Below are 454,921 nucleotides of genomic sequence, written 5' to 3' on the forward strand. Positions count from 1 at the left end.
CCGCGTCGACAACCCGCACACCAAGCCGCTGCCCTTCTGGGAGTGGCTGATCGCCGACATTCGCGACCGCGACCCCTCGGTCATCTTCCTCTCCGAAGCCTTCACGCGGCCCAACATGATGCTGCGCCTGGGCAAGCTGGGCTTTACCCAGAGCTACACCTACTTCACCTGGCGCAATACCAAGCCGGAGCTGACGGAGTACCTCGAGCAGCTGAACGCCTCACCGCTGCGCGAGGGATTTCGCCCCAACTTCTTCGTCAACACACCGGACATCAATCCCTACTTCCTGCAATCGTCGGGGCGCCCCGGCTTCCTGGTGCGGGCGGCGCTGGCCACGCTGGGGGCCGGCGCCTGGGGCATGTATTCGGGCTTCGAGCTGTGCGAGGGCGAGCCGGTGCCCGGCAAGGAAGAGTACCTCGATTCGGAGAAGTACGAGATCCGCCCACGCGACTACACCGCCGCCGGCAACATCAGCTACGAGATCGCCCAGCTCAATCGCATCCGCCGCGAGAATCCGGCGCTGCAGACCCACCTGGGCCTGGCCTTTTATCCGGTACACAACGACCGGCTGCTGTTTTTCGGCAAGCGTACCGAGACGCGGGACAACTTCATCCTCATCGCCGTCAGCCTCGACCCGTTCGAACCCCAGGAAGGGGCATTCGAGCTGCCGCTCTGGGAATTCGGTCTACCCGACGAGGCGGCACTGCACGGAGAGGATCTGATGAGCGGTTACCGCTGGACCTGGCAGGGCAAGTGGCAGTCGATGCGCCTCGATCCGGCCCATCTTCCGTTCGCCATCTGGCGCATTCGCCCGGTCCGCTAGCCTCGGTGAACGCAGGGAGGACACGACAATGATGGACGCCAGCAGCGAGACCCATGCCGTCGATACCATGGCATTTCTCGACGACCCCCTCTGGTACAAGGATGCCGTGATCTACCAGGTGCACGTGAAGTCGTTCTTCGACGCCAACGACGACGGTATCGGCGACTTCGAGGGGCTGCTCCAGAAACTCGACTATATCGTCGGCCTGGGGGTGAACACGATCTGGGTGCTGCCGTTCTACCCCTCGCCACGTCGCGACGATGGCTACGATATCGCCGAGTATACCGGCGTCAGCCCCGATTACGGCACGCTGGAGGATGCCCGCCGTTTCATCGACGAGGCGCACCGTCGCGGGCTGCGCGTCCTGACCGAGCTGGTCATCAACCACACCTCCGACCAGCACGAGTGGTTCCAGCGCGCCAGGCGCGCGCCGCCCGGCTCACCGGAGCGGGAATTCTATGTCTGGTCGGATACCGACCAGAAATACCCCGGGACGCGCATCATCTTCCTCGATACCGAGACTTCCAATTGGGCCTGGGACCCGGTGGCGGGCGCCTACTACTGGCATCGCTTCTATTCGCACCAGCCCGACCTCAACTTCGACAATCCCCAGGTGCTCGACGAGGTCCTCAAGGTCATGGAGTACTGGCTCGACATGGGGGTGGATGGCCTGCGTCTGGACGCCATTCCCTATCTGGTCGAGCGTGAGGGCACCAACAACGAAAACCTTCCCGAAACCCACCAGGTGCTCAGGAAGATTCGCGCGGTGATCGACCAACGCTACCCGGACCGCATGCTGCTCGCCGAAGCCAACCAGTGGCCGGAGGACACCCGGCCCTACTTCGGCGACGGCGACGAGTGCCACATGGCGTTCCACTTTCCGCTGATGCCGCGCATGTACATGGCGCTGGCCCAGGAAGATCGTTTTCCCATCACCGACATCCTGCGCCAGACCCCGGAGATACCGGCCAACTGCCAGTGGGCCATTTTCCTGCGCAACCACGACGAGCTGACGCTGGAGATGGTGACCGACAAGGAGCGTGACTACCTCTGGAACCACTATGCCGCCGATCGCCGGGCGCGGATCAACATGGGAATACGCCGGCGCCTGGCACCGCTGCTGGAGCGCGACCGCCGGCGGGTCGAGCTGCTCAACAGCCTGCTGTTGTCGATGCCGGGCACGCCAGTGCTCTACTACGGCGACGAGATCGGCATGGGTGACAACATCTACCTGGGCGACCGCGACGGGGTGCGCACCCCGATGCAGTGGTCGGTGGATCGCAATGGCGGCTTCTCCCGGGCCGATCCGGCAAGTCTCGTGCTGCCGGCGATCATGGACCCGCTCTACGGCTACCAGGCCGTCAACGTCGAATCCCAGCTGCGCGATCCGCACTCGCAGTTGAACAGCATGCGACGCCTGCTCGCGGTGCGCGCCCAGCACCGCGCCTTCAGCCGCGGCACCATGCGGCCACTCTATCCGGCCAACCGACACATTCTCGCCTACCTTCGCGAAATGACACTGGACGACGGCGATACCGAAACGCTGCTGTGCGTGGCCAACATGGCGCGTACCGCCCAGGCCGTGGAGCTCGACCTGTCCCCCTTCTCTGGCCAGGTCCCGGTGGAAATGGTCGGCGGCAGCGCCTTTCCGCCGATCGGGCGCGTGCCGTATCTGCTCACCCTGCCGCCCTACGGTTTCTTCTGGTTCCTGCTGGCGCCGCCCTCCGCCATGCCGGAATGGCACGTGCCGGTACCCGAGCCCATGCCCGAATACGTCACGCTGATCATCAAGCGGCGTCTCGAGGAGATCTTCCAGGCCCCGGCGCGTCAGTTGCTCGAGCGCGAGACCCTGCCCAGCTATCTGCCCAAGCGACGCTGGTTCGCCACCAAACAGGCCCGCATCGACCAGGTGCGCCTGCTCTACGTGGCCCGCCTCGAGCATAGCCAGCACAGCCTGCTGATCGCGGAACTGGAGGTCCAGCACGCCGAGGGAACCGATCGCTACCAGTTGCCGTTGGCGTTTCTCGGCGAGGAAGAGCAGACCAGCGCCCTCCCCCAGCAGCTCGCCATGGCCCGTGTGCGCCGCTTCCATGAAGTGGGGCTGCTGACCGATGCCCTGACGCTGGACGCCTTTGGCCTGGCGGTGGTCGATGCCATGCGCCGATGCGTCAAGTTGCCGTGCGACGTCGGCGAGATCCGCTTCTTGCCCACCGCGGTGTTCAGCGAGCTGGAGCTGCCCGAGTCCCCCGAGGTGGAACAGCAGAGCGTGGAACAGTCCAACAGCTCGATCGTCATCGGTCGTCAACTGGTACTCAAGCTGCTGCGACGGGTGGAGCCGGGGTTGCATCCCGAGGCGGAGATCGGCCGCTATCTCACCGAACGCGGCTTTTCCCACATAGCGGCCCTGCAAGGCGAAGTGGCCCGCTTCGACGCCAAGGGGGTGCCCCAGACGCTGATGCTGCTGCAGAGCTTCATCGACAACCAGGGCGATGCCTGGGCCTGGTCGCGTGCCACGCTGGCGCGCGCAGTGCGTGAGGCCACAGCGGACCAGGAACTGGGGCAGGACCGCCTGCTCGAGGAGTCGGGCTACGGCGCCTGCGAGGAGCTCGAGGCCTTTGCCGTCACCCTGGGCAAGCGGCTGGGCGAGATGCATGCGGTACTCGCCTCCCCCAGCGACGACCCGGCGTTCCGCCCCGAGCTTGCCACGCAGGACCATGTCGAACAGTGGACACGACGGGTGCGGGAGCGCGTCGAAGAAGCCCTGGCGCTGCTCGAGCGCCACCGGCCGGAGTGCGCCGAGGCCGAACAACGCTTGATAGGCGAGGTGCTGGCCAGCCGCGATACGCTCACGGCCGCCATCGATACTATCGCCGCTCTCGCCCTGGGCAGTCTGCTCACCCGGATCCATGGCGACCTGCACCTCGGCCAGGTGCTGGTGGCGCATGACGATGCCTACATCATCGATTTCGAAGGCGAGCCCGATCGGCCGCTGAAGGAGCGGCGAGCCAAGGACAGCCCGCTGCGGGACGTCGCGGGAATGCTGCGCTCGTTCGATTACGCCTTCGCTCGAGTGGAAGAGATACCGCCCAGTGGCGAAGGTGACATGGTCATGGCCGACGGCGGGCACGAGGTGGCGGAACGCTGCCTGCTGCGCGCTCGCCAGGCATTCCTCAATGCCTATTGGCAGGCCACCGAGCTGCTGCCGCATGAGTGGCAGCATCCGGCGGGCGCGGCTGCCGCAGTGGACCTGTTCGTGCTCGAGAAGACCGCGTACGAGATCGCCTACGAAATTTCCAATCGTCCTGCCTGGCTAGGCGTGCCACTGCGTGGCCTGGCAGCGATCGTGGAGCAGTTGAGCGAAGGAGAGCCCTATGAATGACTTCACCGCCAGGCCCATGCCGGACAGGCGCCTGTGGCTGCCGGAGGAAGAGGCCGAGGCCCTGGCGCGTGGCACCCACGGCGACCCGTTCTCGATCCTGGGTGTCCAGGAGCGCGAGGGTGTTCACTTCCTGAGAGCCTTCCTTCCCGGCGCCCTGGGGGTCGACGTGCTCGACCGCGAGGACGGCAGCTTCCGCTGCTGCCTGACCGCCATGCAGATCCCGGGACTGTTCGCCGCCTGGCTGCCCCATGCGGCCCCCTATACCCTGCGCATCCGCTGGCCCGGCGGCGAACAGCTCACCGAGGACCCGTACGGCTTCGGCCTGCTGCTCGGCGAAATGGACCTCTACCTGATCGGTGAAGGCACGCATCGTCGTTTGGGGCAGTGCCTGGGGGCGCAGCCCATGGCGATCGAGGGTGTCAGCGGGGTTCGCTTCGCCGTGTGGGCGCCCAATGCTCGCCGAGTCTCGGTCGTGGGCAGCTTCAACAGCTGGGATGGGCGCCGCCATGCGATGCGCCTGCGCCACCCCGCGGGGGTGTGGGAGCTGTTCATCCCACGCATCGGCCCGGGAGAGGCCTACAAGTACGAGATCCTCGACGCTCACGGTGCGCTCGGACTGCGGGCCGATCCGGTGGCGCTCGCCACCGAGACACCTCCCCGTACGGCTTCCGTGGTGGCCGACACCACCCCCTTCGTCTGGCACGACGAGGAGTGGCTTGCCCGTCGCGGCTCGGCGCAGGCACCGGACCGGCCCATTTCCGTCTACGAAGTACATGCCGCCTCGTGGCGCAAGCACGGTGGCGACAACGGCGAACTTTACCGCTGGCAGGAGCTGGCCGAGCACCTGATTCCCTACGTGCTCGAGATGGGCTTCACCCATATCGAGCTGCTGCCGATCATGGAGCACCCCTTCGGCGGCTCCTGGGGCTACCAGCCGCTGAGCCAGTTCGCCCCCAGCGGTCGCTTCGGCACGCCGGCCGACTTCGCCTGTTTCGTCGATGCCTGCCACCAAGCGGGTCTCGGCGTGATACTCGACTGGGTGCCGGCCCACTTTCCCACCGACCCGCATGGCCTGGCGCGCTTCGACGGCACGGCCCTCTACGAGTACGAGCACCCCTTCGAGGGCTTCCATCAGGACTGGGATACCTTCATCTACAACCTGGGCCGACGTGAAGTGCACGGCTTCATGCTCGCCTCGGCGCTGCACTGGCTGCGCCACTTCCATGTCGACGCGCTGCGCGTCGACGCCGTCGCCTCGATGCTCTATCGCAACTACTCGCGCAACGAGGGGGAGTGGATACCCAACAAGTACGGCGGCCACGAGAATCTGGAGGCGATCGACTTCCTGCGCCATCTCAACGAAGTCGTCGCCGACGAAGCCCCGGGCGCCATGGTGATCGCCGAGGAGTCCACCGCCTGGCCCGGCGTCACCCGGCCCACCGGCGAGGATGGGCTGGGCTTCGCCTACAAGTGGAACATGGGCTGGATGCACGACACGCTGAGCTATATCCGCGAGGACCCCATACACCGCCGCTTTCACCATCACGTCATGACCTTCCCCATGGTCTACGCCTTCTCGGAGCGCTACGTGTTGCCGATCTCTCATGACGAGGTGGTGCACGGCAAGGGCTCGCTGATCGGCAAGATGCCTGGCGACGAGTGGCAGCAGTTCGCCAACCTGCGCGCCTATCTCTCGCTCATGTGGTCCCAGCCGGGCAAGAAACTGCTGTTCATGGGCTGCGAATTCGGCCAGTGGCGCGAATGGAGCCATGACCGCGAACTCGACTGGTCGCTGCTCGGCGAACCACGCCATGCCGGGGTTCGACGGCTACTCACCGACCTCAACCGCCTCTACAGGGCATATCCGGCGCTGCACGAGGGCGACAGCGAGCCCTGGGGCTTCACGTGGATAGTGAGCAATGACGAGACCAACAGCGTATTCGCCTGGCTGCGTGTGAGCCATGCGGGCGAGCCCATGCTGGTGGTTGCCAACCTGACGCCGATTCCCCGTGAAGGCTACCGCCTGGGCGTGCCCCGGCCGGGCCGCTGGGAGGAAATATTCAACAGCGACGCCGAATGCTACGGGGGTTCGAACCTGGGTAATCTGGGCCAACTGCACGCCGAGGACGCGCCCCTTCATGGCCAGACCGCCAGCCTGACGATGACGCTTCCACCGCTGGCAGTGGTCATGCTGACTCCTGCCGGGCCGGCCTGAGCCGGCCGGGGACGAAAGCGGTGGCCTCGTCGCCTGGCACCACCGCCAGGCGGCACCGACCGGTAACACCACGATCACAAGGAGGTTAAATGCGGGCGATGCTGCAGCCTGTCAGATCCCTACTCTTCAGTGTCACCTTCCTTCTGCTCGGCAACGGCCTGATCAACACCCTACTGACCCTGCGCGGCACCGACGAGGGCTTCTCCTCGACGGTCGTCGGCCTGATCATGTCCGCCTATTTCGTCGGCTTCACCTGCGGCACCTGGGTCAGCAGCCGCCTGATCCGCCGCGCCGGGCACATTCGCGCCTTCGCCTTCTGCGCCGCGCTGTGCGCCTCGGGGGCGCTGCTGCACATCATCTTCGTCGACCCCTGGGTGTGGATCGTACTGCGCTTCTTCTACGGCCTGGCCTTCGTCACCTTGATGACGGTGATCGAGAGCTGGCTCAACGGGCAGGCGGCGAGCCACGAACGCGGTCGGGTCTTCGCCACCTACATGCTGGTCAACCTGGGGGCGATCGCCGCCGCCCAGCAGATCCTGCGCCTGGACACCCCCGGCAGCTTCCTGCTCTTCGCCGTCACGGCGATCCTGATCAGCTGGGCGCTGTTGCCGATCACCATGACCCGGCGCCAGCAGCCGACGCTACCGGAGAACGCCAGGAGCAGCCTCAAGGCACTGCTCGGGTTCGCTCCCCTGTGCGTCGCCGCTTCGGTGCTGTCGGGGCTGGCCATGGGCGCCTTCTGGGGCATGGCCCCGCTTTATGCGCGGCAGTTGGGCTGGAGCGCCGCCGACGTGGGCACGCTGATGAGCGTGACGATCCTGGGCGGGGCGCTGCTGCAGCTGCCCATCGGTCGCTTCTCCGACAACCACGACCGCACGCAGGTGATGACCTGGGTGGTGATCGCCGCCGCGGCGCTGGCGGCACTGATGCCCTTCGCGCCCAACCAGGCGGCACTGATGGGGCTGTTCTTCCTGTGGGGCGGCTTCTCGTTCGCCATCTACCCGCTGGCGGTGGCTCAGTTGATCGACCAGCTTCACCCCGAAGAGGTGGTGTCGGCCTCGGCGGACATGCTGGTGACCCAGGGCGCGGGAAGCGCCCTGGCCCCGATTCTCGCCGGTGCCCTGATGAGCACCCTGGGGGCCCATACGCTGCCGCTCTACATCGCCGCGGTGCTGGCCGTGCTCGGCGCTTACGCCCTCTATCGTCGGCGCCAGGTGTCCGACCTGGTCCACGGCAACGCCCACTTCGAGCCGATGACCCAGACCAGCCCACTGTCCCTGGAGATGATGTTCGACGACGCCCAGCCCGACCTGTTCGACGACCCCAGCTTCTACGAGGAGCAGGAGCGCTACCGGCTGGTCGAGGCGTACCAGCAGCGCAGATGAGCTCAGCCTGGCCTGCGGAGAGCCCTCAGCCTGGCCTGGTGGAGAGCCCTCAGCTCAGGCGGTCGGAAAGCGCCTCCAGATCGGTCACGGTGAGGTCAGGCTCGATGCCCCATGGATCGAAGGGCGCATCGAGGCTGCGCCGCACCCAGGCGGCGTGCAGGCCGGCATGGCGGGCGCCGATCACATCGAAGGGATTGCTCGAAATCAGCCAGGTATCGCCGGGCGCCACCTCGAGGCGGTTGCGCAGATGCGCGTAGACGGCCGGGTCGGGCTTGAAGCGCTTGATCTCATCGACGCTGATCACCGCTTCGAAGCGCTCGAGGATGCCAGCCTGCTCCAGCAGACCGCTGACCGCGTCGCAGGTGCCGTTGGAGAAGGCCACGCAGCGCATGCCGTTCGCAGCCAGGCGTTCGAGGGCATTCACCGTTTCGGCAAAGGCCGGCAGGCGACCATAGGCCGCCATCAGGTGGTCCTTGTCGACGTCTGTGAGCTGTGTCTGCAAGGCACGATCGGTGAAATCCAGCGCCTCGCGGGTGCACTGGCCGAAGGGCACGTAGGCTCCCATCAGGCCGCGGCGAAAGCTGTACTCCAGCTGCTTGTCGCGCCAGCGGCGCGAGAACTCGGCGGCCATTTCCCCCCTGCCGGCCCTGCCGAGCCGCTCCTCCAGCTCGGTGACCACGCCGTGGGTATCGATCAGGGTGCCGTAGACATCGAAGGCCAGTACCGTTGCCATCTGCTGTGCTCCTCGTTTCGCTTTGTTAGCCACAGCATGGGGTCTGCCGCGCGCGGGCTCAAGGTGACCGGGTTGAGGTCCACCACACTATGGCGCCAATCGCGCCAGGGCAAAGTTGGCGATGGCGGTGTCCTGCACCCCGGTACCGGTCAGGTCGCACACGGTGATGGCCGCTTCCGATACCCGCAGGTTTTCGCCCCGCGCGATCACGCGCCCCAGCTCATGCACCTTGAACGGCGGCTCGCGCCCCGCATTGGCGAAAACCTTGAGCTCACCGTTGTGCTCGCTCTGGGCACGGCTGTCGCAGACGAAGGCGTCGGCCCGGGTCAGCACCGACTCGTCGAGTTCGCGCTTGTCGGGGCTGTCCGAGCCCATGGCGGTGACATGCACGCCCTCGGGCAGGTCGCTGGCGTGCAGCAGCGGCTCCCGCGAGGGGGTGGCGGTAATGATGATGTCGGCCTGGGCACAGGCGCCGTGCACACTGTCGCGCACGGTGACGGTGATGCCCTGGCGGCGCATGTCGTCGGCGTAGGCCTCGGCACTTTCACGGTGACGTGTCCACACATCGAGGGTGTCGATGTTGCGCACCAGGCGCAGCGCCTCGACCTGGCGCCGCGCCTGCTCGCCGGCACCGATCACGCCGACCCGCCGGCTATCCTTCCGCGACAGGTGATTGGCCGCAATCGCCCCGGCCACCGCGGTGCGCACCATGGTCAGGTAGCCCTCGTCGAACAGCACCGCCTCGACCTGGCCGGTTTCGGCGGAGAACAGCAGCATCAGCCCGCTCAGGCTCGGCAGGCCGCGCCTGGGGTTGTCGAAGGCGCCGCTGCTGACCTTGATCGCATAGCGCTTCCAGCCCTTGATGTGGGCCGTCTTGACGTCGACCTCGCTGTTGAACTCCTCCATGGCCATCGACAGGATCGGCGGCTGCACCACCTCGCCGCGACCCAGGGCGGCGAACCCCGCCTCGACCTGGCGCAGGGCATCTTCGTCGATACCCACCGCCGCCTCGATCTCATCACGCCGATAGAGCTCCATCCCTTCCTCCTGGTTCGTCTCTGATCACATCAGCGCCCACACATGCTCCGCGCCCGATCCAGCGTCTCCAGCGACACGCCATTGCCGGACAGAATCAGCGCCACCCGCTGGCCGCGCACCTCGATGCCATGCTCGGCCAGGGCGGCCAACCCCACCGCGGCGGCGCCCTCCACCAGCAGCTTCTCGTGCTCGAGCATGTCGACCATGGCGTGGGCGATGGCGACTTCCGAGACCTGGTAGTGGTCGTCCATCACCTCGCGCACCAGGCCGAAGGTGCAACGATTGTCGAGGCCGATGCCGCCGCCCAGCGAGTCGGCCAGGCTTTCGACCTCTTCCACCGCCACGGGCCGCCCCGCCTGCAGGCTCTGCCACATGGCCGCACCGTGGGAGAGGCTGACGCCGGTGAGGCGGGTCTCGGGGCGAATGGCCTTCACCGCCGCCCCGATCCCCCCCAGCAGCCCGCCGCCGGAGAGCCCGACGACGACCCGGTCGAGATCAGGCGCGTCCTCCATCAGCTCCAGCCCGATGGTGCCCTGCCCGGCCGCGATCAGGGGATCGTCGAAGGGGGGAATCAGCGTCATGCCGCGCTCGGCCACCAGCCGCTCGACCTCGCCGAAGGCCTCGTCCTGGCTCTCGCCCACGCGCCGCACCTCGGCGCCCAGCGCCTCGATGGCCACCACCTTGTTGGCCGGCACCAGCCGCGACAGGCAGATCGTCGCGGCAATGCCGAGCCTGGAGGCGGCAAAGGCCACGGCGCGACCGTGGTTGCCGGTAGAGGCCGTGACCACGCCGGCTTCCAGGGCATCGCGGCCGTGACGCTCGATCAGCGCGGCGATCATGTTGGTGGCGCCGCGCAGCTTGAAGGCACCGGTGGGCTGCTGGGTTTCGAGCTTGAGCAGGATATCGGCGTCGAAGCGCTCGGAGAGCGCGCGGGAGCGGACCAGCGGGGTCCGTGCCGCCTGACCGGCAATGCGGCGACGGGCCTGATAGACGGAAGCGAGGGAGACGCCGTGCAGGGGTTGCGACATGTCGTGTCAGACTCTACGGCTCGTTGGGATGAGGTGTTTCCAGACTAGAAAAGGTTACCGGCAAGGGCCAAGAAAATGGCCGCGGGTTCGATCCCCGCGGCCATTGGGTTCAGCTCAGGCGCGTTCAGCTGACTGACATGCTGGCCTTGACCACGCCCTCACGGACCAGCTCGTCGGTGACCTTGTTCACCGCACGCTCGGCCCGGGCGACGATCTCGTCGACCTCGGCGCGGGTCGCCACCAGCGGCGGCGCGAAGCCGAGGATGTCGCCCTGGGGCATGGCGCGGGCGATCAGGTTCTCGTCCAGCGCCGCCGCGGCGATGCGCGCGCCGACCTTGTGCGCGGCATCGAAGTGCTTACGCTTGGCCGGGTCGACGGAGAACTCCAGCGCGGCCAGCATGCCCACCCCGCGCACGTTGCCGACGATGGGGTGGTCGCCGAAGGCAGCCTGCATCCGCTGCTGCAGGTAGGCGCCGGTCTCGGCGGCGTTGCGGGTCAGCCCCTCACGCTCGATGATCGCCAGGTTGGCCAGCGCCGCGGCGCAGCCCAGGGCGTGGCCGGAGTAGGTCCAGCCGTGGCCGATGGGGCCGTACTGGCCGGTGCCCTGCTCCAGCACGTTCCACACGCGGTCGCCGACGATCACGCCGGAGAGTGGCTGATAGGCGCTGGTCAGGCCCTTGGCGACGGTGATCAGGTCGGGCTTGATGCCGTAGAAGTGGCTGCCGAAGTCGGCGCCGATGCGACCGAAGCCGCACACCACCTCGTCGGCGATCAGCAGCACGTCGTACTTGGCCAGCACGGCCTGGATCGCTTCCCAGTAGCCTTCCGGGGGCGGCACGATGCCGCCGGTGCCGAGCACCGGCTCGCCGATGAAAGCGGCCACGGTGTCGGGGCCTTCGGCCAGGATCATCTCCTCCAGCTTCTTCGCGCAGTACTGGGAGAACTCGCGCTCGCTCATGCCCTCCTGCTCGGCGGCGCGGTGGTAGTAGTACGGCGCCTCGGTGTGCAGGATGCCGGCCAGCGGCAGGTCGAACTGGTCGTGGAACGCCTTCAGGCCGGTCAGCGAGCCGGTGGCAAGCCCCGAGCCATGATAGCCGCGCTGGCGTGAGATCACTTTCTTCTTCTGCGGGCGACCGAGCACGTTGTTGTAGTAGCGCACGATCTTGAGCTGGGTCTCGTTGGCGTCACTGCCACCGAGGCCGTAGTAGACCTTGGACATGCCGGGGCCGGCGAGTTCGATGATCTTCTCGGACAGCGCGATCTGCGGCTCGTTGGAGTGGCCCACGTAGGTGTGGTAGTAGGAGAGCTCCAGCGCCTGCTGGTAGATCGCCTCGGCCACCTCGGTGCGGCCGTAGCCGATGTTGACGCAGTACAGCCCGGCGAAGCCGTCGATGAACTCGCGGCCGTCCTTGTCGACGATGTGGATGCCCTTGCCGCCGGTGATTACGCGGCCCGGCGCGTCGCCATGGGCGAAGTCGCGCAGGTGGGTGGAGGCGTGAAAGGTGACCTTGCGGTCGCGCTCGATCAGATCGCGGTGCTGCTGGCTCATTGTGTTCTCTCTTCTCTTCAGGTCCCCGCCTCGGCGGGGAGATGTTCAAATTCGCATGTCGCAGTTAGGGCCGGGATGCGCCCTTGGGCAAATATCGCTCGACGGTCCATCCCGGCCGCTTGCTCGGCTAGCTCCCCGAAACTGAACCTAGAGCTCCCAAACAGTAATATTTCGTCTCCAGGTATTCATCGATCCCGGTGATGCCGCCCTCGCGGCCGAGACCCGACTGCTTGACGCCGCCGAAGGGCACCGGCGGGCCGGTCATCTTCACCGAGTTGACGCTGACCATGCCGTACTCCAGCGCCCGCAGCAGCTTCCAGATGCGGCGGATGTCATGGGTGTAGACATAGGCCGCCAGGCCGTACTCGGTGTCGTTGGCCATGGCGATGACCTCGTCGTCGTCGCGGTAGGCGGTCACGCCGGCCACCGGAGCGAAGTTCTCCTCGCGCCACACCTTCATTTCGGGCGTCACGCCGGTGAGCAGCACGGGCATGAAGAAGTTGTCGCCCGGCGCCCGGGTCTGGTCGCCGGCCACCAGGGTCGCGCCGCGGGAGATGGCGTCGTCGACGATGGCCGCCGCCTTGTCCACCGCCTGGCGGTGGATCAGCGGCCCCAGGTCGACCTCGCTCTCCATGCCGTTGCCCACGGTCAGCGCCGCCATGCGCTCGGCGAAGTGTTCTACGAATTCGTCGTGGATCGACTCGTGCACCAGGATGCGGTTGGCCGCCAGGCAGTCCTGACCGGCGGTCTGGAACTTGGCCGCCACCGCGGCGAAAGCCGCCTCCTTGGGGTCCATGTCGGGGCCGACGATGAACGGTGCGTTGCCGCCGAGCTCCAGCGAGACACGCTTCACCGTCTGGGCGCTCTGCTCCAGCAGCAGCCGGCCGACCCGGGTGGAACCGGTGAAGGATAGCGCCTTGATGCGCTCCTCGGCACACAGAATTTTCGACACCTCGGCGGGCTCGCCCAGCACCACGTTGAACACGCCCGCCGGAATGCCGGCGCGCTCGGCCAGCTCGGCCAGCGCCAACGCCGAGAACGGCGTCTCGCCGGCCGGCTTGACGATCACCGGGCAGCCGGCAGCCAGGGCGGCGGCGGCCTTGCGCGTGATCATCGCCAGCGGGAAGTTCCACGGCGTGATCAGCGCGGCGATACCCACCGGCTCCTTGAGCGTGCCCAGCGCGGCGTTGGGGATGTGGCTGGGAATGGTCTCGCCGAAGGTACGCTTGCCCTCCTCGGCGAACCAGCGCACGAAGCTGGCGCCGTACTCCACCTCGCCGCGCGCATCGGGCAGCGGCTTGCCCTGCTCCAGGGTCATGATGGTGGCGAGATCCTCGCGGTTGGCCTGCAGCAGGTCGTGCCAGGCCAGCAGGCGCTCGGCGCGCTCGTCGGCACGCAGCGCGCGCCAGTGGGCGAAAGCGGTGTCGGCGGCGTCCACCGCCTCGCGGATCTGGTGCGCCTCGAGCCAGGGAATGTAGCCGATGACCTCGCCGGTGGCGGGGTCGAAGACCGTCTCCTCGCGGCCGCCGTCGCCGTAGGTCCACTTGCCGTTCACGTAGGCGTGCTGACGAAACAGACGCGGATCACCCAGCATGGTGGACAGTGTATTGGTCAGCTTCATGTTCATGGGCACCTCCCCTGACACCGGCCCCTCGCCCACGGGCCGGCTGTGGCAAAAACGACAGAGCAGCCGGGGCTGCTCGATGGGTACAGGGTAAGGGCAAAGCCCGGCCGGGACTTTTCGTTAGCCGGCGTAACCAATACGGTTTTTTTTGTCCTCCATGGCTAAGTTGCGTTTTTTTCTGCGCCGGGCGTTCAGGTTTCCGGCGGCGCGGCCAGCGCCTCCTCGGTGAACACGATCAGGCCCAGCTCCGGCCGGTAACCGTGGATCTCCTTGACGTCGAGCGCCTGCAGGAAGTGGAGGATCTCCTCGCTGATGACCTGCCCCGGCACCAGTACCGGGAAGCCCGGCGGGTAGGGGATCACGAAGCTGGCCGAGACCACGTCCCGGCCCGCTCGCATCTCGGCCTGGAGCTCGCCGTTGTCGAAGCGCAGGTACTCGGTATTCTCCTCGTCGTAGCTCAGGAAATAGGCACGACGGATGTCGCCCTGGGGCGTCTCGGGGCACTGGCGGAAGGCGTCGTGGAAGCGGCTGAAATCAGGCAGCGGCGGCAGCTCACGGGTCAGCGAATGCACCCGGCGCTCGATGATCTTGCGCTCGGGACGGCTGCTCTCCTCCCAACGGTACTCGAACTCCTTGGCCAGCTTGATCAGCACGTCGAGCAGGTAGGCGATGGAGCCGCGGGTGGTGCCGATGTTGGTCATGAACAGCACGGTGTTGCGCGAGGTCTTGTTGATCTGGATGCCGTACTTGTTCATCAGGTATTCGTTCTTGAAGGCGTCGCCGTCGACCCCGGTGTGGCCGATGGCGATGGTCACCCGGGTCGGGTCGACGACGAACTCGTCCCGCGCCCAGGCCTCCTCCATCTGGTTCCAGCCGGTCACCGGGTCGTAGTAGGACTCGACCCCCGACTCGCGGTACTCGGCGGGCACCATGTCGCTGTTCTTGAGCACGCGGAAGTATTTCTGCAGCAGCGGATGGGTGTAGAGCTGCTCGCGCAGCGACAGCGCCGCCTCCACCTGGGCGTGGACCAGCTCGAAGCCCTCCATCTCCGCCTGCATGCGCCCCACGTCGAGCGAGGCGAGGATCTGGTAGTTGGGCGAGGTGGAGGTGTGGGTCATGTAGGCCTCGTGGAACGGGGCCTCCACGCGCTGGCGGAACTCCTGGTCATAGACGTGGATCATCGAGCCCTGGCGCAGCGAGGTCAGGGTCTTGTGGGTGGAGTGGGTGGCGTAGGCGCGGATGCGCACCGCCTCGGGGTCGGGCATCAGCCGGCGGTCGAGCCAGGTGGCATCGTCGTCGGGGTCGAGCGCGTCGAACTCCGCCTTCCATGCCGCGTACTCCTCGCGGTAGGCCTCGCTGCGGTAGCGGTCGCACAGGGTGCGCGCGGCGTGCATGGCGGTGCGCGGCCGGTAGGTGGGGTTGAAGGTGGCGAAGGCGAACCACGCCTCGTCCCACAGGAACACCAGGTCGGGCTTGATCGCCAGGCACTCCTCCATCACCCGGCGCACGTTGTAGACCACGCCGTCGAAGGTGCAGTTGGTCAGCAGCAGCATCTTGACCCGGTGGAGTTCGCCGGCGCGCTTGTAGGCCAGCAGGGTCTCCTTGATCTCGCGCAGCGGCACCGCACCATACATCGAGTAGTCGTTGAGCGGGTAGGAGTCCAGGTAGCTGACGTGGGCACCGGCCAGCACCATGCCGTAGTGGTGCGACTTGTGGCAGTCGCGGTCGATCAGCACGATGTCTCGCGGCTTGACCAGCGCCTGCACCACGATCTTGTTGGCCGTCGAGGTGCCGTTGGTGACGAAGTAGCTCTGGCGCGCACCGAAAGCCCGGGCGGCATACTCCTGGGCCTTCTTGATCGGCCCGTAGGGCTGCAGCAGCGAGTCGAGCCCGCCCGAGGTCGCCGAGGTCTCGGCGAGGAAGATGTTGATGCCGTAGAAGTCGATCATGTGCCCCGCCCAGTGCGAGCGGGTCACCGACTTGCCGCGCGAGATGGGCATGGCGTGGAACACCCCGGTGGGCTTCTTGCTGTATTCGCGCAGGGCATCGAAGAACGGCGTGCGGTAGCGGCTATCGATGGCACGCAGGATGGTATGGTGCTGCTCGATGTAGTCGGTTTCGCGATAGAAGATGCGGTTGAAGTGCCGGATGTCGCGGCTCGCCGTGGCCTCGACGTCGCCGCTGGTGACCAGGAACTGGTCGATCTCGGGGCGCAGCTCGTGAATCATTGAGCTGAGCAGGATGCTGCGCTCTGCCTCGGTCTGGTATTCCAGCTCCTTCTCCGACAAGCCCTCGAGGTAGTTGCGCAGGGCGCTGAGGTTGTACTTCGACTTGTAGGGAAACTCGTAGCGGATCAGGCAGGCCTGGATGTTGGGGTTGACCAGCACGGCGATCAACGCATCCTCGAAGCTGCGCACCGTCACCACGTCGTAGACGAAACGGTCCTCGGGCCGGCGCAGGCTGTGGAACGCCTCGCGCACCACCTCTTCCTCCTGGGCCGAGAGGTTGTCGACGATCAGCAGCTCGAAATAGGGCTGCGCGGAGCTGTTGGAGGCCGGGTGGCCGTGGCGCAGCTGCGCCAGGGCATCGAGGGTCTCGAGATCCTCGGCGCCGGCATCGGTCTCGGAGAGGTCGACGTGGCGCCGCCGGTAGGACTCGCTGATCAGCGCCCGCACCAGCCGCTTGACCACCTTCTCCAGCAGCACGTACTCCTCGCGATCGAACAGCGACCAGAGGTGACGAAAATCCTCCTTGGAGGGGAAGGCGTGGTAGTCCTCGATGATCTCGAGCCGCGTCATCTTGACGTCGATCGCCTTGATCAGGTTGCGCGCCCGGCCCTCATCGTCGAGCCGCACCAGTTGCCCGAGGTCGCGCTTGAGCGCGTTCCAGGTGTCGGCGCGAAGCTGGGAGATCTTGTGGTAGAAGCCCAGCGCGGTATAGGGCGTTTCGGTATGGCTGCTCTCGTGCATGGCGACACCCTTCCCATCGTTGTTCGTTATTTTCTCGAGCGGCGACGGTGCTCGCCGCTCACACCGGCTATCGGGGGCCGTAACGGACCCTCAACTGCTGTTCGGGAAAATGCTCGAAGGCCAGCTCGAGGGTCTGCCCCGGCCAGCGGTAGTTCACCCGCCCCGTCGCCGGCCAGTAGGCCGCGGTGTAGATGGTGCCGAGCCCGCGCGCATAGTCGCGGCGGAACAGCGGCGGCGCGGCGAAGGCCTCGAGCAGGCGCCCTTCGGTGGTGGCCGGGTCGTCGACCAGGATCGACAGCTGGCGCTCGCGGATCAGCGTCTCCGAGGCCAGCGCATGGGCATACCACTCGATCTTCTTCTGGTGGTTGGTGGCCACCGGCACCCGGCGGATGCTGGCCCGACGATCGGGGGCAATCATCGCCGTGACATAGCGCCCGGCGGCATCGGTCAGGGTGATGTTGTAGGCCATGTGGCTGGGCACCCGGGCCAGCACCTCGGCGGCCTGGGGCACGCTGTCGCAGAATTCCAGCAGGTAACGCAGGATGATCGGGGCACCGAAGCCCTCGCCCACCGCCTTGCGCCCGCCGAAGGCCAGCGACACGGCAAGGCCCTGCTCGTTCATGCCGTCCAGCACGCCCCACAGACAGTCGGTCATGGCGATCACGCCTCGCCCGTTCCAGCGGGTATAGAGGACGGTGCCCTCGCACAGCTCCGGCGGGTAGTCGTAGTTGCGCGCCAGCAGGGGGGCACCGGGGCGTGCCAGCACCGCCTGGGAGCAGCCGGTAATGTAGGCCGGCGGCTGGTAGAGGCTGAGAAAGCGCGCCGCCAGATCGCCACCCCCGGCCAGCTCGCATAGCGCCCGGTAGGTATCGAGCAGCTCCGGCATGTGCCGGCGCAGGGCGTTGTAGCAGCTCAGGTAGGCCGGCCGCTCACGCTCGCCCTCGGCCAGGTACCAGGCCTCGTAGGCCGGCCAGTGGTAATCGAACAGCGACCGCCACTTGGCCCCGGGGACCGCCTCGTGCAGGGTCCGGAATACCAGCGTCTTCTCCATCTCTAGCCGCCGCGCCTCATGCTGCCCTTCGCCCCCGGCGTTCACAGGATCTTGAAATTGCCGCCGCCGATGGCGTGGGTCACGGCGACCTCCTCGACCACCGGGTCCTGCAGCGGCTGGCCGGCGTACTCGCCGCGGATGCCCTCGATCCAGGCCTTGGCCCGCTCGGTCAGTTGGAAGTCGTCGTCCATCAGGCGCCCGCGTGTGATCAGGATGCCGAGATCGGCACCCTCGTAGCGGAAGTCGCCCGGCCCGCTGATACGCAGGAAGAACGCCTCGCGCTCGTTCTCGGCGGCATGGGGGTGGTAGCTGTAATGGTCGTAGGCGATGCGGTTGTCCTCGCCCAGGGTCCACACGCCGGTGCGGGGCGCGCGGGTCAGCAGGTCGACGCTCTCGTCGGTGTGCTTGATCACCAGTTGGCTCCAGCTGTCGACGCTATCGGGGTGCGACCAGCGCTCGTTGATCTCCTCGATGTCGAGATCGAAGTCGACCTCGGAGAACTCCAGCAGGTGGAACAGGAACAGCGGGATGTCGGAGTGGGCGAAGGCCGCCACGTTGGTCAACGAACTGGCCCCGGTGACGCGAGGGTTGAGCTCGCCCAGGTAGACCTCGCCGCTGTCCATGTCGATCAGGAAATCGAGTTCGAAGTAGCCGCGGTAGCCCTCCTCGCGCAGCGCCTCGCCGAACTTGAAGGTGTATTCGCGGGCCTTGTCGCGGACCTCCTGGCTGAAGGCGCCGGCGAACATCTCGTTGCCGCACCAGCCGCCCTTGTAGGGGGTCAGCGACTTGAAGCCGACCAGCTCGGTCATCAGCGGGCCGACCACGGTGCCGCAGCGGGTGGCGCAGGCCTCGATGGCCGAGCCACGGCAGTTGATGCGCTTCATGATCTTGACCTCGGGTTCGGCCTCGATCTCCTCGGCGTGCTTGTAGTAGTCCTCTTCGCTGGCGATGAAGAAGGTGGTGTGGCCGGAATCGCCGTAGGCGGTCTGCACCACCAGGTCGTCGCCCAGCTCGCGGCTGACCTCGAGCAGCTCGCGGTAGCTGCCAACCTTGGCCAGCACGTTGGGCACGCTGGGTACCCCGGCCTTGTTGCCGATCCGCACCGTCTCGATCTTGTTGTCCATGCGCGAGCGCAGCGCCGCCGGCGGGAACGCCACGCGCAGCCCGAGCTGGCGGCAGATCTCCTCGGTATGCTCGTCGAACATCAGGAACGCGGCCACCCCGGCATTCTCGCCAGCGGCTCGCGACTGGATGAAATCGATCACCTCCTTGTGCTCGAGCAGGTAGTTGTTGATGTCCTCGATGCTCTCGAAGTCGCGCGGAAACTTCTCCTTGGGCACGAAGACGTTGCGCTGCTGGCCGTCGAAGCAGTCGATGTAGTTGATATGGCGGAAGTTGCCCACCCAGTCACCGATGCCGAGCAGGTTGAAGTTGGTGGCGGAGATGAAGTAGACCGGCTCCTTGTTGTTGCGGAAATGGCGACGCACATCGGCAATGCTGGTGATCTTGTTCATTGTTGTCGCTCCATCGATGGCGGAAGGGGTGGCAGCGGCGCGTCTCGGGCGGGCCGCTGCCGGAAGGGAGTCCCCGGGCCGGAAGAAGCGTTGCATCAAGCCGATCAGGAACTCCCGCATGACGATCTCCTTGGCGGTCAATACTCTTCGATATCGGTGCGCTGCGGCTTGGCCAGCGGCCCCAGGCTGGCCAGAAACGGTGAGGGGCCGTGCTCGAAGCGATAGACCGAGAAGTCCACCTGGCGGTCGCGGAAGCTCTTGAGCGGCTGCCCCAGGCCGCGCAGGCCGGTCTCGCGCTCGCGGCGCACACGGTTGAAATCCACTTCGATGGGCATGATCTCTTCGCCCGATCCGGCCTGGTGAATGACGTCACCCGAAGGCCCCACGACGATCGAGCGGCCGTTGCCGATGGCCCCCGCGCCGTTGATGTCGAAGAAGTAGCACTGGTTGACCGCGGCGTTGGTGCGGGCGATGGAGAGCTCGATGTCGCGGTCGATGGTATCGGTCATGGTCGGGTGGAGGATCACCTCGGCGCCCATCGCGGCGAGCGTCCGGGTGGTCTCGGGAAACCACATGTCGTAGCAGATCGACACGCCGAAGCGGCCGACGTTGGGTACGTCGAAGAGGACGAACTCGCTGCCGCTCTCCACGCCCGCCTCGTAGGGGCGGAAGGGGAACATCTTGCGGTAGCGCGCCACCACCTGGCCGCTTGGGTCGATTACCGACAGGGTGTTGAAGATACCGTGCTCGGTGCGCTCGAACATCGAGCCGGGAATCAGCCAGATGCGGTACTGCTCGGCAAGCTGGCAGAAGAATTGCTCGACGTGGCTCGGCAGCGGGTGGGCATGGTGCGGCGAGGCACCCAGCGGCATCAGCTCGCTGAACAGGACCATCTGCACCTGGGGGAAGCGGCTCATCAGCACATCGACCCGGTGGCGCATGGCCTCGGTATTGTCGCCGTGATGCGGGGCCTGCATCTGCACCCCGGCGATGGTGAAGTAGGACATGGGCATCTCTCTGCGTCAGGCGATCACGTCTCAGGGCGCTATCCATCTCGTCCGGCACCGCGATGACATGCCGGAAAGATCGCCCGGCCTGGTGAGCTCCCGCTCACCTTCGCCTTTAGCTTATGCCATGGAGGCCGTCGGGGCATCAACGTTGAGTTCTCGTTGGCCGCCGCGCCGCGTCCGCCGTCCGGGCCTTCAGCTGCGGAGGAAATCACCCGGCTCCAGGCCATGAGCGGGGCGCTTGACCGTCTTGGTCACGATGTAGGTGAAGTAGCGTTCGATGCCGGCGTCGGAGGTCAGCCAGTCGTCGATCAGGCGCTGGTAGGCGTCCACGGAATCGGCCTCGACCTTCAGCAGGTAGTCGACCCCGCCGCCCACCGCCACGCACTCGGTGACCTCGGGGGTGTCGTGCACCAGCGCCTCGAAGCAGGCGAAGCTCTCGGCGTTGTGCTGCTTGAGCTCGATCTGTACCCAGACCGGCGTGCGCTTGACCAGCGCATGAGGGTTGATACGGGCACTGTAGCCCTCGATGATGCCGGCTTTCTCCAGGCGCCGCACCCGTTCCCAGCAGGGGCTGACCGAGAGGTTGATCGCCTCGGCCAGCCTCGACTTGGTGATGCGCCCGTCGCGGGACAGGATCTCGAGTATCTTCAGGTCATAGCGATCGAGTTTCATGGTTCTCTCTATGTCAGGCTCAACCCAGTGAGTCGACCACCTCGGCGATCACCGCGATGGTGTCGCCCATGTTGACCAGCGCCGGGAAGCGCCGCGCGGCGAGAATGCCGTCGCGGCCCGCAAGGTACTCTACCGGCGCACTGCCGCTGCGGGTCATGTCGTAGACCCGGGCGATGACCTGCCCCTTTTCCACCTTGTCGCCCAGCGCCAGGGTCAGCTCGAGCAGGCCAGTATGCTCGCTCTGCACGTAACAGCTGGCATCGGGCATGTCGAGGTAGACCTGGGGCTCGGCGGGCATCTCCACCACGCCTTCGACGAGGCCGAAATGGATCAGGAAGTTACGCACGCCGCGTTCGGTGATGGCCAGGCTCTCGGGCGTCGAGGTGCCGCCGCCGCCCAGCTCGGTGGCGACGAAGACCTTGCCCTGGCTCTCCACCGCGGTATCGAACAGCGCCGCGGCGTCGAGCTCGAACATCATCATGGCATAGGGCGCGCCGAACGCCTTGGCCCCCTCGAGCGCCTGGCGCTGCTGCTCGGGGTCGTCCAGCACGTGGGAGGCGCCGAAGGGAATGATGTCCAGGGTGCGCCCGCCGGAGTGGAGATCGAGCACCACGTCGCACATCGGTGTCATGACCCGGGTGAAGTAGTCGGCGATCTTCTCGGTCACCGAGCCGTCGGGGTCGCCGGGAAAACTGCGGTTGAGGTTGCCGCCATCCATCGGCGAGGTGCGCTTGCCGGCCATGGCCGCCGGCATGTTCATCATCGGCACGATGATCACGCGCCCGCGCACGTCCTCGGCGCGCAGCTCGCTGGTGAGCTTCATCAACGCAGTGATGCCCTCGTACTCATCGCCATGGTTGCCGCCGGTGAGCAGCGCCGTGGGGCCCTCGCCGTTCTTGACCACGGTGACCGGAATCATCACCGCCCCCCAGGCGGATTCATCGGTCGAGACCGGCAGCTTGAGGAAGCCGTGCTGGACGCCGTCGGCGTCGAAGTCCACGGTGGCGCTGATCGGGCTGGGTCGTTTGGTCATGTTCCTGGAACTCCTTGTACTATGGGCAACTGCTCGGGGCTATTCCGGCAACAAACCTGCGAGAAGGCGCTGTGAATACTTCCCTGTACGCTACTTTTGCCTTCCCTGGCAAAAGACCTCCTCTTCGGCTTGTCCCCGGCGCCCCTCGCTACAGCAGTTGTCGCTTGTTACTCATCGCACAAACAGCTGGCGCGGGAAGCTGGCCAGCGATTCGCAGCCGGTGTCGGTAATCAAAATGCTCTCGGTGATCTCGAGCCCCCACTCGTCCTGCCACATGCCCGGCATGAAGTGGAAAGTCATACCGGGTTCCAGGATGGTCTCGTCGGAAGGGCGCAGGCTCATGGTGCGTTCGCCCCAGTCGGGCGGGTAGCTGATGCCGATGGGATAGCCGCAGCGGGCACCGCCACGGTCGAAACCGTACTTGTCCATCGCCGCACCCAGCGCCATGGCGATGTCGGCGGTGCGATTGCCGGGCTTGGCCACGGCCAGGCCGTTCTCGATGCCCTCGAGCAGCGCCGATTCGGCGCGCACGAACTCCGACGGCGGTCGGCCGAGGAAGACGGTGCGCGACATCGGCGCGTGGTAGCGCTTGTAGACACCGGCGATCTCGAAGAAGGTGCCCTCGCCCTCGCGAAACGGGGTGTCGTCCCAGGTCAGGTGCGGCGCGGCGGCGTCCTTGCCGGTGGGCAGCATCGGTACGATAGCGGGATAGTCGCCGCCGTGAACCCGGCCCTGCGGATCGACCCAACCCTCGATGCCCACCCGATAGATTTCCGACACCAGCTTGCTCTTGGGCAGCCCCGGCTCGATCACCTCGAGGATGCGAGAGTGCATGCCCTCGACGATCTTGCCGGCGATGCGCATGTAGGCGATCTCCTGGGGCGACTTGATCGCGCGGCACCAGTTGACCAGCGAGTTGGCATCCATGAAGCGCGCGTGGGGCAGCTCGCGCAGCAGGCTCTGGTAGGCCTTGGCCGAAAAGTAGTAGTTGTCCATTTCCAGCCCCACCACCCCCTCGTGCCAGCCGCGGTCGGGCATGATCGACTGGGCCAGGTAGTCCATCGGATGCATGTCCGGGTTCTGGACGTAGTAGTCGGGGTAGTAGGTGATGTTGTCGGGATCGATCCAGCAGGTGCGCAGCGCCCCGTTGGCATCCATGCGCCGCCCGTACCACACCGGCTCGCCTTCCAGCCCCACCAGCACGCACTGGTGCACGTAGAACGACCAGCCATCGTAGCCGGTCAGCCAGGCCATGTTGGAGGGATCGCTGATGACCAGCACGTCGATTCCGCGGCTGGCCATTTCGGCCCGCACCTTCCATAGCCGGCTGGCATATTCCTCACGAGTGAAGGACAGGGATACCTGAGTCATTGGGCACTCGCCATTGCATCACCAAGAGCCAGCCACCTTCGCGAGGAGAGGAGCCGGGCCAGAGGGTAGTCGGCCTTCGGTCGGAAAAGGACCGGCGCCTGAAATTGTCATGAAGCTATCCAGCCAAAAGCATGACAATCACAAGCCAATGCCGCTAAGCTGATAGTAGCACTCCCCCTTGGCAGGCGGTCAAAGGCTTTATTGAATCATGACAATTGATCTGACTCCGTACCTGACGGATACGGGGCCCAAGTATCTCGCCATCGCGCGCGCACTGTCGGAAGCGGTGCGCCAGGGCGAACTGGTGCCCGGCACGCGGTTGCCGCCCCATCGCCAGCTCGCCGAGAGCCTGGGGGTCAGCGTGCAGACCGTGTCGCGGGCCTATGCCCAGGCCGAGAAGATGGGGCTGGTGCAGGCCCGGGTCGGCAGCGGCACCTGGATCAACGCGCTGGACGATGCCCGCGAATCGGCCTACCTGCGCGGCCACGAGGCACGCCAGGAAAATCCGCTCATCGACCTGTCGATCGCCCATCCCGTGTGTACCCCGAGCCATCACCTGCGCTTCCGCCAGGCCCTGGCGGAGCTGGCCGAACAGGCCAGCCCCGAGGTGATCACCGCCTGCCGGCCCATCGCCGGACTCGTCCACCAGCGCGAGCGCGCCAGCACCTGGCTGCAGTCCCGCCTGCACGTACCCGGCGAGATGGACGATCGCATCCTCTGCAACGGTGCCGCCCACGGCCTGATGTTGGCGATCTCGAGCGTGGTCCAGCACGGCGACCTGGTGCTGACCGAGGCGCTGACCGATCACGGCCTGATCGCCCTGTCACGCACCCTGGGCTTTCAATTGCGCGGCATCGCCATCGACGCCGAGGGTATCGTCCCCGAAGCCCTCGAACTGGCCTGCCAGCGCTTCAAGCCACGCGCGCTCTACCTGACCCCGACCCAGCTCAATCCCACCGGAGCGACGATGAGCGAGGCACGCCGCGACGCCGTGGCCGAGGTCCTGGCACGCCATCGGGTATGGCTGATCGAGGACGACGTGCACGCCCTGCTGGAGGCGCCGGGCTTCACCCCGGTCGCGGCACGTATCCCGCAGTTGAGCTTTCACGTCACCAGCCTGACCAAGGTGACCGTGCCGGGCCTGCGCGCCGGCTATCTCACCGTGCCTCGCGGCCAGCTGCACCACGTGCTGCCACGCATGCGCGCCACTACCTGGATGGCCACCTCGCTGGTGTTCGAGATCGCCGACCGCTGGCTGGCCGACGGCACCGTCGAGGCAATGGCCGCCGAACAGCGCAGCCTGCTCGGTGAGCGTCAGCAGCTTACCCACCGGCTGCTGGGGCACCACGCGCTGGAGTCGCGCCCGACCAGCCTGCACGTGTGGATCTCGCTGCCCGATGCCTGGCGCGCCGAGGAGCTGCAGCAGCAGGCCGAACAGGAGGGGCTGGCCATCACCACTGCGGTACCGTTCATGGTGGAACAGACGCCGCCGCCGCGGCGCATCCGCGTGAGTCTCGGGGCCGAACAGGACATCGCCCGCCTCGAGGAGGGGCTCAAGCGCCTGGGCCTGCTGCTCGACGAAGCGCCGCCGCCCATGATGCAGATCGTCTACTGAACGAAAGGAGCCGTTATGCGCATACTGCTGCACATCGACGACATCGAGGCCTGGCGCGACGCCCTGGCCCAACGCCTGCCCGAAGCCGAGATCGTCACCGCCGAAGATCCCCCCGAGCGGCGTCGCGACGCCGACTATCTGGCGGTGTGGAAACCATCGCAAGCACTGCTCGCCGAACAGACCCGCGCCAAGGGCATCATCAACCTGGGGGCCGGCGTCGATGCCCTGCTGAACAATCCCGGCCGCCCCGAGGGCGTGCCCATCGTCAAGCTGCGCGATGCCGGCATGGCCGAGCTGATCGGCGACTACGTGCGCTACGGCGTGCTCCACTTCCAGCGCGATTTCGACCGCTACCGCCGCCAGCAGGCCCGCTGCGAATGGCGAGAACACACCGTCACCGACAAGGGCGACTGGCCGGTGGGCGTGCTGGGCCTCGGTGCCATCGGCGCCAAGGTGGCCGCCATGGTCGCCGCCGACGGGTTCCCCGTGCACGGCTGGAGTCGCTCGCCCAAGTCGCTCGACGGCATCACCTGTCACCACGGCGATGCCGGCCTTGCCGAATTGCTCGGCCAGGTGCGCACCCTGGTGCTGCTGCTGCCGGGTACGAATTCGACCCGTCATATCATCGATGCCGAGGCGCTCGCCAAGCTGCCCGCGGGCGCCAGCCTGATCAACCCCGGCCGCGGCAGCCTGATCGACCGGGCGGCGCTGCTCGAGGCACTGGGCGAAGGGGAGCGGGAAGGCCGGCTGCGCGGTGCCATTCTCGATGCCTTCCCCGAGGAACCGCTGCCCGCCGACAGCCCGCTGTGGACACACCCGCGCATCTGGGTGACACCGCACATGGCCGGTCCCACGCCGCTGGTCGAGGCCGTCGACCAGGTGGTCGAGGCGATTCGCGCCTTCGAGGCCGGCGAAGCGCTCGAGACCGTCGACCCCGAGGCGGGCTACTGAGGCCGGTGGCAACCCCAGCGGCGGGCAGCCCCGCCGCTCTCCCCTCGCCAGTCGCCGTGCCTCAGGCCGGCTGCGGCAGCCGCTTGAGGTCCCGATAGCCGAGTTCGGCCACGACTTCGGTACGTTCCTGCTCCAGGGCCTCGCCGACGCGGAAGCGCGCGATCAGGCGGGCCATCTCGCTGGCCTGGTCGTCGAGCGAACGGCTGGCGGTCGCCACTTGCTCCACCAGCGCCGCGTTCTGCTGGGTGGTGGCCTCCAACTGGCTCACGGCCTGGTTGATCTGCTCGATGCCCGCCGATTGCTCGCCGCTGGCCGACGAGATCTCCGCCACCAGGTCGGCGATCCGACGTACGTCGCGAGCGATGGCCGTGAGCGCCTCCGAGGTCTGTCCCACCAGCCCGTTGCCCGTCTCCACGCGCTGGGTGGTGTTGGCGATCAGCTGACGAATGCGCTCGGCCTCCTCGGCGCTGCGGCTGGCCAGCTTGCGCACCTCGCCGGCGACCACGGCGAAGCCGCGGCCATGCTCGCCGGCGCGCGCCGCCTCCACCGACGCGTTGAGCGCCAGCAGGTTGGTCTGGAAGGCAATGCCGTCGATGGCCTCGACGATAGCGGTGACCTGGCGATTGGCCTCGAAGATCTGCTGCATGGCCTGGCGCGCCTCCTCGGCGACCCGGCTGGCCTGTTCGGCCTGGGTGACGGCCTGCTCGCTCATGGCGCTGGCCTGGTGGGCGTTGTCGGCCGATTGGCGCACGGTGGAGGTCATCTGCTCCATGCTGGTAGCGGTTTCCACCAGCGAGGCGGATTGCTCCTCGGTGCGGCTGGCCAGGTCCTCGTTGCCCTGTGCGATCTCGCCGCTGGCCGAGCCGACGCCGCGGGCGCCCTGCTGGATCGAGGCGACCAGTGCCTCCATGCCGGCAGTGGAAGCATTGAAGGCGCGGTAGAGCTGGGAGAGTTCGTCGCTGCCGGGCTCGGCCAGACGCTGGGTCAGGTCGCCGCCACGCGACTCGATCTGGGACAGGGCGAGCCGTAGCGGCCTCACCATGCTGCGCACCAGCACGATGGAGAGCAAAACGGCCACCGCGATGGCCAGCGCTGCCAGGCCGGCGAAGCTCACAAGCCCCAGGTGCGCCGCAGCCGCCAGCTCAGCGGCACGCGCCTGCACGGAGTCGGCGACGGCAAGTTCGACCTCGCGCAACCGCTCGAGCTTGCCGGTCTGGGCTTCGAACCAGCGCTCGGGCCGAATGCCATACCCCCCATCGACGCCCTGGAGCATGGCGATCTGGCGCATCATGAAGAGGTTGCCGTTCGCCTCGTGCTCCGTGGTGGCTGCCCGATAGCGCGCCGCGATGTCCGCATCCGCCAGGACCATGAAGCTCTCCTCGAACGCCGACTCCTCGCCCAGCAGGCGCAGGAAACGATAGTAGACGTCCGGGGACATACTGTTGGCGGCAAAGGCGCTGGCCAGCAGCGCCCGCTCGATGCCAGCCTTCTCCTTGATCTCCAGCAGGGCATAGTAGGCGCCCAGGCTGCGGGTCAGCTCACCGATATTGCCGAGCGCATTCAGCCTGCCGACCACTTCGGCCAGCCGCGCATTGATCTCGGTGTAGTACTCGAGCGCCTCTAGATTCTCGATGGCCAGCGCGTCGACCTCGCGACGCATGCCGGCGATCTCGGCCAGCAGCGCCTCGACCTCCCGCTGGCGCTGTCCGATGCCGGCGTCGCCGCTGGCATCGAGGCCGACGCGAACGTCGCGATAGACGATGAGTTGCTCATCGACCCGCTCGCGCTGGGCGGCAAGCCGATTGCCAAAGCTCTCGCCACGGCTGCCGAGGAAGCCGACCGAGAGGCCGCGTTCGACCTGCAGTTCGTGCATCAGCCCACCCAGCTGTGCCGCCAGGCCGGCGAAGCGGTCTACCTGCTGCATGTCGCCGGCCAGTCGCTGGCGCTCCATGACGCCGCTGCCCGCCAGCCAGACGATGATGGCAAGAGGAAAGGCCAGCGCCAGCATGAATTTGCGTGACACTGGAATACGGTGGAGAAGGTTTCTCATGTTCAGTTCCTGCCAAGCTCAGTGATATCGAAGGGTCGGGACAAGGCTGGCGAAGCTGAGCCGTTGTTGTTGTGATATCCGTCGGCCTAGGCTGCAAATGCGCCATCATTCAGCGCACGCAGCCCTTTTTTCGGCCGCGTGAGGCGAAGCTTGAACGCTTCGCTTCGTCCTGCGCCCTCTTATTGACCGGTGTCACGTTTTCGATCTCTTTACGCCTCGCAGGTCTCGCCGGTCTGGAAGCCATTGATCACTCGCTCCCACCCGAGACGGCTAACAGACAAGCGGCAATCTCTCGTCGTTGTGCATCTTGAACGAGGAAGAACCGTGCATTAAGGAACCCGCCGGGCCTGCCGGGGCTCACAGGTACTATCGTTCTTCAGCCCAGCGGTGCCCCGACATGAGCCGAACCCTGCGAGCCCTAGCTCCCCTGCCCCTTCTCGCCCTGCTGCTGGCCTGGACCTCTGGCGCGACCCAGGCTGCCATGGCGGAGCCTGAAACCCTGCTGCAACCGTTCAGCGCCAGCTATCGGCTGGAGGTGAAGGGCTGGCCGAACGCCACCATCGAGCACCGCCTGACCCGCGAGACCGGCCACTGGCAGAGCCGCATGCAGGCCGCCATCGCCGTGGCCCGCGGCAGCGAGCGCAGCCGCTTCATCGTCACCCCGGAGGGGGTACGCTCGGTGAACTACGCCAGCGGCTATTCGCTGCTGGGCGTGGGAGGCGACTACCGGCTGGGTGGCAGCGAGCTGGCCCGCCTGCCCGACCGCCAGGCGGCGCTGGTCGAACTCTCGCGGCGCGCGCTGAACGGCGGCTGCGAGAACGAGGCCTGCCGCCTGGTCTATCTGGACCATCGTGGCCGTGAGGAGAGGCTCGACTACCGGCTGCTGGGGGTGGAAACGCTGGCTCTGCCGGCCGGCGAGTTCGAGGCGGTCAAAGTCGAGGTGAGTGACCCCGAGACCCCCGAGCGCACGATGCTGTTCCACTTTCACCCGCAGTATCCGGGGCTGCTGCTGGCGGTCGACTACCACCGCCACGGCGAGCGCAGGAGCCGCCTCACCCTCACCTCACTGAGCCCGGAGGGGCGCTGAACGCCAATTGACGGCACTGGCGCAGCACAACGAGCCAAATACTGGTAGAGTTGGCGGCTTTCGCCGCGCTGGGCGGCCTGAGTGAAGGGAATCACGATGCTCTCGGGGCTCTTGATCGTGCTGCTGCCGCTGGTGCTGGGCTACCTGGTGCCGGTTCGCCACGCCGGCGTGTTGGGCGGCATCAACCGCGGCGTCAACGCCTCGGTCTATGTCATCCTGCTGCTGATGGGCATCGGCCTGGCGGGGCTCGACGAACTCGGCCACGAGCTGTCGCGCATGGGTGGGCAGGCCGTCAGGCTGCTCGCGGTGATCACCGTGTGCAATCTCGGCGCGCTGTGGTGGTTGTCACGTCGCCTGGGGCTGCGCATGGCTCCCTCACCGGTGGTGGCGGGCGCCCCCACCACCAAGCTGGCCGCATTGCTCGGTTCGCTCTCGCTGGTCGCCGTGGTGGCCGGCGGCGTGCTGCTCGGACTCGCGCTCGCCTGGCTGGGCGGCGACGTGATCTTCCGGCACGCCGAGCAGTGGGCCGAATGGGTGCTCTACGTGCTGCTGGCGCTGATCGGCTGCCAGCTGCGCAACTCGGGGATGCCGCTGAAGCAGATCCTGCTCAACCGTCACGGCCTGGCCATCGCCATGACGCTGGCCATCAGCTCCCTGGCCGGCGGCCTGCTGGCCGCCCCCCTGCTCTCGTTGCGCTGGAACGAGGGCCTGGCGCTGGCTTCCGGCTTCGGCTGGTACTCGCTCTCGGCGATCCTGGTGGGCGACCAGTTGGGTCCGCTGCTCGGCGGCGTGGCCTTCTTCAACGACCTCGCCCGGGAGCTGCTCGCCTTCATCCTGATTCCGCTGGTCATCAAGCGCCATGCACCGCTGGCCATCGGCTACGGCGGGGCCACCTCGATGGATTTCACCCTGCCGGTGATCCAGCAGCACGGCGGCGTGGCCTGCGTGCCCATCGCGGTGGTCAGCGGCTTCATCCTCTCGCTGCTGTCGCCGCCGCTGATTCTGTTCTTCCTCTCGTTGTAGGCTCGTGACGAGGCTGGACTATGCTTGCGGTGAGCACGGCGCCGGCTCTCCATTAGCCGAAAGTCTAGGTTGAACTCGTCGAACAGAAACGGCTAACTGAGCGCCGTATGAACTTAATCGTTTAAGTTCCTTCAGTAGCCCGCGATAACAACAAGCCGACAAGGATACCTTCATGTTCAAGAAGTCGTTGATCCCATCCCTCCTCGTGGTGGGTGCCGCCGGCCTCGGTCAGGCCCAGGCCGCCGATCTGACCATCTCCTGCGGCGCGGTGGGCGCCGAGCTCCAGCTCTGCCAGCAGGGCGTACGGGCCTGGGAAGAGAAGACCGGCCATAGCGTCGACGTGGTCTCGACCCCCAACTCCTCCACCGAACGCCTGTCGCTCTACCAGCAGATCCTCTCCGCCAACTCCACCGATATCGACATCATGCAGATCGACGTGGTGTGGCCGGGCCTGCTCGCCAACCACCTGCTCGACCTGCGCGAGGTGCTGGGAGACGACGCGGGCGAGGGGCATTTCGCGGCCATCATCGAGAACAACACCATCGACGGCCGCCTGGTGGCGATGCCCTGGTTCACCGATGCCGGGGTGCTCTACTACCGCGCCGATCTGCTCGAGCAGTACGGCCACGAGCCGCCCCAGACCTGGCAGGAGCTGACCGAGATCGCCCGCGAGATCCAAAACGCCGAGCGCGAAGCGGGCAACGATCGCATGCACGGCTTCGTCTTCCAGGGTCGCGCCTACGAGGGGCTGACCTGCAACGCCCTGGAGTGGGTGGCGAGCCATGGCGGCGGTACCCTTGTCGACGCCGACGGCGAGGTCACCATCGACAACCCGCAGGCCGCCGCGGCCCTCGACCTTGCCGCCTCCTGGATCGGCGAGATCGCCCCCGAAGGCGTGCTCAACTACACCGAAGAGGAAGCTCGCGGCGTGTTCCAGGGCGGCAACGCGGTGTTCATGCGCAACTGGCCCTACGCCTGGGCGCTGGCCCAGAGCGAAGACAGCGAGGTGCGCGGCAAGGTGGGCGTGACCCAGTTGCCCCACGCCGGCGAGGGCAGCAGCGCCGCCACCCTGGGCGGCTGGAACCTGGCGGTGTCTCGCTACAGCGAGAACGCCGAGCTTGCCGCCGAGCTGGTGGCCTTCCTCGCCGGCGAGGAGGAGCAGAAGCGCCGCGCCATCAAGGGTGCCTACAACCCGACCCTCGAGACGCTCTATCAGGACGACGAGGTGCTCGAGGCGGTGCCCTTCTTCGGCGATCTCTACGAGACCTTCGTCAACGCCGTGGCGCGCCCGTCAGCCCCCACCGGCGATGCCTACGGCCGCGTCAGCAACGCCTTCTTCAGCGCCACCCACGACGTGCTCTCCGGCAACCGCAGCGGTGAGCAGGCGGTCAGCGACCTCGACCGCGAGCTGGCCCGCCTCAAGCGCCGCAACTGGTAATCTCCCCAGGAGCCCGAGATGTCGACTCCCGTGACCGAAAGCGCGCCGATCCCGGCGCGCCCCCTGCCGGCCAGCTATCGCAGCACCAAGGTGCGTCGCCAGCGGGTGCGCGCCGCCTGGTATTTCCTGGCGCCGATGCTGGTGACACTGGCCATGGTGGCCGGCTGGCCGCTGCTGCGTACCTTCTACTTCAGCTTCACCGACGCCTCGCTGTCGGACCTGGGCGATACCCTGTTCATCGGCCTGGAGAACTACCTGGTCTACGACGACGGCCGCTGGTTCGGCGTGCTGGCCGACCCCGTCTGGTGGCGGGCGGTGTGGAACACCGTCTACTTCTCGGTGGTCTCGGTGTCGCTGGAGGTGGTCTTCGGGGTCATCGTGGCGTTGATCCTAAACGCCGAGTTCAAGGGCCGTACCCTGGTGCGTGCCGCCGTGCTGATTCCCTGGGCGATCCCCACCATCGTCTCGGCGCAGATGTGGGCGTGGATGCTCAACGACCAGTTCGGCATCATCAACCATCTGCTCATGGGCGTGGGCCTGATCGACAGCCCCATCGCCTGGACCGCCGACGCCGCCTACTCGATGTGGGCGGTGATCATGGTCGACGTGTGGAAGACCACGCCGTTCGTCGCCCTGCTGGTGCTGGCGGCGCTGCAGATGCTGCCCAAGGATTGCTACGAGGCCGCCGAGGTCGACGGCATCCATCCGCTCAAGGTGTTCTTCCGCGTCACCCTGCCGCTGATCACCCCGGCGCTGATGGTGGCGGTGATCTTCCGCCTGCTCGATGCCCTGCGCGTGTTCGACGTGATCTACGTGTTGACCTCCAACTCCACCAGCACCATGTCGATGTCGATCTACGCCCGCCAGCAGCTGGTGGAGTTCCAGGACGTGGGCTACGGCAGTGCCGCGTCCACGCTGCTGTTCCTGGTCATCGCGCTGGCCACCATCGCCTACCTCTATCTGGGCCGCAAGCAACTGCAACTGGGGGGTGAGTGATGACCTCGCACCAATTTTCCAAGCTCACCGTGCGCCTCGGCTTCTGGCTGCTGGTGGCACTGGTCGTGGTGATGGCGGTGTTCCCGTTCTATTACGCCATCAAGACCTCCTTCACCCCGTCGGGCGACCTGTTCCGCGTCGAACTGTGGCCGACGCGGACGACCCTGGCCAACTACCTGCAGATCTTCTCCCAGCGCAGTTTCCTGCAGGCGATCTTCAATTCGGTGGTGGTCGCCACCAGCGTGGTGTTCATCGCCCTGCTGCTTGGCATCACCGCCTCCTACGCACTGGGCCGAGTACGCTTTCGCGGCCGGACCACGGTGCTGCTGGTGATCCTTGGCGTCTCCATGTTCCCGCAGGTGGCGGTACTGTCGGGGCTGTTCGAGGTGATCCGTGCGCTCAACCTCTACAACAACCCGGGCGGGCTGATCCTGAGCTATACCATCTTCACCCTGCCCTTCACCGTGTGGGTGCTGACCACCTTCATGCGCCAGCTGCCCATGGAGCTCGAGGAGGCCGCGATCATGGACGGCGCCACGCCCTGGGTCACCATCACCAAGGTCTTCCTGCCACTGATGTGGCCGGCCATGGCGACCACCGGGCTGCTCGCCTTCATCGCCGCCTGGAACGAGTTCCTCTTCGCCCTGACCTTCACCCTGACCGACAGCCAGCGCACCGTGCCGGTGGCGATCGCCCTGCTCTCCGGCGGCAGCGCCTACGAGCTGCCCTGGGGGCCGATCATGGCCGCCTCGGTGGTGGTCACGGTGCCGCTGGTCATCCTGGTAATCATCTTCCAGCGCCGCATCGTCTCGGGGCTGACGGCCGGCGCGGTGAAGGGATGAGCCGGCTGGATTGAACCCGGTGCGAACCTCACGGTCCACGCCGACTCGCACCCGACGAACACTGCACCAATCGAGGCTTGAACAAGGGAAACCCATGCAAGACAACACCTTCTGGTGGCGCGGCGGCGTCATCTACCAGATCTACCCGCGCAGCTTCATGGACAGCAACGGCGACGGCGTCGGCGACCTGCCGGGCGTCACCGAGCGGCTCGAGTACGTCGCCTCGCTCGGCGTGGACGGCATCTGGCTGTCGCCCTTCTTCACCTCGCCGATGCGCGACTTCGGCTACGACATCAGCGACTACCGCGACGTCGACCCGCTGTTCGGTACCCTCGATGACTTCAAGGCGCTGCTGGAACGTGCCCATGCGCTCGGCCTCAAGGTCATCATCGACCAGGTGATCAGCCACACCTCGGACCAGCATCCCTGGTTCCAGGAGAGCCGCCGGTCAGCCAGCAACCCGCGGGGCGAGTGGTATGTCTGGGCCGATCCCAACCCGGATGGCACGCCGCCCAACAACTGGCTGTCGATCTTCGGCGGGCCGGCGTGGACCTTCGACAGCCGGCGCCAGCAGTACTATCTGCACAACTTCCTGTCGAGCCAGCCGGACCTCAACTTCCACAACCCCGAGGTGCGTGCCGCCCAGCTCGACAACATGCGCTTCTGGCTCGAGCTGGGGGTCGACGGCTTCCGCCTCGACACGGTGAACTTCTACTTCCACGACCAGCACCTGCGCAGCAACCCGGCGCTGACCATCGATGCCACCCGCACCCTGGGCGCGCCCAAGGAGAACCCCTACACCTGGCAGCGCCACCTCTACGACATCAGCCGCCCCGAGAACGTCGACTTCCTGCGCGAGCTGCGCGCGCTGATGGACGAGTACCCGGGCACCACCACGGTGGGCGAGATCGGCGACGACAATCCGCTGGAGCGCATGGCCGAGTACACCTCCGGCGGCGACAAGCTGCACATGGCCTACACCTTCGACCTGCTCAACTCGCCGCGCTCGCCGGCCTACATCCGCGGCGTGCTCGAGCGCTTCCAGCAGTTCGCCGGCGATGCCTGGCCCTGCTGGGCGCTGTCCAACCACGACGTGGTGCGCAGCGCCACCCGCTGGGGCAGCGAGGAGTGCGCCTTCGCCTACCCGCGGGTAGCGCTGGCGCTGCTGTTCTCGCTGCGCGGCAGCGTCTGCCTCTACCAGGGCGAAGAGCTCGGCCTGCCCGAGGCCGACGTCCCCTTCGAGCGCATCCAGGACCCCTATGGCCTGCCCTTGTGGCCCGACTTCAAGGGCCGCGACGGCTGCCGCACGCCGATGCCATGGGACGACACCCCGCTGGCCGGTTTCTCGACCATCGAGCCCTGGCTGCCGGTGGCGGAAGCGCACCTGCCGCTGTCGGTGGCACGCCAGCAGGACGACCCCGAGTCGATGCTCAACGCCACCCGGCGCCTGCTGCGCTTCCGCCACCAGCACCCAGCGCTGTTCGACGGCGACATGACGCTGGTCGAGCTGGGCGAGGCGCTGGTCGCGTTTACCCGCCAGCGGGGCAGCGACAGGCTGCTGTGCGTCTTCAACCTCACCGGCCAGCCGCAGACCGCGGCGCTGCCCGAGGTGCGCGAGGCGCTGCAGCAGCACGGTTTCCAGTACGAGGTCAGCCACGGCACGCTGCACCTGCCGCCCTACCAGGCAGCCTTTTTCCGCCTCTAGGCGGCGTCTCACGCACTTCGCACAACAACGACCGGCCACATGCGGCCGAGGATGGGTCAAATGGCAAGCGTCTCTCTCAACAAGATCAACAAGGTCTTCGGTAGCACCCACATCATCAAGGACGTGGACCTGGCGATCGGTGCCGGCGAGTTCGTGGTCTTCGTCGGCCCCTCGGGCTGCGGCAAGTCGACCCTGCTGCGCCTGATCGCCGGGCTGGAATCGATCAGCGACGGCGAGCTCTCGATCGGCGATCAAGTGGTCAACGAGCTGCCGCCGCGGGAGCGCGGCGTGGGCATGGTGTTCCAGTCCTACGCCCTCTACCCGCACATGACCGTGTACGAGAACATGGCGTTCGGCCTCAAGCTGGCCAAGACCGCCAAGGAGACGGTGCACGAACGGGTCATGGCCACGGCCCGCATCCTGCAGCTCGAGGAACTGCTCGAGCGCAAGCCCAAGGCGCTCTCCGGCGGCCAGCGCCAGCGCGTCGCCATGGGCCGCGCCATGGCCCGCGAGCCGCGCATCCTGCTGTTCGACGAGCCGCTCTCCAACCTCGACGCCTCGCTGCGGGTACAGATGCGCAACGAGATCGCCCGGTTGCACAAGCGGCTCGGCTCGACCATGGTCTACGTCACCCACGACCAGGTCGAGGCCATGACCCTGGCCGACAAGATCGTGGTGCTCAACGGCGGCCGTGTGGAGCAGGTGGGCAGCCCCCAGGAGCTCTACCAGCGCCCGGCGACCAAGTTCGTTGCCGGCTTCATCGGCTCGCCGACGATGAACTTCCTGCCGGCGCGGCTGGTCGGTGCCGATGCCAACGGCTGCCGCGTCAGCGCCGCCGGGCTGGCCGAGCTGGCCCTGCCCCAGGACGCCTCGGGCCATGCCCAGGGCGACGACCTGACGCTGGGCATTCGCCCCGAGCACCTGCGCCTCACCGAGGCCCGGGGCAGCGAAGGCTTCGAGATCGTCAACGTCGAGTATCTGGGCAACGAGGTCTACGTCTACCTCGAGCCAAAGGAGGGCGACACCCTGCTGATCCAGCGCGGCGAGGCCCCAACGCAGTGGTCGATCGGTCAGCGCGTGGCGCTCTCCCCCGACCCCGAGCACGTCCACCTGTTCGACGCCAACGACCGGGCGCTGCCGGCCAAGCCGGCACGAGCCGCCGCCTGACGCGGCGGCGGCCCCGAATCGGGCGACAGGGCTGTCCCGGCCATGACCGGGACGGTATCCTTGGGGCTTACTCATTAGCAGGAAAACCAACGTGTCGCCACCGGTCCGTCGCATCACCCTCAAGGATCTGGCCCGGGAGCTCGGCGTCTCCACCGCCACCGTCTCCAATGCCTTCAACCGGCCCGATCAGCTCTCGCCCAACCTGCGCGAGCGCATCCTCGCCGAGGCCAAGCGGCTGGGTTATCGCGGCCCCGACGCCAAGGCGCGCAGCCTGCGCACCGGCCGCTCGCGCATCATCGCGGTGATCCTGGCCGAGAGCCTCACCTACAGTCTCAACGACGCCGTCTCCAGCGAATTCCTCTCGGGCGTGGCCGAGGTGCTCGACACCCAGGGCCACACCCTGCTGCTGCTCTCGGCGCGCCAGGCCAAGTGCCAGCTGGTCGACTCGGCGAGCATGGCCGACGGCTTCATCGTCTACGGCCTGATGCCCTCCGACGAGCTGTTCGATTCGCTGCCGCTCGATGCCTCGCTGGTGGCCGTCGACTTCAACGTCTCGGGCCACCCCTCGGTGCACGTCGACAACGAGCCGGCCTGTCTCGAGATCGCCGACCATGCCCTGACGGCCACGCCCCGCAAGCGCCCGGCCATCGTCAACCTGCGCCTCACCCGCGAGCCCTGCAACGGCCGCATCGCCCCCGGCTACACCCTGCTGCCGGCCGAGCGCACCATCACCCGCTCACGCCTGTCCGGTTTCCATCGCGCCCTGGAGAAGCACGGTTTCGCCACCGACCGGATCCCCATGTGGAACGTGGAGGAGAACACCTTCGAGGTCTGCGCCCCGGTGATCGAGGAGATCCTCGAGCTGCCCGCCGACGAACGCCCCGATCTGCTGCTGTGCATGTCCGACCGCATCGCCCTGACCGCCCTCACGCTCGCCGAGCAGCGTGGCCTGCGCATTCCCGAGGACATCTGCCTGATCGGCTTCGACGGCATCGCCGAAGGCCAGTATCGGGCGCCGCGCCTGACCACGGTACGCCAGGAGAGCGGCGAGAAGGGGCGTCTGGCGGCACGCATGATCCTCGGCCTGGAACCGGGCCATTCGCGCCTGCTGGGCACCGAGCTGCTGCTGGGCGAGACCTGCCCCTGAGGCCGCTCCGGCATCGCTTGCACACTGCTTGCACGCTGCGTGACCATTGGCTGCATCGGGATGCCGGAGACTGCCCAGGAGGTATCTCTCGCAACGCCATTCAGGAGCCGACACGATGAGGCCACGCCTGCCTCGCCCGCCCTTTTCTCACCTGGGCGTCAAGCTGTTCGTCATCATCCTGTCGGTCAACGTGCTGATCGCCGGGCTGGTGTTCCTGGCGGTGTCGCGCAGCCTCGATCGCGGTTTCCTCGAGTACCTCGAGACCACCCAGGCCAACCGCGCCGAGACCCTGGCCGAAGGCCTGGGGCAGGAGTGGGCGCGCCGCGACGGCTGGCAGTGGCTGCGTAACTCGCCGCCGGCCTGGGAGCGCCTGGTCCGCCAGCAGCTGTGGCCCGGCGAGCGTCCGCCCCACGGCATCGAGCGTCGCCTGGGCGATGCCCGCGACTTCGTGCTGCACGATGCCGATGGGCTGCCGGTGATCGGCCTGCCCCCGGACGACCGCGAGATGGCCGCCGAGCTGAAATGGCTACCCATCGAGTACCAGGGCCAGCGGGTCGGCACCCTGGGCTATCGCCCGCCGGAGCAGTTGATGGCGCGCATGGATCGCATCTTCCTGTCCCGCCAACAGCGCAACCTGGGCATCATCATCGCCGCCCTGGGCCTGGCCTCGCTGCTGCTGGCCGGCGGCCTGGCCTGGTGGCTGGGACGGCGCACCCGCAGCATGGCCCTGGCGACCCGGCGCCTGATCGAGGGCGACTACAGCGCACGGCTGCCGGAGCGCGGCCGCGACGAGCTCTCGCGCCTGGCGCGCGACTTCAACAGGCTGGCGGCAACCCTCGAGGCCAGCCGCGAAGCGCGCAGCCGCTGGGTCTCCGACATCGCCCACGAGCTGCGCACGCCGCTGGCGGTGCTGCGCGGCGAGATCGAAGCCATGCAGGACGGCATTCGCCCGCTCGACCAGGATAACCTGCGTTCGCTGTCGCAGGAGGTGGGGCAGCTCGAGCGACTGGTGACCGACCTGCGCCTGCTCTCCCAGAGCGATGCCGGCGCCCTCGAAGTACAGCTTGCCCCGCTCGACCTGGCGGCGAGCCTCGCCTCGCGCCTCGAGGAAGCCAGCGGCTGGCTCGACGACTGCGGCATGGCCGTCACCACCACGATCGAGGGCCCGGCCTGGATCCGTGGCGATGCGCGTCGATTGCGCCAGCTGTGGACCAACCTGCTCGACAACAGCTGCGCCTATACCACCTCGCCGGGGCTGCTCGAGGTTCGCCTGGACCAGGTGCCGGACCGGGTGCGGGTGATCTGGCAGGACAGCTCGCCGGGGGTACCCGAGGCCGCGCTGGGCCGGCTCACCGAGCGGCTCTACCGGGTCGAGGGCTCGCGCAGCCGGGCCAGCGGCGGCAGCGGCCTGGGGCTCTCCATTGCCAGTGCCCTGGTCAAGAGCCACGGCGGCACCATGCAGGCCTCCCCCTCCCCGCTGGGTGGGTTATGCTGGACCCTCGAGTTCCCCACCTTGGATGTCGAAGAACGGACCCGTTGAGGAAGGACGCCCATGCACGACGCCGACGCCCCGCGTGACACCCTGCTGATTGTCGAGGACGAGCCCAAGATCGCACGCCTGGTCGCCGATTATCTCGAGGGCAGCGGCTTCGCCACCCGGCACATCGACCATGGCGACCAGGTATTGCCCTGGCTGCAGAAGCAGCACGCCGACGAACAGTTGCCGTCGCTGGTGCTGCTCGACCTGATGCTGCCCGGCATCGACGGCCTCACCCTGTGCCGCGAGATTCGACAGCGCTGGCCCGGGGTGGCGATCATCATGCTGACGGCGCGAGTCGAGGAAGTGGACCGTCTGCTGGGCCTCGAGCTCGGCGCCGACGACTACATCTGCAAGCCGTTCAGCCCGCGCGAGGTTGTCGCCCGGGTCAAGGCGGTGCTACGCCGCAGCCAGGCGCTGCGCGATCCGGCCTCGATCACCGGCAGCCAGCTCGAGCTCGACGACGAGGGCTGGCGGGCGCTGGCTAACGGCCAGGACCTCGGCCTCACCGCGGTGGAGTACCAGTTGCTCAAGGTGATGATGCAGGCCCCGGGGCGCATCTTCACCCGCGACCAGCTGATGGATCGCATGTACCGCGACCACCGCATCGTCTCCGAGCGTACCGTCGACAGCCACGTCAAGAAGCTGCGGCGCAAGATCGCCGACGTCTGGCCCGAGCGCGAGATCATCCGCTCGGTCTATGGGGTGGGCTACAAGTATCAGCCTGAAGAGTGAGAGACTCGTTTGTCGCACATCGATATCCGAACCCTTGCTCGTTGCATATTTGCTGCAAGTTGGTTGCACAGCGCCCTACGATACTGCCAGCATCCCAACCCGAAGGAGTGACCGAGATGCCCCGTAACGTGTCCCGCAAGCTGCTGATCCCCGCCCTGCTCGCCGTGGCCATCGCGCCCCTGTCGCTGGCGGCCGTCGGCTTCCCCGGCAAGGGCGATGGCGGCTGGAGCGAACAGCAACAGGAGCGCTTCGAGGAGCGCCGCCAGGCCCTGTTCGAGCGCGCCGGTCTCGACGAGGAGACCCGCCGCGCCCTGGAAGAGGCTCATGACGAGCACCGGCAAGCCATGCGCGAGCTGCACGAACGGCACCGCGAGCGCATGGACGAGATTCTCGACGAGGAGCAGCGCGACGCCCTGCGCGAGGCCAGGCAGGAGATGCGTCGCGAGATGCACGGCGAGCGTCATCAGGACATGCAGCAACGCCTGACCACCCTGGTCGACAGCTGGGCGCTCTCCGACGAGGAGCGCGAGCGCCTCACCGAGCTGCGCGAATCGCTGTATGACGACGTGCGGGAACTTCGCGACCAGCAGTTCGACTCCCGCGAGGAGCGCCGCGAGGCGTGGCAGGCCCTGCGCGACCAGCATCGCGAGGCGCTGGGAGAGGTGCTCAGCGAGGAGCAGATCGCCGCGCTCGAGGCCTTCATGCAGCCCCGCCATCGCAAGGGCCATGGTGGGCATCACGGCGCGCACCGCCACGGCTGATCGCTACGCGATGCTTCGTAACGCCATCGGGCCCGGCTTGCGCCGGGCCCGATGCGTTTTGCCGCCTCTTGCCTGTCTGTCTCAGTTATAGAGCACGCCCGGCAGCCAGAATACGATGCCCGGCACCAGGTAGAGGATGAGCATGGCCACGAACACCATCAGCAGGAACGGGGCGATGCCGATGAAGATGTCGCCCAGTTGGATGCCCTTGGGCGCTATGCCCTTGAGATAGAAGGCCGACATCGCCATGGGCGGCGTGAGGAACGAGGTCTGGATGTTGAGCGCCACCAGCACGCCGAAGAACAGCGGGTCGATGCCGAACATGTTCAGCAGCGGCAGGAAGATCGGCACGAAGATGATGATGATCTCGGTCCACTCCAACGGCCAGCCGAGCAGGAAGATCAGCAGCTGCGCCAGCAGCAGGAACTGCAGCGGGGTCAGCGACAGCCCGCCGATCCAGTGTTCGATCAGGGTATGGCCATCGAGGAGCGAGAACACCGAGGAGAAGATCCACGAGCCGACGAACAGCCAGCACACCATGGCGCTGGTGCGCGCGGTGAGGAAGACCGCCTCGCGCAGCCTGGCGAAGGTGAGCTGACGATAGGCCGCCGCCAGCACCATGGCCCCCAGGGCACCGATGCCGGCCGCCTCGTGGGGCGTGGCCAGGCCGAAGAGAATCGCCCCGAGCACCGCCATGATCAGCACGAACAAGGGCACGAACGAGGTGAGAAGCCCCCAGTAGACTTCCTTGAGTGGCACGTCGAGACTCTCCGGCGGCAGCTTGGGCGCCACCTTGGGATTGACCATCGCTCGTCCCATCACGTAGAGGATATAAAGCCCCGCCAATAGCAACCCCGGTATCAGCGCCGCGGCATACAGGCGCACCACCGAGACCCCCGCCATCGCCCCGTAGAGGATCAGCATGATGCTCGGCGGAATCAGGATCCCCAGACACCCCCCGGCACAGATCACCCCGCTCGACAGGCGCTTGTCGTAGCCGGCGTTGAGCATCGCCGGCAGTGCCAGCAGCCCCATCAGCGTCACCACCGCGCCGACGATGCCGGTGGCGGTGGCGAACAGCGCGCAGGTGATCAGGCTGGCCACCGCCAGCGAGGCCGGCATGCCGCGTGCGGCGAGCTGCAGGCTGGCGAACAGGCGGTCGAGGATGTTGGCCCGTTCCACCATGTAGCCCATGAACAGGAACAGCGGCACGGCGATCAGCACGTCGTTGGACATGACGCCGTAGGCGCGCTGCACCAGCAGCGGGAAGATGATGTCGCCGATGGCGAAGTAGCCGAAGCCGATGCCCATGGCGATCAGCGTGAAGGCGATGGGGAAGCCGAGCATGATCAGGATGACCAGCATGCCCAGCATCAGGATTCCGATTTCCGGTTCGCTCATGGCTGCTTGTCTCCCGATTCATGCTGGGCGGCCTTGATCTCGGCCTCCTTGTTCAACGGGATCTCGATCTCCTCGACGTCCTCCAGGCGCCGCGGCCACTTGCCGTGCCGAAGGCACAGGAAGCAGCGCGTCACCTCCGCCATGCCCTGGATCGCCAGGAAAGTGGCGCAGGCGGGGATGACGAACTTGTAGGGCCAGATGGGCGGTCCGCCCGGGGTGAAGGAGCTGTGCTCGTTCTGGCGGAAGGAAGCGTGGAAGAAATCCCAGCCGCTCCATACCAGCGCCAGGATGCCGGGGTAGAAGAACAGCAGGTAGAGCGCCAGCTCGACCCCCGCCTGCCAGCGCGGCGAGAAGTAGCGCGACACCACGTCGGCGCGGACGTGGGCGTTGTGGGCCAGCGCATAGGCCCCGCTCATCATGAACAGCGTGCCGTACAGCATGTAGCTGGTGTCGTAGGCCCAGGCGGTCGGTGCGCCCAGGGCGTAGCGCATGAAGACTTCGTAGCTCACCACGAAGGTCAGCAGCAGAATCGCCCAGGCAAAGGTCTTGCCGACCCAGGTGCTGAGATGGTCGATGAAGAAGATGAAGCGCATGGTCACCTCTCACCGCGCCGCATCGCCCACCAGGGCGATGCGGCGCGGAACATGGATCCCGGCAGCATCCGGCGCCGGGGGAGCAGGGTGCCGGGCCCGGCAAGCCCGGCAGGCCCGGCGACTCACAGGATGGTGGAGGTGTCGGTCGGCTCCTTGCCGAAGAAGTGCCGGTAGGCCGGTTCCTTGGGTGCCGTGCCCTCGAGGTGCCAGCCGACCACGCGCTCGCAGTACTCGCGCTGATGATCGATGACCTTCTTGAAGAAGGGGTCCTGCGATTCGTTCTCGATCACCGTGTTCCACGCTTCGAGCTGCGCCTGAAGCACCGAGTCGGGGGTGATGTAGGTCTGCACCCCCTGCTGCTCGCGCATGGCCTGGAGGTCCTTCGGATAGCGCTCCATGGCCTTCCAGTACATCTCCGACGAAGCGGCCTTGGCGGCGTACTGCAGGATGGCCTGGAACTCCTCGGGCAGGCTGTCGTGCTTGGTCTTGTTGAAGATGATCTCGAAGGATTCGCAGTCCTGGTGATAGCTGCGCAGCATCCAGGTCTTGCTGACGTCGGGGAAGCCGAGCAGGCGATCCGAGGAGGGGTTGTTGAACTCGGCACCGTCGAGCAGGCCACGGTCCATCGCCGGCACGATGTCGCCGCCGCCCATGATGGTCACCGCCGCACCGAATTCGCGCATCAGGTCGGCGGCCAGTCCCACGGTGCGGTATTTGAGCCCGCGCAGGTCGTCGGCGCTGGCAATCGGCTCCTTGAACCAGCCCAGCGCCTGGGTCGGCATCGGGCCGGTGAGATAGCCGACCAGGGGAAGCTCGAGCATCTCGAGCAGCTCCGTGTAGAGCTCCATGCCGCCGCCGGTCCAGTACCAGGCGAGGAACTGGTTGGCATCCCAACCGAAGGGCGGCGGCGTGCCGAACAGCGAATAGGCCTTGTGCTTGCCGTACCAGTAGGCGCAGACCCCGTGCCCGCCGTCGAGCGCGCCGGAAATCACCGCGTCCTGCAGCTGCAGCGCGCCCACCACGGCGCCGGCCGGCAGCAGGTTCAGGCGCAGCCGCCCTCCCGACATCTCGTTGACGATACGCACGTAGTCGGAGGCGAACTCGTGGAAGATATCCTGGTTGGGCCAGGTGCTCTGGAAGCGCAGCGTGGTGGTCTGGGCCACGGCAATGCTGGGGAAGCCCACCGCGGCGGCGGCCCCTGCCCCCACGGCGGCGGCCGAGCCGGTGAGGAAGCGTCGACGCGAGGTGCCGGCGGCGTTGCTGGCGGCGGAAGGGGTGTCGCTGGCGGTTTGCCCGTCGGCCTGGGCCGCGGGCGCATTCTTGTCTTGAGCCATCAGTTACTCCGGAAGCGGTTGTCGTTGTACTCCTGGCTGCCAGGGCCGGCACGGGCCGGCCGTGCAGTCATCCCGAAGCCTCCATGCCGATGCTGGCACAGCATGCGCCCGGCTTCCCTAATACGCATTCGGTTACATCAGGTATAGCTGGGGTAAGCGAAGTCGCAAGCGCGGCTTCCTATGTTCAATTAACGCTGCTGCCGAATCTGTTAACGCAAAGTTGAAGGCGAAGGAGAAAGTGCGTATTTTATTTGAACGTTCATTCAAAAAAACAAGGAACGGCTTCCCGCCGGAGTCGTCAGCCCTGACCCCTTCCCCGCCACGAGCGGCGTCCCGGCCCATGGCCACGAAGGCGACCTCAGGTCTGTAACATTGGGCATTCTTCAGGCGTGCTTTCGATTGTGAGGAACAATCCTCAGCGCGTCTCGGCAGGGAATCGGCGGGAAGGTTTCATTCACCTCGAAAAGGAGTCGCCTCCATGGCGCGAAACCTACCCCTGAACGAACGGCGCGACCGGCTCAATCCCGTGGTGTTCCACGGCTCGGTGGCCGGGATCCTGGTCTTTCTCGTGCTCACCATGACCTTCACCGAGCAAGCCGGCAACTTCTTCGACGCCGGCCTGGCCTGGGTCAGCGAGACCTTCGGCTGGTACTACATGCTGGCGGTACTGGCCTACCTCGTCTTCGTCGTCGCCATCGGCCTGTCCCGCTTCGGCCGGATCCGGCTGGGGCCGGATCATTCCCGGCCGGAGTTCTCGACGCTGTCGTGGGCGGCGATGCTGTTCGCCGCCGGCATTGGCATCGACCTGCTGTTCTTCAGCGTCGCCGAGCCGGTGGCGCACTACCTGGCGCCGCCCGACCTCGCCCCCGAGAGCCAGGAGGCGATGCGCTACGCCGTGGTGCAGACCTTCATGCACTGGGGGCTCTCCGGCTGGGGGCTCTACGTGCTGATGGGCATGGCCCTGGCCTACTTCAGCTACCGCCATCGCCTGCCGTTGGCCATCCGCAGCGCGCTCTACCCGCTGCTGGGCAAGCGCATCCACGGACCCATCGGCAACGCCGTGGACATCACCGCGGTGATCTCCACCGTTTTCGGTATCGCCACCAGCCTCGGCATCGGCGTGATGCAGCTCAACTACGGGCTCAACTACATGTTCGACGTGCCCGAGAGCCTCTCGGTGCAGGTGATCCTGATCGTGCTGGTGGTCGTGCTTGCCACCATCTCGGTGGTCAGCGGCGTGGAGAAGGGCATTCGCCGGCTGTCGGAGTTCAACATGCTGCTGGCGCTGGCCCTGCTGCTGTTCGTGCTGTTCCAGGGCCATACCCTGCGGCTGCTCGACATGGCGGTGAACAATGCCGGCGACTACTTCACGAGCTTCATCGCCAAGAGCTTCGACACCTACGCCTTCGCCGGCGACGACGCCAACGAGTGGAAGATGTGGTGGACGATCTTCTTCTGGGGCTGGTGGATCGCCTGGACGCCGTTCGTCGGCCTGTTCCTGGCGCGCATCTCGCGTGGGCGTACCATTCGCCAGTTCGTCGCCGGCGCGCTGTTCATCCCGCTGGCCTTCATGATGGTGTGGATGTCGGTGTTCGGTAACAGCGGCATCGAGCTGGTGGCCAACCAGGGCGTTGCCGAACTCGGTGAACAGGCGCTGAATACGCCGCAGACCACCATGTACACGCTGCTCGAGTACTATCCCTGGGTCGGTCTCACCGCCGCCGTGGTTACCGTGCTGGGGATCGTGTTCTTCGTCACCTCGGCGGATTCCGGCGCGCTGGTGCTGGCGAACTTCACCTCGATCCTGTCCGACGTGAACCATGACGCACCGATCAAGCTGCGCATCTTCTGGTCGGCGGTGATCGGTCTGATCACCGTGGCGCTGCTGATGGCCGGCGGACTGGCGGCGCTGCAGAGTGCCGTGGTGATCACCGCCCTGCCCTTCTCGCTGGTGATCTTCGCCATCATGCTCGGCATGTACAAGGCGCTGAAGCTGGAGGGCAGCAAGGCCGAGGCGCGCCGTCGCATCGCCGGCACCGCCCCGGGCGGCGACTGGCGCGAGCGTCTCGATCGGGCCCTCGATGTCTCCAATCGTGCCGGCGCCGCCGCCACCATCGAGCATGCCATCCGCCCGGCGCTGACGCAGTTCGCTCAAGAGCTCGAGAGCCGCGGCCAGGAGGCCAACGTGACCGAGGAGCCGTTGGAGGGAGAGTCGCTACCCTGCCTGACGCTGCAGGTCGATCTCGAGAATGCCGCGAGCTTCGTCTACCAGGTATGCCCGCACCGCATGCGCACGCCGAGCTTCCTGCCCGCGGACGATGACTACTACGTACGGCTCGACGTCTATCTGGCCGAGGGCGGCCAGGAGAAGGACCTCAACGGCTACACCCGCGGCCAGGTGATCGCCGACGTGCTCTCGGAGTATGAACGCCATCTGCACTTCCTGGCCCTGACCGGCCAGGGCGGCAACGTGCAGGCCATGCCGGGCGCGGTGGGCGAGCCGCCGCTCGACGCCACCCCGGCCTGATCGGGCTTTCCCTCCCTCGCCACGGCGGCATCCTTCGGGGTGCCGCCGTTTTTGATGCGGCATCGACCTTGGCCGGCTTGTGGCGGCGCAATATGCAGGAGTAACGTTACCGTTACCTTGCTCACGTTCGGTACCGCCATGGCCCGCTCACGACGCTCCACCCGCTACCGGCCCCCGCTGCCCGGTAGCGCCATCCTTGCCGCCTGGCGCCAAGGCTACGGCCTGACCGAGCTCAAGCGCGACCTGCTCGCCGGCCTGACCCTCGGCATCGTCGCCGTGCCGCTCTCCATGGCGCTGGCCATCGCCACCGGTGTACCGCCGCAGCATGGCCTGTACACCGCCATCGTGGCGGGCGCCATCATCGCGCTGACCGGCGGCTCGCGATACAACATCTCCGGCCCCACCGCCGCCTTCGTGGTGATCCTGTTTCCCATCGTCGCCAGCCACGGTCTCGGCGGGCTGCTGCTCGCCACGCTGATGGCGGGCGCGATCCTGGTGGCGCTGGGGCTGGCGCGGCTGGGCAACCTGATACAGTTCGTGCCCTACCCGGTGGTGCTCGGTTTCACCGCCGGTATCGCCGTGGTGATCGCCCTGCTGCAGCTGCCCGACTTCCTCGGGCTCGATGACGTCGCGCTCGGCGACAGCACGCTGCACAACCTGGCCGCCATCGCTCACGCCGCTTCCTCGCTGGACCCGGCCGAACTCGGCATCGGGCTGCTCACGCTGGCGGCACTGATCCTGTGGCCGCGCTTGAAGCTGCCGGTGCCGGCGCCGCTGGTCGGCCTGGCGGTGGGCACGCTGGCGGCGCTCGCCGTGGCACCGCTGGGCGTGGAGATCGAGACCATCGCCTCACGCTTCAGCTGGGAGCACCAAGGCCAGGCCGGCAGCGGCATCCCGCCCTTCGCCCCCGGCCTGGTGCTGCCCTGGCGCCTGCCGGGGCCGGACGGTACGCCGCTCACGGTGGATTTCGCCCTGGTCCGCGAGCTGCTCGGCCCGGCGCTGGCCATCGCCATGCTGGCGGCCATCGAATCGCTGCTCTGCGCGGTGGTGGCAGACGGCCTGACCCGCACCCGCCACGACCCCAACGCCGAGCTGATCGGCCAGGGTCTGGGCAACCTCGCCGCGCCCTTCTTCGGCGGCATCACCGCCACCGCGGCGCTGGCGCGCACGGCCACCAACATCCGCAGCGGGGCGGTCTCGCCACTGGCCGCGGTCGTCCATGCGCTGGTCGTACTGCTGGCGGTGGTGGCGCTGGCCGGCGTGCTCGCCCGGGTGCCGATGGCGGCGCTCGCCGCGCTGCTGTTCGTCATCGCCTGGAACATGAGCGAGGCACGCCACTTCGTGCATACCCTCAGGAGCGCGCCGGGCAGCGACGTGGCGATCCTGGTGATCTGCTTCCTGCTCACGGTGGTATTCGACATGGTATTGGCGGTGGCGGTGGGCATCGGCCTCGCCGCGGCGCTGTTCATCCGCCGCATGGCCCACCTGACCCACGCCCGCCGCCTCGAACCCGACCGTGACGAGGAGAGCCGCGACCTGCCGCGCCAGGTGGCGCTCTACGACGTCAACGGCCCGCTGTTCTTCGGCGCCGCGGAGAAGGCCGTGTCGTCGCTGCGGGTGGTCGACCCCGAGGTGCGCGTGGTGATGCTCGACATGCGCGACGTGCCGAGCCTGGACGCCACCGCTATCGTCGCCCTGCAGGCGCTGGTCGAGGAGCTGCGCGCGCGTCAGGTGGGGCTGATCTTCGTCGGCATGCCGGCGCGCATGGTGATGAAGCTCAGGCGCGCCGGGGTCAGGCGTCAGGCCGGTCGGCTGGCCGCCGTGCGCCAGCCGGAGCGCGCCCGACGTCTGGCCGAGCGCTGGCTGGCCGTGCCGGCCGAATGAAACGCGCTACTCGCCCTGCAGCGTGGCGATCAGCCGCCGCGCCCCGCCGTGATCGCGGTGCTCGCCGAGCCAGATGCCCTGCCAGGTACCCAGCGCCAGGCGGCCGTTGCGCACCGCCAGGGTGAGCTGGGTGCCGAGCAGGCTGGCGCAGACGTGCGCCGGCATGTCGTCCGGTCCCTCCAGGGTGTGGCGGAAATAGGGCAGGTCCCCCGGGATGAGCTCGCGCAGGAAGGCATCGAGGTCGTGGCGCACGTCGGGGTCGTCGTTCTCGTTGAGCGTCAGCGAGGCCGAGGTGTGCAACAGGTGCAGGTGCAGCAGCCCCACGCTCAGGTCACGCAGTCCGCTAACGGCCGAACTCACCTCGTCGGTGATCAGATGAAAGCCGCGCGGGCGCGGCGCCAGGCGCAGTTCCTGCTGGTGCCACATGGTCGGGCTCCTCGTGTGGGGTTTCCGGCCATGCTAGCGTGCTGTCCCGCTACCGCAAGGGGGCTTCGCCACACCCGACGGGCAGCGCTCCGACGCATTGGCGTGACGTTGCGGCTGTCGCGAGGCCGCCTCGACCCCGCGACAGCCATTGCCGGCGGGTTACTCGCTGGTCACCGTGGTGGGCTGGCCCTGTGCCCCGGCGAACACCACCAGGACCCTGGCGTCGCTGTCGGTTACGTTGAACAGCTGGTGATCGCGGTTGAGCGCCTCGACATAGGCTTCCCCCGTGCCGTAGACCTGCGGGTCGCCGCCCTCGGTGCGCAGCTCCACCTCGCCTTCGAGCACGTAGACGTAGACGGGCACCGGATGCTGATGCAGCGGCGTTCGCCCGCCAGGCTCGATGGTGCCGACCACGGAGACGATCTCCGGCGTCCCGTCGGGCCAGGCGATGGCATCGCCGTCACGAGTAGCGGTCGTCTTCAATACCGGCGAGGTCTCGAATCCCGCCGGCAGGGCATCGTCCTGGGCGAAGGCGGCACCGACGGGCAGGGCCGCCGCCAGCCCGAAGGCCAGTGCGATCGGTGTGATGGTTTTCATGTCGCGTCACTCCTCTGTCATGGGGGCCACTTGGCTCAGCGTTTGACCGCCAGCAGCGAAATGCTCTTGACCCCGTAGCTGGCGCTGGCGCCCTGGGCCGAATCGGTCAGGAAGCGGTACTCGGGGTGTTCGCGCCAGGCCTCGATGACGAGGCCGCTCGCCTCGATGGCCGCACGATAGGCGTCCTGCTGCAGCGCCCCGCCGATGCAGGCGGCCCATAGTGTGGCATTGCAGGAGACGCTCTCCGGCAGCGGCCTCTCGGTGACGATGTCGGCCAGCGCCAGGCGGCCTCCGGAGCGCAGCACCCGCGCCGCCTCGGCGAAGACCCGCGGCTTGTCGGCGGAGAGGTTGATCACGCCGTTGCTGATCACCACGTCGACGCTGCCGTCGGCAAACGGCGGCGCCTCGATATAGCCGTCGTGGAAGGTGACCTGGCCGAAGCCGGCCTCGCGGGCCAGCCGCTCGGCCTTGTCACGCTGGGCCGCGGTCATGTCGAGCCCCAGCACCTGCCCGCCGGGCCCCGTCGCCAGGGCGGCCAGCAGGCTGTCCATGCCGGAGCCGCTGCCCAGGTCGAGTACCGTCTCGCCGGGTTGTATGGCGGCCAGGTCGAGGAAATGGCCGACCCCGGCGAAGGAGTCGATGGCGGCGGCGGGGATGCGGTCGAGGGCATGGGGGTCGTAGCCCAGCCGCTCGGCCAGGGCACGCCCCATCTCGAAGTGGAACTCTCCGTGTGGCGCTTCGGCCACCTCGCGATACATCGCCTTGACCCGCGCCTCGAGCTCCTGCTTGTCCACTCCGGCGCTGGCCGGCTTTGCCGTGATTGTCATTGTCTTGCTCCTCTTGGCTGCTCACGACGACACCGAGCGGTGCCGTGTGCGCCAGGACGCGGCACCAGGCAAAAGGGTTCCCGGTGAATATCGTCGACCACCTCAGGCGCCACCGGGGTGGTGGCGTTATGATTCAGATAGACGGGGGTCCCAGGTGGTGAAACAGTTGCCCGGCCATCAGCGAGCCGATGGTCACCAGCGTGAAGATGATCAGGTCGTTGATGCCCTGCACCTTGCCCCGCCCGGCCTCGCCATGAACCGTGGCGAGCATGGCGCTGCCACCCACGAACGGGAAGTTCCAGCCCACGCCCAGCAACACCAGTGCCACCCAGAAGTGCGCCAGGCTGGAGCCGAGATTGGCGACCAGTACCGTGCCGATGAGCAGCGTCGCCCCGTCGATCAGGATGCGTTGCGCGCCGAAACGGGCGATCACCAGATAAGGCCCACCGGAGAGCACGCCGGCGATGAGGCCGGTGGCGGCGCTGGCGTTCCAGGGGCCGAGGAAGGCGGCGGCCACGCCGCCGGCCATCACGAAGGAGATTGAGATCGTTTGGTTGGGGCTAGAACACCAGCACCTTGTCGGCCTGCTCGGTGGCTTCCGCCAAGGCATCCATGGTGCTGCGCTCGGCGCCCTCCACTACCTCCTCGTCGGTAAGCCCGCGGGCATCCATGCAGGTGCCACACAGCAGCACGCGTCCCTTGGTGGTGACCCGCTTGACCATGCGCTCGGCGTTGTAGAAGCCATCCGGGGTCTTCTGTCCCGCCTTGGCTCCGGACACGGCATCTCCCATCAGGAAGACGGTGACGTCGCCTTCGCGCTTCAGCAGCGCATGGGCCAGGCGCAGGCCGTTGTAGAGACGTTCGGTGCCGTAGGGGGGGTCGTTGACGATGATGAGCGTCTTCATGGCTTCTCCTTGCTATCATTCAATGAATTGATAGAATGATGGATAGAGATATCTAAATCTGTCAAGTGTTCGCTGTTCTGCTGACGCCCTCGGAGAGACCCATGACCTCGCAACAGGACCTTCTCGATACGCTGGCCCAGGTCGCACGCGCCCTGGGTAATGGGCACCGCCTGGCGTTGCTGGAGCGCCTGGCCCAGGGTGACGCCGCGGTCGAAACCTTGGCCAATACCACCGATCTGACGATCGGCAATGCCTCCCAGCACCTGCAGCATCTGCGTCGGGCGGGGCTCGTCACGGCCCAGCGCTCCGGCAAGCAGATGATCTACCGCCTGACCGATGAGCGAATCGTCAATCTGCTGGGCCTGCTCAGGCAGGTGGCCGAGACCAACCTGGCCGAGATGGAGCGTCTGGTCAGTCGGCTGTTCGCGGAGGATGACGCCGATGGCGCACTGGAGGCGGTCGGCCGGGACGAGTTGCTGGCAGGGCTTGCCAGCGGCGAGGTGACACTGCTGGATGTGCGCCCCGAGGAGGAGTACGAAGCTGGCCACCTGCCCGAGGCGATCAATATCCCACTGGAGCAGTTGGAAGACATGCTGGGCAAGCTGCCCAAGGACAGGGAGTTCGTTGCCTATTGCCGTGGCCCCTATTGCGCCCTGTCGCACGAGGCCGTACAGCGCCTGCGTCAACTCGGCTATCGAGTCCGACGCTTCGAGGAAGGGTATCCGGAGTGGAAAGCGGCGGGGCTGCCCATCGCATGACCCGAGAAGGAGTGGGAACCGAAACGGTAGCTGCTGCGTCCCTACCCATGTCCGATTACTTGCCCAGCGAGGGCGAGCGGACCATGCTCGAAGAGGTGTCGCCATGTCGCTGGCAGGTTCACTCCTTGACCATCCACGGTCGCAACCACGCGCTCGATACCGGAACGCCACGGGGGCCACCATGCGTTTCGACGAAACCGCCAGCCGGCGGGAGTGGTTCGAGCAGCGCCTGGCGCCGCTGATGGACCGCCTCTACGGCACGGCACTGCGGCTCACCCGCCACCCCGCCGACGCCGAGGATGTGGTGGCCGAGGCGGTGACCAAGGCCTGGACGCAGCTCGACCAGCTGCGCGCCCCCCAGCACTTCGAAGGCTGGCTGTTCCACATCCTCAGCAACACCTTCGTCAGCGAATGGCGCCGGCGACGCTGCCACCCGCAGGCGGCCGACAGCGATGCCGCCGAGCCCGCCGAGCTGGACAGCGCCAGCTTCGCGCTGTTCCAGCAGCTGCACCAGCCTTTCCTGCTGTGGTGGGGCAGCCTCGAGGAGCAGTTCTTCAACGGCCTGCTGCAGGAGGACCTGGAACGGGCGCTGGACGCCCTCCCCGACGCCTACCGGGTGACGATTGTGCTGGTCGAGGTGCAGGGCTATACGTATGAGGAAGTGGCGAACCTGCTCGGCATCCCCTTGGGTACCGTGCGCTCGCGACTGAGCCGGGCGCGCTCGCAGCTGCAGAAGACGCTCTGGGAGCAGGCCAGGGAGGCGGGCATGACGCTCGGCCCGGGAGAGGGAGGAGCGCAGCGATGAAGTCGAAGGCCATGAGCTGCGAGGAGGTCATCGAGCGCCTCTTCGACTATCTCGACCGGGAGCTCGACCCTCAGGAGGCAACCGACGTCGAACGGCACCTCCACCGCTGCCGCGACTGCTTCACGCGCGCCGAATTCGAACGACGACTACGGGCCAGGGTGACGGCCACCGGCACGGCGAAGGCCCCGCCTCGGCTGCACCAGCGCATACGGACTTTGCTCGACCGCTTCGACGAGTCCGACACTACCCGCTGACCCGTGAGGAGAACGCCTCATGGTGGCCATACTCGGCTATTCCCGCCCGCAGATCCTGGCGGCAGTGCAGCAGATGTACACCGCCGTGGCGGATGCCCCCGCCTCGCCCTTCCACTTCCCGGTCGGCGCGGAGGCCAGCCGCCGCCTGGGCTATCCCCCCGAGCGGCTCGCTCAGCTGCCGGCCGAGGTGCGTGAGGCCTTCGCCGGCGTCGGCTACCCGTTCCGCGCCGGGGCCATCCGTCCTGGCGATCGGGTGCTCGACATCGGCGCCGGGGCCGGCGGCGATGCGCTGATCGCGCGCCAGCTGGCCGGCCCCCAGGGGCGGGTCATCGCGCTGGACCTCACCGCGGCCATGACGCGCCGGCTGCAGCAGGCCAGCGAACGCCACGCCATCGACCGCCTCGGCGTGGTGCAGGGCTCCGCCGAGCAGTTACCGCTACCCGATGCCAGCATCGACAGTATCACCAGCAACGGCGCCCTCAACCTGGTACCGGACAAGCGCCGCGCCGTGGCCGAGATGTTTCGCGTGCTCAAGCCCCACGGGCGCGTGCAGCTGGCCGACGTGGTCATCCACCGCCCGGTGTCGGTCGACTGCCACGAGGATCCGCGCCTGTGGGTCGAGTGCGTGGTGGGCGCCACGGTGAAGGAGGAGTTGCTGGCCCTGTTCGAGGAAGCCGGCTTCGAGGAGGTGCGCGTCGTCGGCAGCCACGACTACTTCGCCCTGAGCCCCAGCGCCCAGACACGCGAGGTCGCCGCCGGCTTCGGCGCCCACTCGGTCGAACTCGCCATGCGCCGAGGCGCCGCGAAGCCCGCCTGGATTCAGCGCTGGGGTTGTCGCCTCGATCCGCGCCGCTGGCTGCGGCTGTGGTATCGCCGCGGCCTGCTCGGCATGCTGGCCTACCTGCTGGCCCTGTTGAGCTGTTACGGCACCCTGGCACTGGTTGCCCTGCTGCCGCTGCTGGGTGTTCACCTGACGCTCGACGACGGGCTCTGGGCCGGCGCCATTGCCACCCTGGCGCTGCTCGCCCTGGCCAGCGTGGCCGTCGGCATGCGCCGGCATCGCGTGCCCTGGCCAACCTTGGTGGGCGTTATCGGCTCGCTGCTCATCCTCCATGCCCTGTTCGTCGACTACTCCATGGCACAGGAGCTGAGCGGCTTCGTGGTGCTGGCCGGCGCCGTCGGCTGGGATCTGCACCAGCGTCGACGCCACGAAGCCAGGGTCCTGGGCCTGGACAAAAAAAAGAGCGCGACCCGGGTCGCGCCTGAAAGTCGCCAGTGATCGGCAACGAGAGAGCATTCTGTCCTGCGGCCGGGCCTGACGGGTCCGGCCGAGAAGGAGGTTACCGCCCGGCCCGGCCGGGCGGCAGGCGGCTCAGAAGAAGCCGAGCGGGTTGATGTCGTAGCTCACCAGCAGGTTCTTGGTCTGCTGGTAGTGCTCGAGCGCCACCTTGTGGGTCTCGCGGCCGACGCCGGACTTCTTGTAGCCACCGAAGGCGGCGTGCGCCGGGTACTGGTGGTAGCAGTTGGTCCACACGCGGCCGGCCTGGATGCCGCGCCCCATGCGGAAGGCGACGTTGATGTCGCGGCTCCAGACGCCGGCGCCGAGGCCGAACTCGGTGTCGTTGGCGATGGCCAGCGCCTCGGCCTCGTCCTTGAAGGTGGTCACCGCCACCACCGGACCGAAGATCTCCTCCTGGAACACGCGCATCTTGTTGTTGCCCTTGAGCAGCGTCGGCTGGATGTAGTAGCCCTTGTCGTAGGCCGGGTCGAAGCTCTCCTTGTCGCCGCCGGTGAGGAACTCGGCGCCCTCCTCGCGGGCGATGTCCATGTAGGACATGATCTTGTCGAACTGCTCCTGGGAGGCCTGGGCGCCGACCTGGACGTCGGTGTCCAGCGGGTTGCCGCGCTTGATCTTCTGCACCCGCTCCATGACCTTGGCCATGAAGGCGTCGTAGATGCTCTCCTGGATCAGCGCCCGCGACGGGCAGGTGCACACCTCGCCCTGGTTGAAGAAGGCCAGCACCAGGCCCTCGGCGGCCTTCTCGATGAAGGCCGGCTCGGCGTCCATGATGTCGGCGAAGTAGATGTTCGGCGACTTGCCGCCCAGCTCCACGGTGGAGGGAATGATGTTGTCGGCGGCGCACTTGAGGATGTGCGCGCCCACCGGCGTGGAGCCGGTGAAGGCGATCTTGGCGATGCGCTTGCTGGTGGCCAGCGCCTGGCCCGCCTCGGCGCCGTAGCCGTTGACCACGTTGACCACGCCCGGCGGCAGCAGGTCGCCGATCAGCTTCATCAGCTCGAGTACCGAGGCCGGGGTCTGCTCGGCGGGCTTGAGCACCACGCAGTTGCCGGCGGCCAGCGCCGGGGCCAGTTTCCACACCGCCATCAGCAGCGGGAAGTTCCACGGAATGATCTGCCCCACCACGCCCAGCGGCTCGTGGAAGTGATAGGAGACGGTATTGGCGTCGATGTCGGCCGCAGTACCCTCCTGGGCGCGGATGCAGCCGGCGAAGTAACGGAAGTGGTCGACGGCCAGCGGCAGGTCGGCGTTGAGGGTCTCGCGCACCGCCTTGCCGTTGTCCCAGGTTTCGGCCACGGCCAACATCTCGAGGTTCTGCTCGATGCGATCGGCGATCTTGAGCAGGATATTGCTGCGCTCGGTGGCGGAGGTGCGGCCCCAGGCGGGGGCGGCGGCATGGGCGGCATCCAGCGCCTTCTCGATGTCCTCGGCGGTGGAGCGGGGGATCTCGCAGAACGCCTCGCCGTTGACCGGGCTGACGTTGTCGAAGTACTGACCGCGTACCGGCGGCACGAACTCACCGCCGATGTAGTTGCCATAGCGCGGTTCGAAGGTGATGACGGAACCGGGCTGACCGGGATTGGCATAGATCATGATGCATGCTCCTGGGTTGCGTTGTCGTTGCTCCGAGGTGGCGGAAGGCGGCGATGCTGGCGGCTTCGCGGTCACCGGATACTCTGTCCTACATGGGGTCCCCTTGCTTTCCTGGTCCGGTGCGCCGGCCTCTCGAGGTGGCGCCGCCCGGCCTCAGTTCGCAGTTTAGATAACCCTGGGGGGAGTACCTCATACTCCCTTGGGGGGCATTAGGGAGGGTCTTTGGTCGTAGTCTGCCGGGCCCGCCCGGCGCCCGGCAGACCGTTGCGTTACAGCGCTGCCTCTCCGTTCGGCAGCTTGAAGGTCCACAGCATGCCGCCCTGGTTGAAGTTCTTGACCACCTTGGCCACCTCGCCGCCCCACAGCGGCACCGCTCCGCCCCAGCCCGAGGCGACGGAAACGTACTGCTCGCCGTCCATCTCCCATGTGATTGGCGTGCCGACCACGCCCGAGCCGGTGTTGAAGCGATACAGCTCCTCGCCGGTGCGGGCATCGAACGCCTTCAGGTAGCCTTCGGGCGTGCCGGTGAACACCAGGTTGCCGGCGGTCGTCATCACCCCGCCCCACAGCGGCGCGCGGTTCTCGTGGCGCCAGACCTCCTCGCCGGTGCTCGGATCGATCGCCCGCAGGACGCCGATGAACTCCTCGTTGGCCGGCTTGATGGTGAAGCCGGCGCCGAGATAGGCCGCGCCACGCTTGTAGGAGACCGGCTCGTTCCAGATGTCCATGGCCCACTCGTTGGAAGGTACGTAGAACAGGCCGGTGCCCTGGTTGTAGGCCATCGGCATCCAGTTCTTGCCGCCGAGGAACGCTGGGCGCGCGAGCACCGGCTCGCCCTTGTCGTCCTCGGTGGCGGCCGGATCGCCCGGTCGCCCGCCCTCGGTGTAGATGGGTCGCCCCTGGTCGTCGAGCCCTTCGGCCCAGGAGATCTCGTCGACGAAGGGGAAGCCTCGAATAAAGCTACCGTCGGTGCGGTCGAGCACGTAGAAGAAGCCGTTACGGTCGGCAGTGGCCGCTGCCCTGACCAGCTCGCCATTCTGCTCGTAGTCGAACGAGACCAGCTCGTTGACACCGTCGTAGTCCCAGCCGTCGTTGGGCGTGGTCTGGAAGTGCCACTTGATGCTGCCGTCGTTGGGATCGATCGCCAGGCGCGACGAGGAGAACAGATTGTCGCCGGGGCGCAGGTGCGAGTTCCAGGGGGCCGGGTTGCCGGTGCCGAAGAACAGGGTGTCGGTGTCGGGGTCGTAGGTGCCGCCCAGCCAGGTGGCGGCCCCGCCGGTCTCCCACATGTCGCCGGGCCAGGTCAGCCCCGCCTCGCCCCCCGAGATGCCGTTCTCGACGGCTTCGCCGTCACGGTAGACGTAGCCCATGTGGCCTTCCACGGTCGGTCGTGTCCACAGCAGGTCGCCGGTGCGGGGATCGTAGGCCTCGACCTTGCCGACGATGCCGAATTCGCCCCCGGAGACGCCGGTGATCAGCTTGCCGTTGATGACGATCGGCGCCGCGGTGATCGAGTAGCCTTCCTGGTAGTCGGCGACCTGCTTGACCCATACGACCTTGCCGGTGTCCTTGTTCAGGGCGACGAGCTTGGCGTCCAGGGTGCCGAAGATGAACAGGTCGTCGTACAGCGCGCCGCCGCGATTGACCACGTCGCAGCAGGGCATGATGCCGTCGGGCAGGCGTGCGTCGTACTGCCAGATCTCCTCGCCGGTGCGGGCGTCGATCGCGTAGGCGCGCGAGTAGGAGGCCGTGACGTACATGACGCCATCCTTGACGATGGGCTGGGACTCCTGGCCGCGCATCTTCTCGCCGCCGAAGGAGAAGGCCCAGACCGGCTGCAGCGATTGGACGTTCTCGCTGTTGAGGATCTCGAGGCCGCTGTAGCGCTGGCCCTGCAACCCCATGCCGTAGGTCACCACGTCGTCGACGGTAGCGTGGTCGTTGAGGATGTCCTCGTCGGTCACCGCCTGGGCGCCAAGGGAGACGGCCAGCGCCAGGCTGCCAAGGGTAAAGCGTGTGCTGATCGAGCGATATGTCATGGTTGTATTCTCGCTTCTCTTGTCATGCGTTTTTGCCGAAGGCCGCGAGGCCTCTCCAACCCTGTCGTCATTCTTGGCAGGGCATGAACGATCAACAATGAACCTCTCGGACGACTTCCTTCGTCCCTTGGTAGTAAGACCTGCGCCCACGAAAAAGCCGCAGCGGAGCTGCGGCTTTTATGGCATGAAGACACTCGGCATCTGCGTGCCTTTGCGGCGACAAGGTTCGTGTCATTTCCGCCTCGCGGGGGCCATCACAATGGGACCATCGCAACGAGTGAGGGCCCGCGCCTCGTGTCACGACTCTTCGTCAGGCGCCAGGATGCCGTCGTAGTAGGCGGGCGGGCTGTAGCGCAGGCCGTGGCGAGCGAAGAGTTCGGCGACCTCCCCCTCGCGCACCATGCGATCGATGATCTCCTCGATCACGTGCCCCAGCTCACGATGGGTATGCTTGACCGCCATGCCGACATCCCAGCCCTGCTTCACCAGCCCCGGGAATCCGTTGTCCGCCGCCTGGAAGGGTCGGTCGGCGTGCCGTCCCAGTTGATGATCGATCTCGGCGCGGGTGCCCATGACGGCATGCACGCGACCCTCGGCCATGGCCTCGAAGGCACGCGCGACGTCGCGGAAATGCCGCGTGCGGTCACGCAGGGCGCCGCCGAAGGCGGAGCTGAGGTAGGTGTCGGGCAGGGTATCGATCTCCACCCCGATGGGGTGGTACTGGAACACCGCCATCGTCGTCACCGAGTCGAGCGCGTCGGCGTCGTGGGCGATCTGCCAGCGCTCCTGCTGATAGGGGCCGAACATCACCACCTGGTCATTGACCACCTCGCCGGTGGAATCGCGCATGTAGGCAAACCGGCGGTCGTAGGGCACCCGTAGCATGACGTCGGCGATACGCCGTTTCGCCAGATAGTGTCCCTTCCATACGTTATTGCGCAGATCGTCTTCCAGGGTCTCGTCCGGCGTGATCCAGTGCACGCGGAACGCCACCCCCAATTCCTCGGCGATACGCTTGCCGATCGCCACATCGACGCCCGCGGGCTCGCCGTTCTCCAGATAGGAATAGGGCGGAAAATCCCGATAGAGGCCGACGTTGAGGTAGCCCGACTCGATGACGGCATCGTAGCTCCGCTCGGGTGGGCGGTCGAGGGCCGAGTCGCTCGCCTGGACGAACGAACTCAAGGTCAGCGCCAGCATGAACATCCAGCGAATCGCATTCATGTCGCCTCCGTCATTGACGAGATGCCACGCCTCCCCCTGGCGCCCGTTCCTCGGCCTACTCCTTGACCGATTCGACGTAGGTCTTGATCGCCCAGATGGCGTTCTGGTCGAGATTGTCCTTGAACGAGGGCATGCCCTTGCCGGTGCCGTTGCGCACGCGTCCGATGAAGTACTCGTCGTCCCACTCCTCGAGTTCGCGAAGGTCGGGGGTGAGGCCGCCGGATTGGGCCTGGATGCCGTGGCAGACCGCGCAGTTGCCGGCATAGCCGCTCTCCCCGACCTTGACGGCTTCTTCATGGTATTCACCATGCTCGTTGCCGGGACGGAAGGGATTCTCGCTGAGCGGCTCGCTGCCCAATGTCGGAAGAGCGCCGGTATCGACCTCCTGCGGGGTCACGTCGCCGTGCCCCATGGCAACGACCGAAAGAGTGAGAAATCCGAGCGCTAGGCCGGTGCTGATAACGCGGGTATTGAGCAGGCTAGTGGCTTTCATTTCGGTCGCCTCCGGCTTGGATTTGTTGAACGCTTTTCGTCGCCTCGTCGGGTCAAGCTCGGCGAATCTGGTCCAAGTCTAGGAAGCCGTTGTCACGCGAGGAATGGCACTTTGGGCCGCGAAAACCACTTCCTTGGTAGTAACCAGCCGCCTCTGAGACCTAGGGTATAGTGCTTAGGTACCGCCTCATTGCGACCATGGAAAGATTCTCCCTTCCCCCTGCCTTGCCTAAGGTCATGAACACGACACCAACCGGGGGAATGACTCATGTCGATCCACGTCACGAGAGTCGCGACCATCCTCGGCCTCTGCTGGCTGGCACTCCCTGCTGCGGTCATGGCCCTGGACGTACGCATCGGCTATGTCCAGTGGGTGCCGGACACCGGCCCGGTGCTGTCGAACGTGACGCCCGCCCCCGAGGACGCCGGCCTACGCGGCGCCGAGCTGGCCGTCGACGACAACAACGCCAGCGGACGCTTCCTCGACCAGCGCTATGCCTTGGAGTCGCACGTCGTCGAAAGCGAGGAGCAGGCGCACGCGGCCTTCGAGCAGATGCTCGACGCCGGCATCGCGCTGTTCGTGCTGCGCGTACCCGCCGAGACGCTCATGACCATGGCCGATACGGCGACCGGGCGGGCGTTGCTCTTCAACGCCGGGGCCCAGGAGGACTCGCTGCGCACCGGCGATTGCCGCCCCCACGTGCTGCACACCCAGCCGAGCTACGCCATGCTCACCGACGCCCTGGCCCAGTGGCTCAACCTGCGGCGCTGGCAGCGGGCCTTTCTCATCGCCGGGCCGACCGAGGCCGACCGCGCCTGGGCGGATGCCTTCCGGCGCTCGGCCGGACGCTTCGGCGTCCGACTCGTCGCCGACAAGACCTGGACCTTCGACGCCGACCTGAGGCGTACGGCATCGCGCGAGCTGCCGCTGTTCACCCAGGCGGACGACTACGACGTCGTGGTCGTCGCCGATACCCGCGGCGACTTCGGCGAGTACGTGCCCTTCAACACCTGGCTGCCGCGCCCCGTGGTGGGCACCCAGGGCATGACCCCGGTGGCCTGGCATCGGGTGGTCGAGAGCTGGGGCGCCGCCCAGCTGCAGAACCGTTTTCGCGAGCTGGCCGGGCGCGACATGAACGGGGAGGACTACGCCGCCTGGGCGGGCGTGCGCTCGATAGGCACGGCGGTCACCGAACTCGGCGCCGCCGGCCATGAGGCAATTCGCGATTTCACCCTCTCCGAGGACTTCCAGCTGGCCGCCTTCAAGGGCCGCCGTCTCGGCTACCGCCCGTGGAACGGCCAGCTGCGTCAACCGATACCGCTGGTGCATCCCCAAGGGCTGGTCATTGCCGCCCCCATCGAAGGCTTTCTGCACCCGGTCACCGATCTCGACTCCCTGGGCTACGACGCCGCCGAGAGCGACTGTCGCCTCCAGCCCTGATGGCTGATCGCCTCACCGGCCACCGATTGGCGGCTCAACAACAACCTCCCTGACGCAAGGAACCCGACGATGAACCCGCTACTGCGCACCGCCCTGGCCACGACGCTGCTCACCCTGGCCTCCCCCGCCCTGGCCGGGCTGGCCTACGTCTCCAACGAGAAGGACAACAGCATCTCGGTGATCGGTACCGAATCGCTGGAGGTCATCGAGACCATTCCGGTCGGCAAGCGCCCGCGCGGCATCCTGCTCTCCCAGGACCGCACCAAGCTCTATATCTGCGCCAGCGACGACGACACCGTGCAGATCATGGACCTGGCGACGCGCCGCATCGTCGATACCCTGCCCTCGGGCGAGGATCCCGAGCAGTTCGCCCTGCACCCCAACGACCGCTGGCTGTTCATCGCCAATGAGGACGACGCCATCGTCACCGTGGTCGACGTGCCGACCAAGGAGGTGCTGGCCCAGATCGACGTCGGCATCGAGCCCGAGGGCATGGCGGTCAGCCCCGATGGCCGCTGGGCGGTCAACACCAGCGAGACCACCAGCATGCTGCACTGGATCGACACCGAGGATTTCACGATCAAGAAGAACATGGTGGTCGGCCAGCGCCCCCGCCACGTGGAGTTCAGCGTCGACGGCAAGGTGGCCTGGGCCTCGGCCGAGATCGGCGGGACGGTCCACGTGATCGACGTGGAAGCGCTGGAAGAGATCGCCACGCTGGAGTTCGCCATCCGCGGCGTCAACCAGGACAAGGTGCAGCCGGTGGGGGTCGCGCTCACCTCCGACGGCCGCTACGCCTTCGTCGCGCTCGGCCCCGCCAACCACGTCGCGGTGGTCGATGCCCGGACCCATGAGGTGCTCGACTACCTGCTGGTGGGTCGGCGCGTCTGGCAGCTGGCCTTCAACGAGGACGAGAGCCTGCTCTTCACCACCAACGGCATCAGCGGGGACGTTTCGGTGATCGACGTCGAACAGCTGGCCGTGACCCGTTCCATCGAGGTCGGCCGCTACCCCTGGGGCGTGGTCGTCGCGCCATGAACGCCTCGGTCCAGGCCGTCCACGCGCCGATGCTCGAGGTCGACGACGTCGAGCACCGCTACGGCGTCCGCTGCGCCCTCGACGGGGTGAGCTTCGCCCTGGGCCGCGGCGGCTTCCACGCCCTGCTCGGCCCCAACGGCGCCGGCAAGAGCACCCTGATCGGGCTGATGACCGGCCTGCTGCGCAGCCAGGTCGGCGAGATCCGCATCGCCGGCCACTCGCTGCGCCACGAGCCGCGCCGGGTGCGGCGACAGCTGGGCGTGGTGTTCCAGCAGCCGACGCTGGATCTCGACCTCAGCGTACGCCAGAACCTGCTCTATCACGCCTCGCTGCACGGGCTGGGGTGGCGCCAGGCGCGCCAGCGCTGCGACCGCGAGCTGGCCCGCCAGGGGCTCGAGGCGCGCGCCGACGAGCGGGTGCGCCGGCTCAACGGCGGCCACCGCCGCCGGCTGGAGATCGCCCGGGCCCTGCTCCACGAGCCGGCGCTGCTGGTGCTCGACGAGGCCAGCGTCGGGCTGGACGCCGCCAGCCGCCAGGCGCTCAACGAACACGTGCGCGCGCTGTGCCGTGAACGCGGCATGACGGTGCTGTGGACGACCCACCTGCTCGACGAGATCGCCCCTGAAGACAACGTCGTGATGCTGTGCGCCGGCAGCGTGGTCGCCGCCGGCCAGGCCGGCGCGCTGTGCCGGCGTACCGGGAGCCGCACCCTGCAGGATGCCTTCCGCCGGCTGACGGCACCACATGAGATCGCCGCAGAGGAGCGCCCCTGATGCTTGCCGCCTACTGGTACTGCTTACTCGGTGTCGGCGGCCGCGAGTGGCGCCGCTTCGTGCAGCAGCGCACACGCTTCTTCAGTGCCCTGGTACGTCCGCTGCTGTGGCTGGTGGTGTTTGCCGCCGGCTTCCGCGCCGTGCTGGGCATCTCGATCATGGAGCCCTACGGCACCTACATCGTCTACGAGGTCTACATCACCCCGGGGCTGTGCTGCATGATCCTGCTGTTCAACGGCATGCAGGGCTCGCTGTCGATGGTCTACGACCGCGAGATGGGCAGCATGAAGGTCCTCTTGATGAGCCCGCTGTCGCGCCCCTTCCTGCTGCTGTGCAAGGTATTGGCGATCTCGCTGGTGTCGCTGGTCCAGGTCTACGCCTTCCTCGCCATCGCCTGGTGGTACGGCATTCGCCCCCCGCTCGTCGACCTGGCCACGGCGCTGCCGGCCTTGCTGCTGGTGGCGATGATGCTGGGCAGCCTGGGGCTGGTGCTGGCCAACGCCGTGCGCCAGTTGGAGAACTTCGCCGGGGTGATGAACTTCGTGATCTTCCCGCTGTTCTTCCTCTCCTCGGCGCTCTATCCGCTGTGGAAGATGCAGGAGGCCGGGCCCTGGCTCTACTGGCTGTGTGCCAACAACCCCTTCACCCACGGCGTGGAGCTGGTGCGCTTCGCCCTTTACGGTCGGCTCGCGCTCGAGCCCCTGCTGTGGTGTCTGGGGCTGACCGCACTGTTCGCCACCTTGGCGGTGCTCACCTTCAACCTGCAGCGCGGCCAGGGCGTCACCCCCGGGCGCCCGGCCAGCGCGGGGCGCTGACGATCATGCTCCCGTTGCGCTCGCTCGTGCTCGCGATCGTCCTGCTGCTGGCCTCCCCCACGCTGCTGGCGGAACCATCCCCCGAGATGCAGGCACGCATCCAGCAGCTCTTTCCCAAGGCCACCCGCATCGAGGACAAGCGCGGGGACACCTCGGTCTACCCGGTCTACCAGCTCGACGAGCTGCTGGGCTATGCCTACGAGTCGCGGGACATTCGCGATCTTCCCGGCTACTCGGGCCGCCCCATCGGCCTGTTGATCGGCCTGGACGTCGACGGCATCTTCACCGGGGTCCAGGTGCTCGACCACCATGAACCGGTGTTCCTGCATGGACTGGGCGAAGCGCCGCTGCAGGCCTTCGTCGGCCAGTACCGCGGGCGCTCCCTGACCGAGCACATCGTGGTCAGCAGCCGAAGGGCCGGCAGCGGAACCCCGGGCGGGACGGTCTATATCGACGGCGTCACCTCGGCGACCGTGTCGGTGATCATCATCAACGATACGGTACTGTCGTCGGCCATCGAGGTGGCGCGCAGCCAGTTGGAGGCCTTCGCCCAGAAGGCGGCCACGCGGCCCCGCCAGGCGCTCTACGAACCCCTGACCTGGCGGCAGATGGTCGACCGCGGCTACATCGGCCATTGGCGGATCTCCGTGGCCGAGGCCGAAGCCGCCCTGGGCGCCGCGCTGAGCCGCTACCCCGAGCTGCCGGCGGCTGCCCCCGACGACGCCTTCCTCGACCTCTACTACGCCTATGTCAGCGCGCCGATGGTCGGTCGCAACCTGCTGGGCGACGAGGCCTTCTCGCGCCTGGCCGACGAACTCGCGGAAGGCCGGCAGATCCTGGCGGTCATGTCCAGTGGCCTCGTCGGTCATGTGGCGCAGGAGTTTCGCCCCCAGAGTGTCGCCGAGCGGCTGAGCCTGGAACAGGGCCAGCTGGCGGTGGCGCTGCGCGACATGGACCGCCTGCCGCCCGAGGCGCCCCTGCGGGCCGAGGGCATGCCGGCCTTCCGCCAGGCCCACCTGTTCGAGATGGGGGGGAGCGGCGGGTTCAACCCCGGCGCCGACGCCGACCTGGTGCTCGACCTGCCCCTGGCCAGGAACCCGCTGGTCGCGGATCGCGCCGAGTTTCGCACCGAACTGCACCTGCCCGACGAGCTCTTCGAGCCGGTGGCGGTCAGCGCTCCGCTGGCGCGCCCCACCCGGCCGGCCTGGGTGGGGGTGTGGCAGGAACGCTGGCTGCAGGTCACGCTGCTGATGGCCGGCCTCACCGTGCTGAGCGTCCTGTTCGCCGGCCAGCACCGCTTCAGCCGGTATCCGCGAGGGCTGCATCGCTTCCGCTGGGGGTTCCTCTTCTTTACGCTGCTCTTCATCGGCTTCTACGCCCAGGGCCAGCTCTCGGTGGTGAACGTCTTCACCCTGCTGCTGGCCCTCTACGACGGCTTCGAACTCGGCCCCTTTCTGCTTGACCCGGTGCTCTTCGTGCTCTGGAGCTTCACCTTCGCGACCCTGTTCCTGTGGGGTCGCGGCCTGTTCTGCGGCTGGCTGTGCCCCTTCGGGGCGATGCAGGAGATGGCCTCCTGGCTCGGCAAGCGGCTGGGACTTCGCCAGCGCAAGGTTCCCGGCGCCTGGCACCGCCGCCTGGTCTACCTCAAGTACCTGATCCTGATCGTTCTCCTCGCCACCGCCTTCCACTCCCCCACCCTGGCCGAGCGGCTGGCGGAAGTGGAGCCCTTCAAGACCAGCCTGACGCTCTACTTCTGGCGCGCCTGGCCGTTCGTGGCCTACGCCGTCGGCCTGCTGCTGGCGGGGATGGTCGTGCACAAGGTCTTCTGCCGCTACCTCTGTCCGCTGGGGGCCGGCCTGGCGATCCTCGGCCGGTTCCGCCTGTTCAGCTGGCTGACGCGCATCGAGGCCTGCGGCCAGCCCTGCCAGCTCTGCCACCAGCGCTGCGAGATCAACGCCATTCGTCGCGATGGCAGTATCGACTACGACGAATGCATACAATGCCTGGAGTGTCTGGTGATCCTGCACGATGACGACCAGTGCGTGGACAAGCGGCTGCGACGCAAACGCCGGCAGCGCGACCGGATCACCGCGGTGAACGTGGCATGACGCCGCGCGCCTGACACGGCTCGCCCCCGCCAGCGGACCATGGCCTGGCCGGCCCGGGCCACGCCCGGCGCAGCCGTCAGCACAGCTCCCTCAGCATGCCCAGGGCCACCCGCGGCCCCTCGTAGACCAGGGCATCGTGCACCTGGACCAGGGCCGCCCCCGCCTGCAGACGCGCCTCGGCATGCGCGGCGGTCGCGATGCCGCCCACCGAGACCAGCGACACACGCCCGGCGAGGCAGGCGTGCGCCTGCGCCACCTGGCGACAGGCGAGGCGCTGGCGCAGCGGGTCATGCCACGCCGCGTAGCGCTGTGGCGTTGCCGGCGGCCCGGCATCGCTGGCGAGAATCAGCCCATCGATACCCAGCACAGCGAGGTGCGCCACGATGGCGGGGAGCGGCGAATCGAGCGTGAGCCGCAGCTTGACGGCCAAGGGCAGGCAGCGACCGGCCTGTGCCGCCAGCCGATCGCGCCGCTCGACGAGCGCAGCCAGCAGGCTCTCCAACTCGCCTAGCCGTGGGGGCTGTGTCAGCGCGTGAGCCTGGGGACTCCCCAGGTTGATCACCACATAGTCCGCCGCGTGCCAGGCGGCGGCGAGCCCGGCAAGATAGGCCGGGGCCGCCTGCGCCAGGTCGCAGCGCGGCGGCAGGCCCAGGTTGAAGCCGATGACGAGGCGCGAGGCCTGGGGCGGCCGCGGCCCGAGGCTGAACGCACTCGCCTGCCGTGGCGTCAGCGAGCCGAGCTCGAGGCAACCGAACCCCAGGGCCTGGGCCCGCCATCCCAGCCGCCCCCAACGGTCGAAGCCGGCGGCAATCCCCAGCGGATTGGCAAATCCCAGCCCCATGGCGTGCACCGTTGCCGGCGCACGCCTCCCGTCCGACCGTGCCGGCGAGGCGAGCCAGTGGGCGGCCAGCTGCGCACGGGCGTAGGCGACGCCACGCCCCAGGCGCGGCGCTTGCCGCATCAAGGCGGTCATGAGGCATCGCGACACGCCGGCGCTGGCAGGCACGACGACTATCCGCAGCGCCTGCGCGACCGGCCATGGCGCGCGGCAAACGCCGCCATGAAGGCGATCAGCGCCTCGACCCCGGCTTCGGGCATGGCGTTGTAGAGGCTGGCACGCAGTCCGCCCACGGCGGCATGGCCCTGCAGGTTGAGCAGCCCCTGGCGGCGCGCCTGAGCGACGAACTCAGCGGTCAGCGACGGCACGGCGAGGTGGAAGCAGACATTCATGCGCGAGCGGTCGGCGACCCGCTGCGCACAGGCGTAGAAGTCGCTGGCGTCGATGAAGGCATAGAGCGCCTCGCTCTTGCGCCGGTTGCGCGCGGCCATCGCGCCCAGGCCGCCCTGCGAGCGCAGCCAGCGAAAGACCAGCCCGGCCAGGTAGATCGCCTGGGTCGGCGGCGTATTGAAGCGGTTGTCGCTGTCGACCTGGACGCGGTAGCTGAACGCGGTGGGGCACGCCGGCCAGGCCGCTCGCAACAGGTCATCGCGGATGATGACGAGGGTCAACCCGGCAGGGCCGATGTTCTTCTGGGCGCCGGCGTAGATCACGCCGAAGCGCTCGATGTCGAGCGGGCGGGAGAGGAAGTCGGAGGTCATGTCGGCGACCAGCGGTACGCCCCGCGTGTCGGGCAGGCGGTGGTAGGCCAGCCCGTCGGCGGTCTCGTTGCTGGTGATGTGGCAATACCCGGCCCCGGGGTCGAGACGCCAATGCCGGCGGCACGGCAGCCGGCGGTAGCCGTACCGGGCACCGCTGGCGGCCACGTTGACCGGCACGTAGCGCCGGGCCTCGGCGATCGCCTTGCGCGACCAGTGGCCGCTGTCGACGTAGTCCGCCCGGCCATCCGGCGGCAGCAGGTTCATCGGCAGCAGCGAGAACTGGGTCGAGGCCCCGCCCGGCAGGAACAGCACCCGGTAGTTCGGCGGCAGGCCGACCAGTTCGCGCAGGTCGCGCCGCGCCTGATCCGCGATGTCCTGGAACGCCTCCCCCGTGAACGGCATCTCGAGGATCGACATGCCGCTGCGGCGGCAGTCGAGCAGCTCCCGCTGGGCCTCCAGCAGCACCTCCCGCGGCATGACACCGGGGCCCGCGGCAAAGTTGTAGACCGCCGAGGCGTGCATCGCGGTGCGCCTAGAAGAGCTGCAGGCCGTGACCGCTGGCCAGCATCAGGAACAGCAGCGGTATCGACAGGATGGTATTGGTCCGTGACGACAGGAAGGTGATGCGCGAGCAGCGCACCCGCTCCTCCATCGGCGCGGGTACGAAGCCGAGCACCTTCTTCTGGTGCGGCCAGAGCACCAGCCACAGGTTGAGCAGCATCAGCGTGCCGATCCAGGCGCCCATGCCGATCACCGCCAGCGGCCCCTGCAGCAGCAGCGCGTCCGGCAGCCAGCCGCGCTGCCACAGCATGGCCATGCCGGACGCCCAGACCACGATCGAAGCGTAGCGAAAGGTGCCGTGCTCGCGCTGCATCCGCGCCTCGAGATCGGCGCTGCGCGACGGCTCGTCGCGCTGCCCGCCGAGCGGCATGAAGGTCGGTTGCTTCACGACGTTGGCGTAGTTGTGCCCGATCCAGACCAGGGCGAACAGCAGGTGCGACCAGCGCAGCAGCAGGTCGAGGAACGAGGCGATCATGGCGGACTCCTATTCCGTTGAGGCGTCACACAGGGACGCGAAGGGCCTAGACCAGCATGCGCAGCCAAAGATAGAGCACGGCCGTCAGGGCGATGCCGGCCGACAGAGTCCCGGCCAGCGAGTCATGGGGCAGCCTCATGCGCCTCTCCTCCCGGAGGCCAGGCCGCCCTGCCGGGCGATGAGTTCGCCCCGTCCACCCACTGCCTGCGACTGGGCGATGGCCTGCTGGATCACGCCATGATGCGGCGACTTGCTGCAGGCCGGGTCCGCGTTGGCGGCGTCGCCGGTGAGCAGCAGCGCCTGGCAGCGGCAGCCGCCGAAGTCGCGCTCGCGCTCGTCGCAGCTGCGGCAGGGCTCCTTCATCCACTCGTCGCCCCGGTACTTGCGGAAGGTGGGCGATTCCCGCCACAGCCATTCGAGGCTGTGCTCGCGCACGGTGGGGAACGCTAGCGTCTCCAGGGTGCGCGCCTGCGAGCAGGGCAGCGCCGCCCCATCCGGGGCGATGGTCAGGTGGATCGAGCCCCAGCCGTTCATGCACGCCTTGGGACGGCCTTCGTAGTAGTCGGGGATGACGAAGAAGATGGTCATCGAGTCCCCCAGCCGGCGGCGCGCCTTGGCGACCTCGGCCTCGGCCCAGGCCAGCTCCTCGCGAGTGGGCAGCAGGCGGTCGCGGTTGAGCAGCGCCCAGTTGTAGTACTGGACGTTGGCCAGCTCCAGGTACTCCATGCCCAGCGAGCTGGCCAGCTCGATGATCTCGGGAATCTGGGCGATGTTGTGACGGGTGATCGGTACGTTCAGCACCATGGGAAAACCGTGGGCCTTGATCTCGCGCGCCATGGCCAGCTTGCGATCGAAGCTGTTCACCCCGGCGAGCCAGTTCGCCGTCTGCCGGTCGCTGGACTGAAAGCCCAATTGGATATGCTTGAGCCCCGCCTCCTTCAGCGCTGCCAGGCGGCGTGAGGTCAAGCCGATGCCCGAGGTGATCAGGTTGGTGTAGTAACCCAGGTCGTTGGCCTCGGCCACCAGCGCCTCCAGGTCCTTGCGCAGCGTCGGCTCGCCACCGGAGAAACCGATCTGCATCGCCCCCAGATCGCGGGCCTCACGCATCACCCGCTTCCACTCGGCGGTGCTCAGCTCCTCCTCGCCGTAGCGCTCGAAATCCACCGGATTGCTGCAGAAAACGCACTTGAGCGGGCAACGATAGGTGAGTTCCAGCAAGACCCAGATGGGCTTGCCCTCACCGTCGAGGCTCGGCACGGATCCAACCCTTGTCATGGGCCACCTCCAGAAACTTGACGACGCCCTCGGCAACGGTATCGCGCTTGGCGTCGTAGCATGTGGCGAGCGCATCGATCATCGCCGTCACGGTGGTATCGCCGTCGCAATGCGCGAGGATACGACCACCGGTCTCGTTCAGCTTGACGATGCCTTCGGGGTAAAGCAGGACGTGGGCATCCTGGGACGCTTCCCAGCGAAAGAGGAACGTCGGGTGGATCGAATAGCAAGCCGCCATGTCGATGCTCGATTGGTCAGTCATCGTCTCCTCCCCTGCCCTTTGCTCTTGCGGACCTGCCCGTTTCGTCTCAGAAAAGCGGGAGTGGCGCCTGCCATTCCCGCCCGGTCTCGATCAGCGAACGTAGACGTAGGCCGTCACTTCGAAGCCCAGACGCAAGTCGCAGAATGCCGGATCAACCCATTGCATGGCGCACCTCCCATGATGCGATTCGTTGTCTGCAACGACAGTGTTGCCTTATCGAGGCTAGGCGGGTCGCCGCGCCCCTGGAATGGCACTTTGGCCGCGTCCCGTTACTCCTTTCGTACTGATTTTGAACTAGTTTTTGTGAAATCACGGCGCTACGCAGGGTAATTGACCCCACTCAAGGAAGCTTGGCTTGGCACTTGCCTGCCGGCGTTTTCGGGCGGCAACGGCGCACGCACGGGGGGCAGCGAGGGGGAACCGTCACCCGGCGGCACGCGGGTCAGAGGGGGTCGGCCAGGCGCGACAGGGTCTGCACCACCGCGGCCCGATCGCTGTCCTGCGCGAGCCGCTCGTCCCAGCGCAGCTGCGCCGGCCGACCGTCGAGATACCAGACCCGGTTGGCCAGGCGCGCCGCATCCTGCGCGTCGTGGGTCACGCAGATCATCGCCATCTGCGGGTGCTGCTCCAGCAGCGCGCCGAGACATGCGCGCAGCGCCTGCGCCCGGCGCGAATCGAGCGAGGCGAAGGGCTCGTCGAGCAGCAGCAGGTCGGGCTCGACGGCCAGGCAGCGTGCCAGCGCCGCCCGGCGCGCCATGCCCAGCGACAGCTGGTCGGGCAGGTCGTCGCCGTGGCCGGCCAGGTCGACCCGGGCCAGCAGCGTGTCGACGTCCTCCGGGGCGGCGCCGACCAGGAGCAGGTTCTGACGCAGCGTGCGCCACGGCAGCAGTCGGTGCTCCTGGAACAGGTAGCCGATTCGCAGCGCGGCCTCGCGCGTCACGCCGCCACCCGAGGAGGGAGCATCCAGGCCGGCGATGAGGTTGAGCAACGTGGTCTTGCCGCTGCCCGAGGGACCCAGCAGGCAGATGCGGTCACCCGCGGCGACACGCAGGGAGAGACGGCCGAGAATCGTCCGAGGCGTGCCGTGGCGGGTGACGTCCAGCTCAAGCATGGCGCGCTCCCCCGACCCGGCGCCAGCGCGTGGCGCGGCGCTCCAGCGGGCGCAGCACCACCTGTTCGACCAGCTGCACCACGGCGATGAAGGCCAGGCTGTAGGCCAGGAGGGTGGCCACGTCGAAGAGCTGGAAGGCCATGTGCAGCTGGAAGCCGACCCCGTCGGAGCGCCCCAGCAGCTCGACCACCAGCACGATCTTCCACACCAGCGCCAGGCCGCTGCGGGCCGCTGCCATCAGGTAGGGGGCCAGCTGCGGCAGCCACACGTGAACCAGGCGCCTGGCGCGGCCGAAGCGGTAGACGTCGGCCATCTGCTCGAGGCGCTCGTCGAGGCTGCGTGCGCCCTCGCGCACCGTGACCGCCACGTTGGGTACCTTGTTGATCACCACCGCCAGCACCGCAGCGGCCTCGACCAGGCCGAACCACACATAGAGCAGGATGATGGTGACCAGGGCGGGCAGGTTGAGCAGCGCCACCAGCAGCGGGTCGAGCAGATCGTCGACGAGCCGACTGCGCCCCATCCAGACCCCCAGCAGCGTGCCCAGGGCCATCGCCAGCAGGAAGCTGATCGCCACCCGGCGCAGCGTTACCGCCAGGTGATGCCAGAGTTCGCCCGCCTGCTGCGCCTGCCACAGCGTCTCGAACACCACCCCCGGTGTGGGCAGCAGCGCGCTGTCCAGCAGGCCGGCGACCAGCCACCAGACGAGCAGTAGCGCCGGCAGGCCGACCCAGCCGGCCAGGGCGCGCACGCTCACGGCGGCTCCGTTCGAGCCGCGTGGCGGTAGAAGAGCCGGGGCGGCAACAGGCGCTCGGCATCGGCGCCGGCCAGCCGCAGCAGCGCCTGGAGGTCGGCGATGCGCCGCTCGTCGAGCGGTGCGGGCACGCCGCCGAGGAAGCCTTGGCGAAACGCCTCGAACTCGGCGTCGCTTGCCACGCGCATCAGCGGTCGCAGCGCGTCCCAGTGGGACTGGCTGCCTGCCAGCGAGCGCTTGGTCGCGTCCAGCGCGGCGGCGAAGCGATCCAGCAGCGCGCGGTTCTCGCGGGCCCAGCCCTCGTGGAACACGTAGCCCAGCACCGGCAGGTCGCGCTCGAGCGCCAGGGCGTCGAGCAGGTCCGCCATCTGCAGCAGCCGGCGCCCCTCGCCCGCCGCCTCGAGCCGTGCGGCGAAGTGCCAGTAGGTCACCAGCGCATCGATCCGGCCGCGGCGCAGCGCCTCGCTGAGCAGCGGCGGCGCGGCGTACTGCACCTCGGCCTCGCGCTCCAGGTCGAGGCCGCGCTCGGCCGCGACCCGGCGCAGCAGGATCCAGCCCTTGCTGTCGGGCCCGCCGGCCACGCCGATGCGCTTGCCGCGCAGGTCGTCGAGCGAGGCGATATCGGCATCCGGGGCCACCATGATGTCGCCGATCTGTGCGGAGAACGGCAGGAACAGATAGGGTTCGCCCTGTTCGAAGCGCGCCTGGACCCAGAGCAGGTCGGCCACGGCGCCGGCCACCTCGCCGCTGGCCAGCGCGATGCGCGACGCCGGCAGGTGCGGCACCAGGCGTACCTCGAGCGCGAACCCCGCCTGGCGATCCAGCCCCAGGCGGCGCATGTGCTCCAGCTCCCAGTGGGCGGTGCCCGACTGCAGCACGCTGAGCCGCAGCGGGGGCGGCTCCCCGGCGTGCGCGAGCGGCAGGCACAGGCCCAGCCCGAGCCCGAGCCCGAACACGAACACGAACACGAGCAAGATGCGACTGAGGGCATGGCACAGCGCGAGTGGCCATGAGGCGTGAGTGCGTATCGTCATGCCTGCACGATACGAAGGGCGCGGCGGCCTCAGAATAGTACCTTGGTACCTGCCACGTTGAGACAATGGTGGCATTCCCTGCGGCGTGATACCTATCGTTCAATGAACGCAACATGACCCGTCGAGGTGCATCCCTGGCATTCGGATCCGAGAATGAAGGACCGTGACGAGCGGCCTGGCGCCTGTATACCATTACAACGACAACCTTCGGGGCCTGCCCATGTACAAGCTGCTGATCGCCGACGATCACCCTCTCTTCCGCGAAGCCATCTGTCGCGTGATCCGCGACGGCTTCGAGCATGCCGAGGTCCTCGAAACCGAGGATCTCGAATCGACCCTGGCCCTGGCGCAGCAGCACGAGGACATCGACCTGATCCTGCTGGACCTCAACATGCCGGGCGTGCACGGCCTCTCCGGGCTGATCCAGCTGCGCAACGAGGCGCCGACCATCCCGGTGGTGATCATCTCGGCGGAACAGGAGAAGCAGGTGATCCTGCAGGCGGTCACCTACGGCGCGGTCGGGTTCATCACCAAGTCGTCACCGCGCGAGCAGATGACCCAGGCCATCGCCCAGATCCTGGAGGGAAACATCTACCTGCCCTCGGACATCATCCGCGCCAGCGGCGGCTCAGCGCGCACCAGCCGCGGCGAGCCGACGGTGACCGCACGCCAGCTGGAGACCCTGACGCGCAAGCAGCTGCAGGTGCTCGAGCACATGACCCGGGGCGAGTCCAACAAGATGATCGCCTACCACCTGGAGATCGCCGAGACCACGGTCAAGGCGCATGTCTCGGCGATCCTGCGCAAGCTCGGCGTGAACAACCGGGTCCAGGCCATCCTGTCGGCCAGCGACATCGACTTCAGCGTCTTTCACAAGCGTGCTCCGCGACTAGACGACTGAGCGCCACGCGCAGCTTGAGCGGCTTGACCGGCTTGTGCAGCAGGGCGTAGCCGAGCTCGCGCATGCGCTGCTTGAGCTCGTGGCTGTGGTTGGCGGTGATCGCCATGACCGGCAGCGGCTCGCGGCGCCGGGCGTTGATGCGTTCGGCCAGCGCCAGGCCGGTGTCGCCGTCGTCGAGGTGATAGTCGACGATCAGCACGTCGGCGGGCGTCTCGCCCGGCACCACCTGGGCCGCCAGGGCGGCCTCGCTGTCGGCCACCCACACCTCACAGCCCCAGCGCGACAGCAGCACGCGCATCGCCTCACAGATATCGGCGTCGTTGTCGACCACCCAGATGCGCTTGCCCATCAGCACCGTCTCGTCGGCGATCGTGGTCGCCACCACCTCGGCGGGGCGACGGCGTGGCGCCAGCTCCGCGTACGGCAGCAGCACGCGGAAGCACGAACCGCGACCGGCCACCGAGGCCACCCCCAGCGGATGGTCGAGCATGCGCGAGATCTTGTCGGCGATCGCCAGGCCCAGCCCCAGGCCGCGGTCCTGGCGTCGGCCGGCGGCGTGGGAGCGGCGGAACTCCTGGAAGATCGCCCCCAGTTCCTCGCTCTCGATGCCCATGCCGGTATCGCCCACCACGATCTCGAGCCCCGTCGCGCGGCGCCGGCAGCCGAGCAGGATGCGCCCCTCGCGGGTATAGCGAATGGCATTGGAGAGAAAGTTGCGCAGCACCCGCGTCAACAGCTGGATGTCGCTGCGCACCACGGCGCTGCTCGGCACGTAGTGAAATGCGAGCCCCTCGCTGGCCGCCACCTGGCGGTACTCCCGGGCCAGCCCGTCGAGCAGCTCCGCTACCGCGAAGGCATCCGGGTCGGGGGTCACCACCCCCGCGTCGAGCTTGGAGATGTCCACCAGGGTACCGAGCAGGCTCTCGACGTCCTTGAGCGAGCGTCCGGCCTGCTCGATCAGTTCGTGGTGTTCGGGCGCCACGTCCTGCTCGCTCAGCGCGCCGATGAACAGTCGGGCGGCGTTGAGCGGCTGCAGCAGGTCGTGGCTGACCGCGGCGAGGAACTTGGTCTTCGACAGGTTGGCCGCCTCGGCTTCCGCCTTGGCCTCGCGCAGGCGCTGCTCGATCGCGGCGCGTTCGGCGATCTCCTCGCGCAGCTGGCCGTTGACCTGTGTCAGCTCGACGGTACGCTCACGCACACGCTGCTCCAGGTTCTGGTAGGCCTGGTGCAGCGCCTCGGCGGTGCGTCGCCGCTCGGTGATGTCGCGGATCAGCACGAACAGCCCGATCACCTCGCCGTCGCCGTCGAAATGGGGCACGTAGGCGCGCAGCAGCACCCGCCGCTCGCCGCTGCCGCTGACTTCGGGGAACTCGAAGGAGACGCTCTCGCCGGCCAGCGCTCGGGTCAGGTAGGGGCGCAGCTGGGCGCAGTGTTCGGCGCTGTGCAGAGCCTCGAGCTCACCGCCCAGCAGCAGATCTCGCGGCCAGCCGTACCACTCCTCGTAGACGCGGTTGGTGAACACGTAGCGCAGGTCGCGGTCGAGATAGGCGATCATCGCCGGCAGCTCGTCGGTGATGGTGCGAATCCAGTGCTCACGCTCGCGCAGCGTCTCGGCATGGCGAATGCGCTCGGTGACGTCGGTAAAGGTCAGCACCTGGCCGCCGCCGGGCATCGCATGGCCACGCACCTCCACCACGCGACCGTCGGCGAGATGCCGCTCGCAGGCCTGCGTCACGCCGTGGGCGTCGCCCGCCTCGATCAGCTCGCTGCGGTGGCACAGCGCCGCCAGATCATGCGGCACCGCCAGCGCCGCCAGCCCGGTCAGCTCGCGGAACCGCTGGTTGCACATCTCCAGCATGCCGCTGTCGGCGACCACGGCCACGCCCTGCGACAGGCTGTCCATGGTGGCCTGCAGCAGCCGGGTCTTCTGCGCCAGGGCATGCTCGCGCTGGGCGTGCTCGTGGCGCTTGAGCTCGGTGATGTCGACGTAGAGGAAGACGCGCCCCCCGCCGCGAGTCGGGCGCTGATGCACCTGCACCCAGCGGTCGTTGTGCAGCCGGTAGATCGTACGCCGGTCGCGATGGCCGAGCTGCTCGCTGACCACCAGCCCCGAACTCAGTGCCAGGCGCCGCAGGTCCTCGAGCTGCATGCCCTGGCGGATACGGATGCCGGCCGGACGCCAGAATTCGGCGAAGCGGCTGTTGTAGCGCAGGATGCGCTGATCGGCATCGAACAGCACGAAGGCGTCGGTGATGCTCTCGATGGCATCGGCCAGGTACTGGCCGGCGGCTTCCGCCCGCTCACGCGCCTCGGCCAGCAGCCGGTTGCTGGCACGCAGCTCGTGGGTGGTCTGGTTGAGCGCCTGGGTGCGCTCGCGCACCTGCTCGGCGAGCAGCACGGCGTGCTCGAAGGCGGCGTAGGGCGCACTGCGCGGCAGGTTGCTGGCCTCGACGCGCTCGATCAGCGCCGCGTTGATGCGCTTGAGCTTGGCGATCTCACGTTCGAGCTCCCGCTCGCGCTCAACGGACGCCATGGCCCCGTCGCAGCTGGCCGATGACGACACCGGTGAAGGTCTGGTTGAGGTGCATGCCATTGCACTGCTCTCCGTAGGTGTTGAATCCCACCACGCGCTGCTCGCGCAGCAGCGCCGAGGCGGCCTCGCCGATGCCGTCGGCCTCGATCTCCAGGCGGCGCAGGAAGCAGTCGCAGCCGATCACCAGCCGCGGCGGCCCCAGGCGCTCACGGATGTCGTCGAGCGCGGCGCGCAGGTCGTCGAGAATGGGCGCGGCGCGCATGGCCGTCAGTACGATGCCGTTCTCCACGGCGCAGTAGAAGCTCAGGCTGAGGTCCTCGTTGACCCGCTGGATCGAACGCACGTAGGCATGATCGTGCAGGCGTACCGCCAGCGGGTGGCGGGCGAAGACCACCTCGTCGAGCTCGTCGACCCGACACCCCACCAGTCGCGCATACTCCTCGGCGGCCGGCTCGGCGTTGAGCTCGATCACGCGCCGATGCTCGCGGTCGGCGGCAGTGACCACCAGCTTGTCGTCGAGCGGACGCAGGTGGTGGGTGGTGAACACCTCGAAGTCGAGCGGGGTGTTGATCATCACCACCACCGCGGCGGCGGTGCGAAAGCGCCCGTTGCCGTAGACGTGGGTGCCGGCCAGGCGGTTGTCATCGCCGGCGCTGCCGCCGAAGTGCGGGATGCTGCCGAGCGCCGCGTTGAGCGTTGCCAGCACGCGCTCTTCGCTGGCCGACAGGCCATCGAGCAGGGTCAGGGCGAAGGTATGGCCCTTGATCGGGGCGATGCCCACCTGTCGGCAACGATCGAGGAGCCCATCGGTGAGCTGCTGCGCGGCGAGCAGCGAGACCTGCTCCAGGTCGTCGAGCACCGCATGGTCGAGGGCGAAGTCGCGCTGGTCGAAGCCGATGGCGGTGATGCCGCCGCGGCTGTAGCCGGCATCGGTGATCTCGCCGGCGGTGGTGCAGCCGCACAGGGTCACGCCGCCGAAATGCTGCTCCAGGGCCTGGCCGAGCGCCTCGAGGTCGTACTCCGCCGAGCAGAAGAACAGCACGCCGCCGAGACAGGGGTGAAGCAGCCGGCTCGCCAGGTCCTGGGCGGCCATGTCGGGGTCGCGAGAACCGCTGTGGGCGACCAGCACTGCCGCGTGGCGGTCCGGGCTGGTGACGTAGGACGTGGGGAGTTCGATATCCATGGGGCGCTCGCAGTGAATGGCTCCTCAAGTATAGGAAGCGCCCGGGGGCGGGGATATGCCACTTGGGTGGCGTCCTTGGCACCCAGTGGCATACCTAGGTAGTAGACGACCTACCAGGACATGGTGACGCCCAGCGCCACGGTGTCGGTCTGCTCGACGTCACCGCCACCGTCCAGCGCGGCGATGTCGTGTCGATTGACCTCACCGACCAGGGTCAGGTAGTCGTTGATGTCGTGAAACAGCGCCAGGCCTCGCGTGCGGAACTCGAGGCCGGTCTGCTCGTCCTCGGTCTCGCCGAACGACAGCGCCACGCGGTTGGAGCCGAAGCGATAGCCGCCCTGCAGCAGGTAGCCGTCGCTGTCCACCTCGCGCAGCGCGGCGTTGCCCACGTTGTTGGTGAAGAAGGCGTTGACCCCCTCGGCGTTGAACCCGGACGCGCTCAGCGTGAGCGACCCCATGGTGGCCTGAACGCCGTAGCCCACGCCGCGCGAGGTCACCTCTTCCACGTCGGCGTCGCTGTTCTCGGAGGTCTGGTACTGGCCGTTCAGCCAGGTATAGACATCGATGCCGCCCAAGGTGGTTTCCCAGGTGAGCTCGGACTCGAACCGCGGTGCCTCTTCATAACGCCGCCCCAGCGGGCTTTCGTCGGCGGTATGCACCGGATCGAAGATGCCCGCGGCCAGGCGCAGACCGCCGGCCTTGGGCGTGCGATAGGTGATCTGGGCGGTGGGGAACGGATAGGGGTAGCCGGAGCCGATGTTGCCGAACGAGACGCCGCCGAAATCGACCAGCCCCAGGGTGTCGCTGACCTGCCCATGGCCGGAGAGCAGCTGGTCGAGGAAGATGTTGGAGCGGGCGAAGAGGCCGAAATCCTTGCCCACCAACACCTCGCCCCAGTCGCCCTCGATGGTGCCGTAGAACTGGCGCACGTCGATGCCGGTCTCGGTACCGTTGTCGTCGCTGTCGTTGATGGTGACCCAGAAGGAGGAGCGGGCTCCCAGCGTCAGTGCACCGACCTCGCGCGAGGCGTTGAAGCCGATCCAGTTGGGCAGGAAGCCCATCTTGACCCGCGACTGGCGGCGGTCGAAGCGCGAATCGGCCGCATCGACCTCGGTATTGACGTAGAAGACGTTGACGTAGCCGTCGGCGCTGAAACGGGTGCTGTCGCGCTCATAGAGGGTGATGTCCGCCTGGGCGGCGTGGCCAGCGGCGGCCAGGATGGCGGCCAGGCCGAACGCCAACGGGGTTTGTGCACGCATATGATTGTTCTCCCTTTTTCCTTGCTGGACCGCGGATTGCGGTCCCCGGAGGGAGTATCCGGAGCGCCTTGCTTCGCCTCCATGCCTCATGGGTGGGAAGGACGGCTGGCCTTGGTGGGTGGTACCGAAGCCTTACGCCCCGCTACCGAAGCAGGACATCGGCCCAGCGGCCCTACTCCTCGCCGGTGCTGGAGAGCAACTGGCTGAGCACGGCGCGCAGCTTGCCCGGGCGCAGCGGCTTGTTCAGGTACGGCAGGCGAGCCGCGCGCAGGCGCTGCAGCCAGGCGTCGCTGCGCTCGGCGGTGATGATGACCGCCGGCAGTTGCGGGCGGCCCCAGTGCTCGCGAAGCCACCGCACCAGCTCGTCGCCGGTCAGCCCTTCGTCCAGATGCAGGTCCACCAGCAGGAGGTCCGGTGGCGGCGGCGAGGCGGCGAGCGCCTCCTCGGCATCCAGCGCCAGCATGCAGGTCATGCCCCAGCCGCCGAGCAGGTCCTGCATGCTGGCCAGGATGCTCGGCTCGTTGTCGATCACCAGCACTCGATAGCCACTCAGGCCGGCCTCGGACAGCGCAGGGGGGGCCGCCAGGCGCGGCTGGCGGCCCGAGGGCCCCAGCGGCACCCGTACCGCGAAGCAGGAGCCACGCCCGGGCCAGGAGCGCACCGTCACTTCGTGCTCGAGCCGCGCGACGATGCGCTCGACGATGGCCAGGCCCAGCCCCACCCCCTTGCGGTCGCGGGCGTGGCGCGCCCCGACCTGGTGAAATTCGCGGAAGATCGCCCCGAGCTGATCCGCGGGGATGCCCGAGCCGCTGTCCCACACCTCGATCCAGAGCGCCTCGCCGCGGCGACGTGTGCCCAGCAGCACCCCACCCTGGCGCGTATAGCGGCAGGCGTTGGCGAGCAGGTTGCGCAGTACCCGGGCCAGCAGCCGGTAGTCGCTGACGACCCAGGCGTCGGTAACGCAGTGCCGGAACGCAAGGCCCTGGCTGTCGGCCAGCGAGGAGAATTCCGCCGCCAGCGACTCGGTCAAGTCGCGCAGGGCGAAGGGCTCGAGCTGCGGCTCGACCCGGTCCTGGTCGAGACGGGCGATGTCCAGCAGGTCGGTGAGCAGCTCCTCGGCGCCCTCCAGCGACAGGTGGATACGCTGCGCCAGGTCCTGGACCTCGCCCGCCAGGCGGCGCTCGAGCAGGGTGGCCACCAGCAGCCGCGCGGCGTTCATCGGCTGCAGCAGGTCGTGGCTGGCGGCGGCCAGGTAGCGATCCTTGCTGCGGTTGGCCTGCTCCGCGGCGTCGCGCGCCTCGCGCAGCTCGGCCTCGATGCGCCGGCGTTCGGCGATCTCCTGGCGCAGTTCGTCGTTGAGGCGCTCGAGCTCGCGGGTGCGATCCTGGACACGCGCCTCGAGCTGCTCGTTGAGCTGCTCGAGACGGCGCCGCGCCTGCTCACGCTCGGTGATGTCGGCGACGAAGGCCTCCATCACCACCTCCTCGTCCGAGGTTGGCTTCTGCACCACCGTCATCGCCACCGGCACGCTGCGCCCGCCGCCGCCGCGCAGGTGGGTGGTGTAGCCGACGAGCCGGCCTTCGGCGAGCAGGCGCCGCTGCACCTCGCAGGCATCCGCGGGATCGGCGAACAGGGCCGCCAGGGTGGTGCAGCGGGCCAGGGTGGCGGCCACGTCATCGTCGCCCAGCATGCTCGCGAGCGCGGGATTGGCGGCCCGCAGCCCGCCGCTCAGCGACGCCTGGAAGATACCGTGCAGGGCATTCTCGAACAGCCACTTGTAGCGGTTGCGCTCGGCCTCGAGTTCGGCCATGCGCGCCGTCAGTTCGGGGTAGTAGCTCTTGCGCGCCGACTGGCTGCCCAGGCCGATCAGCTCGCTGACCGAGAGCCCATCGGGGTCGGAGGGTTTCTTCACAAGGCCTCCCAGGGCGCTAGAGTGCCTCTTCGTAGACCACCGCCACGTCGCGCAGGCAGGAGCGCCGCGGGTTGGTCAGGATGCAGGGATCCTCCACGGCGTGTTCGGCCAGAAACGGCACGTCGCTGCTGCGCACGCCGGCGCCGCCCAGCGTTCCGGCGAGGCCCACGGCCCGCTTGAGCTCGACCAGGTGGGCGAGAAGCCGCTGCTTGACCATGTTCTGCGACAGCCCGCGGCAGTCGATGCCGAGCGTCTGCGCCACCCGCGTGAAGCGCTCCGGGGCGGCCTCGAAGTTGAAGGCGACCACGTGCTCGAGGAGCATCGAGTTGCACAGCCCGTGGGGCAGGTCGAGAAAGCCGCCCAGGCTGTGCGACATGGCGTGCACCGCGCCGAGGATGGCGTTGGAGAAGGCCAGCCCCGCCTGCATGCTGCCCAGCATGACCTGGGCGCGCAGCTCGCCATCGTGGGGGTTGTCGACCAGCGCCACCAGGTTGGCGTTGATCAGCCGCATCGCCTCCAGCGCGTGGCTGTCGGTCAGCGGCCCGCTACCGGTGGAGACAAAGGCCTCGATGGCGTGCACCAGCGCATCGACCCCGGTGCAGGCGGTGAGGAACGGATCCATGGTCAGCGTGACCTGAGGGTCGATCAGCGAGACGTCGGGCACCACCGACTTGCTGATGATCGAGAACTTCATGCGCCGCTGGGGATCGGAGATGATCGCGAACTGGGAGACGTCGGCCGAGGTGCCCGCCGTCGAGGGAATGAAGATCAGCGGCGGGATCGGCACGCGAATGGTGTCGACGCCTTCGAAGTCGAGAATGTGGCCGTCGTGGGCCACCACGATGCCGATGCCCTTGGCGCAGTCCATTGGACTACCGCCGCCCACCGCGACGATGGCATCGCAGCCGTAGTCGCGGTAGACCGCAGCCCCCGCCATGACCTCCTCGGCCCGCGGGTTCGGCGACACCTGCAGAAAGCGGTGACAGGGAATGCCGCAGGCGGCCAGGTCGGCCTCGACCTCGGCGACCCAGCCGGCGGCCAGCACCCCCGGGTCGGAGACCAGCAGGATGCGGTGCGCCCCGAAGGTCTGGGCGTAGTTGGCGACGGCGTGACGGGAGCCGTCGCCGAAGATGATCTCGGGGGCCACGAACTTGCGTAACTGGGCGATGCTGCTCGACATGGCGCCCGTACCTCGTTGTCGTTGTCATGGGTGTCATCGCTGAGAGTACCCGATGCCACCGGCGGCTTCCCTACACCCATGGTCTCAACGTCTCGCACCGCGGGCAGCCACTGCTCACCGGCGGCAGAACACCCGTGACTCGTGCACGTTGCGCGGGGTCAGGCCGGTAACGGAGCGCTCGCCGGCCTCGGCCTGATGGCGGGCGGCCTCGATCAGGTGGTGCTCCGGCGACAGCGAACAGACCGGGTCGGTGGCGGCGGCGTCACCGGTGAGCAGGTAGGCCTGGCAGCGGCAGCCGCCGACGTCCCGGTGGCGCTCGTCGCAGCGGCGGCACGGCTCGCGCATCCAGCCATCGCCGCGGTAGCGGTTGAAGGCCTCGCTGTCGTACCAGATCTCGCGCAGCGGCCGCTCGCGCACGTTGGGAAAGGTCATCGGCAGTATCCGTGCGCTGTGGCACGGCAGCACCGCGCCGTCGGGCGCCACGGTCATGAAGATCGCCCCCCAGCCGCCCATGCACGCCTTGGGACGGTCGTTGTAGTAGTCGGGCACCACGAACAGCAGGCGCATGTCGCGCCCCTGCGCCGCCAGCCGCTCGCGCCAGCGCGCGGTGGTGGCCTCGGCCGTTTCGAGCTGCTCGCGGCTCGGCAGCAGCCCCTCGCGATTGAGCTGCGCCCAGCCGTACATCTGGCAGTTGGCCAGCTCCACGGCGTCGGCACCCAGCTCGTCGCACAGGGCGATGATGGCGTCGAGCTCGTCGATGTTGTGACGATGCAGCACCACGTTGAGCACCATCGGGTAACCGGCGGCCTTGACCGCGCGGGCCATGGCGAGTTTCCTGGCGTGGGCCTTGGGCGAGCCGGCCACCGCCGCGGCGACGTCCGGGTCGGAGGCCTGCAGGCTGATCTGGATATGGTCAAGGCCGGCCGCGTGCAGCGCCGCGATGCGCGCCTCGTCGAGCCCCAGCCCGGAGGTGATCAGGTTGGTATAGAAGCCGAGCCGGCGCGCCTCGGCGACCAGGGTCTCGAGGTCCTGGCGCACCAGCGGCTCGCCGCCGGAGAAGCCCATCTGCACCGCGCCCATGGCGCGGGCCTGGGCCAGCACGTCCAGCCACTCCTCGGTGGCGAGCTCCTCCTTCACCGCGGCGAAGTCGAGCGGATTGGAGCAGTAGGCGCACTGCAGCGGGCAGCGGTAGGTCAGCTCGGCGAGCAGCCACAGCGGGGCGCCGGTGGCACCGTTGACGGCAGCGGTGTGAGTACGGTCAGTCATATTCGATCCAGCCCTGCCGCAAGGCCTCGTCGAAGAACTCGATGACGTCCTGAGCGAGCTCACCGCCCGCCCCCTCGGGGTAGCGACGGCTGAGCTCGTCGATCACCTCGGCGATATCGCGCTCACCGTCGACCAGCGAGAGAATCGCGCCGGCGCTGTCGTTGAGCTGCACCATGCCCTCGGGATAGAGCAGCACGTGGCGGCCCTGGGCCGCTTCCCACTGCAGGCGCCAGCCGCGGCGAAGCGCCGGCACCGAGCAGGCGTTCATGCCACCCCCCGATGGAACACGGCCCGATCGGTCACGCTGTGGTAGGGCGGGCGCCCGAGCTGGTAGGCCAGGGTCATGGCGTCGAGCATGCTCCACAGCACATCGAGCTTGAACTGCAGGATCTCCAGGGCGCGCTGCTGGGCGGCGGCGGTGGTGCACACCGCCAGCGCCACCTCGAGGCCATGGTCGACGTCGCGTCGGGCCTCCTTGAGGCGCTTGCGGAAGTAGCCGTAGCCGGCCTCGTCGATCCAGGGGTAGTGACCCGGCCAGGTGTCGAGCCGGCTCTGGTGCGCCTGGGGGGCGAACAGCTCGGTCAGCGACGAGATCGCCGCCTCCTGCCAGCTCGCCCGGCGTACGAAGTTGACGTAGGCGTCGACGGCGAAGCGCACGCCGGGCAGCACGTGCTCCTGGGCCCACAGTTCATCGCGGGTCAGCCCGACCGCCTCGCCCAGGGTCAGCCATGCCTCGATGCCGCCGGCGTCGTCATCGCGACCGTCGTGGTCGAGCAGGCGCTGGATCCAGCGGCGGCGGGTGGCGGCATCGGGGCAGTTGGCCAGCAGCGCGGCATCCTTCTGCGGGATCATCACCTGGTAGTAGAAGCGGTTGGCGACCCAGCCGCGGATCTGCTCCGGCGTGGCGCGCCCCTCGGCCATGTCGACCTGGTAGGGGTGATGGATATGGTAGTAGGCCCCCTTGGCCAGCAGGGCCTGGCGGAAAGCCTCGGGCGTCAGCGCAGCGGCGGTCGGTGTTTCAACGATGTTCATGGCGAGCCCCTATGTGTACTGGCTTGTTGTTATCTTCAGTTCAGCGGCGCGACGACGATGCTCCTGGCCGCTACAGGGTGAGCTGCATGCCGTCGTGGGCGACCTCGATGCCGTGCCGGTCGAGCACGGCGCGCTCGGCCGAGGTTTCGTCCAGGATCGGGTTGGTGTTGTTGATATGAATAAGGATGCGCCGCGTCGTCTCGGGCAGTGCGTCGAGCTCGGCGATCATGCCGCCCTCCCCGGCCAGGGCCAGATGCCCCATCTCGCGCCCGGTGGCGTCGGTGATGCCCAGACGCGCCATCTCGTCGTCGTGCCACAGGGTGCCATCCACCAGCACGCAGTCGGCCTCGGCCATCAGCGCCCGCGCCGCGTCGCTCGGCTCTCCCAGGCCGGGCGCGTAGAAGAGCGCGCCGCCCGTCAGCCTGTCGTGGAACAGCAGCCCCAGGTTGTCGCCGGTCGCCGGCGAACCGCGGCGGGGAGAGTAAGGTGGCGCATTGGAGCTCAGCGAGAGTGCAGTGATCTCGAGTTCGGGGCAGCTCGGCACCCGGAAGGTGCAACGCTCGCATGCGTCCGCCAGCGGAATCTCGCGCCAGGCGAGCCCACCGTTCCAGTGGCGCAGCATGGGAAACAGCGGGAAGCCGCTGGAAAGGTCATCATGCACGCGAGGCGTGCACCAGACGTCGAAGGGGCACCCTTCGCGCAGCGACAGCAGGCCGCTGACGTGATCGATCTGGGCATCCACGAGCAGCACCTCGGCGATGCCGCTGTCACGCAGGCCACGGGTCGGCCAGAGCGCCGGATGGGCGTTGAGCTGGGCGCGGATATCGGGCGAGGCGTTGCACAACAGCCAGCGCTCGCCGTCCATGCTGACGGCGATGGAGGATTGGGTCCTGGGGCTCAGGCCGACGCGCCCCTGGCGCACCCCACGGCAGTTGTCACAGTTGCAGTTCCATTGCGGAAAACCGCCGCCGGCAGCCGAGCCGAGTATGAGCACCTGCATGGCGACTCCCCCCGAATCGAACGGGGCCGTACGGCCCCGTTCATGAATGGCACGGTTCGGATAGTCCGATCAGCGGTTGGCGATGTAGAGGGTGACCTCGAAACCGAGGCGCAGGTCACGAAAGCTGGGCTTGGTCCACATGGCGTCTCTCCTGTTGGATTCCTGGGTGATTGGCAGCCGTGCCGTGGGGCGACGGCACGAACCCAGTAAAGCATTCGAGGCGCACTCGGGAGGCGCTACTTTGGAGGGAGGCCGCCTCCTTCATTGGAGCCAACCGGGAAGTCGGGCCGCGCCTCCTGACCGGTGCACGCAGGAAGCGCCGGGGCCGAAGCCCCGAGGCCGGCCCTGCCCGGCTAGCGCTCCTCCCGCCGAGCCTCGAGCCAGCCTTCCAGCGCCGCCAGGGTCACGGGGATACTGGCCAGCAGGACCTGGAGTTCGGCCGCCGCCTCGCGACGCTGCTCGGCGCGGGCAAATCGTTCCAGGCGCTGGGCGATGCCGGCCAGGCGGCGCCCGCCCAGGCTGCCCGATTCGCCCTTGATGCGATGGGCCCCCTGCTCCAACCGCGCCATGTCGTCCCTCTCCCAGGCGGCGTGAAGATTCTCGGCATGCTGCTGCAGCTGCTCGCGATGCACGGCCAACAGGGTGGCGAGCGCCTCCGCCCCCAGCGTTTCCTGCAGTTCGACGAGCACGTCCTCATCCACGATGCCGTCCGGCGAGCCCTCGGCCGGCGCCGGGTCCGATGTGCCGGGCAGTGCTCTCCCCGACAAGCCATGCCGGAGCGAGGCCGCCAACTCGTCGCGCCGCAGCGGCTTCACCAGGTAGTCGGTCATGCCGGCCATCAGGCAGCGTTCGCGCTCGGCGCCCGGCCCGCCTGCGGTCATGGCCACGATCGGCACCCTGGCGCACCAGCCGCCGGCCGCGCGCAAGCGTCGAGTGGTTTCCAGGCCGTCCATGCCCGGCATCTGCACGTCCATGAAGATCAGGTCGAAAGTCTCGCTGGCGGCCAGTTCCAGCGCTCGGCTGCCGCTCTCCACCACGCTGACGTGGCAGCCGTGGCGTTCGAGCAGGGCCACCGCCACCTGCTGGTTCACCGGGTCGTCCTCCACCAGCAGCACCCTGACGCCCACCGCCGGCTCCAACTTTGCCGGCTCGGGCGTTTCCGGCTCATGCTCGCCGTGGGACGGCTCCAGCGGCAGCTCGATCCAAAAACGGCTGCCCCGGCCGGGATGGCTATCCACGCCAATGGCGCCGCCCATGGCCTCGGCCAGGCGCCGGCAGATGGCGAGCCCGAGCCCGGTCCCGCCGTAGCGCCTGGCCGTCGAAGCATCGCCTTGACGAAAGGGTTCGAAGAGCCAGGCCAGCTTGTCTTCCGGGATGCCCGGACCGGTATCGCAGACCGCCAGGTTCAGTCGCCCCTGCGCACTCAGCGTCGCCTCGACACGCACTTCGCCCTGCTCGGTGAACTTGATGGCATTGGAGAGAAGGTTGAGCAGCACCTGGCGCAATCGGGTCGGGTCCCCCATGAGCGACTCGGGCAGGACCGGCGATATCTGCGTCACCAACGCCAGGCCTTTGCCCCGGGCGCGCGGTGCGAAGAGTTCGCAGGCGTCGTCGATCAGCGCAGCCAGGCGGAACGGACGCCGCTCGAGTTCCAGCTTGCCCGACTCGATCTTGGAGAAGTCGAGGATGTCGTTGATCAGTTCCAGCAGGCGCGCCGCGCTGACGTGCAGGGTTCGGGCATACTCGCGGGACTGGGCGTCGATCGGCTGATCGAGGAGCAGGTCGCTCATGCCGATGACGCCGTTGAGCGGCGTGCGAATCTCGTGGCTGACCGTGGCCAGGAACTCCGATTTCGACTGGCTGGCGGCTTCGGCCCGGCGGGCAGTGAACTGGAGCTTGCGGCTCAGCGATTCCAGCGAGCGACGTGCCTCGGCATTGTCACGCGCCTCGCGCACCAGAAAGACGATCACCAGCATGGCGGCCAGGCTCATGGCCAGGATCAGCGCCAGCAACAGGGCATAGAGGGTCTGCAGCACCTTGCGATCATGGGTCGCCGACTCGGCCAGGTGGCCGTTGACGGCGATGATCAGCTGCTCGGTCAGCCCCCCCACGCGCTCCAGGCGGTCGGCCAATACCCAGCGCTCCCCCTCTTCCAGCTGGGCGATCTCCTGGAGCAGGCGATCCAGGTCGTCAATGAGCACGATCAGGTCGGACAGCAGCCGGTCGGCCAGGGACACCTGGGCGAGGGCGCGACTGATGTCGCCGCGCTGCAGCAGATTGACGCGACTGTAGATCAGTTCGAAGCGCAGTCTCAGCGCCTCCAGGGAGCTTACATTGGCCGTGTGCAACGCCAGGTCGCTGCGCAGCTGGGTGATGTCGCGGTCGAGCTTGTAGGCGTGCCAGGCCGCGTCTTCGATCACGCTCTGGTGGAGCTGCTCCTGACGCCAGGCGGTCAGCCCCACCACCACCAGGGCGGCGGTGAAGAACATCAGGGCCGCCGCCGCCCCCAGCTTCAGTCGTAGCGGGTAGCGCAGCATGCGGCGATGCCTCGCGTCGGATCGGGGTTAGGGGACATGGACGCTGCCCACATGCCATACCGAACGGTGGCGAATGGTTTCGTTGAGCAACTCCGGATGCTCGTCGAAGGGATAGAGGACGAACATCGGCCCCAGGTCACGTACGGCAATGGGCTCCCCGTCGCGTTCGAGGGCCAGGATGACGTCATAGGCATGAAAGTCGGCGACCGGCACCTCGGATTCGTACTCGTTCAGCGCCCGGATCCGCACATGGTCGCTGCGGGTGCCGGCCGCCTCCAGCAGGGCGCGCAGCAGTGGCCCCTCGAAGCGGCCGACGCCCTCGGTCCAGGGGGTGCTCGTCTCGATCACACCCTGGGGGAGGGACTTCAGCATCGCGCGATCAAGATGCAGCTCCTCACCGACGTTGGGGTGCTCGATATCGCCCACCACCCTGAGCAGCACGTCGCCCTGCGGGGGTGGCAACGGCTCCGCCATCAGCGGCAAGGCAACGCTGGACAGGAGAAACAAGCTGACGGTCAAGACGGCGCGACCAGGCCACAATGAAGACATCGAGGGGCTTCCGTGTTTTTGCAAAGCCCCAAGCCTACGCGAATCGCCGAAGAAGTTCAGGTCGAACGACTGGCTAACCAACGGCAGGGGGCCGCGCCCCCTGCCGGGCCCGTCGTCACGCCTCCCCGTCCTTCTGTTCGCAGCGCACCAGGTCCTCGTAGGCGTGCCAGCTGGCATGCCCCAGCACCGGCAGGATCAGCGCCAGACCGATGTAGAAGGTCAGCACTCCCACCAGCACGCACGCGGTCAGGATGACGGCCCACAGCAGCATCGGCCGGAAGTTGCGCGCCACGGCACGCACGCTGGCTTCGATGCCCTCCATGAAGGTCAGGTCCTGGTCCATCAGGGTCGGGATGGCCACCACGCTGATGGAGAAGGCGCCGAAGGCCAGCACGGCCCCCACTGCGGTGCCCACCGCTATCAGGCCAAGCCCGTCCGGGGTGGTCAGCAGGGAGGCGTAGAGTTCGACCGCCCCAGGCGCCTCGAAGCCGAAGAAGAGCGCGAACAGCAGCGTGGCCAGGCGGATCCAGGCGAGAAAGAAGATCATCATCATCACGCCCATCATCGCCAGTTGCCCCGCGTGCGGGCGCCAGGCGCCGAAGGCGTCGCCCAGGTGCGGCGCGCGCCCCTCCTCGAGGGCACGGCTGATGCCATAGGAGCCGACCGCCACCAGCGGCCCGAGGAACATGAAGCCCGCCACCAGTGGCAGCAGCCAGTGCCACAGGTCGAGTAAGACGGCACCTGCCGTGATGGCAATACTCAGGCCGACCCAGAACATGCCGTAGGCGAGGCTGACCGCCGCGGCCTGACGGAAGTCCTCGAAGCCGGCCGACAGCCAGGCCTTGGGCCTGTCCATGCCGATCGGGTTGATGATGATCTTGACGTTGGGAGTGGAGGGCTGTCCGGCACTTCTTGTGGCTGCATTCATTGTCGTACCCCGTTTGGTCGCCATGAGAAGGACGATGCGAGCGTTTTTCCGGCCGGGAGGTCCGGATGACGTCTTGTTGTCTTCGTACTCCTCTACTGTAGTTGAGCGGGCTCAAGGCTGCCGCGCAATGTTGTCAACGCAGCGCGCAAACCAGCCTGCCCCGAGTGCGTTCGACATGAACGTGCGCTTCGCAGGCGTGGTCCAACGGGAGGAAATCCATCAGGAACTTGCCGATGAAACGGACCCTTCACGAGGCGATCGCGATGCTGCTCGGCGTGCTGCCGCTGCTGGGAAGCGCTATCCCAAGCCTTGCCGAAGACACCTTCTCCACCGAGCAGATGGCCCTCATGGCGGGCGCCTGCGCCAACTGCCACGGCACCGACGGACGACTGGCCGGCAGCGTGCCGACCATCGCCGGGAGGCCCGCCGCCGTTCTCGAAGCGCGACTGCTCGCCTTCAAGCGCGACGAGGCGAGCGATGCCACCGTCATGAACCGTATCGCCAAGGGCTTCAGCGACGAGGAACTGGCTGCCCTGGCCGGCCATTTTTCCGCCATCGACCCACAGGCCGACGAGGCCTGGGAAACCGAACAGGGAGCACAGGAGTGAGACCCACGCCATGACAAAGGATTGCCTACGTCCTGACCTCGACCGTCGCCGGTGGCTCAAGCGCCTGGGGGCCGCCTCGCTGCTGCCGCTGGTCGGCGGCGTCACGCCCTTCGCCATTGGCAACCGGCACGCCGGTCAAGTCGTGGTGGTGGGCGGAGGCTTCGGCGGCACCACCGCGGCCAAGTACCTCAAGCGAGCCAATCCAGCAATCGAAGTGATCCTGGTCACGCCCGAAGAAGTCTTTCATACCGGCCCTTTCAGCAACCTGCACCTGGGCGGGCTGCGCAGCATGGACGCCCTCGCCCATGGCTACGACGAGCTGCAGGACCGCTACGGCGTGCGCGTGATCCATGCCACCGTGGAGAGCGCCGACACCAACGCGCATCGCGTCAGGCTCTCCACCGGGCGCGAACTGGAGTACGACCGGCTGATCCTCTCCCCCGGCATCGACATGCGCTGGGACGCCCTGGAGGGCTACACCGAGGAAGCGGCCGAGAAGGCGCCCCATGCGTGGCGGGCCGGCCCCCAGACGGAACTGCTGCGCACCCAGCTGCTGGCCATGGAGGACGGTGGCACCTTCGTCATGGTCGTCCCCTCCGCCCCCTTCCGCTGCCCGTCTGCTCCCTACGAGCGCGCCAGCCTGGTGGCCAGCTACCTGACCCGCTACAAGCCGAAATCGAAGATACTGATCCTCGATGCCAAGGACGGCTTCTCCAAGCAGGCGCTGTTCATGGAGGGCTGGGAGCGACTCTATGGCGATCGCATCGAGTGGGTGGGGCGCTCCGCTGGCGGCCGCGTGACCCGGATCGATGCCGAGCGGCGCGAGGTCGAGACCGAGCTCGGCAGCGTGCAGCGGGCCGAGGTGCTCAACGTGATACCGCCGCAGAAGGCCGGCGGGATCGCCGAGCGAGCCGGCGTGACCGACGCTTCCGGTTGGGTACCGGTCAAGCCGGAGACCTTCGAGTCGCAACGGGCCGAGGACGTCTTCGTGATCGGCGATGCGGCGGCCGCCGACCCGATGCCCAAGTCGGCCTTCTGCGCCAATGCGCAGGCCAAGGTCGTGGCGGCGGCCGTTGTCGCCTCGCTGGCGTCTCGCCCGGCTCCCGAAGCGTACTGGACCAGTGCCTGCTATAGCCTGGTTGGGCCCGAGTACGGCATCTCGGAGGTCGGCGTCTATCGGGTGCGGGACGGCGCCATCGCCGAGGTCGAAGGGGCCGGCGGCCTGAGCCCGCAGGGCGCTTCCGAAGCCACCCGCGCCCTCGAGGCCGAATACGCCACCGGCTGGTACAACGCGATCTGCCAGGACACCTGGGGCACCAGGGCCTGATGTCCCGGCGCGCCTCAGCGCACGATCATCACCGACATCTTCGAGTGGTGCACGACATGTTCGGCATTCGGGCCCAGCACGTAGTCGGCGAACTTGCGCTTGTTGTGCGAGGCCATCACGATCAGGTCGACCTGGAGCTTCTTGGCCGCCTTGACGATGGCCTCCCAGGGGGAGCCATCGACGATCACCGACTGCACCTTGACGTCGTCGGGCACGTGTTCCTGGATGAAGCGGTGCTGCGCCTGCGACAGCGCCTCGTGCGCCTTCTCCGCGAAGTCGCTAGGAAAGTAGGAGCCGACCAGCGGCATGTGGTAATCCGGCAGCACCGTCACCACGTGCAGCGAGGCCCCGAAGGTGCGGCACAGGGTCAGCGCCGTGGGCAGCGCCTTGACCCAGGAGGACTCTTCGTTGAGGTCCACCGGCAGCAGTATCTTTTCGTACATCGTTCCCCCTCCTCAAGCAGCGTGGGCAGTCGTCGGCCGCTGCTGGCGCCGCCGACGCTGCAGCACTACCACCAGGCCGAACACCAGGAAGCCCGGGAGCCACATCCACTCCTTGGCCCAGCGATCCACCGGGGCCAGCACCTCGACGATCTCCTGGTCGAAATCGAAGCCGAGATCCTCGGCCGTGCTACCGAACTCGACGAAATCGACGAGGGTCCGGTCGTCCTCGGTCATCAGCTCCAGCCCCAGCCGCTCCATGCGCTCCTCGGCGGTGTCACCGCGCGGGACCGGCACCAGGACGTAGGTCGTCAGGGGATCGCCGAAGGCATCCTCGCCGGCCACCTGCACGCGCAGCTGGCTGCCGTCGTCCACGCTCGCCAGCGCCTGGGCGAAGTCCGCCGGCGGCACCGACTCGTAGGGGTCGTGGATCCGATCCATCCAGAAGCCGGGGCGGAACAGGGTGAAGGCGACCAGCAGCAGCAGCAGCGACTCGTACCAGCGGTTACGTACCAGGAAGTAGCCCTGCGTGCCGGCGGCGAAGATGAGCATGGCGATCGTCGCGATGATGAATATCACGATGCCCTGCAGCCAGCCCACCTCGATGAGCAGCAGGTCGGTATTGAAGATGAACAGGAACGGCAGCGCCGCGGTACGCAGGCTGTAGTAGAAGGCCTGAAAGCCGGTGCGCAGCGGGTCGCCACCCGAGACCGCCGCCGCCGCAAACGACGCCAGCCCCACCGGTGGCGTTACGTCGGCCATGATGCCGAAATAGAACACGAACAGATGCACCGCGATCAGCGGCACGATCAGGCCGTTCTGCTGGCCCAGCAGCACGATCACCGGCGCCATCAACGCCGACACCACGATGTAGTTGGCGGTGGTCGGCAGGCCCATGCCGAGGATCAGGCTGAGCAGCGCGGTGAGCAGCAGGATCAGCATCAGGTTGCCCATGGCCAGGACTTCGACCACGTCGGCCAGCACCAGGCCCACGCCGGTCTGCGAAACCGCCCCCACCACGATGCCGGCGGTGGCGGTGGCGATGCCGATGCCGATCATGTTGCGGGCACCGGCCACCAGGCCGTCCCACAGGTCGAGGAAGCCCTCCTTGACGTCCGCCGCGAGGCGGCTGCGGCCGCGGAACAGGGCGGTGATGGGGCGTTGGGTAAGCATGATGAAGATCATGAACACCGTGGCCCAGAAGGCCGAGAGCCCCGGCGACAGGCGTTCCACCATCAGGCACCAGACCAGCACGACCACCGGCAGGATGTAGTGCAGGCCGACCATCACCGTGGGCCGGGTCTGGGGCAGCGTGACCACCTGGGAGGTGGGGTCATCGAGCTCCAGCTCAGGGTAGAACGAGCCGAGCTTGAGCAGGCCCACGTAGACGATCGCCAGGATGACCCCGACCACCCAGGGCGTGGCCTCGCCCAGCACCGGCTTGAGCCAGCCGAGGCCATAGTAGACGCCAAACGAGAGCGCCATCAGCAACAGCAGGCCGGTCAGGAAGCCGACCGCCTTGTTGAGGAAGGGGCGTACCGGGTTGCTCGACGGCAGGCCCTGCATGTCGGCCTTGAGCGCCTCGAGGTGAACGATGTAGATCAACGCGATATAGGAGATCAGGGCCGGCAGGAAGGCATGCTTGATCACCTCCACGTAGGAGATGCCGACGTACTCCACCATCAGGAAGGCCGCGGCGCCCATGACCGGCGGCATGATCTGGCCGTTCACCGACGACGACACCTCCACCGCACCGGCCTTCTCGGCCGAGAAACCGACCCGCTTCATCATGGGGATGGTGAAGGTGCCGGTCGTCACGGTATTGGCGATGGACGAGCCCGAGATCAGGCCGGTCATGCCGGAGGCCACCACGGCCGCCTTGGCCGGCCCGCCCTTGTAGTGGCCGAGCAGCGAAAACGCCACCTTGATGAAATAGTTGCCGGCCCCGGCCTTGTCGAGCAGGGCGCCGAACAGGACGAACAGGAACACGAAGCTGGTGGAGACACCCAGGGCGATGCCGAACACACCCTGGGTGGTCAGCCACTGGTGGTTGATCAATCCGTACAGGCTGACCCCGCGGTGGGCCAGGATGCCTGGCATGTAGGGGCCGAACAGCGAGTAGACGATGAACAGCGAAGCCACGATGGCCAGCGGCGGCCCCAGCGCCCGCCGGGTCGCCTCCAGCAGCACCAGGATGCCGACCACGCCCACGATCACGTCCTGCAGGATCGGCGATCCGGGGCGGTTGGCGAGCTCGGCGTAGAACAGGAAGATGTAGGCGGCACAGAAGGCACCCACCAGGCCGAGCACCCAGTCCTGCAGAGGAATGCGGTCACGGGGCGAGCGCTTGAGCGCCGGATAGGCCATGAACGCCAGGAAGGTGGCGAAGGCCAGGTGAATCGAGCGCGCCTCGGTCGCGTTGAACACCCCGAAACGGAGCAAGAACGGTAGCGGCGAGGCGATCCAGAGCTGGAACAACGACCACGCGGCCGCGATGCCGACCAGCAGCTTGCCGGGAGCCCCCAGCGGCTTGCGCGCCCCGCTGTCACTCGAGGCCACCATGTCCTCGAGATCCACCTCGGGCTTTTGTGGATTCGTATTTTCGTTAGTCATTACCGTCGTGCCCCACGATCGCTTCGCCTCGATGATGGCCCGCTCCAAAGCATAGCCGGTCCATCCAGACGTCTGTGCCGGTCCAAACGGATGCGCGGACCCCTAGGGTCCGCGCATCTCACCAGAGGGAGTCCTTACCCCTCGATCCTACTCACTCGATCCAGCCACGCTCACGATAGTAGCGCGCAGCGCCGTCGTGCAGCGGTGCGGTCAGGCCATCGGAGATCATCTCCTCTTCGTTGAGGTTCTCGAACGCCGGATGCAGGCGCTTGAAGCGATCGAAGTTCTCGAATACCGCCTTGACGGTCTCGTAGACGATCTCTTCGTCCACCTCGGCGGAGGTCACGAAGGTGGCCGCCACGCCGAAGGTCTCGACGTCCTCGTCGTTACCACGATACAGGCCGCCGGGGATGACCGAGCGGGTGTAGTAGGGATGCTCCTCGATGAGGGCGTCGATCTCGTCGCCGGTCACCGGGACGAGGCGAGCGTCGATGGTGGTGGTGGCTTCCTGGATGGAGCCGTTGGGATGCCCTACCACGTAGACCATGGCATCGATGTTGTTGTCGGCCAGGGCCGCGGCCTGCTCGGCGGCATCGAGCTGGGAAGCCAGCGAGAAGGTATCGGTATCCCAGCCCATCGCCTCCATCACCACGTTCATGGTGTTGCGCTGGCCGGAGCCCGGGTTGCCGATGTTGACGCGCTTGCCGGGGAAGTCGGTGAAGTGCTCGATGCCGGAGTCGGCGCGCGCCACCACGGTCAGTGGCTCGCCGTGCATGGTGAAGACGGCCCGCATGTCCTCCCAGGCGCCGTCGGACTCGAAGTTGTCCTCGCCATGGTAGGCGCGGTACTGGACGTCGGACTGCACCACGCCCATGTCGAGCTCGCCGTTGCGCATGCCGTTGACGTTGGCCACGGAGCCGCCCGTGGACGGGGCGTTACAACGGATGTTGTGCTCGTCACTGCCGCGATTCACCATGCGACAGACGGACTGGCCCACCACGTAGTAGACGCCCGTCTGGCCGCCGGTACCGATGGTGATGAAGCGCTCTTGGGCCACGGCCGGGGCGGAAAACATGGCGGCACCGAGGAGGGCACCCGAAAAGGCTGCCGCGGAAAAAGCATGGCGTTTCATTAACACACCTCTTTGACGTTATTGGCTAGTCGTCATTGCTGACGAGCATGATCCCTGGGTAGCCAGGCGCTGAAGCCACTGGCTGGCGGAAACAACCGCTCCCCTCTACTTTAGCGAAAAAAACGTCGGGACGATGGGTCTTTTTCAACTGTCCTAATTTTAGTCTGGCTTTTCGTTTAGTGTGCGTTAATTCCTGATATGCATGGGCCATGAGAAGACCTAACCGCCCGAGTGGCCGCCCTGCAGCGCGCCTTGGACACCGGCGCTGGCGACCGCCACACTCAAGGCACAGCCCAAGAGGGAGAGCGCACATGACAGGGCAACTGGAGTGCTGCCAGGGCGACATCGCCCGACAGTCCGACATCGACGCCGTGGTCAATGCCGCCAACGCCGAGCTGCGCCCCGGCGGGGGCGTGGCCGGCGCTCTGCATCGGGCGGCCGGGCCACGGCTCGATCGCGCCTGTCGGCCGCTGGCGCCGATCGCACCGGGTGAGGCGGTGATCACCGAGGCCTTCGACCTGCCCAACCGCTACGTCATCCACTGCCTCGGTCCGGTGTACGGCCGCGACAGGCCGGAAGCGGAACTGCTCGCCGCCTGCTATCGCAACGCCCTCGAGCTGGCCGAACGCCACGGGCTGACCAGCATTGCCTTCCCGGCCCTGTCGGCGGGCGCCTTCGGCTATCCCCTCGAGGAGGCCGCCCGGGTCGCCCTCGCCACGGTGCACGAGACGCTGCCTCGCTGTCCCGGCATTGCAAAGGTGCGCTTCGTGCTGTTCGATGCCGGAAGCGCCGAGGTCTTTCAGCGCAGCCTGGATGCGCTGGGCTAGACGTTGTACCCCAGCGTTCTCGGCAACCACAGGGCGACCTCGGGGAACAGCGCCACCAGCGCCAAGGCGCCGGCCATGGCCAGCACGAACAGCAGCGCCCAGCCCAGGGTCTGCTCCAGGCGTATCCTGGCGATCTCGGTGGTCACCATCAGGTTGACCGCCACCGGCGGCGTGAACTGGCCGATGGCGATGTTCATCGCCAGCAGCACGCCGAACCATACCGGGTTCCAGCCGAAATGCTGCATCACCGGGATCAGGATCGGCATCATGATCAGGTAGATCGAGATGGCGTCGAGCAGCATGCCCGCCAGCAGCACCGCCAGCATGACCAGGATCAGCAGCAGTGCACCGTTGTCGGACAGGCCGATGATCCACTCCGCCAGGTGGCGGAAGGTGCCGAGCATGGTGCCGGCCCAGGCGAAGATACCCGCCAGGGCGATAATCAGCATCACCACGCCGGAGATCACCGCCGCCTCGCCGAACAGGCTCCACAGGTCGCGCCAGCCGATCTCGCGGGTCAGGAACAGCCCCACCAGAGCGCCATAGGCCACCGCCACCACGGCCGCCTCGGTGGGCGTGAACAGCCCCGAGCGCAGCCCGCCGAGGATCAGCACCGGGGCGAACAGCGCCGGCAGTGCCTGCTTGAAGGTCTCGCCCACCGCGAGGCGCTCGTCGCCCGCCGCCGAGGTGCCGCCCTCCCAGCCGTAGCGTCGCGACACCAGCAGCGCCGGCACCAGCAGCGCCAGGCCGGCGAGGATACCGGGAAAGAGCCCGGCGGCGAACAGCGCGCGCAGGTCGACGCCGGGCACCACGATCGAGTAGAGAATCAGCGCCACCGAGGGCGGGATCAGGATCGCCGTGGAGGCCGAGGCGGCGATCAACGTGGCCGAGAAGGGCTTGGGATAGCCCGCCCGGGTCATGCTCGGCAGCATCACCATGGCCACCGCGGCGGCGTCCGCCGGGCCGGAGCCGCTCATGCCGCCCATGATCATGCACACCAGCACCGCGACCAGCGCCAGGCCGCCGTGGCGCGGCCCGATCAGCGCCTGGGCGAAGCGCACCAGGCGCAGCGCCACCCCCGCGCGCTCGAAGATCAGCCCGGTCATGATGAACAGCGGGATGGCGATCAGCGGGTACTTGCCGATGCTGTTGTAGGTGTTGGTGCCGAGCGTGGCCAGCATCGCCGGCGAGAGGCCCGAGACGATGCCCACTGCCCCGGCCAGGGCCAGCGAGAAGGCCACCGGTACGCCGGCGATCAGCAGCCCGGCGAAGGCCAGGATCATCCACAGGTCAGGGCTCATCGTCGAGCCTCCCGCGCCAGCGGTCGAGGAGCTGCTGCGCCAGGCGCACCAGCATCGTGGCCGAGAGCAACGGCAGCCACACCAGGTACCACCACTGCGGCAGGCCGAGCCCCGGCGACAGCGACTCCCACTGGTACTCCTCCCAGGTCAGCTTGGCGCCGTACCAGGTGATCAAGCCCAGCACGATGGCACAGCTCAGGCCCTGGAAGAGGATCAGGGCGCGACGCGGCGCCGTCGGCAGCGCGCGTTCGAGCAGGCCGATGCGGATATGGCCGTTGCGTCGCAGCGCCACCGAAGCGCCGGTGAAGGTCAACACCACCAGCAGGAACACCGAGAACTCCTCGGTGAAGGCGAGCGACCCGCCGGTCACGTAGCGCGTCACGACATTGCCCAGGCTGATCAGCGAAATGACCGCCAGCGCCAGTGCGCCCAGCCAGCGCTCCGGCCTGGCGTCGGGGGAGAGTTTCATCGAAGCCTCGCGATAACGGGCCCGGCGTCGGCAGGCGACGCCGGGGTCAGGCTTGTTCCAGCGCGATGGAGTCAGCGCGCCTCGATGGCCTCACGCGCGGCATCGACCAGCTCCTCGCCAATACGCGGGGTCCACTTGTCATGCACGCTCTGGGTCGCGTTGACGAATGCCTGGTGCTGCTCCTCGGTGAGCTCGGTGACCTCAACGCCGCGCTCCTGGATGGCGGCCAGGCGCTCGCTCTCCTGTTCGCGGGTCATGGCGATCTCCCACTCGCCCGCCTCGATGGCGGTCTCGCGCAGGATCTCGCGCTCCTCCTCGGAGAGCGTTTCCCAGACCTGCTGGTTGACGGCGAAGATCAGCGGATCGTTCATGTAGTTCCACAGCGTCAGGTACTGTTGGCCGACCTGATCGATGCGCGCCACGTCGAACACGGAGAGCGGGTTTTCCTGGCCGTCCACGGCGCCGGTGGTCAGCGCGGGCTGGGCGTCGGTCCAGCTCATCTGGGTCGGGTCGGCGCCCAGCGCGGTGAAGGTATCCTGGAACAGCGGCGAGCCGACCACGCGGATCTTGAGGCCGTCGAGGTCGCCGGGCTCGTCGATGGGGCCGCGCGAATTGGAAAGCTGGCGGAAGCCGTTCTCGCCCCAGGCCAGCGGAATCACGCCGCGCGATTCGATGGCCTCGAAGATCATCTCGCCGGCCGCACCGCCGGTCACGGCATCCACGGCGGCCTCGTCGGGCATGAAGAACGGCAGCGAGAAGAGGTTGAGTTCGGGTACCTGCGGCGACCAGTTGATGGTCGAGCCGACGGCCATGTCGATCAGGCCCGAACGCATGGCCGAGAATTCCCGCGTCTGATCGCCGTTGACCAGCTGCGAGTTGGGGTAGACACGCAGGGTGAGCTCTCCGTCGGTGCGCTCTTCCACCAGTTCGGCCCACTTCTCGGCCGCCTGCCCCCAGGGGAATGCATCGGAAAGCACGGTGGAAATGGAGAGTTCGCGGGCCTGTGCGGAGAGCGACGCGGCCAGCACGGTGGCCCCGGCCACGGCAGCGGCGATACGGGAGATACGGCTTGCTGAGATCATGACGTGTCCTTGCAGCTGAGGCCGGTTGCGGCACGACCGGCCATGATTATCGTTCCGGCGGGCATCGACGTAAGCATCGCCGCGCCTCGACATTCTACGACGTCACGCGTTGAATGGTAGCCCGTTAACGATATAGGACGACGCCCGGGGACCACCTGCTACCCTCGCCGGGCCGAAGACATGAAGGAATCCGCCGTGCCGCTGCGCGACCTGCTGCTTGGCCTCTCGATCGTGGCGATCTGGGCCCTGAACATCATCGTCATCAAGCTGGGCGTCGAGGAGCTGCCGCCGCTGCTGCTGACCACCCTGCGCTTTCTCCTGGTGGCCGCCCTGCTGGTGCCCTTCCATCCCGTAGCGCGCCATCAATTGCCCTTCCTGCTGCTGCTGTCGGCCACCTTCGGCACCCTGCACTTCGCCCTGCTATTCATCGGCCTGGGCCAGGCGGAGGCCGGTACCGGGGCACTGCTGGTACAGATGGGCACCCCCTTCGCCACCCTGCTGGCGGTGATCTTCCTGGGCGAGAGGCTGAGCGCCAAACGGCTGGTCGGGCTGGCGCTGTCGTTCGGCGGCGTGGTGGTCCTGGCCGGCGGCCCCAGCCTGCCTTCGCCGTTGCCCATGGCATTGCTGCTGCTCAGCGCCCTCGGCTGGGCGGTCTCGCAACTGTTGATCAAGAAAGGGCCCAATCTGGCGCCGATGGCGCTGGCGGGCTGGACGGCGCTGTTTGCCGTGCCCCAGGTGGCACTCGGCTCGTGGTGGTTCGAGCAGGACCAGATGAGCGCCATGGCGACGGCCGGCTGGTTCGGCTGGGGCGCGGTGTTCTATACGGCGGTGATGTCGTCGATCGTCGCCTACGGGATGTGGTACGGCCTGCTGCGCCGTCATCCGGTCAGCCGGCTGGCGCCGCTGAGCCTGCTGGTGCCGGCGGGGGCCGTAGCGCTGGGTATCGTGCTGCTGGGCGAGAGTCTCAACGCCCATATCGTCCTCGGCGGAGCCATGGTCATCGCCGGGGTGGGGCTGATCGTGATTCGCTTTCGCGCCCTACTCGGCCGCTGACCGGCAGCCACTCCGGCGCCCGGGCCAGCTCACGCAGGCGCCCTCCTCGATGCCGCGCGCCTCGAAATAGCCGGCGTTGACCTCCAGCGCGGCGTGGTAGGCGGCACCGGCCAGGGTCACGGGGCAGTCGTAGGGGTTGCGCGACGAGCACGGCTGCATGGTATGCACTGCGACGATGTGCCCGTCGGCGTCGAGGAAGGCGATGTCCAGCGGAATGCGGGTCCGATACATCCAGAAGCCCGCCTGGGCGGGTTGGAGCTCGTCGTAGAGGAACAGCATGCCGGCGTCCGCCGCCAGCTGGTCCCGATCCATCAGCCCCTGGCGCCGCTCGGCCGGGGTGCGTGCCAGCTCCACCTCCAGCCGGTGGCGCTCGTTTCCCGCCTGAATCTCCAGCGGTGCGCGCGGCAGCGTCGCCGCCGCATCGGCCCAGGCCGGCACCTGCCAGGCCAGCAGCGTCGTCAGCCAGGCGACGGGCAGCACTCGCTTGACAAGCATGGCGTTACTCCTTGCCCAGGCTCATCGCGGCACCTTCGCGCTGGCCGAGGATCGCCATCAGGTCGATGCGCGTTTCGCGGGTCGTGAGATCGAGCAGCCCTTCCAGCGCCCGGAGGTGGTCGTGAATGCCGCGTCGTGCGGCCTCGCCGTCGCCGCTGCGCAGGTGGGCGAGCAGCGCCGGGTGGTCCTCGGCCAGGTAGCAGCTGGCCAGGCCGGCGCGCTTGTACAGCGCGATGACGATGGAGGTGCGCAGGATCAGGTCGGTGAGCATGGCGCCGAGCACGCGATTGGGCGAGTGCTCGGCGAGCAGGTGATGGATGGCCAGCGAGTGCTCGATGCGTGCCGGCTCGTCGCCGCGGGCATGCGCCTCGGCCTCGCGTTCAACCAGGGCGGCGATCTCCTCGAGCAACGCCGGGCTGGCGCCTCCCGCCAGCAGCGCGGCCACCTCGCCCTCCACCAGGCGGCGGGCGGCGAAGGTCTCGCGGGTCTCCTCGATGCTGGGTGCGCGCACCCGCGCCACCTGGTTGGGCTGCTGGCTGACCACATGATCGGCCGCCAGCCGGGTCAGCGCCTTGCGCACCACCGAGCGGCTGACGCCGAAGATCTCGCCCAGCGCGACCTCGGGCAGGCGGGTACCCGGCGGCAGGCGCTGGGTCAGCACCGCCGTGCGTACCTTGTCGACGATGAAGCGGTCGCTGATACGGCCACCGGCCCGCGTCTCGGCGGCAACCTCCTCCTGCCAGGTATTGCTCATGGTAGCCTCTCGAAGCCTTTGCTCATGGGCTTACCTTCGCACGTTTCCCCCTGGCCTGACCACAACAAAGCGGCCTTTATGTATACAAAAAGGCTCACGCCGGGCAGTGCCGCTCCCCCACGTCGAGAATCTTCAGGGTATTGGTTCCACCGTGGGCGTTCATGTGGTCGCCCCGGGTCAGGATGACATGATCGCCCGGTTCGGCAATCCCCTGTTCCACCAGCAGCGAAAGCGCCCGGTCGTTGAGTTCGCCGGCCGCCATCGCCGTGGTGTCGAACGGCAGCGAGACCACGCCGCGATAGAGCGCCATGCGGCGCTGGGCCACGGGGCTGTGGGCGAGCCCGACGATGGGCAGCCCCGAGCGGATGCGCGAGGCGATCAAGGGCGTGTAGCCGGTCGAGGTCATGCAGGCGATGGCGGCCACCCCGCTGAGGTGGTTGGCGGCGTACATGGCGGAGAGCGCGATGGTCTCGTCGATGCGCGAGAAGCCCTCGTGGATGCGGTGGCCCGACTCCTGGGCGATGCGCTCGCGCTCGGCGCCGAGGCACACCCGGCGCATGGCCTCGAGCGTCTCCACCGGGTAGTCGCCGGCGGCGGTCTCGGCCGAGAGCATCACCGCGTCGGTGCCGTCGAGCACGGCGTTGGCGACGTCGAACACCTCGGCGCGGGTGGGCAAGGGCGAGCCGATCATCGACTCCATCATCTGGGTCGCGGTGATCACCGCGCGGTTGAGGGTGCGGGCGCGCTTGATGATGCGCTTCTGCATGCCGATCAGCTTCTCGTCGCCGATCTCCACGCCGAGATCGCCGCGCGCCACCATCACCGCCTCGCTGGCCTCGATGATGCCGTTGAGCGTGGCGTCGTCGGCCACCGCCTCGGCGCGCTCGAGCTTGGCGACCAGGCCGATCTCCTTGCCCGCCTCGCCGAGCAGCCGGCGCGCCTCGTGCATGTCCTCGGCATGCCGCGGGAAGGAGACGGCGAGATAATCCACGCCGATCTCGATGGCGGTCGCGAGGTCGGCCTTGTCCTTGTCGGTGAGCGCCGGGGCCGAGAGCCCGCCGCCCTGCTTGTTGATGCCCTTGTTGTTGGAGAGCTTGCCGCCGGTGACCACGGTGGTGTGGACCTGCGCCCCCTCGACCCGCTCCACGTCGAGCACCAGGCGACCGTCGTCGAGCAGCAGGCGGTCGCCGGGGGCGACGTCGTCGATCAGCTGCTTGTAGTCGCAGCCGACGCGGGTGGCGTCGCCGGCGTCGCCGGCCAGCGCCATGTCGAGGACGAAGGGCTGGCCCTCCTCGAGGGTCACGGCGCCGTCCTGGAAGCGGGCGATGCGGATCTTGGGCCCCTGCAGGTCGCCCAGGGCGGCGACGCTGCGCCCCAGGCGGTCGGCGATCTGGCGCACGGCGATCAGCCGGCGACGGTGGTCGGCGGCGCTGCCGTGGGAGAAGTTGAGGCGCACCACGTCGACGCCGGCGCGGATCATCGCCTCCAGCACGCCCTCGCGGTCGCTGGCCGGGCCCAGGGTGGCGACGATCTTGGTGCGGCGAATGGGATCGTGGATGGGGGCATGGGGCGGAAGCGTCATGGTGTCCTCGGCAAGACCAGGATGGCACGGAAGTCGTTGACGTTGGTGCGAGTCGGCCCGGTGACGATGAGCCGATCCAACGCCTGGAAGAAAGTATACGCGTCGTTGCGTGACAGGTAATCGGCGGGATCGAGGCCCCGCTCCTTGGCACGACTCCAGTCGCCGGGCGAGAACAGCGCGCCGGCGTTGTCCTCGGAGCCGTCGATGCCGTCGGTGTCGATGGCCAGGGCGTGGATGCCCGGCGCCCCGGCCAGCGCCTCGAATAGCCCCAGCAGGTACTCGACGTTGCGCCCGCCGCGGCCGTCGCCGCGCACGGTGACGCTGGTCTCGCCGCCGGAGAGGATCAGCAGCGGCGCGCTGGCGCCGCCTTGCGCTTCCAGGGCCAGGCGCGCATGGTCACGCCCCAGTTCGCGGGCCTCGCCCTCCAGGTCGTCGCCCAGCACACGTACCAGTACGCCGGCCTCCTCCGCCGCGTTCCTGGCGGCTTCCAGGGCGTCGCGGGCGCGCGCCAGGGTCACGCTGTCGTCGCGCTCGAAGGCCTCGTCGTCGGGCGATGGCGCCCCCTGGGACTGCTCCAGATGGCGACGCACGTGAGCGGGCACCTCGATGGCGTAGCGCTCGAGCACCGCCAGGGCGTCGGCCGGGGTCGAGCGATCGGGCAGGGTCGGCCCCGAGGCGATCTGCGTGGCGACGTCGCCGGGAATGTCGGAGATCAGCCAGGTCACCACCTGGGCGGGGTGCGCCGCCGCCGCCAGGCGCCCGCCCTTGATCGCCGAGAGGTGGCGGCGCACCGTGTTCATCTGGCCGATCGGCGCCCCGCAGCGCAGCAGCTCGCGGTTGATGGCCTGCTTGTCGGCGAGCGAGATGCCCTCGGCGGGCAGCGTCATCAGCGCCGAGCCGCCGCCGGAGATCAGCGCGATCACGCGGTCGTCCTCGCCTAGTGGCTCGACGGCTTCGAGCATGCGCCGGGCCGCCTTCTCGCCCAGGTCGTCGGGCATCGGGTGGGAGGCTTCGAGTACTTCGATCACCTCGCAGGGCTCGCCATGCCCGTAACGGGTCACCACCAGCCCGGTGAGCGGCGCATCGGGGCAGCGCGCCCGCCAGGCACGCTCCAGCGCGGCGGCCATGGCAGCGGCCGCCTTGCCGGCCCCCACCACCACGGTGCGCCCCGGGGGCGGGTCGGGCAGCAGGTCGGCGACCAGGGTATCGGGATGCACGGCGGTCACGGCCACGTCGGCGAGCCGGCGCAGCCAGTCCGAGACCTCTACCGTGCGATCCAGGGAAGGGAGTTCATGCGACATGGCACACCTCGGCGGAAGACAGCATCGACGGTAACAGCAGGGTGGGCAGGAAAAAAGCCCGGCGACGGGCGGGGTCCAGCCGGGGATCCCGCCGCCGGGTCAAGGCCGCACCCAGTACGGCCGGTTGGCGGACGCCGGGCCGACGCCCGCCGGAGGGAAATTTGGCCTACCGTCTGCGCGACTGGCGGGCCGAATAGCGCCTCCTCAATGTACGCAGCTCAGTTGCCCACCTCATGGTCGGCCAGCGCCTCCAGCGCACGCAGGATGCCGGCGTGGTCCCACTCACCGCCGCCGTGGGCGGCACAAGCCTGGAACAGCTGTTGGGCGTTGGCGGTGCCGGGCAGCGCCAGGTTGAGGCTGCGCGCGCCTTCCAGCGCCAGGTTGAGGTCCTTCTGGTGCAGCTTGATCTTGAAGCCGGGGTCGAAGGTGCGTTTGATCATGCGCTCGCCGTGCACATCGAGGATCTTCGATTGCGCCAGGCCGCCGAGCAGCGATTCGCGCACCTTGGCCACGTCGGCGCCCGCCTTCGAGGCGAACAGCAGCCCCTCGGCCACCGCCTCGATGGTCAGGGCGACGACGATCTGGTTGGCCACCTTGCAGGTCTGGCCGGCACCGTGCCCCCCAATATGGGTGATGGTCTTGCCCATCACCTCGAGGATCGGCCTGGCACGCTCGAAGCCCTCCTCGGTGGCGCCGACCATGATGGTCAATGCCGCGTTGATGGCGCCGCCCTCGCCGCCGGAAACCGGGGCGTCGACGTATTCGCCGCCGGCCTCATGGATGCGCTTGGCGAAGCCCTGGGTGGCAATGGGCGCGATGGAACTCATGTCGATCACCAGGGTGCCGGGCTTGAGCCCTTCGGCGACGCCGCCCTCGCCGAACAGCACCTGCTCGACGTCGGGGGTGTCCGGCACCATGGTGATGATCACCTCGGCCTGCTCGGCCACGGCGCGGGGGCTGTCGAGCTCGCGCATGCCCTTCTCGGCCAGGGTGGCGTCCAGCGTGCCGCGCTTGACGGTGACGAGTTCGTGGCCGGCATCCAGCAGATGCCCCGCCATGGGACGGCCCATGATGCCAAGGCCAATGAAACCGATCTTGCTCATGATGCTTCTCCTTTCCGCTTGTCTTTGTCGTTGCAATCGGATGCAGTGGCAGTCGCGAATGACGTTGCCACTCGGGGCTGATCCGTCGACAGGCCGTCGAGGAGGCGCTGTGAACCCATCCCTGGGCGCTACTTTTGCCATCCATGGCAAAAGACCTCCTCTTTGGCCTGCCCCCGGCGCCCCACGTCAAGATGTCTGCAGCGCTCTTCAGCCGCGGGCCTGATCCAGCCAGCCCAGACCTTCTCGAGTTGTCGTGGCCGGCTTGTACTCGCAGCCGATCCAGCCGTCATAGCCCAGCCGGTCGAGGTGGGCGAACAGGAACGGGTAATTGATCTCGCCGGTACCCGGCTCGTGGCGCCCCGGGTTGTCGGCCAGCTGCACGTGGGCGATGCGCCCCAGGTGCTTCTCGATGGTCGGGGCGAGATCGCCCTCCATGATCTGCATATGATAGATGTCGTACTGCAGCTTGAGGTTGTCACTGCCAACCTCGTCGAAGATCGCCAGGGCCTGTTCCGTGCGGTTGAGGAAGAACCCCGGAATGTCGCGAGTGTTGATCGGCTCGGCCAGCAGCACGATCCCGGCGGCCTCGAGCTTGTCGGCGGCGAAACGCAGGTTCTCCACCAGGGTGCGGCGCGCCTGCTCCAGGCTCACGCCCTGGGGCTGGATGCCGGCCAGGCAGTTGACCTGCTTGCAGCCGAGCACGGTGGCGTAGTCGATGGCCTTCTCCACGCCGGCACGAAACTCCTCGACGCGATCCGGGTGGCAGGCGATGCCACGCTCGCCGGCACCCCAGTCGCCTGCCGGCAGGTTGTGCAGCACCTGGGTCAGGCCGTGCTCGTCGAGGCGCGCCTTGATCTCGGTGGCGGGGTAATCGTAGGGAAAGAGGTATTCCACCCCCTTGAAGCCCGCGTCGGCGGCGGCCTTGAAGCGATCGAGGAAATCCTCCTCGGTGAACAGCATGCTGAGGTTGGCGGCAAACTTTGGCATGTGGGTCTCCCTCTCTTGTGTCATCGACTGTGGTACATCGCCGCGCCATCGTCCCCGCGATGGCACGGCGCAAGGCCTTACGTGAGCGCCGCGATCGAGGTCGGCGCATCCTCGCGGTTCTCGGCCAGCGCCTCGAATTCGTTGATGCCGTCGAGATCGGTGCCCATGGCGATGTTGGTCACCCGCTCGAGAATCACCTCGACCACCACCGGGACCCGGTGCTCGGCCTTGAGCCGCTTGGCCTCCTCCAGCGCCGGGGCGATCTCCTCGGGACGGGTGACGCGAAGGGCCTTGCAGCCGAGCCCCTCCACCACCGAGACGTGATCGACGCCGTACTCGTTGATCTCCGGGCAGTTGATGTTCTCGAACGAGAGCTGCACGCAGTAGTCCATCTCGAAGCCGCGCTGGGCCTGGCGGATCAACCCCAGGTAGGAGTTGTTCACCAGCACGTGGATGTAGGGCAGGTTGAACTGGGCGCCCGCGGCCAACTCTTCGACCATGAACTGGAAGTCGTAGTCCCCCGACAGCGCCACCACCTCGGCGCTTGGGTCGGCCTTGCACACACCGAGCGCGGCGGGAATGGTCCAGCCCAGCGGGCCGGCCTGGCCGCAGTTGATCCAGTGGCGCGGCTGGTAGACGTGCAGGAACTGGGCACCGGCGATCTGCGACAGGCCGATGGTGCTGACGTAGCGGGTGTTCTTGCCGAAGACCTTGTTCATCTCCTCGTAGACCCGCTGCGGCTTCACCGGCACGTCGTCGAAGTGGGTCTTGCGCAGCAGAGTGCGCTTGCGCTCCTGGCACGACTCGGCCCAGGCGCTGCGATTCTTGAGCGTGCCCGCCGCCTTGCGCTCACGCGCCACCTCGACGAACAGCTCGAGCGCCGCCTTGGCATCGGAGACGATGCCGTAGTCGGGGCCGAAGATGCGCCCGATCTGGGTCGGCTCGATGTCGACGTGGACGAACTTGCGTCCCTTGGTATAGGTCTCGAGGTTGCCCGTGTGGCGATTGGCCCAGCGATTACCGATCCCCATCACGAAGTCGGACTCGAGCAGCGTGGCGTTGCCGTAGCGGTGCGAGGTCTGCAGCCCCACCATGCCGGCCATCAGCGGATGGTCGTCGGCGATGCTGCCCCAACCCATCAGCGTGGGGATGACCGGCACGCCGGTGAGCTCGGCGAACTCGACCAGCAGCGCGCTGGCGTCGGCGTTGATGATGCCGCCGCCGGCAACCAGCAACGGGCGCTCGGCCTCGTCGAGCATGGCCATGGCCTTCTCGACCTGGGCGCGGGAGGCGCTGGGCTTGTAGGCCGGCAGTGGCTCGTAGGTGTCCGGGTCGAACTCGATCTCGCTCATCTGCACGTCGATCGGCAGGTCGATCAGCACCGGCCCCGGGCGCGAGCTGCGCATCAGTTGGAAGGCCTGCTGGAAAGCCCGTGGCACCTGGGCCGGCTCGAGCACGGTGACCGCCCACTTGGTTACCGGGCCGGCGATGGCCTGGATGTCGACCGCCTGGAAGTCCTCCTTGTGCAGCTTGGCACGCGGCGCCTGGCCGGTGATGCACAGGATCGGAATGGAATCCGCGCTGGCCGAGTAAAGCCCGGTGATCATGTCGGTGCCGGCGGGGCCCGATGTACCGATGCACACGCCGATGTTGCCGGCCCGGGTGCGGGTATAGCCTTCGGCCATGTGCGACGCCCCCTCGACGTGACGCGCCAGCACGTGGTCGATGCCGCCGATCTTGCGCAGGGCGGCGTAGAAGGGGTTGATGGCGGCCCCGGGCACGCCGAAGGCGACGTCGATGCCTTCCTTGCGGAGCACGTGAACGGCGGCTTCTGCTGCGGTCATACGAGCCATGACGGTTCCTCCCGTGAGTGGCGACCAGATTGTTTTTGGAAAATATTTCTGTATACCAAGATTAGGCTCGGCCTCGCAGGCCCGTCAAGAAATTTGGAAAATATTTCCAATTAACTTTTCTGAGCTGAAAAAACCCAGGCAATATCAGTTGCCTGGGCTTGTGGCACGCGTCGAACGGCTGCCTAGAACCCCTTGGCCGAGCCGCGTGGCCTGGCGGGCTGCGGCTTGTCACATTTGAGGAATAGACCGTGCCCCGCGTCCACCATGGGTTCGCCGCCACGCGATACCACCCGCCCCCGACACAGGGTCAGTACCGGGCGGCCGGTGAGCTCCACTCCCTCATAAGGGGTGTAGTCGACGGCGTGATGCAAGGCTTCGTTGCGCACCGTCATCTTCGCTTCGCTGTCCCACAGCGTCAGGTCGGCATCGCTGCCGATGGCGATGGTGCCCTTGCGCGGGTAGAGGCCGTAGATCTTGGCCGGATTGGTAGCGGTAAGGGCAACGAAGCGGGTCGCGTCGATGCGCTGCTTGACGACCCCCTCCGAGAACAGGATCGCCAGACGCGTCTCGAGCCCCGGAATGCCATTGGGGATATGGTGGAAACCCGCATCTTCCCCATGCAGCTTCTTGCCCTGCGGATCGTCGTAGCGAAAGGGGGCGTGATCGGAGGAGAAGACCTGGAACACGCCGTTCTCCAGAGCCTGCCAGACCGCCTCTTGCGCCTTCTCGTCGCGCGGCGGCGGGCTGCACACGCACTTGGCCCCCTCGAAACCCTCCCGGTCCAGGTCGGCGGCGGTCAGCATCAGGTACTGCGGGCAGGTCTCGCCGTAGACCCGTAGCCCCCGCCCCTGAGCCCAGCGGATCTGCTCGATGGCCTCGGGCCCCGAGACGTGCACGATCAGGATCGGCACGTCGATCAACTCGGCCAGGGAGATGGCGCGGTGGGTCGCCTCGCGCTCGGCGATCGCCGAATGGGCCTCGCCGTGGAAGTACGGCGCGGTCTTGCCCTGGGCCTCGAGCAGTTCGGTCAGGTAGGCGATGCAGTCGGCGTTCTCCGCATGCACCATCACCATGCCGCCCTCACGGCGCGCCATGGCCAGCACCTCGAGCACCTCGCGATCGTTGAGCTTGAGGTCGTCGTAGGTCAGGTAGATCTTGAACGAGCTGTAGCCCTCCTGGATCAGGGCCGGCAGCTCCTCCTTGAGCACCGTCTCGGTAGGGTCGGTCACGATCATGTGGAAGGCGTAATCGACCATCGCCTTGCCTTCGCTGCGGCGGTGGTAGTCCTCCACCGCGGCGCGCAGGCTCTGGCCCTTCTGCTGGGCGGCGAAGGGAATCACCGTGGTGGTGCCGCCGCAGGCCGCCGAGCGGGTGCCGGTCAGGAAGTCGTCGGCCATCACCGCGCCGTCGCCGAGGGGCTGGTCCAGGTGGCAATGGGCATCGATGCCGCCCGGCATCACCCATAGCCCCTGGGCATCGATGACCTCGTCGGCCCCCTCCAAGCCCTGCCCCAGGGCGACGATGCGTCCATCCTTGATGCCGATATCGGCGTCGTAGCTGTCGGCCGCAGTGATGATCCGGCCGTTCTTGATCAGGGTGTCGAAGCGTGTCATATCGCTCGTCTCGTCATGTCGAAAAACGCACGGCCGGCGCTCACCGGCCGCATTGGTCTAGCCCATGGCCTCGGGCAGCCAGAGCACCAGGCCGGGCCAGAGAATGATCGCCAGCACGAACAGCAGCATGATGGCGAGGAACGGCAGGCTGCCGACCATCACGTCGGTGATGCCACCTCGCCCGCGCACGCCTTGCACCACATAGAGGTTCATGCCGATGGGCGGGGTGATCAGCGAGATTTCCATCATCACCACGAGGAAGATGCCGAACCACACCGGGTCGAAGCCGAACTGGACGACCATGGGCACCACGATCGGGACGGTGGCGATCATCATCGATAGCGTCTCGAGGAAGCAGCCCAGTACCAGGTAGAAGACCACCAGCGCCAGGATCAGCCCGACGGGGGTGAGCCCCAGGTCGGCCACCCAGCGGGTCAGCGTGGTGGGAATACCGAGGATGCCGACGATGTAGTTGAGGAAGAAGGCCGCGACGATGATCAGCATGATCATGGCCGTGGTGCGGGCCATGGAGAGGAAGCTCTCATGCAGCATCTTCAGGCTCAGCTTGCGGTTCCATGCGGCGAGGCCCAGCGCGGCGACCACCCCCAGCGCGGCCGCCTCGGTGGGCGTGGCCCAGCCGCTGTAGATGCTGCCGATGACGATGGCGAAGACGAAGGCCGGCGGCAGCAGGTCCACCAGCGAAGCCAGGCGTTCACGCAGCGATGCCCGCGCGGAGGCCCGGCCCACCACGCCGGGCCGCAACAGGGCAAAGGCCATGATGGTGAGCATGAAGGCACCGGCCAGTGCCAGCCCCGGCAGGATCCCGGCGATGAACAGTTTGCCGATCGAGGTGTTGGTAATCGCGCCGTAGATGATCATGTTGATGCTGGGCGGTATCAGGATGCCCAGGGTCGCCCCGGCGGCCAGGGTGCCCAGCGCCAGCCGCTCGCTGTAGCCGCGCTCGGCGAAGGCCGGCAGGGCCACGGTACCGATGGTGGCGGCCGTCGCCACCGACGAGCCGGACATGGCGGCGAACACCGACGAGGCGCCGATATTGGTGTGCAGCAGGCCACCCGGCAGGCGATCGAGCCACACGGACAGGGCGCTGTACATGCGCTCGGTGACGCCGCTGCGCAGCAGCAGCTCGCCGAGCAGGATGAACAGCGGGATGGCCGTCAGGATGAAGTCGTTGAGCGTGCCCCACAGCGTGTCGCCGAACGAGTAGAGCAGTGGCGTTCCCAGGTACATCAGGGTGCCCAGAGTGGCGACGGTGAAGATCGCCACGGCGACGTGGATGCCGGCCGCCATCATGCCGAGCATGACGAGAAAGCCGACCATGACCTCGAAGGCACCGATCATGACGCGGCCCTCCCCGGTTCGGCGGCGACGTCGCGGCCGTAGTCCTTGCGCGCCTCGTTCAGTTCGTCGTCGGTGGAGCGCGGGCCGTACTCCCGATCCAGCGCGTCCAGCCGGCCGGTGATCAGGAGCCCCAGGGAGTGAGCCGCCAGCAGCAGGGTCAGCACACAGAACACCCCGAGACCCGCCACCCACAGGCCCTGCGGGATCCACAGCGGGGTCTGCAGCGGCGTGCTGGCCAGGCTGCCGAACTCCAGCGTCTCCTCCAGCGTCTCGACGGCGCGCCACAGCATGAAGGTCGCGAAGGCCGCCAGCATGGTCATCGCGGCGGCGTTGAGCGGTGCCTGAAGCGCCCGCGGCAGACGCGTCAGCAGCACGTCGACGCGGGTATGCGCGCGGTGCAGCAGCGCATAGGCAAAGCTGAACGAGACGCCGATGGCCAGCACGTAGCCGCCGATCTCATCGACGCCCTGCAGCGAAAAGGCGAACAGCTTGCGTGCGATCACCTCGAAGGTGATCAGCAGCGACAGTCCGAGGGCGGCATAGCCGGCGGCAATCGCGGCGCCATGGGCCAGCTGTCGGGCCAGCCGATAAGGAAGCGGTGAAACCATCGCATTTCTCCCGTGTCGCCCCGGCCACCCCCAGGCAGCCGGGGCGAGGCAGTGACTTACTGGGAAACGGACATGCCAGCGGCCTGTCCCACCGTTTCGTTCCAGACCTCGACGCAGCCGTCGTACCGAGCGCTGCAGCTCTCGGCCCATACCGGCAGGACGGCCTCCTGGGTGATCGCCTCCACCAGCGCGCGCGATTCGGGGTCGATCTCCACCAGCGCCATGTCGTAGGCCTCGTGCCGCGAACACTCCGCCTGGCCGGTATTGCAGGCGATGGCGTCGTCGTTGACCTCGTAGGCCAGCTCCCACATCTGTTCCTCGAGCCGCGCGAAGGCCTCGGTCAGCGCCTGCTGCTGGGCCTCGTCGAAGCGGTTCCAGGTGTCCAGGTTCATGAAGTGACCCTGCACCGAGTAGGAGAGCGGCAGCGGCACGAAGGTGTCGGTCACTTCCGGCCACTTGCCGTTGTTGCCGGCCGAGGGGGCGGTCACGCCGCAGTCGGCCACGCCGCGCTGCAGTGCCAGGTAGACCTCGCTGAACTGCAGGGTGACGGGGGTGGCGCCAAGCCCTTCGACCAGCCGCGACATCGACGGCGTGAAGACGCGCACCTTCTTGCCCGAGAGGTCGCCGACGTCGTCGATGTCGCCGTTGCAGAACATCATCTGCGGCCCGAAGGGCCATAGCGTCATCAGCTTGGCGTTGAAGCGGGACTGCAGCCGGTCGTCGAACGCCGCGCGCACGGCGTCGACGGCCTCGCGCTGGGCGTCCAGGTCCGGCGAGACGCCGGCCAGGTCGATGCCCTCGAAGAAGGGTTCGTCGCGGGAGGCCATGCCGATCTGCACCGACATCACGTCGAAGGCGCCGGAGCGGAGGCTGCGCAGCGCATCCGCCGCCTCCACGCCGATGGCATCCATGGTGTTGTAGACCACCGTCACGTCGTCGCGCTGGCCAAGCGACTCGAAGAAGGGGCGCTCCACTTCGTCCACGTGCAGCTTGTTGCCGGAGAAGTTACCGACGACGCGCAGGGTCGTTTCGGCCTGGGCCAGGCCGCCGGCCAGCACGCTGGCCAGGGAAACCCCCAGCGCCAGGGTCTTGATGGTTGCCTTGCGGGGCATGGTGTCACCTCGTGATTGCTGTTGTTGGTGGGTGTTGCCGATGCGTTGCATTGCGATGCGGTCGTCCCTGTCCTGGTACGCCGAGGCGCGAACCCTGTGCCTCACGCGCCGAGGCGCGGATCCTGAAACAATTGTCCCCAGCCACTGATCCGGGCGGGATCCACCCCGGCCAGCACCAGCGACTTCCATACCGTCACGCTCACCGAGTCGTAGATGGGCATGCCGATCTCCTGCTCCAGCGCCGGGACGATGCCCGCCCCGCGCAGGTTGGTGCACAGGATGGCGATGGCCTCGGGCTCGGCCCTGGCCACGTCGCGCACCAGCCCCGCCAGCGTCGTCTCGTCGTACTCGGAGAAGGAAAAGTTGCCGCGGTCGCCCAGATGCCGCTCAGCGACGATCTCGATCCCCGCGGCGGCATAGTTGGCGACGATTGCCGCCTGGATATCGTCCAGGTAGGGCGTCACCAGGCCGAGCCGCGTCACGCCGGTACGCGCCAGGGCTTCGTTGAGCGCCAGCACGCTGGTGGTCGCCGCCACCCCGGTGGCCTCGGTGATGGCGGCACACAGCCGGCGATCGGACTCGAAGCCGAGCCAGCTGGCCGAAGTGCCGCCCCAGGCGATGACGTCCATGCGGGCATCATTGAGCCGTTCCGCCGCCGCCAGCAGCGGTGTCGGATCGAACTGGGCCAGGGCCTCGTCGCGCAGGGAGATCTCGCGGACGGTGAAGCGCTGGAAGTGGGCGGTAACGGCGGGAAAGAGATCGCGCAGCAGGGCCGCGCTGAAAGGCTCCAGCACGGTATTGGAGGACGGCGTCAGCATGCCGATCAGCGTGCGTTCCATGGTTGTCTCCGGCTTGTTTTTGGTATTCGGTATACTGTATCCAGGCACGGACATAGCCTTGCACAGCCGCCGAAGATTGCAAGCCAGAAAACCGAAAAACTCCCGAAAAGCAGCATATTATAATACTTAATTGACTGATTTTTATAGTAAATAAAAAATTTGGTATCCAGTATTTTGTATTCTGATAGATTTTGCCCTAAGGTTCACAAGAGTCGCCCAGGATCGACGGGCGACGTCCACCCAAACGTGAAGAGAGAGAAGCTCGGATGACAACAACAACCCGCCTTGCCCGTCGCTCCGCTACGGTCTTGCTGGCTCTGGGCCTGGGAGCCCCGCTGCTGGCCGGCGCCGAAACCCTGCGATTCAGCGGCAACTTCACCGACGATCACTCCAGCAGCCGGGCCATGGAGGTCTTTCGTGACGCCCTGGCCGAGCGCACCGGCGGCGATCTGAACGCCCAGCTGTTCCCCAACATGCAGCTGGGCGGTGCCAGCGAGAACGTTGACCAGGTCAGCACCGGGTCGATTGCCGGCACCTGGATCGGCATCTCCTACCTCTCGCGCACCGTGCCCGAACTCGAGGCGCTGAGCCTGCCGTTCGCCTTCGACAGCCGCGACGAGGCCTTCCAGTTGATCGACGGCGAGGTGGGGGAACTCCTCGACGAGAAGCTGGCCGAGAAGGGCTTCACCGCGCTGGGCTACATGGAGCTGGGCTTCCGCCACGTCACCAACAGCGAGCGCCCGATCGAGACGCTCGAGGACTTCCAGGGGCTCAAGATTCGCCTGCAGCCCAACGAGACCCACCTGGACACCTTCCGTGCCATCGGCGCGAGCCCGGTATCAATGGACATCAACGAGGTCTATGGCGCACTGCAGCAGGGCGTGCTGGACGGCCAGGAGAACCCCTACAGCATCATCAGCACCAAGCGCATGGACGAGGTGCAGCAGTACCTCTCCGACAGCGGGCACTTCTACGACTTCATCGTGGTGGTGACCCACCGCGACACGTTCATGAGCCTGAGCGAAGAGCACCAGCAGGCGGTACGCACGGCCATGGACGAGGCGGTCGCCTGGCAGCGCCAGACCGCCGCCGAGGAGGACGAGGCCGCGCGCCAGGCGCTGATCGAGCGTGGCATGGAGTTCACCCCCATCAGCGACGCGACCCGGACCGCCCTGCGCGAAGCCAGCCAGGGGGTTGTCGGCGACCTGCGCGACAAGATCGGCGCCGAGATCGTCGATCGCGTGCTCGCGGAGCTCGACGCATGACACCCGCCTGGCAACGGCTGGAGGCGAGCGCCTCCAGCCCGGTCAAGCGCCACTTCCTGCATGGTCTGGCGCTTCTCGACCGGACGTCCTATTACGCCATTCTGGTCGCCATGGGCATGATGACGCTGCTGGTCTCGGCCCAGGTATTCAGCCGCTACGTGCTGTCGAACTCCATCGACTCGGCCGACGAGCTCTCCCGGCTGTGCTTCGTGTGGGCGATCTTTCTGGCCATCCCCCATGGCATCAAGGTCGGCATCCACGTGGGCATCGATGCCCTGGTGACCCATCTTCCCGACTCGCTGCAGCGGCGGCTCGCCCAGCTGATGGCCTGGCTGAGCGCCGCCATGATGGCCGCCCTGTTCTGGGTCAGCCTCGGCGCGGCGGCCAGCAAGTGGCAGGAACTGATGCCGACGCTGCCCGTCACCGCCGCCGTCTTCTACATCGCCGTGCTGGTCTGCGCCGGCCACAGCTGCCTGCACCTGGTGGCCCAGGCCCTGCGCCTGGAGCCGCTGCCCAGCGCGCCCGAGCGACCCCAAGGAGCCGACTCATGACACCCGCCATCGTCTTTTCCTTCCTGGGGCTCGCCCTGCTGCGCATGCCGCTGGCCTTCGCCCTGGGCCTGGCCTCGCTGGTCGGCCTCTATGTCGGCGGCATGGACTTCTCGGTGCTACCCCAGCGCATGATGCACTCGGTGAACAGCTTCCCGCTGATGGCCATCCCGCTGTTCATGCTGGCCGGCGAGCTGATGGTGGCGGCGGGCATCCTGCAGCGCCTGGTGGACTTCGCCAACTCGTTGATCGGCCGCGTGCACGGCGGGCTGGCCCACGTGGCCATCGTCGCCGGCATGGTGCTGGCCGCGGTCAGCGGTGCCGCCGTCGCCAGCGCCAGCGCGCTGGGCAGCTCGCTGGTGCCGTCGATGCGCCAGCAGTACGACACCGGCTACAGCAGCGCCGTGGTGGCCTCGGCGGCCAACCTGGGCGCCATCATCCCGCCCAGCAACGCCATGATCGTCTATGCGCTGATGGCCGGTTCCTCGGTCTCGGTGGGCGGGCTGTTCATGGCCGGCGTGGTGCCGGGCATCCTGCTCGCGGTGGGCTTCATGGGCCTGGCCACCTTCATCTCCATGCGCCGCCGCTACCCGCTGGCCGGCGGCGAGATCGGGCTCAAGCACGTCCTGGTGCAGACCTGGCGCGCCCTGCCGATCCTGCTGATGCCGATCGTGGTGGTCGGCGGCATCGTCGCGGGCGCCTTCACTCCCACCGAGGGAGCCGCCATCGCCGTCGTCTATGCGCTGTTCGTCGGTTTCTTCGTGACCCGCAAACTGCGCCTCGCCGACCTGCCCAGGGCGATGTTCAACGCCGCGGTGACCGCCGCGATGGTGGGCGCCCTGATCGCCTTCGCCTCGACCATGACCTTCGCCTTCACTCTCGACCTGATCCCCATGCAGCTGACCGGCTGGCTCCAGGATTTCACCCAGGACCCGCTGGTGTTCCTGCTGCTGGTGATGGCACTGCTGATCGGCGTGGGCATGTTCATCGAGTCCAACGCCGCCTACATCATGCTGGTGCCCCTGCTGGCCCCGATCGCGCTGGCCTACGGCATCGATCCGCTGCTGTTCGGCTTCCTGTTCGTGATGAACCTGGTGGTCGGCATGATGACGCCGCCCGTGGGCGTGCTGCTGTTCGTGATGTGCGGGATCTCCAAAATCAGCCTCAACGAGCTGATGAAGAGCGCCTGGCCCTTCATCGTCTTCCAGTATGCCGTGCTGATCGCCTGCATCGCCTTCCCGGGCCTCGTTACCTGGCTGCCTCGCGCCCTGGGCTACTGACGTCTGCCCCATAACCATAACGATTGAAGGAACACGCCATGAAACTGCTGGTCATCAACCCCAATATCTCGGGCGACGTGACTCGCCTGATCGAATCCGAGGCGCGTCGCAGCATTCGACCGGGGACCGAGCTGACCCTGGCCACCGCCCCGTTCGGGGTGGCCTACATCGAAACGCGCGCCGAGGCCCAGGTCGGCGGCTATGCCGCCATGCAGGTCGCCGCCGAGCGCTACGCCGATCACGACGCGGTCGTGGTCGCGGCGTTCGGCGACCCGGGCCTTGCCGCGCTGCGCGAGATCCTGCCGATTCCGGTGGCGGGCATGACCGAATCGGCGCTGGTCAGCGCCTGCCAGCGAGGCAGCCGCTTCTCCGTCATCGCCATCTCCCAGCGCATCCAGGCCTGGTACCGCGAAACCATCGCCGCCTACGGGTTCAGCGAGCGGCTGGCCAGTATCCGCGCCCTCGACGAGCCGCTCGCTCACATCGGCACGGTGCAGGAGGACCAAGGGGAGCGCCTGGTCGCCCTGGCGGAACGCGCGGTCTTCCACGACGGGGCAGACGTGCTGATCCTTGCCGGCGCCCCCTTGGCGGGCCTGGCGCGCAGCGTCGCCGAGCGCCTGCCGGTGCCTGCCCTGGACGGTGTCACCTGCGCGATGCACCAGGCCCAGGCGATGGTCGACCTCGGCGCCGCCGCCCCTACCGCCGGCAGCTTCGCACCGCCCCCCGAGAAACCCTGCCAGGGGCTTCCCGAGCCGCTCGCCAGGCTCATGGGACGGCGCACGGCAGCCCCCGTGTCAACGCTCGGTTGATTGTGTCCCGCGCGACAATTCGGAGACAATCGACCCGTCTCCTCAGCAGAGAGGAATGGAAGACATGACGATGGAAGGTGCCGCCCTGCTCGGGCGACGACGCATCACGACCCCCTCGCTGGCAGAGGAAGCCTATGAGGCGCTGCACGACTTGATCGTTCATGGGCGCCTGGCACCCGGCCAGCGCCTCAGCGAGCCGGAGCTGTGCGAGCAGCTCGGCATCTCGCGCACGCCGCTGCGCGAGGCCTTGAAGATGCTGGCCGCCGACGGTCTGGTGACCCTGCGCCGCAATCGCAATGCCCAGGTCTCGCTGATCGAGCCGGAGGAGCTGAAGCACCTCTTCGAGGTGGAAGCCGGGCTGGAGAGCCTGGCCGCCAGCCTCGCCGCCAAGCGCATGACCAACACCGAACTCAAGCGGCTGGAGACGCTCCAGGAGCGCCTGGAGCGGCTGCTGGAGAAGGGCGACCGGAACGCCTATTTCGAGCTCAACCAGCGCATTCACGGGCTGATCGTGTCCGGGGCCAAGAACCCGGTGCTCGAGGAGACCCACCGCAGCCTGCTGGGCCGGCTGGAGCGGGCACGCTACCTGGCGCTGGATCATCTCGGGCGCTGGGAGGAGTCCACGCGTGAGCACCGCGAGATCCTGGAAGCGCTCAAGGCCCGGGACAGCGACCTCGCCCGCCGCCTGCTGGCGGATCACGTCCAGCACACCGGCGATGCCATCGCCGCCATCAACCGCCCTCGCCACTGACGCGCCCGGCGAGCCTCCTCGCGGTGGGCTCGCTGAGTCATCAGCGCATCGTTCGCCCGGGCTTCAGTCCAGGGTGACGCGCAGCGCCAGCGGGTACTCGTCGCAGTTGTTGCCTTCACCGCCGCGATCCACCACCAGGAATTCCCCTTCACGCTCGAGCACCGACTGGATGGCATGCCAGGTGCCGGCGCGGTAGTTGACGCCCTGGCGCCCGTCGGTGACGAAGGCGCGCACCTCGGCCGGGTCGATGGTCTCGCCCGGCGGCGCCACCACGATCACGAAGCGCTCCTCGTGCAGCGGCATGAAGGCCTGGCTGCCCTGGGGATGGCGCTCGAGGAAGTCGAGCTCCAGCGGGATCGACACGGGCTGGCTGACGAAGATGCTGATCAGCGCCCTCGCCTGCTCGCCCAGGGTCTCGACCCTGGCCAGGTCGTGGTAGCGCCGGGTGCGCCCCGCGTTGATGTGAAAGTAGTCCGCCGTGCGGGTGTCGATGACATCGCCGAAGGGCGCGAAGGCCTCTGGCGTCAACGGCTCGGCTTTGAGCTCCAGCATGTTAGCCCCTCGAGTGCAGTACACCGGGGCTGTTCCGGCGGCAGGCCTGCGGGGAGGCGCTGTGAACCCACCCCTGGGCGCTACTTTTGCCATTCCTGGCAAAAGACCTCCTCTTCGGCCTGCCCCCGGCGCCCCTAACGTCGCTGAGATTCGGAAAAACTCGGTGATACTAATGCAAGTCCGCTACGCCTTAGCGAGCACCAAGCCGCAGCGCCGCGTGGCGGTTTACGTCTTTATAGAGCAAATAGCGGAACGGCCCCGGGCCGCCGGCATAGCAGGCCTGCGGACAGAAGGCGCGCAGCCACATGAAATCCCCCGCCTCGACCTCGACCCACTCCTGGTTGAGGTGGTACACCGCCTTGCCCTCGAGCACGTAGAGGCCGTGTTCCATGACGTGGGTCTCGTCGAAGGGAATCACTCCCCCGGGCTGGAAGGTGACGATGTTGACGTGCATGTCGTGGCGCACGTCGCCGGGGTCGACGAAGCGGGTGGTGGCCCAGCGCCCCTCGGTGTCCGGCATCTCGCTGGGCGCGATGTCGTTCTCGTTGGTGACGAACGCCTCGGGCACCTCGATGCCCTCGACGAACTCGTAGGCCTTGCGCACCCAATGGAAGCGCACCGGCGCCGCGGATTCGTTGCGCAGCTGCCAGTGGCAGCCCGGCGGCAGGAAGGCGTAGCCGCCTGGCGTCATCTCGTGGCGCTCGCCGGCGATGGTCAGCGTCATCTCGCCTTCCACCACGAACAGCACCCCCTCGGCGGCGGGATCGAGCTCGGGCTTCTCACTGCCCCCGCCGGGCCCCACCTCCATGATGTATTGCGAGAAGGTCTCGGCGAAGCCGGAGAGCGGGCGCGCCAGCACCCACAGCCGGGTCTGCTCCCAGAACGGCAGGTTGCTGGTGACGATGTCGCGCATCACCCCCTTGGGGATGAAGGCGTAGGCCTCGGTGAACACCGCCCGGTCGGAGAGCAGCTGGGTCTGGGGCGGGTGTCCGCCGTGGGGGGCGTAATAGGTGCGTTGGCTCATGAGAGGTCCTTGATGAGATTGGGCCAACCTTAGCCGCTCTCGGGGCTACCCCGGGAACAGACCTTCGAGGAGGCGCTGTGAACCCATCCTTGGGCGCTACATTTGCCAACCATGGCAAATGACCTCCTCTTCGGTCTGTCCCCGGCGCCCCTCGTCAGCCAGCCAGGCTGCCTTGTCGGGATTAGACGTCAGCGCGCCGGCGCCGGGTGGTGCTCGATCCAGTGTCGCGCGATGTCGATGCGCCGCGTCACCCACACCCGATCGTGCGCCTCGATGTGGTCGAGGAAGCGCTGCAGGGCGCGGAAGCGGCCGGGGCGCCCGAGCAACCGGCAGTGCATGCCCACCGAGAGCATCTTGGGCGACTCTTCCCCTTCCGCGTACAGAACGTCGAAGGCGTCGCGCAGGTAGGTGAAGAAGTGATCGGCGGTGTTGAAGCCCTGGGGGGCGGCGAAGCGCATGTCGTTGCTGTCCAGGGTATAGGGTACGATCACGTGGTCGTGCTCGCTGCCCTGGCTGTCGGTCACCCGGCTCCAGAACGGCAAGTCGTCGCCGTAGTAGTCGCTGTCGTAGAGGAAGCCGCCCTCATCGAGTATCAGGCGCCGGGTGTTGGGGCTGTCGCGGCCGGTATACCAACCCTGCGGCTTCTCGCCGTAGAGGCGCTGGAAAATCTCCATGGCGCGCTGCAGGTGCTCGCGCTCGACGTGCTCCGGCACCTCCTGGTAGTGGATCCAGCGATAGCCGTGGCAGGCGATCTCGTGGCCCAGCTCCCTGAAGGCGTGCGCCACCTCGGGGTGGCGCTCCAGCGCCATGGCCACACCGAACACCGTCAGCGGCAGGCCACGACGCTCGAACTCGCGCAGGATGCGCCACACGCCCGCACGCGAGCCGTACTCGTAGATCGACTCCATGCTGAGGTGGCGATCGGGATAGGCGGCCGCCCCGATGATCTCGGAGAGGAACTGCTCGGAGCCGGCATCACCATGCAGGACGCAGTTCTCCCCACCCTCTTCGTAGTTGAGCACGAACTGTACGGCGATCCTGGCTTGCCCCGGCCAGTTGGCGTGGGGCGGGGTACGGCCGTAGCCGATCAGGTCGCGGGGATAGTCATGACTATCACGCATGGCACTTCCTCTTGTTCTCGTTGGCAGGGGGTGGTGCTAGCTGCTGCCGAAGCGGCCCTGCCTGACAAAGTGTATACAATACAGAAAATAGACTGTATCCACAAAGGTTGCAACAGGCTGTCCCACCCATACGCCGGCGGCCTTGTCAGCGGTGACGTCCGGCGGTTTTATCCGCCCCTGACGCCTGCATAACAGCCCGCCTGATGCCGAAATCCTGTCACGCCGCACCCTCTTTGTATACAAAAATTCGCGACCACTGCAACCCTGAAAGCCAAACTGCCCGCTGGCGGCAGGCCGGCACCTCGACGCCGGGACACCAGGCAGCGAGTCAGCCAACATACTGAAGACCAGAATGTATACACTTTACGGAAAATAAAGTCGTCACTTCGCCTTCAACCCCCTTGCTCTCTACCTTTGTCTAAGAGGCCAAGTGTGTCACGAAGTGCCTCGATATAGATATAACACATTGAAAATAAAAACCTATATCTGAAATCTCGCGAACCGAAGGAAATCCTTGCGTCGTAGTGGCGCCAGGTCTATTTTGTGTACAAAGAGATTTTTTATTGTTCACAAGAAAAGTTCGGAGTTCGCGATGCGCCTACGCCTCATCAATCCCAACACCACGACCGCCATGACCGACAAGATCGGCGAGGCGGCACGACGCGTTGCGGCACCCGGCACCACCGTGGTGGCGACCCAGCCGGCCGATGGCCCGGTGTCGATCGAGAGCCACTTCGACGAAGCCATCAGCGCGGTGGGCGTTGCGGAAGAGGTACTGGCGGGCGAGAGGGAGGCCACCGACGCCTACGTGATCGCCTGCTTCGGCGATCCGGGCCTGCTGGCCGCACGCGAGCTGACCCGCGCCCCGGTGATCGGCATCGCCGAGGCGGCCTTCCATATGGCCAGCCTGATCAGCACGCGCTTCTCGGTGGTGACCACCCTGTCGCGCACCGCCATCATCGCCGAGCACCTGCTCGAGCAGTACGGCTTCCGCCATCACTGCCGCCGGATCCGCGCCGCCGAGATACCGGTGCTCGACCTGGAGGAGAACGGCACGGCGGCGCTGGCACGCATCATCGACGAGTGCCACCGCGCCCGCGACGAAGATGGTATCGGCGCCATCGTGCTGGGCTGCGGCGGCATGGCCGACCTGACCGAGACCATTTCCCGCGAGGTCGGCCTGCCGGTGATCGAGGGTGTCACGGCCGCGGTCAAGCTGGCCGAGGCCCTCGTCGGCCTCGGGCTCGGTACCAGCAAGCATGGCGACCTGGCCTTCCCGCGGCCCAAGGCCTTCAGCGGACGCTTCGAGAGGTACTCGAATCTCACGCCCGAGCTCTGAGACTCTCTGACCGACAACGACACTCATAACAACGCGCCTTGAGCACGTCTCGCCACAAAGCCCAAGAGCAGCATCGGGCACAACCACAACACAGAGCAACGACTTGCGAGGACAGACCCATGCAACACCCCACCCCACACAGCACGGCGGCCGACCCAGCCTCCTTGGCGGCGGCCGAGTCAGGCGCCACCAAGGCACTGGGCGAGGAGTCGCTGGCCCCGCAGAAGACCCGCATCATGGGGCGCACCTCCTACTTCCTGGCCTGGTTCGGTGGCTGCGTGTCGATCGGCACCTTCGCCATGGGCTCCAGCGTGGTCGGCACCCTCAACCTGATCCAGGCGACCCTGGCCATCGCCATCGGCTGCTTCGTGATCGGCATCGCCCTGGCGCTGAATGGCGCCGCCGGCTACAAGTACGGCATCCCCTTCATGGTGCAGGCGCGCAGCGCCTTCGGCTTCGCCGGCACGCGGCTGCCCGGCCTGGTGCGGGCCGTTCCCGCGGTGGTGTGGTACGGCTTCCAGAGCTGGATCGGCGCCGGGGCGCTGAACATGGTCTCGGCCACCCTGTTCGGCTTCGACAATCTGGTGTTCTACTTCATCGCCTTCCAGTTCCTGCAGATCGGTCTCTCGGTGATGGGGTTCCAGGGCATCAAGTGGCTGGAAAACATCGGCAGCGCCTTCATCCTCGCCTCGCTGGTCTACATGTTCTATGCCACGGTGCAGCGCTACGGTGATGAGCTCTCGACCAGCCTGCTGACCATGGAAGGCTCGTGGGGCATGCCGTTCTGGGGCGCCACCATGCTGTTCCTGGGCATCTACAGCACCATGATGCTCAACGTCAGCGACTATTCACGCGAGCACAAGGAGGGCACCGGCCCGGGGATCCTCACCACCATCTACGCCATGTCGATCCTGCCCTGCACGCTGTTCATGGGCCTGATCGGCTACATGGTCTCCGAGGCCACCGGCACCGCCGACCCCATCCAAGTCTTTGCCAACGCGGTAGACAACACGCCGCTGCTGATGACCACGCTGCTGTTCATCGCCTTCGCCCAGGTCACCACCAACGTGCTCAACAACGTGGTGCCGCCGACCTACGTGCTGATGGACGTGTTCAAGCTCAAGTTCACCACCTCTTCGGTCATCGTCGGCCTGCTGGCCTTCGCCACCTTCCCCTGGAAGCTGGTGCAGCCCGATTCCGCGGCCGGCCTGCAGCTCTTCGTGCAGACCTACTCAGCCTTCCTCGGCCCGATCTTCGCCGTCTTGGTGGTCGACTATTACCTGATTCGCCGCCGCACCCTGGACCTCGGCAAGCTCTATGACGAGAACGGCCCCTACCAGGGCGTCAACAAAGCGGCACTGGTCGCCACCGCCGTGGGCATCGCAGCGGCGCTGACATTCTCCGCCGTGTCGTGGTACGCCAGCCTGATCCCGGCCGGCCTGACCTATTATCTGCTAATGAAGCATTGGGCCCCCTGCCAGCGCTTCCGTCAGTGATCCATCGCTGCCCCGTCGCCCTCCGGCCATGCCGGAAGGGCGACGCCCCATGACAACAACGGTGACGACGATGAAAGAGAACGAGCTGGACATCCAGCGTATCGATCCGACGCTTTACAACGCCGACCTCGCCCCACTGAAACACAAGGACCGCAACTGGGGGGCCTTCGAGATCTTCAATGTGTGGTCCAACGACATCCAGAGCCTGTTCGGCTATACCCTGGCGGCCTCGCTGTTCCTGAGCTATGGGCTCAACGGCTGGGCGGTAATGGCGGCGATCATTCTCGCCGGCGTCATCGTCATGGTGCTGGTCAATCTGACCGGCAAGCCCAGCGTCAAGTACGGCATCCCCTTCCCGGTCATGGTCCGCGCCAGCATGGGGGTGCGCGGCGCCAACCTCCCGGCCATGCTGCGCGCTATCATCGGTATCTTCTGGTACGGCGTGCAGACCTATTTCGCCTCCACCGCGGTAGCGCTGCTGATCACCGCGCTGTTCGGCGCCGGCAATGGGGCTACCTTCCTGGGACTTTCCAGTGTGGCCTGGATCTCGTTCGTGATCGTCTGGCTGTTCCAGATCGCGATCTTCTGGCAGGGCATCGAACGCATCAAGCACTTCCTCAACTGGGCGGGCCCGCTGGTCTACGTGGTGATGGTGGCGCTGATGATCGTGGTCTGGTACCAGGCCGGCGATGAGCTGCTGCCGGCCATCAGCACCATCTTCAGCGCCGACGCCGATCGCAGCGGTAGCGCCGTAGCCGCCTTCCTGGCCATCGTCGGCACCATGGTCGCCTACTTTGCGGCGGTGGTGATCAACTTCGGCGACTTCACCCGCTTCGTCAGGACCGAACGCCAGATGAAGCTCGGCAACCTGCTGGGGCTGCCGCTCAACGTGGCCTTCTTCTCGTTCATCGCGCTGATCATCACCGCCGGCACCCTGGTGCTGTTCGGCGATGCCCTGACCAACCCGGCCGACATCGTCGAGCGGGTCGACTCGCTGCCGCTGACCATCGTCGCCGCGCTGACCTTCTTTGCCGCCACCGTCGGCATCAACCTGGTGGCCAACTTCATCCCGCCGGCCTACGACCTGGCCAACCTGTTCCCCAGCAAGATCAGCTTCAAGGTGGGCGGGCTGATCACCGCCATCGTGGCCTTCTTCGTCGGCGCGCTGTGGGTCTCGGTGATCAGCCAGATCGGCGTGCCCGGCTTCGTCAACGCGCTCGGCGCCATCGTCGCGCCCTTCTACGGCATCATCGTGGTGGATTACTACCTGGTGAAGCGTCAGCACCTCGACATGCAGCAGCTGTTCTCCTCCGAGCCGGGAAGCGCCTACTACTACGTGAAGGGCTGGAATACCCGGGCGCTGATGGCCTTCGGCTGCGCTGCGCTGTTCTCGATCTCTACCGTGCTGGTGCCGGCGCTAGCCAGCCTCGGCGGCTATGGCTGGATGATTGGTGCCGCGCTCGGCGGTGCTTTCTACTACGGCTTGATGCTGAGCCACCGCCCGGCGGCTGCAACGCCTGCTATCTAAAGCACTTTGGCAAAAAGCGCCTCCGGCCTGGCCGGGGGCACCTTCCGTTCCGATACCCGGGGTAAGGACATCCGGCGGCTTTCCACGAGGCGGGAGCCCGAGCCTTCAACCGCGGCCGAACAAATTCTGCTTCACCTCGAGCAGATGCTCCTCGAGCAGGCTGCGAGCCACCTCCTCGTCGCGGTCACGCAGGGCCGCCACGATGGCGCGATGCTGCGTCTCGTAGCGCCTGCGTCGCTCGGACGTCAGTGAGATCCGCTTGAGCCGCCCCCATTCGCCCTCCTCCCGCACCATGTTGGTCAACTCCAGGATACGCAGGAAGAAACTGTTGTGGGTGGCTTCGGCAAAGGCCTGATGTAAGGCACCGTCCCAATGCTCGAAGGCCTCGATGCTGTCGGCCGACTCCGAGTGCTCAAGACATTCATCCATGCGAGCGAAATCGGCGGCCGTGGCGAAGCGCACGATCAATGCCACCATCTGGGGCTCGATCAGCACTCGGGCATCCATCAACTGCGCCGGACTCACCTGCTTCACCATGCTTCCGGCGCTCGTCGATACCGCCGTTGAAGCGCTGCTCCTGGGTTCGGGAAGCAGCTCAGCGGCGCGTTCGCTGACGAAGGTGCCGCTGCCCACGACTTGGGTGATCGCCCCCAGCGACTTGAAGTGCCCCAGCACCCGCCTCACCGCACCGCGAGAGGCACCAAAGCGTTCGCTAAGCTCACGCTCCGTGGGCAGCCGATGACCGGGAGGAAAGCGGCCGCTGGCAATCTCACCCTGCACGTAGCGAGCCAGGGCCTTGGCCCCGTCCGAGCGGATGTCGCTCTCGGCTAGCGAATCCCATGGGCTCCGAGCTGGATTGGTAGATACCGGCCTTTCGCTCACTGAGCATCCTTATCAATGTACTTCATACGAGTCCAATACTTGCATAATCTAGCCCATTTGGTTTCTCAGGACAAAGATTTCGGCTTGATTAAGTACCAATCTGCTTCTAGCCTCGGACAATGCAGGACCAAAAACAACCAATGGAGATCCAATTTCATGAGATTCGCCACGCTGCGGCCGGCGCCTGACCAGCCGCCCCGCGTCGCCCTGATCGACGCTGCAGGCCAGCGCTACTGGCCGCTGGACGAGCTGGTGCCCGAGTTCCAGGGCGACATGCAGCAATTGATTCAAGACTGGGCATCACTGGTCCCCCGGATAGCGCCCAGGGGGGAAGGACGCCTCCTCGAAGCCGCTCGCCTCGCGCCTCCCATCCACCCTCATCGGAACATGTTCTGCGTCGGCAAAAATTACTTCGAACACGCGGCAGAATTCAGTGGCTCCGGCTTCGACAGCAGCACCACTGCCGACGACGTGGTGCCCAAGCATCCGATCATCTTCACCAAGGCCTACAACACGCTGATCGCCCATGGTGACGACATTCCCCGCCACGCCGGAATCACCGACCAGCTCGACTACGAGGCGGAGTTCGCCGTCATCATAGGCAAGGGCGGCCGTGGCATCACCAAGAACAATGCCTACCACCATGTCTGGGGCTACACCATCGCCAACGACGTCACCGCCCGCGATTTGCAGAAGAAGCACAAGCAGTGGCATCTCGGCAAGTCGCTGGACGGCCTCTGCCCGATGGGACCGTGGCTCGTCACCGCCGACGAAGTGGACCGCGATCGCGCCTCCATCAAGTGCTGGGTCAACGGTGAACTGCGCCAGGAGGCCCGCCTCGATCAGTTGATCTTCGACGTGCCCACGCTGATCGAGACCCTCTCCGCCGGCATCGAACTCAAGCCCGGCGACGTGATTCTGACCGGCACCCCGGTCGGCGTCGGTATCGGCTTCACTCCGCCCAGGTTCCTCAACAGCGGCGACAGCGTGCGCATCGAGGTCGAGGGCATGGGGGTACTGGAAAACCGGGTCGGCGACTGACCGGCCAGGCTTCAGCACCGGCACTCGGTCTCACAAGTCGCCATCGAGCGCAACAACAACACAGGAGCACGCCATGACCATCCCCGAAACCCCACTGAAGAGTATCACCGCCGCCGCGCTGGTCGCTGCTGGCGGCCTGGCCGTCGCCCCCGCCATGGCGGAGGAGTACTACGCCGGCAAATCCATCGAGATGGTGGTGCCGTTTGGCGAGGGCGGCGCCGCCTACGTAGCCGCGAAGTTCCTAGAACCCTTCTTGGAGGAGCACCTGCCGGGGAACCCGCAGGTCAATGTCAACACGCGCCCGGGCGGCGGCTCGATCCTCGGCGCCAACTGGTTTGAGCAGAATGCCGAGCCGGACGGCGAAACGATTCTATTCACCACCTCCTCCACCTCCAACCCCTTTGTGCTGGGCATGGAGGCCGTGGAGTACGACCTGGCCGCGATGCGCCCGGCCTTCAGCCTGCCCTTCGGTGCCGTGATCTATGTCTCGCCGAGCACCGGCATCGAAACACCGGCGGACCTGCACTCTCCCAACACGCCGCTGATCTACGGTGGCATCGCGGCCGCCGCCAGCGACCTGCCCGTGCTGCTGGCCTTCGAGCTTCTGGAGCTGGACCTGCAAACGGTTCTTGGTTTCGATGGCCGTGGCCCTGCCCGCCTGGCTTTCGAACGCGGTGAAACCAACATCGACTTCCAGTTCACGCCTGCCTACATGTCGCAGGTGGTGGACATGGTCGAGGCCGGCAGCGCAGTGCCGATCATGTCCGGCGGCGCCGTGGGCGACGACGGCACCCTCAGCGCTCGGGACCCGGCGTTCCCCGACTACCCCTCGGTCTACGAGGTGTACGAGGAGCTGAACGGGGAGGCGCCGTCCGGCGTGGAATGGGATGCCTTCCAGGCGATAGGCGCGACTACCTTCAACTTTGGCCTGACCGCCTACCTGCCGAAAGGCACGCCGGACGAGGTCATGGAGGTCTTCGAGGAAGCCATCGCCGCGATCAATGACGATCCCGATTACCAGTCCAAGAGCGAGGAAGCCGTGGGTGGCTACGACCTGCTGCCGGCGTCGACCGTCGCCGACGCGCTGGGCGCCTCGCTGCAGCCCTCCGACGACGTGCGCGACTACCTGCGCGACCTGCTGTCGAACAAGTACGACGTCGAGCTCTGACCTCATTGCCGAAGCGGCCAGCCGTCCTGCCGGGGCTGGCCGCGTTCGATGCGCCAGTCAAGGAACCACAACGTGTTCGAGAATATCGTTTCGGCCCTGGATCTGCTGTTCCAGCCCGTCCGGCTGCTGGCGCTTTTCGTCGGCATGCTGGCCGGCATGATCTTCGGCATGTTACCGGGGCTGGGTGGGGTCGCCGCCGTGTCGATCCTGCTCCCGTTCATCTACCTGATGGATGGCTACGCCGGCCTGGCTATGCTGCTCGGCGCCATCTCGGTGATCTATACCGCCGACACCATTACCTCGGTGCTGCTCGGCGCGCCGGGCTCACCGGCGTCGGCGCCGACCGCTATCGAAGGTCATGCGCTGGCGAAACAGGGCAAGGCGTCTCTGGCGCTCGGCGTCGGTTTCCTCGCGTCGATGGTCGGCGGACTGTTCGGCGCCCTGATTCTCTCCGTCGCGATTCCCGTCGCCGGGCCGCTGCTGGCGCTGGGCACGCCGGAGCTGTTCATGTTCGCCCTGGTGGGGCTCTGCTTTGCCGCCAGCATGGTCGGCAAGGATCTCGCCGTGGGCCTCGCCGCCGCCTGCTTCGGCATCCTGCTGGGCGTGGTCGGTGCCGCGCCAGCCGCTGCCAACTATCGCTTCATCTTCGGCCAGTCCTACCTGATGGATGGCCTGTCGCTGCCGATCGTGGCGCTCGGGCTGTTCGCCGTGGCCGAGCTGATCGGCATGGTCGCCGCGGGCGGCGGCATTGCCGGTAAGCCGACGCCCCTGGGCAAGTGGAGCGACAGCTTTTGCGAGTTCTGGCGCCACCGCTGGCTGGTCTGCCGTGCCTCGGTGATCGGCATTTTCGGCGGCTTCGTGCCTGCGGTGGGTGCCAGCGCCTCCACTTGGATCGCGTACGGCCACGCCCTGAGTTCCACCAAGGACAAGCGCAACTTCGGCAAGGGCGAGATCCGCGGCGTGGCCAGCGCCGAAGGGGCCAACAACGCCACGATCATCTCCGACCTGGTGCCTACGATGCTGTTCAGCGTACCGGGCGGGCCCGCCGCCGCCATCTTCCTCGGCGCGCTGTTCTCGTTCGGCTTCTATCCCGGCCCACGCATGGTCAGCGAGTCGCCGGACCTGATGTACATGATCGTATGGAGCGTGGCGCTGGCCTCGGTGCTGGGGGCCGCCATCTGCTTCGCCGTGACGCCCTACATCGCCCGGCTGACCCGGGTGAACTTCGCGCTGATCGCCGCCCCGCTGCTGTTGATCATGGTCGCCGGCGCCTATCAGGGTACCCGGACCTTCGGCGACATCCTCGCCTTGCTGGCACTCGGCATCCTCGGCTGGCTGATGAAGAATGCCGGCGTCCCACGCGCCCCAGTGCTGGTCGGCTTCGTGCTGGCCACGCCCATGGAGCAGTACTTCTGGCTGACCACCCAGATCCACGGCTTCACCTGGCTGACACGCCCCGGGGTGCTGATCATCGCCTCGCTGATTGTGATTCCGTTGGTGTTGAACGTGGTGCGCCGGCTGCGCCAGCGGTGGAGCGCCGGCCACGACGAACCGCAGCCTCAAACCGCAGCGGATGGCGGCGAGATCGCGAGCCATGACAGCAGCGTCGTCCTGGTCATGGTGTTGCTGATGGTTGCGGTCTTCGGCTATGCACTGGTGGAGATGCTCGGCTTTCGACCCAATGCGCGGCTGATGCCGAGCCTGGGGATCGTGCCGGGCCTGCTGCTCAGCCTCTACCTGCTGGGACGCCAACTGGTCCGGATGCGTCGCCAGGGAGCAGTGGCGAACCTCGCCAGCCGCAAAGAGCTACCCGTGCTTGGCGGCATTCTGCTGTACGGCATCGCCATGTGGCTGATCGGGTTCAATCTGGCCACGCCGTTGCTGCTGGCCTGGCTGCTCATCGGCTGTGCCAGGATGCGCTGGAACTCCGCCCTGCTCTATGGGCTTGCGGTCTATGCCGTCGCTCAAGGCATGTTCGCCATGATGCGCTCCACGCCGCCCCAGGGTGTGCTACAGAACCTGCCCATGCCGTGGTGATCGGATGCGATACGCCGCGCCATGAGCGGCATCGAATATCTCCTCAAGCACCGAAGATACGCTGCAGGTCCGGCGTCTCTTCTTCTTCCTCGACGATCGAGAGCGAGGCTTCGATGGCCTTGAGGTGCCGACTCATGAAGGCGGTGGCCCGCTCGCCATTCTTGGCTTCGAGAAAGCCGATCAGGTCGTCGTGGTCGTGGGACTCGCAGCCCAGATGCCCCGAACTGCCGTAAACTGCCAGGATCAGCGATGAGCGCGAGCAGAGCTGGCCGACGAAAGCGGCCAGGGTGGCGTTGCCGGAGAGCTGGGCGAGGCGTTCGTGGAAGGCGGCGGAGAGCTTGATCGCGCGGCTCTGCTCGCCCGACTTGAGCGCCTCGCGCTCGCGCCGGGCCATGTCGCGCAGCTCACGCACGTCCTCGGGCTTGATGCGGCGGGCCACCTCGGGCATCAGGCCGCACTCCACCATCTGGCGGGCATCAAAGACATCCTTGGCCTCGTCGGCGGTAGGCCGCGTGACGCTGGCCCCACGCCTCGGCGTCAGGGTCACGAGCTGCTCCAGAGCCAGGCGCTGCAGGATCTTGCGCACGCCGGTGCGGCTGATGCCGAACACCTCGGCCAGGGCATCCTCGCGCAGACGCGCACCGGGGCGCAGACGGTGCTCGATGATGGCATCGCTGATCGTGCGGTAGATCGCCTCGTGGCGCTCCGCCCCATCACCGTTCTTGCCCAGGCGCCGGGGCTTCCCCTCGCCCGCCTCGCCATCGGCCAGGCGCTGCCGCTGGTTCATGTTCCTCCCTCCTGGTCTGAGCCCTTCTGCCATTGTATACATAGTCATCCAACTATCGAACCCGCCAGGACGCATACGGCCCGCCATCCGGCGGGCCGTATGCGGGTGCTGCCGCCTGCCTTCTCACTCCGACCAGGCGGCGATCGCGTCGCGCTCCTCGTCGGTCATACCGGTCATGTTGCCAAGCGGCATGTACCTGCTGACCACCACTTCGCGGATCTTGGCGCGGTGGCCTTCGATCTGTGCCGTGGTGTCGTAGACCACGCCGGCCGGCGCCGAGCCGAAGCCCTCTTGGGTCGGGCTGGCCGAATGACAGGCCACACAGCGCGACTCGATGATGGCCTCGACCTCGGCCAGGCTGGGACCCTCGCCCTCGACGCCCGGCGAGGCCCCCGTTCCCGGCATGCCGGCCCAGAAGGCCACGGCGATCAGCGCCACGCCGACGGCCGGATAGGCGGGCTGGATCGTGCCCGCGTGCATCAGCACGAAGAACTGGCGGATCAGCGCACCGGCGAAGATGAACAGCGCCATCAGCACCCAGGCGTATTCGTGGTTGTAGACGAAGGAGTAGTGGTTGCTGATCATCAGCAGCACCACCGGCAGGGTGAAGTAGGTGTTGTGAACCGAGCGCTGCTTGCCGCGCTTGCCGTCCAGCGGATTGGGCGCCTCGCCCGCCTTCATGGCCTTCACCATGCGCCGCTGACCGGGAATGATCCAGAAGAAGACGTTGGCCGACATGGCGGTGGCCATCACGGCACCGGTCAGCAGGAAGGCGGCGCGCCCCGAGAATAGCTGCACGCTGAGATAGGCCACCACCACCATCATCACCGCCACGGCCAGGCTAAGGACCCCGTCGCGGTCCATGTTGGGGCTGATGCGCTTGCACAGCTCGTTGTAGACCACCCAGCCGCCGAGCAGGAACGCCAGCGCCAGCAGGTTGGCCTGCCAGCCGCTCAGGTTGGCGGCCCAGCTCCAGTCGCTGTCGGGGTTGACCAGATAGAAGCTCGGGTTGGCCATGTACAGCAGCACGAACAGGGCGAAGCCGGACAGCCAGGTGGTGTAGGCCTTCCAGAACGACCAGTGCAGGTCCTCGGGCAGCTTGGCGGGGGCCGTGGCGTACTTCTGGTTGTGGTAGAAACCGCCGCCATGCACGGCCCACATCTCGCCGAACACACCCTTGTCGCGATCCTCGGCCGCCTTGGGCTTGCGCAGGCCGTTGTCCAGCATGACGAAGTAGATCGATTCGCCGATCCAGGCGATCGCCGCGATGACGTGCAGCCAGCGCAGCATGAAATTGACGAATTCCAGCAGGTAAGCTTGCATCAGGTTGTCTCAGCTTAGTTGTTGTTGACGCCGCATGGCGGAGCGCAGCCAGTTTTCAAATCAAGCGCCAGGGAAGCGTTGATCAATTTTGCGAGCGGGATGAAGCACAAGGCGCACGGCGCGCAGAAACCGGAGCCTATGGGGTATAGGTGAGGATTCCGACGGTCCGACGCTTCGGCACCGCGCAACGCAGTGATTCGCCCGCGCAGCCATTGATCAGCGTTTCCCTAGCTGCCGCGGTAGGTGGAGTACCCATACGGCGACACCAGCAGCGGCACGTGGTAGTGCTGCGAGGCGTCGGCCACGCCGAAGCGCAGCGGGATGACGTCGAGAAAGCGCGGCTCGCTCGCCGAGACCCCCTGCCGGCGCAGGTAGTCGCCGGCATGGAAGACCAGCTCGTACTCGCCGACGCTGAAGTCGTCGCCCTCGAGGATGGGCGCATCGCAGCGACCGTCGTCGTTGGTGGTCGCCGTTTTCAGCAGCGAGCGGCTCTCGCCCTCCAGGCGATAGACGTCGATGCGGATGCCTTCGCCGGGGCGCCCCTGGGCGGTATCCAGCACGTGGGTGGTCAGTCGTCCCATTTCGTTACTCCCTTTGTCGGCCATATGAAGACAGTTTTAGCGCTTTCGTTGGTACATTTCAAAGATTTTTTGTATACACTTTATCATGGCACGCCACGAGCAATACCCTTGCAGCTCTGACCAAGGAGAACAGGATGAACGACAAGACACTGGCGCCGCGCCCCAGCACGCTCGACCGCGAGGAGTTCGTGACCCGCTTCGGTGACATCTACGAGCACTCCCCCTGGGTCGCGGCGCTGACCTGGGAGCGCGGCCTGCAGCCGGCGCAGGACACCCCCGCCGGCCTCGCCGAGGCCATGGGCCAGACGCTGCGCAGCGCCACGCCGGAGCGCCAGCTCGAGGTGATTCGCGCCCACCCGGACCTGGCCGGCAAGGCCGCCATCGCCGGGGAGCTGACCGACGACTCCACGCGTGAGCAGGCTGGCGCCGGGCTCGATCAGTGCACCCCTGAGGAGATGGCTCGCTTCGAGCGCCTCAATGCGGCTTACAAGGACAAGTTCGGCTTTCCCTTCGTCATGGCTGTGAAGGGCAGTGACCGCCACGCCATCCTCGCCGCCTTCGAGACCCGGCTGGAGAATTCGCCGGAGGAGGAGCGCCGCACCGCCATCGAACAGATCAACCGCATCGCCCGCTTCCGCCTGGAAGCCCGCGTCGAGGAGTGACCCGGCCCGGCCTCTCTCCTCACGGCCCGATGCCGCGCCCGGGGGCACCCCCGGGTCGCGGCCTCATTCCCTAACCGCCCCTGGCCCCGTCGGGCGTCGCCTCGTCGTCCAGCCGCGAGCGCCCGGGCCGGGAGACTTCCCCCGCCTCCTGGCGTCCCACGCCGGCCGCCTCGCCTGCGTCGTCGCACGCCATGGCCTCACGCTCGCGTGCCTCGTCGGCCAGGGTGGTGTTGGGCAGCACCAGATTGAGGGTGAAGGCGGTGATGGCGGCCACCACGATGGGCGCCCCGCCGATGACGTTCTGCAGCCACTCGGGGAAGCGTTCGATGGCCGCGGGCACCTCGGCGATGCCCAGGCTGAGCGCCAGGGCCAGCCCCACGATGGTCATGTTGCGGGCGGAGAGCTCGTCCTTGATCAGCAGCTTGATGCCGGTCATGGTGATCATGCCGAACACGGTGATGGTGGCCCCGCCGAGCACCGGATAGGGAATGGTGGTCATCAGCGCGCCGAACTTGGGGCTGAGGCCGGCCAACAGCATGAAGCCGCCGGCCAGCGCCAGCACGAAGCGGCTGATCACCCGGGTCATGGCGACGATACCGACGTTCTGGCTGAACGTGGAGGTGGGCAGGGCGCCGAAGAAGGCGCTCGCCGTCGTGGTCAGGCCGTTGCCCAGCAGGCCGCCGGTCAGCTCGCGGGTCCTGAGTTCGCGATTCATGCCGCCCACGGTGGTCGCCGAGAGGTCGCCGATGGTCTGCACCGAGTTGATCACGCAGATCACCACCATGGCGACGATCGCCGAGGCATGGAACTCCATGGCGAAGGGCATGAATGTCGGCACCGCCACCCAGTCGGCCTCGGCCACCGACGCGAAGCTGACCATGCCCAGCGCCAGCGACAGCCCGTAGCCGACGAGAATGCCGACGATGATCGCCGAGAGCTTGACGACCCCCTTGCCGAACTGCGAGGCGGCGAGCACCGTGGCGAGCGTCACCAGACCCACGCCCCAGTTCAGCGGCGCACCGAAGTCGGCAGCGTCGACGTTGCCGCTGCCCGCCATGTAGCGCACCGCGATATCGTAGAGCGACAGGCCGATGACCAGCACCACCGTGCCGGCGACCACCGGGGGGAAGAGATGGCGGACGTACTGAATGAAGTACCCCACCACCATCATGGTGACGCCGCCGATGAGCTGTGCCCCCAGGATCCCTCCGATGCCGAACTGGCCGCCGACGGCGATCAGCGTCGGCACGTAGGCGAAGCCGACGCCGAAGATGGCCGGCAAGCGGGCGCCGAACTTCCAGACACCGTACAGATGGAACAGGGTGCAGACCCCCGAGGCCAGCACCGCGATCTGTATCAGCAAGAGCTTTTCCTGCGGTGTGGCGCCTACCACTCCCGCGATGATGATGGGGGGCGTGATGACACCGGCGATCATCGCCAGCACGTGCTGCAGCGACAGGGGCAAGGCCGTTGTCAGCGAAGGCCGGCCATGGAAGTCGAAAATCGAAGTGCTCTGAATCTTTCGCATGGATCCATCCAGTCGTTGTTGTGTTTCTGTATACGGAAAGCCAGTACCGTGACTTGTTCGAATTTGCGGCCAGAAGCTTTCCAATACACGCCGAGTTAACCGCGCCCGCTGCGACTCGCACTTCCTGTCCAATCGGTCAAAAAATGTATTCCAAATCGCACACCAATGGGCGACAGTACATCAATTTATTGTATACAGAAATTATTTCCACCTCTTTCTCGCTCTTCTCCTGATCCAGCCGCCTGGCACCGCCCTCTCCCGAGAACGGGCCAGCTACACTGGGAGGAAAATCGGCAGCGGAGGTAAAGGAGAGCGACATGTTTCGTGATCGACTGGACGCGGCAGAGCTACTTGCCGAGCGCTTGGCACACCTGAAGGGTTCCAATCCGCTGGTGCTCGCCATTCCTCGTGGTGGGGTACCCATGGGGCGCTACCTGGCCGATGCCCTCGAGGGGGAGCTCGACGTCGTGCTGGTGCGCAAGATACGCGCCCCCGGGAACCCCGAATTCGCCATCGGTGCCATCAGTGAGGACGGCACCATGAAGCTCGATGCGGCGGCGTCCCATTTCACGCCTGAGGCGGTGGAGCGTGAGGCGGAACAGCAGCGCAAGCTGCTCGCCGAGCGACGCCAGCGTTATAGCCCGGTTCGCCCGCCGATTCCGCCCGAGGGGCGTGTGGTGGTGGTCGTCGACGACGGCAGTGCCACCGGCGCGACCATGGAGGCTGCGCTGAAGACCCTGCACGGCCGTGCCGCACGGCTTGTCGCGGCACTGGGGGTGGCCTCCCCCAGTGCCGTCGCCCGGCTGGAGGCGATCGCCGATGAGGTGGTCTGCCTGGACGTGCCGCCACGCTTCATGGCGGTGGGCCAGTTCTACGCCGATTTCGGCCAGGTCGAGGAGGAGGAGGTGTTGGAACTGCTTGGCGAATGAGGCCACCCACTGGCGGCGGAACTCTTTTCATGGCGCCATAAGGAAGGCCGCCGTCCCAGCGGGGCGGCGGCCTTCTTCGTCAACGGCAGTGCGGCGACTTACTTGGCCGCGGCGCTGGCCGCCTTGACGTTCTGCTCGGTCAGTTGCTGACCCTTCTGCAGAAACTCCTGGCTCAGGTCGACCACCTTCTTGGTGTCGCCCTGCAGGCGCTCGCCCAGCTCCTTGACGGCTTTCTGCTGGGTCTCGAGTACCTGCTTGAGGCCCTCGGAGTCCTTGACGTCAACCCAGGCACGGGCCTGTGCCAGGCTCAGGTCGGAGTAGCTACGGAAAGCGTCCAGCTGCGCCGACAGCAGCTTCTCGTAGTATTCCAGGGTCAGCGAGCCATAGGCGCGCGCCGGGGCGAAGAACAGGGATTCGAACTGCTGGGTCGCCTTGTCTTGGGTCTTGCTCATGAGACACCTCCTACGTTGCGTTGCCAAGGCAGGATCGCGCCTTGTTGCAATGCAACATAGCAGCTCTTTTTGTGCAATGCAACATTCTTTCGCGCCCCACATCGGCTCCCCCGCGGCCGCCCGTTCAGCGATAGGCGCCCTCGATGTCGGTGACCCGCATGGCCTTGCGTCCCAGGCCGTCGTGGAGATCGAGCATACGCTCGATCCAGCCGTAGACGGGATCGGCATTCGACACCAGGTCGGCAGTCGACACCACCCGCGCCCACATGAAGGCGCCGAACACCAGGTAGTCGGCCGCGGCAGGCGCCGCGCCGTCGAGGAAGTCGCTGCCTTCCAGCTGGCCGCGCAACGGTGCCAGCGCGGCATCCAGTTGGGCCAGCCCCTTGGCCGGCGAATGGAACTCCTCGAGGGAACGGCCGAAACGCTTCTCGCGGCTGGTGCGGAAGTAGTCGCGGTCCCTGGGATCGATGGCGTTGAGCAGATCCATGATGATGGTTCTCATCATCGCCGGCTGTAGCGCCCGTTCGGCGTAATGCTTGAAGAAGCGCGCCCGGGCCTCGGCCATGCCATCGCCCAGCAGGGGCGCCTCGGGGTAGGTACGGTCAAGGTAGCGCAGGATCTCGTAGCTGTCGGTGACCGTCTCGTCACCATCGACCAGGACCGGCACCTTGTCGTGATCGGCGAATGCCAGGGCCTGCTTGTCGGTGAAATACCAAGGGCGCGTCTGGGCCTCGAGCCCCTTGTGAGCGAGTGCATAGCGAACACGCCAGCAGTAGGGGGAAAAGCGCAGATCTTCGTCGATACCGCAGAGGTCAAAGAGAACCCTGGCCATGGACGTCTCCTGGAACGTGGTGTGGTCCCCGGATAGTGCCAGCCTTCTCGGCAGCTTGCCAACTGCGCCGACCACGGCCGAGCCGAGGCCTTGAGCCTGTCCATTAGTCTAATAACGAACGGCCTCGTGGCGCATGATCGAACGCCACGCAGCCAGGCAATAGCTTGTTTTTCTTTCATAAAAGAGTAATGTCGCGGTCTTGCCGCTCCGCCAGATATTGGTAAGACCAATGATCCAAGGATGGCAACTTTCCAGCGCTCTTCGTATCGTTGCGTGCCTGGCCGGCAAAGGCAGGGGGTGCCCTTCGCCTTCAGGAGTCCAACAAGGAGAAATCCGAGGAAACGTCATGACGGATACAACCCTAGCACTACTCGCCTTTACGCCATTGATACTGGCCGGCGTGCTGTTGATCGGCTTTCGCATGGCGGCCAGAACGGCCATGCCCATCGTCTTCGTGGTCACCGCCCTGATCGGGCTGTTCGCCTGGGAGATGAGCTTCAACCGGGTACTGGCCTCAACGTTCCAGGGTCTGATCCTGACCGTCTCGATCCTGTGGATCATCTTCGGCGCCATCCTGCTGCTCAATACGCTGAAGCATTCCGGCGGCATCGCGGCGATCCGCAACGGCTTCTCGGGCATCAGCCCCGACCGCCGCGTACAGGCGCTGATCGTAGCGTGGCTGTTCGGCTGCTTCATCGAGGGCGCCTCGGGTTTCGGCACCCCCGCCGCGGTGGCGGCCCCGCTGATGGTGGCGCTGGGCTTCCCGGCCTTGTCCGCGGTGGTCGTCGGCATGATGATCCAATCCACCCCGGTCTCCTTCGGCGCGGTCGGCACCCCGATCGTGGTCGGCGTGTCCGGGGGCGTCAACATGAACGCCATCACCGAGCAGCTCGAAGCGGGCGGCTTCACCTGGCTCGAGTACTTCCGCCTGATCGCCGCGGAAGTCGCCATCGTGCACGCCATCGTCGGCATCCTGATGCCGTTGATCATGGTAGTCATCATGGTGCGCTTCTTCGGCGCCAACCGCTCCTGGAAGGAGGGGCTCTCGATCACCCCGTTCGCCCTCTTCACCGGGGTGGCCTTCGTGGTGCCGTATGCCCTGGCGGGCGTACTGCTGGGGCCGGAGTTCCCCTCGATGATCGGCGCCATGGTGGGGCTCGCCATCGTCGTGCCGGCGGCACGCCGCGGCTTCCTGCTGCCCAAGGATACCTGGGACTTCCCCGAGCGCGACGCCTGGCCGGCCGGCTGGATCGGCAAGATCGAGATCAAGATCGACGACATCGCCGGCAAGACGCCGCTCTCCACCTGGATGGGCTGGCTGCCCTACGTGCTGCTGGCGCTGTTCCTGGTGGCCTCGCGCGTCGTCGATCCGCTGCGTGAGGCGCTCAACGCCTGGACCTTCGGCTGGAGCAACATCCTCGGCGAGGCCGGCGTGTCCGGCAGCATCGCCCCGCTCTACCTGCCCGGCGGCATCCTGCTGATGGTGGTGCTGGTCACTGCGGTGCTGCATCGCATGCGCCTCGGGGAACTCAAGGCCGCCTTCGGCGAATCCTCGCGCACCCTGCTCGGCGCCGGTTTCGTGCTGATCTTCACCATCCCCATGGTACGCATCCTGATCAACTCGGGCGTCAACGCCGCCGACCTGGTGTCCATGCCGGTCGCCATGGCCCAGTTCGTGGCCGATAGCGTGGGTAGCGTCTATCCCTTCTTCGCCCCCGCCGTGGGCGGCCTGGGCGCCTTCATCGCCGGGTCCAACACGGTCTCCAACCTGATGCTGGCCGAGTTCCAGTTCAACGTCGCCCAGCAGCTCGGCCTCTCCACCGCCTTCATGGTGGCGCTGCAGGCCGTGGGGGCCGCCGCGGGTAACATGATCGCCATCCACAACGTGGTGGCGGCCTCGGCCACCGTCGGCCTGCTCGGACGCGAGGGCGAGACGATCCGCAAGACCATCCTGCCGACGATCTACTACCTGGTGTTCGCCGGCGCGATCGGCTTGATCGCCTTCTACGTCCTCGGGGTATCGGACCCGCTGCTGCAAGTCGGCGGCTGAGCCACCCCACCACAGGCGAAGCCTCCCCGCCCCTGCGGCGGGGAGGCTTCGTTCGTTTCTGGCCTCCTCAGTCGATACGCTTGAGCTCGCGGGTGTGGCGTGCACCGCGCTCGACATAGCCGGCCGCGTTTCGCGCCAGCCCGGCAATCGCCTCGGGCGAGAGCTCTCGTACCACCCGCGCCGGCGCCCCGACGATCAGTGAATTATCTGGGAAGTTCTCGCCCTCCTTGACCACCGCTCCGGCGGCCACGAGGCTATTTTTGCCGATGACGGCGCCGTTGAGGAGCACCGCCTGGATGCCGATCAGGCTGCCGTCGCCGACGGTACAGCCGTGCAGCATGGCCTGGTGCCCCACGGTCACGTCGCTGCCGACCGTCAGCGGATAGCCCGGATCGGCGTGCAGCACCGCGCCGTCCTGGATGTTGCTGCGCTCGCCGATCTCGAGTCGGTCGGTGTCGCCGCGCAGCACCGCCTGGTACCAGACGCTGGCCTGCCGCTTGAGGGTGACCTGGCCGATCACATCGGCCGTCTCGGCCACGTAGACGTCCGCCTCGATCTGCGGACGATGTTCGCCGTACTGGTAGATCGCCATTGCGTCTCCTCCTGAGCCTTGCCTTCCCCGGGGTCGACGCCTGCAGCGCCCGGGCCCTGTCCTCGGCCATGCCTCACGCCAGCGCCTGGTCCAGCAGCAGCGCCACGTGCACCGCCCTGCGGCCACTGCCGTCGTGGATCTGATGGCGGCAGCTGGTGCCATCGGCCACGATCACGGTATCCTCGCCCGCCGCGCGCACGGCGGGCAACAGGCTGAGCTCGGCCATCTGCATCGAAGTCCCGTAATGCTCGGCCTCGTAGCCGAAACTACCGGCCATGCCGCAGCACGAGGAGTCGATGGTCTCGACCGCGAGCCCGGGGATCCATGACAGCACCGTCTCCACGGGGCGCAGCGCGTCGAAGGCCTTCTGATGGCAGTGGCCGTGCAACAGGGCCCGCGCATGACCGACCGGCTTCAGCGCAAGGGGTAACTCGCCGGCTGCCCGCGCCCTGACCAGGAACTCCTCGAACAGCAGGGCCGACTCGGCCAGCCCTCGTGCCGCCTCCCCGAAGCCGTATTGCAGGAACTCGTCGCGCATGCTCAGCAGGCACGACGGCTCGAGCCCGACGATCGGCACGCCGCGCTCGACGTAGGGCAGCAGGTGGTCGAGGGCGCGCCGCGCCTCGGCCCTGGCCTTGTCGAACTGGCCGGAGGAGAGGTAGGTGCGCCCGCAGCACAGCGGGCGTTCGCCCGGCGTGACGTTGAGGTGCACGCGATAACCGGCCGCCTCGAGCACCCGCTTGGCGGCGCGGGCGATGTCGTTCTCCATGTAGTTGTTGAAGGTGTCGACGAACAGCACCACCTCGCGGCTCCCCTGCGCCGATGGCGCATGCGCTTCGGCCAGGAAGTTGCCACGGAACCTGGGGAAGTCCCGCTGCTCGGCCAAGCCCAGCGCCCGCTTGACCCGCCGCGAGACGACAGGCAGCCGCTGGATCGCGCCCAACAGGCCCGACAGCCGGCTCGCCCAGGGGGCATAGCGCGGCAGCTCGCCGACCAGGCGATCGCGCAGCGCAAGCCCCCTGGCCCGGACCCGGGCCGCGCGCGCCTCGATCTTGAACTTGGCCATGTCGACACCGGTCGGGCAGTCGCGCCGGCAGCCCTTGCACGACACGCACAGATCCAGCGCCTCCTTGACCGCGTCGCCTGCCAGGCCCTCGTCACCGAGCTGCCCCGAGAGCACCAGGCGCAGGGTATTGGCGCGTCCGCGAGTGAGATGCTGTTCCGCCCTGGTGACGCGATAGCTCGGGCACATGGTGCCGGCGTCGAACTTGCGGCAATGGCCGTTGTTGTTGCACATCTCCACCGCCATCGCCAGGCCATGAGTGAGGTCGTCGCCGCTGCCGGGTGCGCTCAGCTCACCGCTCCGCGGGTCCCGCCTGACGTTCCACGCCGACCAGTCGAAGGCCGGCGTCAGCGGAATGCGCTGGTAGTGGCGCGGAAAGCGGAAGTAGCGCTCGTCGTCCATTCTCGGCGTATCGACGATCTTGCCCGGGTTGAGGCGGTTGTTGGGATCGAACAGCCGCTTCACCTCCTTGAAGGCGTCATTGACGGCGCTGCCGAACTGCCAGGCCACCCATTCGCCACGACACAGCCCGTCGCCGTGCTCCCCCGAGTAGGCCCCCTTGTACACGCGCACCAGGGCCGAGGCCTGCTCGGCGATCTCGCGCATCTTCTCGGCACCGCCGCGGCGCATGTCGAGGATCGGCCGCACATGTAGCGTGCCGACACTGGCATGGGCGTACCAGGTGCCCTCGGTGCCATGCCGATGGAACACCTCGGTCAGCTTGTCGGTGTACTCGGCCAGGTGCTCGAGCGGCACCGCGCAGTCCTCGATGAAGGAGACCGGCTTGGCGTCACCCTTCATGCTCATCATGATGTTGAGCCCGGCCTTGCGCACATTCCACAGCGCCTTCTGCTCGGCCGGCTCGGGCATGTCGACCACGCTCCCCGGCAGGCCCAGGTCGGCCATCAGTTCGTTGAGGCGTGCCAGCGATGCCAGCAGCGCCTCGCGCTCCTGCCCGGCGAACTCCACCAGCAGCACCGCCTGGGGCCGACCGATCAGGGCCTTCTCTATCACCGGACGAAACGCGGGGTTCTCCAGCGACAGCTCGATCATGGTGCGGTCGACCAGCTCCACCGCGGTGGGGTCGAGGGTCACGATGTGCTGGGTGACGTCCATCGCCTGGTAGAAGGTGGGAAAGTTCACCACGCCGAGGACCTTGTGCTCGGGCAGCGGCGACAGCCTGAGCGTCAACCGCTGCGTGACCGCCAGGGTTCCTTCCGAGCCCACCAGCAGATGCGCCAGGTTGGGCCGCGCGTCGGGGTCGTAGGGCATCGGATTCTGGCAGTCGAACAGGTCGAGGTTGTAGCCGCCTACCCGCCGCAGCACCCGGGGAAAGTGCCCGCGGATCTCCTCGGCCACACCGTCGGCGACGGCACGAACCCGGTCGGCCAGTTCCCGCACGCGGCCCGTGTCCGACAGCCTGTCGACGAAACCGAAGTGGCCTTCACTTCCGTCGGCGAGGATCGCATCCAGCCCCAGCACGTTGTGCACCATGTTGCCGTAGCGGATCGAGCGCGAACCGCAGGAGTTGTTGCCGGCCATGCCGCCCAGGGTGCACTGGGCGCTGGTCGAGACATCGACCGGATACCACAGCCCGTGGGGCTTGAGCCAGGCGTTGAGGTGATCGAGCACGATGCCCGGCTCGACCACCACGGTGCGCGCCTCGGGGTCGAACTCGACGATCCGGTTGAGCCAGCGGGAGGCGTCGAGGATCACCGCCTCGCCCACCGTCTGGCCGCACTGGCTGGTGCCGGCGCCCCGCGCCAGCACCGGCACGCGGGCATCGCGGGCGATATCGAGCGCGCGCCTCAGGTCGTGCTGGTCGCGTGGGACCACCACACCGATCGGCATCGCCTGGTAGATCGAGGCATCCGTCGAGTAGCGGCCCCGCGAGGCGTGGTCGAACAGCACCTCGCCCTGCACCTCGCGCGCCAGCCGCGCGGCCAGTTCGCTGACCGGCTGGACCCGGGCATCCCGAGACCGGGCGTTCTCGTTCAGGGACGTCATGCTGCCCTCCTGGTCGTGCTGGTAAAAGCCGCCGCTCAGCGGATGGCGTCGAGCGGGTGGTGGGCGAAGTAGTCGAGTGCGGCACCCACGCCGCTGCCCGCCAGCGGCACACCGGCGAGTTTCATGCCCGCCTCGCAGCCGCCCAGGGTGGCGATCAGGGTCAGGTCGTTGCAGTCGCCCAGGTGGCCGATGCGGAACATCTTGCCCTTGGCCTTGCCCAGGCCGGTGCCCAACGACAGGTCGAAGCGCTCGTAGATGAGCTTGCGCACCGCGTCGGCATCGACACCTTCGGGCATCACCACGCCGGTCAGCACCGGCGAATAGACGGCAGGATCCTGGCACTGGATCTCCAGGCCCCAGGCCGCCACCGCCTGGCGCACGCCGGCGGCCCAGCGCTGGTGGCGCGCCAGCACCTGGTCGAGCCCCTCCTCCAGCAGCATGTCGAGCGACTCGTTGAGCCCGTAGAGCAGGTTGGTGCTGGGGGTATAGGGCCAGTAGCCGTTCTGGTTGGCCTCGAGGATCTCGTCCCAGGCCCAGAAGCTCTTCGGCATGCGGTTGTGGTGGCTCGCCTCGATAGCCCGCTCGGAGACGGCGTTGAAGCTGATCCCCGGGGGCAGCATCAGGCCCTTCTGGGAGCCGGAGATGGTCACGTCGACCCCCCACTCGTCGTGGCGATAGTCGGCGCTGGCCAGGCCCGAGATGGTATCGACCAGCAGCAGCGCCGGGTGCCCGGCGGCATCGATGGCGCGGCGCACTGCGGCGATGTCGCTGGTCACTCCAGTGGAGGTCTCGTTGTGGACCACGCAGACCGCCTTGATCTCGTGCACCGGGTCCTCCCTCAGGCGCGCCTCGATCATGTCGGCCCGCACCCCGTGGCGCCACCCCTCGTAGCCGGGCAGGCCGATGAACTCGGGGTCGAGCTGCAGGCGTCGTGCCATCGTGTGCCACAGGGTGGCGAAGTGGCCGGTCTCGAACATCAGTACCCGGTCGCCCGGCGACAGGGTGTTGGCGAGCGCCGCCTCCCAGGCGCCGGTACCGGAGGCCGGGTAGATGATCACGGGACCCTCGGTCTTGAAGACCTGCTTGAGCTTGGCCAGCAGCGTGAGCCCCAGGGCACCGAACTCCGGGCCGCGGTGATCGATGGTCGGCAGGCTCATGGCGCGCAGGATGCGGTCCGGCACCGGTGAGGGGCCGGGGATCTGCAGGAAGTGGCGGCCGGAAGGATGAAAATCGAGATTCAACATGCGACTACCTCCGAGAGGGTTTTGCATTTTTGATAATGAATTCATTTACTGACAACAAAGCAGCGCCCTACTTGATGCAGCCCTCTTCCCGCAGTGTCTCGCGCTGCTCCGCGGAGAGGCCCAGCTGCGCCAGGACCTCGTCGGTGTGCTGGCCGAACAGCGGCGCCGGGCTCCGGATCTGCGACGGGGTGCGCGAGAACTTGCTGGGAAAACCGAGGGTCTTCATCCTGCCGATGACGGGATGTTCCATCTCCTGCACCATGCCCCGGGCCAGGTAGTGCTCGTCCTGCATGGCCTGGGCGAAGTCGTTGATCGGCCCGGCCGGGACCCCGGCCTTGTCGCACAGGGCCAGCCAGTGGTTCATGTCCCGTTCGACCAGGATCTCCTCCACCACCACCTCGAGCTCCTCGACGTGCTGGCCGCGGTCATGGTTGGTCAGGAAACGCGGATCGCTCATCAGGTCCTCGCGCTGGAGCACGTCACGGCAGAAGCGCTCCCAGGTTCGCTGATTGGCGCAGCCCAGCATGATGTAGCCGTCGCCGGTCTTGACCGCCTGGTAGGGCGCCGACACCCGATGCCGCCAGCCGGTGGGCCCTGGGACCCTGCCCTCGGCGAAGTAGGCCGCCGCCTCCCAGGTGAACCAGGGCAGCCCGCATTCGGTGATGGCGATGTCGATGTGCTGCCCCTCGCCGGTGCCGCTGCGGTGGATGTAGGCCGCCAGGATCGAGTAGACGGCCGTGATCCCCGCCCCGATGTCGTAGACCGCGATGCCGGTCTTCAGCGGGCGTCGCCCCGGCTCCCCGGTCATCGACATCAGGCCGGTCATGCCCTGGGCCACCAGGTCGAAACCGCCGCGATGGCTGTAGGGGCCGGTCTGCCCGTAGCCCGAGATCGAGCAGTAGATGATGGCGGGGTTGATCGCCTTGATGGTGTCGTAGTCGATGGCAAGCGACCGTGTCACCCCGGTGCGATAGTTCTCGACGATGACATCGGCGTCCTTGGCCAGGCGGTAGAAGATCTCCCGGGCCCGCTCATCCTTGAGGTTGAGCGAGATGCTCTTCTTGTTGCGGTTGATCTGCGAGAAACAGGTCGACTCGTCGTTGACGTAGGGGCCCATCTGGCGGCTGTCGTCGCCGCCGTTGAGCTTCTCGACCTTGATCACCTCCGCGCCCATGTCGGCCAGCACCATGGTGCAGTAGGGCCCGGCCATGATCTGCGAGACGTCGAGTACCTTGAGTCCTTCCAGGGGAAGCATGGGCTTCACCTCGCTTGTGTGGTTGGCGTGGCGGCCGCGACCACCGGGTCAGCGGCCGGTCCATTCGAAGGGTGTCTTGTGCAGAAAGCTTTCCACCGCCGCCTTGAAGTCGCCGCTCGTGTAGCAGGCGGCGACCCAGTCGTCGCCGGCATCGGCGGCGGCCCGGCGCTCGGCCAGTACCCGCCCGACCAGCGCCTTGCTGGCCTGCACGGTGAGCGGTGCGCGCCGGCCGAAGGCGGCGGCGATGGCGGTCACCTCGTCGACGATCGCTTCCGCGGCGAAGACGCCGTTGACCAGCCCCGCCTGCCGCGCCTCCTCGGCATCGAACAGCTTGGCCATCATCAGCGCCTCCTTGGTGCAGGCGACACCGATCATCTCCACCATCCGCGCGACGTTGGTCATCGACAGGGTGTTGCCCAGCGTCCTGGCGATGGGCACGCCGAACTTCATCGACGGCGTGCAGTAGCGGAAGTCACAGACCAGTGCCAGGGCCGCCCCGCCGCCCACGCAGGCACCCTCGATCAGGGCGATGGTGGGCTTGGGCAGGCGTTCCAGCTTGCCCACCACCCGGTCGATCCGCCGCTCATAGTCGATGGCGTCCTCCGCGGCTTCGAAGTGGGCGAACTGGGAGATGTCGGTGCCGGCGACGAAGGCCTCGCCGCCGACGCCGTGCAGCACCACCGCCTGGACCTCGTCGTCCTCGGCCAGGCGGTCGCAGCACGCCTCGAGCGCGTCGTACATCTCCCAGGTCATGGCGTTGCGACTCTCGGGCCGGTTGAAGCCGATCCAGGCGAGGCGGTCCTCGCGTCGGAAGATCAGGGCGTCAGCCATCGGCAGCCTCCTCTCAGTGTCGTCGGGGTCAGCGGTAGAACAGCTCCACCAGGCCCATCGGGAAGAGCGGCACGTAAGTCACCAGCATCAACAGGATGAACAGCAGGATGACGAACGGCACGTTGGCCTTCGACACCTCCCAGATGTCGGCCTTGGCCACCGAGCAGGCCGTCATCAGCACGCTGGCCACCGGCGGTGTCTGCTGGCCGATCGCCAGGTTGAGGGTGACGATCATGCCGAAGTGGACGGGGTCGATGCCGACCATCATCACCAGCGGCATGACGATGGGCACGGTGAGGATGATTGCCGCCGCCGAGTGCAGGATCATGCCGATCAGCAGCAAAAAGAGGTTCAGCAGCGCGAGGACCATGTACTTGTTGGCAGTGAAGTCGCTGATCATCATCGCCAGCATCTGCGGCAGCTGGGCGCGGGTGAGGAAGTCCCCGAGCAGCGCCGAGCTCGCCACCAGCAGCATGACCACGGCGGTCTGCACGCCACCCTCGACCATCGCCGCGCGCAGCTTCGCCCAGCGCAGCTCGCCGTAGCGGAAGCTGATCAGCAGCGCCGCCAGCACCGCCAGGGCCGCCCCTTCGGTGGCGGTCATGAAGCCGCCGAAGATCCCGCCGAGAATGACCAGCGGCAGCACGAAGGCGAGCCCCGCCGCCTTGAAGGTGGTCCACACCCGCTTCAGTTGGAAGGTATGCTCCACCGGCCAGTTGTAGCGGACCGCGAAATACCAGGCGAGCGCCATCATCAAGACCCCGCCGACGAGGCCCGGTACGATGCCGGCGACGAACAGCTGGACCACCGAGGTATCGGCCATGGCGGCATACAGGATCATCGGGATGGAGGGCGGGATGATGATCGCCAGCGAGGCCGACGAGGAGGTAATGGCGGCGGCGAACGGCGCCGGGTAGCCCTTGCGCTTCATCTCCGGCATCAGGATGGAGCCGAGGGCGGCCACGTCGGCCACGGCGGAGCCGGAGATCTCGGCGAAGAACAGCGAGGTGCCGACGTTGACCATGGCCAGCCCGCCGCGGATGAAGCCCAGCAGCGCGGAGGCGAAGTCGATCAGGCGGCGCGAGATACCCCCGGTGTTCATGATGGCGCCGGCCAGGATGAACAGCGGAATGGCGATCAACGGGAACTTGGTCGAGCCCTCGAACATCACCAGCGGGAAACCGAGCAGGCCGTTCGGCCCCTGCAGGACCAGTATCGCGACGATGGAGACCGCTCCCAGCGCCACCGCAATGGGGATGTTGATGAAGATCATGGCCAGCCCGGCCAGCAGGATCAGTGTCGTCGTCATTGCAGCTCCTCCACGATGTCCTGCTCCGAGGGCGGCCGCTTGCCGTCCCAGGCCTCACGCAGGATGGCCGGGAGGTTGAGCAGCTCGGCGACGACGTACAGCCCCGCGCCGATGGGGATGGTCGACTGGGTCACGGCCGTGGGAATCGGTACGCTGACCAGGGTCGAGCCGCCGAGTACCTGGATGACGTAGACGCCGTAGTAGGCGAGCAGCACGAAGAAGGCGATGATGATGGTCTCACCGATCGCCACCAGGGTCACGCGCACGGCACGGGGGCGGGAGTAGACGAACCCCGGCACGCTGATATGGGCGCGCTTGAGTGAGGCGAGAGCGGCGCCATAGTAGGTCACCCAGGCCAGCATCACAGCGGCGACCTCGTCGTACCAGCTCAGGGAATTGCCGGTATAGCGGAAGGAGACACCGAGCAGCACGATCACCGTGAGAGCCACCACCAGGAGCATGGTGACGACCTCGAGCAGCCACTCGAAACCCGCTCGCAGTTTCGCAAGGGACATGCCATCGACTCCATCGAGCATGGGAAGGACCGCCCCGGACGGGGCGGCCTTGGGATCACGCAGCGGGGTTCACTCTTCTTCGCCAAGAGCCAGGACCCGGTCGACCAGGTCACCGCCGCCTTCCACCTCCTCGTCGAAGCGCTCGTAGATGGGGCCGCTGGCGTCGATGAACGCCTGCTGGTCGGCCTCGTTGATCTCCATCCCGGCCGCCTCCATCTCGCCGAGCAGCTCCTCGTCCTGCCTGGCGGCGGTCTCGTAGACGAAATCCTGGACCTCCTGGGCAGTCTCCTCCAGCACCTCGCGCACCTCCTCCGGCAGGTCTTCCCAGTGGCTCTTGGAAACCACCACATAGGCCGGCGTGTAGACGTGGTTGGTCATGGAGAGGTAGTCCTGGACCTCTTGGAACTTCTGGGAATGGATCTGCACCAGGGGGTTCTCCTGGCCGTCCATGGTGCCGGTCTGCAACGCGGTGAAGACCTCCGAGAGCGCCATGGGCGAGGGATTGGCGCCGTACTCCTCGAACATGCGCACTCGCCACCTGCCTTCGGGGGTCCGCAGCTTGAGGCCCTGCAGATCCTCAGGCGTCTCGATCGGCCGCCGACTGTTGGTGATCTGGCGGAAACCGTTCTCCCACACGGCGAGGATCTTGTAGCCCTCCGCCTCAACCAGCGGGTAGAGATCGGGCTCGATGACCTCCTCGATGACCCGCTTCATGTGCTCCCTGTCCTTGATCAGGTAGGGCATCTCGAACAGGCCGAACTCATCCACCACCGACGACATCACCGTCGACGGAAGCGCGAAGGTCACCTGTCCGAGCTTGAGCTTCTGCATCAGTGAGCTGTCGCCGCCGAGCTGGCTCGACCCATAGACCTCCACCCGATAGTCGTCGCCCAGCTTCTCGTTGGCGCGCTCGGCGAATTCCTTGGCGGAAGCATCGAACAGCGACCCGGGGTTGCCGACGTGGCCGAACTGCAACTCGGTCTGGGCCATGCCCAGGCTTGGCAGGCCCAGTGCCAGGGCGGTGGTCAGGAGGGCTGTCGTTATCGGTTTCATTGGCTGCTCCAGTGCTGGCTTGTTGTTGTACGTCGCTGCCAGAGCGTGTGACCCGCGCCCGGCAGTCTCCGGTCGTGACAGACACCGCTCGTGGGCGGGTCACCTCAGACCACCCAGCCGTGTCAGTGACAAACTCACCGTTTCAATCTGAATTCAAAATTCAGAATTAGGTATTAAACTTTAGTCGCGAGGCGCTTGACGCAGCGTGAGAAAGCGATCCACCACGACTGCCGTACCATCGAGCGGCGCGACACGGGAAGGAAAGGGAAGAGCGTGCCGGGGCCGATCCCTCAGGCGGGATCGGGAGAGAGCCCCCAGGCCAGGCCGGCGGCCGCGATACCGGCCACGGCGGCTCGCTCGTCGTCTGACGACGAGGCACCGCTGACACCAACGGCGCCGATCACGCGCTGCAGCTCGTCGAGGATGAGGACGCCGCCGGCGACCGCCACGAAACGCCCACCGGAGGCGGCCGCCACGCTGGCCAGGAAGGCGGGCCGATCGAGGTTGCGCTCGCCGACCACCGCGCTGGCCACGCCGTTGCCCAGCGCCGCGTAGGCTTTGCCCTGCGCGACCGCAAAGCGCAGCGGTGCGCAGCCGTCCTCGCGCTCGGCCGCCACGACCTGACCGCCCCCATCCAGCACCACGGCGGTCAGGGGCTCCATCTCGCGAATCCGCGCCTCGGCGAAGGCGCCGTCGAGGATGGCGCGTGCTTGGAGGCGGCTGAGCTGAAAGTGGCTGCGAAAGACCTTTCCGGCCATGAGGCATCTCCTGGGGGCAAGTTGGGGGCCACCGTCAAGCGGCCGGGTACGGACTTGTCTGAATTTTGCATTCATTATACCTTTCAGGACATGAGGTCAATCCGCCAAATACGGCCGTGCACCCGGGCGAAGCGGATCTGCAAGTCAAACGAGGCGGCCATCCAAGGAATCGACATGAGCAAGATTCAGCACCGTAACCTGTACCTGGAAGTGGCTGACCGCATTCGTGAGCTCATCGAGCAGGGGGACCTGGCCCCTGGGGAGCGCATATCGGAGAAGGAGCTGTGCGAACGCTTCGGGGTTTCGCGCACGCCGCTGCGAGAGGCCCTCAAGGTGCTGGCCGCCGAAGGGCTCACCGAACTGCTGCCCAATCGTGGCGCCCGGGTGATGCGCCTGACCGTGAAGATGGTGAAGGATACGTACGACCTGATGGGGGCCCTCGAGGGGCTGTCGGGAGAGCTCGCCTGCCGCAACATCAGCGACGAAGGCATCCGCGAGATCCGTCGCCTCCACGACACGATGCTCATGCACTACCGGGAGCGCAATCTGGCCGAGTATTTCCAGATCAACCAGCAGATTCACGAAGGCATCCTGCAGGCCTCCGGCAACGAGGTCCTGCAGGAGATGTACAAGGGGCTCAACCAGCGCGTAAAGCGCGTGCGCTACTCCAAGAAGATGACTGAGAGCTTCTGGCGGCGGGCGGTTCAGGATCACGAGCACATGATCGTGGCGCTGGAAGCGCGCGACGGTAAGCGCCTCGGCCAGATCCTGCGCGACCACCTGTGCAACAAGCTCGAGGTCGCCAGCCTCGCCGGGGTTATCGAGGAAGCCTCGGCCGCCGACGAGATGACCGCCTAGCTCGACTCCCACTCCTTCAGCCGCATGGCCGACCGCTCCAGGCGCTGATCCTCGGCTTCGATCTCGCGCAGCTGCGCCGCGATGCCGGCGAGATGATCGAGCGCAGCGCGACGGGCCGCCTCGGGCTTGCCCTCCATCACCGCCCGGTAGAGGCGGGCATGCTGGCGGTTGATCATCTGCCGCGGCACCTCGCGATGATAGAGATTCTTCACCGAGGCGAACACGGAGCTGAGCAGCAGGTCGGTGAGCGACTGCAGCGTATGCACCAGCACGGGGTTGTGCGAGGCCTGGCAGATCGCCAGGTGAAAGGCGTGGTCCAGGTGCGCCAGCCGCTCCACGTCGATGGCGTCGTCGTCTTCGACGTACTCGACCATGGCCTCGTAGCGACGCTGGATCATCACCCGGTCCGCCGGGGTGGCACGCTGCGCCGCGAGCCGGGCCGACTCCCCTTCGAGCAGCGAGCGCACTTCCAGCAGGTCGTACAGAGTGCGTGGGTGGTCGCGAAACAGGTGCATCAGCGGGCTGTCGTCGCGTCCCGTCACCAGCTCCGCCACTACGGAACCCCGCCCCTGTCGGGTCACGATGATGCCCTTGCTGCGCAGCACGCGCAGCCCCTCCCTCAATGAGGTGCGCGAGACGCCGAGGCGATCGCACAGGCGACGCTCCGAGGGCAGCAGCTGGCCCGGGCGGAACACGCCATCAAGGATCAGCCGCTCGAGACGCGCCGCCACCGCATCCGGCGTGCGCGTCGGCAGCTTCTGTTCACTATCCTGAAACATGCCTTCCTCCGGGCCTGTGAAGTTCACCTTGAGTCGCTCGGCCGAATGCGCCATGGTTTAACATGAAAATAATTTCCAACATAGCCGAGAACAACTGGTCATACCAGTAGACCGCAGGCTGGACAGAAGGGCCGCCTGGGCGCAAATTGGGCCCTGCACAAGGACAACCCTGTCGCCAAGACTCGCAATTGAGGCGCTTGATGAACATCCTCTACGACGAACGACTCGACGGCCCCGTTCCGACGCTGGACAGGGCGGCCATCCGTGACACCCTCGCCCAGGCCATCCCGGGCATGACGCTGCTCGACCGCGAGGAGGACATGCGCCCCTTCGAGTGCGACGGGCTCTCCGTCTATCGCACCCTGCCGCTGCTGGTGGCGCTGCCCGACTCCCTCGACCAGGTCCAGCGCCTGCTGGTGGAGTGCCATCGCCTCGGCGTGCCGGTGGTCACCCGCGGCGCCGGTACCGGGCTTTCCGCCGGCGCCCTGCCGCTCACCCACGGCGTGCTGCTGGTGATGTCGCGCTTCGCGCGCATTCTCGAGATCGACCCCGAGGCGCGCATCGCCCGGGTCGAACCCGGCGTTCGCAACCTGGCCATCTCCGAGGCGGCCTCGCCCTACGGGCTCTACTACGCGCCGGACCCCTCATCGCAGATCGCCTGCTCCATCGGCGGCAACGTAGCGGAGAACGCCGGCGGCGTGCACTGCCTGAAATACGGACTCACCGTGCACAACGTGATCAAGGTCGAGATTCTCACCATCGAAGGCGAGCGCATGACGCTCGGTAGCGATGCCCTGGACGCCCCCGGCTTCGACCTGCTGGCGCTGTTCAACGGCTCCGAGGGCATGCTCGGGGTGGTCACCGAGATCACCGTCAAGCTGCTGCCCAAGCCCGAGGTCGCCAAGGTGCTGATGGCCAGCTTCGACGACGTCGAGAAGGCCGGCAACGCGGTCGGCGCCATCATCGAGGCCGGCATCATCCCGGGCGGCCTGGAGATGATGGACAAGCTCGCCATCATCGCCGCCGAGGATTTCATTGGCGCCGGCTACCCGGTGGAGGCCGAGGCGATCCTGCTGTGCGAGCTCGACGGCGTCGAGGCCGACGTCGACGACGACTGCGAGACCGTGCGCCGCGTGCTGGAGAAGGCCGGCGCCACCGGCATCCAGCAGGCCCGCGACGACGCCGAACGCGCCAGGTTCTGGGCCGGACGCAAGAACGCCTTCCCCGCCGTGGGGCGCATGTCGCCCGACTATTACTGCATGGACGGCACCATCCCGCGGCGCGAGCTGGCCCGCGTGCTCAAGGGCATCAGCGACCTCTCCGAGCGCTTTGGGCTGCGCGTGGCGAATGTGTTTCACGCCGGCGACGGCAACATGCACCCGCTGATCCTGTTCGATGCCAACCGCGAGGGCGAACTGGCCGTGGCCGAGGCGCTGGGCGGCGAGATCCTCGAGCTGTGCGTGCGGGTCGGCGGCACCATCACCGGCGAGCACGGCGTCGGCCGCGAGAAGATCAACCAGATGTGCGCCCAGTTCCGCCCCGACGAACTGGCCACCTTCCGCGCCGCCAAGGCCGCCTTCGACCCGCGCGACCTGCTCAACCCGGGCAAGAACATCCCCACCCCGGCGCGCTGCTCGGAGTTCCGCACCATCAAGAGTGCGAGCGCCGACACCGCCCCCGGCACCCTGCAAGGCTGAACTGGAGTGACCATGGCAATCGCAACGCATCTCTCCGACCATGACGCCAGCGCAGCCCTGGCCGAGCGTATCCGCCAGGCCAGCGCCGAGGGCACCCCGCTGCGCATCGTCGGCGGCGACACGCGCTTCTTCTACGGTCGCGAGGTCGAAGGCAGCGAGCTGTCGACTCGCGAGCACTGCGGTATCCGCTTCTACGACCCGGTGGAGCTGGTGGTCTCGGTGCGCGCCGGCACGCCGCTGGCCGAGCTCGAGGCGGCCCTGGCCGAGCATGGCCAGATGCTGCCCTTTGAGCCGCCCCGCTACGGCGCGGCAAGCACCGTGGGCGGCATGGTCGCCACCGGCCTCTCCGGCCCGCGCCGCCCCTGGGCCGGCAGCGTGCGCGACTTCGTGCTGGGCGCCCGGGTGATCAATCACGAGGGCAACGAGCAGCGCTTCGGCGGCGAGGTGATGAAGAACGTCGCCGGCTACGACCTGTCGCGGCTGATGGTGGGCGCCCAGGGCACTTTGGGGCTGATCACCGAGGTCTCGTTCAAGGTGCTGCCGATTCCCGGCGCCGTCCACAGCCTGCACCTGGAGCTCTCTCTCGACGAGGCCCGTTTGCGCCTGGCCGAATGGGGCCGCGAACCGCTGCCGATCAGCGCCGCCGCCTGGCTCGACGGCGCCCTGCACCTGCGCCTCGAAGGCGGCCCCAGCTCGGTGGCCGCCACCCGCGCGCGTATCGGCGGCGACGATCTCGATAGTGGCTTCTGGGCTGCCCTGCGCGACCAGCGCCTGCCCTTCTTCCGCGCCGGCCCGCTCCACGAGACCAAAGCACCGCTGTGGCGGCTCTCGCTGCCCCACCGCACATCCACGCTGGAACTGCCCGGCGTCGACGAGCGGCTGATGATTCACGACTGGGCCGGCGCCCAGCGCTGGCTGTGCGCCGACCTCGACGCCGACACCCTGCGCCGCGCCTGCCAGGCCGCCGGCGGCCACGCCACCTGCTACGGCCCGCGCCCGACCGAGGTGGAACCCTTCACGCCGCTGCCCGAGGTGCTGATGAAGTATCACCGCAACCTCAAGGCCCAGCTCGACCCCAAGGGACTGTTCAACCCCGGCCGGCTCTACGCGGCGTTCTGAGACGTACAGGATCACCACATGCAGACGCATTTCACCGAGGAAGCCCTCCAGCAGCCGCACATCCAGGAGGCCGACCGCGTCCTGCGCAGCTGCGTGCACTGCGGCTTCTGCAACGCCACCTGCCCCACCTACCAGCTGCTGGGCGACGAGCGCGACGGGCCGCGCGGGCGCATCTACCTGATGAAGCAGATGCTGGAGAACCCGGACGACAGCGAAAACGTCACCGAGCAGACCCGGTTGCACCTGGATCGCTGCCTGACCTGTCGCAACTGCGAGACCACCTGCCCCTCCGGCGTGGAGTACCACAAGCTGCTCGACATCGGCCGCGCCGAGATCGAGCGCCGGGTGCCGCGCAGCGCCGCCGACCGCGCCCAGCGCTACGCCCTGCGCAAGGCCCTGGTGGAGCCCAAGCGCTTCCAGGCGCTGCTCAAGCTGGGCCAGACCTTCCGCCCGCTGGTGCCCGGCAAGCTCAAGGATAAGCTGCCGCCCAAGCCGGTGGATGCCGGCACGCGCCCCGACCACCAGCGCCACGCACGGCAGATGCTGATTCTCGAAGGCTGCGTGCAGCCGGGGCTCTCGCCCAATACCAACGCCGCCACGGCGCGGGTGCTGGATCGCCTGGGCATCGGCCTCACGCCGGTGGCCGAAGCCGGCTGCTGTGGCGCCATCGACTTCCACCTCAATGCCCAGGACGACGGCCGCGCCCGCGCGCGGGCCAACATCGACGCCTGGTGGCCGCATATCGAGGCCGGCGCGGAAGCCATCGTCCAGACCGCCAGCGGCTGCGGCGCCTTCGTCAAGGAGTACCGCGACATCCTCAAGGACGACCCCGCCTACGCCGACAAGGCCAGGCGCGTGAGCGAACTGGCCAAGGACCTGGTCGAGGTGCTGCGCGACGAGGAGCTGACGAGCCTCCAGGTCAACGCGGGCCGCCGGCTGGCCTTCCACTGCCCCTGTACCCTGCAGCACGCCCAGAAGCTCGGCGGCGCGGTGGAGGGCGTGCTGGTCAAGCTCGGCTTCACCCTTACTCCGGTCCAGGACGCCCACCTCTGCTGCGGCTCGGCGGGCACCTACTCGATCACCCAGCCGGAACTCGCCACCCAGCTGCGCGACAACAAGCTCAACGCCCTCGAGGCCGGCAACCCCGAAACCATCGTGACCGCCAACATCGGCTGCCAGACCCACCTCAACGGCGCGGGGCGCACGCCGGTCAGGCATTGGATTGAAATTGTCGACGAAGCATTGAGCCGGTAACGAGCAGCGAGCCTCGGGCTTCGAGCGACATCTCACCCCGCCGTAGCCCGTAGCCCGTAGCCCGTAGCCCGTAGCCCGTAGCCCCTAGCCCCTAGCCCCTAGCCCCTAGCCCGTAGCCAATACTAAACAAGGAGAGCCCCATGAAGACCAAACCCGTACTCACCCTGACCGACGTCAACGCCATCCTCGATGCCGCCCAGAAAGAAGCGGAAGCCAACGGCTGGGCGGTGACCATCGCCGTGGCCGACGACGGCGGCCACCTGCTCGGCCTGCGCCGCCTCGACGGGGCCCCGGCCATGACCCCGGACATCGCCACCCAGAAGGCCCGCAGCTCGGCGCTCGGCGCCCGTGAGACCCAGGCCTTCGAGGACATGATCAACGGCGGTCGCAACGCCTTCCTCTCGGCACCGATGCAGGGCCTGCTCGCCGGCGGCGTGCCGGTGATGGTCGAGGGCCAGATGGCCGGCACCGTGGGCGTTTCCGGCGTCAAGCCCGACCAGGACGTGCAGATCGCCAAGGCCGGCATCGCCGCCATCGGCTGATCTCCCCGCCCTGATCGCAAACGCCCCGTGGCTCGGCCAACGGGGCGTTTCACGTTCTGCGGCGCTCGTGCGGGCTTGCCCCCGGGAGCGGTCAGCGGCTAACGTCGCGTTTGCGGCGCAGCTCGCCGTTCAGTGCCTTGACGATGGAGTAGCACATCAACAGCATCACCATGGAGAACGGAATCGCCGTCGCCGTCACCCCGGCCTGAAGCGCCGCCAGGCCGCCGCCGAGCAGCAGGACGACGGCCACCAGCCCCTCCACCGTGGCCCAGAACATGCGCTGCGGCCTGGGCGCATCGATCTTGCCGCCGGCGGTGATGGTATCGATCACCAGCGAGCCGGAATCCGACGAGGTGACGAAGAACACCAGCGCCAGGAGGATACCGACGGTCGACATCAGCCCCGTCAGCGGCAACCCATCGAGCATGCCGAAAAGCGCCAGCTCGGGGCGGTAGTCATCGATCACGTACTCCTTGACCAGGCTGCCGGCAGGGTCGGTATAGAGCTGCTCGAGTGCGATGCCGCCGAAGACCCCCATCCAGACGAAGATGAACAGGCTGGGAACCAACAGCACGCAGAGGACGAACTCCCGCACCGTACGCCCCCTCGACACCCGGGCAATGAACATGCCGACGAACGGCGCCCAGCTGACCCACCAGGCCCAGTAGAACACCGACCAGGCTTCACGATAGGCATCGTCGTCGCGCCCGAAGGGAGCCGACAGCGGGATGAACTCCGTCACGTAGCTCGAAAGCCCGGACCAGAAGCCCTTCAGGCCCACCAGGGTCGGGCCGGCGAACAGCACGAAGACGAAGAACAGCACGGCCACCACCATGTTGATCTCGGAAAGCTTCTTCACGCCGCCCTCGAGCCCGCGCCAGACCGACACCAGCGCCACCGCCGTGACCAGCAGGATGACGATGACCTGGAAGGCAGTGCTGATCTCCAGGCCGAAGACGAAGTTCATCCCCGCATTGGCCTGCTGGGCGCCGAGCCCGAGCGCAGTGGCCAGACCGAACAGGGTGGAGAACACCGCGAGAATGTCGATCACGTGCCCCCACCAGCCCCACACGCGCTCGCCCAGGATGGGGAAGAACGCCGAGCGAATCGAGAACGGCAACCCCTTGTTGTAGGTAAAGAGCGACAGCGCCAAGGCCATGACCACATAGACCGCCCAGCCGTGGATGCCCCAGTGGAGAAAGGTGCCGGCCAGCCCCATGGCGCTGGCCTCGGGGATGGCTTCCGGGTTCAGCCCGCCATCGCTGCCGAAGGGAGACGGAATGCCCAGCGGCAGGGAGACGTTGGCATGGTAGACCGGCTCCAGCACGCTGAAGAACAGCAGCCCGATACCGATACCGGCAGTAAACAGCATCGCGAACCAGGACAGGTAGCCATGGTCCGGCCGGGCCTCGGGGCCTCCCAGCCTCACCGAACCATAAGGCAGCACGACGAGCGCCAGGCAGAACAGGATGAAGAAATCCACCAGCAGCATGAAGTACGCATCCAGCGTCCCGGTCGCGAAGCCGACGATGGCCTGGAAGAGGCTCCCCGCCCTTTCAGGAAACAGCAGGGTGAGCAGGATGAACACGACCGACGCCAGCGCGGAGACGACGAAGACCCGATTGTGGATGTCGAAACCGATGGGCCCCAACCGCCCTTCGATATTGTCCTGGCCGACGACGTAGTCCGTCTGCATGTCGCTGGCCTCGTGATGCGACGCCGGCCCCCCGGGGTTATTCATTTGCCTTTCCTTTCCTAATATAAAGAATAACTTAGCGTCTTCAGGCTACATGAGTCAGGGTAGGCGTTCCACTGCCGCCCCATGGGCTCAGGCTGTCGAGGGCTGTCGTTTCAGTGTACTTCGCCACGGCCATCTATACTGACAACGCCAGTCATGCACTGCGCGCCTACCCGGCGCCGGGCGATGGCGAGGCGTCCGCCAGAACAACCAAGGCCGGCCCCGGCGTATCGACCGGGCTGCGCCCCATGAGAGGAATCCAACATGATCAGGAAACTGTTTGTCGCACTGGTGCTGATGGCCTTCATCTCACCGGCCTGGGCCAGCCAGTGCCCCATGCTCATGTCCGAGATCGACGACGCGCTGGAGGATGACGCCAAGGTCTCCCAGCTCAGCGAGGACGATCTCGCGCGGGTACGCGAGCTGCGCGAGCAGGGCGAGCAGTACCACAACGACGGCGACCACGCCCAGTCGGAGGAGGCGCTGAACGAAGCCAAGGAGTTACTCGGTATTTGACCCCCATGCCGGGCGCAAGCCCGGCATCCCTTCTACCCCTGCCCGCTCTCCCCTGGCCCCTGCGCGGCGCCTTCCAGCACCCATGCCTGCAGCGCCCGCTTGGCTTCCCCCGTGGCATCGGGCCGCGCATCGACCAACCCATAGCCCCGGCGCGAGCTGAGGCTCAGCTCATGCAAGCCGATCAGCATGTCGCTCTCCAGCAGGTCGTCGACCAGGCCGCGCCAGCCCATGGCGATGCCCTGCCCGGCGATCGCCGCCTGGATCAGCAGGGTGTAGTTGTTGAACGTCAGCTCCGACGCTTCGAGATAGGCGATCCCGCCTAGCTGTTCGAAGTAGCTCGGCCAGTCGAGCCAGCGCTGCCCCTGGTCGGCGGTCAGAGTCAGCAGCGGCGCCCGTCTGAGCCCCTCGAGATCGACGATCGGCCCGTGGCGCTGCAGGAACCCCGGGCTGCAGACCGGGAACACCTCTTCCCGCAGCAGCAGCGGAACGCCACCGGCCAGCGCTCGCTCGTCACAGAACACGATCGCCACGTCGACCTCCTGGGCCCGCCAGTCGAGCACCCCCTGGTTGGTCACGATACGCACGTCGATGTGCGGGTGCCGCTCACGAAAGCGCGGCAGGCGCGGCATCAGCCAGTACGCGGCGAACGAGAAGTCGGTGAGGATGTTGACGTGGGGGTGGCGCTGCTTGTGCTGGAGCCGCTCGATGGTGCGGTCGATGGTCGCGAAGCCCTCCTGCACGCTGACGAACAGCGCATGCCCCGCCTCGGTCAGCTTCACCCCGCGATAGATGCGCTCGAACAGCACGAGGCCGAGCTGTTCCTCGAGCGCGCGCACCTGCTGGCTGACGGCCGACTGGGTCGAGCGCAGCTCGCGCGCCGCGGCGGTGAAGCTCAGGTGGCGAGCCGCCACCTCGAACACGCGCAAGCCGTTGGGCGATGCCGCCCTGGCGATCCACGACATTAGCCTAGCTTATGCCTCCCATAAAAAATGACCGAGTTTACAGGTCTTGAGATTAGCAAGGAGACTGTCATCACAACCAGCGAAGACTGGCATCGAGCGCTCGCCCATCGCTCCCATGACCGACAAGAGAGGCCCCATGACGCACAAGCAACCCAATATCCTGTTCCTGATGGCCGACCAGATGGCCGCCTCCGCCCTGCCCTGCTACGGCCACCCGCTGGTGAAGACGCCGCACCTGTCGCGCCTGGCGGAGGAAGGCGTGGTGTTCGACTCGGCGTACTGCAACAGCCCCCTGTGCGCACCGTCGCGCTTCACCCTGATGGCCGGGCAGCTGCCGTCGCGCATCGGCGGCTACGACAATGCCGCCGATTTTGCCGCCGACATCCCCACCTACGCGCACTACCTGCGCGATGCCGGCTACACCACCGCGCTGTCGGGCAAGATGCACTTCTGCGGCCCCGATCAGCTGCACGGTTTCGAACAGCGCCTGACCACCGACATCTACCCGGCGGACTATGGCTGGTTCGTCGACTGGGAGAACTTCGACGCGCGGCCGAGCTACTACCACAATATGTCCTCGGTCACCCAGGCCGGCCCCTGCGTTCGCTCCAACCAGCTCGACTTCGACGACGAAGTCACCTTCCGCGCCAAGCGTTTCCTGTACGACTACGTTCGCAACGGCGAGCAGCGCCCCTTCTGCCTGACCGTCTCGCTGACCCACCCCCACGACCCCTATACCATTCCGCAGGAGTACTGGGACCGCTACGACCACGACGCCATCGACCTGCCGCGCGTGCCCTACTCACGCGAACTGATGGACCCGCACTCCAAACGCCTGCGCCACGTTTACCAGCTCGACGAGGAGACCCTCAACGACGCGCAGATCCGCAATGCGCGGCATGCCTACTATGGGGCGATCAGCTACGTCGACGACCAGATCGGCGCCGTGCTGAAGACCCTCGAGGAGACCGGCCTGGCCGACGACACCATCATCGTCTTCTCCGGCGACCACGGCGACATGCTCGGCGAGCGCGGCCTCTGGTACAAGATGAGCTGGTTCGAGGACTCGGCCCGGGTGCCGATGATCGTCCACGCCCCGGGTCGCTTCGCCCCGGGCAGGGTGTGCGAGTCGGTGTCGACCATGGACCTGCTGCCGACCTTCGCCGAACTCGCCAACGACGGTATCGCGCCGGAATACGCCGCGCCCCTCGACGGCCGCAGCCTGCTGCCGCACCTGACCGGCAGCGGCGGCCACGACGAGGTGATCGGCGAATACCTCGGCGAGGGTGCCATCGCGCCGCTGCTGATGATCCGCCGTGGGCGCTACAAGTTCGTCCACAGCGCGCCGGACCCGGACCAGCTGTTCGACCTCGAGGCCGACCCGCTGGAGCTCGACAACCTGGCGCAGCAACCCGCCTATCTGGACCTGTGCAAGCAATTCCGCGACGAGGTCGCCAGCCGCTGGGATTATGCGCGGCTGCACGACGAGGTGATCGCCAGCCAGCGGCGCCGCAAGCTGGTCTCGCGCGCGCTCATGCAGGGCAGGGTCACGCCCTGGGATCACCAGCCGCTCTTCGATGCCAGCACCCAGTACATGCGCAACACCATTGACCTGGACGATCTCGAGCGGCGCGCGCGCTTCCCCGCGGCCTCGGTCGAATAGCCGGGCGGCGCTGAACGCTGCGAAGCAAGGAGGACGTGCCTGGCCCCGGCCGGGCACTCGCGGCCGGCCAAGCCTGCCGGCCCGGACGACGACCAGGTGCCCAGGAACGCGGGCACCATGAGACGCCAATGACCATAACAATACGAGAGGCACTCCCATGACGAACCCTCACCCCGATGCCGAGTCGAGCAACCGACTCAACCCGGCCGTCTTCCATGGCTCGGTGGCCGGCATCCTGCTCTTCCTGATCTACGCCATCGCCTTCACCGACCACGCCACGGCCTTCTTCAACGCCGGCCTGGACTGGATCGGCAGCACCTTCGGCTGGTACTACATGCTGGCGGTCGTCGCCTACCTGGTCTTCGTGGTGATGATCGGCTTCTCGCGCTTCGGCAAGATCCGCCTGGGCCCCGACCACTCGCGGCCGGAGTTCTCGCTGCTATCGTGGTCGGCGATGCTGTTCGCCGCCGGCCTGGGCGGCGCCATCCTGTTCTTCGTGGTATCCGAGCCGCTGACCCACTACCTGAACCCGCCCCTCGGCGAAGGCGGTACCGCCGAGGCACAGCGGCAAGCCATCGTGCAGACCTTCATGCACTGGGGCATCTCGGGCTGGGGGCTCTACGTGCTGATGGGCATGGCGCTCGCCTACTTCAGCTACCGGCATCGGCTGCCACTGGCGATTCGCTCGACGCTCTACCCGCTGCTCGGCAGGCGCATCTACGGCCCCATCGGCAATGCCGTGGACATCGCCGCCGTGCTGGCCACCGTGTTCGGCATCGCCACCGCGCTGGGGATCGGCGTGATGCAGATGAATTACGGCCTGACCTACCTGTTCGGCATCCCCGAGGGGCTGCCGGCCCAGATCGGATTGATCGTGCTGGTGGTGACGCTGGCCACCCTGTCGGTGGTGAGCGGCGTCAAGCGGGGCATCCGCCGGCTGTCGGAGCTCAACCTGGTGCTGGTCGCGGGGCTGGTGCTGTTCGTGCTGCTCCAGGGCGATACCCTCCGGCTGCTCAACATGCTGGTCATGAACACCGGCGACTACCTGGTTGCGCTGACCGGCAAGAGCTTCGACACCTATGCCTACGCGCCCGAGGCACAAGGCTGGTTCAGCGGCTGGACGGTGTTCTTTTGGGGCTGGTGGATCGCCTGGGCGCCGTTCGTCGGCCTGTTCCTGGCGCGCATCTCGCGGGGTCGCACCATCCGCGAATTCGTCGCCGGTGCCCTGTTCATCCCGCTGCTCTTCGTGATGGTGATGATGTCCGTGTTCGGCAACAGCGGCATCGACCTGGTCGACCAGGGCCTGGTGGTACTCGGCGAGCAGGCCGTGAACCAGCCGCCGGCCACCATCTACACCTTCCTCGAGCAGCTGCCGCTGGTCGGCGTCACCGCCACCCTGGTGTTGATGCTGAGCATCGTCTTCTTCGTCACCTCGGCCGATTCCGGCGCGCTGGTGCTATCCAACTTCACCTATGTGCTGCGCGACGTGAACCATGACGCCCCCGCCCGGCTGCGCATCTTCTGGTCGGCGATCATCGGCCTGATCACCCTGGCGCTGCTGATGGCCGGCGGGCTGCGTACCCTGCAGAGCGCCGTGGTGATCACCGCCCTGCCGTTCTCGGCGATCATCTTCCTGACCATGATCGGCATGTACCGTTCGCTGAAGGTCGAGACCGGCAAGGCCGATGCCCGCCACCAGGTGGTGGCCAGCACCACCGCCGGCAGCGACTGGCGCGAACGTCTCGACCGCACCCTGGACGGCACCACGCAGAACGGTGCCGAGGCCACGCTGCGCCACGCCATCCGCCCGGCGCTGGTCGAGCTGGCCGAGGAGTTGAACCGGCGCGGCCAGCAGGCCAGCGTCAGCGAGCAGCAGGTGGAGGGCACCCAGCTGCTCTGCCCGACCCTGCAGGTCGACTTCGACGGCGCCCCCAGCTTCGTATATGGCATACGCCCCCAGCGCATGCGGCCACCGAGCTTTCTGCCCGCCGATGACGACTACTACCTGCGCCTTGACGTCCACCTCGCCGAAGGCGGTCTGGGCCAGGACCTCAACGGCTATACGCGCGTGCAGGTCGTGCACGACGTGCTCAACGAGTACCAGCGCCACCTGCGCTTCCTGGCCCACGCCAGCGAGCAGGGCTACCTGGCGACCATTCCCGACCGTCCGACGGAGATCGATGGCTTTCCGCAAGCCGAACCCACGCCCTAGCCGAACCGGTCGCGGTATCGACTGACCCGACGAGCCCCACCGCGGTGGGGCTCTTCTCATGGCAAGGTCCCGCCGCTTGGCAAGGTCCCACCGAATACATCAAACTGAAAGGCCAAGCAGTCGGCGCGCACGGCGCCGAAGGAGTCGAGCATGGCAGGTGGCTGGTCGCGAGACGGAGCGGTACAAGAGCAGATCGACAGCACCGTCGAGGATGCGTTGCAGCGAGCGCGCAGTGAGCTGCCCCGGGGGGAGAGCCTGATGCACTGCGAGGAGTGCGGTGAGCCGATTCCCCAGGCGCGTCGCGAGGCCATGCCCGGCGTACGCCTGTGCATCGCCTGCCAGAGCGAGCGCGACAGGCAGCGTACGGTCTACAGCGGCTACAACCGACGCGGCAGCAAGGACAGCCAGCTGCGCTGAGCATCGTCCCGCAGCATTTATTAGTCTCCTCATCATTTTCAGCGCCACCATGGCTCGCTATCATGGGGCCTTTGCTCGCCCGATATCGGCGGGCGTCTTCATGCACACGAGACTGCCATGCCGCTGCTCTACTTCCTGCCGCCCCTGGGCGCCGTGCTGATCTGGTCGGGCAACATGACCATCAACCAGCTCACCGTGGGAACAATCGCCCCCAGCAGCATCGCTTTCCTGCGCTGGGTACTGGCGTTGGCCGTGCTGACCCCTTTCGTACTGCCTGCCGCCTGGCGCCACCGCCAGACGCTGCGCCGCGAATGGCCCAAGCTGGCCGTCCTCGGGCTGCTCGGCATGGGGCTCTGGCAAGGGCTTGCCTACGTGGCCGCCGAGACCACCACGGCTACCAACATGGGCATTCTGGCGGCCATGGTGCCATTGCTGACGGTACTGCTCAGCGCCTTGATCCTGCGTGAGGCGCCCAGCCGGGGCGGCACGCTCGGTGGTCTACTCGCGCTGTTCGGGGTGCTGGTGCTGCTGGGACGGGGCGACCCGCTGACGCTGCTGGATCTTCAGGTAGCACTTGGCGATCTGCTGATGGTGGTGGCCGCCACCTGCTACGCGCTTTATGGCGTGATGCTCAAGCGCTGGCCGCTTGGCCTGCCGCCCTGGGTGGTGCTCTACGCCCAGGTGGTGTTCGCCGTGCTATTCCTGCTGCCTCCTTACCTGCTGGGGCCGATGACCCCGGTCGACGATCACAATGTGTGGCTGATCCTCTACGCCGGTATCCCCGCCTCGATCGTGACGACTTTCCTGTGGATGCGCGCCATCCGCCAGATCGGCGCCAGCCAGGCCAGTATCTTCATCAACCTGATGCCGCTGTTCAGCGCCCTGATCGCCATGCTGTTCCTCGGCGAGCGCATCGCCCTGTTCCACCTGGTCGGCGGACTGCTGGTGCTCGCCGGCGTCATCATGGCCCAGACCCTGACCCAGCCCTTGGGACGCAAGAGCCCCAATCTCTCATGACACTGGACACCACCCAGCTCAACCGCGAGAGGGTCTTCTTCGAGACCGGTCAGACGCTCTGGCTGTTCGGCTATGGCTCGCTGATCTGGAAGGCGGAATTCCCCTTTCACGAGCGGCGTCCCGCCCATATCGAGGGCTGGACACGACGCTTCTGGCAGGGGTCTCACGACCACCGCGGCACACCGGAGGCACCGGGTCGCGTCGCCACCCTGGTCGAATCCTCCGGCGCTTGCTGCCAGGGCATGGCCTACCGCATCGATGCCGATACCCTGGCGCCACTCGACGTGCGCGAGAAGAATGGCTACCTGCGCGAACGCATCACGTTGCATTTTCACGATGGCAGCCATGCCGAAGGCTTGATCTATCTGGCGACAGCCGACAACGCCGCCTACCTCGGTCACGCCCCGCTCGACCAGATGGCACGGCAGATCGCCACTGCCGAAGGCCCCAGCGGCACCAACCGCGACTATCTTCTCAACCTGGCCGCCGCACTCGAAGACCTGGGGGCCGAGGATTCCCACGTCTTCGAGTTGGCCGAGCGAGTGACACGGTTGCCCTGACTGATGATACGTCCTCTCGTCGCCATGCCATGCGCTGAACGCTAGAACAGGTACATGCGCAACGGCATCCACAGGCCCATGCCGATCATGATCAGGTTCTCGGTCAGCGAGACGAAACCCAGCGGCACCTGGCTGTCGCCGCCCACGCAGGCGCACTTGAGCTCGCGCTTGTCGATATAGACCGCCTTGAACACCGAGACGGCCCCCACCGTGCCGATGAACAGCGCCACCGGCGCGGCCAGCCACACCAGCGCACCGGCCAGCATCAGGATGCCCGCCAGCGTCTCGGCGTAGGGGTAGACGTAGCCGTAGCGCACCTGGCGCTGGGCCAGCAGGTCGTAGTTGAGGAACATGGTGCTGAAGCTCTCCACGTCCTTGAGCTTCTGCAGCCCCAGCAGGGCCATGGCGATGGCCACGAAGTACTCCGGCATGCGCGCGCTCAGCAGCGTGCCGGTCGCCGTCCAGCTCACGGCGAACCCCATCAGCAGCGCCGTGGCGAACAGCGCGATCACCGGCTGGTAGGTGGTCTCGTCCTCGCCCGGCGAGTCCTTGCCGAAGTACTCCCGCAACTCGTCATAGCCGCCGATGCGCCGGCCGTCGATGAAGGCCTGGGGCGTCGTATCGACATCGTGCTCGCGCTTGAACGCCTCCGTCTCCTCCCGCGTGGTCAGGTGGTGATCCTCGACCTCGTAGCCCTTGCGCTCCAGCAGGTCCTTGCTCTTGAGGCCGAAGGGGCACAGGTGCTCCTCCATGACCATGCGGTAAAGCTGGGCATGATTGCTCTGCCCTGCCGTCTGTCCTTGAGCCATGACATCTCTCCTTGGGTCATGCATTCACCCCAAGGGTAGTCAATCGACTTTGTTGAGCGAACTTCAGCGAATCCCCGCCCTCAGGAACGACTGCACGAACTGGCGCTGGAACAGCAGGAAGGCGACCAGCAGCGGGGCGATGCTGAGCAGCGTAGCGGCACTGACGGTAGCCCAGTTGACGCCGGTTTCGGGCGCCGAGAATATCCCCAGCCCCACGGTGAGCGGGCGGCTCTCCACCGAGTTGGTAACCACCAGCGGCCACAGGAAATTGTTCCAGTGGTGGCTGATCGAGACCAGGCCGTAGGCGAGATAGGTGGGCTTGGCCAAGGGCACGTAGACCTTGAGCAAGATCGCCATCCAGCCGCAGCCCTCCACCCGGGCGGCCTCCTCCAGCTCGCGGGGGATGGTCTTGAAGGTCTGGCGCAGCAGGAAGATGCCGAAGGCGCTGGCGACGTACGGCAGGCCGATGCCGGTGATGGTGTCGACCAGGCCCAGCCCACTGGCGATACGGTAGTTCTCGACGATCAGCACCTCGGGAAAGACGAACAGCTGGATCAGCACCAGCATGAACAGGATGTCCTTGCCCGGAATCGGGAAACGGGCGAAGGCGAAGCCCGCCAGGGTGCAGACCACGAACTGCGCCAGCACCACCCCGGTGACCAGCAGGAAGGTATTGAGGTAGTAGCGGGCGAACGGCGCCTGGGCCCAGGCGTTGGCGAAGTTGTCCAGCGTCAGCGGGGCGAACAGGTCGAAGCGCACCATGTAGGCCGGCGGATGAAACGCCGCCCAGATCGCGTAGAGCAGCGGGAAGATCCAGACGACGGCGAGCAGCCAGGCGGCCGTGGTCTCGAGGCTCGGCGCGCGCAGGGCAAGGCGGCCGCGATGCGTGCTGATGGCTTGGTTCATTGATAGTGCGTCCTGCGGTCGAGCACGGTGAACTTGAGCGTGGCCACCACCGCCAGCACCAGCAGGATCACCACCGTGATGGTGGCGGCGTAGGTGCGGTCGAAGAACGAGAAGGCGTTCTCGTAGACGTAGTAGAGCAGCAGGTTGGTGGCGTTGTTGGGCCCGCCCTTGGTCAGGATGAACAGGTGGTCGACCACCCGCACGGCATTGATCAGCGCATTGATCAGCACGAACAGCGTGGTCGGCATCAGCAGCGGGAAAGTCACCCGCCAGAAGAAGCTCCAGCGGCTGGTGCCCTCGAGGTCCGAGGCCTCCTTGAGTTCCGGCGGAATGCTCTGCAGCGCCGCCAGGTAGAAGATCATGAAGAAGCCGGCCTCTTTCCATACCGTCATCACGATCACCGAGGTCAGCGCCACGCCGGGGTCGCCCAGCCAGTTGACCCCGGAGAGCCCCAGCGCGCCGAGCAGCTTGTTGAACAGGCCGATCTGCGGGGCGTAGAAGAACATCCACACGTTGGCCGCGGCGATCATCGGCAGGATGGTCGGGGTGAAGTAGGCCATGCGCACCAGGCCCCGCCCCGGCAGGCGGGCGTTGACGAACAGCGCCATGCCTAGCGCCAGGGCGATGGAGGTGGGAATGGTGCCCAGCGCATAGAGCAGGTTGTTGCGCGCCACCTTCCAGAAGGTGGCGTCCTCCACCAGCATGGCGTAGTTCTCGAGCCCGACGAACGCCGGCGGCGCACCGCGAAAGCCGGGCAGGAAGAAGCTGTTCACCAGCGTCGCCACGGTGGGCAGATAAGCAAAGGTGCCAAGCAGCACCGCCGCCGGCAGCAGCAACAGCGCGCCATAGACCTGCATGCGTCTGTCAGCGTTCTGGATCACCATGCCTTGTCCAATCGCGGGGCTGTTCCGGGAGCCAAGGGCCCGGAGTGCCGTACCATTGATGGGGCGCTGTGACTCCTTCCCTGGACGCTACCTTTGCCCTGCGGCGCGCTCTCCTCCTGCTCCGCTTGCAGGGCCGGTGCTGGCCATCCATGGCCAGCCCGTTCGGAGCAGTGCTCCTCACCCCTGGCAAACGACCTCCTCGCCGCCCTTGCCCCCGGCGCCCCGTTCGCCTAGTCCTGTTGAGTCGGTGGAAGAGAGCGCCGCCATTTGTCAGCGTTTCCTCAGCGGGAGCGTGCATAGCGGCGCAGCGCCGCGTCCGCTTCCGCCTGGGCCTGCTTGAGCGCTTCCTCGGGCGACATCTGGCCGGTCAGCGCCGCCTGCACGGCGTTGTCCAGCGCCCGGCGCACGCGTCCGCCCTGGTAGGTGGCCAGCTCCGCGGTGGCATGCTCGAGCTGGTCGCGGGCCACCGCCGCCGGCGGGAACTCCTCGACGTAATTGCGCAGCGCCTCGGTCTCGTAGGAGGCCGGGCTCACGCCCATGTAGCCGGTCTCGATCGACCAGGCCGCGGCGCGCTCGGGGTCGGTCATCCAGCGGATGAAGGTCAGCGCGGCGTGCTGTTCCTCCTCGCTGGCATTCTTGAACAGGTAGAAGTTACCGCCGCCGGTGGGGCTGCCGCGCTGCTCCTTCATCGGCAGCATCGCCACGCCGAAGTCGAAGGAGGCCTCGTTGCGTACCGCGGTGAGGTTGCCGGTGCTGTGCCACATCATGGCGGTGGACTGCTCGAGGAAGTTCTGGCGCAGGGTGCCCCACTCGATGGTGCCGTCGGGCATGGCGTCGTGCTCCTGGGCCAGCGAGACCCAGTACTCCAGCGCCTCGATGGCGGCGGGGTCGTCGAAGTAGACCTCGGTACCCTCCTCGTTCATCAGCCGGTGGCCGTTCTGGAAGGCAAAGGCCTGGAACATCCAGTAGGGATAGCCGGTGGAGGGCACCATCACCCCCCACTGCTCGCCGCCGCTGGCCTCACGTATCGCGGCGGCCATCTCGGCCATCTCCTCCCAGTTCTCCGGCGGCGTCTCGGGGTCGAGCCCGGCGGCCTCGAAGGCGTCCTTGTTCCAGTAGAGCACGATGGTCGAGCGCTGGAAGGGGATGCCGTAGGTCTGGCCGTCGATCTGGCCGTTCTCCATCAGCCCGGGGTAGAAGCTGTCGAGCCACTCGCGCTCCTCGTCGCTCTCGATGACCTCGTCGAAGGCGACGATGGCGTCCTGCTCCAGCAGGTCGAACAGATCAATGGAGAACAGCACCGAGAGCTGGGGCGCCTCGCCCGCCTCGATGGCCGACATCGCCCGCACGCGGGTATCGTCGTAGTTGCCGGCGTAGATGGCATTCACCGAAATCTCCGGATGCTCATTCTCGAACTCGGCCACCAACCCGTCGATCACGTCGGTCAGGGCGCCGCCCACCGCCACCGGGTAGTACATGGTCAGCTCGGTCTGCGCCTGGGCATTCAGCGTACCGGCGGCCAGCAGGCCGGCCAGGGCCAAGGCGCCCTTTCGGCGGCCCCTTGCGAGACTGCCCTTTACTAGAGAGAAGCGTGCGTTCATCGGTTCACTCCTGGAGAGTCGTTCCCAGCGGGGTTGGACGAGGCACGGGCCTCGCGGTCTTGTACGGTGGGAGCCACCGCATCTTGTACGCTCGAAGAGGGCGGAGGGTGCGCTTCGAAACGATGCCGGCCCGGTGGCGCAGCGAGGTCGTGCCCGGCGATCGCCAGCCGCCGCCCGTCGCCGGCGTCGAAGAAATGCGCCGCCTCGCGCCGCCACTGCAACCGGCACGCCGAACCGGCAGCGACGCTCGGCTTGCCGTCGAGCCGCGCACGCAGCTGCTGGCTGCCGACCCGGAGGCGCACGATGCTGTCGGCGCCGAGGTATTCGGCATCGATCACCTCGGCGGGCACGCCGGGGGCGTCCACGGGCCGCACCCGGATATCCTCCGGACGCACGCCCAGCCAGTGACCCTTGGCGTCGTGAGAGGCGACGCTGCAGTGCGGCTCGCCCTCGATCACCGCGCCGTCGGCGGCGGCGGCGAGCGTCACCAGGTTCATCGCCGGGCTGCCGATGAAACCGGCGGCAAAGGCGCTGGCCGGGCGGTCATAGAGTTCGCTCGGCGTCCCGTCCTGCACGATGCGCCCGTCGTGCATCAGGATCACCCGGTCGCCCATGCTCATCGCCTCGACCTGGTCGTGGGTGACGTAGATCACGGTCATGCCGAGGCGCTGCTGCAGCGCCTTGATCTCACGACGCATTTCGCCGCGCAGGCGGGCATCGAGATTGGAGAGCGGCTCATCCATCAGGCAGATGGGGTGTTCGGAGATGATCGCCCGGGCCAGGGCGACCCGCTGGCGCTGGCCGCCGGAGAGCTGCGCCGGCTTGCGCTCGAGATAGGCCTCGAGATCGACCAGTTGGGCCACCCGCGCCAGCCGCTCGCGGCGCTCGGCCTTGGGCACCTTGCGGCTGCGCAGGCCGAAGACGATATTGTCGGCCACACTGAGGTGGGGAAACAGCGCATAGGACTGGAACACCATGCTGATGCCGCGGTCGCCCGGCGGCAGGTGGGTGACGTCGCGCTCGCCGATGTGGATACGCCCGGCGCTGGCCTGTTCCAGCCCGGCGATCATGCGCAGCGTGGTCGACTTGCCGCAGCCCGAGGGGCCGAGCAGGATGACGAACTCGCCCGGCGCGACGTCGAAGCCGATACCGTCGACCGCGATGGTCTCCCCCCAGCGCTTGCTCACGGCCTCGAGCCGAATGCGCTGGCGCTCCTGCGAGCCGTCGTGCTGCCCGGCCGGCGGGCTGGATGGGTTCCGGCCCTGACTCCGGCCCGGATTATTGTTGTCTGGGTTCATGCTGCGTCCGCGTTGCCGGTGAAGGCGTGGCATGGCTGTCATCGACTCTCCCGAACTCAGCGTAGCCGTTAATTCGAATTTGTGGAGCCATCCTGGCCCCTTCCGGTGACGGAGCGGTGACGAAACGGAGACAGGGCGGCAACAAATCGGCCACCCCGCCGGGCGTGCTAGAATGCGGGCTTCACCCTGATCAGGAACCGAGCGCAATGTCCCTTGACGACCTGCACCTCAACCTCCGCAACCTGACGCAGGACGATTACCCTCAGCTCAAGCAACTGATGGACGCCGTCTACGACGACATCGGCGGCGCCTGGCCGCAGCACACCATCGACCGGCTGATCCAGGAGTTCCCCGACGGCCAGATCGCCATCGAGGACGACGAGCGGCTGGTGGGCGTGGCGCTCACCGTGCGGGTCGACTACGACGAGTTCTCCAACCCGCACCAGTACGACGACCTGGTGGGCAACCGCGAGATCATCTTGAATGACCCCGAAGGCGACGCCATGTACGGGCTGGACGTGCTGATCCACCCCGACTACCGCGGCTATCGCCTGGGTCGGCGCCTCTACGAGGCGCGCAAGGAACTGTGCCGCTCGCTCAATCTGCGGGCGATCCTGGCCGGTGGGCGCATCCCCAATTATCACGAATACCCCGACCTCAGCCCCACCGAGTACATCGACCAGGTGGCACGCAAGGAGATTCACGACCCGATCCTGTCGTTCCAGTTGGCCAACGACTTCCAGGTCAAGCGGCTGCTGCGCAAGTACCTGCCGGAGGACGAGAAATCCCAGGGCTACGCCACCCTGCTGGAGTGGAACAACATCCTCTATGAACCCGCCGAGCGGGTGCTGGAGAACCGCCCCACCCAGGTAAGGGTCGGTGCCGTACAGTGGCAGATGCGCGAATGTGCCTCGGTGGAATCGGTGCTGCAGCAGGTGGAATACTTCGTCGACGCCATCTCCAGCTACCAGAGCGACTTCGCCGTCTTCCCGGAGCTGTTCAATGCACCGCTGATGGGCCTGCAGGACCGCGCCACCCAGCAGGACCAGCTCGCCGCCATCCGCTACCTGGCCGGCTTCACCGAGCACTTCAAGAACGAAATCTCGCGCATGGCGGTCTCCTACAACATCAACATCATCGCCGGCTCGATGATCGAGGTGGGCGAGGACGACCGGCTCTACAACGTCAGCTACCTGTGCCACCGCGACGGCGACGTCGAGAAGCAATCCAAGCTGCACATCACGCCCCAGGAGCGTCGCGAGTGGGTGATCGAGGGCGGCGACGAGCTACGCGTGTTCGACACCGACGCCGGACGCGTCGGCATCCTGATCTGCTATGACGTGGAGTTCCCCGAACTCGGCCGGCTGCTGGCCGACCAGGACATGGACATCCTGTTCGTGCCGTTCTGGACCGATACCAAGAACGGCTACCTGCGGGTGCGCCACTGCGCCCAGGCGCGGGCCATCGAGAACGAGTGCTACGTGGTGCTGTGCGGCAGCGTGGGCAACGTGCCGTCGATCCGCAACCTCGACATTCAGTACGCCCAGTCGTCGGTGTTCACGCCCTCGGACTTCGCCTTCCCCCACGACGCGGTGCTCTCCGAGACCACGCCCAACACCGAGATGGTGATCTTCTCCGACCTCGACCTCACCCGCCTCACCGTGGTGCGCGCTGAGGGTTCGGTGACCAATCTCAAGGACCGGCGCAAGGACCTGTTCGACCTGCGCTGGCGCGACTGGTCGTGGAAGTCCGGCGCACGGCAGGAAGAGAGCTGAGCCATGTTGGGTCGCCTGCGCCGCTGGCGGGCCGAGCGCTTCGAGGCCCGCCACCCGTTCCCGGCGGAGGCCTGGGCCGAGGCCCGCTCACGCCTGCCGCTGCTGGCCTGCCTCGGCGACGACGAGGCCGAGCGCCTCGGGCGTCGCGCCTGGCGCTTCCTGCATGCCAAGCGGTTGAGCCTGCACCCGGAGCTGGCCCAGAGCACGCCATTCGATCAGCCCGCCCAACTGGCCCTGGCCGGCCAGGCCTGCCTGCTGACGCTGGGCTGGTCGGACGACGACCACGACGAGGCCTTCGCCGGCTTTCACGAGATCCTGATCCTGCCCGACGCCTTCCACCGCCAGGTAGAGGAGATGGACGAATTCGGCGTGATGCACGCCTACGAGGACGAGCGGGCGGGAGAGACCTCGCATCAGGGCCCGGTGGTGGTGGCCTTTCCCGATTTGATGGAGAGCGGCGACTTCACCGGCTTCAACGTGGTGATCCACGAACTCGCCCACAAGCTCGACATGGGCAACTCGCTGGATGTCGACGGTTTCCCGCCGCTGCCGCGCGATATCGACCCGAAGGAGTGGCACCGCGTCTTCACCGCCGTGTGGGACGACCTGCAGGCGCACCTCGAACGCGGCGAAGCACCGCCCATCGACGACTACGCCGCCACCCACCCCGGCGAGTGCTTCGCGGTGTGCTGCGAGTACTTCTTCAGCGCCCCCGATGTGCTCAGCGGCGCCTACGCCGAACTCTACGACCTGCTCAGGCGCTACTTCCGCCAGGACCCACGATCTCGGCTACCGCCCCGACCCGACGTCACCCCGTGACCGCGGAAGTCTGGATGGAACCATCATATCCGAGACGACGGGATATCTCCGCTGCCGTCTCCAGCACGTCGTCCTTCAACTTGCCGTGCATCTCTTCCATGCACGGCAGGGACTCATAGTCAGAAACGTTAATCCCCGCAATGACGCTCCCCGTACCGTCCCTGAGCGCCGCAGCGACAGAAGCGATCCCGGAGACAAAGGAACCCGCGACGTATCCCCTGGCCCGCTCCAGCTCGAGGAACTCCTTCAACGCCTCAAGGGTCGCCGGTTCCTCGTAGTTCTCCACCCGCAAGTCATGACCGGCATACCGCGCGTTCAGCTCATCATTGGACAGTGCGGCCAACATGGCCCTGCCGATCGAGTTGACATGGGCCGGGAGCCGAGAGCCCACATGCCGATTGCTGGACAGGCGCTGGTGGGAGGCCGCGCGATAGATGTAGAGCACATCGTATCCATCCATCACGGCCATGTGCGTGCTCGCCCCCGTGCGATCGCGCAACCCGTCCAGCAAGGGACTGGCGATCTCCACCAGCTCCTGCGAGTGAAGGTAATCGAAGCCCAGTGTCAACACGCGTGGACCGAGTGCATAGCGGAATGAGTCCTTGAGACGTACCAGATAGCCTTCGCTTTCCAGTGTGTACACCAGCCGGAATACCGTGGCCCGCGACAGATCCAGTTCCCGCGCAATATCGGCCAGTCGCATCGAAGGCCGGTCGCTGCCGAACAGGCCGAGCACCGACAATCCCCTCAGCAGGCCGGGAACGATATAACTCTGATTCAAGTCATCCGAAGGTTTTTTCATCGTCGTTTCGCGCCATCTCGTAGCTGACTAACCCGCCAAAATCGGCTCAGGTGCTCTCCACAAGCCAGCATACCCGCACTGGCGGACGCTATCACCATCTTGGCCTGCCTTGACAGGACTCGATATCGCGCCCATAGTTTTATATGCGGATCATTGTTACGTATATAAAACAAACTGTCAAAGCCGAGCCACTGCTTCGCCGGCCAGCATGAAATGATGGAGGAATCTTCCAATGTCGAAACACAAGACCATACAAGAGCCAGCCCGCGAGATCCCATGCCTGCTCGAGACTGACATCGTCGTGGTAGGCGGTGGCACCACCGGCCCGATGGCAGCGCTAGCAGCGGCACGCCAGGGACAGAGCGTCGTTCTCATTGAACGGTTCGGTTCACTAGGCGGCAACATGACGCTAGGGCTGAACACAAAGCCTTCCGGTGTGCTGTCGGGCGGCATCCCTTTGGAGCTCTGGAACCTTGCGCGTTCGGTTGGTGGCGTGGGCGCCGACTATGTCGCCACCACCAAGGTGAAGGACGTCAAGATCGCCTCCCCTTGTGATCCGGAGATCATGAAAATGTTGCTGACCCGCCTGTTGCACGATGCAGGGGTTCGGGTGCTCTTCGAGACAGTGGTGTCAGCACCAGTCATGGAGGATGGCCAGGTCGCCGGCGTCATCATCGAGGGCAAGGGCGGCCGTCAGTATGTGGAAGCCAAGGTGGTGATTGATTGCTCGGCGGATGCTGATGTTGCCGCCGCCGCCGGCGCACCGTACGTGCTTGGAGATGGAGACGCTCATGCGGTTCAACCAGTCTCCATGTACTACACACTGGCTAACGTAGACGTCAAACGCCTCGCGGAGTGGGCCCAGGCCCACCCGGACGAGGTTCCAGCGCGCGCCATACCCGAGAACGATGAAGATCTGAACTACGGCCTGTGGCTGACGGGCTTCAACAACCTCATCAAGGCCTATCAGGAAGAGAAGGGCATCAAGCTACAGCGCGAGAACATTACCCTGAAGACCGCCAATGGCGTGCTCTACGTAAACGCCACGCGAGTCCTCGGCGTGGATGGACTATCGCCTCTGGAAATGAGCGACGCGATGCTCGAGATCTATCGCCAGATAGAGGCCTATACGGCATTCCTGATCGAGAAGGTCCCGGGCTTCGAGAACGCCCATATTGGACAGATCGCACCCGTGATTGGAGTACGTGAAACCCGTCACATACGCGGGGAGTATCTGCTAACGGGTCAGGATGTTATCGACTGCGTACCGTTCGAAGACACCATAGCTGCTGATAACTGCGCCATGGATGTCCACGACGTCAAGGGCGCCGACGTTGACTTCCAAGGCCTCGGTCCCTACGAGATTCCCTACCGCTCGCTGGTGCCGCTGGAAGTGGACCAACTGCTGGTGGCCGGTCGCTGCATCTCGGCCGACCATGTCGCCCACGGGCGTACCCGCAACATGCCCGCCTGCATGGCCACCGGTCAGGCCGCTGGTGTGGCTGCTGCGGTCGCAGTCGCCTCGGGTACCACCGTTCGGGACGTGGACGTGACGAGGGTACAGCAGATCCTGCGCCAGATGGATATGCCATTGAAGGCAGAGGAGATCGCCTGAGGCATAGCCAGGAGGATCTCGACCCAATCGCGGGTCGGGGTCCTCCAACAAGGGCGACAGAAGCCCCGGACATGGATCGCCTGGCATTTTATTCGGGTCGCAATGGGCAACGCCTTATAGCCCACGCAACCCGGTCATGAGGGGGAGTATCGATGCGAGTGGGTGCACGGATTATCACTGTCGTCATGGTCGGCGTGGCTCTATACCATTTCTTCATAGCGCTCACCGGCGTGCCCGAACCAATGGTGGTTCGACCACTGCACGTTAGTGCCCTATTATTCCTCGGCTTCCTGGTGCTACCGTTCCGTGCCAAGTCGCTCGCCGATGAGAGCGAAGTGTCGGAATGGCATGGGTCCCACTGGACGGGCTGGGTACTCGCCGTACTGGGGCTGGTCTCGGCGTTCTACATCATCAACGACTACGACCGGATCGTTTACCGCCTGGTCTACCTGGACCCACTGGAACCCGCCGACTGGGCCGTCGGGCTGCTCACCCTAGCCCTGGTCATCGAACTCGCCCGGCGCGTCGTCGGCTTGATCCTGCCGATGATCATTCTCATCTTCGCCCTATTCACCCTGTTCGGCAATTACCTTCCAGGCATGCTTCGCCATCAAGGCACCGACGCCGAGAAGCTGCTTGACCACGTCTTTCTGACGACAACCGGCCTGTACGGGTCACTGGCCTCACTGTCCCTGTCCGTCGTATTCATGTTTATCGCCTTCGGTGCCTTCCTTCAGGCTGCCGGCGGCGACCGCCTGCTCTCCCAGATCATCGTGGCCATGACACGTGGCCGAAAGGGCGGGCCCGGAAAGGCGTCGGTGGTCGCAAGTGTCTTGTTTGGAGCCTTGACTGGTAGCGGTGCCGCCAATGTCTATGCCACCGGCGCCGTGACCATCCCGCTGATGAAGAAAGCCGGGTACCGCCGGGAGTTCGCCGCGGCGACGGAGGCCTGTGCCTCACAGCTCGGCCAGCTCCTGCCACCGGTCATGGGGGCCGCCGCCTTCATCGTTGCCGAATTCAGTCGGGTCAGTTATGCCTACGTCGCCGTGGCAGCGCTGATTCCCTCGTTCTTCTACGTGATGGCGCTCTACCTGGCGGTGCACATCGAATCCACCAAGGCCGGCATCGGGGTCTATGAGCCCGAGGGCGAGAAAGTCGACATCCGTACGGTGCTGAGCAGGTTCGGGCACCTGGCCCTGCCACTGGTCATTCTGGTCGTGCTCCTGGTGCTGCGCTACACGCCCTATTTCGCCGCCACGGTCGCTACGCTTTCGGTGATCCCTATCAGCTGGCTCCGCAAGGAGACCCGCATGGGCTTTCAGGCGCTGATCAACGCCATTACCTCCACCATGTACCGCGTCGTCTCCATCGGCATTGTCCTGGTTTGCGCCGGCATCGGCGTGGCGATTCTGGAGATGACGGGCGTGCCCTATCAGGTGACCGGCCTGCTGGTCAGCCTGAGCGGTGGTCATCTGCTTCCGGCACTGCTGATCGTGGGCGGGATGACCATCATCCTGGGCTTCGGAATGCCGGTGACCGGCGCCTTCCTCATCGCCTCCCTGTTCGGGGCATCGGCGCTGATGCAGTTCGGCCTGGAGCCGTTCGTGGCCTATATGATCATCTTCCTCTTCGCACTCACCGCGAATATCACGCCGCCGGTTTGTGTCGCCACCTTCGCGGCGGCTTCCATCGCCAACTGCAGCTTCATGCGCGCCGGGATCAGGGGGCTCCGACTGGGTATGCCGGCCTATGTCATTCCCATCATCATCTCCTACAACCCGACGCTGCTGAACATCACTGAGCATGGATTCTGGTTCGGGCTGCAGGTCCTGGTCAGTACTACGGTGGCGGTAGTCGGCTTGGTAATACTGATGTCCGACTGGCTGTTCCATCGTCTCAACATGTTGCAGCGTGCGCTGTTACTGGCCTCGCTGCTGGCTATCGTCATGCCATCGCTGTTGACCGACATCCTGGCGGCCCTGGCGGTCGGGATCGTGCTGTCCTGGCAGTGGCTTGATGCGAGAAGGGCACACGTTCCGACGCCCAATGCATAAGTCGTAGCGTGTTGCTGACAACAAGAGAGACTCTTCGAGGAGTTACAGCATGCCTAGTTCAAAGATGTCTAGCCCTAAGATCGTAGCAGCAAGCCTGGTACTGGCCGCCAGTCTCACCGGTGGCAGTAAGGTCATGGCGCAGAGCGAACCCATGACGGCCTACGCCGGTTCGGTGGGTGGACTGTACATGGAAGTGATGTCGGTATGGATTTCACAATGGGAAAATGCCATCGACGACCTGGATATCTCGGCCGTCTCCGGCGGCGGGACCACCAACCCCTTCCATATCTCACGTGCGGATCCGAACCAAGCCATCGGCATCACGGATACCCTCACCACCGCTGATGCCATGGACGGTACTGGTGATATCGGCACACGGGCCCCCGACGGTCTGCGCAACCTCAGGGCGCTGGTGCGTCTCAACGCCCTGAGCCATTCCGCCTTCATGATCCGGGGCAGTCAACTGCCCGAAGGTGTCACCACGGTTGGCGAACTGTTGGAGCAGAAACCCGCCTTGCGATGGGCGTTCTTCCAGCGCGGCAATCCCGGTGAACTAACCGGCCGACGCTTCCTGGAGGCCTATGGGGTGAGCTTTGACGACCTGAGCGCCTGGGGTGGCCGGGTCTCGTTCAATCCGCAGGCCGAGCACTCTTCGCTGATGATCGACGGACACGCCGATGTGTCTATGGTCATGACGCGTGCCCCGGCCGCTTTCATGTTGGATATGGATGCATCGGTCAGGGATCTGGTCTGGCTGAAGATCGAGGAAGAGGTGGTCGAGCACCTGATCGAGAACTATGGCGGCTATATCAAGGAGGAGCATCCGGCCGAGTTCTATGACAGCCTGAAGGAGCCGTTCGTCACCGCTTCGGTCGACCATGTGCTCTTCGTGCATGAGGAGATGGACGAGGAGCTTGCCTACCAGCTTACTCGAACCGTGCTGGAGAACGCCGAAGCCTTGCGCAACTCCCTGCAGTCCATGAGCGAGTTCTATCCGGACGTGGTCTGCCACAACACCGGTCGCTTCGAGCTGCACACCGGTGCAGAGCGGGCATGCACGGAACTGGGATACCTCTGAGTAGGCGCACCACATCCCAAGCTTTGGCCGGCCCGTCCTGGTGCCGGCCAAAGCTCGTCAGGGAGCGACCATGATGCCAGAGCTGCCTCCCGGCGAGGACAGTTCGCAGCGAAAGCCGCGGCTCGGCTTTTTGTTGTGTCTGATGCTACCCTTCGCCTTCGCCTATTTCCTGTCACATATCTTCCGAACCGTAAACGCCGTGATCGCCCCCGACTTGATGGAGACCATCGGGTTGAGTGCCGCGGACCTCGGTCTGCTGACCAGTACCTTCATGCTCGCGTTCGCCTTGGCCCAACTGCCCCTAGGCGTGCTGCTGGATCTATTCGGACCACGCCGAGTGGAGGCAACGTTACTGTGTCTTGCCGTGCTTGGCGGCGTGCTGTTCGCCGCTGCCGACAATGTCATCATCCTGGCGATGGCACGGGCGTTGATGGGCCTGGGCGTTGCCGCCTGTCTCATGGCGGCGCTCAAGGCCATGACCGCCGACCTGCCCGCTAGTTGGCTGATGACGGCCCACTGCCTACTCGTTGCCGTCGGTGGACTGGGGGCGATCATGGCCACGGCCCCGGCCGAGTTCCTGGTTCGCCTCATGGGCTGGAGAGCGGTGTTCCTCATGCTGGCGGGTGCGACCGCCATCGCTGCAATCGTGATCTTCGTGCTGATCAAGGACCCACCGGGGACACACCGGCGGACCACCTGGCGGCGCGAGGTCGTCGGCCTTCGTCGGGCCTTGAGCCACCGCTTCTTCCTCGGCGTGGGACCCGCGGTCGGCCTCATCCAGGGTGGCTTCATGGCCATTCAAACGCTCTGGGCGGGCCCATGGCTCTACGCTGTCGCAGGGCTGGACCGAACGTCGGTCGGTCGCTACCTGCTGCTCATGGCTGCCGGCATGGTTGCCGGCTACCTGGCGAACGGCTTCCTGGGGGCCCGAGTGTCGAAATGGGGAGTGAACCCGATTATGGTGGCGATCGGCGGTTCCGCCCTGTTGCTCTGTTCGCTTTGCACCATCATCGCAATGGGCGGGCATGCCCCGTTGTCACTCTGGATCGTCTACGGCTTCTTCGGGACCAGCGCCCCGATGTGCTTCGCCCTGATCGGCCGGGAAGTCCCCCTGCAGTATGTAGGCAGAGTCAGCACCGCCATGAATTTTCTCGTCTTTGCGGCAGCGTTTGCCTTCCAGTGGGGCATCGGCGCGATCATCAAACTCTGGTCGAGCGGCCCCGCCGGCGAGTCACCACTGCTGGCCTATCAGGTGGCATTCTCCCTGGCGCTGATCGTCCAGCTTCTCGGCTGGATATGGTTGGTACGCACCGCGCTGGCCATGCAGCGGGCCGCCATTGTCGCTGACCAAGGGCCGTGAGTAGCACAGGACGCCAAGCACCTCGCCTGATCACAGCGACCGCTACATCACACGGCTCGCTGAAGCCGCCTACCGGAAGACGCCTGCCCCCTTGGCCATGCGGCGCCTACTCCGAACTCTACGACCTGCTCAGGCGCTACTTCCGCCAGGACCCGCTACGCCGCCTGCCCGAAGCTGACGCCATCACGCACGCCTGAGCTCATTTTCCCTCCAGCAGGCTGACCAGCTCCGGCACCGGCCGCTCGGCATGGCCCGAGTCGCTGGCCTGCCGGTAGAGTGTGAGCACCGCTTCCGCCACACCATGCTCGGCGGCGAGATCCTCGGTCATGGTGCGGTAGTAGCCGATGTCCTTGAGCGCGTTGGCCACGCTGAAGCGGAATCCGGACGAATCCCCGGCTTCGATGTAGGGGCGCAGCCGCTCGAGGATCACGCCACCGCCGCCGCCCTTGCCCAGTACGTCGAGCAGGGCGGCATCGTCGATGCCGGCTCGGCGCGAGGCCGCCGCGGCCTCGGCCAATACCGCGGTGAAGCCCAGCGAGACGAAGTTGTGCAGAAGCTTCAGGGTATGGCCCGCCCCCACCGGCCCGGCGTGGGCGATGTTCTCGGCGAAGCATTCGAGCAGCGGGCGCACCTCGGTGAACAGCGCCTCCGGCGCGCCGACGATCAGGTTCAGGCGTCCCGCCTCGGCTTCCTTGGGCGTGCGGGTCATGGCGGCGTCCATGAAGCGACCGCCCGCCGCTTCCACCCGAGCGGCCACCCGTGCGGTGGAGCTCGGCAGCGCCGTGGAGCAGTCGATCACTACCGTTTCGGGCGCCAGCCCTTCGAGCACGCCGCCCGGCTCGAACAGCACCGCCTCCACCTGGGGCGAGCCGGTCACACACAGGATCACCACCTCGGCGGCCTCGGCCACCTCGCGTGCGCTGTGCTTGGCCGTAGCACCGGCGCCCAGAAGGTCCTCCACCGGCTGGTTGCCCGGGTGATCCAGAAAACAGAGCGCATGCCCGCCGCGCAGAATGTTGGCGGCGATGCCGTGCCCCATCAGGCCGACCCCGACCAGGCCGACCTTGCGTGTTTGCTTCATGCCACTTCTCCTCTTTCTCCGATGTCTCGTTGCCGGCCGCTATCGGATCATCCGTGCTTCAGTGCCACGGTCTTCAGTCGCGTATAGCTGCGCAACCCCTCGAAACCCTTCTCGCGACCGTGCCCGGAGCGTCCCACGCCGCCGAACGGCAGCTCGATGCCACCGCCGGCACCATAGTTGTTGATGAATACCTGGCCGCTGCGAATGCCCTTGGCCAGGCGCAGCTGGCGCCCGCCATCGCGGGTCCAGACACCGGCACACAGGCCGAAGTCGGTGGCGTTGGCCAGCCGCAGCGCCTCAGCTTCGTCGTGGAAGACCTGTACCGCCAGCACGGGGCCGAACAGCTCTTTGCGCAACACGGCATGCCCGGCGGGTATGTCGGTGAGCAGCCGTGGCACGACGAAGTGACCGCCGCTCGGTGCTCCTGCGGCCAGCTGCCCCTTGGCCGCCACCCGCACGCCATCGGCCTGGGCGGCTTCCAGGCTCGCCTCCAGCCGGGTCTTCTGGCGGGCGTTGATCAACGGTCCGCAGTCGGCATCCGCCTCGCCGGCGTCGCAGCGCAGCGTAGCGAAACGCTCGGCCAGCGCTCCCAGCACCGCCTCGGCGCAGCTCGCCTCCACCAGCAGACGGCTGCCGGCCGAGCAGGTCTGGCCGGCGTTCTGCACGATACCGCGCACTACCGCCTCCAGCGCGGCCTCGAGGTCGGCATCGGCAAAGACGATCTGCGGCGACTTGCCGCCCAGTTCCAGCGTCACCGGCACATGGTGCGCCGCCGCGGCCTGGGCCACGTGGGTGCCCGTCTCGGGCGAGCCGGTGAAGGAGAGATGGTCGATGGCCGGATGCGACGCCAGGGCCGTCCCCGCTTCACGCCCCAGCCCCGGCACCACGTTCAGCACGCCGGGCGGCAGGCCGTGCTCCTGGGCCAGCTGGGCCAGCCGCAGCACGCTCAGACAGGCGTCCTCCGCGGGCTTGAGCACCGCGCTGTTGCCGGTGGCCAGCGCCGCCGCCACACAGCGACCGAAGATCTGCGCCGGGTAGTTCCAGGGAATGATCTGGGCGCATACGCCATAGGGTTCGCGCAGGGTCAGCACGGCGAAGCCCTCGTCGAACGGGATCGTCTCGCCGTGCAGCTTGTCGGCTCCGCCGCCATAGAAGCGGAAATAGCGGGCACAGGCGGCGATATCGCCGCGTGCCTGGGTCATCGGCTTGCCGGTGTCGGCGCATTCCAACGCCGCCAGGTTGTCGCGGTCGGCGTCGATGGCATCGGCGAAGGCCAGCAGCCACTCGCCACGACGCCGGGCCGTCCAGCGCGCCCAATCGCCTACGCTGCCGGCGAAGGCGCGGCGCGCGGCGTCCACCGCCACCATGACCTCCTCGGTCTGACAGCGAGCGATATGCGCAATGGTCTGGCCAGTGGAAGGGGACTCCACCTCCAGCAGCGCCTGGGTCGGCACCCATTCGCCGCCGATCAAGGCCTCGCTCGGTGGTGTTACGGGCAGAGCGGTCATGCGTCCTCCTTGTACTGTTGTCGTTGTCGTTCCTCGAGCGAAGCCCCGTTTCTTCGCTAATAGGCCAGCCATACCAAGCCCAGGGAGATCCACGGCAGGTAGGTGATCGCCACCAGGCAGGCCAGCACCACCAGCACGAAACGCGCCAGCCAGGGCAGCATCTGGTCGATGGATATTCTCGCCACGGCGCAGGCGGCAAACAGGTTGACGCCCAGCGGCGGCGTGATCATGCCGAGCGCCAGGTTGACCACCATGATCAGGCCGAAGTGCACCGGATGGACGCCGAACTGCATGGCGATCGGCGTGAGGATCGGCGCCAGCACCAGAATGGCGGCGGAGGTTTCGATGAACATGCCGACGAGCAGCAGCAGCACGTTGACCGCCAGCAGGAAGGTCATCGGGCTGTCGAACACCTGGGTGACCCAGCCGGCGATATGGCCCGGCAGGCCGGTGCGGCTGATCAAGAAGCTGAACAGCGAGGCGGCGGCAATGATCAGCATCACCGCCGCCGTCGAGATCACGCTCTGGCGCAGGATCGGCCACAGGTCGGCGGCCTTCAGCTCGCGATAGTAGAACCCGCCGACCAGCAGGGCGTAGAACACCGCCACCGCCGACGCCTCGGTAGGGGTGAACACGCCACCGTAGATCCCGCCGATCACCACCACCGGCATCAGCAGTGCCGCCCAGGCGCGCTGGAAGGAGACCACGAAGCTGGTGCTGTCCTTGTGATCCTCCAGGCCGTAGCCGCGCACCTTGCAGAACAGGTAGAGAAACAGGATCAGCGCCATACCGATCAGCAATCCCGGCCCCACGCCGGCCAGGAACAGCTGACCGATGGAGGTGTCGGTGCTGACGCCGAACAGGATCAGCGGGATCGACGGCGGGATCAGCACGCCGAGCTCCGCCGAGGAGGCCTGGATCGAGGCCGCCAGCGGCTTGGGGTAGCCGTGGCGCACCATGGCCGGGATCAGGATGGCACCGATGGCGAAGGTGGTCGCCACGCTGGAGCCGGACACGGCGGCGAACATCATGCAGGTCAGCACGCAGGTCATCGCCAGGCCGCCCTGCACGCCGCCGACGATGGACTTGGCCAGATCCACCAGCCGCTGGGAGATGCCGCCCGCCGCCATCAGGTTGCCGGCCAGAATGAAGAACGGAATGGCCATCAGCGGGAACTTGTCGATGCCGATGAACATCTGCTGCGGTACCAGCAGCAGCGGCAGCCGGGTGAAGAACTCGATGCCGATGATCGAGGCCAGCATGATCGACACGGCGATCGGCACGCCGAAGGCGAACAGGACGATCAGCGACAGGCCGATGACCAGGTTCATGGGCGTGTCCCTCCCCGACGGGGGGCGTCGGTGCTTTCGGGCACCGTCTGCCTCGGGTCGTGCATTTCCACTTCCGGCGAGGCGTCGTCCAGGTCGGGGCCAAACGCCTCACGCCCGCTGAGCTGCGCCAGGAGTCGCGCCAGCACCGCCACCATGGCGAAACCGGCACCGACGGGAATCGCGGCATAGGCGTAGGCCATGGAGACGTTCATGCCCGACATGGTCTGGTTGCTGACCCGCTGGGTCATCAGGATGCCAAAGTGGATCAGCACCGCCAGCACCAGCAGGCAGCACAGCACGATGGCGACCTCCAGCACCGGCACCAGGCGCCCCGGCACCACCTTGTAGATCGCTTCCACGGCCATCATGTAACCACCGCGGAAGGTTGCGGCGGCCGCCATGAACACGCACCAGATCATTGCCGTGCGCGCCGCCACTTCCGACCAGGTGGAGGGCGCATTGAACACGAACCGGGTCAGTACCTGGTAGAAGCTGAAGGAGACCGACACCACCAGCATGACCACCGCGACCGCCATGGCCAGGCGCGTCAGCTGACGTTCGAAACGAAGCAACAGGTCCACCATGAGCGCAAGATTCCTGCTGGCATGCCCCCGGCATCACGCCGAGGACATGCATGGAGATTTCGCGTGAGGAGCCTCAACAGCTACTGGCCTTCTCCTGCACCCTCTCCAGCATTTCGCTGCCATGCTGGTTGGTGAAGATCTCGTAGGCCGGCTCCACGGCCTGCTGGAAGGGGCCGATGTCGATCTCCGTATTGACCGTCATGCCGTTCTCGCGCAGCAGTGCCACGCCCTCCTCTTCCAGGCGCGACACTTCGGCGCGGGTCGCCTCGGCGGAGGCACGGGCGGCTTCGCGGAACCACTCGCGCTCCTCGTCGCTGAGCCCGTCGAGCAGCAGCGGCGAACCCAGCACGGCGGCCGGCGAATAGACGTGGCCGGTCAGCGAGAGGTGATCCTGCACTTCCCAGAAGTTGGTGGCGACGATCACCGTGATGGGGTTTTCCTGGCCATCCACGGTACCTTGCTGCAGCGCCGTGAACAGCTCCGGGAAGGCCATCGGCGTGGGTCGCGCACCCAACTGGCGAAACGCTTCCTGGTGCACCTCGTTTTCCATGGTGCGTACCCGCAGCCCTTCGGCGTCGGCGGGGCTGGTCACTTCACGACGGCTGTTGGTCAGGTGGCGAAAGCCGTTTTCCGACCAGGCCAGGCCGACCAGGTCGTGGTTGCTCATCTTCTCCAGCAGCTCGTCGCCGATCTCGCTGTCGAGCACGCAGCGCGCCTGGTCGTAGTTCTCGAACAGGAACGGCAGGTCGAGCACATAGGTTTCCGGCACGAAGTTGCCGAGCGGGCCGGTAGAGGTGATGACGACATCAACGGTGCCGATCTGCAGGCCCTCGATCATCTCCCGCTCGCCGCCCAGCGCGCCGGAAGCATGCTCATTGACCACGAAGGCCCCGTCGCTGAGTTCTTCCAGCGTCTCCTTGAAGGCCTGGGCGCCCACGGCATAGTGGGAGGTGGTGGAGAGCGTATGCCCCAGGCTGACCTCCTGGGCCGCCTGGGCGTTGACCGCCATCGCAGCGGCACTGACACCACCGATGGCAACCGTCAGGGCATGGCGTACGAACTGCATTTTCATTGTTGTATCCCCTTCGTCGTGAAACACCTTGTTTGTAATTGGCGACTCGTGTGCCGCTCTCTTCTAGCTAGCCGCGCTCGTCGAGGAACGCCTCGACGATCTCACGCAGGCTGCGATCGCCGCTGAAGCCAAGCTCCCGCGCGCGGCGAGTCTCGAAGCGGGCCGGCCAGCTGGCGACGATCGCCTCGACCTGCGGGTCGCGTTCGTGGCGCACTCGCGCCAAGGCCTCCTCCCCTGCCACCTGGCGCAGGGTTTCCAGCATCTCGGCCACGCTGACGGTGATACCGGGCAGCATGAAGGCGCGAAACGGTGCCAGCGCCTCGCCCGCCACCTCGGCAGCGTGCACCAGTGCCTCGATCACCCTGCCTGGCGACATCACGAACATGGTCAGCTCGGTGGGTACGGGGCACACGGCCTCCTCGCCGTTGAGCGGCTCGCGCAGGATGCTGGAGGCGAAGCTCGAGGCAGCGGCGTTGGGCCGCCCGGGGCGCACGATGATGGTCGGCAGGCGCAGCACGCAGCCATCGACAAGGCCGCGTCGGCTGTAGTCGTTGATCAACAGCTCGCACATCGCCTTCTGGGTGCCGTAGGAGTTCTGCGGCTGCAGCGCGGTCATGTCGTCCAGCACCGCGGGCAGTTCGCCGCCATAGGCCGCCACCGAACTGGCCATCACCAGGCGGGTGGTGTTCAGCCCACGTTCACGGCAGCCGTCGAGCAGCATCCGGGTGGCGTCGAAATTGACCCGCATGCCGAGCTCCAGGTCCGCCTCGGCGGCGGAGCTGACCACCGCCGCCAGGTGATAGATCACGCGTGGGCGTGCATCGAGCACGATGTCGATCTCACCGGGCTCGGTGATGTCCATGGCCAGGGATTCGACATCGACCTCTCCAGGGTCGGCGGGCAGCGGCGCCTCGTCCTGGTCGACCAGCGTCAGGCGGTGAATGGGTTGGCCCTGGAGTTCGCCGCGCGCCAGCAGGCGGGCGACGAGGCGTTGGCCGAGGAAGCCGGCGGCGCCGGTGATGACGATATGCATGGGTCTCGTGTCCGTCTTGTCGTTGTGTTGTAGAGCGAACCGGCCGATCAGCCCGCAAGCCCGTAGTCGCGTCCCCAGGACAGGCCCTCGCGTGTGCCCGCCGCAGGGCGGTACTCGCAGCCGACCCAACCGGCGTAACCGAGCCGCTCGAGCTGGGCGAAGAGGGCCGGATAATGCACCTCGCCGACATCCGGTTCGTGGCGCTCCGGCACGCCGGCGACCTGGACATGGGCGATGGCGGAGAACTGCCGCTCGAGGTGGCGGATCAGGTCACCCTCCATGATCTGGCAGTGGTAGAAATCGAACTGCAGCCTGAGGTTGTCGGCGCCTACCTCCTCGAGCACCGCCATGGCCTGGTCCTGGCGCGAAAGAAAGTAGCCCGGCATGTCGCGGGTGTTGATCGGCTCGATCAGCACCTCGCGCCCCAGCCTGGCGGCCTCGGCGGCGGCAAAGCGCAGGTTCTCCACGTAGGTGGCACGGTGGGCGGCCAGGGCGTCGCTGTCGGCGCTTTCCGGCAGCCGCCCGGCCATGGCATGCAGGCGTGGGCAGCCCAGCGCCTCGGCATAGCGCAGCGCCTCGATCACCCCATCGCGAAACTCCGCCTCGCGCCCGGGCAGGCTGGCCAGGCCGCGCTCACCGGCCTGCCAGTCACCCGGCGGCATGTTGAACAGCACCTGCTCGACGCCACTCTCCCGCAGTGCGCTGGCCAGCGCCTCGGGGGCATGAGCATAGGGGAACAGGTACTCCACGCCGCGAAAGCCCGCGTCGGCCGCCGCCTGGAAGCGGTCGAGGAAGCCGTGCTCGGTGAATAGCATGCTGAGATTGGCGGCCAGTCGTATCATCGCTCGTGTCTCGTGTCCTTGGGTCGTGCAGCGGCGTCAGTCACGGGGAAAACGGGCCTCGAGTTCAGCAACCTGCTCGGGCGTCAGCCCGCGCGGATTGTGGCCGCGCAGCAGCAGGTAGAGCTTGGCGGTCTCCTCCAGCTCCTCGGTGGCGTAGACCGCCGCCTCCAGGTTCTTGCCCGCCACCACCGGACCGTGGTTGGCCAGCAGTACCGCGCTGTGCTTGCCAGCCAGGCCGCGCACGGCATCGCCCAATGCCGGATCGCCAGGTATGTGATAGGGCACCAGGGGCAGGCGCCCCACCCGCATTACATAGTAGGCGGTCAGTGGCGGGATGCAGTCGCAGGAGTCGATATCGGGCAGGCAGGAAACCGCCACCGAGTGCGTCGAATGCAGATGCACGATGGCGCCGGACTGCGGCCGCTCGTCGTACATGGCACGGTGCAGGAAGCTCTCCTTGGTCGGCGCGTCGCCGTCGAGCAGGCGGCCGTCACGGTCGAGGCGCGAGATACGCGCCGGGTCGAGCCGCCCCAGGCAGGCATTGGTCGGCGTCATCAGCCAGCCGCCATCGTCCAGGCGCACGCTGATGTTGCCGCTCGACCCCATGGTCAGGCCGCGGTCGAACAGCGACTTGCCGAGCGTGGCGATCTGCTCGCGCAGGCGATTCGCGTCGTTGACGCTCATGGCAGCACCTCGAAAGCACGCAGGAAGAAGTCCTCACCGCCGAAGTTGCCCGATTTCAGCGCCAGCGACAGTGGCGCCTCGTGTCCGGCAAGCGTGGCCTGGGTCCAGGGCACGCCGGGGTCGATCTGCTCGCCGATACGCAGGGCACGCACGCCCAGCGCCGAGACCACGGCACCGGAACTCTCGCCGCCGGCCACTACCAACCGCCCCACCCCCTCATCGACCAGCGCCACCGCCAGCTCCCCCAAGGCCTGCTCGACCAGCTCGCCGGCACGCTCGCGGCCCAGCGCCTGCTGCGCCCGGCTCACGCGCTCGGCCTCGGCCGAGGCGTAGACCAACACCGGACGCCCACCGGCCAGGTGGCGGCGGGCGAACGCCAGCGCCTGGCGCCGGTGCTCGGGCCCCTGGGCCAGCATCAGCGGGTCGAGGGGAAAGCCGGGAAAGCGCGTGAGAAAGGCATCGACCTGGGCCAGGGTGGCGCGCGAGCAGCTACCCGAAAGCACCAGGGCGCTGCCCGAAGCCGGCGCCAGGGCCCCTGCCGCCGAGGCCTCCCCCAACCAGCCACGGCGGCGATACTGGGCCGGCAATGCCTGGCCCAGCCCCGAGCCACCGCAAACCAGCGGCAGGTCGACCGTCGCTTCCGCCAGCACCGCCAGATCGTTGTGATCCAGGGTGTCGCAGATCACTTGACGCACCCCCTGCCCGGCCAGTTCCTCGAGCTGCCGGCTGACGGCGGGGGCGCCCAGGGCCAATGTCGACCACGGCTGCAAGCCCACGGGATACCGGCTCTGGCGCGACAGGACCCGCACCAGATCGGCGTCGCGCATGGGCGTGAGCGGATGATGCTGCATGCCGCTCTCGCTGAGCAGGCGGTCGCCGACGAACAGGTGGCCCTGATAGACGGTGCGGCCGTTGGCCGGGAAGGCCGGCACCATCACGGTGAACGGCGCCTCGAGACGCTCCAGCACGGCCTCGCTGACCGGGCCGATGTTGCCCTCATCGGTGGAGTCGAAAGTGGAGCAATACTTGAAGTAGAGCTGGCGAGCCCCCTCGGCGCGCAGCCATTCCAGCGCCCGTAGCGAATCGCGAACGGCCTCCGCCGGCGGGCACGAGCGCGATTTCAGCGCAATCACCACCGCGTCGATCTCGCCCGCCCCTTCGACCAACTCACCCAGCCCCTGCTCGGGCACGCCGATCAACTGCACGCAGCGCATGCCGCCGCGCACCAGGTTGTTGGCCAGGTCGGTGGCTCCGGTGAAGTCGTCGGCAATGGCGCCCAGCACGATCGCCATGTTCACTGCCCCCCGTCGTTGGCCGCCTCGGGCAAGGCGATACCGGTAAGGCGCTGATAGACCTTGATCACCGCCGAGTCGTCCTCGCGACCGAAGCCGGCACCCCTGGCGGCGGTGAACTGCTGCAGGGCGCTGGCAGCGATGGGCGTGGCCATGGCCAGCTCGCGGCCGGTCTCGTGCACGAGATTGAGATCCTTGACGAAGATGTCCACCGCCGAGAGCGGGGTGTAGTCGCCTTCGAGGATGTGCGGCACGCGATTCTCGAACATCCAGGAATTGCCGGCGGAGTGGGTGATCACCTCATACACGCGGCGCGGCTCCAGCCCCATGCGAATACCCAGCGCCACCGCTTCGGCAGCGGCGGCGATATGCACCCCGGCGAGCAGCTGATTGACCAGCTTCATGCTCGAGCCGATGCCGGGCGAATCGCCCAGCCGATGGACGGTCGCGGCCATGGCGTCGAGCACCGGGCCGGCCTTGGCGAAGGCCTCCTCGCTACCCGATGCCATGACCGAGAGCTGCCCCGCCCGGGCCTTGACCGCCCCACCGCTGATCGGGGCATCGAGCATCAGCAGGTCGCGCTCGGCCAGGCGAGCCCCCAAGCGCTCGGCCAGGCTCGGCGCCACGGTAGCGCACTGGATCACCAGCCCACCCGGCGCCAGGGCGTGGGCGAGTCCCTGCTCGCCGAACAGCACCTGCTCGACCTGAGCGGCATTGACCACTACGACCAGCACCACGTCGCACTGCTCGGCCAGCTCGGCGGGGTTGGCCGCGCAGCGCCCGCCGACACCCTCGAAGGCGCGGCGTGCCGCTGCGGACACGTCGCAGCCCACGACCGCCAGGCCGCGCTCGTGCAACGCTGTCGCCGACCCCAGGCCCATCGCACCGAGGCCGATGACACCCACTCGCGGCTTGGTCGTGCTGTCGCTCACCTGCTGCCTCCCGCCGCCGTGCGGCCTCGCGCTACCCATCGATGACATTAAGCCAGTGACAATCGCTGTTAGCGCTATCATGTTAGCGCTATCATGGTTGTAGATGATTTAATGGAGCCCAGCAAGAAGGCGCCAGGAGGATGCGACCAATGTCTAATGAAGCCCACTCGCCACGCCGACGCCGCGGCTCGGAGCAGCCGACGCTCAAAGAGGTGGCAGAGGCCGCCGGCGTCTCGGCGATCACCGCCTCACGCGCGCTGAACCACCCGGACCAGGTCAACGAGCGCACCCGCGCGCGAGTACTCGAGGCCGTGGAACGACTAGGCTACGTACCCAACCTGGTGGCCGGCAGCCTGGCGTCGGCACGCTCGCGCTTCATTGCCGTCATCGTGCCTTCGCTGGCCAATACCGTCTTCATCGAGGTGATCCAGGGGCTGCAGGAAACCTTCGAGGCCCAGGGCTACCAGATCCTGCTGGGCAACACCGACTACGACACCGAGCGCGAATACCAGCTGGTGCGCACCTTCCTCGGCTGGTCCTGCTCGGCACTGGTGACCGCCGGCCTGCGCCACAGCCAGGCCTGTCGTACCCTGCTCGCCAACTGGGACAAGCCGATCATGGAGGTCATGGAGCTGGGGGAGGCACTGGATCTCAACGTGGGGCTGGACCATACCGAAGCCGGCCGCTGCATGGCTCGCCACCTGTTGGAACGGGGCCATCGCCGGGTGCTCTTCGTCGGCGCCCGCCTGGCAAGCGACTATCGCGCAGGAATGCGCTACGCCGGCCATCGCGAGGTGCTGGAACAAGCCGGTCTCGCGGCACCGCTGATCGAACTCGACCATGGCGGACTGGATGCCGGCGCCGCGGGGCTGGCGCGCGCACTGGAGAATCATGGCGATGTCAGCGCCATTCACTTCGCCAACGACGACCTGGCCACCGGCGCCCTGCTGCACGCCCAGCGGCTCGGCATTCGCGTACCGCACGAGCTGGCCATTGCCGGGTTCAATGGGCTTCCCATCGGCCAGCACATCACCCCGCGGCTGACCACCATACGCTCACCGCGCCAGCACATGGGGCAGCTCGCCGCGTCCGAAGTGATACGCCGCCTGGAAGGCAAGCGGATCCAGCGCCTGCAGCACGATGTCGGCTTCGAACTGCTGATCGGCGAGAGTACGTAGTCGACGCGAGTCTCACGCAGGCAGACTGGCCGCAGGCCTTCACCACGCGCTTCGGAGGTCCTGCTATGTTGATGGCAAAGGAGCCTCGGAGGCAGTGCCGCCGGAGGCCCTGCTGGCCGCAACAGGCGGTATACGATGAACCTCACGATCCTCGTTCGCCACGCATGCCTGACATTGCTCTTCGGCCTGGGGCTGGCCGGGAGCCAGCTGCGAGGCGACACCTCATCCGCGGCAGTGGCCGTCGCCGATGACGGCGTGCAGCGGGTCACCCTGGTCGGCGGCAGCTACTACTTCGAACCCGAACACATCGTAGTCCGCGCCGGCGTGCCGGTGGAGCTGCAGGTGCGCCGACGGCCGGGCCTCGCCCCACACAACCTAGTGATCCGCTCCACGATGATGGGGCTCGACATCGAGGCCTCGCTCGACACCGAGCCGACGACGATCCGCTTTACCCCCAGGGTAGCGGGACGCGTCGAGTTCTACTGCGACAAGCGGCTGCTATTCCTGCCCAGCCACCGCGAGCGCGGCATGGTCGGCGTGCTGGAGGTGGTCGAGTGAACCTCGCGCATGCCCGATTTGGCCGTCGCGAACGGCCCGCCTATGCTGAAGCCACGCCCCTGCGCAGGCCGCCTGAATGTCCCGCAAGGTCCTCCTCGTTCTCGCCGTTCTGGTGACACTCGCCCTGCTGGGATTCGCGTGGCAGTGGCTGGCCGAACGCGACATGTTCGACGCCAACACGCTCTTCGGCATGCTGCAAGGCTCGCTGGCCTGGCGCGACCGGCCCTGGGCCGGTGCCGTGGTGATCACAACCTTTGTAGCTGCCTCGCTGGTGCTGTTCCCGCTGAGCGTGCTGGTGGTGCTGGCGGGCCTGATCTTCGGTTCCGTGTGGGGCTTCGTCTATTCGCTGATCGGCACGCTCCTCGGTGCCATCGCTACCTTCTGGCTGGGACGCTGGCTCGGACGCGACGCCCTCTTGCGCTATGGCGGCAGGCGACTGCTGGGCCTGTCGCGCTATCTGGCCGGGCGCGGCGTGCGTACCATCACCGTGCTCAACCTGCTGCCCCTGGCGCCCTACACCCTGACCAACCTGCTGGCCGGCGCCTTCCACATCCGCTTCCGCGACTTTCTGCTCGGCACCTTCATTGGCGCCACGCCGGGCTTGGCCGGCATCATCCTGCTGAGCAGCCAGCTCGGTACGCTGCTGACCGCCGAGGATCGCCACGAGCTGGCCTGGGCGGCCGGTGGCATCGCCGTGGGGCTCGCGCTGCTCTACGGGCTCAAGCGCTACGCCGATGGCCGCCAGCGTCGCCGCCACTGAGTTCATCAGCAGGCGTCGTCGATCGCCGGCACCCGGCCCGGCATGTGCTCCTCGAGAAAGGCCACGAAGGCGCGGATGCGCGCCGGCACGTGGCGGCGTTGCTGGTAGACGGCATGGAAGTCGGCACGCACCCCGCGCCACTCGGGCAGCAGCGCGACCAGCCTGCCCTCCGCCAGGTGCCGGTGCACGTCCCACCATGAGCGCAGCGCGATCCCGTGGCCGTCGAGCGCCAGCCGCACGATCACCTCGCCGTCGTTGCTGGCCAGCGGGCCGGCCACCTTGACCGCCTGCTCCTCCCCGCTGCCGCCGCGGTGGCGAAAGCGCCAGACGGCGTAGTCGCTTTCGTTCTCGCGCAGCACCAGGCAGGAGTGAGCGGTGAGGTCGGCGGGCGACGCCAAGGGGGGCATGCGTGCCACGTAAGCGGGGGAGGCACACAGCACCCGCCGGTTGGCGAGAATGCGTCGCGCCACCAGGCGCGAATCGGGCGGTTCGCCCACGCGGATGCCGACATCGAAGCCCTGCTCGCCCAGGCTCAGCGGATAGTTGGAGAGTTCCAGCGTCGCCTCGATGGACGGATGCCGCGCGCAGAATGCCGACAGCAGCGGCGCCACGTGACGGCGTCCGAAGCCGAAGGTGGCGTTGACCCGCAGCGGCCCCGAGAGGGCCGCCTGCTGCTCGCCCAGCGCCTCCTCCAGTTCGGCCAGCTCCTCGAGGATGGCCGCGCCGCGCTCCAGGTAGCGCTCGCCCTCGGCGGTCAGCGACAGGCGCCGCGTGGTGCGGCTGGCCAGCTCCACGCCCAGGCGGGCTTCGAGCTGCTTGAGACGCTTGCTCACGGCCGACAGCGACAGGCCCAGGTCGCGCGCCGTGGCCGTCAGGCTGCCGGCACGCGCCAGTTGCTGGAAAAAGACCAGGTCATCGAGCTGAGCCATGTCACTCTCCACTCTCGTTCAACAATGGCTTTCCATTCAGCCCGATTATCTCCATGAAGCCAAGGGGCTAGACTGGGGGCAGTCAGAATTCAAAGGAAGCACTCATGTTCGAGGGATTCCGTACGTTCGACGTCGCCCACGGCGACATTCGCATCCACGGCCGCATCGGCGGCTCGGGGCCACCCCTGCTGTTGCTGCACGGCCACCCACAGACCCACGTGATCTGGCATCGCCTGGCCGAGCCGCTGGCAAGCCGCTTCACCGTGGTGGCCACCGACCTTCGCGGCTATGGCGATTCGTCCAAGCCACCCGGCGAGCCGGATCACGCCAACTACAGCAAGCGAGCCATGGCCGACGACCAAGTCGCGGTCATGCGCGAGCTGGGTTTCGAACGCTTCTTCCTGTGCGGCCACGATCGTGGCGGGCGCGTCGCCCATCGCCTGGCGATGGATCACCCCGCGGCGGTGCAGAAGCTGATGCTGCTCGATATCGCCCCGACGCTTGCCATGTACGAGCAGACCGACCGCACCTTCGCCACCGCCTATTTCCACTGGTTCTTCCTGATCCAGCCCTCGCCGCTGCCGGAGACCCTGATCGAGGCCTCGCCCGCCGACTACATCACTCGCACCATGGGTGGGCGGCATGCCAGCCTCGACGCCTTCGACCCAGCGGCCATTGCCGAATACCAGCGCTGCCTGGCCCAGCCCGGCGCGGCTCATGCCCTGTGCGAGGACTACCGCGCCAGCAACGGCATCGACCTGGAACACGACCGCGCCGACCGTGAAGCGGGACGCCGCATCGGCTGCCCGGTCAGCGTGCTGTGGGGCAAGCACGGCATCATCGAGCGCTGCTTCGACCCGCTGGCAGAGTGGCGCGCCGTGGCCGAGCGGGTCGAGGGCGAAGCCCTGCCCTGCGGCCACTATCTCCCCGAGGAAGCGCCGGAAGCGCTGTATTCACGCATCACTCACTTCATGACCACCCCCACCTGAGGATACAACCATGACCCATCGTATCGCCGTCATTCCCGGCGACGGCATCGGCAACGAGGTGATGCCGGAAGGCCTGCGCGTGCTCGAAGCCGCCGCCAAGCGCTTCGACATCGACCTGACCTTCGAGCACTTCGACTTCGCCTGCTGCGACTACTACGCCAAGTACGGCAAGATGATGCCCGACGACTGGTTCGAGCAGCTCAAGGACTTCGACGCCATCTTCTACGGCGCGGTGGGCTGGCCCGACACGGTGCCCGACCACGTCTCGCTGTGGGGTTCGCTGCTGCAGTTCCGCCGCCAGTTCGACCAGTACATCAACCTGCGCCCGTGCAAGCTGCTGCCGGGGATCAAGAGCCCGCTGGCTGACCGCAAGCCCGGCGACATCGACTTCTACGTGGTGCGCGAGAACACCGAGGGCGAGTACTCCAGCGTCGGTGGCAAGATGTTCGAGGGCACCGAGCGCGAGGTGGTGATCCAGGAGACGGTGATGACCCGCCACGGCACCGACCGGGTGCTCAAGTTCGCCTTCGAGCTGGCGGCCTCCCGTCCCAGGAAAAAGCTCACCTCGGCGACCAAGTCCAACGGTATCGCCATCACCATGCCGTGGTGGGACGAGCGGGTCGTGGCCATGGCGGGCCACTATCCCGAGGTCAGCGTCGACAAGTTCCACATCGACATCCTCACTGCCAACTTCGTCATGCATCCCGACTGGTTCGACGTGGTGGTGGCCAGCAACCTGTTCGGCGACATCCTCTCCGACCTGGGCCCCGCGTGCACCGGCACCATCGGCGTGGCGCCCTCGGCCAACATCAACCCCGAAGGCACCTTCCCCAGCCTGTTCGAGCCGGTCCACGGCAGCGCCCCGGACATCGCCGGCAAGGGCATCGCCAACCCCATCGGCCAGATCTGGTCCGGCGCCATGATGCTCGAGCACCTGGGCCACAAAGAGGCCGCCGACGCCATCGTCACTGCCTTCGAAGCGGTACTGGCGGAGGCCGACCCGGCCGTGCTGACGCCGGACATCCGCGGCCAGGGCAATACCGAGACACTGGGCCGGGCCATCGTCGAGCGGGTAGCGGTGTAGCACAGCCGATTTCGTTGACCTGTGTCAACTTGCGGTAAGAATCAGGAAGCGAGCAATACCGAAAAGGGATAGGTTATAAGCATATAACAATAATAGTCGACCCATTCCGCAGGAGACTCGCCACCCATGTCTGAACAGGATCACGAGCCCTCTCGCCTCAACCGCCGCCAGTTCCTGAAGTATGGCGCTGGCGCCGGTGCGGCCGGACTGCTCTATTCATCGGGTCTCCAGGCCCGTGCCTTGGCCACCAAGTCCCGCATCGTCATCCTCGGTGGCGGAGCCGGCGGCATGGCCATGGCCAACCGGCTGTCGCGCCGCCTCGATGGCGCCCGCATCAGCCTGGTCGAGCCGCGCGAGGTCCACCACTACCAGCCCGGCTGGACCCTGGTGGCCTCTGGCGTGTGGAACCCCGAAAAGACCATGCGACCAAATTCCCGCTTCGTGCCGAACGGCATCAACTGGATTCGCCAGCTCGCCGCCGGCATCGATGCCGCCAACCGCAAGGTCGAGCTGGAGGATGGCTCGCAGCTCGACTATGACTACTTGATCGTTGCCACCGGCCTGCAGCTCAACTATCAGCTGATCGACGGCATGTCTCCCGACCTGGTCGGCAGCCACGGCATCGGCAGCGTCTATGCCAGTATCGAGGGCGCCACCCGCACCCGGGACGCCATCGACGCCTGGATTGCCCAGGGCAGTGGCAAGGGTATCTTCACCGCGGCCCCCACCCCGGTGAAATGCGCCGGCGCCCCGCTCAAAATGACCTTCACCACACTCTCTCGCCTCGAGGCAAGCGGGCGACGCGAGGCCTTCCAGGTGGAGTACATGGCCCCGGGGGACGCACTCTTTACGCAGCCCTACATCAACGACTTCGTCAAACAGCGTTTCGATGATCAGGGCGTGACCCGCCGCCACCACTACCGGCTCTCAGCCATCGACCCGCAGGCTCGCAAGGCCGAGTTCACCTTCGTCGGACCCGACAGCGAGTTCACTTCGCACCACGAGCTGCGTGAAGCAGAATTCTCCCGCGAGGGCGAACGCAAGGTGGTGACCGGCTATGACTTCATCCATGTCGTGCCGCCAATGAGTGCGCCTGACTACCTCAAGAGCAGCGATCTGATCGCGCAGGACGGCCCCTTCCGCGGCGAGTGGCTGGACGTGGACATGCATACCCTGCAGCACAACCGTTACCCCGAAGTCTTCGGCATCGGCGACGTGATCGGCGCCCCCATCAACAAGACCGCAGCCAGCGTCAAGGCACAGGCGCCGGTGGTCGAGGCCAATCTGATCGCGCAGTTGCAGGGTCAGACGCTTCCGCGCCGCCACAACGGCTATACCTCCTGTCCGATGATCACGGGAATCGGCAAGGCGATGCTGGTGGAGTTCGGCTATGACAACGACTTCGCCTTCCTGCCCTCCTTTCCTTTCATCGATCCCCGCGACGAATCCTGGGTCACCTGGGTAATGAAGGATCGCATGCTGCAGCCCGCCTATTATGCGGTGCTGGAAGGCCGAGCCTGAGGAGAACTCCCATGACCATGACAGGCATCTTGACCATTTTGATGTATGCCCTGGCCCCTTTCCTGTGGCTGATAGTAACCAGCGTGGTGCTACTGCTGACCGTTCAGCTTCTGGCACACCTGCGTGGCTACAGAATTCTCGGCTATCGTTGTCTGGGTGCCAATCTAGCCGCAATTGCAGTAGGCCTCACCGGGCTATGGTGGATTCCGCTCTTCACCCATTCGCGGCTGGCTTATGTCGCCAGCGTGTTCGATTGGATCGCTCTGATCGGGGCTTTGTTCGCAACGGCGATACTGGCGTGGCTCGTCTTGCATCCGCTGAGCTTTCTACTGCGTGGAAAGTCGGCAAGTTCCGCCTGACGCGAACCCTTGATTAAGGGGAGCCCTGGTAGGCGATACCAATCTACCTTGCCTGGGCGCCTCGCGTATTAGACCTGATCCGTGTTAACCCGATGCCGCAAAGAATGAAACAGGCATTCTCCTGCGTAACGCTCTGCTTTGTTTTCGTTTCCATTCGGTAAGCAGCCACTTTTAAAGCAAATTCTTCGTCTAGCCTGATCAGTGCCAGCCCACTAGGGCAAAGCGCAATGAAAGGAGGAACGGCATGAAAAGGACAGCAATTGCCATTGCGGTGGGTGCACTGAGCACCGGTTTGAGCCACGGCCTGCTCGCCCAGGAGACTCAGGACGAGGAGACTCAGCCGCTTAACGAACAGCAGCAGATGAGCGAAGAGAGCGCTCAGGATCAGGGCGCTCAGGCCCAGTCAGGCAGCGAAGCCGCCGAGATTCAGGTCGAGGAAGAACCCGCCGACGTGAACGTCGATCAGGAACCGGCCGAAGTGCAGGTCGAGCAAGAGCCGCCCGACGTCCAGGTCGAGCAGAACCCCCCCGAGGTCACCATCGAGCAGCAGGACCCCAACGTCGATGTGGAGCAGGCCGAGCCTAACGTTACGGTCGAGAAGAAGGGCGAGGCCGACGTCGAGGTGGAGCATGCCGAAGAGGCCGAGGCCGAGATTCGCAATCCGGACGAGCAGCAGGACCAGCAGCAGGAGTCCGAACAGGACTCGCAGAACCAGGCTGACCAGGACCAGGCCGCACAGGGCGATGACCTGATGAGCATGGAGGTCAGCGAGGTCGAAGGCCAGGCCGTCTACAGCAAACAGGATGACGAGAAGATCGGTGACGTCGAGCGCGTGGTTCGCGACACCGAGAGCAACGACACTTACGTCGTCATCTCCGAGGGCGGCTTCCTCGGCTTCGGCGAGGACGAGATGGGCTATCCCATCGACGAACTCGAGATTCGCAGCGAAGGCGAACTGGTCGTGGAGTCCGGTGACAGCGGGCAATCCGGCGATTACGGTAGCGACCAGTACGAAGAACTCGACGATAACCAGACCCTGCGGGAGGCCATGCAGAGCAACTGAGCATGGACCGTCAGGTCTGGCGCATGGCCCTGGCGGCCATGCCAGCAAGGCGCGGCATTTGCCGCGCCTTCTTTCGTCTTCGCAGTCGCTTCAGGAGGCGAGCCTGACCGCGACGTCGGCCACGCTCCTGCCCTGCATCCGGGCCAGTTCCAGTTCGTGCTCGGTCGGTTGGCGCGAGCCGTCGGCCCCGGCCAGGGTCGATGCCCCGTAGGGCGAGCCGCCCTGCACGCTGGAGATGTCGAACTGCGACTCGAGGCCATAGCCGATCGGCACGATCAGCATGCCGTGGTGCGCCAGCGTGGTCCAGGAGGTCACGATGGTGGTCTCGTTGCCACCGCCGGTGCCGGTCGAGGTGAACACACTGCCCACCTTGCCGCGCAGCGCCCCCTTGGCCCACAGGCTGCCGGTCTGGTCGAGGAAGGTGCGCATCTGCCCGGTCATGTTGCCGAAGCGGGTCGGCGTGCCGAAGATCACCGCATCGTAATCGGCCAGCTCCTGGGGCTTGGCCTCGGGAGTATCGAACGTCTTTCCGCCGGCCTTGGCAAAGGCCTCGGAATCCATGGTTTCGGGTACGCGCTTCACCCAGACTTCGGCGCCTTCCACCTGGCGCACGCCTTCCGCCACTGCCTTGGCGAGGGTATCGATATGGCCATGCATGGAGTGATAGAGCACGAGTACCTTGGTCATCTTGCGCCTCCTTTCCTGGTTGCCGTCCAAACGCCGGCTCCGCCGGCGGGTACCTGACAGCATAGAAAGGAACGCAATGAAGAAAAGCGAAGCATTTCGTCCAGGCGTTTCGAATTTATCGTCGCGCCAGCCGCCAGCCGCCCTGGAGCACCCGTACCCTGCCGGCGGCCAGGTTATCGCGCAGGTTGCATCCCATGCGCCCGAATTCCGCACCGAACAGCAGCGTCGGCCCCGGGAGCCCGGCCGAGTCAGGGCCACCATCCCGTCGACCGGGTGCCTGCCGCCAGGCCAGGGCCGCCTCGGTGACGTCCGCCACCGCGAAGGGCTCGAAGCCGGCCAGCACCATGGCACGCTCGAGCCGCTCCCGACTGCGCAAATGGCTGGTGGCCTCGGTACGCGCCCAGGGCACCGGCAGCGCTAGCGGCTCGGGGTTGTCGCCGGCCACCAGTTCGTGCAACAGCACGCGGCCGCCGGGTACCAGCAGGCGCCGCCACTCGGCCAGCACCCGCGGCAGGTGCGGCATGTTCATCAGCGCATGCTGGCACCACACCACGTCGAGGCCGCCCGCCGCCAGCGGCACGTGGGCGGCGTCGGCGCAGGAGAAGCGGCATCGCTCGGCCAGACCGGTGGCCGCGCTGAGCCAGCGCGCCACCTCGACGAAGGCCACCGTGATATCGACCCCGACCACGTCGCAGCCGTACTCCGCGGCCAGCAGCCGGCTGGCGCCGCCGGTGCCACAGCCGACATCGAGCACGCGCTCGCCGCCGCGCAACTCACCCAGTGCCGCCAGGGCCCGGCTGGCGCTGCGACCGCCGAGGTGCAACTGATCGATGCCGGCCACGTCGTCGAGACTCAAGCGCTCCGGGTCGCACCCCGCCGCCCGGAACGCCTCGCGCAGGCGCGCCAGCAGGGGCTGGCCCGCCACGTCACCGGCAGCGTAATGCTCATTGAGCTGGCGACCATGAGCGAAGGTGTCGTCACCGAGGGCGGTTGGCATGACGGGCTCCTCGTCGGGCGGAATAAAGGGTCAGCTTAGTCCCCGCCTGGCCCCGCCCCTATTGGCCAAAGGTCGGCTCGCCCAGTTTCAATATCGCACCCGGGCTTTCACCAGCCCGACGCACGATCTTGCGATATGGACCCGCGCACCGGATGGTGGCCAAGGTCTCACCATCCTACTCACAACCGACCCGGACATCCCATGCTGTCGGAATGGATCGAGCTAAGCCTGGAAGACGCCAGCCCCAGCCAACCCAGCGGGCCCCTTCCCGGCGGTACCTATACCCTGCACGCGGCCGGCGTTCTCGAGCTGACGCCCGCCGCCTGCCGCGACGATGCGCCGGCCTGCGTGCTCTCGGCCGGCATCCACGGCAACGAAACCGCGCCCATCGAATTGCTGGGGGCGTGCCTCGCCCGCCTCGAAGCGGGCCTGCTGAGGCTGGGCGCACCGGTGCTGGTGATCCTGGGCAACCTCGAGGCGATTCGGCGCGGCGCGCGCTACGTGCACACCAATCTCAATCGCCTGTTCCGTCGCGACCTCGGCGAAACCGGCATGGAGCCGGACCGTGCCCGCCTGCTGATGCATGCGGTCGACGACTTCTTCGCCCGCTATCCCGGCCGCGAGCGCCTGCACTACGACCTGCACACGGCGATTCGCGACAGCCGCTACCCGCGCTTCGTGGTCGAGCCCTACGCCGAGACCGCGACACGTCATGAACAGTGGCGCTGGCTGGCGGCGGCGAACATCCAGGCGGTGCTGCACCAGCATCGGCACAGCTGGACGTTTTCGCACTACTCAAAGCATTATCACCGCGCGCAGGCCTTCACTCTGGAGCTGGGACGCGCCCTGCCCTTCGGCGAGAACGACCTTGCCCCGCTGATGCCGATGGCCCGGCTTATCGAAGCCTTACTGGAAGGGCGCGAACCGCGGGGAGCCGATCCCGAGCGCATGGTGTTCTTCCGCGTGGCCCACGAACTGATGCGCCATTCCAGCGACTTCCGCTTGTGCTTCGCCGACGACACGCCGAACTTCACTGAATTCCAGCCCGGCGCGCGGCTCGCCGAGGACGCCGAGGCCGGCCCCTTCGTCGTCGCCGATGCGCCGCTCAGCGTGGTGTTTCCCAATGCCGAGGTCGAGCTGGGTGCGCGTGCCGCGCTGCTGGCCCGGCCGACACCACCACCCGACTGACACCAGAAACACCTGCAAGAACCGGCAAATCCAGCGTTTCTTCTCGCCTCAGAACAATAATCAGGAGCCTTTTAATGATCCTTGACCGCCAGAATATCGACTATCGTCCCATGGGATTGGCCTGGCTTCCCTCTGCCGAAAGCCCTCAGGCCTGTTAGAATCGCCCCTTTTTCGCGCCTGCCCGCTTAACCGGCCGTCGCCCCGGCGACTCGTCCCGATCTGGAGCCCGTCCCATGGCCGATACCCCGATTCCCCTCGAAGTGCGCAACATCAAGAAGCGCTTCGGCGATACCGAAGTCCTCAAGGGCCTCTCCCTGCAGGCCCGCAAGGGCGATGTCATCACCCTGATCGGAGCCTCCGGCTCCGGCAAGAGTACCTTCCTGCGCTGCATGAACCTGCTGGAGCAGCCCGACGAGGGCGACCTGATCGTGCACGGCGAGGAGATCCGCTTCAAGCAGACCCGGCACGGTCGCGAACCGGCCGACTGGAAGCAGGTCGTGCGCATGCGCGCCAAGCTGTCGATGGTGTTCCAGAGCTTCAACCTGTGGGCACACATGACGCTGCTCGAGAACGTCATCGAGGCGCCCATCCACGTGCTCGGCGTGCCGCGCAAGGAGGCCATCGAGAAGGCCCGCGCCCTGCTCGAGCGGGTCGGCCTGACCGCCCGCGCCGACGCCTATCCGGCACAGATGTCGGGCGGCCAGCAGCAGCGCGGGGCGATCGCCCGGGCGCTGGCCATGGACCCCGAGGTGATGCTGTTCGACGAGCCCACCTCGGCGCTCGACCCGGAGCTGGTCGGCGACGTGCTCAAGGTCATGCGCGACCTGGCCGAGGAGGGTCGCACCATGGTCGTGGTCACCCACGAGATGGGCTTCGCCCGCGACGTGTCGAGCCAGGTGATCTACCTGCACCAGGGACTGGTCGAGGAGGCGGGGCCGCCCCAGGAGGTACTGGTCAACCCCACCTCGCCGCGGCTCCAGCAGTTCCTGGCACCGAAGTACTGAGGGGACATCCATGCTCGATCTACACGGCTACGGCCCTCGCCTGCTCGAAGGCGCCGGTGTCACGCTGCAACTGGCGGTGCTGTCGCTGGCGTTGGCGGTCCTGCTCGGCCTGCTGACCGCCAGCGCCAAGATGTCGCGCAGTTGGCTGCTCCATCGCACGGCCACGCTCTATACCACGCTGATTCGCGGCGTCCCCGATCTGGTGCTGATGATGCTGCTGTTCTTCGGCGGCCAGATGGGGCTCAACCTGCTCACCGACAAGCTTTATGACCAGTTCGGCGTGGACTGGTACATCGATCTCAACGCCTTCGTCGCCGGCGTCATCACCATCGGCTTCATCTTCGGCGCCTACATGGGCGAGACCTTCCGCGGCGCCTTCATGGCGGTGGACCACGGCCAGATCGAGGCGGCCAAAGCCTACGGCATGGGCTCGTGGCTGGTGTTCCGCCGCATCCGCTTCCCGCTGATGATGCGCCACGCGCTGCCGGGGCTCTCCAACAACTGGATGGTACTGCTCAAGACCACGGCGCTGGTCTCGGTGATCGGCCTCACCGACATGGTCCGCGTCGCCGCCGAAGCCTCCCGCGCCACCCACGAGCCGTTCACCTTCCTGATCCCCGTGGCGGTCATCTACCTGTTGATCGCCAGCGTATCGGAGTGGATCTTCGCCCGCCTGCAGAAGCGCTACGATATCGGCTTCGGAGAGCACTGACATGGAACCACTGAACCAAGGGCTCGCCGCCGTGCTGGAAGGCAACGTCATCTTCACCCCGCAGACGCTGGGCTATTACTGGGGGGGGCTGGTCACCACCAGCCAGCTGGTCTTCCTGTCGCTGCTGGTCGGCCTGGTGCTGGCCGTGCCGCTGGCCATCCTGCGCGGCTCGAAGCACCGCTGGATCAAGCTGCCGGTCTACTTCTACACCTACGTGTTTCGCGGCACGCCGCTGCTCGTGCAGCTCTATATCATCTATTACGGCGTGGTCTTCGTGGAGGGCATTCAGGACACTATGTTCTGGCCCATCCTCAAGGAGGCCTTCTATCCGGCGCTGATCGCCTTCACGCTCAATACCGCCGCCTACACCACCGAGATCTTCCACGGCGCGATCAAGGCCACCTCGCGCGGCGAAATCGAGGCGGCGCGGGCTTACGGCATGTCGCAGGGGCTGACGATGCGCCGCATCATCCTGCCCAGCGCCTTCCGCCGCGCCCTGCCGGCCTACGGCAACGAGGTGATCTTCATGCTGCACGCCAGCGCCATCGCCAGCGTGGTCACGCTGATGGACATCACCGGCGCGGCCCGCTTCGTCTACGCACGCTACTACGCACCCTTCGAAGCGTTCATCTTCGCCGCGCTGATCTACCTCTGCCTGACCTTCGCCATCCTCTATCTCTTCCGCTACCTGGAGAAGCGGCTGCTGGCACACCTCAAGCCGTTGAGCGGGAACTGATCAACGTCAAGCAGGCGTTGGAAAAACCTCGTGCGGGGACTTTCGGCCCCGGCGTGGCTGCGCTAAATTCAGGCGCGACGTCACCTTAACGGTGCACGAACGAAAACAAGGAACTGAACGATGAAAAAACTGCTGACTGTATCCCTGCTGGGCGTCGCCATCGCCTCCGGTACCGCCCAGGCCCGTGATTACGATCACGTTCGCTTCGGCGTCGACGTGCCCTACGAGCCGATGGAGTACCGCACGCCCGAAGGTGAACTGACCGGTTTCGACATCGAGCTCGGCAACGCCATGTGCGAAGAGATCGGCGTAACCTGCGAGTGGATCGAGCAGGAGTGGGACGGCATCATTCCCGGCCTGCTGTCGCGCAAGTACGACGCCATCATGTCCTCGATGACCATCAACGACGAGCGTCGCGAGACCGTGCTGTTCTCGGATGCGTACATCACGCCGCCGTCGGCCTGGTTCGCCCCCGCCGAACTCGACCTCGAGGAGCCCACCACCGAGGCGCTCGACGGCATGACCATCGGCGTGCAGCGCGGCACCCTGCAGGACAACTACGTCACCGACCTCTACGGCGACGTGGCCGAGATCAGCCGCTACTCCACCGCCGACGACATGGTGCTGGACATGGAAGCCCAGCGTCTCGACATCGTCTTCCTCGACTTCCCGGTGGGCAAGTCCACCCTGCTCGACAGCGAAGAGCGCGAGTACAAGGTCGTGGGCGAGACCATCACCGAGCCCAAGGAGTACTTCGGCGACGGCTTCGGTATCGCCTTCAGGCCGCGCGACGAGGCGCTGGCAGAGCGCTTCAACGAGGCCCTGGCCACGCTGAAGGAAGACGGCACCTACGACGAGATCTACCAGCGCTACTTCGAAGACTAAGCGCACGCCTCTCCCCTCCCCGGCCCCCGGGGAGGGGTTGACAAGCCCGGTCGACTGATCGACAGTCGATCTCTCCAAGCATCGCATCGGGACACCGTCCATGATCGATTCCGCCACCCACCGCCACCAAGCGCTCGAGGCCTACCGCTGTTTCTTCGACAGCTTCTACCTCAGCGAATGGTTCGACGAATAAGCCCTTCCCGCGGCCTTCCCGGCCGTATCGGCACACCCCGTGCCAGCCGAAGCCTCACGGTCCCTGTGCCCGTGATCGCATGACCCGTTGCCGCGCGTACGCGGCGACCCCCTAACCACCGCAACGCACCACAACAAACGCCTTCCCGGGAGGAAGCCCCATGCGTTCTATCCAACTGTTCCTGGCCGCCGGCCTGGTCGCCAGCCTGTTCTCCGGTATCGCTCAGGCCCAGGACGACGACATTCGCCTCGGCGTCGACGTTCCCTACGAGCCCTTCATGTTCCGCACCCCCGACGGGGAGTTGACCGGCTTCGAGATCGAGCTGGGCAACGCCGTGTGCGACTACCTCGAGGCCAGCTGCACCTGGGTCGAGCAGGACTGGGACGGCATCATTCCTGGCCTGCTGGCACGCAAGTACGACGCCATCCTGTCTTCCATGTCGATCACCGAGGAGCGCGCCCAGCAGGTGCTGTTCTCCGAGCCCTACTACACCACGCCGAGCGTCTGGATCACCGCCAACGATCGCGACATTGACGTCGAGGATCGTGACAGCCTCGAAGGCATGACGGTCGGCGTACAGCGCGCCACGCTGCAGGACAACTACGTCTCCGAACTCTACGGTGACCTGGTGGAGATTCGTCGCTACACCAGCGCCGACGACGTGGTGACCGACCTGCGCGCCGGCCGCCTCGACCTCACCTTCATGGACTACCCGGTGGCCGAGTCGACCATCGCCATCGATACCGCAGGCAGCGACTTCAAGCGCATCAGCGGCTTCATCAAGGAACCCCAGCACATCTTCGGACAGGGCGTGGGAGTGGCCTTCCGCAAGCGCGACCGGGAGCTGGCCGAGCGCTTCAACGAGGCGCTTGCCGCGCTCAAGGAGAACGGCACCTACGACGCGCTGATGGAGAAGTACTTCAACTACGATATCAAGCTGTAACGCGGCTTGACCCCACCCGCGAGCGCCGGCGCCCGCCGGCGCTCGTCTTTCCTCAGGAGCCCGCATGCTGACCCTGCTGAAGAACGCCCGCCTCTACGCCCCGCGTGCCATGGGGCTGTGCCACCTGCTGATCGCCGACCGCCGTATCGCCGCCGTGGTAGCAGCCGATGAAGGAGCTCCCGCGAGCGGCATGGCCGTCGAGGAGATCGATCTCGAGGGGCGCCGGGTGATTCCCGGGCTGGTCGACCCGCTGGTGCACTTCATCGGCGGCGGCGGCGAGGGCGGCTTCGGCACTCGCACCGCCGAGCTGACGCTCGCGGACGCACTGGCCTCCGGGGTCACCACCCTGGTCGGTGCACTGGGCACCGACGCCCTGACCCGCACCCCGGCCAATCTGCTGGGCAAGGCCCGCGAACTCGCCGCCGGCGGACTGACCACCTACTGCTACACCGGCTCCTACCAACTGCCGCCGGTCACCCTGACCGGCTCGGTAGGCAGCGATATCCTGTACATCCCCGAATTCATCGGCCTCGGCGAGGTGGCGATCAGCGACCATCGTGGCTCGCAGCCCTCCGCCTTCGAGCTGGCACGCCTGGCCTCGGAGGCCCGCACCGCCGGCATGTTGGCGGGAAAATCGGGCATCGTCTTCATTCACACCGGCGACGCCCCTTCCCATCTGGAGCCGCTGCGCGCGGCGAGCCGCGACAGCGCCATTCCCCTCGCCCAGTTCCTGCCGACACACATCAACCGCACCGCCGAACTGTTCGAGGACGGCCTGCGTTTCGCCCGCGAGGGCGGGCGCATCGACTTCACCACCAGCACCACGGCGGAGCTGCTGGCGGGCGGCGAGATCGCCGCCGCCGAGGCCGTGGCCCGCGCCCTGCACGCCCGCGTCGAACCATCGCGTATCACGCTCTCCTCGGATGCCAACGCCTCGCTGCCGCGCTTCGATGCCGAGCGTCGTTTCATCGGCCTCGAGCCCGGCCGGCTCGCCAGCCTGTTCGAAGTGCTCGGTGAGTGCGTCGACGAGCAGGGTATCGCCCTGGAACAGGCCATCGGCGTGGCCAGCACCCACGCTGCCGACGCGCTCGGCCTGGCCGCCAAGGGGCGGCTAGAACCCGGCCGCGACGCCGACCTGCTGGTGCTCGCCGAGGACGCGTGGGCCATCGATGAGGTTTGGTCGCTGGGCCGCCGGGTCCATCGGCGCGACTGAGCCGACCGCCAAGCTTCAGCGGCCGCCGTGCGGCCCGGGAACGTGGCTGGGCTCGCCGGTTTCGGCGGGCAGCTGGCTCGCTGCCGGCTGGGCCAACTCCTGAAGGATGCCGCAGTGGCTGGAGTCGGTCTCGCCTTGGCAACGTGAGCGCAGGGTCGCCAACGCCTCGCGTAGCGCCTGGAGCTGCTCGATGCGCGCCTCGACGTGGGCCAGATGGTCATCGATCAGGCCGTTGACCGCGTTGCACGGTTGACGCGGGTTATCGTGGTAGTCGAGCAGGGTGCGAATCTCGTCGAGCGTCATGTCCAGCGTGCGGCAGTGGCGGATGAAGCGCAGCCGCTCGGCGTGGGGCTCGGCATAGAGCCGGTAGTTGGCGCTCGAGCGAGCCGGCTCGGGCAGCAGCCTTTCCCGCTCGTAGTAGCGGATGGTTTCCACCGGGCAACCGGTGCGGGTGGCCAGTTCGCCGATCTTCATGGTGGCCTCTCAATCGCTTGACTCTGTAGTCACTACAGGGTGTTTCCTCATGGTAGACCATCCACACGGAGTCCTACCATGGCGGAACGATCCTGCTGCTCGGGCAGCACTTGCCCTACCGCCGCGCCTGCGGCCCCGCCCCGGCGCGATGCCCTCCCCCCCGACGCACAGTCGCTGCACCTGCGCATCGAGGCGATGTGCTGTCCCACCGAGGAGGGACTGCTGCGCCGGGCGCTGGAAGACATGCCGGGCATCGAGCGGCTCGACTTCGACCTGATCGGCCGCAAACTTACCGTGCACCATCGCGATGTCGGCGAGGAGGCCATTCGGCGCCGAATCGCCGCCACCGGCATGACCGCCGAGCGCGATGACCCAACCCAGCGCACGGCGCCGACGGCGAGCGACGAGGCGCCCTGGTGGAAGCTGGGCGTCGCCACGCTGCTGGCGCTGGCGGCCGAGGCCAGCCACTGGCTGGGGCTGGCCGAACCCTGGCTCGCCGCGGCCTTGGCGCTGGCCGCCATCGCCCTGGTCGGCCTGCCGACCTGGAAGAAGGGCTTCATCGCCCTGCGCCACCGCACGCTCAACATCAACGCGTTGATGAGCGTGGCGGTGGCGGGCGCGTTGCTGATCGGCCAATGGGCCGAGGCGGCCATGGTGCTGGTGCTGTTCACCCTGGCCGAGCGCATCGAGGCGCGCTCGCTGGGCCGGGCGCGCAACGCCATTCGCGAGCTGCTCGACCTGGCGCCGGAACGCGCCAGCGTGCGCCAGGCCGACGGCAGCTTCCGCAGCGTGGCGGCCAGCGACGTCGCCGAGGGCAGCCTGGTGCGGGTCCGCCCCGGCGAACGCCTGGCGCTGGACGGCAGCATCGCCGAAGGCCACCCGGCGCTGGACGAATCCCCGATCACCGGCGAGAGCCTGCCGGTGGACAAGGCGCCGGGCGAGGCCGTGTTCGCCGGCAGCGTCAACCAGGGCAGCGAGTTCCTCTATCGCACCACCCGCGCGGCGAGCGACACCACCCTGGCCCGCATCATCCACACCGTGGAGCAGGCCCAGGCCAGCCGTGCGCCGACCCAGCGCTTCATCGACCGCTTCGCCGCCGTCTACACTCCCACGGTATTCGCCCTTGCCCTGCTGGTGGCGCTCACCCTGCCGTGGCTGTTCGGCATCGGCTGGCTCGAGGGCACTTACCGCGCCCTGGTGCTGCTGGTAATCGCCTGTCCCTGTGCGCTGGTGATCTCCACGCCGGTAACCATCGTCAGCGGCCTGGCCGCCGCCGCGCGCTCGGGCATCCTGATCAAGGGCGGCAACGTGCTCGAGCAGGGCCACCGCCTCACGACGCTGGCCTTCGACAAGACCGGCACCCTGACCCGGGGCCGCCCCGCACAGCGGACCTGGCAGCCGCTCGACCCGACGCTGGACGCACCTGATCGAGACTGGCTACGTGCGCTGGCGGCGGGCCTCGCCGCACGTTCGTCGCACCCGGTATCGGCGGCCCTGGCGCGCGCCGCCGAGGCGGACGGCGTCGCCCCGCTGGAGGTGAGCGACGTGCAGGAGCTGCCCGGCCACGGCGTCGTCGCTCAGTTCGGGGGACGGGCCGTATGGCTCGGCAATCGCCGACTGATGCAGCGGTTCGCAACGACGGACGAGGCGCTCGACGCCCAACTGGCCGAGCACGAGGCTCGCGGCGAAACGCTGGTGCTCCTGGGCGAAGCGACCCGCCCGCTTGCGCTGTTCGCCGTCGGCGACCCACTGCGCGCGGAGAGCCGCGAGGCCATCGAGGCGCTGCACCGTCTGGGCGTGACCACGCTGATGCTGAGCGGCGACACCCCGGCGAGCGTGGCTGCGGTGGCGGCCCAGGCGGGCATCGACGAGGCCCACGGCTCGCTGCTGCCGGAGGACAAGCTGGCAATGATCGAGGCCCGCGCCCAGCAGGGCTCGGTGGGCATGGTCGGCGACGGCATCAACGACGCCCCGGCGCTGGCCCGCGCCGACATCGGCTTCGCCATGGGCGCGCTGGGCAGCGACGCCGCCATCGAGACCGCCGACGTGGCCCTGATGGACGACGACCCGCGCCGGCTCGCCGACTTCCTGCGCCTGTCGCGGCGCACGCGCAACATTCTCGTACAGAACATCGCCATCGCCCTGGGTCTCAAGGCGGTGTTCATGGCACTCGCCTTCACCGGCCACGCCACCCTGTGGATGGCGGTGTTCGCCGACATGGGCGCCAGCCTGATCGTGGTGGCCAACGGGCTGCGCCTGCTGCGTCAGCCAGGCGCCCAGGGGCGGGTCAGCGAAGCACCCGCCGGACCATGAACGGCCCCGCGACCTCGAACACGACCGTGGAGGCCACTACCGCCGAGAGCAGCATGCCACCGTACTCGGGGTATCGTTCACTGACCAGCAGCGCCATGCCCATGGCGATGCCGGCCTGGGGCGTCAGGGCCAGGCCAAGGTCGTGCGGCAGTTCGCGGCGCTGCTGGCGGGCGAGACCGCCCGCCACAACGCCCCCCAGGTAGCGGCCCAGCGTGCGCAGCAGAAGGTAGGCTAGGATCAAGCCAACCGAGGCGCCGACGTAGCGCAGGTCGATGCTGGCTCCCGAGAGAACGAAGAAGAACACCAGGAAGGGCCATTCGATATGCTCGATCTCGTTGAAGGAGCGAGTGTGATGGGTCGAGAAATTGGCCACCAGAGCACCGGCGAACATGGCCGCCAGCAGCGCCGATACCTCAAGCCACTCGGCAAAACCGGCCAGCAGCAGAATCAGGGCGATGGCTTCGATCTGGGTGGGCTCACCGGGGCGTAACCGGCCCGTCAGCCACACGGCCGGCACGCCAATGAGCGCCCCCAGCAGCAGCGCCCCGCCCAACTCCCAACCCGCCTCGACCATTGCCGTCCCACCGTCGCCCGAGACATGCCAGCCGAGCAGCGCCATCGCCAGCCCGAACGTTAGGATGCCCCAGGCGTCGTCGATGGCGACGATGCCCATCAGCAGCCGGGCACGCAGCCGTGTATCGTGCTTCTCGCGGATCACTTCCCGCACTTCGGCCGGGTCGGTGGCCACCGAGATCGCCGCCAGGCTCACCGCGACCAGCAACGGAAAACCTAGCAGCAGCAGGCCGCAGCCGACGACGACAATACTCACCCCCAGCACCGCGAGGGAGACGAGCAGGATCAGCGGCCCCGTACTTCGCAGCCTGTCGAGCGTCAGCTCGCCTCCCAGCAGGAAGGCCACCATCACTAGGGCGACCTGGATCAGCGGCTCGCCAAGCCCCTCCAGGGGGCGCCCTCCCTCGTGCCCCAGGCCCCACTGCTGGACCACGGCGACAGCCACGCCCACCAGTACCAGCAGCGAGATGCGCGGCAGCCGGGTGCGATTGGCGATGGTATCGGCCAGGATGCTGAAGCTGAGTATCAGGCCGAGCAGGATGAGGTTGGTCGTGGCAAGGTCGAGGGGCTGGATGGCTACCTGCCAGGCGTCGCTCAACGTCATCTCCCTGGGTCTCCGTGTCTCGCTCGAAGGTGTCTGCTGGTCCTCAGCGTATCCTCCCGCAGGGTCCAGGGCGATGCCTGTCCGGCTTGTCGTTCAACGCCGCGGCAGTGAGAATCGTAGGCAGGACGTTACGACAACGACACCCCGACACAGGCGATACGACAATGAGCCAGCCAACCCAGCGCGCCGAGATCATGGTCATCGGCGCCGGTATCGTCGGCCTGGCCTGCGCCTGGCACCTGCAGCGGCAAGGCTTCGAGGTCACCCTGGTCGATCCCGAGCCGCCCGGCGCCGCGGCCTCCTCCGGCAACGCCGGCCTGCTGGCCAACTTCGCGATCGAACCCTTGGCGCATCCCATGCTGTGGCGCGAGATGCCGCATTTGCTGCTGTCGCCGCACTCCCCCTTTCACCTGCGCTGGCGTCACCTGCCTGGGCTCGCCCCCTGGCTGTGGCGCTTCATGCAGCGCGCCAATCGCCGCAGTGCCACCCAGGCGACCCAGATCCTGAGCGAACTGCTGGCACCGTCGATCGACGATTGGCGGCACATCATCGGCGACCTGGAAGACACCGGCGACCTGCTGCAGCAGCGCGGCAGCCTGTGCTTCTATCTCAGCGCCAAGGGGTGGCACGAGGCCCAGGCCGAGTTCACCGAGCGCGAGCGTTTCGGTATCAAACAGGAGCGCCTCGACGCTCGTGCCCTGGCGGAGCTGGAACCGGCCCTCGAGGGCCTGGCCCAGGGCGGCATCCTGTTTCCCGACGCCTGCCACGTCAGCGACCCGCTGACCCTGGCCCAACGCCTGGCCGAGCGCCTGAAAGGCCGCGGTGTTCAGCTGGTGCGCGCCAGGGCGCAGGGGCTCGCGTCGCACGCCGGCGGCGTCGGCATCGACACCGATCAGGGGCCTTGGCAGGCGGAAAAGGTGGTGATCGCCGCGGGCGCCTGGTCGCGCTCCCTGGCGCTGGCCGCCGGCGACCGCATCCCGCTGATCTCCGAGCGCGGCTATCACCTGGAATTCTCTGCCGCCAAGGAACTGGTCAGCCGGCCTTGCAGCCCCGGGGAGTACGCCTTCTATCTCACGCCGATGCAGGGCCGCCTGCGCATCGCCGGCACCGTGGAGCTGGGTCACAACGACGACCCGGCCAATCCCCGGCGGCTCGACTACATTCGCCGTCACGCCGAGAGCCTGTTCGGCCCGCTCGGCGAGCCCAGCCACACCTGGCTCGGCCTGCGCCCCTCGCTGCCCGACTCGCTGCCGGTAATCGGCCCCGCCTCGTCCCTGCCCGGTGTCGGCTACGCCTTCGGCCACGGTCATCTGGGGTTGACCCTGGCGGCCACCACCGGGAGGCTGCTGGCCGCCAGCATCAAGGACGAAGCACCCGACTGGTTGAAAGCTTGTAGTGCCACGCGCTTCCGCTGACGGCATGGCTTCGGGATCAGCCGCGCGCCGCTATCGCACGCCGCAGGAAATTAAGGATCCAGCGCGCCATCAGGGTGTCGTCGACCTCGGTGGCAAGCGAGCTCTGCCCTTCGCGCACGCGCTCGTCGCCGACCAGCTCGCGGCGCAGCGCCATGAGGTCGCGGGAATACGCCTTGGTGAACTCGGGATGGCCCTGCACGCCGAGGAAGTGCTCGCCGATCTGCATCAGGTAGTGGGGGCAGAAGTCGCTGCCGCCGACGATGACGGCCTCGGGCGGCAGCGCCTCGATCTGATCCTGGTGGCTGACCAGCAGGTCGAGCCCCGGCTGCCAGGGTTCCATCCATTCCGCCCGCGCCGTGACGCGGTTGAACGACATGCCCACGCCCCAGCCGCGTTCGCTCTTGACCACCTCGCCGCCCAGCGCCTTGGCCATCAGCTGATGGCCGAAGCAGATGCCCACCAGCGGCTTGCCGGCTCGCCACAGCTCGCGCACGAAGTCGCACAGCGCATCGACCCAGGCCAGCCCATCGTTGACGCCATATTTCGAGCCGGTGGTCATCCAGGCATCGACGGCATCGATGTCGTCGGGAATCTCACCGTCCAGGCAGCGCCACACCTGGAACTCCAGCGTGGGCTCGACCTGCCGGAACAGGGCGGCGAACATCTCGGGGTAGTTGCCGTGGGCCTCGCGCAGTTCCGGCGCCACGTCATCGCACTGCAGAAGTCCGATGCGCATCGGTGAATCTCCTTTCATTGAGCCATCCCTGCCGTCTCGGCCTGCCACAACGGCGCGATCAGATCCGGCCTTCCACGGCGGCCACGAAGATGCCGCGGTACTCGTCGGCGTCGAAAGCGACCGGGTTGGTGCCCGACGAGGGATCCGCCACCGCCATGCGCCCGACCTTGTCGGCCTGACGCGTATCGATGCCGAGTTCGGCCAGGCTGTGCGGAATGCCGAGCCGCTCGCGCAGGCCGAGCACCCAGTCGATCACCGCCGCCGTACCCGGCTGGTCCAGGTTGAGATAGCGCCCCAGGCGCACCATCGGCTCGCCGATGGCGCGCTCGTTGGCACGCAGCACGTAGGGCATCAGCACCGCGTTCAAGGTTCCATGGTGGGCGTCGTAGAGCGCGCCGAGCGGATGCGCCAGGGCATGCATGGCGCCCAGGCCGCGCTGAAAGGCGGTGGCCCCCATGCTCGACGCCACCAGCATGTTCATGCGCGCCTCGAGGTCGTGGCCGTCGCTGTAGGCGCGCTGCAGGTAGAGGTCGATGCGGCGCATGCCCTCCACCGCGATGCCCTCGGCCATGGGGTGGTAGAGCGGTGAGCACCACGCCTCCAGGCAGTGCGACAGCGCATCCATGCCGGTGGCGGCGGTGACCGCCGGCGGTAGCCCCACGGTGAGCTCGGGGTCGAGGATTACCGAGGCCGGCACCATGCCGGGGTGGAAGATGATGCGCTTGACGTGCTCCGCCTCATCGGTGATCACCGAGGCGCGCCCCACCTCGGAGCCGGTGCCAGCGGTGGTGGGCACGGCGACGATGGGGGCGATGGCCCGGGCATCGGCATTCTTCCAATTGTCGCCGATGTCCTCCAACGACCACAGCGACAATCCCTCACGCTGATTGGCCATCAGCGCCACCGCCTTGGCGGCGTCGAGCCCCGAGCCGCCACCGAAGGCGATCACGCCGTCGTGACTGCCGCTGCGGAAGGCGGCGATGCCGTCGAGCACGTTGCGCCCGGTGGGGTTGCCCTTGACCTGGCTGAACACGGCGATGCGCAGGCCAGCATCCTGGCACGCCTGCACGCAGGCCTGCACCATCGGCAGCGCCGCCAGGCCGGGGTCGGTGACCAGCAGCGGCGCGCCCATGCCCAGCGCCTTGCAGGCCTCGGGCAGGTCGCGAATCCGCCCCGCCCCGGTGAGGATGTTCGAGGGATAGTTCCAGCCCATGGTGTAGTGGTTCATGTCGTGGCTCATGGCGTTCTCCTGGGCCAGCTCAGGTGTGTTTGAGGTGGAACGACTTGGGCCGGGTCAGCGTCTCGTAGCCGACGCGGGACAGCGAACAGCCGCGCCCCGATTGCTTGACGCCGGTCCAGGCCAGCTCCGGGTCGAGGTAGTCGCAGCGGTTGGTGAACACGGTGCCGGCTTCCAGACGTCGGGCGATGGCCTCGCCCGCCGCGATATCGCGGGTGAACACGGCGGCCGTAAGGCCGAAGTCGCTGTCGTTCATCAGCCGCACGGCTTCGTCGTCGTCCGCCACCGGCATGATGCCGACCACCGGGCCGAAGCTCTCCTCGTGCATCACCCGCATCGAATGATCGACCTCGGTCAGCACCTGCGGCGCCAGGTAGGCGCTGCCCGGCCGCGACAGCGGATACTCGCCGGGGTCGACCCAGGCCTTGGCGCCGGCGGCGACCGCCTCCTCGATCTGGCCGCGCACGAAGTCCGCCGCCGCGGGGCGCACCAGCGGCCCCAGGGTGGTCGCGGGATCGGTGGGGTTGCCGAGCTTGAGCTGGCGCACCCAGGCCACCGCGCGCCCGACGAAGTCGTCGAGGATCGATTCGTGCACATAGATGCGCTCGATGCCGCAGCAGCTCTGGCCCGAGTTGAAGAAGGCACCGTCCATCACTCCGGGCACCGCCTCGTCGAGGTTCACATCGGCGCGGATGTAGGCCGGGTCCTTGCCGCCCAGCTCAAGCCCGGTGGCGATGAAGCGCCCGGCGGCGTTGCGCTCGACCATCGCCCCGCCCGCCACCGAGCCGGTGAAGGAGACGTGGGCGATGCGGGCGTCGCGAATCAGCGCCTCGGCGGCGTCATGGGAGAGGTGCAGGTGCTGGAACACGCCCTGCGGCAGGCCGGCCTCGTCGAAGGCCTGCTGGAAGCGTTCGGCGCACAGCGGGGTCTGGGCGGAGTGCTTGAGGATCACCGCATTGCCCGCCATGATCGCCGGCACCACGGCGTTCACCGCGGTCATGAAGGGGAAGTTCCACGGCGCGACGATGAACGACACGCCCAGGGGCTCGCGGGTGATGTAGCGGGTGAAGCCCGGCTTCTCGGCCAGGCGAATCGGCGCCAGCGCCTCCTCGGCCATGGCGATCATGGTGCGTGCGCGATCCTCGAAGCCGCCGATCTCGCCGCCGGCCACGGCGATCGGCCGGCCCATCTGCCAGGTCAATTCGCGCGCCAGCTCGTCGCGACGGGCAACGAAGGCATCGACCATCCTCGAACACAGCCGCGCCCGTTCGGCCAGGCTCGTCTCGCGCCAGGCCCGCTGCGCCGCCACCGCCCTTTCCAGCGCCGCCTCGACCTGCGCCGGGTCGGCCAGCTCCCGCTCGACGTAGACCGACCCGTCGACCGGGGAAATCGTCTTCTGTATGGCCACTTGGCGTTCTCCTGCTAATTCATTGCCTCAAGTACAAGGTGAGCGCTGAGCGAGCGGTTCGCAGGCAAGGCGGAGCGAAAAGGAGCGAGCGGAGTTGACTGTAGCCAATGAGCATCGCGAGTTTTCGCTCCAACACAGCCTGCGGATCGCGCAGCCAGTGCGGATCAAATAATTTCGAAATAGCGATCGAGCTCCCAATCGGTGATGTGGCGTCGGAACTGGCGTTCTTCCCATTCACGCGTGGCCGCGAAGTGCTCGACGAAGGCATCGCCGAACAGGCTGCGCGCCGCGTCGGAAGCTTTCAACCGCTGGGCCGCTTCCCACAGCGTGCGCGAAAGCGCCTGATGTTCGGGGTGGGCCAGCGCGTAGGCGTTGCCGGTCACCATTTCGTCGGGCTCGAGCCGGTGTTCGATGCCATGGAGCCCCGAGCCGATCGCCGCGGCGAGCGCCAGGTAGGGGTTGGCATCGGCGCTGCCCAGGCGGTACTCGACCCGCTGCGACTTGGCGCTGCCGGGAATCACCCGCAGCGCGGTGGTGCGGTTCTCCACCCCCCAGGTGGCATCGGTAGGCGCCCAGAAGCCGGGAATCAGGCGGGTGTAGCTGTTCACCGTGGGGGCGAACATGGCCAGGAACTGCGGCATCAGCTGCTGCTGGCCGGCGACGAAGTGGCGCTGGACGTCGCTCATGCCGTGGGGCTTGTCGGCATCGAAGAAGGCCGACTCGCCGCTGTCGACGTGATTGAGCGAGAGGTGAATGTGACCGCTCTGGCCGGGGTAGTCCGGCGACCACTTGGCCATGAAGGTGGCCATCAGCCCGCGGCGCTGCGCCCACACCTTGGTGAAGGTCTTGAACAGCGCGCCCTTGTCGCCGGCGGCCAGCGCCTCGTCGACGCGGATCGCCGCCTCCAGCACGCCGGGGCCGGTCTCGGTGTGCAGCCCCTCGATGGGAAAGTCCATCGCCTCGGCCAGGCCGAGCAGCTCGTGATAGAGCTCGCCGTGCACCGAACTCCTGAGCATCGAGTAGCCCATCATGTCGGGGGTGAACGGCTTGAGGTCGCGAAAGCCCTTCTCGCGCACCGACTCCGGCGTCTCCTGGAACAGGAAGAACTCGTACTCCAGCGCGCCGCAGGCGGAAAAGCCCATCGACTCGGCCTTGGCCAGCACGCGGCGCAGCAGCCCGCGCGGGCAGATCGCCTCGGCCGGGCCGGTGAACTCGGCCAGGAACAGCAGCATGTCGCCCTCGCAGGGCAACTCGCGGCAGCTCTCGGGAATCACCCGCAGGGCGGCGTCCGGATAGCCGGTGTGCCAGCCGGTGTACGTCACGTTGTCGTAGAGTTCGTCCTTGCTGTCCCAGCCCAGCACCACGTCACAGAAAGCAAAGCCATGCTGCAGGGCATGGAAGAACTTGTCGCGGCGCATGTACTTGCCGACCATCACGCCATCGATGTCAAACATGCCAACCTTGACGTGGCTCAGCCCGCGCTGTTCGACGATGCGCCGGGCGTCGTCGGCACTCTTCACGTCTCTCGCCTGGAGTCGGCTCATCGCAGCTTCCTCGTCCACCCTTCGTTGTCATTGTTCTTCGAAACCGTTCTTCGAAACCTTTCTTCGAAACCGTTCGTCAAAACTGTGCTCCGAAATTGTTCGATGAAAACCGGCGGGAGCACCGGGACGGCCCGGCGCCCCCGCCCCTCCCTCAGCCGTAGCGATAGGGAGGCCCGGCCTGCTGCATGGTCTGGCGATAGTCCTTGAGGATCTGCACCACCCGGGCGCTGCGCTCGCTCTCCTCGGCGATCTCGTCCCAGAAGGCCAGTGCCTCGTCCTCGAGCCGCTGCCACTCCTCCTCGGGGATCGAGGTCAGCTCCAGCTTGCCACCGGTGGTGCGGTAGTGGGCCTCGCCCCACCAGTACCAGTGCTGGCGGTAGTAGTGGGAGCTGTCCATGCACAGCTTGAACAGGGTCTTGAGATGCTCGGGTACCTCATTCCAGCGCTCGGTGTTGGCAAAGTAGGAGCCGGCCCAGGCGCCGGAGATGTTGTTGGTCAGGTAGTAGCTGCTGACGTCGGCCCAGCCCACGGTGTAGGCCTCGGTGATGCCGGCCCAGGCGATGCCGTCGAGCTCGCGGGTCTGCATGGCGACCTCGATGTCCTCCCAAGGCAAGGTCACCGGCACCACGCCGAAGCGGCTGAGGAAGCGCCCCGCGGTGGGGAAGGTGAAGACGCGCTTGCCCTCGAGGTCGTCGAGGCTGCGAATCGGCTCACGGGTAACGAAGTTGCACGGATCCCAGGCGCCCGAGCCGAGCCAGGTGACGCCCTCGACCTCGCCGTAGGCCTCCTCCCAGATCTCCTTGAGGCCGTAGTGGTGGAACAGCGCCGGCACGTCGAGGCTGTAGCGCGAGGCGAACGGGAAGTAGCCGCCGAACACCGAGACGTCGACCGGCGCATTGATCGAGTCGTCATCGCTCTGCACGGCGTCGATGGTGCCGCGCTGCATGGCGCGGAACAGCTCGCCGGTGGGCACCAGCTGGTCGGAGTAGTAGAGCTCGATCTCCATCTCGCCGTTGGCGGCCTTGTTGAAGGCGTCGATGGAGGGCTTGATCACGTGCTCGGCCAGCGCCGGCCCGGCGTAGGTCTGCAGGCGCCAGCGGATCGGGCTGCGCGACTGGGCATGCACGTAGGGCGCCGAGAGGGTCGTGGCCCCCACGGTGGCGGCGGTGGCCAGGCCCGCCTTCTTGAGGAAATCGCGACGATTGGTCATCTCTCTTCTCCTGCTGTTGTTGCTTGTTGTAGGAAGAAACGCGGTGCTCTTTCGTCGTGCCGGGTTCACCTCCTGGAAGTCAGTAGCCGCGATAGAGCTGCGGCAGCCACAGCGCCAGCTGCGGGAAGATGGTGATCAGCGCCAACCCGATCAGCATGATGCCGACGAAGGGCCAGACGCTGCGGTAGATGTCGCCCAGCGAGATCTCCGGCGGCGCCATGGCGCGCATCAGGAACAGGTTGTAGCCGAACGGCGGGGTCATGTAGGCGATCTGCACGGTGATGGTGTAGAGCACGCCGTACCAGATCGGATCGAAGCCCAGGCTGATCACCAGCGGCACGTAGAGCGGTGCCACGATCACCAGCATGGCGGTGTCGTCGAGAAACATGCCGAGCAGGATGTAGGAGAGCTGCATCATCACGAGTATCTGCCACGGGCTCATGCCGATGCGGTCGAGGAACACGTTCTCGATGGCGCGCACCGCACCGAGGCCGTCGAACACCGCGCCGAAACACAGCGCGGCGAGGATGATCCACATGAACATGCAGCTGATGCCGAGCGTCTTGTGCACGGTGCTCTCGATCACCTTCCAGGTCAGGCGGCGCTTGACCAGTGCCGCCAGGGTGGCGGCCAGCGCCCCCACCGCCGAGCTCTCCACCAAGCTGGTCACGCCCATCAGGAACAGCCCGGTCATGAAGAAGAAGATCAGCAGCGGCAGCAGGCCGGCGCGCAGCAGCTTGAGCTTTTCGGCCAGGCTCATCTGGCGCTCCTCGGCCGGCAGGGTCGGGCCGAGATGCGGCTGCAGGCGGCAGCGGATGACGATGTAGAGCACGAACAGCCCGGCAAGGATCAGCCCCGGGATGGCTCCCGCCAGCCACAGCTGGCTGACCGGCTGGCGCGCGATCATGCCGTAGAGCACCAGCACCACGCTGGGCGGCACCAGGATGCCCAGTGAGCTTCCGGCCTGGATCACGCCGGTGACCATGATCTTGTCGTAGCCGCGGCGCAACAGTTCCGGCAGGGCGATGGTCGCGCCGATGGCCATGCCCGCCACGCTCAGCCCGTTCATCGCCGAGACCACCACCATCAGGCCGATGGTGCCCACCGCCAGGCCGCCCTTGAGCGAGCCCATCCAGACGTGAAACATCTCGTAGAGTTCGCTGGCGATGCCCGACTCGGAGAGCATGTAGCCCATGTAGATGAACAGCGGCAGGGTCAGCAGCGGGTACCAGTTCATCAGTTGGATGGCAGCACTGAACGGCATCTCCACCCCGCCCTGGCCCCACAGCAGCAGCGCCGAGGCGGCACCGACGAAGCCGATCACGGCGAACACCCGCTGCCCGGTCAGCAGCAGCAGCATCATGGTCGAGAACATCGTCAGGGCAATCATCTCGTAGCTCATTCGAGACGCTCCCCTTCGAGTACCACGCCACGCGCGCGCGCAACGTCCTTGAAGAAAGTCGAGAAGGCCTGCAGCAGCATGAGGAAGATGCCGAAGGTCATGACGATCTTGATCGGCGCCAGGGGCGGCGCCCAGGAGGTGTAGCTCTTCTCGCCGTAGCGCAGGGCGTACTCGGTGCTGGAGATGCCGCCGGCCAGCAGCGCCCCGAGGAAGACCAGCAGCAGCACGATGGTCAACGCGTCGACGAGGGCCCGGGTACGGTCGGACCAGCGCGAATAGAACAGGTCCATGCGCACATGGGCGCCCATCTGCATGGCGTAGGCGCCGCCCAGCAGGTAGTAGGCGGCCATCATGAACTGCGAGACCTCGATGCTCCAGATCAGCGGGCTGTTGAAGGCGGTACGGGACACCGAGGCGAAGAGCAGCACGCCGATCATGACGAAGATCATGAACATGACGATGCGTCCCACCACCCGGTTGAACGCATCCACCCAGCGAACGTAGAGCGTTATTATTCTTGGCATCGTTCGGCCGACCTTGAGGGTTGCCTTGAGTTTCGCTCAAGTCTTTGGACGAAATCGTGCGGTGCGCAACGAGCATCGGTTATAGCGACGCCTGAAGTATCGATGAAATCGATAGTGCCTCGTGACAGGGCGCATGTGCCCCACCGAGCCCCTCATCGGGGCACGACAGCATGAAGGGAATAGGGGAGCGATCAACCCTGGGTCACGACCTCGGCAGAGAGCCAGGGCAGTTCCTGCGCCAGTTGGGTGCGGAAACGCTGCTCCAGCAGCCGGCGTCCATCGCGGGCCAGCAATGCAGGCAATTCTCCCAGCTCATCGCGCCGGGCCACCAGCGTCAGTTCCCGCACCAGCGGCGCCAGCGGCAGGGGGGCCACCGTGACCTGGAGCGTGTCGAGGCCGGCCTGATAGAGGCACAGCGGCGTGGTGACGGTCCAGCCCGCACCGGCGCTGACCAGGCGCAGCACGGCAAAGGTGTTGTCGAGATGCAGCCGGGCCGGCAGTTCGAGCTGGTTGAGGCGTAGATGGCGCTCGATGGCCTGGCCGATCAGTGACTGCGGCGTATAGCGCACGAAATCCAGATGTCGCGCCAGCCAGCGCAGGTTGTCCAGCGGACCGTTCCAGGAGAGCGGCACCACCAGCACGAAGGGCTCGCGCAGCAGGGCATGGCGCTCCAGGCCGTCGTAGTTCTCGAGCCGGTCATCGGAAATGATGATATCCACGTGGCGGGTCAGCAGGGAGTGGCCGTGCATGTGCGACAGCCCGGTGGTCAGGGTATAGTCGCGGGTGTAGCGTCGGATCAGTTCGATCAGCGGCTGCCCCACCGCCGTTGCCAGCGAGTCGACCAGCGCCAGGCGTACCTGGTGGAGCTGGCCGAAACCGCCGCTGACCAGCTCGCGGCGGGTGCTGCGCGCGTCGTCGAGCAGGCGCCGGGCGCGGTCGTAGAAGAAGCGTCCTGCGCTGGTCGGTTCGAGCGGACGGGAGTGGCGCTTGAACAGCGTCACGCCCATGCTCTCCTCCAGGTTGGCCAGGCTCTGCGACACCGAGGATTGCTTGAGCCCCAGCCGCCGGGCCGCCGCACTCTGGCTGCCCTGCTCCAGGGTCTCGACGAAGATTTCCATGCTGCGAAGATCGAAACCGAAGCCGCTGCGCATCTGTCTGCCCTCGCTCACGTCATCCGGGCGCTGGAACTCCCCCCGCAGCGCACCGGTCTGAAAGGCTGTTATCCGTCACGCCAGGGAGGTTGCATGACCGTACAGGCCGCCGTCCGGCCGCTGCCCGATCGCCCCGTCTCCACCTGGACCGGCTGGGGACAGTGGCTGGCGCTCGCCACCATGACCCTCGACCACCTGACCCGCTACGTGGCGCCCGATACCTGGGAGCTCGGCTGGGCGGGGTCGTCGCTGGGCCGCATCGCCTTCCCCCTGTTCGCCGCCATGGTTGCCTGGCATGGCCTGTTCAACACGCGCAACCCGTTGCGCTACGCGCGGCGTATCCTGGTCATCGGGCTGGCTGCCCAACTGCCCTACATGCTGATGCCGCGGGCCTCCGACGCCTTCCTGCTCAACGTCTGCTTCACCCTGGCACTGGGCCTGGCCTGGGGTGCCTGGCTGCGCGACCTGCTCGCACGCCAGCGCAGCGGCAGCCTGGGCAGCGCCTGGCTGGCGGCGGCGCTGGCCGCCTCGCTGGCGGTCTGGTACCTGCTCGGCGAGTGGTTCGAGTACGGCCATCGCGGGCTGCTGCTGGTCCCGCTGTTCATGCTCGCCATGCACCACCTCCACACAGCCGGCGAGACGCTCGCCGAGCGCCTCACCGCCGTGGCCATGGCGGCTCCGCTGCTGGTCGTGGCGGGGCTGATGAACAGCTCCGACATGGCCAAGTCGTTCACCGTCGCCACCTGCCTCGCCGTGCTGTGGCTGGCTGCCGGCGCCCACCGCCTGACCCCGGTCGTGCCGACCGTCATGCCCCGCCGGCTGTGGCTGGCCTGGTACCCCGGCCACTTCGCCCTGATCGCCCTGTGGCTGTGGGCCAGCGGCGGGCTCGGCTGAGCAGCGTCATCCTGCGTCCGCCCCCACCCGCTCGGCCAACAGCCACTCGAAGTCTTCGAGCGGCATGGGGCGGTGGAAGTAGAACCCCTGGAACAGGCGACAGCCTCGCATCAGCAGGAAGTCCCGCTGCGCTCGATTCTCCACCCCCTCCGCCACCACGTCGATGCCGAGATGCTGGGCCATGGCCAGGATCGTTTCGACGATGGCGGCATCGCTGCCGTCGGCATCGAGATTGCTGACGAAGCTGCGGTCGATCTTGAGTTCGTCCAGCGGCAGCGACTTGAGATAGGCGAGCGACGAGAAGCCGGTGCCGAAATCGTCGAGGGCCAGGTGCACCCCCAGCCGCTTGAGCGCCTGCATACGCTCGACGGCATCCTCCAGCCCATCGATCATGATGCTTTCGGTCAGCTCCACGACCAGCCGCGCCGGATCGATGCCATGGGTGCCGGTCACCCAGGTGAGCCCTTCGACGAAGCCGGGCTGGGTGAAGTGGCGCACGCTGATATTGACCGACAACCGCGGCAGGACGTCGGCCGGCAGGCGTGACAGCAGCCCGCAGCAGCGCTCCAGCATCCAGGTCTCGAGTTCGACGATCAGGTCGCTCTCCTCGGCGATGGCGATGAACACTTCGGGCGAGACCCAGCCATGGCGCGGATGCCGCCAGCGCATCAGCGCCTCCCCGCCGATGATCCGGCCGCCTTCGTCGAGCTGGGGCTGGAAGGCGATGCTGAGCTGGTCCTCGGCCAGCGCAAGCCGCAGGGCCTGCTCCATCTCCAGGCGCCAGCTCATCTGGGTCTGCATGGAGGGTTCGTAACCGCAGATCTGCGCCCGTCCCTTCAGCTTGGCCTGGTACATGGCGGTATCGGCGTGGCGCAGCACGTCGCCCACGTCTTCGTCGCCCAGTGGGAACAGCGTGTAGCCGATGCTCGGCGTCACGCTGATATGCTGCCCGCCCAGGTCGTAGGCCCGGCGCAGGGTCGAGAGCAGCCGCTCGGCACGGTGCTCGGCCCGCCGCAGCTCGGCCCCGCGGTCGGCGCTCAGGGCCGGCATCAGCACCACGAACTCGTCGCCGCTGAGGCGCGCCGCCATGGCCTCCTTGTCGAGGCTCAGCAACAGGCGCTTGCTGACCTGGCGCAGCAGCTCGTCACCCACCGCATGCCCCAGGGTATCGTTGATGATCTTGAAGCGATCCAGGTCGAGGAACATCACCAGCCCGACGCGACCGTCGTCACGGCGGTCGCGGATGGTCGAGGCCAGCGTCTCGATCAGCAGGCGCCGGTTGGGCAGCTCGGTGAGCGGGTCGAAGTAGGCCTGGCGGTGGATGGTCTCTTCCGCCAGCTTGCGCTCGGTGAAGTCCTCGATGATCGCCACGCCTCCCACCACCTCGCCGGCCTCGTTGCGCAGGGCGCTGTAGAAGGCGCGCAGCGGCGTCTGCTTGCCGCTGACCACGGTGCGGTAGGTGCCCTCGAAATAGCCGGTGCCGCTCTCCAGCGCGTCGCGTATCGCCCCGGTCACGCGTTCGTCGTTGAGCTGCGTCAGCAGGTTCATCCCCAGCAGGCGCTGCCGGCTGGTACCGAGGATGTCGAGGCACATCTCATTGCAGTCGACCACCCGCCCCTCGCAATCGAAGTGCAGCACGCCCAGCGGGGTATGGCGAAAGATCGCACGGTAGCGCGCCTCGCTGACCCGCAGCTGCCGCTCGCGCGAAGAGACGATCAGACGCAGGGCGATGTTGTCGGTGATGGTGCGATGCAGCCGCCGGTTGGTCATCAGCACCAGGCCCAGGAACAGCATCACCATCGCGGCCAGCAGCAGGGAGAGCGAGGTGCCCTGCAGCAGCAGCTGACCCAGCAGCGGCAGCATGGTGGGCAGCACGAACAGCGGCGCCATCCACGCCACCGAGGAGAGCGTGGTGACCCCGCCGGCGGCGATCCCGGTCAGCACGATCGCCAGCGCCGCCAGCTGCTCATGGTGTTCCATGGTGAACATCGACAAGCCGGCGATCCCCCACAGCCCGCCGGCAAGGCCGGCGCCCCAGGCAAAGCGGTACAGCCAGCGCCGCTGAAGCCGTCGCTTCGCCGGCTGGCGCTGGTAGTACCAGGCCAGCCACAGGCGGCCACCCGAGACGGCGACCAGCGCGCCCAGCCAGCCGATCAGATAGCTCGGCGGCAGGATCGGCCACATGGTGCCTACCAGCAGGCAGGCCGCCAGGACGCTGGCCAGTACCGGCTGCCACAGCCGCTCGTAGAGCAGACGCACCTGCTCGTGGGCCAGCTGACGACGATGGGAAACATCCGATAGCGCTGCCGCGTCGTGCTCGCGTTGCTCATCCTGAAGGAGGAAGGACATGCGGGGGTCCGAGTCGATTGTTGTTTTGCTGCCCTATCATGACTCGATAGCGCACCGTTTGGCGAGGCGGCCTCTCAACGCAATTCGGCTGTCGCCCAGCGCAGCAAATCCCGGCGCGCTTAACCGACGTGATGGCTTGTTGCGCCTCTCTTGACCTGAGTCAGTTCGCTTACCGAAGCGTGGTCCACACTGATAGCCAGCAACATACGCTTACCTCATGATTCAGGAGTTCACATGTCGAGTCATGACAAGGGCGCCGGCCAGTGGTTGGTCCTCGGCCTGCCGATCGCCCTCGGCCTGGCCTGGATTACCCAGGGCACCGGGGTGATCGGCAACGACCCCGAGCGCAACATCTGGATTCCAGACGACCTGACCATGCCTCTGCAGGTGCAGGCGGCCTACAACGGCGAGCGCATCTTCTTTCGCTATCGCTGGCCCGCCGAGCGTGCCCACGTCTACCACGATATGCTGCGCTACGAAGGTGGCAATTGGGTACGGCACGGGGCATCGCGCGTCGGGCCAGACCCGGACGGCACCTACGAGGACCGGGTCACCATGCTGGTCGACGACGGCGGCGTACCGGACTTCGGCCGCTACGGCGGCTATGTCACGGTTGGAGACCGGATGCGTTTCTTCACGGACTCGGCTAGCCCTGCCGAGGTGAGCGCCCACCCCCACCTAGGCGAGACGCTCGGCCTGACGGAGGTCCAGAAGCACCTTCCCGAAACGCGCCGCGACGCCGCCGACTGGCGCAGCGTAGTGGATGCCGAGACCCTCGCCGCCCAGCGCGAAGCCGGCTATTTCCTCGACCTGTGGCACTGGCGCGCCGGCCGCGCTAACCCCATCGGCGCCTCCGACGATCAGTGGATCGGCGAGGACCGCTTCGGTGATGCCGGCCAGGGCCCCTTCACCACCAACTGGGACGGCGCCACCGGCCAGCCGCGTTGGATGTTCGACCCCGAGACAACCGGCATCCACGCGCTGCGCTGGGAAGACGTCCAGGCCGAGACGGTCGACTTCGACGGCATCTACTACCTCTCCCGGGCCATGGCGGTCGACTTCGATCCCGACCACGACTGGCAGGACGGCGATGTCATACCCCGACGCCTGCTCGACGAGGGGGCGGGTTCGCGCAGCGACATCCGGGTGCACGGCGATGCACGCTGGGCAGACGGCTTCTGGGACGTGACCCTGGTACGCGCCATGGACACCGGAAGCCCGCTGGACGACAAGGCGTTCCGCGAGCAGGGCGTCTACGACATCGGCATCGCCGTACATCGCAATGCCACCGGCAGCCGCTGGCACTACGTCTCGCATCCCCATAGGCTGGGGCTCGGCCGGCATGCCGACATCCAGGCCCGGCGCATCGACGGCGACTCCCCAGCGTGGAACGACGACTGGTACGAGATGACCCTGTTCTACCCCGGCCAGGTGAACTGGCCCCTGCTGACCAGCCGCGCCCATGCCGGAGCCCCGGACATCGCCGCCGGCAAGCCGGTCCGGCCCCGCCACAGCGAGCAGCAACTGGCGCTCTACGGGGTGGAGAGGGAATTCAACGACGCCATCGTCGGCCAGTGGCGGCTGACCCTGATCGCCGGCCTGCTCACCATGCTCGGCGTCACCTTCGCCCTGCTGCCCGCCTTCCGCCCGTCCCGACGAGGAGAGCGCTCATGACCGGCATGCACCATATGCTCGTCCATTTCCCCGAGGCGTTCTGGGCTCTCGCCACACTGATGATCCTGGTCGGCGCCCTGCCGTCCGGTCGCCTGGCCGAACTTAGCCGCGCCGCCCTGCTGCCGGTGCTCGTGCTCGGCCTGCTCGGCGCCCTGGCCGCCATCGCCAGCGGCTTTCTGGTCTGGCCTCTGGAAGCCAACCTGGCCAGTCCGCTGGCCCGCAACCATGTGCTGATGGCCCTGTGGTCGCTGGGACTCTACACCATGCTCACCGTGCTGGTATGGCGGGCCGGTGCGGCCGCCTTCGACGGAGGCCGACGCTGGGTACTGGTGATCCTGGCCCTGATCGGTGCACTGCTGTTCGCCACCACCGGCACCCTGGGGGGTCACCTGGCCGGAGCCACGACCCGGTTCTCCGAGCTGCTGCGCCTCACCGGCTGGGAGGTCTACACTACCTTCTACAGCCCCGACTGGGTGGCGATGGTGATGGTGTTGATCGGCCTGACCTGCGCCATCCTGGGGTATCGCCGCAAGCGGCCGTCCGGGACCGACGGCTGACCCCCACGCCGCCAGACAGGCGTATCGACGCCCGGCCGGCATGGTGCGATGCCATCGTCTTCATTCGTTCATGCTGATGTCATCTCTGCTGCCGACCATGGGGCTTTCCGTCATTTCACGTGAGGCAGGCAGATGCAACAGCCCCAGCAAATCGGCACCACCGACCCGATCCTCGCCGCGGGCGACGAACCGGCGAGCAATACCTCGCCCACCCCTTATTTCGGCGACGTTCTGGATGCGCGCATGAGCCGTCGCACCCTGCTGCGCGGCAGTCTGGCCGCTGCGGTGGCGGGCGCCATGGCCAGCAGTCTGCCCTTCGGGCGCGCCCTTGCCGCCGGCTCTGGCGCCCCGGCCCCGAGCATAAGCTTCCAGGCGATTCCGGTCAGCACCGCCGATAGCGTGGTGGTACCGGCGGGCTACCGTGTGCAGACCTTCATCCCCTGGGGCACGCCGATCAGCGGTTCCCTGCCGACTTTCTCGCTTGAGGCGAGCGGCGAGGACCAGGCGCATCAGGTGGGCAGCCACCACGACGGTATGCACTTCTTCCCGCTGGAGGACAGCTCCCGCGACGGCCTGCTGGTGCTCAACCACGAATACGTCGAGCCGCGCTTCCTGCATGCCGCTGCCCAGGGCCTGGCGCTCGATTCCGAGGGCTTCCCGCAACACGAGGACGGCACGCGCGACGCCGACCAGGTGCGCAAGGAGCTCAACGCCCACGGCGTCTCGGTGGTGCGAGTGCGCCAGGCTGACGACGGCCAGTGGCAGGTGGTCGAGGACGAACGCAACCGGCGCATCACCGGCCTGTCTCCGATGCGCCTGGCCGGGCCGGTGGCCGGCACCGAGCACGTGGTGACCAAGTACAGCCCCGACGGCAGCATGACCCGCGGAACGTTGAACAACTGCTCCCATGGCGTCACGCCGTGGAATACCTATCTCGCCGCCGAAGAGAACTGGTCGGGTTACTTCGCCAACGAGGATACCGAGATCGATCGGCGCCAGGCGCGCTTCGGCATCCAGACGCGCAGCGAGGGGCGCTATCAATGGCACCGGGCCGAAGGCGGCGCCGACGAGTTCGTTCGCTTCGACGCCACCTCCCGCGGCGCCTCGCCCCGCGAGGACTACCGCAACGAGCCCCACACCTTCGGCTACATGACGGAGATCGACCCTCACGATCCCGATAGTACGCCGGTCAAACGCACCCATTTGGGCCGCTTCGCCCATGAGGGCGTGATCTTCGCCCCCGCGGTGGAGGGCCAGCCGGTGGTCTGCTACTCCGGCGACGACGCCCGCTTCGAGTACATCTACAAGTTCGTCTCGGCCCGGCCTTATCAGGCCGCCAACGCCGACGGCTCGCTGCTAGACGAAGGCACACTGTACGTAGCCAGATTCAACGACGATGGCAGCGGCGAATGGCTGGCGCTCGCCCCGGGTGAGAACGGCCTGACGCCGGGCAACGGCTTCGCCGACCTGGCCGATATCCTGGTCAATACACGCAGCGCCGCGGATCAGGTTGGCGCGACCAAGATGGACCGCCCGGAGTGGGGCGCTGTCGACCCCGCCACCGGCCAGGTCTACTTCACCCTGACCAACAACACCCGTCGCAGCGAGGAGCAGCGCAACGCGGCCAACCCTCGCGCCGAGAATCACTTCGGCCATATCATCCGCTGGCAGGAGGACGGAACGCATGCCGCGGAGCGCTTCCAGTGGGATATCTTCCTGCTGGCGGGCGACCAGGAAACCGGCCGCGACATGAACGGCGAGCCGCTCGACCAGGACGCCATTCTGGCGTCGCCTGATGGGCTATGGATCGATCCGGACCGTCGTGTGTGGATCCAGACCGATATCAGCGAGTCGGCAGTCAACACAGGCGTCTACGCGCCATTCGGCAACAACCAGATGCTCGTCGCCAACCCCGAGACGGGCGAACTCAAGCGCTTCCTCACCGGGCCCGTCGGGCAAGAGATCACCGGCATCGCCATGACGCCGGACCAGCGCACCCTGTTCGTCAACGTGCAGCATCCCGGTGCCAATACCTCGGCTGCGGATTTCGCCGAGGGCCGGCTGGTGAGCCATTGGCCGGAGGGCGGCAGTGCCATTCCGCGCTCGGCAACGCTGGTGATTACCCGCGAAGACGGCGGCATCGTCGGGACATGAAGGGCATCCATCCTGGCGCTGCACATGGCCCTGAGGTCCTGCCCTGGCGGGACCTCATTGGCAGGGACGATACCGACGCTTCGGCAGGAGGTTAGCCGCCTACCCCTGCCAGAAAGATAAACCCCATCACCATGAGTAGCAGAAATAGCGTTTCGGCAACCATCAGGATGACAGGTTTCCAGCCAACAACGGCCAGTTTCTGGAAGGAAGTCTTGATCCCCAGTGCTGCAATTGCCGTGACCAGGCACCAGCGGGACAGATCGGTGAAACCTTCGACCAGCAGTGTTGGAACAATGCCCAGGCTGTTGACGATCACCAGCAGTACGAAGGCCACCAGGAAGCCCGGTAACATGGGCACTCTACTGGCGCCATCCGTCCTCCTCCGCTCATGGCGAAATAGCCACATGAAGGCCATCACCGCAGGGACCAGCATGGCGACCCTCAACAGCTTGACGAAGGTCGAAACGTCGCCAGTGCTTTCGGAAATCATGTAGCCGGCGCCGACTACCTGCGCCACGTCGTGGATGGTGCCACCAAGGAAAATGCCCGCCTGTTCATGGTTCATCCCCAGCACACCCACAACCAAGGGGTACGTCACCATGGCCATAGTGGAAAGCGTCGTCACACCCACCACCGTGAGGATGGTGTTGCGTTCGCTGTTGGCGTGCCGTGGCATTACAGCCGACAGGGCCAGCGCCGCCGACGCCCCGCAGATGGCCACCGAGCCTCCCGTCAGTAAGCCCATCTCGCGATGCAGCCCCAGCAGCCGCGCCAGCACCACACCGGAAAGAATGGTGAAAACCACACCGGCAACGACTGTCAATAGCGGGCCGATCCCCAGCGCCAAGACCTGCTCGATAGTGATGCGAACACCCAGCAAGGCCACCCCTAGGCGCAGTATGGTTCGAGCAGCGAACTCGATACCTGCCAAGCAGCGCTCATCCTCGGAGAGGAAGTGCAATGACATACCAAATAGCAGCGCATACAGCAGAGTGGGGCCACCGTAGTGTTCGGCAAGAAAGGTGGTAGCCAAGGCAATGGTGACACACAGCAACACACCATGCCCCACCCGCGGGATGGTGAGAATCGCCTCCTTGGCTATGCCGAGAGGCCACTGCAGGGCCTGCTTTCCACGCTCAAGCATCATGGCGGTAATCTCGGTAGCTTAACGTCACGGCAGCAGGACCACCTTGGCGGCGGCGGTGCGACCCGCCGCCAGGTCGGCGAAGGCCTGACTGCCCTCTTCCAATGGCCGGGTCTCGACCCACCCGAGCTCTCCCAACGCCCCGGAATCCAGCAACGCGACCGTGGCCCACAAATCGGTGGTCGTGTAGGTGTAGGCCCCCAGGAAAGCTATCTCCTTCAGGGTGACGGCGCGCACATCGAGGCTGCCCTCGTTGTCCTGCAGCCCGAGATGCATGATGGCGCCACCGGGACGTACGACCGCAACGCCCATGCGCCGGGTCGCCGCCGCACCCACGCAGTCGAACACGGCATCGATGCTGTCGTCCGCAAGCGCTTGGTGAACGGGATCGAAGGCGTCGAGCCCCGCCTCTTGGGCGGTCTGGCGACGCAGCGGGTTGGTATCCGCCAGCTGCAGGTTACGCACGCCCCGCTGGCGGAGCATCAGTCCCGCCAGTAGTCCCACGGCACCGGCACCGATGACCAGAACCCGAGCCTCGGCCAGAGGTCTCGCGAGCACCCGCTCGAGGCGCTGAATGCCATGCAGGGCGGTAGCGGCTGGTTCAGTAAGCGCCGCCACGACCGGTGACAAGGTTTCGGGCAACTCGATCAGGCAGTGGTCGGGAATCGTCAGTGACTCGGCAAAACTCCCTGCTCGCGTCATGCCTATCATGGTGCGATTGCTGCATAGGTTCTGCCGCCCACTCAGACAGTATTCGCAGCGACCACAGACGATCAGCGGATTCATGGTGACGCGCTTGCCGACCATCGCCCCCTCTACCACTACGCCAGCCGCCTCATGTCCCAGGATCAAGGGCGGCTGACGGCGAGGATCATGGCCATGGTAGGCATGCAGGTCGGAGCCACAGATACCGGTGGCTTGGATACGCACACGTGACTCGCCCGGGGCCAACGGCGACAGCTCCGTCTCACGCAGTTCGAGCGCTTCAGGCCCGACATAAAAGAGTGCTTGCATGATGCAATCTCCTCACGGTGGTGGTGCTCTTATTTGGCGGTGAAACCGCCATCGACATAGAGGGTCTGCCCGGTGACATAGCCGGATGCGGGGGATGCCAGGAAAACGGTGGGGCCGGCGATATCCTCCATCGTGCCGTTGCGTCCGATGGCCGTTCGTCCGGCCAAGGCTTCCACCGAAGCCGGATCATTGAAGACCGGCGCCGTAAGCTCCGTAGGGAAGAAACCGGGAGCAATGGCATTGGCATTGATGCCATGACGGGACCAGGCTTCTGCCATGGCCCGCGTCAGTTGCACGATGCCGCCCTTACCGGCCCCGTAGGGAGCGCTGTCGGGAAAGGCCCGCTGCGACTGAAGCGAAGCCAGATTGATGATGCGACCGTAGCCCTGCTCGCGCATGCCCGGCACCAACGCTCGTGACAGGAAGAAGGGGGCGGCCAAGTGTAACTGCAGGGTCAACTGCCATGAGGCGAGATCAACCTCCTCGATGGGTTGGCGCAAGTTGACGCCGGCCGCATTGACCAGAATGGTTACCGCCCCGAAGGGTTCGGCTGCTCGATTGGCTGCGTGCTCCAGGGATTCGGCATCGGCGAGATCAACCACGAGGGCGGCCGCCTGGCCGCCCTGTGCTTCGATCGACGCGACGCTCTTCTCCAATGCCTGACGACGGCGAGCAGCCACCACGACACGCGCGCCGGCCGCGGCCAGTGCTTCGGCCATGGCCCGCCCCAGTCCGCTGCTGCCGCCCGTCACCAGTGCCACCCGCCCGTCGAGGTCGAAAGAGGACTGCATGTCATACCTCCTCGGCAATCACCAGGTCAAAGGTTTCACCCGGGTAGTACTTGGCCAGGCGAACATCCCCGGTGCGGGCATGCCCTTCCATGCCTTCGCAGCGCGACAACCGAGCAGTGGCGGCTGCCACGCTACGGGTGGCCTCACGACTCTGGCGCTGGTAGGTCACGATCTTGAGAAACTTCTGGGCACAGAGGCCCCCGGTATAACGTGCCGCCCCTTTAGTCGGCAGGATATGGTTGGTGCCGGAGCACTTGTCGCCGAATGCCACGGTGGCTTCCTCTCCGACAAACAGCGAGCCGTAGCTGGTAAGCCGCTCCATCCACCAGTCGAGCTCTTCGACTTGCAGCTCAAGGTGCTCTGAGGCATAGCGGTCGCTGATCTCGATCACTTCCTCGCGGGTATCACAGAGCAGGATTTCACCGTAATCACGCCAGGCCGCATCCGCCGCCTTGCGCTGGGTTTCCGGCAGCGCAGCGATCAAGCCAGGCATACGCTCGGTGACGGCATCGGCCAGATCAGGTGAGGTGGTAAACAGCCAGGCGGGAGAATCGGGGCCATGCTCGGCCTGCCCGACCAAATCTGCCGCAACGATGTCGGGATCTGCCTTATCGTCGGCGATGATGCCAATCTCGGTGGGACCAGCGAACATATCGATGCCGCAGCGCCCGAATAGCTGCCGCTTGGCCTCGGCGACGAAACGATTGCCCGGCCCCACCAAGATGTCGGCGGGCTTGCCCGTGAAGAGGCCAAACGCCATGGAAGCGATGCCTTGGACGCCCCCCATCTGGAGGATGATGTCGGCACCGGCCAGATCCATGGCGTAGAGGATCGCCGGGTGGATACCCTGTTCATCGCGTGGGACCGAGCAGGCCACCACGTTCTTGACGCCGGCGACCTTGGCCGTGGCAACACTCATGATGGCGGAAGAGATGTGGGCGTAACGCCCCCCGGGGACATAGCAGCCTGCCGTTTCCATCGGGATCAGCTTCTGTCCGGCAAAGAGTCCCGGGGAGAGTTCGGATTCGAACTCTCCGATGCTATCCCGCTGGGCGGCAGCGAAACGGCTCACCCGTTCATAGGCGAATTGGATGTCCTGCTTGAGCTGCTCGGGAACCTTAGCCTTGGCCGCCTCGATTTGTTCGCGGCTGACCACGATATCGCCCTCCCAGCCGTCCAGGGTGCGACAGTACTCCTTCGCCTTCGCCTCCCCTTGGGCCTCGATCTCGGCCAGCATGCGAGAAACGATCTCCTGCGTCTGGTCGTAGCCGGTTGACGCGTTCTTCTCGGCCTTCTTGTAGTAACGGATAGCCATCTGAAATTTCCTCTTTTCAAATCAATCTTCAGGAATAGAATGTAAGCGCTTACATTTTTGCGATGACGAGTCGTTTTCGATCAACACCTCCTAGAGCCAGTCAACGCCACCAGAGGGAAAGCCAGGGAACGAAGGCAATCAATAGCGCAACCATGAGCATGCCCAGCACGAACGGCACCGCATAGCGCGCGATCGCAAGGATAGAACACCTCGTCAACCCCGCGACGACGAACAGGTTGAGCCCCAATGGCGGAGTGATGAAACCCATGCCCAAGGTTGTCACCATAAGAATGGCAAAATGGATATCATTCATTCCCACCATTTGCGCTAACGGCAGCAGCAAAGGAGCAAGGATAACGATATTAGGCGTCGCCTCCATCACACAACCAGCGAGAACCAGTATCCCGATCATCAGCAAAATAATGAGAACAGGCGAATCTGTCAGGCTGGTGATACCTCCCACCATGGTCTGCGGAATAGCCAAGCTTGAAAAAAGCTGTGCTAGCGGATGAGCAACGGCAATGATCGGCACGATGACGCCACATACTCGTGCTGAGGATTCCAGCATCTTCGGAATATCGCCCAGCGTGAGCGTTCCTTGTTGCATACCTACCAGCACCACGACCACGACGGCCACCGATGCCGCTTCAGTCGGAGTGAAAATGCCGGAGTATATGCCGCCAAGAATGACGAAAGGCACAAACAAGGCCCACCTCGCATCCCATACGGCGCGCAACCAGACCTTGAATGAGAAGCTGCTATGCCCCTTCTCGAAACCATGAAGACGATTCAGCATCACATTCGTCAGCATGACCGACAGCATTACCAGGACACCCGGAATGGCCGCAGCGAGAAACAGGGTCGATACGGGCATGCCAAGCACCAGGCCGATGACGATGTAGGCGATCGACGGGGGAATCAGAATGCCGGTACAGGCACCAGACGCCACCAGTGCGCACGCTGCCGGGAGCGGATACCCCCGTTCCACCAGTCGGTGGATCGTCATGCGCCCCACCGCTGCAGCACCCGCAGCATCGGAACCGGAGATGCAGGCAAAGAAGCCGCAACCCAATGTAGTGGAGCTGCCAAGCCCGGTACGGAACCCACCGACGGTAGCTTGCGCCAAATCCAGCAACTTATCCGACAACCCTGATCTAACCAAGGCGTCGCCCGTCAGGATAAAGAGGGGAACGGCAATCAAGGCAAAGGCGTTGATACCTTCGAACAGAGAGGCACCAAAAACGGACAGTGGGAGTGCTTCTGTCAAAGTAATGATAGTCAAGCTACCCAAGCCGATAGCGACCCATACTGGCACTCCCAGTGCAATCATGGCAACCAATCCGAACAAAGGAAGATAGAAAGTCCACCCAAGTTGAATAGCAGCCGGTTGATACGTCAGGAACTCCATGACCTTTCCTCCTCAGTCAAACAGCTTCCGACCGTCGAAAACAGGCTCCCCACGCCGCATTCTTCGCGTATCGGCCAGCATCGATTGAATTACGCGAGTAACGACCAGTGCGAACCCAATTGGAACTGCGGCCAGAAAGAAGGCTTGAGAAAGTCGCAGCCCTGGAGTGATAGACCCGAAATGCAATGAAGTAATAATAGGGGAGATCGATAACCACAATGCCCAGACCGCCAGGATGAGAGTCGCAATATCCGACAACCACCAGGCGAGGCGTTTCATGCGCGGCCCGCCCAGATTGACCAAGACATCAATGCGGATATGCGCCCTATCCCTGACGGCTGCAGCGGCAGCGAGCCAAGCCAGGTATATGAAGGCGTACCGAGCCATCTCCTCACCCCACGATGAGGAGTAATTCAATACGAAGCGTCGAAACACCTCGATGGCAATCGTCAAAATGATCAGAGCGTAGAAAGTCAGCAGAAGCCAGCGCTCGACCTTGCGGTCCAGGCGATCGCAACGCAAACGAAACAGTCGCCATTTTGACATGTCAGCTGTTGCTATCGACGTAGTAGCCATTGTCCACCTCCGTAGCTTCAAGCAACTCCTCGAACACTTCCATCGAACCAGCGAGTTTGAGCTTGGTGTCATCCCAATCCGACAGGTGGTGGCCGCAACGCGCACGCCATTGCTCTACTTCATTCTCGGTAGGGGTATAGACATCGACGCCAGCCTTGCGCATTTCACTATAGGCGTAGGCACGAGCGGCAGGGACCTTGGCCAGATTCTCGCGGAAGGTCGTCTCGGCAGCCTGCATGATGCCATCCTGGATCGGCGCGGGCTGGGAATCGAACCACGCCTTGTTGCAGGTATAGACCTGGGCATCGGCAACCGACTGGATCGTGGAAATACTCTCGACAACGTCGGTGAAACCGAACACGAGCAGCGCCTGGACACTCGGATCGAGAGCATCCGCGACACCTTGCTGCATGGCGGAAGACGTCTCACCCCAAGCCACCGGAGTTGGGTTGGCGCCAAGCAATCGGTACACTCGCTGCAGGATATCCGATGCCGGAACCCGGAACTTGATGCCCTGGATGTCTTCCGGCGTCTTCGCTGGACCATCGAGCAGGCCCCGACGCACGGCCACGGTACGAGGGTCGATGCAGACATAAGACAGCACCTTGAAGCCGCGCTCTTCCACCTTATGGTGAACGACATCCTTCCAGGCTTGCGAAGTCACCAAATTGACGAATCTCTGGTTATTGCCACACCAGTAGGGAATGTTGATGAGGTCGACTTCCGGTGCGAATGCGGAAAGGTTCGCCATTGAGTGTTGGGCAATCGCAACGGAGCCGTTCTGCACCTTGCTGATCAGGGCATCACCCACCCCGAGCTCACCTGCCGGAGCTAGCCTGACGTAAACCCTGCCATTCGTGAAATTCTGAATATTTTCCTTATAATTCAGTTGCATGATCGGATACGCGCGGGTTGCACCAATTCGGTACCCCGTCGCCAGAACGATGGTGATTTCAGCTGCGGCACGACGCTCGCTCTCCTCCTGAGCCGTTTGGGCCATGGCCTGCTCAGAGAAGAGCGCACCACCGACGGCACCTACGACCGCGGCACTGAAGCCGTAGCGCGCCACGTTACTCATGAACTGGCGGCGTTCAGGCAAGCTCGGTTCGCCGGCCTCTGCATGTTTGGCAGTAGTGAGATGATTGAAGAAAGTCATAGCATGCTCCTTGTGTTTGTTATTGCGAGAACGGCAGCCTCGAATCACGTCACTGAGGTATCTCGTGTCTCGAGACGTAGACAGGCTGAGATGAACACACCGGTGGCGACCAGCAACAGCGCCGCTTCCTGCGCAGCGGATATATCCAGCAACCCGGGTCGAAAGCGCTGCAAGACAACGCTGAGAAAGAAGAATGCGAAAAGCCCCAGGGCTAGCCACATCAAGCCACCCAGCTTACGGCGCCGGTTCGTCTTGTCGGTGATCTCCGTCATTGTTGTCTCCTGCATCGTTATTGTCGTTGTCCGGCAGAGCGTTCCAGCCGGGTTGTCGAAGGCGCTTCCCTTGCCGTGTTGCCACATAGGGTTATACTGATCGGCAGGCTTTGTAAGCGCTTACATATAACTGACTTCAGCCTAGACTCCTATATATGACTTGTCCAGAAGAAATGTGCCCTCATCGCCTGTCTCGCTATGGGACGGACCGTGAGGGACTCGCCAAGGGAGATGCGACCCCATGAGCAAGGAGCTGCAACGCACGCTGCTCGGAGACGTCGCCCGGGAGGCCGGGGTCTCGACAGCATCGGTATCTCGGGTCCTCAACAATGCGCCTCATGTCAGCGCCCGTCTGCGCGAACGCGTCGAGGCTGCCATCGAGCGACTCGGCTATGTGCCAGACGGGACCGCCCGTGCGCTGGCCTCACGGCGTATCGGCGCTATCGGAGCACTGGTACCGACTCTCGACAATCCCATTTTCGGCACCATGATCGACAGCTTGGAGCACCGCCTCAAACGGCATGATTGTCGGCTTTTGATCGCCACCTACCGCTACGACCTCGACGACGAATACCAAGCCCTGCGCCACTTGGTCCAACAAGGTGTCGATGGCGTGGTTGTCATAGGCCATGATCACCGCCCCGAGGTCCGCAGCTTGCTCCAACAACGCGGGCTCCCCTTCCTGTCTTGCTGGCACGCCGAAGACGATCCCGACTGGCCCTGTATCGGTTTCGACAATGCCGCCCCGGCACGGCGCCTGGCGAATCACCTGTTGATGCTGGGCCACCGTCAGTTTGCGGTGGTCACTGCCCCCACCGAGGGTAACGACCGGGCACGAGCACGCCTCAAGGGCTTCCTTCAGGCAACGGAGGCAGCAGGCCATCCCCTGCCCCCGGAGCGGATCGTCACGGTACCGTACGGCATAGCCGAAGGTACCCAGGCCTATGAGGAACTGAGGAGGCTGCCCGAACCGCCGACGGCGATTCTTTGCGGCAACGACACCCTCGCCTTTGGGGTTATGCTGGCCGCTCAGCGGGCAGGCGTGAGCGTGCCCGAACAGCTCTCAGTTACGGGCTATGACGACCTCCCGCAAGCACGCTTCATGTCCCCGCCGCTGACCACCGTGGCGGTGCCGGCAAGCGAGATCGGCCAGCGGGTAGCCGATGCACTGACAGCACGCATCAGCGGCGAAGCCTCGCCTCATCGTTTACTGCTCGATGCTCCTCTGGTGCTCCGAGAATCGACCGGCCCCGTGCCGGACTTCACCTCGTGACTCAAGCCACCCCCGCGTGGGCTCTCAGGGTCGCCACCAAGGCCGAAGGCAACGTCAGTCGAGTATCGCGTTCGCGGCGACAAGCATAGCGGCGATCACCGGGCAATCGAACGCCAGCCTGGCCCTGCATTGCCGCGAACATGGTTTCGGCATGCTCGACGAAACCAGGCGAAAAACGCCCGGGCTCTATCAGCAGAATCAGCTGAGCGATTCCCGGTGGCCCCCCCTCCGCATCCAGGAACGAACTGGCCTGAAAACCAAAGTTGCTTCCTGTCAATCCGGCGGTAAGCAGTTCCACCATCAAGGCCAAGGCAGCGCCTTTGGCTTCTCCCGCCGGGAGCATGCTGCCAGCGATGGCGGCATCGGCATTGCTGGTAGGTTGCCCTTCGGCATCCAACGCCCAACCGATCGGGATAGGTTCACGGCGCCTTTTGGCCAGCATCACCTTGCCACGGGCTACCTTGGAGAGCGACAGGTCGATCAACAACGGATCGGCCTGTCGCCGCGGACAGGCGAAGGCGATGGGGTTGGTACCGTACAGCGGCCGCCTCCCCCCCCAAGGCGCGATGGCCGAAGGCGCATTGCTGAAGGCCAGCGCGAGATACCCCTGGCGCGCGGCATGTTCCACGGGCGCCCCCGCCGCACCGAAATGATGGGAGCGGGCAATGGCTACAGCCGCGATTCCTAACCGAGCGGCACAATCGAGACCGGCCGTTAGCCCCTTGGCGACAGCCGGAAAGGCTAGGCCGTATCCAGCATCGACGCGCACCACTGCCCCCTCCATCTCGAGACGGGGCACTGCCGCCACCTTCACCTTGCCGCAGGCGGCCTGGTCCAGGTAGTACGGCAAGCGCGCCAGGCCATGAGATGGCAAACCGTCACGCTCCGCTCCCAAAAGCGCATCGACGGTCACAGTTGCCTCGGGCACTCCAAAGCCATAACGGAGCATCGCGGCCAAAGCCAGGTCCCGGCCCTCCTCGACACTTAGCTCGACACTCTCGTTCATGTGCCTCTCTCCTTTCCACAAACCATCACGGCCATGCCATCACAAGGCCCGAGCGGCGGTAGCTGGCGACCTGGTTGAGCCTCCCATCTACCAGCGCTGATACCAAGGGCGTACAGCTGTCGTCGACCGTAACAAGGCAGGTAGGCTGGCCATCATGCGCTTTCGTAGAGACGAGTCAGCACGAATTCACGGTGCCCCAGCGCTTCGGCGGCGGTATGTCGACCATTGGCGGTGCGCAGCATCATCTCGAGCAACTGGTCGCCGGCCTCTTCCATGTTGATTTCGCGCTTGAGCAAATGCGAGACATCGACGTCGATGTGCTCACTCATGGTGCGCACGGTGCGGGGGTTGGCGCAGATCTTGATCACCGGCAGGATCGGATTGCCGATCACATTGCCCTGGCCGGTAGGGAAGAAATGCACCACGTAGCCCGAAGCGGCACAGAGCGTCACCATCTCGGCAGCAGCCGATGAGGAATCCATGAACCAGAGTCCCGGCTTGTCCGGCTGCTCCGCCTTGTCCAGCACCCCGTCGACCCGGCAGCGCTTGCCGATCTTCTGGATGTTGCCGAGCGCTTTCTCCTCGATGGTCGTCAGCCCGCCCTCGATATTGCCTTTGGTGGGCTGGGATTCGGAGAGGTCACTCGTCTTGTGACGATCGATCATGGCACTGTAGCGGTCGAACATCGCCTGGAACTGCTCTCGAACTTCCGGGGTGGCGCAACGCTCCGCCACGAGATGCTCGCCCCCCGTCAGCTCGGAAGTCTCGCCGAACACCAAGGTGCAGCCGGCCTCGTAGAGCTTGTCGAAGGCGGCACCGACGGTGGGGTTGGCCCCGCAGCCGGATGTGGTATCGGACTCGCCGCACTTGGTGGAAATCCACAGCTCGTCGACATCACACTCCTCGCGCTGCAGCTCACTGGCGTACTGCACGAACTCGCGGGCCTTCTTGGAGGCGGCGCAGATGGTGTTGTGATCCCCGTTCTGTTCGATCCAGAATCCCTCGACCGGCTTACCGGTGGCTTTGATGCCCTCGACGACCTTGTTGGTCCAGCCCGGCTCAATGCCGATGACCACCACGGCGGCGACATTGGGGTTGCTGCCGGTCCCGATCAGAGTACGAAAATGCAGATCCAGGTCCGCACCGAACTGCAGGCGCCCGTAAGGATGCGGCAATGCCAGGGTGCCCTTGATGTTGTTGGCAACGGCCTCGGCGGCAGCATTGGAGATATCGTCGACCGGAAGCACGATGACGTGATTGCGCACACCGACCCGACCGTTTTCGCGGCGATAGCCCAGAAACTTGCGACCCTTGATTTCCATCATTACCACCTCTTGGTCTTGACGTTATGAACGTGCAGATGCTCGCCCTTCTTGATCGGCTGGATGACCCGACCGATATCGACGCTGTACTTGATGACGGTATCTCCCTCCGCAAGATCGCGGATCGCCAGCTTGTGACCAATGGGAATGGGGTCGCTCACCTGGCAGGTAATGGTCTGGTCTTCCTGCATTATCCAGCCGGTCAGCTCCTGACCCGCCTGGATGCCTTCGACTACCGCGACGCCGACGCTGTCGCCGGCATCATGCACTACGAAGTCGATGCTCATTGTCTCTCCCCCGTACGAGGTGGTTGATGTTGTCGCGGCAGCAGCCGCACACCATGTCGCATGGCTGCTAGCGCGAACACAAGTCATGTATATGATATCATATAGATGACCGTCAAGTGTCCTCTATAGGTTTTTGCTACAATCGCGCCGTAGGCCCGCTGCATGACCAACCGCGAGGCGGACCAGTATGCAACTCACAGGAACGAGACATGGATCAGCAGCTGAAACCCAGCTACCACCCGCTGTATCAGCAGATCAAAGATGCCTTGCTGGCCAGGATAGTGTCGGGAGAATGGCCTCCCGGAACGTACATCCCCAGCGAATCGGCTCTGGCAAAGGAGTACGGGGCCAGCGTGGGTACGCTACGCAAGGCCCTGGATGCATTGGCCAGCGATCAGGTTGTCCTGCGCCTTCAAGGCAAGGGGACCGTCGTTGCGACACACGACAGTGATCGCTCATTGTTCCAGTTCTTTCATCTGGTACGGAGGGATGGAACTCGCTCGCTGCCCGTCTCGCGAGTACTGATCAGGGAGCGGCGAATGGCAACGGCAACCGAGACAGAGGCTCTCGGGCTAGAGGAGGGAGCGGCGGTGGTACATATCCGACGTATCCGTGAGCTGGAAGACGAGCCGGCGCTGCTGGAGGATCTGGTCGTTTCTGCGGATCGCTTCAAGCATCTGGAGGAAGAGCCCACGACATTGCCTAACACGCTGTACCAGCTTTATCAGCAACGCTTCAATCAGAGCGTGGCCCATGCGGAGGAGCGTCTCTTTGCCGTGGCGGCCAGTGAGGAAGAGCAACGACACCTGGGCGTGCCCAAAGGAACACCGCTATTGGAAATTCGGCGTATCGCCAGGAACCTGCAGGGCATCCCACTGGAGTTTCGCGTTTCTCGTTGTGAAACGCAGAAGCATTATTACCTCAACGAACTGTAATTCTTTATTGGCACGACGAATACCGCTGGAGCGGATCCGACATCACAGAGCGTGATGTCGAGAAAAAAAGACGCCACGCCCCCCAGCGTTGAGGGGCGTGGCACGTTCGGTACCTCAATTGCCCTGACGGAACGCGTCCTCGAAGCTGAAGCGAGGCTCCGGCGCCTCGGGCAGCAGCCAGGCACAGGCGTGCACCTTCTCCAGCAGCTTGCCGTGGCTTTCCGCCACCAGGTTGACGTGGCCGAGCTTGCGGCCGGGTCGCTCGCTCTTGTCGTAGCGGTGCAGATGGGCGTCGCCGATGGCCAGTATCGCCGCCGGGTCGCCCTCCTGGCCAATCACGTTGACCATGCAGGTGGGTTGCCGCGCCGAGGTGTCGCCCAGCGGCAGGCCCTGGATGGCGCGCAAGTGGTTCTCGAACTGGCTGGTCACGGCACCGTCCATGGTCCAGTGGCCGGAGTTGTGCACCCGCGGCGCCATTTCGTTGGCCAGCAGCTTGCCGTCACGGGTCTGGAACAGCTCCAGGGTCAGCACGCCGACGTAGTCGAGCTCGTCGAGCAGCGCGCGGATATAGCCGTCGGCGGTCTGTTGCACCGACTCGTCGAGGTCGGGCATGGGCGCCAGCGAGTAGCGCAGGATGCCGTCGACGTGCAGGTTCTCGGCCATGGGATAGAAGGCCACTTCGCCGTCGCGGCCGCGCACGGCGATGATCGACACCTCGCGCACGAAGTCGACGAAGGCTTCGACGATCAACCGCGGGTGGTTGATGCTGCGCCATGCCTCGGCGGCTTCGCCCGGGTCGCGCAGCACCGCCTGGCCCTTGCCGTCGTAGCCCTCGGTGACCGATTTGGCCACCACTGGGCAACCGAGTTCGCGAGCCGCGGCCTCGAGCTCGTCGGCATGCTCCACCAGGCGATAAGCCGGCGTGGGGATGCCCAGGCGGTCGAACAGTGCCTTCTCCTCGGCGCGATTCTGACAGATGCGGATCGCCTCGCTCGAGGGATAGACCGGCTTGACCTCCTCGATGGCCTGGACCAGCGCCACGGGCAGGTGCTCGAACTCGTAGGTGACCAGGTCGACCTTGGCCAGGAAATCGTCGAGCAGGTGGTGCTGGTCGGTGTAGATCATGACGTCACCGATCCCCGCGCTGGGGTGGCCGGTGGTGTCGAGGAAGGTGAAGCGGTTGGCCAGCGGGTAACCGGCCAGCGCCAGCATGCGGCCGAGCTGGCCGGCACCGAGCACGCCGATATTCATGTCACGTTCTCCTTTCGCGGGCTCATACGGCTCCGCCGCCTATTCGGCCGCAGGACGCGGGTCGGGGTTGTCGAGTACCGTCTGGGTCTGCTCGGCGCGAAACGCCTCCACGGCGGCACGCACCTTGGCATCCTGCAGGCCGACGATCTGTGCCGCCAGCAGGCCGGCATTGGTCGCCCCGGCCTTGCCGATGGCCAGCGTACCCACGGCGATGCCGCCGGGCATCTGCACGATCGACAGCAGCGAGTCGAGCCCCTTGAGCGCCTTGGATTCCACCGGCACGCCGAGCACCGGCAGCGCCGTCTGCGAGGCCACCATGCCCGGCAGGTGGGCGGCGCCGCCGGCGCCGGCCACGATCACCTGCAGGCCACGCCCGGCGGCGGACCTGGCGTAGTCGAACAGCAGATCCGGTGTGCGGTGGGCCGAGACCACTCGGGTCTCGCAAGGCACACCCAGGCGCTCGAGCATCGCCACCGCGTGCTCCATGACCGGCCAGTCGGACTTCGACCCCATGATCACGCCGACGCGTGGCTGCTCGTTGGACTGCATGTGCGGCTCCCGGAAGTGGCACAGAGAATTCGAAGGGCAAGTATTCTAACGGCGCCCGCGGGCGCCGTCATCTTGACCAACTGAACAGGCGCTCAGACCGCCCCGGTAGCGCCGAACTCGCGCCGGCTGGCCAGCCAGTTGCCCCCCAGCGCCACGATCATCACGACCACCCCGGCCGCCTCCACCACCAGGCTGGGGTAGAACACCGCCACGATGGCGGCGGTAATGGCGATGCGCGGCAACCACGACATGCGCGTGAAGAGGTACCCTTCCAGCGCCGCGGCGAAGGCACACAGCGCCAGGATGGCGATGATCGCGTTCCAGATGACGACCAGCACCGGCCCGCCCATGATGATCTCGGGGTTGTAGACCATGAACACGGGAATCAGGTAGAGCCCCTTGGCGAACTTCCACGCCTGGATGCCCGTTTCCATCGGCTTGCTGCCGGCGATCGCCGCCCCGGCGAAACCGGCCAGGGCGATCGGCGGCGTGACGTTGGAGTCCTGCGAATACCAGAACACCACCAGGTGGGCGATCAGCAGCGGCACGCCGAACTCGTTGGACAGCGCCGGGCCCACCAGCACGATCAGCACGATGTAGCTGGCGGTGACCGGTAGCCCCATGCCCAGCACCAGGCTGGCGAGCAGCACCAGCACCAGCGCCAGCAGCAGGTTGCCGCCCGAGAACGCCATCATCATCGAGGAGAATTTGAGCCCCAGCCCGGTCAGGCCGACCACGCCGACGATGATGCCGGCCACGGCGCAGGCCATGGAGACGGCCACGGCGTTGCGCGCGCCGAGCTCGAGGCCCTCGACCAGCTTGACCAGGCCGGCCCAGAGCACGCGCTGAATGCTCGCCAGCGTTACCTTCTCGCCCTGGCGCGGCGCGATGAACAGGAACCAGAACGCATAGCGCAGCACCGCCACGGCGACCATGGTCACCACCGCGTAGAAGCCCACGCGCATCGGTGACATGCTCATCACCAGTAGCCACACCAGCACCGCCAGCGGCAGCAGGAAGTGCCAGCCCTCGCGCATCACGTCGCGCATCTGCGGCAGCTCGCTCTTCGCCATGCCCTGCATACCCTGCTTGAGCGCGATGATGTGCACGAACAGGTAGACCGTGGCGAAATACATGATCGCCGGCAGGATGCTGACCTTGACCACGTCCAGGTAGGGCGTGTTGGTGTACTCGGCGATCAGGAAGGCCCCGGCCCCCATCAGCGGCGGCATGATCTGCCCGCCGGTGGAGGCGGCGGCCTCGATGCCGCCGGCCTGGTGCGGCTTGTAGCCCAGGCGCTTCATCAGCGGAATCGTGAAGGCGCCGGTAGTCACCACGTTGGCGATGGCGCTGCCGGAGATCGAGCCCATGCCGGCGGAGGCGAGCACTGCCGCCTTGGCCGGGCCGCCGCGCTGGCGCCCGGTAGCGGCATAGGCCATATCGATGAAGAACTTGCCGGCGCCGGTGCTCTCGAGGAAGGCACCGAACAGCACGAAGATGAAGATGTAGGTGGCCGCCACGCCCAGCGGCAGGCCGAAGATGCCCTCCTGCCCCAGGTAGAGCTGGCCGGCCACGCGGTCCAGGCCGTAGCCGCGGTGGCCGAGGATGCCGGGCAGCCACTCGCCCAGCCAGGGCAGCTCGCCGCGCGGCCCGGCGAAGGCGTAGACGATTGCCAGCGCGCCGATCACGGTCATGCCCAGCCCCACCGCGCGACGGCTCGCCTCCAGCACCGTCACGGTGGCGATGATGGCGATGCGGATGTCGGTCTCGCTCCAGAAGCCGGCGCGATTGATGATCTCGTCCAGGAAGAAGACCAGATAGCCGCCGGTGACCACGGCGCCGCAGAAGAAGGCGATATCGATCAGCCAGCCGACGACTCCCCGCTTGCGGTGGGGGCCGAACACCGGAAACATCAGGAAGGCGAGCATCATGATCAGCGCCAGGTGAATGCCGCGCTGATAAAACAGGCCCAGCGGCTGGATACCCGCCGAATAGAGCTGGAACAGGGACAGCCCCACCGCCACGATGGTGATTAGCCACAACACGAAGCGCGGCTGAATGGCATTGCCCCCGGGCATCGTCACGGGCGGGCTGTTGGATTCGTTCATCGGACTCCTCGTCAGACGTCGTCAGGCTTGCCTGTCGCTTCAGGCTTGTTGAGCTGTAGGGTGACGCGCTCGCCGGCGGCCAGGCCGCTCAGGCTGATGCGGTACTCGCCGCCATCGTCCTGCCACAGCAGGCGATGGTCGACGCTCGGCGATCCGACCCGGAGCACATAGCGGTCGCCGGGCACGGGCTCGTCGATGTTCTCGATCCAGTAGCCGCCCTCGCCATCCGAGACCTGCTCGCCGCGGCCGAGCGTGTGGCCGAGGCCCGCCGCGAAGTCGGGCTGGTGGCTGCGCTCGAGCACCATCCGCCCCTGGTGGTAGCGATAGCAGTCGAGTACCGGAAACTTCTTGACCGAGTGGTTCCAGCCCAGACACCAGCGCATGCCGGGCTCGAGGGGGACCTCGACCAGGGTATCGCCGGCGGCATCGAGCACGGCCAGCGACGCGCCGTCCTCGGCCTTCGCCGTCACCGCGACCAGCCCCAGCCAGCCGACGATGGCCGCTGCCAGCAGGCGATACCGCCGGCCATTATACGGCCGGCAACACGACGGCAGGGCGGGCATCCTCGCCCACCCTGCCATCATGCGCTTGCTTGCCCGGCTCGACAGCGATGCGACCTTCATGCGTCACACCTCCCGCCGCGCCGCCGCGTCATGGGCGCAGCTTGTCGGGAATCTCGGCATCGACCTCTTCGTAGTAGCGGATCGCCCCGGGATGCAGCGGCACCGGCGTCGAGCCCATGGTGAACTCGATGGTGGTGTCGTTGGCCGCCGGGTGCACGGCGATCAGGTCGTCGATGCGTTCGAAGAGCACCTTGGTCAGGTTGTAGGCCAGCTCCTCGTCCATGTCGGCGTTGACGACCAGCACGTTGGGGATACTGATGGTCTGCACCGGCTCCTCCATACCGTCGTACATGCCGGCCTTGAGCTGATAGGCGGCGAATACCGGCTCCTGCTCCTGCGCGTTGGCGATCTCCTCGTCGGAGAGGCCAATCAGGCGGATGTCACGGGTGGCGGCCAGGTTGAGGATCGAGCTGGTGGGCGGCCCGACGCTCCAGAAGCCTGCATCGATGTCGCCGTCACGGATGGCGTCGGCGGTCTCGTTGAAGTTCAGCCGCTGCGGCGTGATGTCATCGTAGGTGATGCCGTTGGATTCCAGCAGCGCGCGGGCGTTGAGCTCGGTGCCGCTGCCCGGGGCGCCGACGGAGACACGCTTGCCCTTCAGGTCCGCCAACGACTCGATGTCGGAGTCGGCGAGCACCACCAGCTGCACCGCGTTGGGGTAGACCGAGGCCAGCGCGCGGGTGTTCTCGATCTGGCGGCCCTCGAAGTCGCCGCTACCCTCGTAGGCCTGCTGGGCGGTGTCGGCCAGCACCAGGGCCAGGTCGGCATCGCCACGCATGATCAGCCCCATGTTCTCGACCGAGGCGCCGGTCACTTCGGCACTCGCTTCGTAGCCTTCGAGGTGGTCGTTGATGATCTCGGCGAAGCCACCACCGATCGGATAGTACACGCCGCCGGTACCGCCGGTAGCGATCGAGAGCTGTTGGGCGCTCGCCAGCGGGGCCACGACCAGCAGCGAAGCGGCTGCCGCGTATTTGAGAGCTCGCATGGATTTCCTCCGTCCTGAAACCGGGATCGTTTATGGTTGTTGCGGACGCACCGGGCAAGGCCGGCCGCTTACCTGAAAAAACTAGCACGCCCCAGCGCCTAGGGGCTAATTCTCAGTTTCTACGTTTTGGTGAATTTTCGGCAATTCCACCAAGGTCGGCGCAACCCGGCCCACCGGACGGCGGCTTTCGCGGCGGCGCGAAAAAGTCGCGAATCGGTACTGGCAAAATCGCCGAAATGCCCCCATGATGTGTGTGTCGCAACCGCCCACTGGAGCATCATGAGTACGGCACGACATTCTTCCAACGCGGAACTCCTCGACCCCCCGCGAAGATGCCCTGACCTCGATGTCAGGGATTTGGAAAAACGCACACGCCTCATGCGCATCGTCACACGGCTGATCGCCGTTTCCGACCTTGGCTGTCGCGAAATCGCTCGCCGCGCCGGGCTTCCGGCACAGAAGATCAGCGATCTGCTGGCAGGCCGCCTCGAGCACCTCTCTCTCGACGAGCTACGTCTGGTCTATCACACTGTCGACCCGGACAGTGCGCTCGATTACTAGCGCGCCAGCCCGCCGTCTCGAGACGACGCGCCTCGCGGCCAAATAAAGAACGCCTCGCTCAAGCGAGGCGTTTATGTATGGCGAGGCCCTCTTTGCGCGCCGGATCACTCCTCGCGCTGTTCGTACTCTTCTGCGGCCTTGAGCGCCTCCACCTCCGTCTCGTGCTCGGAGACGACGATCTCATTGTCGGGGTCCGTCTCGTCGATGACATGCCAGCCGGTCACCGGCAGGTTGATATCCTCGGCATCGCGAATCGGTTCGACGCGCGCCTGCTTGGGTCCGCTCTTGGGCATGTTGCCTCCTTGCTGGTTGACGTGTGCCTCATCAAGCTAGCCAAGCCCCGGGGGAAAGCCAAACGCACCCAGGCACGGCTCACTCGTCGGGTGGCAGGTCGGTCACCGCTCCGCTGCTGGCGGAGCTGACCGTGCGTGCGTACCTGGCCAGCACGCCGCGGGTATAGCGTGGTGGCGGCTGGCGCCAGGCCGCACGGCGGCGGGCGAGCTCCTCCTCGTCGACGCCAAGCTCGATGGTGTCCACCTCGGCGTCGATGGTAATGGTGTCGCCGTCCTCCACCAGCGCCAGCGGCCCGCCGTCGAAGGCCTCCGGCGAGACATGCCCCACCACGAAACCGTGGCTGCCGCCGGAGAAGCGGCCATCGGTGATCAGCGCCACGGAGTCGCCCAGGCCCCGCCCCATGATCGCCGAGGTGGGCGTGAGCATCTCGCGCATGCCCGGGCCGCCCCGCGGGCCCTCGTAGCGGATCACCACCACGTCGCCGGCCATGACCGTGCCGTCGTTGATGCGCGCCTGGGCCTCCTCCTCCGAGCCGAATACCCGCGCGGTGCCGGAAAAGCGCGTGCCCTCCTTGCCGGTGATCTTGGCCACGGCCCCGTCCGGGGCCAGGTTGCCATGCAGGATGCGCAGGTGGCTCTCGCGCTTGATGGGGGCCTCCAGCGGCGCGATGATCGGCTGGCCCTCGGGATACGGCCCGACCCCGGCCAGGTTTTCGGCCAGCGTCCTGCCGGTGACCGTGAGGCAATCGCCGTGCAGCAGGCCGGCGTCGAGCAGGGTCTTCATCAGCGGCTGGATGCCGCCGATCGCCACCAGCTCGCTCATCATGTAGCGCCCGCTCGGGCGCAGGTCGGCAAGCACCGGCACACGCCGGCCGATCTCGGTGAAGTCGGCAAGCGAGAGCGGCACGCCCACCGTGCTGGCCATGGCGATCAGGTGCAGCACTGCGTTGGTGGAGCCGCCTAGGGCAATCACCATGGTAATGGCGTTCTCGAAGGCCTCGCGGGTCATGATGTCGCTGGGCTTGATGTCGCGTTCGAGCAGTTCGAGCACGGCGGCACCGGCCGCCTCGCAGTCGGCGCGCTTGGCCGGCGACACCGCCTCCTGGGCCGAGCTCCCCGGCAGGCTCATGCCCAGCGCCTCGATGGCCGAGGCCATGGTGTTGGCGGTATACATGCCACCGCAGGAGCCCGGGCCGGGAATCGCCGTCTCCTCGATCTGCTTCAGCTCGATCAGGTCCAGGTCGCCGCGGCTGTGGGCGCCCATGGCCTCGAACACCGAGACGATGTCGGTATGGTTGGCGCCGGGCCGGATGGTGCCGCCATAGACGAACACGCTGGGCCGGTTCAGCCGCGCCAGCCCCATCAGGCAGCCCGGCATGTTCTTGTCGCAGCCGCCGATGGCCACCAGGCCATCGAAGCCCTCGCAGCCGGCCACCGTCTCGATGGAGTCGGCGATCACCTCGCGCGAGACCAGTGAGTACTTCATGCCCTCGGTGCCGTTGGCGATGCCGTCGGAGATGGTGATGGTATTGAAGATCACGCCCTTGCCGCCGGCCGAGTCGGCGCCGTCGCGGGCCCGCTCGGCGAGCTCGTGGATGTGGCTGTTGCACGGCGTGACCATGCTCCAGGTGGAGGCGATGCCCACCTGGGGCTTGGTGAAGTCCTCATCGGAAAAGCCCACCGCGCGCAGCATGGCGCGGCTGGCCGACTTGCCGACGCCATCCACCACCGGGGCGGAGTGGCGGCGGCGCGGGTCCGAGGTGTCGCTCATGGGCGGTCTCCGTTTCGATCGATCGGGTGATCTACTGAGGGTGGCCGCCCGAGGCCGAGCTGGCAAATATCCCGCCATTCACCGAGGCCACGCGACGTGGCCTCGCAAGACGGCGGCAATGCCTCAGCGTCCCGGATAGGGATCCGCTCCGGCCAGCTCGCGGGTCATCATGCGGTCGCTGTAGGCGATGCCGTAGCGCTTCCTCGACCAGGCGTAGAGCGCCAGGCCGCCGCCCATCCAGCCGGCGAACATCAGCCATTCGACCGGTGCCAGCGCGGAGGGACTGCCGGGCAGATAGAGGGCGATGAGCCCCAGGGAGAGCAGGATCGAGAGGCTGCCCACCAGCTTGCCGTGGCGCACCCGGAACGGGCGCGGCATCTCCGGCTCGCGACGCCGCAGCACCACGAACGACACCGCCACGAACAGGTAGGCGATGACGATGCCGAGCCCGCCGGCCACGACCAGCCAGACCAGGGCCGGACGGCCGAAGAACGGCGCGATCGACGAGAGCACGCCCATCACCAGGATGGCGTTGGTGGGGGTGCGGTGCTTGGGATGCAGCTTGGCCAGCCAGGCCGGCAGCATGCCGGAGTGCGCCAGCGCATAGATCGCCCGCGAGCCACCCACGTAGAAGGCGTTCCAACTGGTGACGATGCCCGCGATACCGGCCAGGATCATCAATTTGCCCGCCCATGGCGCCTGGAAGACGGCCTGCATGGCATCCGGCACGGCCAGGGAACTGGTAGCCAGCTGGTCGGGGTTCAGCATCAAGGAGGTGCCGAGGATGATGAACGAATACCAGAACACCGCCATGATCACCGAGATCATCAATACGCGGCCAATCTCGCGAAACGGCAGGTTGATCTCCTCGGCCGCCTGGGGGATGACGTCGAAACCCACGAACATGAAAGGCACCATGATGATCACCAGCATGATGCCCCCCAGGACCCCATGCTCGACGGAGAACAGCGGCTCCATGGCCGTTGTGCTGCCCTGGAACAGCGCGCCGGTGATGAACAGGATGCCCACCACCAGGATCAGCAGGGTCACCAGCTTCTGCAGCAGTGCCGCGGTGCGGATGCCCACGTAGTTCACCCACATCATCAGCACCGAGCCGGCCACCCCGACGGCCACCCAGGTCGCCTTCACCTCCCAGCCGGCGATAGTCCACAGGTGCCCCACGGCGTAGTCGGGGAACAAGTGCTCGACGACGGTGGGCAACGCCACGGCCTCGAAGGCCACCACGCTGACGTAGCCCAGGGTGATCGCCCAGGTGCACAGGAAGGAGGCGAAGTGCCCCAGCGCCCGGTAGCTGTAGACATGCTCGCCGCCCACCTGGGGCATGGCGGAGGCGAGCTCGGCGTAGGTGAGGCCCACCAGCACGATGATCAGCCCGCCGACCAGAAAGGCCGTGATCGCGCCCAGGCTTCCGGCCGACTGGATCCAACTGCCGGTCAGCACGATCCACCCCCAGCCGATCATGGCGCCGAAGGCCAGCGCCAGCACATCCTTGCGAGCCAGCACTCGAGCCAGCTGCCCCGCCGCTTTTCCGTTTTCCTGGGTCATGTCGTCCTCGCGATTGTCGTTGTTGACGTCGAATATACTTTTCGCTTGTGCTTAAAATAATCAACAACAGATTCGCAAGTCACGGCATCGATATCAAGCTAGACCTTTGCCTCGCGACCTTCACGCCCCGCGACGCAACCGCCGGGGAGCGCTCCTGCGACCGGCTCACAGCGGGCGGGCGCGTTCGTGGGGCGCCGCGCTCGCCACGGCCAGGCTGACCAGGGTCGAGGCCGCCAGCGCACCGAGGAACGGCGGCAGCGTGGGAATGCTGCCCGGAAAGCTCGCCGCCAGCACGCCGGCCGCCAGGCTGCCCTGGGCGACCCAGCCCGGCAGGATGGCGCCGAGCAGGCCCGCCATGCCTCCCGCCATCGCGGCCAGCGGGGTCATGCGCCGCCACAGACCGAGCAGCACCGGCACCACGATGGCGGCGCACAGCAGGTCGGCAATCAGGAACAGGCGCAGCACCGAGAGCCCCTGCAGCGCCACGATCACCACCGGCACCATCAGCGCCACGCTGACCAGCCGCGCCGCCCCGATGGAGAGCCCACGCCTGCCGGACCCCGCCACCACCAGCGAGGCAATGCCGTTCTGCAGGGTATCAACGCTGGAAGCGACCAGCGTGACCGCCAAGACCAGCGCCGGCAGCGCCAGCCAGCCCGGCGCCTCGCCGAGCAGCGCGAAGAACGGCATCGGCGGCTCACCGAGCGTCAGGCCACTCATCGCCGCGAGCATGCCGAGCCCGCCCACCAGCGCGACCACCGCCACGGTAGTCGCGCCGCCCAGCCAGGCGCCGCGATGCAGCGCACGCTCGTCGCGGGCGGCCCAGACCCGCTGCCAGTATCCCTGGTGGAAGAGATTGGCGGCGGTGACCGCGATGACCAGGGTCAGCGCCACGCCCAGCGCGCCGTCGACGGGAATCGACGGCAGCGCTGCCCCGACGGGCATCTCGGGCAGACGCACGAGGGCGACGCCGCCCACGATGAGCAGCAGGGCGATCAGCAGCCACGCTTGCCAGCGATCGGTGGCCAGGCTCGCCCGCAGGCCGCCGATGGCAGTGTAGAGCAGCGTGGTCGCGGCCACGCCGATCACCACCAGTGCCGGCGGTACTTCCGACAGCAGCGCCGTAATCGCACCGATAGCGGTCAGCTCGGCGGCCAGGAAGCAGGCCATGTAGAGCACCGAGACCAGCGCCACCCAGCGCCGCACGCCGGTGCCGTAGCAGGCTTCGGCGAACTCGCCGATGCTGCGCCCCTCAGGCAGCTGGCGCCGGATCGCCGGGCCGTAGAGCCCCAGCACGATGAACGGCAGCGCCGAACCGATGGCATAACCCGCCAGCGCCACCGGGCCGACGAAGGCGCCGATCTCCGGCGGCGCGAAGAGGATCCACGCGCCCATGCCCGAGGCCAGGAACGACAGCCCCAAGGTAGCGGCGGACTGAGAGTTGCGGGCGGTGACGTAGTCGTCGAGAGGGCCGTCGGCCCGGCGGGCACGCAGGCCCAGGAAGGCAAAGCACAGCAGCGCCGCGCCGAGCACGGCTGACGTCAGGTAGAACATGTCGCACTTCCTCCGCCGGTATGAACCGGATCAGGTTCCAGGGTCAGCGACTGGCGCTCTCTCAGCCTCGCCGTAGCGAGACTCCCCTGGCGACAGTGAAGGTATGGGTCATCACGAGACTCAAGCCGGCCCTACACGAGCCGATATGACCTCGAGCCTCTGGAAATGATATAACAATGAAAAAACCAGAACACTCCTCCCTCGCAGGGAACCGCCATGTTTAGCGAAGCCAAGGAACACGCCCCCGGGCACCTTCACCACCTCTTTGCCGACCCCTACTCCGCCTTCGACAACCTGGCCGTCGAGCGCCAGCTGCACCTGCGGGTCGCCCTGCAGGCACTGGTCGGCGAGCCGCTGGTCAATGGCCGACTGACGCTGCGGGTCATTCATGGCTGGGAGAACGGCGGCTTCGAGCCCGCCGACCTGGCCCACGCCGACTACCGCATCGCCTCGCTCGACGACCTGGCGCGGATCAGCAGCGACCACCAGCGGGCCATCGACGGCGCTGCCCCGCTGCCTCGCGACGACGCTTCGCTGCTAGCCGCACCGCTGGCCGACGCCATCGCCGCCGCCGAGGCCAAGGGACAGGCCCTCGACGAAGAGACGCGCACCATCCCGGCGCGCTGGCCCGCCTTCGACCAAGGGCTCACGCTCTACACCTTCTTCAAGGTCTATCACCGCCTCACCTACGGCGAGGACGACAGCTACCGCTCGATCCAGTGCCGCACCGCGGAAGGCCCCCGCGAGATCCACGAATTCCATCTCGAAGAGGGCGAATTCGCCGTGATCCGCCCGGCAGACGACGCTTCCGGCGACAGCGTGCTGGCGCTGCACGTCAGCCAGCTCGAGCCGGTGCGGATGCTGTTGGAAGCGTGCCGCCTCTGAAACGCCACACCCCGCCTTGCGAGGCCGCTACTTCTCCCGCGGCACCCTGCCCATCAGGTAGAACTCTGGGTTGGGTGGCGTGCCGGTGAGGGTGACCAGGCGGTTGGAGAGGCCGAAGAAGGCGGTGATGGCGCCGATGTCCCAGATGTCGTCGTGGGTGAAGCCGACCTCGGTGAGGCGCGCCTGCCACTCGTCGGTGAGTTCACCCACCTCCAGGCCGCAGTGCAGCGCGAAGTCGAGCATCACCCGGTGGCGTTCGCTGATCGGCGCGGTGCGGTGGTTGATCGCCACCTGGTCAGCCAGCAGCGGATCCTTGCTGTAGATGCGCACCAGCGCACCGTGGGCGACCACGCAGTAGAGGCAGCGGTTGCGAGCGCTGGTGGCGACCACGATCATCTCCTTCTCCGCCTTGGTCAGGGTCTCGGATTCCCGTTCCATCAGTGCGTCGTGGTAGGCGAAGAAGGCGCGGAACTCGTCGGGGCGATGCGCCAGCATCAGGAACACATTGGGCACGAAGCCGGCCTTCTCCTGCACGGCGAGAATGGTCTCGCGGATGTCTGCAGGCAGGCCGTCGATCGACTCGGGAACGGAAAAACGGCTGATCGGTGCGGTCATGGTTGAGCCTTCGTTATCCTTGTGATTATGACAGTTAACGTCAACGTAAAGGTGTTGTCCATGCGACCTCCGCGCATCCCTCGCGCTAGGCGCCTTGTCCCACCTCCACGATGGAGTGGATCACGACCCGGTGACAAGACACAGCAGCGCCAGCAGCCAGCGGGCTAACCCGACCACGGTTACAGGGAGGGAAGGGATTCAGCAGGTTACCCAGTCACGATAGCTCCAGTATCTGGTCCAGATACCACGCCTACCGATGCCTTGCTGCAAAAAACTTAGCCCCTGTAAACGCAAGCGCCCCATCGGAACGGCGGGGCGCCTGCGTGCCTGAGCCGGATCAGCTCAGCGAGATGGTGCTGTTGATGCCGCTGGAGACGTTCTCGGGTTCGAACCAGCGCGCGGTGACGGTCTTGGTCTGGGTCCAGAACTGGATCGCCTGTTTGCCGTTGGGGCCCAGGTCACCGAGCTTGGAGCCGCGCGAGCCGGTGAAGCTGAAGTAGGCCACCGGCACCGGGATCGGCACGTTGATACCGACTTGGCCGACATCGATGTCGGTCTCGAAGCGGCGCGCCACCCAGCCGGAGTTGGTGAAGATCGAGGTGCCGTTGCCGTTGGGGTTGGCATTGATGAACTCGATCGCCTCATCCAGGGTATCGACGCTGACCACGCACAGCACCGGGCCGAAGATCTCCTCGCGGTAGATGGTCATCTCCGGCTTGACGTCGGCGAACACGGTGGCACCGACGAAGTTGCCGTCCGGGTAGCCCTCCACCTGACAGCCGCGGCCGTCGACCAGCAGCCTGGCGCCCTCTTTCTCGCCGGCGTCGATCAGGCGCACCACGCGATCGCGGGCAGCCTTGGAGACCAGCGGGCCGAGGTCGGCGTCGCGCTGGGTGCCCGGCCCCACCTTCATGTTGCGCGCCCCCTCGACGATATCGTCGAGCCAGGCCTTGGCCTCGCCCACCAGCACCACCACCGAGTTGGCCATGCAGCGCTGGCCGGCAGCTCCGAAGGCGGAGCCCAGCAGGTTGTTGATGGCCTGGCTGCGGTTGGCGTCGGGCATCACCACGCAGTGGTTCTTGGCCCCCATCATCGACTGCACCCGCTTGCCTGCCTCGGAGGCGCGGCGGTAGATGTGGGTGCCCACGTGGGTGGAGCCGATGAAGGAGAGCGCCTTGATGTCGGGGTGGTCGCAGATCTGGTTGGCCACGTCGGGGCCGCCGTGCACCACGTTGAGCACCCCAGCCGGCACGCCCGCCTCGTGGGCCAGCTCGACCAGGCGCATGGTGGAACTGGGGTCCTGCTCGGAGGGCTTGAGCACGAAGGTGTTGCCGGCGGCGATGGCCAGCGGGAACATGAAGCAGGGCAGCATGATCGGGAAGTTGAAGGCGGTGATGCCGGCGCCCACGCCCAGCGGCTGATTGAGGGTGTAGACGTCGACCTCGTTGGCCGCGTTCTCGGCCAGCTCGCCGAGCTGCAGCGAGGTGATCGAACAGGCGTGCTCCACCACCTCCAGGCCGCGGCCTACCTCGCCGGCAGCGTCGGGCAGTGTCTTGCCGTGTTCCTCGGTGATCAGCGCGGCAAGCTCCTCGGTATGTTCGCGAATCAGCGCCTGGAACTTGAGCATGATGCGCATGCGCTTGGCCAGCGGGGTCTTGCGCCACTCCTTGAACGCGGCCTTGGCGCTGGCCACGGCGCGATCGACCTCCTCGGCGGTGCAGAACGGCACACGCGCCACCACTTCCTGGGTGGCGGGGTTGATCACGTCGCGCCACTCCTGGCTCTGGGACGGGACGGCCTGGCCGTCGATGTACATGGATATCTCGCGTACGGACATGGCGATGCTCCTGGTTTGTCGTTGTAAACCGGCTGGTTCCGGGAGCGCTGAAGATGGAACCATTCAGCGCCGCCTTAGACTTTCTGTGTATAAAAACACGAAGTGCGATGAATTCGAGTCTATAGAGCCGTCCTGCGGCATGACAACGGGCACTTCTTCACAAGATTTGTGCAACAATGCACAACCCGACACACTGCAGCGCAGGTGGCCCCGTGCTCGACTGGCAGGACATCCAGATTTTCCTCGAAGTGGCACGCAGCCAGCGGCTCACCGACGCCGCTCGGCGCCTGGGCCTGGACCACTCCACGCTGTCGCGCCGTACCCGTCGCTTCGAGCAGAAACTCAATACCCAGCTCTTCGAGCGTAGCACCCATGGCTACCACCTGACCGAAGCCGGCCAGCAGCTGCTCGCCCACGCCGAGGAGATGGCGCGCCACGCCTTCGAGGCGGGCGAGAGCCTGGCCGACAAGAACCGCCAGCTCAGCGGCCAGATTCGCCTGGGCGTGACCGAAGGCTTCGGTACCTGGGTGATCGCCCCGCTGCTCGCCGCCTTCTGCGAGCGCCACCCAGGGATCACCCTGGACCTGCTCGCCCTGCCGCGGGTGGTCAACCTGAGCCGTCACGAGGCCGACCTGGCGATCACCGTGGAGCGCCCGGCAAGCCAGGGGCTGGTCATCTCGCGGCTGTGCGACTACCGTCTGAGGCTCTACGGCAGCGAGAGCTACTTCCGCCGTCACGGCCGCCCCACGCGGCTCGACGAGCTGGGCCAGCATCGGCTGATCGGCTACGTCGACGACCTGATCTTCAGCGAGCAGCTCAGCTACCTCGACCCGTTGCTCGACCCGGCAGTAGTGGGCCAGCCGGGGCCGCACTTCTCGATTCGCAGCACCAGCGTCACCACCCAGCACGCCGCCGCCTTGCAGGGGGCAGGGCTCGCCGTGCTGCCGTGCTTCATGGCCGAGACCGGAGACCGGCTCGAGAGCGTGCTGAACGATGACGTGGAGATCGTGCGCCAGTTCTGGATCACCTCACGCCAGGAGCAGCGCCGCCTGGCGCGGGTGCGGCTACTGTGGGACTTCCTGCGCGAGGCGCTGGAGGCCAATCGGGCGCTGCTGATGGGCGAGGCGCGGGAGCTGGTGCTGCCCAGCGCCTGAACTCCACTATCCAGCCGCAACGCCCAGCCGCGCTCACGTCACCGCCCCGCGCTGCTGAAAGCGCGGGGCCAGATACTCGCCTGCGCTCAGCACCTCACGCAGATGCCGCGCCGCCTGCCAGACGTCCTCATGGCTCAGGTAGAGCGGCGCGAAACCGAAGCGCATCAGCCCCGGCTCGCGGTAGTCGCCGATCACGCCGCGCTCTATCAGCGCCTGGACGATGGCATAGCCAGGGTTCGGGGCGTTGGAAGAGCCATGGTTCGACACCACCAATCCTACCTGGCTGCCGCGCTGAGCCTCCGGCGGCGTGATGTCACTGATGCCATGCTCGTCCAGGCAGCCACTCAGCGACTCGCGAAACAGCTCAATCAAGCGTTGGCTCTTGTGGCGTAGCGCAGCGAGATCCACCTCCTGCCACAGGGTCAGCGATGCTTCCAGCGCCGCGAAGGCGAGGGGCGAATGGGTACCGGTGCGGAATTGCGAGATGCCTGGCGCCGGCGCGTAGTCGGCTTCGAAGGCGAACGGCGCCGCGTGCCCCAGCCAGCCCGACAGGGGCTGCCAGCCCCGGTTCTGACAGTCACGCCGCACGTAGAGAAAGGCCGGCGCGCCGGGGCCGCCATTGAGGTACTTGTAGGTACAGCCCACCGCGTAGCGCACGCCGCAGGCGGCGAGGTTCACCGGCAGCGCGCCGGCCGAGTGGGCCAGGTCCCAGACGACCTCGGCGCCGCTGGCATGGACCTGACGGGTGATCGCCGCCATGTCGCGCAGGCGCCCGGTGCGATAGTGCACGTGGCTGAGCACCACCGCCGCCACCCGCTCGTCGAGGTACGCCTCCAGCGCTGCCCCTTCCGGCACGACCCGGTGCTCGAAGCCGCCGAAGCGACAGAAGCCCTGGGCGATGTAGCCGTCGGTGGGAAAGTTGCCCCCTTCACTGAGAATCACCGGCCGCGCCCGTCCCTGTCCCTCGGTGATATAGCCCAGCAGCTTGTAGAGGTTGTGGGTGATGGTGTCGCTCACCAGCACCTCGCCCGGCGCGGCGCCGAGCAGCGGCGCCAGCCGGTCGCCGAGCCGCTCGGGAGCGTCGAACCAGCCCTGGTTCCAGCCCTGGATCAACGAGTCGCGCCACTGCGCCATCAGCGCTTCGACGGCCCCGGCAGCAGCCACGGGCTGGGCACCCAGGGAGTTGCCGTCGAGATAGATCGCCCCCTCCGGCAGCGCGAAGCGTGACTTGAAAGTCGCCAGCGGGTCCTGGCGGTCCAGCTCACGGACATCAGCGAGAGTCAGGGGCATGATCGGCTCCGGCAAGGGGAAACAAGGATCGGGAAGCGGCGATCAACCAGCTCACGCCGCTAGCCTTCCAGCTCGCGCAGAATGGCGCGCACCGGCGCGGCATCGGCCCCGGCCAGTTTCAGCGGCAGGGCGACCAGCTCGTAATGGCCCGGCGGTACCGCGTCCAGCACCAGCCCTTCGAGGATCGCCATGCCGTGGTGCCGCACCCGATGGTGCGCCAGCAGGGCACTGTCCACCTCGGGGTCGAGCGAAGGCGCATCCACCCCGATCAGCCTGGCACCACGCTCGGCCAGCAGGTCGATGCTCTCCGGCGCGAGAGTGGTGAAGTCGCTGCGCCATTCCTCGTGAGGGAAACGCGCCCAGGTGCGTAGCAGCACCCGTTCGACGCTTTTCGGCAGCACCGGCAGCAGGTGCTCGGGCTCGACCCTCGGCCTGGCATGACGCATGTCCAGCACCACGCAGGGGCCGATGTAGCGGGTCAGGTCCACCTCATCGATCGGCTGGCCGTCGGCCGCGTAGTGGCTCGGCGCGTCGGCATGGCTGCCGGTGTGGGTGGAGAGCGTCAGGCGCGAGACGTTGACCGGACAGTGCTCGCCGAGCACCCAGCTCGGCTCGCGGGCGAAGGCCGTATCGCCCGGCCACACCGGCATGCCGGGGCGCAGCGGCTGGGAGATGTCATGGAGCCGGCTCACGAGGCGCCCTCCTCGAGGGTGGTGCGCACCGACCACAGCTCGGGGAAGAACTGCAGGTCCAGCGCCTTGGCGAGATACGAGGCCCCGCCGGTGCCGCCGGTACCAGGTTTCTGGCCGATGATGCGCTCCACGGTCTTCAAGTGACTGAAGCGCCACTGCTGGAAATGGTACTCGGTATCGACGAGCTTCTCGGCCAGCTCATAGAGCTCCCAGTGACGCCCGACATCGCGATAGATATCCGCCCAGGCCTGCTCCACCTCGGTGCTGGGCCGGTAGGGCTCCGACCAATCGCGTTCGATCACCGACTCGGGAAGGTCGAAGCCGCGCCGCGCCAGCAGCTGAAGGGTGATGTCGTAGAGGCTGGGCGCATGCAGCACTTCGCGGAGCCGCTGATAATGCGCCGGATGCCGACGGTGCACCTCGACCATCGCTGCATTCTTGTTGCCGAGCAGGAACTCCAGCTCGCGATACTGGAAGGACTGGAAGCCCGAGCTCTGGCCCAGGCTGTCGCGAAAGCGCGCGTAGTCGGCCGGTGTCATGGTCACCAGCACCTCCCAGGCGTTGATCATCTGCGCCTGGATTCGCGCCACCCGGGTGAGCATCTTGAACGCCGGGCGCAAGCGGTCGGCGGCGATGTTGGCGGCTGCGGCATGAGCCTCATGCAGGCACTGCTTGAGCCACAGCTCGGAGACCTGATGAATGACGATGAACAGCATCTCGTCATGCTCCGCGGTACCCGGCTGCTGGGCCGACAGCAGCGGTCCCAGCTGCAGGTATTCGCCGTAGCTCATCGGCTGGTCCCAGTGGACGCCCTCCTGCGAGAGGTCCAGCGCACCGCCGCGCGGCGCTTCGTTGCTCTTCCTCGTCATGGCCGCTTCCGTCCTGTCCGGCTGTCTATCGACAGTGTACGAAGGGAATTCACCCCAAGGCCACCGACGCCTATCCGCGGGGTGCCGCTGTCGTCAACAGTAGCGCCACCGTGAGCAGCAACAGCCCCATCAGCACGCCCTCGGTGGCGATGCTGCGGCGCAGCCGGCGCCCGGCCCCCGGTACGCCGCGCTCGATGGCCGGGACCAGGCGCCACTTGTTGAACGCGCCCAGCGCGAGCAGCAGGACCACCAGCCCCAGTTTCAGCATCAGTACCTGGCCGTAGGCGGACCCCAGCAGGAAGGCGGGACGCCCCTCCACCAGCCAGATCGCCAGGCCGCCCCCGGCGAGCAGCAGCAGTGGGATCAATACCAGCCCGAGGCGCCCGAAACGCCGCAGCAACCGCACCGGAGGCGTGCCGCGATGCTGCTCGCCGGCCAGTCGATACAGTGGCATCAGGGCGGCCAGCCAGAAAGCCGCGACGAGTAGATGAAGCATCAGCAGGCCGCCCAGGCGGAAGTCGCCGCGGGTATGCCCCACCTGGGCGAAGGCCAGCAGCGCCAGGGCCGCACCGACCAAGCCGACCCCTTGGCGCACGGCGAGCCATCGTCCCTCCCATAGGCTGAGTTGCAGCAGCAGGAACCCGGCCACCGCCAGAAAGAGGCGATGCCCTTGGGGGCTTTCCGCTACGATTCGAAGCAGGATCGGGTCTCTCGCCGCGGCCAGGCTACCCCCGCCCAGATAGGCGGCCTGCAGCGGCCAGAGCAGAAGCACCAGGCCGATGCCCGCCCAGGCAGCCACCCGGCTGACACGCCGCAGGGTCCGCTCCTCGAAGGACGGCAGACTGGGGAACGCCAGGCGGAACAGCAAGCCGCCCACGGCTAGCAGAGCGGCGCCATAGAACCCCGCCGATACGACGACGCGCCCGGCCGTCCAGACATCCAACCCGAGGAGGATTTGGCCGATCACTCCTGCACCGAGAAGCGGTAGTCTCCCGACATGGTATGGCCGTCCTCGGCAAGGCCGCGCCAGATCACTCGATACTCGCCCGGCACCAGGGTGGCGGCCGGTCGCGCCTCGTGGCGCTCTCCCATCGCGCCGACGGGCGTGTCGCTCAGTTCGATTCCCCCTCCTGGGCCGGAAACCTCGAACTGGGTGATCCGCAACGGCTCACCGAAGCGAAGCTCGAAACGCTCCGGTGATCCCTCAACGCTTTCGCCCTCCGCCGGTACTTGCTCGACCAGGTGGGCATGGGCCCAGAGCGGCTGGCTCATCAGTCCCAGCCATGCCACGACGCCCCAACGCAAGGCGTGCTTGCCTCTTCCTGCCATTGTCTTCGTTCTCTCCCTGGAATAACCGCGATGCATGCCGGAGCAGCCCGGCGCCTCGGCCATCATGTCGCGAACTGCGCTATGAACCAAGAGCCAGTGACAAGCTGCCGCGGCCCGCCTCAGGTCCCGCAGAAAGTACGGAACACCCGCTCGGTGGGCTCGGCCGGGCGCGTGTACTCCTCGCGCCCGGGCTGGTCGTCGAAGGGGTGGGTGACGACTTCGAGCAGCGTCTCGAAGGGGCCGAAGTCGTTCTCGTCCATGGCCGCGGTGAGCGCCTGCTGCACGCGGTGGTTGCGCGGGATGAAGGCCGGGTTGGCCAGGCGCATTCGGCGTGTACGCTCACCTTCGGGCAGCGGCTCCTGGGCGAGCCGCTGGCGCCACTCCTCGAGCCAGCCGGCGATCTCCTCGGGACGCTCGAACAGGGCCACCAGCGAGGCTTCCACCTCGGCGCTCTCGGCGGCATCGGCCAGGCGGCGGAAGGTCAGGGTGAAATCGGCACGCCCGCGATGCATCGACGCCAGCAACGCCTCGATCAGCGCCTTGTCCTCGGGCTGCGCCTGCTGCAGGCCGAGCTTGGCGCGCATCACCGCGAGCCATTCGACCTCGTGCTGCGCGGGGTAGCGCTGCAGCAGCTCGGTGGCGCGCTCCACCGCCCGGTCGCTGTCGTCGTCGATCAGTGGCAGCAGGGTCTCGGCCAGGCGCGCCAGGTTCCACTGGGCGATCCACGGCTGGTTGGCGTAGGCGTAGCGACCGCCTTCGTCGATGGAGCTGAACACCATCTGTGGGTCGTACTGCTCCATGAAGGCGCAGGGCCCGAAGTCGATGGTCTCGCCGGAGATCGAGGTGTTGTCGGTATTCATCACGCCGTGGATGAAGCCGACACCCATCCACTTGGCGATCAACCCCGCCTGGCGTGCCTGTACCGCCTCCAGCAGGCCCAGGTAGCGCTCGCCACCCTTGCGTTTCGTGAGTTCCGGATAGTGCCGCTCGATGGCGTGATCGGCCAGCTCGCGCACGCCGTCGATGTCGCCGCGGGCGGCGAAGTACTGGAAGGTGCCGACGCGGATATGGCTGGCCGCCACCCGGGTGAGGATGGCGCCCGGTTCGGGGATGCCGCGCACCACGTGTTCGCCGGTGGTCACCGCGGCGAGCGCCCGGGTAGAGGGAATGCCCATGGCGTGCATCGCCTCGCTGACCAGGTACTCGCGCAGCACCGGGCCCAGCGGCGCACGCCCGTCTCCGCCGCGGGAGAACGGCGTGCGCCCGGCGCCCTTGAGCTGGATGTCGCGCAGCCGGCCGTCGCGGTCGGTCACCTCGCCCAGCAGTACCGCACGGCCGTCGCCCAGCTGCGGTACGAAGCCACCGAACTGGTGCCCGGCATAGGCCTGGGCCAGCGGCTCCGCGCCGTGCGGCACCACGTTGCCGGAGAACCACACCGCGGCCTCTTCGGCATCGAAGGAGGAAAGATCGAAGCCGAGCGCCTCGGCCAGGGGCCGGTTGAAGGCGATCAGGTGCGGCTCGCGCACGGGCACCGGTTCGAAGCGCGCGTAGAAGCGCTCCGGCAGGCGGGCATAGCGAAGGGTGAAAGGGGGAAACATGTCGACTCCACTGGCGTTCCTGCCCGTCACTTTAGGCCCCCAGGGGTCCAAAATCGAGCGCAGCGCCTTTCGCAAGGTCCCGTGCACCTAGCCAGTGGCGGTAACGGGGTTCTCGAGCTCACGAATACTGGCCACGAAGTCGCTGAAGCGCTCACCCTGGATCAGCACGTGATCACGTAGGGCATGCTCCGCCGCCGCCGGATCGCCGGCTTCGATGGCCGCCACCACGGCCCGGTGCTCGCGCAGCGAACTGTGCATGCGCTGGCGTACCTGCAGCTGCAGGCGTCGGTAGGGCTTTAGCCGCTGCTTGAGCTGGCGCGCCTCGCCGAGCAGGAAACCGTTGTGGCTGGCGCGGTAGATGCAGTCGTGGAAGGCCTCGTTCTCGTAGTAGTACTCGTCGGTATCGCCGGCCAGGGCAGCGGCCTCGCAGCGCTCCAGCGCCCCGCGCAGCTCGGCCAGCTCCGCGTCGCTGATGCGCCGTGCCGCCAGGCGCCCGCACATGCCCTCCAGCTCGGCCATGACCTCGAACATCTCGATCAGCTGGTCGATGCCCACCCGCGCCACGAAGGTGCCCTTCTTCGGTGTGACCGTGACCAGCCCGCTGGCGACGAGCTGCTGGATCGCCTCGCGCACCGGCGTGCGCGAGACGTTGAACTCGCGGCCCAGCGCCTCGGGGTCGAGCCGCTCGCCGGGTGCCAGGCGTCCATTGATGATGGCGTTCTCCAGCGAATCGCGCAGGCGCTGCGCACTGGAGCGCTTGGGGCTGGTCATGGTCACCCTCCTTCCTTCATGCGGCTCGTGAACGGTTCTTCCTGCCGCCTTTTTACTGTAACGGATTTGACATGTGTATACGCAAGCGCTATTGAAGTATACATCAGCAAAGCTGATAAACATCACAAAGTCCTAACTCCTACATAAGAACAACCCTGTGGAGACGCCAAATGCAACGCCACAACACCCTAACCGCCTTCGCCGCCGCCCTCGGCCTGGCCATGGCCTTCAGCAGCGCCGCGTCCGCCAATACCGTGCTGCGCGCCTCGCATCAGTTCCCCGGCGGCCAGGGCGACGTCCGTGATGAAATGGTGCAGATGATGGCCCGCCAGGTGGCCGAGGCCGACGTCGGGCTCGAGATCCAGGTCCACCCCGGGCAGTCCCTGTTCAAGGCCGACGAACAGTGGGGCGCGCTGGTTCGCGGCCGCCTCGACATCACCTCCCTGCCGCTCGACTACGCCAGCGGCCGCCACCCCGAGTTCTCCGCCACGCTGATGCCGGGGCTGGTGCGTAACCACGAACACGCCCAGCGGCTCAACGACTCCGAGTACATGGAGATGATCAAGGAGGTGATCCAGGAGGGAGGCGCTCGTGTGCTGGCCGACGCCTGGCTTTCGGGCGGCTTCGCCTCCAGCGAGCAGTGCATCACCTCGCCCGATACGGTGCAGGGACAGAACCTGCGCGCCGCCGGTCCCGCCTTCGAACAGATGCTGGAAGCGGCCGGGGCCTCGATCGCCTCGATGCCCTCCTCCGAGGTCTACACCGCCATGCAGACCGGCGTGCTGGACGCGGCCAACACCTCGTCGATGTCGTTCATCTCCTTCCGCCTCTACGAGCAGGTCGAGTGCCTGACCGAACCGGGCGACTATGCGCTGTGGTTCATGTACGAGCCGATCCTGATCTCGGAACAGACCTGGCAGAAGCTCAACGAGGAGCAGCAGCAGGCCTTGATCGAGGCGGGCCAGGCCGCCGAGGAGTACTTCGCCGCCGAAGCCGCCGCCATCGACCAGGAGATGGTGGAGGTGTACGAGGAGAACGGCGTCGAGGTGGTGCGCATGAGCGAGGAGGACTACAACGCCTGGCTCGAGATCGCCCGCGAGACCTCGTACAAGAACTTCGCCGAGAACGTGCCCAACGGCCAGGCGATCATCGATGCGGCCCTCGCCGTGGAGTGACGCCCCACCCTTCCCCACGTGAGCCGGGCCACCCGCAACGGGTGGCCCCCGATTCGATCCCCGGGAGGACTGCATGGCCATGGCCCACTCTCAACCCCTCGCACAACGCTACGGCGCCGTCGGCGCCTACATCGGCCTGATGGACCGGTTCTCTCGCCTGCTGGCCTACGTGGCGGGCGTGTTGTTCATCGCCGGCGTCACGGTCATCTGCCAAATGGTCTTCGTGCGCTACGTGCTCGGCATGAGCACCAGTTGGCAGACCGAATTCACCGTGCTCGCGGTCACCGCCGCCATGCTGCTGGGCAGCCCCTACGTGCTGATGACCGGCGGCCACGTGGCGATCACTATCCTGCCGGATGCCCTGGGCGGCTTCGCGCGCCGGCTGATGCAACTGACCGCCGCGCTGTGCGGCCTCGCCTTCTGCGCCGCCCTGGCCTTCGCCGCGTGGGTCTACGTGTGGGAGGCCTGGGAGGGCGGCTGGACCACCGGCACGGTGTGGAACCCGCCGCTGTGGCCCGGGCTGGTGCCGATGGCCGTCGGCGCCACCCAACTGTCATTGCAGTACGTGGCCGAAATCCTGCGCGGGGAGGGCTGAGCATGGATCCGACTACGCTGGGCATCATCGTCGCCGTCGCCCTGATCGTGCTGATGGCGATCGGCACGCCCATCGCCTTCGCCCTGGGCGGCGTCTCGCTGCTGGCGCTGATCTACGACCGCGGCCTGCCCGAACTCATCTACTTCGGCGAGACCTTCTTCGACCGCATCGCCGAGTTCGGCTTCGTCGCCATCCCCATGTTCATCCTGATGGGTGCCGCCGTGGCCTCGTCGCCCACCGGACGCGACCTGTATCGCTCGCTGGATTTGTGGATGGGGCGGCTGCCGGGCGGCCTGGCCGTCTCCAACATCGGCGCCTGCACCATCTTCTCCGCCCTCTCCGGCTCGTCGCCAGCCACCTGCGCCGCCATCGGCAAGATGGGCATCCCCGAAATGCGCACCCGCGGCTACCCCGACGGCGTAGCGGCGGGCTGCATCGCCGCCGGCGGTACGCTGGGGATATTGATACCGCCCTCGGTGACCATGATCATCTACGGCATCTCCACCGAGACCTCGATCGGCCGGCTGTTCATCGCCGGGGTCATGCCGGGCTTCATGCTCGCCGGGCTGTTCATGGCCTGGACCATGATCGCCTGCAAGCTGGCCGGGGGCTACGCCAATCCGATGGCCCAGGCCGCCGCCCAGGTGAAGCGCAACGTGCGCGAGAACCTCGACGCCAACGCCAAGGCGATGATCCGGGTGCTGCCCTTCCTGGCGGTGGTCGGCGGCATCCTGTTCGCGCTCTACGGTGGCGTGGCCACGCCCTCCGAGGCCGCCGGCGTGGGCGCCTTCCTGTGCCTGGCGCTGGCGGTGATCATCTACCGCATGTGGCAGGTCGGGCCGATCAAGCTGATCATGCGCGACTCGCTGCGCGAAAGCGTGATGATCATGCTGGTGATCGCCTGCGCCGAGGTGTTCGCCTACGCCCTCTCCTCGCTGTTCATCACCCAGACCGTAGCCGGCGCCATCGCCGAGATGGAGGTCAACCGCTGGGTGCTGATGGGCGTGATCAACCTGTTCCTGCTGGTGGCCGGCTTCTTCCTGCCGCCGGTGGCGGTGATCGTGATGACCGCGCCGATCCTGCTGCCGATCATCCTCGCCGCCGACTTCGATCCCTACTGGTTCGCGGTGATCCTCACCATCAACCTGGAGATCGGCCTGATCACCCCACCGGTGGGGCTCAACCTGTTCATCATCAAGGGCATCGCACCGGACATCTCGCTGCGCAACATCCTGATGGGCAGCCTGCCCTACGCCCTGTGCATGGTGCTCGGGATCCTGCTGCTGTGCTTCTTCCCGGGCATCGCCCTGTGGCTGCCCGACCTGATCATGGGCTGACGGAGAGAGCCATCATGAACATGACCTTCCTGCAGGAGCTGTTCAACAGCATCACCCAGCGTGATGCGCGGCTATGGCGCCGGCAGGGCGAGTTCACCGCGCCCGACCACGCCCAGCTGCTCGACGCCTGTCGGGAGCTGCTGGAGAGCGACGGCGAAGCCTCGAGCATCAGCCTGGCCAGCCGCGCCCTCACCATGTACCACCGGCTGACGGAAGACGAGCGCACGCGTTTCTTCGAGGGGCTGGCCAGCGACTTCGCCGCCGAGCCGGCGCGCATCGACGCCGCCTACGAGGCCTATCGCGAGCAGCGCGACAACCCCAGCCTGCACGCGCTGTTCGAGGCCTGCGAGCCGCGCCGCCAGGAGCTGTTCCGACGCCTCAACCTGGCCAGCGACGGCACCCATGCGCTGGTGCGCATGCGCGAAGGGCTGCTCGAACGCATCCGCGAGCGCCCCGAACTCGACGCCATCGATGCCGACTTCGCCCATCTGTTCGGCTCCTGGTTCAATCGCGGTTTCCTGATGCTCAAGCGCATCGACTGGAACACCCCGGCCTCGATCCTGGAGAAGATCATTCGCTACGAGGCGGTGCACGAGATTCGCGACTGGGACGACCTGCGCCGGCGCCTCGACGCCCGCGACCGGCGCTGCTTCGCCTTCTTTCATCCGGCCATCGGCGACGAACCGCTGATCTTCGTCGAGGTGGCGCTGTGCAAGGGCCTGCCCGACCGCATCCAGCCCATCCTCTCGGGGGAGAGCGCCGGCGAGCGCGACATCGACGACCCCGAGGCCGCCGACAGCGCCGCCTTCTTCGGCATCAGCAACTGCCAGACCGGCCTGCGCGGCATCTCCTTCGGCAACTTCCTGATCAAGCAGGTGGTGCAGGAGCTCAAGCTGGAGCTGCCGCAGCTCAAGCACTTCGTCACGCTCTCGCCGGTGCCGGGCTTCGCCCACTGGCTCGCCGAGCGACGCGACGACGAGGGGCTGCCCGACGAGCTGCGCCAGGTGCTGCATGAGCTCGACGCCCCCGACTGGCACCTCGACCCGGCCCGCAGCGAGCGCCTCAAGGCGGTGGTCAAGCCGCTGGCCGCCCGCTACCTGGTCGAAGAGAAGAATGCCCGCGGCCTGCCGCTCAACCCGGTGGCCCGCTTTCACCTCGGCAACGGCGCCGAGCTGCACCGCGTCAACTGGCTCGGCGACACCTCGCCCAAGGGGGTGAAGCAGGCCGCCGGACTGATGGTCAACTATCTCTACGTGCTCGACGACATCGAGCGCAACCACGAGAACTACACGGCCAACGCCACCGTGGCCTGCTCCAACGAGGTCCGCGACCTCAACCGCCGCGCCCGGAAGATGGCCAAGGGAGAGCCCGCCAAATGAGTCACAACCTCTTCGAAACCTTCGCCGCCCGCATGCGCGACCGCGGCGATGCCGACTTCATCACCACTCGCGAAGGCCGCCGCTACTCCTACCAGGATGCGCTGGCGGCGAGCGCCCGCCTGGCCGGCGCCCTGGTCGCGCTGGGCGTGACCCCCGGCGACCGGGTCGCGGTACAGGTCGACAAGAGCCCCGAGGCGATCCTGCTCTACCTCGCCTGCCTGCGCATGGGCGGCGTCTACCTGCCGCTCAATACCGGCTACACCGCCGACGAGATCCGCTACTTCCTCGGTGACGCCGAGCCGGCGCTGTTCGTGTGCCGCCCCGCAGCACTGGAGGAGGCCCGCAAGGTGGCCGCCGAGACCGGCTGCCCGGCGGTGGAGGCGCTCGGCATCGATGCCGACGGCAGCCTGATGGCGCGGGCCGAGCGCGCCGAGCCGTTCACCGACATCGAGCCGCGGGACCACGACGACCTGGCCGCGATCCTGTATACCTCGGGCACCACCGGGCGCTCCAAGGGCGCCATGCTCACCCATCGCAACCTGGGCTCCAACGCCACCACGCTGAAGGAAGCCTGGCGCTTCAGCGCCGAGGATCGCCTGATCCACGCGCTGCCCATCTTCCATACCCACGGCCTGTTCGTCGGCTGCAACGTCACCCTGATGGCCGGCTCAAGCATGCTGTTCCTGCCCAAGTTCGATGCCGACGTGATCTTCGACGAGATGCCACGCGGCACGGTGCTGATGGGTGTGCCGACCTTCTACACCCGCCTGGTCGCCGATGAGCGCCTCACGCCCGAGGCCACCGCCCACATGCGCCTGTTCGTCTCCGGCTCCGCCCCGCTCACCGCCGAGACCCACCAGGCATTCCAGGCCAAGACCGGCCACGCCATTCTTGAACGCTACGGCATGACCGAGACCAACATGAACCTCTCCAACCCCTACGACGGCGAGCGTCGCGCCGGCACCGTAGGCAAGCCGCTGCCGGGGGTGGAGTACCGCATCACCGACCGCGAGACCCACCAGCCGGTGCCTCAGGGCGAGATCGGTATGCTCGAGATCCGCGGCCCCAATGTCTTCATCGGCTACTGGCGCATGCCCGAGAAGACCCGCGAGGAACTGCTCGACGACGGCTTCTTCGTCACCGGCGACCTGGCCATGGTCGACGAGTTGGGCTACGTGCACATCGTCGGGCGCGACAAGGACCTGGTGATTTCGGGCGGCTACAACGTCTACCCCAAGGAGGTCGAGCAGGTGATCGACGAGCTGGAGGGAGTGGTGGAATCGGCGGTCATCGGCCTGCCCCACCCCGACTTTGGCGAGGGCGTAACCGCCGTGGTGGTGACGGAGCCCGGCACCGCGATGGAAGAGCAGCAGGTGCTCGACCATCTCGAGGGGCGGCTGGCAAAGTACAAGCAGCCCAAGCGGGTGTTCTTCGCCGACTCCCTGCCGCGCAATACCATGGGCAAGGTGCAGAAGAACGAGCTGCGCAAGCGCTACCAGGACACCTACCGCTGAGAACCAGCCCATGAAGATCGTGATACCCGACGACTATCAGGACTGCGTGCGCCACCTCGACGCCTTCGCCAGGTTGGAGGGCCACGACGTCACCGTCTATCACGACACCGTAGCCGACGAGGACGCCCTGGTGGAGCGCTTCCGCGACGCCGAGGCCCTGGTGCTGATCCGCGAGCGCACGCCGATCACTGCGTCATTGCTTGCCCGGCTGCCCAAGCTGAAGGCGATCAGCCAGACCGGCGGCGGCGCGGCCCACGTCGACCTGGCCGCCTGCAAGCGCCACGGGGTCACGGTCATGGCCGGCACCGGTTCGCCCCATGCCACGGCGGAGCTCACCTGGGGCCTGGTGCTGGCGGCCATGCGCCACATCCCCGAGGAGTTTGCGAACCTCAAGGCCGGCCGCTGGCAGCGCACCCTGGGCACCGACCTCAAGGGCCGCACCCTGGGGATCTTCGGCTACGGCAAGATCGGCCGGCTGATCGCCCGCTACGGCCAGGCCTTCGAGATGAACGTGCTGGTGTGGGGCCGCGAGGGTACCCGCGCCCGCGCCACCGAGGCCGGCCTCGACGTGGCGGCAAGCCAGGCCGAACTGTTCGAACGCAGCGATGTGCTCAGCCTGCACCTGCGCCTGAACGCCGACACCCGCGGCATCGTCACCGCCGCCGACCTCGCGCGCATGAAGCCCGACGCCCTCTTGGTCAACACCAGCCGGGCGCCACTGATCGAGCCAGGCGCGCTGGAGGCGGCGCTGCGCAAAGGCCGCCCGGGCCGGGCCGCGGTGGACGTCTTCGAACAGGAGCCGGTGACCAATCACCCGCTGCTCGCGCTGCCCAACGTGCTCGCCACGCCCCACCTGGGCTACGTGGAGCAGGACAGCTACGAGCGCTACTTCGGCGATGCCTTCGACAACCTGCTGGCCTTCGAGGCCGGCCGGCCGGTGAACAACCTGGCCGAGTGAGAGGAGAGTGCCATGACGTCGTCCCACGACCGTCTCGACCCCGATGGGCTCGCCACGCGCCGCGAGGTGCTCGGCGACGCCTACGTCGATAACGCCCTGGCCCAGGCCGACGAATTCGGCTGGCCGCTGCAGGAGTTGGTGACGCGCAACTGCTGGAACGACATCTGGAACCGGCCGGGGCTGGCACGCCCTACCCGCAGCCTGGTCAACATCGGCATGCTGGTGGCGCTCAACCGCCCCCACGAGCTCAAGGTGCACCTGCGCGGCGCGCTCAACAACGGCTGCAGCGAGGCGGAGATTCGCGAGGTGTTGCTGCAGTGCGTGCCCTACTGCGGCTTCCCGGCGGCCATGGACGGCATGCGGGTCGCCCGCGAGGTGATCACCGCCTACCACGAGGAGCAGGCCGGGGGTTGAGCCGCACCCGACAGTATTGAGAATGATTATCGAGAATGTTAGCCTGCGGCCATCTCACGCGGAGTCACGGCACCATGGCCAAGCAGAGCTACCAGGTCTTCGACATCACCCTTTCCCGCCGCACCCAGCTCACGCCCTCGCTGGCCCGGTTCACCTTCACCGGCGCCGACGTGGCGCGCATGGCCACCCACGCCCCGGACCAGCGCATCAAGCTGTTCTTCCCTACCGCACGCGGCAGCCTCGAGGCCCTGTTCGACTGCGTCGCGGCCGTGCCCGACGACTGGTATGCCGCCTATCGCGGCCTACCGGAGGCCCTGCGCCCGCCGATGCGCACCTACACCATTCGTGCGCTGCGTGCCGGGCATGGCGAAGTCGACATCGAGTTCGTACTGCACGGCGACGAAGGACCGGCCTCGCGCTGGGCGATGCGCGCCCAGCCGGGCGACCGCCTGGCCATGACCGCCCCGACCGCCGACGTGGAAAATCTCGGCGTGGGCTATGAGTGGAAGCCGCCGCGCGGCGTGCAGCGCATTCTCGTCGTGGCCGACGAAACCGCCCTGCCGGCGGCGGCCGGCATCCTCGAGACGTTGGCCGCGCGTGCAGACCGCCCGCAGGTGGATGCGCTGATCGAGGTTCCGCTGCGCGACGACACCCGGCCGCTGGCCATGACAGCCGGGGTGCGATGGCTGCCGCGCGATGTCACGCCCGGCTGCGCCCATGGCGAGCGCCTGTTGCGCGCGGTGCGCGACGTCGACCTACGCGCCGAGATCGCCCGCCTGGCCGACACTACCGACAATATCGAGGGCCAGGACGAGCCGGCCGAAGACGAGTTGCTGTGGGAAGCGGCAGCGACAGACGACGGCGCCCCCTTCTACGCCTGGATCGCCGCGGAGAGCAAGGTGGCACTGGGCATCCGCCGCTACCTGGTCAACGAGTGCGGGCTGCCCAGGCGCTACGTCAGCAGCATGGGCTACTGGCGCGAGGGCAAGGTGCTGGGCTGAGCGCCCCGCCCCACGGCTTCGGAAAAAAACGGGGACACCCGCACCCAGGCGCGCTAGCCTCAGGAGACCGTACGAAACGGAAGCGAGGGAGCCCCCATGCCCAAGCGCATCAGCTACTACTTCAGCCCGGTCTCGCCCTGGAGCTACCTGGGCCATGCCCGCCTCGGCGAGATCGCCGCCCGCCAGGGCGCCACGATCGACTACGTGCCGGTCACGGTCAGTGCGGTCTTCCCCAGAACGGGCGGCCTGCCGCTACCCAAGCGAGCCCCGGAGCGCCAGGCCTACCGCCTGGTGGAGCTGCGGCGCTGGCCGCGCCTGCTGGGCATTCCGCTCAACGTGGAGCCGAAGTACTTTCCCGCCGACGATCGCCCCGCGGCGCGCCTGGCGCTGACCGCCAAGGCTCGGGGCCACGACATCGCCGCGCTGTCGCTGGCCGTCCTGCGGGCCTGCTGGGCCGAGGAGCGAGACATTGCCGATCTCGACACACTGGAGGCGATTGCCGACGCCTGCGGCCTGGATGGCCGGGCACTGCTCGAGGAGTCGGAAACGGAGCCTGGCCAGCAGCGCCTCGACGAGGCCTGCGAGCAGGCCATCGCCGCCGGCTGCTTCGGTGTCCCGTGGTACGACGTCGAGGGAGAGCCGTTCTGGGGCCAGGACAGGCTCGAACTGGTGGAGAAAAAGCTCACCGGCGAGCTGTGATCCCGTCCACCGAGGGTGAGGCGCAGGCGCTCAGGGCCGCGCCGCCCTCATCGCACAGCAGAAACGTGCAAAGCGCCGCACGCCCGGGCAAGCCTGGCCGTGGGCGACATCCCATCATGGATACGACGAGTTGGCCCTGGCTCGTTTCCCATCAACCATGACAGGAGGTCGCCCCCATGAGGCTTCGCACTCTAGCGCTACTGTTCACCCTGTCCCTCGTCCCCGGTACGGCGCTCGCCGATCGCCCGTCCCCCGAGGATGAGCCCATGATGACGCGTAGCGGCAGCATGCAGGCTCCCTTGATCAAGCGTCACTTCGACCAGCTCGATACCGACCGCGACGGGCGGCTGAATCAAGCCGAAACCGTTGGAGTCTCGTTGTCAGACGCGTTCTGGGAGCTCGACCGCAACCGCGACGGCTTTCTCAGCCGCCAGGAGTATGACTACCATCCCAACTGATCGCGCTATCTCTGCCCTGCCGACGCGAGTGCCTGGGCACTCGCGTCTGTGCTTGGGGAGGTAATTCAGCTGAACCGTAGGCTCGAATGGGAATGGTGACGGTAGGGCTGGCCTATACTTCTTATCGGCCCGTTCAACGGAACCAGACCCTCTGAGCGATCAAGCCCCAGCTTCGCCCAGGAAGTCCGAATTTTCGGGGGCGATGCCATGGCGCCGTTACCGGTCAGTTCGCCGCGAGTACCCAGCACCATCTACGAAATGCGGGAGAGAGTGATTCAGCTGCTCGATGAGGCCGCGGCGACCCTGGCCCGGGATCAGGAAGCGGCACGCAACAGCCTGGCCGAGGCCCGACTGTTGCTGGCACAGGCTCCCTTGGCAACCGCACCGGAGCCGGCGCTTCATGGCGGGCTCGTCGGCTGGCAGATTCGCCGCGTGATCGCCTTCGTCGACACGCACCTGGATGCGACGATCCACGTCAAGGAGATGGCCGCCGAAGCACGCCTCAGCCTCAGCCACTTCTCGCATGCCTTCAAGCTGACCTTCGGCGAACCGCCCCTGGCCTACGTGACCCGCCGACGACTGGCCCGTGCCTGCGAGATGATGCTCGCCGGCAACGCGCCGCTCTCACGGATCGCCCACGATTGCGGCTTCTACGACCAGTCGCACTTCACCCGACACTTCCACCGCCGGCTAGGCATGACGCCACAGCGCTGGCGGCGCTTGCATGCAGAAGGACCAGGTGACTGACGCATCGCGCGAGTTTAGCCCGGCGTCGCGCCTGCCGCTGATCGACAACGCTCCCCGTCCCACAGCTAGGAAGCGACAAACGGGTCGACTGGCGTGCTGGCACCGAATGCCGCCTCGATGACCTCGCCAGCCTCGAGCACCAGGTCGTCGCGAAAGCGGTCGGCATACAGCTGGACGGTCATCGGTGCGTTGTCGATCGGCCGGGTCGGCAATACTACAGCGGGGAAGCCGAGCAGATTACCGGGGGTCACGAACCACTGCATGCCCAGCATCAGCTCACTGCCGGCGGGCGACGCCACATCGGCGTCGTGCACGAACGGCGCCGAAGGCCAGACAGGCCCCAGCACGATCGGATACTCCGCAAAGAACGCCGCCCAGGCCCTGCCGAGGCGCGAACGCTCCTGATGCAGCGCGGCATGAGTCACCGTCGGGTCGACCTTGGCGATCAGGGCATCCATGAGTATGGCTGCCTCCGCGCTGAGCACCGGGCGCATCGCTTCGGCCGTAAGGCTCAGGTCGGACATCTGGAATTGTGTCCACAGGTGATTGATCAGCTCGATCTCCGGCGGTACCGCCTCCTCCACCTGATAACCCGCGGCGGCAAGCGCCTCGCCGGCCGACCGCACACCGGCGACAATGGCCGGATCGACAACAGTGCCGGGCAGTGCTGTCACCATGGCAACACGTCGCGGAACTGGCGCGCCTTCCAATGCCACCGTGACCGAACGAGGGTCACGCAGATGCTGCCCGTGGACCTGCTCCAGCATCAGCCTGAGATCCTCAACGCGGCGGGCGATGGGTCCATCGGTCAGCATCACCTGGGCACTCAGGAAACCGTCACCGGCACCACCGAAGGGAACGCGCCCCTGGGTCGGCTTCAAGGCCGCGACACCGCAGCAGAACGCAGGATTTCTCAGTGACCCGCCGATGTCATTGCCGATACCAAGCGGCGACATGCCGGATGCCACCGCCGAGCCTTCTCCTCCGCTGCTGCCTCCCGCTGTCAAGAGGGCATTCCACGGGTTGCGCGTAAGCCCCCTGAAGGGGTTGCTGGTGGAGACCCGCAGGCCCATTTCCGGCATATTGGTGCGCCCGATGGGAATGGCGCCGGCGGCGCGCAAGCGCTCGACCACCGGCGCATCCTGCTGGGGCAATGCATTGGCGTTCGCTGCCAGGCCGAAGGTCGTCGGGCTGCCGAGGCAATCGATATTCTCCTTCACCGTGATCGGCACCCCGTACAGAGGCGGCAGATCGCGTTCCCCCGTCTTCTTACGATGGGCATCCGCCGCGTCAGCCGCCTTGCGGGCCGACTGGTGCAGCGTGACGGTGACGGCATTCAGCGTGGGATTCACGGCCTCGATCCGTGCCAGATGCGCATCGACGACTTCGCGGCTCGAGACCTCGCCGGTCTTGATCAGGGTCGCCAACGCCGAAGCGGAGTGCCGCCAGAGATCCTGCCAATGGCGAGGAGGCTGGGGAGCGGGATGCTGTTTCATGAATTCCCTTTCGTCGTGACCGTGACCTCCCCTGCCGAGACGCCACGGGATGCGTTCCTGCATCGTCAAGCGTGTAGAGACCGGTGCCGGCAATCGGCCTGCAGAAGTGACAAGAGAAGGCACCGCCGTTCCGTGATGCCCCTTTCAGCAGGATAGCCGTTAACACATCGAAGCAGAGATTATCTCTCACCCCAGCGCGTTGCCTCAGGCGGGCCGTTCCAGCCCGAACAGGTCGCTCGTGCGGGCGTAGTCGCTGCCCGCCATGCGCCCGATGGGCTTGAGCGCCTCGACGCTCACGTGACGGCCGTTCCAGATCGCGTCATCTATGTGGAGCGACACGACCTCGGCCAACACCAGGCAGCCCGCCATGGGCTGATCGCCGAAGCGCACGATCTCGCGCAGCCGGCAACCGAAGGCCACCGGAGCCGCCGCCACCCGTGGCACCGTCAGCCCCGGCATGGAGACCTTCTCCAGCCCCGCCAGGGCGAACTCGTCCTCGCCCGCCGGCAGGCTGGCGCTGGTGGCGTTCATCGCCTCCACCAACGCTTCGCCGCTGATGTGCACCACGCACTCCGGCACCTGCTCCAGGTTGCGGATGGTGTCCTTGGGCTGGCTTTCGCCGTTGAGCAGCGGCGAGAAGCCCAGCACCGGCGGCGCCACGCTCACCACGTTGAAGAAGGAAAACGGCGCCAGGTTGGTATTGCCGTCGCGATCCTGGGTCGAGACCCAGGCGATGGGGCGCGGGCAGATGGTGCCGCAGAACAGGCGATAGATGGCCCCGCTGCTCAGCGATGACTCTTCCAGCAGATAGTCGCTCATGGCCAGCCCTTGTTGCAGTCGGTGAAGGCCTTCCATCCTACACCCGCCGAGGCATCGCTCAATGCGCCATCGCCAGCCCCGCCGCCTGAGCCGGCGGCAGCAACGCCAGCGTGGCTTTCATTTCACGCACCTCCTCGCCGGGCGGCCGGCCGAAGAAGCGCTTGAACTCGCGGCTGAACTGCGAAGGGCTCTCGTAGCCCACCCTGGCGGCGGCCGCCGCGGCGGGCAGGCCATCACGGATCATCAGCAGCCGGGCCTGGTGCAGCCGCGTCGACTTGATGTACTGCAGTGGCGATGTCTGCGTTACCGCCTTGAAATGCACGTGGAACACCGCCGTACTCATGCCGACTTCACTGGCCAAGCGCCCCACCTCCAGGGGCTCGGCGTAATCCGTATGAATACGCTGCAGCGCCTTGGCGATCCTGCCGAACTGCCCTTGATGCGCCAGCGCCGCGCGCACGCTTCCGCCCTGTTCGCCGACCAGTACGCGGTAGTAGATCTCCCGCATGATTGCGGGCGCCAGTACCTGGGCTTCGAGAGGTGAAGCCAACGCCTCGAGCAACCTGAGCGTGGCATTCGCCATGGGCGCACCGAGCGGCGTGGAGAGCATGCCCCGTGGAGGTGCTGTCGAACGCGAATCCGCCTGGTCCAGCAGGAAGACCAGCTCCGCCACCACGGTCATGTCCAATCGAATCGAAATGGCCAGCAGCGGCTCCTCGGGGCTTGCCTCGGTCTCCGATGCGAAAGGCAGCGGCACCGACAGCACGAGGTAGTGCAGGGCATCGTAGAGATACACCTCGTCGCCCAGATAGCCTCGCTTGCGCCCCTGGCACACGATCACGATGCTCGGCTCGTACAGCACCGGTGTGAGCTTCAGCGGACGATTCGAACGCAGGAAGCGCACCCCATCCAGCAAGGATTGGGTGTAGCCCTCATGCGGGGCGAGCCGATACAGCTGCTCGACCATCCGCTCATGGGGAAGGCTGACAGGCGGCCTTGATGTCATCGCGCAAGCCCCTTTTCTACTTCCTGATGAATTAATTTTTAGGCAACAATATCCAACATATCACTTCTCAAGGAAAGCCCACCCAATAGGATTAGGCAATATATCGATAGGAATGGATCTGTTGGCATTCCCGCCGCCTCCGTAGGCTTGTCACAACGACGCTCTTGTTCATTGGCTCGCTCATCCGAGCCCTGCGAGAGGTCGTCACAAGCCACCCCATACGGAGCCTATCCCATGAGCAAAGTGATTCTTCTCACTGGCGCCAGCAGCGGCATTGGCGAAGCCACCGCCCGGCGGCTGGCAAAACAAGGTTATCGACTGGTCATCGGTGCACGCCGCACCGAGCGGCTGGAAGCGCTGGCCCAGGCCATTCGCAACGAAGGCGGCAGCGTGGAGTATCGCGCGCTGGACGTCACCCGGCGCGAAGACGTGCAGGCCTTCGCCGATGCCGCACTGAAGCTTCATGGCCGCATCGACGTGATCGTCAATAACGCCGGCGTCATGCCGCTTTCGCCCCTGGCCTCGCTCAAGGTCGACGAGTGGGATCGCATGATCGACGTCAACATCCGCGGCGTGCTGCACGGCATCGCTGCCGTGTTGCCCACGATGCAGGCCCAGGGCAGCGGACAGGTGATCAACATCTCCTCCATCGGCGGGCTCTACGTGGTGCCCACTGCCGCCGTCTACTGCGCGACCAAGTATGCCGTGCGCGCCATTTCCGATGGGCTGCGCCAGGAGCACGACAAGCTTCGCGTCACCTGCGTCTATCCCGGCGTGGTGGAGTCGGAGCTTGCCGACACCATCACCGATCCCGGCGCCGCCGAGGCGATGAAGAGTTACCGCCAGATCGCACTCAAGCCTGACGCCATTGCCGCGGCCATCGCGCATGTGATCGCCCAGCCCGACGAGGTGGACACCAGCGAGATCGTGGTCCGCCCCACCGCAAGCCCTGCATAAGCCCGGCCGCAGCCGAGGAAACCCGATGCCCCTACCTACCAAGCGACTCAAGTCCGCCCCTGTGGCTCTAGCCACCGTCGCAGCACTCTCCCTCCTGGGGATGGCTGCCACCGCAACCGGAGACGACACCATGGCAGACCATCCCTATGTCGGCATGTGGGTCACCGACGATGGCCACATACGCCACGAACTGCTGCCGAACAATCGCTACGACGAGGCCCGCGGCGAGCGCGAGAGCGCCTATCAGGGCCGCTACCGCGTCACCGGCAACACCATCGAGTACTGGGACGACACCGGCTTCACCGCCGACGGCGAGTTCATCGACGGCGTGCTCTATCACGCCGGCATGGTGCTACGGCGGAAGAGTAGCACTCGCTGACCGGGAAAATTCCACACCTGTTATTTGAAGGAAACGACACGATGAAAATTCGGAAATTCGCACTTTCCCTTGCGCTTACCCTTGCCTCAGGTTTCGCCCTTGCCGAAAGGGGCGCAGAGGAGCCGATTCCACCGCTCCTCGGATCCTCTAGCGCAACAGGCCAGAACAGCTTCGACCGACTGGATCTGGACGGCGATGGCCACATCTCCCGGCAGGAAGCCCAGGCAGGTTCGCTACCGGAAATCTTCCTGTTTCTGGATCGCAACCATGATGGGCTGATCTCACGGCAGGAGTTCCACTACCGTCCGCGTTGATAGCTCGTCATAGCTCGTCATGGCGTAAAGCATGTGCAGGCACAGCAGATCCAGTCTGCACACGGAGAAGGGGGCCCAGCGCCCCCTTCGTCGTTGTGGCGAGAGGGGGCTAATTTCAAGGCGAATTCTCTTCAGGTAGAGAGTGGGCAGGTCGGGTCGCCTCTTTCTCACCGGAAACGAGGCCCTGGTTGAGCTGCCCGAACGGCACATGCACCGACGGCAGGATATCGCTGGTTGCCGAAAGGTGAGACGCCTGGTCGTCGAAGAAGATATGCGGCTTGATGATGCCGAGGACATGCTCCTTGGCGATGCCGCCGAGGAAGTAGGCCTCGTTGACGGTCACCCCCCAGCTACGCATGGTATGGATGACACGCTCATGGGCCGGCGCGTTGCGGGCCGTCACGATGGAGACCCTGACCTTGGGGCGATAAGCGCCTTGCGTTTCCTCCTCGCGCTGCTTCTCCAGCATCTGGATATGCGCCAGCTTGCGCAGGAAGATAGCCAGCAAACCCGCCTCCGCCGGCACCTGTGCATTGGCCCGCTCGTATTCGCGAAACGCCTCGATCCCCTGCTGCTGGTAGATGGTTTCGGACTCGTCGGTGACCAGCACGCCATCGAAATCGAAGGCAATGCGCAGCTCCTCCTCGTCGGTCAGGTCGAGATCGCCCGACGACAGCACCTGCCCCGCCGGGTGCCCGGCCAGGATCGCCTGGTCGACGTCCTGGCGATTGGCCGACAGAAAGAGGCTGATGTTCAATGCCGGAATGAAGCGGTGGGGGTAGCGCCCCTGCAGGAAGATCGCCCGCGTGATGCCCAGCTCATGATGCTCGATCGACTTCATGACCCGCAGCCCGGTTTCCGGATCGTTGCGCGAGAGCAGCACCACCTCGATGGGCGGATTATTCGGGCTCAGCTCGTTCAACGAAAGAAGGCGCTTGATAAAGGGGAAGGCAACGCCGGTGCTTAACGGCTTGTTCTCATTGTCGCGCTGATAGATGCGATAGGACGCCTCGCCCTGCTCGCGAAAGACCCGATCGGATTCCTCCAGATCGAACAGGGCGCTGGATGCCAGCCCGATTACCACGCGTTCGCTGAGATCGTAGGCCATGGCCGTCCTTGATGAAGAAGTGCAACGCACGATCTCCAGACCATGCCTCAGAGCTTTCGGCCAGACAAGCGCCTATCCGTAGAGGCGTCTCGGCCTGGAAGAGCATGACGGTAAAAGCGTAAACCTGTAAAACTGCAAAACTGTATTCAAGTTCGCAGCAAGGACCCGCCATGCCGTTCGCCTCCCCCCAGGAGAATGCCCTCACCCCCGGCTTCATGGTCGTTCACGGCAATCGCCTGGAGGACCTGCGCGGCGTGGCGGTGGAGTGGATGAAGCGCCACCCGCTGGCACCGCTGGAGAACGAGACCATCCTGGTGCAGAGCAACGGCATCGGCCAGTGGATGAAGCTGGCGCTGGCCGCCGACGAGGCCGACGGCGGCAGCGGAATCGCCGCCGCGCTGGACGTCACGCTGCCGGCGCGCTTCCTGTGGCAGGCCTACCGCGCGGTGCTCAACCACGTGGAAGGCGACCCCAATGCGGTGCCGGCCACCTCGCCCTTCGACAAGTCGCGCCTGCTGTGGCGGCTGCTGCGCCTGCTGCCGGAGCTGATGCCGCGCGACGAGTTCGCTCCGCTGCGCCGCTTCCTCGAAGGCGACAGCGACCTGCGCAAGCACCACCAGCTCGCCGAGCGCCTGGCTGACCTGCTCGACCAGTACCAGGTGTACCGCGCCGACTGGCTCGAGGCCTGGTCCCGCGGCGAGGACGTGCTGATCTCCGCCCGCGGCGAAGCCCGCCCTATCGACGACACCCAGCGCTGGCAGCCCGCCCTGTGGCGTGCCGTGGTGAACAGCGTTGCCGAGGACGTGGGCGACGACGGCGTGGCCTCCAGCCGCGCCATGGTGCACCGGCGCTTTCTCGCCGCCGCCCGCGAGCTTCGCGGCAACGAGTGCCCCCCCGGCCTGCCGCGACGGGTGATGGTGTTCGGCATCTCCTCGCTGCCGCAGCAGGCGCTGGAGGCCCTGGCCGCCATCGCCCGCTGCTGCCAGGTGGTGCTGTGCGTGCACAACCCCTGCCAGCACTACTGGGCCGACATCATCGAACACAAGGACCTGCTCCGTGCCCAGCGCTACCGACAGCGGCGCAAGGCCGGCATGCCCGAACGGCTCGACGTGCTTGGCCTTGGCGACGCCGGTGGTGACGGAGCCGAGAGCCTTCACCTGCACGCCCAGCCGCTGCTCGCCGCCTGGGGCAAGCAGGGCCGCGACTACCTGCGCCTGCTCGACGAGCACGACGACGCCCAGCAGTACGAGGCCTTGTTCCGGGCCGACTCGCTGCGCATCGACCTGTTCGAGCCCTTCGTGCGCGAAGGCGACGGCCGGCTGCTGCAGCAGTTGCAGGACGACATCCGCGAGCTGCGCCCGCTGCACGAGACCCGCGAGACCTGGCCGGCGGTGGACCCGAGCCGCGACGACTCCATCGTCTTCCACGCCGCCCACAGCCCCCAACGCGAAGTGGAAATTCTCCACGATCAGCTGCTCGCCGCCTTCAGCGCCGACCCGAAGCTCAAGCCCCGCGACGTGATCGTGATGGTGCCGGATATCGACCACTACGCGCCGCACGTGCAGGCGGTATTCGGACAACTGGAACGCGACGACCCGCGCCATATCCCCTTCACCCTCTCCGACCAGGGCAGCCGCCACCGCCTGCCGCTGCTGATCGCGCTGGAGAAACTGCTGCGCCTGCCGGAGCTGCGCCTCTCGGTGAGCGACCTGCTCGACCTGCTCGACGTGCCCGCCCTGCGCGCCCGCTTCGGCATCGACGAGCAGGACGTGCCCACCCTGCGCCGCTGGATCGAGGGCGCCGGCATCCGCTGGGGGCTCGACGCCGGCCAGCGCGGCAGCCTCGACCTGCCCGCCGGCATGGAGCAGAACACCTGGGCCTTCGGCCTGCGCCGGCTGCTGCTGGGCTACGCCGTGGGCGAGGCCGCCAGCGGCCCGTGGCAGGGCATCGAACCCTTCGACGACATCGGCGGGCTGGAAGCGGCGCTGGCCGGCCCGCTGGCCGCTCTGCTGGAGACCCTGGAGGCGCAATGGCGCCGCCTGCGCGAGCCCACCGACTTGGCCGGCTGGGTAGCGCACCTGCGCACCCTGCTGGAGGCGGGCTTTCTGGCCGAAGCGCCGGAAGACAGCCTGATGCTGGCCCAGCTCGAACAGGCGCTGCAGAGCTGGCAGGAGAGCGCCGAAGAGGCCGGCCTGACCCGCGACCTGCCGCTCTCGGTGGTGCGCGAGCACTGGCTGGCCCAGATCGACGAACCCAGCCTGTCGCAGCGCTTCCTGGCCGGCGCGGTCAACTTCGCCACCCTGATGCCGATGCGCGCCATCCCCTTCAAGCGGGTGTGCCTGCTGGGCATGAACGACGGCGACTACCCGCGCAGCCACCCGCCGATGGACTTCGACCTGATGAACGGCGACTACCGCCCCGGCGACCGCTCCCGCCGCGAGGACGACCGCTACCTGTTCCTCGAAGCGCTGCTCTCCGCCCGGGAGCAGCTCTATGTCAGTTGGGTGGGTCGCAGCATCGTCGACAACAGCGAAAAGCCGCCCTCGGTGCTGGTCGGCCAGCTGCGCGATCATCTCCAGGCCGGCTGGCGTACAAGCGATGGCAGCGACCTGCTCGAAGCCCTCACCACCGAGCATCCGCTGCAGCCGTTCAGCCGCACCTACTTCCCCACCGCCGCGCAGCAGGCCGAGCGCAGCGTCGCCGCCCGGCGGCTGTTCACCTACGCCCACGAGTGGCGCGAGGTGCATGGTGAAGTAGCCGCGGCAGCGGCGCCCCTCGACCTGGAGCCATATACGCAGGACACACCGCTAACGCTGTCCCAACTCGGCAACTTCCTGCGCGACCCGGCCCGCGCCTTCTTCACCACCCGGCTCAAGGTCTTCCTGGAGCGCGAGGACATCGTCAGCCTCGACCACGAGCCCTTCGACCTGGACGGCCTCGCCAACTGGCAGCTACAGGACCTGCTGATCCGCGAGCAGCGCCGCGCCGTGGACGAAGGCCGCGAGCGCCTGCCCGTTCTGCTCGACGCCCTCGACCGTTTGCAGGGCCAAGGCGTACTGGCCATGGGCGCCTTCGGCGAGCGCATGCGCGAGCAGCTCAGCGAACCGATGGACGCTCTGTTCGAAGCCTACGAGGAAGCGCTGGAAGCCTGGCCCCACGCCATCGAGGAGCCCGAGCCGGTGCAGCTCGACGTGCCCGGCGCCCCCCCCATCGAAGACTGGCTCGACGAACTGCGCGAGAGTGACTCGGGCGAGCGCTGCCGCCTGGTGCTCGCCAGCAGCAGCTTGGTCAAGAAGGGCAAATACCGCTGGTCGCACATCCTGCGCCACTGGGTCGCGCACCTGGCCGGGCACCTGAACGACAGGCCCATGACCAGCCTGCTGCTCTCCAAGGCCGGCCACGTCACCCTGCCGCCCCTCGATCCGGAAGCGGCCCGCGGACATCTGCGCGAGATCGTCCGCACCTGGCAGGCCGGCATGCAGGTGCCGCTGCCGCTGGCCTGCGACACCGCCTTCGTGTGGCTGAGCAAATTGGGAACGCCTGATACCGAGCGCGACAGCGACGCCTGGCGCGCCGCCGCCAGCACCTACAACGGCGACGACTTCAACGCCGGGGAGGCGGGCCGCAACGCCTACCTCGCCCACCGCTGGCCGAGCTTCACCGCGCTCTATGAAGCCCGCCAGGACCGGCTCGGCTTCGCCGAACTCACCGAGCGGCTACTCGCCCCGGTACACCTGGCGGTGAAAGGCGACAAGAAAGAAGAAGGGAAGAGCAAAGAGGGAAGAGGGAAGACAGTGGGAGGCAAGGCATGAGCGACGTGACGCAGCTGAATCCGCTTGAGTTCCCGCTTCACGGCAGCCGCCTGATCGAAGCCAGCGCCGGCACCGGCAAGACCTTCACCATCGCGCTGCTCTACGTGCGCCTGGTACTCGGCGCCCGCTCGGCCGACGACAATACCGCCTTCGAGCGCCCGCTCACGCCGCCCGAGATCCTCGTCGTCACCTTCACCAACGCCGCCACCCAGGAGCTGCGCGAGCGGATTCGGGCGCGATTGGTCGAGGCCGCCAATGTCTTTCTCTCTCCACAGGCGCCCGAAGCCGCGCCCGACACTGCCCAAGCTTCGGGAGCAGGATGTAGCGGAGGTCCTATGCCAGGGATGGCATCGGTAGCGCCCAGGGATGGGTTCACAGCGCCTCCGCGAAATCCTGCTGACGAAGCGGCCCACCAAAGCCCTGACGCCGGATCAGCCCCGACCGCCGAGAGCCAGGCCGATCCACTGCTGATCGCCCTCCGTAACCAATACGATCCCGCCACTTGGCCCGCCTGCGCCCGACGCCTGCAACTCGCCGCCGAATGGATGGACGAGGCCGCCGTCTCCACCATCCACAGCTGGTGCTATCGCATGCTGCGCGAGCACGCCTTCGACAGCGGCAGCCTGTTCTCGCTCGACCTGGAAAACGACCAGACCGAGCTGGAGCTCGAGGTGGTGCGCGACTACTGGCGCAGCTTCTACTACCCGCTCAACCTCGACGAGCTGGCCATCGTGGTGCGCCACTGGAGCACGCCCGAGCAGCTGCACGCCGCCGTGCGCGGGCTGATGCCCGAAGCCGAGGCACTCGACAAGCACGCCCCACCCCCGGCCGAGACCATCGCCAATGCCAGCCACGAGACCGCCGAGCGCCTGGCCCAGCTCAAGGCCCCCTGGCCCCAGTGGGTGGACGAGTGCGAGGCGCTGTTCGAGGAGGCCGCCCAGCAGAAGGCCTTCAAGGGCCAGAGCTTCAACGCCAAGAGCCGCGCCAACTGGCTCGGCGCCCTGCGTGAATGGTGCCAAGGGGAGGCCACCTGGCCCGGCCTGACCGACGCTGCCTGGAAGCGCCTCACGCCCCAGGGCATGGCCGATATCTGGCTCAAGGGCGAGCCGCCGGATCACCCGGCGCTGGCCGCGCTGGAAAAGCTCCAGGACGAACTCAACGCCCTGCCCGACCCCTACGCCGATCTGCTCACCCACGCCGTGCACTGGTGCCGCGCGCGGCTCGACCGCGAGCAGGAGCGCCGCGCCGAGATGGGCCCCAACGAGCTGCTCACCCATCTCGACCGGGCGCTCACCGGCCCCAACTGCGAGGCGCTGGGAGCGCAGATCCGCCGCCAGTTCCCGGTCGCCCTGGTCGACGAGTTCCAGGATACCGACCCGGTGCAGTACCGCATCTTCGACTGCGTGTACCGCATCCGTGAGAATCGCCCCGAGTGCGGTGTGTTTCTGATCGGCGACCCCAAGCAGGCGATCTACGCCTTCCGCGGCGCCGACATCCATACCTACCTGCGCGCCCGTCGCGACACCCAAGGCCGCCACGTCACCCTGGGCACCAACTTCCGCTCCAGCCGCGAGATGGTCGAGGCAGTGAACCGCTGCTTCGCATTCGCCGAAGCGCACCCGCCCGGCGCCTTCCTGTTCAACTCGCCCGAGGGGAACCCTGTTCCCTTCCTGCCTGTGGGAGCGAAAGGCCGCAAGGACTCACTCACCCGCCAGGGCCAGCCGCTGCCGGCCATGACCCTGTGGCAGCTCGAAAGCGACGAGCCGCTCTCCAAGACCGCCTACCAGCAGGAGATGGCCGAGCGCTGCGCCTCCACCATGGTGGAGCTGCTCAACGAGGGGCTAAACGGCCGCACCGGGTTTGCGGAGGGCGGCAGTGCCGGTTTACAAGAAGAGGGAACGCTCAAGCCGCTCAAGCCCTCCGACATGGCGGTGCTGGTCAACGGCCTGGGCGAGGCGCGCTCGATCCGCCAGGCGCTGGCCCGGCGCGGGGTGAAGAGCGTCTACCTCTCCGACAAGGACAAGGTGTTCGCCTCGCCGGTCGCCCCCCAGCTCGACGCCTGGCTGCGCGCCTGTGCGGCACCCGACGACGACAGGCTGCTGCGCACCGCCCTGGCCACCCCGGTGCTGGGGCTCGATATCGCCACGCTGGATCGCTTGAACGAAGACGAACTGGCCTGGGAAGGCCGCGTGCTGCAGTTCCGCGACTACCACCGGCTGTGGCAACGCCAGGGCGTGCTGCCGCTGGTACGCAAGATCATCCACGACTTCGACGTGGCGCAGCGGCTGCTTGCCTGGGGGCCTGCCAGCGACGGTGAGCGCTTCCTAACGGACTTGTTACACCTGGGTGAATTGCTGCAGCACGCTAGCCAGGAGCTCGACGGCGAACACGCGCTGATCCGCTTTCTCGCCGAAGCCATCGCCAACCCCGAAGGCCATGGCGATACCCACAAGCTGCGCCTGGAGAGCGACGCGGACCTGGTGCAGGTCATCACCATTCACAAGTCCAAGGGGCTGGAGTATCCGCTGGTGTTCCTGCCCTTCATCTGCAACCATCGCCCGACGAAGAAGGACGACTCGCCGCTGCGCTGGCACGACGCCGAGGGCCGCCTGCGCATCAGCCTGGAAGCCGACGACGAGACCCTGGCCACCGTCGACCGCGAGCGCCTGGGCGAGGACCTGCGCAAGCTCTACGTGGCGCTGACCCGCGCCCGCCACGCCACCTGGCTCGGCATGGCCCCGCTCAAGGGCGGCGAAGGCAGCGCCATCGGCCAGCTGCTGGCCAACGGCGAAGCGCTGAGCCCGGCAGGATTCGCCAGCGCGCTCACCCGGCTCAAGGGCGACTGCGCCGCCATCGAGATCGCCCCCGCACCGCCGGCCCACGCCGAGATCGTCCGCCAGACCGAGCGCGACGATGCCCTAGGAGAAGCGCGCACCCCCACGCGCCCCGCCCGCGAGCACTGGTGGATCGCCAGCTACTCGGCGCTGCGTCTCTCCGGCGAGATCGTCAGCGTCGCATCGGCCAGCGCCCCAGTAAGGGCTGACTTACCTGTTAAGCCCCATGACAGCGAAGCGCAGCGGAGCGGCAGCCTGCCCGAACCCGCCACCGCCATGGAGGCCACTGCGCTGGAGGTGCTGGAGGAGCCCCGCGACAGCGGCCAGAGCGAACCGTTGCCCTCCTTACATCGGTTCCCCCGAGGCCCCGGGCCTGGGACATTCTTGCACGGAATCCTGGAATGGGCCGGCGAGCACGGCTTCGCCCGCGTGGCCCGCGACCCCGCCCTGCGCGAGGAAACCCTGGCACGGCGCTGCCAGGTGCGCGGCTGGCAGCCGTGGCTGAACACCCTGCACGCCTGGTTCGGTACCCTGCTCGCCGCCCCGCTGCCGCTACCCAATGACGCGGGCCGCCTTACGCTCGAAACACTGACGAGCTACCAGGTGGAGATGGAGTTCTGGTTCGCCTCGCGCCAGGTCGACACCCGCCGGCTGGACGCCCTCGTAAGTGCTTACACACTGGCAAGCCCGGAGAACAGCTCAGGTGCCAGCCTGCCGCGCCCCGCGCTGGATGCCGACACCCTCAACGGCATGCTCAAGGGCTTCATCGACCTAGTGTTCGAGCATGAGGGCCGCTATTACGTGGCCGACTGGAAATCGAACCACCTGGGGCCGGACGACAGCGCCTACAGCCAAGAGGCGATGCGCCAGGCAGTGGCCGCCAAGCGCTACGACCTGCAGTACGCGCTCTACCTGCTGGCCCTGCACCGGCTGCTCAAGGCGCGCCTGCCGGGCTACGATTACGACCGCCATATCGGCGGCTCGCTCACCGTCTTTCTCCGGGGCGCCAATGCGGAGAGCCGCGGCGTACACGCCGAGCGCCCCCCGCGCCAGCTGATCGAAGCGATGGATGCGCTGTTCCAGGGCGAAACCCCAGCGGCGAGCGCCGCCACCCAGGCAACGGAGGCGCCGGCATGAGCAAGCGCAGCAAGCACCACGACGACGCTACCCCGGACCTGTTCGCCGATCTCGGAGAGGAACCAGCAGGCCGCAGCCAGGCAGCCGACGAGGGCGCCGAACCTGAACCGCCCCAAGCCGAGCCGAAACCGAACCAGGCCGCGCAGGGCAATGTACAAGCCGCGCTCCACGACACCCAGGCGCTGTTCGCCCTGCTCGACCGCTGGGTGGAGCGCGGCTGGTTGCGCGCGCTGGACCGCGCACTGGCGAGCTTCTTCCAGCGCGAGATGAGCGACGCCCCTCCCCTGCTGCTGCTCGCCGCGGCCCTTGCCAGCCATCAGCTTGGCCGCGGCCACGTGTGCCTCGATCTCGCCCAGACTCTCGCCGCCCCCGACCTGGCGCTCTCGCTGCCACCGGAAGGTGACGATTTGAGCGACCCGCCGCCGCTGCCCAGCGAGCTGCTGGCCGAACTGGATCTCGCCATCTGGCACGACGCCCTGCACCACCCCGCCCTGGTGGCGGACGGCAACGAGCCGCCGGGTAACACCCCGCTGGTGCGCAGCGAACGCGACGGCAACGTGCGGCTCTATCTGCGCCGTTACTGGCAGTACGAGCAGGACATTCGCGGCCTGATCGGCAGCCGACTTACTGCCGCCACCGAGGCAGAAGCCGACACCGTCACCCTGGCCCGGGCGCTGGCCGCACTCTTTACCCCGGGGCATGAACTCGACTGGCAGCAGGCCGCCTGTGCGCTGGCCAGCCGCTCGCGCTTCGCCGTGATTACCGGCGGCCCCGGCACCGGCAAGACCACCACGGTGGTCAAGCTGCTCGCCCTGCTGCAGGCCTTGGCCCTGGGTGAAACCGCCCCAGTTGGCTCCGCCGCACCGCGCCCGCTGCGCATTCGCCTGGCCGCCCCCACCGGCAAGGCCGCCGCCCGGCTCAACGAATCCATCGCCAAACAGGTGCAAAACCTCTCGCTGGTGGAACTGGCCGCCGCCGTGGGCCAACAGGGTGTGGATATCCCGACCCTGCGCAACAGCATCCCTACGGAAGTCACGACACTGCACCGCCTTCTGGGCTCACGACCGGATACCCGCCACTTCCGTCACCACGCCGGCAACCCGCTGGCGCTGGACGCCCTGGTGATCGACGAAGCCTCGATGGTGGATATCGAAATGATGGCCGCCGTGCTCACCGCCCTGCCGCCCAGGGCGCGGCTGATCCTGCTCGGCGACAAGGACCAGCTCGCCTCGGTGGAAGCCGGCGCCGTGCTCGGCGACCTGTGCCAGCGTGCCGAAGGCGGCCACTACACCCCGGCCACCTGCGGCTGGCTGCAACGGGTGACCGGCACCCCGATTCCCGAGCAATACCGCGACGAAACCGGCCAGCCGCTGGACCAGGCCATCGCCATGCTGCGGGTGAGCCACCGCTTCGATGCCAAGAGCGGCATCGGCCAGCTCGCCGCAGCGGTCAATCGCCCGCTCGCACCCGAGCATGGGCAGAAAGAGAAGAAACGCGCGGTACGCGAGATCTTCGGCACCGATGGAAAGTCACGCTACGCCGACATCGCCCGCCTCGCCCTGGCAGACGCCGACGACCCGGCGCTGGATCGGCTGGTGGTAAACGGCAACCCGGCCGGTTTCATCAACGGCGGCGAAGGCCGACACGACCGCCGCGGCGAGCCCATCGCACCGCCCCGCGGCTACGCCCACTACCTGGACGTGATGCAGGCAGCGCGCCCCACCCAGCCCTTCTTCGGCGAAGGCGACGCGCGCCCGCCCTACGACGACTGGGCGCGCCAGGTACTCGCCGCCCACGGCCACTTCCAGTTGCTGTGCGCCCTCAGGAAAGGCCCCTGGGGCATCGAAGGGCTGAACCCGCGCATCGGCCGCGCCCTGCGCCGCGCCGGCTGGCTCAAGGCCAGCGACCTGGAGCTGGAACAGGGCTGGTTCGAAGGCCGCCCGGTGCTCGTCACCCGCAACGACTACGGCCTGGGGCTGATGAACGGCGATATCGGCATCACCCTAGCCGTGCCCGAAGCGCGCAGCGCCAGTGAAATGGCCGGCCGCACCCTGCTGCGCGTCGCCTTCCCGGCCAGCGACGGCAGCGGCGACATCAAGTGGGTGCTACCCAGCCGCCTGCAAGCGGTGGAAACCGTGTTCGCCATGACGGTACACAAGTCCCAGGGCTCGGAATTCACCCACACCGCCCTGCTGCTCCCCGACGCCCCCAACCCCATCCTCACCCGGGAGCTGGTCTACACCGGTATCACCCGGGCAAGGGACTGGCTGACGCTGGTGGAGACGGGCCGCGGGATGCTGGATGAGGCGGTAACGAGGGAGGTGGTCAGGGTGAGTGGATTGGGTAAGTTGTAATAAAGCCCAAGGGTTGTCCTGGAAATCGACATGTATAGTTATCAAAGCAAGGGAGCTGCCAATGAAGCACTACAGAAAAATCGAACATGTGAGACGCCACGGGCTATCCCTGCTGGCTCGGCTCGGCCGCTACGAGTTGGCAGTGCTGCTGTGCGTCTCGGTCCTTTCCGGCGGGGTCTGGGGGTTCATCGAGCTGGCCGATGCCGTCATCGAGGGAGAGACCCAGAGCATCGACGAGACCCTGCTGCTCTCTATGCGCAATCCTGCCGATCACACCGATCCGCTCGGCCCGGGCTGGGTCGAGGAAATGGGGCGGGACTTCACCGCGCTCGGTGGTGTCGGTGTACTGGTCGTGATCACCCTGGGCGCCCTGGGCTACCTGCTACTCGCCCGACACTATCGGGCGGCGCTCTTTGCCTCGATCGTAGTGCCCGGCGGCATGCTGCTCAGCACGCTGATGAAGATGGGCTTCGATCGACCTCGGCCCGACCTCGTGCCGCATGAAGCCATGGTCTACACCGCGAGCTTCCCCAGCGGCCACTCGATGATGTCTGCCGTTACCTACCTCACCCTGGCCGCCCTGCTCATCCGTGTACAGCCGGCGCTGAGGCTGAAGGCCTACCTACTGATACTGGCGATACTGCTCACCCTGCTGGTGGGCATGAGCCGCGTCTACCTCGGCGTGCATTGGCCCACGGATGTACTTGCCGGCTGGACCGCCGGAGCGGCCTGGGCCGCACTGTGCTGGCTGGTGATGCGCTGGTTGCAGCGGCGCGGGCAGGTAGAGACAGAGGAGAGCAGCTCGGGCACCGAGTAGTTGCTCAAGCGACGGCAGCCGCAGCATCAATGGTGCTGCGGCTGCCGACGCCCCAACCCCATCCTCACGCGGGAGCTGGTCTACATCGGGAGCCCCGGCGCCAGGGATTAGCTCACGCTGTTGGAGACAGGGCGTGGAGTGCTGGATGAGGCGGTGACGAGGAGGTGGTGAGAGTGAGTGGGTTGAGGAGGTTTAAGCAGAACCAACAATGATGTTGGCATCCATCACCGTACCAACCAAATACAGCGAGATCAATCTGCCGCTGCCACTTCCACTTCCTTAGGCAGCGCATAAGTAAACGAATAACCACTAGAGCTGTCAAAGTAATATATGACCCCCTCATTCTTCTCTAAGCCGGCACAATTTCTGACACCACACCTTATAAAAATAAGTTTTTTTATTTCGCCTCCCACCTGAGCGTTTATCACTCTAGAATAATGATGATCTTCTGAAGCTATAACAGACAGAAACTCTTCAGCCCTAACTTTACCTTCTCGATCAAAAAACCCCAGACTAACTATATAAAAAATACCAGCAAAGGCAAAAAGCGCCGCCTTTACAGTTGATGACTTCGCCCTTAATTCCAACACTGTCTCGCCTCGACAACCAAAAAATAAACGCCTGACTCTAACTACTTTTCTTTTCCGACCAACAGAGCTTTTCAGCCAATCTGTATAGCTTGGCAATACGGCATGCGAATAAGCCCATAGACACATGGCAGAGATTATCAATATCACAAGAACCGGCGCAAACGATATCAAAAAACCATCATAAATTATTTGATGAAAATTCCTCTCCATCATATCTGCATTCAAGTTTAGGACTCCAATGTAACCATGATAATATGCCGTGCTCCACGTATACAAAAGCGCCGTGAAAGCCGCCAAGAAAATCGCACTATCTACACCCATTTTACGACTCATAAACTCTCCTTGAATTAATTTATAAACCAATGGAGAAAAAATTAATAGCATTTTACGAAGTCCATCTCAAGCGCCCCTAGCCACAGCCTGCCATAAGCCGTTCTTTTCGCCTGCGAAGTCAGCCGCAACATCAATTGGGTATATAACGCCATCTTCAGATGGTAGAAATCGTATCGTGATAGCGGTGCATAAACCCATGAGCTCAAACCCTCATGCTGCTACCGACGCCTCAACCCATCCTCACTCGGGAACTGGCCTGTACCGGCATTATCCGCGCATGGACTGGCTCACGCTGGTGGAAACAGGCCGCGGAATGCAGGATGAGACTAAGAGGGTGAGTGTGTTGGTGAGGCTGCGGTAGTCAGCCTCCCCTGGAAATGTAAGATTTCGGCTAAAAGATAATGGTACGTTAACGAAAATTATTAAATGGAAGCTCAGCAGCGGACATGCCGAGAACTGATATCCTTGTTAGGCATTCACTTTCACATAGCCAAAACGACCGGGCGTCCGCGCTCCCCTCAGCCAATAGAATATAGTTTTTAGTCGCCATCATTCGAAGCCTCTTTCTCAAAGACGAAGCTATTAAATGCGTTCGCACGTGCAACGCGGTTTCCTTTATCAGACGCCGCCCGGGCAACCGCACGCGCATAGCGCGCCACATCGGGGCTTGGCTCCTCCCAATCCTCTTCCTCGAGTCGAGCTAGCGCATCAACCTTTTCCCCCAGCAAACGAATCCGGCCACTCACACGCTCACGCACATCTTGCGAGAAAGGCAGATCGTCAGTTTTTTCTGCGAGGCATAAGTACAATGTATAGAAGTCAGACTTCTTCCTCCATCGCGTCTTTACAAGATCAGGCAGCAACTGGGAAATCTCACCAGTGACAGCCCTAAATGTCCTAACCAGATCTTCTTTCGCCTCAAACTCCCTCTCGTACAGTTGGTAATAATAATCCAACTTGTCTTTCTTGTTTTGCGGTCCATGCAAGAAGGCAACAGCCATTTCGCTAAGGAACTCGTGGTCTAACATGCGCCTATGATCGTTAGCAGAAAAAACACCTGCCTCAGACCAAAAAGGATCTTGATCAGCCATTTCTTGTATTGCTTTTATGAAGGGCCCCCAGTAAGTAGCGTTCCTAAGTTCCTGTTCATTTAGTGCCACAACGTTTCTGTTCAAACGAGCAAATATTTTCCTTAGCTCCTCCTCAGGCATATTTGGCAGCACTCGGACGACAAACTTATAGGAAAACACAAGCTGTTTTTCCTCAGGCGACAGGTCTTCAAACTTGAGACCAACCCAGCGAGCTTGAAGATCACCTCCTTCTAACTCATAACCACCTTCAATAAAATCCAAACAGGCGCGTATTCTTTGCTGCCCATCGACTACGATATGCCTCTCCTCGCCATTATCATCGACCGTATCTACCATATAAAGCTCGGGAACAGGCAATCCATGCAATATAGTATCTATCAAGTAAGACTTCTGGCGATCAGTCCAGACGGGGTTGCGCTGGAAAGGTGCAGCGAGGACCAGTTCCTCTCGTTGATTTGCCTTATTGAACCACGAGACTGTTCTGTGCGTTGTATGCAGAAAACTCTCAGACGTTATCATTACTTACTCCTGTAGCGGTATTTCTTCTTCTGCCTCAGCAATGTGAAGCAGCTCCGTTCTCAAGCTTTTCACCCCTTCTGCTTGGTAAGCTCTGAGAGCATCGTAATCACGGTAAATTCTTAGCTTCACCTCGCGTCCTCGAGTTGGCGGCTGTACTGACATATCGTCCAACCCCTCTTGCCATCGCTTGCCAAAAGGAAGCAAAGGGAGTATCAGATCTGTAGCAATAGTCCCCGAAAAGACATAGTTTTTTCTATGAAAATCCAGTGAACGACGCGTCTTAGCCGGTAGCGACAACCAGCTTGACCTTGTTTGCCTTAGATATCGCCAAGCTGCTTCAAAATGATAAAGGCTTATCACGCAGACGTCTATGTCCGAATCTGAATGAAAGGATGAAAATCCTTTGTGTGGATTAAGGCTGTACCCTAGGGCACCGCTACCCGCGAGTACTATTTCATATGGATCAACTTCAAGGTGTGCTGCTAGTCGTGTTTTCCAATCTATCCAGAGCTCTGCATCACCTGCGAAAGCATAGGGAATGGGCTCAATGATACACCGTGACACGAACAGAGCAGGCTCAGTCGCTAGGATTGCGGCACGCAACTCCTCTGTTGAAGCGAACATTACGTACTCCAAGCTTGCTTCAATGCAAAAAATCTCTTCTTGCGTTCACGTGCGATTAATATCACACCTCCACTACCCATTAAAATTTCAGGGTGCCTGAGGCAAGAATAGAAAGGGGGTTTAAAACTCTGATTGAGAGCGGTCTGGTAAAGAAAATATCTAGACCTCATAGTTTTGGGCTTTGAATCATCGATTCTGACAAAGTTCTGGCAGCTGCATTCGCGAAGTTCGATTACGCTGATATTGTCGAACAGAAAAATGTCGTCGCCTGTTACCTGCACTCGTTTGGCAACCGGGTCATAAGTGATATGATGCTCGGTGGATTCCCTTTCTATTCGAACTGTTCCTATGCGCATGACGGTACCGTTATGTGTCTTTGCGTTTCAGCCTAGCACCGTGACATGGCGTTTCCCATACCCTCATTAATGAAGCCTGACCAAAGATGAAGCACTACCCTTCTGGAAACCGCACCTCCTCCACCCTCACCCGAAAGAACGGAAAATACGCCTCCGTGCCGAAGTGGTTGCCTGCCTCGACCCTGGTGGGCAGGGTGTAGCCTTCGAAGTTTTGGAAGTCGTCCAGGTAGCCGCCGAAGGGCTGGAGCCGCCACGCCTTCTCGGGGTTGGCATTGCTCCAGCGCTGGAACTGCACCCAGCGCGGTTGGCCGTTTTCGGCCACGGCGATCTCGATGGCTTGTTCCAGGGAGCCGTGGGTGATGATCGCGCGTGCCAAGTTGGGCTCGCCGGTCTCTTCCCAACGCACGCCATGCTGGGGCAACAGCGATGCCGGGGCCCAGAAGGCGGCTTCCGCCACGGCTCGGCCGAACGAGGCGCGCAGGTGGTTGTCGTCGCCCCCGGCCCTGGCGACGGGCAGCGTGCCGTCGAGCCAGAAGCGCGTCCAGGAACGGCCGTTCGCCATGCCGTCCGAGCCGCTCATCTGCATCAGGCCGGCGCCGGCCCGTTCGAGGTGCCAGATGAAGCCGTGCGGCGGCGCGAGGATCTGGCGTGCCTGCATGGGACGGTAGCCGGGTGCTTCCTTGCTACCGAGGCCGATCTCGCCTGTCATCTGTATTTCACTGACGACGTGAAGCGGCGTGCCCGTGGAGATGGTGAAGAGGAAGTAGCGCCGGGCGGCGTCGGGCAGGCCTTCGACCATGGCGGGGTCGAACGCTTCGACGCTGGCGGGCGCCTGGGATTGCAGCCATGCCCAAGAATTTTCCATCGCGCGGTTATCGGCCAGGCGCCAGGCCTGCATGGCCAGTGCCGCTACCAGCAGCAGACCCACCGCTATTGCCAGGTACGCCATCCGGTCTCTCCTGCGCTCTGTTCTCGTTCTCTGCTCTTGTTCTCTTCTCGTTCCGCTCTTCCCTACTCCGTGCCCTTCTTGTGCGAGCCCAGATCAATCAACGAGCGGATTCGGGAAACCTGGGCAACTCATCGGTAAGTTCGAACCACTCGGCCTTGGACGAGACCCAGGCGTGGTAGCGCTTGCCGGGCGCTATCGGCGTATCCAGGGTGCCGAGCCGCAGCCGCTTGGCGTCGGGCAGGTCGTCACGGGCGCTGTAGAGTGGGCTGCCGCACTCGGTGCAGAACACCCGCGCCTTGTTCGGGGTGGCGCGGTACTCCTTGAGGTACTCCGCACCCCGGGTGATGCGAAACTCGGCCGAGCGGATGGGCGCCACGGCGGCGAAGGCGGAGCCCTGGGCCTTTCGGCACTGCTGGCAGTGGCACATGGAGACTTCCTCGATCTCGCCGCGGTACTCGTATGTCACTTTCCCGCACAGGCAGCTTCCCTGGTGCATCGGCAACTCTCCCCGGTGGCTTTCGCCTACGATACCCCTTTCGCTACCCGATGGCTGAAACCGACGTCAAACACGGCCGGAAGGTGGTAGGGTTCGAGGAAACCCGATCCAATGGCTCCGCGACCATGCCCCACGTCGACATCACCGTGATTTCCGATGCCATCTGCCCATGGTGCTTCATCGGCAAACGCCACCTCGACCTCGCCCTGGCCGAACTGCCCGGAGAGATCAGCGTCTCGGTGGCCTGGCACCCCTTCGAGCTCAACCCCGACATGCCCGCCGGGGGCCTGTCGCGGCGCGAGTACCGCACCGCCAAGTTCGGCTCGTGGGAGCGCTCCCGGGCGCTCGACGCCCAGGTGGAGGCCGCCGCTGCCCAGGCGGGCATCGAGATTCACCACGAGCGCATGACGCGAACGCCCAATACCTTCGATGCCCACCGGCTGATCTGGCTCGCCAGGGAGCATGGCGTCCAGTCGGCCGTGGTCGCAGCACTCTTCCGCAGCTACTTCGTCGAGGGTGAGGACATCGGTGACGGCGCGGTACTGGCCAAGGCCGCCCGGGACGGCGGGCTGGCGGATGTCGACATACCCGCCTTTCTCACGGGCGACCAGGGCCGCAGCGAGGTACAAGCAGGCCTCGACGAGGCGCGGCGCCTGGGCGTGAGCGGTGTACCCACCTTCATCATCAATCACTCAGTCGGCCTCTCGGGCGCCCAACCGCCCGAGGCGCTGCGCCGGGCGATTCTCGAGTCGATCGGCAGAGGTTGAAAGCCACCCAACCCAGTAGGCAAGCGCCAGACAGAACCATCTCTACCTGCTTGCCCCCTATCGGCGTCGGTGTCATCGTCTTGCGGTGACCAACCGCCGCCCGACCACAAGGAGCATTATCGTGTTCATCGCCATGAACCGTTTTCGGGTCAACCCCGAGCGAGTAAAGGAGTTCGAGCAGATCTGGCTGGAGCGGGAGACCCACCTGCAGGGCCTGCCTGGCTTCGTCGAGTTTCATATGCTGCGCGGCCCCGAGAAGGAGGACCACGTGCTCTACGCCTCGCACACCATCTGGCGCTCGCGCGAGGACTTCGAAGCCTGGACCCACTCCGAGGCGTTCCGCAAGGCCCACGCCAACGCCGGCCAGAGCAAGCGCGAGGGGCTCTACCTGGGCCCGCCCAACTTCGAGGGGTTCGAGGTCATCCAGACGGTCGGCAACGATGGCAATGGCTGAGGCTCAGGCTCAGGCGAGGATCGACGCATGAGCGCGGCATCGGGCACGCCGCCGCTGACGACACTCGGCGGCTGCAACGTGCTCTTTGCCATGGCCGCCGAGGCCGAATACGGCCCGCATCTCAGGCAGCGTTTCGCGCCGTTCATGACCGGCGTCGGCCCGGTGGAGGCGGCGGTGGAGCTCACCGCGGCCCTCGCCGCGCACGCCCACCGGGGGCGCCTGCCGGACCTGGTGGTGTCGCTGGGCTCGGCGGGCAGCCACTCGCTCGAGCAGACCGAGATCTACCAGGCGAGCTCCATCGCCTACCGCGACATGGACGCCTCGCCGCTGGGCTTCGAGAAGGGGATCACCCCTTTCCTCGACCTGCCGGCGATCCTGCCCCTGCCGCTGCGCATTCCCGACATTGCCGAGGCCACGCTTTCCACCGGCGCCAATATCGTCTCGGGCGAGGCCTATGCCGCCATTGCAGCGGACATGGTGGACATGGAGAGCTACGCCTGCCTGCGCGCCTGCATGCGCTTTAACGTGCCGCTGGTCGTGCTGCGCGGCATCTCGGACGGCAAGGCGGAACTGCATCACGTCGACGACTGGACGGAGTACCTGCACGTCATCGACGAGAAGCTCGCCGCCGCCGTGGATCGGCTCGGCGAGGCGCTGGCCGAGGGGCTGCTGGCGCGCTGAGGATGGCGAGACCCAAGCGCCCCTTTTCTCTCGCCACGTATCTTCACTCGCACCCAATGTGCTGGCGGTAGCGCTCGGGATCGTGCCCCTCGGGCACGCTGTCGCAGGGGCTTTCCTCCTCGCTGGCGTAGCCACGCAGCTGGTTGTAGCGCGCAACTTGGTCGTCATCGAGTAACGGCAGGGTGTCGAGATGAGCGGCAAGGTGCACGAAGCGTAGTTCGGCCCGCGCCTCCTCGGCCTGTGCGAGCAGCCGACGCAGCCCCTCCTTTTCCAGGCTGCGTTCGGCGAATGCCTTCTCAATGGCGCGTTCGGCTTCGATCAGCCGTTCGCCGGCTTCAATCGCCTGTCTTTGCATGTTCTCGAAACGTGCTTCGATAGCCGTTTCCTGCTCATCCCGGAGGGGGATCTGATCGCTCAGCTCGAGCAGATGGGCCGGCCCCGGCATGCCGTTCAGCTCGGCCGGCAGCGCCAGCCCCCAGCCGCCGCCGCGACGTAGCTCCTCGATGTCATCGTGCGACAGACTCTTGATCTCGCGCTCCTCGAAACCCGCGTAGGGAGAGTGATGCTGGTACTGTGTCGACGCCAGCGCAGAAGCGCAAAAAGGCAGGGCAAGCAACAGCGCGGCAATCATGCGAGGCATGGTAAGGGCTCCGTTCAAGTGAAAGCGTTAGACCAGGTACGGCTCGAGCCAGCGCTTGAGCTGTGAGCCCTGCAAAACCCCAGCCTGGCGGGCGTCCTCACGCCCCTGCTTGAACACGATCAGTGTGGGAATGCTGCGAATGCCGAAGCGTCCGGCCAGTCCCGGCTCCGCCTCGGTATCGAGCTTGGCGAAGCGGATGCGCGGCTCCAGCTCGGCGGCGACCTGGGCGAAGATCGGCGCCATCATCTTGCAGGGCCCGCACCAGCCAGCCCAGAAATCCACTACTACCGGCAGCTCGCTGCGCTCGATCAGCGCCGCGTAGTTGGCGCCGGTGAGTTCCAGGGGTGCCCCGGTGAACATCGGCTGCTTGCACTTGCCGCAGCGCGAGGCGGCCAGACGCGCCGTGGCCACGCGGTTGATGGCCAGGCAGTGAGGGCAGGCCAGGTGAAGGGAATCGGACATGGCAGGGCTCCAGAATGAATAAAGACTAATAGAAATATGGAGGCCTTCGCGACGAAAGCAAAGCCAGGCGCAATCTGGTAGGCAAGTCTCGATGAGCCGAATGGAAGACGGCCCGGCTCATGCCAGCCCTATGCGCTGACCGAGGAGACAAGAACCGCTTCCACCGGCCGCCGCAGCGAGCGCGGCATCGCCTTGCCCCGGCCGAACCGCACCACCAGGTCGGGGCGCCCGCCGACGATTCCCAGGGCCTCGGCGAAGGCCGGGCGCACGCTCGCCTCCTCGACCGGCTGGTTGATGAAAGCGTTGCAGATGCCGAGTGCCGTGGCCTGCAGGGCGAAACGCTGGTAGCAGCGCCCGGCTTCGACCCAGTGCGCCCGGTCGTCGGCTTGTGAGATGAACACGGCAATGCCGGCGGAGCTGCGTACCTGTCGGGCGACCTTGGCATTCTCGGCGCCCTGCCGAAACAGCGTGCGGAACAGCCACCGCCCCAGCCAGCGAGGCGTAGCGGGGCTGCCCATCGAGCGGGCGAACAGCCCATCCCCGGCCTTGATCGCCTCGTGGTCGCCGAAGCGGATCCAGGTCTCCAGTTCCTGCCGGAACGCCCGGTTACCGACCTGCAGGCCGTTGGCCTGAAGCACGTACTCCAGTACGTTTTCTATCGCTTTCTTCTCGGTCAGCAAGCTGATGGAGACCCCATGCCCGGTGCCGGCGGCCTGCAGAAGGTGCAGCTCCTCATCGGTGATGGGCGAGCCGTCGTAGTCGGTGCGCGAGCACTGGCGGGCCGGAATGGCCTCGAACAGCGGCGTGACCTCCGGCTGGCAGGGCGCCAGCATGACGCGCACCTCGCCGGCGCCTTCGGCATTGAAGGTCACCTCGCCCTGCATGCCGAGCGCCCGCGCCGCCAGGCTCAGGTTCTCCGCGGCGCATCCCAGCGAGACGTAGAGATGGTGGTCGTCCGGATCGACCACCGGGGTGCGCCGGGTGAGGTCCGGCAGGATGGTGATGGCATCCTCGGCGATGCGAAAGCGCCAGCATTGGGTGTTGTGGCCGGAAGGGGCCAGGGTGGCATAGCGAATGAGCTCCTTCAGCCTTGCGGCATGATCAGGCACCTGCCCGTCGCCATGGCGCCAGAGGTCCCTCACCACCTGCTCGTAGTTCATCGCCTGCCCCGTCCCGTCGTCGCCCCTTGCTGACTTCAGTTTAGCGCCAGCACCGCCTCCGAGCGCATGATCCACGGCATGTTCGACGCATGATCATTGGGTGCGGGAGCGCGGATGGCTTACATTTTTTCCATTGAGACCCCCACCTTGCCTCAGGCAGGATGAGGGAAGAAAAGCAGGTGGGTAGAGACAAGCAACGGCATACCGCTGGAGGAGCCACATGCAACCGCTGAGCTATTACTACTACAACGTGCTGGAAGGTCTTGAAAAGCCGTGCGACGTGCCGTCATCCCAGCTGCAGGAGGGCTACGATATCCTGTATCGGCATGGCGGGCGTATCGAAATGGACCTGATGCGCAAGGCCGAGGATAGCAATGCCCAGGGCGCGCCCTACCACTGGTACGAGGCCCTCGATGAAGAGCAGCGAGCGAAACTGCACAAGGCCCTGGATGACGAAAACCCCGCCAAGATTCTCAAGCTCATTCAGCGCAACGGCTATGCCGGCGTGCTCTACCATCATGCCTGGCATTACTTTCGGGAGCCGGGAGCCGCCTGAAGCCGCTATCGAGAATCCCCGCACGTCGGGTAGGTGATACCGACTGCCTGCTGAGTCAGCCGTAACGTACAGGGCCGCTTTCCAGAAAGCGGCCCTTTTGCTGTCCGGATCAAGGCGTGACTGTTTGACTCTGCCGCTGCTCTGTACTTAACTGCCCTCATATTTAGATAGATCGGTCTATATAGACCAAGCGCACAGGAGCGCCACCGATGCCAGCTTCCAAGCGTGACCAGCTGCTCGCCACGGCCGAGCGGCTCTTCTACGAGCAGGGCTTTCACGCCACCGGCATCGACCGCATCGTGGCGGCGGCCGGGGTGGTACGCATGACGCTCTACAACCACTTTTCCTCCAAGGAGGCGCTGGTCGCGGCGGTGCTCAAAGCCCGCCATGAACGCTTCATCGCCAGCCTGGATGCGGCCACCGCCGCCGCCCCGCCGGGCCAGGCGACACGCGCCCTGGTCGAAGCCCATGGCCGCTGGCTGGACACCTATAGCCAGCATGGTTGCATCATGACCAAGGCGATGGGCGAGTTCGCCGAGCACAGCGCCGAGATCCATACTTTGGCGAGGACCGCAAAGCGCGACCTGCTGACACGCCTCGAAGCGGCTGTGGCACGCGATGGCTTGGGCCACCATCCGAACCTGGCACGACACCTGTTCCTGGTGCTGGAGGGCTGTAATACGGCAGTGTTGCTTCTGGGTATGCGGAGGGCCCTGGCTGACACACGGGCGGTGGTAGACGCCCTTCTCGCCGCGGCTCGGAGCCATGACCAATGAGAACCTTGTCGAACATGGGTTTCGCGCTTTTTGGCGCTGCGTTAATCGCTATCAGCTTCGGGCTCGCACGCTTCGCTTTCGGCCTGTACGTACCTTCCATCAGCACCGACCTTGAACTGACGGCCTACGTGATCGGTATCGTCGGGGCACTGCCGCTAATCAGCTTCGTGCTCGCCACGCTGGTCGCACCGTTTGCCGCCGACCGCCTCGGCGCGCGGATGCTGGCCGTACTCTCGAGTGGTTTCGGTGCAGCCGGCCTTGCACTGATCAGTCTGGCTTCCGATGCACTATCGCTCAGTGTTGGTGTGTTCGTCTGCGGCATCTGTACCGGTTTGATGATGCCGGCACTTACCGCTGCCATGCAGGCAATGGTAAGCCGCACGATGCACGGGCGAGTGAGTTCGATCATGAACGCCGGTACCAGCATCGGTATCATCGTCGCGGTACCTACGGTTATATTCCTGTCCAATGCATGGCGTTTCACTTATGCGATGTTCGCGGTGCTGGCGGGCATCGGCATCATTGCGGCGTGGCACTTCCTCCCTTCGGTTTCACGGATCATGCCGGCTAACGCCGCACCGCCGCCCCCGATCGGCAGGTTGCAGTGGTCGCGTCTCATCCGGCTCACCTTGTTCGCCTTTGCCATGGGTTTCATTGCTGCGCCTTACTGGCTGTTCGCTCCGGACCTGACGGTGACGCTTGGCGCCTTGCACCCTGGCGACACCGGTTGGCTATGGTTCGCGGTCGGTATTGCCGGCCTGGGTGGGGCCATGGTGAGTGACCTGGCTGACCGCAACAACCCGCCTATCACGCAAGCCTTGATGCTGATGATGCTTTCCTCGAGCCTGGTATTGCTCGCCGCCAGCCCAAGTCAGCTGGGCCTGGCGATGTTCTCCGCACTCGTCTTCGGTCTTGCCTATATGAGCCTTACGGGGCTGTATCTCATGACTGGCATCCGCCTGCTGCCCGGTAGACTCTCTATGGGACCGGTGCTGCCGTTCATAGCGGTAGCATTGGGTCAAGCGGCGGGATCACCCATCGCAGGCATGCTGGTGGACGGCTTCGGTTATGCCTATGCGTTTTCGATTTTCTCGGTCATCGGCATCGTGGTATCGATTCTGTCGCCGATATACCCGGGTCATATCGATTATTGGGCAGACTGGGCCGAGGAACCCGCAGGAGAACAACAGGAAGAGCAGGTGCCGGTTGAAGATACCGGTCTCCAAGCGGCATATGATCAGCAGTTGCTGGATGAAAACGGCGAGCCGATCGAACCCGTTGCGGAGGACGAGGAGACCCCGAGGACGCCACGTCTCCTGTAGCCGATGCTTGGTGCGGCGCAATGGGTTGCGCAGTGTTTCAACGCCATTTTTCGAGTACTGGCCATGTTACGACTCCCATCCCTGATTGCACTCCACTACTTCGAGGTCGCTGCGCGAACCAAGAGTTTCGCCGCGGCCGCCAAAGAGCTCAATGTCACGCCGGCTGCGATCAGCCACCAGATCAAGGCTCTAGAAGAGTATCTTGGTGTCGACCTGTTCATCCGCCACCATCGGCGGGTAAGCCTGACGCCTGCTGCTCGATTAGCCCTGCCGGAACTGCAGGATGGGTTTCAGGCGCTGGGGCGTGGGGTGGAGAAGATCCGCTCCTATGGCGAGGAACGCCTGATCGTCACCGTGTGCGCCGAACCCCTGTTCGCCACCAAGTGGATCGTGCCACGCCTGCACCGTTTCTATGCCCGTTGTCCCGACGCCGAAGTGAGACTGCAGGCAAGTCTGCATACGGTGGATCGCTCCCGTGATAGCGCATTTGGGGTCGCTGATCTAAAGCGCGCCGGTATCGATGTTTCCGTGCGCCTTGGCTACGGCAACTACGCTGAACTTGAGCCACTGCGACTGATGAGCCTGGACCTGGTGCCTCTCTGCGCACCGGAACTGGCCGCCGCTGTGGACGATCTCGATACGCTGCGCCGGCTGCCGTTGCTGTGCGACAGTACCCTCACACGTTTCAACGAGCCCTACGGGTGGAAGGAATGGTTCAAGCAGCAGGGGTGTGACATCGGGGCGCTACGGGAGCTGCGATTCGGCAATGGATTGCTGGCGCTGGAGGCGGCAATTGCCGGCCAGGGCGCACTTCTCGGCAGTCGACAATTACACCAAGCGGAACTACGCGCTGGGAAATTGACAGTGCTGGCCGATCGCCCTCTGAGTAGTGACCAGGCTTACTACGTCGTCAGCGCGGGCGCAGGCCTGGAGCGACCTATTGCCGGGCAGTTCCGAGAATGGTTGGTGGATGAAGCCGGTATACGCTAATTCGGGACGTCGCTGCCCGAATCCAGACCACCCGACCGTCGAGCACGTCGGTGGTCTGAATGTTCTTACCCACACTGCATTGCAGGCTGACTCTGTCATGCCGTTACATTGGTCTCGAGCCGCTGTCGCAGCTGGAACTTCTGGATCTTGCCCGTCGAGGTGGTCGGCAACGGCCCGAAAATAACCTTCTTGGGAGCTTTGAAACGACTCATGTTTTCCTTGCAGAAATCGATCAATGCCTCTTCGGTCAACTCGCTACCGGGACGTAACTGAACGAATGCCGCTGGAACTTCGCCCCATTTGGCATCAGCCATCGCCACCACCGCCGCCACTTCGACATCACCATGTCGCTGGATGATGTCCTCGACCTCCAGTGAGGAAATGTTCTCTCCGCCAGAGATGATCACGTCCTTGAGCCGGTCGCGTATCTTGATGTAGCCATCCGCTTCCACCACGGCGAGGTCGCCGGAGTGAAACCAGCCACCTGAAAAGGCTTCACTGGTGGCGGCTTCATTACGCAGGTAGCCCTTCATGACGATATTGCCCCGGAACATGATCTCCCCCACTGTCTCGCCATCGGCAGGCACGGGCTTCAGCGTGGCCGGGTCGAGCACCGCCATGCTTTCCTGCAGGGGGTAGGCCACCCCCTGCCGCCCGTTGAGCCGGACCCGCTCCTCCAGCGAGCATTGTTCCCAGCCATTCTGCTTGACACAGACTGATGCAGGACCGTAAGTCTCGGTCAGGCCGTAGACATGAGTAAGCTCGACACCGAGCTTCTCCATCCGCTCCAGCACGGACGCCGGCGGCGCCGCACCGGCAATCAAACCCGACACCTTGTGATCGAACGGTTCCTGAGCAGCCACGGCGGCATCGGCGATCATCGCGTGGACGACAGGCGCTCCGCAGTAGTGGCTGACCCCATGCCGCTTTATCAAGTCCAGGATGACCACCGGATCGACTCGGCGCAGACAAACGTTGGTTCCGCCGATCGCCGCCATTGTCCAAGGGAAGCACCAGCCGTTGCAGTGAAACATCGGTAGTGTCCAGAGGTAGACCACCTCGGCGGGCAGTGTCCAGGAAAGAACGTTGCTGACTGCGTTCAAGTAAGCTCCGCGATGGTGGGTGACGACCCCTTTCGGGTTGCCGGTGGTGCCGGACGTGTAACCCAGAGCAATCGCATCCCACTCGTCGGCCGGTAGCTGCCAGTCGTTCAGCTCCGGCTGCTGGGCCAGCAAGGCCTCGTATTCTAGCTCACCAATGAAACGCTCCTTCTCCTGGCTCGTGTCAGACACGTTGATTATCGTGGGGGCTGGCCCCTTCAATCGAGCCAAAGCCTTGTCGACCACATCGGCATACTCGGGATCAACCAAAAACAGGCGAGCACGGCTGTGGTCGAGGATAAAGGCCACCGCCTCCGGATCCAGGCGAACATTTATCGCATTCAAAACCGCTCCCACCATGGGCACCCCGAAGTGGGCTTCGTACATGGCAGGAACATTCGGCAGCATGACGGCAACGGTATCTCCCTTGGTGATACCGAAATCTCTCAACATGCACGCCTGACGACAGCAGCGTGCATAAGTCTGCAGCCAGGAATGGTGTAGCTCATTATAGATCAGTGCTGTCTTGTCGGGATAAACCGCTGCCGCCCGCTTGAGAAAACTCAACGGTGACAGTGCAGCATGATTCGCCGTGGTTTTCGGGAGTGCATCATTGAAATGACAGATATCGTTCATGGATCAAGCCCTGTTATTCTACGGAAGGGTGTATAGCTCAGCCTGCAAACGACACGATCCAATTGGCCACCAGCACGACACGACAATTACCACACCTGACGAAGGGCAACTGGTCACAAAATTGCCGGGCGGCAATCTCAACAGTCAGACGCATGATCGGACTAGCGGCCCGGCTGCTCCCAGGTGGGGGTACGCTTCTCGAGAAAGGCATCGATTCCCTCGGCTGCGTCCGGACTCATCATGTTTTCGGCCATCACATTCCCGGCAAAATCATAGGCATCAGCCAAAGCCATCTGACGCTGGGTATGGAACATGGCCTTCCCAAAGCGCACCGCCGAAGGGCTCTTGCTCAGGATCTGTGCCACTTTATCGGCCACGAGGCCCTCTAGGCAGTCGTCTTCGGTGACGTCACTCAGCAGCCCCCACTCCAAGGCCTTATCTGCATCGATGAAATGGCCGGTTACCAGCATGTCGAACGCCCTCTTGGCGGTGATGTTGCGTGACAGCGCCACGGCGGGGGTCGAGCAGAACAGGCCCACATTGATGCCCGATACGGCGAAGCTGGCTGACTGGGCGGCGATGGCCAGGTCGCAACTGGCCACCAATTGGCACCCCGCCGCGGTGGCCATACCCTGGACCTTGGCGATGACCGGCACCGGCAGGTTGACCACGCTCTGCATCACCCGGCTGCAGCTACGAAACAGTTCCTGATAATAGGCCCGGTCGGGATTGGCACGCATTTCTCGCAGGTCATGACCGGCGCAAAACCCCCGGCCATTGCCGCCGATCACGACGCAGCGAACGGTGGGATCGGCGGCAATCGCATCCAGCTCCCGCTGCAACGCGATCAGCATATTTTCGGACAGCGTGTTGAATTTACTCGGGCGATTCAGCGTAAGATAGACGGCCCCATCCTTGTCTTCCCGGATAAGTATGTCTTCAGAAGTGTGGCTATGACTCATAAACGCCTCTCGACAGAACTGGCTGATCAAAAGTGGTTGATCGTCACCTCGGCGGTGATCGAATTGCGGATGAAACAGTTCTTGTGGGCGTTGGCGTGGATCTTGGATACCGCCTTCTGGTCTGGCATCTTGTCACCGCCGAAGGTAATGCGTGGCGACAACTCGATCCGCGTGATCTCCATCCCTTTCTTGTCGTTGCTCTCGAGATAGCCAATCGGCTCGTCCTCATAGGATTCGACCCAATACCCCTGGAATTCCGCGATCGCCAGGAAGAACAGCATATGACAACTGGACACAGCGCTAATCAGCATTTGTTCCGGGTCAGCGCATGCAGAGTCGCCCTTGAAATCGACCGAAGCAGAAACATCGACCTGCTGCCCCCCGTTCAACGTAACTCGATGATTGCGCGAGTAGGTACTTGCATCGCTTGGGTGGGCAGTACGTTGCCAACGAATGACTGACTGATGGACTGACATGGGCAAACCTCCTGAGCATGCCCGTAGGCTAAGAGATCGAGCAGACACCCGTAAAACGACGATTGCTAAGCTGTTAGGTTAGCCTTGCTAATGTGAAACCGGTCAGCCGCCTTACCAAAAGCGGCCTGACCGGGGACGATACCCGAAGAGGCGCACCGAAACGCACCAGAGCATGGATTACGCTCGTTAGGCCAAACAGTGAGAAACTATCGCTTTACCCCCCTGCCTCCTCACGAATAGCCTCGGCGTTGTCCATTTTGACTGTCCAGCTCAGAGAATGAGCGTTCACGAGCCCCATGTATCGTTCGCTCTTCACGCTGAACCGGGTCAACCGTCACTGCCTATGCCACTAGCGATATTCCATTAACGGCACGGGGCGCACCAGGGGAACCTGCCATGAAGACCATATATGTCGAATACGCAATCATTGGCGCCGGTACCAGCGGATTGGGTGCCTACTCGACAATCAGCCGCCAGACCGACAGCGTGGTGATGATCCAGGATGGCCCCTACGGCACCACTTGTGCACGGGTCGGCTGTATGCCCAGCAAACTGCTGATTACCGCTGCCGATTACGCATACCATCTGAATACCAGCGATTTCTTCGGAGTACCGGCATCGGGCCGTGTAGATGGGCCCAAGGTACTGGAGCGGTTACGCCGAGAGCGGGATCACCGCTTTGTCGCCCGCAATCTCAGCTATGTTGACAAGATACCGGCCCACCACAAGCTCGAGGGACGTGCCCGGTTTGTCGGCCCCGGCCGTCTCAGGGTGGACGAGTCGATCGAAGTCAATGCGAAGAAAGTCATTCTCGCGTGCGGCTCCAGGCCTGCGATCAGCGAGGTCTTCGAGCCGGTAATGGATCGTGTGCTCACCAGCGATACGGTGTTCGAGCTGGAGGACCTGCCCCGATCGGTAGCCGTTATCGGTATGGGAGTCATAGCGCTGGAACTGGGCCAGGCCCTCCATCGGCTTGGCGTCGAAACGATATTGTATGGCCGTTCCGGCAAGATCAATGCCCTCACTCACCCGACCCTGCAACAGCAAGCAATCGATATCCTCGGCGCCGAACTGGATATCTACCCCTGTGGGCGGGTGCTTAGCACCTGGGAAAACGACGAGGGCGCCTGGATCGAGTACCAGCAGGAGAATGGCCAACGGATCACCAGAGTCTTTGACAGGGTTCTGGTTGCAACGGGCCGGGTCTCCAACGTTGATCGTCTCACGCTGGAACAAACGGGTATAGAGGTTAAGGAGGATGGCACCGTCAGTTTCGACCCGCAAACAATGCGCTGCTCCAACCTGCCCATTTTCATCGCCGGGGATGCCACCGACCACTTACCGGTGTGGCACGAAGCCTACGACGAGGGGCGGATCGCTGCCGATAATGCGCTGCACTACCCAAGCCCTTCGCCTGCAACGCGTAGAACGCCCTTGATGGTATTCTTCACCGACCCCCAGATTGCCGTTGTCGGCCTGACGTTTCAACAACTTGAAGGCAGGGAGATCGTCATCGGTGAGCTACCGTCTGCCAGCCCCCGCCATGTAGTATGGAATAAGGTGCAAGGGCGTATTCATGTCTATGTGGACGCACGAACCGACGTCATACTGGGCGCTGAACTGCTTGGCTACGGGGCTGAACACCTCGCACATTTGTTGGCCTTGGCCATTACACACGACATGACGACCGAGCAGGTGCTGCAGATGCCAATCTATCACCCCTGCGCAGAAGAGTTACTCAGAGATGTCTTGATCGATATACAAAAAAAGCGCCGGAGGAGAATGAGCCAGAGCCGCAACCATTCGTCCTCCATGGCCTAGTCATGCAACGCCGCCCCGACCATTACATCTTTTCCCTCACTACCTCAGGAACACCTTTACGCCAGACTGCATTATGATATTGTTAATGGGAGGGGTAGCTGGCAGTAACACCTCCGAACAACTTGAGGGGCTTCATTAAGGGGACTCCCTGAACATGAAGCTCCTCCGCCCCAAGGGTCTACATTGGAGCACATAAAGAATGAGGAAAATTGCGATTGATGCCGCGGACATCCGCATTCTCGATGCGCTTCAGCAACACGGCCAACTAAGCAAAACCAAACTCTCGGAGATTGTCAATCTTTCGCCCACCCCTTGCTGGATACGTTACAATCGACTGAAGGAAGCCGGTCTTATACGTGGATACTATGCCGACATTGCTCACGAAAAGATCGCCAAGTCCACGACTATAGTCGTCACAATCTCGCTCAACGTGCATCGAAAATCAAACTTCGATCGTTTTGAGAATCATATCAAACAAATAGGCGAAATAGTAGAATGCTCTGCCACGGGCGGAGGAATGGATTACGTCATGAAAGTCATGACCCCCAGCCTTTCCGACTTTCAACATATCATGGACAACCTACTTTCTGCCGAGTTGGGCATTGATCGTTACATGACCTATATTGAAACGAGAAAAATTAAGTCGTCGCAGGTAAATCTCAATATCCTGATGACTGGATCGGACAACCAATCCTGAAAAAAATACGCGGTGTTTGTACGTCAAGACATACTCACAACAATAAGAGCGCACACCGATACAATAGCTAAAAACTGTTGACCGCAATGGATCTGGCCCTGCAGCTGGGATCGCCTTGCGTGAGCAACAGGCAAACTCCAACACTGACCATGCGGGAGCAGACAGCTCCAGAGGGGCCTCCCTGGGTACTCTCTCGTCATGCCATTGCAGCATGATCTAGTCCTCTCCTTCCTGTGTGACTCTGGCGGGAATAGACACAGGCAATCAGTTGAGGCAGACCAAACGGACTAGGCTGGAAAGACAATTAGCCTGAACGTCCTACTTTCACAACGCTTTTGGACCACATGATCGCGCAACCTGCGACTATAGTGACTTGTGTCAAGTCAACGAATCCGCTCAGTGAATGAAACTCACAATATAAGAAGGAATTTATCATGACAACCGCCATGTCCAGAAAGCCAGTCGAAAAGAAAAAAGCTGAAGACTTTGGCTTCGGAACACAGATTCGAAAATCGCCATACTTTGACGCCACAGTGCGCTGGGGAGCAACGGCTTTCTCGGTATATAACCACATGTATATTCCACGTGATTTCGGAGACCCGGAACAGAATTTCTGGAATCTAGTCAACGATGCAATACTTTGTGATGTTGCCGCTGAGCGGCAAGTGGAAGTCACTGGCCCCGATGCAGCCAAATTTATTCAATACCTTACCCCCCGCGACCTGTCGGAAATGGCGGTTGGACAGTGCAAGTACATATTAATCACCAATACTGATGGCGGCATCCTTAACGATCCGATTCTGTTGCGTCTGGCAGAGAATCATTTTTGGATTTCCCTGGCTGACAGTGACATCCTGTTGTGGGCACAAGGTGTCGCCCTTAACTCCGGCATGGATGTGAAGATTGACGAACCTGATGTTTCTCCTCTGCAATTGCAGGGGCCAAAGTCGGGCGAAATAATGAAGGCCCTTTTTGGCGATAGCATTATGGATCTCCGCTACTACTGGCTGCGTGAGTATGATCTTGGCGGCATTCCGCTAATTGTGTCACGTACCGGTTGGTCGAGTGAACTCGGCTATGAACTTTATCTCCGCGATGGTAGCCGCGGCGATGAACTGTGGGAAATAATCATGGCAGCTGGTATGCCCTATGGATTGAAACCTGGTCATACTTCTTCCATCCGCCGAATCGAAGGAGGAATGCTGTCGTACCATGCAGATGCCGACATGAGCACCAATCCATACGAACTCGGAATGGATCGCCTGGTAAAACCCGATATGGAAGCCGAGTTTATCGGCAAAGCTGCGTTGCAAAGAATCCGCGAGGAGGGAGTAAGACGCAAGCAAGTGGGACTGCGTATAGACAGTTCGCCACTCAAGTCACCGAATACTTCATTCTGGCCGGTTAGTATCGGTGGAAAAACCATCGGCAAGGTGACATCTGCTGTCTATTCGCCACGCCTCGAACAGAATATTGCCCTGGCCATGGTGACTACCGAACATGCATCAGTCGGTACGGTGCTGGAAGTACAAACCGTGTCTGGCCCGGCAAGAGCAGTGGTTGTCGAAAAGCCCTTCTTTGATCCCAAAAAGAGAATCGCCGCTTCCAGCTGAGCGTGGCTAGCTGATTGGATACCCGGCCTGACGATTCACTCAACACCGCTGGATTCATGGGTGATCGCCTCGACTTATCGGCTGGAACAACAAATAGTTGTGTAGAGGCAACTCATGATTCCAGACAGCAACGGGCTCCACGGCAAGGTTGCCGTGCCAGGAGAGACTATGTATTCCGTTCGTCTTTGGGCTGCGAGACACGCGAGGTTCTTTGAGCTCACCTATCGTGCCTTCGAACCAGCAATCGTAAAGCTGCATCCCCTGTGGAGGTCGGTGGGTTACCAGCGGGCTGAGAAACCAGTGAGAAAACTGGAGAAGCTCAGCAAGGAGCTGCTTTTCGACTGCCAGATGTGTGGGCAATGCATCCTCAGCTCGACCGGCATGTCGTGCCCGATGAACTGCCCAAAGACGATGCGCAATGGACCCTGTGGAGGTGTACTTCAAAATGGGAATTGTGAAGTTTATCCCGAAAAACGCTGTGTTTGGGTTGAGGCTTGGGAGGGCAGTAAGAAAATGAAAGGAGGTAATAAAATCCAAGTAGTGCAGCTTCCGGTCGATCATCGAAAGAAGGGGAGTTCGTCCTGGCTACGCGTAGCGCGTAGAGCAGCTGAGCAAAGAGAAAAACATAAGGAGGCTTCCAAGTGAGAGATGACAACTGGGGCGTTGACTCCTCCTTGCCTACCAACACACCTCGCTATAGCTCAGCTGGACGACTGGAGCGAGTGTTGAAATCCGGACACTTTGCGGTCACCGCGGAACTGGCACCACCTGATTCGGCAAACCCAGATGAGGTTTATGCCAAGGCGCGTATCTTCGACGGATACGTAGACAGCATGAATGCTACCGATGGCTCGGGCGCTAACTGTCATATGTCCAGTGTGGCGATGTGTGCTCTGCTTTCGCATGCAGGCCATGAAACAGTGATGCAAATCTCCTGTCGGGACAGGAACCGAATTGCGATTCAAGGGGATGTTCTGGGAGCTGCCGCACTGGGCATCAACAATATCCTTTGCCTGACCGGCGATGGGGTACAAGTAGGGGATCATCCCGAAGCCAAGCCGGTTTTTGATCTCGATTCCATCTCGTTGCTTGAAATAATCGCCAAGTTACGTGACAAGCATGTTTTTTCCAGCGGCCGGACAATAAGTGATCCGCCTAGAGTGTTTCTCGGCGCAGCTGAGAACCCTTTTGTACCGCCTTTTGATTTTCGACCTCTCAGATTAGCAAAAAAAATAGCTGCCGGAGCCCAATTTTTTCAGACACAGTACTGCTTCGACATTCCACGCTTCAAGACCTTCATGGCACGTTCACGGGATCTAGGCCTGCTGGAAAAATGTTTTGTTCTTCCCGGGATGGGGCCTCTCGCCTCAGCAAAAACAGCCGACTGGATGCGTAAAAAGGTGCCAGGCATACATATTCCAGACGAAATCATCAAGCGTTTGGAAGGCGCAAAGGATCAAAAGGTAGAGGGTAGAAACATCTGCATCGAGTTGATTCAGCAATTACGCGAGATTGAAGGTGTCTCTGGAGTACACATAATGGCCCACCGTCAGGAGGAGGCCGTATCGGATATTATTAAAAATTCTGGTGTCCTGGGTGGCCGTCGACCATGGTCTCCCTACAACGACAATAGCCCGAGAGGATCATCACACCAGAAGCGGTGTGTGCTACCGCTAGATAAATAGCTCAGTCACAAGGGAACTAATTTTATATCTAATTAAGCAGAAGCACTCCTCTACATGGCATCAAGCGATAACCCACATAGCTTATTACCTTCTAGGAAATCGACATGACAAAAAATATTGATTACACGAACCAGTTCGTACTCACTGTAAGTTGCAAAACCGGGCCCAACATAGTGGCCAGTGTGACCTCCTACCTGTCTGAGCATGGCGGCTACATTTATGAACTCTCACAGTTCGATGATAAGATTACCGGTCAGTTTTTCATGCGAACTGTATTCAACACGCATACTGAGTCCTGCTCTTCTTTTGAACAAATGCGCACAGGGTTTGTTGATCTTGCAGAAAAATTCGGTCTCAAATGGGAGATGCATGAGGCCCACCGCCCCACCAAAGTGTTAATTATGGTATCCCGCTTTGACCACTGTCTTGTGGACCTTCTCTACCGTTACCGTAAAGGTAATTTGAACATAGAGATCATGGCTGTGGTATCCAATCACTTGGACTTGTTGTCTGTAGCGGAACGCGAAGAAATCCCCTTTTTCCATCTACCGGTAACAAAGGAAAACAAATCTGCACAGGAAGATGAGCTCCTCAAAATTGTAAAAAAAACCGGAGCCGAACTTGTAGTTCTGGCACGCTACATGCAAGTCTTGTCCGACAAGCTCTGCGAGCAGCTACAGGGGCGCGCTATCAACATCCACCATTCTTTCTTGCCTGGCTTTAAGGGCGGAAAACCCTACCACCAGGCGTTTGATCGCGGCGTAAAACTGATTGGTGCCACCGCACATTATGTCACTGGCGACCTGGACGAGGGTCCTATTATCGAACAATCCGTGCAGCCTGTGAACCATGCTTACTATCCCGAAGAACTCGTCGCCCTTGGGCGAGATACCGAAACGATAGCGTTGGCACGTGCGGTCAAATTGCATACCGAACACCGTGTTTTCCTTTCCGGAAACAAAACTGTTATTCTCTAAGGGGAGCTCAGGGCCATGACGCATCTCATTGACGGTAAAGCTCTCTCGAATCAGGTTCTGGTCGAAGTCGCTTCGGAGGTCGAGAGAATCAAGGCTGTGCACGGCATAGTACCGACCTTGGCTGTTGTGCTGGTTGGCGAAGACCCGGCCAGTCAAGTCTATGTTAGAAACAAGGTAAAGCGAGCGGAAGAAGTAGGAATGGGCTCTGTTTCTCACCGCCTTGATGCTAAAAGCACACAGCAAGATTTGAACAATTTGATTGATTCGCTGAATACCGACTCTCTAATCCATGGCATTCTAGTGCAACTCCCCCTCCCTGAACATCTCAATGAAGATGAGGTAATAGCCCGCATCAACCCAGCCAAGGATGTTGACGGATTTCATCCGTTAAATGTTGGGGCACTCGCTGCCGGGCGGGCATCGCTAGTTCCTTGCACCCCACAAGGCTGCATGATCATGCTGCGTCAGATCCACTCTGATCTCAGCGGTAAAAGAGCCGTGGTGATAGGTCGCTCTAACATCGTGGGTAAACCAATGGCCGCTCTACTACTTCAGGAAAATTGTACCGTCACTATCGCACATTCTCGAACCCAGGACATCGAAGCAGTGTGTCGAAATGCCGACATTGTGGTGGCAGCGGCGGGTCGGGCGAAACTCATCAATAGCGACTGGATCCGGCCAGGTGCAACGGTTATCGATGTCGGTATCAATGCCATTGAAATTGATGGAAAGAGAAAGCTTATGGGGGATGTGGATTTTGACTCGGTGGCGCCCATTTCTGATGCGATTTCTCCGGTACCGGGAGGCGTCGGTCCGATGACGATCGCCTGTCTTCTGTTGAATACGACTCGTGCCGCAGCACGCCAGTTGAGCTGACTTCTTAGAGTTCGGCCAGCACGCCAACATCATCCCCGGCTTCGCTCTCGGGCGATACGACAACAACAAGAGAGGACCATTCGCATGAAACAAGATGACGATTCCATCCTGGCTCCTGGCCATGACAACACCCAAGTACTGGGAATGGATTTTCACAGTCCTGTTTTTCCCCTTTCTGCCTTGGCGATCATTGCCTTCATTCTCTATGCACTCGTCTACCCTGATGCCGCAAACTCCCAACTAACCTCCTCGCGTGACTGGGCCATTGGACACTTCGATTGGTTGTTCATGATCGTCGGCAACTTCTTCGTGGTGCTCTGCCTGGTGCTGATTCTACTGCCCCTGGGCCGCGTCCGCTTGGGCGGTAGCGACGCCAGACCCGAGCATTCGCTACTTTCCTGGTTCAGCATGTTGTTTGCCGCGGGCATGGGCATCGGCTTGATGTTCTGGAGCGTGGCCGAACCGGTGGCTTACTACACGGACTGGTACGGCACGCCTCTGAATACCGCCGCGAATACCCCCGAGGGAGCTCACGCCGCCATGGGGGCTACCATGTTTCATTGGGGCCTGCACCCATGGGCCATCTACGGTGTGGTGGGGCTCTCACTCGCCTTCTTTGCCTATAACCGCGGGCTACCGCTGAGCCTTCGTTCGGCCTTTACACCGCTGCTGGGCAACAGAGTGCGTGGCTGGACCGGCCACCTGATCGACATTACTGCAGTGCTGGCGACCATTTTCGGTCTCGCCACTTCACTGGGTTTCGGCGCTTCGCAGGCTGCGGGCGGCCTCAATTATCTTTTTGACGTGCCAAACACCCTGGGAACCCAGATCGCCATCATCGTCGGCGTCACCGCGGTGGCATTGTTTTCGGTGTGGCGTGGCATCGACGGCGGCGTGAAACTGTTCTCCAATATCAATATGGTGATTGCCCTTTTGCTGCTGCTGTTTGTCGTACTGACCGGTTCCACCCTTTTGTTCCTCAACGGCCTCTGGAACACCACGCTGGATTACGCCAGCAATATCCTGCCGCTTTCCAACTGGATTGGCCGCGACGACACCACCTGGTATCACGGCTGGACGGTGTTCTACTGGGCCTGGTGGATTTCCTGGTCTCCCTTCGTCGGTATGTTCATTGCCCGGGTATCGCGGGGTCGCACCGTACGTGAATTTCTTATCGCGGTGCTGTTGGTACCAACCCTGGTCACCATTGTCTGGATGAGCGCCTTCGGCGGTACTGCGTTGGCCCAATCGGCAGCCGGAGTTGGCGAACTTGCCAACGGCATCAGCGACGTCTCGCTGGCGATGTTTCATATGCTCGAGCAATTGCCGCTGACGACCCTTACCTCCACCCTGGCGATCGTGCTTGTGCTCATCTTCTTCATCACTTCTTCGGATTCCGGCTCGCTTGTGATCGACAGCATCACCGCTGGCGGAAAGACCGATGCCCCACGCGGCCAACGGGTCTTCTGGGCTACCCTGGAAGGGGTGATAGCGGGCATCCTGCTCTATGGAGGCGGCGATGCCGCACTTGGTGCCCTGCAAGCAGGTTCCGTGGCCACTGGCCTGCCTTTCTCTCTAGTCCTGATGATCATGTGCGTAGGCCTCATCAAGAGCCTGCGCGAGGAACATCGCGCGCTGGAACAGGTAAGCGCACCCAGCCACTCGGGCTGAGACCCAGCCTGACGACAAACCTCGACGCCTCCATCCGGGGCGTCGAAAGTGCTTGCGAAGCGGGCCCTCCAGCGATCCCCATTTGCCGAGTGCGCCGCGGGTAGCTAGGCTGATCCTCGTAAAACTCGGCATGCCGAGGTAATGACTTATTCGCTGCGTTTTCGACAGGAGGTTGAAAACCATGTCCGGACCTGAGTACAGGCTGAAACCTCAAGGATGACCCAGAACCTTCAGGTCGGCTTGCCGAATATTATGGATGACGGCATGCCCCAGGATCTGTGGGAGAAAGCGGCCAGGAGCGTGGCTCCATGAGGCGCATAACTCCCCTTGGCATGGCGATCCTCGGCAGTGGGGTCATAGCAATCACCTATGGCCTGGCTCGCTTCGTGTTTGGGCTCTTCCTGCCCTCGATGCGCGAGGAGCTGACGATCTCCTCCACCATGGCGGGGGTGATCGGCGCCCTGCCTTTCCTGAGCTTCGTCTTTGCCATCCTCGCCGGCCCCTGGGTCACCCGCCGCCTCGGGGTCCGGCACGCCGGGGTCGCGGCCGCCGGCCTGGCCGGCATCGGGCTGATCACGATCGCCGTGGCGCCTTCCTCGCTGCTGCTCGCCGTGGGGGTGCTGATCTGCGGCATCAGCACGGGGCTCTCCTCGCCGGCGATGGCGCAGGCGGTCTCCCGGGTCGTATCGCCCGAGCTGCGCGGACGGGTCAACGCCACCATCAATGCGGGCACCAGCGTGGGGATCGCGCTGGCCATGCCCGCGGTGCTGATCTGGGCGGAAGCCTGGCGCAGCGCCTATCTCGGATTCGCCGTCCTGGCGGCGCTCGCCGCCTTGGCTGCCCTCTGCTATCTGCCGCGGGAAGCGCCAAGCACCTCGCCATCGCGGTCGCGCCTGGCCGACATGCCGGTGAGCCGTGAGGAGTGGCTGGGGATCGCTCGGCTGAGCGGCCTTGCGGTGGGCATGGGCTGCGTGAGCGCGGCCTATTGGGTGTTTGCCCCCGATGCGGTGATCAACGCCGGCGGGCTCGCGCCGAGCCAGACCGCCTGGATGTGGCTGGCCGTCGGCCTCGGGGGGCTGACCGGCGCCGGCGCCGGCGATCTCATCTCACGCTTCGGGCCGGCCGCGAGCCATGCCGCCGGTCTCACGGTGATGTCCGCGAGCCTCGCGATTCTGGTCATCGACCCCGGCAGCTTCGCCCTCGCCCTGGCATCGGCGGCCCTGTTCGGCGCCGGCTACATGACCCTGACCGGCTTCTATCTGGTGAGAAGCATCCAGATCATGACCGAGGTACCCGCCTTCGCCCCGGTCCTGCCGCTGCTTGCCACCTCGGTTGGCCAGGTCGCCGGCTCCCCGCTGGCCGGCTGGCTGGTCGGGGCGGAAGGCCATGCCGCCACCTTCCTGCTCTTCGCCGTCCTGGGGCTCGCCGTCGCCGGGCTGGGGTCGTGGTTGCTGAAGGAGCGAGCCGCCGCCGATCCGAGCGTTCCGGGGTACTAGTCCCCGGCCTTGGTCAGCGCCGAGTCCTTGTGCATGGCGACGTGGTCGGTCTTGTCGCTCTTGATCTCGTACTGCGGCTCGTCCTCGCTGGCGTGGCGCTTGCGCCCCTTGAATTCCGTCTCCCGGGTGTGGACGCGGATGATCTTTCCACTTACCCGGCCCGCCTCGGAGTTCCAGCTGACGTGATCGCCCACCTTGAAACGCTTGGCCATGCTTCACCTCTCCCTGGGGAATGTTCACGAGCTGAAGCATAGCCCAGGCCCTGGAGGCCTTCCGCCTAGCGGTCTTCCGTCACGAAGGCCTTGTCGTCATCGAACGCCAGGTATTCCGCAATCGTCTCCATGCCCTTAAGCGGTTGTTCGTAGCTCCACGCCACATCGGCCTGTTTGCCGAACGAGAAGTAGGCGGCATCGCCCTTGAAGGGACAGTGGGTCAAGGTGTCGGAGCGGGTCAGCCGCTCCATGCGCACGTCTTCGCGGGGAATATAGAGCCGCGGCGGGTAGCCACGCTCGCGTAGCTCGAGGGCCCGGGTGGTGTCGGCGAGCAGGGTGTCGCCGATTGTCACCTGTACCCGGTGGCTGTGCGGATACAGGGTGATACGGGGCTCGGTAGAGGTCATCACTTCATCTCGAAACCGCGCTGGGTGAGGAAGTCGCGCATGTGGGCGCGCAGCTTGCTGTCGAACAGCGGGGTCAGGTTCTTCGACCAGTTGGCGTCCTTGTTGCCGCCGCGACGCTCACCGTAGTAGCGCTGCATGGCGTCGTCGAAGGCGGCGACCTGTTCGCTGTCGTCAGTGTAATAGTCCTCCTTGAGAATCGCTTCCACCGGCAGGCGCGGCTTGAGGTCGGGGTCGGCATCCGGATAGCCGAGGCACATGCCGAACACCGGGTAGACGTGCTCGGGTAGGCGCAGCAGGTCGCTGATGGCCTGGGGGTTGTTGCGAATGCCGCCGATGTAGCAGATGCCGAGCCCCTCGGATTCGGCGGCGATGGCCACGTTCTGCGCCATCAGCGCGGTGTCGACGCTGGCCACCAGCAGTTGCTCGGTCATGCCGCGCACGACGTTGGCGCCGGTGCGCTCCGAAGCTTCGGTGGGGCGTTTCATGTCGGCGCAGAACACCAGGAAGTCGGAAGCGTTGGCCACGTAGGCCTGGCCGCCGGCCAGCTCGGCGATCTTCTCGCGATTGGCCGGGCTCTTAACGTGGATGACGGTGTAGGCCTGGACGTGGCTGGAGGTCGCGGCGGACTGGCCGGCGCGAATCAGCTCGACCAGCAGCTCGTGCGGGATCTTGCGGTCGGTGAATTTGCGAATCGAGCGGTGGGATTTCAGCAGTTCAATGGTGGGGTTCATGTCGCCTCACGGTATGCGTGTCGTTTCGTTACCCTGCTCATTATCTTTCATTCCGGCACGCATTGCATTTCGCAGGGCGCTGGGCTGACCGCTATCCTTGGCGTTATCGTCTCGAAGGGCGCTTTGCCCCCTGAGCTCATACGTAGGAGGCGCAGCATGGACCAGTACACCGGCGGTTGTCTCTGCGGCAACGTGCGCATCGCGGCGTCGGGGCGCCCCTACCGGGTCGGCATCTGCCACTGCCTGGACTGCCGCAAGCATCATGGCGCGCTCTTCTACGCCTCCGCGGTGTTCCCCCAGGAGGCGGTAACGATCGAAGGCGAGGCCCGTGACTACCGCGGGCGCTTCTTCTGCCCCCACTGCGGCTCGTCCGTGTTCGCTCGCAGCAGCGACGAAATCGAAGTGCACCTGGGCGCCCTGGATGCTCCCGACCAGTTGAGGCCCACCTACGAAAGCTGGACCGTCCGTCGCGAGTCCTGGCTACCGCCGTTTCCCCACATGAAACGCTACGACTGCGACCGTGACGACACGGGGCGAGTTGAATAGCCAGGAAGAAGCCAAAGGCCACCTTGGCTGGTCGGCTCAGCGAGTCGACCTACGAGTCTGACGCCTTCAGCAGGTCGATGAAGGCGCGCAGCGCCGCAGGTACATGGCGGTGTCCGGGGTAGTAGAGCATCAGGCCGGGGTATGGCGGGCTCCACGCTTCGAGCAGCTCCACGAGCTGACCCGAGGCGAGGCGCTCGCTGGCGACGATTTCAGGCACGTAGGCAATGCCGAGGCCGTCGACCGCCGCTTCGACCATGTGCTCGTTGTCGTCGAGAGTCAGCGCACCGGGAACCGGCTGTCGGCATTGGTCAGGGATACGCTGCGGGTGGTGCGGAGTAGCAGCCTCACACCGAGCTGACCCTCGACCTCACCGATGTGCCAGTGATCCGCGAGGTGACTCGCCAAGCCTTCGAGCGTATGGGAAGGATCGATGTAGCACGGCGTGGGTGGAAGTGCCTCGAAGCAGGACTCACACCCAGGGCAATGAGGCGCCGCCGTGAGGCGGCGCCCTCTTAGGCTTACTGGCTACAACTTCCAGGTGTCGCCATGCTCAGCTTGCTCACCTCTTCCATTCCCTGCTCTTCATCGACAAGACGAAGGTTCGCACCACCGACGAATGCCCCCATCTTGATGTACTGCTCGACAAAATAGTTATTTCCAGATTCCGTCATGAGGCTCAAGGTATTGGGAGAAAATTCGGATTCGGTAGCCACTTCGTGCTCCCGGTCTCCCTCGACTTGACGGTAGAAGAACACGCCGCGCGCGCTTTCACCAACACATTCACCGTCAATCCAGATATCCTTCTTCAGCGCAGCCCCGAAGGGGGACTGCTTGCGAAAGACATACACACCTGCCATGCCCTCTGCCGGGGCTTCGAATTGCTTGGCTTGAGATGATTCCTGCTGTGGCGCCATATTGACCGAGGCACAACCTGTCATCAGCGCCAGTACAGCCAAGGCAGCTGTGGTTTTCAGTAGTTTCATTTCAGTTCCCTTAGTTTGCGTTTCCAGCAGCTTCAAGCCGCTTTTACTTGCTGGCCCAACGGGCCACGCCATTTGGCTTTTGCCAAATTCTTTATATTTACGGCAAAGTTGCCACGCGCTCTCTTCTCATTCCGAGAGCGGAGCGTGGCACACGAGGCATTTGTTCTTGAATCGACGAGGAAGATAATACGAAGTTCTAGGGCAGGCACTTGTCATTGGCATCCTTGCTTGCAGGCGGTCGCTCTCACGTAGTGGAGCCAAGACTATCACTCCCGGCAGCAAGAACCGGTGAGCACTGTCAACGGAAACCAACGAAGCCGCAGGCAGGACAATACCTTAACCCCCTCCCCAAGCCAGCGGCAGCCATACATGCTCGTAGCCGATAGTGATCGCAACCCACACCAACAGTGCCGCCATGGCGAGGCTGAAGCCCCTCAGCAGCCAGGGATTCGCGAGGCGCTGACCCACCACGGCGCCCATCAGGGCGTAGCTGGTGGGTGCGCCGAAGGCCAGCGCGGCCAACCCGAGCGACCAGAACAGCAGGCTCACGCCGTGGATGCCGGCGGCGGGAAATTGAATGGTGGCGATCGGCAAGGTTGCGATCATGCCCTTGGGATTGCAGAGCTGCATGATCAAGCCATCTCGAAAGCTCAGCACACGCGGTACGTGTTTTGCCGCACCGAGATCGATGCTGGAGCGGGCGACCTTGAGCGCCAGGTAGAGGATATAGCCGCAACCCACCGCCCCCACCACGGCGAGCATGTCGCCGCGCACCCAGGCCGCGCCGGCCCAGCCGAACAGCAGGAAGAGCGTGAGCATGGCCAGCCCCACGCCGACGAAGAAGCCGAGGGAGGTTCTGGCCTGGCCGTTGAGGCCGGCGTTCAGGCCAAGCAGGTTCACGGGCCCAGGCGTGTACATGACGCCCAGGGCATAGGCGACGATCTCCATGGGGAGCCTCTCCGACAGGTAGTGCGTGATGATGTGGCCGAGCGGCCGGGGTTCCGCGCCGCTAGGTGACGCTGCGCTGATATTGGTACGGCGTCTTGCCGTAGATGCGCTTGAAGCGACGGTTGAAGTGGCTGAGGTCGGTGAAGCCGTAGCGGAAGGCCACTTCCGAGGGCGCCTCGCCGGCCTCCAGGGCGCTGCGCGCGGCGTTGACCCGGCAGCTCAGCACGTACTGGTGCGGCGTGATGCCGAACTGCTGCCGGAACAGGCGCAGGAAGTGGTACTTCGAGAGATGCGCGGCCTGGCTGATCTCGTCCAGCGAGAGGTCCGCTTCCAGGTTGGCGAGCACGTACTCCTTGGCCCTCAGCAGCAGCGCATCGGGGCGGCTCGCCCTGCCGCCGGGCTGGAACCTGCCGGCGCGCTGCACCAGGCGGGTCGCCATGCGGTGCAGGGCGTGCTCCTGGTCGATTCGCGTACCTTGGCGGTGAATCATGAGCCCGGCCAGGTCGAGGATGGCGTGGCGCAGCTCGGGATCGGCCAGCAGGGTCTCGCGGCCGTGGAACCGGGCGGCACGCTCGCTTCCCGCTGCGTCGGCGAACGAGGCCTCGAGCTGGGCGGCGGGCACGTAGATCATCACGTAGCCCAGCGTGGTGTCGTCTCCTGGGTGGCCGTCGTGCACCTGTTCGGGGTTGAACTGGATGACGTTGCCGGGCGGGCTGCGATGAAACTCACCGCCGCTGAAGAAGTCCTGCCGCCCGGAGAGGGTCACGCCGAAGGCGTACTCCTCGTGGGCATGACGGTCGTAGCTGAAGTCGCTCAGCGACGCCTCGAGCACCGTGAGTTCGGGTATCTGCCGGCTCTTGTAGTAGTCGAACCGGCTGGATTGCCTGGCCATGTCGCGCCTCCCTGAACGCCATACCGTGATAGCGTAAGCCGGGCCCAGGGGAAAGGCTTGGACATAATTGCGCAAACGCAGGCATCAGCCGGCCCCGCTGCGACGTTACGGCTCGCGTTTGGCTCTCACGCCCTTCCAGTCCTCGAGATCCAGTTCGGGTCGCTCGGCCCGGAAGCGGGCATAGAGTTCGATGCCGCGCGAATCCTCCAGGATGTCTACCTGAACGCCCTTTTCACGCAGCAGGGGTTCCGTACCCGAGGCGTTGGTGACGTCTCCCACCACCACGCGGGAGAAGCCGCGCATGTAGAGCAGGGTCGCGCAGATCGCGCAGGGGCTGAGCGAGGTGAAGAGCGTGGTGCGGCTGAAATCCTGGCGGCCGGCATCGCGGATGGCAGAGGTCTCGCCATGGTTGTAGGGATGATTCTCCTGCACCAGGGTATTGTGCCCCTTGCCGAGAATGCGCCGCGTGGTGTTGTCGATGATCACCGCACCGATGGGGCAGCCACCTTCGTCACGGCTCTTCTGCGCCAGCAGTACCGCAATTCGCATAAGGTCGGCGTCGCTAAGACGCTGGGCGAACGCCTCGTCCATCAGCACCGCCAGGCTCGCCGTCGGCATGTGGGCGATGGCGGTCAGAGCGGCCTCCGTTATCTCCGAGCGTGAGTCCAATAGTGTTTCCATGTCGCCTCCTATGCATGGCCATACCGGGAATCGTACCAGCAAAGCCGATCATTGCCGTGCTAATCTCCTCCCTCATTAGCCGATGATGGATGCGCCCATGGAAGAGATCGGCCTGAGATGGCTGCTGGGCCAGGGCGTCAGCCTGGTGGCCCTGACCCTGTGCATCGTGGCCTTTGCCAGCAAGCGCGACGATAGGCTGTTCGTGCTGCTGCTGTTCGCCAACGTGGCCTTCGCCGCGCAGTTCGCGCTGTTCGAGAGCTGGGTGGCCGCCGGCATCTCGGCGCTGATCGTGCTGCGCATCGCCCTGGTGCGGCGCTTCCGGCGCAACCGCGCCCTCATGCTCGGCATGCTGCTCGCTACCCTGGCGGTGGCCGCGCTGACCTGGAGCGGCCCACGCGACATCCCGGCACTGGCCGCGGGCCTGCTGGGCACCTACGGCATGTTCATGCTGAGCGGCATTCCCATGCGCCTCGCCCTGGCCGGAGCAGCGCTGTGCTGGGTCGCCAGCAATGTCCTGGCGGGTTCCATTGGCGGCACCGTCGCCGAGAGCCTGATCTTCCTGACCAATGTGTTCACCATGCTGCGCTTGAGGCGCGATGCTCGAGTCCAGTATCCGGCAAGCGAAACCTAATGCGAATCGCATGCAAGACAATTACAACCAGCTGAATTTAAAGGAAAAATTGACCCTACCTGCAGTTCAGCATAGGATATCGACGTTCCCCTAGCTAATGGAAAGGATCCGCATGAAAGGCAAGCAGAAGATCATCGACGCCCTGAACGGGCTGCTCGCGGCGGAGCTCGCCGCCATGGATCAGTACTTCATCCACTCCGAGATGTACGCCGACTGGGGCCTCACCAAGCTCTACGAGCGCATCGCCCATGAGTTCGACGATGAGAAAGGGCATGCCAAGCAGTTGATCGAGCGGATCCTGTTCCTGGAAGGTAAACCCGACATGCACACCCGCACCCCGGTGCGCGTCGGCCAGGACGTGGAAGAGATGCTCGGCAACGACCTCCAGCTCGAGTACGAGGTAGGCGACGCCCTGAAGGAGGCCATCGCCCAGTGCGAGCAGGAGCAGGACTTCCAGACCCGCAACGTGCTGGTGGGCCTGCTGGCCGACACCGAGGAGGATCACGCCTACTGGCTGGAGCAGCAGCTGCGGCTGATCAAGATGCTGGGCAAGCCGAACTACCTGCTCTCGCAGATGTAGGCCCGGGGCGCCCGACGGGCGCCTTTTCCGCTTGCTGTCGAAACCGCGCGGCCCCATCCGATACAGGAGTGTACTTACCCTCTCCCACTCAACAGGAGCCTGCCATGTCGCGCATGATCTTTGTGAACCTACCCGTTGCCGATCTCGAGAAATCGATGGCGTTCTATGCGGCGCTCGGCTTTACCAACAACCCCAACTTCACCGATGAAACGGCGGCGTGCATGGTGCTGAGCGAGACGATCCATGTGATGCTGCTCACCCATGCCAAGTGGCGCACCTTCACCGACCGCCCGATTCCGCCGGCCGATTCCAGCGAGGTGATGCTGGCCCTCTCCTCTGATGACCGCACGGCGGTGGATGCCATGTGCGAGGCAGCTGCGGCCAATGGCGGCACGGCGGACATCAACCCGCCCCAGGATCATGGTTTCATGTACGGTCGCTCGCTTGCGGACCCCGACGGCCACGTCTGGGAGTCATTCTGGATGGACCCGACGGCCATTCCCCAGGATGGAGCGACAGGCTGACAGGAAGCGCCACGAGACAAGGGAGGCAGCCGCATGCTGTCGTTGATTCCGTGGTTTTCCGCCATCGGTTGCGGATGTACGCACGGTCGCGTCGACGGTCGCTTGCGGTTGCTTCATCGCGGCGCTGCTGGCGGGCTGAGCCAGGAGTCGAGCCGTGGGTAGACGCCACTCGCCTTGCACGCTTCAGGCACACCGCGGCTGCCCCAACGGGCGATGGCGCGTTAAGCTGGTCGCCTTGCCATTTCCCGAGGAGAGAACCGATGAGCCTGGAGAGCGTGCGGACCTTTCTTGCCGAGCATGCACCCGATCTTGAAATCATCGAGCTCGAGGCCAGCACTTCCACCGTGGCGCTGGCCGCCGAGGCCCATGGTGTCGCCCCGAGGCAGATTGCCAAGACCCTCGCCTTTCGGGTCGGTGAGCGCCAGGTGCTGGTCGTGGCCGGCGGCGATGCGCGCTTCGATAATCGCAAGCTGCGCTCCACCTTCGGTGCTAAGGCCAAGATGCTCGATGCCGAGACGGTGCTGGCACTGACCGGTCATCCGGTGGGAGGGGTCTGCCCGTTCGGCCTGGCCACGCCGCTGCCGATCTATTGCGACGCTTCACTCATGTCTTACGACGAGGTGCTGCCCGCCGCCGGCTCGCTCAACAGTGCGGTACGTATCGCGCCGGAGCGCTTGGGTAGGCTGGTCGGCGCCGAATGGGTCGATGTCTGCGCGCTGCCGGAGCCGGCCGAGAGCGACTGAGCCCGTCGCATTGGCACGGGAACACGGCGGAGCTCGCGGCTAGGCCCACGGGAACCCAGGCGCCTTCACAACGCCCTGGGCCTACCAGTTCCACCTGCCCATCGCTCGGCTAACGCGAGGCCGAGCCAGTCGCTCCGCCGCGCACGCCCCGCCCCCGCTCGGTCAGGGCGAGCTGGCGGTGGGGCCACGCCTGGTCGGTATCGCTGATTTCAAGAAGCGGTCCTGAGACCCTCCGAAAACCACAGAAGCGTCAATCCGGACTCCCCTCGTTCCTTGACCCTGAAATTTATCATGATAAATTTCAGGTATGCGTCGGTACTCCCCTCGCCGGCGCCCGGCGAACAAGGACAACGACATGCAGACAACCGAGCAGGCGCTGACACAGCGCAAGAAGAAGTGGTACCAGACGGTACCCGACCCCATGGTCTTGATCTTCCTGATTCTGCTGGCCACCTATGCCCTCACCTTCGTGGTGCCGGCGGGTGAGTACGAGCGGGTCGAGCAGGACGGACGCACCCGGGTGGTGCCGGAGTCCTTCGAATACCTTCCCGATGTGGATGCCATTTCGCCCTTCGATATCTTCGTGGCGGTGCCTCGTGGCCTGAACGAGGCGTCGCTCTATCTGTTCATCGTGTTCATTGCCGGTGGCCTGTTCCATATCCTCCAGCGCACCGGCGCCCTGGAGAATGCGATCGGCGTGGCGGTGAACCGGGTCGGCGTCGAACGACGCAACATCATCATCACCGCCGGCACCTTCATCTACGGCTTCTTCGGCGTGGCCGTGGGCTTCGAGAACAATATCGCCCTGGTGCCCATCGCCGTGCTGATCGCCAGCGCCATCGGCTGCTCCAGCCTGGTCGGTACCACCATGGCCGTCGGCGGCATCGGCATCGGCTTCGCGCTTTCGCCGATCAACCCCTACACCGTGGGCGTGGCCCAGGGAATCGCCGAGCTGCCCACCTTCTCCGGTGCCTGGCTGCGCGCCCTGCTGGTGGTCTCTTCCCTGGCCCTGCTGTCGCTCTACATCTGCAAGTGGGTGGTCAGAATGGACTTCGAGGAGCCGGACAACGCCAAGGCCATGACCAAGTCGCTGGATGAGTACCGCCTGACCAGGCAGAACAAGCTGACCCTGGGCGTGTTCATCCTGGGCCTGGCGGCCATGCTGGTGGGTGTTTTCACCCAGGGCTGGTACATCAACGAGATCGCCGGCATGTTCCTGCTCATTGCCATCGTGATCGGTATCGTCAACGGGCTCTCCGCCAACGAGATCGTCAAGCAGATGATGGAGGGCGCCTCCAAGGTGACCGCCGGCGCGCTGGTGATCGGCCTGGCCGCTTCCATCCAGGTGATCCTCAACCAGGCCCAGATCATCGACACCATCGTGCACGGGCTGAGCGGCCTGATCCAGGGCATACCCGGTGCCCTGTCGGCGATCATGGCCAGCGTGGTACAGGGCGCGATCAATCTCTTCGTGCCCTCCGGCTCCGGGCAGGCCCTGGTTACCATGCCGATCCTGATCCCGGTGGCCGATCTGGTGGGGATGAGCCGCCAACTGATGATCACCGCCTTCCAGGTCGGCGATGGCCTGACCAACCTGATCGTGCCTACCTCCGGCGGCACCCTGGCCATGCTGGCCCTGGGGCGGGTCTCCTACGTGGCGTGGCTGAAGGCGATCCTGCCCTTCATGGTGCTGGTCTACGCCCTGGCCTGGGTCGGCCTGGTGATCGGCCACTACGCCGGTTACTGAGCCCAAGCCGTGACGCTGTCATTGCTCCACGTGCAGCCGGCCACCGGCACGGTCGCCGTGCTGACGGCCACCGGCGGCGTCGCGGTGGGCGGCTACGTGCACCATGCCTGGCGCGGCCTGGGTGCCTGCGCCACCCAGGGGCTGGCGACGAATCCCTGGTATCCCGAGGGTGTTCGCCACGCGCTCGAGCAAGGGCATACGGCGCAGACAGCCCTCGAGCAGGTGACCCGACAGGACGACGGCGCGGCACGCCGACAATGCCTGGTGATGGATGCCGGCGGCCGGGCGGCGGTGCACTCCGGCAGCGAGAACCGGCCGCTGGTGGCCGCCGAGCTGCGCCCCACCGTCGCCGCGGCCGGCAACCTGCTGGCGGATGCAACGGTGGTGGAGATACTGCTGAGACGCTTTCTGACGCTGACCTGCAGCAACCCCGACGCGGTATGGGCACAGGGAGCCGCGCCGCGCTACCGCGACGCCTACGAGACGCACTTGCCGGAGACCCTGATCGAGGCCCTGGAAGCCGCCCTGCAGGCCGGCGGTGACAGCCGCGGCACCCGCTCGGCCGCCCTGCGCGTCGAGTCCTTCGATGCCGCCCCCATCGACCTGCGGGTGGACTGGGACGACGACCCGGCCGGCGCGCTGCGGGCCCTGGCACGCCGCGTGCGCGAGCCGGCGTTCGCCGCCTTTCTCGCCTCGCTGCCCACGAAATGATGATTCAGGAGAACAGCATGATCGATTCCACGACGCAGATGGCCCTGGGCCGGCAACTGATGGCGCGCCTGGACGAGGCCGCGCGCCACTCCCGGCCCGGCCCGGGCGTCACGCGGCTGTTCTGTTCCGATGAGCATCGTGCGGTACTGGAGCTGATTGCCGATTGGATGCGCCAGGCCGGGCTGACACCGGAACTCGACGCCTCCGGCAATCTGGTGGGGCGCAATGCACGTGCCATGGCGGGCGAAAAGACCCTGATCATGGGCTCCCATCAGGACACGGTGGTCGAAGGCGGCAAGTACGACGGCATGCTGGGCGTCGCCCTGCCGCTGCAGGCCCTGCAGGCCTTGAAGGAGGCCGGCACCGAGCTGCCCTATGGGATCGAGGTGGTCGCCTTCGGCGACGAGGAGGGCACCCGTTTCCAGTCGACCCTGGTCGGCAGCCGTGCCCTCGCCGGCACCTTCGACCCGGCAAGCCTCGAGGCGCGAGACACCGACGGCGTGACGCTCGGCGAGGCGCTCAAGGGGTTTGGCGGCGACCCGGCAAGGATTCCCGAGTTGGCCCGCAATCCTGAGCAGGTGCTTGGCTTCGTGGAAGTGCATATTGAACAGGGCCCGGTGCTGGAGCAGCGCGACCATGCCGTGGGCGTCGTCACCGCGCTGACCGGGATCGAGCGCCACCGCATGCGCGTGACGGGCAAGGCCGGCCACGCCGGCACCACGCCGATGGCGGGCCGCCGGGATGCGCTGGTCGGCGCGGCCGGGATGGTGGTGGAAGCGGACAGGATCCTGAACGCCACCGAGGAACTTGTCGGCGTGGTGGGCAAGCTGGAGGTCAGGCCCAATGCCGTGAACGTGATACCCGCCGAGGTGACCTTCACGCTGGAGCTGCGCTCCCCTGATGCCGACGTGCGCGAGCGGGGGCGCCGGGAGATTCTCGAGGCCTTCGAGCGACACGCCGAGGCCCGCGGGCTCGAGCTGTCGGTCGAGCCCACGTACCAGGCCGAGGCCGTCGCCTGCGCCGACTGGTTGATCGAGGCCCTGGAGAAGGCGTGCCGGGGCTGCGGCGAACCCGCCGAGCGCCTGTTCAGCGGCGCCGGTCATGACGGCCTGGCGATGCATGACCTCACCGATATCGGCATGCTCTTCGTACGCTGCCGGGACGGCCTGAGTCATCACCCGGACGAAGCCATCAGTGGGGAAGACGCCGGTCGTGCCACCCAGGTGCTGATGCGCTTCCTCACCGACCTGGGCGCTTCCGCGCAGGCCGGCCCCCCGACCTGAGGTCCGGCACGGGGCCGCCTCAGTCGGTCAGGAAGCCGCGCCGCACCTGGGCCTCGTTGTCGTTCATCACCGCCTGGGCCGAGAGCATGTGTTCGCGCATCAGCTCACGGGCCAAGTCGGCGTCCCCCGCCTCGATGGCGTCCAGCAGCCGGGCGTGGTACTGGCAGCCGGTGGGGCCGATCTGGTGGTCGCCCGGCTCGTAGAGTCGCCGGTAGACGGTGAGGTCGGAGAGCACCTGCACGGTGAAGCGAATGATGAACGACAGCAGCGGGTTGCCCCCCGCCAGCTCGGCGAGCATCTCGTGGAAGCGCAGCGAGTCGATGTGCTGCTGGCGCTCGGTCTCCATGTCGGGCGCCGGCGTGGCGTAGCTGTGCAGGCTTTCGCGCAGACGAGCCAGGTCATCGGCGCAGACCCTGCCGGCCAGCGACGCGGCGAGCTCCGGTTCCAGCGCCACACGGATCTGGTAGATGTCGCGGATCGAGATGTCCTGGAAATAGAAATAGTGGCTGAGCAGCGAGGTCGCCTTCGCCTCGCTCATCTTGCACACGAAGACACCGCCGCCGGGGCCGGTACGCGTCACCACCAGCCCCTGCGCCTCGAGGACACGGGTGCTCTCCCGAATGGTGCCCTTGGAGACGCCCAGGGTTTCCATCAGCTCGGCCTCGCTGGGCAGACGGTCCCCCGGCATCAGCTGGCGATCCACGATCCAGCCCTTGATGGTATCCGCGACGTGATAGGGAAGGCGACGCGATGCAGAACCCGCCATAGAAACTCTCATGCCGATGTCAGGAGGCCAAGGGTAAGCCATTCGTGGTGAAGCGAACAGGCCATGCCCGCCGGTCACCCCTGGCATGTCAGCCGCGCTGCCTGGCCTCCTCCCGCTTCCGCCGCCTGCCCTTTCGCTCCAGCATCAGGTACCCCACGCAGGCCACCAACAGGGGCAACAGGAAGTAGAGGGCGCGATAGGCGATCAGGGCGGCGAGGATCTCGCTCTTGGCGACCTCATGTTGCAACAGCGCGAGGAACACCGCTTCCAGCACCCCGAGGCCGGCGGGAATGTGCGTGATCACACCGGCGATGGCACTGATCAGCAGGATGCCGAGGATGCTGGGAAAGAACAGCCCCTGCGGCAGCAGCAGGTAGATCAGCATGCCCATCAGTAACCAGTTCGCTGCTCCCAGGGCCGCCTGCATCAAGGCCAACTTGAGCGGGGGCAGCACGACCTCGTGGCCCCGCACGTGCCATACGCGTCGCTTGGAGAAGCGGCAGGCGGCCAAGTAGGCGCACGAGATACCCAGCAGCCCGAAACCGATGAGCTGCAACCCCGTAGCGCCGATTTCCCAGGACGACGGCAGGCCGAGCAGCCGAAAGGAGAAAACGGTGCCGGCGAGGATCATGTAGCCCAGCCAGTTGGCGATCAGGCTGACGCTGAGTATTCGCGTCACGGTGCTGACCCCGAGTCCCAGGCGGGTGTAGAGGCGATAGCGCATCGCCAGCCCCCCCACCCAGGCGCCGAGGTTCAGGTTGAAGGCGTAGCACACGGAGGCCACCAGCAGGACGCGCCAGGCCGGTAGCTCGTGGCCGGTGTAACGCTTGCCCAGCAGGTCGTAGCCGCTGAAGGCGGCGTGGCTGGCCGCGGTAATGCCTACCCCGGCCAGCAGCAGCAGGGGGCTGTAGCTGCGCAGGGTCTCGACGACTTCGGGCCAGTCGACGTTGCGCGCCAGCGAGAACAGCAGCACCGCGACCAGCACGAAGAAGGCCAGCGTGACGCCCCGCTTCAGCCAGCGGCGCCAGGTTCGGGATGGCTTGAGCCTGTCGATGACGGATACCTTCATGGCGTGACCTCGCAGGCCTCAATCCAGCGCCCGCTGCCCCGGGCGCTGCTTGGGCGTCAACGGTTCGAGCCGGGGTGTGTGGCCGGGGCTCCAGCCCGCGCTGAGGGGGAAGTGGCGCAGGAAGTGGAAGCTCACGAACATCAGCGGCGCCCGCCACCAGCGCCCCTTCTCCGCGGCTTCGGGCGTGATCAGGCGGCAGCTGTTCTCGATCAGCTCGGTCAGGTGCTCGTGGATCTGCCGGTTGAGGCCGGTATCCCGGATGAACAGGTTGGCCTCGAGGTTGAGCGAGAGGCTGAGCGGGTCGAGATTGCTCGACCCCACCGTCGCCCAGTCGTCGTCGGCAATGGCGATCTTGCCGTGCAGGGGATGTTCCTTGTACTCGTAGATGCGAATGCCATCCTTGAGCAGATAGCTGTACAGCGAGCTGGAGAACATCCGTGCCCAGGGCATGTCGGGGCGGCCCTGGAGAATGAGGATCACTTCGACGCCCCGCCGCGAGGCGTTACGCAGCTCACGCCAGAGGTGGTAGCTCGGGAAGAAATAGGCATTGGCGATCATCAGCCGCGTCCTGGCCGTTCGAATCGCCTCCAGGTAGTGGTCTTCGATGTCGGTACGATGCTGGTCGTTGTCGCGGATGGCCAGGTGCATGGCGGCTTGCCCGTCGGGCGAAGTCTCGACGAGTGTCTGCGGCAGCCCTTCTACGGCCTGGTGCTCCAGCAGCAGTGCCGTGGCGGCACGACGGATATCCTCGACGATCGGCCCGCGCACGCGTACGCCGTAGTCCTGCTTGCCCATGGTGTATTTCTCGGGCAGGTGGTCCCAGCCGAAGTTGATCCCGCTGATGTAGGCCACCTCGCCGTCCACCACCACGATCTTGCGGTGCAGGCGACGGAACAGGTTGGTACGCACGCCCAGGCGACGCGGCCGCGGGTCGTAGATATGCATGTTCACACCGGCCTCGGTCAGCTCGGCAATGTACTCGTCGCCCAGGTCCGCCGTGCCGTAGCCGTCCACCGTGACCTCGATGCGTACCTCCCGGGCCGCAGCCTCGAGCAGGGCCTCCTTGAGTGCCTGGCCGACCTCATCGTCGAAGATGATGAACGTCTCGATCAGGATTTCCCGTCGCGCCGAGCGTATCGCCTCGAACACGTCGGGAAAATACTGGCTTCCATTGATCAACAGCTCGGCTTGATTGCCTTCCTTCCATTGGAATTTCACAGGCCTATCTCTGCAATGAGTGGGACATGGTCGGAGAGATGCGACCACGGCTTGCGATAGAGGGCTCTCGGGTTTCGGCACGTGGCATTGCGCACGTAGATGCGGTCCAGGCGCAGCAGGGGCCAGTGCGCCGGAAACGTCTTCGCGGGGCGCCCCCGGCAATTCGCGAACGCCTCGCGCAGGCCGCATTCGGCCAGTACGCCGTCGGCCTTCAGGCGCCAGTCGTTGAAATCACCGGCGACGATGACCGCATCATCGCCGGGCAGCGAATCCATCAGCTCGCACAGCAGCCGCAACTGCTGCAGGCGGTGCCGTTGGCGCAGGCCGAGATGGACGCACACCGCATGCACCGTCGCCTGCCCCGGAACCGCCAGCTGGCAGTGGAGGAGCCCCCGCCGCTCGGTGCCGTGGATGGAGACATCCCGGTTCTCGTACGTGAGGATCGGGTAATGCGACAACAGCGCGTTGCCGTGGTCGCCGTCGGGGTAGACGGCGTTGCGGCCATAGGCGAAATCGGGCCACATGGTATCGGCCAGGTATTCGTACTGCGGCACACCCGGCCAATCGCGAAAGCGCAGGGGATGTTTCCTGTGCTCGCCGTGCACCTCTTGCAGGAACACCAGGTCGGCCGAGAGGGTGGTCACGGCGTCGCGCAGCTCCGGCAGGATATGACGCCGGTTGAACAGGTTGAACCCCTTGTGCACGTTGAGCGTCATGACCCGCAGCGACTTCACCGGTGCTGTTTGCTGCAGTTCCTGTTGCGGCTTCCGTTCCGTCACACTCACTGCCGATATCCTTTTCCCGTGTTCTGACGAGGCGTATCTGGCCGCCCGGTCAAGGAAAGCTTAGCAGTTGAAGGAAAGTTAAGCGTAAGGCCGGCGGGCTTTTCCCTGTGCTTGCGCCGGCTGGGAATTGCCGATCGCGGCGCCCTGCTCGATCCGCTGCGCCGGTCATGAGCCCGGGCCGGCGCCAGGCCGCTCGGCCAGCGCGCGGCGGAACTCCTCGCGATACGCCTCGGCATGCCGGGCCGGGTCGGCGGGGAAACGGCCCAGTTGCACGGCCAGCTCGAAGAAGCCTGGCGCCGGCAGGCCGCCGCGCCGGCTGACCACCAGGGCAGCGACGAACGGCCGGCCCCGCTCGGCATCCTCGCGCATCAACGCCTCGAGCGCCTGGGCCACACGCTGGATGGTGTGCGGCGGGGTGAGCCCCAGCGCCTCGGCGAGCCCCCGGTAGGTCAGCGGCAGCGCCGAGGCCGGGGCCGCCTCGAGCAGGCGGCGGGCCGGCGCGGCCAGCAGGAGAGCGGTCATGAGGGATGCTTCTGCCGGACGCCTCGTGGCGTGCGCCTGTCGCCCTCGTCCTCCTCGGGCTTGGCCGAGCCCTGGTGCGTCAGGCGTTCGGCCTGGTCGAGCCGCGGGTGGTTGTCGAGGAACTCGCGATGCGGGTCGGGCAGGGCGTCCAGCGCCTGGAGCGTGCGGGTGAGGACGTGGATGGCGGCAAGCACGTCCTGGGTGTTGCCGGTCTCCGAGATGGTATGCATGTTGCGGATGGGGAAACCGATGGAGGTGGCGGCGCAGTCGATGGCGGCCAGCACACCGGCCATGCCGTCGGTGCCGGTGTCAGCGCCGACGATGTCACGCTGCATGGGGATGCCGTGCTCCCGGGCCGCGGCCTCGATGATGCGATTGAGCTGCTCGCTGGCAATTGCGCCCACCGACAGGGTGAAGCCCCTGCCCATCTCCAGCGGTTGCATGCGCCGTTCGCCGATGCCGGGTGCGGCCACGTAGTCGTGGTTCACGTCGACACCGATCACCACATCGGGCCTGAGCTCGCCGGCCAGCACGCGGCTGCCGAAGCGGCCGATCTCCTCGTAGCTGGCGATGGCAAACAGCACGCGTACCTTCTCGGTGCCGCCCGCCTCGGCGATCAGCCGCGCCACTTCGGCGGTGACGAAGCAGCCGAGCCCGTTGTCCAGGTAGGCGCCGTAGAAGGTGTCGGGGCTGAAGCCGTGACGGATGGGACGGTCGAAGACGATCGCGTCGCCGGGACGCACGCCCAGGTTGAGCACCTGCTGCTTCTTGTTCTCGCCGTGGATCTGCAGGTCGAGGTAGATCTGCTCCTTCTTGATGCCCTTGCTGCCTTCACGCTGGGCGGCGTCGGAGAAGTGAATGGCCCCCAGCGCCTCCACCGTGCCGCCCTGGATGATGCGGTAGCGCCCCGGGACCTCGGGGTCCTCGCTGAACAGCTTGACCTCGTGGCCGACCAGCACGTTGGGCAGGAAGGCGTCGGTATTGATCCAGATCTTGCCGTCATCGCCGATCGAACGCACCTGCATGCGAATCTTGTCGGCATGGCCGATGAGCATCACCTTGAACAGGTCGTCGCGGTCCGGGTGGGTGTCCCATACCACCCCGGCGTGCCCCTTGTACTGGTGCATGTGCCAGCCCTGCGGCGCGAAGCGCTCGAAATGGGGCTTGAGCACGCCGTAGGTCATCGCGCCTTCCAGCCCCACGGGGCTGGGCGCATCCAGGATCCGCCGCATCAGGGTGAACTGCGTCTCCGGCATGGGCTCGGCCCAGGGCGTGTTCGTCTCGCTCATGTGGCTTCCTTTCTCGTATCGGGATGATGTCAGCGTAGTCTGCCAGACCTCGCCCCGCATGGCCCGGCGGGGCGGGCCGCGACACGGCACAGCGGCGCCCGTTCCGGCCGGGCAAAGCGAAGGCAAGACCAGACGGCCTTGCCTTCATTAGCGTCACCCACGCTGCTCATGCCAGCGGAGGGCTCAGCGCTCCGTCGCTTCGGACAGAGTCATGTCGCCGTCGACTTCGCTGTAGCGGTCCTCGTCGTAATCGGAGGACAGGGCATCGAGCTCCTCCTCGCCGATGCTCTGCTGCAGCACCAGTTGCTCGCCTTCGACCTGCATGTCGGCCAGCGGCAGGGCGACATCGGAGCCGCCGAAGATCCAGAAGCCGCCCACCGTGACGACGACGTGCAGATCGCCGCTGTCGTCGTGACGCAGCACGCTTCTGGCTTCACCGATCGTCTCGCCCTCGGCATTGACGATGGTCATGCCTTCGATCTCGCTGACCTGCATGGAAGCGAGCGTCGAGTCGAGCGGGGCCTCCTGCGGGCCACTCTCCTCGAAGCCCGCCTCGTCATCGCCCTCGGCCGCCTGCTCGTCCTCCTGGGCCTGGTCGCCCTCGGTGTCTTGCTGCTGGGCATCGGGTTCGGCTGACGTCGCCTGCTCGCCCGGGTCGGTCTGCATTTCCTCGTCGTCGCCGGCCGCCTCGGGCGCTGCGTCGGCTGGCGCCTCCTCGCCGTTGGTCTCGGCCCGATCGCCCTCGTCGCTGGCGCCCTCGTCGCTGGCGCCCTCGTCACTGGCCTCCTCGTAGTCCTCGGCATCGACGCCGTCGTCCGGCAACTCCTCCTCGCTTACCGAAACGTCGGGCTGCTCGCCCTCCTCGGCCGCAGCCTCCTGCGCCTCCTCGGGCCGCTCGCTCTCCTCCTGGGCCTGCTGGGTCTCGGTCGCCTGCTCTTCGCTCTCGGCGGTGTCACCGCTGGTCGCGGTCTCGTCGTCCTGGGCCAGGGCGCCACCGACGAGTCCGGCGGAGATGGCACCGATGGCGATCGCCAGTAATGTCCTTTTCATGGCGCTTACCTCCTTGGGTAGCCTCTTCCCTCAAGATTAGATGGCCCCTACCCCGAACGGCCAGAAACACAACGAATCAAAACGTAACCCAGAGCAATCCGATGTCGCCGACCACTGGCGGGCCCAGGCTCATGCCCCGGGATAGACGTACCCCTGCCACCCCTGGCCGGTACCGAGATGGGTGGCCTGGCCGACCACATCCGGCCGATGCGTCGAGTGCACTCCCCGCCCCTGCTGGGTGCCCAGGTGGGTGGCGACCATGCGCTGAGGTGCCTCCTGGCGGGCCGGTAGCGTCGAGTCCGCTCCGTCCGCACCCGCACGCCCATGCGAGCCGGCGCGCAGTTGGGAGGCGACCAGCCAGCCCAGACCGATGCCGGTCACCAGCACCGGCACGGGATGTTCGCGAATCGAACGGCCCAGGCCGGCGAGAAACCCCGGCCTCGCACCGTGACGGCTGGGCAAGTGTGCGGCGACGCTCCGCCTGAGCCGAGCCGGCGAGAGGCGGCGCTCGAGTTCATGCAAGGTGTCGTCGAGGTGGGCCCGGGATTGACGAATGTCGGCCTCGAGCTCGTCTACCCGGCGTTGCTGATAACGGCTCATGTTCACGCCTCCTTGGCTTCGCCGTTGGTGATCTCCCTCGTCTCAAGCTGGCTGCCCGTGCTGGCCTCGTCAAGTCGCTGGCCGCCGCGCCCGTTCATGCCACCACGCGCGCGAGGGTCTGCTCGATGGCTTCGCCACTGGCTGGGCGCACCAGCCGTGCCACCTCTTCGCCGTCAAGGAGAAACACCAGGGTCGGCCAGAGCCTGACGCGAAATGCCCGCCCCAGACGCCGCCCCGGGCCATCCTCCACCTTGAGGTGGTGCACGTCGTGGCGCCGCGCCAGGGCCTGCTCGAGCCCGGGTTGGGCGATCTGGCAATAGCCGCACCAGGGAGTACCGAACTCGAGTACGGTGACGCCCGCGAGGGAGCACACCTCCTCGAGACTGGGCGCCGGCGCCATGTATTCGCTCTGCATGGTCATGCTTCGTCCTCCTCGGCCTCGGTTTGCCCAAGCCTGAAGTGAACGATAGCAGCCACCGGCCCCGGCGGGATGTTGCAAAATGCATCCCGGATGCGGCAGGCCGCTGCCCGCACGGATATGCTAGGGATATCGTTCTGCCGCTAGCGGAGGGATCCATGTCCGTACTGAAACGCCAACACCGCCAGCGCGGCGGGCGATGGCCGTCACGCATCGCCGGGTTCGGCGTCCTGCTGCTGCTGTTGGCCGCGCTGGGGCTGGCCGGCGCCGGCCCCGCCTATCGGCTGGAGCTGCTGACGCTGGGTGCCGCCTTCAACGTGCTGCGTTTCGGTGCCCTGCTGGGGCTGGCCGCCATTGCGGTCGCCCTGCTGGCGCTGTTGGTGGCGTTGCTGTGTCGCCGCAGGGGCGTCGTCTGGTCGGCGCTATTCACCATCGCGGCAACCATTGCCCTGCTGGCAATTCCCTGGACCTACTGGCAGCGCGCGCAGTCGGCACCGCCCATCCACGACATCACCACCGACATGGAGGACCCGCCGGCATTCGTGGCCCTGGCCCAGGAACGCGAGGCCGCGCCCAACGCCGTCGACTACCCCGGCGAATCGTTCGCGCGCCGTCAGCGCGAGGCCTATCCCGACATCCAGCCACGCCACTTCCCCCTGCCCCTGGCGACGGTACGCGCCGCCGCCGAAGCCGCGGTGCTGGACATGGGCTGGGAGATCGCCGACATCAACATCGACGCGGTGGATACCATCGAGGCCACGGCGACCACGACCTGGTTCGGCTTCGAGGATGACGTGGTGGTACGCCTGACCCAGCAGCCCGACGGCATACGGGTCGACGTGCGCTCGGCCTCGCGCCTGGGGCGCGGCGACGCGGGGGCCAATGCGCAACGGATTCGCGACTACTTCGAGGCGCTGGAGCGACGCACCGGCTGATGCCTCGCCCCGTCGCCGACGGAGCGGCTCCCGGCCGGTCCCGCTTGCCGGCCGAGAGCCCGTGAGGCTCATGCCTCGGGCGGCAACGCCTCGATGGTGCGCAGTGCCTCGGCGACGATGCCCTGGCGCTTGGGCAGGTCGGCCATACGGTTGGGCGTTTCCATGTTGAGGGCGAAGAACACCGGGCCGCTGGGGCGCTCCACCCAACCCACCCACCAACCGAGCTGGCCGGACCAGCCGGTCTTGCCGCGCAGGATCCAGTCATTGCCGGCGCCGACGACCATCAGGTCCTTGACCAGCCGCTGGTCGGCCTCGTCGAACGGAAGCTCGTTGCGGTAGAGCCGCTCGAGGAAGGCGATCTGTTCCTCGGCGGAGATCTCCAGCAGGTTCTCCTCCAGCCAGAAGTGCTCGAGGCGGTCGCCGATCTCGGCGTTGCCGTAGCCGAGCCGCGCCAGGTAGTCGCGCTCGCGCTCCTCGCCCAGCTCACGGGCGAAATGCTGGTAGAGCCACACCACCGAGTTGCGCATGCCCGAGCGCAGATCCTGATCACCGTTCCACGGCGGAAACTCTCGCTCGACGCCATCCCAGGCGAAGACCTGGAATTCATCCTCCACCACGCCGGCGTCCAGGGCGAACAGGGTGTGGGGGATCTTGAAGGTGGAGGCGGGTACGAAGCGTTGCCGGGCCCGTTCGCCGTCATGCACCAGCGCGGTGGCGGCACCGTCGCGCCTGTCGACCACCAGCAGCGTGCCGCTGGCCTCGTTGGCGCGGAAGATCTCGCCCCAGTCGTCGCGTTCCTGCCAGGTCTCGGCCGTGGCGCTCAAGGGCGCCAGCGCCAGCAGCAGGACGCCGGCCATCAATGCTTTTATGGGTGTCGTCTTCAGAATCATGGTTCCATCCACTCGTCAGGATTATGGTATTCAAGGGTTGGCGACGCGTCGGATGGCAGATTAGCGGGATGGCATGCAAGCTCACAAACCATGATATCTTGCAGGTGCCATAAACTGAGCTTGGGCTTATGACGAGACCTTACCTGCCGCTCAATGCCCTGCGTGCCTTCGAGGCCTCGGCACGCCATCTGAGCTTCACCCGCGCCGCCGACGAGCTGAACGTGACCCAGGCGGCGGTGAGCCACCAGGTCAAGCTGCTGGAAGAACGGTTAGGCACGGCGCTGTTCAAGCGCCTGCCCCGCGGGCTGATGATCACCGCGGAGGGCGAGGCGCTGCTGCCGGTGACGCGCGACGCCTTCGATCGCATGGCGAACATGCTGGAGCGGCTCGAGGGCGGCAGGGTGCGTGACATTCTCAACGTCGGGGCCGTGGGTACGTTTGCCGTGGGCTGGCTGCTGCCGCGCCTGGCGCGCTTCCAGGCCGGCCACCCGTTGATCGAGATACGCCTGTCGACCCACAACAACCGGGTCGACATGGCGATCGAGGGGTTGGACTGCGCCATCCGCTTCGGTGACGGCGCCTGGCACGGGCTCGAGGCGCAGCGGCTCTTCGATGCGCCGCTCTCGCCCCTGTGTACGCCTCGCCTGGCCGCCTCACTCGGGGCGCCGGCGGACCTGGCCCGCCACACCCTGCTGCGCTCCTATCGCGAGAACGAGTGGGCGCACTGGTTCGTCGCCGCCGGCGTGTCACGCCCCCCGGCGCGAGCCCATGGCGTCACTTTCGACTCCTCATTGGCGATGCTGGAGGCGGCGGTCCAGGGGGTGGGCGTGGCGCTCGCCCCGCCGCGGATGTTCGCTCGCCAGTTGGGCAGCGGTGAGATCGTGCAGCCCTTTGCCATTCACGCTGCGCTCGGCAGCTACTGGCTCACCCGGCTCAAGTCGCGCCCGCCCAGCGCCGCCATGGAGGCTTTCGAGGCGTGGCTGTTCGACGAGATCCATCTGGCCTACGGCCACGCGGCCTAGCTCAGCGCCTCGACGATGGGGCGTTCGCCATCGAGCAGGACGTACTCGCGGTTGAGCAGGTCGCGCGCCTGGGCAAGGTGCACCAGGGCATGGGCGACGTTGGCGCGCGAGACGCGGTTTTCGCCGCCGCTCTCCTCCAGGGAGGTGGCGACCCGCTGGGTGGCGGGCGCATCCACCAGCCGCCCCGGCTTGAGGAGCACGTGAGGCTCGGCCGAGCTGCGCAGGTGCGCATCCGCGGCGTGCTTGGCCACCATGTAGGGGCGCAGCGCCTCGGGCGCCTCGAGCGGCTTTTCGGCACGCATGGCGCTGACCATCAGCAAGCGTGACACGCCGCGCTCGCAGGCCAGGTCGGTGGCGCGGATGGCACCGTGGAGATCGATCAACAGCGTCTTGTCCGGGCCGGTGTGGGGCCCCGAGCCGGCCGTGAAGACGATCTGGTCGCAGCCGTCGCAGGCGTGCTTGAAGTCGTCCTCCAGGTCGGCAACCACGGTGTCGATGCCGCGTTCGCCGAACCATGGCTGCTGTTCCGCTGCGCGAACCATGGCCCGGATGGGTAGGCCCACGGCCTGGGCCAGCTCACAGAATTGCCGACCGATCTGGCCGTTGGCTCCGATTACCAAGGTGGTCATTCGCGTCTCTCCCGCCGTCGGCATCGTGGCTTTCCGGCAGCCTAGCCGATGCCGGCGCGGGCCTCCAGGCGGCCCGAGGGGGGACGGTGTGCTAGCCTGTGACGCTGCCAGGCGACCCATCAAGCGCACGAGGCCGACATGCTGCGACTCAACCACCACGTGGAACTGCCCGACCACGAGATCGAGATCACCCAGATCCGCGCCCAGGGCGCAGGCGGCCAGAACGTCAACAAAGTGGCTTCCGCGGTGCACTTGCGCTTCGACATTTCCGCGTCGAGCCTGCCTCCGTTCTACAAGGAGCGGCTGCTGGCGCTCTCCGACCAGCGCATCACCAAGGAGGGCGTGGTGGTGATCAAGGCCCAGAGCCACCGCACCTTCGAGCAGAACCGCGAGGATGCCCTGGCGCGCCTCAAGGCGCTGATCCTGGAGGCGGTGAAGACGCGCAAGGCACGCAAGCCGACCAAGCCGACCCGCGCCTCGCAGCGCAAACGCATGGATCGCAAGACGAAGAAGGGGCAGACCAAGGCGCTGCGCAGCAAGGTGAAACCGTAAGGAGGCGAGGCTGCTAGGCTTAACGCCATAGCGTGCCCTTCGCGCCAAGGAGCTCCCATGCCCACGCCGTCGAGAACCGTCTCGCGACCGCTGAATCCCGCGCTGGAGCGCCTGCATCTGGTATGGGACCTGCTGGTCATGGTGCTGGTGGTGGCCAACCTGACACTGCTGCTGTTCGACAGCCTGTTCCTGCTGCCTCCCCTCAACGATGCCTTCGCCGCCGTGGCACCGGGGCTGCACGGCGCCTACGACCGCCACGTGCACGCCAACTTCATCGAGATCGACCTGGTCTTCGTCGCCGTCTTCGTGCTCGACGTGCTGCTGGGCTGGGCCGCGGCCATCGCCGAGCGCCGCTATCACCGCTGGTTCTTCTACCCCTTCGTGCACTGGTACGACGTGCTGGGCTGCATCCCGCTGAGCGGCTTTCGCCTGCTGCGCATCCTGCGCGTCATCTCGCTGCTGACCCGCCTGCAGCGCCTGGGCCTGATCGACATGCGTCGCTGGCAGCTCTACGCGTTCTTCGCCAAGTATTACGACATCCTGATGGAGGAACTGTCCGATCGCGTGGCGCTACGCCTGCTGGGCAACATGCAGGAGCAGATCCGTTCCAGCGATTCCCTGTCGACCCGTGTCATCGACCGGGTGGTGATGCCGCGCAAGCAGCAGTTGATCCGCGAACTCAGCCAGCGCCTGGAGGAGATGACCGGCAACGCCTATGCGCGCAACCGCGAGGAGACGATGCGCTACGTCAGCGCCCTGGTCGGCCGCACCGTGGCGGAGAGCCAGGAGATACGCCGTCTGCGCAGGCTGCCGATGGGCGATGCCGTGGCCCGCAGCATGCAGTCGAGCCTCTCGGAGCTGGCCTGCCGCCTGGTCCACGAGGCCATGGAAGGGTTGCGCTCGCCGGAGTTCACCGCCCTGGTGGAACGTCTGGCCGACAGCGGCTTCGATACCTGGCTGCAGGTCGACGAGCACACCGATCGGGTGACCGAACAGGTGCTCGTCGACATGCTCGAACTGATGAAGGAACAGATCGCCGTCAAGCAGTGGCGGCGTCGCTACGATTGACCGCCACGGGATGACGATCACTGAGAATGTGGTGCACGCCGCCACAATCCACCATCGGGTCGTCGCAGTTGACCACGATCTCCGAGCGCGCCAGCACGTAGCTCTTGCCGGTAATGGTGTTCTCCACCACCTGATGCTTGCCGCCGGCCTCGCGCACCGCGACGACTTCGCCGATGAAGCCCGTCTCGCGCAGGGAGACGGTCTCCAGCTTGTCGCCGGGCTTGATGGTGCCCTCATAGTGCATCAGCGCCAGCCGCGCCGAGGTACCGGTACCGGTGGTGCTGCGGCAGATCACGCCGGGATGCACGTAGGTGGTCGAGCGCGAGCGGTAGAAGTCGTCGGCAATCTGTTCCACCGGCCCCATGAAGTGCAGGAACGGCAGCGGCCCGACGTCGCCCAGGGTGTAGTGCGAGAAGCCGCTGTGGGCCTGGATCGCCTCGACGATGCGATGCGCGCACTCGGCCAGCGCGCGCTCCTCCTCGCGCTTGAGCGAGAAGCCGAGCTCGGTCGCGTCCACCAGGGCATAGAACCCGCCGCTGTAGGCGATGCTGTAGGTCACGTCGCCCACGCCGGGCACGTGGATCTGCGCCCGGTGGGTGTCGATGTAGCTGGGCAGCCCGCCGCAGGTGATCGCCTCGACCACGCCGTTCTCGACCCGCGCTTCGATCTGCACCAGGCCGGCGGGGGATTCCAGCGTGAAGTGCTGGATCCCCTCGCGCTTGGGAATCAGCCCGGTTTCGAGCAGCGCCGTGGCGGTACAGATGGTGTTGGAGCCGGAATAGACCGGGTAGCCCATCACTTCCATGATGATGTAGCCCATCTGTGCCTGGGGATCGCAGGCCGGCACGATCAGGTCCACCGACATCTCGGGGATGCCATAGGGCTCGTTCAGCAGCAGCTTGCGCAGGCCGTCGGCGTCGTTCTCCAGGTACTCCATCTGCTGGCGCACGGTATCGCCGGGCAGCGGGTCGATGCCGCCGATCACGATTCGGCTGACGTCGCCGCCGGCATGGGTGTCGAGCAGCTGCAGGGTGAGTTCGTGGCTCATACGTTTTCCTTGAGGGCGAAGGGCGCGCCGTGCTCGGCCCACTGGGAATCGGGCACGATGACGATCTTGCCCAGGTAGTTGCTGCCGCGATTGACGAAGTAGCGCTCCGCCTCGTGCAGCTCGGAGAGCTTGAAGGCGGCGTGCAGCACCGGCTTGAGCTGACCGCCGCGAATCCACTCGACGAGCTGCTCGGCCTCCTCGCGGGTGCCGTGGGAGACGCCGAAGATCTGCACCTGGTAGAGGTAGATGCGGGTCCACATGATCTCGCTGAGGTTGCCGCCGCTGGCCCCGGCGATGGAGAGTCGCGGGTAGGTGGTGCGCGCCTTCATGTCGCCGATCATGGTGTCGATGAACAGGTCGGTCATCTGACCGCCGACCAGGTCCATCACCGCGTTGATGGGCGCACCGCCGGTGGCGTCCAGCACGCGCTCGACGAAGGTGGAGAGATCACCGCGGTCGATCACCGCCTCGGCGCCCAGCGCCAGCAGCGCCTCGGCCTTGTCGGGCTGGCTCACGGCGTAGGGGATCGCGCCGACGATGCGGCACATCTGGATCAGCGCCGCGCCCACGCCGCCGCTGGCGCCGCTGACCAGCACCCGCTCCCCGGCCGCGACCCTGGCCGAGGTCATCATGTGGTAGCCGGTCTGGTAGGAACACATGCCCATCGCCGCCAGCTCGGCGTCGGCGAGCTCGGGGTTGGGCACGTGGTGGAACTGGTCCGACGGCACGGCGACGTACTCGGCGTAGCCGCCATCGGCACCGTGGCCGTAGTAGTCGGGGGTCAGGTTGATGTCGCGGCGCTCATCGGCGTAGAGGTTGAAGTCGAGCAGGCCGCGCTCGCCGATGCGCGCGGCATCGACGCCCTCGCCCACCGCCACCACGCGCCCGGCCACGTCGGCGCCCTGGATGCGCGGAAAGGTCAGGGTCGGCTCGCCGCCCATGGCGAAGGAGGTCACCTCGCCCTTGTCCTTGGTCGGGTAGAGCCCCTCGCGGGCCTTGCGGTCGGTGTTGTTCTTGGCCGTGGCGGTGACCTGCACCAGCACCTCGCCCGGGCCCGGACGGGGGGTGGCGACGTCGTCGCGATACACCAGCTTGTCGATCCCGCCGTGGCCGGTCAGGACCATGGCGTTCATGGTGGACGGAATGGTCGGTACGTTCTCTGTGGGCACGATGGTCCTCCTGGCTGAGCCTCGTTGGCGGTTACCTGGCTCTCCACGCCTGGCCGAAGCCTCCCCTGCCCTCGTCGCCGCGCGGCCCCAGGCAACGACATGCCGAAGAGCCAGCGCGCGGTTCGCGCCGACCGGGGTCGAAGTGCAACGGGGGAAACGAATGAGGTGGGGCAGCCTGTCCGGCGTGTCGATATGGGCAGATTGAATCATGCCCTGCCGGGGACTGCATACCGTTGATGATTGGGTATTTTTTCTGTTTTGGGCGGCTGCGACTGGGGATTCTTTCTTTCCCGCCGACAGCGAGCCGAACCGGCATCACCTAGGCTAAGGCGCGGCAAGCGCTCGCTCGCTATCCTGTCAGGAGGAATTGCCCAGGTGTAAGGAGACACCGATGAACCACTGGCTGATGGCCAATACCGCTGCCGGCGACGGCAGCCATGACGCCGCCTTCTGGCGCGAGCACCTAGGGGCAGCCGGCCTCGACACACTACGGGTGCGCGACATCGCCGAGACCGACTGGCATCGCCAGGTCGCGCCCGGCGATCGGGTGCTGGTCGCCGGCGGGGATGGCTCGGTCAACCTGGCGGCGTCCATCTGTATCGAGCACGGCGCCGTGCTGGGCGTGCTGCCCTCGGGCACGGCCAACGACTTCGCCCGCAATCTGGGGCTGCCCGACGACCCCGTGGCCGTGTGCCGGGTGGCGCTCGGGGCGCACACGGCCAAGGTCGACGTGGCCTGGATCAACGGCCAGCTCTATCTCAACGTTGCCCACATCGGGCTTGGCACCGTGCCCGCCCGGGAGGCCTCCCCACGTGAGAAGAAGCTCCTGGGGCGCTTCAGCTACCTCGTCACCCTGGCCAGAAAGCTCGGCGTACAGCGTGGCTTTCAGGGGCGCATCGAGGGCGACGACCAAGCCGTCGAGGGACGCTGGCTGACCATCGCCATCGCCTCGGGGGCCTATTTCGGTGGCGGCCACGGCATCGCGGGTGCACGTATCGACGACGGCCAGCTCGACATCGTGGCGGTGCGGCAGCGCGCCTGGTTTCGCCTGCTGCTCTCCTACCTCGCCACGCGCCTGCTGGGACACCCACCCCAAGGCGACGACACCCTGGTTCACCTGCGCTCGCCCCAGTGTCACGTGCAGCTTCGCCATGCCCGTACACTCACCGCCGATGGCGAGACCCTGGGGCGCATGGCCAACGTGTCGGCCTTTACCCGGCGCGCCGTGCTGGAGGTCGCCTGCCGGGGCGTGGTGGGGGCCAACGACAGCACCCTGGCGGGGGAGATCCGCGAGACCTCCTGAAGGCGGGCCGGCCCTAGAGCGGCAGGTGCAGTATCGCACCGCGCAGGCCGCGCGAATCGGCCCACAGCTTGCCCAGGGTGATCGGCAGCCGGAAGCGGCGCTTGCCCGCCGCCCCGGGGTTGAACCACAACCGCTGCCGTTGCCACTCATGGCGCGGCTTGTGGGAGTGGCCGTGCAGCACGGCATCGCACGCGGTGGCCGGGTCGAAATCGGCCAGGTCGTGAACCAGGTGCAGGCGCCAGCCGTTGACGACGAGATCCCGGCGCGGCGGCAGCGCCTCGGCCCAGCCGGCCGTGTCGATGTTGCCGCGCACGGCGTACAGCGGGGCCAGCTCGCCCAGGCGTTCGAGTATCGCGACGTCCTGCGGCTTCGCGCCCACGTCGCCCAGGTGCAGGATCAGCTCGCAGCCCGTCAGCAGCGTCAACGCCTCGTCGCGCAGCAGGCCGTGGGTATCGGAGATCACGCCGATGGGCGTGGCGATGTCGAGGCGAACCTGGGCCATGGGGATTCTCTTGCAGGAGCCTCCCCCACGCTAGCGCATCGCCGATGCCGCGTCACGAACGCAGAAGGGCATCGCCGTGGCGATGCCCTTCTGCGTTCATTTTGGATGCTGCTTCTCGTGGGAACGCCGCTTCTCCAGCGGTGGTAGGGTGGCTCAGTGATAGTGCTTGCTGCAGTTGGCGATCTCGCGCGCCATCTGGTCGTCCTCGCAGCGGTCGGCGATATCGCTGAGCGTCACCACGCCGACGAGACGCTTGTCGTTCTGGTTGTTGAGCACTACCAGACGTTGCACATGCTGCTCCTGCATGTTGCGCAGCACCTCCTTCACGTCCTGTTCCTCGAAGGCATAGAGCACCTCCGAAGTGGCGATGGAACTCGCCTTGTCGTCGGGGCTCTTGCCTTCGGCGAGGGCGCGAACCGTGAGGTCGCGATCGGTCACGGTACCTACGATACGGTCCCCCTCGACGAGGGGCTCGAAACCGGAATTGTCCTTACGCATGCGCTCGGCCACCTGGCGAATGGTGGCGTCTGCCGGGCAGTAGTCCGGGCGCTGGGTCATCACTTCGCGAACTTGCATCTCGCACCTCCTGTCATCCACGTATCGCACGGCCGAAGCCGCGCTGCTTCCTGCTTTGCAATGTCTTACCGTAAGAAAATAGCTGCCTGCCATGGAGGCTTCAAAACTCTCTCTGTCTTTGTTTATTGCCGTCGGTTAACTCGAGTTGTCCGGTTTGACGCCTTTCGGTCGAATGCTAGCTTGACTAACGAAGCCCAACTCAGCCGCATAACGACAATTCTTGGGGACGACCATGAAAAGAAGAGATGCCAAGACCCGGTGCCTGCCGGGTGCCTTGCCGCTTGTCTTGCTCATGGCCCTGTCGGGACCGACTCGAGCCCAGTCGGACGAAGCCCCGGCGGCGCAGGAAATACCACGCCTCGAGTCGACGGAGTGCGCCACCGAGGCGCTCACCGAGATGGGCGCAGAGTGCTACACCTTCCATGGTGAGGAGAATTGGAGCGCGCCAAACGGCAATACCGTCAAGGTACCGGTAGCAGTGTTCGAGCCCCCGGCGGGTGAGGCGGAAGAGATTCCTGTCTTCTTCTTTCCCGGCGGCCCTGGCTACTCTTCGCTAGGTGAGCGCGAGTACATGGAGCAATTGCGCAAGGACATCGGCAAACGCACCCTGGTGACGATGGACAATCGTGGCTTCATCCATGCCGAACCGGCGCTGGAGTGCCCCGACTACGCCAAGGTTTCGCCATATCACAACATCATCCATACGCCTGCGATTACTGCCTCATTGGATCCCATGGAGCGCATGGAGGCCATTACCGGGGTGGTGAGCGACTGCTACCGCAAGCTGGTCGATGAGGGTATCGACGTCAGCCAATACAACGCCCATGCGGTGTCGCGCGACGTGGACGAGATTCGCCAACTGCTCGGCTATGAGCGAATCGATGCCTTCGGCTCCTCGACCGGCAGCGGCACGGTAGCCTCCTTCATCCAGTACTACCCAGATAGCATCCGCGCCGCGATCCTCGGCTGGGCCTGGTACAACCATCTGCGCAACCGCTCGCCGGTGGACGAACTCTATACGGCCAAGCAGTCGTTCACCGATGTCCTGGCCCTTTGCGTCGCCAGCGACGAAGACTGCCGGGAGCTGGTGCCGAACTGGTTCCAAGCCATCGACCGCGCGCGCCGCACGCTGGATGGCAAGCCCTTCATCGCCAAGGTGGCAACGGCGGACAACGGCGAGACGACCCTCTACTTCGACGGAGCGGCCTTCCTCGATACCCTTTACCTGACGCTCGCCTCCGACTATGCCGAGCTACCGAGCCTCGTCGCCGATGTCGAAGCGGGCGACTACTCACGACTGAACGACTTCTTCCGCATCGACGATTACGATCCCGAGCCCGAAGCGCCCAACTATGCGCTGGGCTACTTCCTTGCCCACGTATGCAATGACATGGGCACGAATCGCCCTAGCGTGGCCGACTCCACCGCTGCCGTGGCCCGCGAGCCCGCCGTGCTCGGCTTCGAGCCGCCGTGGTTATGCGCCTGGTGGGGCGAAGATGGCGATGTGCCCCCCGAGCATAATGACCCACCCGTCGCCGAGACGCCGGCCTTGGCGCTGCATGGCCAGATGGACCCATGCTGCACGACTCGCTGGAGCGAACACCTGGGCCGTACCATGCCCAACCTGCAGTACGTGGTGTTCCAAGGGCTCGGCCATAGTCCCGTAAACGAATGCCGCTCGCAGATGGTCAGCGCCTTCCTCGACGACCCGATGGCCGAGGTCGACGACAGCTGCAAGGATGAAGTCGCGCTGGAGCCCTGGGTGATCGAGCCGCCGGATGGCGCCCAGAGCGGAGATACGTGACGTCCCGCTGGTCTTGCCACGGGCGGCACTCAGGCCTGCCGATGGGCCCGCAGCAGCCAGGAGGCCATGGCCACCAGCGGCAGGCCGACGAGTGCACCGGGGTAGGCCCCGAGTAGCAGGCTGACCCCCAGGCCGGCCAGCAGCGCCGCCCCACCGGCCGCGATAGACGGCGTTCCTTGCGCAGCGGCGACTGCCTGCCGGCGGTGGCGCTCGAAGGCCGCCACCGCGACCAGTACCGGCGCGATCACCAGCGCACACAGCCCGATCCACTTCAGGCGGCCCAGCCAGAAGCCGGGCTCGCTTGGCATGCCGGCATCGAGGGGCCAGCCGAATCGCTGGCCCAGCCAGGCCGCCGGCAGCTCGGCGAGCTTGTGCCACAGATAGAGCTGCAAGCCAAGCGCGCCGAGCAGGGCCATCGAACGGCCCAGTCGTCGACGCTGCAGAAAGGTACGCACCGGCGTTTCGAACAGCACCACCCCACCCGCCTGCAGCCACATCACCCCCAGCAGGGCGAGGGTCGGCGGCAGCAGGTTGGTATGCCCGCCAAGATTTCCGTTGACCATCGATACCGGATAGCCGACGGCTACCGCGACCGTCAGCCATGCCAGCCCGAGCAGGACCAGGCCGACGCCGACACCTCGCCCGACCAGGCGACCGTTCCACCAGGCGATACCAAGCTGCTGCGCAACCAGCCAGACCAGCACGGCGTTGCCCCAGGCGAAGCGATCGTGTTGCGCGGTCACAGAGCTGCCGAATCGGGCCAGCTCGACGAACGAGCCGGGGCGAGCACGCAACGCATCGACCGCCAGTATCAACAGCACCAGGCCGAGCACCGCGCCGATCCCCCAACGCTCGTCCGCCCGTACGCTGAGCGGCAGGACCAGCTGCACGCCCAGCAGTATCAGCAGGAACCAGAGATGTACGGTAAGCGAGTGGTTGAGCGTTTCCAGAATGCCTTCGCGGGTAAGCAGCGAGAGCAGCACGAGCCCCGCCAGCACGGCCAGGTAGGTCAGGGTGGGCCGCGCCAGCCCCAACCCCCGCTCTGCCCACCACTGCAGATGGGGCTCGCCGTCCCGCCGGCGCTGCCGAACGCCGTCGACGCTGACCGCCGCCGAGACGAAGACGAACAGCGGGACGACCTGCGCCAGCCAGGTGAAATAGTCCGCCGGAGGCCAGGCATCGAGTATGTGGGCGGTACCCACCAGCCTCTCTGACTCGAACCGGGGCAGCGTCGCCACCCAGTGCCCCAGCACCACGACCAGTAACGCGAGCGTGCGCAGCGCATCGGGATAGGGGTCGCGTGCGTTGTCCACCTTGCCCTCCTTGTCGAGCGGATAGACGAAACGCCCGCCTTCGCCAGCAGCCTAGACGACGCCGGCTCGGCCGGCCAAGGCACGTGAGCACCGTTCGATCCACGATGGGTTTGTTGCTACGTTGGGGAAGCATGGCCGGAAAGCATGGCATCGCTAGAGGATTAGTATGAGGAAGGGACTAACCCATCACGCCCGTGCGCCGCACAGCGCAGCGCGTCGGCCCTCGCTGTGGATACTCGTGGCGGGCCTGCTGGCCTGCGTACCGGCGCTGGCCAAGGCGCAGTCCGGCCAGGTCGGGCTGCCGCGCTTCCCCTCGATCAGCCCCGACGGCTCGACGCTCATCTTCAGCTGGCGCGGCGACCTGTGGCGAGCCTCGAGCGAGGGCGGCGAGGCGGTGCGCCTGACCCGCCACCAGTTGGACGATCTGCACTCCAGTTGGAGCCCCGACGGCGAGTGGATCGTGTTTGCCTCGATGCGCGACGGCTACCTCAACCTGTGGCGCATGCACCGCGACGGCAGCCAGCTCACGCAGCTCACCTACGGCGATCAGCACCTGCGCAACCCCTCCTTCGGCCGCGACGAGAACGGCGAGCCGGTGATCACCTTCTCGGGCATGCTCGAGGCCGATGTCTATCGCGACCAGCGCCCCTACCGGCTCTCTCCGGACGGTGGCGAGTACACCCGGCTGCACGACGCCTTCGGCTCCGAGCCCCAGCTCTCGCCCGACGGCGAGCGCGTCGTCTTTACCCGCGGCGGTGCCTACCATGACTGGAACCGGCGCCACTACCGCGGGCCGGACGCGATGAACGTGTGGCTGCACGAGCTCGGCACCGAGCATTTCGAGCCGCTGACCGAGCGCGACGGCGATGACGGGATGGCGCGCTGGGTCGACGAGGACACCCTGCTGTTCATGTCCGACCGCGAGGACCAGACGGTCAATCTCTACCGCATGGAGCTCGACGCCGAGCGCAGCATCGAGCGACTCACCGAGTTCGACCGGCACGACCTGCAGTACTTCGACGTCTCCCGCGATGGCGGCACCGCCGTGCTGCAGGTCTGGGACACGCTGCTGACGCTCGACCTGGAGGCGCCGGACGCCGAGCCCGAGCCCATCGCCCTGCGCGCGCCCGACGACGGCCGCGATACCCACGCCCTGCGCCGCATCGACCGCGACGTCAGCGAGGCGGCCCTGAGCCCTGACGGCCAGACCATGGCCTATATCGCCTATGGCCGCGTCTACGTGCGTCACGTCGACGAGCAGAGCCCCACCCGGCCGGTCACGCCGGGCACCCACGCCAGGCACCACAGCCTGGCCTGGTCGCCCGACGGCCTGCGCCTCTACTTCGTCAACGACGCCGACGGCAGCGAGTCGATCTACCAGGCGCAGGTATCGCTGACCCGCGACGAGGTGCGCCGCAGCCATGAGCGTCAGCGCGCGCGCAGCCGTGTCTCGGCGCACCACTGGGATGGCGACCCCAACGTTTCCCTGGCCTCGGCGAACCCGGACGTCGCGTCCGAGCCCCCCGAGTCTCCCGAAGCGGACTACGACCCCGACCTGGCGGTGCGCGGCGAGGAGCCCGAGGATCCCTTCGCCCCGCAGGATCCCGGGTTCATCCTGGACCCGGTGGTGATCCCGCAGCCCGGCGACCCCACCGACGTGCCGCCGCCCACTCAGGAACCCCAGGCGGAGGTCGAGAGCATTCCCGAAGAGGAGCTGGAGGAGGAGCCGCCCGACGCGCTTCCCGCCGGCCGCGACCCGACGCGCTGGCACGATGCGATCCAGTTCGACATCAGTCCCGTGGTCGCCGAGGACAGCAACGATCGTGACGTCTCGCCATCCCCCGACGGTCGCTCCCTGGCCTTTCGCCGCGGACGCGGCGACCTGGTGATCCTCGACCTCGAGAGCGGCGAGGAGCGCACCCTGGTCGAAGGCTGGGACAGCTTCATGCACTGGCGCTGGTCCCCCGACAGCCGCTACATTGCCTACTCGCAGAACGACCTCGACTTCAGCGCCAACGTCTTCGTGGTGCCGGCGGATGGTTCGCAAGCGCCGGTCAACATCACCCGCCATCCGCGCAACGACCTCAACCCGCGCTGGTCGGCGGACAGCCGCAAGCTGACCTTCATTTCCAATCGCTCCGGCGAGAACTACGATCTCTACCGGGTCTACCTCGACCGCGAGATCGAGACCTACACCCCGCGTGAGCTGAGCACCTACTACCGCAACGCGCGCGAGGAGGCACGGGGCCGCGCGCCGCTGCCGGTGGAGCGCGACCGCGAGCCAGAAGCGACGCGAGACGCCGTCGAGCTCGACCTGGAGGACGCCTGGCGGCGCATCGAGCGCATCACCGCCACTCCGGCCCACCAGACGGCCAACGAGATGACGCCGGGCGGCGACCGCTACGTCTTCAACGCCGGCAGCGAGGGACTCGTGGCGATGGACTGGGACGGCAGCGACCGCACCCGTATCGGCCCCAGGGCCAACGTTCAACAGCTCAACATCACCGGCGAACAGGTGGTCTACATCGTCAACGGCCGCGTCGGCGTGGCCAACCTCTCCGGCAGCGGCTCGCCCCGCTACCTGGACATCTCCGATCGCTTGCGCATCGACCTGCGCCGGCAGGCGCTGCAGAAGTTCCACGAGGCGGCCCGGGTCATCGGCGAGAACTTCTACCGCACCGACCTGAAGGGTCTGGATTGGTCCGCCGTGGTCGCCGAGTATGCGAGCCTGATTCGCCGTGCTCGCACCTCCAGCGAGTTCAGCGACATCACCAACCGCCTGATGGGCGAGCTGGCGGCGTCACACATGGGCGTATCCAACCCCGGCCCGGTGTCGGCGCTGCGCGAGCCCTCGGGGCGGCTGGGCATCGAGTCCGAGAGCATCGTCTCGCAGCAGGACGGCCGCCTCGGCTATCGGGTCACCGAGGTGATACCCGACGGGCCGGCCAGCCGCGGCCCCATGCCGCTGGCCCCGGGCGACATCATCACCGAGATCGGCCTGCGGCCCTTCGAGGAGAACGAGACCCTGCTGCAACGGCTGCGCGGCCAGGTGGACCAGGAGGTGATCGTCACCTTCGACCGACCGGGCGACGACGGCTATACCGAATATCGCACCATGCTGCGCACGATAGGGCTATCGGAGCTGGCGCGGCTGAAGTACGACGCCTTCCGCGAGGAGAGCCGGCGCCGCGTCGACGAGCTCTCCGACGGACGGCTCGGCTACCTGCATATCCAGGCCATGAACCAGACCTCGCTGGAGGGCTTCCAGGGCGACCTCTACGCCGCGGCGGAAGGCAAGGACGGCCTGATCATCGACGTGCGCAACAACGGCGGCGGCAATACCACGGACCGCATCCTGACCTCGATCATGGCCGGCGAACACGCCTACACGATCCCCGCGGGCGCCGACCGCGACGCCACCGGCCACTACCCCCAGGATCGCCTGGACGCGCCGCGCTACACGCTGCCGATCAACATGCTGGCCAACGAGAAGAGCTACTCCAACGCCGAGATCCTGGCGCACGCGTTCATCACGCTCGATCGCGGCACGCTGGTCGGCCAGCAGACCTATGGCGGGGTGATCTCCACGTTCAGCCACACCCTGATCGATGGCGCCACCGTACGCCGCCCTTTCCGCGGCTGGTACCTGCCCGACGGCACCGACATGGAGCACAACGGGGCCATGCCGGACCTGCTGGTCGAGCAGACGCCGCAGGACGAGGTGGCGGGCCGCGACCGTCAGCTCGAGCGGGCAGTGAGTGACCTGCTCGAGCGAATCGATGCCACGCAATGAGCCCCGCCCCGGCGCCCCGCCTGCCGGGGCGGCTCAGGCCTCGGAGTCGCTGCGATCGCCGAGCCCGTAGTCGCGCTCGACCCTGGCGATGCGTACCTGGAAGGCGGCGTACCAGTCGTTGCGCCCGAGACGCTGCGCTTCGCGGTGCTCGACCTGCTGCTTCCACTGCGCGATCGCCTCCAGGCTCTCCCAGTAGGACACCGTCACGCCCAGCGTCTCGCGCGCCGATTCCAGGCCGAGGAAGCCCGGCTGCTGGGCGGCCAGTTCGGCCATGCGCTCGGCCATGAGGGCGTAGCCGTTGTCTCCCGCCGTGCGCAGCGAGGTGAAGATGACGGCGTAATAGGGCGGCTCGGGGGTGTTGGCGATGCGGGACATAAGGCCTCACGGACGTCTTTGAGGGTAGCGGGGATTTCTTCTGGCCCCATTCTCGGAGAGTATAAGCGCGCGTGCGCTTCGCACGCTGCATTCCACTGCCCGCGGGAGACGGCATGACGCTGACGCTCGATCACGGAAGACGGGTCACCCTGACCTATTTCATCGCCTTCATCGCCATCGGCATGTGCGTCGGCCTGCTCGGGCCGACATTGCCTCATCTCGCCGGCATGACGGGGTCCGGCATGGGCCAGATCGCCATCCTGTTCACCGCCCGCGCGCTGGGCACCATGCTGGGTTCGGTGCTCTCCGGCGTACTGATCGATCGCTTCGACGGCCATCGCGTGCTGGCGGCGATGCTGCTGTTGCTCGCGGCCGGGCTCGCCGCCGTACCGTTCAGCCAGGCGCTGGTCCTGCTCACGGCCGTGATGTTCCTGCTCGGCCTGGCCGAGGTGTCGGTCAACGCCGGCGCCAACACGCTGCTGCTGTGGACCCACGGCCCGGCGTCGCCGCCCTGGATCAGCGCGCTGCACTTCTGCTTCGGCCTCGGCAACATGCTGATTCCACTGGTGCTGGTGGTGGTGCTGCGCCTGGGATTTTCCTTCGCCTGGGCGTTCTGGCTCGTCGCCCTGTACGTCATCGTTCTGCTGGTTCCGCTGCTGCGCCAGGCGAGCCCCCGCCCGCCCGACCTCACCGTCGGCCACCGCACGGCCCCACCGCCCCGGGATGGCTGGCGGCTGGCGATCTTCCTGCTGATGTTCGGCCTCTATGTGGGCATGGAGGTCACCTTCGCCGGCTGGATCACCGCCTATGGCGTGCTCGGCGGCATGGCGCCGGCCGATGCCGCCCTGCTGGTGACCCTGTTCTGGCTGACGCTGTCTGCCGGGCGCCTGGTGGCCATTCCGCTGGTCCGCCGGCTGTCGCCGTGGATGGTGCTGCGCGGCTGCCTCGGGCTCGGCCTGTTCAGCACGCTGGCGCTACACGTGCAGTGGCTACCGCTGCCACTCGTCGCCCTGCTGTTCGGCCTCGCCGCCTCGGCGATCTTTCCTACCCTGTTCGGCTTGAGCAACCAGTTGATGTCGGCCAACGGGCGCACCACCGGCTGGATCTTCCTGGCCTGCGGGATCGGCGGCATGGCGGTTCCCTCGCTGACCGGGCCGTTGCTGGAGCGCGCCGGAACGGCCGCCTTTCCCCTGCTGCTTGTCGTCCTGGTCGGCCTGCTGATCCTGGGGCTCGTCCTGCTGCGCGCCCGGGTACGACTGGCGAGCCGCTGAAGCTGCCGTTCAGTGCTGCTTCACCCGCCAGATGCGCCAGGCCAGCAGGCCGATGATCAGGCCGCCCAGCGGTCCCAGGACGGCCGCCGCGGTGTGGGGCGGGATGACGATGCCCAGCGCCTCCAGGCTCTCCAGCCCCAGCTTGAACAGGCTGAAGATGTAGTAGCTGATGACGATGATCGACAGCCCTTCCACCGCCTTCTGGATCTTGAGCTGGCTGCTGGCCCGCTCGTTGAGGCTGCCCAGGATGCTCGAGTTCTGCTCCTCGATCTCCACCTGGGCACGGGTACGCAGCAGGTCGTTGAGGCGCGCGGCGCTCTCGGCCAGGCTCTGCTGGCGCTGGTGGATGGCGGCACAGTAGTGCACCGTGGGCCGGAAGCGTCGCAGCAGGAAGGTGCCGAGGCGTGGACAGTGATCGACCCGCGCCTCCCGAAGCTCCTCGATGCGCGAGAAGACGATGCGCGCGTAGGCTTCGGTGGCGCTGAAGCGCTGGCGTGAGCGGGTGCCGCTGCGCTCCAGCCGGGCCGAGAGCTGCGACAGGGCCGTCAGCAGCGGCCGCGGGTTGGCGTCCTCCTGCTCGGCATTGCGATCGGACAGCTCGCCCAGCTCCAGCTCGTAGGCCTGCAGTTCGAGGGCCAGCTCCTTGGCCAGGGGCAGCGCCAGTGAGGCCATCATGCGGTAGGTCTCGATCTCCAGCAGGCGGCGCACCATCCGCCCGAGCCGGAAGGCATTGAGCCCATGGTTGAGCAGCAGCAGGCGGGTATAGCCCCCCGCATCGAGGCGAAAGTCGCCCCAGGTCGTGGCGTCGCCACCGCCCACCTGGGAGCCGGCCGGGTCGGTGAACCCGTACGCCTCGGTGCTGCCGCGCCAGGTATCGTCGCCTTCCACCAGCACCAGGGTGGCATTGATCAGGGCATCGCGCTGGGACTCGGCCACCTGCCCCAGCCACGCCGGCGGCGGCGCCCAGGATTCGACGCCCGCCCCTTTCGGCACCATCACGGTGAGCGTCGAGAATTCGGTGTGCCGCTCCCATTTCAGCACCTTGCCGTCGAGCGTGACGATCTGCTGGACCGCCTCGGTGTCGAAGGCGAGCCCGGTCGCCTCGCTCAGGTGCACCAGCAGGTCGGCATGGCCCTGGGCATCGGCCAGGAAGGCATAGTGGTAGAGGTGCGCCGGCTCGGTGAAGTAGATCGAGGGTCGAGCGTGCAGTTCGTTGTGCAGACGTTCGCGTTGTGGGTGCATTTCAGGGGCCCGGAAGAAGTCGAGCCTTGAGACTAAGGTCTACAGGGCGCGACGCCAACCCCGCTTTCGACTCCCCCTGTCACGTCGCTTGGTAGTACTCACTCGTCGAGAGCGGCCTGTTCTGCCGCAGCGGCCTCCTCGGTGAGCGTTTCGAGCGGCACCGGCCCCTGCAGGAAACGCCCGATCCAGCTCAGGGCGCTGGGCAGGCTGGCACGCCAGACGCGCCAGGTGTGTCCCCCGCGGAGCACCTCCATGACCACCAGGTCGGGCTGATGCGGCACCAGCGCCTGGCGTACGAGTCGCGCATGGTGCTCTGCATGGTAGACGTCGCGATCGCCGGCACTCAGGTAGAGCGGCACGATCACCTCTCGCTCCAGGTAGGCGTCGAGATGGGCGGTGTAGTTGCGGCGATGCCACAGCGCCTCGTCGAAGTTGCCCGCCTCGTCGAGGAAGGCGGGGTGGCGCCAGGCGGAGGAGTTCCGCGGCGGCAGCGGACGATAGCTGGCCGGGCTGAGGGCCGCCGCGGCGGCAAACAGATCCGGACGCTCGAGCACGAAGTTGAGGGTGCCGTAGCCCCCCGCGGAGAGCCCGGCGATGGCGCGCCATTCGCGCTGGGGCACGACCCGCCAGGTCTCCTCGACGTTGGGCATGAACTCCTCGAGGAAGGCCGAGCGCGCCGCCTCGTTGTGGCCGTCGATCCACCAGCTCTCGCTGCCGGGCATGACGATGACCGCCGGCGGCATGTGGCCCTCGCGGATCATGCGGTCGGCGGCCTGTTCGATCCCGCCGCTCTCGACCCAGTCCCTTTCGCTGCCGAACGAACCGTGCAGCAGGTAGAGAATCGGGTAGGCCTGGTTCGTCTCGTGATAGCCGTCCGGCAGGTACAGGGCGTAGTGATAGTCACGCCCCAGAATCTCCGAAGCGAAGCGATGATAGGTGATCTCGCCGGCCCGCGGCTTCTCTCCCCACAGCAGCGCAAGGCCCAGCACGGCGGCAATCGCATGCTTGAATGTCATTGGCACGGGTCTCCTTGTGCCGAGTTCTTCGTAAGACGCTAAGCCCGTTAAGGAATTTTTCCGTCTCGTCATGGTCCGACAGCTTATCGAGGGTCGATGTTCCGGGCACCAAGGATGGCTAGACGTTCATGAAGCGGATCGAAGAAATCTACTGGCTGCGCTTCTACGGCTGCCTGGCCGTGTTCGGCTACCATTTCCTCGACCGCCTGAACCAGTACCTCGACAACGTCTACGTCGACCTGGCGCGCATCCCCACCGTACTCGGCACGCCCATCTTCATCTTCATCTCGATCTTCCTGTTCTCGGCCCGCTACGGCGATCGCCCTCCTCCCGGCTTCCTGGTCAAGCGCCTGCAATACGTCATGGTGCCGTATGTGGTCTACGGGCTGATCTACGCCCTGACCAAGTACGCCAACCTGCGTCGGGAAGGCGTGCCGGCCGGCCTCGTCGATACCCTCATCGAATACCTCCTCTATGCCGGCTGGCACGGTTATTTCCTGATCATCGCCATGCAGTTCTACGCCTTCTACTGGCTCTATTCCCGCTATGGCCTGGAGCGCTGGCTAACGCCCGGCCCTTGGCTGGTCCTCGGCAGTCTCATCGGCATCGCCTACTGGGGCCTGACCCGCCACTACGACATCGAACCGCCAGGCTACCTGCTCTGGATCGCTCCACTCGGCTGGATCTACCTGTTCTTCCTGGCCATGCTGGTGGTGCGCAACTACCCTCGGCTCACCCCCGAGCGCCTGGCGGAGGTCCCCTGGCTCAAGTGGCTGTCGCAGCCGGCGCTCCTGCTGGGCTTCGTCGCCGCGATCGTGCTGCTGACCCTGCGCGGCGACCTGGAGTACTCCTCCAAGGAGACCTGGGTCGTGCCGTTCTTCGTGCTGTTCACGCTCTACGCCGTCACGCGGCTGCGCCACGTGCGCGCCACCCCGCTGGTCAAGTTCATCAACCGCTACTCCTTCGGTATCTATCTGGCGCACCCCATGTTCTTCGCCTTGGTCGACTTCGCCCATGAGTTCGTCCCCTTCTCGCTGCTCCTCTATTCGCTGCTGCTGATCGTGGTGGGCATGGCCGGTTCCATTGCGTTCAACCGGGTCGTCAACAGCCTGCCCTGGGGCGGCATGCTGTTCGGCAAGACCCTGTACGTACCGGGAGCGCGGCACGGCGCGGCCACTCAGGCGCGCTAGCCGCCTGCCGGATTCGACCGTGCGCGAGGAGGGGGATGCGCGCCGCCCAGGCAGGCCCAAGCGCGGAAGGAAGAGAGGGCAGCGCCCTGCCAGGTCGGGGCCCGGCTCAGCCGGCGCTCTCGTAGGCCGACTTCAAGCGATAGAATTCGGCCACGATGTCGTCCATGGCGGCGGGGTCGTAGTCACTCAGGCCGCTGACGACCAGTTTCTTCGAACCGCTCCCGACCGGCTGGCCACGGTCGGTGATGCGAAATTCCAGCCTGACGTCACCGCGCTTGCCGATCACCTCGAGGCTCGAGTCGACCAGTTCGAGAGAGGGCGCGACCAGGTCGAGCCGGTCGAGCGAAAACCCCATGCTGTCGTAGATCACCAGCGGGCGCTTGGGATTGAACATCACGCCTCGGGCCTCGAGCAGCGGCTTGAGAACATGAGGGAAGTTCTTCCCCGAGAAGGCCACGTAGCAGCGTGTGAAGGCTTCGATGGCGGTGACATCGAGGTTGGTATCGCCCTTTCGATCCACTTCGAGGTACTGCTTGCCCTCCTCGTCCCTGACCACGAGCAGTCCCGCTTCGTTCTCCGCCAGGCTCAACGCGACCCCGTCGCCGACCATGCTGCGGAAACGAAAATCCATGTGCCGGGAGAGACCGAACCGACTCAGCACCAGGGCGAACAGCAGGTCACCGGGAACGCAGAAGCGTCGGGCTCCCGCATCATGGATGGGGTTGAAGTCTCCGGCGACACGCTTGGCGAAGTCGCTGGCCTGCTGCGCGGAGATGCGGAAGCCCGCGCCCACTGGCGTATGGTAAGGGTCGAGAAACATTCGTGTTCAGGCCTGTCCTTGGTTGGAATAGCTCGAGTTGGCGATAATGCCATTTTTTCCCGCGGCGCGGCCACACCGGGCCGGGAGGCGTCGTCTCGACGACCACGGAATCCCCTGGGCCGCCCGCCGCACCGAAGCATAACCCATTGAATTCATGCTACCGTCTGAGCGGAACATGGTTGACGCCAGCGTCGCTGGCCGCCTTGCCCGTACTCGTCATTCTTGTGATATACGTATATCGTACAACAACGCTTGGCGGCTTCAGTGCGATACGGGATCATCCGCTGACATGGCGCAACGAACACGGCCGCTCCAGCACAGTAAGGGATCGGGGGATAACATTATCGATACGCGCAGGAAGTCCTGGCCAGCCATCGTCTCCGCTGCGCCAGGCATGGGAGCCGTTTCTTCGGGTCGAGCGGGTTCGCTGCCGCCATACCTCCGGGAAGTTGGCGCGTGGCTGGATTGACACGCTGGCTGCTATTGCCGCTGGTGCTGGCATTGCTCCCCTTGCCCGTGCAGGCCAATGAGCGTCAGATCGTCCTGATCGCCCATCCGAATGTGGCCGACACCGTGCTGACCCGAGATACCACCCGGGCAATCTTTGCCATGCGCCAGCGCAGCTGGCCCGATGGCCAGGCCGTACGGGTCTTCGTGCTGCCCAGTTCCCATCCCGTCCACGCACGCTTCGCCAAGGAGCGTCTTACCGTTTACCCCCATCAGCTGCAGTTGGCCTGGGATCGCATGGTGTTCTCGGGGACCGGCCAGGCGCCCAGCCAGGTCGACAGCCAAACAGAGATGCTGGAACGCGTCGCCACCACGCCTGGCGCCCTTGGGTATCTGGAAAGGGAGTATCTGGATGAGAGAGTCCAAATCATTACCATGGAGTAGATGCCGCCGTTCACGCCCCGCGTTCGTGGCGCTGGCTCTCGCCTGGGCTCCCATGGCCGCGGCGGATGGCGTCATGGACACCCTGCAGGTACACGGTTTTCTCAGCCAGGCGCTCGTCATCACCGATGACAACGATTTCTTCGGCCCCAGCAGCAGCGGCGAGGGCAGTCTCAAGTACACCGAGATCGGCGCCAATGCCTCGTTCCGGCCCCGCCATGACGTGCTCGTGGCCGCCCAGGTGCTGAGCAGGCGCGCCGGCGGCGACGGCAGCGATGCCCGCCCGGCCCTCGACTACGGCGTGATCGATTATCAGCCTTACTCCGATCAGCAGCGCACGCTGGGCATCCAGTTGGGGCGCTTCAAGAACCCCTTCGGCTTCTACAACCAGACCCGGGACGTCGCCTTCACCCGCCCCAGCATACTGCTGCCCCAGTCGATCTACTTCGACCGCACCCGCTCGCTCGGCCTGTCCGCCGATGGCGTCAGCCTGTATGCCGAGGAGCGCATGCAGCACGGCACGCTGCGCTTCACGGGCGGCGTCGGCACCCCCACCACGCGCGACCTGGACAGTCAGCTCTATCCTGCCCATCTGGGCATGGACGTGAGCGGCAGCACATCCTCCATTGCCCAGTTGCGCTACGAGCACGCGGGGGGGCGTTTCACCGCCGCCCTCAGCGCCGCGGACGTCAACCTGGACCTGGGGCTCGGCCCGCACGAGGGGGAGCTCAACTTCCAGCCCTGGATTCTCTCGCTGCAGTACGACAAGGAGCGCTGGGCGGTGACGGGCGAGTTCGCCCTGCGCCAGGTATCGACGACCGATACCGGCCCCCTGCCCGGCTCCGAGGTCACCGGCGAAAGCTGGTATGTCCAGTATACCCGGCGCTTCTTCGACGACTGGCAGTGGCTGGTGCGCTACGACAGCCTGGTGAGCGATCGTGACGACCGCTCGGGCCGAGCCTACGAAGCCCAGGGGCGCGGTCCCGCCCATGCCCGCTATGCCGACGATCTCACTTTCGGGCTGCAGTGGCGGGTCAATCCCCGCGTGCTGGTGGCCGCCGAATACCACCACATCGACGGCACCGGCTGGCTGCCGCTACGCGATGAGCCTGACCCTGCCGACACCCAGCGGAGCTGGAATATGGTCCTTTTTCAACTTTCCTTGCGTTTCTGATAGACAGGCACACTTCTCTTCAAGCATCGGCCAGGGACTGCCAGCATGAGCGCTTCCTCCTCCCAAGCACCGCATTCTCGACTGAGCCTGACCTGGCGAGTGCTTGCTCTGAGCAGCCTGCTGCTGCTGGTGCTGGCGGGGCTGTTCACCTGGCTCGGCCACGCCAACCTGACCCGCCAGTTCGAAGAGAGCCGCAGGGAGAGCAACCAGCGCGAGGCGCGCGAGATCCAGCTCGCCCTGCAGCGTTCCGAGGCAAGCCTGCAGCAGATCGCGGCGCTGACCGCCGCGTCCCCCGACCTCGGGCCGGCGCTGGCGAACGGCGCGCAGGCGGAACTGATCGGTTCTCTCTCGTCCCAGTGGCCCACGCTTCAGCTCGAGGCCGGTATCGACGAGATCCTGGTATTCGACGCCCGAGGCCGCCAGCTGGCCGAATGGGGCGAAGCCCAGGCCGACAGGGAGCGCCCCGTACAGGATTGGGTACGTCAGGTCATGGAGACCGAGTACCCGCTCTCGGCGCTGCGCTGCGCCAACGATTGCCGGCAATACGCCGCCGTGCCCATCCTGGTCGCGGGCGAGAGCGTCGGCATGGTGGTATTGTCGCGCTCGCTTGCCGACGTGACCCGTCAGGCCCAGCAGGTCTCCGGCAGCGACGTCGCCCTGCTGATCACCGGCGCGCAGGAGGCGGAGGTGGCCTCGGAGCGCTACCTGACGAGCTGGAACGGCCATTTGGCCGCGCTGACCCACACGAGCGAATACCTGCCATTGCTGCGCAAGGCGGCGCAGATGGCCATGCTCAGCGACATTCTGGCCACGCCGCTGCGCCTGCAGCACGACGGTCGCGCCTACGAGCTGTCCGTGGTACGCATGGAGGCCGACGACAGCCGGCGCAGCACCGGCTTCTTTCTCCTGGCGGCGGACATTACCGCCCAGATCCGGGCCATCCAGCAGAACACGCGCAACCTGCTGCTGGTCGGCATCGGCGGCTGGCTGGCGGCCGAGCTGCTGCTGCTGGCCATCCTGCTTCGCCCGATGGCAAGATTGCGCCGGCTGGCCGGTGTCCTGCCGGCCCTCGCCCACGGCGGCTTCGCCGAGGCCCGCAGCGCCATTCCCGTACCCCGCAGCCGTTTCGAAGACGAGATCGACGTGCTGGAAGGCACCACGCTGGCGCTCTCCGATCAGCTGGAAACGCTGGAACGCGAGGTCACGGCCCGTGGGCTCCAGCTTGCCGAGCGGGTGGAGGAGCTGGCCCGTGAGCGCGATTTCGTTGGCAGCCTGCTGGATACCGCGCGCGTCTTCATCGTCACCCAGGACGATCAAGGACGCATTACGCTGGTCAACGATTACGCGCTCACGACCCTGGCCATGCAGGAGGAGCGCCTGCTGGGCCGGGGGTTCGACGACGTCTTCACCCCGCGCAGCGACAACGACCCCGTCGACATCCCACAGGAGGAGCGCAGCCTGGTGACGGCGGATGGGCGGCAACGGACCATCGCCTGGTACCATGCGCCGCTGGCATCACACAGCGACTCCCGTGCGGCCCGGATCTCGGTCGGGCTCGACATCACCGAGCGCAAGCTGGCCGAAGCGCGCCTCACCTGGCTGGCCGAGCGCGACCCCCTGACGGAGCTCTACAACCGGCGCTACTTCCAGGAGGCACTGGGCCAGGTCATGCGCCGAGGCCGCTGCGGTGCCGTGCTGCTGCTCGATCTCGACCACTTCAAGGACGTCAACGAGCTCAGCGGACACCACACCGGCGACCGGCTCCTGCGCATGGTGGCGGATACGCTGTTCCAGGAGTTCGGCCACCACGGCGTCATCGCACGCCTGGGGGGCGACGAGTTCGCGATGCTGCTGGAGGGGGCCGATACTCGGCGAGCCATCAGCATTGCCAAGCAGATCACCCCGCTGCTCGACAATACCGGCCTGGATGCCGGTGGCCAGCGTCACCGGGCCACCTCGAGCCTCGGCATCGCCCTGTTCCCGGCGCATGGCGACAACCCCGCCGACCTGATGGCCAACGCCGACCTGGCCATGTACAAGGCCAAGGAGAGCAGCTCCCAGCGCTGGCATCTGCTTTCGACCCTCGAGCGCGCCAAGGACGAGCTGCAGGAGCGGGTCTACTGGGTGGAACGGATTCGCCAGGCCATCGACGAGGAGGGTTTCGAGTTGATGGTGCAGCCGATTGTACGGCTGAGCGACGGCGACGTGCGTCACTACGAAGTGCTGCTGCGCATGCGCGGCCCCAAGGGGGCACTCATCTCCCCGGCACACTTCATCCCGGTGGCGGAGCGCAGCGGCCAGATCGTGCAGATCGACCGCTGGGTACTGCGCCAGAGCCTGCGCGCCCTGAGCCGCGTCCAGGCCCAGGGCATCAGCCTGGCCGTCAACCTGTCGGGCCAGACCCTGCACGACGAGGGGCTCAAGCAATTCCTCATGGCAGAGCTGGCGGCTACCGGCGCGGACCCGCACCACCTGATCCTCGAGATCACCGAGACAGCGGCCATCACCGATTTCTCCAGCGCTCGCGGGGTGCTCCAGGCCCTGCGCGACCTGGGCTGCCGCACCGCCCTCGACGACTTCGGGGTCGGCTTCAGCAGCTTCCATTACCTCGGCGAACTGCCCGTCGACTTCATCAAGATCGATGGCGCCTTCATTCGCACCCTGAACACGAACGCGGACAGCCAGGTCATCGTCAAGGCCATTGCCGACATTGCGGCAGGCTTCGGCAAGCTGGCCATCGCCGAGTTCGTCGATCAGGAGGTACTGATACCACTCTTGACTTCCTACGGCATCTCTTACGGCCAGGGCTACCATCTTGGTCGTCCCACCCCTCTGGCTGAGGCCATTCCGGGAGTTTCACATGGAGACACCACGTCATAAGGCAGCTACCAGCGAACGTGACGTGCCCCAGGGTGACCGGGTGCGCGAGTTCGTCGAGCAATACCGCTTCATCATCGCTCACAGCCGGGAGAGCCGTTACCGGGCTTACGCCTTGCGCCACAAGGTCTTTCGCGAGGAACTCGAGTACACCCTGGGGGACGACGTCGACACTCCCTTCGAGAAGGACGCCCACGACAAGCACTCGATCCTCTGCCTGCTTCACCATGTCGGGAGCGATCGCGATGCAGGCTGTCTCAGGGTGGTCCTGCCCATCGACAACGACGGCCAGCCAAGGACGCTGCCGCTGGAGGAGAGCTGCGCCCACGGCCTGACCCACCCACGGCTGCATCCGGACCGGTTCGAGCGCAGCTCGCTCTGCGAGGTCTCGCGTCTGGCCGTGCACCCCGACTTCCGCCGCACGCGGGAGTGTGCCCTGGGGCTACGCGAACAGGACCTGCAGCCGCTCGAAGAGAATCGCCTGCCTCCTCCCTCCCCGTTGGTGACACTGAGCCTGTTCCTGGCCGCCACCGCCATCGTCGGCCTGTCGGGCAGGCGCCATGTCTTCTCCATGATGGAGCCACGCTTCGCCCGGCTGCTGAAGATCTCGGGGCTGGCGTTTCGACAGGTCGGCGACGTGATCGATTACTGCGGCCCCCGGGCGGCCTACTACATCGACCAGCACCAGGCCGAACGGGATCTGCAGTCCAGCCTGCGGCCGCTCTATCGCCACATCAGGACGTCACTGGCACCGCAAGTGGAGCGGACCAGCCCGTTCGTCTAGCGAGGGGCACGCCCGGCGCAGCGCGGCGGCGCCCGATCGCACGCCTGCCGACAGGTCAGGCCCGGGATGCAGCCGGCCCGGCCAGGTGAGCACCATCAGCGCCAGGACGTTGCGGTGCTCGCCACGCGCCAGGTCGATCTCGCCCCGCGGTGACGGGATGATGCCGGCCCGCGGGTCGACCGCCTCCGCCAGGCGTTGGCGAATTCGGGCCACGACGGGGTGCCCCTCGTTGCCCGTCAGCAGGAAGACCAGCGCCACCTCGGCCTGAATGTCCTCGGTGGCCTGGTCGAGAATACGCTCGATCTCGGCGGCCAGGGCCTCGAGGATCCAGGCATGTCGCTCTGCCGGCACCCAGCGCTGGTAGTAACGGCTGTCGGCGATCACGATGTGCGTCATCCCGTAGAGCCGGTTGCGGTAGTCCGCCTGCTCCAGATCCGCCACCGATTGCGCGGGGAAAACGGAGAGAAACGCCTCGCGCACTGCCGGACGCAGGTCGACGACCTCCAGCTGGTGGAGGAACCAGGCCTGGTTCGCCACCTGGGCGGTGTACAGGCGCACGACCTCGGGATCGGTCAGGAACCGCTGCCACGCCAGGCTGCCCAGGTAGTCGAGCGCGCGCTGATGGTCGGGTATCGCTTCCAGCAGCCCATAGTAGTCCGCCTGGACCAGACGAAAGAGCAGCTGGCGGGCGAACGCGATCTCGCCCCACTCCGCCAGCATCACCTGCCTGGCGCGCTGCTTGGCGGTACGCTGGGGATAATCCGCCACGATCTGCCGGGCGCGGGCCGCCGCGAACCCCGGCCGCTCGAGCCCGGCGATGTCGCGTTCGAGCTGAACCAGCAGCCGCCGCCCGTGGGCCTCGAGAGGGGGCAGGTAGCGTGGCTCGCCGCTGATGCGGTAGAGCCGCTGGGCATAGTGGCGCTGCTTGTCGAGGGGGAGCTGCGGCAGGGCCGCCTCGTAGACGGCCTGGATCGCCTGGCCGCTGGCCCGGTACGCGTCGGTCGGCGACGATGCCTCGAGGGCGCAGCCCGCCAGCCACGCCACCAGCAGCAGCACCGGCCAACGCCCCGGTGACAGGCGATGCAGGACGCCTTCAACCATGCTTCTTGCGCCGCCGGCGGGGCGAGATCATGCGTACCCTCACCTTGGGGCGTGTCGACGCCGGCTTGTCCTGCGTGGCGCTCACCGTATCCGCCACGGACTCGCCGTTGCTCGGCGGCGCCGCGACCGGCGGAGGAATGACTACCCAGGCGAACACCGGCAGTGCCAGCCCCCAGTGAATGGCCGCCAGGCGCAAGCCCAGCGTCACCGCCAGCGCCAGGCCGATGGCAACCCCGGCCGGCACGGCCAGCGCTCCCAGCCCCACATAGACGATGCCGCCGGCGATGGAGGCGGTGGCATACACCTCCTCGCGCAGCACCATCGGCACGCGCCGCGCCAGCACGTCGCGCACCATGCCGCCGGCCACACCGGTCAGCAGGCCCATCAGTACCGCCACCACCCCGGGCGCCTCCAGCTGCAGCGCCTTGTGTGCCCCGATCACCGTGAACAGCGCCAGGCCGAAGGCATCGGCCACCGGCAGGAATACGCGGGAGAGGCGATGAATGTAGTGAAAGCCGACGATGGAGAGCCCCACGGTGGCCAGGATCACCCACAGGTAGGTGGGGTCGGCGACCCAGAATACCGGCCGCACGCCGAGCACCAGGTCGCGCAGGGTGCCGCCGCCGATACCGGTGACCGCCGCCAGCACCAGCATGCCGAACGGATCCATCCGCGAGCGGCAGGCCAGTATCACGCCCGAGAGGGCGAAGACGATGACGCCCGCCATGTCCAGCCAGTACACCAGCCCCGTCAAGTCGGTCTCCCCTGTGCTTATTGGTAGGTCACGACGAGAAAGCTCACCAGCTCCTCCTCGCCGCCATTCTCGATGATGTGCTCGAGGTCGGCATGATAGTGGGCCGAATCGCCGGGATCGAGCTCGCAGCGATTCTCCCCGGCCACCACCCGTGCCCGCCCCTGGGTCACGGTCAGCAGTTCGCGGGTACCCTCGAAATGGGCGGCACTCTGCAGCCTTGCCCCGGGTGCCAGGCGGATCTCGTAGAACTCGACGTTCTTCTCCATGTGCAGCGGCGAGAGCGTGCGGATGCGGCAGTCGCGGTCGTCGCGAAACAGCTGGCTGGCATCGTTGCCACGCACCACTTCGATACGCGAGGCCGTCCAGGGCTGATCCACCAGGTCGCCAATGTTCATGCCGAACGCCTGGGCGATACGCAGCGTGACCGCCAGGGTCGGATTGGCCTTGCCGCGCTCGATCTGGCTCAGCATCGAGCGGCTGACCCCCGAGGCCGCCGCCAGCTGCTCCAGGGTCAGCCCGCGCCGCTTGCGCAGTTCGATCACGCGGCTGGCCAGGCTGCCGGCTTCCGTTTGTGCTTCGTCTGACATCGTGGTGTCACTCACTTCGCATTTCCCCTATACCCAAGACAGTGGATCTCAGCGATCGCCATCCATTATCCAGGAAAAAATTCTTGCAAGAGGGACGAGTTCTGCAATACTGGAATTCGTTCTCTCATACTAAACCCAACGTGGCGAATTGCCAGCAACGCTCGCTCCTCCGCCTGAATCCTCCAACCACAAGTCAGGAAGGCAGAACATGAAAGCGCTGATCAAGAAGGAGGCGACACCCGGCCTCTGGATGGACGAAGTGCCCGACCCACAGGTCGGCATCAACGACGTGCTGATCAAGGTGAAGCGCACCGCCATCTGCGGTACCGACGTGCACATCTACAATTGGGACAGTTGGGCGCAGAAGACCATTCCGGTACCCATGGTAGTGGGCCACGAGTTCGTCGGCGAGATCGTCGAGGTCGGCTCCAACGTCAACGACTTCCACCCCGGGCAGATCGTCTCCGGCGAGGGCCACGTGGTGTGCGGGCGCTGCCGCAACTGCCTGGCCGGGCGCCGCCACCTATGCGCCCACACCAGCGGCGTAGGGGTCAACCGTCCCGGCGCCTTCGCCGAGTACGTGGCGTTGCCGATGTCCAACGTGTGGGAGCACAAGCCCGGCATCGACCTCGACGTGGCCGCCATCTTCGACCCTCTGGGCAACGCCGTGCACACCGCGCTGCAGTACGACCTGCTCGGCGAGGACGTGCTGATCACCGGCGCCGGGCCGATCGGCGCCATGGCCGCGGCGGTATGCCGCCATGCCGGGGCACGCCACGTGGTGGTCACCGATCTCAATCCGGGCCGCCTGGAGCAGGCCAGGCGGCTGGGTGCCACCCGCACCGTGGACGTACGCCACGAGACCCTGGCCGACGTGCAGCGCGAGCTCGGCCTCACCGAAGGCTTCGACGTGGGCCTGGAGATGTCCGGCAGCCCTGCCGCCTTCCGCGACATGCTGGCCAACATGTGCCACGGCGGCAAGGTGGCGATGCTCGGCATTCCTACCGAGGAGATGGCGATCGACTGGAACACGGTGATCTTCAACATGCTGACGCTGAAGGGCATCTACGGCCGCGAGATGTACGAGACCTGGTACAAGATGTCGGTGATGGTCGACTCCGGCCTCGACGTCTCGCCGGTGATCACCCACCGCCTGCCCTATAGCGAATTCCAGCGCGGTTTCGACGCCATGCTCAGCGGCGAAGCGAGCAAGGTCGTCCTCAACTGGGAGACATGACATGTACGGAGCCTTCAAGCAGCACCTGCGCGGCGAGCTCGACGCCATTCGCCAGGCCGGGCTGTACAAGCACGAGCGCCAGCTGACCACGCCCCAGGGAGCCCATGTCGGCCTCAATGCCGGCACCGAGGTGCTCAATCTGTGCGCCAACAACTACCTGGGCCTGGCCCAGCACCCCGAGGTCAACGCCGCCGCCAAGGCGGGCCTGGAAGCGTGGGGCTACGGACTCGCCTCGGTGCGTTTCATCTGCGGCACCCAGACCCTGCACAAGCAGCTCGAACAGCGCCTCACCGACTTCCTCGGTACCGAGGACACCATCCTCTACCCCTCCTGCTTCGACGCCAACGGCGGGCTGTTCGAGACCCTGCTCGGGGCCGAGGACGCGGTGATCTCCGACGAGCTCAACCACGCCAGCATCATCGACGGCGTGCGCCTGTGCAAGGCCCGGCGCTACCGCTACCGCAACAACGACATGGCCGACCTCGAAGCGCAGTTGAAAGCCGCCGACCGCGACGGCGCGCGCTTCAAGCTGATCACCAGCGACGGCGTGTTCTCCATGGACGGCTACATCGCCCGGCTCGACGAGATCTGCGACCTGGCCGAGCGCTACGGGGCCCTCGTGCACTTCGACGACTGCCACGCCACTGGCTTTCTCGGCGAAGGCGGCCGCGGCACCCACGAGTACCGCGGCTGCATGGACCGCATCGACATCACCACCGGTACCCTGGGCAAGGCGCTGGGCGGCGCCAGCGGGGGCTATACCAGCGGCAAGCGCGAGATCGTCGAGCTGCTGCGCCAGCGCTCGCGCCCGTACCTGTTCTCCAACACCGTGGCGCCGCCGGTGGTCGCCGGCGCGCTGAAGGCCATCGAGCTGGCCGCCGAGTCCCGCGAGCTGCGCGACCGTCTCACCGAGAACACCGCCTTCTTCCGCGAAGGCCTCGAGCGGCTCGGCTTCGAGCTGCTGCCGGGCGAGCACCCCATCGTGCCGGTGATGCTGCACGATGCGGGGCTTGCCGCCCGCTTCGCCGAAGAGATGCTCAAGGAAGGCGTCTACGTGATCGCCTTCTCCTACCCGGTGGTGCCCCAGGGCAAGGCGCGCATCCGTACCCAGATGTCCGCCGCGCTGAGCCGCGACGACCTGGAGTTCGCCCTGGCCGCCTTCGGCCGGGTCAAGGCGCGCCTGGGGCTGTGATGGGCGCTGTCTGAACGCCGCGCCGCTTCGGCTCTAACGGCGCGGCGTCTACGCCCTTGGTCGTAGGCGCACCAAACGCAGTGGGCTCGCAGGCATACTGGCTGAATCGTTACAGATGGGTGCGGTCGCCATGCCTCTGCTCCAGGAAAAGCTCAGCCCGCCAGCCGTGCCGACCACCGTCATTGCTCGGGAGCGGCTCAATGATCGCTTCGCACTGACCGAGCGGGTGCGCCTGCTGGTGGTTCAGGCGCCACCCGGCTACGGCAAGAGCACCCTGCTGGCCGAACGCCTGCCTCCCCTGGAGCAACCGGCGACCTGGCTGCGACTGGATGCGCGCGACGACGACCCCGAGCGCTTCGCCGCCTACTTCCACGCGGCCTTGGCCCAGCTCTGCCAACGGCTCGCCCTCTCGCTGACGCTGCCCCCGTCGAACGGGCTGCACGCCGCCATGGAGGCGTGGCTCGCCGCCCTGCCGCGCGAGGCCCCGCCCGGTCGGCTGGTGCTCGACGACTTCCACCATCTGCGCCATCCGCAGATCCTCGAGGCCCTGCGCCACTGGCTCGACCATCAGCCTCCCTGGCTCACTCTCACCCTGGCGTCACGCACCCGCCCGGCGCTCGGCCTGGCCGGGCTGCGGCTGCGCGGCGAGCTGGAGGAGATCGGCCCGGCCGAACTGGCCTTCGAGCATGAGGAGGCGCAGACGCTGTGCGCCGAGCAGCTCAGTTACCCACCCACACGCGTGAGCCTGGAGCGCGCCCTGCGCCGCACCGAGGGATGGCCGCTGGCGCTGGCCTGGCTGATCGAGCGCACCACCACGCGGGCCGCCTTCGACAGCCTGCTCGAGCGTCTCGATGGCGCCCATCCCGACTTCGCCGCCTGGTTCGACGAGCTGCTCGAGGGCAGCCTCGCTGAGGCAGACCGCCGGTTGCTGCTCCAGCTCGGCGTGCTGGAACGTTTCTCGCCGACCCTGGTGGCGAGGCTGCTGGAAGGGGAGCGGCTCTCCCAGCGGCTGGAGACGCTCGAACAGGGCGGCCTGTTCCTCACGCGAGTCGACCCCCACTCGCAATGGTTTCGCTTTCATCCGCTGTTCGCCGGCTATCTGCGTCACCGCCGTCACGAGCTCAGCTTGACCACCCAGCGCGAACTGCACCAGCGCGCCAGCACCGCCTGGCTGCGCCTGGGCAACCCCGCCCTGGCACTGGCGCAGATCATCGAGGCCGAAGCGCCCGAGGCGCTGGCCGAACTGCTCGAGCAGGAGGGCCCAACGCTGCTCGCCAACGGCCACTTCGCGCTGCTGGCCCGCGGACTCGCCGCCCTCGGCGACACTCGCCTGGTCGACTCGCCGCGGCTGACCCTGCTGCATGGCTGGGCCTCCCATGCCCAGTACCACTTCGACCGCACCCGCCAGGCGATCGATTGGATCGAGGCACAGCTCGAGGCCCCCGAATGGAATGAACTCGGCGCCGAGTTCGCCACCCTGCGCGCCCAGCTGGCGATCAACGAGGGCGATGCCGAACGCGCCGCCCCGCTGGCCGAGCTGGCCCTGACCCTGCCGCCTCGCTACCTGGCCAGCACGCCGCTCACCGCCGCGGCCATTCTCGCCGAGGCGCGCTTCGTCCAGGGAGAGCTGGCCGAATCGCTCGAGCGGACCCGCAAGGTGGAGCACGAAGCGGCGCGCCTCGGCGACGAGCAGCGCCGGCTGTGGGCGCTGTGCCACCAGTCCGAGACGCTGGTGGCACAGGGGCGCCTGCAGGCCGCCTACGACGTGCAGGAGCGCGCCATGGCCTACGTCGAGCGCAGCGGCCTGGAGCGTCTGCCGGTGGCGGAATTCCTCTATCGCATTCGCAGCCAGCTGCTGTGGGAGTGGCAGCGGCTCGACGAATCGGAGCAGGCGGCGCTGAAGGGCATCGAGGTGCTCGATACCCAGGGCGAGCGCTGGACCCTGCAGTGCCATGTCAGCCTGGCCAAGGTGGCCCTGTCGCGGGGCGACAAGGCCCAGTGCGCCGACTACGTTCGCCGCCTGCGGACGATTCTGGTCCAGGGCGACTACCACATCGACTGGCAGGCCAACGCCCATGCCACCCTGCTCGTCTGGTGGCAGGCCAACGGCGACCTCGACGCCGTGGCCCGGTGGCTGCAGGAGGCACCGCCCGGCGACCCGGCACGGGCCAGCAACCATTTCGCCCAATGCAACCTGCGCAACCACGCGCGGGCGCTGACCCTGCTCGGCCGCTTCGACGAGGCCGAGGCGCTGCTCATGGCGCTGGAGCGCCAGACCGAGCGGCTGGGGCTGGCTACCGACGCCAACCGCAACCGCCTGTGCCTGGCGGCCCTGGCCTGGCAGCGCGAGCGCCACGACGAAGCCTTGGGCCACCTGCGCCAGGCACTGGCGCTTGCCACCCGCACCGCACTCGCCGGCAGTTTCCTGCGCCTGGGGCGAGCACTGCCCGAGATGCTCGTGCCGCTGCTCAAAGACAACGGCCTCGACCCGCTGGCCAGGAGCCACGCCGAGCGGCTGCTCGAGCTCGCCCGCCGCCAGCGCGAGTTCGGCCGCGCCGTGCGCCTGCTGCTCGACGACTCGGTGATCGAGGACATCGTCGCCCGTCCCGACGTGCCGGAGCTGATCCGCACCTCACCGCTGACCCGCCGCGAATGGCAGATCCTCGGCCTGATCCATGCCGGGCTCTCCAACGAGCAGATCGCCGATCAGCTCTCGGTGGCACCCACCACGGTCAAGACCCATATCCGCAGCCTCTACCAGAAGCAGCACATCCGCCGCCGTGAGGAAGCCATTGCGCTGGCCGGCGAGCTGCTCTCGCGCATCCAGGGGGAGTGACCTTCGACCTCCTCCCCCCTCCTACGCCTCACTCCCCCCGGGGGTAGAGGATTCCCTCCAGCGAGCCCGGCATCACCATCGCCCCTACGATTTCCCGTATGGCAAGCGACAAGGACAACGCATGAACGCACAGCAGATCTACGGCCGGCAGGGCCAGGAGTGGTGGCGCGGCGCGGTGATCTACCAGATCTACCCGCGCAGCTTCATGGACAGCAACGGCGACGGCATCGGCGACCTGCCGGGCATCATCGACAAGCTCGACTACATCGCCTCGCTGAACGTCGACGCCATCTGGCTCTCGCCCTTCTTCACCTCGCCGATGAAGGATTTCGGCTACGACGTCGCCGACTATCGCGGCGTCGACCCCATGTTCGGCACCCTGGCGGACTTCGACCGTCTGGTGGAGGCCGCCCATGCCCGCGGGCTCAAGGTCACCATCGACCAGGTACTCTCACACACCTCCGACCAGCACCCCTGGTTCACCGAGAGTCGCGCCAGCCGCGACAACCCCAAGGCCGATTGGTACGTATGGGCCGAGGCCAAGGCCGACGGCTCGCCGCCCACCAACTGGCAGTCGGTCTTCGGCGGCAGCGCCTGGCAGTGGGATACCCGCCGCTGCCAGTATTACCTGCACAACTTCCTGGTCAGCCAGCCGGACCTCAACTTCCGCAACCCCGAGGTGGTCGAGGCGATCCTCAACGAGGTGCGCTTCTGGCTCGACCGTGGCGTCGACGGCTTCCGCCTCGACGCGATCAACTTCTGCACCCATGGCGAGCTTCGGGACAATCCGCCCCGCCACGAGGCGGTGGAGAGCTTCCTCGGCACGCGGCCGGACAACCCCTACGGCTTCCAGCAGCACCTGTACGACAAGACCCAGCCCGAGAACCTGGCCTTCCTCGAGCGGCTGCGCGCCCTGCTCGACGAGTACCCCGGCACCACCAGCGTCGGCGAGGTGGGCGACGACGACTCGCTCAACGTGATGGCGGCCTATACCCAGGGCGGCAACCGCCTGCACATGGCCTACTCCTTCGACCTGCTCGGCGAACGTCACGACCCCGAGTTCCTGCACCGGACGATGACCGCCATGGAGGCACGCATCGGCGACGGCTGGCCGTGCTGGGCGCTGGGCAACCACGACGTGCCCCGGGTCGCCACGCGCTGGCGCGCCGAAGACGATACGGCCCGGCTGCGCCTCTACCTGGCCTTCCTGCTGACCCAGCGCGGCAGCGTCTGCCTCTACCAGGGCGAAGAGCTGGGCCTGCCCGAGGCCGAGCTGACCCTCGAGCAGCTGGCCGATCCGGCCGGCATCACCTTCTGGCCGGCCTACAAGGGTCGCGACGGTTGCCGCACGCCGCAGCCTTGGTGCGCCGACACCCGCCACGGTGACTTCTCCCGGGGCGAGCCCTGGCTGCCGGTACCCGACGAGCACCTGGGCCTGGCCATGGGCCGGCAGGACGACGACCCCGACTCGCTGCTCAACGCCTACCGCGCCTTCCTCGCCTTCCGCCGCGAGCACGTGGCGCTGATGAAGGGCGACGTGCACTACCATCCGCTGCGCGAGGAGGTACTCTGCCTGGAACGCCGCCATCCCGGGCGGGCGCCGAGCGAACGGCTGCTGGTGGCGCTCAATTTCAGCGCCAAGCCACGCAGTCTGCCCGCACCGCGCGAGGCGAGCCCGCTCGAGGATGCCCCGGCGCTGGTCAACGGCCGCTGGCAAGCGGGCCGACTGCACCTGCCCCCCTATGGGGTCGCCATCGCCCGCTGTCCGGCCGGCGAGGAGGTCGCATGGGACGTCTGACGCTCGCCGGCATCGGCAAGGACTACGCGGGGGTCGAGGTCTCCCGCGACATCGACCTGACCATCGAGGACGGCGAGTTCGTCGTCTTCGTCGGGCCCTCCGGCTGCGGCAAGTCGACCCTGCTGCGCATGATCGCCGGGCTCGAGGAGATCAGCCACGGCGAGATGCGCCTCGATGGCGAGCGCATCAACGAGGTGCCGCCCCAGGAGCGCGACATCGGCATGGTGTTCCAGTCCTACGCGCTCTACCCGCACATGAGCGTGGCCGAGAACATGGCTTTCGGCCTCAAGCTGGCGCGCACCGACAAGGCCGAGATCCGGCGCCGGGTGGAGCACGCCGCCGGAATGCTGCACCTGGGCGAGCTGCTCGAACGCAAGCCCAAGGAACTCTCCGGTGGCCAGCGCCAGCGGGTGGCCATCGGCCGCACCCTGGTCAAGGAGCCGGCGGTATTCCTGTTCGACGAACCGCTCTCCAACCTCGACGCCGCCCTGCGCGTCGACATGCGCGTGCAGATCGCCGAGCTGCACCGGCGCCTGGGCGCCACCATGATCTACGTGACCCACGACCAGACCGAGGCGATGACACTGGCCGACCGCATCGTACTGCTGGCCGGCGGCCGCATCGCCCAGGTCGGCGCGCCGCTCGCGCTCTACCACTACCCGGCCACGCTGGAAGTGGCGCGCTTCATCGGCTCGCCGCGCATCAACACCCTGCCGGTGACGATCCTCGACCCCGGCCGGCAGCGCACCGCGGTGCGCCTGCCCAACGGCGAGACGCTGGCCGTGGCGGTGGATGGCTCTCGCCTGAAGGCCGGCGACAGTGCCACCCTGGCGGTGCGCGCCGAAGACTTCGTCGCCCCGACCGACGCCGAGGCGCGTCTCGCCGCGCGACTGCTGGTAGCCGAGAAGCTCGGCTACGAGACCCTCGCTCACCTGCGCGTGGAAGGTGTCGGCGAGACCCTGACCCAGCGCCTCGACGGCCTGGCCCACCTGGAGGATGGCCAGCGCATCGAGCTTGGCCTCTCGGGCGAGCGCTGCCACCTGTTCGGAGCCGACGGCACGGCCTGCCCGCGGCAGGTGCGGATACCCGGCGTGACCCACTAGCTTCCGCGGTTACCAACGACGCCCCGATCTCGCCAGAGATCGGGGCGTCTTGCTAGGAACGCAGCCAGTATTGGCTTGTCGTCAGCCCTTCACCCCGCCCGCCGTCAGTCCGCCGATGATCCAGCGCTGGCAGACCAGGAAGGCCACGGTGATGGGCAGGCCGGAGAGCACCGCCGCGGCGGCGAAGTTGCCCCAGCGCTGGTTATGATCGGCGAGGTACTGCTGGGCGCCCACCGCCAGCGTCAGCTTGTGCTCGTCGACCAGCAGCACCGAGGCCATGGGGTACTCCATGATGCTCATGACGAAGGCGAGGATGAACACCACCATCAGGATCGGTCGCGACAGCGGCAGAAGGATGTAGCGGAACGCCTGCCAGGTGCTGGCGCCGTCGACCATGGCGGCCTCCTCCAGCGAGCCGTCGATCGATTCGAAGTAGCCCTTGATGGTCCAGATATGCAGCGCCACCGCCCCCAGCGAGGCGACGATCAGCGCGCCATGGGTGTTGATGCCGAGCCAGCCGACGAACTGCCCCAGGCGGTCGAACAGGGCGTAGAGCGCCACCAGCGACAGCACCGCCGGGAACATCTGAAAGATCAGCATGCCCTTGAGGATCGGCCCCTTGCCGGCGAAGCGCATGCGGGCAAAGGCGTAGGCGCTGGTGGTGGAGAGCAGCACGATCAGCAGCGACGACACCAGCGCCACCTTGATCGAGTTCCACAGCCACAGCAGCACCGGAAACGGCGGCTGCACCACGCTGCCATCGGCACGCTCCCAGGGGATGCCCAGCGCCAGCGACCAGTGCTCCAGCGAGAAGTTCTCGGGAATCAGGCTGCCGCTGGCGAAGTTGCCCTCGCGAAACGAGATCGAGATCACCAGCAGCAGCGGGAACAGGATCAGCACCAGAAAGCCGCACAGGGCAAGATGCGCCCCCAGCTTGCGTAAACGGATCGAACGCGGTTGAACCATGGCCATGACGATTCTCCTGTGACCTTGCGAATCAGACCCTGACCTTGGCCAGGCGCAGGTTGAGCAGCGCCAGCCCCGCCACCAACAGGAAGATCAGCGTGGCGATGGCGGCGGCCAGGCCGAAGTCCTGCCCGGCGTCCTGGAAGGCGATGCGGTAGGTGTAGCTCACCAGCAGGTCGGTGGTGCCCGCCGGGGTGCTGGCGCCGAGGATGTCGGGGTTGCCCCCGGTGAGCAGGGCGATCAGCACGAAGTTGTTGAAGTTGAAGGCGAAGCAGGCGATCAGCAGCGGCGTGAGCGGCTTTAGGATCAGCGGCAGGGTGATCTGGAACAGGTTGGTCAGCGGCCCGCCGCCGTCCACCGCCGAGGCTTCGTAGAGATCCCGGGGAATCGACTGGATCAGGCCCATGCACAGCAGCAGCATGTAGGGGTAGCCGAGCCAGGTGTTGACGATGAGCAGCATGGTGCGCGCCAGCCACGGGTCGGTGAACCAGTCGGGGCGGATACCGAACAGGGCGTCGAGGATCAGATTGATCTCGCCGAAGTGCTGGTTGAACATGCCCTTGAAGATCAGGATCGAGATAAACGCCGGTACCGCATAGGGCAGGATCAGCAGGGTGCGGTAGAGCGCCTTGCCGCGCAGCTGGTCCCACTGCAGCAGCGAGGCGAGCACGAAGCCCACCATCAACGTGAACAGCACGGTGAGCCCGGCGAAGGCGAAGGTCCAGACGAAGATCTGAACGAAGGGCCCGCGAATATCGGGGTCGAGGAAGATCCTGGCGTAGTTGTCCAGCCCCACCGCCACCGGCCAGCCCGGGGTGATGCGTTCGCCCTCGTCGGTAACGAAGAAACCCGTCTCTCTATCAGCGATCAATAGCCGGTCGTCGCGGCGATCGTACAGGCTGCCGTCGTCGCGCGCCTCGAAACGATCCAGCATGGGGGCGAAGTGGCGCAACCCGGCCATGCGCAACTCCAGCCCCTCCGGTGTCACCAGCACCAGATTCTGCAGCGCGGCGCGACTGGCGATCACCTCGCGCAGGGACATCGGCTCGCCGGCCGGCTCGCCTGGCGCCGGCTGGATGGAGACGTGCCGCCCCTTCCCCTGCGCCAGCGACATCGGCCCGGTGGTGAAGCGCGAAACGCCCTCAAGCGCCTCCTCGACCTCAGCCTCCCTCTCACCGGCTCCGGTCGGAGCGCCCTCGCGCTCCAGATAGAGCCGCACGCCTTCGTCGGTCGAATAGAGCTGGAAGCCGAAGGTGGCGCTCTCCTCCTGGTAGGTACGCGAGAGCAACTGGGCGCGCACTCGTTCCTCGCTGAGCAGGTTGCTGGAGCTGTAGTTGCTGAAGCTGATGCCGATGGTGTAGAGCAGCGGAAAGATGACGAACAGCGCCATGCCGGCCACGGCGGGGAAGATGTAGCGGTGACTCATCAACCGGCGGCGGGTGAAGACGATCCCCAGCGCCGCGCCGAGCACCAGGAACAGCAGCGCGAAGATCGGCTGACCGTGGAGGTGGAAGGCGAGCACCAGCCACAGCAGGGCCAAGACCAGCGCGGCGACCAGGCCGCGCAGCGCCCAGCGGGTATAGCGCTCGGCAGGATAGCGGGAGCGATGCCGGGGCAGCCCCCGGGAAGCATTGGTGGTGTACATGGGTAGCGTCCTGCGCCCAGCCGCCGGCATCGGCCGCCGGCTGGGCTTCGAGCGAGGTGGGCTTACTGGCGCATGCGGCGGGCCGCGGCATCCAGCGCTTCGCGGGGCGACTGGCGGCCGCTGCCGATGTTCTGCAAGGCCGGCTCCATGGCGGCCCAGAAGGCGCCCATCTCGGGTATGTTGGGCATCGGCATGCCGAGCTCGGCGTTCTCCAGGGTGGCGGCGATATTGGGGTCGCGCTCCAGCTCCTGCTGGTAGGCGATGTGGGCCACCGCCCCCAGGGTGCCGTCGCCGTTGAAGGTGCGCATGCCCTCCTCACTGAGCAGGTAGTTCTCGAGGAACTCGACGGCCAGGAAGTCGTTGGGCGAGGCGGTGTTGATCATCGCCGCCATCACGCCGAACATCGGCTTGGCGCGCTCCTCGCCCACCCGGGGCAGCAGTGCCACGCCGTAGTCGATGCCGCTCTGCTCCAGGTTGCTCCAGGCCCAGGGGCCGCTGATCATGGCGGCCACTTCGCCTCGGTTGAAGCGCGTGTCCATGATGCTGTAGTCGGTGCCGCGCGGCAGCACGTCGCTCTCGATCAGCTCGGCCAGCAGCTCGGCGCCCTGGATGGCACCGGCGTTGTTGACGCCGATGTCCGCGATATCGAAGCCCGCCTCGGTCTGGCGGAAGGGGTAGCCACCGTTGGCGGCGAGCAGCGTCCAGCCGTAGTAGGGCTCGCCGTAGTCGAACAGGATCGCCTTCTTGCCCTGCTCGGCGAGCTCGGCGTCGAGTGCCGCCAGCTCGTCGAAGCTCTCCGGCGGCGTCTCCACCAGCGCCTTGTTGTAGATCAGCCCCAGCGCCTCCACCGAGATGGGGTAGCCGTAGTGCTCGCCGTTCCACAGGGTGGCGTCCCAGGTGAAATCGAAGTAGCGCTCGCGGAAATCCGTGGAGGGCGAGACGGGGGCCAGCAGCCCGCTCTGGGCCCACTCGCCGATGCGGTCGTGTGCCCAGATCACGATGTCAGGCCCCTGGCCGCTGCCGGCGGCCTGCTGGAAGCGGTCGGTGAGGTTGTCGGGATTGACGATGTCGACGGCAATGCCGGTGTCGTCGGTGAACCGGCTCGCCACCTCGCGGATGCCATCGTAGCCCTTGTTGTCGCCCATCCAGATCGTCAACCGATCATCGTCGAAGGCGTAGGCGGAAAAGGCCAGGCCGCTGCCGAGCGCGGCCAGCAAGGTAACGCTCACAGCGTGGCGTGTCCAAGGCATGGGAGAATCTCCGGGTTGTTGTTATCGATGCCGCGGCCGTTGCGGCGCGGCGAAGCGAACCCGTCCAGCCTCGCCAATCGCGGCGCAGGCGTCCTCCTCCCCGGGGGGCGTAGCGATGGCGTATGGGTGGGGCGTAGGAAAATCGGCAGGCGTAGGAGTCGGCGGCATGCGAGGCACGCCGCCGATGGTTTCATGCAGAACCGAAGGCTCTCATGCGAAGGCCCTCATTCGGCCTCATCGTCACCGTGCCGGGCCAACCAGTCACGCAGGAAGACGATCTCGGCCTCCTGGGTTTCGATGACCTCTCGTGCCAGGTCGCGGATGGCCTCGTCCTCGCCGTGCTCCAGCGCCACACGGGCCATGTCGATGGCGCTCTGGTGATGGGCGACCATGCCGCGGGCGAAGTCGAGATCGGCATCGCCGCTGAACTCGGCCAGCACGTCGCGATGCATGCGCTCGGCGATCTCGCGATAGGCCTGTACGGCCGGGTTGTCGGCGTGCACGTCGACATCGGGCTCGGTGACCGCCTCACCCGGGTCCTCGCCGTCGTCGACCGCCGCCTCGCCGTCATCCGCCTCGCCCTGGCCCTGCTCCTGCCGCGCCCCGTTCTGCTCGGCCTCGACCTGCTCGATGCGCTCTTGCGCCTGGGCTTCCTCTTCGGCGGCCGCAGCACCGCCCGCCAGCCAGGCGCCGCCGACCAGGAGGAGGGACAGCGCCGAGAGATGACGGGCTATCGGGGTGTATGACATGGCTCTCTCCTTTACCATGGAATTACGATGTAAACTGGTGTCGCGCAGGCCATCGCGCCTGTCAGCCAGGGAAACCCTTCACCAGCGAGACTACCATGGACTGGAACCCCGCCCTCATCTGGTTGGCCATCGCCCTGTTGCTGGGGCTGGCGGAACTCTCCTCCGGGGGGTTGGTGCTGCTGTCGCTGGGTGTCGCCGCCGCCCTGACCTCGGCCCTTGCCGCCCTGGGGTTCACGCTGCCCTGGCAGCTGCTGGCCATGGGCGTGTTCTCGGGCATCCTGATTCCACTCGCCATCAAGGTGATCCGCCCCTGGTTCTCACCCAGCGGAGTGTCCTATGGCACCACCGGTACCGGCGTGGAGCAGGGGCGCACCTATACCACGCTGAAGCGTGACTTCGATGGCGCTTGCGGGATCAAGATCAACGGCGACTTCTACCGCCTGCGTGTGGCCGAGACCGGCGAGACCGAACTTGCCGAAGGCACGCTCGTGGTCTTCCAGCAGTTCGACGGCACCACCGCCATCGTCAGCCACGTCCAGCCGCACTGAACAACGAGCAAGACACCCGCGCCGAAGGATGGCGCCTCTCCTACCCACGCATCGAATGAGGGAACATGACCATGGATCTACCCATCAACCCGGGGCTACTGCTGGCGCTCATCGTCGTCGTGATCGGCATCCTGATCGTCGCCAAGGGGCTGGTGATCGTACGCCAGTCGGAGGTCATGGTGATCGAGCGCCTGGGCTCGTTCCACCGCCTGCTGGAGAGCGGCATCAACATCATCATTCCGTTCATCGAGCAGCCCCGCGCCATCACCATGATCCGCTACCAGAAGCGCGGCGAGGAGTTCTTCCCGGTGACTACCAGCGAGGTGCGCATCGACCGCCGCGAGACGGTCATGGACTTCCCCGGCCAGCCGGTGGTGACCACCGACAACGTCACCGTGCGCATCAACGGCGCGCTCTACTTCCAGATCATCGACCCGCGCCGCTCCGTCTACGAGGTGGAGAACATGAGCCAGGCGGTGGAGGTACTGGCCAAGACCACGCTGCGTTCAGTGGTGGGCAAGATGGAGCTCGACAAGCTGTTCGAGTCGCGCGCCGAGGTCAACAACGAGATCCAGGCCGCCATGGAGGAGCCCGCCTCCAAGTGGGGGGTGAAGATCTCGCGGGTCGAGGTGCAGGACATCGCCATGCCCGAGGAGGTCGAGGAAGCCATGCGCCTGCAGATGGCCGCCGAGCGCAAGCGTCGCGCCACCGTGACCGAGGCCGAGGGCGAAAAGGCCGCCGCCATCGCCAAGGCCCAGGGCCAGCGCGAATCGGCGATCCTCAACGCCCAGGGTGACAAGGAATCGGCCATCCTGCGCGCCCAGGGCGAGCAGGAGTCGATCAAGCTGGTCCTCAACGCCATCGGCGACAGCGACGAGCACAAGCGCACCGTGGTGGGCTACCTGCTCGGCCAGAGCTACATCAAGGCGCTGCCGACCATGGCTCAGGACGGCGAGCGGGTGTTCGTGCCCTACGAATCCTCCGCCCTGCTCGGCTCCATGGGCATGTTCCGCGAGATGGCCGGCTCGCCGGAAGACAGCGTGGCGCAGCACCTGCGCAGCGGCGACCGCCAGAGCGGCTTTCGCAGCGGCATCGTCGGCGGAGCGGCCAGCAGCTAAGCGCCGCACCCAAACCTTGCCAGCTGCATTTCCTGCAGCCGGCTGAGGGTGCGCCGGAAGGCAAACGACAGGTAGCCATGGGGGTAAAGCTCCTCCATGGCGACCTCGGCTTCGATATGGAGCGGCACGCGGCGGTCGTAGCACTCGTCGACCAGGGCGATGAAGCGGCGCACCCCATCGTCGCGCCGCGACAGCGGCGGCAGCTCGCGCTCCCCGGCCTCGATGCGCTCGGCGCCATCCTCGGTGCCGCGGGCGATGCGTCCCGCCGAAGCGGCATCGCTCAGGCGCGGCACTTCGCTGAGCAGAACATGATCGAATTCGTCGGCCAGCGCGATGAAGTCGAGCGCCGCCAGCGGTTGCTCGCACAGCTCGGCGTAGCGACACCACACCACCCGCCCGCTGCGCCGCTCCACCGCGATGCGTCGATGTCCCAGCTCGATGGGCTCGTGGCGCGTCGTCTGCCCCTCGCTCAGGCGCTCGAAAACGGCCCCCAGTTTGCTCGGCTCCCCGGGCTCGGCCACCCAATAGCGCCGCCACGCCTGGCCGGGGTGCAGGCGATGGTCGTAGCCGCCGTCCAGCTCCACCACTTCCATATGATGCTCGATGGCCGCGATGGCAGGCAGGAAACGCTCGCGGTTGAAGCCGTCGGCATAGAGTTGGCTCGGCGCCTGATTGGAGGTACATACCAGCACCACACCGTGCTCGAACAGCGCCTGCAGCAGGCGGCCGAGCAGCATGGCATCGGCGATGTCGCTGACGAACAGCTCGTCGAGGCAGAGCACGCGCACCTCGGACGCCAGCTCACGGGCCAGCGCCGCCAGCGGATCGACGGTGCCGCCCAGCTGGAACTGGCGCTGGTGCACCCAGCGCATGAAGTGGTGGAAGTGCAGGCGTCGGGCAGGCACGCCGAGATGACGATGGAAGCCATCCATCAGCCAGGTCTTGCCGCGGCCCACCGGCCCCCACAGATAGACGCCTGGCACGGCCCCGCGCCCTTTCGTGGCCCCCGCGTCGTGCAGCGCCTGGAAGCACACCTCGAGCCGCGCGGCAGCGGCCCGCTGAGCCTCGTCCGGAGCGAAGCCGTGACGCTCCACCGCCTCGCGGTAGAGCCCAAGGGGCGAAGCTGCCGTCATGCCTCGAGCTGGCGCCGCATGATGGTGACGTCTTCGCCGCGGTAGCTCAGCTCCTCGTGGTCGCGCCAGCCGAGCCGGCGGTAGAGCGCCTGCTGGTCGGGGGTGAACAGGTAGAAATGATCGACGCCACAGGCGACGGCCTCCTCCTCGACCCGCCGGATCAGCGTCGAGGCGATGCCCTGCCCGCGCCACTCCGGCAGCACGAACACCGAGGCCAGCCAGGGGGTGAGGTCGGGGCGGGTGTCCATGTCCTCGGCCATCAGCGCCGCCGTGCCCACCGGCTGGTCGCCCGCCATGGCCACGAACACCGAAGGCACGCCGCCGTCACCGCACTCGCGGCGAAAGGCGTCGCGCCAGGTATCGGCCGTGAAGTCGGGGTTGAGGTGGCCCCATTCGGCATGGGTCCAGCTCGCCACGGTAGCGACATGGTCCGAGTCGGGGCTCAATCGAATGATATTGATCGGATCCTGCATGGCCATGCTCTCTCCTTGATGCATTCGGATATGGCTGCCGCTTCGCTTTGGCAGATCTCACAGGGATTCTATCCTGAGATGACACGGACCGGAGAACGCCAGGCGCTTAGCGAGGCGCAGGCAAGGAGAGCGATATGGCAGTGTCATTGAAAAAACTCGAAGAGCAGACTCTCGTGATTACCGGGGCCACCAGCGGCATTGGCCTGGCGACCGCACGCCGGGCCGCCGACCGCGGTGCCCGCCTGGTCGTCGCGGCCCGTGACGGGAGCGCCCTGACCGCGCTGGTGGACGAACTGCACCAGCGTGGCGCCGATGCGACCTATGCGGAGGTCGACGTCGGCGACCCCGATCAGGTCCGCGCGCTCGCGGCGACCGCCATCCAGCGGTTCGGCGGTTTCGATACCTGGATCAACAACGCCGGCGTCTCGCTGTTCGGCTACCTGACCGACCAGCCGCTCGACGATCAGCGGCGGCTGTTCGAGACCGACTTCTGGGGCGTCGTCCACGGCTCGCTGGAGGCGGCCCGCCACTTCGGGCTGCGCACCGATACTCATGGCGGGGCGATCATCAACCTCGGCTCGGTGGTCTCGGATCGGGCCATTCCGCTGCAGGGCATGTACTCGGCCTCCAAGCATGCGGTCAAGGGCTTCACCGATGCGCTGCGCATGGAGCTGGAGGAGTTGGGGGCGCCGGTTTCGGTCACGCTGGTGAAACCGGGCAGCATCGCCACGCCCTTTCCCCACCACGCGGGCAACCGCATGGACGTCGAGCCGACCCTGCCACCGCCCCTCTACGAGCCGAATGTGGTAGCCGAAGCCATCCTGCACTGCGCCGAACATCCGCGGCGCGACATTCGCGTCGGCGGCGCCAGCAAGGGCATTGCCATGCTTGGACAGCTGGCACCGCGCTTGGCCGATCGCATCATGCGGCGCAGCATGATCCCGCGGCAGCAATCGGACCAGCCGCCACAGGGGATTGGCGGGCTGCACCGGCCCGCCCCGGGCGTCTGGCAGCGGGCCGAGTTCGAGCACCCGGTCGCCCGCCGGAGCCGCTACACCCAGGCGGCGATGCACCCGGCGCTGACCGCCACGGCCATCGTCGGCGCCGTGCTCGGTGTCGCCGCCCTCACCGGCACGGCACGGCGACAACGCCACTGACTCGCCACTGACTCGCCGCTACTCCCGGAGCTTGACGCTCGGTCTATCCCAGTTGGAAGGGATAGACCGAGCCGATGTCGAGGATTCGGGTGAGTTCATCCAGCGCGGTAAGGGTCTCGTCGGCCAGCTGCGGGTCGGCCAGGTCGTCGGGCGCCAGGCGGTCGCGGTAATGGCGCTCGACCCAGGCGGCGAGTTCGCCGTGCAGCGCGTCGGTGAGCAGCACGCGGCCGGTCAGCGCGGCACGCTCCTCGGCGGAGAGTGCCACCCGCAGGCGCAGGCAGGCGGGGCCGCCGCCGTTGCGCATGCTCTGCTTGACGTCCTTGACGATCACCTCACCGATGGGATTGTGACCGGCCAGCAGCAGATCCTGAATGGTGCGCCACACCGCCTCGCGCTCCTGGCATTCGCCAGGCACCACCAGGGTCATGCGGCCGTCGGGGTTGCTCAGCAACTGCGAGTTGAACAGGTAGGAGGCCACGGCATCCTCCAGGCTCACCGCCTCGCCGGGCACGCGCACCGGAATCAGCGGTGTCGACATCTTGCTGCGCAGCTCATCGAGGGTGGCCTGCTCGTCGAGGAAGGCCATCTCGTGGTAGAGCAGCACCGGCCCGTTGCCCACCGCGATCACGTCGTTGTGGAACACGCCGGCATCGATGGCCTCGGGGTGCTGCTGGGCGAACACCGTCTGCGCCGCGGCGAGGCCGTGCTGGCGGGCCACCGCCTGGCTCGCTTCCAGCGTCTGACGTGCGGGAAAGCGCTTGGGCTCATGCGCTGGATCCCCGCCGAAGGCTTGGCGGCCATAGACGTAGAGATGCACGCCGGCCTCGCCGTGCTCGCCACACAGCCGCGTGTGGTTGGCCGCCCCTTCGTCGGAAAAGGCCGGCGTGGCCGGCAGCGCCGGGTGGTGGGCGAAGTGGGCCTCGTCGCGGAAGATCGCCGCCAACACGCGGCCGGTGGTCTCCGGCTCGAGAAAGCGGTGGAAGCTCGACTGAAGGTTGGCCGGGGTGAAGTGCGCCCGGCCGTCCGGCGCATCGCGGCTGGGAGTCACGGTGCCGGCGTTGGCCGTCCACATGCTCGAGGCCGAGCACACCGCGCGCAGCACCTGGGGCGCCTCGGCGGCCGCCCGGGCCAGCACCTCGCGGTTGCTGCCGGTGAAGCCGAGCGAGCGCAACGCGCCGAGGTCGGGGCGCTGCTGGGGTGGCAGCACGCCCTGGGCGTAGCCGGCATCCATCAGCGCCTTCATCTTGGCCAGCCCCTGCAGCGCCGCCTCGCGAGGGTTGGAGACCAGCCCGCCGTGGCGCATCGAGGCCACGTTGCCGTGGGCCAGGCCCGAGTAGTTGTGGGTCGGCCCCACCAGGCCGTCGAAGTTGACTTCCCGGTAGTCGGTTTTCGTCGCTTGGCTCATAGCACCACTCCGGGCGGCAGGCTGTCGGGCAGGGTGAGGCTCTCGGCCTCCATCGAGGCCACCGGATAGGCGCAGTAGTCCGCTGCGTAATAGGCACTGGGGCGATGATTGCCGCTGATGCCCACGCCGCCGAAGGGCGCGTCGCCGGAGGCGCCGGTGGTCTGGCGGTTCCAGTTGACGATGCCGGCGCGGATGCGCAGCAGGAAGTCGTCCCAGTCGGCGCGCTCGCCGCCGATCAGGCCGGCGGCCAGGCCGTAGCGGGTGTCGTTGGCGAGCCGCAGGGCCTCGTTCCAGTCGTGGTAACGGTAGACCTTGAGCAGCGGGCCGAAGTGCTCCTCGTCGGGCACGTCGAGGCCGGTGACGTCGATCAGCGCCGGCGACAGCAGGCTGGTGCCCTCCTGCAGGCACTCCATGCGCGACAGCACCACGCCGCCCAGCGCCTCCAGCGCGTCCTGGGCCTCGAGCAGGCCCTGGGCCGCCTCCGGGCTGACCAGGCCGCCATAGAACGGCGCCGGTTCCTCGAACTGCCCGGCCACCCGCAGGCGGGCGATGGCGTCGACCAGGGCGTCGAGCAGATGGTCGCCGACCTGGCCCTCGGGCACGATCAGCCGACGCGCACAGGTGCAGCGCTGGCCGCCGGAGAGGAAGGCCGACTGCAGGATGGTGAGCACCGCGGCGTCCTGGTCATGCACCTCCTTGACCACCAGCGGGTTGTTGCCGCCGAGCTCCAGGGCGAGGATCTTCTCCATCTGGTCGGCGAACTGGCGATTGAGCAGACCGCCCACGCGGGCGCTGCCGGTGAACAGCAGGCCGTCGATACCCGGGTGCGAGGAGAGCGCCTGCCCCACCGGCGCGGCGCCCTGCACCAGGTTGATCACCCCGGCGGGCAGGCCCGCCTCGTGCCAGCACTGCAGGGTCAGGTCGGCGGTCAGCGGGGTCTGCTCGCTGGGCTTGAACACCACCGTGTTACCCGCCAGCAGCGCCGGCACCATGTGCCCGTTGGGCAGATGGCCGGGGAAGTTGTAGGGGCCGAACACCGCCATCACGCCGTGCGGGCGATGGCGCAGCACGGCGGTGGTGTCGCCGACGTCGCGGCTGCGCTCGCCGGTGCGCTCCTGGTAGGCACGTGCCGAGATCGCCACCTTGCCGATCATGGCGCCCACCTCGGTGCGCGCCTCCCACAGCGGCTTGCCGGTCTCGCCGGCGATGGCGCGGGCCAGGTCCTCGCGGTGGGTCTCCAGTTGCTCGCGGAAGCGCTCGACCACGCTCAGGCGTTCGGCGAAGCCGAGCCGGGCCCAGCCCGGGAAGGCGCCACGGGCGGCCTCTACCGCCGCTGCCACCTGGCCGTCGCTGGCGGCGGCGCCCTGCCACAGGGTCTCGCCGGACACCGGATCGCGCTTGGTGAAGCGCGTTGCCTCGCCCGGCTGCCAGGTGCCGCCAATCATCAGCTGTTGCATCGCTTTCATGAAGTCTCCTCGGTATCCAGTACGCGCAGGGAGTCACCGGCCACCACGCCCAGGCGCTTTGCCTCCGCCTCGCCCAGGGTGAGGGTGCCCTCCTCGTCGGGGCCGTGAGACACCCAGGCGGCGCGGAAGTCGGCCATCGTCGTGCTCGCCGCCAGCCAGCGCGGGCGAGCGGGGGGCGGCTCGTCGCTGGCACGGATCTCGACCCGGCAGCGGCGCGACTTGCGCACCGCGCGTACGTCGTCGATGTAGGCCTCCACCGTCGGCCCGCCGTCGAAGATGTCGATGTAGCCCTCCCAGCGCAGCCCCTCCTGCTTGAGCATGGCCAACGCCGGGCGGGTGTCTCGGTGGACCTGGCCGATGCAGGCCCGCGCCTCGTCGGAGAGAAACGGCGTGTAGATCGGGAACTTGGGCATCAGCTCGCCGATGAAGCTCTTCTGGCCGAGCCCGGTGAGGCGGTCGGCCTCGTCGAAGTCCAGCGGGAAGAAGTGGCTGCCCAGGCACTCCCAGAAGGGACTCTTGCCGCGCTCGTCGAATACGCCGCGCATCTCGGCCAGCACCTTGTCAGGGAACTGGTCGCGAAACTCGGCCATGAACAGCCAGCGCATCATCGACAGCAGTGCACCGTTGCGCTGGTGCGCGCGCTCCTTGCCGCGAAAGCCGGGGCGCAGGAACAACGAGGCCACCTCGGCGTCGCCGGTATGGTCGGAGCTGAGGAACAGGGTGTCGATGGTGCGATGCAGGTCGAGCTGCACCGACGAGTGCGCCAGCGTACCCAGGCGATAGTGGTAGAACGGCACCTCGCGCCCCACCTGGCCCTCGATGGCGCAGCAGCCGGCCAGCTCGCCGCTCGCCTCGTCCTCCAGCACGAAGAAGTAGTTGCGCCGGTCGGGCGGCGTGCGCTGTTCGAAGGCGGCGACCGCGGCGGCGATCTTGTCGCTGAGGAACTCGCGGTTATCCGGCAGCGAGGTAAAGCCGACCCCGGTCTCGCGGGCGATCTTCTGCAGCTCGTCCAGGTCGCCCTCGGCAATCGGTCGAATACGCATCACAGCTCCCCCTCGTCGAAGCCCGCTTCGTCGTCGCCGGCGGACGGCAGCGCCAGCGGCGCGGCCAGTACCGCCCGCCCCTCCTCCACGCCGAGCAGCTCGGCGTGCTCCGGCGAGAGCATCAACTGGCCGGTGGGCGACAGCGCGTAGCGCGCCACCACGCAGCGGAACTCGGCCAGGCGCTGGTTGGCGATCATCGCCGGCTCGGCGTCCGGCAGGGCGTGAGCCGGGCGTACCCGTACCGGATGCCAGGCGGCGCGGCGGAAGGTGTGCAGGCGATCGCGCTCGCCCTTGATCACCGGCCCCGCGTCGAACAGATCGACATGACGCGAGCGCATGAAGCCCTCGGCCAGCATCTCGGCCATGGCCGCCTCGTGGGCGGGGTGCTCGCGGCCGATGGCGGCCCGCGCCTGGGGCGTGAGCAGCGCCAGGTAGAGCGGGAACTGCGGCATCACCTCGGCGATGAAGCTCTTCGAGCGCACCCCGGCGAGATAGTTGATGTCGTGGTAGTCGCGCACGAAGAAGTGGCGCCCCACGCTGTTCCAGAACGGCGACTCGCCCTGCTCGTCGAGATAGCCCGGAAACGCCATCGCCAGCACCTCGGCGAAACGCTCGGGGTACTGGGCGATGAACATCAGCCGCGCGCGGCGCAGCAGGCTCTCGGCGCTGGTGCCGCGGTAGCGCGGGTCCAGCGACAGGGCGCACAGCTGGGTGGTCTCGGAGACCTCGTGGGAGAGCGACAGGGTCTGCACCTCGCGGCGCACGTTGAGCTGCTGCGAGGCGTGGATCAGGGTCTCCTGGCGGTAGGTGTAGTAGGCCTCCCGCGCACCGGCTTCGGCGCGCAGGGTGGCGGTGCCTACGACCTCGTCGCGCTCGAGATCCTCGAGCACGAAGGTGTAGTGCTCGTCGCCGGGAAAGTCCACCTCGCGCCCGAACGACTGCCGCGAGCGCGCAATGCGCTCCTCGAGACGATCGCGATGGGCCGGCAGGTTGGTCAGGCTCGGCGTGGCCAAGCCCGCCAGCCGCTCCAGGGCCGGCAGGTCGGCCGGCCGAACGGGGCGTACGACCATCATGGCGGGATCTCCTGGTCGATGGGCGGTGTCGCGCATGGCTCGGCCAGCTTTCACTGGGCCGCCACCAGCCGCGCGATGGCACGCTCCAGCCGCGCCATGCCCTCGGCGATGTCGGCTTCGGGAATCACCAGCGAGGGGGCCATGCGCAGCACGTTGGGGCCGGCGATCAGGGCCATCACGCCCTCCTCGATGGCCAGCGGCAGGATGTCCTTGGCGCGGCCCTCGTACTCGGGGGCCATCTCGGCGCCGATCAACAGGCCCATGCCGCGGATCTCCTTGAACACGTCATGCTTGCGGTTGATCGCCTCGAGATGCTCGCGGAACAGGTCGTGGCGCTGCTTGACGCCGCCCAGCACCTCGGGAGTGTCGATGTGCTCCACTGCGGCCAGGGCCACCGCCGAGGCCAGAGCGTTGCCGCCGTAGGTGGAACCGTGGGTGCCGATGGCCAGCGCCGGGGCGACGCGGTCGGTGGTCAGCATGGCGCCGATGGGGAAGCCGCCGCCCAGCGCCTTGGCGCTGGTGAGGATATCCGGCTCGATGCCGTACTCCATGTAGGCATAGAACGAGCCGGTGCGGCCCACGCCGGTCTGCACTTCGTCGAAGATCAACAGCGCGTCGTGGGCGTCGCACAGGTCGCGCAGCCCCTGCAGGAATTCACGTTTGGCCGGCACGATGCCGCCTTCGCCCTGCATCGGCTCGACCATCACCGCGCAGGTGTCGTCGTCGATCAGGTCGCGCACGCTGTCGAGGTCGTTGAACTCGCCGTGAACGATGCCGCCCGGTACCGGACCGAAGCCCTGGGAGTACTTGGGCTGGCCGCCGACGCTGACGGTGAAGAAGGTGCGCCCGTGGAAGGACTGATAGAACGACACGATGCGATGCTTGTGCTCGCCGAAGTTGTCGTGAGCCCAGCGCCGCGCCAGCTTCAGCGCCGCCTCGTTGGCCTCGCCGCCGGAGGAGCAGAAGTAGGCCTTGTCGGCGAAGGTGCGCTCGACCAGGGTCTTGGCCAGCTTGAGCGAGGGCTCGTTGGTGTAGACGTTGGAGAGGTGCCAGAGCTTCTTGCCCTGCTCGGTGAGCGCCTCGACCAGCAGCGGGTGGCAGTGCCCCAGGGAGTTCACGGCGATGCCGCCGGCGAAGTCGATGTATTCGCGCCCCTCCTGATCCCACAGCCGGCTACCCTCGCCGCGCACCGGAATGACTTTCTGGGGGGAGTAGTTCGGCACCATGTACCGGTCGAAGTCGGCGCGGCTCGGGGTGTGGCTCATCTCGGTCTCCATTCCTGCAAAGGGTTGATAGCAACGCAGTGATGTCAGTCGAGTATAAGGAGCCTGGCCGCTGGCGGCTTTCAGCTATGGGACCCCGATTTGTATAAAAGGGCTGTGGCAGGAGAGGAAGCAAAGGGGGCGCGACCCGTTCGGGCCGGCTAGAGGCGCTCTTCGCGCGGCGTCACGCCGAAATGGTTGCGATAGGCGGTGGAGAAGTGAGCCGGCGAGGAGAAGCCCGTCTTCATGGCGATCTCGCCGGCAGGCAGGTCGCTCTCGCGCAGCAGGCGGCGCGCCTCCTTCAGCCGCAGGTCGAGGTAGTAGCGGCCGGGCACCGCCTGCAGGTACTTCTTGAACAGCCGCTCGAGCTGGCGGCGCGAGATACCGAGGTGCTCGGCCAGCTCGTGGGTGGTCAGCGGCTCCTCGATGTTGGCCTCCATCAGCATCACCGCATCCACCAGCGGCGCCGGGGCATGCCCCAGACGGGCGCGCAGCGGCACCTGCTGCGGCTCGTCGGCCATGCGCACCCGCTCCAGCACGAAATGCTCGGAGACCCGCTCGGCCAGCTCGCTGTCGTGGTGGGAAGCGATCAGCGTCATCATCATGTCCATCGCCGCCGTACCGCCGCCGCAGGTGAGGCGGTCGCGGTCGATCTCGAACAGCTGCTGGGTGAGGCGCACGCGGGGGAAGTCGCGGGTGAAGGCGGCGAAGCGCTGCCAGGGCAGCGTGGCCCGGTAGCCGTCCAGCACGCCGGCGCGGGCCAGCAGCTCGGTGCCGCCACCGACCCCGACCAGCACCACGCCGCTGCGTCCGAGCTGGCGCAGCCGGCCCGGCAGGGCACTCTCGTGCATGGCCGGCAGCGGGCTGGGTGCGCAGACCACCAGCATGTCCAGTTCGGTCGACGCCAGCTCGAAGGGAGTACAAGCCGCCTGGCTGAGATCGGCCATGCTGGCGACCTCACCGCCTTCAGGCGAGAAAGCCTGCAAGCGGTAGAGCCGACGCCCGGCCAGTTGGTTGGCCACCATCAGCGGCTCCAGCGCACAGGCCTGGGCCAACAGCGAGAAACCCGGCAGCGTCAGCACACCGACCCAGCGAGTCGGAGGCTGACGAGAAGCGGTCGAGGGGGAATCGGGCATGCCACAACGCCATTGCCGGAACGAAGCTGAAATGGTACTCGATCGGCAGCGTTGGCAATACCGGGCCAGAGCAACGCGTCAGCCGATGTGGCACGTCGAGACGGGACTCAGTCGACGAGACGCGAGAGCAACAGCGTGATCACGACGATCCCGACGAGAATGGCGACGCCCAATACCAGCCAGTGCACGCCCTTGGCCGGTCGCCTGGCTTCCGGCTGGTCGGCGTCGGGCTGCGGGTGGGCGAAATCCTCGGGCAGCCGCTCCTCCATGAGATGCTGCTTCTTTTCCTCCGGTGTCCTGCTCTCCCTGGTATCCATGGCGGACCTCCTCTGCCGCTGGGTTCGCCCGCCAAGGAAAACGCGTGGCGGGCCTATAACGTCACGACATCGAAGCTGACATCCGGGTTCACGTCGGCGTCGTAGTCGACGTCATCGCGCTCGAACCCGAACAGCTTCAGGAACTCGTGCTTGTAACCAGCATAGTCGGTGATCTGGAACAGGTTCTCGCTGGTCACCTGGGGCCACAGGTCCTTGCACGCCTGCTGCACGTCGTCGCGCAATTCCCAGTCGTCCAGGCGCAGGCGGCCGGCCTCGTCGGTGGTGTACTGCCCTCCATAAAGACACTCGCCGAACAAGCGGTTGAGCTGCTCGATCGTGCCCTCGTGCAGGCCCTTCTCCTTCATCACCTTGTAGACCATGGCGATGTAGAGCGGCATGACCGGAATCGCCGCGCTGGCCTGGGTCACCACCGACTTGAGCACCGCCACGTTGGCGCCGCCGCCGCTGGCCTTGAGCCTGGCGTCGATTTCACCGGCAGCACGGTCGAGGTCTTCCTTGGCCTTGCCCAGGGCACCGTGCCAGTAGATCGGCCAGGTGATCTCGGTGCCGATATAGCTGAACGCCACGCTGCGGGCGCCAGGAGCCAGGACGCCGGCCTTGTCCAGCGCATCGATCCACAGCTCCCAGTCCTCACCGCCCATCACCGCCTTGGTGTCTTCGATCTCCTGCTCGGTGGCGGGCTCGACCTCGGCCTCGATGATGGTGTCCTTGTTGGTGTCGATGGCGGTGGCGCGGTAGGTCTCACCGATCGGCTTGAGGCTGGAGCGCTTGAGCTCGCCCGAGTCGGGCAGCTTGCGCACCGGCGAGGCCAGCGAATAGACCACCAGGTCGACCTGGCCCATGTCCTGCTTGATCAGCTCGATGGCCTTGTCACGCGCCTCGTGGGAGAAGGCGTCGCCATTGATCGACTTGCTGTAGAGCCCCTCGGCCTTGGCGAACTTGTCGAAGGCGGCGGCGTTGTACCAGCCGGCGGTGCCGGGCTTCTTGTCGCTGCCGGGCTTCTCGAAGAACACGCCCAGGGTATCGGCGCCGTAGCCGAACGCCGCGGTGATGCGAGCCGCCAGGCCGTAGCCGCTGGAGGCACCGACCACCAGCACCTTCTTCGGCCCGTTGGCCTTGTCGAACTGACGGGCACGGGTCGCCTCGATCTGCTCGAGCACGTTCTTCTCGCAGCCGACCGGGTGAGTAGTGGTACAGATGAAACCGCGGACCTTGGGTTTGATGATCACGACAGACCTCGTTATTGGTGTTGCAGCGCCGCCTGGGGCGCCGGATCGGTACGAATGGGCAGTGGCGACATTCTAGCGGCCATGCTTGCGTCTGTCCGCACTTGAGCGACGATGACACCTGGGGCACGATGCAACCCCGGCAATGCCATGGCAGGAGATGGGTATGAACGCACAGGCGCTTGTGGACGAACGCGGCGAGCTGTGGCTGGCGCTGGCTCCGCTGTGGCTGGATCGCGAGCCCAGCGAGAGCGACTTCGCGCACATGGTGGAGGTGATCCAGCGCCAGAACCTGACGCTGCGCGAACTGGAATGGGTCTTTCGCCTGGAACTCGCCCCGGTGCTGGTGCGCAACCAGGTGTCGATCGCCGGCCAGTGGCGCGACTTCGACGACTATCGGCTGATGCAGCAGCTGGTCGCCCACAACCTGCGGCTAAAGGGCTGGCGGCGCAAGAGCTGGGCGCTGTTCTCGGGGCTGACCACGATGATGACCCGGCACCGCTGGAACGAGCTGATGGCGCGCGTGATGATGGCGCGGGGGGAGTCGCCTCACGCCTGACCCGATACGGTCGCAAGGCGCGGGCCGATGGCGGCGCCTAGGGCTGGAACCTCTCGTCGAGAGCCTCTTCCAGGGCCCGCTCGAGCACCTGGCCGTCGGCACGCGGCGAGAAGCGTTGGATGACCCGACCGTCCCGGGCCACCAGGAACTTGGTGAAGTTCCACTTGATCATGCCAGTGCGCATCACCCCCGGCGCCTTGCGCTTGAGCTCGACGAACAGCGGATGTGCGCCGGCACCGTTGACCTTGACCTTCTCCATCACCGGGAAGGTGACGCCGTACTGGCTCGAGCTGAAGGCGCAGAAATCCAGCGCCGTCTCCGGCGACTGGCGGGCGAACTGATTGCAGGGAAAGGCGAGCACGGTGAAGCCGCGGTCGCGATGGCGGCGGTAGAGGCGCTCCAGCTCACCGAGCTGGGGCGTGAAGCCGCAGCGGCTGGCGACGTTCACGATCAACAGCACCTGCCCCTGCAGGGCGCGCAGGTTGAAGGGCTCGCCGCGAAAGGTGCGGCATTCGTGCTCATGGATGGCCATGTCTTGCCTGCCTCGCTGTCCTCTCACCATGCCACGTTTCACACGTAGCACCCCTCAGCGCACCGAGGCAACCTTGCCTCGGGCCTGCCCAAGCCAGGCGTTCTTTGCACGCTGCCCCCAAGCCTACCGAGAAGCGGCAGCGCCGTCACGTTCGCTGCGCATTGACCGCTCCCGGACGACTGCCCATGCTGGGATGACAGCGACATCGAGGAGCGCTGCCATGCGCGACACTGCCCCCCGCCGCCGCCTGGCGACCCACGAAGTGGTCAACCAGCCCGACACCCCCGGCGACCGCGACCTGCTGGCCAGCGACCTGCCGCTGCGCGAGACGCTGGAGCGCGACGCTCCGGCCTGGGTCGCCGAACGCCTGGCGCCGCTGGGTCGGGGCGCCGGCAGCTCCCACGTACAGGAGCTGGGCGAGGCCGCCAACCGCCACCCGCCGGAGCTGCGCCTGTTCGACCGCCACGGCCGCCGCCTGGACGAGGTGCGCTACCACCCCGCCTACCACGAGCTGATGCGCCTGGCCATGGAGGGCGGCTGGCACGCCGTGGCCTGGCGCGAGGAGGGTCGTGGCGGGCACCAGGCGCATGTCGCCGCGCTCTACCTGTTGACCCAGGCCGAGCCGGGCTTCTGCTGCCCGGTGACCATGACCCATGCCGCCATGCCGGTGCTTCGCCGCAGCCCCGAGATCGAGGCCGAGTGGGCGCCGGGGCTGCTGGCCAGCGCCTACGACCCCCGCGCCCTGCCCGCTCGGGAGAAACGCGGCCTCACCTTCGGCATGGCCATGACCGAGAAGCAGGGCGGCAGCGACGTGCGCCGCAACACCACCCGCGCCGAGCGCGACGGCGAGGGCTGGCGGCTGACCGGCCACAAGTGGTTCTGCAGTGCGCCGATGTCCGACGCCTTCCTCACCCTGGCCCAGACCGACGAGGGGCTGACCTGCTTCCTGGCGCCGCGCTTCACGCCCGACGGCGAGCGCAACGCCATCGAGCTCCAGCGGCTCAAGGAGAAGTGCGGCAATCGCGCCAACGCCTCGGCGGAGATCGAGTACCGTGGCGCCTGGGCCGTGCGCGTCGGCGAGCCCGGCCGCGGCGTGGCCACCATCATCGACATGGTGCAGCAGACCCGACTGGATGCCGCCACCGCGCCGGTGGGCATGATGCGCCAGGCCCTGGCCGAGGCGTGGCGCCACGTTCGCCAGCGCCACGCCTTCGGCCGGCCGCTCGCGGAGCAGCCGTTGATGCAGGCGGTGATCGCCGACCTGGCGCTGGAGGTTGAGGCCGGCCTGGCGCTGGTCATGCGCAGCGCCCGCGCCTTCGACGGCGACGCCCGCGGCGAGGCCCACGAGACGGCCCTGGCACGGGTGCTGCCGACGCTGGCCAAGTACTGGCACAACAAGCGCGCCCCGGGCTTCATGGCCGAAGCCATGGAGTGCCTCGGCGGCATCGGTTATGTCGAAGAGGCACCGCTGGCTCGGCTCTACCGCGAGGCGCCGGTGAATTCCATCTGGGAGGGCTCGGGCAACGTGATCTGCCTGGACCTGCTGCGAGTGCTGGCGCGTCATCCCGAGTCGATCGCCGCCCTGCGCGCAGAGCTCGGCGCCGCTCAGGGCGTGCAGCAGGACCTCGATCTGGCCCTGGCCGGCCTGGAGCACGACCTGGCGCTACCTGCCGAAGCGCTAGAGCCCCGTGCCCGCTGGCTGACCCAGCGCCTGGCCCAGGGCCTGCAGGCCGCGCTGCTGCTGCGCCATGCCCCCAACGAGGTGGCCGAGACCTTCTGCCGCTCGCGCCTCGGCGTCGAGGCAAGCCCGGCTTACGGCGTGCTGCCGGCCGGTTCGCCGCTGGCGACGATCCTGGCGCGAATCGGCGACTGATCGGAGGCCAGCGCGGGAATCTCGTTGGCCGGCACCGGGCGCGACAGGCCGAACCCCTGCACGTGGGTACAGCCGAAGCGAGCCAGGGTGGGCAGGCAGTCGAGCTCCTCGACGCCCTCGGCCACCACGCGGATCCCCAGGCGACGGCCGAGCAGGGCGATGGCCTCGACGATCGCCGCGTCCTGGCTTTCCTGCTGCAGGTGGCGAACGAAGCTGCGGTCGATCTTGAGCTCGCTGATGGGCAGCATCTGCAATCGCGAGAGCGACGAGAAGCCGACACCGAAGTCGTCCACCGCCACCTCCATCCCGCTCAGGTGCAGCCGCGCGGCGATCTCCGAGCCCAGCAGCTCGTCGTCCATGGCCGCCGTCTCGGTGATCTCCAGTATCACCAGCGGTGAACCCTCCGGCGCCAGTTGGCGGCTGAGCGCCGGCAGCTGCGACTCCATCAGATCGTCGGCGGTGACGTTCACCGACAGCGACAGCAGTACGCCCTGCTCGCGCCAGCGCTGGGCATCGATCAGCGCCTGCTCGAGCACGTGGCAGGTCAGGCGCCGGCTCTGCGCGGCAGTGAGCATGGGCAGGAAACTGGCTGGGCCGATCAGGCCGATCTCGGGGTGTGCCCAGCGCACCAGGGCCTCGACCCCGCTCAATCGCCCGCTGGCCAGCTCGAACTGGGGCTGGTAGTGCACGGTGAGCTCGCGCCGCTGGAGCGCCGACTCCAGCTCCTCGGCAGAAAAGAAGGGGCTATCCTCGGGCACGATGGCCGGCTTGCAGCCAGGACGCAGCCGATCGAGGCGCTGGCGGAGCTCGGCCAGTCGCATCGGCTTGTCCAGCGAGCCGAGCATCTGCAGCCCCAGGGTACGGCCGACCCGCTCGGCGATGCGCGAGATCTTGCGCTCGACGCCGCCCAACAGCAGCACCCAGCCGGAAAACTCCCGCTCGGCCAGCAGCCGCAGCAGCTCGATGCCATCCGGGTCGCCGAACTCGAGCCCCATGATCACCAGCTGTGGAGAACACTGCTCGAGCTCTGCCAGCAGCGCATCGGCGCGCCGATAGCAGCGGCTCTCCAGCCCCAGCACATGCAGCTGCAGCGATAGAATCGCCACCACATCGGGATCCTCGTCGAGCACCAGGGCCAGGGCTCGCTCTTCTTCTTCGTCGTATTCCGCCAAAAGGTTCATCCAGGGATCCCGCTCACGAATTATTCTGAGGCTACCATCATCCCTGACGACCAGCCGGCTCAGCTGTCAACGCTCGCCCCTCAGCCGAGAGGACCGACCACCACGCGCAGCGCAAGCGCCAGCAGCATCACGCCGGTAACGCGATGGATCCAGTGCGCCCGCGCCTGCAGCCAGGGCAGCACGCGCGAATGGGTCAAGGATACCGCCACCAGCACGTACCAGCCGCCGTCGATGATCATCGCCGTGGCGACGATGGTCGCCTTGGCCGCCAGGCTCATCTCCGGCGTGACGAACTGGCTGAGCAGGGCGATGAAGAACAGGATCAGCTTGGGATTGCCCAATGCCACCAGCATGCCCTCGCGGGCCGCCTGGCCGCGGGTAGTCGCAACGCCGGCCGCTTCCAGCGCCGCCGCCCTGCCGGCACGCAGCGCCTTGATGCCAAGCCAGGCCAGGTAGGCTGCCCCGCACCAGGTAATCACCTGGAACAGCGCGGGAAAGCGCACGATCAGCGCCCCCAGCCCGAGCACCGTGAGCAGGGCATAGAACCCCACGCCCAACGCATGGGACAGCGCCGCCACGATGCCGGGCGCACGCCCGCCGCCCAGCGTGTGGCGCAGTATCAGGGCCAGGCTCGGCCCCGGTGACATCGCGCCCATGGCGCACACCGCCACCAGCGACATCCAGAGTGAAAGCGGCATCTCCCGTTCCTCTTCGGTTCTACGCCCGTGCCTCGGTTCAACGGTGGAACTGTCCTTCCCGTTCGGGCTGCCACAGGATCGCATCGATGCGCAGGCGCGCCTCCCCACCGCCAGGTAGCGGCCAGTCGATCTCGTCGCCAATGCGCAGCCCGATGAGCCCGGCCCCGATGGGTGCCATCACCGAGATGCCGTCCTCGGTCGCCGCCAGCGCGTGGGGATAGACCAGCGTACGTATCATCTGGCGGCTGCGTGTCAGGTCGGTGAACTGCACCTGGCTGTTCATGCTGACCACGTCCGCCGGGATCTCCTCGGGATCGATCACCTCGCCGCGCTCGAGCTCCTCTTCCAGGCAGTCGGCGACGAATCGATCCTTCTCGTCCGCCTGGTCGATCAGGCGCTGCAGTCGCTCCGCATCCAGGCGGTTGATGATGATGGGGGGACGAGACGACATACGACCTCCTTGGCGCCGACAGCAGGCAACATGCTGGCGGCCATGCAACGAAAACAGCCCTTCGCCCCGGAGGGGAGAAGGACTGTGACTGTCACTATCATAAGCCCAAGCCTGAAGAATGTCAGGCCCGCCCGTGCTTCCCGGCGGCCTAGCGTTCGGGCCGGTGCCGTGCCGTCGCCAGCAGCACGCCGGCCAGGGCGACCAGCGCGACGCCGACGAATGCACCCGGGCTTTGCTGCTGCCAGCCGAACAGCGCCAGCACCACTCCCAGGACGCCGAGCCCCCAGGCAAACCGCTTCACACCCATACCGCCTCCTCGCATGCGTTTATCGGTCAGCATGCAGCGGCCCGGCAGGCACATCAAGACGCTTGACGTGGCACGGCGCTTGCGCAACGGCGAACGTGGCGACGTGCCATGCTGTCAAAGCGACAGACATGACACCACAGGGTCTCGCATGAAGACACACGACTTCGAACGCGGCGGCGCCGAGCCGAACGCCATCGAGGGCACCCTCGAGGCGAATGCGGCGCACTACTCCGAAGAGAGCTTCTGGGACAAGGTGTCCCATAGCGCCCGGCAGGCGGGCAGAAAGACCCTCGAGCCCGCCCTGAAGATGTACTACTCGGCTCAGGACCCCAGCACCCCGCTGTGGGCCAAGACCGCCATCTATGGCGCGCTGGGCTACTTCATCTCGCCCATCGATGCCATTCCCGACCTTACGCCGCTGCTCGGCTACACCGACGACATGGGCGTACTGGCCGGTGCGCTGGCCATCGTCGCGGCCAAGATCAACGACAAGCACCGCGAGCAGGCCAGGGCCACGCTGGCCAGGTGGTTCGGTTAGGAACGCCAGACGAGGCATACCAGAAACGCAAAACAGCCGCTCGCAAGCGGCTGTTTTCAGTATTTCTCAAGCTGGTACCGGCGGTCGGACTCGAACCGACAAGCACTTGCGTGCGGCGGATTTTGAATCCGCTGCGTCTACCAATTCCGCCACGCCGGCAGCGCCGAGCATTATACGTGGCCGGTGCGGCAGGTCAATTGGCGGGCCTGACGCGCAGGGCGATTTTCGGTATCCTTGCCGGCTGTTTGCGGCTGCCCGGCAGCCGCCCGTTTCGACCCTATTCGCGGACCCGACCTGCATGCAGCGCGCCGACTTTCACTATGAGCTTCCCGAGGAGCTGATCGCCCGCTACCCCTCCGAGCGGCGCAGCGACTGTCGCCTGCTGTGCGTGAATGGCGAGAGCGGGGAGCTGGCCCACCGCCGCTTCACCGACCTGCTGGACCTGCTCGAGCCCGGCGACCTGCTGGTGTTCAACGACACCCGGGTGATCCCGGCGCGACTGCACGGCCACAAGGCCAGCGGCGGCAAGGTGGAGATGCTGCTGGAGCGCCCGCTGGATGCCCACCGCGGGCTGGCGCACCTTCGCTCCAGCAAGTCGCCCAAACCCGGCACCGAGCTGATCTTCGAAGGCGATGTTCGCGCCGTGGTCGAGGGCCGCCGCGAGGCACTGTTCGAACTGCGTTTTCTCGGCGAAACGCCGCTGATCGAGCTGCTGGAGCGCCACGGCCACATGCCGCTGCCGCCCTATATCGACCGCGCCGACGAGCTCGCCGACCGCGACCGCTACCAGACCGTCTATGCCCGCCGCGACGGCGCCGTGGCCGCCCCCACCGCCGGGCTGCACTTCGACGAGCCGCTGCTGGAACGCCTGGCGGCGAAGGGCGTCGAGAGTGCCTTCGTCACCCTGCACGTGGGCGCCGGCACCTTCCAGCCGGTGCGCGCCGACGACATTCGCGAGCACCAGATGCACAGCGAATGGATCGAGGTGAACGAAGCGGCCTGCGCCAAGGTGCGCGCCGCCCAGACCGCCGGCCGCCGGGTGATCGCGGTGGGCACCACCAGCGTGCGCTGCCTGGAGAGCGCCTGTGCCAAGAGCGCCGACGGCGAGATCGCCCCGTTCAGCGGCGAGACCGACATCTTCATCTACCCCGGCTACGAGTGGCGCTGCGTGGAGGCGCTGATCACCAACTTCCACCTGCCCGAGTCGACCCTGCTGATGCTGGTCGCCTCCTTTGCCGGCTACGCGACGACCATGGCGGCTTATCGCGACGCCGTGGCCGAGCGCTACGCCTTCTTCAGCTACGGCGATGCCATGTTCCTGACCCGCCGGAACCCCTGACCTGACCGGCCCGGCGCGCCGACCGGCTCGGCACGCCCCGTCACCGATCGAGACCGATATCCATGCGTAACGAATGCTTCATGTCCTTCGAGCGGCTGGCCAGCGACGGCCGCGCGCGCCGCGGCCGCCTCACCTTCCCCCGGGGCACCGTGGAGACACCGGCCTTCATGCCGGTGGGCACCTACGGCACGGTCAAGGGCATGACGCCCGCCTCGGTGGCCGAGATCGGCGCCGAGATCATCCTCGGCAACACCTTCCACCTGTGGCTGCGCCCCGGCACCGAGGTGATCGAGGCCCACGGCGACCTGCACGACTTCTCCCAGTGGCAAGGTCCCATCCTCACCGACTCCGGCGGCTTCCAGGTCTTCTCGCTGGGCGAGATGCGCAAGATCACCGAGGAGGGCGTGCACTTCCGCTCGCCGGTGGACGGCGCCAAGGTGTTCATGGGCCCCGAGGAGTCGATGGCGGTGCAGCGCTCGCTGGGCTCCGACGTGGTGATGATCTTCGACGAGTGCACGCCCTACCCGGCCACCGAGAAGGAGGCCGAACTCTCCATGGAGCGCTCGCTGCGCTGGGCCCGGCGTTCCCGCGAGGCTCACGGCGATTCGCCCTCGGCGCTATTCGGCATCATCCAGGGCGGCATGTATCCCGAGCTTCGTCGTCGTTCGCTGGAGGGCCTGCTGGAGATCGGCTTCGACGGCCTGGCCATCGGCGGTCTCTCCGTGGGCGAACCCAAGGAGGAGATGATCCAGGTGCTCGACTACCTGCCGACCTGGATGCCCGAGGACAAGCCGCGCTACCTGATGGGGGTGGGCAAGCCCGAGGATCTGGTCGAAGGCGTGCGCCGCGGGGTCGACATGTTCGACTGCGTGATGCCCACGCGCAACGCCCGCAACGGTCACCTCTTCACCGCCGAAGGCACGATCAAGATCCGCAACGCCAGGCATCGCCACGACACCCGTCCGCTGGAACCGGATTGCGACTGCTACACCTGCCGGCACTTCTCCCGCGGCTACCTGCACCACCTGGATCGCTGCGGCGAAATGCTCGGCTCAATGCTCAATACGATCCACAACTTGCGCTATTATCAGCGCCTGATGGCCGGTTTGCGCGGTGCCATCGAAGCGGGTACATTGGCTGACTTCGTGGCAGGCTACTATGCGCGGCGGGGGCTGCCGGTACCTGACGCACCAGATTGACAGCCGGCCGCTGGCGTCAGACCAGGCGCCGGCGGCCGCATCGGCTCGTTCATTCGCGACCCAACTTACCTTCTCAGGAGATACGTTTCTCATGCTGGACTTCTTCATCTCCCCGGCCATGGCCCAGGACGCCGGCGCCGCGGGCGGCGGCATTGCCCAGATCGTCATGCTGGTCGGCTTCGTGCTGATCTTCTACTTCCTGCTGTGGCGCCCTCAGTCCAAGCGCGCCAAGCAGCATCGCGAGCTGGTCGGCGGCCTGTCCAAGGGCGACGAGGTCGTGATCGGCGGCGGCCTGGTGGGCCGCATCACCAAGGTGGGCGACGAGTTCCTCACCCTGGAGATCGCCGACAACACCGAGGTCAACGTACAGAAGAACGCCGTGGCCAACGTGCTGCCCAAGGGCACCATCAAGTCCATCTGACGTCGATGCTCCTCGCCCTTGCCGGCGGCTCCTCCCCGAGCCGGGTAACGGCGAGGGTCGCATGGCGGCCGGGCGCCCCTTCCCATGCGGATCGGGCACCTGGCCGCACTGCCGTCCCGTAGCCTTCTTTACGCAACCTAGGCAGGGCTCCCATGCTCAACCGTTATCCCTTGTGGAAGTATCTGCTGATACTCATCGTGCTGCTCGTCGGCCTGCTCTACTCGCTGCCCAACCTCTACCCCGAGGACCCGGCGGTCCAGATCAGCAGCGCCCAGGGCGATTCCACCCTCGATGAGGCTCAGCTCGAACGCGTCCAGCAGTCCCTCCGCGATGCCGGCATCGACATCAAGGCCATCGAGCGCGACCAGGCCAGCGTGCTGATTCGCCTCGACGACGCCGACCATCAGCTGCGTACCCGCGACCTGGTCGCCGAGCAGCTCGGCGACGACTACGTCGTCGCGCTCAACCTCGCCGAATCGACCCCCGCCTGGCTGCAGGGCCTGGCCGCTTCGCCCATGACCCTGGGCCTGGACCTGCGCGGCGGCGTGCACTTCCTGCTCGAGGTCGACATGGAGGCAGCGTTGACCCAACGCCTGGAGGTCAACGCCAGCGCCATGCGCGAACAGCTGCGCAGCGAGCGCATCCGCTACCGGGGCACCGACATCGACGGCCGTACGCTGACCATCACCTTCGCCAGCGAAGAGGATCGAGACAGCGCGCGTCGGCTGATCAGCCGCGAGTTCCGCGACTTCGACTACGCCAGTGAGCAGGAGGGTCGCGCCTCGCTGTTGCGCATGACCCTGACCGAGCAGGCGGTGGCGGAGATCCAGGACTACGCCATCAACCAGAACCTCACCACCCTGCGCAACCGCGTCGATGAGCTGGGCGTGGCGGAACCGCTGGTGCAGCGCCAGGGCCCGGATCGCATCGTGGTCGAACTGCCCGGTGTGCAGGATACCGTGGCCGCCAAGCGCGTGGTGGGCGCGACCGCCAACCTCGAGTTCCGCCTCGAGGCGCGCCCCGACACCCCGGACGCCGAGACCGAGACCTTCGCCTTCCGCAACGACCCCAGTCGCACCGCCGACCTGATGCGCGACGTCATCATCACGGGCGACAGCGTCTCCAGCGCCAGCCGCAGCTTCGACGAGAACGGTCGCCCCCAGGTCAACATCAACCTGGACGGCACCGGCGGCACGCTGATGAACCGCGCCACGCGCACCAACATCGGGCGCAACATGGCGGTACTGTTCATCGAGCACAAGACCCGCGACCGCACGGTGATGGAGGACGGCGAGGAGGTCACGGTTCGCGAGCCCTACACCGAGCGCGGCCTGATCAGCCTGGCCACCATCCAGAGCGCGCTGGGCAACAGCTTCCGCATCACCGGGCTCGATTCGCCCACCGAGGCGGCCGAGCTGGCCCTGCTGCTGCGCTCCGGTTCGCTGGCGGCGCCGATCTACTTCGTCCAGGAGCGCACCATCGGCCCCAGCCTCGGCGCCGAGAACATCGAACGCGGCTTGATGTCGGTGCAGATCGGCCTGCTGCTGGTGGTGCTGTTCATGCTGATCCGCTACAAGGTGTTCGGCATCTTCGCCAATCTCGCCCTGGCGCTGAACCTGACCCTGCTGGTCGCCGCCATGTCGCTGCTCGGCGCCACCCTCACGCTGCCCGGCATCGCCGGCATCGTGCTGACGCTGGGCATGGCGGTGGACGCCAACGTGCTGATCTTCGAGCGCATACGCGAGGAGCTGCGCGGCGGCCTCTCGGTGCAGCAGGCGATCCACGCCGGCTACGAGCGTGCCTTCAGCTCGATCGTCGACGCCAACATCACCACCCTGCTGGTGGCGATCATCCTGTTCTCGATCGGCACCGGACCGGTCAAGGGCTTCGCCGTGACCCTGTCGCTGGGGATCCTCACCTCGCTGTTCACCGCCCTGATGGTGACGCGCGCGATGGTGAACCTGACCTTCGGCGGCAAGCCGATCAAGAAGCTCTGGATCTAAGGCTCACCAACTTGAGGTGGTTATGAAGACCCTCGTCAACCGACAGTTCGACTTCATGGGCAAGCGCCGGATCGCCTTCGCGCTCTCCGGCCTGATGATCCTGGTGTCGATCGCCTCGCTGCTGTTCCAGCAGCTCAATCTGGGGCTCGACTTCACCGGCGGTACCCTGGTCGAGGTCCGCTACGCCGTGGCCCCGTCGCTGGACGCGGTGCGCCAGACCCTCGAGGCCGCCGAGTTCCGCGACGTCTCGGTGCAGACCTTCGGCGCCTCGAACGAGGTACTGATCCGCCTGCAGCAGGCCTTCGACGCCGAAGTGGGCGACCGCGTGGTCGAGCTGCTGCGCGCGGAGGGCGACGCCGTGGAACTGGTACGCGCCGAATTCGTCGGCGCCCAGGTCGGCGAGCAGCTGCGCGACCAGAGCGGCCTGGGATTGCTGGTGGCCCTGGGCATCGTGATGCTCTACGTGGCCTTCCGCTTCCAGTACAAGTTCGCCATCGGCGCGCTGCTGGCACTGATGCACGACGTGATCGTCGTGGTCGGCGTCTTCTCGCTGTTCCAGCTGGAGTTCGATCTCACCGTGCTGGCGGCGCTGCTGGCGGTGATCGGCTATTCGCTCAACGACACCATCGTCGTCTACGACCGCATCCGCGAGACCATCCGCACCTCGCGCATCGACGACATGCCGGCGATCTTCAACGAGGCGATCAACCTCACCCTGTCGCGCACGTTGGCAACGTCCGGCACCACCCTGCTGGTGCTCTTCGCGCTGTTTTTCCTCGGCGGCGACATGATCCACTACTTCTCGATCGCCCTGATCCTCGGCATCGTGGTCGGCACCTTCTCCTCCATCTACGTGGCGGCCGCCCTGCTGCTGACCGTGCATCTGGAGCGCAAGGACCTGATTCCGCCGAAGAAGGAGGCGGACGCGGAAGAGGAGCAGCTGCCCTAGGAAAGGCACCATGACTTGCCGCGCTCGATAGCTTGGGCGCAGCGATGCTCTGACACGACACCGCCCCCGCAGCATGGCTGCGGGGGCGGTGTCGTTTCGGGCGGGCTGGCGCTTAGAAGTGCGGCTTGAGCTGCTGCACCAGCGCCTTGTACAGGCGCGGGCCGGCGGCCATCAGCTGGCCTTCCGCTTCCACGCTGGGCTGGCCGTCGGGGGTGCCCATCAGCGCCCCGGCCTCCTTGAGCAGCAGGCTGCCGACCAGGCGGTCCTGCTCCTCCAGCCCCAGCACGAAGGCGGCATCGACGCGGCCCGCCGCCAGCTCGGCCATGTCGAGCAGGCCGCTGCCGGTGGCCAGTTGGGTCTCGACCTGGGGGCCGAGCTGCTGGATCAGGGTCAGGTAGGCGGGCAGGTGGCGCGAGCGCTGCCAGCTCTCGGGCAGGCTCATCGCCACACGAGCGCCGACGATGGCGCTGGCCTTGGGCACGCGAATGCGCTTGCCGTTGTGCTGGGCACCGCGGCCGCGGCTGGTCAGGTATTCGTCGTCGCTGAAGGGGCAGATCACCACCGCATGCTCCGGGCGACCCTTCACCAGGCATACCGCCGACAGGGCGAAGCCGCTGCCGGCCACGCCGAGGCTGGAGTAGCCGTGGAAGGGCTCGATGCGCCATTCGATGTCGCGACCTTCGCCTTCGCCGGCACGGTGGGGCGTGAAGCGACCGGCGACCCCGTGCTGGGGGTAACCGCGGTTGAGCTGACGCACGATCAGCGTTTCGGCGTTGCGAGCAGTGTCCTCGAGCAGGCGCTCGAGATTGTGTTCCTCGTGAGCGTTCTCGATGCGCTCACGAATACGCAGGAACTGTTCGGCGGCGCTGCGCGTGGCGCGCAGGGCGAATTGGACCATCGGATGCATGATCGGGCCTTGGAGCGTCGGTGATGTTAAAGAACGGGCGTGTTCGAGCGAAGTCCGGCTCGAACGTGGCGTACGCGGTCGCACGCATCCTAGCAGAGTCGCCGCCCCGGCGCCATTGGCGCGGAGCGACATGGTAGACTGACCCCTTCCTGGTTTTTCATGCATATCACGGCAGAGGCAGTCCCCCGCATGCTCGACCGCATTCGCATCGTGCTGATCGGCACCAGCCACCCCGGCAACATCGGCGCCACCGCCCGCGCCATGCACAACATGGGGCTCGCCGACCTGGCCCTGGTCGCGCCGCGCTGCGAGCCGTTGACCAGCGAGAGCATCTCGCGCGCCTCCGGGGCCGATCACATCGTGCATGCCGCCCGCGTCGTCGATACCCTCGAGGAGGCCGTGGCCGACTGCACGCTGGCCGTAGGCGCCAGTGCACGCTCGCGCACCCTGCCGTGGCCGATGATCACCCCCCGCGAGCTGGGCGAACGCCTGCCGCGGGAACTCGCCGGCCCCGGGTCGCGGCTGGCACTGGTGTTCGGCCGCGAGGACAGCGGGCTCTCCAACGCCGAGCTGCAGCGCTGCCACGCCCACGTGCACATCCCCACCAACCCCGAGTTCAGCTCGCTCAACCTGGCCGCTGCGGTGCAGGTGCTGGCCTACGAGTGCCGCCTGGCGTCGCTCGAAGCCGACGGCGACGCAGCCGGCGAGGACGACGAGCCGCAGCAGCCGCTGGCCAGCCACGCGGAGCTGGAGCACTACTTCGCCCATCTCGAGCGCACCCTGGTCACCATCGGCTTCCACGACCCCGCCACGCCGCGCCAGCTGATGGCCCGGCTGCGCCGCTTCACCCTGCGCGCCCGCCCCGAGCGCATGGAGCTCAACATCCTGCGCGGAATCCTCTCGGCCACGGAAAAGGGCGCCGCCACGCCAGCGGCGGATCGCATCGAGGCGAATGCCGAGGAACAGACGTGTCGCCACGGTGGCGCGGACGACGGGGCCAGCCGCTCAGGGCCCGAACGGTAGACGTCTTGAACGTTGCCCGCTGCGTCCCCATATGATCAAACTGTTGCAAGAGTCTTTTCCCGCCGCCCCGGCCGCATCTCCTTGATCAAGGACCGCTGCATGTTTCAACGATTGCGCGAGGACATCAACAGCGTATTCGCCCGCGACCCGGCGGCACGCAATTTCCTGGAAGTGCTGACCAACTATCCGGGGCTGCACGCCCTGCTGCTCCATCGCCTCGCCCACTGGCTGTGGCAGAGGCAGCTCAAGTGGCTGGCCCGCACGCTGTCGACCTTCTCGCGCTGGCTCACCGGCATCGAGATCCACCCCGGGGCAAGGATCGGCCGGCGCTTCTTCATCGACCACGGCATGGGCGTGGTGATCGGCGAAACCGCCGAGGTCGGCGACGACGTCACGCTCTACCAGGGCGTGACCCTGGGCGGCACCAGCTGGCACAAGGGCAAGCGTCACCCGACGCTGGAAGATGGCGTCATCGTCGGTGCCGGGGCCAAGATCCTCGGCCCGTTCACCGTCGGCGCCGGGGCCAAGGTCGGCTCCAATGCAGTGGTGACCAAGGAGGTGCCCGCCGGCGCCACGGTGGTCGGCATCCCCGGCAAGATCGTCAAGCGCGCCGACCCGGACGCCGCCGAGGCACTCGAGGTCGACCCCGAGCGTCGCGAGGCCATGCGGCGCAAGTTCGGCTTCGATGCCTACGGCGTGAGCGAGGACATGCCCGACCCGGTGGCACGCTCGATCCAGGCCATGCTCGACCACATGCACGCCGTGGACGAGCGTATCGAGCGCATGTGCGGCACCCTACGCAAGCTCGACGCCAGCTACCGCGAGGGCAAGCTGCCGGAGCTGCGCGATGAGGACTTCGCCGACATCCTGTCCGACGTCGACGCCTGCTGCGGCCCCACCTCCAGCGGCGCCGGCAGCGAACATGACCGGGATCAAGGCGGCCCGGATCGCCCGCGGGGGAATGGTTGACCTTGGCACTCAGGCTTTACCATAATGGCGAATCGATCCACGGCTCGCCGCCAGCGGCGAGCGCTCGCTGACCTCGCGCCCCCGTTCACGGGCCTGAGGCACGCTTCCCGATGCGCCTGAAGAGCCCGCCATGCGTTTGACTACCAAGGGACGCTACGCCGTCACCGCCATGCTCGACCTGGCCCTGCACGCGGACAAGGGACCCACCTGCCTGGCCGATATCTCGCGCCGTCAGGAGATCTCGCTGCCGTACCTGGAGCAACTCTTCGCCCGCCTGCGTCGCGCCGGGCTGGTCAACAGCGTGCGCGGCCCGGGAGGCGGCTACCTGCTGGCGCTGCCGGCGGCCGAGATCTCGGTATCCCGGGTGATCGACGCCGTCGACGAATCGGTCGACGCCACCCGCTGCCAGGGGCTGTCGGACTGTCAGCAGGGCGATACCTGCCTGACCCACCACCTGTGGTGCGACCTCTCCGAGCAGATTCGCGGCTTCCTTGACGGCATCACCCTCGGTCAGCTGGTCGAGCACGGCGACGTACGCCGCATCGCCGCGCGCCAGCGCAGCCGCCACGACAACACCATTCTGACCTCCTCGCCCTGAGCACGGGGTCGAGGAACGGACCGGAGATCCCCGCGAGACCATGAGCGCCCTCGTCTATCTCGACTATGCCGCCACCACCCCGGTCGACCCCCGCGTCGCCGAGGTGATGAGCCGCCACCTCACCCTGGACGGCACCTTTGCCAACCCCGCCTCGCGCAGCCACATGCTCGGCTGGCAGGCGGAGCAGGCGGTGGAGAGCGCGCGCCGCCAGGTCGCCGACCTGATCGCCGCCGACCCGCGCGAGATCGTCTGGACCAGCGGCGCCACCGAGGCCGACAATCTCGCCCTGATCGGCTTCCTGCGCGCCAACCGCGAGCGCGGCCGCCACCTGGTGACCTCCGTCATCGAACACAAGGCGGTAGTGGACACCGCCGCGGCACTCGAGCAGGAGGGTTTCGAGGTAACCTGGCTGACGCCGGGCCGTGACGGTCGCGTCACGCCCGAGCAGCTGCGCGAGGCGATGCGCCCCGACACCGTGCTGGTGTCGCTGATGGCGGTCAACAACGAGCTGGGCTGCATCCACGACCTCGCGACGCTGGCCGAGGTGGCCCATGCCGGCGGCGCGGCTTTCCATGTCGATGCCGCCCAGGGCGTGGGTCGCATCGACCTCGACGTGGGCCGCCTGGGCGTCGACCTGATGTCGCTCTCGGGCCACAAGGCCTACGGCCCCAAGGGTATCGGCGCCCTCTACGTGCGGCGCAGCCCGGACATTCGCCTCGAACCCTTGATCCACGGCGGCGGTCACGAGCGCGGCATGCGCTCCGGCACCCTGGCCACCCACCAGATCGTCGGCATGGGCGAGGCCTTCCGCCTGGCCGCGGCCGAGGGCGAAGCCGACCAGGCACGCATCCTGGCACTGCGGAACCGACTGCTCGACGGTCTGTCCGACCTGGACGGCATCCACTGCAATACCGCCATCGAGGTGGCGGTGCCCAACATTCTCAACCTGGCCTTCGAGGGCGTGGACGGCGAATCGCTGCTGATGGCGCTGCGCAGCATTGCCCTGTCGACCGGCTCGGCATGCAACTCCGCCAGCGTCGAGCCATCCTATGTATTGAAGGGTATCGGCGTACCGCGCTCGCTGGCGCTGGCTTCGCTGCGTTTCAGCTTCGGCCGCTTCACTACCGAGGCCGATATCGACGCTGCCCTCGAAGCCTTGCATCATGCCCTTCCGGGCCTACGCCGCTAGCCACATTCGCTGCAGGAGAAACCAACATGGCGCAACTGTCGATTACCACCGCCGCCGCCGAGCAGATCCAGCGCGTGCTGGAGGAGCGTGGGCAAGGACTGGGCCTGCGCGTCTCGGTCAAGCCCAGCGGCTGCTCCGGCTACAGCTACGTGCTCGACTTCGCCGACGAGGCCGCCAATGACGACGCGGTGTTCGAAGAGCACGGCGTCACCGTCTTCGTCGCTCCCGAGGCGCTGCCGATGCTCGACGGCAGCGAGGTCGACTATGTCTCGGAGGGGCTCAACCGCTTCTTCCGTTTCAACAACCCCAACGTCAAGGACCAGTGTGGGTGCGGCGAGAGCTTCACCGTCTGAGGGCACCCCGCCCATGAGCCGACTTGGGCGACGATTGTTCAATGACCGCCGTCGGCGGTATACTCTGCGCCCTCAGTTTTCTCGCGCCGACTCGCCGCGTGCAGCACTCTCGGCACGCGAAGAGGAACGCATCTAGATCCGTAGCGCCGCGCCGTGCCGACCCGCTCCCGGGTGGGTACGGCGTGGCGCTATCCCTCTACGAACGTCAATGGAGACAGGCCACATGGCAACCGAACGTACCCTTTCCATCATCAAGCCCGATGCCGTCGCCAAGAACGCCATCGGCGAGATCATCGCCCGCTTCGAGAAGGCCGGCCTCAAGGTCGTCGCCGCCAAGATGCTGCACCTCTCCGACGAGCAGGCCGGCGGCTTCTACGCCGAGCACAAGGAGCGTCCCTTCTTCAAGGATCTGGTGGGCTTCATGACCTCGGGTCCGGTGGTGGTGCAGGTACTGGAGGGCGACGATGCCATTGCCAAGAACCGTGACCTGATGGGGGCCACCAACCCCAAGGAAGCCGCACCGGGCACCATCCGCGCCGATTTCGCCGAGACCATCGACGCCAACGCCGTGCACGGCTCCGATTCGCCGGCCTCTGCCGAGCGCGAAGTGGCCTACTTCTTCAGCGCCGACGAGATCCATTCACGCTGAGAAAACGCGGATTCATTGCTGCGCTCGATATCTTGGTCGCCGGCGGTGCTGGTACGCCAGCCCGGTCGAAATCCCCACCGGATACCGCATAGGCTCCGGTTTCTGTGCTCCGGCGGCGACCAACCTCTCTTCGCTCGCGACATACATCAGTCGTTTTCTTTAGCACAAACTCGAGCGGGCCTTGTCCCGATCTACGTGATGCCATGACCGCCACCACCGCCCAACGTACCAATCTGCTCGGCATGACCCGCGAGGAGATGGAAGCCTTCTTTCTTTCCATCGGCGAGAAGAAGTTCCGTGCCGCCCAGGTGATGAAGTGGATTCATCACGAGGGCTGCGACGACTTCGAGGCCATGACCAACCTCTCCAAGGGGCTGCGCCAGCGGCTCGCCGAGGTGGCCGAGATACGCGGCCCCGGGGTGGTCTACGAGGGCACCTCCGGCGACGGCACGCGCAAGTGGGTGCTGGAGGTGGAAGATGGCAGCTACGTCGAGACGGTGCTGATCCCCGCCGACAACGGCAAGCGCCGCACCCTGTGCGTGTCGTCCCAGGTGGGCTGCTCGCTCGACTGCAGCTTCTGTTCCACCGGCAAGCAGGGCTTCCAGCGCAACCTCACCGCCGCCGAGATCATCGGCCAGGTGTGGGTCGCCCAGCGCAGCGTGGGCCCGCGCAAGGATACCGCCAACCGCCCGGTGACCAACGTGGTCATGATGGGCATGGGCGAGCCGCTGATGAACTACGACAACGTCGTGCCGGCGATGAAGCTGATGCTCGACGACAACGGCTACGGGCTCTCCAAGCGCCGCGTCACCCTGTCCACCTCCGGGGTGGTGCCGATGCTCGACCGGCTCGGCGACGAGCTCGACGTGAGCCTGGCCATCTCGCTGCATGCCGCCACCGACGAGCTGCGCAGCCAACTGGTGCCGCTCAACCGCAAGTACAACATCCGCACGCTGCTCGACGCCTGCCAGCGCTACCTGGCCAAGTGCGACGACACGCGCATGGTCACCATCGAGTACACGGTGATCAAGGACGTCAACGACCAGCAGGAGCACGCGACGCAGCTGGCCGAGCTGCTGCGCGAACTGCCGTGCAAGATCAACCTGATCCCGTTCAACCCGTTCCCCCACTCCGGCTACGAGAAGCCGTCGCGCAACCAGGTCATGCGCTTCCAGCAGTGGCTCTACGAGCTGGGCTACACGGCACCGATCCGCAGCACCCGCGGCGACGACATCGATGCCGCCTGCGGCCAGCTGGTCGGCCGGGTGAAGGACCGGACCCGGCGTCACGAGCGCTACATCCGCTCGATCCAGATCGACGCCGACTGAAGCGGGGCCCGCCTTGACTTCAACCCGTCACGGCGCTTTGATGGACAGGCTTTTTTTGTCCCTGGCCAGCGCCACTCGGGCGCCAGGCATGCAATACAACGACAGCCCGACAGGCCCGACCATGAGGATGCCATGACGCGCTTCCCCCATCTGCCAAGCCGACGCCTGCCGCTGGTCGCGATGGCGGTCGTGTCGTTGTGGCTCTCCGGTTGCGCCAGCCAGTCTGGGCAGCAGGCCGATGCGGACCCGGCCGAGGCGTTCACCGAGCTGGGCATGGCCTATCTGGAGCGCGGCAACCTGCCGCGCGCCATGGCGGCGCTCAACCGCGCCCTGGAGCGCGACCCCGAGGACCCCGAGGCGCTGCAGGCCATGGCCATCGTCTACCAGCGCCAGGGCGAACGGGAGCAGGCCGACGAGATGTTCCGGCAGGCCATCGCGGCCGACCCGGGCAGCAGCCGCGCGCGCAACAACTACGCCGCGTTTCTCTACGAACACGGCCAGACACGGCGCGCCTGCGAGCAGCTCGAGATCGCCTCCCGGGACACCCGTTACGCCAACCGCGCCCAGCTGTTCGCCAACCTGGGACAGTGCCGCTGGGAACTCGGCGAGATCGAGCAGGCTCGCCACAGCCTGGAGCGTGCCCGCAGCCTCGACCCGCGCAACCCGAGGAGCTACTTCACCCTCGCCGCGCTGGAGCTCGAGCAGGGCGACCCGGAGCGCGCCAGGCAACAGCTGGAGATCTTCGTCGGGCTTGCCGGCATGACGCCCGACGCTCGGGCGCTGGCCCAGCAGATCGCCGACCGTACCACGAACATGACCGTCACCCCCGGCGCCGATACCCAACGTGACGCACCCTGATCAACGACTCTAGACGAAGGATGCTCAGCCATGAGCGACAATCAAGACATCGATGCCGTCGGCTTCACGTCCCCGGCCTCTCCCGGGGAGCTGCTGCGTCGTGAGCGTGAAACGCAGGGGCTGAGCCGCGAGGAAGTCGCCACGGCATTGAACCTCCGCCCCGCCGTCGTCACCGGCATGGAGGAGGACAGCTACGAACAGGTACCGGTGGCCGCCTATCGGCGTGGCTATCTGCGCGCCTATGCCCGCCTGCTGGGCATGGACGACCGTCCCGTGCTGCAGGCCTATGCGGACCGCTTCGGCAGCCAGGAGAACGAGCAGCGGGTGACGCCGGTTCAGGTGACCAAGCCACCGTCGCGCCTCGGCGCCTGGCTGTTCAAGCTGGTGACCCTGCTGGTCATCGCCGGCCTGATCGGCCTGACCCTGGTGTGGTGGCAGAGCCGCGACGGCAACGAGCCGCCCGAGGTCGACGCCAGCGGTCCGGTCTCGGTCGAGACGCTGGACGGCACCACCACCATCGAGGAGGAACCGGCCCCCGAAGTCGAGGAAGCCCTGCCGCCGCTGCCCGAGGAGGGTGTCGACCCGCTCGGCGACGCGACCACGGCGCCGCCCAGCGAAGTCGACCCCACCGGTGCCGAGCTGGTCGCGGGCATGCGCGAGCAAGCGCCGGTCGTCGAGGACGAGGCCGGCGTCGAGTCGTCCGTCGAGCAGCCTATCGTCGCCGAGGAGGCGCCGGAGCCGGCCGAGGTCGCCACGACCGCCGACCGCCGCGAGCTGCAGTTGACCTTCAACGAGCAGTCCTGGACCGAGATCTTCGACGCCAACAACCGGCGGGTTTTCGTCGGTCTTCAGGAACCCGGCACCACCGCGACCGTCGAAGGAGAGCCGCCGTTCCGCCTGACCATCGGCAATGCCACCGGCGTCGAGCTGAGCTGGGCCGGCGAGCGCGTCGACCTGGGCGCCCGCGCCGGAGCCAACAACGTCGCCCGTTTCACCCTGGGAGAGTGATGCCTATGCATTCCCCATCGCCCATCGTGCGCCGCCAGTCGCGCCAGATTCACGTCGGCAAGGTACCGGTCGGGGGCGACGCCCCGATCTCGGTGCAGAGCATGACCAACACCGACACCCTGGATGTCGCCGCCACCGTCGCCCAGATCGAGCGCCTGGAGGCCGCCGGCGCCGATATCGTGCGCGTCTCGGTGCCGACCATGGACGCCGCCGAGGCCTTCGGCCGCATCAGGCGGCAGGTGAACGTGCCGCTGGTGGCCGACATCCACTTCGACTACAAGATCGCCCTGCGCGTCGCCGAGCTCGGCGTCGACTGCCTGCGCATCAACCCCGGCAACATCGGCAAGGAGGAGCGCGTGCGCGCCGTGGTCGGCGCCGCCCGCGACAACGGCATCCCGATCCGCATCGGCGTCAACGCCGGCTCGCTGGAGAAGGAGCTGCAGCGCAAGTACGGCGAACCCACCCCGGAAGCGCTGGTGGAGTCGGCCATGCGTCACATCGACCACCTCGACCGCCTCGATTTCCAGGAGTACAAGGTCAGCGTCAAGGCCAGCGACGTGTTCATGGCCGTGGCCGCCTACCGCCAGCTGGCCAGGCTGATCGAGCAGCCGCTGCACCTCGGCATCACCGAGGCCGGCGGGCTGCGTTCGGGCACCGTCAAGTCCTCCATCGGCCTGGGCATGCTGCTGATGGACGGCATCGGCGACACCATCCGCGTCTCGCTCGCCGCCGACCCGGTGGAGGAGATCAAGGTCGGCTACGACATGCTCAAGAGCCTGCGCCTGCGCAGCAAGGGCATCAACTTCATCGCCTGCCCCAGCTGCTCGCGCCAGAACTTCGACGTCATCGGCACCATGAACGCCCTCGAGGAGCGCCTCGAGGACATCATGACGCCGCTCGACGTCTCGGTGATCGGCTGTGTCGTCAACGGCCCCGGCGAAGCCAAGGAGAGCGACATCGGCCTGACCGGCGGCAGTCCCGCCAACCTCGTCTACATCGACGGCAAGCCGGCGTCCAAGCTGCGCAACGAACATCTGGTCGACGATCTCGAGGCGCTGATCCGCGAGAAGGTGCGCGAGAAGGAAGCCGCCGAGCAGAACGTGATCGCCCGCGAGGCCTGAGCGGCCGTCGACCATCAAGGAGCCCCCGTTGAGCAAGTCCCCATCGAGCACCAAAGCGTCCGGCCAGAAGAAGATCCAGGCCATCCGTGGCATGAACGACCTGCTGCCGGGCCAGTCGGCCCTGTGGCAGTATTTCGAAGGTACCGTCGAGGCGCTGATGAAGCGCTACGGTTACGCCGAGATCCGCACGCCCATCGTCGAGCAGACCGCCCTGTTCGCGCGCTCCATCGGCGAGGTCACCGACATCGTCGAGAAGGAGATGTACACCTTCGAGGATCGCAACGGCGACAGCCTGACCCTGCGCCCCGAGGGCACGGCGAGCTGCGTGCGTGCCGCCATGGAGCACGGCCTGCTGCACAACCAGGCCCAGCGGCTGTGGTACCAGGGGGCGATGTTTCGCCACGAGCGCCCGCAGAAGGGACGCTACCGTCAGTTCCACCAGGTCGGCCTGGAGGCCTTCGGCCTGGAGGGGCCGGACATCGACGCCGAGGTGATCCTGCTCTCCGCCCGCCTGTGGCAGGAGCTCGGCCTCATCGAGCACGTCACCCTGGAGCTCAACTCGCTGGGCTCCAACGAGGCCCGCGCCGCCTATCGCGACAAGCTGGTGGCCTACTTCGAGCAGCATCGCGACCAGCTCGACGAGGACTCGCTGCGCCGCCTGTCGAGCAACCCGCTGCGCATCCTCGACTCGAAGAACCCCGACATGGCGCCGATGCTGGCCGACGCGCCGCGGCTGATGGATCATCTCGACGACGCCTCGCGCGAGCACTTCGAGGGCCTCACCGCCCTGCTCGAGGCCGCCGGCATCGACTACGTGATCAACCCGCGCCTGGTGCGCGGCCTCGACTACTACTGCCGTACGGTGTTCGAGTGGACCACCACCGCACTGGGCAGCCAGGGCACCGTGTGCGCCGGCGGCCGCTACGACGGCCTGGTCGAGCAGCTCGGCGGCAAGCCGACTCCCGCGGTGGGCTTCGCCATGGGCATCGAGCGCCTGATCCTGCTGCTCGAGACCCTCGACCTGGTGCCCGACGCCGCCCTCGACGAGCTGGACCTCTACGTGCTGCCCATGGATGATGGCGCCACCGCCCGGGCCATGCTGCTCGCCGAGCGGCTCAGAAGCGAACTGCCCGCCCTGCGCCTGCAGCTGCACTGCGGGGGCGGCAGTTTCAAGAGTCGCATCAAGAAGGCCGACCGCAGCGGCGCCCGCCTGGCCCTGCTGCTGGGCGAGGATGAACTGGCCCAGGGCCGCGCCACGCTGAAGTTCCTGCGCGAGGAGCGCGACCAGCTGAGCCTGTCCCAGGATGCCCTGGCCGAGACCCTGGCCGCCCTGGTGAGCGGCGAACGCGCCTGACCGAACCGCATGTTGCTGGATAAAGGAGACCGCCCGTGGCGGAGCTGAGAACCGAAGAAGAGCAGCTGGAAGCCATCAAGCGCTGGTGGAAGGAGAACGGCACCTCGCTGATCGCCGGCGTGGCCATCGCCATCGCCGGCGTGCTGGGCTGGAACGCCTGGCAGAACTATCAGGACAGCCAGGCGCAGGCAGCCTCGATGCGCTACCAGGAGCTGGTCAACCTGGCCGACAGCGGCGAGGCCGACCAGGCCCGCAGCCTGGTCGAGGAGATTACCGACAACCACGGCCGCACCCTCTACGCCGACCTGGCACGCCTGATCGACGCCAGCCTCGCCGTGGAGAGCGGTGACCTGGGCGAAGCGCGGGGCATCCTCGAGGCCGTGATCGAATCCAGCGGTCGCGCCTACGTTCAAGGCCTGGCACGCCTCCGCCTGGCCCGGCTACAGGTGGCCGACGGCGACGCCGAGGCTGCGCTCGACACCCTGGCGCGTGACGTGCCTGCCGCCCTGGCCGCCCAGCAGGCCGACGTGCGCGGCGACGCCCTGCGCGCCCTCGGCCGCGACGACGAGGCCCGCCAGGCCTGGCAGGAGGCCCTCGCGGTCGCCGAACAACGTAACCAGCCGATCTATGGCGTCCAGCTGAAGCTCGACGACCTGGGTGCCGAAGAGGCCACGCTATGAAGACGACGCTCACCCGCAAGTTTCACCTCGCCCTGGCGGCGACCCTCGCCCTTGGCCTGCTGGCCGGCTGCGCCAACAAGGCCGAGCCGCGCTACAGCCCCAAGGAACTCAAGCGCTTCGACGCCCGCGCCGAGCTCGACGCCGAATGGCGCCAGCAGGTCGGCAAGGGACTCGGCCGGGCCACCTATCCCATCGCACCGTCGCTCGACAACGGCGTGATCTATGCCGCCGACGAACGCGGCCGGGTCATGGCCATGGACGCCCGGAGCGGGGAGCGCCGCTGGCAAACCGACCTCGAGGTCGGCGTCTCCAGCGGCCTGACCGCCGTGGCCGGACAGGTCTATCTCGGTACCCGCAATGGAGAAGTGCTGGCGCTGAGCCAGTCCGACGGCGAGGTCAGCTGGCGCGCTCGCGTCTCCAGCGAGGTGCTCGCGCCGCCGCAGCCCAACCAGCAGTTGCTGATCGTGCAGAGCGTGGATGGCACCATCACCGCCCTGGACCGGCTCACCGGTCGTGAGCGCTGGGTGCACACCACCACCGAACCCGCCCTCACCCTGCGCGGCACCGGCACGCCCACGGTCATCGATCCGGTCACCTTCGCCGGCTTCGCCAACGGCCGCCTGGTCACGCTGGACAACCGCAACGGCCAGCCGCTGTGGGAGCGACGCATCGCCGTGCCGCGCGGGCGCAGCGAGATCGACCGCATGGTCGACCTCGGCGGCCAGCCGGTGCTGACCCCTGACGGACGGCTGTTCGTGACCAGCTACAACGGCCGCCTGGTGGCGCTGGAGGCGCCCAGCGGCGAGGTCCTGTGGGAGCGCGAGCACTCCGGTTACCACACCCCAGTACTGGTGGGCGACCGCCTGTTCGCGGTCAACGAAGCCAGCCACGTGATCGCCTTCGACGCGCGCAGCGGTGAAGAGGTGTGGCGCAACCGCGACCTCGAGGGCCGCTGGCTGACCGCCCCGGCCTTCGCCGGCGGCAACCTGGTGCTGGGCGACTTCGAGGGCTACCTGCACCTGATCGACATCCAGGACGGCCGCTTCACGGCGCGGACGAAGGTCGACGGCTCCGGCATCAGCGTGCGCCCGGTCACCGACTCCCGCCGCATCTACGTGCTGGCCAACGACGGCCGCCTCGAGGCCCTGGAAATCCGATGACACCCGTGATCGCCCTGGTCGGCCGCCCCAACGTGGGCAAGTCGACCCTGTTCAACCGCCTGACCCGCACGCGCGACGCGCTGGTGGCGGACTTCCCCGGGCTCACCCGCGACCGCAAGTACGGTAACGGCGTGCTCGGCGGCAAGGCCTACACGGTGATCGACACCGGCGGCATCAGCGGCGACGAGGAGGGTATCGACGCCGCCATGGCCGAGCAGTCGCTGGCGGCCATCGACGAGGCCGACATCGTGCTGTTCCTGGTCGATGCCCGGGCCGGCCTGCACATGGCCGACGAAGCCATCGCCAACCACCTGCGGGTCAACCAGAAGAAGACCTGGCTGGTGGTCAACAAGACCGACGGCCTGGAAGAGCACTCGGCCATGGCCGACTTCTGGCAGCTGGGCATGGGCGACCCGCTGCCCATCGCCGCCGCCCACGGTCGCAACGTCACCGCGCTGATCGAGGAGGTGCTCGCCCCCTTCCCCGAGCGCGACCTGAGCGTGCCCGTGGATACCGGCACCAAGGGCATTCGCATCGGCGTCATCGGCCGCCCCAACGTCGGCAAGTCGACGCTGGTCAACCGCCTGCTCGGCGAGGAGCGGGTGGTGGTCTTCGACGAGGCCGGCACCACCCGCGACGCCGTCGAGATTCCCTTCGAGCGGCGCGGCAAGCCCTACGTGCTGGTCGATACCGCCGGCGTGCGGCGGCGCAAGAACGTCAGCGAGATCGCCGAGAAGTTCTCGATCATCAAGACGCTGGAGGCGATCAAGGAGTGCCACGTCGCGGTCATGGTGCTCGATGCGCGCAGCGGCCTGGTGGAGCAGGACCTCCATCTGCTCGACTACGTGTTGACCACCGGTCGCGCGCTGGTGCTGGCGGTGAACAAATGGGACGGCCTGGAGCAGGAAGCCAAGGAGAAAATGCGCGCCGAGATCAAGCGCCGCCTGGGCTTCGCCGACTACGCCGACCTGCACTTCATCTCGGCGCTGCACGGCACCGGCGTGGGCGACCTCTATCCCTCCATCGAGCGCGCCTTCGCCTCGGCCAACAGCCACTGGTCGACCAACCGGCTCACCACCCTGCTGCAGGATGCCGTCAGCCAACATCCGCCGCCGCTGGTGCACGGACGCCGGATCAAGCTGCGCATGGCCCACCAGGGCGGCAGCAATCCGCCGATCATCGTCGTCCACGGCAACCAGACCGAGGCCCTGCCCGAGGCCTACAAGCGCTTCTTGACCAACACCTTCCGCAAGGTGCTCAAGGTCAAGGGCACGCCGATCCGCTTCGAGTTCCGCTCCGGCAAGAACCCGTTCGATCCGCTGGCCGGCGCCAGCGACCGGGAGAAAGCCAAGCAGCGCGAACTGGGGCGCACCCGCGCCGCCCGCAACAAACGTCGCTGACCCTTGTCCAACACACCCGGTCGCCAAGGCCGGGCCGTACCCCACCGGTAGGCCGTCCTGGCCGAACCTGTGATCCACCCCGATGACCGACCCGCTTCGTCCCGCAGGAGGACCGATGTCCCTGAGTCGCGTACTGTCCTTCGTCGTCCCGCGCCGCTGGCGCCTGCTTGCCCCGCTGAGCCTGGTCATGCTGCTCGGCGGCTGTTTGGCCCTGCCCCAGACCGGGCTGTTCGCCTTTCGCCTCGCGGTGACCTCGCTCGGCATCGAGGATGTGCGTATCGGCCCCTACTCGGTCCAGGCCGGCCTCGACACCAGCGATATTGCCTCCCTGGTGGCCTCGAGCCTGGGCATGGGCAGCCTGCCGGTGCAGGCGACCCTGGCCATGGGCCTGTCGCTGCCCTTCGGCATGCCGCCGGTGGAGATGTCGGGCTTCCGCTGGACCCTGGACGTGCCCGGCACCGAGCCGGTCAGCGGCGACTACCGGCAGGACGTGACGCTGACCTCGGGCGACGACACCAAGCTGCGCCTGCCCGTCGCCTTCGACGTGCTGGCCAGCGACAGCCGGCGCCTGGCGCCCATGGTGGAACTCGCCACCCAGCTGGCCAGCCAGGGTGAGCTGCCCGCCGGCAGCGAACTGGCCATCACCCCGGGCAGCCTGCGCGGCCTCGGCGTGACCCTGCCGGCCGGGCTGTGGACCCCGACCCTGCGCTTCGCCGTGGGCCAGGACGGCGAGCTGACCCCGCAGCGTTAAGTGCCTTGCCCGGCCTCGTGCAGCCGGCGGCGGCCGACCCACTGGCAGGCGAACTGCCAGGCGCCGCGGCCGCTGCGGCCGCCGCGCAGGGTGGCGTAGCGGATCGCCTCGGCGCGGGCCTCGGCGTTCCAGTCCCGCTCGCTGCCGAGCTGCGTGACCCAGTGGCAGCAGGCCTCGAGGTAGGTGTCCTGGTTGAAGGGATAGAAGCCCAGCCACAGGCCGAAGCGGTCGGAGAGCGAGATCTTCTCCTCCACCGCGTCGCCATGGTGCAACTCCTCCCCCACCAGGTGCGAGCCCTCGTTGTCGGCCATGGACTCCGGCAGCAGGTGGCGACGGTTCGAGGTGGCATAGAGCAGCACGTTCTCCGGCGGGCCGGTCAGCGCCCCGTCGAGCACGCTCTTGAGCGCCTTGTAGGCGTCGTCGTGGCCCTCGAAGGAGAGATCGTCGCAGTAGACCACGAAGCGATGCGGCTGCCGACGCAGCTGCTCGACCAGCATCGGCAGCCCGGCCAGGTCATGGCGGTCGACCTGCACCAGGCGCAGCCCCTCCGGCGCCAGGCTGTTGAGCAGGGCCCGGATCAGCGACGACTTGCCGCTGCCGCGCGAGCCCCACAGCAGGGCATGGTTGGCCGGCAGCCCCTGCAGGAAAGCCCGGGTGTTGTCGACCAGCGCCAGCTTCTGGCGCTCGATGCCCAGCAGGTCGTCGAGCGTCAGGGCGTCGCGGGGCGGCACCGGCAGCAACCGGCCGCCCAGGACATGGCGCTGCCACAGGGCGGCCACGTCGCGCGTCCAGTCGACCTCCTGCGGCGCGGGCGGCAGCCAGTGCTCCACGTGGTCCAGCAGGCGGTTAAGGCGGCGGCTCAGCTCGGCATCCATCGGCATCTCCTCGGGGCTTCCATGGTTGGCAGTTGACCTTGTGACGGTTCAGGGTATCTTGTGGCGAACCGTCACCCCCGTCCAGGGTCTCAAGGGATCTGACCGAACGAGGAATCGAACATGCGCTGGATTTGCCGTGCTGCCGTGGCCACGCTGGCCCTGACCCTTACCGCCTGTACCACGTCGCCGACCGGACGTCAGCAGCTCACGCTGATGTCGGATGCGCAGCTCAACCAGATGGGCCAGGAAGCCTTCGCACAGTACCAGCAGGACCTGCCCCCGGCCGGCCAGGCCCAGCAGCGCTACGCCCAGTGCGTGGCCGAAGCCATCGTCGCCGTCCTGCCGGAGCGTGAGCGCAATCAGGAGTGGCAGATCCGCGTGTTCGAAGCGGAGCAGGCCAACGCCTTCGCCCTGCCCGGCGGCTACATGGGCGTCAACACCGGCCTGCTCGAGATTGTCGACAACCAGGACCAGCTCGCCTCGGTGATCGGTCACGAAATCGGCCACGTCCTGGCACGCCATGCCAACGAGCGGGTCTCGACCCAGACCTCGACCCAGCTCGCCCTGTCGGTGCTGTCCTCGGCGGCCGGTCTCGAGGGCCCGGGCGGCGAGCAGTTGATGGGGGCGCTGGGTCTCGGCGCGCAATACGGCATCCTGCTGCCCTTCTCGCGCCGCCACGAGAGCGAGGCCGACGTGATCGGCCTGCGGCTGATGGCCGACGCCGGCTTCGATCCGCGCGCCAGCGTCGCACTGTGGGAGAACATGAGCGCCCAGGGCGGCGCCAACCCGCCGGCCTGGATGTCGACCCACCCCAGCCACGGCCAGCGCATGCAGGGCCTGCAGGCGGAGATGGACAACGCCCTGGCGCACTACGAACAGGCCCGTCAGGCTGGGCGGCAGCCAAATTGCCCGCGCCCCTAGGGAAATGCTGAGCCCCACCTCACCTTGGAACGCTGATGCTGAGACTTGGCCTGCTGCTGTTGATCCTGCCCCTCTTCGTGCTGATGGGGGTCTACTTCTGGGAGCTCAATGACGTGCGTGAATGCGCGCTGATCCAAGAGGGGCATTGGGACTACCTGGCTGGCACATGCCGTGAGACGCCCCAGCCCTTCGTGCCCTGGGTGGAGCGTCAGCCGTGGCTGGTCAACGGCGGCATGCTGCTGTCGCTGGCCGGCGCGGTGATGTGCCTGCTGGGGCTCTACGTCAAGCGACGCTGAGGCCAAACCTCGAACGCATGACCCCGCGGCGGCTCACAGAGCGCGACGCAGCGCCTCGAGCACCGGCGTGGTGTCGGGGCGCCTGCCCCGCCATTGATAAAACGACTCGGCGGCCTGCTCCACCAGCATGCCCAGGCCGTCGACGGCAAGCGCACCGCGCTCGGCGGCCCAGCGCAGGAACACGGTGGGCTCGGCGCCGTACATCATGTCGTAGGCGGTGGCCCCCGGCGCGAAGAGGTCGTCGGGCAGCGGCGGCAGATCGCCGGCCAGGCTGGCGCTGGTGCCGTTGATCACCAGGTCGTACCCCTTCCCCACGTCATCGAAGCCCCCGCCCTCGATGTCGCCCAGGTCGGCGAAATCCTGTGCCAGTGCCGCGGCCTTGGCGGCGGTGCGGTTGGCGATCCGCACGCCAAGCGGCCCTGCCGTCAGCAGCGGTTCCAGCACGCCACGTACCGCCCCGCCCGCTCCCAGCACCAGGATACGGGCGCCGGCCAGGTTCACGCCATGGCGCGCCAGGTCGCGCACCAGGCCGACGCCATCGGTGGTGTCGCCATGGGTTTGGCCGTTGCCGCCGAGGATCAGGGTGTTCACCGCCCCGGCCCGCTGGGCACGCCGGCTCAGGGTATCGCAGAGACGGCAGGCCGCCTCCTTGAACGGCACGGTGACGTTGGCCCCGCGCCCCCCTTCGGCGGTGAACCTGCGCCAGGCGCCGGGAAAGTCGTCCAGCGGCGCCGCGATGGCGGTGTAGTCGATGCCCTCCCCGGTCTGCTCGGCGAAGGCGGCGTGGATCGCCGGCGACTTCGAATGGGCAATGGGGTTGCCGAAGACGCAGTAGCGGTCGGTCATGAAGAGGGCTCCTCTTCCCCCAGCCAGTCGCGGGGGCACAGGTAGTTCCGGTACAGGGCTTCCTCCGCGCTACCCGGCTCGGGCGTCCAGCCGTACTCCCAGCGCGCCAGCGGCGGCATCGACATCAGGATCGATTCGGTGCGCCCGCCGCTCTGCAGCCCGAACAGAGTGCCGCGGTCCCACACCAGGTTGAACTCCACGTAGCGCCCGCGGCGGTAGAGCTGGAAGTCACGCTCGCGCTCGCCCCATGGCGTATCGCGACGACGTCGTACGATGGGCAGGTAGGCGTCGAGGAAGGCATCCCCCACCGCGCGCTGGAAGGCGAAGCTGGCATCGAAATCCCACTCGTTGAAGTCGTCGAAGAACAGCCCGCCCACACCGCGCGTTTCTTCGCGATGCTTGAGATAAAAGTATTCGTCGCACCACGCCTTGAAACGCGGGTAGACGTCGGCGCCGAAGGGCGCGCAGGCGTCGCGGGCCACGCGATGCCAGTGCAGCACGTCTTCGTGCACCGGGTAGTAGGGCGTGAGGTCGAAGCCGCCACCGAACCACCATACCGGGGCCTCGCCGGTCTTCTCGGCGATGAAGAAACGCACGTTGCCATGGCTGGTAGGCACGTGAGGGTTCTCGGGATGCAGCACCCAGGAGACCCCCACCGCATGGAAGCCGCGCCCGGCGAGCTGGGGCCTGGCGGCCGTGGCCGAGGGCGGCAGCTGGTCGCCGTGGACGTGGGAGAAATTGACCCCGCCCTTCTCGAACACGTGGCCGTGCTCGATCACGCGCGAACGACCACCACCTCCGGCCTCGCGCTGCCAGCTCTCCTCGCGAAAGCCGGCCCCGCCGTCCTCGGCGGCGAGCCCGGTGCACAGCCGGTCCTGCAGGTCGAGCAGGTAGCCCTTCACCGTGTCGAGATCGGCATACGCCATGTTGCTCCTCGCTATCGTGGTCTTTCGCTACCCCTGACCGGCACGCCACCACTCAGGCGCGCAGTACCCGGCCGCTGCGCAGGTCGCGAATGGTGCTGGGGCGATCCAGCCCGCCAAGCTCCCCCTCGACGACGGCGTCGAGCTCGTCGCCGAAGATCTCGCGCACCTCGGCGGCGCTCATGGCCGAAGGCTCATTGGCCCTGTTGGCCGAGGTCGAGACGATCGGCCCGCCGAAGGCCCGGCACAGCGCCGCCACGCCGGGGTGGGCGCTGACCCGCAGCGCCACGCAGTCGTGGGCACCGCGCACCAGCGCATGGGTGCGCCCGTTGTGAGGCACCAGCCAGGTGTTGGGACCCGGCCAGCTGGCGACCAGCGGCGCATGCAGCTCCGGCGCCAGGCCCTCGAGCCAGGGCGCGAACTGGGCGATGGAAGCCGCCACCAGAATCAGTCCCTTGGCCGGGTCGCGCTGCTTGAGCCGCAGCAGGTGGGCCACGGCCTCGTCATTGTCGGGGTCGCAACCCAGCCCCCACACGCCTTCGGTGGGGTAGGCAATCACGCCGCCGGCGCGCAGCGCGGCAACGGCGACATCGAGCGATTCGGCCACGGTCATGGTCTCCTGCCAATGATTCAGCATACCGACCGCCAGCGGAGGGCTGTGTCGGTCCTGATGAGGGTTCTCATGCTAGCACGCCTAGGCGTTCTCGGGCAGGCGCACCCAGCCCCCGGGGGCCTGGGCGGCACGCCCTTCGAGCTCGAGTTCCAGCAGGCGCCGCTGGCAGTCGGGCACGCTCAGCCCGGTCAGGCTCACCAGCGCATCGAGCGGCGAGGGGGCGTCGCTGAGCCAGCGCAGCAGCGGGTCGCCGCTGCTGGCGGCACCCTGCGCCCCGGCTTCCCGGGGCCGGGCAAGGGCGAGGCTCGACGCCGCCCACTGGGTCAGCTCGGCGAGGATATCCTCGACGTGGCGCACCAGTACCGCACCCTGCCGGATCAGCCGCAGGCAGCCACGCGCCTGAGGGTTGTGGATCGAGCCGGGCAGCGCGAAGACCTCGCGGTTCTGCTCGATGGCGAGCCTGGCGCTCACCAGTGAGCCGCTCTTCTCGGCGGCTTCCACCACCAGCACGCCCAACGAGAGCCCGGTGACGATGCGGTTGCGTCGGGGGAAGAACGCCGGCCGCGCCGGTGTGCCGGGAGGATGCTCCGAAAGGATCAGCCCGCCGTGGTCGAGCAGTTGCTGGTAGAGCCGCCCATGACGCGGGGGATAGATCACGTCGACGCCGCAGCCCAGCACCGCCACGCTGCGCCCGCCGGCCTCCAGCGCGGCCTGCTGGGCGGCCCCGTCGACGCCCAGCGCCAGGCCGCTGACGACGCACCAGTCGCGGCTGGCCAGTTCCCGACCGAAGGCCGCAGCGTTGGCCAGGCCTTCGCGGGTGGGCCGACGCGAGCCGACGATGGCGAGTCTGGGCGGCTGCAGGGCGGCCAGGTCGCCCAGTGCCCAGAGGACCGGCGGCGGGTCGCCGATCTGCTCCAGCAGCGCCGGCCACGCCGGATGCCCCGGATACAGCAGGTGGCGGTCAGGCGCGGCCGCGAGCCAGGCCAGGTCGGCCTCTATCCCCTGGGTCAGCGGGCTGCGGGCCGGGTGGTCGAGCCACAGGCGCAGCGCCGAGGCCGCCGGAGGCGGCAGTCGCGCCAGCCAGCCGCCCGGCCAGTCCGGGGCGGCGGCCTGGATTTCGGCCAATCGCGCGGCGCCCATTCCGGGCAGCCGCATCAGCGCCAGCCAGTCGCGCCGGCTCGGTCCATGTCGCGCATCGCTCACCGCTGCGCCACCCCCACCCCACGGCGGGGATTGTGGAGGCGGTCGCCGACTTCCAGCGTACGTGTCGCCCGCATCACCAGGCCATAGCTCATCCTCTCGTAGGGTCGAAACACCATGACCAGGCCGGCGTCGGTCCCGGGCAGGCGCAGCGACTCGCCGGTGCGGGGATCGACCACACGTTCGCCCTGCTGTTCGACCTGCAGCACATGGCCGGTTTCGAGCCCGTCGCGACGCCCCCGGTCCAGCGCCACCACCTGCAGCCGGCCGATGAAGCGCACCCCGCCCGGCACGGCGAGAATGGTGCCGTCGACCTCGTGGTCCGGTGCGCGAGGCATGAACTCGCTGGCCAGCTCGCGCGCCTCGAGCGGCAGCACGATGTCCTCGTTGCGCACCTCCTGGCTGGCGGCGAGGACCTCCATGAGCGCGATGCCGTCCTCGCTGCGCTCGGCCCGGGCCCGCCCGATGCCGATCAGCTCCAGCCCCAGCAGCTCGCCGGTCGCCGCGTCGTGGTAGCGCTCGCCGACGCGATAGATCCCGTAGCGCTGCCCCCGCTGCAGCTCGCCGCGGGCATAGATGCGGTCGCCGGCGCCGCTGATGATGCGCCGGTCGTTGCCGGCCACCACGTAGGCCAGCTCATCGAGCGCCTCGGGGTCGTCGATCACCCGATGGTCGCGCAGGAAATGGCGCACGGTATCCAGCGGGATCGGCTCGATCGCTTCGCGTACCGGAACCCGGCGCACCTCGGGCGAGAGCCGCACTTCGCCCTGGCCGCGTTCGATCCCGAGGCACGGCCGGCCATGGCAGTCCTGGAGGGTGATCACGTCGCCGGGATAGATCAGGTGCGGGTTGCGAATCTGCGGGTTGACCTGCCACACCTCCGGCCACTGCCAGGGATGGCGCAGGAAGCGCCCCGAGATGTCCCACAGGGTATCCCCGCGCACCACCGTGTAGCGGTCCGGCGCGTCGCTGCGCAGCCCCTGCTCCCAGCTCACCCCCTGGGCCTGGGCCAGCGTCGCCGCCAGCAGCAGTGACAGGCCGGCCCCCCACGTCCACGCTCGCCTCAGCGGGCCGCCCAGCCGCCACGTTGCATTCTCGTCCATCCTTCCCCCCTGCCCTCGCTGCCGGCCCCGATCGCGGCCTCTCACGCCGGGAACCGGCGTGCCGTGCTATAGTCCAACGCTATTGAATGGATAAGCGCGCCAGCGGTTTCCCCCTGGCCTGCCGCCCCCTAGAATAGGGGCAATTCCCGAATGACAGCATAACGGTGGTTCCAACGCCATGGCCAAATTGACGATCCTCGAATTTCCCGACGAGCGGCTGCGCACCAGGGCGGCGCCGGTCGAAGCGGTTGACGACGAGGTGCGCCGGCTGGTCGACGACATGCTCGAGACCATGTACGACGCTTCCGGCATCGGCCTTGCCGCCACCCAGGTCGACGTGCACCGTCGCGTGATCGTGATGGACGTCAGCGACGACCGGGCCAACCCGCTGGTGCTGGTCAACCCCGAGTACACCCCGATCGGCGATGAACGCGAACTGATGTCCGAGGGCTGTCTGTCGATTCCCGAGTACTATGCCGAGGTGCCGCGGGCGCTCAAGGTGCACCTCAAGGCGCTGGACCGCGACGGCAAGCCCTACGAGCTCGAGGCCGACGGCCTGCTGGCGCACTGCATCCAGCACGAGTGCGACCATCTCGAGGGCGTGCTGTTCGTCGACTACCTCTCGCCGCTCAAGCGCGATCGCGTGCTGAAGAAGATGCAGAAGCGCCACAAGCAGATGCAGACCGCTTGAGGGCAGCGCTGATTCGCCCCGCAAGGCCGACGTGTCCCACGTCGGCCTTCGTCGTTTGGGCCTGCCTCCGTTAAGATGAGGGCAACCGTTCACTGGCAAGGCTCGACTCATGTCCCGTTCCCTGCGCGTCATCTTCGCCGGCACCCCCGACTTCGCCGCCGCCAGCCTCGCCGCCCTGCTGCACAGCCGGCATTCGGTGGTGGCCGTCTACACCCAGCCCGACCGTCCGGCGGGAAGAGGCCGCAAGCTGACCGCCAGCCCGGTCAAGTCGCTGGCCCTCGCGCACGACCTGCCGGTCCGTCAACCCGAGACGCTGAAGAGCGCCGAGGTGCAGGCCGAGCTGGCCGCCTTCGAGGCGGACATCATGGTGGTGGTGGCCTACGGGCTGATCCTGCCCCAGGCGGTACTCGACATCCCCCGGCTCGGCTGCCTCAACGTTCACGCCTCGCTGCTGCCGCGCTGGCGCGGCGCGGCACCGATCCAGCGCGCCATCGAGGCCGGCGACAGCGAAAGCGGTGTCACCATCATGCAGATGGATGCCGGGCTCGATACCGGCGCCATGTTGCTCACGCGGCGCACACCGATCACCACGACGACGACCGGCGGCGAACTGCACGACACCCTGGCCACGCTCGGCGGCGAGGCGCTGGTCGAGGTACTCGACGCGCTGGCTGGCGAAGGCCTTACGGCCATACCTCAGCCGCAGGCGGGGGTGACCTACGCCGCCAAGCTCTCCAAGGCCGAGGCCGAACTCGACTTCACCCTCCCTGCCGACGAACTCGCCGCCAGGGTGCGCGCCTTCAACCCCTGGCCGGTGGCCTGGTGCGCCTGCGGCGATGAGCGGCTGCGCCTGCTGATGGCCGAGGCGGCATCCGCCCGCGAAAGCGAACGCCCCGTGCCGCCGGGTACCCTGCTCGCCCCCGAGGCCGACGCCCTGCGCATCGCCTGCGGCCCCCAGGGCGGCGAGGTACTGCGAGTCACCCGCGCCCAGCTGCCGGGCGGCAAGCCGCTGGCGGCCCGCGACCTGCTCAACGCACGCGACGCGCGCCTGCAAGCCGGGCATCGCCTGGGCAGTGCGACCGAGGAGAGCCCCTGATGCATCGTTCCACCCCCTCCACCCGCGCCGGCAAGAGCGTCCAGGACGGCGGCCAGGCGGTACGCGCCAGCGCCGCCCGTGCCCTGGTGCCCGTCATCACCGGCAAGGGCTCGCTCAACGAGCTGGACGATCATCAGGTGGTGATCCGCGACCGCGCCCTGTTCAAGGCGATGTGCTACGGCGTGTGCCGCACGCTGCCGCGCCTCGAGGCGCTCGCCGAGCGCCTGCTGAAATCCCCGTTCAAGGCCCGCGACGCCGACGTCCAGGCGCTGCTGCTGCTGGGCATCTACCAACTCCTCTACCTGCGCATCCCGGCCCACGCCGCGGTGGGCGAGACCGCCGGCGCCGCGCGCCAGCTGGGCAAGGAGTGGGCGACCCGGGTGCTCAACGGCTGCCTGAGGCGGCTGACCCGGGAGTCCGCCGCGCTACAGGCCGAGGTCGACCAGGACCCGGCGGTGGCGCTGCTGCATCCTCGCTGGCTGCTCAAGGCGCTGCGCCACGCCTGGCCCGACGACTGGCGCGCCCTTGCCGAGGCCAACAACCAGCCGGGCCCCATGACCCTGCGCATCAACCGCCGCCACGGCGACCGCGAGGCCTACCTGGCGAAGCTGCTCGAGAGCGGCATCGCGGCACGGCTGTGCACGCACTCACCCGATGGGCTGACGCTGGACAAGCCCTGCGACGTGCAGACGCTGCCCGGTTTCGCCGAGGGCGACGTCAGCGTGCAGGACGAGGCCGCCCAGCTCGCCGCCGAGCTGCTCGGGCCGGCCCTGGCCCCTCGCCCCGGCGGTCGCGTGCTGGATGCCTGCTGCGCCCCGGGGGGCAAGACGGCCCACCTGCTCGAACTGTTCGACATCGAGCTGCTGGCGCTCGACAGCGATGCCGTACGCCTGGCCCGGGTCGAGGAGACGCTGGAGCGTCTCGGTCTCTCGGCCACCCTGGTGCATGCCGACGCCACGCAGCGCGACTGGTGGGACGGAACGCCGTTCGACGCCATCCTGCTCGATGCGCCCTGCTCGGGCACCGGCGTGATTCGCCGCCATCCCGACATCAAGCGCCTGCGGCGCCCTTCCGACATCCCCAGGCTGGCCGAGCTGCAAGCCCGCCTGCTCGACAACCTGTGGCCGCTGCTGCGCCCCGGCGGCGCGCTGCTCTACGCCACCTGTTCGGTGCTGCGCGAGGAGAACGACGAGCAGATCCGCGCCTTCCTCGAGCGCACTCCCGACGCCGGCGTCACCACCCCCGAGGGAGTGAGCTGGGGCCGCACGGTCGGCCCCGGACGCCAGCTCCTGCCACAGCCGGAGAGCCACGACGGCTTCTTTTATGCCAGACTGAGGAAGCGGGGTGGATCCGACGCCCCTTCGTCCACATGAGCAAGGAGCACCCATGAGCGATCATGTCTACAAGCATATCGAGCTGACCGGTTCCTCCGAGAAGAGCATCGAGGACGCCATCCAGCGTGCGCTCGACAAGGCCTCGCAGTCGCTGCACGGCATGCGCTGGTTCGAGGTCGTGGATACCCGCGGCCACATCGAGAACGGCCGCGTCGGCCACTGGCAGGTCACGCTCAAGGTTGGCTTCACCCTGGACTGACGGCACCGTTACCACACGAGCCTGTTACATCACCTTCGGCTGGTTTATGCTAGCCACGAATGCTGCGGCGCCATAACGGCGTCGCAGAGTCGTTTGATGGGTCTGACAGCATATGAAGATCATCATCCTGGGCGCCGGCCAGGTCGGCGGCACGCTGGCCGAACACCTGGCCCGCGAGGAGAATGACATCACGGTGGTGGACACCGACGGCGAACGCCTGCGCGAACTGCACACCCGGCTCGACATCCGTACCGTGGTCGGTCCCGGCTCCTACCCCGTGGTACTGCGCCAGGCCGGCTGCGAGGACGCCGACATGCTGATCGCGGTGACCAGCCAGGACGAAGTCAACATGATCGCCTGCCAGGTCGCCCACACGCTGTTCCGCACGCCGACCAAGATCGCCCGGGTACGCGCCACCGCCTACCTCACCCGCAAGGGGCTGTTCGCCCACGAGGCGGTGCCCATCGACGTCCTGATCAGCCCCGAGCAGGTGGTCACCGACCACATTCGCCGCCTGATCGAGCATCCCGGCGCCCTGCAGGTGCTGGAATTCGCCGGCGGCCTGGTGCAGCTGGTGGCGGTCAAGGCCTACTACGGTGGCCCGCTGGTGGGCCAGGACCTCGGCTTCCTGCGCCGCCACATGCCCAGCGTCGATACCCGGGTGGCAGCCATCTACCGCCGCAACCGGCCGATCATCCCGCGCGGCGACACCGTGATCGAGGCCGACGACGAGGTCTTCTTCATCGCCGCCCGGCGCGACATCCGCGCGGTGATGAGCGAGCTGCGCCGGGTCGACCGCGACTTCCGCCGGGTGATGATCGCCGGGGGCGGCAACATCGGCGAGCGCCTCGCCGAGCACCTCGAGCACAGCCACCAGGTCAAGATCATCGAGCACGGCCTGGAGCGCTGCACCGTCCTCTCGGAACGCCTCAACCGCACCGTGGTCCTGCATGGCAGCGCCACCAACAAGCGCCTGCTCGAAGAGGAGAACATCGAGGATTGCGACATCTTCTGTGCGCTGACCAACGACGACGAGGTCAACATTATGTCGTCGATGCTGGCCAAGCGCATGGGTGCCAAGAAGGTGCTGACGCTGATCAACAACGCCGCCTACGTCGACCTGGTGCAGGGCGGCGAGATCGACATCGCCATCTCGCCGCAGCAGGCCACCATCGGCAGCCTGCTGACCCACGTGCGCCGCGGCGACATCGTCAACGTGCACTCGTTGCGCCGCGGTGCGGCGGAGGCGATCGAAGCCATCGCCCACGGTGACACCCAGTCTTCCAAGGTGGTGGGACGCGCCATCGGCGAGATCGACCTGCCTCGCGGCACTACCATCGGTGCCATCGTGCGCGGCAAGGAGGTGCTGATCGCGCATGACGACGTGGTGGTGGAGTCCGGCGACCATCTGATCCTGTTCGTGATCGACAAGCGCCGCATCCGCGACGTCGAGCGCCTGTTCCAGGTCGGGCTGACGTTCTTCTGATGGCGGGCTCGATGACGACACGCGACGCCGGGAACGCCGCTCCATGAGTCTGCGCGTCATCCTGCGCATCCTCGGCCTGCTGCTGATGATGTTCAGCCTGACCATGCTGCCGCCGATCCTGGTGTCGCTGCTGTTCGGCGACGGCCAGTGGGATGCCTTCAGCATCGCCATCCTGATCACCGTGCTGACCGGCCTGGTGATCTACCTGCCCAACCGCAGCGCGCACAAGGAGCTGCGCATTCGCGACGGCTTCCTGATCGCGGCGCTGTTCTGGAGCGTGCTGGGGCTGTTCGGCTCGCTGCCGCTGATGCTGACCGGCGACGCCGCACTCATGCCGACCGATGCGGTATTCGAGTCGTTCTCGGGGCTGACCACCACCGGCGCCACCGTGATCACCGGCATCGAATTCCTGCCCGAATCGGTGCTCTACTACCGCCAGCAGCTGCAGTGGCTCGGTGGCATGGGCATCGTGGTACTGGCGGTGGCCATCCTGCCGACGCTGGGCGTCGGCGGCATGGCGCTCTACCGCACCGAAATTCCCGGGCCGCTGAAGGACTCCAAGCTGACTCCGCGCATCACCGAGACGGCCAAGGCGCTGTGGTATATCTACGCGGCGCTGACGCTGACCTGCTTCCTGGCCTACCTGGCCGCCGGCATGAGCTGGTTCGATGCCCTGGGGCACAGTTTCTCCACCGTCGCCATCGGCGGCTTCTCCACCTACGACGCCAGCATCGGCCATTTCGACAGCGCCCTGATCGAGCTGATCTGCGTGTTCTTCCTGGTCATCTCGGCGATGAGCTTCAGCCTGCACTTCCTGGCCTGGCGCGGTCGGCAGCTCGGTCACTACCTGCACGATCCCGAGGCACGCTTCCTGCTGATCTTTCTCACCGGGCTGAGCGTCGTCACCATCGTCTCGCTATGGCTGACCAACACCTACGATACCGAGTTCGGGCTGCGCCACGGGCTGTTCCAGGCGGTCTCGGTGGCCACCACCGCCGGCTTCGGCGTGGACGACTTCTCGGCCTGGCCGGGGGCGCTGCCCTTCCTGCTGTTCATGGCCGCCTTCGTCGGCGGCTGCTCCGGCTCCACCGGCGGCGGCATGAAGGTGATTCGCATCATCCTCATTCTCAAGCAGGGCATGCGCGAGGTGATGCGCCTTGTCCACCCCAACGCGGTGATCGCGGTCAAGGTGGGCAAGGTCAGCGTGCCCGACGGCATCGCCCAGGCGGTGTGGGGCTTCTTCTCGGCCTACCTGATGCTGTTCTTCCTGATGCTGGTGGGCGTGATGGCCACCGGCGTCGACCAGGTCACCGCCTGGTCGACGGTGGCCTCGTGCCTGAACAACCTGGGCCCGGCCCTGGGTGACGCCGCCGCGCACTACGGCGAACTGCCGCCGCTCGCCAAATGGATCCTGGTGCTGGCGATGCTGCTCGGCCGGCTGGAGATCTTCACCGTGCTGGTGCTGTTCACGCCCGCGTTCTGGCGAAAGTGACGCCACGCTGAGGTCGGGTTTGGCCCGTCAGCCGGCTTCGTGGATAATCGGAACCTTCACTCCCTGCGACCCCGAGCGTTCATGACCGACTCCCAGGAATCCGTGACCGACCCGCGCCAGGAAGGCGCCTTCAGCGGCCCCCATCGCGTCGTCGAAGTGGGCGGCACCCGCTACACCCTGCTGGGTACCGCGCATGTCTCCGCCGAGAGCGCCGAGGACGTGCGCCGGCTGATCCGCTCAGGCGACTTCGACGCCGTGGCCGTCGAGCTGTGCGATGCACGCCATCACAACCTCAGCAACCCGGACGCCCTGGCCCAGCAGGACCTGTTCGAGATCTTCCGCCGCGGCAAGGCCGGCATGGTCGCGGCCAACCTGGCGCTGGGCGCCTTCCAGCAGCGTGTCGCCGAGCAGTCCGGCATCGAGCCGGGGGCCGAGATGCGCGCCGCCCTGGAGGAGGCGCGCCACCACGATCTGCCGCTGCTGCTGATCGACCGCGACGTGGGCATCACGCTCAAGCGCATCTACGCCAACGTGCCGTGGTGGCAGCGCATGTCGCTGTTCACCGGCCTGCTCGGCAGCGTGATGTCGCGCCAGGAGATCAAGCCCGAGGAGATCGAGCGCCTGAAGGAGGGCGACGTACTGGAGTCGACCTTCAGCGAATTCGCCGCCGAATCGGAGACGCTGTACACCCCGCTGATTGCCGAGCGCGACCGCTACATGGTGCTGCGCCTGGCGGAGCAGGCCCCTCCCGGGCGCTATCGCAACGTGCTGGTGGTGATCGGCGCCGGCCACATGAAGGGCATGGTCGAGCACTTCGACGCCCCGCTTCCCGCCGAGCCGGAGGCGGAGGCGGAGCGGCACACGCTGGAGGCCACCCCGCCGCCGTCGAAACTCTGGCGCGCCCTGCCCTGGCTGATCACGGCCCTGGTGCTGACCGGCTTCGTCATCGGCTTTTCGCGCAATACCGATCTCGGCTGGCAGCTGGTCGTCGAGTGGTTCCTGATCAACGGGGTGCTCTCTGGAGTCGCCACGCTGGCCGCCCTGGCCCACCCGATCACCGTCGTGGCCACCATGTTCGCCGCCCCGCTCACCTCGCTCAACCCCACCATCGGTGCCGGCTTCGTCGCCGCCGGGGTCGAGCTGTGGCTGCGCAAGCCCAAGGTGCGCGACTTCTCGATGCTGCGCCACGACGTCACCGAGCTCAAGGGCTGGTGGCGCAACCGCGTGTCGCGCACGCTGCTGGTGTTCCTGTTCGCCACCCTGGGCTCGGCCGCCGGCACCTGGATCGCCGGCTTCCGTATCGCCGGGGCGCTGCTCGGCCCCGCGGCCTCGGGCTAAGACCGCCCATCGCCAGGCGGGTGCTCTTCCGCGCCGCTTCGTTCGGCCCGGGCGAAGGCCTCGATGACCTGGGCCACCACCTTGCGCTGCGCCACCGGCAGGGCCAGGTAGCGCTGCAGCACGCGGCGCTCCTCGGCGCTGACCGAGGCGTCCCAGGCACCACGCGGTTCGCCGATGCGATAACCGCCGCCCTCACCGAAGCGCAGGGCCTGGGGCTCGACCCCGAGCCACTCGGCCAGCACCTGCAGTTTCTCCTGCTGCGGCAGAGTCTCCCCGCATAGCCAACGCCTTACCCCCTGAAGCGTGACGGGTTTGCCCCAGTAGCGCAGGTTGAATTCCCGCTCGAGGACGGCAGGGCGCGGCTCGTAGCCGGCAGCACGCATGGCGGCGGCCAGCCGCTCGGCAAAGGCAATCTTCTCATTCATCGGAGGAATGTGCCGCGTACGCCAGACCCGCGGTTAAACCGCGGTTGATCTTAAATGGCAACCAATGGTTTACTTTCGTCATGACAGGACCTGCGTGGGCCATGCCAACCTTCCCGGATGGCGGGCCACGTAACAGGGGCGACAGCTAACCCTTGCTGTCGACGACACAACAGGAAACATCCCCATGCCGGACTCGCTTGAAAGGGAACTCGATGCGAGTGTCTGCCCGTCGGCAGCCGTTGCCGCCAGCGGCGCGATACAGCCTCATGGTTGTGTCATTGGTTTCGACAACGGCTGGCGAGAGGTGTGCCTCGCCAGCGCCAACCTGTCCCGCTTCTTCGGTCTCTCGCCTGCCGAGGCGCTCGGCCGCTCCCCCGAGCGGGTGCTGGGCCTCGATGGCGTCATCGCCCTGCAGGAGGCGCTGGCCGCGGGATCGCCCGGCATTGCGCTGCCTACCTCATGCGGCGGCGCCGACTTGCCGGGGCTCCACCTCTCCCTGCAGGCGACCGGGCGACACGTCGTGCTCACCGGCGAGCCCTTGGAGGGAACGGCCCATGACCTGCCGGGGTTCGGCTGCAGCTGGGGAGCACGCCTCGCCCAGGCCGACAGTGCCAGCGAGCTCGACGCTCGGCTCCGGCAGGCCCTGCTGGCCTTGACCGGCTTCGAATCGTGCACCCTGGTCCGCCCTGAACACGGATGCCTGGCGTCCGAACGCCTTCCCGGCGCCGTGTACCACAGCGACGGCCCGTCGCTGTGGTTGGCCGATACCCGGGCGGGCCCGGTCGAGCTATGGACAGCGCCGGGTCCGCACGTCGAACTCACCAGCTGCCCGCTGCGCCTGGCGCCACCGGCGCTGGGCCACTGGCTGGCCGATCGCCAGGCCCGCGCGGCACTGATCCTCGACCTGCACGAGGCCCCTCCGGGACGGAGCCTGGCCATCTGCTGGGATCGCCGGCCACGCTACCTGGCACCGCCCGTCAGACATCTGCTGCTGCAGCTCGCCCAGATGGCCGCGCTGCGTCGCACGCTGCTTCACGAGACACAGCGGACCCGGCATCGCTATCGCCTGCTGCACGAACGCAACACCCGGCTCCAGCGGCTCGCCTACACCGATCCGTTGACCCAGCTGGCCAACCGTCACCGCATCGAGCAGGTACTCGACACCGAACTGGCGCTGGCCAGTCGCAACGAGGCCCCGCTGGCGGTGCTGCTGTTCGATATCGACCACTTCAAGTCGATCAACGATACCCATGGCCATGAGACGGGCGACCGGGTGCTCTATCGCATCGCCCGGCAGGCCCAGTCACACCTGCGCGACAGCGACCATCTAGGGCGATGGGGCGGCGAGGAGTTCATCGTCGTCGTGCCCGGGTGCGAACTGCCCCGGGCACGGGAGCTGGCATGGCGCATGTGCCGCACCCTGGCCCAGTGCCGCATCGCCCCCGTCGGCCAGGTCACCGCCAGCTTCGGTGTCGCGTCCCGCCAACCCGGGGACAGCTGCCGCGTCCTGGTGCGGCGCGCCGACCAGGCGATGTACCTGGCCAAGCAGGCGGGACGTGCATGCGTGCGGTCGCTGGCCGGCGCCAGCTGAGTGCTTACCCGCCGTGCCGGGCCAGCAGCCGCCGCATGGCGGCGGTGGGCGCCTCGAGCTTCTCGTAGCGGCGGCTGGCGGCGTAGCTGACATTGAAGGCGTCGAAGTAGTCGTCCAGGACCTGGGCCGCCTCGCCGTCACCACTCTGGCGCAGCAGTTCGGCAGCCACCTCGGCGGTACATAGATGGGCCTGGGAGGCAGGCTTGCGCAACCGGTAGCGGGTCACCCGACTCGTGGCGAGCGGCAGCACCGGCAGCCGGTCGAGATAGTCGCTCTTGCGGAAGATCCGTCGCGCCTGGCGCCAGGTGCCGTCGAGCAGGATGAACACCGGTACCTTGTCCTTCCGCTTGGCGGCCCCGACGGCTTCCATGCCCACGACCCGCTCGGCATAGTCGGGCTGGTCGTCGGGAAAGATCACGAAGGGGGCGAAGCGCGGGTCATCGAGCAGCGCCAGCAGGCGTTCGTCCGGCGCCGTGCGGTACCAGGTGAAGACCTCGGTGGCGGGCAGCACGTCGCGGATCAGGCGCCCGGTATTGGTCGGCTTGAGGTGCTCGAGTGGATGCGTGATCAGCCACACCCGCGCCTCGCTCTCGGCGCTGGCCCGGTAGGGACAGAGACAGTTCAGCACCGGCAGGTTGCAGCCGGCGCAGCGCTCGGTGAAGCTGCCCCGCGCCTTGAACTCGCGCCGCGGCGGCCGCGGATGACCGGTACCGGGGTCATGGGCAAGGCCGGGGGCGGGGTCAGCCGAAAGCGCGGCCGCGGGGTGACCGGTGGAAAGGTCCTGGGGCAGGGTCTCGTCCAGCATCAGTACGCTATCTTGGAAACGGGCCGGCATTCTAGCACGCCACCGGCATCAGCCCAGCAGGGTTTGCGGCACCCACAGCCTTCCCTCACGCTGCCAGTGGCGTACCAGCGCCGGTACGCCCCTCCCGGCGGGCTGGCTGATGCGGGTCACGCCGGGCGGCGCCAGCACCTCGGCCTCGGGGTCGACCAGCACGCTGGGCGCGTCCAGCGGCGCATGCTCGAGCAGCGAGGCGGCCGGCATCACGGCGAGCGACGTGCCCACCACCAGCAGCAGATCGGCCTCGGCGACAATCTCGCAGGCCTCGCCGAAGTGCGGCACGCTTTCGCCGAACCACACCACGTCGGGGCGCAGCTGGCTACCCTTGTCGCAGATGTCGCCCAGCTCGATGCCGCCGCGCGGCAGCGGGTACTGCATGCGGCCGTCCACCGTGGAGCGCGCCTTAAGAATCTCGCCGTGCAGGTGCAACACGTGGCGCGAGCCTGCACGCTCGTGAAGGTCGTCGATGTTCTGGGTGATGATGCTGACCCGAAAGCCCTGCCGCTCGAGCGCCGCCAATGCCCTGTGCGCGGCGTTGGGGCGCGCCCGGCGTACCTGCTCGCGGCGCAGGTTGTAGAACTGCAGCACGCGGGCCGGATTGCGCCGCCAGGCCTCGGGGGTGGCAACCTCTTCGATGGGGTGGTCGGCCCACAGCCCGTCGCTGGCGCGAAAGGTCTGGATGCCGCTCTCCGCGCTGATGCCCGAACCGGTGAAGACCACCAGGTGGGGACGCTCGTCCTCTGCCATCACGGCCCTCGTTGCTTCACATCAGTAAACCAAGCCGTTCTCTTCATTGGCGCTGAAGCGCTGCTTGTTACGATAGGGGTAGACGTCGATCACCCGTCCATCGATGATCGCCTGCTGCAGGCCCTTCCAGTAGTCGGCGTCGAACAGTTCGGGGTGCAGCTGGTAGAAGAGCTTGCGCAACTTCAGGTCGGCGAACAGGAAAGGGCCGAACTCCTCGGGGAAAATATCATTGGGCCCTACCGAGTACCAAGGCTCGCCGGAAAGCTCCTGCTCCGGATACATCGGCTCGGGAATGTGGCGGAAATTGCATTCGGTGAGATAGCACACCTCGTCGTAGTCGTAGAAGATCACCCGGCCGTGGCGGGTGACGCCGAAGTTCTTCAGCAGCATGTCGCCGGGAAAGATGTTGGCCGCCGCCATCTGCTTGATGGCGTTACCGTAGTCCTTGAGCACCGCTTGGGTCTCGGCGTCGCCGCACTGCTCCAGGTAGAGGTTGAGCGGCGTCATCATGCGCTCGGTGTAGCAGTGCTTGATGATCACCTTGTCGCCCCTGAGATACACCGTTGAAGGGGCCACCTCCAGCAGGTGCTCGAGGCACTCCGGGGAGAAGTGATCCTTGCGCGCGATGAAGTTGGAGAACTCCTGGGTGTCGGCCATGCGCCCGACCCGGTCATGGCGCTTCACCAGCCGGTACTTCTCGCGCACGGTGTCGTGACTCATCTCCTTGGAGGGGTCGAAGCGGTCCTTGATGATCTTGAACACGGTGCGAAACGAGGGCAGCACGAACACCGCCATGACCATGCCGCGCACCCCGGGGGCGATGACGAACTGATCCTCGCGCTTGGCCACCTGGCGGTTGAGCGCACGGAAGAACTCGGTCTTGCCGTGCTTGAAGAAGCCGATCGCCGAATAGAGCTCACCCTCCGGCTTGTCGGGCATGAGCTGCTGCAGGTAGTCGACGAACTCGCCCGGCACCTGGACCTCGACCTGGAAGTAGGCGCGCGTGAACGAGAAGATGATCGACACTTCGTCCGACTCGATCAGCACGGTGTCGAGGTGCAGCCCCTCGCCCTGCTCGTGCAGGATCGGCAGCACCAGCGGCACCTGTTCGCCATCGCCACGGATCCGCCCCACCAGATAGGCGCCCTTGTTGCGGTAGAACACGCTCTTGAGCAGCTCGATCTCGGCGTCCGGCGCGTCGAGGAGCGTCCGCGGCAGATGGCCGCGCAGGAACTCGCCGCCGAGCCGGACGTCGCGCGCGAGATCCTCGAAGGGGGTCTCGAACGGCGCCTCGGCCAGCGCCCAGCGGATCGCGCCCTCCCAGTCGCCCGCGACGCGCCGGCTGCGACACGGCTCGAGCCCGGAGTGGTGGGCCGCCGAATCCCGCGAGCTGTAGACGAACATCCAGTCGTTGCGAATGTGGCGATGATGGAAGATCGAGCAGAACAGCGAGTTGAAATAGGTCTCGGCGAGCTCGTAGTCGAGCCGCTCGCTGATCAGCTCGGCGTAGTGGTTGCGCGCCTCGCGCCAGCATTCGCAGTGGGTCAGGTCGTCTTCGTCCAGGGCGCGCTGGAGCCGGCCCAGGGTCTCGCCGACCTTCTCCTCGTAGAGGTTGATGCGCTCGGCCGAGGCCTGCTGGGCCTCGCGCCAGGCGGCATCGCGGAAGCGCCGGCTGGCATCGGCGGTGATCTCCTTGAAGCGGGTACGGTACTCGTCGAAGCCGTGCAGGATGGTGGCGGCGAGGCGATAGGCAGGCGAATGCTTCATGGCGAACTCCGGGCGACGTAGGCCACCAGCTTCGCCAATTCTCGTTCGCAGCGCGAGCCGACCATGGTGGGGCGCGCTGTAGTTCAACGACATGCCGTCATCCTTTCATCACCGTGCTGTCGCCGGGTCGTCATCCCCGGCAGGCATGCTCGCCCTCAAGCTCCCAGGCAGCGAGGATGCCATGCGAATCTGTCTAGTCAGCGAGACCTGGTCACCCGAGATCAACGGGGTCGCCCATACACTCCTGCAGCTGAGCCAGGAGCTGCTGGCGCGGGGCATGTCGCTGCAGCTCATCCGCCCCCACCCGGCCGATGCCGGCGCCCCGCGGCGCACCCGGGGCATGCAGGCCGAACTGCGGGTGCCAGGGGTGGCGATACCGGGCTACCGTGCGGTGCGCATCGGCATGCCCGCCGCGCGGCGCATCCAGCGGCTGTGGCAGAAGCAGCGTCCCGACGTGGTCTACCTGGCGACCCAGGGGCCCCTGGGCTGGTCGGCACGGCGCGTGGCCCGCCGCCTGGGCATTCCGCTCGTCGCCGGCTGGCACACCAATTTCGACCACTACTGCGGCGATTATGGCGTCCCCTGGCTGGCCCCGACCCTGATGCGTGCGCTGCGCCACTTCCACAACGGCTGCCAGGCCACCCTGGTCCCCACGCGGCAGCAGGCCGAGGAGCTCGTTCGCCAGGGCTTTGAGCGGCTTGAGGTGATGGGGCGCGGTATCGAACACGAGCGCTTCTCGCCCGCGCTGCGCTGTTCCGAGCTGCGTCGTCGCTGGGGCGTGGGCGAGCACCGTCCGGTGGCGCTGTACGTCGGCCGGCTGGCGGCGGAGAAGAACCTCGGGCTGCTGCGCGAGACCCTGCACGCCATGCGCAGCGCACGCCCCGACATGGCCCAGGTCATCGTCGGCGACGGGCCGGCGCGGCGCTCGCTCGAGAAGGCGCTGCCCGACGTGCACTTCACCGGCTTCATCTCACCGGAAGCCCTGTCGCGGCACTACGCCAGCGCCGACCTGTTCCTGTTCCCCTCGCTCTCCGAGACCTGGGGCAACGTGGTGCCGGAGGCCATGGCCAGCGGCCTGGCGGTGGTGGCCTATCGCCATGCCGCCGCCGCCGAGCTGATCGACAGCGGGGCCAACGGCGTGACCGTGGCCGCCGGCGATGCCGCGGCGTTTCGCGAGGCCGCCGTGGCGCTGTGCCAGCAGCCCGCCCGCTACGCCCGGATGGGCCGCGCCGCACGCCTGCGCAGCCAGGCCTGCCGCTGGCCGGCCGTTGCCGACACCTTCCTTTCCGCACTCGAACAGGCCCGGGAGGTGAGCCATGCGACCACGCACCCTTGCCGTATTTGACCGCCTCGACCTGCTGGAGTGGCGGCTCTGCCGACGCTTCGCCCGCCTCAGCCTCTATGCCCCGTGGCTCGCCACCCTGCGCCTGGCCAGCCGCGTGGGCGACTGGCCGGTATGGGTAGCGCTGATCGCCGCCCAGCCGCTGTTACAGCCCGAGGCCGGCTTCACCTACCTGCTGCAGTACGCCGCGACGGGGCTCATCGCCATCCTGATCTATCGTCTGATCAAGACCCGGCTGTGCCGCGAACGGCCCTTCATCACCTTCGTCAATGTCATCCAGTGCGGCGAACCGGCCCGCGACCGCTACAGCTTTCCCAGCGGGCACACCATGCACGCGGTGATGTTCTGCGTGATGACCGCCGCCCATGCCCCCTGGCTGCTGCCGCTGCTGGTACCGCTGGCGGTGCTCATCGCGCTCTCTCGGGTCGGGCTCGGGCTGCACTACATCAGCGACGTGGCCGCCGGTGCCGCCATCGGCTACGTGTTCGGCCTGGCCAGCCTCACCCTGGCGGGATGAAGCTACCAGGGTAGCGCCTCGCCGTTGCTGTGCCAGAAGCCGCCGCTGGTCTCGAGCGTCAGCGCCGCGATGCGAGCGGCGATGCCGGCGGCGGCCTCCTCGGGAGGGATCAGGCCGCCGAAGTCGACCATGCGGGTCTGCACGTAGCCCGGATGGAGTTGGGCCACGGCGATGCCCTTGGGCTTGAGGTCGATGGCCAACGACTTGCCGAAGGCATTCAGCGCCGCCTTCGAGGCCCGGTAGCCATAGCGCCCGCCGGAATCGTTGTCGGCGATCGATCCCATGCGGCTGGTGACGTTGGCGACCTTGCTGCCGGCGCCCAGGTTGTCGAGCAGCGCCTCGGTCACCCGCAGCGGGCCGTAGGCGTTGACCTCCATCTGCCGCTGGATGGTGGCGAAGTCCAGCGAGCCCAGCGACTCATCGTGCAGCAGGCCGGCATTGTTGACCAGCACGTCCAGACGCTGGCCGCGAATGGCCTCGGCGAGCCTCGCCACGTCCTCGGAGCGGGTCACGTCGACGCCTTCGACCACCTGCTCGGCGACTTCATCGAGCTCGGCGGAGGTCGCGCGGCAGGCGCCGACCACCCGCCAGCCCTGCCCATGATAGTGACGGGCCAGCGCCAGACCGATGCCGCGGTTGGCTCCCGTGATCAGCACGCGTGAAGACATGAATGACTCCTCTGTGTCGGGGGGTGGTGGGTTGTCAGTGTGGCGGCGAGAACCGGGAGTGCAAGCGCCGATTCGGCACATTTCCTTCAACGTAACGGCGGGAATATAATGGTTACGCAATGTAATGCCCGCTCCGGGCCCCCTCACCGATGCCTGCCATCGAACAAGGATGCTTTCATGGCCAATCGCGCCTCTACCATGACTCTTGCCGCCCTGGGTGGCGCCGCCGTCGGCCTGGTCGCCGGCTGGCAGCTGCCCGACATGGCCCCGACCACCGCTCCGATCATCGAGGAGGCTGCTGCCGATAACGCCGCGTCCCCGGTGCTGACGCTTGGCGAACGCCTGCGCGGCGAGATCACCTCGGCCAGCGAGCTCAACGGCAAGGACGGCAGCCGCTTCCAGCGCTTCACCCTCTCCCTGGAGGAGGGGGCGCTGATCGAGATCGAACTCGGCGGCCCCCTGCAGGGCACCCTGGCGCTCTACGACAGCGAGGAGACCCTGCTCGCCTCGAGTGCCAACCCGGCCTACTACGACGCACCGGCCGCCACCTCGCTGCGCCGGCGTATCGACGAGAGCGGCGACTACCTGCTGGTGGTCAGCGGTCACGACAAGCACAGCTACGGCCCCTTCACGCTGACCAGCCGAGAGATGGAGCTCACCACCAGCGACACGCTCGAGATGCCCTCGCGTGCCGATGGCTGGCTGCAAGGTGACGGCGACACCTTCAGCATGACGATCGAGGAGAGCGGCCTGTACCAGATCGAGATGCGCTCCAGCGACGTGGATGCCTACCTGGTACTGGAAGGTCCCAACGGCTACCGCCGCGAGGACGACGACAGCGCCGGCAACCTCAACGCCCGCATCGCCGACTTCCTCGAGCCGGGCGATTACCGTCTGACCGCCCGCGCCGCCTACGACCACGACGGCGGCCTCTATACGCTGGAGCTCGGCCCCCATGCCCAGGCCGACGGCGCGACGCTGCGCAACAGCGGCGAGCTGACGTTCGACGAACCATTGCACGGCTGGTTCAGCGGCGAGACACTGAACTACGAGTTCACCCTCGAGTCGCCGGCGGCGGTGACCATCGACATGCTCTCGTCCGATTTCGACGCCTACCTCGAGCTGCAGGGCGACAACGTCTTCGCCAGTGACGATGACGGCGGCGGTGAGCTCAACGCCCGCCTTTACTCTCCCCTCGAGGCCGGCAGCTATCGCGTGACCGCCCGCAGCCACGGCGGCCACGGCAGCGGCCTGTTCGAGCTGCGAGCCAGCAGCACTCCGCTGGAGGAGCTACCCAGTAACGGCCAGCTGGAGATCGACAATCCGGTGCGCGCCAGGCTCGCGCCTGGCGCGCGCGACTACTACGAACTCGTGGTCGAGGAAGCCGGCCGCTATCGTCTCGATCTGCTCTCGGACGATTTCGATGCCTTTCTCGAACTCGACGGCCAGGGGCAGTACCTGCGCGACGACGACGGTGCCGGCGAGCTGAATGCACGCATCAGCAGCCATCTGGAGCCGGGCAGCTACCGAGCCACCGCCCGCGCCTACGGCAGCAGCGAGAGCGGCAGCTATACGCTGCAGTTGCATCGCGAGTGAGGTGAACGACCGATGACGGCTGACCCCGCCTCGGGGCCGGCCGTCGTCGTGGGCCGCACGCCACCGGCGGATACCGCCTCAATGCCGGCCTGCGGTACAGCTGCTATGCTGTGCATGAGTTCGTCATGCATGGAGACGGCGGCCCTCGTTGCCCTTCGACATATGGAAGTGAACGTCAAGCGCAGGCTTCGCCTGCGTCCTGCAGCCGCGACAGACAGGCCCCTGCTCGAACACTGGGACACCCAGTCCCACGTCTTCGCCACCCCCAGCGCAGGCGGGAATCGCCACGCCGAGCTTGGCCATCACGCCGAATGGCGCCGGCAATTCATCGCCGAACGCGATGGATATCCCATCGGCTTCGTTCAGATCATCGCCCCCGCCCGCGAGCAGAGCGCGTACTGGGGGGAACTCGCCCCTGGCGTGCGCGCCATCGACCTCTGGATCGGCGAGCCCGAGGAGCTGGGCAAGGGTTATGGCACCACCACGATACAGCTGGCCCTGGCCCTCTGTTTTGCCGACCCCGAGGTATTCGCCGTACAGATCGCCGTCCTGGCCGACAATCGCCGCGTTCGACACTTCTACGAGCGACTGGGCTTCCGCTTCATCGAGCAGCGCGGGCTGGGCAACGTGACCGGCTGCATCTACCGCCTCGAGCGTCGCGACTGGCAGGCCTGAGCGCGCGGATCGTACGCCCCTCCCCCGGCTCCAGTCGTCCCTCGCCCAGGGCTGCTACGCTGAACCAGGCAAACGAGGAACACGCTCATCAGGAGGAAGCCGATGTCAGGGCAAACGGATCATGCCAACCTGTTCGACGATGCCCGCTCACGACTGGAGGAGGTATTCGATGCCATCGACGTGCACGGAGATGCCAGGGAGCGCCTGAGGCAGCCCAACCTGTCCCTTCAGGTCAGCGTGCCCGTGCGCATGGACGACGGCAGTCTCAAGGTCTTTCCCGGCTGGCGCGTGCAGTACAGCGACACCCTGGGGCCGGCCAAGGGCGGGATCCGCTTTCATCCCGACGTGAACCAGGAAGAAGTGACCACGCTGAGTTTCTGGATGGCGGTGAAGTGTGCCGTGGTCGACCTGCCCTACGGCGGCGGCAAGGGGGGCGTCAAGGTCGACCCCAAGCGGCTGTCGACGCTGGAACTGGAGCGCCTGGCCCGCGGCTACGTGCGCGCCATCGCCGATATCATGGGACCCGATCGCGATATCCCCGCCCCCGACGTCAACACCAATGCCACGGTCATGGGCTGGATGGCCGACGAGTTCGATCACCTCGCCCGCGGCAAGGTGCCTGCCGCCATCACCGGCAAACCGCCGGCCCTGGGCGGCTCGCTGGGCCGCGTCGCCGCTACCGGGCGCGGCGCCCTGCACGTGCTCGACCTGTGGGCGACCCGCGAGGAGCGCAGGCCCGAGGAGATCACCCTGGCGATACAGGGCTTCGGCAACGCCGCCTATCATTTCGCCCGCCTGGCGCATGCGCGAGGCTACCGCATCGTCGCGGTGTCCGACTCCAAGGGCGCCATCTACAGCCGTGAAGGCCTCGACCCGGACCCCATCATGGCGCAGAAGACCCGCAACCAGCGTCTGCACGACATGGTCTACTGTGACGACTCGGTTTGCATTGCCGAGGATGCAGAGCCGATCGAGCGCGACGACCTGCTGACCCTGGAGGTCGACGTCCTGGTTCTGGCGGCGCTCGAGAATCAGGTGCACGAACACAACGTCGACCAGCTGAAGGCCGGTGCCGTGCTCGAGATCGCCAACGGGCCGGTCACCAGTCGTGCCGATTCGCGGCTCGAAGCGCGAGGCGTGCCCGTACTGCCCGACGTGCTGGCCAACACCGGCGGCGTGATCGTCAGCTATTACGAATGGGTGCAGAACCGCAGCGGGGAACGCTGGGCCGAGGAGGAGATCGATTCTCGCTTGGCCAAGCGCCTCGAACGACAGAGCCGGCTGGTCTTCGAACGCGCCGAGCGGGAGGCAATTTCCTATCGCAAGGCGGCATATCGCCAGGGCATCGAGCGCATCGCCGAAGCCATCCAGCTGCGCGGCAACTGCCAGGACAGCGAGTGAGCGCCCGTGGCGGCGCACAGGTGACAAGAGCCAAGGAGGGGGCGACAATGGCGCCCCTTGCAGCAACCATCGGGTCGCCATGACGGAACCCTTGAGCATCCTTCATCGGGACGAGCATCTGGTCGCGGTGCACAAGCCCGCGGGCCTGCTGGTGCATCGTTCCAAGCTGGCCGGCGGCGAACGCGAGTTCCTGCTGCAGCGGCTGCGCGACCAGTTGGGCCAGCGGATCTACCCGGTGCATCGCCTCGACCGCCCCACCTCGGGTGTCATGGTCTTCGCCCTGAACCCGGCCACCGCGACCCGGCTGGGCGACAGCTTCGCCGAGCGCCGGGTCGCCAAGCGCTACCTGGCCGTGGTACGCGGCACCGGCCCGGAGTGCGAGCGGCTCGACTATGCCCTGCGCGAGGAGGACGGCAGCCGCCCCAAGAGTGAAATGCCGGCGCTCGAAGCCGTCACCGAAATCAGGCGGCTCGACAGCGTGGAACTGCCGGTCCAGGTGGATCGCTACCCTACCAGCCGCTACTCGCTGATGGAGGCCAGACCGCTTACCGGGCGCCGCCACCAGATCCGCCGCCACCTGTCGCGGCGCGGCTACCCCATCATCGGCGACGCCAAGCACGGCAAGGGCAACCACAACCGCTTCTTCGCCCAACGCCTGGGCTGCCCGCGGCTGCTGCTGGCCGCGGTTGGCCTGAGCTTCGACCACCCCGTAAGCGGGCATCGGCTGGCATTGAGCTGCGCCCTTGACGCCCCGATGACGGCCCTGTTCCAGCGCCTAGGCTGGGCCGGCCACCTGCCGGTCGATGGCGCCCGTTGTCCCGACGTCCCTCTGCCCGTCGCCACCTGACACCTGAGCCGGAGTTCGATACGCCCCATGACCGCTCCTCCAAGCCCGCACGATGTCGCCCCGCCGGCGCAGGATGACTACGACTTTCGCTTCGGCGGCATCCGGCGCCTCTACGGTGCCCGCGCCCTCGAGCGCTTCCGCGCCGCCCATGTGGTGGTGGTTGGCGTGGGTGGCGTCGGCAGCTGGGCGGTGGAGGCGCTGGCGCGCTCGGGCATCGGCCGGCTCACGCTGATCGATCTCGACGACGTCTGCGTCTCCAACGTCAACCGCCAGCTGCCGGCCCTCGACGGCACCATCGGTCGACCCAAGGTGGACGTGCTGGCCGAGCGCTGCCGGGCGATCCAGCCCGGCATCGAGGTCGCCGCCGATACCGCCTTCGTCACCTCGACCAACCTGGCGCAGCGCATCCCGGAAGACGCCGACTACGTGGTCGACGCCATCGACAGCGTGATGGCCAAGGCCGCACTGATTCACTGGTGCCGGCGGCGCAAGCTGCCCATCGTGGTGGCGGGCGCCGCCGGCGGCCAGACCGACCCCACGCGGATCAAGGTGGCGGATCTCGCGCGCAGCGAGCACGACCCGCTGCTGGCCAAGGTACGCGCCCGCCTGCGTCGCGACTACGGCTTCTCGCGCAACCCGAAGCGGCGCTTCTCCGTGGAGTGCGTCTATTCTGACGAACAGCTGGTCTACCCGGGCGTCGATGGCGAGGTCTGCCTGCAAAAGCCTGGCAGCGGCGAGTCGACCCGGCTCGACTGCGCTTCCGGCGTAGGCGCAGCCACCTTCGTGACCGGTGGCTTCGGCTTCATCGCCGCCTCGCGGGTCCTTGCCCGCCTGGCCAGGCAGGCCGCCGAGGCAGCGGCCGGCAACGACACGCCCCCCTGACTGGAGTCCAACGCGATGTCTCACCCCCTCCCCGTTCCCGGCATCTACAGCCACTACAAGGGCAACCGCTACGAGGTGCTCGGCGTCGCCCACCACAGCGAGACCGAGGAGCCCCTGGTGGTCTACCGCGCCCTGTACGGCGACTACGGTCTGTGGGTGCGTCCACTGGCCATGTTCACCGAAACCGTGGAAGTGCGCGGCGAGCCAGTGCCGCGCTTCGACCTCGAAAAGGCATTCAACTGAAGGTGGAACGGAGCCGCCAAACAAGACGGCACCGACGTGAATCGGTGCCGTGGGGGTTGCGCCAAGCCAGCGATCACTCGTCGCCGGCTTCCTGCATCTGGCGCAGCATGTAGTTCTCGATGCCGACCTTGTCGATCAGGCCGAGTTCGGTCTCGATATGGTCGATGTGCTCTTCTTCGTCTGCCAGGATGTCGCGAAGCAGGTCGCGGGAAACGTAATCCTTGACCTTCTCGCAGTAGGCGATGGCCTCGATGTAGTCCTTGCGCCCGTCATGTTCGAGCTTGAGATCGCTCTCGAGCATCTCGCGCACGTTCTCGCCGATGTGCAGCTTGCCGAGGTCCTGCAGGTTGGGCACGCCTTCGAGGAACAGGATGCGCTCGATCAGCTTGTCGGCGTGGTTCATCTCATCGATGGACTCGTCGTACTCCCACTTGGCCAGCGCCTTGAGGCCCCAGTCCTTGTACATCTTGGCGTGAAGGAAATACTGGTTGATCGCCACCAGCTCATTGCCGAGGGCCTGGTTGAGATACTTGATGACCTTGGCATCGCCTTTCATTGCCTTTCTCCCTTCTCTCGTCTCGGCCTGGGGCCTTGTCGTTGCATGATGCTCGAATCATCATAGGCAGTATCAGCCCAAAAACGCAAAAAATCCAACCGAGACAGTCGGTTGGATTTAATGGCAACAAGAATGAGAGAGATTGACAACGGCGAGCCGGGGCGCCCGAACTCTACACGGCATAGGCGAGGTCGTTGGCCGACGCCATCACGGCGGCCTTGACCGCTTCACGGGTGATGGTCTTGCCGACGCTGGCGCACTTGCCGCACTGGGTACCGCAGCCGGTTTCCTGCTGAACCTCGCGCCAGCTACGCGCACCGCCCTCGACGCTCTCACGAATCTTGCGGTCTGATACGCCCTTGCAGAGACATACGTACATCGACATCCACCTCGCTATGCTTACGATAGTTAATGTAAATGATTCGCATAGCCCATCGCAAGGGGGAATCGACTATTTTTTGATCTCGGTCAGCCGGCGCCTAGCGACGGCTCGCCCGGGGCAGGACCACCACTCGCGTGCCCGAGGCGATATCGGACCAGCTACGGCGCTCGGTATCGAACAGGACCCAGAGATAGCCGAGCCCGAAGGCCGCCAGCGACAGCCAGGCCACAAGGTAGCGCACCAGGCTCTGGCGCAGCGTGATCGAGTGCCCGCTGCGGGTCTGCACGCGCAGACGCCAGGCCTGCATTCCCAGCGTCATGCCGCCGCGCATCCAGGAGAAGGCGAAGAACAGGAAGGCGCCCATCACCAGCAGCAGCTGCAGCGACAGGCGCTGCGCGATGCCGGCACCGACCTCCTCGGCACCGAGGCCCAGCACCTGGCGCACGAAGACCACGTGCAGCACCCCGATCAGGATCCAGACCGCCACGACCAGCAGGGCGTCGTAGAGCATGGCGCCCAGGCGCCGTCCGAGGCCGGCCGGCCACACATCGTCGAGTTGGTCGAATCGTCGTTGCATCATCGTCTCTCGTTTCAGGTCCGTGCCGGCGGAGCTATTAGCCCGAGCGCCGCAGGAGGTACAGCCCGAGGGCGGCGCAGAGCAGGGTCGGTGCCAGCACGGCCCAGACCGGCGAGAATCCGAACACGGTGGAGGCCGGCGCCAGCAGGTCCTGCAGGTACTTGAACGACAGCCCCACGACCACGCCGTAGAACACCCGCGTCCCCGCCGCCACGGTACGCAACGGGCCGAACACGAACGACGCCGCGACCAGCACCAGCGAGGCCATGGTCAGCGGCAGCAGGAGCTTCTGCCAGAAATAGAGCAGCGGTTGGGTGGCCTGCTGGCCCTGGGAGAGCAGGTAGCGCGAGTAGGCCCACAGCTCGCTGGGCGCCTGGCTGCTGACGTCCCGCAGCAGGCGATTGAGCTGGTCGGGGGTCAGGCTCGTCTCCCATTCCAGCCGGTCGTGCGTCTCGGCTTCGGTACGGTCTTCGCCAAAGCGCGTGACGCTCACCTCCTCGAGCACCCAGCGGTTGTCCTCCCACGAGGCACGCGTCGCCTGGACGGCTTCGCGCAGCCGCCTGCCGTCGAAGACGTAGCGGGTCAGGTCGAGCACGGTGTCGTCGGCGCGAATGGCGCCGAAACGATAGACGCTGTCGCCCTCGCGCTGCCAGCCACCGCTCTGGGTCAGCAGGGCGCCTTCCCCCTGCATCTGTTCCAGGCGCCAGGCGCTGGCGAACTGCTCGGTACGAGGGCTGACGAATTCGGCGATCAGCAGCAGGATGACCACCACCAGGATGATCGGCTTCATCACCCCCCACAGGATACGCGCCAACGAGCGCCCCGCGGCACGCATCACCGTCAGCTCGTTGCTCGAGGCCATGCTGCCAAGGCCGATCAGCGCGCCGATCAGCACGCCCACCGGGGCATACTGATAGAAGCGCCAGGGCAGACGCATCAGCAGGTAGAGCAGCACCTGCAAGGCGCCGTAGTTGCCCTCGACATCGTCCAGGTCGTTGATATAGGTGATCACCAGATCGAGGCCGAGCAGCACCACCTGGACGACGAGGATCGCGCCCAGCACGTTGCGGGCGATATAGCGGTCGAGACGGTCCGTCAGCATCAGCGCATCCCCCTGCGCTGGTTGTGCATCAGCAGCCCCACGCCGAGCGCCAGGAACACGAGATGGATCGGCCACATGCCGATTGATGCCGACAGTGCCCCGCGGCCGATGGCATCCAGTGCCGCCAGCAGCAGGCTCAGGTAGCAGATGTGCAGGAAGATCGCCGGCAGCAGCTTGGCGAAGCGTCCCTGGCGCGGGTTGACCCGCGAGAGCGGCATCGCCATCAGCGTCAGGATGAACACCATCAGCGGCAACGACAGCCGCCACTGCAGCTGGGCCTGGGCACGGGACGAGCCGTCATCGAGCAGCTCGGCCGTGGTGGCGTACTCCGCCGACTCCAGCTCACGCTGCTCGCCGCCGAGCGAGAGCCGCACGGCGTAGGTCCCGAACTCCAGTCGCTCGGCTTCGAAGCGCCCCGGCTCGACGCTGTAGCGTTCGCCGTCGGCCAGCACCAGGAAGCGGCTGCCGGTCTCGGGGTCCACGGTCTGGTAGCCGCTGCCGGCGCGAGTCACGGCGGTTTCCGGGGTGCCGTCGCGTCGACGCTGGCGCTCGCTGATGAAGACCTCCTGCATTTGCTGTCCGTCGGGGCTGAAGGCCTCGGTGTAGGCGGTGCGACCGCCGCCGAAGTCCTGGAAGCGCCCCGGCGCCAGGGCGGTGAAGTCGAGCCGGCTGCGCTGCTCCTCGAGCATCACCGCGTTGTGCAGTGCCCCGGCCGGGGTCAACCACAGGCTGCACAGCCCCACCACGACCGCCACCAGGGTGGCCGGCACCAGGCTGACCTGGAACAGCCGGGCAGGACTGGTGCCGCAGGCCACCAGCACGGTGATCTCGCTGTTGAGGTAGAGCTGGCCGTAGGCCAGCAGAATGCCGAGAAAGAAGGCCAGCGGCAGGATCAGCTCGAGAAAGCCGGGCAGATGATAGAGCATCAGGTTGCCGAGGATGGTGGCGGGAATGTCGCCCTCCGCGGCATCGGTGAAATAACGAATGAACCGGCTGCCCATGATGACCAGCAGCAGCACGCCGGCGACGGCGGCCATGGTGAGCAGGATTTCGCGGGTCAGGTACCGAAAAATGATCATGCAGCGGTCTTCCATGCAATGGCGCCATGCCTTGAGTACACTGGGGTGATTCGGCAGTGGCCTGGAGCCGTGCCGGCATTATCCAGAATCCCCCATCGCTTGTCTTGTGGAGTCACCATGGAATTCCCAGTTCAGACGGCCAATCCCGCCAAGGCCGAATCGGCCTGCATCGTGGTCCCGATCCTCAAGGACGGCGACCTGCTGCCCGCCGCCGCCAAGCTCGACGACGCCAGCGAGCGGCTGATCGGCCAGTTGATCGAGCGCGGCGACTTCGACGCCAAGCTGGGCAACGTGCAGCTGATTCCCTTCGCCCCCGGTCTGTCCGCCGACCGCCTGCTGCTGGTGGGCCTGGGCGAGCGCGACAAGTGCCAGGAGCGCGCCTTCATCCGGGCGTTGGATGCCGCTTTCAGCGCCGCCGCCGGCCTGAAGATCGAGGACCTCGCCGTGGCCTTCACCGACGTGCCGGTTCCCGAACGCAGCGTCGCCTGGAAGGCCCGCATGACCGCCGAAGCCGCGCAGCGCGCCGTCTACCGCTTCGACGAGTTCAAGTCGGAGAAAGCGCCGCGCCCGCCACTGGACCAGGTCACCCTGCTGCTGAGCGACGCCGAGGCCGCCGACGAGGCGCGCGAGGGCGCACGCATCGGTAACGCCGTAGGCCAGGGGGTGGCCTACACCCGCACCCTGGGCAACCTGCCGGGCAACGTCTGCACCCCGAGCTACCTGGCCGAGCAGGCCGAACAGCTGGGTCGCGAATCGGGCGGTGCCCTCGAGGTCGAGATCCTCGACGAGGCGGCGCTGGAGGAGCTCGGCGCCCACAGCCTGCTCTCGGTGGGCC

423 protein-coding genes, 1 tRNA gene and 1 riboswitch (2 of these 425 running past the window's edge) are annotated in these 454,921 nt (G+C 66.5%); of the genes, 195 read left to right on the forward strand and 229 right to left on the reverse strand.

Going from position 1 to position 454,921, the window contains the following annotated elements:
* The 4 genes from I4484_RS15785 to I4484_RS15800 form a co-directional block, all read left to right on the forward strand.
* Window positions 1–823, forward strand: the 3' end of a protein-coding gene (locus tag I4484_RS15785) for an alpha-1,4-glucan--maltose-1-phosphate maltosyltransferase (RefSeq protein WP_197448188.1). The gene continues 1,205 nt to the left of window position 1, outside the view; 823 of the gene's 2,028 nt are visible here — the last part of the coding sequence; the start codon falls outside the window, past its left edge; its stop codon occupies window positions 821–823.
* Between the two features lie 28 nt (window positions 824–851).
* A complete protein-coding gene (treS, locus tag I4484_RS15790) occupies window positions 852–4,202 on the forward strand; it encodes a maltose alpha-D-glucosyltransferase (protein WP_197448189.1) in 3,351 nt (1,116 codons plus the stop codon).
* Window positions 4,195–6,417: a 1,4-alpha-glucan branching protein GlgB gene (gene glgB / locus I4484_RS15795; protein ID WP_197448190.1), complete on the forward strand. Its 2,223-nt coding sequence runs from the start codon at window positions 4,195–4,197 to the stop codon at window positions 6,415–6,417. Before treS ends, glgB begins: the two co-directional genes overlap by 8 nt.
* Before the next feature lie 89 nt (window positions 6,418–6,506).
* Window positions 6,507–7,802: an MFS transporter gene (locus I4484_RS15800; protein WP_197448191.1), complete on the forward strand. Its 1,296-nt coding sequence runs from the start codon at window positions 6,507–6,509 to the stop codon at window positions 7,800–7,802.
* Window positions 7,803–7,851: 49 nt separating this feature from the next.
* Here the strand turns inward: I4484_RS15800 and I4484_RS15805 are convergent, their stop codons facing one another.
* From I4484_RS15805 to doeA, 12 genes are all read right to left on the reverse strand, one after another.
* Window positions 7,852–8,535: a haloacid dehalogenase type II gene (locus tag I4484_RS15805; RefSeq protein ID WP_197448192.1), complete on the reverse strand. Its 684-nt coding sequence runs from the start codon at window positions 8,533–8,535 to the stop codon at window positions 7,852–7,854.
* 87 nt (window positions 8,536–8,622) lie between these two features.
* Window positions 8,623–9,573 (reverse strand): cyclodeaminase, encoded by a 951-nt coding sequence (locus I4484_RS15810; protein ID WP_197448193.1) that lies wholly within the window; start codon window positions 9,571–9,573, stop codon window positions 8,623–8,625.
* 29 nt (window positions 9,574–9,602) lie between these two features.
* Window positions 9,603–10,601, reverse strand: a complete 999-nt coding sequence (gene eutB, locus I4484_RS15815; protein WP_197448194.1) for a hydroxyectoine utilization dehydratase EutB — start codon at window positions 10,599–10,601, stop codon at window positions 9,603–9,605.
* Window positions 10,602–10,725: 124 nt separating this feature from the next.
* On the reverse strand, window positions 10,726–12,150 hold the full coding sequence (locus tag I4484_RS15820) for an aminotransferase (RefSeq protein ID WP_197448195.1): 1,425 nt from the start codon (window positions 12,148–12,150) through the stop codon (window positions 10,726–10,728).
* A gap of 127 nt (window positions 12,151–12,277) precedes the next feature.
* Window positions 12,278–13,777, reverse strand: a complete 1,500-nt coding sequence (locus I4484_RS15825; RefSeq protein ID WP_197448196.1) for an NAD-dependent succinate-semialdehyde dehydrogenase — start codon at window positions 13,775–13,777, stop codon at window positions 12,278–12,280.
* Window positions 13,778–13,965: 188 nt separating this feature from the next.
* The gene (locus I4484_RS15830) at window positions 13,966–16,743 is read right to left on the reverse strand and encodes an aminotransferase class I/II-fold pyridoxal phosphate-dependent enzyme (RefSeq protein ID WP_197448197.1); all 2,778 of its coding nucleotides are present in this window, start codon (window positions 16,741–16,743) and stop codon (window positions 13,966–13,968) included.
* Between the two features lie 67 nt (window positions 16,744–16,810).
* The gene (locus tag I4484_RS15835) at window positions 16,811–17,794 is read right to left on the reverse strand and encodes a C45 family autoproteolytic acyltransferase/hydolase (RefSeq protein WP_197448198.1); all 984 of its coding nucleotides are present in this window, start codon (window positions 17,792–17,794) and stop codon (window positions 16,811–16,813) included.
* Between the two features lie 41 nt (window positions 17,795–17,835).
* Complete coding sequence (locus I4484_RS15840; protein WP_197448199.1) at window positions 17,836–19,308, reverse strand: biotin carboxylase; 1,473 nt, start codon at window positions 19,306–19,308, stop codon at window positions 17,836–17,838.
* A 137-nt stretch (window positions 19,309–19,445) separates the two neighbouring features.
* Complete coding sequence (locus tag I4484_RS15845) at window positions 19,446–20,315, reverse strand: carbon-nitrogen hydrolase family protein (protein WP_197448200.1); 870 nt, start codon at window positions 20,313–20,315, stop codon at window positions 19,446–19,448.
* A 195-nt stretch (window positions 20,316–20,510) separates the two neighbouring features.
* The gene (locus tag I4484_RS15850; RefSeq protein WP_197448201.1) at window positions 20,511–20,990 is read right to left on the reverse strand and encodes an Lrp/AsnC family transcriptional regulator; all 480 of its coding nucleotides are present in this window, start codon (window positions 20,988–20,990) and stop codon (window positions 20,511–20,513) included.
* Window positions 20,991–21,009: 19 nt separating this feature from the next.
* Window positions 21,010–22,023: a N(2)-acetyl-L-2,4-diaminobutanoate deacetylase DoeB gene (gene doeB / locus I4484_RS15855; protein ID WP_197448202.1), complete on the reverse strand. Its 1,014-nt coding sequence runs from the start codon at window positions 22,021–22,023 to the stop codon at window positions 21,010–21,012.
* A gap of 171 nt (window positions 22,024–22,194) precedes the next feature.
* Window positions 22,195–23,394 (reverse strand): ectoine hydrolase DoeA, encoded by a 1,200-nt coding sequence (doeA, locus tag I4484_RS15860; protein ID WP_197448203.1) that lies wholly within the window; start codon window positions 23,392–23,394, stop codon window positions 22,195–22,197.
* Window positions 23,395–23,602: 208 nt separating this feature from the next.
* On the opposite strand from doeA, the gene I4484_RS15865 reads away from it, so the two are divergent.
* Complete coding sequence (locus I4484_RS15865) at window positions 23,603–25,009, forward strand: PLP-dependent aminotransferase family protein (RefSeq protein WP_197448204.1); 1,407 nt, start codon at window positions 23,603–23,605, stop codon at window positions 25,007–25,009.
* A 15-nt stretch (window positions 25,010–25,024) separates the two neighbouring features.
* Complete coding sequence (locus tag I4484_RS15870; RefSeq protein WP_197448205.1) at window positions 25,025–25,960, forward strand: glyoxylate/hydroxypyruvate reductase A; 936 nt, start codon at window positions 25,025–25,027, stop codon at window positions 25,958–25,960.
* Window positions 25,961–26,021: 61 nt separating this feature from the next.
* On the opposite strand, the gene I4484_RS15875 is transcribed toward I4484_RS15870, so the two are convergent.
* On the reverse strand, window positions 26,022–28,010 hold the full coding sequence (locus I4484_RS15875; protein ID WP_234283729.1) for a methyl-accepting chemotaxis protein: 1,989 nt from the start codon (window positions 28,008–28,010) through the stop codon (window positions 26,022–26,024).
* A 397-nt stretch (window positions 28,011–28,407) separates the two neighbouring features.
* On the opposite strand from I4484_RS15875, the gene I4484_RS15880 reads away from it, so the two are divergent.
* The 11 genes from I4484_RS15880 to I4484_RS15930 all read left to right on the forward strand — a co-directional run bounded on the left by I4484_RS15880 (window position 28,408) and on the right by I4484_RS15930 (window position 40,448).
* Window positions 28,408–29,097 carry a hypothetical protein gene (locus I4484_RS15880; protein ID WP_197448206.1) on the forward strand — a complete coding sequence of 230 codons (690 nt, stop codon included), beginning with the start codon at window positions 28,408–28,410 and terminating at the stop codon, window positions 29,095–29,097.
* Window positions 29,098–29,193: 96 nt separating this feature from the next.
* On the forward strand, window positions 29,194–30,120 hold the full coding sequence (locus tag I4484_RS15885; protein ID WP_197451077.1) for a lysine exporter LysO family protein: 927 nt from the start codon (window positions 29,194–29,196) through the stop codon (window positions 30,118–30,120).
* A 172-nt stretch (window positions 30,121–30,292) separates the two neighbouring features.
* Window positions 30,293–31,558, forward strand: coding sequence for an ABC transporter substrate-binding protein (locus tag I4484_RS15890; protein WP_197448207.1), 1,266 nt, complete (start codon window positions 30,293–30,295; stop codon window positions 31,556–31,558).
* An 18-nt stretch (window positions 31,559–31,576) separates the two neighbouring features.
* A complete protein-coding gene (locus I4484_RS15895) occupies window positions 31,577–32,554 on the forward strand; it encodes a carbohydrate ABC transporter permease (protein WP_197448208.1) in 978 nt (325 codons plus the stop codon).
* Window positions 32,554–33,396, forward strand: coding sequence for a carbohydrate ABC transporter permease (locus I4484_RS15900; protein WP_197448209.1), 843 nt, complete (start codon window positions 32,554–32,556; stop codon window positions 33,394–33,396). Before I4484_RS15895 ends, I4484_RS15900 begins: the two co-directional genes overlap by 1 nt.
* Before the next feature lie 94 nt (window positions 33,397–33,490).
* The gene (locus I4484_RS15905) at window positions 33,491–35,101 is read left to right on the forward strand and encodes an alpha-glucosidase family protein (protein ID WP_197448210.1); all 1,611 of its coding nucleotides are present in this window, start codon (window positions 33,491–33,493) and stop codon (window positions 35,099–35,101) included.
* Window positions 35,102–35,161: 60 nt separating this feature from the next.
* Window positions 35,162–36,268: an ABC transporter ATP-binding protein gene (locus tag I4484_RS15910; protein ID WP_197448211.1), complete on the forward strand. Its 1,107-nt coding sequence runs from the start codon at window positions 35,162–35,164 to the stop codon at window positions 36,266–36,268.
* A 91-nt stretch (window positions 36,269–36,359) separates the two neighbouring features.
* Entirely contained in the window at window positions 36,360–37,415 is a 1,056-nt protein-coding gene (locus tag I4484_RS15915; RefSeq protein ID WP_197448212.1) for a LacI family DNA-binding transcriptional regulator, read from the forward strand.
* Window positions 37,416–37,530: 115 nt separating this feature from the next.
* The gene (locus I4484_RS15920) at window positions 37,531–38,955 is read left to right on the forward strand and encodes an ATP-binding protein (RefSeq protein ID WP_197448213.1); all 1,425 of its coding nucleotides are present in this window, start codon (window positions 37,531–37,533) and stop codon (window positions 38,953–38,955) included.
* Window positions 38,956–38,967: 12 nt separating this feature from the next.
* Complete coding sequence (locus I4484_RS15925; protein ID WP_197448214.1) at window positions 38,968–39,687, forward strand: response regulator; 720 nt, start codon at window positions 38,968–38,970, stop codon at window positions 39,685–39,687.
* A 116-nt stretch (window positions 39,688–39,803) separates the two neighbouring features.
* Window positions 39,804–40,448, forward strand: a complete 645-nt coding sequence (locus I4484_RS15930; protein ID WP_197448215.1) for a hypothetical protein — start codon at window positions 39,804–39,806, stop codon at window positions 40,446–40,448.
* A gap of 81 nt (window positions 40,449–40,529) precedes the next feature.
* Here I4484_RS15930 and I4484_RS15935 read toward each other — a convergent pair whose 3' ends face one another.
* The 3 genes from I4484_RS15935 to I4484_RS15945 all read right to left on the reverse strand — a co-directional run bounded on the left by I4484_RS15935 (window position 40,530) and on the right by I4484_RS15945 (window position 43,776).
* Window positions 40,530–41,849, reverse strand: coding sequence for a TRAP transporter large permease subunit (locus tag I4484_RS15935; protein WP_197448216.1), 1,320 nt, complete (start codon window positions 41,847–41,849; stop codon window positions 40,530–40,532).
* A complete protein-coding gene (locus tag I4484_RS15940; RefSeq protein WP_234283728.1) occupies window positions 41,846–42,442 on the reverse strand; it encodes a TRAP transporter small permease subunit in 597 nt (198 codons plus the stop codon). Before I4484_RS15940 ends, I4484_RS15935 begins: the two co-directional genes overlap by 4 nt.
* A 122-nt stretch (window positions 42,443–42,564) precedes the next feature.
* Window positions 42,565–43,776, reverse strand: coding sequence for a TRAP transporter substrate-binding protein (locus I4484_RS15945; protein WP_197448218.1), 1,212 nt, complete (start codon window positions 43,774–43,776; stop codon window positions 42,565–42,567).
* Between the two features lie 478 nt (window positions 43,777–44,254).
* On the opposite strand from I4484_RS15945, the gene betT (I4484_RS15950) reads away from it, so the two are divergent.
* Window positions 44,255–46,303 (forward strand): choline BCCT transporter BetT, encoded by a 2,049-nt coding sequence (gene betT, locus I4484_RS15950; RefSeq protein WP_197448219.1) that lies wholly within the window; start codon window positions 44,255–44,257, stop codon window positions 46,301–46,303.
* Window positions 46,304–46,441: 138 nt separating this feature from the next.
* Window positions 46,442–48,187 carry a C4-dicarboxylic acid transporter DauA gene (gene dauA, locus I4484_RS15955; protein WP_197448220.1) on the forward strand — a complete coding sequence of 582 codons (1,746 nt, stop codon included), beginning with the start codon at window positions 46,442–46,444 and terminating at the stop codon, window positions 48,185–48,187.
* A 6-nt stretch (window positions 48,188–48,193) separates the two neighbouring features.
* Here dauA and I4484_RS15960 read toward each other — a convergent pair whose 3' ends face one another.
* From I4484_RS15960 to I4484_RS15980, 5 genes are all read right to left on the reverse strand, one after another.
* Window positions 48,194–48,613: a secondary thiamine-phosphate synthase enzyme YjbQ gene (locus tag I4484_RS15960; protein ID WP_197448221.1), complete on the reverse strand. Its 420-nt coding sequence runs from the start codon at window positions 48,611–48,613 to the stop codon at window positions 48,194–48,196.
* 159 nt (window positions 48,614–48,772) lie between these two features.
* Complete coding sequence (locus I4484_RS15965; protein WP_197448222.1) at window positions 48,773–49,210, reverse strand: cupin domain-containing protein; 438 nt, start codon at window positions 49,208–49,210, stop codon at window positions 48,773–48,775.
* Window positions 49,211–49,245: 35 nt separating this feature from the next.
* Window positions 49,246–50,037, reverse strand: coding sequence for a methyltransferase domain-containing protein (locus I4484_RS15970; RefSeq protein WP_197448223.1), 792 nt, complete (start codon window positions 50,035–50,037; stop codon window positions 49,246–49,248).
* A 133-nt stretch (window positions 50,038–50,170) separates the two neighbouring features.
* A complete protein-coding gene (locus I4484_RS15975; RefSeq protein ID WP_197448224.1) occupies window positions 50,171–50,569 on the reverse strand; it encodes a hypothetical protein in 399 nt (132 codons plus the stop codon).
* A 28-nt stretch (window positions 50,570–50,597) separates the two neighbouring features.
* Window positions 50,598–50,942, reverse strand: coding sequence for a DsrE/DsrF/TusD sulfur relay family protein (locus tag I4484_RS15980; RefSeq protein ID WP_197448225.1), 345 nt, complete (start codon window positions 50,940–50,942; stop codon window positions 50,598–50,600).
* A gap of 101 nt (window positions 50,943–51,043) precedes the next feature.
* On the opposite strand from I4484_RS15980, the gene I4484_RS15985 reads away from it, so the two are divergent.
* The 4 genes from I4484_RS15985 (at window position 51,044) to I4484_RS16000 (ending at window position 54,038) form a co-directional block, all read left to right on the forward strand.
* A complete protein-coding gene (locus tag I4484_RS15985; RefSeq protein WP_197448226.1) occupies window positions 51,044–51,700 on the forward strand; it encodes a metalloregulator ArsR/SmtB family transcription factor in 657 nt (218 codons plus the stop codon).
* A gap of 181 nt (window positions 51,701–51,881) precedes the next feature.
* The gene (locus I4484_RS15990; protein WP_197448227.1) at window positions 51,882–52,505 is read left to right on the forward strand and encodes a sigma-70 family RNA polymerase sigma factor; all 624 of its coding nucleotides are present in this window, start codon (window positions 51,882–51,884) and stop codon (window positions 52,503–52,505) included.
* Window positions 52,502–52,759: an anti-sigma factor gene (locus I4484_RS15995; protein ID WP_197448228.1), complete on the forward strand. Its 258-nt coding sequence runs from the start codon at window positions 52,502–52,504 to the stop codon at window positions 52,757–52,759. The genes I4484_RS15990 and I4484_RS15995 overlap by 4 nt, the downstream gene beginning before the upstream one ends.
* A gap of 19 nt (window positions 52,760–52,778) precedes the next feature.
* Window positions 52,779–54,038, forward strand: a complete 1,260-nt coding sequence (locus I4484_RS16000; RefSeq protein ID WP_197448229.1) for a MerC family mercury resistance protein — start codon at window positions 52,779–52,781, stop codon at window positions 54,036–54,038.
* A 93-nt stretch (window positions 54,039–54,131) separates the two neighbouring features.
* On the opposite strand, the gene I4484_RS16005 is transcribed toward I4484_RS16000, so the two are convergent.
* From I4484_RS16005 to pedF, 4 genes are all read right to left on the reverse strand, one after another.
* Window positions 54,132–55,652 (reverse strand): aldehyde dehydrogenase family protein, encoded by a 1,521-nt coding sequence (locus I4484_RS16005; protein ID WP_197448230.1) that lies wholly within the window; start codon window positions 55,650–55,652, stop codon window positions 54,132–54,134.
* A gap of 269 nt (window positions 55,653–55,921) precedes the next feature.
* Window positions 55,922–57,691 carry a PQQ-dependent methanol/ethanol family dehydrogenase gene (locus I4484_RS16010; RefSeq protein WP_197448231.1) on the reverse strand — a complete coding sequence of 590 codons (1,770 nt, stop codon included), beginning with the start codon at window positions 57,689–57,691 and terminating at the stop codon, window positions 55,922–55,924.
* Window positions 57,692–57,988: 297 nt separating this feature from the next.
* Window positions 57,989–58,915, reverse strand: coding sequence for an ABC transporter substrate-binding protein (locus I4484_RS16015; protein WP_234283727.1), 927 nt, complete (start codon window positions 58,913–58,915; stop codon window positions 57,989–57,991).
* A 55-nt stretch (window positions 58,916–58,970) separates the two neighbouring features.
* Window positions 58,971–59,408, reverse strand: coding sequence for a cytochrome c-550 PedF (pedF, locus tag I4484_RS16020; protein ID WP_197448232.1), 438 nt, complete (start codon window positions 59,406–59,408; stop codon window positions 58,971–58,973).
* Window positions 59,409–59,675: 267 nt separating this feature from the next.
* Between pedF and I4484_RS16025 the strand changes: the two genes are divergently transcribed.
* From I4484_RS16025 to I4484_RS16045, 5 genes are all read left to right on the forward strand, one after another.
* A complete protein-coding gene (locus tag I4484_RS16025) occupies window positions 59,676–60,848 on the forward strand; it encodes an ABC transporter substrate-binding protein (RefSeq protein WP_197448233.1) in 1,173 nt (390 codons plus the stop codon).
* A 69-nt stretch (window positions 60,849–60,917) separates the two neighbouring features.
* Window positions 60,918–61,886: a YVTN family beta-propeller repeat protein gene (locus I4484_RS16030; RefSeq protein WP_197448234.1), complete on the forward strand. Its 969-nt coding sequence runs from the start codon at window positions 60,918–60,920 to the stop codon at window positions 61,884–61,886.
* Window positions 61,883–62,659, forward strand: a complete 777-nt coding sequence (locus tag I4484_RS16035; protein ID WP_234283726.1) for an ABC transporter ATP-binding protein — start codon at window positions 61,883–61,885, stop codon at window positions 62,657–62,659. Before I4484_RS16030 ends, I4484_RS16035 begins: the two co-directional genes overlap by 4 nt.
* Window positions 62,659–63,474, forward strand: coding sequence for an ABC transporter permease (locus I4484_RS16040; RefSeq protein ID WP_197448235.1), 816 nt, complete (start codon window positions 62,659–62,661; stop codon window positions 63,472–63,474). The genes I4484_RS16035 and I4484_RS16040 overlap by 1 nt, the downstream gene beginning before the upstream one ends.
* 5 nt (window positions 63,475–63,479) lie before the next feature.
* Entirely contained in the window at window positions 63,480–65,582 is a 2,103-nt protein-coding gene (locus I4484_RS16045) for a 4Fe-4S binding protein (RefSeq protein ID WP_197448236.1), read from the forward strand.
* Window positions 65,583–65,658: 76 nt separating this feature from the next.
* Here the strand turns inward: I4484_RS16045 and I4484_RS16050 are convergent, their stop codons facing one another.
* The 9 genes from I4484_RS16050 to I4484_RS16090 form a co-directional block, all read right to left on the reverse strand.
* Complete coding sequence (locus I4484_RS16050; protein WP_197448237.1) at window positions 65,659–66,555, reverse strand: hypothetical protein; 897 nt, start codon at window positions 66,553–66,555, stop codon at window positions 65,659–65,661.
* A gap of 38 nt (window positions 66,556–66,593) precedes the next feature.
* Window positions 66,594–67,703 carry a 3-phosphoserine/phosphohydroxythreonine transaminase gene (serC, locus tag I4484_RS16055; RefSeq protein WP_197448238.1) on the reverse strand — a complete coding sequence of 370 codons (1,110 nt, stop codon included), beginning with the start codon at window positions 67,701–67,703 and terminating at the stop codon, window positions 66,594–66,596.
* A gap of 10 nt (window positions 67,704–67,713) precedes the next feature.
* Window positions 67,714–68,217: a urate hydroxylase PuuD gene (locus tag I4484_RS16060; protein ID WP_197448239.1), complete on the reverse strand. Its 504-nt coding sequence runs from the start codon at window positions 68,215–68,217 to the stop codon at window positions 67,714–67,716.
* Between the two features lie 135 nt (window positions 68,218–68,352).
* On the reverse strand, window positions 68,353–69,492 hold the full coding sequence (pqqE, locus tag I4484_RS16065) for a pyrroloquinoline quinone biosynthesis protein PqqE (protein WP_197448240.1): 1,140 nt from the start codon (window positions 69,490–69,492) through the stop codon (window positions 68,353–68,355).
* Window positions 69,455–69,754, reverse strand: a complete 300-nt coding sequence (gene pqqD / locus I4484_RS16070; RefSeq protein WP_197448241.1) for a pyrroloquinoline quinone biosynthesis peptide chaperone PqqD — start codon at window positions 69,752–69,754, stop codon at window positions 69,455–69,457. Before pqqD (I4484_RS16070) ends, pqqE (I4484_RS16065) begins: the two co-directional genes overlap by 38 nt.
* Window positions 69,755–69,844: 90 nt before the next feature.
* Window positions 69,845–69,919 carry a pyrroloquinoline quinone precursor peptide PqqA gene (gene pqqA / locus I4484_RS21090; protein ID WP_114477445.1) on the reverse strand — a complete coding sequence of 25 codons (75 nt, stop codon included), beginning with the start codon at window positions 69,917–69,919 and terminating at the stop codon, window positions 69,845–69,847.
* Window positions 69,920–70,196: 277 nt separating this feature from the next.
* Window positions 70,197–70,865, reverse strand: coding sequence for an ABC transporter ATP-binding protein (locus I4484_RS16080; RefSeq protein WP_197448242.1), 669 nt, complete (start codon window positions 70,863–70,865; stop codon window positions 70,197–70,199).
* A complete protein-coding gene (locus tag I4484_RS16085) occupies window positions 70,858–71,622 on the reverse strand; it encodes an ABC transporter permease (protein ID WP_197448243.1) in 765 nt (254 codons plus the stop codon). The genes I4484_RS16080 and I4484_RS16085 overlap by 8 nt, the downstream gene beginning before the upstream one ends.
* Entirely contained in the window at window positions 71,619–72,653 is a 1,035-nt protein-coding gene (locus I4484_RS16090; RefSeq protein ID WP_197448244.1) for an ABC transporter substrate-binding protein, read from the reverse strand. Before I4484_RS16090 ends, I4484_RS16085 begins: the two co-directional genes overlap by 4 nt.
* Before the next feature lie 220 nt (window positions 72,654–72,873).
* Here I4484_RS16090 and I4484_RS16095 point away from each other — a divergent pair, with 220 nt between their 5' ends.
* On the forward strand, window positions 72,874–73,554 hold the full coding sequence (locus I4484_RS16095; protein ID WP_197448245.1) for a response regulator transcription factor: 681 nt from the start codon (window positions 72,874–72,876) through the stop codon (window positions 73,552–73,554).
* On the opposite strand, the gene I4484_RS16100 is transcribed toward I4484_RS16095, so the two are convergent.
* The 13 genes from I4484_RS16100 to I4484_RS16160 all read right to left on the reverse strand — a co-directional run bounded on the left by I4484_RS16100 (window position 73,514) and on the right by I4484_RS16160 (window position 88,933).
* Window positions 73,514–76,087 carry a NahK/ErcS family hybrid sensor histidine kinase/response regulator gene (locus tag I4484_RS16100; protein ID WP_197448246.1) on the reverse strand — a complete coding sequence of 858 codons (2,574 nt, stop codon included), beginning with the start codon at window positions 76,085–76,087 and terminating at the stop codon, window positions 73,514–73,516. The two genes, I4484_RS16095 and I4484_RS16100, sit on opposite strands and share 41 nt — an antisense overlap.
* A complete protein-coding gene (gene nosP, locus I4484_RS16105) occupies window positions 76,074–77,270 on the reverse strand; it encodes a nitric oxide-sensing protein NosP (protein WP_197448247.1) in 1,197 nt (398 codons plus the stop codon). The genes I4484_RS16100 and nosP overlap by 14 nt, the downstream gene beginning before the upstream one ends.
* Window positions 77,271–77,380: 110 nt before the next feature.
* Window positions 77,381–78,529 carry a porin gene (locus I4484_RS16110; RefSeq protein WP_197448248.1) on the reverse strand — a complete coding sequence of 383 codons (1,149 nt, stop codon included), beginning with the start codon at window positions 78,527–78,529 and terminating at the stop codon, window positions 77,381–77,383.
* A 172-nt stretch (window positions 78,530–78,701) separates the two neighbouring features.
* Window positions 78,702–80,441, reverse strand: a complete 1,740-nt coding sequence (locus I4484_RS16115; RefSeq protein ID WP_197448249.1) for a NahK/ErcS family hybrid sensor histidine kinase/response regulator — start codon at window positions 80,439–80,441, stop codon at window positions 78,702–78,704.
* 16 nt (window positions 80,442–80,457) lie between these two features.
* Window positions 80,458–81,621 (reverse strand): alcohol dehydrogenase-like regulatory protein ErcA, encoded by a 1,164-nt coding sequence (ercA, locus tag I4484_RS16120; RefSeq protein ID WP_197448250.1) that lies wholly within the window; start codon window positions 81,619–81,621, stop codon window positions 80,458–80,460.
* 114 nt (window positions 81,622–81,735) lie between these two features.
* A complete protein-coding gene (pqqE, locus tag I4484_RS16125; RefSeq protein ID WP_197448251.1) occupies window positions 81,736–82,887 on the reverse strand; it encodes a pyrroloquinoline quinone biosynthesis protein PqqE in 1,152 nt (383 codons plus the stop codon).
* On the reverse strand, window positions 82,880–83,155 hold the full coding sequence (gene pqqD, locus I4484_RS16130; RefSeq protein WP_197448252.1) for a pyrroloquinoline quinone biosynthesis peptide chaperone PqqD: 276 nt from the start codon (window positions 83,153–83,155) through the stop codon (window positions 82,880–82,882). Before pqqD (I4484_RS16130) ends, pqqE (I4484_RS16125) begins: the two co-directional genes overlap by 8 nt.
* Complete coding sequence (pqqC, locus tag I4484_RS16135) at window positions 83,152–83,919, reverse strand: pyrroloquinoline-quinone synthase PqqC (RefSeq protein ID WP_197448253.1); 768 nt, start codon at window positions 83,917–83,919, stop codon at window positions 83,152–83,154. Before pqqC ends, pqqD (I4484_RS16130) begins: the two co-directional genes overlap by 4 nt.
* Window positions 83,920–83,989: 70 nt before the next feature.
* Window positions 83,990–84,919, reverse strand: a complete 930-nt coding sequence (gene pqqB, locus I4484_RS16140) for a pyrroloquinoline quinone biosynthesis protein PqqB (RefSeq protein ID WP_197448254.1) — start codon at window positions 84,917–84,919, stop codon at window positions 83,990–83,992.
* A 69-nt stretch (window positions 84,920–84,988) separates the two neighbouring features.
* Entirely contained in the window at window positions 84,989–85,060 is a 72-nt protein-coding gene (pqqA, locus tag I4484_RS16145; protein WP_010627037.1) for a pyrroloquinoline quinone precursor peptide PqqA, read from the reverse strand.
* Between the two features lie 212 nt (window positions 85,061–85,272).
* Window positions 85,273–87,456, reverse strand: a complete 2,184-nt coding sequence (locus I4484_RS16150) for an ATP-binding protein (RefSeq protein WP_197448255.1) — start codon at window positions 87,454–87,456, stop codon at window positions 85,273–85,275.
* A gap of 27 nt (window positions 87,457–87,483) precedes the next feature.
* Window positions 87,484–88,005 (reverse strand): molybdopterin-dependent oxidoreductase, encoded by a 522-nt coding sequence (locus tag I4484_RS16155; RefSeq protein ID WP_197448256.1) that lies wholly within the window; start codon window positions 88,003–88,005, stop codon window positions 87,484–87,486.
* A 115-nt stretch (window positions 88,006–88,120) separates the two neighbouring features.
* Window positions 88,121–88,933 (reverse strand): DUF2189 domain-containing protein, encoded by an 813-nt coding sequence (locus I4484_RS16160; protein ID WP_197448257.1) that lies wholly within the window; start codon window positions 88,931–88,933, stop codon window positions 88,121–88,123.
* A 233-nt stretch (window positions 88,934–89,166) separates the two neighbouring features.
* On the opposite strand from I4484_RS16160, the gene I4484_RS16165 reads away from it, so the two are divergent.
* Entirely contained in the window at window positions 89,167–89,541 is a 375-nt protein-coding gene (locus I4484_RS16165; RefSeq protein WP_197448258.1) for a c-type cytochrome, read from the forward strand.
* A 10-nt stretch (window positions 89,542–89,551) separates the two neighbouring features.
* Complete coding sequence (locus tag I4484_RS16170; RefSeq protein WP_197448259.1) at window positions 89,552–90,868, forward strand: NAD(P)/FAD-dependent oxidoreductase; 1,317 nt, start codon at window positions 89,552–89,554, stop codon at window positions 90,866–90,868.
* A gap of 14 nt (window positions 90,869–90,882) precedes the next feature.
* Here the strand turns inward: I4484_RS16170 and I4484_RS16175 are convergent, their stop codons facing one another.
* The 3 genes from I4484_RS16175 to I4484_RS16185 all read right to left on the reverse strand — a co-directional run bounded on the left by I4484_RS16175 (window position 90,883) and on the right by I4484_RS16185 (window position 95,053).
* A complete protein-coding gene (locus tag I4484_RS16175) occupies window positions 90,883–91,311 on the reverse strand; it encodes a universal stress protein (RefSeq protein ID WP_197448260.1) in 429 nt (142 codons plus the stop codon).
* 12 nt (window positions 91,312–91,323) lie between these two features.
* Window positions 91,324–93,921, reverse strand: coding sequence for a TRAP transporter permease (locus I4484_RS16180; protein WP_234283698.1), 2,598 nt, complete (start codon window positions 93,919–93,921; stop codon window positions 91,324–91,326).
* A 151-nt stretch (window positions 93,922–94,072) separates the two neighbouring features.
* Window positions 94,073–95,053 carry a TAXI family TRAP transporter solute-binding subunit gene (locus tag I4484_RS16185; RefSeq protein WP_197448261.1) on the reverse strand — a complete coding sequence of 327 codons (981 nt, stop codon included), beginning with the start codon at window positions 95,051–95,053 and terminating at the stop codon, window positions 94,073–94,075.
* Between the two features lie 311 nt (window positions 95,054–95,364).
* On the opposite strand from I4484_RS16185, the gene I4484_RS16190 reads away from it, so the two are divergent.
* Window positions 95,365–95,880, forward strand: coding sequence for a macro domain-containing protein (locus tag I4484_RS16190; RefSeq protein WP_197448262.1), 516 nt, complete (start codon window positions 95,365–95,367; stop codon window positions 95,878–95,880).
* Here I4484_RS16190 and I4484_RS16195 read toward each other — a convergent pair.
* The 3 genes from I4484_RS16195 to I4484_RS16205 form a co-directional block, all read right to left on the reverse strand.
* Entirely contained in the window at window positions 95,877–97,181 is a 1,305-nt protein-coding gene (locus I4484_RS16195; RefSeq protein WP_197448263.1) for a TRAP transporter large permease, read from the reverse strand. The genes I4484_RS16190 and I4484_RS16195 overlap by 4 nt on opposite strands.
* Complete coding sequence (locus I4484_RS16200) at window positions 97,171–97,650, reverse strand: TRAP transporter small permease (RefSeq protein ID WP_197448264.1); 480 nt, start codon at window positions 97,648–97,650, stop codon at window positions 97,171–97,173. The genes I4484_RS16195 and I4484_RS16200 overlap by 11 nt, the downstream gene beginning before the upstream one ends.
* A 71-nt stretch (window positions 97,651–97,721) precedes the next feature.
* Window positions 97,722–98,732, reverse strand: a complete 1,011-nt coding sequence (locus I4484_RS16205) for a DctP family TRAP transporter solute-binding subunit (protein ID WP_197448265.1) — start codon at window positions 98,730–98,732, stop codon at window positions 97,722–97,724.
* A gap of 195 nt (window positions 98,733–98,927) precedes the next feature.
* Here I4484_RS16205 and I4484_RS16210 point away from each other — a divergent pair, with 195 nt between their 5' ends.
* Window positions 98,928–99,785 (forward strand): DMT family transporter, encoded by an 858-nt coding sequence (locus tag I4484_RS16210; RefSeq protein ID WP_197451081.1) that lies wholly within the window; start codon window positions 98,928–98,930, stop codon window positions 99,783–99,785.
* Here the strand turns inward: I4484_RS16210 and I4484_RS16215 are convergent.
* The 12 genes from I4484_RS16215 to I4484_RS16270 form a co-directional block, all read right to left on the reverse strand.
* Complete coding sequence (locus I4484_RS16215) at window positions 99,771–100,280, reverse strand: DUF192 domain-containing protein (RefSeq protein ID WP_197448266.1); 510 nt, start codon at window positions 100,278–100,280, stop codon at window positions 99,771–99,773. The two genes, I4484_RS16210 and I4484_RS16215, sit on opposite strands and share 15 nt — an antisense overlap.
* Before the next feature lie 4 nt (window positions 100,281–100,284).
* On the reverse strand, window positions 100,285–101,034 hold the full coding sequence (locus tag I4484_RS16220) for a GntR family transcriptional regulator (RefSeq protein WP_197448267.1): 750 nt from the start codon (window positions 101,032–101,034) through the stop codon (window positions 100,285–100,287).
* Window positions 101,035–101,128: 94 nt separating this feature from the next.
* Window positions 101,129–102,616, reverse strand: coding sequence for a pyruvate kinase (gene pyk, locus I4484_RS16225; protein ID WP_197448268.1), 1,488 nt, complete (start codon window positions 102,614–102,616; stop codon window positions 101,129–101,131).
* On the reverse strand, window positions 102,613–103,917 hold the full coding sequence (locus I4484_RS16230) for a glycerate kinase (protein WP_197448269.1): 1,305 nt from the start codon (window positions 103,915–103,917) through the stop codon (window positions 102,613–102,615). The genes pyk and I4484_RS16230 overlap by 4 nt, the downstream gene beginning before the upstream one ends.
* A gap of 218 nt (window positions 103,918–104,135) precedes the next feature.
* Entirely contained in the window at window positions 104,136–105,020 is an 885-nt protein-coding gene (locus tag I4484_RS16235; protein WP_197448270.1) for a 2-hydroxy-3-oxopropionate reductase, read from the reverse strand.
* A 207-nt stretch (window positions 105,021–105,227) separates the two neighbouring features.
* Window positions 105,228–106,007, reverse strand: a complete 780-nt coding sequence (gene hyi / locus I4484_RS16240; protein WP_197448271.1) for a hydroxypyruvate isomerase — start codon at window positions 106,005–106,007, stop codon at window positions 105,228–105,230.
* Window positions 106,008–106,084: 77 nt separating this feature from the next.
* Entirely contained in the window at window positions 106,085–107,860 is a 1,776-nt protein-coding gene (gcl, locus tag I4484_RS16245; RefSeq protein WP_197448272.1) for a glyoxylate carboligase, read from the reverse strand.
* A 182-nt stretch (window positions 107,861–108,042) separates the two neighbouring features.
* On the reverse strand, window positions 108,043–109,473 hold the full coding sequence (gene hydA / locus I4484_RS16250) for a dihydropyrimidinase (RefSeq protein WP_197448273.1): 1,431 nt from the start codon (window positions 109,471–109,473) through the stop codon (window positions 108,043–108,045).
* 57 nt (window positions 109,474–109,530) lie between these two features.
* Window positions 109,531–110,832 (reverse strand): TRAP transporter large permease, encoded by a 1,302-nt coding sequence (locus I4484_RS16255; RefSeq protein WP_197448274.1) that lies wholly within the window; start codon window positions 110,830–110,832, stop codon window positions 109,531–109,533.
* Window positions 110,829–111,440 carry a TRAP transporter small permease subunit gene (locus I4484_RS16260; protein WP_197448275.1) on the reverse strand — a complete coding sequence of 204 codons (612 nt, stop codon included), beginning with the start codon at window positions 111,438–111,440 and terminating at the stop codon, window positions 110,829–110,831. Before I4484_RS16260 ends, I4484_RS16255 begins: the two co-directional genes overlap by 4 nt.
* A gap of 56 nt (window positions 111,441–111,496) precedes the next feature.
* A complete protein-coding gene (locus I4484_RS16265; protein ID WP_197448276.1) occupies window positions 111,497–112,552 on the reverse strand; it encodes a TRAP transporter substrate-binding protein in 1,056 nt (351 codons plus the stop codon).
* Between the two features lie 101 nt (window positions 112,553–112,653).
* Window positions 112,654–113,391 carry an aspartate/glutamate racemase family protein gene (locus I4484_RS16270; protein WP_197448277.1) on the reverse strand — a complete coding sequence of 246 codons (738 nt, stop codon included), beginning with the start codon at window positions 113,389–113,391 and terminating at the stop codon, window positions 112,654–112,656.
* A gap of 266 nt (window positions 113,392–113,657) precedes the next feature.
* On the opposite strand from I4484_RS16270, the gene I4484_RS16275 reads away from it, so the two are divergent.
* From I4484_RS16275 to I4484_RS16295, 5 genes are all read left to right on the forward strand, one after another.
* Window positions 113,658–114,656, forward strand: a complete 999-nt coding sequence (locus I4484_RS16275) for a TRAP transporter substrate-binding protein (RefSeq protein ID WP_197448278.1) — start codon at window positions 113,658–113,660, stop codon at window positions 114,654–114,656.
* The gene (locus I4484_RS16280) at window positions 114,653–115,207 is read left to right on the forward strand and encodes a TRAP transporter small permease (protein ID WP_197448279.1); all 555 of its coding nucleotides are present in this window, start codon (window positions 114,653–114,655) and stop codon (window positions 115,205–115,207) included. Before I4484_RS16275 ends, I4484_RS16280 begins: the two co-directional genes overlap by 4 nt.
* The gene (locus tag I4484_RS16285) at window positions 115,204–116,484 is read left to right on the forward strand and encodes a TRAP transporter large permease (RefSeq protein WP_197448280.1); all 1,281 of its coding nucleotides are present in this window, start codon (window positions 115,204–115,206) and stop codon (window positions 116,482–116,484) included. The genes I4484_RS16280 and I4484_RS16285 overlap by 4 nt, the downstream gene beginning before the upstream one ends.
* Window positions 116,485–116,522: 38 nt before the next feature.
* Window positions 116,523–117,293 carry an aspartate/glutamate racemase family protein gene (locus tag I4484_RS16290; RefSeq protein WP_197448281.1) on the forward strand — a complete coding sequence of 257 codons (771 nt, stop codon included), beginning with the start codon at window positions 116,523–116,525 and terminating at the stop codon, window positions 117,291–117,293.
* Window positions 117,294–117,357: 64 nt separating this feature from the next.
* Window positions 117,358–118,044, forward strand: coding sequence for a GntR family transcriptional regulator (locus I4484_RS16295; RefSeq protein WP_234283700.1), 687 nt, complete (start codon window positions 117,358–117,360; stop codon window positions 118,042–118,044).
* A 63-nt stretch (window positions 118,045–118,107) separates the two neighbouring features.
* Here I4484_RS16295 and I4484_RS16300 read toward each other — a convergent pair whose 3' ends face one another.
* The 3 genes from I4484_RS16300 to puuE all read right to left on the reverse strand — a co-directional run bounded on the left by I4484_RS16300 (window position 118,108) and on the right by puuE (window position 120,741).
* Window positions 118,108–118,596 (reverse strand): ureidoglycolate lyase, encoded by a 489-nt coding sequence (locus I4484_RS16300; RefSeq protein WP_197448282.1) that lies wholly within the window; start codon window positions 118,594–118,596, stop codon window positions 118,108–118,110.
* 190 nt (window positions 118,597–118,786) lie between these two features.
* A complete protein-coding gene (locus tag I4484_RS16305; protein ID WP_197448283.1) occupies window positions 118,787–119,620 on the reverse strand; it encodes a bifunctional allantoicase/(S)-ureidoglycine aminohydrolase in 834 nt (277 codons plus the stop codon).
* A 188-nt stretch (window positions 119,621–119,808) separates the two neighbouring features.
* Window positions 119,809–120,741 (reverse strand): allantoinase PuuE, encoded by a 933-nt coding sequence (gene puuE, locus I4484_RS16310; RefSeq protein WP_197448284.1) that lies wholly within the window; start codon window positions 120,739–120,741, stop codon window positions 119,809–119,811.
* A gap of 592 nt (window positions 120,742–121,333) precedes the next feature.
* Between puuE and I4484_RS16315 the strand changes: the two genes are divergently transcribed.
* The 3 genes from I4484_RS16315 to I4484_RS16325 all read left to right on the forward strand — a co-directional run bounded on the left by I4484_RS16315 (window position 121,334) and on the right by I4484_RS16325 (window position 125,104).
* Complete coding sequence (locus tag I4484_RS16315) at window positions 121,334–122,080, forward strand: aspartate/glutamate racemase family protein (RefSeq protein WP_197448285.1); 747 nt, start codon at window positions 121,334–121,336, stop codon at window positions 122,078–122,080.
* A 119-nt stretch (window positions 122,081–122,199) separates the two neighbouring features.
* Complete coding sequence (locus I4484_RS16320) at window positions 122,200–123,576, forward strand: NCS1 family transporter (protein ID WP_234283701.1); 1,377 nt, start codon at window positions 122,200–122,202, stop codon at window positions 123,574–123,576.
* A 70-nt stretch (window positions 123,577–123,646) separates the two neighbouring features.
* A complete protein-coding gene (locus I4484_RS16325) occupies window positions 123,647–125,104 on the forward strand; it encodes an NCS1 family nucleobase:cation symporter-1 (protein ID WP_197448286.1) in 1,458 nt (485 codons plus the stop codon).
* A gap of 105 nt (window positions 125,105–125,209) precedes the next feature.
* On the opposite strand, the gene I4484_RS16330 is transcribed toward I4484_RS16325, so the two are convergent.
* Window positions 125,210–125,986, reverse strand: coding sequence for a FadR/GntR family transcriptional regulator (locus I4484_RS16330; RefSeq protein WP_197448287.1), 777 nt, complete (start codon window positions 125,984–125,986; stop codon window positions 125,210–125,212).
* A 156-nt stretch (window positions 125,987–126,142) separates the two neighbouring features.
* Here I4484_RS16330 and I4484_RS16335 point away from each other — a divergent pair, with 156 nt between their 5' ends.
* The 3 genes from I4484_RS16335 (at window position 126,143) to I4484_RS16345 (ending at window position 130,232) form a co-directional block, all read left to right on the forward strand.
* The gene (locus I4484_RS16335) at window positions 126,143–127,027 is read left to right on the forward strand and encodes a fumarylacetoacetate hydrolase family protein (protein WP_197448288.1); all 885 of its coding nucleotides are present in this window, start codon (window positions 126,143–126,145) and stop codon (window positions 127,025–127,027) included.
* Window positions 127,028–127,100: 73 nt separating this feature from the next.
* Entirely contained in the window at window positions 127,101–128,195 is a 1,095-nt protein-coding gene (locus I4484_RS16340) for a hypothetical protein (protein ID WP_197448289.1), read from the forward strand.
* A gap of 72 nt (window positions 128,196–128,267) precedes the next feature.
* Window positions 128,268–130,232 (forward strand): tripartite tricarboxylate transporter permease, encoded by a 1,965-nt coding sequence (locus I4484_RS16345; RefSeq protein WP_197448290.1) that lies wholly within the window; start codon window positions 128,268–128,270, stop codon window positions 130,230–130,232.
* 43 nt (window positions 130,233–130,275) lie between these two features.
* Here I4484_RS16345 and I4484_RS16350 read toward each other — a convergent pair whose 3' ends face one another.
* The 3 genes from I4484_RS16350 to uraH form a co-directional block, all read right to left on the reverse strand.
* Window positions 130,276–131,019 carry a GntR family transcriptional regulator gene (locus I4484_RS16350; RefSeq protein ID WP_197448291.1) on the reverse strand — a complete coding sequence of 248 codons (744 nt, stop codon included), beginning with the start codon at window positions 131,017–131,019 and terminating at the stop codon, window positions 130,276–130,278.
* Between the two features lie 123 nt (window positions 131,020–131,142).
* The gene (locus I4484_RS16355; RefSeq protein ID WP_197448292.1) at window positions 131,143–132,342 is read right to left on the reverse strand and encodes a urate hydroxylase PuuD; all 1,200 of its coding nucleotides are present in this window, start codon (window positions 132,340–132,342) and stop codon (window positions 131,143–131,145) included.
* Between the two features lie 227 nt (window positions 132,343–132,569).
* On the reverse strand, window positions 132,570–132,923 hold the full coding sequence (gene uraH / locus I4484_RS16360; RefSeq protein ID WP_197448293.1) for a hydroxyisourate hydrolase: 354 nt from the start codon (window positions 132,921–132,923) through the stop codon (window positions 132,570–132,572).
* A 134-nt stretch (window positions 132,924–133,057) separates the two neighbouring features.
* On the opposite strand from uraH, the gene uraD reads away from it, so the two are divergent.
* The gene (gene uraD / locus I4484_RS16365) at window positions 133,058–133,585 is read left to right on the forward strand and encodes a 2-oxo-4-hydroxy-4-carboxy-5-ureidoimidazoline decarboxylase (RefSeq protein WP_197448294.1); all 528 of its coding nucleotides are present in this window, start codon (window positions 133,058–133,060) and stop codon (window positions 133,583–133,585) included.
* A gap of 70 nt (window positions 133,586–133,655) precedes the next feature.
* Here the strand turns inward: uraD and I4484_RS16370 are convergent, their stop codons facing one another.
* A complete protein-coding gene (locus I4484_RS16370; RefSeq protein WP_197448295.1) occupies window positions 133,656–135,113 on the reverse strand; it encodes a uracil-xanthine permease family protein in 1,458 nt (485 codons plus the stop codon).
* Window positions 135,114–135,430: 317 nt separating this feature from the next.
* Here I4484_RS16370 and I4484_RS16375 point away from each other — a divergent pair, with 317 nt between their 5' ends.
* Window positions 135,431–136,042, forward strand: a complete 612-nt coding sequence (locus tag I4484_RS16375; RefSeq protein WP_197448296.1) for a phosphoribosyltransferase — start codon at window positions 135,431–135,433, stop codon at window positions 136,040–136,042.
* A gap of 98 nt (window positions 136,043–136,140) precedes the next feature.
* Here I4484_RS16375 and I4484_RS16380 read toward each other — a convergent pair whose 3' ends face one another.
* Together I4484_RS16380 and I4484_RS16385 are read right to left on the reverse strand one after the other, a co-directional pair.
* Entirely contained in the window at window positions 136,141–136,494 is a 354-nt protein-coding gene (locus tag I4484_RS16380) for a phasin family protein (RefSeq protein WP_197448297.1), read from the reverse strand.
* A 124-nt stretch (window positions 136,495–136,618) separates the two neighbouring features.
* Window positions 136,619–137,326, reverse strand: a complete 708-nt coding sequence (locus I4484_RS16385) for a glutathione S-transferase N-terminal domain-containing protein (RefSeq protein ID WP_197448298.1) — start codon at window positions 137,324–137,326, stop codon at window positions 136,619–136,621.
* A 346-nt stretch (window positions 137,327–137,672) separates the two neighbouring features.
* Here I4484_RS16385 and I4484_RS16390 point away from each other — a divergent pair, with 346 nt between their 5' ends.
* Window positions 137,673–139,376 (forward strand): L-lactate permease, encoded by a 1,704-nt coding sequence (locus tag I4484_RS16390; protein WP_197448299.1) that lies wholly within the window; start codon window positions 137,673–137,675, stop codon window positions 139,374–139,376.
* A 67-nt stretch (window positions 139,377–139,443) separates the two neighbouring features.
* Here the strand turns inward: I4484_RS16390 and I4484_RS16395 are convergent, their stop codons facing one another.
* From I4484_RS16395 to I4484_RS16435, 9 genes are all read right to left on the reverse strand, one after another.
* Complete coding sequence (locus I4484_RS16395; protein ID WP_197448300.1) at window positions 139,444–139,968, reverse strand: gamma carbonic anhydrase family protein; 525 nt, start codon at window positions 139,966–139,968, stop codon at window positions 139,444–139,446.
* A gap of 73 nt (window positions 139,969–140,041) precedes the next feature.
* Window positions 140,042–143,038 carry an FAD-binding and (Fe-S)-binding domain-containing protein gene (locus I4484_RS16400; RefSeq protein ID WP_197448301.1) on the reverse strand — a complete coding sequence of 999 codons (2,997 nt, stop codon included), beginning with the start codon at window positions 143,036–143,038 and terminating at the stop codon, window positions 140,042–140,044.
* 35 nt (window positions 143,039–143,073) lie between these two features.
* Window positions 143,074–144,282 carry an alanine--glyoxylate aminotransferase family protein gene (locus I4484_RS16405; protein WP_197448302.1) on the reverse strand — a complete coding sequence of 403 codons (1,209 nt, stop codon included), beginning with the start codon at window positions 144,280–144,282 and terminating at the stop codon, window positions 143,074–143,076.
* 67 nt (window positions 144,283–144,349) lie between these two features.
* Window positions 144,350–145,537, reverse strand: coding sequence for a CaiB/BaiF CoA-transferase family protein (locus I4484_RS16410; RefSeq protein WP_197448303.1), 1,188 nt, complete (start codon window positions 145,535–145,537; stop codon window positions 144,350–144,352).
* Window positions 145,538–145,585: 48 nt separating this feature from the next.
* Window positions 145,586–146,368 carry an enoyl-CoA hydratase gene (locus I4484_RS16415; protein ID WP_197448304.1) on the reverse strand — a complete coding sequence of 261 codons (783 nt, stop codon included), beginning with the start codon at window positions 146,366–146,368 and terminating at the stop codon, window positions 145,586–145,588.
* Between the two features lie 28 nt (window positions 146,369–146,396).
* Entirely contained in the window at window positions 146,397–147,677 is a 1,281-nt protein-coding gene (locus tag I4484_RS16420; RefSeq protein WP_197448305.1) for a TRAP transporter large permease, read from the reverse strand.
* On the reverse strand, window positions 147,674–148,192 hold the full coding sequence (locus tag I4484_RS16425; protein WP_197448306.1) for a TRAP transporter small permease: 519 nt from the start codon (window positions 148,190–148,192) through the stop codon (window positions 147,674–147,676). Before I4484_RS16425 ends, I4484_RS16420 begins: the two co-directional genes overlap by 4 nt.
* A 69-nt stretch (window positions 148,193–148,261) precedes the next feature.
* A complete protein-coding gene (locus I4484_RS16430) occupies window positions 148,262–149,245 on the reverse strand; it encodes a TRAP transporter substrate-binding protein (RefSeq protein ID WP_197448307.1) in 984 nt (327 codons plus the stop codon).
* Between the two features lie 290 nt (window positions 149,246–149,535).
* Window positions 149,536–150,003 carry a heme-binding protein gene (locus I4484_RS16435; protein ID WP_197448308.1) on the reverse strand — a complete coding sequence of 156 codons (468 nt, stop codon included), beginning with the start codon at window positions 150,001–150,003 and terminating at the stop codon, window positions 149,536–149,538.
* Window positions 150,004–150,177: 174 nt separating this feature from the next.
* On the opposite strand from I4484_RS16435, the gene I4484_RS16440 reads away from it, so the two are divergent.
* Window positions 150,178–150,861 carry a GntR family transcriptional regulator gene (locus tag I4484_RS16440; RefSeq protein ID WP_197448309.1) on the forward strand — a complete coding sequence of 228 codons (684 nt, stop codon included), beginning with the start codon at window positions 150,178–150,180 and terminating at the stop codon, window positions 150,859–150,861.
* Here I4484_RS16440 and glcC read toward each other — a convergent pair.
* Window positions 150,858–151,640, reverse strand: coding sequence for a transcriptional regulator GlcC (gene glcC, locus I4484_RS16445; protein WP_197448310.1), 783 nt, complete (start codon window positions 151,638–151,640; stop codon window positions 150,858–150,860). The two genes, I4484_RS16440 and glcC, sit on opposite strands and share 4 nt — an antisense overlap.
* A gap of 200 nt (window positions 151,641–151,840) precedes the next feature.
* Here glcC and glcD point away from each other — a divergent pair, with 200 nt between their 5' ends.
* The 4 genes from glcD to I4484_RS16465 all read left to right on the forward strand — a co-directional run bounded on the left by glcD (window position 151,841) and on the right by I4484_RS16465 (window position 156,252).
* Complete coding sequence (gene glcD, locus I4484_RS16450; RefSeq protein WP_197448311.1) at window positions 151,841–153,337, forward strand: glycolate oxidase subunit GlcD; 1,497 nt, start codon at window positions 151,841–151,843, stop codon at window positions 153,335–153,337.
* A 12-nt stretch (window positions 153,338–153,349) separates the two neighbouring features.
* Window positions 153,350–154,456: a glycolate oxidase subunit GlcE gene (glcE, locus tag I4484_RS16455; RefSeq protein WP_197448312.1), complete on the forward strand. Its 1,107-nt coding sequence runs from the start codon at window positions 153,350–153,352 to the stop codon at window positions 154,454–154,456.
* Between the two features lie 18 nt (window positions 154,457–154,474).
* A complete protein-coding gene (gene glcF / locus I4484_RS16460) occupies window positions 154,475–155,710 on the forward strand; it encodes a glycolate oxidase subunit GlcF (protein ID WP_197448313.1) in 1,236 nt (411 codons plus the stop codon).
* Window positions 155,711–155,850: 140 nt separating this feature from the next.
* Window positions 155,851–156,252 (forward strand): heme-binding protein, encoded by a 402-nt coding sequence (locus tag I4484_RS16465; RefSeq protein WP_197448314.1) that lies wholly within the window; start codon window positions 155,851–155,853, stop codon window positions 156,250–156,252.
* Between the two features lie 91 nt (window positions 156,253–156,343).
* Here the strand turns inward: I4484_RS16465 and I4484_RS16470 are convergent, their stop codons facing one another.
* Window positions 156,344–157,993 carry a BCCT family transporter gene (locus tag I4484_RS16470; RefSeq protein ID WP_234283702.1) on the reverse strand — a complete coding sequence of 550 codons (1,650 nt, stop codon included), beginning with the start codon at window positions 157,991–157,993 and terminating at the stop codon, window positions 156,344–156,346.
* 261 nt (window positions 157,994–158,254) lie between these two features.
* Between I4484_RS16470 and I4484_RS16475 the strand changes: the two genes are divergently transcribed.
* Window positions 158,255–158,506, forward strand: coding sequence for a hypothetical protein (locus I4484_RS16475; RefSeq protein WP_197448315.1), 252 nt, complete (start codon window positions 158,255–158,257; stop codon window positions 158,504–158,506).
* A 32-nt stretch (window positions 158,507–158,538) separates the two neighbouring features.
* Here I4484_RS16475 and I4484_RS16480 read toward each other — a convergent pair whose 3' ends face one another.
* On the reverse strand, window positions 158,539–159,468 hold the full coding sequence (locus tag I4484_RS16480) for a LysR substrate-binding domain-containing protein (RefSeq protein WP_197448316.1): 930 nt from the start codon (window positions 159,466–159,468) through the stop codon (window positions 158,539–158,541).
* A 136-nt stretch (window positions 159,469–159,604) separates the two neighbouring features.
* Here I4484_RS16480 and betC point away from each other — a divergent pair, with 136 nt between their 5' ends.
* The 5 genes from betC to I4484_RS16505 all read left to right on the forward strand — a co-directional run bounded on the left by betC (window position 159,605) and on the right by I4484_RS16505 (window position 165,337).
* Entirely contained in the window at window positions 159,605–161,131 is a 1,527-nt protein-coding gene (betC, locus tag I4484_RS16485; RefSeq protein WP_197448317.1) for a choline-sulfatase, read from the forward strand.
* 157 nt (window positions 161,132–161,288) lie between these two features.
* Window positions 161,289–163,343: a choline BCCT transporter BetT gene (gene betT / locus I4484_RS16490; RefSeq protein WP_197448318.1), complete on the forward strand. Its 2,055-nt coding sequence runs from the start codon at window positions 161,289–161,291 to the stop codon at window positions 163,341–163,343.
* A 150-nt stretch (window positions 163,344–163,493) separates the two neighbouring features.
* The gene (locus tag I4484_RS16495) at window positions 163,494–163,760 is read left to right on the forward strand and encodes a DksA/TraR family C4-type zinc finger protein (protein WP_111413665.1); all 267 of its coding nucleotides are present in this window, start codon (window positions 163,494–163,496) and stop codon (window positions 163,758–163,760) included.
* A 117-nt stretch (window positions 163,761–163,877) separates the two neighbouring features.
* Entirely contained in the window at window positions 163,878–164,777 is a 900-nt protein-coding gene (locus I4484_RS16500) for a DMT family transporter (protein WP_197448319.1), read from the forward strand.
* Window positions 164,774–165,337 (forward strand): gamma-glutamylcyclotransferase, encoded by a 564-nt coding sequence (locus I4484_RS16505; RefSeq protein ID WP_197448320.1) that lies wholly within the window; start codon window positions 164,774–164,776, stop codon window positions 165,335–165,337. The genes I4484_RS16500 and I4484_RS16505 overlap by 4 nt, the downstream gene beginning before the upstream one ends.
* 41 nt (window positions 165,338–165,378) lie before the next feature.
* Here I4484_RS16505 and I4484_RS16510 read toward each other — a convergent pair whose 3' ends face one another.
* The 5 genes from I4484_RS16510 to I4484_RS16530 all read right to left on the reverse strand — a co-directional run bounded on the left by I4484_RS16510 (window position 165,379) and on the right by I4484_RS16530 (window position 170,835).
* Window positions 165,379–166,146 carry a glutaredoxin family protein gene (locus I4484_RS16510; protein WP_197448321.1) on the reverse strand — a complete coding sequence of 256 codons (768 nt, stop codon included), beginning with the start codon at window positions 166,144–166,146 and terminating at the stop codon, window positions 165,379–165,381.
* 63 nt (window positions 166,147–166,209) lie between these two features.
* Entirely contained in the window at window positions 166,210–167,052 is an 843-nt protein-coding gene (locus tag I4484_RS16515) for a carbohydrate ABC transporter permease (protein ID WP_197448322.1), read from the reverse strand.
* Window positions 167,049–167,936, reverse strand: a complete 888-nt coding sequence (locus I4484_RS16520; RefSeq protein ID WP_197448323.1) for a carbohydrate ABC transporter permease — start codon at window positions 167,934–167,936, stop codon at window positions 167,049–167,051. Before I4484_RS16520 ends, I4484_RS16515 begins: the two co-directional genes overlap by 4 nt.
* A gap of 281 nt (window positions 167,937–168,217) precedes the next feature.
* Window positions 168,218–169,537 carry an ABC transporter substrate-binding protein gene (locus I4484_RS16525; protein ID WP_234283703.1) on the reverse strand — a complete coding sequence of 440 codons (1,320 nt, stop codon included), beginning with the start codon at window positions 169,535–169,537 and terminating at the stop codon, window positions 168,218–168,220.
* Window positions 169,534–170,835 (reverse strand): ABC transporter ATP-binding protein, encoded by a 1,302-nt coding sequence (locus tag I4484_RS16530; protein WP_197448324.1) that lies wholly within the window; start codon window positions 170,833–170,835, stop codon window positions 169,534–169,536. The genes I4484_RS16525 and I4484_RS16530 overlap by 4 nt, the downstream gene beginning before the upstream one ends.
* 206 nt (window positions 170,836–171,041) lie before the next feature.
* Here I4484_RS16530 and I4484_RS16535 point away from each other — a divergent pair, with 206 nt between their 5' ends.
* Both I4484_RS16535 and I4484_RS16540 read left to right on the forward strand, forming a co-directional pair.
* On the forward strand, window positions 171,042–172,610 hold the full coding sequence (locus tag I4484_RS16535) for a bifunctional GNAT family N-acetyltransferase/carbon-nitrogen hydrolase family protein (protein WP_197448325.1): 1,569 nt from the start codon (window positions 171,042–171,044) through the stop codon (window positions 172,608–172,610).
* 3 nt (window positions 172,611–172,613) lie between these two features.
* Window positions 172,614–173,429, forward strand: coding sequence for a zinc-dependent peptidase (locus I4484_RS16540; protein ID WP_197448326.1), 816 nt, complete (start codon window positions 172,614–172,616; stop codon window positions 173,427–173,429).
* Here the strand turns inward: I4484_RS16540 and I4484_RS16545 are convergent.
* On the reverse strand, window positions 173,419–174,231 hold the full coding sequence (locus I4484_RS16545; RefSeq protein ID WP_197448327.1) for an IclR family transcriptional regulator: 813 nt from the start codon (window positions 174,229–174,231) through the stop codon (window positions 173,419–173,421). The two genes, I4484_RS16540 and I4484_RS16545, sit on opposite strands and share 11 nt — an antisense overlap.
* Window positions 174,232–174,463: 232 nt before the next feature.
* On the opposite strand from I4484_RS16545, the gene I4484_RS16550 reads away from it, so the two are divergent.
* From I4484_RS16550 to I4484_RS16565, 4 genes are all read left to right on the forward strand, one after another.
* Window positions 174,464–175,846 carry an FAD-dependent oxidoreductase gene (locus tag I4484_RS16550; protein WP_197448328.1) on the forward strand — a complete coding sequence of 461 codons (1,383 nt, stop codon included), beginning with the start codon at window positions 174,464–174,466 and terminating at the stop codon, window positions 175,844–175,846.
* A 152-nt stretch (window positions 175,847–175,998) separates the two neighbouring features.
* On the forward strand, window positions 175,999–177,900 hold the full coding sequence (locus I4484_RS16555) for a TRAP transporter fused permease subunit (RefSeq protein WP_197448329.1): 1,902 nt from the start codon (window positions 175,999–176,001) through the stop codon (window positions 177,898–177,900).
* Between the two features lie 49 nt (window positions 177,901–177,949).
* Window positions 177,950–178,978 carry a TAXI family TRAP transporter solute-binding subunit gene (locus I4484_RS16560; protein ID WP_197448330.1) on the forward strand — a complete coding sequence of 343 codons (1,029 nt, stop codon included), beginning with the start codon at window positions 177,950–177,952 and terminating at the stop codon, window positions 178,976–178,978.
* 70 nt (window positions 178,979–179,048) lie between these two features.
* The gene (locus I4484_RS16565; protein WP_197448331.1) at window positions 179,049–180,338 is read left to right on the forward strand and encodes an MFS transporter; all 1,290 of its coding nucleotides are present in this window, start codon (window positions 179,049–179,051) and stop codon (window positions 180,336–180,338) included.
* A 199-nt stretch (window positions 180,339–180,537) separates the two neighbouring features.
* Here I4484_RS16565 and I4484_RS16570 read toward each other — a convergent pair whose 3' ends face one another.
* The 10 genes from I4484_RS16570 to ltnD all read right to left on the reverse strand — a co-directional run bounded on the left by I4484_RS16570 (window position 180,538) and on the right by ltnD (window position 190,697).
* Window positions 180,538–181,419, reverse strand: coding sequence for an NAD(P)-dependent oxidoreductase (locus I4484_RS16570; protein WP_197448332.1), 882 nt, complete (start codon window positions 181,417–181,419; stop codon window positions 180,538–180,540).
* Window positions 181,420–181,466: 47 nt separating this feature from the next.
* Window positions 181,467–182,927: an aldehyde dehydrogenase family protein gene (locus tag I4484_RS16575; RefSeq protein ID WP_197448333.1), complete on the reverse strand. Its 1,461-nt coding sequence runs from the start codon at window positions 182,925–182,927 to the stop codon at window positions 181,467–181,469.
* 56 nt (window positions 182,928–182,983) lie between these two features.
* Entirely contained in the window at window positions 182,984–184,258 is a 1,275-nt protein-coding gene (locus I4484_RS16580) for a TRAP transporter large permease (protein ID WP_197448334.1), read from the reverse strand.
* Window positions 184,255–184,842 (reverse strand): TRAP transporter small permease, encoded by a 588-nt coding sequence (locus I4484_RS16585; protein ID WP_197448335.1) that lies wholly within the window; start codon window positions 184,840–184,842, stop codon window positions 184,255–184,257. Before I4484_RS16585 ends, I4484_RS16580 begins: the two co-directional genes overlap by 4 nt.
* A 73-nt stretch (window positions 184,843–184,915) precedes the next feature.
* Window positions 184,916–185,914 (reverse strand): TRAP transporter substrate-binding protein, encoded by a 999-nt coding sequence (locus I4484_RS16590; protein ID WP_197448336.1) that lies wholly within the window; start codon window positions 185,912–185,914, stop codon window positions 184,916–184,918.
* 67 nt (window positions 185,915–185,981) lie between these two features.
* The gene (gene denD, locus I4484_RS16595; RefSeq protein ID WP_197448337.1) at window positions 185,982–186,947 is read right to left on the reverse strand and encodes a D-erythronate dehydrogenase; all 966 of its coding nucleotides are present in this window, start codon (window positions 186,945–186,947) and stop codon (window positions 185,982–185,984) included.
* A gap of 47 nt (window positions 186,948–186,994) precedes the next feature.
* A complete protein-coding gene (gene otnI, locus I4484_RS16600; RefSeq protein WP_197448338.1) occupies window positions 186,995–187,789 on the reverse strand; it encodes a 2-oxo-tetronate isomerase in 795 nt (264 codons plus the stop codon).
* A gap of 36 nt (window positions 187,790–187,825) precedes the next feature.
* A complete protein-coding gene (otnC, locus tag I4484_RS16605) occupies window positions 187,826–188,473 on the reverse strand; it encodes a 3-oxo-tetronate 4-phosphate decarboxylase (protein ID WP_197448339.1) in 648 nt (215 codons plus the stop codon).
* Window positions 188,470–189,765 carry a 3-oxo-tetronate kinase gene (gene otnK, locus I4484_RS16610; RefSeq protein ID WP_197448340.1) on the reverse strand — a complete coding sequence of 432 codons (1,296 nt, stop codon included), beginning with the start codon at window positions 189,763–189,765 and terminating at the stop codon, window positions 188,470–188,472. Before otnK ends, otnC begins: the two co-directional genes overlap by 4 nt.
* 2 nt (window positions 189,766–189,767) lie before the next feature.
* Complete coding sequence (gene ltnD / locus I4484_RS16615; RefSeq protein ID WP_302925200.1) at window positions 189,768–190,697, reverse strand: L-threonate dehydrogenase; 930 nt, start codon at window positions 190,695–190,697, stop codon at window positions 189,768–189,770.
* 149 nt (window positions 190,698–190,846) lie between these two features.
* On the opposite strand from ltnD, the gene I4484_RS16620 reads away from it, so the two are divergent.
* From I4484_RS16620 to I4484_RS16630, 3 genes are all read left to right on the forward strand, one after another.
* Complete coding sequence (locus I4484_RS16620) at window positions 190,847–191,875, forward strand: LacI family DNA-binding transcriptional regulator (protein WP_197448342.1); 1,029 nt, start codon at window positions 190,847–190,849, stop codon at window positions 191,873–191,875.
* A gap of 135 nt (window positions 191,876–192,010) precedes the next feature.
* On the forward strand, window positions 192,011–192,433 hold the full coding sequence (locus I4484_RS16625) for a hypothetical protein (RefSeq protein WP_197448343.1): 423 nt from the start codon (window positions 192,011–192,013) through the stop codon (window positions 192,431–192,433).
* A 76-nt stretch (window positions 192,434–192,509) separates the two neighbouring features.
* Window positions 192,510–193,193 carry a TVP38/TMEM64 family protein gene (locus tag I4484_RS16630; protein ID WP_197448344.1) on the forward strand — a complete coding sequence of 228 codons (684 nt, stop codon included), beginning with the start codon at window positions 192,510–192,512 and terminating at the stop codon, window positions 193,191–193,193.
* 5 nt (window positions 193,194–193,198) lie between these two features.
* Here I4484_RS16630 and I4484_RS16635 read toward each other — a convergent pair whose 3' ends face one another.
* Window positions 193,199–194,122: a LysR family transcriptional regulator gene (locus tag I4484_RS16635; protein WP_197448345.1), complete on the reverse strand. Its 924-nt coding sequence runs from the start codon at window positions 194,120–194,122 to the stop codon at window positions 193,199–193,201.
* Between the two features lie 104 nt (window positions 194,123–194,226).
* On the opposite strand from I4484_RS16635, the gene I4484_RS16640 reads away from it, so the two are divergent.
* The 5 genes from I4484_RS16640 (at window position 194,227) to I4484_RS16660 (ending at window position 199,138) form a co-directional block, all read left to right on the forward strand.
* On the forward strand, window positions 194,227–195,111 hold the full coding sequence (locus tag I4484_RS16640) for an alpha/beta fold hydrolase (protein ID WP_197448346.1): 885 nt from the start codon (window positions 194,227–194,229) through the stop codon (window positions 195,109–195,111).
* Between the two features lie 10 nt (window positions 195,112–195,121).
* A complete protein-coding gene (locus I4484_RS16645) occupies window positions 195,122–196,195 on the forward strand; it encodes a tartrate dehydrogenase (protein WP_197448347.1) in 1,074 nt (357 codons plus the stop codon).
* Window positions 196,196–196,321: 126 nt separating this feature from the next.
* Window positions 196,322–197,716, forward strand: a complete 1,395-nt coding sequence (locus tag I4484_RS16650; RefSeq protein ID WP_197448348.1) for an NAD(P)/FAD-dependent oxidoreductase — start codon at window positions 196,322–196,324, stop codon at window positions 197,714–197,716.
* Window positions 197,717–197,727: 11 nt separating this feature from the next.
* A complete protein-coding gene (locus I4484_RS16655; protein WP_197448349.1) occupies window positions 197,728–198,075 on the forward strand; it encodes a DUF5368 family protein in 348 nt (115 codons plus the stop codon).
* A gap of 244 nt (window positions 198,076–198,319) precedes the next feature.
* Window positions 198,320–199,138 carry a DUF6470 family protein gene (locus I4484_RS16660; RefSeq protein ID WP_197448350.1) on the forward strand — a complete coding sequence of 273 codons (819 nt, stop codon included), beginning with the start codon at window positions 198,320–198,322 and terminating at the stop codon, window positions 199,136–199,138.
* 90 nt (window positions 199,139–199,228) lie between these two features.
* Here the strand turns inward: I4484_RS16660 and wrbA are convergent, their stop codons facing one another.
* On the reverse strand, window positions 199,229–199,825 hold the full coding sequence (wrbA, locus tag I4484_RS16665; protein WP_197448351.1) for an NAD(P)H:quinone oxidoreductase: 597 nt from the start codon (window positions 199,823–199,825) through the stop codon (window positions 199,229–199,231).
* 115 nt (window positions 199,826–199,940) lie between these two features.
* Entirely contained in the window at window positions 199,941–200,822 is an 882-nt protein-coding gene (locus I4484_RS16670; protein WP_197448352.1) for a class I SAM-dependent methyltransferase, read from the reverse strand.
* A 201-nt stretch (window positions 200,823–201,023) separates the two neighbouring features.
* On the opposite strand from I4484_RS16670, the gene I4484_RS16675 reads away from it, so the two are divergent.
* The 7 genes from I4484_RS16675 to iadA all read left to right on the forward strand — a co-directional run bounded on the left by I4484_RS16675 (window position 201,024) and on the right by iadA (window position 207,696).
* Complete coding sequence (locus I4484_RS16675; protein WP_197448353.1) at window positions 201,024–202,010, forward strand: succinylglutamate desuccinylase; 987 nt, start codon at window positions 201,024–201,026, stop codon at window positions 202,008–202,010.
* A 233-nt stretch (window positions 202,011–202,243) separates the two neighbouring features.
* Window positions 202,244–203,014 (forward strand): ABC transporter ATP-binding protein, encoded by a 771-nt coding sequence (locus tag I4484_RS16680; protein ID WP_197448354.1) that lies wholly within the window; start codon window positions 202,244–202,246, stop codon window positions 203,012–203,014.
* 10 nt (window positions 203,015–203,024) lie between these two features.
* Window positions 203,025–203,726: an ABC transporter permease gene (locus I4484_RS16685; protein WP_197448355.1), complete on the forward strand. Its 702-nt coding sequence runs from the start codon at window positions 203,025–203,027 to the stop codon at window positions 203,724–203,726.
* 1 nt (window position 203,727) lies between these two features.
* Window positions 203,728–204,462, forward strand: a complete 735-nt coding sequence (locus I4484_RS16690) for an ABC transporter permease (protein WP_197448356.1) — start codon at window positions 203,728–203,730, stop codon at window positions 204,460–204,462.
* A 120-nt stretch (window positions 204,463–204,582) separates the two neighbouring features.
* Entirely contained in the window at window positions 204,583–205,347 is a 765-nt protein-coding gene (locus I4484_RS16695) for a transporter substrate-binding domain-containing protein (RefSeq protein ID WP_197448357.1), read from the forward strand.
* Between the two features lie 353 nt (window positions 205,348–205,700).
* On the forward strand, window positions 205,701–206,483 hold the full coding sequence (locus tag I4484_RS16700; protein WP_197448358.1) for a transporter substrate-binding domain-containing protein: 783 nt from the start codon (window positions 205,701–205,703) through the stop codon (window positions 206,481–206,483).
* A 64-nt stretch (window positions 206,484–206,547) separates the two neighbouring features.
* Window positions 206,548–207,696, forward strand: coding sequence for a beta-aspartyl-peptidase (gene iadA, locus I4484_RS16705; RefSeq protein ID WP_197448359.1), 1,149 nt, complete (start codon window positions 206,548–206,550; stop codon window positions 207,694–207,696).
* 15 nt (window positions 207,697–207,711) lie between these two features.
* Here the strand turns inward: iadA and cadR are convergent, their stop codons facing one another.
* Window positions 207,712–208,170, reverse strand: coding sequence for a Cd(II)/Pb(II)-responsive transcriptional regulator (gene cadR / locus I4484_RS16710; protein ID WP_197448360.1), 459 nt, complete (start codon window positions 208,168–208,170; stop codon window positions 207,712–207,714).
* A gap of 78 nt (window positions 208,171–208,248) precedes the next feature.
* Here cadR and I4484_RS16715 point away from each other — a divergent pair, with 78 nt between their 5' ends.
* Entirely contained in the window at window positions 208,249–210,483 is a 2,235-nt protein-coding gene (locus tag I4484_RS16715) for a cation-translocating P-type ATPase (protein ID WP_197448361.1), read from the forward strand.
* Here I4484_RS16715 and I4484_RS16720 read toward each other — a convergent pair.
* Window positions 210,458–211,660: a cation:proton antiporter gene (locus I4484_RS16720; protein ID WP_197448362.1), complete on the reverse strand. Its 1,203-nt coding sequence runs from the start codon at window positions 211,658–211,660 to the stop codon at window positions 210,458–210,460. The genes I4484_RS16715 and I4484_RS16720 overlap by 26 nt on opposite strands.
* Before the next feature lie 164 nt (window positions 211,661–211,824).
* Here I4484_RS16720 and I4484_RS16725 point away from each other — a divergent pair, with 164 nt between their 5' ends.
* Window positions 211,825–213,075 carry an FAD-binding oxidoreductase gene (locus I4484_RS16725; RefSeq protein WP_197448363.1) on the forward strand — a complete coding sequence of 417 codons (1,251 nt, stop codon included), beginning with the start codon at window positions 211,825–211,827 and terminating at the stop codon, window positions 213,073–213,075.
* Window positions 213,076–213,091: 16 nt separating this feature from the next.
* Here the strand turns inward: I4484_RS16725 and I4484_RS16730 are convergent, their stop codons facing one another.
* The 8 genes from I4484_RS16730 to I4484_RS16765 form a co-directional block, all read right to left on the reverse strand.
* Window positions 213,092–213,811 (reverse strand): gamma-glutamyl-gamma-aminobutyrate hydrolase family protein, encoded by a 720-nt coding sequence (locus tag I4484_RS16730; protein WP_197448364.1) that lies wholly within the window; start codon window positions 213,809–213,811, stop codon window positions 213,092–213,094.
* Window positions 213,812–213,869: 58 nt separating this feature from the next.
* Window positions 213,870–215,051, reverse strand: coding sequence for an iron-containing alcohol dehydrogenase (locus I4484_RS16735; protein WP_197448365.1), 1,182 nt, complete (start codon window positions 215,049–215,051; stop codon window positions 213,870–213,872).
* 19 nt (window positions 215,052–215,070) lie between these two features.
* Window positions 215,071–216,456 (reverse strand): aldehyde dehydrogenase family protein, encoded by a 1,386-nt coding sequence (locus I4484_RS16740; protein ID WP_197448366.1) that lies wholly within the window; start codon window positions 216,454–216,456, stop codon window positions 215,071–215,073.
* Window positions 216,457–216,620: 164 nt separating this feature from the next.
* Window positions 216,621–218,000, reverse strand: coding sequence for a glutamine synthetase family protein (locus tag I4484_RS16745; RefSeq protein ID WP_197448367.1), 1,380 nt, complete (start codon window positions 217,998–218,000; stop codon window positions 216,621–216,623).
* Between the two features lie 151 nt (window positions 218,001–218,151).
* A complete protein-coding gene (locus tag I4484_RS16750; RefSeq protein ID WP_197448368.1) occupies window positions 218,152–219,210 on the reverse strand; it encodes a TRAP transporter substrate-binding protein in 1,059 nt (352 codons plus the stop codon).
* Window positions 219,211–219,289: 79 nt separating this feature from the next.
* A complete protein-coding gene (locus I4484_RS16755) occupies window positions 219,290–220,612 on the reverse strand; it encodes a TRAP transporter large permease subunit (RefSeq protein ID WP_197448369.1) in 1,323 nt (440 codons plus the stop codon).
* On the reverse strand, window positions 220,609–221,136 hold the full coding sequence (locus I4484_RS16760; RefSeq protein WP_197448370.1) for a TRAP transporter small permease subunit: 528 nt from the start codon (window positions 221,134–221,136) through the stop codon (window positions 220,609–220,611). Before I4484_RS16760 ends, I4484_RS16755 begins: the two co-directional genes overlap by 4 nt.
* Window positions 221,137–221,327: 191 nt before the next feature.
* Window positions 221,328–222,305 (reverse strand): LysR family transcriptional regulator, encoded by a 978-nt coding sequence (locus I4484_RS16765; protein WP_234283704.1) that lies wholly within the window; start codon window positions 222,303–222,305, stop codon window positions 221,328–221,330.
* Between the two features lie 75 nt (window positions 222,306–222,380).
* Here I4484_RS16765 and I4484_RS16770 point away from each other — a divergent pair, with 75 nt between their 5' ends.
* Complete coding sequence (locus I4484_RS16770; protein WP_197448371.1) at window positions 222,381–223,181, forward strand: TraX family protein; 801 nt, start codon at window positions 222,381–222,383, stop codon at window positions 223,179–223,181.
* 6 nt (window positions 223,182–223,187) lie between these two features.
* Here I4484_RS16770 and I4484_RS16775 read toward each other — a convergent pair whose 3' ends face one another.
* Window positions 223,188–225,530 (reverse strand): bifunctional diguanylate cyclase/phosphodiesterase, encoded by a 2,343-nt coding sequence (locus I4484_RS16775; RefSeq protein ID WP_197448372.1) that lies wholly within the window; start codon window positions 225,528–225,530, stop codon window positions 223,188–223,190.
* Between the two features lie 234 nt (window positions 225,531–225,764).
* On the opposite strand from I4484_RS16775, the gene I4484_RS16780 reads away from it, so the two are divergent.
* The 3 genes from I4484_RS16780 (at window position 225,765) to I4484_RS16790 (ending at window position 229,915) form a co-directional block, all read left to right on the forward strand.
* A complete protein-coding gene (locus tag I4484_RS16780; protein WP_234283705.1) occupies window positions 225,765–227,204 on the forward strand; it encodes an ethylbenzene dehydrogenase-related protein in 1,440 nt (479 codons plus the stop codon).
* Window positions 227,201–227,761 (forward strand): DUF2231 domain-containing protein, encoded by a 561-nt coding sequence (locus tag I4484_RS16785; protein ID WP_197448373.1) that lies wholly within the window; start codon window positions 227,201–227,203, stop codon window positions 227,759–227,761. The genes I4484_RS16780 and I4484_RS16785 overlap by 4 nt, the downstream gene beginning before the upstream one ends.
* A gap of 132 nt (window positions 227,762–227,893) precedes the next feature.
* Complete coding sequence (locus I4484_RS16790) at window positions 227,894–229,915, forward strand: PhoX family phosphatase (protein WP_197448374.1); 2,022 nt, start codon at window positions 227,894–227,896, stop codon at window positions 229,913–229,915.
* Window positions 229,916–230,006: 91 nt separating this feature from the next.
* On the opposite strand, the gene I4484_RS16795 is transcribed toward I4484_RS16790, so the two are convergent.
* The 8 genes from I4484_RS16795 to I4484_RS16830 all read right to left on the reverse strand — a co-directional run bounded on the left by I4484_RS16795 (window position 230,007) and on the right by I4484_RS16830 (window position 237,591).
* Window positions 230,007–231,062, reverse strand: coding sequence for a YeiH family protein (locus tag I4484_RS16795; RefSeq protein WP_197448375.1), 1,056 nt, complete (start codon window positions 231,060–231,062; stop codon window positions 230,007–230,009).
* Window positions 231,063–231,086: 24 nt separating this feature from the next.
* A complete protein-coding gene (locus I4484_RS16800) occupies window positions 231,087–232,073 on the reverse strand; it encodes an alcohol dehydrogenase catalytic domain-containing protein (RefSeq protein ID WP_197448376.1) in 987 nt (328 codons plus the stop codon).
* Between the two features lie 29 nt (window positions 232,074–232,102).
* Window positions 232,103–232,864, reverse strand: coding sequence for an SDR family NAD(P)-dependent oxidoreductase (locus I4484_RS16805; protein WP_197448377.1), 762 nt, complete (start codon window positions 232,862–232,864; stop codon window positions 232,103–232,105).
* 1 nt (window position 232,865) lies between these two features.
* Window positions 232,866–234,179: a histidinol dehydrogenase gene (hisD, locus tag I4484_RS16810; RefSeq protein ID WP_197448378.1), complete on the reverse strand. Its 1,314-nt coding sequence runs from the start codon at window positions 234,177–234,179 to the stop codon at window positions 232,866–232,868.
* 100 nt (window positions 234,180–234,279) lie between these two features.
* The gene (locus I4484_RS16815; protein ID WP_197448379.1) at window positions 234,280–235,587 is read right to left on the reverse strand and encodes a TRAP transporter large permease; all 1,308 of its coding nucleotides are present in this window, start codon (window positions 235,585–235,587) and stop codon (window positions 234,280–234,282) included.
* Between the two features lie 12 nt (window positions 235,588–235,599).
* Window positions 235,600–236,163, reverse strand: a complete 564-nt coding sequence (locus I4484_RS16820; RefSeq protein WP_197448380.1) for a TRAP transporter small permease — start codon at window positions 236,161–236,163, stop codon at window positions 235,600–235,602.
* A complete protein-coding gene (locus tag I4484_RS16825; RefSeq protein ID WP_197448381.1) occupies window positions 236,135–237,319 on the reverse strand; it encodes a TRAP transporter substrate-binding protein in 1,185 nt (394 codons plus the stop codon). Before I4484_RS16825 ends, I4484_RS16820 begins: the two co-directional genes overlap by 29 nt.
* Window positions 237,320–237,363: 44 nt before the next feature.
* Window positions 237,364–237,591, reverse strand: coding sequence for a hypothetical protein (locus tag I4484_RS16830; RefSeq protein WP_197448382.1), 228 nt, complete (start codon window positions 237,589–237,591; stop codon window positions 237,364–237,366).
* 241 nt (window positions 237,592–237,832) lie between these two features.
* Between I4484_RS16830 and I4484_RS16835 the strand changes: the two genes are divergently transcribed.
* A complete protein-coding gene (locus tag I4484_RS16835) occupies window positions 237,833–238,864 on the forward strand; it encodes a LacI family DNA-binding transcriptional regulator (RefSeq protein WP_197448383.1) in 1,032 nt (343 codons plus the stop codon).
* 1 nt (window position 238,865) lies between these two features.
* Here I4484_RS16835 and I4484_RS16840 read toward each other — a convergent pair whose 3' ends face one another.
* The 3 genes from I4484_RS16840 to I4484_RS16850 all read right to left on the reverse strand — a co-directional run bounded on the left by I4484_RS16840 (window position 238,866) and on the right by I4484_RS16850 (window position 241,479).
* On the reverse strand, window positions 238,866–239,870 hold the full coding sequence (locus I4484_RS16840) for an Ldh family oxidoreductase (RefSeq protein ID WP_197448384.1): 1,005 nt from the start codon (window positions 239,868–239,870) through the stop codon (window positions 238,866–238,868).
* A 152-nt stretch (window positions 239,871–240,022) separates the two neighbouring features.
* Window positions 240,023–241,192 carry a UxaA family hydrolase gene (locus I4484_RS16845; protein ID WP_197451088.1) on the reverse strand — a complete coding sequence of 390 codons (1,170 nt, stop codon included), beginning with the start codon at window positions 241,190–241,192 and terminating at the stop codon, window positions 240,023–240,025.
* Window positions 241,193–241,194: 2 nt separating this feature from the next.
* The gene (locus I4484_RS16850) at window positions 241,195–241,479 is read right to left on the reverse strand and encodes a UxaA family hydrolase (protein ID WP_197448385.1); all 285 of its coding nucleotides are present in this window, start codon (window positions 241,477–241,479) and stop codon (window positions 241,195–241,197) included.
* 209 nt (window positions 241,480–241,688) lie between these two features.
* Between I4484_RS16850 and I4484_RS16855 the strand changes: the two genes are divergently transcribed.
* Window positions 241,689–242,414 (forward strand): GntR family transcriptional regulator, encoded by a 726-nt coding sequence (locus I4484_RS16855; RefSeq protein ID WP_197448386.1) that lies wholly within the window; start codon window positions 241,689–241,691, stop codon window positions 242,412–242,414.
* 114 nt (window positions 242,415–242,528) lie between these two features.
* Here I4484_RS16855 and I4484_RS16860 read toward each other — a convergent pair whose 3' ends face one another.
* The 5 genes from I4484_RS16860 to I4484_RS16880 all read right to left on the reverse strand — a co-directional run bounded on the left by I4484_RS16860 (window position 242,529) and on the right by I4484_RS16880 (window position 247,933).
* Complete coding sequence (locus I4484_RS16860) at window positions 242,529–243,665, reverse strand: 5-(carboxyamino)imidazole ribonucleotide synthase (protein WP_197448387.1); 1,137 nt, start codon at window positions 243,663–243,665, stop codon at window positions 242,529–242,531.
* Window positions 243,666–243,704: 39 nt separating this feature from the next.
* Window positions 243,705–244,214 carry a 5-(carboxyamino)imidazole ribonucleotide mutase gene (gene purE / locus I4484_RS16865; protein WP_197448388.1) on the reverse strand — a complete coding sequence of 170 codons (510 nt, stop codon included), beginning with the start codon at window positions 244,212–244,214 and terminating at the stop codon, window positions 243,705–243,707.
* A gap of 92 nt (window positions 244,215–244,306) precedes the next feature.
* On the reverse strand, window positions 244,307–246,322 hold the full coding sequence (locus I4484_RS16870) for a TRAP transporter permease (RefSeq protein ID WP_197448389.1): 2,016 nt from the start codon (window positions 246,320–246,322) through the stop codon (window positions 244,307–244,309).
* Between the two features lie 11 nt (window positions 246,323–246,333).
* Window positions 246,334–246,945 (reverse strand): DUF1850 domain-containing protein, encoded by a 612-nt coding sequence (locus I4484_RS16875; protein ID WP_330932867.1) that lies wholly within the window; start codon window positions 246,943–246,945, stop codon window positions 246,334–246,336.
* Window positions 246,946–246,973: 28 nt separating this feature from the next.
* On the reverse strand, window positions 246,974–247,933 hold the full coding sequence (locus I4484_RS16880; protein ID WP_197448390.1) for a TAXI family TRAP transporter solute-binding subunit: 960 nt from the start codon (window positions 247,931–247,933) through the stop codon (window positions 246,974–246,976).
* A 279-nt stretch (window positions 247,934–248,212) separates the two neighbouring features.
* Here I4484_RS16880 and I4484_RS20995 point away from each other — a divergent pair, with 279 nt between their 5' ends.
* The gene (locus tag I4484_RS20995) at window positions 248,213–248,494 is read left to right on the forward strand and encodes an XRE family transcriptional regulator (protein ID WP_197448391.1); all 282 of its coding nucleotides are present in this window, start codon (window positions 248,213–248,215) and stop codon (window positions 248,492–248,494) included.
* Between the two features lie 104 nt (window positions 248,495–248,598).
* On the opposite strand, the gene I4484_RS16890 is transcribed toward I4484_RS20995, so the two are convergent.
* The 4 genes from I4484_RS16890 to I4484_RS16905 all read right to left on the reverse strand — a co-directional run bounded on the left by I4484_RS16890 (window position 248,599) and on the right by I4484_RS16905 (window position 253,678).
* The gene (locus I4484_RS16890; protein WP_167113303.1) at window positions 248,599–248,787 is read right to left on the reverse strand and encodes a hypothetical protein; all 189 of its coding nucleotides are present in this window, start codon (window positions 248,785–248,787) and stop codon (window positions 248,599–248,601) included.
* Window positions 248,788–248,866: 79 nt separating this feature from the next.
* The gene (gene ilvD, locus I4484_RS16895; protein WP_197448392.1) at window positions 248,867–250,558 is read right to left on the reverse strand and encodes a dihydroxy-acid dehydratase; all 1,692 of its coding nucleotides are present in this window, start codon (window positions 250,556–250,558) and stop codon (window positions 248,867–248,869) included.
* A 123-nt stretch (window positions 250,559–250,681) separates the two neighbouring features.
* On the reverse strand, window positions 250,682–252,124 hold the full coding sequence (locus I4484_RS16900; RefSeq protein ID WP_197448393.1) for an APC family permease: 1,443 nt from the start codon (window positions 252,122–252,124) through the stop codon (window positions 250,682–250,684).
* A 165-nt stretch (window positions 252,125–252,289) separates the two neighbouring features.
* Window positions 252,290–253,678, reverse strand: a complete 1,389-nt coding sequence (locus I4484_RS16905) for a sodium:solute symporter (RefSeq protein WP_197448394.1) — start codon at window positions 253,676–253,678, stop codon at window positions 252,290–252,292.
* A riboswitch (TPP riboswitch) is annotated at window positions 253,668–253,776 on the reverse strand. It overlaps the preceding gene by 11 nt.
* A gap of 118 nt (window positions 253,777–253,894) precedes the next feature.
* Here I4484_RS16905 and I4484_RS16910 point away from each other — a divergent pair.
* Window positions 253,895–254,563, forward strand: coding sequence for a hypothetical protein (locus I4484_RS16910; RefSeq protein ID WP_197448395.1), 669 nt, complete (start codon window positions 253,895–253,897; stop codon window positions 254,561–254,563).
* 27 nt (window positions 254,564–254,590) lie between these two features.
* Here I4484_RS16910 and I4484_RS16915 read toward each other — a convergent pair whose 3' ends face one another.
* On the reverse strand, window positions 254,591–255,178 hold the full coding sequence (locus I4484_RS16915; protein WP_197448396.1) for a peroxidase-related enzyme: 588 nt from the start codon (window positions 255,176–255,178) through the stop codon (window positions 254,591–254,593).
* Window positions 255,179–255,515: 337 nt separating this feature from the next.
* The gene (locus tag I4484_RS16920) at window positions 255,516–257,015 is read right to left on the reverse strand and encodes a CoA-acylating methylmalonate-semialdehyde dehydrogenase (protein ID WP_197448397.1); all 1,500 of its coding nucleotides are present in this window, start codon (window positions 257,013–257,015) and stop codon (window positions 255,516–255,518) included.
* Between the two features lie 212 nt (window positions 257,016–257,227).
* Here I4484_RS16920 and I4484_RS16925 point away from each other — a divergent pair, with 212 nt between their 5' ends.
* Window positions 257,228–258,169 (forward strand): LysR family transcriptional regulator, encoded by a 942-nt coding sequence (locus tag I4484_RS16925; RefSeq protein ID WP_197448398.1) that lies wholly within the window; start codon window positions 257,228–257,230, stop codon window positions 258,167–258,169.
* 33 nt (window positions 258,170–258,202) lie between these two features.
* Here the strand turns inward: I4484_RS16925 and kynU are convergent, their stop codons facing one another.
* The 7 genes from kynU to I4484_RS16960 form a co-directional block, all read right to left on the reverse strand.
* A complete protein-coding gene (gene kynU, locus I4484_RS16930; protein ID WP_197448399.1) occupies window positions 258,203–259,459 on the reverse strand; it encodes a kynureninase in 1,257 nt (418 codons plus the stop codon).
* 59 nt (window positions 259,460–259,518) lie between these two features.
* On the reverse strand, window positions 259,519–260,151 hold the full coding sequence (gene kynB / locus I4484_RS16935; RefSeq protein WP_197448400.1) for an arylformamidase: 633 nt from the start codon (window positions 260,149–260,151) through the stop codon (window positions 259,519–259,521).
* Entirely contained in the window at window positions 260,148–261,020 is an 873-nt protein-coding gene (gene kynA, locus I4484_RS16940; protein WP_159554321.1) for a tryptophan 2,3-dioxygenase, read from the reverse strand. Before kynA ends, kynB begins: the two co-directional genes overlap by 4 nt.
* Before the next feature lie 70 nt (window positions 261,021–261,090).
* Window positions 261,091–261,987 carry a CopD family protein gene (locus tag I4484_RS16945; protein ID WP_197448401.1) on the reverse strand — a complete coding sequence of 299 codons (897 nt, stop codon included), beginning with the start codon at window positions 261,985–261,987 and terminating at the stop codon, window positions 261,091–261,093.
* On the reverse strand, window positions 261,984–262,349 hold the full coding sequence (locus I4484_RS16950) for a copper resistance protein CopC (protein ID WP_197448402.1): 366 nt from the start codon (window positions 262,347–262,349) through the stop codon (window positions 261,984–261,986). Before I4484_RS16950 ends, I4484_RS16945 begins: the two co-directional genes overlap by 4 nt.
* A 119-nt stretch (window positions 262,350–262,468) precedes the next feature.
* The gene (locus I4484_RS16955) at window positions 262,469–263,947 is read right to left on the reverse strand and encodes a YdiU family protein (RefSeq protein WP_197448403.1); all 1,479 of its coding nucleotides are present in this window, start codon (window positions 263,945–263,947) and stop codon (window positions 262,469–262,471) included.
* A gap of 87 nt (window positions 263,948–264,034) precedes the next feature.
* A complete protein-coding gene (locus I4484_RS16960; RefSeq protein WP_197448404.1) occupies window positions 264,035–264,718 on the reverse strand; it encodes a GntR family transcriptional regulator in 684 nt (227 codons plus the stop codon).
* A gap of 170 nt (window positions 264,719–264,888) precedes the next feature.
* On the opposite strand from I4484_RS16960, the gene dctP reads away from it, so the two are divergent.
* The 11 genes from dctP (at window position 264,889) to I4484_RS17015 (ending at window position 274,995) form a co-directional block, all read left to right on the forward strand.
* On the forward strand, window positions 264,889–265,893 hold the full coding sequence (gene dctP, locus I4484_RS16965) for a TRAP transporter substrate-binding protein DctP (protein WP_197448405.1): 1,005 nt from the start codon (window positions 264,889–264,891) through the stop codon (window positions 265,891–265,893).
* 79 nt (window positions 265,894–265,972) lie between these two features.
* Window positions 265,973–266,488: a TRAP transporter small permease subunit gene (locus I4484_RS16970; RefSeq protein ID WP_330932868.1), complete on the forward strand. Its 516-nt coding sequence runs from the start codon at window positions 265,973–265,975 to the stop codon at window positions 266,486–266,488.
* A gap of 2 nt (window positions 266,489–266,490) precedes the next feature.
* Entirely contained in the window at window positions 266,491–267,825 is a 1,335-nt protein-coding gene (locus tag I4484_RS16975; RefSeq protein WP_197448407.1) for a TRAP transporter large permease, read from the forward strand.
* Window positions 267,826–267,839: 14 nt separating this feature from the next.
* Complete coding sequence (locus tag I4484_RS16980; protein ID WP_197448408.1) at window positions 267,840–269,204, forward strand: malonyl-CoA decarboxylase; 1,365 nt, start codon at window positions 267,840–267,842, stop codon at window positions 269,202–269,204.
* Window positions 269,201–270,718, forward strand: coding sequence for a malonyl-CoA synthase (locus I4484_RS16985; RefSeq protein WP_197448409.1), 1,518 nt, complete (start codon window positions 269,201–269,203; stop codon window positions 270,716–270,718). Before I4484_RS16980 ends, I4484_RS16985 begins: the two co-directional genes overlap by 4 nt.
* 10 nt (window positions 270,719–270,728) lie before the next feature.
* Complete coding sequence (locus I4484_RS16990) at window positions 270,729–271,676, forward strand: D-2-hydroxyacid dehydrogenase family protein (RefSeq protein WP_197448410.1); 948 nt, start codon at window positions 270,729–270,731, stop codon at window positions 271,674–271,676.
* Between the two features lie 12 nt (window positions 271,677–271,688).
* Entirely contained in the window at window positions 271,689–272,090 is a 402-nt protein-coding gene (locus tag I4484_RS16995) for a carboxymuconolactone decarboxylase family protein (RefSeq protein WP_197448411.1), read from the forward strand.
* Between the two features lie 74 nt (window positions 272,091–272,164).
* On the forward strand, window positions 272,165–273,091 hold the full coding sequence (locus I4484_RS17000; RefSeq protein ID WP_197448412.1) for a siderophore-interacting protein: 927 nt from the start codon (window positions 272,165–272,167) through the stop codon (window positions 273,089–273,091).
* Window positions 273,092–273,187: 96 nt separating this feature from the next.
* A complete protein-coding gene (locus I4484_RS17005) occupies window positions 273,188–273,790 on the forward strand; it encodes a 2-hydroxychromene-2-carboxylate isomerase (protein ID WP_197448413.1) in 603 nt (200 codons plus the stop codon).
* Window positions 273,791–273,966: 176 nt separating this feature from the next.
* Window positions 273,967–274,248: an EF-hand domain-containing protein gene (locus I4484_RS17010; protein ID WP_197451090.1), complete on the forward strand. Its 282-nt coding sequence runs from the start codon at window positions 273,967–273,969 to the stop codon at window positions 274,246–274,248.
* Between the two features lie 207 nt (window positions 274,249–274,455).
* A complete protein-coding gene (locus I4484_RS17015; RefSeq protein WP_197448414.1) occupies window positions 274,456–274,995 on the forward strand; it encodes a helix-turn-helix transcriptional regulator in 540 nt (179 codons plus the stop codon).
* 65 nt (window positions 274,996–275,060) lie between these two features.
* Here the strand turns inward: I4484_RS17015 and I4484_RS17020 are convergent, their stop codons facing one another.
* The 3 genes from I4484_RS17020 to I4484_RS17030 form a co-directional block, all read right to left on the reverse strand.
* Complete coding sequence (locus I4484_RS17020) at window positions 275,061–276,491, reverse strand: amidase (protein ID WP_197448415.1); 1,431 nt, start codon at window positions 276,489–276,491, stop codon at window positions 275,061–275,063.
* Between the two features lie 204 nt (window positions 276,492–276,695).
* A complete protein-coding gene (locus I4484_RS17025; RefSeq protein WP_197448416.1) occupies window positions 276,696–277,310 on the reverse strand; it encodes a flavin reductase family protein in 615 nt (204 codons plus the stop codon).
* A 58-nt stretch (window positions 277,311–277,368) separates the two neighbouring features.
* Window positions 277,369–278,316: an AraC family transcriptional regulator gene (locus I4484_RS17030; protein WP_242597139.1), complete on the reverse strand. Its 948-nt coding sequence runs from the start codon at window positions 278,314–278,316 to the stop codon at window positions 277,369–277,371.
* A gap of 234 nt (window positions 278,317–278,550) precedes the next feature.
* On the opposite strand from I4484_RS17030, the gene I4484_RS17035 reads away from it, so the two are divergent.
* The 3 genes from I4484_RS17035 (at window position 278,551) to I4484_RS17045 (ending at window position 279,966) form a co-directional block, all read left to right on the forward strand.
* Window positions 278,551–279,273 (forward strand): SDR family oxidoreductase, encoded by a 723-nt coding sequence (locus I4484_RS17035; RefSeq protein ID WP_197448417.1) that lies wholly within the window; start codon window positions 278,551–278,553, stop codon window positions 279,271–279,273.
* A 130-nt stretch (window positions 279,274–279,403) separates the two neighbouring features.
* Window positions 279,404–279,652 carry an Atu4866 domain-containing protein gene (locus tag I4484_RS17040; RefSeq protein ID WP_234283707.1) on the forward strand — a complete coding sequence of 83 codons (249 nt, stop codon included), beginning with the start codon at window positions 279,404–279,406 and terminating at the stop codon, window positions 279,650–279,652.
* Window positions 279,653–279,693: 41 nt separating this feature from the next.
* Window positions 279,694–279,966: a hypothetical protein gene (locus I4484_RS17045; protein WP_197451092.1), complete on the forward strand. Its 273-nt coding sequence runs from the start codon at window positions 279,694–279,696 to the stop codon at window positions 279,964–279,966.
* A 115-nt stretch (window positions 279,967–280,081) separates the two neighbouring features.
* On the opposite strand, the gene I4484_RS17050 is transcribed toward I4484_RS17045, so the two are convergent.
* Complete coding sequence (locus I4484_RS17050) at window positions 280,082–281,074, reverse strand: 5'-nucleotidase (RefSeq protein WP_234283708.1); 993 nt, start codon at window positions 281,072–281,074, stop codon at window positions 280,082–280,084.
* Between the two features lie 170 nt (window positions 281,075–281,244).
* Between I4484_RS17050 and recC the strand changes: the two genes are divergently transcribed.
* From recC to I4484_RS17070, 4 genes are all read left to right on the forward strand, one after another.
* Entirely contained in the window at window positions 281,245–284,886 is a 3,642-nt protein-coding gene (recC, locus tag I4484_RS17055) for an exodeoxyribonuclease V subunit gamma (protein WP_197448419.1), read from the forward strand.
* The gene (gene recB, locus I4484_RS17060; RefSeq protein WP_197448420.1) at window positions 284,883–288,857 is read left to right on the forward strand and encodes an exodeoxyribonuclease V subunit beta; all 3,975 of its coding nucleotides are present in this window, start codon (window positions 284,883–284,885) and stop codon (window positions 288,855–288,857) included. Before recC ends, recB begins: the two co-directional genes overlap by 4 nt.
* The gene (recD, locus tag I4484_RS17065; protein WP_197448421.1) at window positions 288,854–291,211 is read left to right on the forward strand and encodes an exodeoxyribonuclease V subunit alpha; all 2,358 of its coding nucleotides are present in this window, start codon (window positions 288,854–288,856) and stop codon (window positions 291,209–291,211) included. The genes recB and recD overlap by 4 nt, the downstream gene beginning before the upstream one ends.
* A gap of 61 nt (window positions 291,212–291,272) precedes the next feature.
* On the forward strand, window positions 291,273–292,028 hold the full coding sequence (locus I4484_RS17070; protein WP_197448422.1) for a phosphatase PAP2 family protein: 756 nt from the start codon (window positions 291,273–291,275) through the stop codon (window positions 292,026–292,028).
* 251 nt (window positions 292,029–292,279) lie between these two features.
* Here the strand turns inward: I4484_RS17070 and I4484_RS17075 are convergent, their stop codons facing one another.
* The 5 genes from I4484_RS17075 to I4484_RS17095 all read right to left on the reverse strand — a co-directional run bounded on the left by I4484_RS17075 (window position 292,280) and on the right by I4484_RS17095 (window position 296,986).
* Window positions 292,280–292,951 (reverse strand): hypothetical protein, encoded by a 672-nt coding sequence (locus tag I4484_RS17075; protein ID WP_197448423.1) that lies wholly within the window; start codon window positions 292,949–292,951, stop codon window positions 292,280–292,282.
* Between the two features lie 539 nt (window positions 292,952–293,490).
* Window positions 293,491–294,561 (reverse strand): DUF262 domain-containing protein, encoded by a 1,071-nt coding sequence (locus I4484_RS17080; RefSeq protein ID WP_197448424.1) that lies wholly within the window; start codon window positions 294,559–294,561, stop codon window positions 293,491–293,493.
* Window positions 294,562–294,564: 3 nt separating this feature from the next.
* Window positions 294,565–295,185 carry a hypothetical protein gene (locus tag I4484_RS17085; protein ID WP_197448425.1) on the reverse strand — a complete coding sequence of 207 codons (621 nt, stop codon included), beginning with the start codon at window positions 295,183–295,185 and terminating at the stop codon, window positions 294,565–294,567.
* A gap of 450 nt (window positions 295,186–295,635) precedes the next feature.
* A complete protein-coding gene (locus tag I4484_RS17090) occupies window positions 295,636–296,490 on the reverse strand; it encodes a DUF6544 family protein (protein WP_197448426.1) in 855 nt (284 codons plus the stop codon).
* A 97-nt stretch (window positions 296,491–296,587) separates the two neighbouring features.
* On the reverse strand, window positions 296,588–296,986 hold the full coding sequence (locus I4484_RS17095) for a GFA family protein (protein ID WP_197448427.1): 399 nt from the start codon (window positions 296,984–296,986) through the stop codon (window positions 296,588–296,590).
* Window positions 296,987–297,111: 125 nt separating this feature from the next.
* Here I4484_RS17095 and I4484_RS17100 point away from each other — a divergent pair, with 125 nt between their 5' ends.
* The 3 genes from I4484_RS17100 to I4484_RS17110 all read left to right on the forward strand — a co-directional run bounded on the left by I4484_RS17100 (window position 297,112) and on the right by I4484_RS17110 (window position 298,888).
* Entirely contained in the window at window positions 297,112–297,753 is a 642-nt protein-coding gene (locus tag I4484_RS17100; RefSeq protein WP_197448428.1) for a DsbA family oxidoreductase, read from the forward strand.
* A gap of 121 nt (window positions 297,754–297,874) precedes the next feature.
* On the forward strand, window positions 297,875–298,207 hold the full coding sequence (locus I4484_RS17105; protein WP_197448429.1) for an antibiotic biosynthesis monooxygenase: 333 nt from the start codon (window positions 297,875–297,877) through the stop codon (window positions 298,205–298,207).
* Between the two features lie 27 nt (window positions 298,208–298,234).
* The gene (locus I4484_RS17110) at window positions 298,235–298,888 is read left to right on the forward strand and encodes a 5'-methylthioadenosine/S-adenosylhomocysteine nucleosidase (RefSeq protein WP_197448430.1); all 654 of its coding nucleotides are present in this window, start codon (window positions 298,235–298,237) and stop codon (window positions 298,886–298,888) included.
* A 43-nt stretch (window positions 298,889–298,931) separates the two neighbouring features.
* On the opposite strand, the gene I4484_RS17115 is transcribed toward I4484_RS17110, so the two are convergent.
* The 3 genes from I4484_RS17115 to I4484_RS17125 form a co-directional block, all read right to left on the reverse strand.
* Window positions 298,932–299,528: a hypothetical protein gene (locus I4484_RS17115; protein WP_197448431.1), complete on the reverse strand. Its 597-nt coding sequence runs from the start codon at window positions 299,526–299,528 to the stop codon at window positions 298,932–298,934.
* A 27-nt stretch (window positions 299,529–299,555) separates the two neighbouring features.
* On the reverse strand, window positions 299,556–299,990 hold the full coding sequence (trxC, locus tag I4484_RS17120; RefSeq protein ID WP_197448432.1) for a thioredoxin TrxC: 435 nt from the start codon (window positions 299,988–299,990) through the stop codon (window positions 299,556–299,558).
* 128 nt (window positions 299,991–300,118) lie between these two features.
* Entirely contained in the window at window positions 300,119–301,150 is a 1,032-nt protein-coding gene (locus tag I4484_RS17125) for a Tat pathway signal protein (RefSeq protein WP_197448433.1), read from the reverse strand.
* A 220-nt stretch (window positions 301,151–301,370) separates the two neighbouring features.
* Here I4484_RS17125 and I4484_RS17130 point away from each other — a divergent pair, with 220 nt between their 5' ends.
* The 4 genes from I4484_RS17130 (at window position 301,371) to I4484_RS17145 (ending at window position 304,794) form a co-directional block, all read left to right on the forward strand.
* The gene (locus tag I4484_RS17130; protein ID WP_197448434.1) at window positions 301,371–301,706 is read left to right on the forward strand and encodes a hypothetical protein; all 336 of its coding nucleotides are present in this window, start codon (window positions 301,371–301,373) and stop codon (window positions 301,704–301,706) included.
* Window positions 301,707–301,915: 209 nt separating this feature from the next.
* Window positions 301,916–302,482 (forward strand): TetR/AcrR family transcriptional regulator, encoded by a 567-nt coding sequence (locus tag I4484_RS17135; protein ID WP_197448435.1) that lies wholly within the window; start codon window positions 301,916–301,918, stop codon window positions 302,480–302,482.
* Window positions 302,479–303,804, forward strand: a complete 1,326-nt coding sequence (locus I4484_RS17140; protein ID WP_197448436.1) for an MFS transporter — start codon at window positions 302,479–302,481, stop codon at window positions 303,802–303,804. Before I4484_RS17135 ends, I4484_RS17140 begins: the two co-directional genes overlap by 4 nt.
* A 63-nt stretch (window positions 303,805–303,867) precedes the next feature.
* Window positions 303,868–304,794: a LysR family transcriptional regulator gene (locus I4484_RS17145; RefSeq protein WP_197448437.1), complete on the forward strand. Its 927-nt coding sequence runs from the start codon at window positions 303,868–303,870 to the stop codon at window positions 304,792–304,794.
* A gap of 95 nt (window positions 304,795–304,889) precedes the next feature.
* On the opposite strand, the gene I4484_RS17150 is transcribed toward I4484_RS17145, so the two are convergent.
* From I4484_RS17150 to I4484_RS17160, 3 genes are all read right to left on the reverse strand, one after another.
* On the reverse strand, window positions 304,890–306,530 hold the full coding sequence (locus I4484_RS17150) for an acyl-CoA synthetase (protein ID WP_197448438.1): 1,641 nt from the start codon (window positions 306,528–306,530) through the stop codon (window positions 304,890–304,892).
* Between the two features lie 161 nt (window positions 306,531–306,691).
* The gene (locus I4484_RS17155) at window positions 306,692–307,492 is read right to left on the reverse strand and encodes an enoyl-CoA hydratase (RefSeq protein ID WP_197448439.1); all 801 of its coding nucleotides are present in this window, start codon (window positions 307,490–307,492) and stop codon (window positions 306,692–306,694) included.
* Between the two features lie 26 nt (window positions 307,493–307,518).
* Window positions 307,519–307,968, reverse strand: a complete 450-nt coding sequence (locus I4484_RS17160) for an OsmC family protein (protein ID WP_197448440.1) — start codon at window positions 307,966–307,968, stop codon at window positions 307,519–307,521.
* Between the two features lie 396 nt (window positions 307,969–308,364).
* Between I4484_RS17160 and I4484_RS17165 the strand changes: the two genes are divergently transcribed.
* The 9 genes from I4484_RS17165 (at window position 308,365) to I4484_RS17205 (ending at window position 318,804) form a co-directional block, all read left to right on the forward strand.
* Window positions 308,365–309,789: a dihydrolipoyl dehydrogenase gene (locus tag I4484_RS17165; protein ID WP_197448441.1), complete on the forward strand. Its 1,425-nt coding sequence runs from the start codon at window positions 308,365–308,367 to the stop codon at window positions 309,787–309,789.
* 199 nt (window positions 309,790–309,988) lie between these two features.
* Window positions 309,989–310,486: an Lrp/AsnC family transcriptional regulator gene (locus I4484_RS17170; RefSeq protein ID WP_197448442.1), complete on the forward strand. Its 498-nt coding sequence runs from the start codon at window positions 309,989–309,991 to the stop codon at window positions 310,484–310,486.
* Between the two features lie 434 nt (window positions 310,487–310,920).
* Window positions 310,921–312,099 (forward strand): glycine cleavage T C-terminal barrel domain-containing protein, encoded by a 1,179-nt coding sequence (locus tag I4484_RS17175; protein WP_234283709.1) that lies wholly within the window; start codon window positions 310,921–310,923, stop codon window positions 312,097–312,099.
* A gap of 168 nt (window positions 312,100–312,267) precedes the next feature.
* Complete coding sequence (locus I4484_RS17180; protein ID WP_197451094.1) at window positions 312,268–312,744, forward strand: methylenetetrahydrofolate reductase C-terminal domain-containing protein; 477 nt, start codon at window positions 312,268–312,270, stop codon at window positions 312,742–312,744.
* Window positions 312,741–313,784: a methylenetetrahydrofolate reductase gene (locus I4484_RS17185; protein WP_197448443.1), complete on the forward strand. Its 1,044-nt coding sequence runs from the start codon at window positions 312,741–312,743 to the stop codon at window positions 313,782–313,784. The genes I4484_RS17180 and I4484_RS17185 overlap by 4 nt, the downstream gene beginning before the upstream one ends.
* A 104-nt stretch (window positions 313,785–313,888) precedes the next feature.
* Window positions 313,889–314,761 carry a formyltetrahydrofolate deformylase gene (gene purU / locus I4484_RS17190; RefSeq protein WP_197448444.1) on the forward strand — a complete coding sequence of 291 codons (873 nt, stop codon included), beginning with the start codon at window positions 313,889–313,891 and terminating at the stop codon, window positions 314,759–314,761.
* Window positions 314,762–314,776: 15 nt separating this feature from the next.
* On the forward strand, window positions 314,777–315,637 hold the full coding sequence (gene folD / locus I4484_RS17195; RefSeq protein WP_197448445.1) for a bifunctional methylenetetrahydrofolate dehydrogenase/methenyltetrahydrofolate cyclohydrolase FolD: 861 nt from the start codon (window positions 314,777–314,779) through the stop codon (window positions 315,635–315,637).
* A gap of 84 nt (window positions 315,638–315,721) precedes the next feature.
* The gene (locus I4484_RS17200; protein ID WP_197448446.1) at window positions 315,722–317,308 is read left to right on the forward strand and encodes a BCCT family transporter; all 1,587 of its coding nucleotides are present in this window, start codon (window positions 315,722–315,724) and stop codon (window positions 317,306–317,308) included.
* Window positions 317,309–317,616: 308 nt separating this feature from the next.
* On the forward strand, window positions 317,617–318,804 hold the full coding sequence (locus tag I4484_RS17205) for an MFS transporter (RefSeq protein WP_197448447.1): 1,188 nt from the start codon (window positions 317,617–317,619) through the stop codon (window positions 318,802–318,804).
* Here the strand turns inward: I4484_RS17205 and I4484_RS17210 are convergent.
* From I4484_RS17210 to nfsA, 3 genes are all read right to left on the reverse strand, one after another.
* On the reverse strand, window positions 318,801–319,016 hold the full coding sequence (locus I4484_RS17210) for a DUF2945 domain-containing protein (protein WP_197448448.1): 216 nt from the start codon (window positions 319,014–319,016) through the stop codon (window positions 318,801–318,803). The genes I4484_RS17205 and I4484_RS17210 overlap by 4 nt on opposite strands.
* Before the next feature lie 65 nt (window positions 319,017–319,081).
* A complete protein-coding gene (locus tag I4484_RS17215; protein WP_197448449.1) occupies window positions 319,082–319,423 on the reverse strand; it encodes a DUF427 domain-containing protein in 342 nt (113 codons plus the stop codon).
* Window positions 319,423–320,154, reverse strand: coding sequence for an oxygen-insensitive NADPH nitroreductase (gene nfsA, locus I4484_RS17220; RefSeq protein WP_197448450.1), 732 nt, complete (start codon window positions 320,152–320,154; stop codon window positions 319,423–319,425). The genes I4484_RS17215 and nfsA overlap by 1 nt, the downstream gene beginning before the upstream one ends.
* A gap of 156 nt (window positions 320,155–320,310) precedes the next feature.
* Between nfsA and I4484_RS17225 the strand changes: the two genes are divergently transcribed.
* Entirely contained in the window at window positions 320,311–320,700 is a 390-nt protein-coding gene (locus I4484_RS17225) for a GFA family protein (protein WP_197448451.1), read from the forward strand.
* Between the two features lie 49 nt (window positions 320,701–320,749).
* Here I4484_RS17225 and I4484_RS17230 read toward each other — a convergent pair whose 3' ends face one another.
* From I4484_RS17230 to I4484_RS17250, 5 genes are all read right to left on the reverse strand, one after another.
* Window positions 320,750–321,016, reverse strand: a complete 267-nt coding sequence (locus I4484_RS17230; protein WP_276571234.1) for a LysR substrate-binding domain-containing protein — start codon at window positions 321,014–321,016, stop codon at window positions 320,750–320,752.
* Between the two features lie 202 nt (window positions 321,017–321,218).
* Window positions 321,219–321,719 (reverse strand): DUF2846 domain-containing protein, encoded by a 501-nt coding sequence (locus I4484_RS17235; protein WP_197448453.1) that lies wholly within the window; start codon window positions 321,717–321,719, stop codon window positions 321,219–321,221.
* Between the two features lie 300 nt (window positions 321,720–322,019).
* Window positions 322,020–322,631: a LysE family translocator gene (locus tag I4484_RS17240; protein WP_234283710.1), complete on the reverse strand. Its 612-nt coding sequence runs from the start codon at window positions 322,629–322,631 to the stop codon at window positions 322,020–322,022.
* Between the two features lie 61 nt (window positions 322,632–322,692).
* Complete coding sequence (locus I4484_RS17245; RefSeq protein ID WP_197448454.1) at window positions 322,693–323,523, reverse strand: AraC family transcriptional regulator; 831 nt, start codon at window positions 323,521–323,523, stop codon at window positions 322,693–322,695.
* Between the two features lie 105 nt (window positions 323,524–323,628).
* On the reverse strand, window positions 323,629–324,204 hold the full coding sequence (locus tag I4484_RS17250; RefSeq protein WP_197448455.1) for a nucleoside deaminase: 576 nt from the start codon (window positions 324,202–324,204) through the stop codon (window positions 323,629–323,631).
* A gap of 97 nt (window positions 324,205–324,301) precedes the next feature.
* Between I4484_RS17250 and I4484_RS17255 the strand changes: the two genes are divergently transcribed.
* The 7 genes from I4484_RS17255 (at window position 324,302) to I4484_RS17285 (ending at window position 330,423) form a co-directional block, all read left to right on the forward strand.
* The gene (locus I4484_RS17255; RefSeq protein ID WP_197448456.1) at window positions 324,302–324,835 is read left to right on the forward strand and encodes a YgjV family protein; all 534 of its coding nucleotides are present in this window, start codon (window positions 324,302–324,304) and stop codon (window positions 324,833–324,835) included.
* A gap of 112 nt (window positions 324,836–324,947) precedes the next feature.
* Window positions 324,948–325,415, forward strand: a complete 468-nt coding sequence (gene bfr / locus I4484_RS17260) for a bacterioferritin (protein WP_197448457.1) — start codon at window positions 324,948–324,950, stop codon at window positions 325,413–325,415.
* Between the two features lie 104 nt (window positions 325,416–325,519).
* Complete coding sequence (locus I4484_RS17265; protein ID WP_197448458.1) at window positions 325,520–325,939, forward strand: VOC family protein; 420 nt, start codon at window positions 325,520–325,522, stop codon at window positions 325,937–325,939.
* Window positions 325,940–326,199: 260 nt separating this feature from the next.
* Entirely contained in the window at window positions 326,200–326,682 is a 483-nt protein-coding gene (locus I4484_RS17270; RefSeq protein WP_197448459.1) for a YbaK/EbsC family protein, read from the forward strand.
* Between the two features lie 355 nt (window positions 326,683–327,037).
* Window positions 327,038–328,429 (forward strand): YfcC family protein, encoded by a 1,392-nt coding sequence (locus I4484_RS17275; protein WP_197448460.1) that lies wholly within the window; start codon window positions 327,038–327,040, stop codon window positions 328,427–328,429.
* Between the two features lie 9 nt (window positions 328,430–328,438).
* Window positions 328,439–329,140 (forward strand): DUF1028 domain-containing protein, encoded by a 702-nt coding sequence (locus I4484_RS17280; RefSeq protein WP_197448461.1) that lies wholly within the window; start codon window positions 328,439–328,441, stop codon window positions 329,138–329,140.
* Window positions 329,141–329,157: 17 nt separating this feature from the next.
* Window positions 329,158–330,423 (forward strand): allantoate amidohydrolase, encoded by a 1,266-nt coding sequence (locus I4484_RS17285; RefSeq protein ID WP_197448462.1) that lies wholly within the window; start codon window positions 329,158–329,160, stop codon window positions 330,421–330,423.
* Window positions 330,424–330,442: 19 nt separating this feature from the next.
* On the opposite strand, the gene I4484_RS17290 is transcribed toward I4484_RS17285, so the two are convergent.
* The 9 genes from I4484_RS17290 to I4484_RS17330 all read right to left on the reverse strand — a co-directional run bounded on the left by I4484_RS17290 (window position 330,443) and on the right by I4484_RS17330 (window position 338,143).
* A complete protein-coding gene (locus I4484_RS17290) occupies window positions 330,443–331,189 on the reverse strand; it encodes a FadR/GntR family transcriptional regulator (RefSeq protein ID WP_197448463.1) in 747 nt (248 codons plus the stop codon).
* 88 nt (window positions 331,190–331,277) lie between these two features.
* Entirely contained in the window at window positions 331,278–332,258 is a 981-nt protein-coding gene (locus tag I4484_RS17295) for a lysylphosphatidylglycerol synthase domain-containing protein (RefSeq protein ID WP_197448464.1), read from the reverse strand.
* Window positions 332,259–332,276: 18 nt separating this feature from the next.
* Window positions 332,277–333,476, reverse strand: a complete 1,200-nt coding sequence (gene clsB, locus I4484_RS17300; RefSeq protein ID WP_197448465.1) for a cardiolipin synthase ClsB — start codon at window positions 333,474–333,476, stop codon at window positions 332,277–332,279.
* Complete coding sequence (locus tag I4484_RS17305; protein WP_234283711.1) at window positions 333,473–334,261, reverse strand: endonuclease/exonuclease/phosphatase family protein; 789 nt, start codon at window positions 334,259–334,261, stop codon at window positions 333,473–333,475. Before I4484_RS17305 ends, clsB begins: the two co-directional genes overlap by 4 nt.
* A 165-nt stretch (window positions 334,262–334,426) precedes the next feature.
* Entirely contained in the window at window positions 334,427–334,783 is a 357-nt protein-coding gene (locus I4484_RS17310; protein WP_197448466.1) for a hypothetical protein, read from the reverse strand.
* A complete protein-coding gene (locus I4484_RS17315; RefSeq protein ID WP_197448467.1) occupies window positions 334,780–336,072 on the reverse strand; it encodes a M20/M25/M40 family metallo-hydrolase in 1,293 nt (430 codons plus the stop codon). Before I4484_RS17315 ends, I4484_RS17310 begins: the two co-directional genes overlap by 4 nt.
* Window positions 336,073–336,255: 183 nt before the next feature.
* Window positions 336,256–337,122 carry a PRC-barrel domain-containing protein gene (locus I4484_RS17320; RefSeq protein WP_197448468.1) on the reverse strand — a complete coding sequence of 289 codons (867 nt, stop codon included), beginning with the start codon at window positions 337,120–337,122 and terminating at the stop codon, window positions 336,256–336,258.
* A gap of 129 nt (window positions 337,123–337,251) precedes the next feature.
* Window positions 337,252–337,722: a DUF3618 domain-containing protein gene (locus I4484_RS17325; RefSeq protein WP_197448469.1), complete on the reverse strand. Its 471-nt coding sequence runs from the start codon at window positions 337,720–337,722 to the stop codon at window positions 337,252–337,254.
* Window positions 337,723–337,816: 94 nt separating this feature from the next.
* Window positions 337,817–338,143 (reverse strand): thioredoxin family protein, encoded by a 327-nt coding sequence (locus I4484_RS17330; protein ID WP_197448470.1) that lies wholly within the window; start codon window positions 338,141–338,143, stop codon window positions 337,817–337,819.
* Between the two features lie 155 nt (window positions 338,144–338,298).
* On the opposite strand from I4484_RS17330, the gene I4484_RS17335 reads away from it, so the two are divergent.
* On the forward strand, window positions 338,299–339,075 hold the full coding sequence (locus I4484_RS17335) for a DUF1499 domain-containing protein (RefSeq protein WP_197448471.1): 777 nt from the start codon (window positions 338,299–338,301) through the stop codon (window positions 339,073–339,075).
* A gap of 68 nt (window positions 339,076–339,143) precedes the next feature.
* Here the strand turns inward: I4484_RS17335 and blaOXA are convergent, their stop codons facing one another.
* A complete protein-coding gene (gene blaOXA, locus I4484_RS17340) occupies window positions 339,144–339,965 on the reverse strand; it encodes a class D beta-lactamase (protein WP_234283712.1) in 822 nt (273 codons plus the stop codon).
* Window positions 339,966–340,093: 128 nt separating this feature from the next.
* Here blaOXA and I4484_RS17345 point away from each other — a divergent pair, with 128 nt between their 5' ends.
* On the forward strand, window positions 340,094–340,987 hold the full coding sequence (locus I4484_RS17345; RefSeq protein WP_197448472.1) for a LysR family transcriptional regulator: 894 nt from the start codon (window positions 340,094–340,096) through the stop codon (window positions 340,985–340,987).
* Here I4484_RS17345 and I4484_RS17350 read toward each other — a convergent pair.
* Window positions 340,984–341,616: an SDR family oxidoreductase gene (locus I4484_RS17350; protein WP_197448473.1), complete on the reverse strand. Its 633-nt coding sequence runs from the start codon at window positions 341,614–341,616 to the stop codon at window positions 340,984–340,986. The genes I4484_RS17345 and I4484_RS17350 overlap by 4 nt on opposite strands.
* 138 nt (window positions 341,617–341,754) lie before the next feature.
* Here I4484_RS17350 and arfB point away from each other — a divergent pair, with 138 nt between their 5' ends.
* Both arfB and I4484_RS17360 read left to right on the forward strand, forming a co-directional pair.
* The gene (gene arfB, locus I4484_RS17355; protein ID WP_197448474.1) at window positions 341,755–342,168 is read left to right on the forward strand and encodes an alternative ribosome rescue aminoacyl-tRNA hydrolase ArfB; all 414 of its coding nucleotides are present in this window, start codon (window positions 341,755–341,757) and stop codon (window positions 342,166–342,168) included.
* Between the two features lie 57 nt (window positions 342,169–342,225).
* Window positions 342,226–343,236, forward strand: coding sequence for an ion transporter (locus tag I4484_RS17360; protein WP_197448475.1), 1,011 nt, complete (start codon window positions 342,226–342,228; stop codon window positions 343,234–343,236).
* On the opposite strand, the gene I4484_RS17365 is transcribed toward I4484_RS17360, so the two are convergent.
* Together I4484_RS17365 and I4484_RS17370 are read right to left on the reverse strand one after the other, a co-directional pair.
* Complete coding sequence (locus I4484_RS17365) at window positions 343,208–344,284, reverse strand: proline racemase family protein (RefSeq protein WP_197448476.1); 1,077 nt, start codon at window positions 344,282–344,284, stop codon at window positions 343,208–343,210. The two genes, I4484_RS17360 and I4484_RS17365, sit on opposite strands and share 29 nt — an antisense overlap.
* Window positions 344,281–345,417, reverse strand: a complete 1,137-nt coding sequence (locus I4484_RS17370) for a zinc-binding dehydrogenase (protein WP_197451098.1) — start codon at window positions 345,415–345,417, stop codon at window positions 344,281–344,283. Before I4484_RS17370 ends, I4484_RS17365 begins: the two co-directional genes overlap by 4 nt.
* A 427-nt stretch (window positions 345,418–345,844) precedes the next feature.
* Between I4484_RS17370 and I4484_RS17375 the strand changes: the two genes are divergently transcribed.
* Entirely contained in the window at window positions 345,845–346,756 is a 912-nt protein-coding gene (locus tag I4484_RS17375; RefSeq protein WP_197448477.1) for a diacylglycerol kinase family protein, read from the forward strand.
* A gap of 13 nt (window positions 346,757–346,769) precedes the next feature.
* On the opposite strand, the gene I4484_RS17380 is transcribed toward I4484_RS17375, so the two are convergent.
* Window positions 346,770–347,258 carry a metallophosphoesterase gene (locus I4484_RS17380; protein WP_197448478.1) on the reverse strand — a complete coding sequence of 163 codons (489 nt, stop codon included), beginning with the start codon at window positions 347,256–347,258 and terminating at the stop codon, window positions 346,770–346,772.
* Window positions 347,259–347,411: 153 nt separating this feature from the next.
* The gene (locus tag I4484_RS17385; RefSeq protein ID WP_197448479.1) at window positions 347,412–347,834 is read right to left on the reverse strand and encodes a CBS domain-containing protein; all 423 of its coding nucleotides are present in this window, start codon (window positions 347,832–347,834) and stop codon (window positions 347,412–347,414) included.
* Between the two features lie 232 nt (window positions 347,835–348,066).
* Between I4484_RS17385 and I4484_RS17390 the strand changes: the two genes are divergently transcribed.
* Complete coding sequence (locus I4484_RS17390; RefSeq protein WP_234283714.1) at window positions 348,067–349,638, forward strand: alpha/beta fold hydrolase; 1,572 nt, start codon at window positions 348,067–348,069, stop codon at window positions 349,636–349,638.
* Between the two features lie 29 nt (window positions 349,639–349,667).
* Here the strand turns inward: I4484_RS17390 and I4484_RS17395 are convergent, their stop codons facing one another.
* Complete coding sequence (locus I4484_RS17395; RefSeq protein ID WP_197448480.1) at window positions 349,668–350,951, reverse strand: acyltransferase family protein; 1,284 nt, start codon at window positions 350,949–350,951, stop codon at window positions 349,668–349,670.
* Window positions 350,952–351,117: 166 nt separating this feature from the next.
* Here I4484_RS17395 and I4484_RS17400 point away from each other — a divergent pair, with 166 nt between their 5' ends.
* Window positions 351,118–354,744, forward strand: coding sequence for a S41 family peptidase (locus tag I4484_RS17400; RefSeq protein WP_197448481.1), 3,627 nt, complete (start codon window positions 351,118–351,120; stop codon window positions 354,742–354,744).
* 33 nt (window positions 354,745–354,777) lie between these two features.
* On the opposite strand, the gene I4484_RS17405 is transcribed toward I4484_RS17400, so the two are convergent.
* Complete coding sequence (locus I4484_RS17405) at window positions 354,778–355,119, reverse strand: antibiotic biosynthesis monooxygenase (protein WP_197448482.1); 342 nt, start codon at window positions 355,117–355,119, stop codon at window positions 354,778–354,780.
* Between the two features lie 113 nt (window positions 355,120–355,232).
* Between I4484_RS17405 and I4484_RS17410 the strand changes: the two genes are divergently transcribed.
* On the forward strand, window positions 355,233–356,390 hold the full coding sequence (locus I4484_RS17410) for an MFS transporter (protein ID WP_197448483.1): 1,158 nt from the start codon (window positions 355,233–355,235) through the stop codon (window positions 356,388–356,390).
* Between the two features lie 9 nt (window positions 356,391–356,399).
* On the opposite strand, the gene I4484_RS17415 is transcribed toward I4484_RS17410, so the two are convergent.
* Together I4484_RS17415 and I4484_RS17420 are read right to left on the reverse strand one after the other, a co-directional pair.
* Window positions 356,400–357,632: a DUF3422 domain-containing protein gene (locus tag I4484_RS17415; protein WP_197448484.1), complete on the reverse strand. Its 1,233-nt coding sequence runs from the start codon at window positions 357,630–357,632 to the stop codon at window positions 356,400–356,402.
* A gap of 98 nt (window positions 357,633–357,730) precedes the next feature.
* Window positions 357,731–358,648 (reverse strand): esterase family protein, encoded by a 918-nt coding sequence (locus I4484_RS17420; RefSeq protein WP_197448485.1) that lies wholly within the window; start codon window positions 358,646–358,648, stop codon window positions 357,731–357,733.
* 128 nt (window positions 358,649–358,776) lie between these two features.
* Here I4484_RS17420 and I4484_RS17425 point away from each other — a divergent pair, with 128 nt between their 5' ends.
* Window positions 358,777–359,838, forward strand: a complete 1,062-nt coding sequence (locus tag I4484_RS17425; RefSeq protein WP_197448486.1) for an acyltransferase — start codon at window positions 358,777–358,779, stop codon at window positions 359,836–359,838.
* Window positions 359,839–359,944: 106 nt separating this feature from the next.
* On the opposite strand, the gene I4484_RS17430 is transcribed toward I4484_RS17425, so the two are convergent.
* The gene (locus I4484_RS17430; protein WP_197448487.1) at window positions 359,945–360,658 is read right to left on the reverse strand and encodes a DUF3581 family protein; all 714 of its coding nucleotides are present in this window, start codon (window positions 360,656–360,658) and stop codon (window positions 359,945–359,947) included.
* A 456-nt stretch (window positions 360,659–361,114) separates the two neighbouring features.
* Between I4484_RS17430 and I4484_RS17435 the strand changes: the two genes are divergently transcribed.
* The 4 genes from I4484_RS17435 (at window position 361,115) to I4484_RS17450 (ending at window position 366,381) form a co-directional block, all read left to right on the forward strand.
* A complete protein-coding gene (locus I4484_RS17435; protein ID WP_197448488.1) occupies window positions 361,115–361,549 on the forward strand; it encodes a hypothetical protein in 435 nt (144 codons plus the stop codon).
* A gap of 73 nt (window positions 361,550–361,622) precedes the next feature.
* Window positions 361,623–362,720 (forward strand): hypothetical protein, encoded by a 1,098-nt coding sequence (locus I4484_RS17440; protein WP_234283715.1) that lies wholly within the window; start codon window positions 361,623–361,625, stop codon window positions 362,718–362,720.
* 45 nt (window positions 362,721–362,765) lie between these two features.
* Window positions 362,766–365,600, forward strand: coding sequence for an EAL domain-containing protein (locus I4484_RS17445; protein WP_197448490.1), 2,835 nt, complete (start codon window positions 362,766–362,768; stop codon window positions 365,598–365,600).
* The gene (locus I4484_RS17450) at window positions 365,581–366,381 is read left to right on the forward strand and encodes a PEP-CTERM/exosortase system-associated acyltransferase (RefSeq protein WP_197448491.1); all 801 of its coding nucleotides are present in this window, start codon (window positions 365,581–365,583) and stop codon (window positions 366,379–366,381) included. Before I4484_RS17445 ends, I4484_RS17450 begins: the two co-directional genes overlap by 20 nt.
* On the opposite strand, the gene I4484_RS17455 is transcribed toward I4484_RS17450, so the two are convergent.
* The 3 genes from I4484_RS17455 to I4484_RS17465 are packed head-to-tail and all read right to left on the reverse strand — an operon-like array spanning window position 366,340 to window position 368,838.
* The gene (locus tag I4484_RS17455; RefSeq protein ID WP_197448492.1) at window positions 366,340–367,482 is read right to left on the reverse strand and encodes a DUF3541 domain-containing protein; all 1,143 of its coding nucleotides are present in this window, start codon (window positions 367,480–367,482) and stop codon (window positions 366,340–366,342) included. The genes I4484_RS17450 and I4484_RS17455 overlap by 42 nt on opposite strands.
* Window positions 367,475–368,236, reverse strand: coding sequence for a trimeric intracellular cation channel family protein (locus I4484_RS17460; protein ID WP_197448493.1), 762 nt, complete (start codon window positions 368,234–368,236; stop codon window positions 367,475–367,477). The genes I4484_RS17455 and I4484_RS17460 overlap by 8 nt, the downstream gene beginning before the upstream one ends.
* A gap of 17 nt (window positions 368,237–368,253) precedes the next feature.
* Complete coding sequence (locus I4484_RS17465) at window positions 368,254–368,838, reverse strand: helix-turn-helix domain-containing protein (RefSeq protein WP_234283716.1); 585 nt, start codon at window positions 368,836–368,838, stop codon at window positions 368,254–368,256.
* Between the two features lie 193 nt (window positions 368,839–369,031).
* On the opposite strand from I4484_RS17465, the gene tdh reads away from it, so the two are divergent.
* The 5 genes from tdh to ugpC all read left to right on the forward strand — a co-directional run bounded on the left by tdh (window position 369,032) and on the right by ugpC (window position 376,989).
* Window positions 369,032–370,060, forward strand: a complete 1,029-nt coding sequence (tdh, locus tag I4484_RS17470) for an L-threonine 3-dehydrogenase (RefSeq protein WP_197448494.1) — start codon at window positions 369,032–369,034, stop codon at window positions 370,058–370,060.
* 1 nt (window position 370,061) lies between these two features.
* Window positions 370,062–371,252: a glycine C-acetyltransferase gene (kbl, locus tag I4484_RS17475; protein ID WP_197448495.1), complete on the forward strand. Its 1,191-nt coding sequence runs from the start codon at window positions 370,062–370,064 to the stop codon at window positions 371,250–371,252.
* A 130-nt stretch (window positions 371,253–371,382) separates the two neighbouring features.
* A complete protein-coding gene (malT, locus tag I4484_RS17480; RefSeq protein ID WP_197448496.1) occupies window positions 371,383–374,088 on the forward strand; it encodes an HTH-type transcriptional regulator MalT in 2,706 nt (901 codons plus the stop codon).
* A 121-nt stretch (window positions 374,089–374,209) separates the two neighbouring features.
* Window positions 374,210–375,886 (forward strand): alpha-amylase family glycosyl hydrolase, encoded by a 1,677-nt coding sequence (locus I4484_RS17485; RefSeq protein WP_197448497.1) that lies wholly within the window; start codon window positions 374,210–374,212, stop codon window positions 375,884–375,886.
* Window positions 375,874–376,989, forward strand: a complete 1,116-nt coding sequence (gene ugpC / locus I4484_RS17490) for a sn-glycerol-3-phosphate ABC transporter ATP-binding protein UgpC (RefSeq protein ID WP_197448498.1) — start codon at window positions 375,874–375,876, stop codon at window positions 376,987–376,989. The genes I4484_RS17485 and ugpC overlap by 13 nt, the downstream gene beginning before the upstream one ends.
* Before the next feature lie 81 nt (window positions 376,990–377,070).
* Here ugpC and malG read toward each other — a convergent pair whose 3' ends face one another.
* From malG to I4484_RS17510, 4 genes are all read right to left on the reverse strand, one after another.
* Window positions 377,071–377,961, reverse strand: coding sequence for a maltose ABC transporter permease MalG (malG, locus tag I4484_RS17495; protein WP_197448499.1), 891 nt, complete (start codon window positions 377,959–377,961; stop codon window positions 377,071–377,073).
* A gap of 25 nt (window positions 377,962–377,986) precedes the next feature.
* Window positions 377,987–379,600 (reverse strand): maltose ABC transporter permease MalF, encoded by a 1,614-nt coding sequence (malF, locus tag I4484_RS17500; RefSeq protein ID WP_197448500.1) that lies wholly within the window; start codon window positions 379,598–379,600, stop codon window positions 377,987–377,989.
* Between the two features lie 62 nt (window positions 379,601–379,662).
* The gene (malE, locus tag I4484_RS17505; protein ID WP_197448501.1) at window positions 379,663–380,850 is read right to left on the reverse strand and encodes a maltose/maltodextrin ABC transporter substrate-binding protein MalE; all 1,188 of its coding nucleotides are present in this window, start codon (window positions 380,848–380,850) and stop codon (window positions 379,663–379,665) included.
* 224 nt (window positions 380,851–381,074) lie between these two features.
* Window positions 381,075–381,599 carry a DUF305 domain-containing protein gene (locus I4484_RS17510; RefSeq protein ID WP_197448502.1) on the reverse strand — a complete coding sequence of 175 codons (525 nt, stop codon included), beginning with the start codon at window positions 381,597–381,599 and terminating at the stop codon, window positions 381,075–381,077.
* A gap of 95 nt (window positions 381,600–381,694) precedes the next feature.
* On the opposite strand from I4484_RS17510, the gene I4484_RS17515 reads away from it, so the two are divergent.
* Together I4484_RS17515 and I4484_RS17520 are read left to right on the forward strand one after the other, a co-directional pair.
* A complete protein-coding gene (locus I4484_RS17515; protein ID WP_197448503.1) occupies window positions 381,695–382,147 on the forward strand; it encodes an NfeD family protein in 453 nt (150 codons plus the stop codon).
* A gap of 71 nt (window positions 382,148–382,218) precedes the next feature.
* Window positions 382,219–383,265 carry an SPFH domain-containing protein gene (locus tag I4484_RS17520; RefSeq protein WP_197451101.1) on the forward strand — a complete coding sequence of 349 codons (1,047 nt, stop codon included), beginning with the start codon at window positions 382,219–382,221 and terminating at the stop codon, window positions 383,263–383,265.
* Here I4484_RS17520 and zapE read toward each other — a convergent pair.
* Together zapE and I4484_RS17530 are read right to left on the reverse strand one after the other, a co-directional pair.
* Entirely contained in the window at window positions 383,262–384,398 is a 1,137-nt protein-coding gene (zapE, locus tag I4484_RS17525) for a cell division protein ZapE (protein WP_197448504.1), read from the reverse strand. The genes I4484_RS17520 and zapE overlap by 4 nt on opposite strands.
* Window positions 384,395–384,877 (reverse strand): GNAT family N-acetyltransferase, encoded by a 483-nt coding sequence (locus I4484_RS17530; RefSeq protein WP_330932869.1) that lies wholly within the window; start codon window positions 384,875–384,877, stop codon window positions 384,395–384,397. The genes zapE and I4484_RS17530 overlap by 4 nt, the downstream gene beginning before the upstream one ends.
* Before the next feature lie 128 nt (window positions 384,878–385,005).
* Here I4484_RS17530 and I4484_RS17535 point away from each other — a divergent pair, with 128 nt between their 5' ends.
* Window positions 385,006–386,028: an SDR family oxidoreductase gene (locus I4484_RS17535; protein WP_197448505.1), complete on the forward strand. Its 1,023-nt coding sequence runs from the start codon at window positions 385,006–385,008 to the stop codon at window positions 386,026–386,028.
* A gap of 43 nt (window positions 386,029–386,071) precedes the next feature.
* Here the strand turns inward: I4484_RS17535 and astB are convergent, their stop codons facing one another.
* From astB to fabV, 8 genes are all read right to left on the reverse strand, one after another.
* Window positions 386,072–387,433 (reverse strand): N-succinylarginine dihydrolase, encoded by a 1,362-nt coding sequence (gene astB, locus I4484_RS17540; RefSeq protein ID WP_197448506.1) that lies wholly within the window; start codon window positions 387,431–387,433, stop codon window positions 386,072–386,074.
* On the reverse strand, window positions 387,430–388,899 hold the full coding sequence (astD, locus tag I4484_RS17545) for a succinylglutamate-semialdehyde dehydrogenase (protein WP_197448507.1): 1,470 nt from the start codon (window positions 388,897–388,899) through the stop codon (window positions 387,430–387,432). The genes astB and astD overlap by 4 nt, the downstream gene beginning before the upstream one ends.
* Window positions 388,896–389,942: an arginine N-succinyltransferase gene (gene astA, locus I4484_RS17550; RefSeq protein WP_197448508.1), complete on the reverse strand. Its 1,047-nt coding sequence runs from the start codon at window positions 389,940–389,942 to the stop codon at window positions 388,896–388,898. The genes astD and astA overlap by 4 nt, the downstream gene beginning before the upstream one ends.
* Window positions 389,942–391,015, reverse strand: coding sequence for an arginine N-succinyltransferase (locus tag I4484_RS17555; RefSeq protein ID WP_197448509.1), 1,074 nt, complete (start codon window positions 391,013–391,015; stop codon window positions 389,942–389,944). The genes astA and I4484_RS17555 overlap by 1 nt, the downstream gene beginning before the upstream one ends.
* Before the next feature lie 50 nt (window positions 391,016–391,065).
* A complete protein-coding gene (locus I4484_RS17560) occupies window positions 391,066–392,280 on the reverse strand; it encodes an aspartate aminotransferase family protein (RefSeq protein WP_197448510.1) in 1,215 nt (404 codons plus the stop codon).
* A 158-nt stretch (window positions 392,281–392,438) separates the two neighbouring features.
* Window positions 392,439–393,413: a GlxA family transcriptional regulator gene (locus I4484_RS17565; RefSeq protein ID WP_197448511.1), complete on the reverse strand. Its 975-nt coding sequence runs from the start codon at window positions 393,411–393,413 to the stop codon at window positions 392,439–392,441.
* Window positions 393,414–393,520: 107 nt separating this feature from the next.
* Entirely contained in the window at window positions 393,521–393,730 is a 210-nt protein-coding gene (locus tag I4484_RS17570) for a hypothetical protein (RefSeq protein ID WP_197448512.1), read from the reverse strand.
* A gap of 53 nt (window positions 393,731–393,783) precedes the next feature.
* Window positions 393,784–394,980 (reverse strand): enoyl-ACP reductase FabV, encoded by a 1,197-nt coding sequence (gene fabV / locus I4484_RS17575; RefSeq protein ID WP_197448513.1) that lies wholly within the window; start codon window positions 394,978–394,980, stop codon window positions 393,784–393,786.
* Window positions 394,981–395,143: 163 nt separating this feature from the next.
* Here fabV and I4484_RS17580 point away from each other — a divergent pair, with 163 nt between their 5' ends.
* Window positions 395,144–395,536: a hypothetical protein gene (locus I4484_RS17580; RefSeq protein ID WP_197448514.1), complete on the forward strand. Its 393-nt coding sequence runs from the start codon at window positions 395,144–395,146 to the stop codon at window positions 395,534–395,536.
* 37 nt (window positions 395,537–395,573) lie between these two features.
* On the opposite strand, the gene I4484_RS17585 is transcribed toward I4484_RS17580, so the two are convergent.
* Window positions 395,574–396,068: a glutathione peroxidase gene (locus I4484_RS17585; protein ID WP_197448515.1), complete on the reverse strand. Its 495-nt coding sequence runs from the start codon at window positions 396,066–396,068 to the stop codon at window positions 395,574–395,576.
* Between the two features lie 220 nt (window positions 396,069–396,288).
* Here I4484_RS17585 and I4484_RS17590 point away from each other — a divergent pair, with 220 nt between their 5' ends.
* Window positions 396,289–397,941 carry an acyl-CoA dehydrogenase family protein gene (locus tag I4484_RS17590; protein WP_197448516.1) on the forward strand — a complete coding sequence of 551 codons (1,653 nt, stop codon included), beginning with the start codon at window positions 396,289–396,291 and terminating at the stop codon, window positions 397,939–397,941.
* Here I4484_RS17590 and I4484_RS17595 read toward each other — a convergent pair.
* The 4 genes from I4484_RS17595 to I4484_RS17610 form a co-directional block, all read right to left on the reverse strand.
* The gene (locus tag I4484_RS17595) at window positions 397,881–399,122 is read right to left on the reverse strand and encodes an EAL domain-containing protein (protein ID WP_197448517.1); all 1,242 of its coding nucleotides are present in this window, start codon (window positions 399,120–399,122) and stop codon (window positions 397,881–397,883) included. The genes I4484_RS17590 and I4484_RS17595 overlap by 61 nt on opposite strands.
* 80 nt (window positions 399,123–399,202) lie before the next feature.
* A complete protein-coding gene (locus I4484_RS17600; RefSeq protein ID WP_197448518.1) occupies window positions 399,203–399,820 on the reverse strand; it encodes a LysE family translocator in 618 nt (205 codons plus the stop codon).
* Window positions 399,821–399,857: 37 nt separating this feature from the next.
* Complete coding sequence (gene rnk, locus I4484_RS17605; RefSeq protein ID WP_197448519.1) at window positions 399,858–400,271, reverse strand: nucleoside diphosphate kinase regulator; 414 nt, start codon at window positions 400,269–400,271, stop codon at window positions 399,858–399,860.
* A 148-nt stretch (window positions 400,272–400,419) separates the two neighbouring features.
* On the reverse strand, window positions 400,420–400,578 hold the full coding sequence (locus I4484_RS17610) for a hypothetical protein (protein WP_197448520.1): 159 nt from the start codon (window positions 400,576–400,578) through the stop codon (window positions 400,420–400,422).
* 148 nt (window positions 400,579–400,726) lie between these two features.
* On the opposite strand from I4484_RS17610, the gene I4484_RS17615 reads away from it, so the two are divergent.
* Window positions 400,727–401,116, forward strand: a complete 390-nt coding sequence (locus I4484_RS17615; RefSeq protein WP_197448521.1) for a YkvA family protein — start codon at window positions 400,727–400,729, stop codon at window positions 401,114–401,116.
* 72 nt (window positions 401,117–401,188) lie between these two features.
* Here I4484_RS17615 and I4484_RS17620 read toward each other — a convergent pair.
* Window positions 401,189–401,275 (reverse strand) — tRNA-Leu (locus I4484_RS17620).
* A gap of 139 nt (window positions 401,276–401,414) precedes the next feature.
* Between I4484_RS17620 and queA the strand changes: the two genes are divergently transcribed.
* From queA to secF, 5 genes are all read left to right on the forward strand, one after another.
* Entirely contained in the window at window positions 401,415–402,455 is a 1,041-nt protein-coding gene (gene queA / locus I4484_RS17625; RefSeq protein WP_197448522.1) for a tRNA preQ1(34) S-adenosylmethionine ribosyltransferase-isomerase QueA, read from the forward strand.
* A gap of 62 nt (window positions 402,456–402,517) precedes the next feature.
* Window positions 402,518–403,654, forward strand: a complete 1,137-nt coding sequence (gene tgt, locus I4484_RS17630) for a tRNA guanosine(34) transglycosylase Tgt (RefSeq protein ID WP_197448523.1) — start codon at window positions 402,518–402,520, stop codon at window positions 403,652–403,654.
* Window positions 403,655–403,745: 91 nt separating this feature from the next.
* Window positions 403,746–404,075, forward strand: a complete 330-nt coding sequence (yajC, locus tag I4484_RS17635) for a preprotein translocase subunit YajC (protein ID WP_197448524.1) — start codon at window positions 403,746–403,748, stop codon at window positions 404,073–404,075.
* A gap of 152 nt (window positions 404,076–404,227) precedes the next feature.
* Entirely contained in the window at window positions 404,228–406,078 is a 1,851-nt protein-coding gene (secD, locus tag I4484_RS17640) for a protein translocase subunit SecD (protein WP_197448525.1), read from the forward strand.
* A 22-nt stretch (window positions 406,079–406,100) separates the two neighbouring features.
* Window positions 406,101–407,027, forward strand: a complete 927-nt coding sequence (secF, locus tag I4484_RS17645; RefSeq protein ID WP_197448526.1) for a protein translocase subunit SecF — start codon at window positions 406,101–406,103, stop codon at window positions 407,025–407,027.
* A gap of 112 nt (window positions 407,028–407,139) precedes the next feature.
* Here the strand turns inward: secF and I4484_RS17650 are convergent, their stop codons facing one another.
* Entirely contained in the window at window positions 407,140–407,934 is a 795-nt protein-coding gene (locus I4484_RS17650; RefSeq protein WP_197448527.1) for an inositol monophosphatase family protein, read from the reverse strand.
* A 189-nt stretch (window positions 407,935–408,123) separates the two neighbouring features.
* Between I4484_RS17650 and trmJ the strand changes: the two genes are divergently transcribed.
* From trmJ to I4484_RS17725, 15 genes are all read left to right on the forward strand, one after another.
* On the forward strand, window positions 408,124–408,957 hold the full coding sequence (gene trmJ, locus I4484_RS17655) for a tRNA (cytosine(32)/uridine(32)-2'-O)-methyltransferase TrmJ (protein ID WP_197448528.1): 834 nt from the start codon (window positions 408,124–408,126) through the stop codon (window positions 408,955–408,957).
* An 84-nt stretch (window positions 408,958–409,041) separates the two neighbouring features.
* Window positions 409,042–409,926 (forward strand): serine O-acetyltransferase, encoded by an 885-nt coding sequence (gene cysE / locus I4484_RS17660; protein WP_330932870.1) that lies wholly within the window; start codon window positions 409,042–409,044, stop codon window positions 409,924–409,926.
* A 130-nt stretch (window positions 409,927–410,056) separates the two neighbouring features.
* Window positions 410,057–410,524: a Fe-S cluster assembly transcriptional regulator IscR gene (gene iscR / locus I4484_RS17665; protein ID WP_197448530.1), complete on the forward strand. Its 468-nt coding sequence runs from the start codon at window positions 410,057–410,059 to the stop codon at window positions 410,522–410,524.
* 40 nt (window positions 410,525–410,564) lie between these two features.
* Window positions 410,565–411,713, forward strand: coding sequence for an aminotransferase class V-fold PLP-dependent enzyme (locus I4484_RS17670; RefSeq protein ID WP_197448531.1), 1,149 nt, complete (start codon window positions 410,565–410,567; stop codon window positions 411,711–411,713).
* Window positions 411,714–411,739: 26 nt separating this feature from the next.
* Window positions 411,740–412,066: an iron-sulfur cluster assembly accessory protein gene (locus tag I4484_RS17675; RefSeq protein WP_197448532.1), complete on the forward strand. Its 327-nt coding sequence runs from the start codon at window positions 411,740–411,742 to the stop codon at window positions 412,064–412,066.
* A gap of 223 nt (window positions 412,067–412,289) precedes the next feature.
* The gene (gene ndk, locus I4484_RS17680) at window positions 412,290–412,715 is read left to right on the forward strand and encodes a nucleoside-diphosphate kinase (RefSeq protein WP_197448533.1); all 426 of its coding nucleotides are present in this window, start codon (window positions 412,290–412,292) and stop codon (window positions 412,713–412,715) included.
* 203 nt (window positions 412,716–412,918) lie between these two features.
* Complete coding sequence (gene rlmN / locus I4484_RS17685) at window positions 412,919–414,043, forward strand: 23S rRNA (adenine(2503)-C(2))-methyltransferase RlmN (protein ID WP_197448534.1); 1,125 nt, start codon at window positions 412,919–412,921, stop codon at window positions 414,041–414,043.
* A 132-nt stretch (window positions 414,044–414,175) separates the two neighbouring features.
* Entirely contained in the window at window positions 414,176–414,901 is a 726-nt protein-coding gene (pilW, locus tag I4484_RS17690) for a type IV pilus biogenesis/stability protein PilW (protein WP_197448535.1), read from the forward strand.
* Window positions 414,902–414,931: 30 nt separating this feature from the next.
* A complete protein-coding gene (locus I4484_RS17695) occupies window positions 414,932–415,909 on the forward strand; it encodes a RodZ domain-containing protein (protein ID WP_197448536.1) in 978 nt (325 codons plus the stop codon).
* Window positions 415,910–415,914: 5 nt separating this feature from the next.
* A complete protein-coding gene (gene ispG / locus I4484_RS17700; RefSeq protein WP_197448537.1) occupies window positions 415,915–417,030 on the forward strand; it encodes a flavodoxin-dependent (E)-4-hydroxy-3-methylbut-2-enyl-diphosphate synthase in 1,116 nt (371 codons plus the stop codon).
* Between the two features lie 28 nt (window positions 417,031–417,058).
* Complete coding sequence (gene hisS / locus I4484_RS17705; protein WP_267956663.1) at window positions 417,059–418,384, forward strand: histidine--tRNA ligase; 1,326 nt, start codon at window positions 417,059–417,061, stop codon at window positions 418,382–418,384.
* 35 nt (window positions 418,385–418,419) lie between these two features.
* Window positions 418,420–419,064 (forward strand): tetratricopeptide repeat protein, encoded by a 645-nt coding sequence (locus I4484_RS17710; RefSeq protein WP_197448538.1) that lies wholly within the window; start codon window positions 418,420–418,422, stop codon window positions 419,062–419,064.
* On the forward strand, window positions 419,061–420,224 hold the full coding sequence (gene bamB / locus I4484_RS17715) for an outer membrane protein assembly factor BamB (RefSeq protein ID WP_197448539.1): 1,164 nt from the start codon (window positions 419,061–419,063) through the stop codon (window positions 420,222–420,224). Before I4484_RS17710 ends, bamB begins: the two co-directional genes overlap by 4 nt.
* Entirely contained in the window at window positions 420,221–421,624 is a 1,404-nt protein-coding gene (der, locus tag I4484_RS17720; RefSeq protein ID WP_197448540.1) for a ribosome biogenesis GTPase Der, read from the forward strand. The genes bamB and der overlap by 4 nt, the downstream gene beginning before the upstream one ends.
* A gap of 115 nt (window positions 421,625–421,739) precedes the next feature.
* Window positions 421,740–422,375: a hypothetical protein gene (locus tag I4484_RS17725; RefSeq protein ID WP_234283717.1), complete on the forward strand. Its 636-nt coding sequence runs from the start codon at window positions 421,740–421,742 to the stop codon at window positions 422,373–422,375.
* Here I4484_RS17725 and I4484_RS17730 read toward each other — a convergent pair.
* Window positions 422,372–423,250 carry an ATP-binding protein gene (locus I4484_RS17730; RefSeq protein ID WP_197448541.1) on the reverse strand — a complete coding sequence of 293 codons (879 nt, stop codon included), beginning with the start codon at window positions 423,248–423,250 and terminating at the stop codon, window positions 422,372–422,374. The two genes, I4484_RS17725 and I4484_RS17730, sit on opposite strands and share 4 nt — an antisense overlap.
* Window positions 423,251–423,370: 120 nt before the next feature.
* On the opposite strand from I4484_RS17730, the gene I4484_RS17735 reads away from it, so the two are divergent.
* Window positions 423,371–424,171: a M48 family metallopeptidase gene (locus I4484_RS17735; protein WP_197448542.1), complete on the forward strand. Its 801-nt coding sequence runs from the start codon at window positions 423,371–423,373 to the stop codon at window positions 424,169–424,171.
* Window positions 424,172–424,206: 35 nt separating this feature from the next.
* Window positions 424,207–424,467, forward strand: a complete 261-nt coding sequence (locus tag I4484_RS17740) for a hypothetical protein (protein ID WP_197448543.1) — start codon at window positions 424,207–424,209, stop codon at window positions 424,465–424,467.
* Between the two features lie 33 nt (window positions 424,468–424,500).
* On the opposite strand, the gene aroE is transcribed toward I4484_RS17740, so the two are convergent.
* The 5 genes from aroE to I4484_RS17765 form a co-directional block, all read right to left on the reverse strand.
* Window positions 424,501–425,313: a shikimate dehydrogenase gene (aroE, locus tag I4484_RS17745; protein ID WP_197448544.1), complete on the reverse strand. Its 813-nt coding sequence runs from the start codon at window positions 425,311–425,313 to the stop codon at window positions 424,501–424,503.
* Window positions 425,310–426,239 carry an oxygen-dependent coproporphyrinogen oxidase gene (hemF, locus tag I4484_RS17750; RefSeq protein WP_197448545.1) on the reverse strand — a complete coding sequence of 310 codons (930 nt, stop codon included), beginning with the start codon at window positions 426,237–426,239 and terminating at the stop codon, window positions 425,310–425,312. Before hemF ends, aroE begins: the two co-directional genes overlap by 4 nt.
* 52 nt (window positions 426,240–426,291) lie before the next feature.
* Window positions 426,292–426,849, reverse strand: coding sequence for an L-threonylcarbamoyladenylate synthase (locus I4484_RS17755; protein ID WP_197451105.1), 558 nt, complete (start codon window positions 426,847–426,849; stop codon window positions 426,292–426,294).
* Between the two features lie 81 nt (window positions 426,850–426,930).
* Entirely contained in the window at window positions 426,931–428,004 is a 1,074-nt protein-coding gene (gene dprA, locus I4484_RS17760; RefSeq protein WP_197451106.1) for a DNA-processing protein DprA, read from the reverse strand.
* Between the two features lie 44 nt (window positions 428,005–428,048).
* Window positions 428,049–429,152: a LysM peptidoglycan-binding domain-containing protein gene (locus tag I4484_RS17765; protein ID WP_197448546.1), complete on the reverse strand. Its 1,104-nt coding sequence runs from the start codon at window positions 429,150–429,152 to the stop codon at window positions 428,049–428,051.
* A 178-nt stretch (window positions 429,153–429,330) separates the two neighbouring features.
* Between I4484_RS17765 and def the strand changes: the two genes are divergently transcribed.
* From def to I4484_RS17800, 7 genes are all read left to right on the forward strand, one after another.
* Complete coding sequence (def, locus tag I4484_RS17770; RefSeq protein WP_197448547.1) at window positions 429,331–429,843, forward strand: peptide deformylase; 513 nt, start codon at window positions 429,331–429,333, stop codon at window positions 429,841–429,843.
* A gap of 109 nt (window positions 429,844–429,952) precedes the next feature.
* On the forward strand, window positions 429,953–430,939 hold the full coding sequence (gene fmt / locus I4484_RS17775; RefSeq protein ID WP_197448548.1) for a methionyl-tRNA formyltransferase: 987 nt from the start codon (window positions 429,953–429,955) through the stop codon (window positions 430,937–430,939).
* The gene (gene rsmB, locus I4484_RS17780) at window positions 430,939–432,312 is read left to right on the forward strand and encodes a 16S rRNA (cytosine(967)-C(5))-methyltransferase RsmB (RefSeq protein ID WP_197448549.1); all 1,374 of its coding nucleotides are present in this window, start codon (window positions 430,939–430,941) and stop codon (window positions 432,310–432,312) included. Before fmt ends, rsmB begins: the two co-directional genes overlap by 1 nt.
* Before the next feature lie 13 nt (window positions 432,313–432,325).
* Window positions 432,326–432,532 (forward strand): dodecin, encoded by a 207-nt coding sequence (locus I4484_RS17785; RefSeq protein WP_149328065.1) that lies wholly within the window; start codon window positions 432,326–432,328, stop codon window positions 432,530–432,532.
* 112 nt (window positions 432,533–432,644) lie between these two features.
* Entirely contained in the window at window positions 432,645–434,018 is a 1,374-nt protein-coding gene (gene trkA / locus I4484_RS17790; RefSeq protein WP_197448550.1) for a Trk system potassium transporter TrkA, read from the forward strand.
* A 43-nt stretch (window positions 434,019–434,061) separates the two neighbouring features.
* Window positions 434,062–435,510: a TrkH family potassium uptake protein gene (locus I4484_RS17795; protein ID WP_197448551.1), complete on the forward strand. Its 1,449-nt coding sequence runs from the start codon at window positions 434,062–434,064 to the stop codon at window positions 435,508–435,510.
* Between the two features lie 81 nt (window positions 435,511–435,591).
* On the forward strand, window positions 435,592–436,848 hold the full coding sequence (locus I4484_RS17800; protein WP_197448552.1) for a TraB/GumN family protein: 1,257 nt from the start codon (window positions 435,592–435,594) through the stop codon (window positions 436,846–436,848).
* Here the strand turns inward: I4484_RS17800 and I4484_RS17805 are convergent.
* Window positions 436,845–437,273 carry a transcriptional regulator gene (locus tag I4484_RS17805; protein ID WP_197448553.1) on the reverse strand — a complete coding sequence of 143 codons (429 nt, stop codon included), beginning with the start codon at window positions 437,271–437,273 and terminating at the stop codon, window positions 436,845–436,847. The two genes, I4484_RS17800 and I4484_RS17805, sit on opposite strands and share 4 nt — an antisense overlap.
* A gap of 184 nt (window positions 437,274–437,457) precedes the next feature.
* Here I4484_RS17805 and I4484_RS17810 point away from each other — a divergent pair, with 184 nt between their 5' ends.
* Entirely contained in the window at window positions 437,458–438,864 is a 1,407-nt protein-coding gene (locus tag I4484_RS17810) for a sensor domain-containing diguanylate cyclase (RefSeq protein WP_197448554.1), read from the forward strand.
* Between the two features lie 4 nt (window positions 438,865–438,868).
* On the opposite strand, the gene I4484_RS17815 is transcribed toward I4484_RS17810, so the two are convergent.
* The 3 genes from I4484_RS17815 to aceK are packed head-to-tail and all read right to left on the reverse strand — an operon-like array spanning window position 438,869 to window position 442,219.
* Entirely contained in the window at window positions 438,869–439,669 is an 801-nt protein-coding gene (locus I4484_RS17815) for a tRNA-uridine aminocarboxypropyltransferase (protein ID WP_197448555.1), read from the reverse strand.
* 48 nt (window positions 439,670–439,717) lie between these two features.
* Window positions 439,718–440,452 carry an NAD-dependent deacylase gene (locus tag I4484_RS17820; RefSeq protein ID WP_197448556.1) on the reverse strand — a complete coding sequence of 245 codons (735 nt, stop codon included), beginning with the start codon at window positions 440,450–440,452 and terminating at the stop codon, window positions 439,718–439,720.
* Between the two features lie 21 nt (window positions 440,453–440,473).
* Window positions 440,474–442,219 carry a bifunctional isocitrate dehydrogenase kinase/phosphatase gene (aceK, locus tag I4484_RS17825; RefSeq protein WP_197448557.1) on the reverse strand — a complete coding sequence of 582 codons (1,746 nt, stop codon included), beginning with the start codon at window positions 442,217–442,219 and terminating at the stop codon, window positions 440,474–440,476.
* Between the two features lie 181 nt (window positions 442,220–442,400).
* Between aceK and I4484_RS17830 the strand changes: the two genes are divergently transcribed.
* Both I4484_RS17830 and I4484_RS17835 read left to right on the forward strand, forming a co-directional pair.
* The gene (locus tag I4484_RS17830) at window positions 442,401–443,564 is read left to right on the forward strand and encodes a glycosyltransferase family 1 protein (protein ID WP_197448558.1); all 1,164 of its coding nucleotides are present in this window, start codon (window positions 442,401–442,403) and stop codon (window positions 443,562–443,564) included.
* Complete coding sequence (locus tag I4484_RS17835; RefSeq protein WP_197448559.1) at window positions 443,536–444,078, forward strand: phosphatase PAP2 family protein; 543 nt, start codon at window positions 443,536–443,538, stop codon at window positions 444,076–444,078. Before I4484_RS17830 ends, I4484_RS17835 begins: the two co-directional genes overlap by 29 nt.
* A 2-nt stretch (window positions 444,079–444,080) precedes the next feature.
* Here I4484_RS17835 and I4484_RS17840 read toward each other — a convergent pair whose 3' ends face one another.
* The gene (locus I4484_RS17840) at window positions 444,081–444,746 is read right to left on the reverse strand and encodes an SDR family oxidoreductase (protein WP_197448560.1); all 666 of its coding nucleotides are present in this window, start codon (window positions 444,744–444,746) and stop codon (window positions 444,081–444,083) included.
* A gap of 177 nt (window positions 444,747–444,923) precedes the next feature.
* Between I4484_RS17840 and I4484_RS17845 the strand changes: the two genes are divergently transcribed.
* From I4484_RS17845 to I4484_RS17870, 6 genes are all read left to right on the forward strand, one after another.
* Window positions 444,924–446,342 (forward strand): hypothetical protein, encoded by a 1,419-nt coding sequence (locus I4484_RS17845; RefSeq protein ID WP_197448561.1) that lies wholly within the window; start codon window positions 444,924–444,926, stop codon window positions 446,340–446,342.
* Window positions 446,343–446,471: 129 nt separating this feature from the next.
* On the forward strand, window positions 446,472–447,017 hold the full coding sequence (locus I4484_RS17850; protein WP_197448562.1) for a GNAT family N-acetyltransferase: 546 nt from the start codon (window positions 446,472–446,474) through the stop codon (window positions 447,015–447,017).
* 102 nt (window positions 447,018–447,119) lie between these two features.
* The gene (locus I4484_RS17855) at window positions 447,120–448,418 is read left to right on the forward strand and encodes a Glu/Leu/Phe/Val dehydrogenase (RefSeq protein WP_197448563.1); all 1,299 of its coding nucleotides are present in this window, start codon (window positions 447,120–447,122) and stop codon (window positions 448,416–448,418) included.
* Between the two features lie 79 nt (window positions 448,419–448,497).
* Window positions 448,498–449,265: a pseudouridine synthase gene (locus I4484_RS17860; RefSeq protein WP_197448564.1), complete on the forward strand. Its 768-nt coding sequence runs from the start codon at window positions 448,498–448,500 to the stop codon at window positions 449,263–449,265.
* A 27-nt stretch (window positions 449,266–449,292) separates the two neighbouring features.
* Window positions 449,293–450,147 carry a tRNA cyclic N6-threonylcarbamoyladenosine(37) synthase TcdA gene (gene tcdA / locus I4484_RS17865; protein ID WP_197448565.1) on the forward strand — a complete coding sequence of 285 codons (855 nt, stop codon included), beginning with the start codon at window positions 449,293–449,295 and terminating at the stop codon, window positions 450,145–450,147.
* A gap of 15 nt (window positions 450,148–450,162) precedes the next feature.
* Complete coding sequence (locus tag I4484_RS17870; protein WP_197448566.1) at window positions 450,163–450,390, forward strand: DUF1653 domain-containing protein; 228 nt, start codon at window positions 450,163–450,165, stop codon at window positions 450,388–450,390.
* Window positions 450,391–450,463: 73 nt separating this feature from the next.
* On the opposite strand, the gene bfr (I4484_RS17875) is transcribed toward I4484_RS17870, so the two are convergent.
* The 5 genes from bfr (I4484_RS17875) to lptF form a co-directional block, all read right to left on the reverse strand.
* Entirely contained in the window at window positions 450,464–450,946 is a 483-nt protein-coding gene (bfr, locus tag I4484_RS17875) for a bacterioferritin (RefSeq protein ID WP_197448567.1), read from the reverse strand.
* A gap of 172 nt (window positions 450,947–451,118) precedes the next feature.
* Window positions 451,119–451,325: a (2Fe-2S)-binding protein gene (locus I4484_RS17880; RefSeq protein WP_197448568.1), complete on the reverse strand. Its 207-nt coding sequence runs from the start codon at window positions 451,323–451,325 to the stop codon at window positions 451,119–451,121.
* Window positions 451,326–451,425: 100 nt separating this feature from the next.
* On the reverse strand, window positions 451,426–451,905 hold the full coding sequence (locus I4484_RS17885; RefSeq protein ID WP_197451107.1) for an RDD family protein: 480 nt from the start codon (window positions 451,903–451,905) through the stop codon (window positions 451,426–451,428).
* 37 nt (window positions 451,906–451,942) lie between these two features.
* Window positions 451,943–453,007 (reverse strand): LPS export ABC transporter permease LptG, encoded by a 1,065-nt coding sequence (gene lptG, locus I4484_RS17890; protein WP_197448569.1) that lies wholly within the window; start codon window positions 453,005–453,007, stop codon window positions 451,943–451,945.
* Window positions 453,007–454,086, reverse strand: a complete 1,080-nt coding sequence (gene lptF / locus I4484_RS17895) for an LPS export ABC transporter permease LptF (RefSeq protein ID WP_197448570.1) — start codon at window positions 454,084–454,086, stop codon at window positions 453,007–453,009. The genes lptG and lptF overlap by 1 nt, the downstream gene beginning before the upstream one ends.
* Window positions 454,087–454,203: 117 nt before the next feature.
* On the opposite strand from lptF, the gene I4484_RS17900 reads away from it, so the two are divergent.
* Window positions 454,204–454,921, forward strand: partial view of a leucyl aminopeptidase gene (locus I4484_RS17900; RefSeq protein ID WP_197448571.1) — the 5' end (the start) only. It continues 803 nt past the right edge of the window; 718 of the gene's 1,521 nt are visible here — the first part of the coding sequence; its start codon is at window positions 454,204–454,206; the stop codon falls past the right edge of the window.

Origin of the sequence: Halomonas sp. SS10-MC5 (assembly GCF_015992245.1) — a bacterium.
GTDB lineage: Bacteria > Pseudomonadota > Gammaproteobacteria > Pseudomonadales > Halomonadaceae > Halomonas > Halomonas sulfidoxydans.

Coding starts and splice junctions, on each gene's coding strand:
- malE (WP_197448501.1), bottom strand. CDS start 380,850: ATGCCTTGGACACGCCACGCTGTGAGCGTTACCTTGCTGGCCGCGCTC.
- I4484_RS16290 (WP_197448281.1), top strand. CDS start 116,523: ATGAAACTGCTGGTCATCAACCCCAATATCTCGGGCGACGTGACTCGC.
- I4484_RS16315 (WP_197448285.1), top strand. CDS start 121,334: ATGCGCCTACGCCTCATCAATCCCAACACCACGACCGCCATGACCGAC.
- I4484_RS17075 (WP_197448423.1), bottom strand. CDS start 292,951: ATGAGTCGTAAAATGGGTGTAGATAGTGCGATTTTCTTGGCGGCTTTC.
- I4484_RS17870 (WP_197448566.1), top strand. CDS start 450,163: ATGTCTCACCCCCTCCCCGTTCCCGGCATCTACAGCCACTACAAGGGC.
- I4484_RS16820 (WP_197448380.1), bottom strand. CDS start 236,163: ATGGCTACTACGTCGATAGCAACAGCTGACATGTCAAAATGGCGACTG.
- I4484_RS16195 (WP_197448263.1), bottom strand. CDS start 97,181: ATGAGCCCTGACCTGTGGATGATCCTGGCCTTCGCCGGGCTGCTGATC.
- I4484_RS17755 (WP_197451105.1), bottom strand. CDS start 426,849: ATGACCGTGGCCGAATCGCTCGATGTCGCCGTTGCCGCGCTGCGCGCC.
- I4484_RS17040 (WP_234283707.1), top strand. CDS start 279,404: ATGGCAGACCATCCCTATGTCGGCATGTGGGTCACCGACGATGGCCAC.
- I4484_RS16980 (WP_197448408.1), top strand. CDS start 267,840: ATGAACATGACCTTCCTGCAGGAGCTGTTCAACAGCATCACCCAGCGT.
- I4484_RS17160 (WP_197448440.1), bottom strand. CDS start 307,968: ATGTCAGTCCATCAGTCAGTCATTCGTTGGCAACGTACTGCCCACCCA.
- pqqB (WP_197448254.1), bottom strand. CDS start 84,919: ATGCAGGTGCTCATACTCGGCTCGGCTGCCGGCGGCGGTTTTCCGCAA.
- I4484_RS16410 (WP_197448303.1), bottom strand. CDS start 145,537: ATGCTTCCCCTGGAAGGACTCAAGGTACTCGACGTCTCGCAGATCATG.
- I4484_RS17735 (WP_197448542.1), top strand. CDS start 423,371: ATGCGCTGGATTTGCCGTGCTGCCGTGGCCACGCTGGCCCTGACCCTT.
- I4484_RS17285 (WP_197448462.1), top strand. CDS start 329,158: ATGATCGATTCCACGACGCAGATGGCCCTGGGCCGGCAACTGATGGCG.
- I4484_RS17725 (WP_234283717.1), top strand. CDS start 421,740: ATGTCCCTGAGTCGCGTACTGTCCTTCGTCGTCCCGCGCCGCTGGCGC.
- uraH (WP_197448293.1), bottom strand. CDS start 132,923: ATGGGACGACTGACCACCCACGTGCTGGATACCGCCCAGGGGCGCCCC.
- queA (WP_197448522.1), top strand. CDS start 401,415: ATGCAGCGCGCCGACTTTCACTATGAGCTTCCCGAGGAGCTGATCGCC.
- I4484_RS17420 (WP_197448485.1), bottom strand. CDS start 358,648: ATGACATTCAAGCATGCGATTGCCGCCGTGCTGGGCCTTGCGCTGCTG.
- def (WP_197448547.1), top strand. CDS start 429,331: ATGGCCAAATTGACGATCCTCGAATTTCCCGACGAGCGGCTGCGCACC.
- I4484_RS16260 (WP_197448275.1), bottom strand. CDS start 111,440: ATGGTTTCACCGCTTCCTTATCGGCTGGCCCGACAGCTGGCCCATGGC.
- I4484_RS17275 (WP_197448460.1), top strand. CDS start 327,038: ATGCAGACAACCGAGCAGGCGCTGACACAGCGCAAGAAGAAGTGGTAC.
- I4484_RS17740 (WP_197448543.1), top strand. CDS start 424,207: ATGCTGAGACTTGGCCTGCTGCTGTTGATCCTGCCCCTCTTCGTGCTG.
- pedF (WP_197448232.1), bottom strand. CDS start 59,408: ATGAAAGCCACTAGCCTGCTCAATACCCGCGTTATCAGCACCGGCCTA.
- I4484_RS17425 (WP_197448486.1), top strand. CDS start 358,777: ATGAAGCGGATCGAAGAAATCTACTGGCTGCGCTTCTACGGCTGCCTG.
- I4484_RS16760 (WP_197448370.1), bottom strand. CDS start 221,136: ATGCCAAGAATAATAACGCTCTACGTTCGCTGGGTGGATGCGTTCAAC.
- I4484_RS17450 (WP_197448491.1), top strand. CDS start 365,581: ATGGAGACACCACGTCATAAGGCAGCTACCAGCGAACGTGACGTGCCC.
- I4484_RS16405 (WP_197448302.1), bottom strand. CDS start 144,282: ATGTTGAATCTCGATTTTCATCCTTCCGGCCGCCACTTCCTGCAGATC.
- I4484_RS16285 (WP_197448280.1), top strand. CDS start 115,204: ATGACACCCGCCATCGTCTTTTCCTTCCTGGGGCTCGCCCTGCTGCGC.
- I4484_RS17205 (WP_197448447.1), top strand. CDS start 317,617: ATGAGGCGCATAACTCCCCTTGGCATGGCGATCCTCGGCAGTGGGGTC.
- I4484_RS17310 (WP_197448466.1), bottom strand. CDS start 334,783: ATGACCGCTCTCCTGCTGGCCGCGCCGGCCCGCCGCCTGCTCGAGGCG.
- I4484_RS17390 (WP_234283714.1), top strand. CDS start 348,067: ATGAAAAGAAGAGATGCCAAGACCCGGTGCCTGCCGGGTGCCTTGCCG.
- I4484_RS15870 (WP_197448205.1), top strand. CDS start 25,025: ATGCGCATACTGCTGCACATCGACGACATCGAGGCCTGGCGCGACGCC.
- I4484_RS16995 (WP_197448411.1), top strand. CDS start 271,689: ATGACGTCGTCCCACGACCGTCTCGACCCCGATGGGCTCGCCACGCGC.
- glcE (WP_197448312.1), top strand. CDS start 153,350: ATGGCAATCGCAACGCATCTCTCCGACCATGACGCCAGCGCAGCCCTG.
- I4484_RS17615 (WP_197448521.1), top strand. CDS start 400,727: ATGAAGACACACGACTTCGAACGCGGCGGCGCCGAGCCGAACGCCATC.
- I4484_RS16920 (WP_197448397.1), bottom strand. CDS start 257,015: ATGTCCGTACGCGAGATATCCATGTACATCGACGGCCAGGCCGTCCCG.
- I4484_RS17365 (WP_197448476.1), bottom strand. CDS start 344,284: ATGAGCCACGAACTCACCCTGCAGCTGCTCGACACCCATGCCGGCGGC.
- I4484_RS17675 (WP_197448532.1), top strand. CDS start 411,740: ATGGCGCAACTGTCGATTACCACCGCCGCCGCCGAGCAGATCCAGCGC.
- tdh (WP_197448494.1), top strand. CDS start 369,032: ATGAAAGCGCTGATCAAGAAGGAGGCGACACCCGGCCTCTGGATGGAC.
- I4484_RS17570 (WP_197448512.1), bottom strand. CDS start 393,730: ATGGATACCAGGGAGAGCAGGACACCGGAGGAAAAGAAGCAGCATCTC.
- astA (WP_197448508.1), bottom strand. CDS start 389,942: ATGCGTATTCGACCGATTGCCGAGGGCGACCTGGACGAGCTGCAGAAG.
- I4484_RS16530 (WP_197448324.1), bottom strand. CDS start 170,835: ATGAACCCAGACAACAATAATCCGGGCCGGAGTCAGGGCCGGAACCCA.
- I4484_RS16520 (WP_197448323.1), bottom strand. CDS start 167,936: ATGGTGATCCAGAACGCTGACAGACGCATGCAGGTCTATGGCGCGCTG.
- I4484_RS15925 (WP_197448214.1), top strand. CDS start 38,968: ATGCACGACGCCGACGCCCCGCGTGACACCCTGCTGATTGTCGAGGAC.
- I4484_RS15895 (WP_197448208.1), top strand. CDS start 31,577: ATGTCGACTCCCGTGACCGAAAGCGCGCCGATCCCGGCGCGCCCCCTG.
- nfsA (WP_197448450.1), bottom strand. CDS start 320,154: ATGAACCCCACCATTGAACTGCTGAAATCCCACCGCTCGATTCGCAAA.
- I4484_RS17335 (WP_197448471.1), top strand. CDS start 338,299: ATGTCCGTACTGAAACGCCAACACCGCCAGCGCGGCGGGCGATGGCCG.
- I4484_RS16535 (WP_197448325.1), top strand. CDS start 171,042: ATGTCCCTTGACGACCTGCACCTCAACCTCCGCAACCTGACGCAGGAC.
- treS (WP_197448189.1), top strand. CDS start 852: ATGATGGACGCCAGCAGCGAGACCCATGCCGTCGATACCATGGCATTT.
- I4484_RS16540 (WP_197448326.1), top strand. CDS start 172,614: ATGTTGGGTCGCCTGCGCCGCTGGCGGGCCGAGCGCTTCGAGGCCCGC.
- I4484_RS15810 (WP_197448193.1), bottom strand. CDS start 9,573: ATGGAGCTCTATCGGCGTGATGAGATCGAGGCGGCGGTGGGTATCGAC.
- I4484_RS16230 (WP_197448269.1), bottom strand. CDS start 103,917: ATGTCGCATGAACTCCCTTCCCTGGATCGCACGGTAGAGGTCTCGGAC.
- I4484_RS16150 (WP_197448255.1), bottom strand. CDS start 87,456: ATGCTGCGCTACCCGCTACGACTGAAGCTGGGGGCGGCGGCGGCCCTG.
- I4484_RS16320 (WP_234283701.1), top strand. CDS start 122,200: ATGCAACACCCCACCCCACACAGCACGGCGGCCGACCCAGCCTCCTTG.
- I4484_RS16495 (WP_111413665.1), top strand. CDS start 163,494: ATGGCAGGTGGCTGGTCGCGAGACGGAGCGGTACAAGAGCAGATCGAC.
- I4484_RS17400 (WP_197448481.1), top strand. CDS start 351,118: ATGAGGAAGGGACTAACCCATCACGCCCGTGCGCCGCACAGCGCAGCG.
- I4484_RS16900 (WP_197448393.1), bottom strand. CDS start 252,124: ATGACCCAGGAAAACGGAAAAGCGGCGGGGCAGCTGGCTCGAGTGCTG.
- I4484_RS16580 (WP_197448334.1), bottom strand. CDS start 184,258: ATGAACCTGGTCATCGGCCTGTCGCTGATCGTCCTGTTCGCCTTCGGC.
- tcdA (WP_197448565.1), top strand. CDS start 449,293: ATGACCGCTCCTCCAAGCCCGCACGATGTCGCCCCGCCGGCGCAGGAT.
- uraD (WP_197448294.1), top strand. CDS start 133,058: ATGAACGACAAGACACTGGCGCCGCGCCCCAGCACGCTCGACCGCGAG.
- I4484_RS16990 (WP_197448410.1), top strand. CDS start 270,729: ATGAAGATCGTGATACCCGACGACTATCAGGACTGCGTGCGCCACCTC.
- gcl (WP_197448272.1), bottom strand. CDS start 107,860: ATGGCTCGTATGACCGCAGCAGAAGCCGCCGTTCACGTGCTCCGCAAG.
- recB (WP_197448420.1), top strand. CDS start 284,883: ATGAGCGACGTGACGCAGCTGAATCCGCTTGAGTTCCCGCTTCACGGC.
- I4484_RS16500 (WP_197448319.1), top strand. CDS start 163,878: ATGCCGCTGCTCTACTTCCTGCCGCCCCTGGGCGCCGTGCTGATCTGG.
- I4484_RS17485 (WP_197448497.1), top strand. CDS start 374,210: ATGAACGCACAGCAGATCTACGGCCGGCAGGGCCAGGAGTGGTGGCGC.
- secD (WP_197448525.1), top strand. CDS start 404,228: ATGCTCAACCGTTATCCCTTGTGGAAGTATCTGCTGATACTCATCGTG.
- I4484_RS16400 (WP_197448301.1), bottom strand. CDS start 143,038: ATGACGTCCCTGAACGAGAACGCCCGGTCTCGGGATGCCCGGGTCCAG.
- I4484_RS15805 (WP_197448192.1), bottom strand. CDS start 8,535: ATGGCAACGGTACTGGCCTTCGATGTCTACGGCACCCTGATCGATACC.
- I4484_RS17850 (WP_197448562.1), top strand. CDS start 446,472: ATGGAGACGGCGGCCCTCGTTGCCCTTCGACATATGGAAGTGAACGTC.
- I4484_RS17405 (WP_197448482.1), bottom strand. CDS start 355,119: ATGTCCCGCATCGCCAACACCCCCGAGCCGCCCTATTACGCCGTCATC.
- hydA (WP_197448273.1), bottom strand. CDS start 109,473: ATGACACGCTTCGACACCCTGATCAAGAACGGCCGGATCATCACTGCG.
- I4484_RS16515 (WP_197448322.1), bottom strand. CDS start 167,052: ATGAACCAAGCCATCAGCACGCATCGCGGCCGCCTTGCCCTGCGCGCG.
- I4484_RS16565 (WP_197448331.1), top strand. CDS start 179,049: ATGATGCCAGAGCTGCCTCCCGGCGAGGACAGTTCGCAGCGAAAGCCG.
- I4484_RS16880 (WP_197448390.1), bottom strand. CDS start 247,933: ATGCGAGCTCTCAAATACGCGGCAGCCGCTTCGCTGCTGGTCGTGGCC.
- I4484_RS16870 (WP_197448389.1), bottom strand. CDS start 246,322: ATGAACGAATCCAACAGCCCGCCCGTGACGATGCCCGGGGGCAATGCC.
- I4484_RS17370 (WP_197451098.1), bottom strand. CDS start 345,417: ATGAACGCCATGGTCCTGACCGGCCACGGCGGGATCGACAAGCTGGTG.
- I4484_RS16510 (WP_197448321.1), bottom strand. CDS start 166,146: ATGGCTCAAGGACAGACGGCAGGGCAGAGCAATCATGCCCAGCTTTAC.
- ispG (WP_197448537.1), top strand. CDS start 415,915: ATGCATTCCCCATCGCCCATCGTGCGCCGCCAGTCGCGCCAGATTCAC.
- I4484_RS15880 (WP_197448206.1), top strand. CDS start 28,408: ATGAGCCGAACCCTGCGAGCCCTAGCTCCCCTGCCCCTTCTCGCCCTG.
- ercA (WP_197448250.1), bottom strand. CDS start 81,621: ATGTCGAGCAGCATCGCCCAGTTACGCAAGTTCGTGGCCCCCGAGATC.
- I4484_RS16185 (WP_197448261.1), bottom strand. CDS start 95,053: ATGAAACGCCATGCTTTTTCCGCGGCAGCCTTTTCGGGTGCCCTCCTC.
- I4484_RS16660 (WP_197448350.1), top strand. CDS start 198,320: ATGAAAAGGACAGCAATTGCCATTGCGGTGGGTGCACTGAGCACCGGT.
- I4484_RS16390 (WP_197448299.1), top strand. CDS start 137,673: ATGACGGATACAACCCTAGCACTACTCGCCTTTACGCCATTGATACTG.
- I4484_RS16205 (WP_197448265.1), bottom strand. CDS start 98,732: ATGATCTCAGCAAGCCGTATCTCCCGTATCGCCGCTGCCGTGGCCGGG.
- I4484_RS17535 (WP_197448505.1), top strand. CDS start 385,006: ATGGCAGTGTCATTGAAAAAACTCGAAGAGCAGACTCTCGTGATTACC.
- I4484_RS16030 (WP_197448234.1), top strand. CDS start 60,918: ATGAACCCGCTACTGCGCACCGCCCTGGCCACGACGCTGCTCACCCTG.
- I4484_RS16910 (WP_197448395.1), top strand. CDS start 253,895: ATGTTTAGCGAAGCCAAGGAACACGCCCCCGGGCACCTTCACCACCTC.
- I4484_RS17595 (WP_197448517.1), bottom strand. CDS start 399,122: ATGAACCTTTTGGCGGAATACGACGAAGAAGAAGAGCGAGCCCTGGCC.
- I4484_RS17025 (WP_197448416.1), bottom strand. CDS start 277,310: ATGAGCGACTATCTGCTGGAAGAGTCATCGCTGAGCAGCGGGGCCATC.
- I4484_RS17325 (WP_197448469.1), bottom strand. CDS start 337,722: ATGAGCCGTTATCAGCAACGCCGGGTAGACGAGCTCGAGGCCGACATT.
- I4484_RS16825 (WP_197448381.1), bottom strand. CDS start 237,319: ATGACTTTCTTCAATCATCTCACTACTGCCAAACATGCAGAGGCCGGC.
- I4484_RS17020 (WP_197448415.1), bottom strand. CDS start 276,491: ATGAAACAGCATCCCGCTCCCCAGCCTCCTCGCCATTGGCAGGATCTC.
- I4484_RS16355 (WP_197448292.1), bottom strand. CDS start 132,342: ATGCAAGCTTACCTGCTGGAATTCGTCAATTTCATGCTGCGCTGGCTG.
- I4484_RS17125 (WP_197448433.1), bottom strand. CDS start 301,150: ATGAACTACGAGCAGGTGGTGAGGGACCTCTGGCGCCATGGCGACGGG.
- I4484_RS16690 (WP_197448356.1), top strand. CDS start 203,728: ATGGAACCACTGAACCAAGGGCTCGCCGCCGTGCTGGAAGGCAACGTC.
- I4484_RS17785 (WP_149328065.1), top strand. CDS start 432,326: ATGAGCGATCATGTCTACAAGCATATCGAGCTGACCGGTTCCTCCGAG.
- I4484_RS17245 (WP_197448454.1), bottom strand. CDS start 323,523: ATGGCCAGGCAATCCAGCCGGTTCGACTACTACAAGAGCCGGCAGATA.
- pqqD (WP_197448252.1), bottom strand. CDS start 83,155: ATGAACGCCTGCTCGGTGCCGGCGCTTCGCCGCGGCTGGCGCCTGCAG.
- I4484_RS17885 (WP_197451107.1), bottom strand. CDS start 451,905: ATGCAACGACGATTCGACCAACTCGACGATGTGTGGCCGGCCGGCCTC.
- I4484_RS17045 (WP_197451092.1), top strand. CDS start 279,694: ATGAAAATTCGGAAATTCGCACTTTCCCTTGCGCTTACCCTTGCCTCA.
- I4484_RS16295 (WP_234283700.1), top strand. CDS start 117,358: ATGACGATGGAAGGTGCCGCCCTGCTCGGGCGACGACGCATCACGACC.
- glcD (WP_197448311.1), top strand. CDS start 151,841: ATGAACATCCTCTACGACGAACGACTCGACGGCCCCGTTCCGACGCTG.
- I4484_RS16770 (WP_197448371.1), top strand. CDS start 222,381: ATGACCGTACAGGCCGCCGTCCGGCCGCTGCCCGATCGCCCCGTCTCC.
- I4484_RS17320 (WP_197448468.1), bottom strand. CDS start 337,122: ATGAAAAGGACATTACTGGCGATCGCCATCGGTGCCATCTCCGCCGGA.
- I4484_RS16550 (WP_197448328.1), top strand. CDS start 174,464: ATGTCGAAACACAAGACCATACAAGAGCCAGCCCGCGAGATCCCATGC.
- I4484_RS17800 (WP_197448552.1), top strand. CDS start 435,592: ATGACCGACTCCCAGGAATCCGTGACCGACCCGCGCCAGGAAGGCGCC.
- I4484_RS17115 (WP_197448431.1), bottom strand. CDS start 299,528: ATGCCTCGCATGATTGCCGCGCTGTTGCTTGCCCTGCCTTTTTGCGCT.
- I4484_RS16265 (WP_197448276.1), bottom strand. CDS start 112,552: ATGCCCCGCAAGGCAACCATCAAGACCCTGGCGCTGGGGGTTTCCCTG.
- I4484_RS16875 (WP_330932867.1), bottom strand. CDS start 246,945: ATGAAGGTCGCATCGCTGTCGAGCCGGGCAAGCAAGCGCATGATGGCA.
- I4484_RS16095 (WP_197448245.1), top strand. CDS start 72,874: ATGTACAAGCTGCTGATCGCCGACGATCACCCTCTCTTCCGCGAAGCC.
- cadR (WP_197448360.1), bottom strand. CDS start 208,170: ATGAAGATCGGCGAACTGGCCACCCGCACCGGTTGCCCGGTGGAAACC.
- I4484_RS17410 (WP_197448483.1), top strand. CDS start 355,233: ATGACGCTGACGCTCGATCACGGAAGACGGGTCACCCTGACCTATTTC.
- I4484_RS17315 (WP_197448467.1), bottom strand. CDS start 336,072: ATGAGCGAGACGAACACGCCCTGGGCCGAGCCCATGCCGGAGACGCAG.
- I4484_RS17165 (WP_197448441.1), top strand. CDS start 308,365: ATGAAGACCATATATGTCGAATACGCAATCATTGGCGCCGGTACCAGC.
- I4484_RS16090 (WP_197448244.1), bottom strand. CDS start 72,653: ATGACGATACGCACTCACGCCTCATGGCCACTCGCGCTGTGCCATGCC.
- I4484_RS16015 (WP_234283727.1), bottom strand. CDS start 58,915: ATGAATGCGATTCGCTGGATGTTCATGCTGGCGCTGACCTTGAGTTCG.
- aroE (WP_197448544.1), bottom strand. CDS start 425,313: ATGACCGACCGCTACTGCGTCTTCGGCAACCCCATTGCCCATTCGAAG.
- I4484_RS17445 (WP_197448490.1), top strand. CDS start 362,766: ATGAGCGCTTCCTCCTCCCAAGCACCGCATTCTCGACTGAGCCTGACC.
- I4484_RS16000 (WP_197448229.1), top strand. CDS start 52,779: ATGGTGGCCATACTCGGCTATTCCCGCCCGCAGATCCTGGCGGCAGTG.
- nosP (WP_197448247.1), bottom strand. CDS start 77,270: ATGGATATCGAACTCCCCACGTCCTACGTCACCAGCCCGGACCGCCAC.
- I4484_RS16190 (WP_197448262.1), top strand. CDS start 95,365: ATGACAGGGCAACTGGAGTGCTGCCAGGGCGACATCGCCCGACAGTCC.
- I4484_RS16200 (WP_197448264.1), bottom strand. CDS start 97,650: ATGAAACTCTCCCCCGACGCCAGGCCGGAGCGCTGGCTGGGCGCACTG.
- I4484_RS15970 (WP_197448223.1), bottom strand. CDS start 50,037: ATGACAATCACGGCAAAGCCGGCCAGCGCCGGAGTGGACAAGCAGGAG.
- purU (WP_197448444.1), top strand. CDS start 313,889: ATGACAAAAAATATTGATTACACGAACCAGTTCGTACTCACTGTAAGT.
- pilW (WP_197448535.1), top strand. CDS start 414,176: ATGACGCGCTTCCCCCATCTGCCAAGCCGACGCCTGCCGCTGGTCGCG.
- I4484_RS16830 (WP_197448382.1), bottom strand. CDS start 237,591: ATGACGGAGATCACCGACAAGACGAACCGGCGCCGTAAGCTGGGTGGC.
- I4484_RS16695 (WP_197448357.1), top strand. CDS start 204,583: ATGAAAAAACTGCTGACTGTATCCCTGCTGGGCGTCGCCATCGCCTCC.
- I4484_RS15875 (WP_234283729.1), bottom strand. CDS start 28,010: ATGAGAAACCTTCTCCACCGTATTCCAGTGTCACGCAAATTCATGCTG.
- I4484_RS17815 (WP_197448555.1), bottom strand. CDS start 439,669: ATGCTGGACGAGACCCTGCCCCAGGACCTTTCCACCGGTCACCCCGCG.
- I4484_RS16435 (WP_197448308.1), bottom strand. CDS start 150,003: ATGGCCGGAAAGGTCTTTCGCAGCCACTTTCAGCTCAGCCGCCTCCAA.
- I4484_RS17430 (WP_197448487.1), bottom strand. CDS start 360,658: ATGTTTCTCGACCCTTACCATACGCCAGTGGGCGCGGGCTTCCGCATC.
- I4484_RS17375 (WP_197448477.1), top strand. CDS start 345,845: ATGAACCACTGGCTGATGGCCAATACCGCTGCCGGCGACGGCAGCCAT.
- I4484_RS17530 (WP_330932869.1), bottom strand. CDS start 384,877: ATGGCCATGCAGGATCCGATCAATATCATTCGATTGAGCCCCGACTCG.
- I4484_RS17270 (WP_197448459.1), top strand. CDS start 326,200: ATGAGCCTGGAGAGCGTGCGGACCTTTCTTGCCGAGCATGCACCCGAT.
- I4484_RS17860 (WP_197448564.1), top strand. CDS start 448,498: ATGACGGAACCCTTGAGCATCCTTCATCGGGACGAGCATCTGGTCGCG.
- I4484_RS16465 (WP_197448314.1), top strand. CDS start 155,851: ATGAAGACCAAACCCGTACTCACCCTGACCGACGTCAACGCCATCCTC.
- I4484_RS16560 (WP_197448330.1), top strand. CDS start 177,950: ATGCCTAGTTCAAAGATGTCTAGCCCTAAGATCGTAGCAGCAAGCCTG.
- kynA (WP_159554321.1), bottom strand. CDS start 261,020: ATGACGAGGAAGAGCAACGAAGCGCCGCGCGGCGGTGCGCTGGACCTC.
- fmt (WP_197448548.1), top strand. CDS start 429,953: ATGTCCCGTTCCCTGCGCGTCATCTTCGCCGGCACCCCCGACTTCGCC.
- I4484_RS16680 (WP_197448354.1), top strand. CDS start 202,244: ATGGCCGATACCCCGATTCCCCTCGAAGTGCGCAACATCAAGAAGCGC.
- I4484_RS17810 (WP_197448554.1), top strand. CDS start 437,458: ATGCCGGACTCGCTTGAAAGGGAACTCGATGCGAGTGTCTGCCCGTCG.
- I4484_RS15935 (WP_197448216.1), bottom strand. CDS start 41,849: ATGAGCGAACCGGAAATCGGAATCCTGATGCTGGGCATGCTGGTCATC.
- I4484_RS17560 (WP_197448510.1), bottom strand. CDS start 392,280: ATGAGCCACACCCCGAGCCGCGCCGACTTCGACCGGTACATGGTGCCG.
- I4484_RS16415 (WP_197448304.1), bottom strand. CDS start 146,368: ATGGCTGACGCCCTGATCTTCCGACGCGAGGACCGCCTCGCCTGGATC.
- purE (WP_197448388.1), bottom strand. CDS start 244,214: ATGCAGTCCAACGAGCAGCCACGCGTCGGCGTGATCATGGGGTCGAAG.
- malT (WP_197448496.1), top strand. CDS start 371,383: ATGCCTCTGCTCCAGGAAAAGCTCAGCCCGCCAGCCGTGCCGACCACC.
- I4484_RS16750 (WP_197448368.1), bottom strand. CDS start 219,210: ATGACCAATCGTCGCGATTTCCTCAAGAAGGCGGGCCTGGCCACCGCC.
- I4484_RS17840 (WP_197448560.1), bottom strand. CDS start 444,746: ATGTCTTCACGCGTGCTGATCACGGGAGCCAACCGCGGCATCGGTCTG.
- I4484_RS17090 (WP_197448426.1), bottom strand. CDS start 296,490: ATGGCGTACCTGGCAATAGCGGTGGGTCTGCTGCTGGTAGCGGCACTG.
- folD (WP_197448445.1), top strand. CDS start 314,777: ATGACGCATCTCATTGACGGTAAAGCTCTCTCGAATCAGGTTCTGGTC.
- eutB (WP_197448194.1), bottom strand. CDS start 10,601: ATGTCGCAACCCCTGCACGGCGTCTCCCTCGCTTCCGTCTATCAGGCC.
- I4484_RS17600 (WP_197448518.1), bottom strand. CDS start 399,820: ATGCCGCTTTCACTCTGGATGTCGCTGGTGGCGGTGTGCGCCATGGGC.
- I4484_RS16815 (WP_197448379.1), bottom strand. CDS start 235,587: ATGGAGTTCCTGACGTATCAACCGGCTGCTATTCAACTTGGGTGGACT.
- doeB (WP_197448202.1), bottom strand. CDS start 22,023: ATGACCAAACGACCCAGCCCGATCAGCGCCACCGTGGACTTCGACGCC.
- I4484_RS17180 (WP_197451094.1), top strand. CDS start 312,268: ATGTATTCCGTTCGTCTTTGGGCTGCGAGACACGCGAGGTTCTTTGAG.
- I4484_RS16590 (WP_197448336.1), bottom strand. CDS start 185,914: ATGAAAATGCAGTTCGTACGCCATGCCCTGACGGTTGCCATCGGTGGT.
- I4484_RS17835 (WP_197448559.1), top strand. CDS start 443,536: ATGCGACCACGCACCCTTGCCGTATTTGACCGCCTCGACCTGCTGGAG.
- I4484_RS16950 (WP_197448402.1), bottom strand. CDS start 262,349: ATGGCAGGAAGAGGCAAGCACGCCTTGCGTTGGGGCGTCGTGGCATGG.
- I4484_RS17000 (WP_197448412.1), top strand. CDS start 272,165: ATGGCCAAGCAGAGCTACCAGGTCTTCGACATCACCCTTTCCCGCCGC.
- I4484_RS16725 (WP_197448363.1), top strand. CDS start 211,825: ATGAGCCAGCCAACCCAGCGCGCCGAGATCATGGTCATCGGCGCCGGT.
- glcC (WP_197448310.1), bottom strand. CDS start 151,640: ATGTTTCAGGATAGTGAACAGAAGCTGCCGACGCGCACGCCGGATGCG.
- I4484_RS15800 (WP_197448191.1), top strand. CDS start 6,507: ATGCGGGCGATGCTGCAGCCTGTCAGATCCCTACTCTTCAGTGTCACC.
- I4484_RS16850 (WP_197448385.1), bottom strand. CDS start 241,479: ATGAGCATCGACTTCGTAGTGCATGATGCCGGCGACAGCGTCGGCGTC.
- I4484_RS16470 (WP_234283702.1), bottom strand. CDS start 157,993: ATGAATAACCCCGGGGGGCCGGCGTCGCATCACGAGGCCAGCGACATG.
- I4484_RS16340 (WP_197448289.1), top strand. CDS start 127,101: ATGACCATCCCCGAAACCCCACTGAAGAGTATCACCGCCGCCGCGCTG.
- I4484_RS16780 (WP_234283705.1), top strand. CDS start 225,765: ATGTCGAGTCATGACAAGGGCGCCGGCCAGTGGTTGGTCCTCGGCCTG.
- pqqE (WP_197448240.1), bottom strand. CDS start 69,492: ATGACAAGGGTTGGATCCGTGCCGAGCCTCGACGGTGAGGGCAAGCCC.
- I4484_RS16395 (WP_197448300.1), bottom strand. CDS start 139,968: ATGGCGATCTACCAGTACGGCGAACATCGTCCGCAGATCGAGGCGGAC.
- tgt (WP_197448523.1), top strand. CDS start 402,518: ATGCGTAACGAATGCTTCATGTCCTTCGAGCGGCTGGCCAGCGACGGC.
- pyk (WP_197448268.1), bottom strand. CDS start 102,616: ATGACGCTTCCGCCCCATGCCCCCATCCACGATCCCATTCGCCGCACC.
- denD (WP_197448337.1), bottom strand. CDS start 186,947: ATGCATATCGTCATCACCGGCGCCGCCGGCTTCCTCGGCCAACGCCTC.
- glgB (WP_197448190.1), top strand. CDS start 4,195: ATGAATGACTTCACCGCCAGGCCCATGCCGGACAGGCGCCTGTGGCTG.
- zapE (WP_197448504.1), bottom strand. CDS start 384,398: ATGACGGCAGCTTCGCCCCTTGGGCTCTACCGCGAGGCGGTGGAGCGT.
- I4484_RS17565 (WP_197448511.1), bottom strand. CDS start 393,413: ATGCCCGATTCCCCCTCGACCGCTTCTCGTCAGCCTCCGACTCGCTGG.
- I4484_RS17085 (WP_197448425.1), bottom strand. CDS start 295,185: ATGTTCGCTTCAACAGAGGAGTTGCGTGCCGCAATCCTAGCGACTGAG.
- pqqD (WP_197448241.1), bottom strand. CDS start 69,754: ATGACTGACCAATCGAGCATCGACATGGCGGCTTGCTATTCGATCCAC.
- I4484_RS15850 (WP_197448201.1), bottom strand. CDS start 20,990: ATGAAACTCGATCGCTATGACCTGAAGATACTCGAGATCCTGTCCCGC.
- I4484_RS17050 (WP_234283708.1), bottom strand. CDS start 281,074: ATGGCCTACGATCTCAGCGAACGCGTGGTAATCGGGCTGGCATCCAGC.
- I4484_RS16060 (WP_197448239.1), bottom strand. CDS start 68,217: ATGATCGCCTCGTTCCTCGACCTGCTGCTGCGCTGGTCGCACCTGCTG.
- I4484_RS17135 (WP_197448435.1), top strand. CDS start 301,916: ATGCCAGCTTCCAAGCGTGACCAGCTGCTCGCCACGGCCGAGCGGCTC.
- I4484_RS17215 (WP_197448449.1), bottom strand. CDS start 319,423: ATGACCTCTACCGAGCCCCGTATCACCCTGTATCCGCACAGCCACCGG.
- I4484_RS16385 (WP_197448298.1), bottom strand. CDS start 137,326: ATGGCCAGGGTTCTCTTTGACCTCTGCGGTATCGACGAAGATCTGCGC.
- I4484_RS17855 (WP_197448563.1), top strand. CDS start 447,120: ATGTCAGGGCAAACGGATCATGCCAACCTGTTCGACGATGCCCGCTCA.
- I4484_RS16375 (WP_197448296.1), top strand. CDS start 135,431: ATGTTTCGTGATCGACTGGACGCGGCAGAGCTACTTGCCGAGCGCTTG.
- I4484_RS17005 (WP_197448413.1), top strand. CDS start 273,188: ATGCCCAAGCGCATCAGCTACTACTTCAGCCCGGTCTCGCCCTGGAGC.
- rlmN (WP_197448534.1), top strand. CDS start 412,919: ATGACCGCCACCACCGCCCAACGTACCAATCTGCTCGGCATGACCCGC.
- I4484_RS17295 (WP_197448464.1), bottom strand. CDS start 332,258: ATGAAGGTATCCGTCATCGACAGGCTCAAGCCATCCCGAACCTGGCGC.
- I4484_RS15830 (WP_197448197.1), bottom strand. CDS start 16,743: ATGCACGAGAGCAGCCATACCGAAACGCCCTATACCGCGCTGGGCTTC.
- I4484_RS17730 (WP_197448541.1), bottom strand. CDS start 423,250: ATGGATGCCGAGCTGAGCCGCCGCCTTAACCGCCTGCTGGACCACGTG.
- secF (WP_197448526.1), top strand. CDS start 406,101: ATGAAGACCCTCGTCAACCGACAGTTCGACTTCATGGGCAAGCGCCGG.
- I4484_RS16985 (WP_197448409.1), top strand. CDS start 269,201: ATGAGTCACAACCTCTTCGAAACCTTCGCCGCCCGCATGCGCGACCGC.
- I4484_RS15835 (WP_197448198.1), bottom strand. CDS start 17,794: ATGGAGAAGACGCTGGTATTCCGGACCCTGCACGAGGCGGTCCCCGGG.
- I4484_RS16630 (WP_197448344.1), top strand. CDS start 192,510: ATGTCCCGCAAGGTCCTCCTCGTTCTCGCCGTTCTGGTGACACTCGCC.
- I4484_RS16480 (WP_197448316.1), bottom strand. CDS start 159,468: ATGTCGTGGATCGCCAGGGCGGCATCGCCCAACGGCTTGCGCGTGTTC.
- I4484_RS16855 (WP_197448386.1), top strand. CDS start 241,689: ATGGATCAGCAGCTGAAACCCAGCTACCACCCGCTGTATCAGCAGATC.
- recD (WP_197448421.1), top strand. CDS start 288,854: ATGAGCAAGCGCAGCAAGCACCACGACGACGCTACCCCGGACCTGTTC.
- I4484_RS16275 (WP_197448278.1), top strand. CDS start 113,658: ATGACAACAACAACCCGCCTTGCCCGTCGCTCCGCTACGGTCTTGCTG.
- lptF (WP_197448570.1), bottom strand. CDS start 454,086: ATGATCATTTTTCGGTACCTGACCCGCGAAATCCTGCTCACCATGGCC.
- I4484_RS16025 (WP_197448233.1), top strand. CDS start 59,676: ATGTCGATCCACGTCACGAGAGTCGCGACCATCCTCGGCCTCTGCTGG.
- trkA (WP_197448550.1), top strand. CDS start 432,645: ATGAAGATCATCATCCTGGGCGCCGGCCAGGTCGGCGGCACGCTGGCC.
- I4484_RS17250 (WP_197448455.1), bottom strand. CDS start 324,204: ATGGAAACACTATTGGACTCACGCTCGGAGATAACGGAGGCCGCTCTG.
- I4484_RS16220 (WP_197448267.1), bottom strand. CDS start 101,034: ATGAGCAATACCTGGCAGGAGGAGGTTGCCGCCGAGACGCGGGCCGGT.
- der (WP_197448540.1), top strand. CDS start 420,221: ATGACACCCGTGATCGCCCTGGTCGGCCGCCCCAACGTGGGCAAGTCG.
- I4484_RS17880 (WP_197448568.1), bottom strand. CDS start 451,325: ATGTACGTATGTCTCTGCAAGGGCGTATCAGACCGCAAGATTCGTGAG.
- I4484_RS16255 (WP_197448274.1), bottom strand. CDS start 110,832: ATGATCGGTGCCTTCGAGGTCATGGTCGGCTTTCTCGTCATGCTCGGC.
- I4484_RS16645 (WP_197448347.1), top strand. CDS start 195,122: ATGACCCATCGTATCGCCGTCATTCCCGGCGACGGCATCGGCAACGAG.
- I4484_RS16235 (WP_197448270.1), bottom strand. CDS start 105,020: ATGAGCAAGATCGGTTTCATTGGCCTTGGCATCATGGGCCGTCCCATG.
- I4484_RS16010 (WP_197448231.1), bottom strand. CDS start 57,691: ATGACATATCGCTCGATCAGCACACGCTTTACCCTTGGCAGCCTGGCG.
- I4484_RS16555 (WP_197448329.1), top strand. CDS start 175,999: ATGCGAGTGGGTGCACGGATTATCACTGTCGTCATGGTCGGCGTGGCT.
- I4484_RS17345 (WP_197448472.1), top strand. CDS start 340,094: ATGACGAGACCTTACCTGCCGCTCAATGCCCTGCGTGCCTTCGAGGCC.
- I4484_RS16505 (WP_197448320.1), top strand. CDS start 164,774: ATGACACTGGACACCACCCAGCTCAACCGCGAGAGGGTCTTCTTCGAG.
- I4484_RS15845 (WP_197448200.1), bottom strand. CDS start 20,315: ATGTCCTACTTCACCATCGCCGGGGTGCAGATGCAGGCCCCGCATCAC.
- I4484_RS16175 (WP_197448260.1), bottom strand. CDS start 91,311: ATGTACGAAAAGATACTGCTGCCGGTGGACCTCAACGAAGAGTCCTCC.
- I4484_RS16425 (WP_197448306.1), bottom strand. CDS start 148,192: ATGTCCCTTGCGAAACTGCGAGCGGGTTTCGAGTGGCTGCTCGAGGTC.
- arfB (WP_197448474.1), top strand. CDS start 341,755: ATGCTGCGACTCAACCACCACGTGGAACTGCCCGACCACGAGATCGAG.
- I4484_RS17095 (WP_197448427.1), bottom strand. CDS start 296,986: ATGCACCAGGGAAGCTGCCTGTGCGGGAAAGTGACATACGAGTACCGC.
- I4484_RS17440 (WP_234283715.1), top strand. CDS start 361,623: ATGGACACCCTGCAGGTACACGGTTTTCTCAGCCAGGCGCTCGTCATC.
- I4484_RS15920 (WP_197448213.1), top strand. CDS start 37,531: ATGAGGCCACGCCTGCCTCGCCCGCCCTTTTCTCACCTGGGCGTCAAG.
- I4484_RS15985 (WP_197448226.1), top strand. CDS start 51,044: ATGACCTCGCAACAGGACCTTCTCGATACGCTGGCCCAGGTCGCACGC.
- hemF (WP_197448545.1), bottom strand. CDS start 426,239: ATGGCGTATGCCGATCTCGACACGGTGAAGGGCTACCTGCTCGACCTG.
- I4484_RS16420 (WP_197448305.1), bottom strand. CDS start 147,677: ATGACGACGACACTGATCCTGCTGGCCGGGCTGGCCATGATCTTCATC.
- I4484_RS16575 (WP_197448333.1), bottom strand. CDS start 182,927: ATGACCGCTCTGCCCGTAACACCACCGAGCGAGGCCTTGATCGGCGGC.
- blaOXA (WP_234283712.1), bottom strand. CDS start 339,965: ATGATTCTGAAGACGACACCCATAAAAGCATTGATGGCCGGCGTCCTG.
- I4484_RS16715 (WP_197448361.1), top strand. CDS start 208,249: ATGGCGGAACGATCCTGCTGCTCGGGCAGCACTTGCCCTACCGCCGCG.
- I4484_RS16165 (WP_197448258.1), top strand. CDS start 89,167: ATGAAACGGACCCTTCACGAGGCGATCGCGATGCTGCTCGGCGTGCTG.
- betT (WP_197448219.1), top strand. CDS start 44,255: ATGGCGCGAAACCTACCCCTGAACGAACGGCGCGACCGGCTCAATCCC.
- I4484_RS16905 (WP_197448394.1), bottom strand. CDS start 253,678: ATGTTCTACCTGACGTCAGCCGTGCTCGGCGCGGCGCTGCTGTGCTTT.
- I4484_RS15820 (WP_197448195.1), bottom strand. CDS start 12,150: ATGAGCCAGCAGCACCGCGATCTGATCGAGCGCGACCGCAAGGTCACC.
- otnK (WP_197448340.1), bottom strand. CDS start 189,765: ATGGCGATCGTGCTGGGCGCCATTGCCGACGACTTCACCGGAGCCACC.
- I4484_RS17455 (WP_197448492.1), bottom strand. CDS start 367,482: ATGGTTGAAGGCGTCCTGCATCGCCTGTCACCGGGGCGTTGGCCGGTG.
- I4484_RS15980 (WP_197448225.1), bottom strand. CDS start 50,942: ATGAAGACGCTCATCATCGTCAACGACCCCCCCTACGGCACCGAACGT.
- I4484_RS17360 (WP_197448475.1), top strand. CDS start 342,226: ATGCCCACGCCGTCGAGAACCGTCTCGCGACCGCTGAATCCCGCGCTG.
- I4484_RS16620 (WP_197448342.1), top strand. CDS start 190,847: ATGTCTAATGAAGCCCACTCGCCACGCCGACGCCGCGGCTCGGAGCAG.
- I4484_RS16215 (WP_197448266.1), bottom strand. CDS start 100,280: ATGCTTGTCAAGCGAGTGCTGCCCGTCGCCTGGCTGACGACGCTGCTG.
- serC (WP_197448238.1), bottom strand. CDS start 67,703: ATGCACGCCTCGGCGGTCTACAACTTTGCCGCGGGCCCCGGTGTCATG.
- I4484_RS17830 (WP_197448558.1), top strand. CDS start 442,401: ATGCGAATCTGTCTAGTCAGCGAGACCTGGTCACCCGAGATCAACGGG.
- rsmB (WP_197448549.1), top strand. CDS start 430,939: ATGCATCGTTCCACCCCCTCCACCCGCGCCGGCAAGAGCGTCCAGGAC.
- I4484_RS16795 (WP_197448375.1), bottom strand. CDS start 231,062: ATGATGCTTGAGCGTGGAAAGCAGGCCCTGCAGTGGCCTCTCGGCATA.
- I4484_RS17010 (WP_197451090.1), top strand. CDS start 273,967: ATGAGGCTTCGCACTCTAGCGCTACTGTTCACCCTGTCCCTCGTCCCC.
- I4484_RS16955 (WP_197448403.1), bottom strand. CDS start 263,947: ATGTTTCCCCCTTTCACCCTTCGCTATGCCCGCCTGCCGGAGCGCTTC.
- betT (WP_197448318.1), top strand. CDS start 161,289: ATGACGAACCCTCACCCCGATGCCGAGTCGAGCAACCGACTCAACCCG.
- pqqC (WP_197448253.1), bottom strand. CDS start 83,919: ATGAACATCGTTGAAACACCGACCGCCGCTGCGCTGACGCCCGAGGCT.
- bamB (WP_197448539.1), top strand. CDS start 419,061: ATGAAGACGACGCTCACCCGCAAGTTTCACCTCGCCCTGGCGGCGACC.
- malG (WP_197448499.1), bottom strand. CDS start 377,961: ATGGCCATGGTTCAACCGCGTTCGATCCGTTTACGCAAGCTGGGGGCG.
- I4484_RS15865 (WP_197448204.1), top strand. CDS start 23,603: ATGACAATTGATCTGACTCCGTACCTGACGGATACGGGGCCCAAGTAT.
- I4484_RS16790 (WP_197448374.1), top strand. CDS start 227,894: ATGCAACAGCCCCAGCAAATCGGCACCACCGACCCGATCCTCGCCGCG.
- ndk (WP_197448533.1), top strand. CDS start 412,290: ATGGCAACCGAACGTACCCTTTCCATCATCAAGCCCGATGCCGTCGCC.
- I4484_RS17030 (WP_242597139.1), bottom strand. CDS start 278,316: ATGACATCAAGGCCGCCTGTCAGCCTTCCCCATGAGCGGATGGTCGAG.
- I4484_RS16915 (WP_197448396.1), bottom strand. CDS start 255,178: ATGACCGCACCGATCAGCCGTTTTTCCGTTCCCGAGTCGATCGACGGC.
- I4484_RS16050 (WP_197448237.1), bottom strand. CDS start 66,555: ATGACCGCCTTGATGCGGCAAGCGCCGCGCCTGGGGCGTGGCGTCGCC.
- I4484_RS15910 (WP_197448211.1), top strand. CDS start 35,162: ATGGCAAGCGTCTCTCTCAACAAGATCAACAAGGTCTTCGGTAGCACC.
- I4484_RS17200 (WP_197448446.1), top strand. CDS start 315,722: ATGAAACAAGATGACGATTCCATCCTGGCTCCTGGCCATGACAACACC.
- I4484_RS16475 (WP_197448315.1), top strand. CDS start 158,255: ATGATCAGGAAACTGTTTGTCGCACTGGTGCTGATGGCCTTCATCTCA.
- yajC (WP_197448524.1), top strand. CDS start 403,746: ATGCTGGACTTCTTCATCTCCCCGGCCATGGCCCAGGACGCCGGCGCC.
- I4484_RS17695 (WP_197448536.1), top strand. CDS start 414,932: ATGAGCGACAATCAAGACATCGATGCCGTCGGCTTCACGTCCCCGGCC.
- I4484_RS16890 (WP_167113303.1), bottom strand. CDS start 248,787: ATGCCCAAGAGCGGACCCAAGCAGGCGCGCGTCGAACCGATTCGCGAT.
- I4484_RS16350 (WP_197448291.1), bottom strand. CDS start 131,019: ATGAACCAGCGGCAGCGCCTGGCCGATGGCGAGGCGGGCGAGGGGAAG.
- I4484_RS15995 (WP_197448228.1), top strand. CDS start 52,502: ATGAAGTCGAAGGCCATGAGCTGCGAGGAGGTCATCGAGCGCCTCTTC.
- I4484_RS17580 (WP_197448514.1), top strand. CDS start 395,144: ATGAACGCACAGGCGCTTGTGGACGAACGCGGCGAGCTGTGGCTGGCG.
- puuE (WP_197448284.1), bottom strand. CDS start 120,741: ATGCGTGATAGTCATGACTATCCCCGCGACCTGATCGGCTACGGCCGT.
- otnC (WP_197448339.1), bottom strand. CDS start 188,473: ATGAGCGTCAACGACGCGAATCGCCTGCGCGAGCAGATCGCCACGCTC.
- astB (WP_197448506.1), bottom strand. CDS start 387,433: ATGAGCCAAGCGACGAAAACCGACTACCGGGAAGTCAACTTCGACGGC.
- trxC (WP_197448432.1), bottom strand. CDS start 299,990: ATGTCCGATTCCCTTCACCTGGCCTGCCCTCACTGCCTGGCCATCAAC.
- I4484_RS17350 (WP_197448473.1), bottom strand. CDS start 341,616: ATGACCACCTTGGTAATCGGAGCCAACGGCCAGATCGGTCGGCAATTC.
- betC (WP_197448317.1), top strand. CDS start 159,605: ATGACGCACAAGCAACCCAATATCCTGTTCCTGATGGCCGACCAGATG.
- I4484_RS17150 (WP_197448438.1), bottom strand. CDS start 306,530: ATGAACGATATCTGTCATTTCAATGATGCACTCCCGAAAACCACGGCG.
- I4484_RS16625 (WP_197448343.1), top strand. CDS start 192,011: ATGAACCTCACGATCCTCGTTCGCCACGCATGCCTGACATTGCTCTTC.
- I4484_RS16835 (WP_197448383.1), top strand. CDS start 237,833: ATGAGCAAGGAGCTGCAACGCACGCTGCTCGGAGACGTCGCCCGGGAG.
- I4484_RS17515 (WP_197448503.1), top strand. CDS start 381,695: ATGGACTGGAACCCCGCCCTCATCTGGTTGGCCATCGCCCTGTTGCTG.
- I4484_RS16180 (WP_234283698.1), bottom strand. CDS start 93,921: ATGACTAACGAAAATACGAATCCACAAAAGCCCGAGGTGGATCTCGAG.
- I4484_RS17380 (WP_197448478.1), bottom strand. CDS start 347,258: ATGGCCCAGGTTCGCCTCGACATCGCCACGCCCATCGGCGTGATCTCC.
- I4484_RS16670 (WP_197448352.1), bottom strand. CDS start 200,822: ATGCCAACCGCCCTCGGTGACGACACCTTCGCTCATGGTCGCCAGCTC.
- I4484_RS16270 (WP_197448277.1), bottom strand. CDS start 113,391: ATGGAACGCACGCTGATCGGCATGCTGACGCCGTCCTCCAATACCGTG.
- ugpC (WP_197448498.1), top strand. CDS start 375,874: ATGGGACGTCTGACGCTCGCCGGCATCGGCAAGGACTACGCGGGGGTC.
- I4484_RS16585 (WP_197448335.1), bottom strand. CDS start 184,842: ATGGTGGACCTGTTGCTTCGTTTCGAACGTCAGCTGACGCGCCTGGCC.
- I4484_RS16280 (WP_197448279.1), top strand. CDS start 114,653: ATGACACCCGCCTGGCAACGGCTGGAGGCGAGCGCCTCCAGCCCGGTC.
- I4484_RS17795 (WP_197448551.1), top strand. CDS start 434,062: ATGAGTCTGCGCGTCATCCTGCGCATCCTCGGCCTGCTGCTGATGATG.
- I4484_RS16735 (WP_197448365.1), bottom strand. CDS start 215,051: ATGAGCCACGACATGAACCACTACACCATGGGCTGGAACTATCCCTCG.
- I4484_RS16860 (WP_197448387.1), bottom strand. CDS start 243,665: ATGAATATCGGCGTGCTCGGTGCCGGCCAGCTCGGCCGCATGCTGGCG.
- I4484_RS17330 (WP_197448470.1), bottom strand. CDS start 338,143: ATGACCATGCAGAGCGAATACATGGCGCCGGCGCCCAGTCTCGAGGAG.
- I4484_RS17130 (WP_197448434.1), top strand. CDS start 301,371: ATGCAACCGCTGAGCTATTACTACTACAACGTGCTGGAAGGTCTTGAA.
- I4484_RS16380 (WP_197448297.1), bottom strand. CDS start 136,494: ATGAGCAAGACCCAAGACAAGGCGACCCAGCAGTTCGAATCCCTGTTC.
- I4484_RS17520 (WP_197451101.1), top strand. CDS start 382,219: ATGGATCTACCCATCAACCCGGGGCTACTGCTGGCGCTCATCGTCGTC.
- dprA (WP_197451106.1), bottom strand. CDS start 428,004: ATGCGGCTGCCCGGAATGGGCGCCGCGCGATTGGCCGAAATCCAGGCC.
- I4484_RS15825 (WP_197448196.1), bottom strand. CDS start 13,777: ATGAACATGAAGCTGACCAATACACTGTCCACCATGCTGGGTGATCCG.
- I4484_RS15940 (WP_234283728.1), bottom strand. CDS start 42,442: ATGCGCTTCATCTTCTTCATCGACCATCTCAGCACCTGGGTCGGCAAG.
- I4484_RS17610 (WP_197448520.1), bottom strand. CDS start 400,578: ATGGGTGTGAAGCGGTTTGCCTGGGGGCTCGGCGTCCTGGGAGTGGTG.
- I4484_RS16110 (WP_197448248.1), bottom strand. CDS start 78,529: ATGCGTGCACAAACCCCGTTGGCGTTCGGCCTGGCCGCCATCCTGGCC.
- I4484_RS17385 (WP_197448479.1), bottom strand. CDS start 347,834: ATGCAAGTTCGCGAAGTGATGACCCAGCGCCCGGACTACTGCCCGGCA.
- kbl (WP_197448495.1), top strand. CDS start 370,062: ATGTACGGAGCCTTCAAGCAGCACCTGCGCGGCGAGCTCGACGCCATT.
- I4484_RS17175 (WP_234283709.1), top strand. CDS start 310,921: ATGACAACCGCCATGTCCAGAAAGCCAGTCGAAAAGAAAAAAGCTGAA.
- I4484_RS17110 (WP_197448430.1), top strand. CDS start 298,235: ATGAGCGCGGCATCGGGCACGCCGCCGCTGACGACACTCGGCGGCTGC.
- I4484_RS17555 (WP_197448509.1), bottom strand. CDS start 391,015: ATGATGGTCGTACGCCCCGTTCGGCCGGCCGACCTGCCGGCCCTGGAG.
- malF (WP_197448500.1), bottom strand. CDS start 379,600: ATGTACACCACCAATGCTTCCCGGGGGCTGCCCCGGCATCGCTCCCGC.
- I4484_RS16430 (WP_197448307.1), bottom strand. CDS start 149,245: ATGAAACCGATAACGACAGCCCTCCTGACCACCGCCCTGGCACTGGGC.
- I4484_RS16570 (WP_197448332.1), bottom strand. CDS start 181,419: ATGAAGCAAACACGCAAGGTCGGCCTGGTCGGGGTCGGCCTGATGGGG.
- hyi (WP_197448271.1), bottom strand. CDS start 106,007: ATGCCAAAGTTTGCCGCCAACCTCAGCATGCTGTTCACCGAGGAGGAT.
- I4484_RS17765 (WP_197448546.1), bottom strand. CDS start 429,152: ATGGACGAGAATGCAACGTGGCGGCTGGGCGGCCCGCTGAGGCGAGCG.
- I4484_RS16805 (WP_197448377.1), bottom strand. CDS start 232,864: ATGCAGTCCTCTTTCGACCTCGACGGGCGGGTGGCACTGGTGACGGGC.
- I4484_RS16040 (WP_197448235.1), top strand. CDS start 62,659: ATGCTTGCCGCCTACTGGTACTGCTTACTCGGTGTCGGCGGCCGCGAG.
- I4484_RS17255 (WP_197448456.1), top strand. CDS start 324,302: ATGGAAGAGATCGGCCTGAGATGGCTGCTGGGCCAGGGCGTCAGCCTG.
- iadA (WP_197448359.1), top strand. CDS start 206,548: ATGCTGACCCTGCTGAAGAACGCCCGCCTCTACGCCCCGCGTGCCATG.
- I4484_RS16005 (WP_197448230.1), bottom strand. CDS start 55,652: ATGATCTATGCCAATCCCGGTCAGCCCGGTTCCGTCATCACCTTCGAA.
- I4484_RS16960 (WP_197448404.1), bottom strand. CDS start 264,718: ATGACCAGCCCCAAGCGCTCCAGTGCGCAGCGCCTGCGCGATTCGCTG.
- I4484_RS17015 (WP_197448414.1), top strand. CDS start 274,456: ATGGCGCCGTTACCGGTCAGTTCGCCGCGAGTACCCAGCACCATCTAC.
- I4484_RS17140 (WP_197448436.1), top strand. CDS start 302,479: ATGAGAACCTTGTCGAACATGGGTTTCGCGCTTTTTGGCGCTGCGTTA.
- dauA (WP_197448220.1), top strand. CDS start 46,442: ATGGCCCGCTCACGACGCTCCACCCGCTACCGGCCCCCGCTGCCCGGT.
- I4484_RS17240 (WP_234283710.1), bottom strand. CDS start 322,631: ATGGAGATCGTCGCCTATGCCCTGGGCGTCATGTACACGCCTGGGCCC.
- I4484_RS17265 (WP_197448458.1), top strand. CDS start 325,520: ATGTCGCGCATGATCTTTGTGAACCTACCCGTTGCCGATCTCGAGAAA.
- I4484_RS17145 (WP_197448437.1), top strand. CDS start 303,868: ATGTTACGACTCCCATCCCTGATTGCACTCCACTACTTCGAGGTCGCT.
- I4484_RS15990 (WP_197448227.1), top strand. CDS start 51,882: ATGCGTTTCGACGAAACCGCCAGCCGGCGGGAGTGGTTCGAGCAGCGC.
- I4484_RS16545 (WP_197448327.1), bottom strand. CDS start 174,231: ATGAAAAAACCTTCGGATGACTTGAATCAGAGTTATATCGTTCCCGGC.
- I4484_RS15905 (WP_197448210.1), top strand. CDS start 33,491: ATGCAAGACAACACCTTCTGGTGGCGCGGCGGCGTCATCTACCAGATC.
- lptG (WP_197448569.1), bottom strand. CDS start 453,007: ATGCTGACGGACCGTCTCGACCGCTATATCGCCCGCAACGTGCTGGGC.
- I4484_RS17155 (WP_197448439.1), bottom strand. CDS start 307,492: ATGAGTCATAGCCACACTTCTGAAGACATACTTATCCGGGAAGACAAG.
- hisD (WP_197448378.1), bottom strand. CDS start 234,179: ATGGCTATCCGTTACTACAAGAAGGCCGAGAAGAACGCGTCAACCGGC.
- I4484_RS16775 (WP_197448372.1), bottom strand. CDS start 225,530: ATGTCCTTCCTCCTTCAGGATGAGCAACGCGAGCACGACGCGGCAGCG.
- I4484_RS15965 (WP_197448222.1), bottom strand. CDS start 49,210: ATGAAAACCATCACACCGATCGCACTGGCCTTCGGGCTGGCGGCGGCC.
- I4484_RS16745 (WP_197448367.1), bottom strand. CDS start 218,000: ATGAGCCGACTCCAGGCGAGAGACGTGAAGAGTGCCGACGACGCCCGG.
- I4484_RS16335 (WP_197448288.1), top strand. CDS start 126,143: ATGAGATTCGCCACGCTGCGGCCGGCGCCTGACCAGCCGCCCCGCGTC.
- I4484_RS16325 (WP_197448286.1), top strand. CDS start 123,647: ATGAAAGAGAACGAGCTGGACATCCAGCGTATCGATCCGACGCTTTAC.
- dctP (WP_197448405.1), top strand. CDS start 264,889: ATGCAACGCCACAACACCCTAACCGCCTTCGCCGCCGCCCTCGGCCTG.
- I4484_RS16035 (WP_234283726.1), top strand. CDS start 61,883: ATGAACGCCTCGGTCCAGGCCGTCCACGCGCCGATGCTCGAGGTCGAC.
- doeA (WP_197448203.1), bottom strand. CDS start 23,394: ATGACTCAGGTATCCCTGTCCTTCACTCGTGAGGAATATGCCAGCCGG.
- I4484_RS17290 (WP_197448463.1), bottom strand. CDS start 331,189: ATGGCGGGTTCTGCATCGCGTCGCCTTCCCTATCACGTCGCGGATACC.
- I4484_RS16080 (WP_197448242.1), bottom strand. CDS start 70,865: ATGCTTGAGCTGGACGTCACCCGCCACGGCACGCCTCGGACGATTCTC.
- I4484_RS16160 (WP_197448257.1), bottom strand. CDS start 88,933: ATGAATGCAGCCACAAGAAGTGCCGGACAGCCCTCCACTCCCAACGTC.
- astD (WP_197448507.1), bottom strand. CDS start 388,899: ATGAAAGCGATGCAACAGCTGATGATTGGCGGCACCTGGCAGCCGGGC.
- otnI (WP_197448338.1), bottom strand. CDS start 187,789: ATGATACGACTGGCCGCCAATCTCAGCATGCTATTCACCGAGCACGGC.
- I4484_RS17225 (WP_197448451.1), top strand. CDS start 320,311: ATGGACCAGTACACCGGCGGTTGTCTCTGCGGCAACGTGCGCATCGCG.
- bfr (WP_197448567.1), bottom strand. CDS start 450,946: ATGAAAGGCGATGCCAAGGTCATCAAGTATCTCAACCAGGCCCTCGGC.
- I4484_RS15885 (WP_197451077.1), top strand. CDS start 29,194: ATGCTCTCGGGGCTCTTGATCGTGCTGCTGCCGCTGGTGCTGGGCTAC.
- wrbA (WP_197448351.1), bottom strand. CDS start 199,825: ATGACCAAGGTACTCGTGCTCTATCACTCCATGCATGGCCATATCGAT.
- rnk (WP_197448519.1), bottom strand. CDS start 400,271: ATGTCGTCTCGTCCCCCCATCATCATCAACCGCCTGGATGCGGAGCGA.
- I4484_RS17650 (WP_197448527.1), bottom strand. CDS start 407,934: ATGCATCCGATGGTCCAATTCGCCCTGCGCGCCACGCGCAGCGCCGCC.
- I4484_RS16045 (WP_197448236.1), top strand. CDS start 63,480: ATGCTCCCGTTGCGCTCGCTCGTGCTCGCGATCGTCCTGCTGCTGGCC.
- I4484_RS15890 (WP_197448207.1), top strand. CDS start 30,293: ATGTTCAAGAAGTCGTTGATCCCATCCCTCCTCGTGGTGGGTGCCGCC.
- I4484_RS16100 (WP_197448246.1), bottom strand. CDS start 76,087: ATGGCGTCCGTTGAGCGCGAGCGGGAGCTCGAACGTGAGATCGCCAAG.
- I4484_RS17590 (WP_197448516.1), top strand. CDS start 396,289: ATGCGCGACACTGCCCCCCGCCGCCGCCTGGCGACCCACGAAGTGGTC.
- I4484_RS17415 (WP_197448484.1), bottom strand. CDS start 357,632: ATGCACCCACAACGCGAACGTCTGCACAACGAACTGCACGCTCGACCC.
- bfr (WP_197448457.1), top strand. CDS start 324,948: ATGAAAGGCAAGCAGAAGATCATCGACGCCCTGAACGGGCTGCTCGCG.
- kynU (WP_197448399.1), bottom strand. CDS start 259,459: ATGCCCCTGACTCTCGCTGATGTCCGTGAGCTGGACCGCCAGGACCCG.
- I4484_RS16840 (WP_197448384.1), bottom strand. CDS start 239,870: ATGAACGAGAGTGTCGAGCTAAGTGTCGAGGAGGGCCGGGACCTGGCT.
- I4484_RS16730 (WP_197448364.1), bottom strand. CDS start 213,811: ATGCGCATCGGACTTCTGCAGTGCGATGACGTGGCGCCGGAACTGCGC.
- I4484_RS17035 (WP_197448417.1), top strand. CDS start 278,551: ATGAGCAAAGTGATTCTTCTCACTGGCGCCAGCAGCGGCATTGGCGAA.
- I4484_RS16970 (WP_330932868.1), top strand. CDS start 265,973: ATGGCCCACTCTCAACCCCTCGCACAACGCTACGGCGCCGTCGGCGCC.
- ilvD (WP_197448392.1), bottom strand. CDS start 250,558: ATGAGCGACACCTCGGACCCGCGCCGCCGCCACTCCGCCCCGGTGGTG.
- I4484_RS17805 (WP_197448553.1), bottom strand. CDS start 437,273: ATGAATGAGAAGATTGCCTTTGCCGAGCGGCTGGCCGCCGCCATGCGT.
- I4484_RS20995 (WP_197448391.1), top strand. CDS start 248,213: ATGAGTACGGCACGACATTCTTCCAACGCGGAACTCCTCGACCCCCCG.
- I4484_RS16370 (WP_197448295.1), bottom strand. CDS start 135,113: ATGCGAAAGATTCAGAGCACTTCGATTTTCGACTTCCATGGCCGGCCT.
- I4484_RS17585 (WP_197448515.1), bottom strand. CDS start 396,068: ATGGCCATCCATGAGCACGAATGCCGCACCTTTCGCGGCGAGCCCTTC.
- I4484_RS17820 (WP_197448556.1), bottom strand. CDS start 440,452: ATGGCAGAGGACGAGCGTCCCCACCTGGTGGTCTTCACCGGTTCGGGC.
- I4484_RS17170 (WP_197448442.1), top strand. CDS start 309,989: ATGAGGAAAATTGCGATTGATGCCGCGGACATCCGCATTCTCGATGCG.
- iscR (WP_197448530.1), top strand. CDS start 410,057: ATGCGTTTGACTACCAAGGGACGCTACGCCGTCACCGCCATGCTCGAC.
- I4484_RS15960 (WP_197448221.1), bottom strand. CDS start 48,613: ATGTGGCACCAGCAGGAACTGCGCCTGGCGCCGCGCCCGCGCGGCTTT.
- glcF (WP_197448313.1), top strand. CDS start 154,475: ATGCAGACGCATTTCACCGAGGAAGCCCTCCAGCAGCCGCACATCCAG.
- I4484_RS16700 (WP_197448358.1), top strand. CDS start 205,701: ATGCGTTCTATCCAACTGTTCCTGGCCGCCGGCCTGGTCGCCAGCCTG.
- I4484_RS16635 (WP_197448345.1), bottom strand. CDS start 194,122: ATGGCTCAGCTCGATGACCTGGTCTTTTTCCAGCAACTGGCGCGTGCC.
- I4484_RS17070 (WP_197448422.1), top strand. CDS start 291,273: ATGAAGCACTACAGAAAAATCGAACATGTGAGACGCCACGGGCTATCC.
- I4484_RS15900 (WP_197448209.1), top strand. CDS start 32,554: ATGACCTCGCACCAATTTTCCAAGCTCACCGTGCGCCTCGGCTTCTGG.
- I4484_RS15840 (WP_197448199.1), bottom strand. CDS start 19,308: ATGAACAAGATCACCAGCATTGCCGATGTGCGTCGCCATTTCCGCAAC.
- I4484_RS16155 (WP_197448256.1), bottom strand. CDS start 88,005: ATGTCTTCATTGTGGCCTGGTCGCGCCGTCTTGACCGTCAGCTTGTTT.
- I4484_RS16685 (WP_197448355.1), top strand. CDS start 203,025: ATGCTCGATCTACACGGCTACGGCCCTCGCCTGCTCGAAGGCGCCGGT.
- I4484_RS16525 (WP_234283703.1), bottom strand. CDS start 169,537: ATGAACGCACGCTTCTCTCTAGTAAAGGGCAGTCTCGCAAGGGGCCGC.
- I4484_RS16720 (WP_197448362.1), bottom strand. CDS start 211,660: ATGACGTTGAGCGACGCCTGGCAGGTAGCCATCCAGCCCCTCGACCTT.
- I4484_RS16675 (WP_197448353.1), top strand. CDS start 201,024: ATGCTGTCGGAATGGATCGAGCTAAGCCTGGAAGACGCCAGCCCCAGC.
- I4484_RS17670 (WP_197448531.1), top strand. CDS start 410,565: ATGAGCGCCCTCGTCTATCTCGACTATGCCGCCACCACCCCGGTCGAC.
- I4484_RS17845 (WP_197448561.1), top strand. CDS start 444,924: ATGGCCAATCGCGCCTCTACCATGACTCTTGCCGCCCTGGGTGGCGCC.
- I4484_RS16640 (WP_197448346.1), top strand. CDS start 194,227: ATGTTCGAGGGATTCCGTACGTTCGACGTCGCCCACGGCGACATTCGC.
- I4484_RS16650 (WP_197448348.1), top strand. CDS start 196,322: ATGTCTGAACAGGATCACGAGCCCTCTCGCCTCAACCGCCGCCAGTTC.
- I4484_RS15930 (WP_197448215.1), top strand. CDS start 39,804: ATGCCCCGTAACGTGTCCCGCAAGCTGCTGATCCCCGCCCTGCTCGCC.
- trmJ (WP_197448528.1), top strand. CDS start 408,124: ATGCTCGACCGCATTCGCATCGTGCTGATCGGCACCAGCCACCCCGGC.
- I4484_RS16785 (WP_197448373.1), top strand. CDS start 227,201: ATGACCGGCATGCACCATATGCTCGTCCATTTCCCCGAGGCGTTCTGG.
- I4484_RS16975 (WP_197448407.1), top strand. CDS start 266,491: ATGGATCCGACTACGCTGGGCATCATCGTCGCCGTCGCCCTGATCGTG.
- I4484_RS16300 (WP_197448282.1), bottom strand. CDS start 118,596: ATGCTGGAGCTCAAAGCCGAGCCGTTGACGCCAGAGGCCTTCGCGCCC.
- I4484_RS16170 (WP_197448259.1), top strand. CDS start 89,552: ATGACAAAGGATTGCCTACGTCCTGACCTCGACCGTCGCCGGTGGCTC.
- recC (WP_197448419.1), top strand. CDS start 281,245: ATGCCGTTCGCCTCCCCCCAGGAGAATGCCCTCACCCCCGGCTTCATG.
- aceK (WP_197448557.1), bottom strand. CDS start 442,219: ATGAAGCATTCGCCTGCCTATCGCCTCGCCGCCACCATCCTGCACGGC.
- I4484_RS16845 (WP_197451088.1), bottom strand. CDS start 241,192: ATGGAAATCAAGGGTCGCAAGTTTCTGGGCTATCGCCGCGAAAACGGT.
- I4484_RS16755 (WP_197448369.1), bottom strand. CDS start 220,612: ATGAGCTACGAGATGATTGCCCTGACGATGTTCTCGACCATGATGCTG.
- pqqE (WP_197448251.1), bottom strand. CDS start 82,887: ATGACTGACCGTACTCACACCGCTGCCGTCAACGGTGCCACCGGCGCC.
- I4484_RS17510 (WP_197448502.1), bottom strand. CDS start 381,599: ATGTCATACACCCCGATAGCCCGTCATCTCTCGGCGCTGTCCCTCCTC.
- I4484_RS17100 (WP_197448428.1), top strand. CDS start 297,112: ATGCCCCACGTCGACATCACCGTGATTTCCGATGCCATCTGCCCATGG.
- I4484_RS16305 (WP_197448283.1), bottom strand. CDS start 119,620: ATGAGCCAACGCACCTATTACGCCCCCCACGGCGGACACCCGCCCCAG.
- I4484_RS16800 (WP_197448376.1), bottom strand. CDS start 232,073: ATGCAAGCACTCTTTTATGTCGGGCCTGAAGCGCTCGAACTGCGTGAG.
- I4484_RS17080 (WP_197448424.1), bottom strand. CDS start 294,561: ATGATAACGTCTGAGAGTTTTCTGCATACAACGCACAGAACAGTCTCG.
- I4484_RS17210 (WP_197448448.1), bottom strand. CDS start 319,016: ATGGCCAAGCGTTTCAAGGTGGGCGATCACGTCAGCTGGAACTCCGAG.
- I4484_RS15945 (WP_197448218.1), bottom strand. CDS start 43,776: ATGGCTCAAGACAAGAATGCGCCCGCGGCCCAGGCCGACGGGCAAACC.
- I4484_RS16655 (WP_197448349.1), top strand. CDS start 197,728: ATGACCATGACAGGCATCTTGACCATTTTGATGTATGCCCTGGCCCCT.
- I4484_RS16440 (WP_197448309.1), top strand. CDS start 150,178: ATGAGCAAGATTCAGCACCGTAACCTGTACCTGGAAGTGGCTGACCGC.